The organism is Sorangium sp. So ce887 (assembly GCF_051521455.1).
Classification (GTDB): Bacteria; Myxococcota_A; Polyangia; order Polyangiales; family Polyangiaceae; genus Sorangium.
Map to the genome: position 1 here is coordinate 3803700 of NZ_CP150354.1, position 461373 is coordinate 4265072.

At 72.1% G+C, this 461373-nt stretch carries 331 protein-coding genes, 2 tRNA genes and 2 pseudogenes (2 of these 335 running past the window's edge); 175 read left to right on the forward strand and 160 right to left on the reverse strand.

Annotation, left to right across the window (positions count from 1 at the left end; translation table 11 throughout):
- On the forward strand, positions 1–1585 hold the 3' portion of the coding sequence (locus WMF36_RS14165; RefSeq protein WP_437580122.1) for an ATP-binding cassette domain-containing protein. Its footprint begins 545 nt before the window's first position; the window shows 1585 of its 2130 coding nt (coding positions 546–2130); its start codon lies beyond the left edge, outside the window; it ends in the stop codon at positions 1583–1585.
- 193 nt (positions 1586–1778) lie between these two features.
- On the opposite strand, the gene WMF36_RS14170 is transcribed toward WMF36_RS14165, so the two are convergent.
- On the reverse strand, positions 1779–1937 hold the full coding sequence (locus tag WMF36_RS14170; protein ID WP_437580123.1) for a hypothetical protein: 159 nt from the start codon (positions 1935–1937) through the stop codon (positions 1779–1781).
- Positions 1938–2229: 292 nt separating this feature from the next.
- Here WMF36_RS14170 and WMF36_RS14175 point away from each other — a divergent pair, with 292 nt between their 5' ends.
- The 3 genes from WMF36_RS14175 to WMF36_RS14185 are packed head-to-tail and all read left to right on the forward strand — an operon-like array spanning position 2230 to position 4573.
- A complete protein-coding gene (locus WMF36_RS14175; protein WP_437580124.1) occupies positions 2230–2886 on the forward strand; it encodes a hypothetical protein in 657 nt (218 codons plus the stop codon).
- A complete protein-coding gene (locus WMF36_RS14180; protein WP_437580125.1) occupies positions 2883–3896 on the forward strand; it encodes a hypothetical protein in 1014 nt (337 codons plus the stop codon). Before WMF36_RS14175 ends, WMF36_RS14180 begins: the two co-directional genes overlap by 4 nt.
- An 11-nt stretch (positions 3897–3907) precedes the next feature.
- Entirely contained in the window at positions 3908–4573 is a 666-nt protein-coding gene (locus WMF36_RS14185; RefSeq protein WP_437580126.1) for a glycine-rich domain-containing protein, read from the forward strand.
- Between the two features lie 116 nt (positions 4574–4689).
- Here WMF36_RS14185 and WMF36_RS14190 read toward each other — a convergent pair whose 3' ends face one another.
- The 7 genes from WMF36_RS14190 to WMF36_RS14220 form a co-directional block, all read right to left on the reverse strand.
- Positions 4690–5376 (reverse strand): hypothetical protein, encoded by a 687-nt coding sequence (locus tag WMF36_RS14190; protein WP_437580127.1) that lies wholly within the window; start codon positions 5374–5376, stop codon positions 4690–4692.
- A gap of 299 nt (positions 5377–5675) precedes the next feature.
- Complete coding sequence (locus tag WMF36_RS14195; protein WP_437574015.1) at positions 5676–6260, reverse strand: transposase; 585 nt, start codon at positions 6258–6260, stop codon at positions 5676–5678.
- Positions 6261–6292: 32 nt separating this feature from the next.
- Entirely contained in the window at positions 6293–6736 is a 444-nt protein-coding gene (locus WMF36_RS14200; RefSeq protein WP_437574014.1) for a helix-turn-helix domain-containing protein, read from the reverse strand.
- A 197-nt stretch (positions 6737–6933) separates the two neighbouring features.
- On the reverse strand, positions 6934–7743 hold the full coding sequence (locus tag WMF36_RS14205; protein WP_437580128.1) for a class I SAM-dependent methyltransferase: 810 nt from the start codon (positions 7741–7743) through the stop codon (positions 6934–6936).
- Positions 7744–7922: 179 nt separating this feature from the next.
- Entirely contained in the window at positions 7923–8255 is a 333-nt protein-coding gene (locus tag WMF36_RS14210; RefSeq protein ID WP_437580129.1) for a hypothetical protein, read from the reverse strand.
- 358 nt (positions 8256–8613) lie between these two features.
- Positions 8614–9309 carry a uracil-DNA glycosylase family protein gene (locus tag WMF36_RS14215; protein WP_437580130.1) on the reverse strand — a complete coding sequence of 232 codons (696 nt, stop codon included), beginning with the start codon at positions 9307–9309 and terminating at the stop codon, positions 8614–8616.
- The gene (locus WMF36_RS14220; protein WP_437580131.1) at positions 9306–9938 is read right to left on the reverse strand and encodes a rhomboid family intramembrane serine protease; all 633 of its coding nucleotides are present in this window, start codon (positions 9936–9938) and stop codon (positions 9306–9308) included. Before WMF36_RS14220 ends, WMF36_RS14215 begins: the two co-directional genes overlap by 4 nt.
- Before the next feature lie 146 nt (positions 9939–10084).
- Between WMF36_RS14220 and WMF36_RS14225 the strand changes: the two genes are divergently transcribed.
- The 11 genes and pseudogenes from WMF36_RS14225 (at position 10085) to WMF36_RS14275 (ending at position 25766) form a co-directional block, all read left to right on the forward strand.
- The gene (locus tag WMF36_RS14225) at positions 10085–11584 is read left to right on the forward strand and encodes a M14 family metallopeptidase (protein ID WP_437580132.1); all 1500 of its coding nucleotides are present in this window, start codon (positions 10085–10087) and stop codon (positions 11582–11584) included.
- 121 nt (positions 11585–11705) lie between these two features.
- The gene (locus WMF36_RS14230) at positions 11706–12158 is read left to right on the forward strand and encodes a VOC family protein (protein ID WP_437580133.1); all 453 of its coding nucleotides are present in this window, start codon (positions 11706–11708) and stop codon (positions 12156–12158) included.
- Positions 12151–14799: a methylmalonyl-CoA mutase gene (scpA, locus tag WMF36_RS14235; RefSeq protein ID WP_437580134.1), complete on the forward strand. Its 2649-nt coding sequence runs from the start codon at positions 12151–12153 to the stop codon at positions 14797–14799. The genes WMF36_RS14230 and scpA overlap by 8 nt, the downstream gene beginning before the upstream one ends.
- 1 nt (position 14800) lies before the next feature.
- A complete protein-coding gene (gene meaB, locus WMF36_RS14240; RefSeq protein WP_437580135.1) occupies positions 14801–15793 on the forward strand; it encodes a methylmalonyl Co-A mutase-associated GTPase MeaB in 993 nt (330 codons plus the stop codon).
- Positions 15794–15795: 2 nt separating this feature from the next.
- Positions 15796–16956 (forward strand): DTW domain-containing protein, encoded by a 1161-nt coding sequence (locus tag WMF36_RS14245; RefSeq protein ID WP_437580136.1) that lies wholly within the window; start codon positions 15796–15798, stop codon positions 16954–16956.
- 278 nt (positions 16957–17234) lie between these two features.
- A complete protein-coding gene (locus tag WMF36_RS14250) occupies positions 17235–18197 on the forward strand; it encodes a macrolide 2'-phosphotransferase (RefSeq protein ID WP_437580137.1) in 963 nt (320 codons plus the stop codon).
- Between the two features lie 107 nt (positions 18198–18304).
- On the forward strand, positions 18305–18577 hold the full coding sequence (locus tag WMF36_RS14255; protein ID WP_437580138.1) for a hypothetical protein: 273 nt from the start codon (positions 18305–18307) through the stop codon (positions 18575–18577).
- The gene (locus tag WMF36_RS14260; protein ID WP_437580139.1) at positions 18574–21621 is read left to right on the forward strand and encodes an ATP-binding protein; all 3048 of its coding nucleotides are present in this window, start codon (positions 18574–18576) and stop codon (positions 21619–21621) included. Before WMF36_RS14255 ends, WMF36_RS14260 begins: the two co-directional genes overlap by 4 nt.
- 373 nt (positions 21622–21994) lie before the next feature.
- Complete coding sequence (locus tag WMF36_RS14265) at positions 21995–23380, forward strand: MFS transporter (RefSeq protein ID WP_437580141.1); 1386 nt, start codon at positions 21995–21997, stop codon at positions 23378–23380.
- Positions 23381–24035: 655 nt separating this feature from the next.
- Positions 24036–24254: pseudogene (locus tag WMF36_RS14270) on the forward strand (cellulose binding domain-containing protein); the annotation flags it as partial.
- Positions 24255–24302: 48 nt separating this feature from the next.
- Complete coding sequence (locus WMF36_RS14275; protein ID WP_437581914.1) at positions 24303–25766, forward strand: dockerin; 1464 nt, start codon at positions 24303–24305, stop codon at positions 25764–25766.
- A 169-nt stretch (positions 25767–25935) separates the two neighbouring features.
- Here the strand turns inward: WMF36_RS14275 and WMF36_RS14280 are convergent, their stop codons facing one another.
- The 5 genes from WMF36_RS14280 to WMF36_RS14300 all read right to left on the reverse strand — a co-directional run bounded on the left by WMF36_RS14280 (position 25936) and on the right by WMF36_RS14300 (position 33406).
- Positions 25936–26934, reverse strand: a complete 999-nt coding sequence (locus WMF36_RS14280; RefSeq protein ID WP_437580142.1) for a HupE/UreJ family protein — start codon at positions 26932–26934, stop codon at positions 25936–25938.
- Positions 26931–27758, reverse strand: coding sequence for a hypothetical protein (locus WMF36_RS14285; RefSeq protein ID WP_437580143.1), 828 nt, complete (start codon positions 27756–27758; stop codon positions 26931–26933). Before WMF36_RS14285 ends, WMF36_RS14280 begins: the two co-directional genes overlap by 4 nt.
- A gap of 182 nt (positions 27759–27940) precedes the next feature.
- Positions 27941–29152, reverse strand: a complete 1212-nt coding sequence (locus WMF36_RS14290) for a polysaccharide deacetylase family protein (RefSeq protein ID WP_437580144.1) — start codon at positions 29150–29152, stop codon at positions 27941–27943.
- A gap of 187 nt (positions 29153–29339) precedes the next feature.
- On the reverse strand, positions 29340–31907 hold the full coding sequence (locus tag WMF36_RS14295) for a polynucleotide kinase-phosphatase (protein WP_437580145.1): 2568 nt from the start codon (positions 31905–31907) through the stop codon (positions 29340–29342).
- Complete coding sequence (locus WMF36_RS14300) at positions 31904–33406, reverse strand: 3' terminal RNA ribose 2'-O-methyltransferase Hen1 (protein ID WP_437580146.1); 1503 nt, start codon at positions 33404–33406, stop codon at positions 31904–31906. Before WMF36_RS14300 ends, WMF36_RS14295 begins: the two co-directional genes overlap by 4 nt.
- A gap of 387 nt (positions 33407–33793) precedes the next feature.
- Here WMF36_RS14300 and WMF36_RS14305 point away from each other — a divergent pair, with 387 nt between their 5' ends.
- A complete protein-coding gene (locus WMF36_RS14305; RefSeq protein ID WP_437580147.1) occupies positions 33794–35092 on the forward strand; it encodes an expansin EXLX1 family cellulose-binding protein in 1299 nt (432 codons plus the stop codon).
- Between the two features lie 215 nt (positions 35093–35307).
- Positions 35308–36435, forward strand: a complete 1128-nt coding sequence (locus WMF36_RS14310; RefSeq protein ID WP_437580148.1) for an STAS domain-containing protein — start codon at positions 35308–35310, stop codon at positions 36433–36435.
- 115 nt (positions 36436–36550) lie between these two features.
- Here WMF36_RS14310 and WMF36_RS14315 read toward each other — a convergent pair whose 3' ends face one another.
- The gene (locus WMF36_RS14315) at positions 36551–37594 is read right to left on the reverse strand and encodes a transposase (RefSeq protein WP_437581915.1); all 1044 of its coding nucleotides are present in this window, start codon (positions 37592–37594) and stop codon (positions 36551–36553) included.
- Positions 37595–37871: 277 nt separating this feature from the next.
- On the opposite strand from WMF36_RS14315, the gene WMF36_RS14320 reads away from it, so the two are divergent.
- Positions 37872–38054: a hypothetical protein gene (locus WMF36_RS14320; protein WP_437580149.1), complete on the forward strand. Its 183-nt coding sequence runs from the start codon at positions 37872–37874 to the stop codon at positions 38052–38054.
- Here the strand turns inward: WMF36_RS14320 and WMF36_RS14325 are convergent.
- Positions 38051–38278 carry a hypothetical protein gene (locus WMF36_RS14325; RefSeq protein ID WP_437580150.1) on the reverse strand — a complete coding sequence of 76 codons (228 nt, stop codon included), beginning with the start codon at positions 38276–38278 and terminating at the stop codon, positions 38051–38053. The genes WMF36_RS14320 and WMF36_RS14325 overlap by 4 nt on opposite strands.
- 272 nt (positions 38279–38550) lie before the next feature.
- The gene (locus WMF36_RS14330; RefSeq protein WP_437580151.1) at positions 38551–39093 is read right to left on the reverse strand and encodes a hypothetical protein; all 543 of its coding nucleotides are present in this window, start codon (positions 39091–39093) and stop codon (positions 38551–38553) included.
- 81 nt (positions 39094–39174) lie between these two features.
- On the opposite strand from WMF36_RS14330, the pseudogene WMF36_RS14335 reads away from it, so the two are divergent.
- Positions 39175–39330, forward strand: a pseudogene (locus WMF36_RS14335) (IS1 family transposase); the annotation flags it as partial.
- A gap of 10 nt (positions 39331–39340) precedes the next feature.
- Here the strand turns inward: WMF36_RS14335 and WMF36_RS14340 are convergent.
- The 11 genes from WMF36_RS14340 to WMF36_RS14390 all read right to left on the reverse strand — a co-directional run bounded on the left by WMF36_RS14340 (position 39341) and on the right by WMF36_RS14390 (position 48103).
- Positions 39341–40141 carry an HNH endonuclease gene (locus WMF36_RS14340; protein ID WP_437580153.1) on the reverse strand — a complete coding sequence of 267 codons (801 nt, stop codon included), beginning with the start codon at positions 40139–40141 and terminating at the stop codon, positions 39341–39343.
- Positions 40134–40643 carry a hypothetical protein gene (locus WMF36_RS14345; RefSeq protein ID WP_437580154.1) on the reverse strand — a complete coding sequence of 170 codons (510 nt, stop codon included), beginning with the start codon at positions 40641–40643 and terminating at the stop codon, positions 40134–40136. The genes WMF36_RS14340 and WMF36_RS14345 overlap by 8 nt, the downstream gene beginning before the upstream one ends.
- Positions 40630–41370, reverse strand: a complete 741-nt coding sequence (locus tag WMF36_RS14350; RefSeq protein WP_437580155.1) for a hypothetical protein — start codon at positions 41368–41370, stop codon at positions 40630–40632. The genes WMF36_RS14345 and WMF36_RS14350 overlap by 14 nt, the downstream gene beginning before the upstream one ends.
- Before the next feature lie 127 nt (positions 41371–41497).
- Positions 41498–41746 (reverse strand): hypothetical protein, encoded by a 249-nt coding sequence (locus WMF36_RS14355; protein WP_437580156.1) that lies wholly within the window; start codon positions 41744–41746, stop codon positions 41498–41500.
- Positions 41743–42309 (reverse strand): RNA polymerase sigma factor, encoded by a 567-nt coding sequence (locus WMF36_RS14360; protein WP_437580157.1) that lies wholly within the window; start codon positions 42307–42309, stop codon positions 41743–41745. The genes WMF36_RS14355 and WMF36_RS14360 overlap by 4 nt, the downstream gene beginning before the upstream one ends.
- A complete protein-coding gene (locus tag WMF36_RS14365; protein ID WP_437580158.1) occupies positions 42306–42482 on the reverse strand; it encodes a hypothetical protein in 177 nt (58 codons plus the stop codon). Before WMF36_RS14365 ends, WMF36_RS14360 begins: the two co-directional genes overlap by 4 nt.
- 549 nt (positions 42483–43031) lie before the next feature.
- Positions 43032–44432, reverse strand: a complete 1401-nt coding sequence (locus WMF36_RS14370; protein ID WP_437580160.1) for a hypothetical protein — start codon at positions 44430–44432, stop codon at positions 43032–43034.
- A 148-nt stretch (positions 44433–44580) separates the two neighbouring features.
- Complete coding sequence (locus WMF36_RS14375; RefSeq protein ID WP_437580161.1) at positions 44581–45714, reverse strand: hypothetical protein; 1134 nt, start codon at positions 45712–45714, stop codon at positions 44581–44583.
- A 43-nt stretch (positions 45715–45757) separates the two neighbouring features.
- Positions 45758–47134, reverse strand: coding sequence for a FecR domain-containing protein (locus WMF36_RS14380; RefSeq protein ID WP_437580162.1), 1377 nt, complete (start codon positions 47132–47134; stop codon positions 45758–45760).
- Positions 47127–47768 carry an RNA polymerase sigma factor gene (locus WMF36_RS14385; protein ID WP_437580164.1) on the reverse strand — a complete coding sequence of 214 codons (642 nt, stop codon included), beginning with the start codon at positions 47766–47768 and terminating at the stop codon, positions 47127–47129. Before WMF36_RS14385 ends, WMF36_RS14380 begins: the two co-directional genes overlap by 8 nt.
- A gap of 200 nt (positions 47769–47968) precedes the next feature.
- The gene (locus WMF36_RS14390) at positions 47969–48103 is read right to left on the reverse strand and encodes a hypothetical protein (protein ID WP_437580165.1); all 135 of its coding nucleotides are present in this window, start codon (positions 48101–48103) and stop codon (positions 47969–47971) included.
- A gap of 63 nt (positions 48104–48166) precedes the next feature.
- On the opposite strand from WMF36_RS14390, the gene WMF36_RS14395 reads away from it, so the two are divergent.
- Positions 48167–53308, forward strand: a complete 5142-nt coding sequence (locus tag WMF36_RS14395; protein WP_437580167.1) for an AAA family ATPase — start codon at positions 48167–48169, stop codon at positions 53306–53308.
- A gap of 77 nt (positions 53309–53385) precedes the next feature.
- Here the strand turns inward: WMF36_RS14395 and WMF36_RS14400 are convergent, their stop codons facing one another.
- Positions 53386–53748: a hypothetical protein gene (locus WMF36_RS14400; RefSeq protein ID WP_437580168.1), complete on the reverse strand. Its 363-nt coding sequence runs from the start codon at positions 53746–53748 to the stop codon at positions 53386–53388.
- Positions 53749–54008: 260 nt separating this feature from the next.
- Between WMF36_RS14400 and WMF36_RS14405 the strand changes: the two genes are divergently transcribed.
- The 3 genes from WMF36_RS14405 (at position 54009) to WMF36_RS14415 (ending at position 59261) form a co-directional block, all read left to right on the forward strand.
- Positions 54009–56264, forward strand: coding sequence for a PilZ domain-containing protein (locus tag WMF36_RS14405; RefSeq protein ID WP_437580169.1), 2256 nt, complete (start codon positions 54009–54011; stop codon positions 56262–56264).
- A 619-nt stretch (positions 56265–56883) separates the two neighbouring features.
- On the forward strand, positions 56884–57900 hold the full coding sequence (locus tag WMF36_RS14410; RefSeq protein WP_437580170.1) for a hypothetical protein: 1017 nt from the start codon (positions 56884–56886) through the stop codon (positions 57898–57900).
- Between the two features lie 2 nt (positions 57901–57902).
- On the forward strand, positions 57903–59261 hold the full coding sequence (locus WMF36_RS14415; protein WP_437580171.1) for a hypothetical protein: 1359 nt from the start codon (positions 57903–57905) through the stop codon (positions 59259–59261).
- A 75-nt stretch (positions 59262–59336) separates the two neighbouring features.
- On the opposite strand, the gene WMF36_RS14420 is transcribed toward WMF36_RS14415, so the two are convergent.
- From WMF36_RS14420 to WMF36_RS14445, 6 genes are all read right to left on the reverse strand, one after another.
- The gene (locus WMF36_RS14420; protein ID WP_437580172.1) at positions 59337–60725 is read right to left on the reverse strand and encodes a PAS domain S-box protein; all 1389 of its coding nucleotides are present in this window, start codon (positions 60723–60725) and stop codon (positions 59337–59339) included.
- Positions 60726–60942: 217 nt separating this feature from the next.
- On the reverse strand, positions 60943–62163 hold the full coding sequence (locus tag WMF36_RS14425; RefSeq protein ID WP_437580173.1) for a hypothetical protein: 1221 nt from the start codon (positions 62161–62163) through the stop codon (positions 60943–60945).
- Positions 62160–63749, reverse strand: a complete 1590-nt coding sequence (locus tag WMF36_RS14430) for a tryptophan halogenase family protein (RefSeq protein ID WP_437580175.1) — start codon at positions 63747–63749, stop codon at positions 62160–62162. Before WMF36_RS14430 ends, WMF36_RS14425 begins: the two co-directional genes overlap by 4 nt.
- On the reverse strand, positions 63742–65484 hold the full coding sequence (kynU, locus tag WMF36_RS14435; protein WP_437580176.1) for a kynureninase: 1743 nt from the start codon (positions 65482–65484) through the stop codon (positions 63742–63744). Before kynU ends, WMF36_RS14430 begins: the two co-directional genes overlap by 8 nt.
- Before the next feature lie 566 nt (positions 65485–66050).
- Entirely contained in the window at positions 66051–67334 is a 1284-nt protein-coding gene (locus WMF36_RS14440; protein WP_437580177.1) for a patatin-like phospholipase family protein, read from the reverse strand.
- Complete coding sequence (locus WMF36_RS14445) at positions 67331–71812, reverse strand: serine/threonine-protein kinase (RefSeq protein ID WP_437580178.1); 4482 nt, start codon at positions 71810–71812, stop codon at positions 67331–67333. The genes WMF36_RS14440 and WMF36_RS14445 overlap by 4 nt, the downstream gene beginning before the upstream one ends.
- 472 nt (positions 71813–72284) lie before the next feature.
- On the opposite strand from WMF36_RS14445, the gene WMF36_RS14450 reads away from it, so the two are divergent.
- From WMF36_RS14450 to WMF36_RS14500, 11 genes are all read left to right on the forward strand, one after another.
- Positions 72285–74018 (forward strand): fumarate reductase/succinate dehydrogenase flavoprotein subunit, encoded by a 1734-nt coding sequence (locus WMF36_RS14450; protein ID WP_437580179.1) that lies wholly within the window; start codon positions 72285–72287, stop codon positions 74016–74018.
- 20 nt (positions 74019–74038) lie between these two features.
- Positions 74039–74323, forward strand: coding sequence for a 4Fe-4S dicluster domain-containing protein (locus WMF36_RS14455; RefSeq protein WP_437580180.1), 285 nt, complete (start codon positions 74039–74041; stop codon positions 74321–74323).
- Between the two features lie 23 nt (positions 74324–74346).
- On the forward strand, positions 74347–75321 hold the full coding sequence (locus WMF36_RS14460; RefSeq protein WP_437580181.1) for a HEAT repeat domain-containing protein: 975 nt from the start codon (positions 74347–74349) through the stop codon (positions 75319–75321).
- Between the two features lie 4 nt (positions 75322–75325).
- The gene (locus WMF36_RS14465) at positions 75326–76756 is read left to right on the forward strand and encodes an ABC transporter substrate-binding protein (protein ID WP_437580182.1); all 1431 of its coding nucleotides are present in this window, start codon (positions 75326–75328) and stop codon (positions 76754–76756) included.
- Complete coding sequence (locus tag WMF36_RS14470) at positions 76753–77679, forward strand: ABC transporter permease (RefSeq protein ID WP_437580183.1); 927 nt, start codon at positions 76753–76755, stop codon at positions 77677–77679. Before WMF36_RS14465 ends, WMF36_RS14470 begins: the two co-directional genes overlap by 4 nt.
- Positions 77676–78521, forward strand: a complete 846-nt coding sequence (locus tag WMF36_RS14475; protein ID WP_437580185.1) for an ABC transporter ATP-binding protein — start codon at positions 77676–77678, stop codon at positions 78519–78521. The genes WMF36_RS14470 and WMF36_RS14475 overlap by 4 nt, the downstream gene beginning before the upstream one ends.
- 147 nt (positions 78522–78668) lie before the next feature.
- On the forward strand, positions 78669–79094 hold the full coding sequence (locus WMF36_RS14480; protein WP_437580186.1) for a DoxX family protein: 426 nt from the start codon (positions 78669–78671) through the stop codon (positions 79092–79094).
- Positions 79095–79324: 230 nt separating this feature from the next.
- Entirely contained in the window at positions 79325–82240 is a 2916-nt protein-coding gene (locus WMF36_RS14485) for a PAS domain S-box protein (protein WP_437580187.1), read from the forward strand.
- 354 nt (positions 82241–82594) lie between these two features.
- Positions 82595–84322, forward strand: coding sequence for an ATP-dependent zinc metalloprotease FtsH (ftsH, locus tag WMF36_RS14490; RefSeq protein ID WP_437580188.1), 1728 nt, complete (start codon positions 82595–82597; stop codon positions 84320–84322).
- A gap of 533 nt (positions 84323–84855) precedes the next feature.
- Complete coding sequence (locus WMF36_RS14495) at positions 84856–85992, forward strand: D-alanine--D-alanine ligase family protein (RefSeq protein WP_437580189.1); 1137 nt, start codon at positions 84856–84858, stop codon at positions 85990–85992.
- On the forward strand, positions 85989–87509 hold the full coding sequence (locus WMF36_RS14500; protein WP_437580191.1) for a GNAT family N-acetyltransferase: 1521 nt from the start codon (positions 85989–85991) through the stop codon (positions 87507–87509). Before WMF36_RS14495 ends, WMF36_RS14500 begins: the two co-directional genes overlap by 4 nt.
- Positions 87510–87579: 70 nt before the next feature.
- Here WMF36_RS14500 and WMF36_RS14505 read toward each other — a convergent pair whose 3' ends face one another.
- Positions 87580–88623 carry a serine/threonine protein kinase gene (locus tag WMF36_RS14505; protein WP_437580192.1) on the reverse strand — a complete coding sequence of 348 codons (1044 nt, stop codon included), beginning with the start codon at positions 88621–88623 and terminating at the stop codon, positions 87580–87582.
- A gap of 316 nt (positions 88624–88939) precedes the next feature.
- On the opposite strand from WMF36_RS14505, the gene WMF36_RS14510 reads away from it, so the two are divergent.
- The 3 genes from WMF36_RS14510 to WMF36_RS14520 all read left to right on the forward strand — a co-directional run bounded on the left by WMF36_RS14510 (position 88940) and on the right by WMF36_RS14520 (position 91036).
- Positions 88940–89362, forward strand: a complete 423-nt coding sequence (locus WMF36_RS14510; RefSeq protein WP_437580193.1) for a TerB family tellurite resistance protein — start codon at positions 88940–88942, stop codon at positions 89360–89362.
- Positions 89363–89388: 26 nt separating this feature from the next.
- On the forward strand, positions 89389–89604 hold the full coding sequence (locus WMF36_RS14515; protein WP_437580194.1) for a diacylglycerol kinase family protein: 216 nt from the start codon (positions 89389–89391) through the stop codon (positions 89602–89604).
- A 397-nt stretch (positions 89605–90001) separates the two neighbouring features.
- On the forward strand, positions 90002–91036 hold the full coding sequence (locus tag WMF36_RS14520; protein WP_437580195.1) for a serine/threonine-protein kinase: 1035 nt from the start codon (positions 90002–90004) through the stop codon (positions 91034–91036).
- A gap of 76 nt (positions 91037–91112) precedes the next feature.
- Here the strand turns inward: WMF36_RS14520 and WMF36_RS14525 are convergent, their stop codons facing one another.
- Positions 91113–92225 carry a hypothetical protein gene (locus WMF36_RS14525; protein WP_437580197.1) on the reverse strand — a complete coding sequence of 371 codons (1113 nt, stop codon included), beginning with the start codon at positions 92223–92225 and terminating at the stop codon, positions 91113–91115.
- Between the two features lie 482 nt (positions 92226–92707).
- On the opposite strand from WMF36_RS14525, the gene WMF36_RS14530 reads away from it, so the two are divergent.
- The 3 genes from WMF36_RS14530 (at position 92708) to WMF36_RS14540 (ending at position 96762) form a co-directional block, all read left to right on the forward strand.
- Positions 92708–93820 carry an S-(hydroxymethyl)glutathione dehydrogenase/class III alcohol dehydrogenase gene (locus WMF36_RS14530; RefSeq protein WP_437580198.1) on the forward strand — a complete coding sequence of 371 codons (1113 nt, stop codon included), beginning with the start codon at positions 92708–92710 and terminating at the stop codon, positions 93818–93820.
- 305 nt (positions 93821–94125) lie between these two features.
- A complete protein-coding gene (locus tag WMF36_RS14535; RefSeq protein ID WP_437580200.1) occupies positions 94126–95667 on the forward strand; it encodes an aminopeptidase in 1542 nt (513 codons plus the stop codon).
- 492 nt (positions 95668–96159) lie between these two features.
- Entirely contained in the window at positions 96160–96762 is a 603-nt protein-coding gene (locus tag WMF36_RS14540; protein WP_437580201.1) for a type II toxin-antitoxin system RatA family toxin, read from the forward strand.
- 87 nt (positions 96763–96849) lie between these two features.
- Here WMF36_RS14540 and WMF36_RS14545 read toward each other — a convergent pair whose 3' ends face one another.
- The 4 genes from WMF36_RS14545 to WMF36_RS14560 all read right to left on the reverse strand — a co-directional run bounded on the left by WMF36_RS14545 (position 96850) and on the right by WMF36_RS14560 (position 105379).
- Positions 96850–98541: a right-handed parallel beta-helix repeat-containing protein gene (locus WMF36_RS14545; protein WP_437580202.1), complete on the reverse strand. Its 1692-nt coding sequence runs from the start codon at positions 98539–98541 to the stop codon at positions 96850–96852.
- A 53-nt stretch (positions 98542–98594) separates the two neighbouring features.
- The gene (locus WMF36_RS14550) at positions 98595–99488 is read right to left on the reverse strand and encodes a LysR family transcriptional regulator (RefSeq protein ID WP_437580204.1); all 894 of its coding nucleotides are present in this window, start codon (positions 99486–99488) and stop codon (positions 98595–98597) included.
- Positions 99489–99594: 106 nt separating this feature from the next.
- The gene (locus tag WMF36_RS14555; RefSeq protein ID WP_437580205.1) at positions 99595–100827 is read right to left on the reverse strand and encodes a hypothetical protein; all 1233 of its coding nucleotides are present in this window, start codon (positions 100825–100827) and stop codon (positions 99595–99597) included.
- A 79-nt stretch (positions 100828–100906) separates the two neighbouring features.
- On the reverse strand, positions 100907–105379 hold the full coding sequence (locus WMF36_RS14560) for a DUF2339 domain-containing protein (protein ID WP_437580206.1): 4473 nt from the start codon (positions 105377–105379) through the stop codon (positions 100907–100909).
- A gap of 292 nt (positions 105380–105671) precedes the next feature.
- Here WMF36_RS14560 and WMF36_RS14565 point away from each other — a divergent pair, with 292 nt between their 5' ends.
- Complete coding sequence (locus WMF36_RS14565; RefSeq protein WP_437580207.1) at positions 105672–105938, forward strand: hypothetical protein; 267 nt, start codon at positions 105672–105674, stop codon at positions 105936–105938.
- Between the two features lie 27 nt (positions 105939–105965).
- On the opposite strand, the gene WMF36_RS14570 is transcribed toward WMF36_RS14565, so the two are convergent.
- From WMF36_RS14570 to WMF36_RS14585, 4 genes are all read right to left on the reverse strand, one after another.
- Positions 105966–106850, reverse strand: a complete 885-nt coding sequence (locus WMF36_RS14570; RefSeq protein WP_437580208.1) for a DNA adenine methylase — start codon at positions 106848–106850, stop codon at positions 105966–105968.
- A 652-nt stretch (positions 106851–107502) separates the two neighbouring features.
- Positions 107503–108117 carry a hypothetical protein gene (locus tag WMF36_RS14575; protein ID WP_437580209.1) on the reverse strand — a complete coding sequence of 205 codons (615 nt, stop codon included), beginning with the start codon at positions 108115–108117 and terminating at the stop codon, positions 107503–107505.
- Positions 108118–108408: 291 nt separating this feature from the next.
- A tRNA-Glu gene (locus WMF36_RS14580) sits at positions 108409–108480 on the reverse strand.
- A gap of 39 nt (positions 108481–108519) precedes the next feature.
- Positions 108520–108593 (reverse strand) — tRNA-Gln (locus tag WMF36_RS14585).
- A 606-nt stretch (positions 108594–109199) separates the two neighbouring features.
- Here WMF36_RS14585 and groES point away from each other — a divergent pair.
- The 4 genes from groES to WMF36_RS14605 all read left to right on the forward strand — a co-directional run bounded on the left by groES (position 109200) and on the right by WMF36_RS14605 (position 112917).
- The gene (gene groES / locus WMF36_RS14590) at positions 109200–109505 is read left to right on the forward strand and encodes a co-chaperone GroES (protein ID WP_437490737.1); all 306 of its coding nucleotides are present in this window, start codon (positions 109200–109202) and stop codon (positions 109503–109505) included.
- Between the two features lie 98 nt (positions 109506–109603).
- Complete coding sequence (gene groL, locus WMF36_RS14595) at positions 109604–111295, forward strand: chaperonin GroEL (protein ID WP_437580210.1); 1692 nt, start codon at positions 109604–109606, stop codon at positions 111293–111295.
- A 193-nt stretch (positions 111296–111488) separates the two neighbouring features.
- Positions 111489–112145 (forward strand): Crp/Fnr family transcriptional regulator, encoded by a 657-nt coding sequence (locus WMF36_RS14600; protein WP_437580211.1) that lies wholly within the window; start codon positions 111489–111491, stop codon positions 112143–112145.
- A gap of 4 nt (positions 112146–112149) precedes the next feature.
- Complete coding sequence (locus tag WMF36_RS14605) at positions 112150–112917, forward strand: MBL fold metallo-hydrolase (protein ID WP_437580212.1); 768 nt, start codon at positions 112150–112152, stop codon at positions 112915–112917.
- Positions 112918–113072: 155 nt separating this feature from the next.
- Here WMF36_RS14605 and WMF36_RS14610 read toward each other — a convergent pair whose 3' ends face one another.
- The 3 genes from WMF36_RS14610 to WMF36_RS14620 form a co-directional block, all read right to left on the reverse strand.
- Positions 113073–113891: a PP2C family protein-serine/threonine phosphatase gene (locus WMF36_RS14610; RefSeq protein ID WP_437490747.1), complete on the reverse strand. Its 819-nt coding sequence runs from the start codon at positions 113889–113891 to the stop codon at positions 113073–113075.
- 250 nt (positions 113892–114141) lie between these two features.
- Complete coding sequence (locus tag WMF36_RS14615) at positions 114142–115782, reverse strand: FAD-dependent oxidoreductase (RefSeq protein WP_437580213.1); 1641 nt, start codon at positions 115780–115782, stop codon at positions 114142–114144.
- Positions 115783–115786: 4 nt separating this feature from the next.
- The gene (locus WMF36_RS14620; RefSeq protein ID WP_437580214.1) at positions 115787–117391 is read right to left on the reverse strand and encodes a polyamine aminopropyltransferase; all 1605 of its coding nucleotides are present in this window, start codon (positions 117389–117391) and stop codon (positions 115787–115789) included.
- 207 nt (positions 117392–117598) lie between these two features.
- Here WMF36_RS14620 and WMF36_RS14625 point away from each other — a divergent pair, with 207 nt between their 5' ends.
- The 6 genes from WMF36_RS14625 to WMF36_RS14650 all read left to right on the forward strand — a co-directional run bounded on the left by WMF36_RS14625 (position 117599) and on the right by WMF36_RS14650 (position 127193).
- On the forward strand, positions 117599–119077 hold the full coding sequence (locus WMF36_RS14625; RefSeq protein WP_437580215.1) for a DUF4178 domain-containing protein: 1479 nt from the start codon (positions 117599–117601) through the stop codon (positions 119075–119077).
- Positions 119078–119390: 313 nt separating this feature from the next.
- Positions 119391–119699: a hypothetical protein gene (locus tag WMF36_RS14630; protein WP_437580216.1), complete on the forward strand. Its 309-nt coding sequence runs from the start codon at positions 119391–119393 to the stop codon at positions 119697–119699.
- Between the two features lie 189 nt (positions 119700–119888).
- On the forward strand, positions 119889–121001 hold the full coding sequence (locus WMF36_RS14635) for a hypothetical protein (protein WP_437580217.1): 1113 nt from the start codon (positions 119889–119891) through the stop codon (positions 120999–121001).
- Positions 120998–123097: a S8/S53 family peptidase gene (locus WMF36_RS14640; RefSeq protein WP_437580218.1), complete on the forward strand. Its 2100-nt coding sequence runs from the start codon at positions 120998–121000 to the stop codon at positions 123095–123097. Before WMF36_RS14635 ends, WMF36_RS14640 begins: the two co-directional genes overlap by 4 nt.
- Positions 123098–123396: 299 nt before the next feature.
- Positions 123397–125649: an ATP-binding protein gene (locus WMF36_RS14645; RefSeq protein WP_437580219.1), complete on the forward strand. Its 2253-nt coding sequence runs from the start codon at positions 123397–123399 to the stop codon at positions 125647–125649.
- The gene (locus tag WMF36_RS14650) at positions 125646–127193 is read left to right on the forward strand and encodes a sigma-54-dependent transcriptional regulator (protein WP_437580220.1); all 1548 of its coding nucleotides are present in this window, start codon (positions 125646–125648) and stop codon (positions 127191–127193) included. The genes WMF36_RS14645 and WMF36_RS14650 overlap by 4 nt, the downstream gene beginning before the upstream one ends.
- Positions 127194–127327: 134 nt before the next feature.
- Here WMF36_RS14650 and WMF36_RS14655 read toward each other — a convergent pair whose 3' ends face one another.
- From WMF36_RS14655 to WMF36_RS14665, 3 genes are all read right to left on the reverse strand, one after another.
- Positions 127328–128629 (reverse strand): UDP-glucose dehydrogenase family protein, encoded by a 1302-nt coding sequence (locus WMF36_RS14655; protein WP_437580221.1) that lies wholly within the window; start codon positions 128627–128629, stop codon positions 127328–127330.
- Between the two features lie 163 nt (positions 128630–128792).
- Positions 128793–130490 (reverse strand): L,D-transpeptidase, encoded by a 1698-nt coding sequence (locus tag WMF36_RS14660; RefSeq protein WP_437580222.1) that lies wholly within the window; start codon positions 130488–130490, stop codon positions 128793–128795.
- A 231-nt stretch (positions 130491–130721) separates the two neighbouring features.
- A complete protein-coding gene (locus tag WMF36_RS14665) occupies positions 130722–131612 on the reverse strand; it encodes a LysR family transcriptional regulator (RefSeq protein ID WP_437580223.1) in 891 nt (296 codons plus the stop codon).
- Between the two features lie 110 nt (positions 131613–131722).
- Here WMF36_RS14665 and WMF36_RS14670 point away from each other — a divergent pair, with 110 nt between their 5' ends.
- Together WMF36_RS14670 and WMF36_RS14675 are read left to right on the forward strand one after the other, a co-directional pair.
- The gene (locus WMF36_RS14670) at positions 131723–132454 is read left to right on the forward strand and encodes an SDR family NAD(P)-dependent oxidoreductase (protein WP_437580224.1); all 732 of its coding nucleotides are present in this window, start codon (positions 131723–131725) and stop codon (positions 132452–132454) included.
- On the forward strand, positions 132444–132677 hold the full coding sequence (locus tag WMF36_RS14675; RefSeq protein ID WP_437580225.1) for a DUF1330 domain-containing protein: 234 nt from the start codon (positions 132444–132446) through the stop codon (positions 132675–132677). The genes WMF36_RS14670 and WMF36_RS14675 overlap by 11 nt, the downstream gene beginning before the upstream one ends.
- Before the next feature lie 194 nt (positions 132678–132871).
- On the opposite strand, the gene WMF36_RS14680 is transcribed toward WMF36_RS14675, so the two are convergent.
- The 5 genes from WMF36_RS14680 to WMF36_RS14700 all read right to left on the reverse strand — a co-directional run bounded on the left by WMF36_RS14680 (position 132872) and on the right by WMF36_RS14700 (position 138233).
- Positions 132872–134020, reverse strand: coding sequence for a hypothetical protein (locus tag WMF36_RS14680; RefSeq protein WP_437580226.1), 1149 nt, complete (start codon positions 134018–134020; stop codon positions 132872–132874).
- A 182-nt stretch (positions 134021–134202) separates the two neighbouring features.
- Entirely contained in the window at positions 134203–135441 is a 1239-nt protein-coding gene (locus tag WMF36_RS14685) for a FecR domain-containing protein (RefSeq protein ID WP_437580227.1), read from the reverse strand.
- Positions 135438–136061: an RNA polymerase sigma factor gene (locus tag WMF36_RS14690; RefSeq protein ID WP_437580228.1), complete on the reverse strand. Its 624-nt coding sequence runs from the start codon at positions 136059–136061 to the stop codon at positions 135438–135440. Before WMF36_RS14690 ends, WMF36_RS14685 begins: the two co-directional genes overlap by 4 nt.
- A 172-nt stretch (positions 136062–136233) precedes the next feature.
- Positions 136234–137151 (reverse strand): hypothetical protein, encoded by a 918-nt coding sequence (locus WMF36_RS14695; RefSeq protein WP_437580229.1) that lies wholly within the window; start codon positions 137149–137151, stop codon positions 136234–136236.
- Between the two features lie 323 nt (positions 137152–137474).
- On the reverse strand, positions 137475–138233 hold the full coding sequence (locus tag WMF36_RS14700) for a CDP-alcohol phosphatidyltransferase family protein (protein WP_437580230.1): 759 nt from the start codon (positions 138231–138233) through the stop codon (positions 137475–137477).
- A 316-nt stretch (positions 138234–138549) separates the two neighbouring features.
- On the opposite strand from WMF36_RS14700, the gene WMF36_RS14705 reads away from it, so the two are divergent.
- Positions 138550–142446 carry a M36 family metallopeptidase gene (locus tag WMF36_RS14705; protein ID WP_437580231.1) on the forward strand — a complete coding sequence of 1299 codons (3897 nt, stop codon included), beginning with the start codon at positions 138550–138552 and terminating at the stop codon, positions 142444–142446.
- 88 nt (positions 142447–142534) lie between these two features.
- Here WMF36_RS14705 and WMF36_RS14710 read toward each other — a convergent pair whose 3' ends face one another.
- Positions 142535–143731, reverse strand: coding sequence for a serine/threonine-protein kinase (locus WMF36_RS14710; protein ID WP_437580232.1), 1197 nt, complete (start codon positions 143729–143731; stop codon positions 142535–142537).
- Positions 143732–143811: 80 nt separating this feature from the next.
- Here WMF36_RS14710 and WMF36_RS14715 point away from each other — a divergent pair, with 80 nt between their 5' ends.
- Together WMF36_RS14715 and WMF36_RS14720 are read left to right on the forward strand one after the other, a co-directional pair.
- Positions 143812–144552, forward strand: a complete 741-nt coding sequence (locus WMF36_RS14715) for a 2TM domain-containing protein (protein WP_437580233.1) — start codon at positions 143812–143814, stop codon at positions 144550–144552.
- 46 nt (positions 144553–144598) lie between these two features.
- Positions 144599–145237 (forward strand): glutathione S-transferase, encoded by a 639-nt coding sequence (locus WMF36_RS14720; RefSeq protein WP_437580234.1) that lies wholly within the window; start codon positions 144599–144601, stop codon positions 145235–145237.
- A gap of 16 nt (positions 145238–145253) precedes the next feature.
- Here WMF36_RS14720 and WMF36_RS14725 read toward each other — a convergent pair whose 3' ends face one another.
- Complete coding sequence (locus WMF36_RS14725) at positions 145254–145907, reverse strand: Uma2 family endonuclease (RefSeq protein WP_437580235.1); 654 nt, start codon at positions 145905–145907, stop codon at positions 145254–145256.
- Positions 145908–146067: 160 nt separating this feature from the next.
- On the opposite strand from WMF36_RS14725, the gene WMF36_RS14730 reads away from it, so the two are divergent.
- The 4 genes from WMF36_RS14730 to WMF36_RS14745 all read left to right on the forward strand — a co-directional run bounded on the left by WMF36_RS14730 (position 146068) and on the right by WMF36_RS14745 (position 156994).
- Positions 146068–150552, forward strand: coding sequence for a DEAD/DEAH box helicase (locus WMF36_RS14730; protein ID WP_437580236.1), 4485 nt, complete (start codon positions 146068–146070; stop codon positions 150550–150552).
- A 98-nt stretch (positions 150553–150650) separates the two neighbouring features.
- Positions 150651–152213, forward strand: coding sequence for a hypothetical protein (locus tag WMF36_RS14735; RefSeq protein ID WP_437580237.1), 1563 nt, complete (start codon positions 150651–150653; stop codon positions 152211–152213).
- 259 nt (positions 152214–152472) lie between these two features.
- Positions 152473–153678, forward strand: coding sequence for an efflux RND transporter periplasmic adaptor subunit (locus WMF36_RS14740; protein WP_437580238.1), 1206 nt, complete (start codon positions 152473–152475; stop codon positions 153676–153678).
- A gap of 1 nt (position 153679) precedes the next feature.
- Complete coding sequence (locus tag WMF36_RS14745; protein ID WP_437580239.1) at positions 153680–156994, forward strand: efflux RND transporter permease subunit; 3315 nt, start codon at positions 153680–153682, stop codon at positions 156992–156994.
- A gap of 23 nt (positions 156995–157017) precedes the next feature.
- Here WMF36_RS14745 and WMF36_RS14750 read toward each other — a convergent pair whose 3' ends face one another.
- From WMF36_RS14750 to epmA, 3 genes are all read right to left on the reverse strand, one after another.
- Positions 157018–157410: a DUF423 domain-containing protein gene (locus WMF36_RS14750; RefSeq protein WP_437580240.1), complete on the reverse strand. Its 393-nt coding sequence runs from the start codon at positions 157408–157410 to the stop codon at positions 157018–157020.
- 140 nt (positions 157411–157550) lie between these two features.
- On the reverse strand, positions 157551–158102 hold the full coding sequence (locus WMF36_RS14755; protein ID WP_437580241.1) for a hypothetical protein: 552 nt from the start codon (positions 158100–158102) through the stop codon (positions 157551–157553).
- Positions 158099–159385, reverse strand: a complete 1287-nt coding sequence (gene epmA / locus WMF36_RS14760) for an EF-P lysine aminoacylase EpmA (protein ID WP_437580242.1) — start codon at positions 159383–159385, stop codon at positions 158099–158101. Before epmA ends, WMF36_RS14755 begins: the two co-directional genes overlap by 4 nt.
- 223 nt (positions 159386–159608) lie before the next feature.
- Between epmA and WMF36_RS14765 the strand changes: the two genes are divergently transcribed.
- Both WMF36_RS14765 and WMF36_RS14770 read left to right on the forward strand, forming a co-directional pair.
- On the forward strand, positions 159609–161867 hold the full coding sequence (locus WMF36_RS14765; protein WP_437580243.1) for a hypothetical protein: 2259 nt from the start codon (positions 159609–159611) through the stop codon (positions 161865–161867).
- 127 nt (positions 161868–161994) lie between these two features.
- Positions 161995–162945, forward strand: a complete 951-nt coding sequence (locus WMF36_RS14770) for an alpha/beta hydrolase (protein WP_437580244.1) — start codon at positions 161995–161997, stop codon at positions 162943–162945.
- A 141-nt stretch (positions 162946–163086) separates the two neighbouring features.
- Here the strand turns inward: WMF36_RS14770 and WMF36_RS14775 are convergent, their stop codons facing one another.
- From WMF36_RS14775 to WMF36_RS14800, 6 genes are all read right to left on the reverse strand, one after another.
- Positions 163087–163572, reverse strand: coding sequence for a hypothetical protein (locus WMF36_RS14775; protein WP_437580245.1), 486 nt, complete (start codon positions 163570–163572; stop codon positions 163087–163089).
- A gap of 44 nt (positions 163573–163616) precedes the next feature.
- On the reverse strand, positions 163617–164273 hold the full coding sequence (gene pgsA / locus WMF36_RS14780) for a CDP-diacylglycerol--glycerol-3-phosphate 3-phosphatidyltransferase (RefSeq protein WP_437490842.1): 657 nt from the start codon (positions 164271–164273) through the stop codon (positions 163617–163619).
- The gene (locus WMF36_RS14785; protein WP_437580246.1) at positions 164263–165978 is read right to left on the reverse strand and encodes a tetratricopeptide repeat protein; all 1716 of its coding nucleotides are present in this window, start codon (positions 165976–165978) and stop codon (positions 164263–164265) included. Before WMF36_RS14785 ends, pgsA begins: the two co-directional genes overlap by 11 nt.
- A gap of 37 nt (positions 165979–166015) precedes the next feature.
- Positions 166016–166741 carry a 1-(5-phosphoribosyl)-5-[(5-phosphoribosylamino)methylideneamino]imidazole-4-carboxamide isomerase gene (gene hisA / locus WMF36_RS14790; protein WP_437580247.1) on the reverse strand — a complete coding sequence of 242 codons (726 nt, stop codon included), beginning with the start codon at positions 166739–166741 and terminating at the stop codon, positions 166016–166018.
- A gap of 66 nt (positions 166742–166807) precedes the next feature.
- Complete coding sequence (locus tag WMF36_RS14795; RefSeq protein ID WP_437580248.1) at positions 166808–167800, reverse strand: hypothetical protein; 993 nt, start codon at positions 167798–167800, stop codon at positions 166808–166810.
- A 76-nt stretch (positions 167801–167876) separates the two neighbouring features.
- A complete protein-coding gene (locus WMF36_RS14800; RefSeq protein WP_437580249.1) occupies positions 167877–169478 on the reverse strand; it encodes a protein kinase domain-containing protein in 1602 nt (533 codons plus the stop codon).
- Positions 169479–169702: 224 nt separating this feature from the next.
- Here WMF36_RS14800 and WMF36_RS14805 point away from each other — a divergent pair, with 224 nt between their 5' ends.
- The 7 genes from WMF36_RS14805 to WMF36_RS14835 all read left to right on the forward strand — a co-directional run bounded on the left by WMF36_RS14805 (position 169703) and on the right by WMF36_RS14835 (position 178731).
- On the forward strand, positions 169703–170545 hold the full coding sequence (locus WMF36_RS14805; protein ID WP_437580250.1) for an SIR2 family NAD-dependent protein deacylase: 843 nt from the start codon (positions 169703–169705) through the stop codon (positions 170543–170545).
- A gap of 12 nt (positions 170546–170557) precedes the next feature.
- The gene (locus WMF36_RS14810; RefSeq protein WP_437580251.1) at positions 170558–171100 is read left to right on the forward strand and encodes a non-canonical purine NTP pyrophosphatase; all 543 of its coding nucleotides are present in this window, start codon (positions 170558–170560) and stop codon (positions 171098–171100) included.
- Positions 171101–171292: 192 nt separating this feature from the next.
- Entirely contained in the window at positions 171293–172330 is a 1038-nt protein-coding gene (locus WMF36_RS14815) for an aldo/keto reductase (protein WP_437580252.1), read from the forward strand.
- A 47-nt stretch (positions 172331–172377) separates the two neighbouring features.
- On the forward strand, positions 172378–173073 hold the full coding sequence (locus tag WMF36_RS14820; RefSeq protein ID WP_437580253.1) for an HAD-IB family phosphatase: 696 nt from the start codon (positions 172378–172380) through the stop codon (positions 173071–173073).
- 801 nt (positions 173074–173874) lie between these two features.
- The gene (locus WMF36_RS14825) at positions 173875–176403 is read left to right on the forward strand and encodes a penicillin acylase family protein (protein ID WP_437580254.1); all 2529 of its coding nucleotides are present in this window, start codon (positions 173875–173877) and stop codon (positions 176401–176403) included.
- Between the two features lie 490 nt (positions 176404–176893).
- Positions 176894–177778: a PP2C family protein-serine/threonine phosphatase gene (locus tag WMF36_RS14830; protein WP_437580255.1), complete on the forward strand. Its 885-nt coding sequence runs from the start codon at positions 176894–176896 to the stop codon at positions 177776–177778.
- 137 nt (positions 177779–177915) lie between these two features.
- Positions 177916–178731, forward strand: coding sequence for a Cof-type HAD-IIB family hydrolase (locus tag WMF36_RS14835; RefSeq protein ID WP_437580256.1), 816 nt, complete (start codon positions 177916–177918; stop codon positions 178729–178731).
- A gap of 48 nt (positions 178732–178779) precedes the next feature.
- On the opposite strand, the gene WMF36_RS14840 is transcribed toward WMF36_RS14835, so the two are convergent.
- Entirely contained in the window at positions 178780–179256 is a 477-nt protein-coding gene (locus tag WMF36_RS14840; protein WP_437580257.1) for a pyridoxamine 5'-phosphate oxidase family protein, read from the reverse strand.
- Positions 179257–179623: 367 nt separating this feature from the next.
- Here WMF36_RS14840 and WMF36_RS14845 point away from each other — a divergent pair, with 367 nt between their 5' ends.
- Entirely contained in the window at positions 179624–180517 is an 894-nt protein-coding gene (locus tag WMF36_RS14845; protein ID WP_437580258.1) for a sensor histidine kinase, read from the forward strand.
- Positions 180518–180538: 21 nt separating this feature from the next.
- On the opposite strand, the gene hisH is transcribed toward WMF36_RS14845, so the two are convergent.
- Together hisH and hisB are read right to left on the reverse strand one after the other, a co-directional pair.
- On the reverse strand, positions 180539–181216 hold the full coding sequence (hisH, locus tag WMF36_RS14850) for an imidazole glycerol phosphate synthase subunit HisH (protein ID WP_437580259.1): 678 nt from the start codon (positions 181214–181216) through the stop codon (positions 180539–180541).
- A 3-nt stretch (positions 181217–181219) separates the two neighbouring features.
- On the reverse strand, positions 181220–181807 hold the full coding sequence (gene hisB / locus WMF36_RS14855; protein ID WP_437490882.1) for an imidazoleglycerol-phosphate dehydratase HisB: 588 nt from the start codon (positions 181805–181807) through the stop codon (positions 181220–181222).
- A 266-nt stretch (positions 181808–182073) separates the two neighbouring features.
- Between hisB and WMF36_RS14860 the strand changes: the two genes are divergently transcribed.
- From WMF36_RS14860 to WMF36_RS14870, 3 genes are read left to right on the forward strand one after another with little or no spacing between them, the layout of a single operon-like run.
- Entirely contained in the window at positions 182074–183687 is a 1614-nt protein-coding gene (locus tag WMF36_RS14860; protein ID WP_437580260.1) for a serine/threonine-protein kinase, read from the forward strand.
- Positions 183684–184784 carry a PEGA domain-containing protein gene (locus WMF36_RS14865; RefSeq protein WP_437580261.1) on the forward strand — a complete coding sequence of 367 codons (1101 nt, stop codon included), beginning with the start codon at positions 183684–183686 and terminating at the stop codon, positions 184782–184784. The genes WMF36_RS14860 and WMF36_RS14865 overlap by 4 nt, the downstream gene beginning before the upstream one ends.
- Positions 184781–185683 carry a hypothetical protein gene (locus tag WMF36_RS14870; RefSeq protein WP_437580262.1) on the forward strand — a complete coding sequence of 301 codons (903 nt, stop codon included), beginning with the start codon at positions 184781–184783 and terminating at the stop codon, positions 185681–185683. Before WMF36_RS14865 ends, WMF36_RS14870 begins: the two co-directional genes overlap by 4 nt.
- Positions 185684–185840: 157 nt before the next feature.
- On the opposite strand, the gene WMF36_RS14875 is transcribed toward WMF36_RS14870, so the two are convergent.
- On the reverse strand, positions 185841–187823 hold the full coding sequence (locus WMF36_RS14875) for a thrombospondin type 3 repeat-containing protein (protein WP_437580263.1): 1983 nt from the start codon (positions 187821–187823) through the stop codon (positions 185841–185843).
- A gap of 41 nt (positions 187824–187864) precedes the next feature.
- Complete coding sequence (locus tag WMF36_RS14880) at positions 187865–189607, reverse strand: OmpA family protein (protein ID WP_437580264.1); 1743 nt, start codon at positions 189605–189607, stop codon at positions 187865–187867.
- Positions 189608–189759: 152 nt separating this feature from the next.
- Between WMF36_RS14880 and WMF36_RS14885 the strand changes: the two genes are divergently transcribed.
- From WMF36_RS14885 to WMF36_RS14900, 4 genes are all read left to right on the forward strand, one after another.
- Positions 189760–190749 carry a PEGA domain-containing protein gene (locus WMF36_RS14885; RefSeq protein WP_437580265.1) on the forward strand — a complete coding sequence of 330 codons (990 nt, stop codon included), beginning with the start codon at positions 189760–189762 and terminating at the stop codon, positions 190747–190749.
- Positions 190749–192731, forward strand: a complete 1983-nt coding sequence (locus WMF36_RS14890; RefSeq protein ID WP_437580266.1) for a hypothetical protein — start codon at positions 190749–190751, stop codon at positions 192729–192731. Before WMF36_RS14885 ends, WMF36_RS14890 begins: the two co-directional genes overlap by 1 nt.
- A gap of 109 nt (positions 192732–192840) precedes the next feature.
- Positions 192841–193686: a hypothetical protein gene (locus WMF36_RS14895; protein WP_437580267.1), complete on the forward strand. Its 846-nt coding sequence runs from the start codon at positions 192841–192843 to the stop codon at positions 193684–193686.
- A gap of 52 nt (positions 193687–193738) precedes the next feature.
- Positions 193739–195679 (forward strand): S16 family serine protease, encoded by a 1941-nt coding sequence (locus WMF36_RS14900; protein ID WP_437580268.1) that lies wholly within the window; start codon positions 193739–193741, stop codon positions 195677–195679.
- Positions 195680–195752: 73 nt separating this feature from the next.
- Here WMF36_RS14900 and WMF36_RS14905 read toward each other — a convergent pair whose 3' ends face one another.
- The 4 genes from WMF36_RS14905 to WMF36_RS14920 form a co-directional block, all read right to left on the reverse strand.
- A complete protein-coding gene (locus WMF36_RS14905) occupies positions 195753–199706 on the reverse strand; it encodes a UvrD-helicase domain-containing protein (RefSeq protein ID WP_437580269.1) in 3954 nt (1317 codons plus the stop codon).
- Positions 199703–202843, reverse strand: coding sequence for a PD-(D/E)XK nuclease family protein (locus tag WMF36_RS14910; RefSeq protein ID WP_437580270.1), 3141 nt, complete (start codon positions 202841–202843; stop codon positions 199703–199705). The genes WMF36_RS14905 and WMF36_RS14910 overlap by 4 nt, the downstream gene beginning before the upstream one ends.
- A gap of 476 nt (positions 202844–203319) precedes the next feature.
- Positions 203320–204153, reverse strand: coding sequence for a type II toxin-antitoxin system RatA family toxin (locus WMF36_RS14915; RefSeq protein WP_437580271.1), 834 nt, complete (start codon positions 204151–204153; stop codon positions 203320–203322).
- Between the two features lie 170 nt (positions 204154–204323).
- Positions 204324–204893, reverse strand: a complete 570-nt coding sequence (locus WMF36_RS14920; RefSeq protein WP_437580272.1) for a bactofilin family protein — start codon at positions 204891–204893, stop codon at positions 204324–204326.
- 576 nt (positions 204894–205469) lie between these two features.
- Here WMF36_RS14920 and WMF36_RS14925 point away from each other — a divergent pair.
- Positions 205470–206609: a hypothetical protein gene (locus WMF36_RS14925; RefSeq protein ID WP_437580273.1), complete on the forward strand. Its 1140-nt coding sequence runs from the start codon at positions 205470–205472 to the stop codon at positions 206607–206609.
- A 7-nt stretch (positions 206610–206616) separates the two neighbouring features.
- On the opposite strand, the gene WMF36_RS14930 is transcribed toward WMF36_RS14925, so the two are convergent.
- Positions 206617–207192, reverse strand: a complete 576-nt coding sequence (locus WMF36_RS14930) for a DUF99 family protein (protein ID WP_437580274.1) — start codon at positions 207190–207192, stop codon at positions 206617–206619.
- 60 nt (positions 207193–207252) lie between these two features.
- On the opposite strand from WMF36_RS14930, the gene WMF36_RS14935 reads away from it, so the two are divergent.
- A complete protein-coding gene (locus WMF36_RS14935) occupies positions 207253–207918 on the forward strand; it encodes an AMIN domain-containing protein (protein WP_437580275.1) in 666 nt (221 codons plus the stop codon).
- A gap of 13 nt (positions 207919–207931) precedes the next feature.
- Here the strand turns inward: WMF36_RS14935 and WMF36_RS14940 are convergent, their stop codons facing one another.
- Complete coding sequence (locus WMF36_RS14940; protein ID WP_437580276.1) at positions 207932–208906, reverse strand: COX15/CtaA family protein; 975 nt, start codon at positions 208904–208906, stop codon at positions 207932–207934.
- Positions 208907–209099: 193 nt separating this feature from the next.
- Here WMF36_RS14940 and WMF36_RS14945 point away from each other — a divergent pair, with 193 nt between their 5' ends.
- The 7 genes from WMF36_RS14945 to WMF36_RS14975 all read left to right on the forward strand — a co-directional run bounded on the left by WMF36_RS14945 (position 209100) and on the right by WMF36_RS14975 (position 215810).
- A complete protein-coding gene (locus WMF36_RS14945) occupies positions 209100–210248 on the forward strand; it encodes a diguanylate cyclase (protein ID WP_437580277.1) in 1149 nt (382 codons plus the stop codon).
- A gap of 22 nt (positions 210249–210270) precedes the next feature.
- Positions 210271–211758 (forward strand): sigma-54-dependent transcriptional regulator, encoded by a 1488-nt coding sequence (locus tag WMF36_RS14950; RefSeq protein WP_437580278.1) that lies wholly within the window; start codon positions 210271–210273, stop codon positions 211756–211758.
- A gap of 184 nt (positions 211759–211942) precedes the next feature.
- Positions 211943–213214: a TolC family protein gene (locus tag WMF36_RS14955; RefSeq protein ID WP_437580280.1), complete on the forward strand. Its 1272-nt coding sequence runs from the start codon at positions 211943–211945 to the stop codon at positions 213212–213214.
- Between the two features lie 168 nt (positions 213215–213382).
- The gene (locus tag WMF36_RS14960; protein WP_437580282.1) at positions 213383–214168 is read left to right on the forward strand and encodes a cytochrome c biogenesis protein; all 786 of its coding nucleotides are present in this window, start codon (positions 213383–213385) and stop codon (positions 214166–214168) included.
- A gap of 4 nt (positions 214169–214172) precedes the next feature.
- The gene (locus tag WMF36_RS14965; RefSeq protein WP_437580284.1) at positions 214173–214451 is read left to right on the forward strand and encodes a CcmD family protein; all 279 of its coding nucleotides are present in this window, start codon (positions 214173–214175) and stop codon (positions 214449–214451) included.
- Positions 214451–214594 (forward strand): hypothetical protein, encoded by a 144-nt coding sequence (locus WMF36_RS14970; protein ID WP_165373172.1) that lies wholly within the window; start codon positions 214451–214453, stop codon positions 214592–214594. Before WMF36_RS14965 ends, WMF36_RS14970 begins: the two co-directional genes overlap by 1 nt.
- Positions 214595–214670: 76 nt before the next feature.
- Positions 214671–215810 (forward strand): acyl-CoA dehydrogenase family protein, encoded by a 1140-nt coding sequence (locus tag WMF36_RS14975; RefSeq protein ID WP_437580285.1) that lies wholly within the window; start codon positions 214671–214673, stop codon positions 215808–215810.
- A gap of 84 nt (positions 215811–215894) precedes the next feature.
- On the opposite strand, the gene WMF36_RS14980 is transcribed toward WMF36_RS14975, so the two are convergent.
- The gene (locus WMF36_RS14980) at positions 215895–216857 is read right to left on the reverse strand and encodes an FHA domain-containing protein (protein ID WP_437580286.1); all 963 of its coding nucleotides are present in this window, start codon (positions 216855–216857) and stop codon (positions 215895–215897) included.
- Positions 216858–217118: 261 nt separating this feature from the next.
- Positions 217119–217268, reverse strand: a complete 150-nt coding sequence (locus tag WMF36_RS14985; RefSeq protein ID WP_020735437.1) for a hypothetical protein — start codon at positions 217266–217268, stop codon at positions 217119–217121.
- A 243-nt stretch (positions 217269–217511) separates the two neighbouring features.
- Between WMF36_RS14985 and WMF36_RS14990 the strand changes: the two genes are divergently transcribed.
- Both WMF36_RS14990 and WMF36_RS14995 read left to right on the forward strand, forming a co-directional pair.
- Positions 217512–218720, forward strand: a complete 1209-nt coding sequence (locus WMF36_RS14990) for a protein phosphatase 2C domain-containing protein (protein ID WP_437580287.1) — start codon at positions 217512–217514, stop codon at positions 218718–218720.
- Between the two features lie 14 nt (positions 218721–218734).
- Complete coding sequence (locus WMF36_RS14995) at positions 218735–219409, forward strand: pseudouridine synthase (protein WP_437580288.1); 675 nt, start codon at positions 218735–218737, stop codon at positions 219407–219409.
- A gap of 58 nt (positions 219410–219467) precedes the next feature.
- On the opposite strand, the gene WMF36_RS15000 is transcribed toward WMF36_RS14995, so the two are convergent.
- From WMF36_RS15000 to argJ, 6 genes are all read right to left on the reverse strand, one after another.
- Positions 219468–220568: a dipeptide epimerase gene (locus tag WMF36_RS15000; RefSeq protein ID WP_437580289.1), complete on the reverse strand. Its 1101-nt coding sequence runs from the start codon at positions 220566–220568 to the stop codon at positions 219468–219470.
- Positions 220569–220596: 28 nt separating this feature from the next.
- Positions 220597–221271, reverse strand: coding sequence for a TlpA family protein disulfide reductase (locus WMF36_RS15005; protein ID WP_437580290.1), 675 nt, complete (start codon positions 221269–221271; stop codon positions 220597–220599).
- 20 nt (positions 221272–221291) lie between these two features.
- Positions 221292–221759: a 3-hydroxyacyl-ACP dehydratase FabZ gene (fabZ, locus tag WMF36_RS15010; protein ID WP_437490959.1), complete on the reverse strand. Its 468-nt coding sequence runs from the start codon at positions 221757–221759 to the stop codon at positions 221292–221294.
- A 41-nt stretch (positions 221760–221800) separates the two neighbouring features.
- Positions 221801–222397: an OmpH family outer membrane protein gene (locus WMF36_RS15015; protein ID WP_437580291.1), complete on the reverse strand. Its 597-nt coding sequence runs from the start codon at positions 222395–222397 to the stop codon at positions 221801–221803.
- A 139-nt stretch (positions 222398–222536) separates the two neighbouring features.
- Positions 222537–223394 (reverse strand): hypothetical protein, encoded by an 858-nt coding sequence (locus WMF36_RS15020; protein ID WP_437580292.1) that lies wholly within the window; start codon positions 223392–223394, stop codon positions 222537–222539.
- 349 nt (positions 223395–223743) lie between these two features.
- A complete protein-coding gene (argJ, locus tag WMF36_RS15025; RefSeq protein ID WP_437580293.1) occupies positions 223744–224919 on the reverse strand; it encodes a bifunctional glutamate N-acetyltransferase/amino-acid acetyltransferase ArgJ in 1176 nt (391 codons plus the stop codon).
- A 277-nt stretch (positions 224920–225196) separates the two neighbouring features.
- Between argJ and WMF36_RS15030 the strand changes: the two genes are divergently transcribed.
- From WMF36_RS15030 to WMF36_RS15045, 4 genes are all read left to right on the forward strand, one after another.
- Positions 225197–226813 (forward strand): hypothetical protein, encoded by a 1617-nt coding sequence (locus WMF36_RS15030; RefSeq protein WP_437580294.1) that lies wholly within the window; start codon positions 225197–225199, stop codon positions 226811–226813.
- Between the two features lie 9 nt (positions 226814–226822).
- Positions 226823–227683: a hypothetical protein gene (locus tag WMF36_RS15035; RefSeq protein WP_437580295.1), complete on the forward strand. Its 861-nt coding sequence runs from the start codon at positions 226823–226825 to the stop codon at positions 227681–227683.
- 132 nt (positions 227684–227815) lie between these two features.
- Positions 227816–229978, forward strand: a complete 2163-nt coding sequence (locus WMF36_RS15040) for a DUF2169 family type VI secretion system accessory protein (protein WP_437580296.1) — start codon at positions 227816–227818, stop codon at positions 229976–229978.
- Between the two features lie 151 nt (positions 229979–230129).
- Positions 230130–231590, forward strand: coding sequence for a serine/threonine-protein kinase (locus tag WMF36_RS15045; RefSeq protein ID WP_437580297.1), 1461 nt, complete (start codon positions 230130–230132; stop codon positions 231588–231590).
- A 615-nt stretch (positions 231591–232205) separates the two neighbouring features.
- Here the strand turns inward: WMF36_RS15045 and WMF36_RS15050 are convergent.
- Positions 232206–233015, reverse strand: coding sequence for a fumarylacetoacetate hydrolase family protein (locus WMF36_RS15050; protein ID WP_437580298.1), 810 nt, complete (start codon positions 233013–233015; stop codon positions 232206–232208).
- Positions 233016–233132: 117 nt separating this feature from the next.
- Positions 233133–233717 (reverse strand): class I SAM-dependent methyltransferase, encoded by a 585-nt coding sequence (locus WMF36_RS15055; protein WP_437580299.1) that lies wholly within the window; start codon positions 233715–233717, stop codon positions 233133–233135.
- 156 nt (positions 233718–233873) lie between these two features.
- On the opposite strand from WMF36_RS15055, the gene WMF36_RS15060 reads away from it, so the two are divergent.
- Entirely contained in the window at positions 233874–234566 is a 693-nt protein-coding gene (locus WMF36_RS15060) for a DUF2293 domain-containing protein (protein ID WP_437580300.1), read from the forward strand.
- Here WMF36_RS15060 and WMF36_RS15065 read toward each other — a convergent pair.
- Complete coding sequence (locus WMF36_RS15065; RefSeq protein WP_437580301.1) at positions 234563–235159, reverse strand: HAD-IA family hydrolase; 597 nt, start codon at positions 235157–235159, stop codon at positions 234563–234565. The two genes, WMF36_RS15060 and WMF36_RS15065, sit on opposite strands and share 4 nt — an antisense overlap.
- Before the next feature lie 316 nt (positions 235160–235475).
- Here WMF36_RS15065 and WMF36_RS15070 point away from each other — a divergent pair, with 316 nt between their 5' ends.
- Entirely contained in the window at positions 235476–236693 is a 1218-nt protein-coding gene (locus WMF36_RS15070) for a vWA domain-containing protein (protein WP_437580302.1), read from the forward strand.
- A 108-nt stretch (positions 236694–236801) separates the two neighbouring features.
- Here WMF36_RS15070 and WMF36_RS15075 read toward each other — a convergent pair whose 3' ends face one another.
- The 7 genes from WMF36_RS15075 to WMF36_RS15105 form a co-directional block, all read right to left on the reverse strand.
- Positions 236802–237857, reverse strand: coding sequence for an LNS2 domain-containing protein (locus tag WMF36_RS15075; RefSeq protein WP_437580303.1), 1056 nt, complete (start codon positions 237855–237857; stop codon positions 236802–236804).
- Positions 237858–237942: 85 nt separating this feature from the next.
- Positions 237943–239130, reverse strand: a complete 1188-nt coding sequence (locus WMF36_RS15080; RefSeq protein ID WP_437580304.1) for an acyl-CoA dehydrogenase family protein — start codon at positions 239128–239130, stop codon at positions 237943–237945.
- Between the two features lie 223 nt (positions 239131–239353).
- Positions 239354–240859 carry a serpin family protein gene (locus WMF36_RS15085; protein WP_437580305.1) on the reverse strand — a complete coding sequence of 502 codons (1506 nt, stop codon included), beginning with the start codon at positions 240857–240859 and terminating at the stop codon, positions 239354–239356.
- Positions 240860–240960: 101 nt separating this feature from the next.
- Entirely contained in the window at positions 240961–241857 is an 897-nt protein-coding gene (locus tag WMF36_RS15090) for a hypothetical protein (protein WP_437580306.1), read from the reverse strand.
- Positions 241858–242150: 293 nt separating this feature from the next.
- A complete protein-coding gene (locus tag WMF36_RS15095) occupies positions 242151–242858 on the reverse strand; it encodes a hypothetical protein (RefSeq protein ID WP_437580307.1) in 708 nt (235 codons plus the stop codon).
- Between the two features lie 58 nt (positions 242859–242916).
- On the reverse strand, positions 242917–243651 hold the full coding sequence (locus tag WMF36_RS15100) for a glutathione S-transferase (protein ID WP_437580308.1): 735 nt from the start codon (positions 243649–243651) through the stop codon (positions 242917–242919).
- 90 nt (positions 243652–243741) lie between these two features.
- Entirely contained in the window at positions 243742–245400 is a 1659-nt protein-coding gene (locus WMF36_RS15105) for an aminotransferase class I/II-fold pyridoxal phosphate-dependent enzyme (RefSeq protein ID WP_437580309.1), read from the reverse strand.
- Between the two features lie 378 nt (positions 245401–245778).
- On the opposite strand from WMF36_RS15105, the gene WMF36_RS15110 reads away from it, so the two are divergent.
- From WMF36_RS15110 to WMF36_RS15125, 4 genes are all read left to right on the forward strand, one after another.
- Positions 245779–247140, forward strand: a complete 1362-nt coding sequence (locus WMF36_RS15110; protein ID WP_437580310.1) for a sigma-54-dependent transcriptional regulator — start codon at positions 245779–245781, stop codon at positions 247138–247140.
- Positions 247141–247338: 198 nt separating this feature from the next.
- The gene (locus tag WMF36_RS15115; protein ID WP_437491012.1) at positions 247339–248658 is read left to right on the forward strand and encodes a PhoH family protein; all 1320 of its coding nucleotides are present in this window, start codon (positions 247339–247341) and stop codon (positions 248656–248658) included.
- Between the two features lie 120 nt (positions 248659–248778).
- Positions 248779–249879 carry a tyrosine/phenylalanine carboxypeptidase domain-containing protein gene (locus WMF36_RS15120; RefSeq protein WP_437580311.1) on the forward strand — a complete coding sequence of 367 codons (1101 nt, stop codon included), beginning with the start codon at positions 248779–248781 and terminating at the stop codon, positions 249877–249879.
- Between the two features lie 376 nt (positions 249880–250255).
- Positions 250256–250468 (forward strand): hypothetical protein, encoded by a 213-nt coding sequence (locus WMF36_RS15125; protein WP_437580312.1) that lies wholly within the window; start codon positions 250256–250258, stop codon positions 250466–250468.
- A 136-nt stretch (positions 250469–250604) separates the two neighbouring features.
- On the opposite strand, the gene WMF36_RS15130 is transcribed toward WMF36_RS15125, so the two are convergent.
- The 4 genes from WMF36_RS15130 to WMF36_RS15145 form a co-directional block, all read right to left on the reverse strand.
- Positions 250605–252767: a RecQ family ATP-dependent DNA helicase gene (locus WMF36_RS15130; RefSeq protein ID WP_437580313.1), complete on the reverse strand. Its 2163-nt coding sequence runs from the start codon at positions 252765–252767 to the stop codon at positions 250605–250607.
- A 118-nt stretch (positions 252768–252885) separates the two neighbouring features.
- Positions 252886–253578: an oxidoreductase gene (locus WMF36_RS15135; protein WP_437580314.1), complete on the reverse strand. Its 693-nt coding sequence runs from the start codon at positions 253576–253578 to the stop codon at positions 252886–252888.
- Positions 253579–253918: 340 nt separating this feature from the next.
- Complete coding sequence (locus WMF36_RS15140) at positions 253919–254437, reverse strand: NUDIX hydrolase (protein WP_437580315.1); 519 nt, start codon at positions 254435–254437, stop codon at positions 253919–253921.
- Positions 254438–254929: 492 nt separating this feature from the next.
- Positions 254930–255526 carry an FxsA family protein gene (locus WMF36_RS15145; RefSeq protein WP_437580316.1) on the reverse strand — a complete coding sequence of 199 codons (597 nt, stop codon included), beginning with the start codon at positions 255524–255526 and terminating at the stop codon, positions 254930–254932.
- Positions 255527–255721: 195 nt separating this feature from the next.
- Between WMF36_RS15145 and WMF36_RS15150 the strand changes: the two genes are divergently transcribed.
- A complete protein-coding gene (locus WMF36_RS15150) occupies positions 255722–257266 on the forward strand; it encodes a lysine 5,6-aminomutase subunit alpha (RefSeq protein ID WP_437580317.1) in 1545 nt (514 codons plus the stop codon).
- A 359-nt stretch (positions 257267–257625) separates the two neighbouring features.
- Positions 257626–258360, forward strand: a complete 735-nt coding sequence (locus tag WMF36_RS15155; RefSeq protein WP_437580318.1) for an OAM dimerization domain-containing protein — start codon at positions 257626–257628, stop codon at positions 258358–258360.
- 3 nt (positions 258361–258363) lie between these two features.
- Here the strand turns inward: WMF36_RS15155 and WMF36_RS15160 are convergent, their stop codons facing one another.
- Positions 258364–259155: a J domain-containing protein gene (locus WMF36_RS15160; protein ID WP_437580319.1), complete on the reverse strand. Its 792-nt coding sequence runs from the start codon at positions 259153–259155 to the stop codon at positions 258364–258366.
- 246 nt (positions 259156–259401) lie between these two features.
- Here WMF36_RS15160 and WMF36_RS15165 point away from each other — a divergent pair, with 246 nt between their 5' ends.
- The 7 genes from WMF36_RS15165 to WMF36_RS15195 all read left to right on the forward strand — a co-directional run bounded on the left by WMF36_RS15165 (position 259402) and on the right by WMF36_RS15195 (position 267392).
- Positions 259402–260247: an SDR family NAD(P)-dependent oxidoreductase gene (locus tag WMF36_RS15165; RefSeq protein WP_437580320.1), complete on the forward strand. Its 846-nt coding sequence runs from the start codon at positions 259402–259404 to the stop codon at positions 260245–260247.
- 357 nt (positions 260248–260604) lie between these two features.
- Complete coding sequence (locus tag WMF36_RS15170; protein WP_437580321.1) at positions 260605–262350, forward strand: hypothetical protein; 1746 nt, start codon at positions 260605–260607, stop codon at positions 262348–262350.
- Positions 262351–262394: 44 nt separating this feature from the next.
- Positions 262395–262898: a T3SS (YopN, CesT) and YbjN peptide-binding chaperone 1 gene (locus WMF36_RS15175; protein ID WP_437580322.1), complete on the forward strand. Its 504-nt coding sequence runs from the start codon at positions 262395–262397 to the stop codon at positions 262896–262898.
- 19 nt (positions 262899–262917) lie between these two features.
- Entirely contained in the window at positions 262918–264180 is a 1263-nt protein-coding gene (locus WMF36_RS15180) for a hypothetical protein (RefSeq protein WP_437580323.1), read from the forward strand.
- A gap of 162 nt (positions 264181–264342) precedes the next feature.
- On the forward strand, positions 264343–265233 hold the full coding sequence (locus tag WMF36_RS15185; RefSeq protein WP_437580324.1) for a carboxypeptidase regulatory-like domain-containing protein: 891 nt from the start codon (positions 264343–264345) through the stop codon (positions 265231–265233).
- 385 nt (positions 265234–265618) lie between these two features.
- Positions 265619–266614 (forward strand): heme o synthase, encoded by a 996-nt coding sequence (cyoE, locus tag WMF36_RS15190; RefSeq protein ID WP_437580325.1) that lies wholly within the window; start codon positions 265619–265621, stop codon positions 266612–266614.
- 61 nt (positions 266615–266675) lie between these two features.
- Positions 266676–267392: an SCO family protein gene (locus WMF36_RS15195; RefSeq protein ID WP_437580326.1), complete on the forward strand. Its 717-nt coding sequence runs from the start codon at positions 266676–266678 to the stop codon at positions 267390–267392.
- A gap of 16 nt (positions 267393–267408) precedes the next feature.
- Here the strand turns inward: WMF36_RS15195 and WMF36_RS15200 are convergent, their stop codons facing one another.
- Positions 267409–271848, reverse strand: a complete 4440-nt coding sequence (locus WMF36_RS15200; RefSeq protein WP_437580327.1) for a sigma 54-interacting transcriptional regulator — start codon at positions 271846–271848, stop codon at positions 267409–267411.
- A gap of 41 nt (positions 271849–271889) precedes the next feature.
- Positions 271890–272651 (reverse strand): DUF3105 domain-containing protein, encoded by a 762-nt coding sequence (locus tag WMF36_RS15205; RefSeq protein ID WP_437580328.1) that lies wholly within the window; start codon positions 272649–272651, stop codon positions 271890–271892.
- Between the two features lie 77 nt (positions 272652–272728).
- On the opposite strand from WMF36_RS15205, the gene WMF36_RS15210 reads away from it, so the two are divergent.
- Positions 272729–273625, forward strand: a complete 897-nt coding sequence (locus WMF36_RS15210; protein ID WP_437580329.1) for a diguanylate cyclase — start codon at positions 272729–272731, stop codon at positions 273623–273625.
- A gap of 10 nt (positions 273626–273635) precedes the next feature.
- Here the strand turns inward: WMF36_RS15210 and WMF36_RS15215 are convergent, their stop codons facing one another.
- The 9 genes from WMF36_RS15215 to WMF36_RS15255 all read right to left on the reverse strand — a co-directional run bounded on the left by WMF36_RS15215 (position 273636) and on the right by WMF36_RS15255 (position 285149).
- Positions 273636–274838 (reverse strand): Ig-like domain-containing protein, encoded by a 1203-nt coding sequence (locus tag WMF36_RS15215; protein ID WP_437580330.1) that lies wholly within the window; start codon positions 274836–274838, stop codon positions 273636–273638.
- Between the two features lie 50 nt (positions 274839–274888).
- Entirely contained in the window at positions 274889–275143 is a 255-nt protein-coding gene (locus WMF36_RS15220; protein ID WP_437491070.1) for a hypothetical protein, read from the reverse strand.
- A 108-nt stretch (positions 275144–275251) separates the two neighbouring features.
- The gene (locus tag WMF36_RS15225; RefSeq protein ID WP_437580331.1) at positions 275252–276709 is read right to left on the reverse strand and encodes a cytochrome c3 family protein; all 1458 of its coding nucleotides are present in this window, start codon (positions 276707–276709) and stop codon (positions 275252–275254) included.
- 11 nt (positions 276710–276720) lie between these two features.
- Positions 276721–278391 carry a hypothetical protein gene (locus WMF36_RS15230; protein ID WP_437580332.1) on the reverse strand — a complete coding sequence of 557 codons (1671 nt, stop codon included), beginning with the start codon at positions 278389–278391 and terminating at the stop codon, positions 276721–276723.
- Positions 278392–278625: 234 nt separating this feature from the next.
- The gene (locus tag WMF36_RS15235; RefSeq protein WP_437580333.1) at positions 278626–279390 is read right to left on the reverse strand and encodes a HEAT repeat domain-containing protein; all 765 of its coding nucleotides are present in this window, start codon (positions 279388–279390) and stop codon (positions 278626–278628) included.
- 162 nt (positions 279391–279552) lie between these two features.
- A complete protein-coding gene (locus tag WMF36_RS15240; protein WP_437580334.1) occupies positions 279553–280248 on the reverse strand; it encodes a hypothetical protein in 696 nt (231 codons plus the stop codon).
- Between the two features lie 244 nt (positions 280249–280492).
- Positions 280493–281188 (reverse strand): outer membrane beta-barrel domain-containing protein, encoded by a 696-nt coding sequence (locus WMF36_RS15245; RefSeq protein ID WP_437580335.1) that lies wholly within the window; start codon positions 281186–281188, stop codon positions 280493–280495.
- Between the two features lie 698 nt (positions 281189–281886).
- Positions 281887–283230 (reverse strand): signal recognition particle-docking protein FtsY, encoded by a 1344-nt coding sequence (gene ftsY / locus WMF36_RS15250; RefSeq protein WP_437580336.1) that lies wholly within the window; start codon positions 283228–283230, stop codon positions 281887–281889.
- A 143-nt stretch (positions 283231–283373) separates the two neighbouring features.
- Positions 283374–285149 carry a carboxypeptidase-like regulatory domain-containing protein gene (locus tag WMF36_RS15255; RefSeq protein WP_437580337.1) on the reverse strand — a complete coding sequence of 592 codons (1776 nt, stop codon included), beginning with the start codon at positions 285147–285149 and terminating at the stop codon, positions 283374–283376.
- Between the two features lie 511 nt (positions 285150–285660).
- Between WMF36_RS15255 and WMF36_RS15260 the strand changes: the two genes are divergently transcribed.
- The gene (locus WMF36_RS15260) at positions 285661–286425 is read left to right on the forward strand and encodes a HEAT repeat domain-containing protein (RefSeq protein ID WP_437580338.1); all 765 of its coding nucleotides are present in this window, start codon (positions 285661–285663) and stop codon (positions 286423–286425) included.
- Positions 286426–286501: 76 nt separating this feature from the next.
- A complete protein-coding gene (locus WMF36_RS15265; protein ID WP_437580339.1) occupies positions 286502–287371 on the forward strand; it encodes a HAMP domain-containing protein in 870 nt (289 codons plus the stop codon).
- 162 nt (positions 287372–287533) lie between these two features.
- Here WMF36_RS15265 and WMF36_RS15270 read toward each other — a convergent pair whose 3' ends face one another.
- The 3 genes from WMF36_RS15270 to WMF36_RS15280 all read right to left on the reverse strand — a co-directional run bounded on the left by WMF36_RS15270 (position 287534) and on the right by WMF36_RS15280 (position 289315).
- A complete protein-coding gene (locus tag WMF36_RS15270) occupies positions 287534–287899 on the reverse strand; it encodes a YraN family protein (RefSeq protein ID WP_437580340.1) in 366 nt (121 codons plus the stop codon).
- Between the two features lie 286 nt (positions 287900–288185).
- On the reverse strand, positions 288186–289022 hold the full coding sequence (locus tag WMF36_RS15275; protein ID WP_437580341.1) for a hypothetical protein: 837 nt from the start codon (positions 289020–289022) through the stop codon (positions 288186–288188).
- Positions 289023–289138: 116 nt separating this feature from the next.
- Positions 289139–289315, reverse strand: coding sequence for a hypothetical protein (locus tag WMF36_RS15280; protein ID WP_437580342.1), 177 nt, complete (start codon positions 289313–289315; stop codon positions 289139–289141).
- Between the two features lie 375 nt (positions 289316–289690).
- On the opposite strand from WMF36_RS15280, the gene WMF36_RS15285 reads away from it, so the two are divergent.
- The 8 genes from WMF36_RS15285 (at position 289691) to WMF36_RS15320 (ending at position 314336) form a co-directional block, all read left to right on the forward strand.
- Positions 289691–291337 carry a tetratricopeptide repeat protein gene (locus tag WMF36_RS15285; protein WP_437580343.1) on the forward strand — a complete coding sequence of 549 codons (1647 nt, stop codon included), beginning with the start codon at positions 289691–289693 and terminating at the stop codon, positions 291335–291337.
- A gap of 91 nt (positions 291338–291428) precedes the next feature.
- Positions 291429–295265, forward strand: coding sequence for a hypothetical protein (locus WMF36_RS15290; RefSeq protein ID WP_437580344.1), 3837 nt, complete (start codon positions 291429–291431; stop codon positions 295263–295265).
- An 11-nt stretch (positions 295266–295276) separates the two neighbouring features.
- Positions 295277–296746, forward strand: a complete 1470-nt coding sequence (locus WMF36_RS15295) for a tetratricopeptide repeat protein (RefSeq protein WP_437580345.1) — start codon at positions 295277–295279, stop codon at positions 296744–296746.
- A gap of 399 nt (positions 296747–297145) precedes the next feature.
- Complete coding sequence (locus WMF36_RS15300; RefSeq protein ID WP_437491112.1) at positions 297146–297388, forward strand: hypothetical protein; 243 nt, start codon at positions 297146–297148, stop codon at positions 297386–297388.
- A gap of 89 nt (positions 297389–297477) precedes the next feature.
- A complete protein-coding gene (locus WMF36_RS15305; protein WP_437580346.1) occupies positions 297478–299517 on the forward strand; it encodes an AgmX/PglI C-terminal domain-containing protein in 2040 nt (679 codons plus the stop codon).
- A 514-nt stretch (positions 299518–300031) separates the two neighbouring features.
- Complete coding sequence (locus tag WMF36_RS15310; RefSeq protein ID WP_437580347.1) at positions 300032–300940, forward strand: tetratricopeptide repeat protein; 909 nt, start codon at positions 300032–300034, stop codon at positions 300938–300940.
- A gap of 77 nt (positions 300941–301017) precedes the next feature.
- Entirely contained in the window at positions 301018–312528 is an 11511-nt protein-coding gene (locus WMF36_RS15315) for a tetratricopeptide repeat protein (RefSeq protein ID WP_437580348.1), read from the forward strand.
- 179 nt (positions 312529–312707) lie between these two features.
- Positions 312708–314336 carry a serine/threonine protein kinase gene (locus WMF36_RS15320; RefSeq protein WP_437580349.1) on the forward strand — a complete coding sequence of 543 codons (1629 nt, stop codon included), beginning with the start codon at positions 312708–312710 and terminating at the stop codon, positions 314334–314336.
- 137 nt (positions 314337–314473) lie between these two features.
- On the opposite strand, the gene WMF36_RS15325 is transcribed toward WMF36_RS15320, so the two are convergent.
- Positions 314474–318364 (reverse strand): serine/threonine-protein kinase, encoded by a 3891-nt coding sequence (locus WMF36_RS15325; protein WP_437580350.1) that lies wholly within the window; start codon positions 318362–318364, stop codon positions 314474–314476.
- A gap of 335 nt (positions 318365–318699) precedes the next feature.
- Between WMF36_RS15325 and WMF36_RS15330 the strand changes: the two genes are divergently transcribed.
- The 3 genes from WMF36_RS15330 to WMF36_RS15340 all read left to right on the forward strand — a co-directional run bounded on the left by WMF36_RS15330 (position 318700) and on the right by WMF36_RS15340 (position 323179).
- The gene (locus tag WMF36_RS15330; protein ID WP_437580351.1) at positions 318700–320238 is read left to right on the forward strand and encodes a hypothetical protein; all 1539 of its coding nucleotides are present in this window, start codon (positions 318700–318702) and stop codon (positions 320236–320238) included.
- Positions 320235–321143 (forward strand): hypothetical protein, encoded by a 909-nt coding sequence (locus tag WMF36_RS15335; RefSeq protein ID WP_437580352.1) that lies wholly within the window; start codon positions 320235–320237, stop codon positions 321141–321143. The genes WMF36_RS15330 and WMF36_RS15335 overlap by 4 nt, the downstream gene beginning before the upstream one ends.
- Positions 321144–321748: 605 nt before the next feature.
- A complete protein-coding gene (locus WMF36_RS15340; RefSeq protein WP_437580353.1) occupies positions 321749–323179 on the forward strand; it encodes a hypothetical protein in 1431 nt (476 codons plus the stop codon).
- Between the two features lie 89 nt (positions 323180–323268).
- Here the strand turns inward: WMF36_RS15340 and WMF36_RS15345 are convergent, their stop codons facing one another.
- From WMF36_RS15345 to WMF36_RS15355, 3 genes are all read right to left on the reverse strand, one after another.
- Positions 323269–325716, reverse strand: a complete 2448-nt coding sequence (locus WMF36_RS15345; RefSeq protein WP_437580354.1) for a hypothetical protein — start codon at positions 325714–325716, stop codon at positions 323269–323271.
- Positions 325717–325823: 107 nt separating this feature from the next.
- The gene (locus WMF36_RS15350) at positions 325824–326450 is read right to left on the reverse strand and encodes a hypothetical protein (RefSeq protein ID WP_437580355.1); all 627 of its coding nucleotides are present in this window, start codon (positions 326448–326450) and stop codon (positions 325824–325826) included.
- Between the two features lie 14 nt (positions 326451–326464).
- A complete protein-coding gene (locus tag WMF36_RS15355) occupies positions 326465–327877 on the reverse strand; it encodes a hypothetical protein (protein WP_437580356.1) in 1413 nt (470 codons plus the stop codon).
- Positions 327878–328222: 345 nt separating this feature from the next.
- Here WMF36_RS15355 and WMF36_RS15360 point away from each other — a divergent pair, with 345 nt between their 5' ends.
- From WMF36_RS15360 to WMF36_RS15370, 3 genes are read left to right on the forward strand one after another with little or no spacing between them, the layout of a single operon-like run.
- Positions 328223–329857, forward strand: coding sequence for a DUF1592 domain-containing protein (locus tag WMF36_RS15360; protein ID WP_437580357.1), 1635 nt, complete (start codon positions 328223–328225; stop codon positions 329855–329857).
- Positions 329854–331218: a DUF1552 domain-containing protein gene (locus WMF36_RS15365; RefSeq protein ID WP_437580358.1), complete on the forward strand. Its 1365-nt coding sequence runs from the start codon at positions 329854–329856 to the stop codon at positions 331216–331218. Before WMF36_RS15360 ends, WMF36_RS15365 begins: the two co-directional genes overlap by 4 nt.
- 58 nt (positions 331219–331276) lie before the next feature.
- Positions 331277–333214 (forward strand): L,D-transpeptidase, encoded by a 1938-nt coding sequence (locus WMF36_RS15370; RefSeq protein ID WP_437580359.1) that lies wholly within the window; start codon positions 331277–331279, stop codon positions 333212–333214.
- Positions 333215–333257: 43 nt separating this feature from the next.
- Here the strand turns inward: WMF36_RS15370 and WMF36_RS15375 are convergent, their stop codons facing one another.
- A complete protein-coding gene (locus WMF36_RS15375) occupies positions 333258–333977 on the reverse strand; it encodes a hypothetical protein (protein ID WP_437580360.1) in 720 nt (239 codons plus the stop codon).
- Between WMF36_RS15375 and WMF36_RS15380 the strand changes: the two genes are divergently transcribed.
- Positions 333960–334820: a hypothetical protein gene (locus tag WMF36_RS15380; RefSeq protein ID WP_437580361.1), complete on the forward strand. Its 861-nt coding sequence runs from the start codon at positions 333960–333962 to the stop codon at positions 334818–334820. The two genes, WMF36_RS15375 and WMF36_RS15380, sit on opposite strands and share 18 nt — an antisense overlap.
- Before the next feature lie 260 nt (positions 334821–335080).
- A complete protein-coding gene (locus tag WMF36_RS15385; RefSeq protein WP_437580362.1) occupies positions 335081–338680 on the forward strand; it encodes a protein kinase domain-containing protein in 3600 nt (1199 codons plus the stop codon).
- 39 nt (positions 338681–338719) lie between these two features.
- Here the strand turns inward: WMF36_RS15385 and WMF36_RS15390 are convergent, their stop codons facing one another.
- Positions 338720–340723 (reverse strand): PAS domain S-box protein, encoded by a 2004-nt coding sequence (locus tag WMF36_RS15390; RefSeq protein WP_437580363.1) that lies wholly within the window; start codon positions 340721–340723, stop codon positions 338720–338722.
- Positions 340724–341197: 474 nt separating this feature from the next.
- Between WMF36_RS15390 and WMF36_RS15395 the strand changes: the two genes are divergently transcribed.
- Positions 341198–341890 carry a hypothetical protein gene (locus WMF36_RS15395; RefSeq protein ID WP_437580364.1) on the forward strand — a complete coding sequence of 231 codons (693 nt, stop codon included), beginning with the start codon at positions 341198–341200 and terminating at the stop codon, positions 341888–341890.
- 61 nt (positions 341891–341951) lie between these two features.
- Here WMF36_RS15395 and WMF36_RS15400 read toward each other — a convergent pair whose 3' ends face one another.
- Positions 341952–345497, reverse strand: a complete 3546-nt coding sequence (locus WMF36_RS15400; RefSeq protein ID WP_437580365.1) for a protein kinase domain-containing protein — start codon at positions 345495–345497, stop codon at positions 341952–341954.
- A 127-nt stretch (positions 345498–345624) separates the two neighbouring features.
- On the opposite strand from WMF36_RS15400, the gene WMF36_RS15405 reads away from it, so the two are divergent.
- The 4 genes from WMF36_RS15405 (at position 345625) to WMF36_RS15420 (ending at position 348098) form a co-directional block, all read left to right on the forward strand.
- Positions 345625–345876: a MoaD/ThiS family protein gene (locus WMF36_RS15405; RefSeq protein ID WP_437580366.1), complete on the forward strand. Its 252-nt coding sequence runs from the start codon at positions 345625–345627 to the stop codon at positions 345874–345876.
- A 21-nt stretch (positions 345877–345897) separates the two neighbouring features.
- Positions 345898–347016: a GTP 3',8-cyclase MoaA gene (gene moaA / locus WMF36_RS15410; protein ID WP_437580367.1), complete on the forward strand. Its 1119-nt coding sequence runs from the start codon at positions 345898–345900 to the stop codon at positions 347014–347016.
- Positions 347017–347082: 66 nt separating this feature from the next.
- Complete coding sequence (moaC, locus tag WMF36_RS15415; RefSeq protein ID WP_437580368.1) at positions 347083–347598, forward strand: cyclic pyranopterin monophosphate synthase MoaC; 516 nt, start codon at positions 347083–347085, stop codon at positions 347596–347598.
- On the forward strand, positions 347595–348098 hold the full coding sequence (locus WMF36_RS15420) for a molybdenum cofactor biosynthesis protein MoaE (protein ID WP_437580369.1): 504 nt from the start codon (positions 347595–347597) through the stop codon (positions 348096–348098). The genes moaC and WMF36_RS15420 overlap by 4 nt, the downstream gene beginning before the upstream one ends.
- Positions 348099–348156: 58 nt before the next feature.
- Here the strand turns inward: WMF36_RS15420 and phoU are convergent, their stop codons facing one another.
- From phoU to WMF36_RS15455, 7 genes are all read right to left on the reverse strand, one after another.
- Positions 348157–348885 (reverse strand): phosphate signaling complex protein PhoU, encoded by a 729-nt coding sequence (phoU, locus tag WMF36_RS15425; RefSeq protein ID WP_437580370.1) that lies wholly within the window; start codon positions 348883–348885, stop codon positions 348157–348159.
- A 17-nt stretch (positions 348886–348902) separates the two neighbouring features.
- Complete coding sequence (gene pstB, locus WMF36_RS15430; protein WP_437580371.1) at positions 348903–349763, reverse strand: phosphate ABC transporter ATP-binding protein PstB; 861 nt, start codon at positions 349761–349763, stop codon at positions 348903–348905.
- A 9-nt stretch (positions 349764–349772) separates the two neighbouring features.
- Positions 349773–350684, reverse strand: coding sequence for a phosphate ABC transporter permease PstA (pstA, locus tag WMF36_RS15435; protein ID WP_437580372.1), 912 nt, complete (start codon positions 350682–350684; stop codon positions 349773–349775).
- A complete protein-coding gene (gene pstC / locus WMF36_RS15440; protein ID WP_437580373.1) occupies positions 350681–351664 on the reverse strand; it encodes a phosphate ABC transporter permease subunit PstC in 984 nt (327 codons plus the stop codon). The genes pstA and pstC overlap by 4 nt, the downstream gene beginning before the upstream one ends.
- A 68-nt stretch (positions 351665–351732) precedes the next feature.
- Positions 351733–352848: a phosphate ABC transporter substrate-binding protein PstS gene (gene pstS, locus WMF36_RS15445; protein ID WP_437580374.1), complete on the reverse strand. Its 1116-nt coding sequence runs from the start codon at positions 352846–352848 to the stop codon at positions 351733–351735.
- 86 nt (positions 352849–352934) lie between these two features.
- Entirely contained in the window at positions 352935–354428 is a 1494-nt protein-coding gene (locus WMF36_RS15450) for an ATP-binding protein (protein WP_437580375.1), read from the reverse strand.
- A gap of 7 nt (positions 354429–354435) precedes the next feature.
- Positions 354436–355131 carry a response regulator gene (locus WMF36_RS15455; protein WP_437580376.1) on the reverse strand — a complete coding sequence of 232 codons (696 nt, stop codon included), beginning with the start codon at positions 355129–355131 and terminating at the stop codon, positions 354436–354438.
- A 363-nt stretch (positions 355132–355494) separates the two neighbouring features.
- On the opposite strand from WMF36_RS15455, the gene ndk reads away from it, so the two are divergent.
- The 4 genes from ndk to dapE are packed head-to-tail and all read left to right on the forward strand — an operon-like array spanning position 355495 to position 358825.
- On the forward strand, positions 355495–355929 hold the full coding sequence (gene ndk / locus WMF36_RS15460) for a nucleoside-diphosphate kinase (RefSeq protein ID WP_437580377.1): 435 nt from the start codon (positions 355495–355497) through the stop codon (positions 355927–355929).
- The gene (locus WMF36_RS15465; protein ID WP_437580378.1) at positions 355929–356807 is read left to right on the forward strand and encodes a hypothetical protein; all 879 of its coding nucleotides are present in this window, start codon (positions 355929–355931) and stop codon (positions 356805–356807) included. Before ndk ends, WMF36_RS15465 begins: the two co-directional genes overlap by 1 nt.
- A 42-nt stretch (positions 356808–356849) precedes the next feature.
- Positions 356850–357725, forward strand: a complete 876-nt coding sequence (locus WMF36_RS15470) for a 2,3,4,5-tetrahydropyridine-2,6-dicarboxylate N-succinyltransferase (protein ID WP_437580379.1) — start codon at positions 356850–356852, stop codon at positions 357723–357725.
- Complete coding sequence (dapE, locus tag WMF36_RS15475; protein WP_437580381.1) at positions 357722–358825, forward strand: succinyl-diaminopimelate desuccinylase; 1104 nt, start codon at positions 357722–357724, stop codon at positions 358823–358825. The genes WMF36_RS15470 and dapE overlap by 4 nt, the downstream gene beginning before the upstream one ends.
- An 81-nt stretch (positions 358826–358906) precedes the next feature.
- Here the strand turns inward: dapE and WMF36_RS15480 are convergent, their stop codons facing one another.
- The 3 genes from WMF36_RS15480 to WMF36_RS15490 form a co-directional block, all read right to left on the reverse strand.
- Complete coding sequence (locus WMF36_RS15480; protein WP_437580382.1) at positions 358907–359596, reverse strand: sensor histidine kinase; 690 nt, start codon at positions 359594–359596, stop codon at positions 358907–358909.
- A 519-nt stretch (positions 359597–360115) separates the two neighbouring features.
- On the reverse strand, positions 360116–360559 hold the full coding sequence (locus tag WMF36_RS15485; protein WP_437491218.1) for a response regulator: 444 nt from the start codon (positions 360557–360559) through the stop codon (positions 360116–360118).
- A gap of 220 nt (positions 360560–360779) precedes the next feature.
- Positions 360780–361244, reverse strand: a complete 465-nt coding sequence (locus tag WMF36_RS15490; RefSeq protein ID WP_437580383.1) for a response regulator — start codon at positions 361242–361244, stop codon at positions 360780–360782.
- 111 nt (positions 361245–361355) lie between these two features.
- Between WMF36_RS15490 and WMF36_RS15495 the strand changes: the two genes are divergently transcribed.
- Positions 361356–362330, forward strand: a complete 975-nt coding sequence (locus WMF36_RS15495) for a sensor histidine kinase (RefSeq protein ID WP_437581916.1) — start codon at positions 361356–361358, stop codon at positions 362328–362330.
- A 176-nt stretch (positions 362331–362506) separates the two neighbouring features.
- Positions 362507–366625, forward strand: coding sequence for a HEAT repeat domain-containing protein (locus WMF36_RS15500; RefSeq protein WP_437580384.1), 4119 nt, complete (start codon positions 362507–362509; stop codon positions 366623–366625).
- A gap of 241 nt (positions 366626–366866) precedes the next feature.
- Here WMF36_RS15500 and WMF36_RS15505 read toward each other — a convergent pair whose 3' ends face one another.
- Positions 366867–368912 carry a DsbA family protein gene (locus WMF36_RS15505; protein WP_437580385.1) on the reverse strand — a complete coding sequence of 682 codons (2046 nt, stop codon included), beginning with the start codon at positions 368910–368912 and terminating at the stop codon, positions 366867–366869.
- A gap of 414 nt (positions 368913–369326) precedes the next feature.
- Entirely contained in the window at positions 369327–369794 is a 468-nt protein-coding gene (locus tag WMF36_RS15510; RefSeq protein ID WP_437580386.1) for a hypothetical protein, read from the reverse strand.
- Positions 369795–370109: 315 nt separating this feature from the next.
- Between WMF36_RS15510 and WMF36_RS15515 the strand changes: the two genes are divergently transcribed.
- Both WMF36_RS15515 and WMF36_RS15520 read left to right on the forward strand, forming a co-directional pair.
- Positions 370110–372905 (forward strand): serine/threonine-protein kinase, encoded by a 2796-nt coding sequence (locus tag WMF36_RS15515; protein WP_437580387.1) that lies wholly within the window; start codon positions 370110–370112, stop codon positions 372903–372905.
- 66 nt (positions 372906–372971) lie between these two features.
- Positions 372972–374486: an MATE family efflux transporter gene (locus WMF36_RS15520; protein ID WP_437580388.1), complete on the forward strand. Its 1515-nt coding sequence runs from the start codon at positions 372972–372974 to the stop codon at positions 374484–374486.
- Positions 374487–374493: 7 nt separating this feature from the next.
- Here WMF36_RS15520 and WMF36_RS15525 read toward each other — a convergent pair whose 3' ends face one another.
- The 5 genes from WMF36_RS15525 to WMF36_RS15545 form a co-directional block, all read right to left on the reverse strand.
- A complete protein-coding gene (locus tag WMF36_RS15525) occupies positions 374494–376566 on the reverse strand; it encodes a bifunctional aldolase/short-chain dehydrogenase (protein WP_437580389.1) in 2073 nt (690 codons plus the stop codon).
- 46 nt (positions 376567–376612) lie between these two features.
- Positions 376613–377929, reverse strand: coding sequence for an adenosylhomocysteinase (gene ahcY, locus WMF36_RS15530; protein ID WP_437580390.1), 1317 nt, complete (start codon positions 377927–377929; stop codon positions 376613–376615).
- Positions 377926–379032 carry an ArsR/SmtB family transcription factor gene (locus tag WMF36_RS15535; protein WP_437581917.1) on the reverse strand — a complete coding sequence of 369 codons (1107 nt, stop codon included), beginning with the start codon at positions 379030–379032 and terminating at the stop codon, positions 377926–377928. Before WMF36_RS15535 ends, ahcY begins: the two co-directional genes overlap by 4 nt.
- Before the next feature lie 150 nt (positions 379033–379182).
- Positions 379183–380478 carry a M16 family metallopeptidase gene (locus tag WMF36_RS15540; protein ID WP_437580391.1) on the reverse strand — a complete coding sequence of 432 codons (1296 nt, stop codon included), beginning with the start codon at positions 380476–380478 and terminating at the stop codon, positions 379183–379185.
- Entirely contained in the window at positions 380475–382271 is a 1797-nt protein-coding gene (locus WMF36_RS15545; RefSeq protein ID WP_437580392.1) for a peptidylprolyl isomerase, read from the reverse strand. The genes WMF36_RS15540 and WMF36_RS15545 overlap by 4 nt, the downstream gene beginning before the upstream one ends.
- 129 nt (positions 382272–382400) lie before the next feature.
- On the opposite strand from WMF36_RS15545, the gene WMF36_RS15550 reads away from it, so the two are divergent.
- The 4 genes from WMF36_RS15550 to WMF36_RS15565 all read left to right on the forward strand — a co-directional run bounded on the left by WMF36_RS15550 (position 382401) and on the right by WMF36_RS15565 (position 386036).
- Positions 382401–382910, forward strand: coding sequence for a hypothetical protein (locus WMF36_RS15550; protein ID WP_437491251.1), 510 nt, complete (start codon positions 382401–382403; stop codon positions 382908–382910).
- Between the two features lie 87 nt (positions 382911–382997).
- On the forward strand, positions 382998–383372 hold the full coding sequence (locus tag WMF36_RS15555) for a PilZ domain-containing protein (protein WP_437491254.1): 375 nt from the start codon (positions 382998–383000) through the stop codon (positions 383370–383372).
- A gap of 128 nt (positions 383373–383500) precedes the next feature.
- Complete coding sequence (locus tag WMF36_RS15560; protein WP_437580393.1) at positions 383501–383926, forward strand: hypothetical protein; 426 nt, start codon at positions 383501–383503, stop codon at positions 383924–383926.
- A gap of 10 nt (positions 383927–383936) precedes the next feature.
- Positions 383937–386036 carry an ATP-dependent DNA helicase gene (locus tag WMF36_RS15565; RefSeq protein WP_437580394.1) on the forward strand — a complete coding sequence of 700 codons (2100 nt, stop codon included), beginning with the start codon at positions 383937–383939 and terminating at the stop codon, positions 386034–386036.
- 69 nt (positions 386037–386105) lie between these two features.
- Here WMF36_RS15565 and WMF36_RS15570 read toward each other — a convergent pair whose 3' ends face one another.
- Positions 386106–387740, reverse strand: coding sequence for a hypothetical protein (locus WMF36_RS15570; protein ID WP_437580395.1), 1635 nt, complete (start codon positions 387738–387740; stop codon positions 386106–386108).
- A 176-nt stretch (positions 387741–387916) separates the two neighbouring features.
- Between WMF36_RS15570 and WMF36_RS15575 the strand changes: the two genes are divergently transcribed.
- From WMF36_RS15575 to WMF36_RS15595, 5 genes are all read left to right on the forward strand, one after another.
- The gene (locus tag WMF36_RS15575) at positions 387917–388504 is read left to right on the forward strand and encodes a gluconate 2-dehydrogenase subunit 3 family protein (RefSeq protein WP_437580396.1); all 588 of its coding nucleotides are present in this window, start codon (positions 387917–387919) and stop codon (positions 388502–388504) included.
- A complete protein-coding gene (locus WMF36_RS15580) occupies positions 388501–390147 on the forward strand; it encodes a GMC family oxidoreductase (RefSeq protein ID WP_437580397.1) in 1647 nt (548 codons plus the stop codon). Before WMF36_RS15575 ends, WMF36_RS15580 begins: the two co-directional genes overlap by 4 nt.
- A gap of 299 nt (positions 390148–390446) precedes the next feature.
- Positions 390447–392186 (forward strand): sigma 54-interacting transcriptional regulator, encoded by a 1740-nt coding sequence (locus WMF36_RS15585; RefSeq protein WP_437580398.1) that lies wholly within the window; start codon positions 390447–390449, stop codon positions 392184–392186.
- A 358-nt stretch (positions 392187–392544) separates the two neighbouring features.
- Positions 392545–393864, forward strand: a complete 1320-nt coding sequence (locus WMF36_RS15590) for a zinc-ribbon domain-containing protein (RefSeq protein WP_437580399.1) — start codon at positions 392545–392547, stop codon at positions 393862–393864.
- Between the two features lie 222 nt (positions 393865–394086).
- The gene (locus WMF36_RS15595) at positions 394087–397182 is read left to right on the forward strand and encodes a hypothetical protein (RefSeq protein WP_437580400.1); all 3096 of its coding nucleotides are present in this window, start codon (positions 394087–394089) and stop codon (positions 397180–397182) included.
- A 3-nt stretch (positions 397183–397185) separates the two neighbouring features.
- Here WMF36_RS15595 and WMF36_RS15600 read toward each other — a convergent pair whose 3' ends face one another.
- Complete coding sequence (locus WMF36_RS15600) at positions 397186–398760, reverse strand: hypothetical protein (protein ID WP_437580401.1); 1575 nt, start codon at positions 398758–398760, stop codon at positions 397186–397188.
- Positions 398761–398996: 236 nt separating this feature from the next.
- Positions 398997–399668, reverse strand: a complete 672-nt coding sequence (locus WMF36_RS15605) for a hypothetical protein (protein ID WP_437580402.1) — start codon at positions 399666–399668, stop codon at positions 398997–398999.
- A gap of 691 nt (positions 399669–400359) precedes the next feature.
- Between WMF36_RS15605 and grxD the strand changes: the two genes are divergently transcribed.
- Positions 400360–400674 carry a Grx4 family monothiol glutaredoxin gene (gene grxD / locus WMF36_RS15610; RefSeq protein ID WP_437491280.1) on the forward strand — a complete coding sequence of 105 codons (315 nt, stop codon included), beginning with the start codon at positions 400360–400362 and terminating at the stop codon, positions 400672–400674.
- Here grxD and WMF36_RS15615 read toward each other — a convergent pair.
- Both WMF36_RS15615 and WMF36_RS15620 read right to left on the reverse strand, forming a co-directional pair.
- The gene (locus tag WMF36_RS15615; RefSeq protein ID WP_437580403.1) at positions 400671–401447 is read right to left on the reverse strand and encodes a uracil-DNA glycosylase; all 777 of its coding nucleotides are present in this window, start codon (positions 401445–401447) and stop codon (positions 400671–400673) included. The genes grxD and WMF36_RS15615 overlap by 4 nt on opposite strands.
- Positions 401444–402658 (reverse strand): esterase/lipase family protein, encoded by a 1215-nt coding sequence (locus WMF36_RS15620; protein WP_437580404.1) that lies wholly within the window; start codon positions 402656–402658, stop codon positions 401444–401446. The genes WMF36_RS15615 and WMF36_RS15620 overlap by 4 nt, the downstream gene beginning before the upstream one ends.
- Before the next feature lie 174 nt (positions 402659–402832).
- Between WMF36_RS15620 and WMF36_RS15625 the strand changes: the two genes are divergently transcribed.
- The gene (locus tag WMF36_RS15625; protein ID WP_437580405.1) at positions 402833–404047 is read left to right on the forward strand and encodes a hypothetical protein; all 1215 of its coding nucleotides are present in this window, start codon (positions 402833–402835) and stop codon (positions 404045–404047) included.
- A gap of 4 nt (positions 404048–404051) precedes the next feature.
- Here WMF36_RS15625 and WMF36_RS15630 read toward each other — a convergent pair whose 3' ends face one another.
- From WMF36_RS15630 to WMF36_RS15650, 5 genes are all read right to left on the reverse strand, one after another.
- Positions 404052–404654: an adenine phosphoribosyltransferase gene (locus WMF36_RS15630; RefSeq protein WP_437491292.1), complete on the reverse strand. Its 603-nt coding sequence runs from the start codon at positions 404652–404654 to the stop codon at positions 404052–404054.
- Positions 404655–404692: 38 nt separating this feature from the next.
- Entirely contained in the window at positions 404693–405469 is a 777-nt protein-coding gene (gene surE / locus WMF36_RS15635; protein WP_437491294.1) for a 5'/3'-nucleotidase SurE, read from the reverse strand.
- Positions 405470–405493: 24 nt separating this feature from the next.
- A complete protein-coding gene (locus WMF36_RS15640) occupies positions 405494–407110 on the reverse strand; it encodes an aldehyde dehydrogenase family protein (protein WP_437580406.1) in 1617 nt (538 codons plus the stop codon).
- 102 nt (positions 407111–407212) lie between these two features.
- Positions 407213–409426 (reverse strand): hypothetical protein, encoded by a 2214-nt coding sequence (locus WMF36_RS15645; RefSeq protein WP_437580407.1) that lies wholly within the window; start codon positions 409424–409426, stop codon positions 407213–407215.
- A gap of 110 nt (positions 409427–409536) precedes the next feature.
- Entirely contained in the window at positions 409537–411351 is a 1815-nt protein-coding gene (locus WMF36_RS15650; RefSeq protein WP_437580408.1) for a cytochrome-c peroxidase, read from the reverse strand.
- A 440-nt stretch (positions 411352–411791) separates the two neighbouring features.
- On the opposite strand from WMF36_RS15650, the gene WMF36_RS15655 reads away from it, so the two are divergent.
- The 3 genes from WMF36_RS15655 (at position 411792) to WMF36_RS15665 (ending at position 419132) form a co-directional block, all read left to right on the forward strand.
- Positions 411792–413327: a TolC family protein gene (locus WMF36_RS15655; RefSeq protein WP_437580409.1), complete on the forward strand. Its 1536-nt coding sequence runs from the start codon at positions 411792–411794 to the stop codon at positions 413325–413327.
- 164 nt (positions 413328–413491) lie between these two features.
- Positions 413492–415708 (forward strand): sodium-translocating pyrophosphatase, encoded by a 2217-nt coding sequence (locus tag WMF36_RS15660; protein WP_437580410.1) that lies wholly within the window; start codon positions 413492–413494, stop codon positions 415706–415708.
- A gap of 94 nt (positions 415709–415802) precedes the next feature.
- A complete protein-coding gene (locus WMF36_RS15665; protein ID WP_437580411.1) occupies positions 415803–419132 on the forward strand; it encodes an SNF2-related protein in 3330 nt (1109 codons plus the stop codon).
- Positions 419133–419219: 87 nt separating this feature from the next.
- Here WMF36_RS15665 and WMF36_RS15670 read toward each other — a convergent pair whose 3' ends face one another.
- Genes WMF36_RS15670 through WMF36_RS15680 form a run of 3 tightly spaced genes read right to left on the reverse strand, consistent with a single transcriptional unit; the run spans position 419220 to position 421069 of the window.
- The gene (locus WMF36_RS15670) at positions 419220–419828 is read right to left on the reverse strand and encodes an ExbD/TolR family protein (RefSeq protein ID WP_437491313.1); all 609 of its coding nucleotides are present in this window, start codon (positions 419826–419828) and stop codon (positions 419220–419222) included.
- Positions 419825–420388, reverse strand: coding sequence for an ExbD/TolR family protein (locus tag WMF36_RS15675; RefSeq protein WP_437491315.1), 564 nt, complete (start codon positions 420386–420388; stop codon positions 419825–419827). Before WMF36_RS15675 ends, WMF36_RS15670 begins: the two co-directional genes overlap by 4 nt.
- Positions 420389–420391: 3 nt before the next feature.
- A complete protein-coding gene (locus tag WMF36_RS15680; protein ID WP_061605615.1) occupies positions 420392–421069 on the reverse strand; it encodes a MotA/TolQ/ExbB proton channel family protein in 678 nt (225 codons plus the stop codon).
- Between the two features lie 901 nt (positions 421070–421970).
- Here WMF36_RS15680 and WMF36_RS15685 point away from each other — a divergent pair.
- The 4 genes from WMF36_RS15685 (at position 421971) to WMF36_RS15700 (ending at position 425266) form a co-directional block, all read left to right on the forward strand.
- Positions 421971–422684, forward strand: a complete 714-nt coding sequence (locus WMF36_RS15685) for a MotA/TolQ/ExbB proton channel family protein (protein WP_437580412.1) — start codon at positions 421971–421973, stop codon at positions 422682–422684.
- Between the two features lie 220 nt (positions 422685–422904).
- Entirely contained in the window at positions 422905–423474 is a 570-nt protein-coding gene (locus WMF36_RS15690) for an ExbD/TolR family protein (RefSeq protein WP_437491318.1), read from the forward strand.
- A 15-nt stretch (positions 423475–423489) separates the two neighbouring features.
- Complete coding sequence (locus WMF36_RS15695) at positions 423490–424071, forward strand: ExbD/TolR family protein (RefSeq protein WP_061605612.1); 582 nt, start codon at positions 423490–423492, stop codon at positions 424069–424071.
- A gap of 190 nt (positions 424072–424261) precedes the next feature.
- The gene (locus tag WMF36_RS15700; protein ID WP_437580413.1) at positions 424262–425266 is read left to right on the forward strand and encodes a hypothetical protein; all 1005 of its coding nucleotides are present in this window, start codon (positions 424262–424264) and stop codon (positions 425264–425266) included.
- A 60-nt stretch (positions 425267–425326) separates the two neighbouring features.
- On the opposite strand, the gene WMF36_RS15705 is transcribed toward WMF36_RS15700, so the two are convergent.
- From WMF36_RS15705 to WMF36_RS15715, 3 genes are read right to left on the reverse strand one after another with little or no spacing between them, the layout of a single operon-like run.
- The gene (locus WMF36_RS15705; protein WP_437580414.1) at positions 425327–426628 is read right to left on the reverse strand and encodes a DUF4147 domain-containing protein; all 1302 of its coding nucleotides are present in this window, start codon (positions 426626–426628) and stop codon (positions 425327–425329) included.
- Positions 426625–427353, reverse strand: coding sequence for a hypothetical protein (locus WMF36_RS15710; protein ID WP_437580415.1), 729 nt, complete (start codon positions 427351–427353; stop codon positions 426625–426627). The genes WMF36_RS15705 and WMF36_RS15710 overlap by 4 nt, the downstream gene beginning before the upstream one ends.
- Positions 427353–428684 (reverse strand): HD domain-containing protein, encoded by a 1332-nt coding sequence (locus WMF36_RS15715; RefSeq protein WP_437580416.1) that lies wholly within the window; start codon positions 428682–428684, stop codon positions 427353–427355. Before WMF36_RS15715 ends, WMF36_RS15710 begins: the two co-directional genes overlap by 1 nt.
- A gap of 390 nt (positions 428685–429074) precedes the next feature.
- Between WMF36_RS15715 and WMF36_RS15720 the strand changes: the two genes are divergently transcribed.
- From WMF36_RS15720 to WMF36_RS15730, 3 genes are all read left to right on the forward strand, one after another.
- The gene (locus WMF36_RS15720; protein ID WP_437580417.1) at positions 429075–429284 is read left to right on the forward strand and encodes a hypothetical protein; all 210 of its coding nucleotides are present in this window, start codon (positions 429075–429077) and stop codon (positions 429282–429284) included.
- 219 nt (positions 429285–429503) lie between these two features.
- Positions 429504–431621: a hypothetical protein gene (locus WMF36_RS15725; protein WP_437580418.1), complete on the forward strand. Its 2118-nt coding sequence runs from the start codon at positions 429504–429506 to the stop codon at positions 431619–431621.
- Between the two features lie 256 nt (positions 431622–431877).
- Positions 431878–433602, forward strand: coding sequence for a protein kinase domain-containing protein (locus tag WMF36_RS15730; RefSeq protein WP_437580419.1), 1725 nt, complete (start codon positions 431878–431880; stop codon positions 433600–433602).
- 18 nt (positions 433603–433620) lie between these two features.
- On the opposite strand, the gene mutH is transcribed toward WMF36_RS15730, so the two are convergent.
- Both mutH and WMF36_RS15740 read right to left on the reverse strand, forming a co-directional pair.
- Positions 433621–434304, reverse strand: a complete 684-nt coding sequence (gene mutH, locus WMF36_RS15735; RefSeq protein ID WP_437580420.1) for a DNA mismatch repair endonuclease MutH — start codon at positions 434302–434304, stop codon at positions 433621–433623.
- Between the two features lie 219 nt (positions 434305–434523).
- Positions 434524–438144, reverse strand: a complete 3621-nt coding sequence (locus WMF36_RS15740) for a protein kinase domain-containing protein (RefSeq protein ID WP_437580421.1) — start codon at positions 438142–438144, stop codon at positions 434524–434526.
- Positions 438145–438548: 404 nt separating this feature from the next.
- On the opposite strand from WMF36_RS15740, the gene WMF36_RS15745 reads away from it, so the two are divergent.
- Positions 438549–439748, forward strand: coding sequence for an aminotransferase class V-fold PLP-dependent enzyme (locus WMF36_RS15745; protein WP_437580422.1), 1200 nt, complete (start codon positions 438549–438551; stop codon positions 439746–439748).
- A 111-nt stretch (positions 439749–439859) separates the two neighbouring features.
- On the opposite strand, the gene WMF36_RS15750 is transcribed toward WMF36_RS15745, so the two are convergent.
- Positions 439860–440804: a metallophosphoesterase gene (locus tag WMF36_RS15750; protein ID WP_437581918.1), complete on the reverse strand. Its 945-nt coding sequence runs from the start codon at positions 440802–440804 to the stop codon at positions 439860–439862.
- Positions 440805–440896: 92 nt separating this feature from the next.
- Between WMF36_RS15750 and WMF36_RS15755 the strand changes: the two genes are divergently transcribed.
- From WMF36_RS15755 to WMF36_RS15795, 9 genes are all read left to right on the forward strand, one after another.
- Complete coding sequence (locus tag WMF36_RS15755; RefSeq protein WP_437580423.1) at positions 440897–442645, forward strand: phosphoenolpyruvate carboxykinase (GTP); 1749 nt, start codon at positions 440897–440899, stop codon at positions 442643–442645.
- Positions 442646–442978: 333 nt separating this feature from the next.
- Entirely contained in the window at positions 442979–443536 is a 558-nt protein-coding gene (locus tag WMF36_RS15760) for a GbsR/MarR family transcriptional regulator (RefSeq protein ID WP_437580424.1), read from the forward strand.
- Positions 443537–443624: 88 nt separating this feature from the next.
- The gene (locus WMF36_RS15765) at positions 443625–444701 is read left to right on the forward strand and encodes a polyprenyl synthetase family protein (protein ID WP_437580425.1); all 1077 of its coding nucleotides are present in this window, start codon (positions 443625–443627) and stop codon (positions 444699–444701) included.
- 80 nt (positions 444702–444781) lie between these two features.
- Positions 444782–446056 (forward strand): hydroxymethylglutaryl-CoA reductase, degradative, encoded by a 1275-nt coding sequence (locus WMF36_RS15770; RefSeq protein ID WP_437580426.1) that lies wholly within the window; start codon positions 444782–444784, stop codon positions 446054–446056.
- A complete protein-coding gene (gene ubiE, locus WMF36_RS15775; RefSeq protein WP_437580427.1) occupies positions 446053–446784 on the forward strand; it encodes a bifunctional demethylmenaquinone methyltransferase/2-methoxy-6-polyprenyl-1,4-benzoquinol methylase UbiE in 732 nt (243 codons plus the stop codon). Before WMF36_RS15770 ends, ubiE begins: the two co-directional genes overlap by 4 nt.
- Before the next feature lie 33 nt (positions 446785–446817).
- Positions 446818–448662 carry a 2-succinyl-5-enolpyruvyl-6-hydroxy-3-cyclohexene-1-carboxylic-acid synthase gene (gene menD / locus WMF36_RS15780; RefSeq protein ID WP_437580428.1) on the forward strand — a complete coding sequence of 615 codons (1845 nt, stop codon included), beginning with the start codon at positions 446818–446820 and terminating at the stop codon, positions 448660–448662.
- A 186-nt stretch (positions 448663–448848) separates the two neighbouring features.
- On the forward strand, positions 448849–449784 hold the full coding sequence (locus WMF36_RS15785; RefSeq protein ID WP_437580429.1) for a 1,4-dihydroxy-2-naphthoate polyprenyltransferase: 936 nt from the start codon (positions 448849–448851) through the stop codon (positions 449782–449784).
- A 5-nt stretch (positions 449785–449789) separates the two neighbouring features.
- Positions 449790–450857 carry a mandelate racemase/muconate lactonizing enzyme family protein gene (locus tag WMF36_RS15790; RefSeq protein ID WP_437580430.1) on the forward strand — a complete coding sequence of 356 codons (1068 nt, stop codon included), beginning with the start codon at positions 449790–449792 and terminating at the stop codon, positions 450855–450857.
- Complete coding sequence (locus WMF36_RS15795) at positions 450845–452404, forward strand: AMP-binding protein (protein WP_437580431.1); 1560 nt, start codon at positions 450845–450847, stop codon at positions 452402–452404. The genes WMF36_RS15790 and WMF36_RS15795 overlap by 13 nt, the downstream gene beginning before the upstream one ends.
- Before the next feature lie 37 nt (positions 452405–452441).
- Here the strand turns inward: WMF36_RS15795 and WMF36_RS15800 are convergent, their stop codons facing one another.
- Positions 452442–452879 (reverse strand): acyl-CoA thioesterase, encoded by a 438-nt coding sequence (locus WMF36_RS15800; RefSeq protein ID WP_437580432.1) that lies wholly within the window; start codon positions 452877–452879, stop codon positions 452442–452444.
- A 194-nt stretch (positions 452880–453073) separates the two neighbouring features.
- Between WMF36_RS15800 and WMF36_RS15805 the strand changes: the two genes are divergently transcribed.
- Positions 453074–454135 carry a hypothetical protein gene (locus WMF36_RS15805; RefSeq protein WP_437580433.1) on the forward strand — a complete coding sequence of 354 codons (1062 nt, stop codon included), beginning with the start codon at positions 453074–453076 and terminating at the stop codon, positions 454133–454135.
- A gap of 163 nt (positions 454136–454298) precedes the next feature.
- Entirely contained in the window at positions 454299–455117 is an 819-nt protein-coding gene (locus WMF36_RS15810; RefSeq protein WP_437580434.1) for a lysophospholipid acyltransferase family protein, read from the forward strand.
- A gap of 18 nt (positions 455118–455135) precedes the next feature.
- On the opposite strand, the gene WMF36_RS15815 is transcribed toward WMF36_RS15810, so the two are convergent.
- Positions 455136–456317 carry a lipin/Ned1/Smp2 family protein gene (locus WMF36_RS15815; RefSeq protein ID WP_437580435.1) on the reverse strand — a complete coding sequence of 394 codons (1182 nt, stop codon included), beginning with the start codon at positions 456315–456317 and terminating at the stop codon, positions 455136–455138.
- Positions 456318–456479: 162 nt separating this feature from the next.
- On the opposite strand from WMF36_RS15815, the gene WMF36_RS15820 reads away from it, so the two are divergent.
- The 3 genes from WMF36_RS15820 to WMF36_RS15830 all read left to right on the forward strand — a co-directional run bounded on the left by WMF36_RS15820 (position 456480) and on the right by WMF36_RS15830 (position 461023).
- The gene (locus WMF36_RS15820) at positions 456480–457136 is read left to right on the forward strand and encodes a hypothetical protein (protein WP_437580436.1); all 657 of its coding nucleotides are present in this window, start codon (positions 456480–456482) and stop codon (positions 457134–457136) included.
- 44 nt (positions 457137–457180) lie between these two features.
- Positions 457181–459355 carry a protein kinase domain-containing protein gene (locus WMF36_RS15825; RefSeq protein ID WP_437580437.1) on the forward strand — a complete coding sequence of 725 codons (2175 nt, stop codon included), beginning with the start codon at positions 457181–457183 and terminating at the stop codon, positions 459353–459355.
- 171 nt (positions 459356–459526) lie between these two features.
- Positions 459527–461023: a tetratricopeptide repeat protein gene (locus tag WMF36_RS15830; protein WP_437580438.1), complete on the forward strand. Its 1497-nt coding sequence runs from the start codon at positions 459527–459529 to the stop codon at positions 461021–461023.
- 49 nt (positions 461024–461072) lie between these two features.
- On the opposite strand, the gene WMF36_RS15835 is transcribed toward WMF36_RS15830, so the two are convergent.
- Positions 461073–461373 carry the 3' end of a hypothetical protein gene (locus WMF36_RS15835; protein WP_437580439.1) on the reverse strand. 428 nt of this gene lie beyond the right edge of the window, so the window shows 301 of its 729 coding nt (coding positions 429–729); its start codon lies off the right edge, out of view; its stop codon occupies positions 461073–461075.

A 461373-nucleotide genomic window follows, 5' to 3' on the forward strand; every position in this document is an offset into this window, starting at 1 on the left:
CGATCCCGGGTCGAGCTTCCGGCGCCTCCTCTCGATGCGCGGCGTGCTCCGCCGGGGCGCGATCTTCCTCGCCGCGGCCACCGCGCAGATCGCCCTCGGGGTGCTCGCCTGGTGGCTCATCGGCGCGGGCGCGCTCGACGGCGCCGTGCAGCCGGGGTGGCTGTTCGCGTGGGTGCTCCTGTCGCTCTCGGCCATCCTCGTGCAGCTGTTCGCCTCCTGGACGGGGGGGCGGCTCACGATCGACGTCGCCGCGCTCCTCAAGCAGCGCCTGCTCTGCGGCGCGCTCCGCCTCGATCCCGCCGCCATCCGGACGCGCGGCTCGGGCGAGCTCCTCGCCATGGTGTCCGAGTCCGAGGCCGTCGAGACGGCGGGGCTCGGCGGCGCCCTCGGGGCGGTCGTCGCGCTGGTGCAGCTCGCGAGCGCCGCGGTGGTCCTCTCCGCCGGGGCCGGCGGCGGCCTCCATGTCGCGCTGCTCGTCGGGTGGACGATCGCCGTGGCGCTGCTCGCCCGCCGGTTCGCCCGAAAGCGGGCGGCGTGGACGGGCGAGCGGTTCGCGATCACGACCGCCTTCGTCGAGAACGTCGTCGGGCACCGGACGCGCGTCGCCCAGCAGGCCCCGCACCTCCATCACGTGGAGGAGGACGCGGTGCTCGAGCGCTACCACGACGCCTCGCGCGCGATGGACAGCGTGGGCGATCTCCTTGCGTCGCTCCCGGCGCGCGGGTGGCTCGCGCTCGGGCTGCTCGGCCTCTTCCCAGCGGTCCTCGGCGGGGTGAGCGTCGGACCGCTCGTCGTCGCGACGGGCGGCATCCTGCAGGCGCAGGCGGCGTTCGCGACGCTGGCGACGAGCCTCGGCGCGCTCCTCTCCGCCGCTGTCTCGTGGCGCTCGATCGCCCGGCTCTTCACGGCGGCCGAGGGCCGCGAGCCGCCCGGGATCCCGCAGGCCGTGCTGGGGCGCCCCGCGACCTCGGACGTCGTCCTCGAGGCGCGGGGCGTCTCGTTCCGCTATGGCGGGGAGCGCGGCGAGCCCGTCCTGCGCGACTGCGGCCTGGTCCTCTCGAAGGGCGATCGGCTGCTGCTCGAGGGGCGCTCCGGCGGCGGCAAGTCGACGCTCGCGGCCGTGCTCAGCGGCCTTCACGCGCCGGCGTCGGGGCTCGTGCTCCTTCGCGGCCTCGATCGGCGGACGCTGGGCGGCGCCGCGTGGCGCAGCCGCGTCGCGAGCGCGCCGCAGTTCCACGACAACCACGTGCTCTCCGGGACGCTCGCGTTCAACCTGCTGATGGGCCGCGCGTGGCCCGCCGCGCCCGAGGACCGGCGGGAGGCGGAGCTCGTGTGCCGCAAGCTCGGCCTGGGCCCGCTGCTCGATCGCATGCCGTCGGGGCTCGATCAGGTCGTGGGCGAGACGGGGTGGCAGCTCTCGCACGGCGAGCGGAGCCGTTTGTTCCTGGCGCGCGCGCTGCTCCAGCGCTCGGACGTGGTCATCCTCGACGAGAGCTTCGGCGCGCTGGATCCGCTCACCGTCCGCGACTGCGTGGGCGCCGTGCTCGAGCGGGCCCCGGCGCTGATCGTCATCGCGCACCCCTGAGCCGCCCCGGCCGGCGCCCGCGCGAAGGCCGCTTGATCGGCCTGCGCGGACGGCCGGCTCCGCCGGCGTTTCATGCGGTCCAGACGCGAAAGGCCCGACGCTGCTCATCGCGGCGCGGGCCTCTCGCGGTCGTGTTGTCAGGGTCGAGAGGCCGGTCGCCGCGGGTCGCGGTCCCCGGCCTCTCGCGGGCGTGTCAGCAGCAGCAGCCGGGCGGACAGGTGCAGACGGGGCCGACGGGCGCGGCACCGGCCTGGAGCTCCGTGGGGACCTCCACCGTCAGGCGCGCAGGGCGCTCCTTGCTGATCTCCTGCTTCGTCTCGACCTCGACCTCGACCTTGATTTGCTCGTTCATGGTGATTGCTCCGTGGGTGCGTTGGTTATTTCCAGTTGCGGACTCGACGTCCCGCGAGGAGGGCTATTGCAGTCGCCGTGCCACCGCGGTTTCTGCGGGCCGCGACCTCTGTTTCTGCGTGACCGCGACCTCTGTTTTTGCGTGGCCGCGACCTCTGTTGAGCAACTCCTTTCCCAGTTGGGGAAGCCCCTCTGGAATCGACCTTCCCTTCCAACGAGCTCCGGTACACGCGATGGGGTCCCCGAAGCGGGTGAGCGCCACTCGGCACGAAGCTCGCAATGAGCCACGGGCGATGGACACGTCAATCATCCCCGAGCTGCTCTCTTTCCGTGCGCCGTGGCTCGAAGAGAAGCTGGTCAAGGACCGGATGGCCTCTTCTCGCGAGGAGGCGGCGCGGCTCTTCGACGAGGTGAAGAAATACATCTTCATCTGCCGGGCGGACCGGACCCGGCAAATCCCCATGTTCTCCCGGAGGATCGACGAGGTCTGGCACCAGCTCGTCCTCTTCACCGAGGAGTACGCGGCGTTCGGCCATCGCTTCTTCGGCGAGTTCGTTCACCACACCGCCAACACCGCCCCTCGCGGCGAGCTCGGCGCGCGCCCCGCGATGACCTTCGACCAGTACCGCGCCGAGGTCGAGGCGCTCTTCGGGCCCATCTCCGGCGCGTGGCGGGACGAGCTCGCCGTGACGCCGGACACGCGCCTCATCCGCGTCAAGTTCGGCCGGCCCATCTTCGTGCGGGTCGAGCAAGGGAAGGCGGATCTCGTGTGGTCGCTGGAGCCGCCGCGCGTCCTCGTGCGCATCGACGCCTGGGCGAAGGACGCGCTGCAGTTCATCGTCGACTGCGATCACTTCTATGTCCGCGAGCTCCCCGGCCTCGACGACCCGAATCGCGTGGCGCTCTGCCGTCCGCTCGTGAAGAGCGACGTGCTCCGGATCGCGCCATGAGGCTCGCCGACCTCACCGCCCTCCTCGGGCAGCTCGATTTCCCGCGTCCCGAGGGCCGCGTCCGGCCGCCGCGCGATCATGTGCGCACGGTCGAGGCCGCGATCCGGGTCGGGCTCTCGGACGACGAGCTCCCGCTGGAGCTCCTCGCGCTCGAGATCGAGCGGCGGGACGGCGCGCCGGGCCTCGCGCCGTTCCACGTGGTCTCCGAGCTCGGCGTCCGCATCGCGTTCGCGTACTGGCGGCCCGGGCGCGCGGCCGGCGCGCACGAGCACTCGGACTGGACGGTCACGGCGGTGTTCCACAACACGCTCGACGTCGCGACCTTCGACTGGGACGCGACGGTCCGCGCGCGGCGGCTCGTGCCGAAGCGCCTGTTCTCCGCCGAGGCGGGCCGGGTCGGCCACATCTACGGGCCCTGCATCCACGATCCGCGGAACCCGACCGGGAGCTGGTCGATCTCGCTGCACCTGTTCGGCCCTCACGACGGTCCGGTGCTCGAGGAGCAGGTGGGCCCCATCGACGGGCTGACCCCCGCGGCGCCGCGGGCCGCCGCGGGAGATGCGCTCTCGGCGGCGCTCCTCGCGCATGAGCGCGAGTGCGTGCGGCGGGCGCAGATCGACGCCCTCGCGCAGCGGGGCCCGCGGGCCGCCGCGCTCCTCGCGCGCCTCCATGCCCGCGGCGACGCCGGCACCCGAAAGCGCGCCGCCCGCGCGCTCGGCCGGCCCGAGGATCTCGACCCGCGCACGGTCCTCGTGCGCCGCTGGCCGGGCGTGGATCTCGACGTGACCCGGAGCGCGGGTCGCGCCGAGCTCCGCGCGCGCTGCGGCGAGCGAGCGCAGCTCCTCTTGCGCATCGAGGCGTGGGCCGAGCCCGCGCTCCGCGCGCTCGCTGCGGCGCGCGAGATGAGGCCCCGCGACATCCCCGGTCTCGCGGAGGCGGAGCAGCTCGCGCTGGCCCGCGCGCTCGTCGACTGGGGGACCTTTCAGCCCTTCGCAGCCCAGGAGAACTGACCATGCAACCCATGCAACCCATGCAAACGGATCTGGTGACCGCGAGCGCGCGCAGGCGGCCTGATCTCTTCGCCTACCGGGCGCCCTTCGTGATCGACAAGCTGCTCATGAACAAGACCGTGGCCACCGAGCGCGAGGCGGAGGCGCTGTTCCGGGAGCTCGCGCGCTATCTCTGGCTCGTCGAGTCCGACCGTACCCGCGCATACCCGATGTTCTCGCTGCGCGTCGACGAGGCCTGGCACCAGTTCGTCCTCTTCACGATCGAGTACGCCGATTTCTGCGAGCGCTTCTTCGGGCGCTTCCTGCACCACGCGCCGGCCAACGCGCCCGTCACGCACACGGCCCCCGAGGCGACGTGGGACGAGTTCGCGGCCGCGTACAGCGCTCTTCACGGTGAGCCGCCGCCCGAGGTGTGGAACGACGCGGCGTCCGTCTGCGGCCCGCGGCGCGTGATCCGCGATCGCGACGTGTCGGTCCGGCTGAACGACGGCAAGGCGGAGCTCGTCGACGGCGAGGCGGTGCTCGTCCGCGTCGATGCCTGGGGCGAGCCTGCGCTGCGCTTCATCGCCCGGCACGGCATCTTCTACGTGCGCGAGCTCCCCGGGCTCGACCTGGACGACCGGATCGCCCTCTGCCGGGCGCTCGTGGCGTCGCGGACCCTCCGCGTCGCTCCGTAGTCCGCGCCGTCGCGCCGCGAGGAGCGCTCGGATCCGGAGCCGGCCCAGGAAGAAGGCGGTTCGCGCGAGGAACCTTCCACCTCCTTGCCCCGAGCATTCCGCCCTCGAGGGCTCGATCACCAGCAGCTATAGTCGTACACCGAACGTAGCTTTTCCCCGACGCGCTCGACCAGCAGATCGCCGTCGAAGACGTAGGTGAAGGCCGGCAGGGATGGGCTCGGGGTGCCGTCGAGCGGGCTCACCCCCTGCTCCCGACGGAGGAGCCGACAACCATCATAGACGAACGCTGTCGTTATGGTCGGGAGCTCATCCGTGAAGTGGTCGAACGTCGCTCGCGCGGGGCGCCCTTGGCCGTCATAATCGTATCTGATGAAGTAGTCGTCGTTGCCAATGGTGATCGCCGGCGCGTCGTCGTCGTAGGCGACGCTGAGAACACGGGTGTCGGCCGGGCCGCTCCGGATCATGCGGACCATACGCCCGCCTTCGTACTCGAAGCTGTGCGTGTGGGTGTCGCTGCCTTGCGTCTCGACCGCTCCGACGACACGCTCGCCATCGTACTCGTAGACGAACGACGTCTCCGCTCCCGTGTCGCTCGACGTCTCCGTCTGGGCGCACGGTCCGGGGAGCGACCCATACATCCATGGCCCGAGCTCCGGCACGGGACCGCGGCCAGCGAACGCGGGACAGCCCGTCACGTCGCCGCCGCCCGCGCCGCCCGCACCTCCCTCATCTGACGCGCCCGCGCCGCCCGAGCCTGTCGAGGTCGCCGAGCCTCCAGAGCCCGCATCCCCACTTCCGGACATCGACGGTCTCTCAACGGACTCGCCGCCACCGCAAGCCACGAGCGAAAGCAGCCACCCCACGGCCAGGCATTCGCATGTTCTGAAGGCAACCCGATGCATCCCTCACCTCACTCGCTTCGCGGACGCATCTCGCGTCGAACCCGATCGAGCCCACCACGCCCTCATCGCGCGATCAAGCAACGCCACGCATTCTAGACCCTGCGGCCCCGTCCCAGAAAGAAATAGCGCTCCCGCCCACTCCGGAAGTCCGCCATCACGCTCCACGCGTGCTGGTTTTCAAATCAGCGGTGAAGACCCACTTAGAGCGGTTTTCGTTCGAGTGCGGTACACCCAGCATTCGGCGGGGCACGGGCTCGACCAACGCGCGCAGGAGCCTGCGACCGGACTGGGCGCCGCCGAGTAGGACGACGAGGTCGTCGGACGTAGCCTTTCAGCGCGAACCAGCCCTGCGCGTCCTGTCGGAAGACCTTGTCGACCCCACGGACCATCGCGTCGTAAACCGCCGGCACGGTGCGCGGAGCGGCGGCGCGAAGTGCCTCCTTGACCTTGGAGCCGCAGTTCTCCACCGGCGACAAGTCCGGCGAGTAGGCGGGCAGAATCCAGTAGCGGACGCCTCGGGCACGAAGCGCCTGGCGCACGCCACGTAGGCGATGCGCGCCAAGGCCGTCGACAATGACCACGTCTCCGCGCTTCAGCTCGGGCATGAGCACCTGGCGCACGTAAACCTCGAAGTGCTCACCGTTCATCGCCCCCTTGAAGGCCCACGGTGCAACGACACCTCGCAAGCCAAGCCCCATCACCAGCGTGATGTTCGGGTCCGGATTGGCGGGGACTTTGCCGTACGCACGCCTCCCGCGAGGCGCACGCCCATAACGGCGCGCCATGCCCAGGTTAGCGCCGAATTCGTCAACGAAGATCAGCCGACGCGCACCCGCCGCCCGCGCTCGGCGGCGGAACCTCCGACGCGCGACTTGGACATCGGGCCTGTCCTGTTCGCTTGCACATAGCGTCTTTTTTTTCGTGTCAAACCGAGCCGCATCAGCGCGCGGCACATCGTCGGGCGGCTCACGCGCGCACCCGTGCGGTGCTCCAGCAGCTCGATGAGCTCATCCAGGGTTCGGTCGTTTTTGTCGTCGACGAGCGCTCGTAGCTGCTGCGCTCCGGCCTCGTCGATCTTCGAGGCCCTTCCGCCACCGTGCGGCCGAGGCGCTACGCTCCCAGTCGACCGCTCGATACTGAGATACTCCTGCACAGTGCTGAGAACGACGGCGAAACGCGCGGCGATTTCTCGCATGCTTCCCTCGCCGTTGCGGTAGGCATCAACGATCCGCTGTCGCAGGTCGACACTGTACGGTCCCATGCGCGTAGCCCACGCAGCCTGCGTGCCATCACCCTACCGGACGTGCTCTGCTTGCACCGAACCCGAACGAAAACCGCTCTAGAACCTACCAGTCCTCAGCTCGCGCGTGTGGATGGTGCTCTGGATTGGCTTTGTGCGGGAGAGGGTAGCGCTAAAGCCCTTGACGCGCGGGCTGCCTCATCGCTGGCGACGCGGTGCTAGCGCGTGCCGACGCCCAGGTTGGCGACCATGGCGAGGCGCTGAGGACCCTCGCCGAACCGCGCGTGCAGCCGGGTGAGGATTGCCTTGCCGAGCTCGTCCCAGCGCTCCGCGCCGAGCTTGTCCCGCAGGAGCACGAGCGGCGCGTTGCTCCGGCGCATCGAGCGCCAGAGCTCCTCGGTCGAGGTCGCTTCCAGCGCGTGCTCGACCTCGCGCACCGAGACGTCGCGAAACCCCGCGGCCTCCATCTCGGCGCGGAACTCGCCCGGGTCTCCGAGCGGCGCCTTGCCGTCGCCGAAGGGCAGCCCGGGCAGCTCGGCGCGGAGCGCCGAGAAGAGCTCGTCCAGGATCGGCGTCCTGTCCATCGGCGCCCAGCTCCCGACGACGGCCCGGCCGCCGGGGCCGAGCACCCGGAAGAGCTCGCGCAAGCCGCGATCGCGATCGGGGAAGAACATCAGCCCGAACATCGAGAAGGCGGCGTCGAAGGAGCCATCCTCGAACGGCAGCGCCATGCCGTCGCCGACGCGGGCGTCCACCGCGAGCCCCGCGCGCGCGGCGCGCTCGCGCAGCCGCTCGACCATCGCCGGGGCGAAGTCGATGGCGGTCACGCGCGCCTCCCCGGCGGCGAGGAGGGACAGGGTGCCTGGCCCGGCCGCCACGTCGAGCACGCGGGCGCCCGGCCCGATGCCGGCCAAACGGAGGGCGTCGGCGGCGTACTTCTCGAAGTGAGGGACGATATCGACCGCGTAATCGTCTGCGACCATGTCCCAGGCGACGGGGGTGGCGAGGGGGCTCGGGGGCTGGCTCATGGGCCAAGGTGCTACCACGTGCGCGCCGAGCAGATCCAGCCGGCACCGCCCGGCGGCAGTCGCAGGATATCGAGAAGAAGAGGAGAAGAGGAGAAGAGACCTACAGCAAAGATGCTGTATGGAACCGGGCGCTCACCGACATCGTGACGCTCCCTGGAGCGGCCGCGCCCGCGCGGTGGTCACTGTGCGACCGCGCTTTCGCGGCGTTTCGCCACACGCGCCTGCGCCAGCGCCCTTGCCCCACCTCTCGCGCCGGTGTTCCCCACCGCCGCCTCCGGCGAGCTCGGATCAGCATCCGAGTCGGCGTCCTGCTCCTCATCCGTCTTGTCCTCCGCCTTGTCGGCGCCGGTCTCGGTCGCGTCGTGAGGCGGCAGCACGGCCTTCGCGGTCGACACGAGCAGCACGCTGGTCAGCGCGACGACGCTCGCCGACCCGGCGACGAACACCGCGATATGCATCATGGTGCGCTGGAGGAGGCTGCCTTCATTCAACTTCCGGAGGATCTTCAACATCGTGCTACCTGCCTCTTTCGCGAGCGCCCGCTCGCCGCCAGCGTCTCTGCGACATCTCCTGTGAATGCGAGCGTCGTGCCATCAACCACCCGCTGGAAGTACCGCATGGATCGCAAGGCCTCTGGTGCCGCTCTGCCAAAGTGGACACGTCGGCGACCTGTACAATGGCGCATCCTGCCAAAATGACAATCCGTTCTTCGGGAGCGCCGCCATCGCGGCGTGTCCGGCGATCGTGGCGCACGGAACACGGTGTACGCCCGACGGAGCTGCCAGGCCTTCCGTGCTCTCGGCGCGCCTCCCGTCCTGTCGACCTGACCCTCATCGACGAGGCGTCCGCCGCTTCGTCGGGAGATGCCTCTCAGCGCGGATTCGGGGGCGCGTCAGGCGCCGCGGGAGCGGCGGGTAAGGCGCCGGCGAACGCGCGCACGGCCTCCGGGTGCTCCGCGATGAGGCGGAGCGCGCGGCCGAGGAGCGAGATCCCCGGCTCGGTCTTGTGCCAGGTCGACGCGCCGCTCGGGTGCGGCAGGCAGATGACGTCGGCCTCGACGCCGTGAAAGCGCGCCCGGCGCGCCTCACCGATCACGCCCGCGAGCGGCCCTCGGTGGCCGAGCACCTGCTCAACCGCCAGGCCGCCCACGGGCAGGATCAGCCTCGGCTCCAGGATCCCGACCTCCCGCTCGATGTGCGTCCGGCAGCGCAGGATCTCCTCGGGATCGGGCTTCCGGTCGCCGCCGCCCTTCGCCTTGCCGGGGAAGCAGCGAGCGACGGCCGAGATGTAGACGCGCCGCCGGAGCTCCTCCTCGGGGACGCCGAGCGCCGCCTCGAACCAGCGGAACAGCGTGCGGCCCGCGGTCCACGCGAACGGGCGGCCGAAGCTGCCCTCGCGCGGGCCGGGCGCCTGGCCGATGAGCAGGATCCGGCTCGGGACGGCCGGACCATGGACGACCGGGCCGACCATCTTCGGGCAGGCACGGCACGCCTCGAGCTCGCGGTGCAGCGCGGCGAGCCTCTCCTCCGAGCTCAGGACGGGAAGACGGATCGCGGGGCCCCTCATCGCGTCGACATCGAGCGCCCTCCGGCGCCCGGGGCCTGCGCGGCCTGCGCGCGCAGGCGCCCCCCGAGGAGGCGCGCCGCGAGCACACCGCCGAGGAAGCCGAAGAGATGGCCCTCCCAGGAGATGCCCACCTGCGTCGGAAGCACGCCCCAGAGCATCCCGCCGTAGACGAACCCGACGACCAGCGAAAGCGCGATCGAGAGGACGCTCCGCTCGAACCAGCCGCGGAGGAGCAGGAAGCCGAAAAAGCCGAAGATGACGCCGCTCGCGCCGATATGCACCGAGCTGCTCGACCCGATGAGCCAGACGCCCAGGCCGCCCACGAGCGCCGAGAGGAGCGTCACGAGGACGAGGTCGCTCGTCCTGCGGAGCAGGATGAGCCAGCCGAGCGCGACGAACGGGACCGTGTTCGCCATGAGGTGGGCGAAGCCGCCGTGCAGCCATGGCGCGAGCGCGATCCCGAGGAGGCCCGGGATCGTGCGAGGGCGGATGCCCAGGGCATCGAGCGATCCGCGGAACATCAGAAAGTCGAGGATCTCGATGGCCCAGAGGAGCGCGACGAGGCCTCCGAGCAGCGCCGCATGCAGCTTGAGCTCACGGGTGATCGTCCTGGTTTCGCTGGTGCTCATGCTTGTCCTCGCCGGGCCGCAGGAGAGGGGCCCACGCCTCGAGCGTAGCTCCTGAAACAGCGACGCGCGCGTGCTCTTCCTGCGAGGCGCGCCCTCGGCGCCGATAGCTGCCCCGTCCGGCGAACGGCGGGGTAGAGATCGGGCTCATGCTGCTCACCCGCGCCGAAGCCACCGGATTCCGCGAGACCTCCCTGCACGCCGACGTGATGCAGTTCGTCCGCTCGCTGGAAGCCCGCAACGATCCGCGCCTCTCCGTGACGACCTTCGGGACGAGCCCGGGCGGACGGGAGCTGCCGCTGCTCTTGCTGTCGAAGGACGGCGTGCGTTCCCCGGCCGAGGCCCGCCGCACCGGACGCCCCGTGGTGCTGATGCTCGACGGGATCCATCCCGGCGAGGTGGAGGGCAAGGAGGCCAGCCTCGCGCTCGTCCGCGACCTGCTCGACGGCCGGCACCCCGACTGGCTCGACACGCTCGTGCTCCTCGTCGCGCCGCTGTTCAACCCGGACGGCAACGACGCGCTCGACCCGCGGAACCGCCGCCTCGACCTGAAGAAGCTCGCCGGCCAGCCGGGCCCGGTCGTGGGCACCCGCACGCAGAGCCAGGGCATCAACCTGAACCGCGACTACCTCCGCCAGGCCGCGCCCGAGATGCGCCTGCTCCAGGAGCGCGTGTGCATCCCGTGGGCGCCCGATCTCACGATCGACAACCACGCGACCAACGGCTCGGTGCACCGGTTCCACATGACGGTCGACGTGCCCCACACCCTCGAGTCCGGCCGCGCCGAGCCGATCGCGATGATGCGCGATCGCCTGGTCCCCGACGTGATGGCGGCGGTCCGGAAGCGCGGCTTCGAGAGCGGCTGGTACGGCAACTTCGTCGAGGACGAGCGCGTGATCGACGCGGGCGGCGACGTCGATCCGACGGCGCCCGTCGGCCTCGGCTGGATGACGTACCCGCACCATCCGCGGTTCGGCTCCAACTACCGCGGGCTCACGGGCCGGCTCGACCTGCTGCTCGAGTGTTACAGCTATCTCCCGTTCGAGGAGCGCGTCCAGACCGCCTCGGCGTGGCAGATCGAGGCCCTCTCCTGGGCCGCCGCGCACGACGGCGCCATCCGCGAGGTCGTGGCCGCGAGCGCGCGGCCGCCGGAGCGCGTCGCGGTCCGGTACCGCCTCGAGCCGACCGGGACCCCGATCGACATCCTCACGCGCAGCCCGCGGGCGTTCGACGGCGAGCCCGTCACCGTGCGGATCCCGCACCACGCGCGCTTCGTCGGGACCACCGTGGTGGACCGGCCACGGGCCTACCTCGTGCCGCCGGCGCTCGCCGAGGCCCTGCGCCGGCACGGGCTCCGCGTCGAGCCGGCCGAGGGCGTCCACGACGTCGAGGTCGCGCGGGTGGCGTCGCTCGGCGCCGAGGGCGGCCGCGCGATCCTGGAGGCGGCCCGGGTCGGCGAGGTGGCCGTGCAGTGGCGCGAGGAGGCCCGGCGGGCCCCCGAGGGCTGGTCCCGGGTCGACACCGAGCAGCCGCTCGGCGCGATCGCCGTGTACCTGTGCGAGCCCGAGAGCGACGACGGGGCGGTCGAGAACGGCCTCGTCGAGGCGCCCGCCGTCGGGGACGAGCACCCGGCCTGGCGGGTCCGATGAGCCCGGAGGCTTGGCATTTCTCCGGCGTTCTGCTTTTTCACGAGGTGGCGATCCGCTCGACGCCTCGCTGCTCGATGCGGCTCGCTGACCCGAACCTGACCTGAACCTGAAAAGGAGAGCGATGAAGGACCAGATTCCCGGCTTTCTGTTCATCGACCACATCGCCATGGCGGTGCCCGCCGGGCAGCTCGACGCGCAGGTGAAGGCCTACGAGCTGCTCGGCTTTCGCGAGGTGCACCGGGAGGAGGTCCGGGGCACGGATCAGGTCCGCGAGGTGATGCTGCGTGTCGGCGACAGCGACAACCACATCCAGCTCCTCGAGCCCCTCTCTCCTGAGTCTCCCGTCCAGAAGCTCATCGACAAGAACGGCGGACGCGGGGGCTTCGCCCACGTCGCCTACCGGGTCGGCGACGTTCAGGCCGCCTTCGACGAGCTCAAGGCGAGGGGCTTCCGCCTCGTCGACGCGGCGCCCCGGCCCGGCTCCCGGGGCACCACGATCTTCTTCATGCACCCGAAGTCGCGTGAAGACGCGCCGTTCGGTCACCTCATCGAGGTCGTGCAGGCCCATGGATGACAGGCTCTTCGCCGAGTTCGCGCCGGTCGCGCTGGAGACCTGGAAGCAGGCGCTCCAGCGGGATCTCAAGGGCAAGACCGCGGACGATCTCTCCTGGGCGAGCGCCGAGGGTCTCCTCGTGCCGCCGATCTTCGCGCCGGACAGCCCTCCGCTCCCCGCGGCCGAGGGCGGGCCGCTCGTGGCGTCGCTCGTCGCCGAGCTCCGGAGCGGCGCTCCGGAGCTGCGCTTCACGCTCGGCTGCAGCTACTTCTTCGAGATCGCCCGCCTCCGCGCCGCGCGCCTCCTCGCCGCGCGCCTGCGGCCGGGCGCCACCCTCACCGCCGTCATCCCGTCGGCCGCCGTGCCCGGCGACGAGCAGCACAAGAACCTCCTCCGCGGCATCGTGGCGATGATGGCGGCCGTCGCCGGCGGCGCGGACGACGTCGTGATCACCCCGCCCGAGCGCCTGCTCGGCAACGCCCGGGTCATCCTCCGCGAGGAGGCCCGCTTCGAGGCCGAGGGCAGCCCCGCCGCGGGCTGCTGGTACATCGAGCAGCTCTCGCAGAGCCTCGCCCGGGCGGCGATGCGGCAGCTCGATGACACCGTGGATCTCCCCGCGCCGCCCGCGGCCCCGCAGGACACCGCGCCTCCCGAGCACCTCGGCTTCTCCTCCGGCATTTCGCCGTTCCTGCGCGGGCCGTATACCAGCATGTACGTGGTCCGCCCGTGGACCCTCCGCCAGTACGCCGGGTACTCCACGGCCGAGGAGTCGAACGCGTTCTACCGGCGCAACCTGGCCGCCGGGCAGACCGGGCTCTCGGTCGCCTTCGACCTCGCGACCCACCGCGGCTACGACTCGGACCACCCGCGCGTGGTCGGCGACGTGGGGAAGGCCGGCGTGGCCATCGACACCGTGGAGGACATGAAGATCCTCTTCGACCAGATACCGCTCGACAGGATGAGCGTGTCGATGACCATGAACGGCGCCGTGCTCCCCGTCATGGCGTTCTACATCGTCGCCGCCGAGGAGCAGGGCGCGCGGCCCGAGCTCCTCTCCGGAACCATCCAGAACGACATCCTCAAGGAGTTCATGGTCCGGAACACGTATATCTACCCGCCGGCGCCGTCGATGCGGATCGTCGCCGACATCTTCCGCTATACGGCCGAGAAGACACCCAGGTTCAACTCGATCAGCATCAGCGGCTATCACATGCAGGAGGCGGGCGCGACCGCCGAGCTGGAGCTCGCCTACACGCTCGCCGACGGCCTCGAGTACCTGCGCACCGGCATCGCGTCGGGCATGGATATCGATGATTTTGCCGGTCGATTCTCGTTCTTCTTCGGGATCGGCATGGACCATTTCACCGAGATCGCCAAGCTGCGGGCGGCGCGGCTCCTGTGGGCGAAGATCGTGAAGGGGTTCCACCCGAAGAACCCCAAATCGATGGCGCTGCGGACTCACTGCCAGACGTCGGGGTGGAGCCTCACCGAGCAGGACCCGTTCAACAACATCACCCGCACGGCCATCGAGGCGCTCGCGGCCGTGCTCGGCGGCACCCAGTCGCTCCACACGAACGCCCTGGACGAGGCGCTGGCGCTCCCCTCGGACTTCTCGGCCAAGGTCGCGCGCGACACGCAGCTTTTCTTGCAGAAGGAGACCGATGTCTGCCGCGTCATCGACCCGTGGGGCGGCTCCCACCTCGTCGAGCGCCTCACGGAGCGGCTTTCGCGGAGCGCGTGGCGGTTCATCCAGGAGGTGGAATCGCTGGGCGGCATGGTCAAGGCCATCGAGAACGGCCTGCCCAAGCTGCGCATCGAGGAGGCGGCGGCCCGCAAGCAGGCCCGCATCGACGCGGGCCGCGACATCATCGTCGGCGTCAACGCGTACAGGCTGGAGAGGGAGGCGCCGATCGAGCTCCGCGAGGTGGACAACACCGCGGTGCGCGAGACGCAGGTCGCGCGCCTGGGCGCGGTGAAGGCCGCCCGCGCGGAGGCCGCGGTGGGCGAGTCGCTCGCCGCGCTCACCCGCTGCGCCGCGACGGGCGAGGGGAACCTGCTCGCGCTCGCCGTCGACGCCGCGCGACGCCGCGCGACGCTCGGCGAGATCTCCGACGCGCTGGAGCGCGTCTTCGGCCGCTACGAGGCGCCGGTGCGCACCGTCAGCGGCGTTTACGGCGCGGAGATCCGCGAGGCGGGCGCTGGTCGCGAGGTGGAGGCGCTCGTCCGCGAGTTCGCCGCCCTCGAGGGCCGCCGCCCGCGCATCCTCGTCGCCAAGATGGGTCAGGACGGGCACGACCGGGGCATGAAGGTGATCGCCACCGCCTTCGCGGATCTCGGGTTCGACGTCGATATCGGCCCCCTCTTCCAGACGCCGGAGGAGGTGGCCCGGCACGCCGTCGAGAACGACGTCCACGTGGTCGGCATCTCCTCCCTCGCGGGCGGCCACAAGACCCTGGTGCCCCAGCTGATCGACGCGCTCGGGGCGGCCGGCCGCGGGGACATCCTTGTCGTGGCGGGCGGGGTGATCCCGCCGCAGGATTATCGTTATCTCGAGGAGCGCGGCGTCGCGGGCGTCTTCGGGCCCGGGACGGTCATCCCAGACGCCGCGGCGCGGATCGTCCGTACGCTCATCGGGCGCCTCTCCGCGCAGGAGGCTCGCTAGGTTGAAGCCGAGCCCGAGGCAGCTCGTCGACGGTCTCCTCGCGGGCGACCGCGCGGCGCTCGCGCGCGCCATCACGCTGGCTGAGAGCTCGCTCCCCCGCCACCAGGAGCTCGCCGAGGAGGTCCTGGAGCTCTGCTTGCCTCACGGCGGCGGCGCCACGCGACTCGGCATCACCGGTGTGCCTGGGGTCGGCAAGAGCACGTTCGTCGACGCGCTCGGCGTCCACCTCGTGCGTGAGCGGGAGGAGACCGTCGCCGTGCTCGCGGTCGACCCGAGCAGCCCTGTTCACGGCGGGAGCATCCTTGGTGACAAGACCCGGATGCCGCGGCTCGCCAGCGACCCGCGGGCCTTCATTCGCCCCTCGCCGTCGGGCGGCTCGCTCGGCGGCGTGGCGCGGGCCACGCGCCAGGCCATCGTTCTCTGCGAGGCGGCCGGCTACCGCAACATCCTGGTCGAGACGGTCGGTGTCGGGCAATCCGAGGTCGCCGTCGCCAACATGACGGATTGCTTCCTGCTCCTCATGCTGCCCGGGGCCGGCGACGAGCTGCAAGGCGTGAAGCGGGGCATCATGGAGCTCGTCGATCTCGTGATCATCAACAAGGCCGACGGCGGGAGCGAAGGCCGGGCCGCGCGATCGCGCCGCGATTATGAGAGCGCCTTGCACCTGTTCCCGCCGGCGCCTCACGGCTGGACGCCCGTGGTCTCCGTCTGCTCGGCCCAGGAGAACCGCGGCGTCCGCGAGGCGTGGGAGCTCGTGCTGCGCCACCGCGCGCACATGCAGTCGAGCGGCTGGCTTCTGCGCCGCCGGGCCGCGCAGGCGCGCCGCTGGCTCGTCGAGCTCATCGAGGGGCACCTGCGCGAAACGTTCCTGCGCAGCGCGGCCGTGCGCGAGCGGATGCCCGGGCTGGAGGGCCTCGTCGAGGCCGGCGCGCTCAGCCCGCTCCGCGCGGCGCGGCAGCTGCTGGCGGCCTGGGATCCGGCCGGAAAGGACTGACGATGCGCGACGTCTGCTGGCGCTGCCGGCGCCCCCGTTCAGTCTGCTACTGCGCGCTCCTGCCCTCCTTGTCGACGAGGACGCGGGTCGTGCTCCTCCAGCACCCGCGCGAGCGGCGGGTGGGCATCGGCACGGCGCTCATGACGCACCTGTCGCTGCCCAACTCCGAGCTGCACGAAGGGGTGGTCTTCGAGGAAGACCCCCGGATCGCCGCCCTCGCCGCCGATCCGACGACGGCCGTGCTCTATCCCGGGGGCGACGCGCATCCGGCGGACGGGGCGCCGGTGCGTTCGCTCATCGTGGTCGACGGCACGTGGTGGCAGGCGAAGAAGATGCTCGCGCTGAACCCCCGTCTGGCCGCGGTGCGCCGCATCGGCGTGACGCCCCGGGCCCCGGGCAACTACCGCATCCGAAAGGAGCCGCGGCCCGAGTGCCTCGCCACGGTCGAGGCGGTGGCCAGCGCGCTCGGCGCGCTCGAGGGCGAGCCCGCGCGCTTCGACGCGATGCTGCGGGCCTTCGAGTTCATGGTCGACCGGCAGATCGAGCACCAGGCGACGAGCGACGCCCCGCGGCGGCGGCGCGCGCAGGCCGCCCCGCCGCTCTCGCCGCTGCGCCCCTACCTCGCCGATCCGGCGAAGGTCGTGCTCGTCGACGGCGGCGCCAACGCCGGGTGGCCGGCAGCCGCCGGCGCGGCCGAGCCCAGGACCGAGCTCGTGCACCTCGTGGCCTGCCGCGCCTCGGGCGAGCGTTTCGAGGCGTTCCTCCGCCCGCGTCGCCCGCTGGGCGAGAGCGTCGCGCACCAGCTCGAGGTGCCCGAGGCCCGCCTGCGCGACGGCGAGGACGCGGGCGCGGCCGTGGCGCGGCTCCGCGCCTTCGTCGGCCACGGCGGCGTGCTGGCCACCTGGGGCGCCTTCACGGTGGACCTGCTCGCGCAGGAGGGCCTCGGGCGCGCGCCCTTCCTCGACCTGCGCGACCTCTGCGCGCGGCACCTGCGACGGCGGCCCGGCGGCATCGCCAACGGGGCGCGGGCGCTCCAGGCCGGGGAGCCGGTCCCGCGGGGCAGCGGGCGGTGCGGGCGCACGGTGGGGTGGCTCGAGGTCGTCCTCGCGCGGCTCCTCGAGCTCGCGGGGGACGAGGGCGTTGCGGCGCCGGGCGCTGCATGAGATGCTCCGGCCGTGGCATTCTCCCGGCTGCGCTGAGCTCGGCATCCTCGTCCTCCCTCTAGCCCCGGCGCGGCCGGGGCGACGTGGCGAGCGCGCGGGTGCCTGTCCGTGCCCTGTCTTCCCCTGCAACGTGGAAGACCGGGGCGCGGAGCCTCACGCCCGGCAGCCTGGAAGGAACACGCCACGCACGCCTGGTCGGTCGTGAGCTCGCGCCGCGAGTCTTCCCCATGCACGCGCGCCGCCGCCTGGCTCGACGGCGCGCGAAGAGGCTCGCGATCATGACCGAACGTACAAGCACCCCGTCTCCGGCTTCTTCCTCCTTCGCGCCGATCGACTCCGTCGGCGCGCTCCTCGATGCGGCGCGCCGCGAGGGGCTCCGGCTCGTCACGTCGCACCCCGACCTCGACCAGACCGGGCTCGACTTCCTCGTCGTGCACGCCCACGACGAGGAGGGCGTGCCGTGGGTCGTGCGCACGCCGCGCCGGCTCGCGGTCGTCGAGTCGGCCCGCGTCGAAGCGCGCGTGCTGGCCCTGGTGCGCGAGCACCTGCCGGTGGCCGTGCCCGACTGGCGCGTGCACACCGACCAGGTGATCGCCTATCCACGGCTCGGCGACGTCCCTGCGGTCTCCGTGGATCCCGAGGCGGGCGTGCGCTGGAACCGCGTCGATCCGGCGGCGCCCTCGGCGGCGTTCATCGCGTCGATGGCAGAGGCCCTGGCGGCGCTGCAGCGCGTGAACGCCGCGGCGATCGAGGCGGCGGGCGTCCCCATGAAGTCCATCGATGACGTGCGCCAGCTCCACGCCCGGGCCATGGACGAGACGCGCGCCGCGCTGGCGCCGCCGGACGTCCTGTGGGCGCGGTGGCAGCGCTGGCTCGCGAACGACGCGGTGTGGCCGCGCCACCTCGCCCTCGTGCACGGCGACCTCCACCCCGGGCACATGCTCCTCGACGAGGGCGGCCGGCTCACCGGGATCCTCGACTGGACCGAGGCCCACCTCGGCGATCCCGCGGTCGACTTCGCGCTCTTCGCCGGCGCCTTCAGCAAGGCCGCGCTGGACGCGTGCATCGCGCGCTTCGAGGAGGCCGGCGGCACGACATGGCCCGGCTTCGCGGCCCACGCCGCCGAGCGCTGGGCGGCGTGGCCCGCGCTCGCGGCGAAATGGGGGGTCGAGTCGGGCAACGAGGGCGTGATCGCGTACGCGCGCTCGATGCTCGACCAGCTCGCGTCCGAGAGCGGGTGAGCGGCTCATGTGAGCTGTAACCAACGATAATCATTCAAATTTTCCTCCTATCTCCCCACCTCCAAGTTCGCATGACAGCGCGACCCGGCCCTGGGTAGCCTCTTCCCATGCGCGGAGGACACGACGCGGAGGCCAGTGCGGCGGATCGGGCGCTCGTGCTCGTGCTACTGGGCGCGGTCCTCCTCGTGTCGCCGGCGCGCCTGCTCTGGGCGCGCGGCCCGCTCGCGGTGGCGGCCGTCTTCGCGGTGTGGGTCGCGCTGATCGCGCTCGCCTGGCTCGCGACGCGCGCCGGCCGCGGCGACGCCGGCCGCGGCGACGCCGACCGCGGCGACGCCGGCCGCGGCGACGCCGGCCGCGGCGAGCGGGAGCCGCCGCCGTGATCGACGTCGGCGTCCTCCTGTTCGCCACGGTGGCCTGGCTGGCCGTGCTCGCCGCCATCGCGCTCGCCGCGCAGCGCGAGCGCATCCCCCGCGCGCTCGCGCGGCACCCGCTCGTCCTCGCCCTCTCGCTCGGCGTCTACGCCTCGTCGTGGACCTACTACGGCGGCGTCGGCTTCGCGCAGCGCCACGGGCTCGTCTTCCTCGCCGTCTACCTGGGCCCGACGCTCGCGTGCGTGGCCACGCCGCTCCTCTGGTCGCGCGTCCTGCACATCACGCGCGAGCAGCGCCTCTCCTCGCTCGCCGACCTGCTCGCGTTCCGCTTCCAGAGCCCCGCCGCCGGGGCGCTCGTCGCCGCGTTCTCCCTCGTCGCCAGCCTCCCCTACGTCGCGCAGCAGTTCCGCGCGACCGAGCAGTCGGTCCGCGTGCTGTCCGGGCCGGGGCACGAGGAGGCCGTGGGCGCCGTCTTCTGCGTGCTGCTCGCCCTCTTCACGGCGTTCTTCGGCGCCCGCCCGTCCGCCGAGCAGGGGCGCGAGGACGGCCTCGCGGCGGCGGTCGCCTTCGAGTCGGCGGCGAAGCTCGCCGTGCTCGCGGCCGTGGGCCTCATCGCCGTGCTCGGGGCGTTCGGCGGGCTGGGCGGCCTCGCGGACTGGCTCGGCGATCACGCCGCCGAGGTCGAGGCGCTCGGCCGCCCCGTGCGCGAGGACAGCGGCTGGACCTCGATGCTCGTCATCAGCTTCGCCGCGGCCTTCCTCCTGCCGCGGCAATGGCACCTGGCCTTCGCCAGCGTCGCCGGGGGCCGGGCGCTCGCGAAGGCGGCCTGGGCCTTCCCGCTGTTCCTGCTCGCGCTCAACCTGCCCGTGCTGCCCATCCTCTGGGCGGGGACCCGCATCGCCCCGACCGGGCCCGCCGACAGCTACGTGCTGCTCGTGCCCCAGCTGCTCGACCTGCCCTGGCTCGCGCTCGCCGCCTTCATCGGCGGCATCTCCGCGGCGAGCGCCATGGTCATGGTCACCGCCGTCGCCCTCGCGAACGACAGCGCGACGCACCTGCTCCTGCCGCTCGCCCGCAGGACGCTGCGCCGCAACGTCTACGCGCGCGTCCTGTGGATGCGGCGCGGGCTCCTGACCGCCATCCTCGTCGGCGGGTGGCTCTTTCACCGCGCGCAGCCGAACCGCGGGCTGCTCGTCGAGAGCGGCATCGTGTCGTTCATCGCCTTCGCGCAGCTCCTGCCAGGGCTCTTCGCCGTGCTCTTCTGGGAGCGCGCGACGCGCGCGGGGTTCATCGCCGGGCTCCTCGCCGGCATCGGCATCTGGACGGCCATGTGCCTCGCGCCGCTCCTGCCCGGCATGCCCGGGCTCGATCCGGCGTGGCTCGACCTCCTGCGCGAGGGCGCGGACCACGGAGGCCGCGCCGCGCGCGCGGCGCACGCGACCTCCCCGGACACCTGGTCGCTGCCGACGTTCGTGTCGCTCGCCGTCAACGGCGCCACGCTCGGGCTCGTCTCGCTCCTGCGCCCGCCGGCCAAGGCGGAGCGCGAGGCGGCGCGCCTGTGCAGGCGGCGCGAGATCGGCCCGTCGGTGGAGCGCGCGACCGTGGCCACGAGCGTCGGCGCGCTGGAGGAGCGGCTCGCCCGGCTGCTCGGCCGCGAGGCGGCGGGCATCGAGGTCACGCGCGCCCGGATCGAGCTCGACATCCCGCGCGACGAGACGCGCCCCACCGAGCTCCACGCGCTGCAGGAGCGCCTGCACCGCAACCTGTCGCCGCTGGTCGGCCCGGTGCTCGCGAGGACGGCCGCGGAGGCGGAGGAGGCGCACGCCCCCGCGGCGGCGCCGCGTGGAACCGTGAGCGGCGCGCTCACCGAGGAGCTCCGGTGGCTCGAGCGCCGGCTCGCGCGCGGGGAGACGCGGCTCGTCGGCGCGGCGCGGGAGCTCGACCTCTTGCGGCGGTGGCTCCGCTCGGTCCTCGCGCAGCTGCCGCTCGGGGTCTGCGCCGTGGGCTCCGACGGCGCGATCAGCCTCGTCAACCGGCGCCTCGAGGCGCTCGTCGGCGTCGAGGAGCGCGACCTCGTCGGGGCGCCGCTCGACCGGCTGCCGGCCCCGTTCGCGGAGCTGTTCGCCCGCGCCGCGCGCGCGGCGTCCGCCGGCGAATCCGGCACGGGCGCCGAGGAGATCGAGGCGCACGTGGCCGGGCGCGCGCGCTCGCTGCGCGTGCACCGCGCCGCGCTCGACCCGCTCGACGCGCGCGCCGCCTCGGGGGGCGTGGTCTTCCTCGTCGAAGATCGCACCGAGCAGCGCGCGCTCGAGGCGCAGCTCGCCCACCGAGATCGCCTCGCCCAGATCGGCCGCCTCGCCGCGGGCGTGGCCCACGAGGTCGGCAACCCGCTCACGGGCATCGCCTGCCTCGCGCAGAACCTCCGGGCCGAGGCCGACAGCGACGAGATCCGCGCGCGGGCGGGCCTCATCCTCGGCGAGACGGCGCGCATCGAGGCCATCCTGCGATCGCTGCTCGAGCACAGCCGCACCGGCGCCGTGCCGTCGCCCGGCGAGAGCCCGCGCGCGCGGGTCGGGCGCGTGCCGCTCGCCCAGGTGGTCGCCGAGGCCGAGCGGCTGCTCCGGCTCGACCGCGCGGCGCCGCACGTCCTCGTGGAGCAGGCCTGCCCGGAGTCGCTCGTCGTCATCGGGGATCGGCGCGAGCTCGTGCAGGTCTTCGTCAACCTGCTCGCGAACGCCCGCGACGCCTCCGGGGCCGGCGCGACCATCGCCGTCCGGGGGCGGCTCGAGGCCGGCGAGATCGTCGTCGAGGTCGAGGACCACGGCAGCGGCATCCCCGAGGAGCTCCTTGCCGCGGTGCTCGAGCCGTTCGTGACGACGAAGCGCGATCCGAGCGGCACGGGCCTCGGCCTGCCGCTCTCGCGCTCGATCGTCCAGGATCACGGCGGCACCCTCACGCTGCGGAGCGCGGTGGGGCAGGGGACGACGGTCGTCGTGCGGCTCCCGCTCGCGGGCGCGACCGGGGCGCGGCGCGGGCCCGAGGCGGCGCCATGAGCCCGAGCCTGCGCGTCGAGGACGAGATGGTCATCTGGAGCGCTGCTGGGTGTTACCGATCGTAACGGAGCGTCACCGGACGAGCCGGCCTACGTGATCGGCCGGTGACGGAACGGGTATTCTCTCGACTCTTTGCGTGATATTCGGATCCTGGAGATCAGGAGACGGAAAGTAGGGTGACATGGCATCGAACCACGCGTTGCCGTGCGCTGCCCGGCCTCTCGTCCCCCGCGCGCGACGGTTACGCCGTCGGGCGCGAGGGACGAGAGGCCATGAACGACACAGTGGCTCCCTCTCCACGGCTCGACGCCGGCTCTAGGCCCGACTTCAGCCCTCCCGACAAGCGCTGGAACTCCTTCGAGGAACCGCTCCCATGGCACAGACGTCTCCCGCAACCGTCGCCGTGACCCCCACGAGCAGCGCCAGCAAGGGCGCGCATGAGGTCGTCGACAGCCGCACGCTCTGGAAGGTCATCTTCGCGTCCGCCGGCGGCACAATGATCGAGTGGTACGACTTCTACATCTTCGGGAGCCTCGCCGCGATCATCTCCACGCACTTTTTCCCGAAGGACAACCCGACAGCGGGCTTCCTGCTGACGCTGGGCACGTTCGCCACCGGCTTCGTGGTCCGCCCCTTCGGCGCGCTCGTGTTCGGGCGCATCGGCGATATCGTCGGCCGGAAGTATGCGTTCCTCGTGACCTTGCTGCTGATGGGCGGCGCGACGTCGCTCATCGGCTTCTTGCCGACGTACGACAGCATCGGGATGCTCGCTCCGATCGCGCTCGTCCTGATCCGGCTCGTGCAGGGCCTCGCGCTCGGCGGCGAGTACGGCGGCGCGGCGGTGTACGTCGCCGAGCACGCGCCCGACGCGAAGCGCGGCTTCTACACCTCGTTCATCCAGATCACGGCGACCCTCGGCCTGTTCGTCTCGCTGGCGGTGATCCTCGGGACCCGCCTCCTCCTCGGCGAGGAGGACTTCAAGGAATGGGGCTGGCGCGTCCCGTTCCTCCTGTCGGTCCTCCTCGTCGGCGTGTCCTTCTACGTGCGTGTCCGTCTCAAGGAGTCGCCGATCTTCGCCAAGCTCAAGGCGGAGGGGAAGACGTCGTCCGCTCCCATCAAGGACAGCCTCGGCAACAAGCGCAACTGGAAGGTCATCCTGATTGCCCTCTTCGGCGCCACGGCCGGCCAGGGCGTGGTCTGGTACACGGGGCAGTTCTACGCGCTCTACTTCCTGCAGAACACGCTGAAGGTCCCGTTCATCACGGCCACGGTCGTGATCGCCGCCGCGCTCGCCCTCGGCATGCCGTTCTTCGTGTTCTTCGGCGCGCTCTCGGACCGCATCGGCCGGAAGAAGATCATGCTCGCGGGCAACCTGTGCGGCGCGATCGGGTTCTTCCCGGTGTTCTGGTTGATGAAGCAGAACGCCGACAGCCCGGTCATCCTCACCGCGCTCGTGTTCGTGCTCGTGATCTTCGTCACGATGGTCTACGGCCCGATCGCGGCCTACCTCGTCGAGGCCTTCCCCGCGAAGGTGCGCTACACGTCGCTCTCGATCCCGTACCACATCGGCAACGGCGTGTTCGGCGGGATGCTGCCGCTCATCGCCTCCTCGGTGACGGTCGCGACCGGCAACATCTACGCGGGCCTCCTCTACCCGATCACGGTGGCGCTCATCACGGTGGTCGTCGGTGGGATCTACCTGAAGGAGCGGAGCGACGTCCGCATCTGGGACGAGCTCGATAACGCGCGCGAGTCCTGACGCCAGGACGCGACGCCTCGCCGGACGGCGCGCCGCCGCGCGCCGTCGCCCCCGCCTAGCCCCGAGATGACCGAAGCGGACCGCCGCCCCCGCGGGACCGCAATGCTCCTGCCGAGATCGGCGGCATCGCGTCGCAGCGCGCCCGATGCCCATCCGCGCGCCTCGCGCGCTCGCGAATCCGCGTGTCGAGGACCTGGGTTTCTCGAACCCGCAGGGCGCCCGTCTCGGACGCGCTCCACGACTCCCCTCCGTCGCACATCACCCGTTACGCGTCGCTCCAGGCCGAGGGCTTCCCGATGACGTTCCACGTCAACCGCGGGAGGAGCAACCTGGCATGGTAGGTGAAGCGTCGTCAGGGTGAGAGATCAACCATGCTGGATTCAGCATGTGTCGTGATCGTAGAGCCGTTGACCGGGAATACAGATTGAACGCGCCGTGTCATGCGCTTCGCGCGCAGCACACTGGCGTGAGCATCTTGCTGACTTGACTTGCGGCCTTCTCGGCCGCCTCTAGGAGAAAATTCATGCGCTCTACTAGCTTACTGAGCCGCTGCTCGGTCGCGCTCGCTTGTTGCCTTGTCGCCTGCGGCGGCATGTCTTCCGACGACGAAGAGATTGTCTCCCTGGAGAACGAGCTGCTCAGCCCGGACTCGACGATGTCGGCGGAGCTCAAGTTCCAGTCGCAGTGGCAGACGGGGTACTGCGCGGACGTGACCGTGAAGAACGTGGGTGGTCGCGCGATCACCGGCTGGGGCGTGGTGGTCGCGCTCAACGGCTCCACGGTGACCAACAGCTGGAACGCGACCGGCACGCCGTCGGGCGGGCAGCTGAGTGTCACCAACGCGTCGCACAACGGCTCGCTGGCAGCGCAAGGGTCGACGACCTGGGGGTTCTGCGCGAACGGCACCGGAAGGGCCTCGCTCATCTCGGTCAGCGGCAACGGGACCGGAGGCTCGACTTCGGCGAGCTCCAGCAGCAGCGCTTCGAGCAGCTCCAGCAGCAGCGCTTCGAGCAGCTCCAGCAGCAGCGCTTCGAGCAGCTCCAGCAGCAGCGCTTCGGCAAGCTCTGGTGCCGGCGGCGCGGGAGGCGCCGGGGGCTCCGGCGGTGCCGGAGGCGCGGGAGGCGGAGGCGGCTCTGGCGGGGGAGGCCCCGTGGGCCCTGGCTGGGACTGGGCCGGGATCATCGGCACGGGTCAGAGCCTGTCGGTCGGAGCGCAGGGGCCGGCCAGGGCGACCACCCAGCGCCACCACAACCTCAAGCTCTCGCTGGGCAGCGCGTCCGTACCTCCGTTCAATCCGAGCAGCAGCGCGCTCTCGATGGTGCCGCTCGTCGAGCCCATTCGCCCGCTCGCCACGGGCTACCCGAGCGCGTATCCGCGCAACATCTACGGCGAGACGCCGCACACGGCCATGGGCGACCAGATCTCGTCGCTGGTAAAGTCGGCGACGGGCGGCGATCACGTCAGCGTGCACACGGTCGTCGGCGAGAGCGGACAGGCCATGTCGGTCATCAGGAAGGGCGCCAGCGACACCGGCTCCACGGGTCGGGCGTACGCGGCGTCGCTGTTCGAGGCCGCCGCGATCGCCCGCCTCGCCGGCGCGTCGGGCAAGACGTACGGCATCGGCGCGATCGTGATCACCCACGGCGAGTCCGACGCCGGCAGCTCGAGCTACAGGAACGACCTCATCAAGCTCTGGTCGGACTACAACGCCGATCTCCGGCCGCTGACCGGGCAGACCCGGTCGATTCCGATGTTCGTGTCGCAGCAGCACGCCTATCCGACCGGCGCGAACCAGCGGTCGGCCGCCACGCTCGCGCAGTGGCAGGCCGGGCTCGACCGTCCGGGCGACATCCTCTGCTCCGGGCCGAAGTATCAGTATCCGTACGCGAGCGACAACATCCACATGACGGCGGTCGGCTACGAGCGGCTCGGCGAGAAGCTCGGGCAAATCTACCATGAGAAGGTCGTGCTGGGCGAGGACTGGCAGCCTCTGCAGCCGACCCGGGTCGAGCGCAGCGGTCGCGTGATCACGGTGCACTTCCACGTGCCGGTGCCGCCGCTCGCCTGGGACAGCTCGCTCCCTTCGCCGCACCAGAGCTCGCTCACCGAGTGGGCGCAGGGGCGCGGCTTCGAGGTCCGCACGGCGGGCACCCGGATCCCGATCAGCTCCGTCGCGATCTCGGGCGACACGGTGCGCATCACCGTCGGCAGCGATCTCCCCTCGACGGGCCTCTGGGTCGGCTACGCCATGACCAGCGACGGCTCGGCGTTCTCGGGCCGGACGTGGCGCTCGGGCCAGCTGCGCGACTCCGATCCCTTCGTCGGCTCGATGACGGGAACCGCGCAGCCGAACTACGCGGTGGCGTTCGAGATGTCGGTGCCCTGAGGCGCGCCGGCAGGGCGTATCCATCCAGATCTTCGCTGCCGAGCGCGGGCAGTCAGACGTCTGACCCAGGACGGCCAGACGTCTGACCCTCGCGGGCCCGTCGAGGCGCGCGATCGGCTGAACCAGCTCCGGCTGACCGCGCCCCGGACTCCGCAGCCTGCGGGATTCGCTACAAGCTCGCGCCCGTCAGGGTCGCTACGATGCGCTCGATCGACCAGTAGCCTGCCATTCCGCCCATCGCGTACACCAAGCCACGCTGCACCGTCGCTGGTTGCAGGGGAATCCGCGCGGCAAAGAGGCCCAGCGCAACCACCAGCGCAATCACGCCGAGCTGACCGATTTCCACGCCCACGTTGAAGAACAAGAGCGCAGTCGGCACATGCTTTTCCGGCAGTCCGATGTCGAGCAGCGACGACGCGAATCCGAGCCCATGAAGCAGCCCGAAGGCGAACGTGACGGCCCATGGGGCCCGGCGGGCAAGCGAGTCGGCCGGCCGCAGGCACTCGCCGCAGACCAGTACGATCGAGAGCGCGATGGTCGCTTCGACCGGCGGGGACGGCAGCGTCAACCAGCCGAACACGGCACAGGCCAGAGTCAGGCTGTGCGCGACCGTGAAGGCCGTGACGGCGCCGACCAGCTTCCGACCGCCGCGCACGAGGAGCGTGAGCGCAACGACGAAGAGAAGATGATCGAACCCGGTCAGGATGTGCTCGATGCCGAGCCGCGTGTAATCGACCACGATCGGCCTCAGCGCGCGAAGCCCGGCGGAGGCGGGAATACCGTACACCACCAAGCTCGGGTCGCTGCCGGTCAACACCCGAAGAGATCGGCTTCCGCTCCGCCACTCGATCGCCACCATCACGTTGGTCTCGGTCCCCTCGAGCCAGGGGAGCTCGATGGTGCCGACCAAGCCGGTGGGACCGCAGTCGAGAAATGCTCCGTCGAGCTTGCAGGGCGGGGGGAACACGGCGGGCGTCGCGAGCTCGGACTCGAGCGTGGACGAGCTCGCCTCCCAGCGCACGAGGAACCGCCCCTCGTGCCCCTCCACCTCCGTCAGCGAAAGAGACGCTGAACTGAGCTCGTGGCTATCTGCGGGGGCAGACGCCAGAAGCACGGCCAGCAAGAACGGCAGGGCCCGAGCCAGCCGGAGCAGACTCAAGCGATTCAAGGCTTCTCCTCGAACCTGTACCGCGCGAGGACGCTCTCGACGAAGTCGTCGGTGGCTTGCTTCTTCCTCGCGGCGGCCCAGTCAGCGGTGAGGGCCGGGCGTAATTCCTCGCGACCGGGCAGCCCTCCATCTATCCGGTTGACCCGCACGAGCAGCAGGCTGTCCTCGGTTTCCTGGGCCTGCCACGCTGCGAACGGCAAGTTGCAAATGCTTTCGGCGAGCGCAGGTCCAAACTTGGCTGCGAGGTTATCGCGGGTGAGGTTGCCACCCACGATCGGACGACCGAGCGTCCTTGGGTCTGCACCGTCGGCCAGCGCAAGTCGATACGTCGACCGCTGCGTCTCTGCAGCCGCGTCGCTCTTGGGAAAAGCCACGATTTCGAAAGTGTACCGCAGCGGCGTCTCGTATCGGCTCCGGTGAGAAGCCAACCACGCGTCCAGCTCTGCATCCGTCGGCTCCCGCGCCGGCATCTGCTGAACCGCCCGTGCCCGCAGCTTGTCCGCCAGCACGGTCCGCACCGTCGCATCCTGCCGATCGAGCTCCTCCCGCAGCGCCTCACGGTAGAGCGCCTCGTCCCGCTTCCACCCGTCGAGCGCCGCCGTCAGCTCCGCCTCCGTCGGCGCCCGCCCCGTCTCATCGCGGAATCGCCGTTCCACGTCCGCCTTCAGCCCCGCGCTGACGACGACCACCCTCGGGTCGCCAACGATGAGCCGGTGGGCGAGAAACAACAGCGCGCCGATGAAGAGGAAATGAATGACCGGTTCGCGGAGCAACCGGAGCAACCGAGCGAAGCTCCGCGTGGTGCTCCCGCTGGTGTCAGGCATGGGATGCGCTCTGGTTGAGGGAGAAGTAAATCACAGCCTGCGGGGGCCGCGCTCCACGCCATCGGCGCGGTCGCCGCTTGCTGGTCGCGGCTGCGCGGGGCCGCCATCCTGGCATGGACGGGTGGGGGTCGGCTAGGCCCGAAGCCGCGCCGGTGACGGCGCGGGGCTTCGGGCGGCTCGCGTCACGGCGACAGCGTGACGGACTCCGGGTCGAGCGCCATCTCGTAGTAGCCGTGCGGATTCCAGGCGAGCGGAACGCCGCCCTGCTTGAGCGTGCCGCCGGTGACCGTCACGCGCACGTACTTGCCCGGCGGGAAGTTCTCGGGGAGCTGCCACGTGTAGGTCGTGTCGCTTCCGGACTGCGTGTTTGTGCCTCCGGTGACCGCCTTCTGGCCGCGCCAGTAGGAGCCGATGGCGACCATGCTGTCGATCCACACGTCGCCGAAATCCTTGACGTGCTTGACGTGCTCGAGGAAGGCATTGAGCGGTATGGGCTGATAGGCGCCGTCGCTGCCGCCGGTGAAGCCGTGGATACAGAAGGTGCGCCACTTCTTGCCCGTCCGCGCGCTCGTGACCTCCGCGTCCATCGCGGCCGTGGAGGCGTTGGTCGGGGGAATGTAGGTGGGCAGCTTGAACGGATTGCTCGAGTCGTTCGGGCTGATCAGGGCGTTGGACACGCCGCGATTGATGAGGAAGCGCGACTGGGAGATGCTTGTATACGCATCCGAGCCGTTCGGAGCCGCCATCGTATACGGCGTGATACCGAACGTGTCCTTGATGAATTTCGTCGCGGCGTCCGTATCGGAGCCGTTGTCGTTGCTGTCGTGGCGACTCGTGTGGTTGCCGAGCTCGTGCCCGTCCATCAGGGCCTTTTTCCACACCGGATTGTTCGCTTCAGCCTTGTTGGTCCAGACGTAGAAGGTGAACGGCACGCCGAGCGCGTTCAGCGCATCGTAGTTCTGGATCTGGGTCTGGTTCACGTCGTCGAAGGTGTACGTCACGGCGCCCGCGAAGCCGGCCCAGTCGATGACCTTGAACCCGCCGGCCGCGCCGGACGGCTTCGCCACGTTGTCGGCGCCGGGGGGCGTCGGGAGGCCGGAATCGACCGGCGTCCCTCCGCCGCCCGATCCTCCTCCACCCGTTGCGTCGTCGCCGCCGGTACCGGTGCTGGTGCTGGTGCTGGTGCCGGTATCGGTGCCGGTGCTCGTGCTCGCGCCGCCGGTGCCTCCGGTCGACGCCGAGGTCGTGCCGCCGGGATCGCCGGTTGTGACGCTTCCCGTCGTGCCGCTGCCGCTCGTCGCCGGCTGGCCGCCGCTGCCGCCGGCGCCTCCGTCACCCCCACCCCCCCCGTCATCGCCGCAGCCGGTGCAGTGCAGCGCGCCTAACAGCAGCATCGCACCGAGCACTGGTGACGATGATGCAGTAAAATTTCTGAGGTGGCGGAATCGCGATAGGTTCAACATAGTTCGATCGCAAAGATTCCCGCAAGACGCTCGGATGATCAAGGTGCACGCGAATTGACGCGGTGCATTGTCGTGGCGAGGTCGATTGAGCACCGCTCGATCGACCTCTCGCCCTCGATCACAGCCGAGGATCGATGGGCTCGCTCTCCAGCGCGAGCACGCCGAACACGCACTCGTGCACGCGATAGAGCGGCTCGCCCTCCACGAAGCGGTGGAGCGCCTCCAGGCCGAGCGCGTACTCCCGGAGCGCGAGCGCGCGCTTGCCGGCGACGCTCCGGCTCCGCAGCCGCGCGAGGTGCGGCGGCATCAGGTACTCCGGGCCGTAGATGATGCGCAGGTACTCCGGCCCACGGCACTTGATCGCCGGCTGGACGAGCCCGCGCGGGCCGCGGACCACCCACTCCCACGACTTGACCACCATCCCCTCGCCGCCGCGCTCGACCCTCTCGGTCCAGAAGGCCACCCCCTGCGCCTCGCTCTCCGGGTCCGAGAGGTCGACAACGCGGTGCGGGGTCGGCACGAAGAACCCCGGATCGACCTCGCAGAGCCGCCCGAGCTGCCGCAGGTGGAAGCCGTGATCCCGCGAGGCGTGCACCGCGCCCTCGCTCGCGAGCAGGTGAAACGGGGCGAGCCGGAGATCGGCGAGCGACCGCACCGGCCAGCAGTAGCGCCGGTAGGCCGCCACGTACCCGTCCATCGCCGCTTCCCGGGCCGCGTGGCGCTCGAGCAAGGGCCGCGCGCTCTCGTCGCGCGCGGCCGCCATCGAGAGCGCCCGGACCGCGGCGCCGAGCGACGCGCGGCCCGACGCGCCCACGGCGGCGTACTGCCCGCGCAAGAGGTCCTGCGCCTTCGCGGACCAGGGAAGGAGCTCCGCGTCGAGGCAGACCCAGTCGGTGCGGAGCTCGGTCCAGAGATCCGCGCGGTCCATCGCCGCGCGCACCCGGTCGATGAGCTCCCGGCTCCGCGCCTCGTCCGGGAAGAACGGCCTGCCCGTGCGCGTGACGCACACGCCGAGCGGCCCGTCGTCGACGCGGAACCGCCGCTGCCGCGCGGCCTCGTCGCGGCACACGACGAGCACCGCGCGCGACCCCATGTGCTTCTCCTCGCAGACGACGCGGCCCACGCCGTTCTGCCGGAAGTACGCGAACGCCTCGCGCGGGTGCTCGAGCAGGTCCCCGTCCTTCGCGGTCTCGCTCGGCGACATGGTCGGCGGCAGGTAGATGAGCCACCGCGGATCCACGGCGAAGCGGCTCATCGCCTCGAGCGCCGCCGCGGCGTTCTCCTCGCGGATCGTCACCATGCCGTGCACCCGCGTCCGGATCGCGCGCCGGCCCCTCACGTCGTCGATGTCGAGCACATCGCCGGCCTGCCCGCGCGATCCGGCCCTCGGGTCGCCCCCGCGCGGCGCGAGCGGCTTCTGCGGCTCGTAGTACACGCGGCGCGCCTTGACCTCGACGAGCTCGCGCTCCGGGTAGCGGAGCGCCGTGAGCGCGCCGCCGAACACGCACCCCGTGTCGATGCAGATGGTGCGGTTCTCCCACTCGGCCACGGTCGTCGGCGTGTGGCCATAAACCACCATCGCCTTGCCGCGGTACTCCGAGGCCCAGTTGTACCGCACCGGGAGGCCGTACTCGTCGGTCTCGCCCGTGGTCTCGCCGTACAGGCAGAACTCGCGCACCGCCCCCGAGCCGCGGCCCTGGAACGCCTCCTTGACCCCCGCGTGCGCGACCGCGAGGTTGCCGTCGTCGAGCACGTAGTGGCTGACGAGCCCGTCGATGAAGTCCGCCGCCTTCGCCTTGAACTCGTCCGTCTCCACCTCGAGCTGCGCGAGCGTCAGCTCGAGGCCGTGGGTCGCCCGCACGTCGCGGCCCCGCAGCTTCTTCAGCAGCTTCACGTCGTGGTTGCCGGGCACGCAGATCGCCGCGCCCGCCTCGACCATCCCCATCGCGAGGCGCAGCACGTCGGGCGAGCGCGGCCCGCGGTCCACGAGGTCGCCGAGGAAGAGCGCGCGCCGGCCCTCGGGGTGCGACGCGCGCGGCGCGTCCGGCAGCCCCTCCAGGCGGTAGCCGAGCGCCTCGAGCAGCTCGACGAGCTCGTCGAAGCAGCCGTGGACGTCGCCGATGATGTCGAACGGCCCGTGATCGTCGCGGCGATCGGTCCACAGGCGCTGCCGCTCGATCGTGGCCGCCTCGACCTCCTCGGGCGAGGAGAGCACGTGCACGTAGCGGAAGCCCTCGCGCCGGAGATCCCGGAGCGAGCGGCGGAGCTCGCGGCTCTGGCCCCGCACCACGTGCGGGCCGAACTGCCGGTCCGGGCGGCCGGCGTTGCGCGCGCGGCAGAGCTTCTCGGGCAGGTCGAGCACGATGGCGACCGGCAGCACGTGATGCTCGCGCGCGAGCGCCACGAGCGGCCTGCGCGCGTCGGGCTGCACGTTGGTCGCGTCGACGACGGCGAGCCGCCCGGCCGCGAGCCGCTTGCCCGCGATGAAGCGCAGGACCTCGAACGCGTCCGCGCTGGCGGCCTGGTCGTTCTCGTCGTCGGACACGACGCCGCGGTAGTGGTCGGACGAGAGGATCTCGGTCGGCTTGAAGTGCGCCCTCGCGAACGTGCTCTTGCCGGAGCCGGACGCGCCGACGAGCACGACCAGCGAGAGCGAGGGGACGACGAGGGGCTTCGGCTCGCTCACGACGCCACCTCCGCCGCCGGCGCCGCGGCGCCGGCGGCGCCCTGGCCGTCCGCGCCGCCGGCGTCGCCCTCGCCGTTCGCGTCGCCCTCGCCGCCCTCGCCGGCCGCGCGCGTGAAGATCGCCATCTGCGTCGGCGCGCCGAGCGACGGGTCCATCGGGCCGATGGGCAGGTGCTCGACGGCGTAGCCGTGCGCCGCCGTGACCTCCGCGCAGAAGGCGTGGAACTCGGCGCGCGTCCACTCGAAGCGGTGGTCGCCGTGGCGGAGCGCGCCGGGCGGCAGCCCCTCGAACCGCACGTTGTACTCGGCGTTCGGCGTGGTCACGATGACGACGCGCGGCCGCGCGTGCTCGAAGACGGCGCGGGTGAGCGCGCCGAGGCGCGAGAGGTCCACGTGCTCGATGACCTCGACGAGGGTCACGGCGTCGTGGCCCGAGAAGCGCGCGTCGCGGTACGTGATCGACGCCTGGAAGAGCTGGATCCGCCGCTTCTGCTTGTCGGGGAGGTCGTCGAGGCGGAGCCGGTTTCTGGCGATCTCGAGGCTGCGCATCGAGACGTCGGCGCCGGCGACGCGCTCGAAGACGCGCTCGTCGACGAGGCGCTTCAGCAGCTTGCCTTCGCCGCAGCCGAGGTCGAGCACGCTCCTCGCCTCGGCCCGGCGGAGCGCCGCGACGACGGCCGCGCGCCGCTCCTCGTCGAGGCTCATCCGCGCCTCGGCCCTGTCCTCGGGCGCGGCCTTCTCGTCCTCGGCCTCCTCGGGGCTCGCCGCCTCGTCGGCCACGAGCCGGGCGAGCGCCGCGCGGAAGAGCGGCCGGCTGTGCTTGAGGTAGCGGAGCGCGATCGCCTCGCGCTCGGGGTGCTCCGCGAGCCAGCCCTCGCCCTTGGCGAGGAGGTTGTCGACCTCGGCGTCGCCCACGTAGTAGTGCTTCTTGTCGTCGAGCACGGGCACGAGCACGTAGAGGTGCGCGAGCAGCTCCTGGAGCCGGCACGTCCTCGCGAGCGAGACGCGCAGGTAGGCGCTCTGGCCCCACTCCGGGAACGTCTCGTCGAGCGGCAGGCGCTCGGCCGCGACCTCGTAGCCGAGCGGCTCGAAGAGCCGCCGGAGCAGCGCCTCGCCGCCGCGGCACGGCAGCGCCGAGAGGGTGGCGGAGAGGGGGAGCGGCACGTCGGCGAGCTCCGGGCGGTCGCGGCACTTGCCGCCGAGCGCCGAGCCGAAGACCTGCGCTATCGCCACCGAGAGGAACGACGAGGCGACATAGGGCCGGTCGTTGACGTACTGCGCGAGCGTGCCCGGCTCGCCCGCGCCGCGCCCGCGCACGAGGTCCACGGGGTCGACGTCGAGCAGGAGCGCCGCGGTGCACCGGTCCTCGGTCGCCTCCGGATAGAACACGTGCGCCTTGCCGAACGAGAGCGCGAACGACTGCGTGTGCGCCGGGTTCTTGACGAGCAGGTAGCCGAGATCGGTCGCCGGCCGGTGCGTGGTGGTGAGCGTGAGGAGCATCGGGGGCCGCAGTCTACGTGCGCGGGGCAACTCGCGACAATCGTGGTCGCGCGGCGCTCGCCGCGCAGCGCGCGCCGCTCCCGGCGCGGCAGACAGAGGATCTCTCCAGCTGGGTTGGCTGAAGTCGAATGCTCGAGGGGGAGACGGTGGTGATGTGGGCGCTCGTGAGCGCGATGTGGGGAATCGGCGCCTGTGCAGGTGCTTTTGCCAGAGGTGAAATGTTCGATGAAGCAGCCGTTTTCTCCGGTCTGAAGAGATCATTCCAGAGTGCTTGTCTGTCAAAATGACTTTTCTGTGTGTCCGAGCGATGGCGAGCTCATGAGTTTGCATTCATGAAGACGCTGCCGGTCGCGCTCTCTCGGTGCGCCCATGACGTGGAGATTCAGGATGCGATTTTTGGCTTATCGATCTGCTGTCGCGCTATCTTTCTTTGGCCTCTTCGCCGCCGCGTGCACCGCCGAGGTGCCGGGCGAGGAGGAGGTCGCGGGGGACCTCACCAGCGCCGTGGTGACGACCGACGGGCTCGGGGTCGCGGCGCTGACGAGGTCGTCCGACTGGGGCAGCGGCTACTGCGTGAACGTGAACGTCGTGAACGAGGGGATCACGCCGGTGACGTCGTGGACCGTGGTGATCGATCTCAAGCAGTCCGCCGTGTCCAGCCTGTGGGGGGCTCAGTCCAGCCGGAGCGGCTCGATCCTGACGGTGACCCCGCCTTCCGGTAACGCGCCGATCCCGGTGGGGGGCTTGACCAGCTTCGGGTTCTGCGCGAACGCGACCGGGGGCGACTATCGACCGGTGATGGTGTCCATGACCCAGACCGGCGCGACCGGCTCGGGTCAGACGACGGGCTCGGGTCAGACGACGGGCTCGGGGGCCACGACCGGCGCCGGCGGCTCGGGCGCGGGCGGGGCAGGGGGGAGCGGTGGGGGCGCGACGAGCGGCGCCGGCGGCTCGGCCGGCGGCAGCTCCGACGGCGGCGGGACCTGCTCGATCCCGCTCCCGAGCTACGAGGACGGCGACGGATCGGCGACGTGGTACACGCTCAGCCAGGGCTCGGGCGCGGTGAACTGCAGCTTCCCGGTCCTCGGGCGCAGCCCGGACAGGATTGCGCACGTGGCGACCGGCGGAGGCCGGTATTTCGCGGCCATGAACACGGCCGACTACGACACCGCGGCCGCGTGCGGAGCGTGCGTGGAGGTGAGCCGCGACGACGGGCGGAAGGTCGTGGCGACGGTCGTCGATCAGTGTCCCATCGGCAGCAACCCGAAGTGCACGGCCGGGCACATCGATCTGAGCAAGGAGGCCTTTCAGCAGATCGGGTCGACCGAGGAGGGCTATCTCGGGACCGGCAACGGCGGGGCGAGGGGCAAGATCTCCTGGAAGTACGTCGCGTGCCCGGTCGAGGGGAACCTCTCCATCTCGCTCAAGGAGCAGAACAGCTGGTGGAACGAGTTCCGCGTGCAGGGCCATCGCAACCCGATCGAGCGGGTCGAGGTCCAGCTCGGCGGGACGTGGAGGGAGGCCACGCGGCAGTCCTACAACTACTGGCGCGTCGGCAACGGCAACATGACGCCGGGGCCGTGGCGCGTGCGTGTGACCGACGTCTTCGGCGAGATGATCGAGACCACGGTCCAGGTCAGCACGGCCGAGCAGACCGCGTCCTCCCAGTTCTCGACGTGCGAGTGAGCCGGCCGCTCTCCGGTCCGCTCTAGCCCTCGCCACCGCTGCTTCGGCCTCATCCCCGAGGGGCTGTCACGGACGTGCGCGCCTGCGCGAATCCCCGATTGCCGTCTTGGCCGGATCGGTGCCAGTCGCGGCGCGCCCGTCGGGGGCGACGCGTGGCGGGCTGAGCCGGTACACTGCGGCAGGCGGGCACGCGAGCTCGTGGACTCGGAGGATTTATGAGCACAAGCTCTCAGCTTTCGGGCGAGAAGATCCGCGTCGACGTTGGGGGGATGCCGATCGAATGGGATGTCGACAACGGCCAGTGCACCTGGGCCGGCGTCCCGTCGGTGTCCATGTTTGTGCCGAGCAGCGTGCTCGGGCTGATGTCCGGCTTCCAGCGGATGGCGGGGACCGAGCGCTTCAACCTCGCCGTGGAGAGCGGGGGGCGGCTCAGCATCGAGGACGACTGGACGTTCCTCTCCGGCTACCCGACGTTCGAGGAGGGCTTCAGGGCGCTCGGGATCGGTGCGGCCACCGCGGGCTGGGGCCGGTGGCAGGCGGTCTCGGTGGACCGGGAGCGGAAGGAGGCGCGCTTTCGCGTGGTGAACGGGTGGGAGGCGCTCTACCAGAAGGAGCTGGATGTCTGCTGGGGGAGCAGCATGATGGCGGGCAAGCTCGCTGGATACTGCACAAGGCTGTTCGGGCAGGAGTGCGAGGTCGAGCAAACGTCGTTCGCCGCGCGGGGCGATCTCCACGACGAGTTCACGGTGCGCTGCGCGACGATCACCCTGGAGGAGCGGCTGCAGCGCCTGTTCGACGAGGAGCTGGCGACGAAGGCGGACCTGGCCATCGCGCTGCACAAGCTGAAACGCGAGGTCGAGGAGCGGGTCCGCATCGCCGAGGAGCTCCAGAAGACCGAGCAGGAGCTCCGCGAGAAGCTGTCGTTGATCGAGCGGCAGCAGCACGAGCTGCGCGCGCTCGCCACCCCGATCATCCAGGTGTGGGACGGCGTGCTGACGCTCCCCTTGATCGGCACGCTCGACGGCGTGAGGGCCGGGGTGATCACGGAGGAGCTGCTCGACGCGATCGTCCGGACCGGCGCCCGCTATGCGATCCTCGACATGACCGGCGTCGACGGCATCGATGAGGCGACCGCCGACCATGTGATCCGGATCGTGCGCGCGGTCGGGCTGCTCGGCGCCAAGGGGGTCATCACCGGCGTGCGCCCCGCGGTGGCGGTGCTGATGACGTCGCTCGGCCTCGACATGTCCGCCGTCGCCACGCAGCGGAACCTCCGCGAGGGGCTGCGGATGTGCATCCGGTTGCTGGGCGGCGCGAGGGCCGGGGGTGGCGGCGGCAGGTAAGCCAGGGGCGGCCGAACCGCCCCGCGAGCACCGAGAACAGGTGGTGCTGCACTTTGCCCCGAAGTGCAGCACTCGCGCTCAAAGTGCAGCACCCTGCGGAAGCAAAGTGCAGCACTCACGACCCCTCCGGGGGGTCGAACAGAGACAGCTGGATCGGGCCATCCGGCGCGGGCGGCGGAGCAGCGTGGACCGGCGGTGCCGGTGCGGGCGGAGGTTCGCTCCGGCGGCGCTGCTTCAGCGCGGGCGTCGGCTCGGTCACGAGCCTCAGGAAGCCCCGGTTGTTCGGGAGCGCCCTCGCTGGCGTGGGAGGCTCGCGATGAGTGAGCGGCTTCGCCTCGGGGGCGGCTGCCTCCTCCTCGGTCATGAGCGTCTCCAGGAGCTCGTCCAGCGTCCACACGTGGTCGGTGATGCCGGCCTGCATCGCGGGCGTGACACGCAGCGTGCGCACGACGCGGGTCAGGTTGTACGCCACGTAGTTCAACGCCACGGCGGCGGCGTGGTGCCCGCCCTTCTTCGAGAAGGCGTAGCAGAGCCGGCGCATGCGGCCGTTGCTGTGGCGCGTGGAGCCGTTCAGGCGCTCGACGTAGGACGTGGACGCCTTGGCCGGGTCGGGAGCGCCGTAGACCACGGACTTCGTGATGAACGGGTCGCGCGGCGGCTCGTACCGGTGGTCATCGCGCCGGCCACGGCTGCCAGAGCGGTAGTTCTTGACAGTCTGCATGTAGTCAATCGACTTACCGAACGACTCGCCGACGGCGTGGACGTACGGGGCGAAGCCGTCGCTGGTCAGCTGCGGCATGACCAGCATGCGGGCGCGCAGGTCGGCGATGAAGGCGTCTGTGGTGGTCTGGTCGCGCTTGCCGACACGCCAGGAGATGACCATGCGGCTGGTGGCGTCAATGGCAACGAAGGTGTACGCCTCGCCCACGTCGGGCGGGTCGGCCTCGGTCACGCGCGACTGCTTCTTCTGGACGAAGGACCAGATCTCGTCCACCTGGACCAGGCTGCACTGCACGTCTCGCACGAGCCGGTCATGCAGGCGCGCCGCGCCGGCACCAAGCGCCAGCAGGAGGCGCGTGATGGTGCGGTGGTTGACCTCGGTCATGCGCTCGGCTGCCCGGATGCTGTTGCCATCCAGCAGGGCAGCCAGGACACGCATGCGCTTCTCCGCCGGGAGCACGTTCGCCACGGGACCCTTGCCTTTCTCCAGCGGAGGGCCCACGATCCGGTCTGCCAGGACGTCGGACGGGTCGCACCGCTCGGCTTCTGCCGCCTCGCTTCCGGGTACCATCCGGAGGCGGGGCGTTTTCGTCTAAGGTCCTCTGATTATACGGATTTTCAGCGGGGAAACCGCTCGAAACGGCTCGAAAGAGGGGGCGCTAGGACAGATGGCGTCATAGCGGCGAACCGACCACCTTGCGGTGGAGGAGATCGCTATGGATAGCAACGACGATGGAATCCGTTCAGAGAACAAGGAGCCGACCGATGTTGAGCGCGTGTCGCGCATCAGGTCCATGTTCCTCGAAGTGGCGGAGATGTTCTTGCAGCAGGCTCGCGATAGTAGCGATGGCAAATCGCTCGACTGTGCAATCCGCGCGTGGGAAGCGGCTAGCGACTAGCGCTTGCGCTGTCGTCCGTATACGGCCTGATAGTCATCATCGCCTAGCATGTTCGTGTTATCGATGATGAGTTTCAGGCCATCTGTTGCAGCAGCGACCAGTTTGGCCGCAGACTCCACGTACTCGGGCGACACCTTGGGGGTGTTGAAAATTGAGTCGGCGTAATCGCAAGCCGTTTTGACGGTGTCTATGTACTTACGCACCGCGTGTTTTTCTTCGGACATGTCATCTCCCGTCAGCAAAGGACATCGTGGATGTGAGCACGCGCTCGTACGACGGCGCTACTCGCCGTCCGTTCAGCGGCAGACGTTCAGTGATACGGTGGGCGCATAATGGCGCGGCGTCGGCTGCCGAACGGGCGCGGTTGGCTGGAACTGATTGTTGGCGGGCGCAGGGGGGGGGCGTGTGTGGACGCGTCAAATTGGGAATTGATTGAACTTCGCGACGGGAACGGCGACGTTATCGGTCGCGTGCGCAGGCGTCGGCTCGACCGAGGTCAGCCAAACCCACGCGGTTTGCCGAACCGGTAATGTTCGTCGTCGCCAGCGCTCTCGTCATCGCTGGAACTAGCGGCAAATTGCGCCTGCTGAGCCTCGTCACTCTGGTGTATCAGCCCCCTCTTTATGGGTTGCTCAATGTGGTCTTTGAGCCTTTGGAATACGCTTTCATGAAACGCCTCGTGCGCACTGCTGTCGTCGAGGTCGACCAATGACGTTGCATCGAAGCAAGACACATCGTATTTGCCGCCCGCATAGCGGACTCTCGCAGCCAACTCGAACATGTGGTTGGACAGGACAATCTTTATGCGCCCAACTGCCCGTCCTTTCTTGTCTCGAATCGCATGCGGTGATATTAGCACCTCGCCAGCTGCCTTGTTGGCTTCCGCGCGCAAGATTGCCCATTGTGCGGATGGGCATTCAAGGTACTTGACAAGTCCATTCATGAGCTCATGGAGCAGCTTCTGCTCGTTTTTCTCTATGACGCCCATCGTCTCATGGACGTTTACCGACAGTCGTTCCAACTCGTCGTACTTAGACACCTCGGCCTCCTGGTGTTGCACCAGGAATACACGGACCGTTGATCGCGCGTAACTACGCACATGTTCAGATGTGCGCATGCCGCCAGGGCCCTGCCAAACGGGCGCGGATTCCTCCGGCTGGTCGGCAGCGCGCCGGCTGCGCCTGTGGCGCCTACGCCGCCCGTGGCGGGCAGGCCGGAGCCTCCGCCAGCGCCGAAGCCGAGGCGCATGTTGCAACTGAGCTTGTTTGGCGATTGAGTAGGTTGATTTATCGGCGCTGCCGACGTCGGCTTTTCTTGGCTGACTGGCCCAGTTGTTTTGCAGCGGGCGGCGCATCCGCCGTCCATGTCTCTGGCTTATAGGCTTTCATCTCAATCTTTAGAAAACGACGCCGCTCGGCGCTAGCAGTTCTTCGCTCATCCTCGTCGCGATCTATGAGAGGCGACCTATTCCAGTCGGCGACAACAAACGTTGCCTTAGTAAACTGACTAAGTTCCTCGGCCCTGTCGCCAAGTTCGCGCCTGACGCGTTCAAAGTACGCACGCGCCTGCTTTCGCACACGTTCGATCTGGTATCCCTTCAGGGCGCGAAGGCCGATTAGGATCTGATTTTCTGCATCATAAAGCTCAGCGCGAGCTCGGCGTAGCCGGAACAGTCGATCGCTGTTTAGGTACAGCGCAGCCTCTGTCAACTTGCCAATTGGGGTGAGTGGTCTGACGCGAAATGTCTCCTCCAGCTCCAAATGCTGCGTCGGGTCATCTTCGTCAACCTTCAAGAATCTGAATCCACGCTCGTAATCTTCGTCTGGCGGAAGATCCCCCTTCAGCCCATTACATATATCGCAAGACCAGAACAGGTTCGAGTAATCGTCACGCAGCGCGCCAAATCTCGCCTGTGGTCGATAGTGGTCTACCTCGAACGCAATTCCTCGCGCTTCTATCTCGGATACACTACAGTATGCACATGAAAACCAGAAATCTTCCCGTAGTTGATCGCGGTATTCCAGATAGTTCGATACAGGGCGCACACCGGATCGTGCAACTAGACATGCCGACGACGGCTCAGCCACGCGATTTGCTCCTGCCTTTGCCCTTGCCGCTGACAGGACCAAGCTGTGACACCAGCGCATTTATGTCATGAGCCAGTGTCTGATGCACTCTAGCGATTTCCTCAAGACGATCGATGTCCTGTCCGTGCCTTGCGTCCTCGACTCGATCTATCTGCCATCTGACGAGGCGCAACTGTCTAGACTCGGACGTAGAAATATTTCCTAACACCTCCTTCATCGCGAGCCTCTGGTGCTCCGACATTAATTCAGCGTATCTCTCTTTGGGTATTTTTCTGGCGACCGCTCTTCCGGCGAGTCTTGCGCTTACTTCGTACTGCATTGAGACTGGATGACTTTCTCCGGTGTGCGGCATGCTGGACCCTATTGAGTATAGATGTCCAGTGCTGGCACCGGACAAGGCCGTGGCGGCTTCTGCCTTTGTGCCTGAGGCACGCAGCATCTCCGCTGCATCGATGCTCGAATCGTGGACAATGCGTTCTGCGGTTGCGTCAGCCTTGGACATAGCTGAGATCTCCAGCGCCAAATAGGTCGAAATATTTCAGTGCGGCGTCCGACCACTCCGTGAACTGCGTGGCAATCGTGCTAGCATTGATGGGTACTTCGCTTGCGAAGACACGCTGCCAATCCAACTTCAATTCCATACGACCAGGGCGATCTGCACGATTAAAGTCGATCGTGTGATGACACCGATCTGTCCATCTGTCGTTTTTGTGGACGTCCACGAGAATCGTGCCCACGATTGCCGTGGCTTCGCAGGACCATGGGCTGGCGATGTGACGGAGAAGCGTCTCAACCCCAGGAGGCAATTGGTCCATCGACAGAGTAGCGGCCGTCATGATGCCAATCCTCTTGAGTTTTCTGCTATGATGCCTATTTAACACCGTGGCCAGTCCGACGAACTCTTCTATGCAATTTTGGAGCAGCGACGAATACACCGTCAGCGCTTCTGCCGCGGAGCGCTCTGGTGAAGAGCGGGCTTTTTCGACGACAGGTGTCCCGTACAGGAACTGCGCGCTGATGCTCTCGTGAGAGATGGTGTACTGGTAGCTCCCTACCGAGATGGCTAGCTGGTAGAGTTGCTTCGCGTCCACGCCAACGGCACCGTTCTTCGCGATCCATTTCTCTAGCAGCGGACGAAGGGCGGCAGCATGCTCATGCGACGTGAGCAAAACCGGATCCAGGAGAAAGCCCACGGTAGGCACGGCCAAGACTTGATCCAGCCAGTTCATCTAGTAGCTTATATCTGGCTCGGCCTCCCGAGCAAACCTGCTCAAATGCCGCCGGTTCCTTTGTCCACTGTGCGACGATGTGCGTGGTGCGCGGCGGAGAGATTGCTAGGCTGTCGGTCGGGGGGATCTACTCGCGCCGCACGAAGTGCCGCTCTACGGCGTCGAGGATCTGCAAGGCGCCGCGTGCTTCTGCGACAGCCTCGCGTTCGGCGCGGGTCCTCGCCTCCATCTGAGCGGCGAGTACGTCGGCCCAGAGGCGCTCGCGGTCCCATGGGTAGACAGCGTAGGCATCGAGGGCGCGCACCCGCTCGGCAAGGTAGAGGAGGTCCTCCGGGGTCAGCACGCGGCGCTTCTCGCGCTCGGCTCGGGCGCTCATCGGCGCCACCTCCGGATCTTGAGCGCCAGCGCTTCGCGGGCGATGCGCAAGCGGCTTGCCGCCGTGCCGGGGCTCATGCCGCGCCGCTTGGCGTACGCGACGAGCGACTCCGGGTCGTCCACGGCGAGGAGCGCCTCGGCTTGCCAGGGCGGCAGGCTCGCCAGCGCTTCCAGTACTTCGCGGGCCTGGAGCTGCGCTTCAAGGCTCGGACCGGCGGGCTCGTGCAGCCTGCCGAGAGGCTGCGCATGAAGCACCGCGCGCCGCACCCACGCGCTGTTCATGTAGTGGCCGGCCTTGCGCCAGCTGATGCCGTACAGCCACTTCCGGAGCGCCCTGCGGGCGTCCTCTGTGGGGTCCGGCCGGTACATGCCACGGCGCACGGAGCGCCACGCGCCCATGAGCACCTGCTGCTCCACGTCGGCACGGTCGCGCGACGGGACGCCGCTCGCGATGAGCACGGCGACGATGACCGAGCGCTCGGCGAGGATCGCCTGCATCGTCGGTCGCTGGCTTCGATGTCGCGCGGCAGGCGGGCTCTGCGCCCCCTTCCGCGGGCGCTTCACCCGCTCCTCCCGCAGTGGGCGCAACGGTCAGCGGCGACGAGCCCACCGAGGAGCTGCTCGACGGTGACGCCGGCCGCCTTGGCGGCGCGCATGGCCATCGCGAGCGAGCCGCCGTCGTGGCCCTTCACGATGTTGCGGAGGGTGCTCCGCGAGACGCCCATGACGTCGGCCAAGCAGTCCCATGTTCCGTACGCGGCGCGCAGGTTCCGCAGGGTCGCCCGGAGACGCTTGCTCTGTGTGGGTGTAAGTGTGAGACGCTGGCGACGCGCGGGCGCACGTCCGCCTTGCCCACCGTCGGGTGGGATCAGGTATAGCTGCACTGTCGGACCTCGTTGCTGCGGGGTTCGGCCACGCTGCCCGGGGTGGTTGCACACCCGCGGGCAGCACTTGCTTACGGCCGAACTTAGCCCGTCACGCGAGGGCCGGAGTCAAAGTGCAGCACTCAAATCCAAAGTGCAGCACTACCCGAGAACACCCTGGGGAGGGCGGTGGAACCGCTCCGCGAGCACCGAGAACACCCTGGGGAGGGCGGTGGAACCGCTCCGCGAGCACCGAGAACACCCTGGGGAGGGCGGTGGAACCGCCCCGCGAGCACCGAGAACACCCTGGGGAGGACGGTGGAACCGCCCCAGGAGCACCGAGAACACCCTGGGGAGGGCGGTGGAACCGCTCCGCGAGCACCGGATCCGTGATGGGGAGGCGGTCTGATGGAGAGCTACCGGTCAGCCGGCGCCGCCCGCCCCGCCCGCACCAGCGGCACCGCCCGCGCCGCCCGCACCAGCGGCACCGCCGGCACCGCCCGCACCACCGGCGCCGCCCGCACCACCGGCACCACCGGCTCCAGCGGCACCGCCGGCACCGCCGGCACCGCCGGCACCGCCGGCACCGCCGGCACCGCCCGCGCCGCCCACACCGCCGGCACCGCCCGTACCCCCGGCACCGCCCGTACCGCCCGTACCGCCCGTACCACCCGCGCCGCCCGCGCCGCCCGCGCCGCCAGCGCCGCTCGCACCACCTTCACCGCCCGCGCCGCCCGTGCCTGAATTGCTCAGCGGGTATCTTTCGTCGAGGCACAGCCGGCCTTGAGGCGTCACCGTGCAGACCTCGCCTTCTTCCGTGCATTGCCTCTGGCCCCGCGGGCAAGCCGTCGGTCCGAAGAGGCAAAAGCCGTTGCCGTCCAGCCCCACGAACGCGCACGAGGCGTGCGGCATCAGGCAATCGCCGTGGCTCGTGCACGCCTTGGCGCAGACACCGATATCGCCGATGCCGGGATCCTCCGTCAGCGCGTAGGTGCACAGACCGCTCTCCAGCCCTCCGCAGTCCTCGTTCGCGATGTCCCCGCCGAGCGCGCACAGCCCCGCGCAAACGGAGAGCGCCGGGCTGAAGCCGATGCACCACCCCGCGCAGGGATCCGTGCCCTCGTCCCCGATCTCGCACGCTGAGCCCGCAGGGAGCCCGGCCGTCGGCTCGTCGACGCAAAGGCTCATCCGGGGGTCGCACACGCGGCCGGCGCACTGGCTGTCCGAGCCGCAGCCCGGCATGCACACGGTCACATCACCGATGCTGTCACAGCGAAGGTCCTCGCGGCCGTGGCACTTCGCCGGATCGAGCTCGTCGTCGAGGCTGACGAGCGGAGGTTCTCCCTGGGGGCATCCCAGAAGGCAGATGCCTTCAAGGCACGCGCTGCCCTCGCCCTCACAATCGCCGTCTGCACCGCACGACGTCGTGCAGTACCCGCCCGCCGGGCCTCCGCCGAAGAACTCGTTGCCCGATTCGGAGAGGCAAAGGCCGCTCGGGCCGCAGTCGGCGTCCACCTCGCACCGAGCGCCGAGCCCCCCATTGCCGCCGCCGTCGCCGCCACCGCCGTCGCCGCCGCTGCCGCCGTCGCCGCCGCCGTCACCGCTGCCGCCGTCACCGCCGCCGTCGTCGCCGCCGCCGTCGCCGCCGTCACCGTTGCCGCTGCCGCCGTCGCCGCCCACGCCCGAGCTGGCGCTCCCGGAAACGGAGCTCGTGCTCGGCGAGCTCCCTCCCGTGCCGTCGTCCGGGTCGTCAGAGCAACCGAGGAACCCTGTCGAGAAGGCGAGCGTGGTGAGCAAAACGGTCGAAATTGTTCGCGTTTTCATCGATGTCTCCCGCGCCAGGAGGCCCTGCCCACAGCGGGCGCGCCCTCGACTGATCTCGAGACAGTAACGGAATCGGTGCTGCTCCAACATTGGCAAACGGCCTCGCGCCGTCTTCCGATGTCGCCGCCGGCGGCGACCCGATCTCGCCTCAGAGCCGCACGAGCAGCCCCAGATACCCCGCGAACGTCGGCCTTCCCGCCGTGCCGAGCCGCTCGCCGCCCAGCGTCACGACGGCGCGGGGCTCGGCGAAGATCGCGTGCGCGTCCAGCAGGAGCGCCGCGCGCTCGGTGAGGCGCAGCCCGGCGCCCCCGCCAAAGGTCGCGGCGATCGACCAGACCTCGCCCGTGGCGCTCCGGAGCGGGGGCAGAGGGTCGCCGCTGATGAACAGGTGGAATCCGCCCACGCCGGCCGAGAGCACCGGCGAGACCGCGGTGCCCGTCTCCAGCGCCCACACCGCCTCCAGCAGCGCCATCTCCTGCCGGACCGACACCGTGCCGAGCGCGCCCTCCAGCGCCGGCCCCAGCGCCGGCCCCGCGAACGTCAGCCGCGCCGCGAGCCCCGCGGGCAGCGCGCCCCCGGCGCCGCCCGCGTCGGCCCCGTACGACAGCCGCAGCGCCGGCCCCAGCGCCGGCCCGATGCCGCCCGCGCTCAGGAGCGCCACGAGCCCGGCCTCCACGCCGACGCCCGCGAGCATCCCGGCCCGCGCCGCCGCCGGATCCGCGCCGGCCTGCCGCCGCACGGGCGCCATCCACCGCCGCACGTCGTCAGGGACGGCGACGCGCTCGCCGCCCGCCGCACCCTCGGGCGGCGCGCGCGTCGAGAGCAGGTTGGCCTCCAGGAGGCTCGCCTGCAGGAGCTCGACGGCGCGCACGGCCATCACCGAGGGGGCCGCCGCGCCGGACACCTCCACCGTGCGCACGACGGTCTTCTGCGTCACCCGGTCGACGATCCAGAGGTCCGCCGTGGCGCCCGCGCGGGAGCGGAAGATCGCCGCGGCCGCGAACGCACCCTCGTCCTGCGCAGCGCGCTCCAGCGCGTCGCGCGCGTCGTGCGCGTCTCCCTGGCGCGCCCGCGGGACGCGCACCACCTCGAACCCCGCCGCGCCGAGCTCGGCCCGGAGCCGCGTGGCCGCCTCGCGGACCAGCGGGTCGTCCGCGTCGGCCTCGACGATCACGACCCGCGAGGCGGCCGCCGCGGCCTCCGGCGGGGGCGCGGCCTCGGCCCGCAGGGGGGCGAGCGCCGGGGCGAGCAAGAGCCAGGTCAGAAGGGGAAAGGAGCGCACTCGGCCAGGGCTTTATCAGATCGCAGGCGGGGGCGGAGACGCGTCACGGCTTCACGAGATCGCGCGCCACGGGCGCGTGCGCGCCGCGCGGGTGGCGCTTCAGGTAGAGCTCCGCCACCGGGCGCGCCGCCGACCGGCCGCCCGTGCGCTCGACAGCGACCATCTTGCGGCCGAGCGCCTCGGCCGCGAACGGGCCGCCCGGCGACTCGGCGAGGTACGCGTCGTACCAGGCCACCGCCGCCCCCGGTGAGCCGCCGTCGTCGACCATGCGCCCGAGCAGGAAGGCCGCCGCCTTCCCGTGGCTCGTCCCGGGGAACCGCTTACGCGTCGCGGTGAGCGCGCGCTGCGCGACGTCGCCCCGCCGCGCATACCGCGCCGCGTCCGCCAGCGCGACAAGGTCGTCGAGGGGGCCGTGATCGAGCACGCCGCCCAGGCCGCGCTGCTCCGCCTCGGCCAGGACCGACCGGAAATCCCCCTCCGCCACGCGCTTCGCCCAGCTCGGCGCCGCCGCCGCGCCGTCCGGCTCCGCCGCCGAACCGTCCGGCGGAAGGCCCGCGGGCGCCCCTTCAGCCCGCGAGCCCTCCGGCCGTGCGGCCCCGGCGTCGCCTTCGTCGCCAGGTCCGGTGTTCCTCTCTCCGCCGGGCAGCGCCGCCCCCGCGGACGACGGCCCCTGCTGCGCCGGCCCCGCCGCGCTGCCCACCGTGCTGGCCGCGTCGCCGCTCGAGATCTGCACGTCGCCCTCGCGCATCCGCGCCACGAGCCGCTGTCCGGCGCGGAGCGGCAGCCCGTCGGGCGCGAGCGGCCCGCGCACGGTCACGCTCCCCTCGTGCAGATCGACGCGCAGGGTGCCGTCGCCGCGCGTCCACGACACGTCGAACGCCGTGCCGGTGACCAGCACCGCGAACGGCCCCGCCTCGACCGACCAGCGCGCCTTCGGCCGCGGCGTCACGCGCAGCGACGCCCGGCCGTCCTCGAGCAGCATGCGCGCCCCGACCGCGTCGACCTCCGCCACGCGCAGCGCGCTGCCCGGCGAGAGCGCGACCGTGGTGCCGTCCGTGAAGCGCAGCCGCGCCTCCTCGCCCGCCGCGGCGATGTAGCCGCCCGCGGCGCCGGGCGCGCCCTCGACGGCGTAGTCGAGCCGCCGCGACGGCCAGAGCGCGACGAGCGCGAGCGCGAGCGCCGCCGCGCCGGCGAGCGCGAAGCCCCACCGCGCCCGCCCCGCGTATAGAGGCCAGAGCCCGAGGGAGCGCAGCCACGACGCGACGCGGGCCAGGTCGCCCTCGCGGCGGCGGGCGGCCCCGCGGTTCACCGCCTCCACGAAGCGGGCGCGCTCGGCGGCGTCGTGCGCCGCGTCGACGTCGGCGGGGATGCCCTCCCGCGCGAGATCGGCGAGCCGGCTCAACTTCTCCGCTTCATTCATCGTGCTCTCCTCCGCAGGCAAGGAGGCTCCCGGGCTGATCGAGCGCTTGCGGGGCCTTCGTGAGGTAGGCCGAGAGCGCGGGATCGCGCTGCGCGGCCGTGAGGATCCGGTGAGTGGCGCGCGCGAGGTGGCGCTTCGTCGTGGCCAGGGAGCACCCGAGCGCGTCGGCGATCTCGGTGAGCTCGAGCCCTTCGATGAACCGCAGGACGAAGAGCGTCCGCGACCGGTCGTCCACCTGGTCGAGGATGCCGTAGAGCCGCGTGAGCGCCGCGCGCCCCTGCGGATCCTGCTGCGCGCCGCCGACGTCCGGGAGCTCGCCCGAGGGCGACAGCTGGAGCCAGCGGCGCAGGCGCCGGCGCCGCAGCTCGGCGCGCGCGACGCGCACCGCGATGCCGATGATGAAGCTCGAGAGCAGCGACGGATCCCGCAGGTCCTTCGCCACGCGGAAGAAGCGCAGGAACGTGTCCTGCACGTGATCGTCGACCTCGTCGCCCGGCCCGAGGGTGCGCGTCAGGATCCGGCGCACGAGGGGCGCGAACCGCTGCCACACGACCGGCGCGGCGCCCGGGTGTCCCTGCGCCGCGGCGCGCGCCAGCGCCACGTCGTCGGTCGCGGACAGCGGTAGCGCCTGCACGCTCCCCCTTTGCGTGGAGGGCGCGACCGCTGTCAAGGGCGGGACGGTCGAGCGGCGCGTTCGGATCACGCCCAGCAGTGCTCCCCGGGGGGGCTCCGCGGCTCAAGATTCAACACGTGGACGGAGCGGCTCGGCCGCGACCTCCGGAGCCGCTCCGGCGGCGTCGCGCGACACTCCGGCGGCCCGGCGTCGCGCGGGGCTCAGTTGGCGAGCTTGTTCTCCTCGCGCGGGCCGAAGATCGCCTCCCAGTTGGAGCGGTAGGCGTCGGTCGCGACCTGGGCGGGGCCGGACCGGGGCGCGTCGGCCCCGTGGGGCGCCGGGAGCAGCACCTCCACGTCGAAGAGCCGCGACGTCGAACGCCGTCACGGAAGGTGTCGTATCGGTTGTAACCTGAAAGCATGACGAAGCTCGGCGCGGTTCATGCTACCGGATCAGCGAGCCCGCTGCAGGGCTACGCCGCGGACGCCATCCTCCACGAGGGGCCGATGAGCACCGTGCGCCGCGCGCGCCGCGCGTCGGACGGGCAGCCCGTCGTGCTGAAGGGACCGAGCGCCGGGCGGGCGTCGCCGCGCGCGATCGCGAGGCTCCGCCACGAGCAGGTGATCACGCGCGAGATCGCGCACCCGGGCGTCCTCCGCATCCTCGACGTCGAGGAGAGCGACGGGGGGCCCGTGCTCGTCCTGGAGGACTTCGGCGGCGCGTCGCTCGACATCGTCCTGCGGAGCAACAGGCTCGGTCTGGCCACGATCCTGCGGATCGGCATCCACGTTGCGGACGCCCTCGCGTCGCTGCACCACGCGGGCGTCATTCACAAGGACGTCAAGCCGCACAACATCCTCGTCCGCCTCGATCCGCTGGTGGTCAAGCTCTCCGACTTCGGGATCGCAACGCGCCTGTCGCAGGAGGCGCCGCGGGCCGAGAGCCCGGACGCCGCGGAGGGGACCCTGGCGTACATTTCACCCGAGCAGACGGGCTGGATGAACCGCAGCCTCGACTGCCGGACGGACCTCTACTCCCTGGGCGTCACCCTCTACGAGATGCTCACGGGCGCTCCCCCGTTCACAGCGCCGAGCGCCATGGAGCTCGTCCACTGTCACCTGGCCAGGACGCCGGCGCCGCCGCACGCCGCGTCGGCCGAGATCCCGCGCGTCGTCTCCGATCTCGTCATGAAGCTCCTCTCCAAGGCCGCCGAGGATCGGTATCCGTGCGCCGAGGCGCTGCGCGCCGATCTCGAGGAGTGCCTCCGGAGGTACGAGGCCGACGGCCGCGTCGATCCTTTCCCGCTCGGCGAGCGCGACGCGGGCGGCCGGCTCTGGCTGCCGGAGAAGCTCTACGGGCGCGAGGCCGAGACGCAGGCGGTCGTGGCCGCGTGCGAGCGCGTGGCGGCCGGCGCCGTCGAGCTGTTCCTCATCTCCGGCCACGCCGGCGTCGGCAAGTCCGCCCTCGTCCGCGAGGTCTACAAGGTGCTCGCGCGGCGGCCCGGATACTTCGTCTCGGGGAAGTTCGGCCAGCTCAAGCAGCGTACCCCCTACGCGGCCATCGCGCAGGCGTTCGGCGAGCTGTGCGAGCGCATGCTGTCGGAGGGCGAGGCGTCCGTGGCGCGCTGGAAGGCCCGGCTGAGCGCCGCGCTCGGCTCGATCGGGCAGGTCGTCGTCGACGTCATCCCCGAGCTCGCGCGCATCATCGGCCCCCAGCCCCCCGCGCAGCCGCTCGGGCCGAACGAGTCGAAGAACCGCTTCAGCCTGGCGTTCCAGACCTTCGTCCGCGCCGTGACGGAGGAGCACCTCCTCGTGCTCTTCATCGACGACCTCCAGTGGGCCGACCCGGCCTCGCTGAAGCTCCTCGAGCTCCTGATGACCGATCCGGACGGCCGCGGGATGCTCGTGATCGGCGCCTACCGCGACCAGGAGATCGACGACGCCCACCCGCTGGCGAGGCTCGTCCGCGACCTGCGGGCGGCGAACGCGCCCGTCTCCGATGTGTGGCTCAGGCCGCTCGAGCTCGAGGACATCCGCCGGCTCCTCGCCGACGCCCTGCGCTGCCGCCTCGAGGACACGGACGCCTTCGCGGCGCTGATCCTGGAGAGGACCGCGGGCAACCCGTTCTTCATCCACCAGCTCCTGCACGCCCTCGCCGGCGAGGGGATCGTGCGCTTCGATCCGGCCGCGGGGGCGTGGGCGTGGAGCCTCGACCGCGCCCGGAGCGCGGAGGGCGCGGAGGGCGTCGTCGAGCTGATGGCCGCGAAGATCCGGCGGCTCGCGCCCGGCGCGCAGCGCGCCCTCCGGCTCGCCGCCTGCGTTGGCCACCGCTTCGACCTCAGGACGCTCGCGCTCGTCGCCGAGCAGCCCCCGGGCGAGGTGGCCGCGGCCCTCTGGGAGGCCCTGCGGGAGGGCCTCGTCGTACCCCTCGATCCCGAGTACCGCTTCGTCCACGCCGGCGACGCGGCGGTCGCGGGCAGGCTGCTCGAGGACCCCTCGTTCCGCGTCTCGTACCGGTTCCTGCACGATCGCGTCCAGCAGGCGGCGTACGCGCTCATCGACGAGCCGGAGCGGAAGCGGCTGCACCACCGCATCGGCCGGCTGCTCGCGGCGAGCCTCGGCGAGGACCCGAGCGACGAGGAGCTGTTCGTCGTCGTCGGCCACCTGAACGTCGCCGCGGCCCTGATCGAGGATCCGGCGGAGCGCGGCGAGTTCGTGCGGCTCAACCTGGCCGCGGGGCGGCGCGCGCAGGCGGCGACCGCGTACGACGCCGCGTTCGGCTACCTGAGCGCCGCGGCGTCCGCGCTCGGCCCGGATCCATGGGCCGGCGAGCCTGGCCTCGCCTTCGACGTCTTCGACATCCATGCCGCAAAGGCCGAGTGCGCGCACCTGAGCGGCCGCTGCGACGAGGCGGAGGCGCTCTTCGACACCCTCCTCGAGCGCGCCGCCTCGGACGTGGAGCGCGCGCGCGTTTACTGCATGCGGATGGTCCTCTACAACGCGCAGCACCGCTGGGCGGACACGCTCGCGGTGGCGCTCCAGGGCCTGCGCCGCTTCGGCATGGAGGTGCCCACCGAGGGCGAGGCGCTCGCCGCCGCGCTCCGCGCGGAGCTCGCCGAGGCCGAGCGCGGCTTCGCCGCCCGGCGGGGCGAGGACGTCGGCGCGGAACCGGAGCTCGCCGATCCGCGCGTCAGGGTCGTGGTGGAGATGCTCGGCCACGGCTCGCCATCGGCGTATTTCCTCAACCCGCCGCTGGCCCAGCTCCTCGCCGTCAGGATGACGAACCTGTCGCTCCGGCACGGGAGCTCGCCGATGGCCAGCGTGGCGTACGTGTACCACGGCTTCTACCTGGCCGCGTTCAGGGGCCAGCCGCACGAGGGCTACAGGATCGCGCGGATGGGCGTCGCCCTGAACGACAGGTACCAGGTCGATGCCCTCAGGGCGAAGCTCGACTTCAACTACGGGGTCGTCATGAACCTCTCGAGGCCGCAGCGCGAGCCGCTCGAGGTCCTCCAGCGGGCGCGGATCGCCGGGATGGAGACCGGCGACTTCATGTTCGCGTCGGCGTCCTCCAACATCCTTGCCCAGATGAAGCTCAGCCTGGAAGGCGAGCTCCGGCGCGTGCGCGAGGACGTCGGCGGGTTCCTGCGCTTCACCTCCCGCACGAAGGACGCGCTGTCGACGGCGGTCCAGACCGTCGCGCGGCAGGTGATCCAGAACCTCGAGGGGCGCACGCTGAACCGCGGCACGCTGAGCGACGCCGGCTTCGACGAGGACGCCCTCGTGCCGAAGCTCGAGGCGGTGGGCTTCGCGATCGTCGCCGGCTTCTACTACACGAACAAGCTCGCGCTCGCGTACCTCTACGGCGATCACGAGGGCGCGCTCCGGATGGCGTGCCGCGCGCACGAGCGGGCCCGCGCCCTGACGGGCCAGTACATCGGCATCGTCGATCTGCCGCTCTACACCTGCCTCACCATCCTGGCGCTCGGCCCTCGGGCGAGCGGGGAGGAGGGCGGCGCGCTGGCCGAGATGCTCGCGTCGAGCCACGACAAGGTCGCCGTCCTCGCGCGGGACTGCCCGGAGCTCCGGCACCTGGAGCTGCTCGTCCGGGCGGAGCGCGCGCGCGTCGCCGGGGAGGCGCTGGAGCCGATCCTCGAGCTCTACCAGCAGGCGAGCGACGCGGCGGAGCAGGCGGGGTACGTGCGCTACCGCGCGCTCGTCAGCGAGCTCTGCGGCAGGTTCCTTGCCTCGAGGCGCATGCCGTGGCTCGCGCGGTCGTGCCTCGTCGAGGCCTACCAGGCCTACGCGCGCTGGGGCGCCACGGCCAAGCTGCGGCAGATGGAGGAGGCCTACGTCGAGCTGCTCCCCCGCGCGGCGGCGGGCCAGCCCGCGTCCGCGGACCTCCTGTCGAACCTGACCTCGGTCGCCTCGTCGACGACCGAGATGGTCGCGCGGCGCGTGGCGCTGCTCGACGCGGCGGCGCTCATCCGCGCCGCGCAGGCCGTGGCGCGCGAGATCGACCTCGGCCGCGTCATGACGCGGCTGCTCCGGCTCGCCATCGAGAGCGTCGGCGCCCAGCGGGGCGCGCTGATCCTGGACCACGAGGGCGGGCCGCGCGTGGAGGCCGTCGTCGAGGACGAGGGCGAGGTGCGCGTCGGCCCGTCGACGCCCGTGCGCGAGAGCGGCGCCGCGGCCGCGCGGGTGATCGAGCTCGTGATGAGCAGCGGGGGCGCCGTCGTCGTGGCGGACGCCGCGCAGGACGCGCGCTTCGACGGCGATCCCTACGTCGCGGCGCGCAAGCCGCGATCCGTGCTCGCGCTGCCCATGGTGAGCCAGGGGGACGTCTCGGGCATCCTCTATCTGGAGAACAACGCCGCGCCCGACGTGTTCTCGCGCGCCCGCCTCGACGTGCTCGAGCTCGTCGCCGCGCAGGCCGCCATCGCCGTGAAGAACGCGCTGCTCTACGCGCGCGTCCAGGCGGCGAGCGACGAGCTCCGCCGCGCCAACGGCGCGCTCGAGGCGGCTGTCGCCGCCCGCACAGCGGAGCTCTCCTCGGCGAAGGCGCAGCTCGAGGAGGAGCTCGCCGAGCGGTCGCGCGCCGAGCAGGAGCGCGCCGGCCTGCAGGAGGACCTCATCCGCATGCAGCGCGAGCGGCTCGCGGAGCTGTCGACGCCGCTCATCCCGATCACCGACAGGATCATGGTCATGCCGCTCATCGGGACCGTCGACGCGCAGCGCGCGGACGAGGCGCTCGCCGCGGCGCTCCGCGGCGTGTCGGAGACGGGGGCCCAGGTCGTCATCCTGGACATCACGGGCGTGCGGGGCGTGGACAGCGGCGTCGCGGCGACGCTCCTGCGCACCGCGACAGCGCTGCGCCTGCTCGGCGCCGAGGCGGTGATCACAGGGATCGCCCCCCGCGTCTCGCAGACGCTCGTCGGCCTCGGCATCGATCTCGGCGAGACCGTCGTCCAGGGGACGCTCCAGCGCGGGATCGCCTACGCGATCCGGAGGACCGGCGAGGCGCCGCGGCTCGCCAGCGTGGCGTCCGGCGGCCGTGGCTGAGGGCGGCCCGGCTGGCGAGCCTGCGCGACGCGCCGCGGCTCGCCAGCGCGGCGTCCGGCGCCGTCGCCGAGGGCGCCTCAGTTGGCGAGCTTGTTCTCCTCGCGCGGGCCGAAGATCGCCTCCCAGTTGGAGCGGTAGGCGTCGGTCGCGACCTGGGCGGGGCCGGACCGGGGCGCGTCGGCCCCGTGGGGCGCCGGGAGCAGCACCTCCACGTCGAAGAGCCGGGTATGCTCGGACCGCTGCGTCAGCTTCACGAGCTCTCCGGCCAGCGGGCGCCCGTGCTCGGTGGGCCGCAGCTCGCCGATCTCGAGCCGGTCCTCCCGGCTCCGGATGACCCGGAAGCCCTCACCCTGCTCGACGGGGCTGTGGATGAAGACGACGTCCTGGTTCGCGGGCGGCGCGGGCTTGTCCCGGTTCTGCGGCGGCTCGTCCTTGCCCATCACCGAAAGCTTCCCACGTTTGCCCCCCGGGGCGCCAGGCGAAGCGAGCGGCCGATCTCCATGCCGCGCCTGCGTCTCGCCGCCTCGCGCGGCCTCCAAAATTTGGCCAGCGCCGGGCTTAGGCCGTACTGCCGGCCAGAGGGCCCTCTGCACCGCGGAGGTCCCGCGATCGCGGACGCGGCTTCGCGGCGAAGCGGAGGAGTGGGCGTATGAACGTTCGAGGCGCAGAGGGAGATGGCGTTCGCAAGGCGCCGGAATCCTTGGAGAGAGATCGCGAGAGCGGCGGCGGCGAGCGGCGCGCCGGCGCCGGGCAGCGGGTCCGCATCGAGGCGCTCGTCGCGATCGGCGAGACGTCGGGCGGCGGCTTCGAGGCCGAATCGATCGACATGTCCCCGGAGGGGATGCGCCTGCGCACGGCGTACCTGCCGCGGGTCGGCGACGCGCTGATCTGCCGCTTCGACGGGCTCGGCAAGGAGCTCGTCGTCGAGGGCGAGGTGTGCTGGCGCGCCGAGGAGGCGCGCGGCGGCGAGTTCGGCCTGCGCTTCACCGGCCTCGACGCCGAGGCGGAGGAGGCGGTGCGCTCGATGTGCTCGTCGATGGATGCCGGCGCCGCCGGCGCCGCGCCGGCGCTCGCGGTCCCCTCCGGCGCGGCGCAGCGGGGCGCGCGCGTGCGGCTCCACATCGACGGGCTGGGCTCGCCCATGAAGGCGCGCGTGCGCGCGGGGGGGCTCGACGATCTCGAGGTCGGCTCCAACCTGGAGTTCCTCAAGGTGGGCCGCTCCCTCGAGCTGGAGGAGGTCGAGCAGGGCACGCGCCGCGAGGCGTACATCGACCACGTAAAGGTCGAGGTCGACCCGGCGACGAGCGTGCCGCAGCTCGTGGTCACGCTGCGCTACGAGGCGCCCCGCGCGGCCAGGGCGTCGCGCCCGCGCGCGGCGTCGTCCGAGTCCCTGCCCCCGGCGAGGCCCGCGGCGGCGCTCGACGCGGGAGCGCCCGCGCGGGCGCCGTCGGTCCCGCCGCCGGGCGAGAGCCCGCGGGCGTCGTCGGCGCCGCAGGGCGAGCGCGCGCCGGGGCGAGCGTCGTCGGCGCCGCCGGGCGATCCGGGCGAGCGCGCGCCGGGGCGGACGTCGTCGGCGCCGCCGCCGCGCGATCCGGGCGAGCGCGCGCCGGCGCGGCCGTCCGCGGCGCCTGCGCGCGATCCGCAGGGCGAGCGCGCCTCGGCTGGCGCGGGCGGCGCGAGCGCCGCGCGCGGCGGTGCGGCGGTCGAGGGGGACGACGATCACGACGGCGACCTGTCGCCGGCGCCCTCGGCGGGGGAGGCGCGCGCGGCGGACGCGGCGCCTGTCTCGGCGCAGGACGCGGCGCCCCCCTCCGCGCGGGAAGGGTCGGAGGACGCGGGCGCAGCGCCGGCGGCCGACGCGCAGCCGAGCCGGCTGCGCGACGTCGGCGAGAAGGCCGCGATGGCCGGCAAGGCCGTGGCGGGCAAGATCGCCCCGGCGCTCGCCGGCGCCGGGACGCGCGCGGTCACCGCGATGGCCGGCATGGTGGCGCGGATCAAGGAGCGGCGCGCCGCGCGCGCGGCAGGCGAGGGGGACGGGTCCAAGGAGGGCGGCCATCGCCGCACGACGGCGCTGCCGCCGGCCGGCGCGCTGAAGTCCGGCGGCCGGCGGCTGGTGCGCGAGGAGGCCGAGGAGACGGCGGGCGAGGGGACCGAGCCGCCGCGCTTCAACAGGAAGGCGGCCGTGGCCGGGAGCTTCCTTGGGCTGGCGGCGGTGCTCCTTGTCTTCGGGGCCGCGCGCCTCCTCGGCCTGCAGGGCGGCGACGCGCCCTCGGCCGGGAGCGCGGAGACCGCTGCGGGCGCTCCGGCGCTGCCGTCGCCCGGCGCGCCTGCGCTGCCGGCGGCCGCGGCCGCGGGGGCGGCGGCTGCGCCGGGCGGCGTGCTGACGGCGAACGTCCCCCTGTTCGGCGCGACGCCGCTGTCGACGACGGAGCCTGTGCCGCCGACGCCGCCGGCCGACCCGGGCGCCCTGGCCGACGACCCGCTCGCGCGGGCGGCCGCGGTCCCGGGCGGCCCCGGCGAGGACGACGAGGCGGAGGCGGACGACGACGCGCAGGAGGGCCCGAAGGAGTGGGGTCAAGGGACCGTGAGGAGCCCCGTCGTGCTGAAGCTGAAGATGGACGGCCCCATCGAGGAGCTGAACGGCGCTGCCGGCGCGATGGGCTTCACGGTGTCGCTGCCCGACCGTCGCGCGCTGTCCTCCGGCAGCGGCCTCGCCCGGAAGGACAAGCGCCTCGCGTCGGTGCGCGTGGTCAACACGCCGCACGGCGCGGAGATCACCCTGCAGTTCAAGGACGGCGTGCCCGCCTACAAGGCCAAGGCGCGCGGCGATCGCCTGGAGATCGCGCTCGGCCGCGACGAGCCGAAGAAGGTGGCGTCGAAGTCCAAGAAGAAGGACGACGACAAGAAGAAGAAGAAGGGCGAGAAGGGGAGCGACAAGAAAGACAAGGAGCGCTGACGCGCTCGCGCGCCCCCGGCGGGTCGAGGCGCTGAGCGGACCCTCGGCGCCTCCCTGCCCGGGCGGCCCCGCTCCACGAACAGGAAGGCGAAGGCGAGAAGAACAGACACATGTTCTTCTCGCCTTCTCGCTTTCGCCTTCTCGCCTTCACGCCTTCTCGATGAATCCGACCATCACCTGCAGTTGACCAGGGAGGCGGACACGGAGGCATGGCCCCGTCGACTCCCCCGGTTGCCCAGCTTCCCCGCGAGCTTTGCCTGACAGGGCCTGGACTCCGCCGCTGCGATGCTCAGCCGAGCCACGCTGTCGTCGAGTTCAGCAGGTTGTGATGTCCGGTGACGAGACGTGAGCGTCTCCGGAGGCTCTGTCATGGAGTAAAGACCATTTCATTTGGTCTTTGAATTACGTCTGTCTCGGATATATACATGGGTTCGAGGGGTGCCTCTGCGCCGTGGGGGCGAGAGGCGCTGGTCCTCGCAGGCTGTGCATCGGTCGCGCGGCGGCTGACGGCTCGGCTACGGCCGGTGAAGCCGCTGCCTCGCCTCGGTCCCACTTTGCCCTTCGCGCGCGGAGCGAGCGCCTACCCCCGCGGGCGCCCCTCTGCGGACAGGAGCATTCGATGTCCAAACCACGTCATCTGAGACCGCGTCACGTCGGGTTCGTGCTTGTGCTCGGCGCCGGCGTGCTGACGGCCGGCTCGTCCGGCGTCGCCGGCTCCCCTGTGCAGGCGCAGTCGGGAGGCGATCATCGTGAAGGCTTCATGAAGGTCCCCCTCTACCGCGGCGCCGGCGTCCCGCCGGAGGCCACGGTCATCGCGCTGCCACACAACTGCGAGCGCGAGATGCAGGCCACCCTGCGATGGAGCGAAGAGGACAACTCGGTCCGGATCAAGGTCACCGGCAAAGGGGTGCTCGTGCCCTACCCGAGCGTCGATCGCACCCCGGGGGTGAACTTCTTTCCAAACCCCTTCTGGCCCGAGATCGAGGATATCGTGAACGGGCGATACCAGTTCTGGATCATCAGCCAGGCAGGGCTCCTCAAGTTCTACTACGACGCGACCACGCGGGATCTGCTCGGCAGCGAGCTCGATTTCGCGTCGCCTCCGCCCGGCTCGATCGCCATCGAGCTGCCGACGGTGAGGGCCGTCGGCTCGCCGCTCTTCCAGCCCGACGAGGACGGCGACGTCGATCTGGAGTTCACCCTCGCGTACGACAAAACGGTGCGCGCGGACCTGCCCGAGTACGCTCAGGTCGTCGAGGGGTTCCCGCCGCCGAACCTGTGCCTGTCGGACCCGAACCGGATCGATCTGTCGACGATCCGGGGCTACGCCAAGACGCTCCCCGCCTCGGAGGCGGTCAGCTTCGCGGACTACCTCCGGAGCGGCTTCTTCCTGAGCATCACCATCGAGCCACCGGAGTACTACACGTTCCCGCCGCTCGATCACCTGTTCTCCACCTACAGCAATGGCACCCAGTTCGGCGGCGTCATCCCGCGGGGGTATGCCTGGGATATCGACGCGACCTTCGGCAACGTGGCGCCGCCGATCCGGCCGTTCGCAGGCGCCGGGACGTGCGAGGACTTCTTCACCGGGGTGCACACCAAGGGCCTGAACTTCTGCAGCCCGGAGGGGAGCTAGCCATGACGACGAGACCTTCGCGACTGCTCTTCGCCGCCGGCCTCACGGCGTCCCTCTCGGCGTGCACCGGAGCACGCGACGACCTGGAGCTGCTCGGCGCGGCAGGGTCCGAGATCAAGGTCACGAACAGCGGCACCCACAACCTGCACCTGGAGGAGTCCCTGCGGTTCAATCCGACCCAGCCGGGGGCGGATCCGGTGCGGGGCCGCGCCCTCTTCGGCCTGGCCCCGGACAGCGACGCGGAGGACAAGAGCCAGGCGATCTTCGAGGGGCCGTCGGTGGCCTTCGGGGGCACGGTCGTGAGCAACCAGCGCACGTGCTTCACGTGCCATCGCGGGCTCGAGGTGGAGCTCGGGCTCCCGCCCCCCCCGCTGTCCGCGTCGGTGTCTCTCGACGACGCGCTGTTCACGGGCCTCCACGGCGACGCGCAGGGCGACCCGGACGGCATGCGCAACCTCGACGAGCTGGCCCTCATCAAGTATCGCCCGAACCGCTTCAACCTCCAGCGCGCCGAGGACGACCCGTTCCGGAAGGTGTTCTTCTGGCGCAAGTCGATCCGGCTGGTCAACCTGGCCTTCTCGAACGGGTTCCTCCATGACGCGCGCGCGCGCACCATGTTCGAGACCGACCGGGGCGCCGTCTTCAGCCACACGCAGGAGTCGGACAGGCGCTTCGAGGACCTCTTCACGGTCCAGGACGGCAACGACCTCGAGGCGTTCCAGTTCTCGCAGCTCTCGGATCCGCGCCTCGCCGCGCTCCGCGACCCGTCGCACCCGATGTTCCGCGTGCTGGCGCGCGATCCCTTCCACACGGTCCGGATCCGGACGCGGGCGGAGGAGCGCGGGAAGAAGGTGTTCCAGCGCTCGTGCATGACGTGCCACAACGTGCCCAACGTGTTCAACAACCTCTCGAACGTCGAGGCGCTCGGCAACGGCGAGACGGACGTCAAGAACCCGGTCTTCGGGCCGAGCGTGACACGGACGTTCAACGTGGGCGTGTCCGAGCGGAACAGGCACGGTCTCAGGTTCTCTCACCACGCCGGAGGGGGCGTCTTCGAGCCCATCGTTCTCCCGCTCGTCCGCGAGGACGGCGTCATCGTCCCCTTCAAGGTCACGAAGGATATCGGGCTGGCGGCCACGACCGGGCGGCTCGAGGACGTCGGCCGCTTCAAGGTCCCGCAGCTCCGGCGCCTCGCGCGGAACGCCCCGTACTTCCACGACAATTCGGCGATGTCGCTCGAGGAGGTCGTCGACTACTTCAACGGCGATTTCTACAACAAATCGAAGGACGGCAGGCGGTTCCCGATCCGCCTCTCGCGCGCTCAGCGCTCGGATCTGATCGCGTTCCTGAAGGTCCTCTGACGCCGCGCCCGGACGGCGGCCACGCGCCGTCGTCCGGGCAGCCCGCGCCGACGGACCCCCTCGGTGGCGCGGGGGTTACCGCCGGACTTGGGGGCCTGCGGGTCGCGCCGCTGCCGCGCTCGGCCCCGGCGAGCGGGGTGCGGTCGCGGCGCGCGTGGTCGAGGCGACCGCGTGGCGGAGCGCGTCCTTCAGGGTGCCGAAGGTGACGAGCCCCTGCGTCTCGGCGCCGAGCTCCGTCATGGTGGCCGCGATCTGCGGCGAGATCCCCGACACCACCCCGCGCGTCCCGAGCAGCTGGACGGCTCGCATCATGTCCAGGAGGTGCTTGGTGGTCGCGATATCGACGCTCTCGATGCCGGTCAGATCCATGATCGCGACCCTGGCCTGCGTGCGCACGACCTCGTTGAGGAGCGTCTCCGTGATGCGCGACGCGCGGACATCGTCGATCGCGCCGATCAGCGGGAGGGCCAGGACGTGCTCCCAGACCTGGACCACGGGGGCCGACATGAGCCGGATGGCCTCGTTCTGGGTGCGCAGGCTGTCCTCGCTGCGCATGCGCTCGAGGATCTCGTTCTCGAGGAGCCGATTCTGCTGCTCGACCTCCTCGGCGGCTGCCTTGATCTGGATCATCGACTCCTGCACCTGCGCCTCGAGCCGTCGCTGCTCGGTCACGTCCGAGACCGCGCCGACGACCTTGACCAGCTTGCCCTCCGCGTCACGGAGGATCACGCCGCGGTCGATGAGCACGGCGTACTCGCCGGTCGCCCGGCGCAGGCGGTACTCTGCGCTCCAGGTGCTGGCGCCGGAGCCCATCGCCGACCCGAGCGCGTCGGTGACGTTGTTCACGTCGTCAGGGTGGATGTGCTCGCGCCACCACCCTGCATCCGCATAGAGCTCCTTGGGCGCGCCCGAGACCTTCTCGAAGGTATCGCTGCGCCAGACCGCGCCGGTCGCGACGTTGAAATCGTAGATCGCATCCTGGATGGCGAGGACGACCATGCGGAAGCGCTCCTCGCTCTCGCGGAGCGCGTCGTTCGCACGCATCCTCTCGGCGGAGCATTCCGGCGCGTGCTTCTCGCGGGCCTCCCTGACGACCGCCATGAGCCCGGCGGCCGCGCCGGACGCGTCGCGCTCCACCACCACCGGCGTGATCTCCAGATCGATGCGGGCGCCGTCCTTGCGGAGACCTTGCGCCGCGAGCGGGGCCTCCTCGTCGCCCGGGCGCTCCCACCACGCGTCGACATCGCCATGGCGCAGGCAGGGCAGCTCGCGGCCGAGCACCTCCGCTTCAGTCCACCCGAACAGCCGCGACGCCTGCCGGTTCCAGAAGCGCACGACGCGCTCACGGTCACACACGATCATCGCAACCGGCGCCACCTCGGCCATGACCGCCAGCTTCGCGTCGTTCCAGCGAGATCGGTCCGAGGGCTTGACAGAGGGATCGATCACCTGTTCCGTTGTCATATCCGCTTCTTTCGAAGGTGGAGCTGCCCGCTCCTCGGAGGACGGCGCGCGTTCGGCGGTCGCCTGAGGCCCAGGACATCGCATCTTGCCAGTGCGCGTCACGAAAAGGCAAGGGGTTAGTAAGGACTTTTGCCTGCGCCCGGCCGGCACGCGCCCAGCAGGCGACGAGGGGCGCCCGGAAGCTGTCGGTTCACACACGTCACACACGTCACACACGTCACGCACGCGCCGTCCGCGACGTGTCTGCACCGACGGCACGTCGGCGCGTGGCGTCGCACATCTCGTTCAAGAATTCCACGAGGCTGCTGCCGCCCGTGCCCTGAGCCTGCTTCTCGTCCGATTCCCGGAGGATATAGCGGACCGTGATCTCGGCGTGCACCTCCCGGACGCGGACGAGCGCGTTCACGCACGCGTCGTGCGCGTCGCACAGCGCGGGGTGGCTCGACGCGTGCTGGCGAACGAAACCCCGGAGCGAGGGGCCGCGCTCGACGACCTCGAGAAAGCGGCGGTGGCCCGGTAACATCGAGGCGCGCATCTTGAGGAGGAACGAGCGCACCCCGTCGGAGGGCGAGACCCCGAGGATCGCGTCAAAGAGCTGTAGCAGGGGGCTCTGGGCGCCGCTCGATCCGCCGAAGCGCCGTGGCGAGTCGTCGACCCCCGCGTAGATGACCCCCGGCTCGGGCCAGCCGCTCAGGAAGCGACGGAGCCGCCGGTAAAAGATGTAAGGATCACACTGCTCCGGCATGCGGGCGAGGAGCTCGCGGATATCGTTCAGGGCCGCTGTCATGACGTCGAGGGCGCGCGCCACCCCCTCCACGCGCCCGTTCGCGCAGCCGCACAGGGCTTGCACGATCGCCTGGATCGCGGGCGCGCACGCGGCGTCCATGGCCACAGCGATCCGGAAAAACCAGTGCTCGTCCATGCCCCCGTGGAACAGCTGCAGGATGGCGAGGTTCGACAGCGTGATGCCCGCGTCGTCCTCGAGGCGCCGGAAGTTCCAGAGCGTCATCGTGGCGTGGACCAGGGTCGGCGGCAGACCCTGGCGCTCCGAGAGCTCCCACAGCGGCACGGCGACGCTGCGCGGCAGGACAGTGGCTGGCTCTCTCCCACCCCAGACGTGCGCCGACGCCAGCATCGAGACGAGCAAGAGGCCGCGCCGGACCTGGCCGACGTCCTCGAGCCGGTCGAGCGGCAAGAGGGGCATTCGCTCCAGCGCCTTTCCGAGCTTCTCCGCCGAGAGGAGCGCGGGGAGGCTCGCGGCGATGCGCTCCCACGCATCGTATGCAGGCGGAAGCCGGACGACCGGATCCGTGGCAGGGAGATAGCCCCGCGCCGCATCCATGTCGAACGACGCGAGGTCGTCGAGCGCGCCCTCGTCGAACGGCGCCGCCGAGGGGGCCCCCTCCGCGGCGCTGGCCGGGTCCGTCGCGCCCCTCATTGGCCGTGTATCTGCCGGAGGAGCTGGTAGTTCGAGGGCAGCGTGGAGAGGAGGTGTCGCTGCTTCTGCGCCACCCTGGCGAAGACCGCCTCGGCCTCCGCGATCGACGCTGTCTTGTAGGTCAACGCCGGCATCGGGCGCTCCGGGAGGAAGCCCAGCCCGCCGAAGATGGCGTAGTAATTGCCGTTGGTCCAGAAGCTCCGGAACTCGGCCTCGAAGTTCCCATAATAGGTCGTCTCGTCCGTCACCGGCGCGTTCACCGGCATGCCCGCCCGGTAAAGCGCGATCTTCTCCTTGATGCCGTCTGTCAGGGCCAGCGACTTGTTGGCCCTCCAGAACGGCGTATCCGCGCGGGGAGAGAGGTAGAAGTGGGCCTGGATGAAATCCCGGGTGTCGTCGAACATCGTCTCGATCTCGCGATTGAAGCGATCGATGAGCACGGGATCGAAGTGCCTGTCGGGGAAGTGCTTTGCGAGCTGATAGATGGCGGCGTAGATGAAATAGATGCCGGTCGACTCCAGCGGCTCGAGGAAGCAGGAGGCGAGGCCGATGCTGACGCAGTTCTTCACCCACGCCCGCCGGTTCCTGCCGACGCGGAAGCGGATCCTGTTCAGCGGGGTCCGCTCGGGATCGAGGCCCCACAGCCTGCAGAGATCGAGCGCTGCCTCGTCCTCCCGGGAGAACTTGCTCGAGTAGACGTAGCCGGTGCCGAAGCGGGTCAGCATCGGGATCTTCCAGGTCCAGCCGGCGTTCATGGCGATGGCCGAGGTGTACGGCTCGATGCCGTGCCGCTCGTCGTCGTGCGGCACGGCGGTGGCCACGGCGCTGTCGCAGAGCAGGTGATCGTTCATGTCGATGAACGGCTCGCCCATGACCTTGTTGATCAAGGCACCCCTGAAGCCCGAGCAGTCGATGAACAGATCGCCCTCGAGGACCCTCCCGCCCTGGGTCACGAGGCTCGCGATGGCGCCGCCCGGGCCGAGGTTCACGCCCTCGAGCTCGTCCTCCACGAGCTCCACGCCCTGCCGCGTCGTGGCGAAGCGCCGGAGGAAGTCCGCGATCCGGTGCGCGTCGAAATGCCAGGCATATCGGGTCGCCCGCTGGCCGTCGAGCCAGCGCGGGGCGAGCTTCGCGTCCATGATCGGCGGCTCGGAGAAGCAGGCATAGTCGTACGGCTGGACCGGTTGTCCTCGTGACAGCTTATGGTACCAGTAATGCGACAAGGGGATGTGATCGTGCTCGGGCAGCAAGCCGAACTGGTGATAGAAGTGGTCCGACCTGCCGTCGAGGGGCCTGGACGTCGCGGCGCCTTCGCCGGGGGTGCGCCAGTTGATGAACTTGACCGCCATCTTGAAGGCGGCATTGCATTCGCGCATCCACTCGTCCTCGGCGAGGCCGAGATAGTCGAAGAAGGTCTTTTGCAGGTTGGGGATGGTGGCCTCGCCGACGCCGATCCTGGGGATGGACGGGGCCGTCAACACGGTGATCCGCACGCTGCCCTGGAGGGCTTTGCCGAGGTATGCGGCCGCCATCCATCCGGCGGTCCCTCCACCGAGGATGACGACGTCTTTGATGCGATTATCCATGGTCAAGAACCATCCCCTTCTCCAGCGCGTGCCCCAGCCGGCAGACGTCCTCGAAGCTGCTATACAGCGGCGCGACAGCGATCCGCACCACGTCCGGCGCCCGTGTGCCCACGAGGACCCCGTGGCTCCACAGTCCCCGCGAGATCTCGGCGGGGCTCTTCCCGCGCACGCGCAGCGAGATCTGCCCGCCTCGAGCTTCCCGCGGCGTGATCACCTCCACCCGCTCCCGCGGCAGCCCGTCCACGTGGGCGAGGAGCTCCGCGACCAGCGCTTCGCGCTTCTCGACCAGCCGCTCCATCCCGGCCTCCTCGAACGGCTGCAGCGCCCCTGCCAGCGTGGCGATGCTGGCGATCGGCGGCCCGCTCTGCCGGAAGCCCCACGCGCCGACCTCGGGCTCGAAGGGGTCCGGCATGGCCAGGCGCGCCTCCCTCCGCTGCCCCCACCAGCCCGAGAGACGCGGCAGCCGCGTGTCCCGCCCGTGACGCTCATGCACGAAGAGGCCGGCGACGCCGCCGGGATCGGCGTTCAGGTACTTGTAATGGCACCACACGGCGAAATCGACGTCCGAGTCGTGCAATCTCAGCGCCACGTTGCCGATCGCGTGCGCCAGATCCGCCCCGACGAGGCAACCGGCTGCGTGGGCGGCTCGCGTGATCGGCTCGAGATCATAGGCCTGTCCGCTGAAGTGATTCACGCCGCCCAGCAGGACGAGCGCGATCTCGTGGCCGTGCGCCGCGATGTGCGCGACGACGTCCTCGGTGGTCGCGTACGATTGCCCTGCTGGCACGGGGATCTCGCGCACGCTCGCCGCCGGATCGACGCCAGCGAGCCTCGCGTGCGAGGCGACGACGTAGCGGTCGGACGGGAATGCATCGGGCTCGAGCAGGATGGCGTGACGTCCGGGCGTCGGACGGTAGAAGCTGCGCATCAGGAGGTGCAGGTTCGCGGTGACGCTGCCCATCACGGCCACCTCCTCGGGCGCGGCGCCCACGATGGGCGCGAGCCTGCGGGCGAGCAGCTCGTCCGCGTCCAGCCACCTCGGCGTCGCGTCGAAATACGCTCGGAAGCCGAGGTCGCGCCACTGGTCGAGCGCCCCCGCGAGCGCCGACTCCGCGTCCCTGGAGAGCAGCCCCAGCCCATTGCCGCAGAAATAAGCCGCCCCCACGCCGTCCGGCCCCGGCGGCCGATGAAAGCGCCCCCGCAGCGCGGCGAGCGGATCCTCCGCGTCGCGACGGCGCGCGGCTTCGAGGCGCTCGCGCCACGCGGGGCTCGCCAGCGCCTCACGCGCGAGCGAATGCGCGGGCTCCGCGCTCGCCGGCCCCGGGGAGCTCGTCGTGAAGACGGCTGGGCCCTCCACGAGCCGCTTCAGCAGGGCGAGCTCCTCCTCCATCTCGCGCTTCATCGCCGCGAAGCGCTCGTCCGAGATCCCCGGCCTCTGGAAGAAGGTGTAAAGAAAGACGGCCCCGCCCTCCGCCGGCATCACCCGCGTCGGCGAATAGCGCCACGCGCCGTCGGCTCCAAGGTGGCCGAAATCCACGACGCCCAGGGCGCGGTCGGCGCGCATGGCGAAGCGCACCTCGCCGCGCGGGGTCGCGGCCCAGAGGGCGGCCCCGTCGGCGCGCACGCTCGAGCAGAAATGGACCCCCCAGCGGGGGATCTGCGCCGGGTCGGAGACCACCCCGAAGACACGCTCCGCCGAAGCTGCGATGAAGACCGAATGTGTGCTGCTGTGCATGGGGAAGATTCACTCTTGGAGTGACAACAAGCCCACTGGCCGCAGTGATCGATACGCCCAGAGCATATCATACGTGCTCGAGCGCCTCGGTAAATAAAATGTATTTCCTTTCCATGAGGCGAGCTTCGCCAGGCGCGCGGCGATGTGCTTCGCGTCTCTGCATCTCCGCGTCTCTGCGTCTCTGCGTCAGTTACGAGAGCCCGACGGGCTGCGGTCAACTCGTCCTTGATGGCCTGTTCACGCACACCACCGGCGAGGTGTGGAGTGGGTCGACGAACACCCGCGCTGGGCGCCGCGCTTCTCCCCGGTCACGCGTCTTGCGACGAGGATAGTCCCTCGGAGACCGTGTTCGTGGCGCGGCGCGGGGCGCGGCCTCCCGCGCAGCCGGGGACGCGCCTGGCTAGAGCGACAAACGGGTTGAAATCCCGAAAAAAAGCAGGAATTTCACAGGGAGGCGAGGAGGCGGGGAGCGAGAGACGGCGAGAGGGAGAGATTCTTTTTTTCTTCCTCCTCCCCGCCTCCTCGCCTCCCTGTGAAAATTCTCCGGGTTTCACATGATTGGTGTTCTAGGCTCCGCCCGGCCCCACCGGCGGCGGAATCGACCACTCCGCGCTGTCCGAGAGCCTCGGCTCCGCCTCCTCCGCCGCGCTCCCGAAGAAATCCGCCACGTCGTGCCGCCTCGCCTCCGCGTCCGCCCGCCCGAGCTCGATCAGCTTCCGCGTGAACGACCCGTCGAACAGGAGATAGCTCGCGAGATCCGCGTCGTTCGCGGCCCCCACGTCCACCAGCGAGAGCAGCCGCCGCATCATCGCCGGCCCGCCCTGCACCTTGCCCGCCCTCACGTGCTCCGCCGCGAGCCGGCCGAGATCCACGCTCGGCCGCACGACAAGGGTCTCCACCCGCCGGTACGGCAGCGCCCCGCGCTGCGCCGCCGCCGCGTTGATCGAGTGCAGGAAATCCGGGCCGAACGCCTGCTCGCCGTCCTCGATCATGTGGTTCACCCGCGTCATCACCTCGAAATCGGTCTGGATGTGGTCGAGCAGGAACGCGTTCAGCACCTTGCCGAGCACCAGCGCCATCCCCGGCGGCTTGCCGCTGTCCCCCGCGTCGATGCTCCGCACCTCCCGCGACAGGCCGATCGCCAGCACGTGCGTCGCCCCCAGCCGGAGCGCCGGCGCGATCGGCGTGTTCTGCCGCACGCCCCCGTCCATGTAGAGATCCCGGCCGATGCGCACCGGCGGGAACAGGATCGGGATCGCCGCCGACGCGAGCGCGTGCGGCGGGCCGATCAGCGCGCCGCGGATGATCGTCCGCGGGGGCGCCGTCGTCGGCAGCGCGCCGTCCGGGCCGGTCTGCATGAAGATGACCGTGCGGCCCGTCCCGATCTCGGTCGCCGACACGCTGACCGCCGAGAGGTGGCCGTGGCGCAGCGTGCGCGCGATCGCGCGCCACGGGATCTCGCGCTCGACGAGCCTCTGCATCGGCGAGACGTCGAACAGGCCCACGCCCTCCGAGCCGCCGCCGAACATGAGCTTCGGCAGGGAGATCGCCTGCCGGACCCCGAAGCCGAGCACCGTCTCGAGCTTCAGCTGCGTCCACAGGTTGACGAGCCGCCGCACGCCCAGCGTCGGATCGTCGAGGTGCGCCGCGAGGTAGCACGCGTTCACCGCCCCGACCGACGTCCCGCACAGGATGTCGATGCGCGGCGGCGCCCCGCGGAGCCGGGCGAACGCGTCGAGCACGTACGACATCACCCCGACCTCGTACGCGCCCCGGGCGCCGCCGCCCGAGAGGATCACCGCGACCTTGCGCCGCGGCTTCGTCCCTGTCCTTCCGCCGGTGCCGCTCATGCCATCTCCCCGCGGCGGAGCGGGTCCAGCCCCGCCGCCGGACCCTCAGCCTCCGCGGCGAGGATGCGCCGCACCACCGTGCGCTCCAGGAACAGCGCCCGGAGCCGCGCGTCGCGGATGTAGCTCGCCACCTTCCGCACGTGCATCCCGGCGCGGTGGTACGCGTCCCCGGCGCTCGCCGGCGCGCCCTTCTGCAGCGCCTCGCAGCAGAGGTCGCGCACCTCGATGCCGTACTCCGAGCTGCCCGCCTCGACCGCGCCGAGCGCCGTCCGGGCGAGCAGCACCCCCGAGTGCACCTCGCCCGCGTCCACCCGCGCCCCCGCCTCGATGGCCGTCGCGTACGCGTGGTAGCTCATCAGCCCCTGCGACTCGGCGAGCTGCCGCGCCTCCGAGGCGTTCGCGATCGCGCCCTGGACGTCGCCCTGCACCTTCGCGAGGAGGCCGCGCACGTTGCGCTCGTGGATCATGTCGTAGACGCTGCCGGTCACCGCGATGAGCGCGCCCGCATCGGCGCAGAGGGTGTGCGCGGCGTCGAGGTCGCCCGCTTCGAGGAGGATCCCCGCCGAGCAGAGGAGCGTGTCGGCCCGCGCGTCCTGATCGTCATAGCGCTCGTGCGCCTCCCGCGCCCGCTTCATGTAAGCGAGGCTGCGCAAGATGTCCCCCAGCTTGGCGTACGCGTGGCCGATGTTGCTCAGCGTCTTCGCGATCTGGAACCGACCCCCGATCGCGAGATCGATGGAGATCGACGAGAGCCCGACCGCGATCGCGTCCTCGAAGCGCTCGAGCACGAACATCGCCACCGCGAGCGAGTTCTTCGCGCGGGCCTCGCTGCGGCGCGCCCCCACGGCGCGGAACACCGCGATCGCCTCGGCGTAGGCCTCGACCGCCTCCTGTACGCGGCCGACCCGGCGCAGCAGCACCCCCTTCGTGCGCAGCACCTCCGCGCGCGCCCGCGGCGTCAGCCCGCCCATCTGCGTCACCCGGAGGGCCCGGTCGGCCGCGCTGATCGCGCCCTGGACGTCGCCGAGCTCGCGCAGCACCTCCGACAGGATCGTGAGCGCCTCGACCTCGAGCGCGGGGCGGCGCGCGATGCGCGCGATCTCGGCGGCCCGCTGCGCCACCGGCAGGCCGCGGGCGAGGTGGCCGTCGTCGAGGTCGAGCCGCGCGGTGCGCACGAGCGCGAGCGCCGCCCAGCGCGCCTGGCCGCTCTCCTTCGCGAGCTGGCGCAGCGCCGCGAGGTGCTTCCTCCGCTCGCGGCGGCGGCCGAGGTGGCGGAAGATCGCCTCCAGCGCCTCGTGCGCGATCATCACGCGGGTGTCGCCGGTCGGCAGGAGCGCCAGCGCGCGCTCGTAGTACCGGCGCGACAGCTGCGCCTGGTGTCCGGCGCGCGCGGCCCGCGCCGCGTCGAGGTAGAGCTCGGCCGCCGGCCCGGGCGCCTCGCCGCGCGCGAGGTGCTGCGCCACGATCGCGGCCGAGAGCCCCTGCGCGAGCGGCGTCGTCGAGAGGTGCTCGCCGAGCCGCCGGTGCATGCGCACGCGGCTCGGGCCGTCGAGCGCGAGGTAGGCGACGTCGCGCGCGAGCGGGTGCCGGAAGTCCACCGCCCCGGCGCGGCGATCGCACAGGCCGCGGGCGCAGAGGCGCGTCACGGCCTCGTCGTCGGCGAGCCGCGTCAGGTTCATGATGTCGTCCTTGAGCAGCGGGCCCCCCGCGACCGCCAGCCAGTTCACGACGTCGTGCTCCGCGGGCGGCAGCTCGCGCAGGCGATCGCCGATGAGCTGCTCCAGCGTCGAGGGGAGCGGCTCGCCGCGGTCCCCGGTCCGGTCGTGGCGGACGAGCTCGTGCCGCCCGTCCGGGTGCTCGACGATCTCGAGCGTGCCCCGCTCGAGGAGCGCGTCGACCATCTCGAGCAGGAAGAACGGGTTGCCGGCGACGCGCGGCACGAGCTCGCCGCAGACGGTCGCCACGCCCTCGCGCACGCCGAGCCGCGCCTCCACGAGGCGCATCTGCTCCTCGGCGCTGAGGCCGCGGAGCTCGATCCGCACGAGCCCCTCGATGAACGGGGTCACGCGCTCCTCGGGGCGGGTGAGGAGCAGCACGAGGATCGGGAGCCGCTCCGAGCGCTGCTTCAGGAGCTCCGAGATGAGCTCCAGGCTCGGGCGATCGGCCCACTGGAGGCCGTCGATGACGACGACGAGCGGCTGGTGGCGCGCCAGCGAGCCGAGCAGGTACTTCACGCCGCGCACCACCACGTCGCGGCCGTAGGCCGTGGCGTCCTCCTCGGGGTGGTCGAGCTGCTTGCCCGTGACGAGCTCGGCGAGGCGCGTGACGATGCGCGCCCCGAGCGGCGAGCGGGCGATGGGCCCGAGCAGCGCGCGGATCACGTGGGCGGCGTCGTCGATCGAGTGGTCGAGCCCCATCCCGGTGACGTCGCGGAGCACGTCGCAGACCGTGGCGAGCGGCAGCTCGCTCTTCACCGGCGAGCACTCGACGTGGAGCACGCGCGCCTCGCCGGGGAGCTCCGAGAGGAACGTCGAGATGAGCGCGCTCTTGCCGATGCCCATCTCGCCGACGAGGACGCGCGCCACCGACTGGCCCCGGAGCGCGCCGCCCAGCGGGCTCGGCGGCTTGCTCTGCCTGCTCGGCGGCGGCGGCTTGCTCTGCCTGCTCGGCGGCGGCGGCGGCTCGCTCTCGCCGTAGCGCGGCGACGGCGGCTCGGCGAGCCCCTTCACGGGCGGCGAGACCGCGCGGTGGTAGGCGGCGTGCAGGTCGGCCCGCTCCGCGTCGCGCCCCACGAGGTCGTTCGGCGAGAGCGCGATCTCGGCCATCCGCTCCTCGCGGGTGAGCGGGCGCTGCAGCGCGTAGAGCCGCATCTGGTGCGGGACCTGGTAGCCGCCGGCGTCGTTGAGATCGAGCGACGGCGCGTCGCCCCAGCGGAAGTCGCGCCGGACGAGGCGGTAGACGCCGCCCGCGACCCAGGTCTTGCCGAACGGGGTGCGGCCGCCGAGGCGCTCGGCGAGGAAGTTCGCGGGCTCCTTGAGCGCGTGGTTGATGAGGTGCCCCTGCTCGTCGCGCTCGCCGTACGCGATGCCGCGGACGATGCCGATGGCGGCGCGGAGCTCGACGGGCAGGTCCTCCGACGCGCCCGCGAGCGCCTCGTGCACGTCGACCGCCAGCGAGGCGGAGTCGGCGGCGGCGCGCGAGGGGTTCGCGAGCAGCCCCACGACCGCGCGCGCGCTCGCGTGCGACTCCCAGGACCAGATCGCCCCGTGCTTGAAGGCGATCGCGTCGAGGGTGGTGCGGATCGAGCGCCCGCTGCGCCGGCCGGCGAGCCGCCCCTGCGCCCCGAGCAGCTCGTCCACGCCCTCGATGCGCATCGTCACCACGGCCACGTGGCGCACCTCGCGCACGACGCGCGGCGCGCCGGTGTTCTCGTGCTCGCCGCCCGTGCGCGCGGCCGGCACCGCCGCGAGCGTCTGCGGCTGCGCCACGGAGCCGTCGCCCTCGGCCGGCCCCTCCGCGCCGCCGGCGGCGTTCTCGCGCGCCTCCTGCTCGCGGTCGCGGCCGAGCAGGTGGGCCACGGTCTGCTCGACCGACGCGTTGTCGACGAGCTCCTGCTTCGCGAGCAGGACGCGCGCGATCGCCCCGGCCAGGTCGCGCGCGGTCTGGAAGCGGTCCTCGGGCGCCTGCGCCATGGCGCGCATCACGATCGCCTCGAGCTCCGCCGGGATGTCGCGCGCGTGCGTCGACGGGGGCTCGAAGAGGCCCTCCTTGACGGCCTGGAGCAGCGCCTCGTCATCGAGCTTGCCGTAGGGCGAGCGCATGGCGAGCAGCTCGTAGAGCACGACGCCGAGGGCGTAGATGTCGCTCCGCCGGTCGACGCGCTCGCCGCGCGCCTGCTCGGGCGACATGTACCCGAACTTGCCCTTCAGCACGCCGGGCTCCTCGCGGAAGAGGTTGGCGCTGGCGATGCCGAAGTCGGCGATCTTCACGACGCCCTCGAACGACAGCAGGATGTTCTGCGGCGAGACGTCGCGGTGGACGATGGCGAGCGGCATGCCGCCCTCGTCCCTGCGCTCGTGGGCGTAGTGCAGCCCCTTGGCCGCCTCGGAGACGACGAACGCCGACACGAGCGGCGGGATCCGCGACTCCTTCTGCTGGGCGGCGCGCATCAGCTTGCCGAGGTCGTAGCCCTCGACATATTCCATCGAGAGGAGCAGCCCGTCCTCGCCGTGGTCGGAGAACTCGTAGACCTGGACGATGTTCGGGTGGTTCAGGCGCGTCGCGAGGTGCGCCTCCTCGACGAACATCGCGCGGAAGCGCCGCGAGGCCCCGTGCGCGGGGAGGATCCGCTTGACGACGAGGAGCTTGTACGTCCCCTCGGCGCCGCGCTTCTTGGCGAGGAAGACCTCCGCCATGCCGCCAGCGCCCAGGCGGCGCTGGATCTCTAGGTCGGCGAGCTGGGACGGGTGCTTGGCCATGCAGCGAAGCGGCGCGCGGGCGCCGTGGCTGGAGGCGCCGGGCGCGGTGGATCGGGGGGGACCGATGAGAAGAAGGACCGCGCGCGGTTCCCCCGATCCATGGGAGGACTACGGGTTGACCCGCATGGTAGCGTCCCGCCCGCGTCTTCGGGGAGACAACCATGGTGGAAAGGCGAATCTTTCTGGGCGGGTCGGAGATCCGCAGGGGCGGTGAGCCCGCCTGCGCGCAGCGGCTCCTCGGCCGCGGCGCCGTCCACGATCGACCCTGAGTTTTCGCTTGCAAGGCGCCCTCACGCGGGCCCCCGGGCTGCTGCGGTCGGGCGAGGGCCACAAAGCGATTGCCCAGGGAGGCGTCGTCTGTTAAAACGGATGCTGCGTCCGTGATGGAAGACGCAGCGCGTCCGACCCCTGGCTGCCGGGCTGATCGGCGGCGGGGTCGTCGTGTGCGCGCTTGAAACCTCGAGGATTCGCAATGGACATTCGCGTGACAGAGGCGGACGTCGTCGTCGTGGGCGGCGGCAGCGCAGGCTCCACTGCAGCGGTGGAGGCGCAGCAGCGGTTGCCGCGGGGGAGGGTGGTGCTCCTCGAGAAGGCGCATATCAAGCGGAGCGGCGCGATCGCGATCGGCATGGACGGGCTGAACAACGCGATCATCCCCGGACATGCGACGCCCGAGCAGTACGTGAAGGAGATCACGGTGGCCAACGATGGCATCGTGAACCAGCGCGCCATCTATGAATATGCTCGGAACAGCTTCGCGATGATCCAGGAGCTCGACTCGTGGGGGGTCAAGTTCCAGAAGACGCGCTCTGGCGATTTCGACGTCAAGAAGGTCCACCACAACGGGAGCTACGTCCTCCCGATGCCCGAGGGCTACGATCTCAAGAAGATCCTTACGCGCATGGTGAAGCGCGCCGGGGTGCGGGTCATCAACCGCGTCATGGCCACACGGATCCTCGTGGCCGACGGGCAGGTCGCCGGCGTGATGGGCTTTGACACCCGCGAGGGCCACATCGAGGTCATCAAGGCCAGGGCGGTCATCCTCTGCTGCGGCGCCTCCGGGCGGCTCGGGCTGCCGTCGTCCGGCTATCTCCACGGGACCTACGAGAACCCCTCGAACGCCGGAGACGGCTACTCGATGGCCTACCACGCGGGCGCCGAGCTCTCGGGCATCGAGTGCTTCCAGATCAACCCGCTCATCAAGGACTACAACGGTCCGGCGTGCGCCTACGTGACCGGTCCCCTCGGCGGACACACGGTGAACGCGCGGGGGCACCGCTTCATCGAGAGCGATTACTGGAGCGGGCAGATGATGCTCGAGTTCTACCGGGAGCTCCACTCCGCGAACGGCCCTGTGTACCTCAAGCTGACCCACCTCGCCCCGGAGACGATCACCGAGGTCGAGCGGGTGCTCCACCAGACGGAGCGGCCGAGCCGCGGTCGCTTCCACGAGGGGAGGGGGCACAGCTACGGGAGCGATCTCGTCGAGATGCACATCTCCGAGATCGGCCTGTGCAGCGGCCACAGCGCGTCGGGGGTCTGGGTGAACGAGAAGGGCGAGACCACCGTGCCCGGGCTCTACGCCGCCGGCGACATGGCGTGCGTGCCGCACAACTACCTCCTCGGCGCGCTCACCTACGGGAAGATCTGCGCCCAGAGCGCCCTCGACTACCTCGATCGCGCGCCCGCGGTCGAGCCGCTCCCCGCCGCGGTCGACGCCGAGCGCGAGCGCATCCTCGCCCCGCTCTCGCGCAGGAGCGGGGTGGCGCCCCACCAGTACGAATACAAGGTGCGGCGCCTCGTGAACGACTACCTGCAGCCGCCCAAGACGGGGAACCGGATGGCGCTCGGGCTCGAGTACTTCCTGCGGGCGAAGGACGAGCTCGAGGAGGTCACGGCGACGAGCCCCCACGAGCTCATGCGGGTGATGGAGTGCCACTTCATCCGCGACTGCGCGGAGATGGCCGCGCGCGCCTCGCTGTACCGGACCGAGAGCCGCTGGGGCCTCTACCATTACCGGCTCGATTTCCCCGAGATGGACGACCGCAGCTGGTTCGTCCACGTCAACCTGAAGAAGGGCGATGACGGCGAGATGGTCGCCTTCAAGAGGCCCGTCGATCCCTATCTCTTCCCGATCGACGACGGCGAGCTCAAGACTTACCGCCAGATGCGCATTCCGGCCGAAGAGCAGCGCGCGCCGCTCTGACGAGCAACGAGGTTCAATCGATGGCTCACCTTCTCAACCGCGAATCCGTCAAGGCGCAGCGCGCCAGGACCGTGGGGCACGCCGAGGCCGCCGTCCGGCTCGATCTGCCGGTCGTGATCGACGAGGCGTCCTGCATCAAGGGCTGCCGCATCTGCATCGAATCGTGTCCGGTCGACTGCCTCGCCATCGATCCAGAGACGAAGAAGGCGCGCATGGCCTACGACGAGTGCTGGTATTGCCTCGCGTGCGAGATCGATTGCCCCAAAGAGGCCATCACCGTGAAGATCCCCTTTCTCATCCGGTAGCGTCCTGGAGGCGGAGAGACGATATGACACAGCCTTCGCTCGCACAGGAGCTCGTGAGCGTCCTCAGGGATCCAGACCCTGGCGCGCGCCAGCTCGCGCTGACGCAGATCGAGGACCTCTCGGATCCGGAGATCCTCCACCCGCTCATCGAGGCCGTCCGCGACGGGGACCCGACGGTGCGGGCGCTCGCGCTGGGGCACCTCGAGGACCTCGGCGACCCCCGCGCGGTGCCCGCCATCCTCCAGGCGCTCGACGACGAGGAGACCCACGTGCGCGAGGCGGCCGCCACGGCGCTCCGCGAGCTCCGCGCGACGGACGCCGCCATGGACCTGATTGATGCGATGCGTCATGATGACCCGTTCGTGCGGATGTCGGTGATCGTGGCGCTCCGCGAGCTCCGCGATCCGCGGGCGCTGGAGCACCTCGAGGGTGCGCTGCTCGATCCTGCGCCCGAGGTGCGGCGCGAGGCGGTCGTCGCCCTGGCCTACCTGCGGCGGCCCGAGACGGCGGCTGCCCTCCGCGGCAGCCTGCGCGACCCCGACGCGCGGGTGCGGCAGGTCGCGATCGGCGCGCTCGAGTCGCTCGGCGCGGCGGCGCAGGTCCAGGACTTCGTCGGGCTGCTCTCCGACCCCGACTGGCGGGTCCGCGTCGAGGCCGCCATCGTGCTCGGCCGCTCGGCGCACGGCCTCGCCGCGCCGCACCTCCGGAGCGCGCTCGAGGACGGCGCCTGGCAGGTCCGGAAGGAGGCGGCGCTCGCGCTCGGGCGGCTCCGGGCCGCCTCGGCCACGCCGGATCTCGTCGCGCTGCTCGGGAGCGACCTCCCGGATCTGCGCAAGGCCGCCGCGCAGGCGCTCGGCGAGCTCGCGGCGGCGGCCGCCGAGGCGCCGCTCCAGCGGCTGCTGGGCGACACCGACGCCGAGGTGCGGAAGGCGACGGCCCGCGCCCTCGAGGCGATCCGGGCCGGGGCCGGACGACATGGAACCTTCGCGAGGGATTGAGTCGATGATCCAGGCAGCGCGCGTGCTCTTGCTCCTCGCGGCGATCCTCGTCGGCCTGTCGTGCACCCCGGACGCGAAGCGGACGATCCGCATCGCGATCGGGACGCAGGACACGACCATCAACTGCGCCACCGGCGGGCTCCTGATCCGGGAGCTCAAGCTGCTCGAGAAGCACCTGCCGAAGGACGGCAAGTACAGGGACGTCTCCTACGAGATCGAGTGGAAGGACTTCACCTCGGGGCCGCCGCTCACGACCGAGATGGTGGCCGGGAAGCTCGACATCGGCGGGATGGCCGACTTCCCCGGCGTGCTGAACGGCGTCGCCCATCAGAAGCAGGGGAGCCGCAGCCTCTACATCGCCACGCTCTCCGGCAGCGCGCTGGGGAGCGGCAACGGCATCGTCGTGCCGAGCGACGCCCCGGCCCAGGGCCTGAAGGACCTCAAGGGGAAGCAGATCTCCGTCCCGTTCGGCTCGTCCGCCCACGGCATGCTGCTCCGGGCGATCCGCGATCTCGGCTGGGATCCGGAGAAGGACGTGACGCTCGTGTCGCAGTCCCCGGAGGTCGGCGGCTCCTCGCTGAAGGCGAAGAAGATCGACGCGCACGCCGATTTCGTCCCGTTCGCGGAGCTGTTCCCCTTCCGCGGCTTCGCCCGGAAGATCTACGACGGCTCCAGCGTCAAGGTGCCGACGGCGCACGGCGTCCTGGTGCGCGCGGCGTACGCGGAGGAGCACCCGGAGATCGTCGTGGCCTTCCTCAAGGCGGCGCTCGAGGCGGACCGCCTGTTCGCGGAGGAGCCCGAGAAATACAGCGAGCTCATCGAGAAGGTGACCGGCGTGGACGCCGAGGTCGCCTACATGTTTCACGGGCCGCTCGGCATCCAGACGCGGGACTTCACGATCAAGCCCGAGGTCCGCCGCGCGCTCCAGGTGGCCGTGGACACGCTCACGCTGCTCAAGCGCACGGACACGACCCTCGACGTGGGCGCGTTCGTGGACGACCGGTACATCCGGCGCGCGGCCCAGGAGCTCGGGCTCGACTACGAGGCGCGGCTCGCGAGCCACGCGAAGCTCCCGCTGTCCGGGAGCGACGCCCTGTCCGGCGGGCCGATCGTCGAGCCGGCGCTGGCCGCGCAGATCTGGGTCGGGGGCGAGCCGAAGGTGCGCGCGTACGGGAGCCCGGGCTCCGCGCTCGCCGCGCTGAAGCAGCTCACGGCCGAGGGCAAGGAGATCCGCGTCGTCTTCGTGCACGATCGCCTCAGCGGGGTGAAGCTCCTGGCCGATCGCGCGTGGTACGCGAGGGATCCCGGCGGGGGCCTCTCGGCGTTCCTGGCGAAGGAGGACGCCGAGCGATGGGCCGCGGAGAACGCCGCGGCGGTCGTCGACTTCGCGACCCTGCGGGGCGACGTCACGAAGCTCACGGCGGCGGCGCCATGACGATGCTCTCCGAGCGCAGCGCGCCGGCCGGGCCGGAGCTCGCCGGCCGCGCCGCCTTCGCGCCCGCGCCCGCGCTGGAGAGCGCGGCCCTGCGGCGCGCGTCCCCGGCGCCGGGCGGCGCGCTCCGCGAGCGGCGCCCGCGGCGCGACCTCGGCCGCGCCTGTCTGCGCGCCCTGTCCGTGGCCGCGTGCATCGGCCTCTGGCAGTGGGCGTCGACGTCGCGCGTGGACCTCGGCCTCGTCACGTTCGTCAACGTGCCCGCGCCGACGGAGGTCCTCGTCGCGGCCCGGGAGCTCTTCGGCTCGCCGAAGCTCTGGCGGCACCTCTGGAGCAGCGTGCTCCGCGTCCTCGCGGGCTTCGCCGTCGCGGGCGTCACGGGCGTCGCGCTCGGGCTCCTCATCGGCAGGTCGCGGCTCGCCGAGGACACGCTCCTCCCGCCGCTCGAGGTCCTGCGCCCCATCCCCGGCGTCGCCTGGCTCCCGCTCGCGATCCTGATGTTCCCGTCGGCCGAGCTGAGCATGATCTTCATCACGACCCTGGGGGCGCTGTTCCCGATCCTGCTCGCGACCATCCACGGCGTGGGGGCCCTCGATCCGCGGCTCATCGCGAGCTCCCGCAGCCTCGGCGCGCGCCCCTTCCGCCTCTTCCTCGAGGTGATCTTGCCGGGCGCGCTGCCCAGCATCCTCACGGGGATGAGCATCGGCATGGGCACGTCCTGGTTCTGCCTCGTGACCGCCGAGATGATCGGGGGCCAGTACGGCATCGGCTACTTCACCTGGGAGTCGTACAACTTGCAGCGCTACCCGGACATCGTCCTCGGCATGCTGCTCATCGGCCTGATGGGCATGCTCAGCAGCGCGCTCGTCCAGCGGATCGGCGCGTGGCTCACCCCCTGGCACCGGCCGGAGGAGAAGGGCCGATGACGTCCGCCGCGCGCGCGCCGCGCCGGGAGAGCCCGGGGGGTGCCGTCGAGATCCGCGGCCTGTCCGTGGCGCTGGGGACGGGCTCCCGCCGCGTCGAGGCGGTGCGGGATCTCGATCTGACCGTCGAGCGTGGCGAGCTCGTGAGCCTGCTCGGCCCCTCCGGATGCGGCAAGTCGACGATCCTGAACGCCGTCGCCGGGTACGTGGCGCCGGAGCGCGGCAGCATCGCGGTCGGCGGCGAGCGGGTCGAGGCGCCCGGGCCGGAGCGCGGCATGGTCTTTCAGCAGTGCTCGCTGCTCCCCTGGAAGACGGTGCTGAACAACGTCGGCTTCGGCCTCAAGATGCGCGGCGTCCCGGAGCGCGAGCGCCGGGAGGCGTCCCGGCGGCTGCTCGAGCTCGTCGGGCTGTCGGGGTTCGAGGACGCCTATCCGGCGCAGCTCTCCGGCGGCATGCAGCAGCGGGTCGAGATCGCGCGCGTCCTGATCGCGGAGCCGCGCGTCGTGCTGATGGACGAGCCGTTCAGCGCGCTCGACGCCCAGACCCGGCTCTCGATGCAGGCGCTGCTCCTCGACGTCATCCGTCACGTGCGCACGACGGTGCTGTTCGTCACGCACGACATCGACGAGGCGATCTTCCTGTCCGACCGCATCGCCCTCATGACCCGCCGGCCGTGCCGCGTCGGCGCGCAGATCGCGGTGCCGTTCGAGCGGCCGAGGAGCGCCGCGATCGTGGGATCGAGCGAGTTCGCCGCGATCAAGCGGCGGTGCCTCGACGCCCTCGGCGACGGGCGAGCGAGCGCCGCGGCCCCCGCGCGCGGGCGCGAACAGCACACCGGCGCTTGAAGCGCGGACCGGGCGCGCCGGCTCGCCCGGCCCGGCCAGCGGGGATCCGGGCGCGACGCCCCGGATCGCGGCGCGTCGAGTTCCGGTGAGCGCGCTTGATGTTCCCTGCGTTTTTCCTTACTAACGAGCCGAGAGGAGTGTTCCCCGATGCTCAAGAGATTCCTGCGGGTGACCGACGTGCCGTTCTCGGCCTCGGCCGCGCTGCTCGTGCTTCGCGTCGTCACCGGCATCGCGTTCATCTTTCACGGCTGGGGGAAGATCCAGGCCCCTTTCAGCTGGATGGGGCCCACCGCGCCCGTTCCGGGATTCCTGCAGGCGCTGGCCGCGATCGCCGAGGTCGGCGGAGGCCTCGCCTGGATCCTCGGCCTCCTGACGCCGCTCGCGTCGCTGGGCATCGCCGCCACGATGGCGGTCGCGGTCGCGACGCACGTGATGCGCGGTGATCCGTTCTTCGCGATGGGCGGCTCCTCCTACGAGGTGGCGGCGGTCTACCTCTCCATCTCCCTCGTGCTCCTCCTCGTCGGGCCGGGGAGGCTCTCCGCCGACGCCGCGATCTTCGGGACGAAGCGCTGAGCTCCTCCGCGCGCCCTCGCTCGATCGACCGCGCGAGGGCGTCGCCGACCGAGCTCGGGCGGCAGATCTGAGCCTCGCCGCCTGCTCCGTCCGGCCCGGCGCAGGAGGCCGACATACCCTGGAGCGCGCGGTTCCATCCAGAGCGGACAGTGAGCGCCCGGCCTATTTTGCGCCTGGGGAACCGCGCCGCGCCGATGCCCTCGGTACTATGGTGTGGCCGGGAGGGCACCATGAGAGACGGCGGGGCGACGGCGCCTTTGAAGGGCGCGCCGCGCGGTGTTGCCATCGCGGCAGCCTGCTCGTTCGCCCTTGGGGGCTCGGCCCTGCTCGGCTGGTGGATCCAGGCGACCCCCCTTATTTCCATCGTGGAAGGCCTGCCGAGCTTGGTGCCCAACACCGCGATCGCCCTCGTCCTCGCGGGGGTGTCGCTCTGGGCGCTGGGCGCGCGGGAGCGTCCGGCGCCGCTCCGCCGGCTCGGACAGGTGTGCGCCGCTTTCGTCATCGCGTACGGCGTCGTGGTCGTCGCGCAGTACGTCTTCGGGTGGGATCTCGGCCTCGACCGCCTGCTGTTCCCGGCGCGCGTGGAGTCCTCGATCAAGTTCCCCGGCAGGCCCCCGCCGAACACCGCGCTCTGCTGTGTCCTGATCGGCTCGGCGCTCCTCTCGCTGCCCGTGAAGACGCGGCGGGCCTGCTGGCTCTCGGACGGCGGCGCGCTCTCGGCCGCGGCGCTCGCGCTGACCGCGTTGACCGGTTACGTGTTCGGCGTCGGCTACGCTTACGGGCTGCCGCCGCTGTTCCCGTTCACGGGCATGGCGCTCCACGCCGCGATCGCCTTCCTCGCGCTCTGCGCCGGGCTCTTCATGGCGCGGCCGGATTGCGGGGCGTTCGCCGCGCTGACGGCCAGCGGGCCCGGAGGCGTCCTGTTGCGGCGCTTCCTGCCCTTCGTCGTCCTGGCACCGCTCGTGATCGGCCGTCTCTTCCTGATCGGCGCCGATCTCGGGGCCTACCCCCTCGCGGCGTCGTTCTCGCTCTCCTCGGCCATCACGACGCTCCTGCTCGGGGCCCTGCTCTGGGTCAGCGCGGCGCGCCTGGACCTGCTCGACGAGGCGCGGCGCCGGGCCGAGGAGGCGCGCGCCTTCCTCGCGACCCTCACGCACTCCTCGGACGACGCCGTGATCGGCTCCGACCTCGACGGGACCATCCAGAGCTGGAACCCGGCCGCGGAGCGCCTGTACGGCTACAGCGCCGGGGAGGCGATCGGGCGCGCGGTGCTCGCCCTGTACCCGCCCGAGCGCGTCGAGGAAGCCAAGGAGAACCTGGCGCGCCTGCGCCTCGGCGAGCACCTCGATCACTTCGAGACCGCAGGCCTGACCAAGGACGGGAGGATCCTCGACATCGAGATCACGGTGTCGCCGATCGCGGGCGACGCGGGGCGTATCACCGGCTTCTCCGCGATCTGCCGCGACATCGCGCGCCGCAAGGCGATGGAGGCCGAGGTCGCGAGCGCCCACGAGACGGAGCGGCGCATCCGCTCGCAGATCGAGGCCGTCGGCGCCGCGAGCGCGGAGGTCTCGGAGGCGCTGGCGAGGCTGCCGCGCTCCGAGTCGGGGGTGCGCTCCGTGCTGGAGGTCATCACGCGGCACGCGAAGGAGATCTCGGGCGCCGACTACGCGGCGCTCGGCATCGGAGAGGACTGCGGGCGGCCGTTCGATGCCTGGGTCCCGAGCGGCGTCACCGCGGAGCAGATCGCGCGGATCGGCGCCCTCCCGCGCCCCATCGGCGTCCTCGGCGCGGTGGCCCGCGGCGGTCGGTCGATCCGGCTCGACGATGTCCGCGCGCACCCCGAGTTCACCGGGCTACCGCCGCACCACCACCCGATCGAGGCGTTTCTCGGCGTGCCGCTCCGCTTTCACGGCCGGAGCGTGGGCAATCTTTATCTGGGCAAGCGCCCCGGCCGTCCGCCGTTCACCGAGGACGACGAGCGCGTCGCGGAGCTGCTCGCCGACCGGACCTGCGGCGCGATCGAGACCGCGCGCCTCTACCGGGTCGAGGCAAACGAGCGAAAGCGGCTCCACGCGGTCGTCGACCAGATGCCCGAGGCGGCGATCCTTGTCGACGCCGAGGGGCGGCTCATCACGTGCAACAGGCTCGCGCTCGAGTACGCGGCCTGTCGCGAGGGCGAGGTGGATTCCTGGGGCAATGCGGTGAGCTTCGAACTCCGGTACCCCTCGGGGGAGCCCATGGACTGGCCCGAGCGCCCGCTGATCCGGGCCCTCAGGCGCGGGGAGGTCGTGACGAGCGCCGAGGCGCAGATGCGCCGCGCCGCCGACGGCGCCGTCGTCCCGGTGCTGGTCAACGCCGCGCCGGTGCGCTCGGACGACGGCGAGCTCCAGGGCGCCGTCGCCGTCTTTCAGGACATCTCGGCGCTCAAGGAGATGGAACGGCAGCGCCAGGAGTGGGTAGGCGTCATCGCTCACGACCTCCGCCAGCCCATCCAGGTCATCGCGACCGCGAGCCAGCTCTTGCGCGTCCGGTCCGGCGAGCCGCTCGTCGCGGACGGCCAGAAGCAGCTCGGGAGGATCGCCTCGTCCGTCGAGCGGCTGCGCCGCATGATCGACGACCTCCTCGACGCCTCGCGCATCGAGGCGCGGCAGCTCGATCTGGAGCGTGTTCCGGTCGATCTCCGCGCGCAGCTCCAGGAGATCATCGACAGGTCGACCGCGGCGACCGCGGGCCACGCCGTGCGTCTGGAGCTGCAGGGCGACGTGCCCGCCGTCCTGGCGGACCCCGGGCGGCTCGAGCAGATCGTCACCAACCTGCTCTCCAACGCGGCCAAGTACGGCCAGCCGGAGCGCGACATCGTGGTCTCTGTCAGCGTCCACCAGGCCAGCGCGCAGGTCTGCGTGACCAACTGGGGCCGCGGCATCGCGGAAGCGTCTCTACCGCACCTGTTCAAGCGCTTCTGGCGGGCGGCCGAGGGCGATCCGCGCTGCGTCCGCGGCGTCGGTCTCGGCCTCTACATCACGAAGGGCCTCGTGGAGGCCCACGGCGGCAGCATCTCCGTCGAGAGCAGCCCCGGGGGGGCCACGACGACATTCCGCTTCTCGCTGCCGTTCGCGGGTGTCGTGCGCGCCGCCGGCGCGTAGCGCGTCCCCTGCCGGCTCCCCCTCGTCCCGGAGAGAGCGCCCGCGGCGAGCTCGTCAATTCGGGGTCAGCGAGCTCGGCAATTGCCCCTCAGGGGTGTGAAGGGAGTTTCGTTACCTCGATGTCCCTTCTCCACATTCCGTTTTTCGGCACCACCATCCTTTCGCAGTATTCTGCGCTCAGGCCGCTCAGAATGATCGCAGAAGGAACTTCCTGAGGTTCCTATCCTTGCTACACCTTAGATCCGCTCCGGCCCAATGCTGGGGTAGTGAGGTGGCGCAGCAGTGAATTCCTGGTTCTTGCACGTGGGTAGGCGGCTGGGGCCCGCGGGTCGCCGGCTTTGGGTACTCGGGATCATGGGGGTGGTGCTTGCGGTGACTCTCGCGCTCGCGCTCCGCGCGGCGCCGACGGAGCGCACGGCGACGTACACCGAGCTGCTCCAGATCGCGCAGGCGGGGCAGGCGACCGCGGTCGAGGTGAGCGGCGATCGCTTCTTCGTGCGCCAGGCGGGCGGCGTGATGGTGACCGCCGTCGTCGACGAGCCGACGCTCCGGCAGGAGCTCGTCTCGCGGTTCGTGGGCGCCGGCGCCTCGGTCGATTTCGTCTCCCGGGAGGAGCCGTCGCGCGCCGCGTCCGCCGTGCTGCCGGTGGTCGTCCTCGCCGCGGTCGGGTTCGCGCTCTTCACGGTGAGCCGGCGCCGCAGCCCGAAGGTTTTCTCCGACGCGAAGGCCGGGGTCGCGCGGTCGCCCGTGCGGTTCGCCGACGTCGCCGGGATGCACGAGGTCAAGCAGGAGCTCGCCGAGACGGTCGAGTTCCTGAAGTTCCCCGAGCGCTTCGCGCGCCTCGGCGGCCGGCCGCCGCGCGGCGTGCTGCTCACGGGCGAGCCGGGGACCGGCAAGACGCTGCTGGCGCGCGCCGTCGCGTGCGAGGCGGACGTGCGGTTCCTCTCGGCGTCCGGCTCGAGCTTCCAGGAGATGTTCGTCGGCGTCGGCGCCTCCCGCGTCCGCGCGCTCTTCGCCGAGGCGCGCAAGGCCGCCCCGTGCATCGTCTTCATCGACGAGATCGACGCCGTGGGGCGGGCGCGCGCCAAGGGGCACGGCGACTCCGCCTCCGCGGAGCACGACCAGACGCTGAACCAGCTGCTCGTCGAGATGGACGGGTTCGACCACGCGACCGGCATCGTGGTGATCGCGTCGACCAACCGCGCCGACATGCTCGATCCCGCGCTGCTCCGGCCGGGGCGCTTCGATCGCAAGGTCACCGTGCCGCTGCCCGACGTGCGCGGCCGCGAGGAGATCCTCAACGTCCACGCCGGTCCGATCCCGCTCGAGGGGGAGGTCGATCTCGGCACCATCGCCCGCAGCACGCCGGGCTTCTCGGGCGCCGACCTGGCCAACCTCCTGAACGAGGCGGCCATCCTCGCGGCCCGCGAGGGCGCCGACGCGGTGGACCCGACGCACATCGACCGCGCGCGCGACCGCGTGCTCATGGGGCTCGAGCGCAAGGGGGTGCTGGTCGACGAGGACGAGCGCTACGCGACCGCCGTGCACGAGGCCGGGCACGTCGCGGTCGGGCTGCTCGCGCCGAGCTGCGATCCGGTGCACAAGGTGTCGATCCTGCCGCGGGGCCGCGCGCTCGGCGTGACCCAGGCGCTGCCCGAGAAGGATCGGCTGATGTACCGGAGAGAGTACCTCGAGGATCAGATCTGCATGCTGATGGGCGGCCGCGCCGCCGAGATGGTCATCCTCGGGACGATGACGGCCGGCGCCTCGGACGACATCCAGCGCGCCGCGACGATCGCCTGGAAGATGGTCGCGGAGCTCGGCATGAGCCACCTCGGCCCCATCTGTGTCGGTGACGGGCACCCCGCGCGGAGCCCGGCCCTGCTCGACCGCGTCGACGAGACGGCGCGTGCGCTCACGGACGCCCAGCTCGCGCGCGCCGTCGAGATCGTGAAGTCCCGGCAGGGCGAGATCGACACGCTCGTCAAGGCGCTCCTCGAGAAGGAGACGCTCGGGATGGACGAGATCCAGGCCTGTTTCCCGGCCGATCGACGGCCGCGCGCTGCCCACCAGACCGCCTGAGGCCGCGCAGGCTCGAGGGCGCCGGGAAGGGAAGCCCCTTTCTGGCGTCCCCGGCGGCTCCAGCGATTCACCTCCGCACGGTCCGCTCATCCGCGCTCTGCCGGGCTCCCCTCTCCCCTCCACTCCAGCCCTCTCCCCCGTCACCGGTGCTCCTGGATCCGCCACGGAGGCTCCTGGATTGGCGGCGGGCTCACCAGACGCCCGCTGTCTCAGGCCTTCCGCGCGCAGAAGAGCTCGCCAGGGGGCCTATCGCGCCGGATTGAATGCGTCGCGGCGCTTCTGAACCATGGCGCGCTGCATCGTTCATTCCGTCCAGAGAGCGCAAATCTCCCCTTGCGATTGCCGGGCAAGCTGGTGAAGTGGCGCCACTTGCATGCACGGATTCCGTCGCGTTCGTATGTCCTCCGACGGGGCGCTCTCTCCACATTCCGGCTCGGACAGCCCTGCCGCGGGTCGCTCCTCGTGCTCGGCGCCGCCGTCGCGCGCTCTTCCGCCCCGCGCGGGCGTGCGGCGCTGTGGCGCGGAGGCGCGCAGTGCCTGAGCCCCGGATACTGCTCCTGTCCAACAGAGACCCGGAGGAAGCCGTCGACGAGCCGCCACTCGCGCAGCGGGTGGGGAGCGGCCGGCTCCGGCTCGGCCGGGTGGACGGCAGCGCGGCCGTCGCCGAGAGCGTCCTCGCGGCCCTCGCCGCGGCCCCCGGCGTGCGCGTGGCGCACCGGCCGGTGCTCCGGCCGAGCGAGGTGCTCGCGGCCATCGGCGATCATCGCCCCGACGTGATCTTCAACCTGTGCGAGGCGCTCGACGGCGACAGCCGCCGCGAGGTCATGTGCGCGTGGCTGCTCGCGGGGCTCGACATCCGCTTCACGGGCAGCGACCACGTCGCGCTCCGGAGCTGCCTTCACAAGGCCGAGGCGAACTGGATCCTCGCGCGCGCCGGCGTGCGCGTGCCCGAGACGGTGCGGGTCGACGGCCCGGATCGCATCCCGGACGTCGCGTTTCCGGTCATCGTCAAGCCGGAGCGCGAGGACGGCTCGACCGGGATCGATCGGGGCTCGGTCGTCCACGATCGCGCCGCGCTCCGCGACCAGGTCGCCGCGGTCGTCGCGCAGTGCCGCCAGCCGGTCGTGGTGCAGCGCTACGTGCACGGGCGGGAGCTCTCGGTCTCGCTGCTCGGATGGCCGGCGCCGCGCGTGCTGCCGCCCGGCGAGATCCTCTTTCAGGGGCTGCCCGAGGGGCACCCGCATGTCGTCACGTACGAGTCGAAGTGGCGCCCGGAGACGGCCGCGTCGCTCGGCACACCCTCCATGGCGGCGGTGCTGCGGCCGCTCGACCTGCGCCGGGTGGTCGCCATCGGCCGCCGCGCGTTCGAGGTGCTCGGGCTGCGCGACTACGGCCGCGTCGACGTGCGGCTCGACGAGCGCGGCACGCCGTACGTCATCGACGTCAACCCGAACTGCGACCTCTCGCCGGACGCCGGCTTCGCGCGGGCGGCGGCGCGCGCCGGGCTCTCGTACGCCGACGTCGTCTGGGAGATCCTCCGCGCCGCGCTCGCCCGCGGCGCGCGCCAGGGCGATCTGTTGCGTGCGCGGGGCCGCCCTCCGGCGCGCGGCCGCGCCGCCGTGCGCCCCGCTGCCCGCGGCGCCATCGCCGCCGCGCCCGAGGCGCCGTGAGCACGCAGCGCGGGCTCTGCCCCGAAGACCGGCCGCTCATCGCGGAGCTGCTCGAGTCGCTCCCGGCGTTCACCGACGACGAGCGCGCGGTGGCGCTGGAGCTCGTCGACGTGGCGCTGGCCCAGCCCTCGTCGGACGGTTACCGGTTCGTGCTGAGCTTCCACGGCGCGCCGCGCGACGGCGGGGCGCCGCGGCTGGCGGGGTATCTCTGCTATGGCCGCACGCCGATGACGCAGTCCACGTATGACCTGTACTGGATCGCGACCTCGCCGGATTTCGCGCGGTCGGGCGTGGCGCGCGGGCTCGTCTCGACCATGGAGAGCGAGATCGCGCGCGAGGGCGGCGGCCTCGTGCGCGTCGAGACGGGCAGCCGGGAGGGGCACGGCGCCGCGGTGCGCTTCTACGACGCGGTGCAGTTCACGCGGGCGGCGGTCATCGCCGACTTCTACGCGCCGGGCGACGATCTCATGATCTACACGAAGCGGGTCGCCCCGGTGCGCGCCTCGGCTGCGCCCCCGGCCGTCGAGGGGGCGCGCGCCGCCTGGCCGGGCGCGCGCGGCGAGGCGCCCGCACGCGGCGAGGCGCCCGCACGCGGCGAGGCGCCCGCGCGCGGCGAGGCGCCCGCGCGCGGCGAGGCGCCCGCACGCGGCGAGGCGCCCGCGCGCGGCGAGGCGCCCACACGCGGCGAGGCGCCAGCGCGCGGCGAGGCGCCCGCGCCGGGCGAGGCGCCCGCGCCGGGCGAGCCTGCGCTCTACGATGCGGCCTTCAGCTACCGCGACTACGCTGCGGAGCGCGACTTCCTGCTCGCGTGCGCGCGCCGCTTCGGTGCCCGCCCGGTGCAGCGCGTGCTCTCGTGGGCCTGCGGGCCTGCGCGGCACCTGGAGGCGTTCGCGGAGCTCGGCGTCGGCTGCGCCGGCGCGGACGGCTCCGCGGCGATGATCGCCTATGCCGAGCGCGCCGCGTGCGCCCGCGGCGCCGGGGCGGGCATCCGCTTCTGCCGTGCGGAGCTCGACGAGCGCCCCGACGTCGCGCCGGTCGATCTCTCGTTCGTGCCGCTGTCGGCGATCCACCAGCTGGCCACGCCGGCGGCGCTAGAGCGCCACCTCCGCCTCGCGGCCTCGCTCCTCTTGCCGGGTGGCGTCCACGTCATCGAAGCGACCCACCCGGTCGATCTCACGCCGTCCGGCGTGAACCGGACCGAGTGGACCGAGCTGCGCGGCGAACAGTCGATCGACGCGCGGTTTCGCATCCACATCGAGAAGGCGACGCCCGATCGCGTGGTGCCCGTGAGCCTCGAGGTCGTGTGCTCGGCCCGGCGCAACGGCGGTGCGCCGCGGGAGCTCTCGTCGTTCCGGCAGGTGGCGACCTGGCACATCCCGGACCTCGCCGGCTGGCGGCGCGTCGCGGAGCGGGTGCCGGAGCTCTCCCTGGTCGCGACGCTCGGCGACTTCAACGTCGACGTGCCGTTCGAGCGCGCCGCGGCGTGGCGGCTGATCCTGGTGCTGCAGCGCCTCTGAGCGCGCGGGCGCTCGGAGGCGCGCCGATCAGCGCCGCGCGGCGTCCGGTCAGCGCCGCGCGGCGCGCCGGTCAGTTCAGGTCCCAGAAGTACTTGCCCCCGCTCGGCGGCGGCTCGTCTGCGCCTCCGTCGGGGCCTCCGCCGTCTTCGGAACGGGTCAACTTGAGCACTTCTTCGAGCGAGTTCGCCTCGTCGCGCCAGTACGCCTCCGTGCCGAAGTGCGGGAAAGTCCTCGGGAAAATGGGGTCGTGCCACCGCCGCGCGATCCAGGCGGCGTAGTGGATCATGCGGAGGCCTCGGAGCGGCTCGATCAGCCCGAGGGTCGAGCGGTCGAAGCGGCGGAGCTCCTCGTAGCCCTCGATGAAGAGCTCGCGCTGCTGGCGAGCGGTCGCGTCGCGGCCGGGGAGGACGAGCCAGAGGTCCTGCACGGCGGGGCCGACGACCATGTCGTCGAAGTCGAGCACGCGGAGCGCGCCGTCGCGGAGGAGCAGGTTGCCCGGGTGCAGATCGCCGTGGATGCGGTGCACGTCGACGCCGCGCAGGCGCTCCTCGGCCGCGTCGGCGACGGCGCGCGCGGCCGCGAGGTACCGCGGCGCGACGGCGGCGGGGAGGACCTTGCGCTCGGCGAGCCATCCGAGGTCCTCGCGCGCGTACGTGTCGGCGGAGAGCCGGACGCGGTGCTCGGCGGTCCTCTGCGCGCCCACGTTGTGGATGCGGGCGGCGAGCCTGCCGAGGCGCACGAACAGCTCGTCTCCGAGCTCGTCGGGGGCGCGGCCGCCCATGCGCTCGAAGAGGCAGTACTCGATGTGGTCGATCTGGTGGAGCGTCTCGCCGTCGGGGAAGAGGCGCGTCGGGCACACGGGGATCTCGGCGTCCGCGAGCTCCGCGAGGAACCGGTGCTCTTCCAGGATCTGCTCGCGCGTCCAGCGCCCTGGTCGGTAGAACTTCGCGATGATGCGGGTGCGGTCCTCGAGCTCGACCTCGTAGACGCGGTTCTCGAACGAGTTCAGCGGATAGCAGACGCGGTTGCAGAGGACGCCTGCGGCCTCCACGGCCTCGATCACCTTGTGCGGGGTCAGCGAGAGGAAGAGGTCGGTCGGGGTGGTGGAGCTCATGGTCGGGGAGTTGAGGTGGGGGAAGGACCGAGGTTGGGGGGGAAGACCGAGGTTGGGGGGGAAGACCGAGGCCGGGGCGGAAGGACCGAGGTGGAGGGGCTGATCTGGAGGAGGAGTTGAGCACCAACCGGCGGTGGTGGTGGCCGGATTTGAACATGAAGGCGGGAAGGCGGGAAGAAAAGATCAATGATATTCCAGCCTTCCCGCCTTCATGGGATTCACTCCGGGGCAAATCCGAGCGCCCCGGTGGCGTCGAGCGAGCGGGCGCGCGGGCGCCGTGTCCGGCGGGGTCGTGATACGCTAGCCTGAGGACCTTATGATGGAAGAAACGCAGCTTTCCTTTCCTCACCTCGAGATCAGCAAGCTCGAGGCGATGGTCGAGATCATGTTGCTCGCCGCGTACGCTGACGGATCCATCAACGAGGCTGAGCGCGCCGAGCTCACGGCGCACGCGGCGGCGATGAGCGCGGGCCGCATCGGGGCGGATGTCGTCGAGTCGCTCATCGCCATCATCGAGCGGTCGGTGCGCGAGGAGGGCAGGCACGGTCGCTTCTCGGCCCTCCGCGCGCGCCTGCCCGACGTGCGGATGCGCGAGGCCGCGATCGAGCTGGCGGTCCGGCTGATCGCCGCCGACGGCGTGATCCACGAGAGCGAGCACGTGCTGCTCGTCGAAGCAGCCAGGGCGCTCGAGGTGCCGATCGCGTTCAAGGGGCGCGTCGTGTCAGGCGCGCCCCGCTGAGCCGCACGAGGCGCGCGGGAGGCGCGATGGGCGGCGATGGGCGCGAGGATCGCGCGCAGCTCGGCCTCGTGCCGCTCGGGACAGGCAACGACCTGGCCCGCACGTTCGCGATCCCGTTGAGGGGCACGGGGCTGACGCCCGACGCCGATGTGCTCGCCGCCCCCAGGCACCGTGCGCAGGGAATGCGTTGCGCTACAACCGTTGCGCCGGCGGATCGGTCGCGCGCTGTCCCGGGCCGCTGAAGCCGGTGCCGCGCCGCTGGTCTGAGGCGAACTGACGGCGAAGGGCGCTGGATGTGAGGCCTCGGCCCCGCACCGCGGCGCCGAGCGGGCGCGAACGAGGCGCAGTTGCGGCGTTTTCTGTCGGCCTGTTCCTTGCAGTACCCGTGGGCAAGGCAAGGTCATGGACACCCGACGAACTGACAGCTCCACGACGCCACATGGCGCATCGATGGAACCCGCGTCGAATCGATCCCGTCCCCCGAGCGGGGGCAGAGCTTCTTCTCCGCGCGCGTACCGCTCGCCGCGATCTTCGCGCTGGCCTTCGGCGCACCGCCCTCCGTTCGAGCCTGTCGACATCTGGACGCCGGGCAGGCTGTCGCGGCCGTCCGGCTCGGCATGGCGCCCTGGTGGGGAGGTCGTGCCGCTGGACCCGGCGAGCGACGCCCCGGCCGCCCCGGCGAGCGTGTCGCCCGTCACGCTGCGGGCCGGGCTTGCCGGCATGTCGCCCGCTGCCGCCCTGTCGGTTCCGGCGACCGATGCGCCGGCCGTCGCGCTGCGGCGCTACGCCCCAGGCGACGTCCTGGCGGGGCGCTATCGCCTCACGGAGATGCTCGGGGAGGGCAGCATGGGCGCCGTGTGGAAGGCTCGGAATCTCGCCCTGAACCTCGATGTCGCGCTGAAGCTCATCCGTCGTGACTGCGCGGTGCCGGAGGCTGCCTCGCGGCTGCTCAAGGAGGCCCAGGCGACGGCGCGGGTGTCCCACCGCGCCGCGGTGCGGGTGTTCGATCTCAGCTTCACGGCGGAGGGGGAGCCGTTCGTGGTGATGGAGCTCCTCCAGGGCCGGTCGCTGGCCCAGGTGCTGGCCGAGTCGGGCGCGATGTCGCCCATCTCCGGGGTCCAGCTGCTCCTCCCGGTGATCGGGGCGCTCAACGCCGCGCACGCCGCCGGGGTCGTGCACCGGGACGTGAAGCCGGCGAACATCGTGCTCGTGCGCGACGGCCGCCGGATCGTCCCCAAGCTGATCGACTTCGGCATCGCCTTCACGGCGACCCGCGCGCTCGACGACGGGCCGAGGGAGGAACTGGTCGGGAGCCCTGCCTACATGGCGCCCGAGCAGGTTCGCGGCGGGCGGGAGTCGGACGCGCGCTCTGACGTGTGGAGCGTGTGCGTGGTGCTCTACGAGCTCGTGAGCGGCCGGCGCCCGTTCGGCGGGCCGGCGAGCATCTCCATCGTGCACGACGTGCTGCGCGTCGATCCGCAGCGCCCGGAGGTGCTCGAGCCGCACCCGCGGCTCTGGGAGATCATCGAGCGGGGGCTGGCCAAGGCGCCCGAGGGGCGCTTTCCCACGATGGCGGCGCTGGGGCGCGCGCTGGCCCAGTGGGCGATCGCGAGCGGGGTCGCCCACGATGTGACGGGGGCGTCGCTCGTCGACTACTGGCTGCCTTCCTCGTAGTCCAGCGCTGCGGCGCCGACGGTGTTCCAAGGCGCCGAGGAGAAGAGCTCCTCGGTGCCTCGTTTTTTTACCCGGCTCAGTACTGCACGTCGCAGCCCTTCGAATCGGCGAAGGCCTTCATCGTCTCGAGCTCGGTCGTGGTCGCGTCGCCGTAGGCCCAGCCGATCGCGCCGGCGTATCCCTGGCTGTACCAGCTCTCGAGGAGTACTGACAAGGTGGCGGTGGCCAGGCCGGCGATGGGGAAATCGGCCATGACAACCGGCTTGTCGGTGATGCCGTAATCCGCGGGTGACTGGTTGTAAGGCCAGTAGCGGTTGACCCGGTCGTTCATGTGAAATGTGTAGAAATCGAGGTCGGTGGTCGTCCAGGCGCGCGCCCACTTCATCGAGGCCGAGCCGATCGTGATGAGCGCTTTGCTCTCCGCGCGCAGTACGCCGATCGTGTCGCGGAGGAAGGTCTCCATCTGCTCGTGCGCGATCGGCTCCACCTGGGGGTCCGGGTCGTAGTCGGGGTCGCCGTACGGGCTCGATCCGGTCATGGCCAGCTCGGGCTCGTTGATCACGTCCCAGGCGACCATCCGGTGGCGGTAAGGGCTCTGCTCGACCGCCTGAGCGAGCGGCTTGACGACGTTCTCCAGGAGCGCCGCGCGCCTCTCGGCGTCCGTCACGAGGGGGGCCAGGCCGACGGTCTTCACGTCGGCGTCGACCCGGGTCGCGTGGAAGTTGTCGAAGGAGAAGAGACAGAACATGAGGTGGACGTCCGCCTGCTCGGCGAGCTCGAGCGCCTTCTCGACGTCGCTCCGCGTCGTCCCGCCGAGGCCGATGGGGTTGTCGTCCGCGTCGAACACGACGCTCTCGCCCCGGAGCTCCGGCAGCATCCACCACCGCACGACGCTGGCCCCGTGAGCGCGGATGCCAGCGAGGTTCTTCGCATGCGTCTCCGCCTCGGCCGCGACGCCGCGCTTGTCCCACGCGGCGATGCCGCCGAAGTCGCCGGCGAAGTTGTGCCACGCATAGTTCATTCCGAACATGAAGCGGGTCTCGCAGCCGATCTTGATTCCACCCTTCTCCGCAGGGCACTCGTCGACACACTCCATGACGCCGCCCTGGCCGCCCTGCCCGCCACCCTGTCCTTCATGGCCGCCCTCGGCGGAGACGCTCCCCCCGCCGCCGTCCTTGCCCGCCGCCACGCCGTCAGGCGATTGGGCACCAGAGCAGGCGGCGAGGACCAGCCCGGCTGCTGTGATGAGAGCGCGGTGACCGAGTGGACAAGGGGGGGTGCGCATAAGGATAACGGAGCGATGGTACGCGCGCCGGTCCACGAGCGCCATCCGATTCACTGCCAAGCTGGCCGAGAGCCACCTTTCGTGACGCCGCCTGAACGGCGGGCAATGCCCCCGCGCAACAGAGGTTGTCTGCCCCACGCGCGGCGCGCGTCGCCTGTGGGGTGGAGTGGGAGCATGCCTCGCCGGGCGCGCGGGCGGGGCCCTCGTCGCGGAGGGGGGCGAGCGGGCCGCGTCGGCGGGCGCCGCGATGCGAGCAAGCCGGGCGGCGGCGCGGCGCGGCGCCGGCCGGGTCCCCCTTGAAACCTGCTTCCCCGGCCGGCTATTGGAGGGGCTCGGGCGCCGCTCAGGCCCCGAACGCCCCGCTTGCGGGAGGAGAACCACCGATCATGAAAGCGCGCGCAGCCGTCGCCCACAAGGCCGGCGAGAAGCTCACGGTCGAGGACGTCCAGGTGGAGGGCCCTCGCGAAGGCGAGGTGCTCATCGAGATCAAGGCCACCGGCATCTGTCACACCGACGCTTACACCCTCTCGGGCAAGGATCCGGAAGGCCTCTTCCCCGCGATCCTCGGCCACGAGGGCGCCGGCGTCGTCGTCGACGTCGGCCCGTCCGTGAAGAGCCTCAAGAAAGGCGATCACGTGATCCCCCTCTACACGCCCGAGTGCCGCCAGTGCTCTTATTGCACCAGCGGAAAAACCAACCTCTGCCAGGCCATCCGCGCGACCCAGGGCCGAGGGCTCATGCCGGACGGAACGAGCCGCTTCTCGATCGGCAACGAGCGGATTCACCATTACATGGGCACGTCGACCTTCTCGAGCCTCACCGTCCTGCCCGAGATCGCCGTCGCCAAGATCCGCGAGGACGCGCCGTTCGACAAGGTCTGTTACATCGGCTGCGGCGTGACGACGGGCATCGGCGCCGTCATCAACACCGCGCGGGTGCGGCCCGGCGACAACGTGGTGGTCTTCGGCCTCGGCGGCATCGGGCTGAACGTGATCCAGGGCGCCCGGATGGCCGGCGCCGACCTCATCGTCGGCGTCGACATCAACCCGAAGCGCCGCGAGCTGGCCGAGAAGTACGGCATGACCCACTTCGTCAACCCGAACGAGGTGGCGGGGGACCTCGTGCCTTACCTCGTCGACCTGACCCGGGGCGGCGCCGATTTCAGCTTCGAGTGCATCGGCAGCGTCAAGGTGATGCGCCAGGCGCTCGAGTGCTGCCACAAGGGCTGGGGAACGAGCATCATCATCGGCGTCGCCGGGGCCGGCGAGGAGATCTCCACGCGCCCCTTCCAGCTCGTCACCGGGCGCGTCTGGAAGGGCACCGCGTTCGGCGGCGCCAGGGGGCGCACCGACGTTCCGCGGATCGTCGACTGGTACATGGAGGGCAAGATCAAGATCGACGAGCTCATCACCCACACGATGCCGCTCGACGACATCAATCGCTCCTTCGACCTCATGCACTCAGGCGAGTCGATCCGCAGCGTCGTGCTCTTCTCCTGAAGCGCGCCTCTCCGTCTCTCATCTCCCTTCCGCTCTCCTTGCTTCCATCGCGAGCGCTCTCCCGTCCCGCGCGAGGCGGGAGGGCGGTCCGTCGACGTGGCGCGCGGCGCTCGGCGCCGCCGGCTGCGCGCGTGACGGCCGGGGCGGACGCGCGCGAGCGATCGCGCCCTGCGGGTCAGGGTCGCGGCGCGGGCGCGCGGCGGCCGGCCCCGTCCGCCAAGCTGCCTTGAGGGGACGATGTCGGTTCTCTGCCGGCGGCGACTGGTGCTGCAAAAATGCTGACCCCTGTGACATCATCCGCCGCCATGGTCCATGTCACTTCCCTGGCGGGGCTGCCCGCCAACGCCCTCGTCGAGTCGACCGCGGCGACCGCGGGCTGCGATGCTGTCGTCCTCGTCGCGCCGTCGCCGATCGCGAAGCACGCGGGGGGGCTCGGGCCCGCCCTCGGCGCAGTGGTCGAGGCGGCCGCGCGCGTCGACGGCGCGCTGGAGGGCAAGTGTGCGCCGATCGTCCTGCCGGCGCCCGGGGTGCCCGGCGGGCGCCTGGTGCTCGCGCCGACAGGGGCGCTCTCGGAAGACGTCGACGACGTCCGCTCCGTCGCCGAGGCGGCGGCGGCCGGCTTCGCGCGGGCGGTGGACGCGGGGGCGAGCCGGCCGCTGCTCGTCGTGCGCGCGCCGGCCGCGCCGCGGTTCGCGCGGGCGGTCGAGGTGGCCGCCCTCGCCGCGCTCGGGAGCCAGTGGACCCCGCTGGAGGCGCGGGAGGCGGAGATGGCCCCGCGCTCGGCCGAGTCGCTCGCGGTGCTCGGGCTGCCCGAGGCGCGCGCCCGCGAGATCGCGGCCATCGAGGTCGGCCGCGCGCTCTGCCGCGACATCACCGGCACCGAGCCGGAGCGGATGGCGCCCCGCCGCGTCGCCGAGCTGTGCGAGGCGGCGTTCGCCAGGACGGGCGTGCTCGTCAAGATCGAGCGCAACGTCGACGACTACCCGCTCATCAGCGCGGTCTCGCGGGCGTCGCGGGTCGTCGAGCGGCACCGGCCGTGCGTCGTGCGGCTCGACTACCGGCCTCGCGGGGAGATCCGGCGCACCGTGCTGCTCGCGGGCAAGGGCGTCACCTACGACACCGGCGGCGTCGACCTGAAGACCGACGGGCACATGGCCGGGATGTCCCGCGACAAGGGCGGCGCCGGCGCGGTCGCCGGGCTCGTGCGCGCGGCCGCGGCGCTCGGCCTGGAGGGCGTGCGCATCGTCGGGCTGCTCGGGCTCGTGCGCAACAGCATCGGCGAGGAGTCCTACGTCAGCGACGAGATCATCCGCAGCCGCGCCGGCGTGCGCGTGCGGATCGGCAACACCGACGCCGAGGGGCGCCTCATCCAGGCCGACCTCCTCGCGCTCGCGCGGGAGCTCGCCATGAGCGGCGCCCCCGACCCGATCTTGTTCTCGGTCGCGACGCTGACGGGGCACGTCTACCGCGCCCACGGGCCCTACACCGGCGCGATCTGCAACTCCTCGGCGCGGCCCGAGCTCGACCGGCTCGACGTCCTCGCGGAGCGCTGGGGCGAGCCGATGGAGCGTGTGCGGCCGCGGCGCGAGGACTACGCGTTCGTCGCGCCCCGGTCGAGCGCCGAGGACGTTGTCTCGTCGAACCGCCTCCCCTCGGTGAACACGCCGCGCGGGCATCAGTTCCCCTTCGCGTTCCTCGACATCGCCTCGGGGCTCAAGGGGGGGACGCTCCCGTTCATCCACCTCGACATCGGCGGCGTCGGGGTCGAGTCCGCCGACTGGCAGTTCGGCCGCCCCACCGGCACCCCGATCCCCACCCTAATCTCCTACCTCTCGGGTGAATCTTAGGGGCTCACCCGCTTCGGATACGGGCCCATCTCGACGTTTTCGGTGCTCGGCGTACGGGAGTACGCCTCCGCGCCGAAAACGCCGATCTGGGCCCGTCTCCTGTGCGGGTGAGCCCCGGCAACGGTTGGGGGGGATGGATTGAGAGGGGGGTGGGAAGAGGGGGCGGAGGGATGGGGAGGGGGACTTCGGGATTGTTGGGGGGCGGCGGGGGGGAGGGGGCGCTGATTTCGGTGCGCGGTCGGCGCTCGATGGGGGGGAGGGGGATCCGTTCGGGGTGGCGGGGGGGGCGGGGCCTGAGCGTGGATGTGCGGAGCGGTATCAGCGTCGGGGGGGGCGGCGGCGGGCACGTCGCTGGCAAGCTCGGCGGGCATGGGGAGAATTCGCTCGACAAAGGCCGTCCAGCGCGCCCTGAGACGGACCGCGCTCGCCGGAGGACTCGCTCTCGCGACGGCGGCGTGCGGGGCCGGTGAACGGGGGAGCAACCTGGATTCAGTGCGCCTGCCGCTGGCGCAGCGCGATAGCGGCGATGTGCTCCTGGCCGCCGCGGGGGACGATGGGAGGAGCGAGCGCGCGCAGCCGGCGCCCGACACGGCAGGGATCGCGAGCGTGGCGGTCCCGATCGGCAGCACCGGGTTCTCGCGCGGTCGAGCGACGGCGGTCGTCAAGGCGCCGGTGGAGCGCGTGCGCGCGACGGTGCTCTCGTTCGAGCGCTATCCGGAGTTCATGCCGCACTACAAGAAGTGCCGCTTGCTCGGGCGCACGCCCGCGGGCGGATGGGATATCTACATGGAAGTCTCGGCGCTGCAGGGCGCCATCACGATGTGGGCGCGCATCGAGATCCAGAAGCCGGTCCTCGCGGACGGGGTCGAGACCTACTCGTCCCGCTTCGTCTCCGGCAACGTGAAAGATTTGCAGGCCACCTGGCGGCTGGAGAAGATCGACGCCCGGACGACACGCCTGTCCCTCGACGTCTTTCTCCGGCCGAAGCTGCCGCTGCCGAAGAGCCTCCTCAACGCGGAGAACCTGGACGGATCGGCGCGCGCCGTCGCGGCCATCCGGGCGCGCGTCGAGCAAGCACCGGACGGGGACCGCTGACGCGCGCCGGAGCGAGGCAGAGAGCCCGGCGGCGCGCGCTCGGGGGCCTCCGGGCGAGCGCTGCTCCGGGCGGCGTACGCGCTCTCCTCAGGGTAGCCGGATGCTGAGGTTATCCATCTGCCCCGAAGGGCCGTCGGGGGGAGGGGAGCCGAGCGTCCATCGGCGGACCGGCGTCCCGGGGGGAAGACCGACGTAGTTGTGGCGATGGCGGGACCCGTTCAGGTGCGCCCGGTTGCCCGTGAAGGCGCTCAGCCCGGCGGGGTCCTCGTTCTGGATGCCGTAGAGCGTGTTCCTCGACAGCGTGTTTCCCTCGACCAGCGCGCGCGCGCAGGCCCGCAACCAGATCCCTTTGCCATCGTTGTTCGCGGACTGGCACCCGACGATCCGCGCGTCCTTCTGGCGATCGAGCAGGAACCCCGCCCCCTTCTGCGGGTCGCCGCGCGACGGACCGGCGTCGACCGGCGGGGCCGGCGGCTGCACGAACAGGGGGGTGCGGTGGACCGTGTTGCCGTCGGCGATGCAGTCGATGAACGCGTTGTCCTCGCCTCCCACGAGGCCGCCCTCGGGGGCCGCGAGCGGCGCCGACGCGATGAACCCGGCCGCGAGCCCGTCATTCTCGGCGGCTCCGCTCGCGTTTCTGTTGCCCACAGCCACGCAGCGCCGGAGCACCACCTGGCGGGTCGAGTGGAGCGCGAAGCCGGCGGCGGGCGCGTTCGCGCCCACGCTGTGGTTGCCCATCGCGCGGCAGTTATCGAGCAGCCCGCGGTACACCGCCCGGCCGATGCGGAAGCCGAGCGCGGAGAAATCGCGGACGACATCGGTGGACGCGACCGGGTTCGCGTTGTAGTTCCCGTCCGCCCCGCAGTCGACCATCTCCAGGTTGCTCGTGGTCGAGATGTTGAATCCGCACGCCCGGTTGCCGGTGAGCGTGAAGTTCCGGTTCGCCCGGCAGCGCAGGAATTTGTAGTTCTCTCCCCACGCGAAGAAGCCGGCCGGCTCTCCGCCGGACGTGTTGTCGTGCGCCTCGCAGTCCTCCACGAGCACGTTCCGGCAGATGACGAAGTCGGCGCCGACGACGTTGAACTGCACGCCGCTCGGCCGAGCGCTGGTGTTCGCCGTGTGGTTGAACACGCACCGCTTGACCTCCACGTTGTCGCAGAACAGGACGAGCGCGCCGAGCGTCACGACGAAGTCGAGCCGGCTCGCGTTCTCCGAGCACACGCAGTCGAGCATCCGGATGTCGGACGCAAAGGCGATGTTGCTGTCCGCGTCCTGGGCGCCCATCACGAAGATCCCGCCGTTCCGGCGCAGGAAGCTCGTGTCGAACACCCCGTCGCCGCCGCACCGCCTGACCGACAGAGCGAGCAGATCCACCTGGCTGCACGCCTTGACGGCGATCCCCACCCCCTGGATCCCGAGCACGCTGCCGTTCTTGATGACGAGCCGCCGCCGCCCCTCGGCGTAGACGCCCACGTTCCCGGAGACGACCTCGCCCCGGCACGGCCTCGCGCTCGGGCCCTGGGCGAGGACGGGCGCCGGAGGGTCGAGCTGCCGCAGCGTCCTCCCGCACAGGTCCAGCGTGACATCGTCGCTCGCGATCGTGATCGCCCGCGCGTCCTCGCCCGACGCCACCCAGTCGACGTCCTCCGCCAGCGCGTACTGGCCGGGCGCCGTGATGACGAAGGGGACACGGTGGCTCGGGTCCGGTCCGCCGTTGATGTCCTGCGCCGTGATCGGCGTCTTGCGGCAGCACGCGTCGCCGTGGGGGAGCTCGCTCATGGTCCTTCGCCGCGAGTCTACCCGAGGCCGCGCCGCGCCGCGCCCGGAGCGCCTCACTGGATCGGCGCCGCGCGCAGCGACTCGGCGAGCTTCGCGTAGAGCGAGCTCCGCGGGTCGTCGCGCCGGTAGACGAGCCGGAAGTGATCGCGCGCGAGCGCCGCCGACGGGAGGAGCCGCTTCAGCTTGCCGCCGCGGAGCTCGGCGGCGACCATGTGGAGCGGCAGCACGGCCACGCCCTCGCCGGCGAGCACAAGCGCCTTCATGGCGGCGCCGAGCCCCACCCAGCGATGGCGCGCGAACGCGAAGCGGCCCACGCCGCCCATCTGGTCCGCGAGGTACCGGAACAGCGGCATCGTCGCGTCGATGTCGAGCAGGCAGTGCCGCGACGCGTGCTCCGGGCGGGAGAACGCCTCGCGCCGCAGCAGCCTGGGCGCGGCCACGAACGCGTAGCGCTCCTCGTGCAGCGTCTCCGCCGCGAGGCTCGCCGCGCTCCAGCGGGCGCTCGTGACCACGCAATCGACGCTGCGGTCGTGCAGGCGCCTCAGCAGATCCTCGGAGGCGCCGAAGTAGAGGTGGAGTATCACCTCCGGGCGCCGCCGCGTCAGCGGGCCGAGCTGGGGGACGAGCCACGACATCCCGAGCTCGAAGCGCGTGCCGAGCGTCAGCTCGACCGGGGCGGGCGCGGGGCTCATCACGCTGCGGAGGCAGTCCTCGGCGAGCGCCAGGCACTGGCGGGCGCGCGGCAGCAAGGCGAGCCCGACCGGCGTCAGGTGCACCCGGCGGGTGGTCCGCTCGAACAGCGGCGCGCCCACCTGCTCCTCGATCTGCCGGATGCGCTGCCCGAACGCCGCGGGGCTGAGCGCGACGGCGCGCGCCGCGGTCCGGAAGTTCAGCGTCCTCGCTGCAGCCTCGAAGCAGGCGAGGTTCTCCAACGACGGGAGCAGCATGGCCGCAGTGTATCGTCCACCGCAACAATCCCGTCCGTGAAAACTCCGTTTGCGCTACGCGGGGGCACTGCAGGCCGTGCGTGCGCGCGGGAGAGGGCCCGCGGCGCTACTGGGGATCCTCGACCGGCGTGGTCCCGACCGCGACCGTGCCGCCGTTCGCGACCCACTTGAAACCGTCGACGAGCGCGGTCGAGTCGCGCGCGTCGTCGCCGGTGTCGAAGATCATGAACCGCAGCTTGAGCTGTTCGCCGCCGGTGACCGGGGCCTGCGTGCGCAGCCAGCGGGTCGCGCCGGCGTCGTCCCATAGCCCGAAGCCGGTGCCCTCGAGCTCGTCCGGCCCGAGCTCGCACCCCTCGCAGACATCGAAGAAGCCGATGTTGACGCTGACGGGTTTGCCCAGGCTATCGAACGAGAGATTGCCGTTGAGCGACCCGGGCGGGGCCGGCGTCGCCAGCGCGAGGAACTGGTCGTTGAAGTGGTTACAGATGAACTCCGGGTATTCGAAGGTGTAGAACTTGAACGCGAACTCGTAGCCGGTCGCGTTCGTCGGCGTGCGGATGATGAGCTCGAGGCCGATGTCGTCGTTGATGGTCGACGAAGGAGGGCAATCCGGGTTGTCCTGCGGGAAGCCGGGCGGCGCCTCTCCCGGCCCATAGCTCGTGCAGTTCGACGTGTTGCACGCGCCTGGCCAGTGGGCGATCCGGGCGCGACCCGTGGACAGGACAAGCATGCGGGTCCCGCCCTGCGCGTGCACGTTGGGGCCGAAGGAATCGAGCACGCCCACAGCGGGCGTGGGCTCCGCGGGCGAGCCGTCGCCGCGCACGTACTCCGCGCTCAGCACGCCCCACTTCCTGTCGCCGGGCGACGCCTTGGCGCAGAGGTCGACGGCGTGGGCCCCGTGAATGGCGTCGAAGTCGGCGGGAGCGATGTTCCTGTCGCACGTCGGCAGCACGTTATCGATCTCGCCGTCGCAGTCTTCGTCGGCCGGCTCGGGCACGAGACCGGTGTCGTCTGGCTCCGTGATCGCGACCTCGAGGGCGCCCGGATTGACGTTCGTGTCGTCGTCGTTGCAGTCGCCCTCCGCCACGGTGAAGCCGTCACCATCCTTGTCGACCTCGTCGACCGGCGCGCCGCCCTTGCCGAAATCGTCCCCCGAGCTCGTCGATGCGGGGCTCCCGCCGGCGCCGGTCTCCGCCGTCGTGGCGCTTGTCGCGCCCCCACCGCCGTCGGCGCCGGGCGGCTGCGGGCTGGGCGATACAGCGAAGCACCCGCCCGAAATCCAGAGCGCCGCCCCGACGCCCGCACAGAGACCCAAGTAGATAGAGCGCCGGCCTCTCATGGTGCATCGACCTCGACAATGGCTCGCGACCGCCGGCGAGCCCTCTTGTCCCCGGCGGCCAATCGCACATGCAATCACATCATGGCCGGGGCTCATTGTCTGCTGTTCCCTGCTGCGGTGGCACAGGCTCGTTGTCGGGCGGTCGCGCCCCCTGTCGCAGGAGCCGCGCGGCCCACGCCGAGAGCGCCAGCAGCCCGAGGGCCAGCGCGGCCCCGATCGGCGCGCGGTGTCGCTCGGTGAACGGGAGATCGCGCGCGAGCCGGGCGGCGCCGAAGCTCGGGTTGGCCTGCGCGGCGCCGAGCCGCGCCGCGGCGGGCGGATGCTCGCGCTCGACGCTGTCGAGCACGTCGGCCAGGTCGTAGCTGGGGCGCTGGCCGAGGGGGTGGCCGAGGTAGAGCCAGTGCGGACCCGGCTGGCCGGCGCGGAACACGATCTCGCGCGCCCGCACCTCGCCCTGCGCGCCCGAGAGGGAGAGCGGCGCCGAGTCGCCATCGTGGATCGTGAGGCGGAGAAAGCGCTTCCGGGTGGGGCTCAACGGGACCCGCGTCGACGCGAGCGCCGGCCCGGATTCGCCGAGCGGACGGACTCGATGGATCCGGCCGCTTCCCACGGAGGGCCAGACCGCGCGGTAGGTGGTTGAGGCCACGTCGACCCGGCGGCTGAACTCGGGTGTGGCGATGTCGAGGAGGACAGCCTGCAGCGGCGCGCCGTCGGCGCCGGCGTCGAGCGTGACAAGGGTCACCTGCGCGTCGCTGTCCCGCTGCGTCTCGATGATCGCGAGCGGCAGCAGCGCGGCCTTCTGGGCGGCGGCCGGCGGCTCGCACGCGACGGTGCCGCCCGTGATCCGGACGTCCGCGGCCGCGCCGCGCGCCGGGGCGCCGTCGGGGACGAGGCGGATCCGCACGAGGGCGGCGCGCGAGAGGGGATAGGCGACCGAGAGGTGCTCGACGGCCTCCGAGCCCTGGGGGATCCGGTACACGTGGGCGCCGCGCGCCACCTCGCTGAGCGACCGCGGGTCTGCGCCGGTGTCGACGCGCGCCTCGCGGAGGAAGCTGCCGCCGAGGACGCTCAGCTCGATCCGGCAGTGGCGCGTGCCGGGCGCGTCGAGGGCCCAGGTCGCGTGCGCCACGCCGGCGGCGTCGACCCCCGGATCGAGCATCGTGGCGGCGATCCGCCCGGAGGAGGGCGCGGCGCCTGCCTCGCGCAGCACGTACGGCACCTCGGCGCCGTCGGGGCCGGCGATGCGGACGTCGGCGAGCAGCTCCTCGGCGCGGCTCTCGCGGTAGAGGTCGGGATCGACGTCGATGCGGTGGTCGCCGGCCGCGTCCACGCCGTCGATGGGCCGGACGAGCGCGTGCTTCTCGGTCGGCAGCGCCGCGCCGGTCTGCGCCTCGGAGGGCCGCGCGAGGCCGGTCGCCGTGAGCAGCGCGAGCAGCCCGACCGCGCCGCTCGGCCCGGCGCGCAGGAGCGTCACGAGGCGCCGGCCGAACCGCGCGTACAGGAAGCCGCCGCCGACGAGCAGCGCGCCGACGCCTGTGAAGAGCGCGATCTGGTAGATGCGCTCGACGTGCCAGACGTCCCAGGCCACGAGCTTCGCGATCGTGACGGCGAACAGCGAGAGCCCGGCGTAGCGATGGAAGGCGTCGCGCGCCGCGAACCCCGCCGTGAGCAGCGCGATGGCGGCGAGCGCGAGCACGAGCGTGGTCGCCATCGCGAGGCTCCCCTGCTGGTCCTCGAGGGCGGCGCGGTGCTGCACGGCGAGCTCGGTGAACTCGGCCGCGTCGAGCGGGGCAGGGGGCGCGGGGGGCAGCGAGGTGACCGCGCTCCGCACCTCGATGACCACGGTCGCGAGGAGCAGGGCATACCCTGCGCCGACCGCCGCGAGCCCTGAGGCGCGCAGCTCGGCGCTCACGGGGCCGACGGCGCTCGCGGGGCGCGCGGCCCCGGCGCGCGACAGCAGCCGGCCCGCGGCGAGCAGGGCCGCGCTCACGCCCACGAACGCGTAGGCCCTCGCGTTGAGCAGGACGGGGACGGCCATCGCCCCGTCGCGGCCGCGCGTCTCGAACCAGGTCGTCACGAGCGCCTCGGCCTCGAGGGAATCGACGCCGAGCGCCCGCGCGAGGGCGGCGAGGAAGAGCAGCAGGGTGACGGCGAGCCAGGCGCGCTCGCCGGTGCGCGCCGCGATCGCGGCCGCCACCGCCGCGAGGATGCCCCAGACCACGGTGACCGTCGCCCCGCCGAGCCCGAACGCGACGGCCGCGGCGAAGAGGGCGAGCGCCTGCCCGAGGAGCAGGGCGATGCGATCGGCGGCCGGGGGCGCGGCGGGGGCGCGGGCCGCGCCGGCGCGCAGGAGCGCCGCGCCGAGCGCGAGATCCAGGGCGCCGGCGGCAGCGGTGAGCAGCGCGCGGAGCGTCGGTGTCTCCTCGGACGTCGCGCCCAGCGCCGCCGCGACGAACCCGAGCGTCGCCACGCTCGCGGCGAGCGCGCCGTACCAGGGGAGCGCCGGCGCGCCGGGCGCGCGCGGGCGCCACGCGGAGGCGCCCACGGCGCCGAGGAACACGAGCATGACGAGCGACGATGCGCCGAGGAAGCCCGCGTCGACGGCCGCCGCGGCCGCGCCGTCCGGCGCGAGCGCGCCTGGAGCCGCCGCCGCGATCGCGCCCGCCGAGCCGGCCGCCGCGACGAGGAGCAGCGCAGGGAGCTCGGCCCGCGCGGCCATCCACGCCGTGACGGCGGCGGCGCCCGCGATCGCGAGCGCGAAGAGCGTCGCCTCGGTCTCGAGCAGCAGCATGCCCGCGGTACAGGCGAACAGCGCCGCGCCGGCGGAGCACGCGACGGCGATCCTCCGCTCGAGGCGGCCCGCGAGCCCGGCGCCGCGGAGCCAGCCCGCGAGGTAGACGACGGTCGAGACCGCGACCAGCGCGGCGAGCGTCGTCCGGTGCGGCGCCGGCGCGTCGGCGAACGTCCCGGCGAAGGCGAGGAAGGCGGAGCCCATCGGCGCCAGCAGCCAGCCGCGCTCGCCGAGCGCGCGCAGCGCGACGGTCGCCGCGATCGCGAGCGCGACGGCGGCGGCGGCGAGCGCGCGCGGGGCGTCGAAGAGCAGCGCGCCCGCGCCTGCGTGGGCGAGCACGAGCGCGGCGACCGCGAACGCGGTGGCGTCCGCGGACGCCGCTCCGGGGAGGCGGCCGGCCGGCGCGGGGCCTCTCGGGGCCGCGCCGGCGCTCGGGGCGGGCGCGGCGCCGGCGGCGGCGGCGGCGCTCTGCGCGAGCGCGCGGCGCACCCACAGCGCGCGCAGGATGCCCTGCAGCGCCGCGAGCGCGACGAACGCGAGCGGCACGGCGCGGGCGGCGAGCGGGAGGTAGGGCCCCGCGAGCGCCTCGGCCGGCTGGTCGAGCCAGGGCGCCGCGATCGGGTCTCCCCCGTCCCGGGGGGCGCTCGCGTCGAAGTGCCGATTGTACCAGCCCCAGAACAGCGCCGTGTGGCCAGCGAGCGCGAGCCAGGGGGCGACGCGGAAGCCGAGCTTCGCTGCCACCGCGTGGACGACGCTCGTCACGAGCAGGAGGTAGCCGAACAGGGCGAGCGGTCGGTCCTGCCCGGTCGACAGCACGACGGGGTTGAGGAAGCCGGCGACGAGGGAGAGGATCAGGATCGCCTCGCCGCGGTGGCGGAGCGCGAGCGCGGCGCCGAGCAGGAGGAGCACCGTGTCCGCCGCGAAGGCGGCGGGGATCGGGATGAGCTCGTACAGCACCGCGCTCGCCCACACCGACGCGATCAGGACCGCGAGCCCGAGGCCGATGAGCGCGTGGACGAAGCGGCGCTGCGCTCGCCCGCGGAGCACCTCGGCCGCCGCGAGGAGCGCAGCGCCGGTCGCGGCGCCGATCGCGACGCGCCCGAGGGGCCCGATCCAGGCGTTGTCCGAGGCGTACTTGAAGAAGAAGAGCGCGCCGAGCAGGAAGGTCGCCGCGCCTGCGCGGGTGAGCCAGGTGAGGCCGAGCCGCTCCTCGATGGTGGGCGGTGTCTCCTGGGCTCCGTGGCGCGCGGCTGAGCCGGTGCCAGCGGCGCTCTCGCCGAGCGTCGCGGCGGGGCGAGGCTCCCGGGGGGCGGCGGTATCCGGGAATGCGACCGCAGGCAGAGCGCCGGCCTCGCCGGGGGCGAGCGCGGGGGGCGCGGCCGTCGACAGCGCAACGGCGGCGTCCGGGAACGCGATCGCGGGCTGCGCCCCGGCGGCCCCCTCGTCGACCGCGGGCGGCGCGCCCGCGGCCCCGGCGGCGGACGCGGATGGCGCGACCGCCGGGGTCGTGAGGGCGTCCTGGGCAGTCTGCTCCGGCTCCAGCGGTTGCGCGCTGCGCGGGCGCTGCGCCGCTCGGGTCAGCTCGGCGCGGCCGCGCTGCCCGGAGAGCTCGGCCAGCCGGTGCTCGAGCGCGTGGATCCGCAGCAGCAAGTCCTCGTTGCGCCGGTTGGCCCGGACGGCGAACACGAAGGCCACCAGCGGGGCAACCAGGAGATAGCCGGCGAGCGCGAGCCCGAAAAAGACGACGATTCCTGCCCCCATCCAGGCTTCGTAGCATGGGGCGCGTGTCGCAGGCGCCGCCCGTCCGTGCGATCACGCCTGCGCTGTTCATGCGGTTCCTACCGACAGCCCATCGCGCCTGCGAGGAGCTTTCGGCTCGCGCTGGGACTGGAGTAAGGTGCACCCCCATGAGGAACACACGCCTGCCTGATCGCCCGGCGCCAGGCGCCTGCTATCTTCCCTGTGTTCCCGGACGGCGGCGTTGCTCGGGGGGGGAGCGCGGCCATTCGGGAACAGTTCTTTTGTCCTCTCGACCTGCTCAGGAGATCTCGCGATGCTGAAGCACCCGACCGTCTCCGCATGGCAGCGAGATCACGAGGACGGTGGGTATACGGCCGAGATGAACGGCTGGACCTTGCGGGTCCGCTGGATACCCGAGCGTCCGGGCGACCTCCGCGGCTTCGTGTGGGAGGCCGTCGATCCTTCGGGAAACAAGGTCACATCGAGCGAGATCCACGAGGAGATCGAGGTGGCCATGGCGTACGCCGAGGAGCTCGCGGCCCCCGATCCGAAGAAGCACGGGTCGAAGACCGTCGACTGAGGCGCGCGCCCCGCGGCGGCGCCGGGTTCAGCCCGCCTTGTCCGCCGCCGCCTTGCGGCTCCGCCGGGTCGCGTAATTCCGGATCACGATCTCTCCCACGCGGCCCCTGGCGTCGCTCTTCGCGTTGATGCTCCGGAGCGCCGCGACGCGGTCGATCTTGAACCTCTTGTAGAGCGGCGGGATCTCGGGAACATCGGAGTTCGAGAGCATCACCTGGACGCCGCGCTCGTCGAGCGCCGCGAACAGGGCCGCGAGGCGCTCCTGGTCGCGGAAGCTGAAGCCGCCCGCGCTGTACGAGGTGAAGTTCGCGGTCGACGAGACCGGCGAGTACGGCGGGTCCAGGTAGACGAAGTCGCCTTCGGTCGCGTGGTCGAGCACGCGCTCGAAGTCGCGGACCTCGAGCTCGACGTGCTGCAGCGCCGCCGAGCAGGCCCGCAGCTGGGGTGGGTTGCAGATCGCCGGCTTGACGTAGCGGCCGAAAGGCACGTTGAAGCGGCCGGAGCTGTTGACCCGGTAGAGCCCGTTGAACCCCGTCTTGTTCAGGAAGATGGTCCTCGCGGCGCGCTCGGGCAGCGTGAGCGAGGCGGGGTCGAGATCGCGAACCCTGTAATAATGCGCCTCCTCGTAGGCGTGGCTGCCCAGCTCGGCGATGACCTCCTCGACCCGGTCGCGCACCGCCCGGTAGCAGTCGACGAGCTCGGCGTTGACGTCCGTCAGCGCCGCGCGTTTCGGCTGCAGGCAGAAGAAGAGCGCGGCTCCTCCCACGAACGGCTCGAAGTAGCGCCCGTACGACGTCGGCAGGAGCGGCTGGAACTGTCGGAGCAGCTGGCCCTTGCCGCCCGCCCATTTGAGGAACGGACGTGGTGGTAGGGGCGCGGCGCTGTCGGGTTGGGTGACAAGGGCGGTGCTCATCGCGCAATACTGGACGGCAACCTACCAGGGCGCGCGATCGTCCTCAACCGCCGAGGTCATCGCCGGCGATCTCCCGGGCCCAGGGCGCCTCGCCGGTCCGCCCCCGGCGCGCGCCTCCCCCCCCCGGCGTTACGGGCCGCGCCACGCATCGCTCCAGGCTAGGTCGTTCTATGTCCACACCTCGGCGCCGTCGGACGGCGAGATGCCTTGTGGACAAAGCCGGTTATTGGTAGCTTTTATTAATGATTACAAATATTTATAAGTGAGCGTGAGCGTGCGCGCCCCGGCTGGAACGCTGCCCGGATCATGGCATGTCGCGCCTTGCGCGATCGCCGAGCGAGGATAAGTTGAAGTCTCGACACGCGGGCTGAACCAGCCGCCGGTTGAGCGGGGTTCTCCCGAATTCACGCACCGCCGCTTCAGGCCATCTCGCCGGTGGACCTCGGCGGCGCGGCAGGGGCTCGTCCGGGCGCAGGGCGCGGGCCGCTCCGGCCGGCTTTCGGCTCTCGTGGGAGCCTCCGTTCCCTCTCGACAGGAGGAATGCCGCCATGATGCTTGCCTTCGACCTCGATCGCGACGACGCCCCGCAGCAGCGCGGCCCCGCTCCGGCGGACGGACCGGGCTGCTGCGGCGAGGCAGCGGATTACCGTGCTCAGCGGATCCTGTACGCCGCGCGCGGCTGGATCGCGGAGCAGGACGGCATCACCACGGACGGGCGCTCGCTCATCCTGCTGCACGCCCAGAGGACGCCGCCGGAGCGGCGCGAGGCGCTCGTGCGCTGCTTCGAGCGCGTGCTCCTGCACGCCCCCCGACCGGAGCTCCCTGCGCTCGCCGCGTCGCTGCGCCAGGCGGGCCTCGCGGTGGACGAGGGGCTCTCGGTGATGGGCGCCCCGGCCGGCGAGGTGCGCGCCGCCGTGCAGGGGCTCGACCGGTTTCGCTCCTTTCCCGCGGGCCTCCGCGTGTCCCGGGTGTCGCCGGACGACGATGACGTCACGATCCGGTCGATCCAGGAGCTCCAGGCCGAGAGCGGCCACGCGCCGCTCCCGGGCTGGACCCTGCGCGGCGGCGAGGGGCGTTCCTTGACCCTCGCGCTGCGCGACGGCAGGGGCGCGCTGATCGGCTGCACCACCCTGTGCGTCCTGACGCGGCCAGACGCCGCCGAGGACGGCGGGCATCGAGCGCTCTCCCAGTTCGGGCAGCTCGGGCTGATGGGCGCCCCGCCGCTCTGGATCTCCGATGTGGGCGAGGCGCCCTCGTGGACGGGCATGCCGATCTGCACCTGCCTGCGCGAGGAGTACCGCGGTCGCGGGCTCGGGGCCCCGCTCCAGGCCTTGGCGCTCCAGCAGGGGCACGATCGCTTCGGGATCCGGTGGTTCTACGCGCTCGTCCGGGCCGGCGACGAGATCGCGAAGCGCATGAACGCGCGCTGCGGCCTCACCCCGCACCGGGCCGAAGGGTTCCTCGTCGCGTCAGCGGGCCCCTCCGAGAAGGGCCGGCGGCCCGCGGCGGCTCAGGCTGCCCAGCGAGAGGCTGGCAAGAAAAAACGACGAGAAAGTAGCGATCCCAGCGGGAATCGAACCCGCGTTACCGGCGTGAGAGGCCGATGTCCTAACCGCTAGACGATGGGACCTTGTTCTGTCGAGAAGGTCGACAGCAGAGCTGATCGACCTGGCTGGGGGACAAGGATTCGAACCTTGATAGCAAGAGCCAGAATCTTGCGTCCTGCCGTTAGACGATCCCCCAAGGGGTCAGCGCCGTGTTCATCAGCGCCACGGGCCGCGGAATCTACTCGGGCTGTCTGGTATGTCAAGCGATCAAAACCGGGCCCGCCCCAGAAAAAGTCCCCGGGCCGAAAATCCCCGGTGTTTCGCGCTGTTTGCCCCGCCCCTGCCGCCCCCGTCTCCATCGCGCCGCCCTCTGTCGGCTCGTCGCGCTCATCGCGCGCATCGCGCGCATCGTAACCGGCGGCCAAGCTGCCAACAAATTCCGCTTACACCACCCTCTTGCCATTGACCTGGCTCGCCTCCCGCTGCATGGCTCCACGGTGGCGGGTGGCGGACGGTGCCCGCGAGATCGCGCGGGTCCGGTCGCCCACTCCAGGGTCTCCAGCTTTACGGCGTGTGGGCGCCGGCCGCGGAAAAGTCGCGACTGTCTGCTACGCGCCCTTGACGCGCCGGGCGACTGATTTACCTTCGGCCGCGGTTTAGCCACCGGCCTAGGAGAGTGCCAAGCGACTGTGATCCTGGGCACTTAGCTCTCGTCGTGTGGGCGGAAGGCCCCTGCGGGGGGGCGATCGGGACCTCCGGCGAGCCGATGGTCAGTCAACCAGCCGAGGACGAGGGAGCCACCATGAAAATCAGGCCGCTGCAGGATCGGATTGTCGTCAAGCGTGTCGAGAGCGAGACGAAGACCAAGGGGGGCATCATCATCCCCGATGCCGCGAAGGAGAAGCCGATCGAGGGGCGCGTCGTTGCCGTGGGCAACGGCAAGGTCCTGAAGGACGGAAAGGTTCGGCCGCTCGAGGTGAAGGTCGGCGACAAGGTGCTGTTCGGCAAGTACAGCGGCACCGAGGTGAAGCTCGACGGCGAGGAGCACGTGCTCCTCCGCGAGGACGACGTGCTCGCCGTGACCGAGGCCGCTTCCGCCGCGAAGTGATCCGGATCCAGGGCAACCGAACGCAAGCGTTGCAGATGCGGCCGTGCGCGGCCGAGCGTTGCAGATGCGGCCGTACGCGGCCGCGAGGGGATTGAGAGATGGCTGCGAAGCAGATTGTGTATAGCCGCGGCGCCCGCGCCGCGATCCTGAAGGGCGTGAACACGCTCGCCGATGCGGTCAAGGTGACCCTCGGGCCCAAGGGCCGGAACGTCGTCATCGAGAAGAGCTGGGGCTCGCCGGTCGTCACGAAGGACGGCGTCACGGTCGCGAAGGAGATCGAGCTCGCCGGGAAGCTCGAGAACATGGGCGCCCAGATGGTGCGCGAGGTCGCCTCGAAGACCAGCGACAAGGCGGGCGACGGCACGACGACGGCGACGGTGCTGGCCCAGGCGATCTACGGCGAGGGCCTCAAGCTCGTCGAGGCCGGGCACAACCCGATGGACCTGAAGCGCGGCATCGACGCGGCCGTCGCGAAGGTCATCGAGGCCGTGCAGCAGGTCGCCAAGCCGACCAAGGACAAGGACCAGATCGCCCAGGTCGCCACCGTCAGCGCGAACGGCGACACGGAGATCGGCCAGATCCTCGCCGACGCCATGGAGAAGGTCGGCAAGGAGGGCGTGATCACGGTCGAGGAGAACAAGCGCATGACGACGGAGCTCGAGACCGTCGACGGCATGCAGTTCGACCGCGGCTACCTCTCGCCCTACTTCGTGACCGATCCCGAGAAGATGACGGCGATCCTCACGAACCCGCTCATCCTCGTCCACGAGAAGAAGATCTCGTCCATGGCCGACCTCCTGCCGCTCCTCGAGCAGGTGGTGAAGCAGGGGCGCGAGCTGCTCATCCTCTCCGAGGACGTCGAGGGCGAGGCGCTCGCCACGCTCGTCGTGAACAAGCTGCGCGGCACGATCAAGGTCGCCGCCGTGAAGGCGCCCGGCTTCGGCGATCGCCGCAAGGAGATGCTGAAGGACATCGCGATCCTCACGGGCGCGACCGCGTTCATGGAGGACCTCGGCCAGAAGCTCGAGAGCGCCACCGTGCGCGACCTCGGGACGGCCAAGCGGGTCGAGATCGACAAGGACAACACGGTCATCGTCGACGGCCAGGGCGAGAAGACCGCGATCAAGGGCCGCATCGAGGCGATCCGCAAGCAGATCGCGGACACGTCGAGCGACTACGATCGCGAGAAGCTCCAGGAGCGGCTCGCGAAGCTCGCCGGCGGCGTCGCGGTGGTGAAGGTCGGCGCGGCGACCGAGACGGAGATGAAGGAGAAGAAGGCGCGCGTCGAGGACGCGCTGCACGCGACCCGCGCGGCCGTCGAGGAGGGCATCGTGGTCGGCGGCGGCGTGGCCCTGCTCCGGGCGGCCTCTGCCCTGGAGGCGCTCAAGTTCAACGACGAGCGCGACGTCGGCGTGCGGCTCGTGCGCCGCGCCCTCGAGGCGCCGCTCCGCCAGATCGCCCAGAACGCTGGCGTCGACGGGTCGGTGGTCGCGGAGAAGGTCCGGTCGGGCGCGCCCACGTTCGGCTACAACGCCGCGACCGACAAGTACGAGGACCTGCTCGCCGGCGGCGTCATCGACCCGGCGAAGGTCGTGCGGCACGCGCTCTCCAACGCGGCCAGCGTCGCGGGGCTGATGCTCACGACCGAGGCCCTCGTCGCCGACAAGCCCAAGAAGGAGAAGGCCGCGGCCGGCGGGGCCCCCGGCGGCGGCATGGGCGGCATGGGCGGCATGGGCGGCATGGGCGGCATGGGCGGCATGGGCGGCATGGGCGACTTCGACATGGGTTGATCGCCTGTCCGGCCGCGCTCGGGCTGTCGCCGCTCTCCGGCGGCGTCGGCCCCGGGCGCGCCGCTCCCGACGAAGCGGGCCGAGGGGTCCTCCAAAGCATGCTGGCTTGGAGGGCCCCTCGCGCTTTGTGAGGGCGAGAGCTTTTGCCTGGGTTTTTGACCGGCGGTCACGCTGGGCGCTAGACTCTCGGGCAATGTCGGAGTCGTCGTTTGCCCGCTATGGCCGCGCGTACGCGCCGGGCGACGTGCTCTTCCGCGAGGGCGACCCCGGCGATGTCATGTTCGTCCTCCAGACCGGCGCTGTGCGGATCACCAAATCGGTCGAGGGCGAGGACAAGGTGCTCGCCGTGCTCGGGCCCGGCGAGTTCGTCGGCGAGATGGCGATCCTGAACGGCAAGCCGCGGATCGCGACGGCCACCGTCAGCGAGCCGTCCCGCTGCCTCGTGGTCGAGGCGCGCAAGCTAGAGGTCATGCTGCAGCGGGACGCCGAGATCGCGTTCCGGCTGATCAAGAAGCTCGCGAAGCGGCTCGACGCGGCGGACGCGCTCGTGGAGATCCTCATGCACCGGGACCCGAAGGCGCGGGTGATGCTCGCGCTCGCGCGCCACGCCGAGGCGTTCGGGGAGGAGACGCCGGAAGGGATACGCCTCCGCGCCACCCCCGCGGACATCGCGCGCGAGGTCGACGTCGAGCAAGGAATGGTGGACGAGGTCATGGCGCGGCTCCGCCGGCTGAAGCTCCTCTCGGACGGGCCGCCTGCGCACGCGGCGATCATGGTGACCGACATGCGGCGATTCCGGGATTTTATAGAATTCCTGGAGACGCCACAGAAGTTCGGCGGAGAGAGCTGAGCCAGTGGAGCTGCGCGTCATCGGCTGCCACGGCGGAGAGACTCCCAGGCATCGCACGTGCGCGTTCGTCGTGGACGACGTCCTCGCGATCGACGCGGGCTCGCTGACGAGCGGGCTCGAGGTGAAGGAGCAGGCGCGGATCGAGGCGTGCCTCGTGAGCCATGCGCACCTCGATCACATCCGCGATCTGGCCACGATCGCGGACAACCGTTGCCAGCTCGGGTGCCCGCCGCTCGTGATCGCGGGCACGCGCGAGACGCTGCGCACGCTCAAGAAGCACTTCTTCAACAACGTGCTGTGGCCCGATTTCGCGGTGATCCCGACGCCCGCGCAGCCGACCATCCAGTACCTCGAGCTCAAGCCGGAGCGCCCCACGATGGTCGCCGGGCGGCTCGTGCGCGCGGTCCAGGTGACGCACACGATCGACGCGTCGGCGTTCGTGATCGAGGGGAGCGGCGGCGCGATCGCGTACAGCGGCGACACCGGGCCGACCGAGCGGCTCTGGGAGGTGTTGAACCAGCAGCAGAACCTCCGCGCGCTGCTCATGGAGGTCAGCTTCCCCGACCGGGAGCAGCGGCTCGCGACCGTGAGCGGCCACCACACGCCGCAGACGCTCGCCGTCGAGCTCCAGAAATTCCACGCGCCGAAGGATCTGCCGACGATGCTCTACCACATCAAGCCGGTCTTCCAGGCCGAGGTGGAGCGGGAGTGCGCCGCGCTGAAGGGGCTGAACCTCGAGGTCCTTCAGCTCATGGATCACTTCGTCCTGTAACCGGCGCGTCGGTGAGAGGCCGTGCCGAGCTGCCCGGCCCGAGGAGCCCCTCGGTCGTCGCGCAGCGCGGGAACCCCGCCGGGCTCGCCTGAGCAGGCATCGACCCCTCCACGGGGCAACCAGCGCTGCCGCGTGACCGGGGACGAGCCGCGGGGCTAGCGGCTCTCCTGGGTGGGCTCGTCGGTGAAGGCGCGCTTGCCGTCGGGGACCTCTTCGACGCGGGCGAGGACGACCGTGATGTTGTCGGTGCCGCCGAAGTAGTTCGCCCGATCGATGAGCGCCTTGCACGCCGCGTCCAGCGAGCCGCTCGACATCACGAGCTCGAGGATCTGATCGTCGCTCACCATCCCGGACAGGCCGTCCGAGCAGAGGAGGTACACGTCACCGTGGCGCGTCTCGTCCGTCACGAGATCGACGAGGACGTCCTCGCGGATGCCGAGCGCGCGCGTGATGACGTTCGCGGGCAGCTGCCGGACCTCCTCCTCGGTCATCCACGGCGCCATGTGCGCCGCGTCGCTGACGAGCGAGTGATCGCGGGTGAGCTGCGTGATCTGGCTGTCGCGCAGGCGATAGCAGCGGCTGTCGCCCACGTGGCCCACCGTCACGTGCTCGGCGTCCTTGGAGAACATCGCCGCCACGATCGTCGTGCCCATGCCGAAGTCGGCGAGCGTCTTCAGCGAGCGATCGAAGATTCGCCGGTTCGCCAGCCTGAGGCCGGTGACGACGTAGTTCTCCTCCTCGGTGAGGTTCGGATCGGCAGGGAACGGCCAGGTGGCGTCCCTCCCGACCGTCACGGACAGGAAGTCCGAGAGGGTGCTCACGGCAAGCTGGCTCGCGACGTCGCCCGAGCGGTGTCCGCCCATGCCATCCGCCACGGCCACGACACGGTACTCCTCGCTGACGAGGAGGTTGTCCTCATTGTGGTCCCGGAGGAGCCCGGTATCCGTCATCCCGGCAAACCGGGTCCGCAACATGGGCAGAGAGTAGACGCGGAGCAGGGGGGCAGCGCAAGTTCAAGGCGAGGGCAAAGCTGAAATCCTGGGCCGGATCTCCCAGAGCAGCCGGTTCACGCCGGCAAGAAGCGGCCGGCGAGGGGGCGGCGGCCCCGCCCGGAGGCGTCCGCTCGCCGGACGCACTTTGCTCTTGAAAGATGAAAGGGGACGTGGGGTTCCCCGCCGCGTGGCGCCTACCGGAGCGGCGGGCGCGAGCGACGGGCGCGCGCGCTCAGAGCCAGCTCTCGCCGATCGCGAGCCCGATCGAAGCCGCGATCGTCTCGGCGGCGCGCACGCCGCACGCCTGCGCCTCCTCGAAGAGCGCCATCCCGGGCTGGTCGACGTGCGCCCAGGCGACGCGCTCGGAGAGCGCGCAGACCGGCTCGAACGGCCGCGGGCCGAGGAAGCCGGGGCGAGGGCGCGGCATCGCGTGACCCCAGATCATGACGTCCATCCGCTCGACGTCGTCGCGCAGGTGCGGGTGCGCCGGCGCGAGATCGCGCAGCACGCCCTCGGCGAGCGACTCCCACGGCGCGCCGAGCAGCGCCGCGCGCGCGCCGGCCACGTCGGGCCCGCCGTACGCGCGGTAGTAGGTGAGCACGGTGCGCTGCATCGGCGCCGCGAGCCGCGAGCGCTGCGTCGTCCCCGCGGCGAGATCGGTGAGCTGGTGGCGCGCGTCGACATAGCCGAGCCCCTCGGCGCCGTAGAGGACGGAATCCCACGCGTGGTTGGGATCGATGCGCCGCTCGACGTGCAGGTTCGCCACGAGCCACGCCGACGCGACGCGCGCCGGCAGCTCGCCCGCCGCGCTCCCCTCGAAGATGCGGCGCACGACGAACGCCGGCGCCGCGAGGATCGCGGCGCGCGCCTCGACGCGGCGCGCCTCGCCGCGCTGCACGTCGACGTAGCTGACCTCCACGCGGCCGCCCGGCTGCGGGCGCACCGACGTGACCAGCGCGCCCAGCGACACGCGCGGCGCCGCGCGCTCGAGCAGCGCCTTCACGAGCCGGCCGTTGCCCTCGGGCCAGATCAGGTAGTGGCTGCCCGCGAGCTCCGGGGTGCGCGCCTTCCGCCCCGCGAAGTAGTGCAGCCCCGCCCAGGCCGAGATCTCCTCGGGCGTGCCGCCGAAGTCGTCGAGCATCGCGTAGCGCACGTACCAGCGCAGGAACGGCGTGCGGTACCCCTCGCGATCGAGCCACGCCGCCATGCTCATCCGGTCGAGCTCGAGGAGCTCCGGGTCGCGCGACGAGCGCTCGAGCGGGATCTGGAACGCCGCGCGCCCGTCGCGGCCGGTGAGCTCCGTGAGCTCCTCCTCGAGCGCGTGGAACCGCTCGAGCTCCTCGATCGCGTCGTCCGGGAGCGCGTCGGCCGGCGCGAGGCCGGTGTGCCACGCGCCCTCGTAGAACAGCCGCTCGCCCGGCGCGTGGCAGAGCCGCCGCGGATCGAACGTGGGGCGCCCGGCCGCGTCCCAGCCGGTGACGACGCCCATCTGATCGAGCAGCCGCAGCGTCGCGCGCGCCTCGACGTTCGGCGCGGCCAGGTAGTGCGCGCCCCACGGGTAGGGCACGACGCCGTCCTCGCCCCACGCGCTCGTGCCGCCGGGCCGCGGCTCGAGCTCGAGGACCCGCAGGTCGAGCCCGGCGCCGGCGAGCCGCCACGCGGCCGACAGCCCGCTCACCCCGCCGCCGACGATCACGACGTCCGCGCGCTCCGCGGGGCCGAACGTCGAGGCGCGCGGCGCGCCGCCGCGGAGCAGGTGCCCCGCGCCGTGGGCCGCGCCCACGATCTCGCCGGCGAGCGGCGCCCGCCCCGGGGAGGCCGTGTGCACGAGCCAGCCCGCGCCCACGGAGCTCAGGAAGGCGCGGCGGTTCACGGGCTCACCGCGACCACTCCGCCCACTCGCGCGTGTACACGGAGACGAGCTTCTGGTCGTTCAGCCGGTTGATCGGCGCCTCGACGCGGCCGAGATCGCGCGGGAACCGGAAGAGCTCCGGCAGGCCGCTCGAGTCGAGGTAGCGGAGCCTCGACGCGTCGATCCGCAGGGCGCCGGGCGCGGTGAGCCCCTCGCCGCCCGCCAGGATGAAGCCCCACTCGCCGAAGCTCGGCACGTACACGTGCAGCGGCGCGGTCGTGAAGCCGGCCGCCTCGAGCGTCGTCACGACGCACCAGTACGACTCGCGCGCGTAGTGCGGCGACGTCGCCTGGATCACGGCGAGCCCGCGCACGGAGACCCGCTGCCGGAGCAGGTGGTAGAAGGCGTCCGTGTACAGCTTGCCGACGGCGTAGTTGCCCGGATCGGGGAAGTCGACGACCGCGAGATCGAACGACTCGGTCGACTCCTCGAGGTACTTGAACGCGTCCTCGTTGCGGATGGCGACGCGCGGATCGTGGAGCGCGCCCCCGTTCAGGTCCGCGGCGAGCGGCAGGTCGCGGAAGGCGCCGGTGACGGCGCCGTCGAGGTCGACGAGGAGGATCTGCTCGATCGACGGGTAGCGGAGCAGCTCGCGCGCGGCGAGCCCGTCGCCGCCGCCGAGGATCAGCGCGCGCCGCGGATCGCGGCCCAGCGCGGCGACGGCCGGGTGCACGAGCACCTCGTGGTACCGGTGCTCGTCGTCCGACGAGAACTGGAGGTTGCCGTTCAGGAAGAGGCGCGTCGTGCGCGGGCTCCTCGTGATGACGAGGCGCTGGTACGGCGACTGCGCCGCGTAGACGATGGGCGCCCCGAAGTAGAGCGCCTCCGAGCGCTCGACGAACCGCGAGACGAGCGCGAGGGCGACCACGAGCCCCGCGATCACGACCACGCACAGCGCCCGCAGCCGGATGACGACGGCGCGCTCGAGCGGGAAGAGGAACGTGCTCGCGAGCGCGACCGCCGCGTTGAGAAGGCCGAAGAACAGGCTCGTCTGGTGGATCCCGAGGCGCGGCAGGAGGAGCGACGGGAAGAGCAGGCTCGCGGCGAGGGCGCCGATGTAGTCGAGCGTGAGCACGCGCGCGACGAGCCGCTTGAGATCCAGGGAGAAGTTGAGCAGCCGGATGAGCAGCGGGATCTCGAGCCCGACGAGCATGCCGATGAGCAGCACGAGCGAGTAGAGCAGCGCGCGGAACGCCCCGAGCGAGGTGTAGACGCGGAAGAGCATCGGCGCGGAGAGCCCGCCGACGAGCGCGAGGCCGAGCTCGATCTCGACGAAGCGCTCGAGGAGGCGGGTCTCGATGTACTGGGACAGGTACGAGCCGATCCCCATCGCGAACAGGTAGAGGCCGATGACGAAGCTGAACTGCGTCACCGAGTCGCCGAGGACGTAGCTCGCGAGCGTGCCGGTGATGAGCTCGTAGATGAGCCCCGACGTGGCGATGACGAACACGCTCGCGAGGAGCGCCGGATGCACGAGCCGGGGCAGCGCCTGCGCCGCAGGGAAGGGCGCCGCTGCGTCCCCGCGCGGGGCGCCCGCAGCTCCCGTCGAGCTCTCCTCGGTGGCCGGCATCGGCGCGGTCCTAGCACCGCTCGCGCTGGACCACAGCCCGTTCGGGCGAGCTCCCGCGCGGCCATCGCGCTGGCGCCGGCATCGCGACAGCCATCGCGACCGCCATCGCGACCGCCATCGCGACAGCCATCGCGCCGCCCCGCCACGCCGGAGCGACGCTTGAAACGCTTCCTCTTCCCTGACCGGGGCCTCTAGTATGGTGCTCGCGTGAGCACGCCCTTCGACCGAGCCGCCGCGTGCCCCTCGTGCGGCGCGCCGATCACGTTTCGCTTCGCGGGCGCGATGGCCCAGGTGTGCAAGCACTGCAAGTTCGTGGTCGCACGCACCGACCGCGACCTCCGCGCCGTCGGGCGCGTCGCCGATCTTGTCGATATCCCGACGCCGCTCCAGCTCGGGGCCACGGGGCGCTGGGGCAACGAGCCCTTCGTCGTCGACGGCCGCATCCAGCTCGATCGCGCCAGCGCGCCGGGCGCGCCGTGGCAGGAGATCTTCATCGCGTTCCCGGCCAGCGGTCGCTGGACATGGGTCGCCTTCGCCCAGGGGCGCTGGTACGCGACCACCGAGGCGCCGCTCCCGCTGAACGGCCTGCCCCCGTGGACCTCCCTCCAGCCCGGCGGCCGCGTCCACCTCGAGGGGCACGGCATGTTCACCGTCGTCGAGGTCGGCCGCCGGCGCGTGATCTCGGCCGAGGGGGAGATGCCCTACGTCGCCGCGCCGGGCGTTGTGACGGGCTTCGTCGACATCGCGGGGCCGCGGGGCGAGTTCGGCACGCTCGACTACGGCGACGGGCGGATCATCCCGCCGAAGCTCTATCTGGGCCGGCAGATCGATCCGGCCGTGATGCAGCTCGACTCCGGCGCGCCCGTGGAGAAGCCCGCGGCGCAGGTGGCGGCCGTCGCGTGCCCGAGCTGCGGCGGCAACCTGCCGCTCGCCGCCCCCGGCACCGCGGAGCGCATCGTCTGCCGGTACTGCGGCACGGCGAGCGACCTCACGAACGGCGCGCTCGTCGCGCTCGGCCAGGTGCCCCCGCCGCCCATGGAGCCGTACGTCCCGCTCGGCGCCGAGGGCCAGCTCCGCGGCATGCGCGTGCTCTGCATCGGCTTCGTCATCCGCGGCTGCACGGTGGAAGGCGAGCGCTACCGCTGGCGGGAATACCTGCTCTACGGCGGGCCGAGCGTCGGCTACCTGTGGCTCATGGAAGAGGACGGCGCGTGGCAGCTCGTGACCCCGCTCTCGCCCGGCGAGGTCCAGCCGATGGGGGCGAGCGCGAGCTACCAGGGGAGAACGTACGCGCTCAAGCAGAGCGTCCACGCCGAGGTGGAGTACGTCATCGGCGAGTTCTACTGGAAGGTCGAGATCGGCGAGGGGGTGCAAGCCACCGAGTACCAGGGCGCCGACGGCAAGGTCAGCATCGAGCAGGCCCCGACCGAGGTCAGCGTGTCGTTCTGCTCACCCTTGCCGGGCAAGGAGCTCGCCGCCGCCTTCCACCTGCCGCCTCCGCCGAGGCCCGGGGTCGGCGGGGGAACGAGCCTGCGCGGCGGCACGGTGATCGTGCTCATCGTCGTCCTGATCATCGCCCTCCTTATCCTCACCTCGCTCAGCGACTGTGGTGGAGGCGGTGGCCCCGGCGGCATCCTCTTCGTTCCGACCGGCGGGAGCAGCCCGAGCTTCGGGGGCGGGAAGTGATCCAGCTTCACCACCCGATTCGGTTGAACTTGAATTGAACGGCATCACGGGGGCGCGACTGGCGTGATCCCGGGTGGTGTCGAGTCGGACGCGTGCGGGGCAGTGGACATATCTATGTCCACTGCTCCAGCGAGAGCGACCTCACCTCGAATGGAACGGTCGAATCCGGGCAGGTGATGGTCAGTTTCGGGTATCGGTCGCCGCCGGCTGCTCCCGGCGGTCGAGTGATTTCAACGGCTTACATGCTGGCCTGCGGCGGCCCGTGACGTGCAATGTGCCGTCCGAAGCCGGCGCGAGCCGGCGACGGAGGCCCATGCAAACCGTGAATACGGTCGACCCGCACGCGCAGCTGCGTGCGCTCTACATCTCGCTGCTCCGGAACCAGGAGCACTTCGACGAGTTCAAGCAGCTGCTCTCCCTCTACATCGTCTCGGCCGAGGCCGACGAGGAGCCGGTGGATGCGGCCGCGGTCCGCGCGCTGCTCAACAGCCGCATCCGCTCCTGGATCGGCGGCTTCTTCGACGGGCTGAGCGCCTCCCAGGTGCTCCAGTGGCGCGCGATCGTGGTCGAGGAGCGCATCAACGTGTGCCTGTCGCCCTGGAAGGAGTCGAACATTTATTGATGCTGCGGCGCAGGCGACAGGCGGGGTTGCACCGCCATCGGCGTACGTCCCACCGGCGCGGCTCTGCCCCGGTGCCATCTACCGGCGCCCGGCGCTCGCGGCGCCGGCGCGGCGCGGCGGCGCGCCCGGCGAGCGCCGCGCTGCGCCCGGCGAGCGCCGCGCCGCGCCCGGCCACGGAGGTGCCCGCCCATGGATGACGCGCTCTGGGTGGACGAGCTCTACAAGGCGTTCTGGCGGACCCTCCCCGGGATGCTCCACACCGAGGCGCAGGGCCTGGCCTACACGCTCGGCCTGGCGCCGTCGCGCGACGTGCCCTGGAGCGCCGTGTTCAGCAACGAGATCACCCTGGCCGCGCCCGCGCTGCTCGCCGAGGCCATGCCGGGGATCCGCGGGGCCACCGTGCAGGACGCCCTCCTCGCGCACCTCCTGGCCGTCATCGAGGCGTTCGGCACCGATCGCATCCAGGACGCGCAGGTCCGCCCGACCTGGCAGCTCGAGGCCGTCCTGGCCCACGCGCGCCGGGCGCGCGACGAGGCGCTGCGCCGCGTGGCGCCCGGCGTCGACGATCCGGCCATCGACTTCGCCCGCGCCGACGAGGCCACGCTGCTCGCCATCGAGGCCGAGCGCAGCCTCCTCGCGAGCGGCGAGCCCGCCGGCTTCAGCCGCTACTACGCGCTCTCCCTCGGCAAGCAGAGCGTCGGCTTCCCGGCGTCGATCGCCCTCGCGCACGCCGCGGGCTGGACGGCCGAGCAGCGCGAGGTGCTCGCGCGGCTGCTCTCGTCGGTGTGGCTCGGGCTGCAGCTCCACGACGACGTCATGGACTGGCAGGACGACTACCAGCGGGGCGGCGCCTGGGCCGTCGTCCTCGCCTCCGAGCTCCGATCGCGGGCGCAGGGGGAGCCCGACGTCACGTCCACGGGCGCGCGCGATCAGGACCGCGCCGCCGTGTCGCACCACCGCGGCGCGGTCGCGTACGGGCCGCTCGGCACGCCGCCCTGGGGCATCGCCGCGACCCCGAGGGAGAAGAGCGAGCCGCCGGCCTCCGCCGCGATCTCGTCGCTCCTCCCCGTGCGCCGCATGGTCCTCGACTCGGGCGTCCTCGCGGCGATGCTCGACGGCGAGCGCCGGTGCTTCCGCGCCGCGCGCCGGCGCGCCGCGGCGCTCGGCGCCCGCCGCATCGCCGCCTGGGCGGCGTCGAGGGAGGCGCAGGCGCAGGAGCTCGCGCAGTGCGAGGCCGAGAGCCCCGGCTTCGCGAACCGCGCCCACGCGCTCAACGCCTGGGCCAAGGCCGTCCTGGCATGAGCCAGGGCCGCGACGCGGCCTCGGGGGGGGGAGCGGGCGCTCCGGAGGAGGGGCCCGCGCGCGGCCGCCCGAGCGCGCCGCCCCCCGCGTCGACCGCCTCACCCAGGGCGCGCCCCCCGCGCCCGCCGTGGGACTTCGGCTATGCCCCGGTGCCCACCGCCGCGGGCGACGACGACGGAGGTCCCCTCGACCTCGTCGTGGCCTTGCGCTGCGCCGTGACCCCCGGCGACCTGGCCGGCGCGCTCTCGGCGCGCTGGTCCGCGGTCGAGGTCGAGCGGGTCATCGAGCGGCCGCCCATCTTCTGGCTCCGCGTCCGGTCTCCCGACCGCGGGCGGCGCGCCGAGGTCGCCGCGGCGCTCTCGGCCGCGGCGCTCCCGGTGCGCTACGTCGCGTCGGCCCGGCGCCCGAGCGCCGCCGTCGCCCCGCGCTTCGACGCGGCCACTGGCGCCGCGGCGCGCCCCGACGGGTGGACCATCCGCAGCGCGTCGTCCGAGGACGATCCCGTCACGCCCGGCCGCTGGTTCCTGCGCGACGAGGAGGGCGGGATCGGCGTCGACCGCCGCCGCTGCGGGGGCGGCGCCGGCATGCGCCTCGGGGTCATCGACGACGACGCCTGGGCGGCCGACGAGCTCGGCCTCGACCGCGAGGTGCTCGTCATGATCGAGCACCCCCCGCGCAGCCAGCCGCACGGCTCGTTCATGGTCGCGTGGGCGGTCGGGAGCCGTCGCCCCGGCGGCTTCCGCGGCGTCGCGCCGGACGCGTCGCCGCGGCTCTACCTGATCCCGAAGCCGGGCTCGTGCGTCCTCGCCCTCCCGGTCGCGATCGTCCAGGCCGTCAGCGACGGCGCCGACGTCGTTGTTTGCGCCGCATACGTCGAGGGCTCGACGACGCCCATGCTGGACGACGCGCTCGAGTTCGCCGCCCGCCTCGGGCGCCGCGGGCGAGGCTGCTCTGTCGTGTTCCCCACCGGCCGCGAGGCCTCGAGCCCGCCGGAGTCGCTGCACGCGAGCTTCTCGCTCGGGTTCGGCGAGCCTGCGAGCGACCCGCGGGTGTTCTGCGTCGGTCCGGGCGCCCGCGGCGACGGGTGGTTCCTCTGGCGGGATCGACGGGGGCGCAGCCGCCCCTTCGCCAACCGCGGCCCGGCGGTGCGGTGGCTAGCGCCCGGCGACGATATCACCTGCCCGCTTCCGCCCGCATCCAGCGCGCCGCCCGCGTCCAGCGTGTTGCCCGCATCCAGCGCGCCGCCCGCGTCCAGCGTGTTGCCCGCGTCCAGCGCGCCGCCCGCGTCCAGCGTGTTGCCCGCGTCCGGCGCTGCGCCCGCATCCAGCGCTGCGCCCGAATCCGGCGCGGCTCCGGTGTCCGAGCGGCTCTGCCACGCCGAGTCGAGCGGGGCTTCGGCCCTCGCCGCGGGCGTCCTGCTCCTCGTCCTGTCGCGCAACCCCGCGCTCCGCCTGCCCGAGCTCGACGCCCTCGTCCGGCGCACGCTCGCGCCGGTGCCCCCCGCGGCCCCCGCGTCGGCCGAGCCGATCGCCGATCCGTGGGACCTCCTCCCCGACGGGCGCGATCGCGACGGCCACAGCGCCAAGCACGGCTACGGCCGTGTCGATGCGGGCCGAGCCTGCCTCGCCGCCGGCGACCCCCTCGCGCTCGCGCTGCTGCTGATCGGCGAGGACGACGCCGCGCGCGCCTGGCACGACGCCCGCGCCGCGGATCCGCTCGCCCGCGGCCTCTACTCGCGCCGCCTCGCGCGCTGGGCCGTCCGGGTGCTGCTCGCCGACCCGAGCCTCTGCCACGGCGTCTGCGCGCTCGCGCGCCACGCCCGCCTCACCGCCGGCGACGCCGTACGCCGGCGCGCCCACGGCGCGGGCGTCATCCTGCGGCAGCTCTCGGTCCTCGTCCGCGGCCTCGCCGCGAGCCGCCAGGCGCCGGCGCCGGCGCCGCGCGTGCGCGACGAAGTCGCCGCCCTGCTCGACCGCCTCGAGCGTTCGGCGACCGACGCCGCCGCCGTGCAGGCCGTCGAGTCACGCTTCGGCGAGCTGGCCGACGCCGTGTTCGCGGACGCCGCGGAGCGCGGCGCGCGGCAGGGCGCCGCCTGAGCGCGCTCCCTCACCCGTTTCACGGCGTGATCCCCCTCTCATCTCCGCGTGAAAACGTAATGAACATCGCGTAACGGCGCCGCCGCGGTCGCCGTTACGCGGGCCATCGCGGCGGCGCGTGCCGCCCAGCGCGTGAGCCCCGTTGGTTCACCCAGGGTTCCAGCGTATCGTGGGTGGCTCGTGGCGCAATTTACGCGCCGTCGAGTCTCCCGATGCCAGCTATCGAGAATCGGCGTTGGCTCCTTGCAGCGGTCGTCATCGCGGCGCTCGTTCTGGGCGGCTCCGGGATCAGCAGCGCCTTGAGCTGGTACGAACGCCCGTTTCCTGGCGTCCTCGTCGACCCGGATGGCGTGATCTCGAGCCTGGGCCTGCCTTCCTGGGAGGGCTTCCAGAAGGGCCTCCGGTTCCCCGATCGCGTCGTCGAGGTCAACGGCTGGCCCCTCGAGAGCACGGCGGGGCGCTACCGCGCCAGCACCTGGGACGCCGCCATCGAGCAGGCGGCGCGCGCGGGGGAGCGCTCGGTGCGCATCCGCGTCGAGACGGGCGCGGGGGTGCGCGACGTCGAGCTCTCCCTCGTCCCCTTCGATCCGCTCGCGTGGTGGTTCTACGCCGGCGGGCTGATGGTCGTCGCCTCGCTCTACGTGGGCGCCGCGCTCATCGCCCTCAGCGCGAGCCCGCGCGGCAAGCTCGCGCGCGCGTTCGCGACCGCCGCGCTGTTCACCGCGCTCTTCCAGCTCGCGCTGTTCGACTACCACAGCTCGCGCGATCTCGTCCCGTTCTTCCACGTCGCCTACGCGCTCGTCCCGATGAGCCTGTTCACCCTGGCGCTGCGGCTGCCGGACGACGTCGCGCTCATCGCGCGCTACCCCGTCTTCGCCCGGATCGCGCATGGGATCGGCGGCCTGCTCGCCGCCGCCCTGCTCGCCTCGCACGCCATGGGCTGGACCACCGTCGGGATCCGGAGCATCTGCGCGACCCTGGTCGTCGCCTCGTTCCTCTTCTTCGCGATCACCCTGATCCTCCGCTTCGCCGCGGCGAAGGGGGATCGCCGCCGCACGCTGCGCGCGCTGCTCCTCGCCATGGCGCCGCCGCACGTCGTGATCGCGATCGGGTTCATCCTGGCCATGCTCGGCGTCCCGGCGTCGGCGCTCGCGTGGTTCGCGGTACCGGCGCTCGCCCTCACGCCCGTCTCGAGCGTCGTCGCGTTCATCCGCTACGACCTCTGGGGGAGCCGCGCGCTCCTGTCGCGCCCGCTCACGCGGATCATCATCGCCGCCATGATGGTCGCGCTCACGGTGATCCTCTGCTCCGCCTGCGCGGGGTACGCCGGCCTGCCGCTGCTCGGCGCGATCAAGGTCGCCGTGCCGGCCGCGATCGTCAGCGCCGCGCTCGTCGTGTTCGCGCTCGGCGCCGGCGACCGGACGCTCTTCCCGGCGCGCGCCGAGTACAAACCCACCGTCGAGCAGCTCAGCGAGGAGCTGACGCTCGTCGCCGATCCCGACGAGGTCTCGGACGCGGTCGAGCGCACGGTGGCGCGCTGGCTGTCCTGCGAGCGGGTCACCTTCCGCCGCATCGCGGTCGAGGTCGTCGACGCGGCCGGCGCGCCCGGCGAGCAGGACTCGAGGGCCGCCGAGCCGAGCGGCGAGCGGCTCATCGGGATCGATCCGCCCGAGGAGAGCGCGAGCGAGCTCTCGCTCACGGTCATGTTCCGCGGCCGGCTGCTCGGCGTCCTCGAGGTGGGCAAGAAGCGCGGCGGCGCCCTGTTCACGAGCGAGGACCTCGACCTGCTCCGCACCATCGGCAACCAGGCCGCCCTCGCCCTCGCGCACGCCCACAGCTACGCCGAGCTGGAGCGGCGGCGGCGCGAGCAGGCCGCCGCCTGGCGCGACGAGCGCGCGGCGCTCATCGAGACGCTCGCGGCCGAGATCACCCACGAGGTGCGCTACCCGATCAACTTCTTCCGCTCGGTGTTCAAGCGCGGCTCGAGCAACCAGAGCCTGGACGCCGAGGAGGTCGAGATCGGCTGCGAGGAGGTCGAGCGCCTGGAGCGGCTCGTGATGGGCCTGCGCCGCGTGACGCACAGGAAGCTCGAGCGCCGGCGCCTCGCGGTCGGGGAGCTCGTGAGCCGGGCGGAGATGCTCCTGCGCGATCAGCTCGGCAAGCGGCGGATCGATGCGCGGGTGAGCGCAATGCCGAGGCTCCACTGCGACCCCGATCAGGCCACGCAGGTGCTCGTCAACCTCCTCTCGAACGGCCTCGACGCGGCCGGGGACAAGGGGACTGTCGGGGTCATCTGGGAGCCCTCGGAGAACGGCGCCGAGCTCGTGGTGTGGGACACGGGGCCGGGCATCGCGGGGGACGCTTCGCGGATCTTCGCGCCCTGGTACACGACGAAGCCGGGCGGGACCGGGCTCGGGCTCGCCATCACGCACCGGATCGTCCGGGCCCACGGGTGGTCCATCGACCCGGAGCGGCGCGACGGCAGGACGCGGTTCGCGATCTCGATCCCGGCCACCGATGTCACCATGACCGCAGAGGACGAGGTCGCGTGAAGATCCTGATCGTCGATGATCAGCGGAGCGGACGCCGCACGCTGCGGCAGATCCTGAGCGCCCTCGACGAGGTCGAGGTGCTGGAGGCGGTCGGCCTCGACGACGCCATGGCCGCCGTGGAGCGGAGCGCGCCCGACCTCCTGCTCCTCGACGTGCGCCTCTCGGACGATCCGCGCGACCGCGGCGGCCTGGAGATCCTGCGGCGGGTGCGGGCCTCGGGGCGGAGCACGCCGGCGTTGATGGTCACCTCGGTCAGCGAGCTCTCCGAGATCCGGGAGGCCATGCGGCTCGGCGCGCAGGACTACGTGCTGAAGGACGAGCTCTGCCCCGAGATGCTCCTGCCGATCATCGAGGGGCAGCGCGAGCGGCTGCTCCTCAAGGGCGAGGTGGTGCGGCTGCGCGAGCGGGTCGACCGCACGTTCGGCACGAAGGCGCTCCTCGGCTCGTCCGCGGCGATGGATCGCGTGCGCCGGATCGTCGAGCGGGTCGCCGAGTCGAGCAGGACCGTGCTCATCCGCGGCGAGACCGGCTGCGGCAAGGAGATGGTCGCCCGCGCGCTGCACGAGATGAGCTCGCGCCGCGGCGAGCCGTTCGTGGCCGTCAACTGCTCGGCGCTGCCGGGGACGCTCATCGAGTCGCTCATCTTCGGGCACGAGCGCGGCGCCTTCACGGGCGCCGAGAAGCGCATGCGCGGCCAGCTCGAGCTCGCGGGCGCGGGCACCATCCTGCTCGACGAGATCGCCGAGATGCCCGGCGAGCTCCAGGCGAAGCTCCTCCGCGTGCTCGAGGATCGCCGCTTCCGCCCGCTCGGCGCCGAGGCGGAGATCCCGCTGCGCGCCCGCGTCCTCGCCGCGACCCACGTCGACCTGGAGAAGCGCATCAGCGAGGGGCGCTTCCGGGAGGACCTCTTCTACCGGCTCAACGTCGTCACGGTGCACGTCCCGTCGCTCGCCGAGCGCGACGCCGATCTCATCGAGCTCCTGCTCGCCTTCAGCGCGGAGGTCCCGCGCAGGCTCCGCTACACGGACGACGCGATCGCGTGGCTGGTCCGGCGGCCCTGGCCCGGCAACGTGCGCGAGCTCCGGAACGTCGTCGAGCGGCTGGGGCTGCTCGCCGACGACGATCTCATCGACGTCCCGACGCTCGAGGAGCTCGCGCGCGAGCGGCCGATCGTGGACGCCACCGCGGAGATCGACCGGCTGGCCCGCGCGCTGCTCGCGCTGCCCGAGCGGCTCGGCTCGAAGCTCCGCGTGATCGAGCGCGCGGTGCTGCACCACGCGATCGAGAGCTGCGGCGGCAACAAGGCGGCCGCGGCGCGGCTCATCGGCGTCGACCGGAAGATGCTCGAGCGGCGCTGGGATCGGCACACCGGCGAGGAGCCGCCGAGCAGCCGGCGGATGTCGCTGCCGACCGCGGCGCGCCACCTCTCCGAGGAGCCGCCGAGCAGCCGGCGGCTCACGCCCGCGAACGCGCAGCGGTACTTCGGCGAGGAGCCGCCGAGCAGCCGGCGGATCTCGCTGTCGCCGGACGCGGACGACAGCTGAGCCGCGTCCGGCGCTGACGGCGCGGCGCGCTGAGCCGCGGCCGGCGCTGACGGCGCGACAGCTGAGCCGCGGCCGGCGCTGACGGCGCGACAGCTGAGCCGCGCCCTGCTCGACGCCACGCGGCGCGCGGCGCGCTACTTCCTGCCGATGCCCGTGTAGACGAAGCCCATCCCGCGGAGCTCGTCGGGCTCCCAGACGTTGCGCCCGTCGAAGAGCGCCGGGGAGCTCAGGATGCGCTTCAGCCGGTGGAAGTCGGGGCGCCGGTACTCGTGCCACTCGGTGACGACGACCAGCGCGTCCGCGCCCTCGGCCGCGCCGTACATGTTGTCGCTCAGGAGGATGCGGTTCCCGTAGATGGCGCGCACGTTCGGCATCGCCTGCGGGTCGTGCGCCTGGACGGTCGCGCCCGCCTCGAGCAGCGCGTCGATCAGGGTGAGCGCGGGCGCCTCGCGGATGTCGTCGGTCTGCGGCTTGAACGCGAGCCCCCAGACCGCGATCGTCTTGCCCTTCAGCGCCCCGTCGAAGTGGGCGCTCACCTTGCTCGCGAGGAGCCGCTTCTGCCGGGCGTTGACCCGCTCGGTCGCCCGGACGATCTCCAGGTCGTGCCCCACCGAGCTCGCGGTGAAGAGGATGGCCGAGAGGTCCTTCGGGAAGCACGACCCGCCGAACCCCGGGCCGGCGAAGAGGAACTTCGTGCCGATGCGCGGGTCGGCCCCGACGCCCTTGCGCACGAGCTCGATGTCCGCGCCGACCTTCTCGGCGAGCACGGCCAGGTCGTTCATGAACGAGATGCGCGACGCCAGCAGGGCGTTGGCCGCGTACTTGGTGAGCTCGGCCGAGCGGGCGTCCATGAGCTGGATGCGATCGCTCGCCCGGACGAACGGATTGTAGAGGTGGCGCAGGATCTCGCGCGCCTTCGGGTCGTCCGACCCGATGATCACGCGGTCGGGCTTCATGAAGTCGTTCACCGCGTCGCCCTCCTTCAGGAACTCCGGGTTCGACGCGACGGCGAACGGCTGGGCGGTGTGCGCGCCGATGATCTGCCGGAGCCGGTCCGCCGTCCCGACAGGGACCGTGCTCTTCGTGGCGATCACCTTGAAATTGTTCATGTTTTTGCCGATCGTCTCGCCGACGGCATCGACGGCGGACAGGTCGGCGGAGCCGTCGTCGGCCTGCGGCGTCCCGACGGCGATGAAGACGATCTCCGCGTCGCGGATGGCGCTGGCGACGTCGGTGGAGAACCTCAGCCTGCCATCGCGCGCGTTCTTCGCGATGAGCACGTCGAGGCCGGGCTCGTAGATCGGCACCTCTCCGCGCTTCAGCATCTCGATCTTTGCAGCGGACACGTCGACGCACGCCACGTCGTTCCCGAAATCCGCGAACCCCGCGCCGGCCACGAGGCCGACATACCCTGTTCCCACGACGGCAAGCTGCATGGGCCGGACGCTACCACGACTCTGCTGCTGTTCGAGCCGGCAGTCGCGCGAAGTGTGATCCGCGATCGATCTGTCCTGCTCCTCAAGCGTGCGCGCTCGCGCGGGGCGGGGGGCTGCCAGCGAGCGCGGCCGCCGGGCGCGCGGTCCCCGGGCGCACCGTGGCTCAGGGGTGCACGAACACCACCGTTCCGGTCAGCGAGCGCGCCGCGCCGTGCCATCCCGGCGGGACGGCCGGCTCGGTCCAGAAGAAGAGGCGGCGGGCGTCCTCCGGAGAGAGGTTGATGCAACCGTGGCTCTTGGGGCGGCCGAACTTGTCATGCCAGTAGGCGCCGTGGAGCGCATACCCCTCCTCGAAGTACTGCACGTAGGGGACGTCGCGCAGCTCGAACTCCTCGCCGACGGCGTCCGAGTCCATGGTGATGGAGATGTACTTCGTGTGGATACGGAAGATACCGCGCTTGGTCGCGGTGCTGGACTCGTGGTCCTCGAGCCCTGCCTCGCCGCTCGAGATCAGGGTGGCGTAGACGGGCTTCGTGCCCTCGTAGGCGACGAGCACCTGCTTCGTGAGGCTGACGTCGAGCCACTTCTCGCCGTTCTTGCCCCAGGCCGGCATCTTCTTGGCGGGGTCGATGCGGCCGGCGTGGCGATCGTCGACCCAGTCGCCGTCCTTGGTCTCGTAGTGCAGCTTGCCGCCGAAGAACTGCTGCTTGCCGGTGAGGGGCACGGCGGAGCGCCACTCGAGCTCTCCGCCGTCGACGAGCTTCTTGCCCTCCACGCGCCACCGCTTGCCGCCCTGGCGGCGCACGAGCGCGAACGGGAAGTCGATGTCCTTGCCGATCTCGACGCCGTGGAAGTCGGACCCGCGGATGGGGCGGAACCTGTCGGCGGGGACGACGCGGAGATCGGTGGTGACGTTGTAGCGCCGGCCCTCGTGGAGGAACGACTCGATGAAGGCCATGCCGTTGCGCCGCGAGACCTCGTCGATCTTCACGGCGTCGTCGGACTTGATGAGGCCGGAGAGGTTGGGGGCGCGGCGGCCGTCGCGCAGGAACCAGGGGATCTCGCGATCGGTGATGCGCTGCGCGAGCGCGTCGAGCGCGGGCGGGGCGGGCTCGGCGCTCCATTTGAGCCACACGTCGAGGCCGTAGGTGGCGCCGCTCTCCTCGTCCTTGGCCCAGCGGTCGAGGTGCTTCTTGAGGCTCGGCTCGAAGCGCGCGACGTCGTCCTGGGAGGGGATGCGCGCGTACGCGGGTCCGCCGCGCGTGACGGTGCCGTACATGTACGGGAGCTTGTGGGTGACGTCGGGGCGGCGCGCCGCGGCGCGGACGATCTCGTGATCGAGGTCGAGCGTCGCGTCGGGGCCGAGGCACACGTAGCCGAACGGCTTGATCTTGCGGAAGCCGCCGGGGCAGCCGGCGGTGCCGGCGGGCTCGGGATCCATCTCCACGATCGTGCCGGCGCGCAGGAAGCCGACGCGCTTGGCGTCGGTGCTGGGCCGGGCGTAGACGCGGGTGAGCATCGCGATGCTGGCGAGCCGCGGGCTGCCCTCGCGGGCCGGCTGGGGCGGGGTGGAGACGCCGCTCAGCGAGACGATGGGCGGGGCTGCGGGCTGGCCGGGCGGCGGCTCGTCCTCGGCCGGCTCGGGGGAGCCCGGGGGGGAGGGAGACGCGGTGGCGGCGGGGCCCTGCGCGGCGGCCTCCTTGCCACCGGCGCCGCCGTGGGCCTCGACCGGGGAGTCGGGGGTGCTCCCGGACTGGGACTGGCCGCAGCCCGAGAGGAGCGCGGCGAGGGCGAGGAACGCGAACGCAGGGCGGCGCGCCGCGGGTGAAGCTGCGGCGCGCGGTCGGGGCGGCGTGTCCATGGCGGGCAGACCGTAATGCACAGGAGGGGGAGGGGGGCCAGTTTTCGGCGGGGCGTGCGCCGGGGGCGGTCCGCTCCCGCACATCGCCCGGTCCTCGTGGGATGGTGGCGCTCACCACGGACTGCCGCGAGAGCTCTTGCAGAGACATCCAATCTTCGATCAGGAGATCTGGAGCACCGTGAAGGCACCCTATCGGCGGCCGCCTTTGACCGCGATCGCCGCACAACGACGCTAGGCTCCTCGCCGCCGCAGCGCTTCCCAGAGCGCCTGCGCGACCACGCCGTGCGGGCGGTCACGGCGACGCATCACGAACAGCTCCATGAGGTCGACCTCGAACTCGGGCACCTGCAACGTCACCAGCTCGCCCGTCGCGAGCGCGTCGGCGGCCATGTGCTCGGGCAGCCCGCCCCAGCCCATGCCCGCGAGGATGACCTCCTTCTTCGCCGCAACGTCGGTGACGGTCCAGCGCAGGCCGCCCTGCAGCACGTTCAGGGACGGCGAGGCGCTCCCTCCCGCGCTGTCGCGCAGGACGATCTGCGCGTGCGCCCGCAGCAGCGCCGGCGGGATCGGCGTGCCGCAGGTGGCCACCGGGTGATCGAAGCGCGCCACGGGGAACACCCGCACGTCGCAGAAGCGCGCGAGCTCCACCTCGGAGACCTCGGAGGCGTCGATCCCGAGCCTCGTGGCGACGGCGAGATCGGCGCGGCGCTCGCGCAGCGCGTCGGCGGCGCCCGCCAGCCGCTCGGTGCCGAGCTCGATGCGCACCAGCGGATAACGCGCCTGCACCCCGCGGAAGATGTCCATGATCGGCCCGAGCGGCGTCACCGCGTCGACGGCGAGCCGCACGATCGGCTCCACCTTGCCCGAGAGGAACATCCCGAAGCTCCGCAGCGCCTCGGTGCTCTCGATGACCGCCGCTGCACGCTCGTGGAACAGGCGGCCGTTATCGGTGAGCGTGGCGCGGTACTCCCGGCGATCGAACAGCTCGACCCCCAGCTCGCTTTCCAGGTTGCGCACCAGCTTGCTCACCGCCGGCTGGGACTTGTGCAGCCGCGTGGAGGCGGCGCTGAACGAGCCCTCGCCCGCGACGGCGAGGAAGGCGACGAGCTGGTCGTAGGTCATGGCGGCGCGCGCGGAGTCCAGAACCTGGGGTTATGGAGTCCATAGAAACATACCATTTTCCTGGTCCGAGGAGCGGTCCTAGGTTGTCGACCAGAAAGGAACGACACTCCATGTCCAACCGAATCGATCGCGTCATCATCACCGGCGCCAGCAGCGGTATCGGCCTCGATCTCGCGAGGCGCTTTCTGGCCGAGGGCTCGAGCCTCGTCGTGAACGGGCGTGACCCAGAGAAGCTCGACCGGGCGCGGCGGAGCCTCGACGGCGGCGCGCGCGTCGTCGCCGTGCCGGGCCACGTGGGCGAGCGGGCCACGGCGCGGGCGGTCGTCGCCGCCGCGCGGGAGCACTTCGGCGGCGTCGATGTGCTGATCAACAACGCCGGGATCTTCGGCGTGAAGCCGTTCCTCGAGAGCACGGAGGAGGACCTGGACCGGTTCTTCGCCACCAACCTGAAAGGGACGTTCCTGATGACGCAGGCCGCGGTGCCGCTGATGATCGAAGGCGGCGGAGGCTCGATCATCAATGTCGGCACGGTGCTCGTCCAGCAGGCCATGATGGGGATGCCCGTCTCGGCCGCCATGGCCAGCAAGGGCGGCGTCCACGCGCTCACCGTCTCGCTCGCGGCCGAGCTCGCCCGCCACGACATCCGCGTGAACACGCTGGCACCCGGCATCATTCGTACGCCGCTCATCGGCGAAAACGCGGATTCGATGGCCTCGATCCACCCGCTGCGGCGGATCGGCGAGGTGAGGGACACGACGGACGCAGCGCTGTTCCTGGCCAGAGCCGGCTTCGTGACCGGCACGACGCTCGACGTGGATGGAGGCTACTCCCATGGGCGCTGAGGGCCGGAAGCACGTGCTCCTGATGGGGCTCCAGGTGACGGACGAGGCGACCTACGCCAGCTACCGCGCCCGCGTGACGCCGATCCTCTCGTCCTACGGCGGCGCCTTCGGCCACGATTTCATCGTGGCGCGCGTGCTGAAGGGGGACGCGCGCATCAACCGCGTCTTCACGCTCCTGTTCCCCGACCGCGCGACGCGGGAGCGGTTCTTCGCCGATGCGTAGTACCGCGCAGCGCGCGCCGAGCTCTTCGAGCCAGCGGTCGCGACGGCTCTCGTCCTCGGCGAGCTCGAAGCCGCGGAGGCGTGAGCCGTCTTGTTCCTCATGCTCGGTTTTGGATCAGCCAGACCCCCTCGCGAGGGGGCGGGGGCAGGTCGCGACGTGCCGGAGCGGGCTCCGGAGGGCCTCCGAAGCCGGCCTCACTGGGGGATTTCGAACGACTGGCACACGCCGCTCAAGCACCCGTCGCTGTCCGAGCAGCAGTCCGCGTTCTCCGTGCACTCTCCACCTGACTCCTTGCAGGCCTCGCCCCCGCCCGCATCCTCCCCTGGATCTCCGCCCCCGTCGCCGGCCGGCGGGTCCTCGTCCTCGCACGTCGTGGGAAGGCACGGCCCCGGCGTCACGGTGATCGTGTCCGACGGGTACTTGCTCGGAGACGCGTGCACGTAGCTGATGGTCGCGTCGCCAAAGCCCGCTGCGCCGAACGCGGAGGCGCTCACCCACACGTCATAGACGACGCGGTAATCCCAGCCCGGTGTCTCCGGGTTGGGGGTGTACTCCTCGTCCGTCTCCGGGGAGTCGACGACGTACGCGCCGTACCCGCACGCGTTGAGATCGCGGTCGAGCGAGGTGGTCGCCGCGACGATGGCGCCCGGGTCTCCTAGGAGCATCTTGCCCTCTCCACCGAGCACGCCGAGCGACCCGTAGCCCGAGGGCATGGCCTCGGCGGCCGAGAGGTAGTCGACGAAGAAGTCGAGCACGAGCTCTCCCCTCCCGTCCGTCATCTGGAACTGGGCCTTGTCGCTGCCCACGAGATCCTTGAACGTGTGCCCCCCATGGCCTTTCGGCTTCGGCCCGTCGCCGGGCTTCGGGCCGCCGGGCTGCGGGCCGCCGGGCTGCGCGTCGCCGCCCCAGCCGACGGCCGTCGCGCCGTACGTGTTGTCGACGAACGCGGGGTTGAGCGTCAGCCGCACGTGAACGAGCTCGACGCTCTCGGCGATCTCGACGACCCGCTCGACAAAGGCCATCGGGGTCGTCTGGTCGCTGTTCGTATAATAGCAGTCGACCTGGGCGGTCCCGTCCACCGGGATGCCCCGGCGGCTCGCCCCGCACGACATCGGATCGAGGTCCGCCGTGATGGGATCGCCGGCGCCCCACGTGCCAGACCCCGGGAAGCTCGGCGCGGGCGCGCTCCCCCCCTCGTCCGACGGGACACAGTCTTCCCCGTCTTCCCCGGAGACCACGCTGCCGCCGGCAAGCCCCGTGGTCAGCCCGGTGCAGGCCGAGCCGACGACCGCGAGAGACAACAGCCCACCACAGAACCACCCCGTCAACACGAAAGAACGCATCGGCATCCTCCTGCTCGAAAGCAAGCACGACCTGGAGCGCGGCCGGCGAACCCGATCGCCGGCGCGATGATCTCCTCGATGAAGTGGAAGTCGCCGGAGGCGCCGAGAGCAGGCAGGGTTCGTCAGAAATCGAAGAGCGGCTGTCGCGAGACATCGAAGAGGCGGCTGTCACGCGCGGGCGCTCACGGGCGAGCGCCGCCGGCGCGGGAGGCGGACGTGGCTTCCTCGCGCCCGAAGCCCTGCGGGTAGTCCCTGAGGTACCGGCGCGCCTCCGCGGCGGTCCGGTCCTTGTCGCCGAGCATCTCGATCGCGCGCAGGCGCTCCACGCGGGCGATCTCGGCGAGCGGCGAGTCCGGGTAGCGGCCGAGGAGGATGTCGAGCCGCTCGAGCGCCCGCCTCGGCTGCCCCCGCCGCCGCGCCGCCATCGCGCTCTGGAGCAGCTCGTTCTCGGCCGTGAGCGAGGTGCGCGCCGGGGCCTCGCGCGGGTCGCGCGGCGCGCGCGGCTCCCCCTCGACGCCGCCGCCCTCGCCGCCTCGGCTGCCCCCGCCGCCCTCGCGGGCGGCGCTGTCCTGCTCGGCCTCGCGCGGCGGCGCCTGCGCGTCGCCCGGCCGCCCCCCGGCGGGCCGATCCGGCCGGCGCTCCTCGTCGCGGGACGACCACGTCTCGCCCGGGCTCAAGAAACGCTCGACCACGCCGCGATGCACGGCGACCCGCCCTTCCTCGACCGACACGCGCGTCTCGGCGGGCTCTCCCGCCGCGCCGGGCCGCCGCTCGACGGAGAAGCGCGTCCCGTGGACCGTGACCACGGCGTCCAGGGTCCGCACCGACAGGCTCACGCCCGCCGGCAGCGGCGGCACCTCGACGGCGATCCGGCCCTGATCGAGGGTGACGATGTCGCCGAATCGGGCGCGCCCGTCCCCGGCCGGCGCGAACCTCACGCGGGTCGAGGGCCCGACCTCGACGGTCGTGCCCGTCGCGAGCGACGCCTTCGCCCGCGCGCCCTCGCCGGTCCGCAGCTCCTCGTCGCTCGCGAGCGGCACGAGGGCGAGCGACGGCGGCGAGCGCGTCGCGCCGCCGGCCGCGATCTCGACCGAGCCCTCGAGCGCCGTCACCTGCGCCGCGGCGGGCGAGGCGTCGCGCCCCCGGACCCCGATCAAGACGCCGGCGACCGCCGCGGCGAGGGCGGCCGCCAGCGCGGTCGCGGCGAGGACCGAGCGCCTCCGCCGGGCGACGCGGGCGCGCCGCTCCGCCGCCTCGGCTGCGAGCTGATCGATACGGCCGGCGATCCGCTGCTGGAGGTACCTCGCCTGGGCCCTGGGCAGCGGGGGCACCGGCTGCTCGACCAGCGCCCGCAGCGAGGCCTCCACGGCGGGCTCCGCGGCGCGATCCTCCGGGGTGGCGTCAACGTCGTCCTGCTTCATCGTGGCTCCTCGGATCGGGCGGGGTCGCGTTGCGCCGCCGCGTCGGGTTCACAGCGCGCCTGGAGCTCCCGCCGCCCGCGCGACAGCCGCGACTGGGCTGCGGCCACGGAGACGCCGGTCAAGTCCGCGATTTCATTGAGTGAATAGCCCATGGCGTGGAGCAGCAGCGCGGTCGCGCGGTCGCCGTCCATCGCCGCGAGGTGCCGGCGCAGGGCCTCGAGATCGCGCTGCGCGCTCACCTCCCGCTCGGGGTCGGCGCTGCGCGCGGGCGGCTCGGCCCGGGCGTCGATCTCCGGCGGCCCCGGCGTGCGATCGATGACCTTGCGCTCGCGCCGGCGGGCGCGCAGCGCGCTCAGCCCGACATGGCAGGCGATGACGGACGCCCAGCCCGCCAGGCTGCACTCCCCCGCAAACCGGCGTTTCGTGAGCGTGCTCACGATCTGCTCGAACGCGCCCTGCACGAGGTCGACGTGGTCCTGCTCGCGGCAACCCAGGATCCGGTACAGGGTCCGGTCGACGACCGGGAGCAGGTGCTCATAGAGGCGCAGCCCGATCCCTCGCTCGCCTCGCTGGAAGGCGAGCAGGATTTCCTCGTCGCTGGCGGGCGCGGGCGCGGGCACGGGGGGCTCGGCTTCCCCGGTGGAGACCAGCCTGAGCCGGCGGCTTGCGGGTCGTGGCTCGACGGTTCCCATTCTCGTGCAGTAGCCGGTCCGTCCGAAAGCAGGCTGAGCCGCGGATCTTCCTCGATGTCGCCGCGCCGCCGCCCTGCTGGATGTCCGCCGCGCCGCCGGCCTACCGGAGGCGTAGCTGCACCCCCAGCATCCCCGTGAAGCCGCCCTTCGGCAGCGTCGCTTTGGGCTTCGGGTGTACGTGGAGGTCGGTCTGATGGATCCGCACGAACGCCTCGGCGCTGCCGAGGAGAGCGACGCTGCCCTCGGCGGGCCACACGAGATCGATCGCCGTGCGGGTCCCGAAGGCCCACCCGTGCCCGGTCTCCTCCGGCTTCTTCGGGTCGCGGGGGGAGGCCATCACCCAGTCGACGGTGCCCTCGATCCGCGCCCGCGCGAGCGCGTCGAGCGGCGCGATCGGCGCGGCGATGCCGCCGCCGCCTCCGAGCGCGAGCCACTGGACGGACACCCCCGGCGCCGGCTCGCCCAGGGCCGTGGCGTAGGACGCCGACAGCACCCCGAAGAACCCCGAGCGCCGGTCGAGCGCCGTGGCCATGACCCAGGCGCCGGCGCGGGCGGGGCCGCCGTCGAGCCCGCTGCCGGCGAGCCCACCGGCGCCGACGAACCAGCCCAGCGGGCGCGGCGGCGGCGCGCCCGCGGCCGGCTCGGCGTCCTCCGGCGCGGGAGGTGGGTCGGGCGGCGTCGGGGCGGCGGCGCGCTCCGCCGCCAGGGCCGCGACGAGGAGCCCCGCGGTGCGGTAGCGGTCGGGCAGGGGATCCTCCTCGCGGAACTCGATCTCGCGCGACGACAGCGTGCCTCCGGGGGCGCCGAGCGAGGCGACGTCGACCCGCAAGCGGCGATGGTCCGGCCCGTCCAGCCAGACCACGGCGAGCGCCCGGATCGGGGTCCCGGTGCGCTTCGGGTCGCCGAGCGCGCACCCGCCGCCCCCGGCGGCGCCGGAGCACGCCTCGATGAGGAGCGCCGGGAGTTCGCCGTGCACGGCAGGGCCCGACGCGATGTCGACGACGATCGGGGCCGCCACGAGAATTTTACCCGCGGCCGAAGCTACCGAGGGCGAGGGGCGAAGGCAAGCCGGAGCCGGGACCTCTCGTCGGGCGACGCGGTACTGGAGCAGGGAGCAGGTCAGAGGGGTACGACGGAAGACGCGACCTAGCCAAAATCAAGGCGTTCTGCGCCCACCGCGTTCACCTTGAACCCGCACCCCGCTACAGAGCGACAAACGGGTTGAAACCGCCAGACAGAGAGCAGCATTTCGAACCGCCAAGGCGCCAAGGACGCCAAGAAAAGAACATGACCTTGGCGCCTTGGCGGTTCATCTCTCGCTCGATCAACGTGATCGGTGTTCTACGACCGCCCGAACCTGAGCAGCAGCCCGAGCCAGCCCCGCGCCAGGTAGAGGCCGTTGATCAGCACATAGATCCAGAAGAACACGTCGAGCCGGTCCGCGAGCGCGAACGCCCAGATGTGGCTCGGGTAGTGGTTCAAGAAGCGCAGGAACGTCGTCACGAGCGCCGCCGCCCGGGCGGCGGGCGACCGGGGGCGCGCTTCGGAGGCGGTCTCGTAGTACGCCGAGACCGACGTCTCCTTGCCGCTGATCTCCGGGCGGCGGACGAAGTTCGTCAGCGAGATCGCCGAGGCGATCACCGCGACCCCGACGACCCCGGCGAGCAGGAAGCGCGGGTCGCCCGCGGGCCAGAGGACACCGTCGAGGCCGAGGCCGCCGCCGCGGAAGAAGCGCACCGAGAGGGCGCCCGAGAGGAGCACCGCCTTGAGCTCGTCCGTGAAGAAGTCGAAGAGGTGACCCTCCTTCGACGCGATCTTCTTGTGGCGCGCGAGCATCCCGTCGACGCAGTCGAGGAGGTAGCTGAGCTCGAGCACGCCGATGGCGATGAGGCCCCCCGCCGCCGTGGGCAGCGCGACGAGCAACGCCGCCGCGACAACGAACACGGCGAGGTTGAGCAGCGTGACCTGGTTCGGCGTGATCGAGGTCGGCGCGAGCAGCGCGACGACGCCGCCGGCGAGCGGGCGCATGACGTAGGTGTTGAAGAGCTGATCGTGCTTCTTCCGCGTGGCCAGGTAGATCCGCTTCGCTTCGCCGAGCATGTCGGGCGCATCCTAGAGCGGGCGGTCCGGCGAGAAGGAGACAAACCGCCGGGGCCCCAAGGAAGCCGCTCCGCGCGCGGCACAGGCCTCGTTTCGCCCGGGCTACGTCCCGGTAGCGCAGAGCCCGCTTGCCGCTGCCGCCTCGCTCCGTCGTGGCCTCTGGAGCCGGGGTAAGACCCGTCCGGAGCCGCAGAGCGGCTTCCCTCGTGCGGCGGGAACGTTTATCAAGGGATCTTCATTCATTGGGCCGGTTCCCCCGGGGAACGACGCGATCCGGCGGCAAGACCGCTATCCAGTCACGCACGGAGAAGATCGGATGAAGCGTTCCATTCGCTGTCTCACGCTCTCGCTCGCCCTCTTCGCCGGCTCGCTCGCGCACGCGCACCCCGGCAAGCGGCCCGACCTCAACGCCTACCTGCGCGCGCCGAAGGCGGCGAGCGCCCCGGCCGACGCGCGCGCCTCGGCCGGCGCTCGCGCCGCGCGCGCGGGCGGGATCGTCACGTCCATCGACGAGCAGCGCGGCGCCCCGACCTTCCTGTGGGCCGCGAACGGGGCCGCGCTGGCCGGGGCCGCGCCGGCCGGGGCCGCGGCGGCCGTCGTCGCAGGCGCCACCCCGGAGGCGGCCGCCCGGCTCCACCTCGGCCGCTTCGCCGCGGCCTACGGCCTCACCCGGGCCGCGCTGGGGACGGCGCAGGGGGTCCACGTCCACGACCAGGGCCAGGGGCCCGTCATCGTTGTCCTGCGGCAGCGCGTCGACGGCGTCGACCTCTTCCAGACCGAGGTGAAGGTGCTCATGCGGCAGAACCTCGAGCTCGTCGCCATCTCGGGCAACCTGCACCCGGCCGCCGTGGCCGCGAAGGCGAGCTCGGGCCGCCGCGCGTTCCATCTCTCGCCGGGGCAGGCGCTCGCGCGGGCGCTCGAGGACCTCTACGGGATCCACCCGGGGCCGGGCGGCGTCGTCGAGTTCGTCGACGTTCAGCGCCCCGCAGGCGACTACCAGACCTTCGACCTCGCGCCGGGCAGCGCGCTCCGGGCCGCGAGCCTCCACCTGGTCGAGCCGGCCCGCGTGAAGAAGGTCTATTTCCCGATGCCGGAGACGCTGGTCCCGGCGTACTTCGTCGAGTTCATCTCGGGAGAGGTGAAGTCCGTTTCCTCGGACGCCTACGACTACGTGATCGCGGCCGACGACGGGCGCATCCTCTACCGCCGCAACCTGGTCGAGAGCGACGCGTTCACCTACCGCGTCTGGGCCGAGACCACGGGCGACAGGCGGCCCCTCGACGGGCCCCAGGCCGACTTCCTGCCGCACCCGAGCGGCACGCCGGACGGGTCCCAGCCGGCGTTCATCCCGGCGCCGCTCGTCTCGATGGAGGGGTTCAACAAGGGCCCAGGCGGCGCCGTCGACCCCTGGCTGCCGCCGGGTGCCGTCGAGAGCCTCGGCAACAACGTGGACGCCTACGCGGACCACAAGGACCCCGACGGCTACTCGAACGGCGACCTCCGGGCGACCCTCACCGCAGCGAAGACGTTCGACCACGTCTACGACCCCCTGCTCGATCCGGTGTCGAGCGAGACGCAGATCATGGCCGCCGTGACCCAGCTGTTCTACGTGAACAACTGGCTGCACGACTGGTACTACGACTCGGGCTTCGACGAGGCCGCCGGCAACGCCCAGCAGGACAACATGGGCCGCGGCGGCCTCGGCGGCGATCCGATGCACGCCGAGGCGCAGGACGGCGCCGGCATGCCGGGCGCCGAGCGCAACAACGCGAACATGACCGCGATGTCCGACGGCGCCTCGCCGCGGATGCAGATGTACCTGTGGAATAGCCAGGACCTCCGGCGCACGCTGACGCTCGATCCGGGCGGCGCCAGCCTGAGCACCAACACGGCCGAGTTCGGAGCCGCGAGCTTCAACGTCACCGCCGAGATCGTCCTTGTCGACGACGGCGTCGACGACACCCCCGACGACACGGTGGATGGAACCCGGGACGGGTGCGAGGCGCCGCTCTCCAACGTCGCGGGCAAGATCCTGCTCGTTGATCGGGGCGTCTGCACCTTCAAGCAGAAGGCCGTGAACGCCGAGGCCGCCGGCGCGGTCGCGCTCGTCCTCGCCAACAACGCGCCCGGCGACCCCGCGCCGGGCATGTCCAACGGCGCGCCCGACGTCGAGGTGACCCTCCCGGTGCTCTCCACCTCCTTCGAGGAGGGGACAAGCCTCAAGGCCGCGCTCCTGGAAGGGCCGGTCACGGCCGCGATGGAGCGCGTGCTCGGGCTCGTGCGCGACGGCACGATCGACAACACCGTCACCGCCCACGAGTGGGGGCACTTCATCCACCGGCGCCTGACCCGGTGCGGCTCCGCGCAGTGCGACGCGCAGAGCGAGGGCTGGGGCGACTTCATCGCGCTGCACATGGCGCTCCGCGAGGGCGACGACCTCGGCGGGACCTTCGCGACCGCGATCTACGCGGCGGAGGAGAGCGGCGACAGCGCCTACTACGGCGGCCGCCGGGCGCCCTACACGGTCGACTTCGCGAAGAACGGGCTCACGTTCAGGCACATCTCCGATGGCGTCGAGCTCCCGGCGCACCCGATGTACGAGGGCCTCGGGCTGCCGAACTCCGAGGCCCACAACGCCGGCGAGGTCTGGGCGCTCATGCTGTTCGAGGCCTACGTGGGGCTGCTCACGCGGGAGGAGGACGGGAGCCGCGTCTACATGTACGAGGAGGCGCGGCGGCTCATGTCGGACATCGTTGTGGCGGGGATGAAGCTCGCGCCGGCCGACGCGACCTACACCGAGCAGCGGGACGCGCTGCTCGCGGCCGCGTACGCGCGGAGCGAGGCCGACATGCTCGCGCTCGCCGCCGGCTTCGCGCGGCGCGGGGCGGGGACGTGCGCGGTGTCCGCGCCGCGTGACTCGAACGATTTCGCCGGCGTCGTCGAGGGGTTCGAGCTGAAGCCGTCGAGCGCGGTGTCGGTGGGGCAGCCGGACGACGGCGTGGAGGCGTGCGACGAGGACGGCTTCCTCGACGCGGGCGAGCGCGGCCGGGTGGCCCTCGAGGTGCGGAACGCGGGCCCCGTGCCACTCGTCGGGGCCGAGGCGACCGTCTCCTCGACGAACGGCCACGTGTCTTTCCCGGGTGGGACCACGTTCGCGGTGCCGGAGGTGCCGCCGTTCGGGGCCAGGACCGTCGAGGTCGAGCTGAGCGTGGACGAGGCCGCCGAGGGGATCGAGACGCTGGAGCTCCACGTGGAGGTCGCGGCCGACGGGGCGTGCGAGGCGACGGTCCTCGGCGTGGCCGGGGCGCGCCTCAACGTCGACGACGTGCCGGGCGCGTCGACCGTCGATTCGGTCGAGAGCGAGGCGCCCGTCTGGGCGAAGGAGGGCGAGGAGGCGGACGCCATCTGGTCGCGCGAGAAGACGGACCTGACGAACCACGCGTGGCGCGGCGTCGACAGCTCGAGCCTGTCCGACACGCAGCTCGTCTCACCGCCGCTCTCGGTCGGCGAGGGCGAGCCGCTCGTGATCGCGTTCAACCACCGGTACTCGTTCGAGATTTCGCCGGAGACGGAGGCCGAGGCGGCGGTCTACTGGGACGGCGGGCTCATCGAGATCAGCGATGACGACGGCGCGACGTGGGAGGACGTCGCGGCCTATGCGGCCCCGGGGTACCGCGGCGCGATCGGCAACACGGTCGACGAGCCGTCCGTGAACCCGCTCGCCGGCCGCCAGGGCTTCGTCGGCGAGAACGAGGCCTGGCCGGATCCGGAGCCGGTCACGCTGGATCTCGGCGCCGCGTTCGCGGGGAAGACGGTGAAGGTCCGCTTCCGCATCGGCACCGACGCCTATTCGGGCGATTTCGGCTGGGAGATCGACGACATCGAGGTCCGCGGCATCGAGAACAAGCCGTTCGGCGCGCTCGTGCCCGACGCGCCCGGGTGCGGCGAGCCGCCGGTCGGCCAGGGCGGCGCCGGCGGCGAGGGCGGCGGTGAGAGCGCCGCCGGCGGTGCGGGAGGGGCCCCGAGCGGCGAGGGCGGAGCAGGCGGCAGCGGCGGGGCCGACGCGCCGACCGACAGCCCCAGGGTGGTCGCCGAGGGCGACGGCTGCGGCTGCGATGTCGCGGGCGGCGGCGCGACCACGACCGCGGGATCGCTGGGCACGCTCCTGGCGATGGCGATGCTCGGGCTGCGGCGGCGCCGGAGGGCGGCCTGAGGGGCAGGATCGGTTGAGGCCGCGGCCTGAGGGGGCCGCGGCTGACGGGCGCGTCTGGCGGGGCCGCGGTCCGAGGGGCCCCGGGCCGTCAGCGCCGGGCGCGGTGCGACGCGGGCGCGCCCGCGTCCTGCGGCTCGTCGCTCCAGTCGACCGCGATCGAGTCCTCCCTCGCGCTCGCGGGGCCATCCCACTCGACGGTGACCGAGCTGCCGCTCATGGACGGATCCTCGCTCCAGTCGACGGCGATGGCGTCGGCGACGGTCGGGCGGCTCGCGGGGCTCGTCGGGATCGTGATGGGCCCGTTGTCCTCGTCCGAGGCGGCCGGTGATCGCTGTCCGTGCAGCGTGATCGCGTCGGGATCGAGCGCGTGCGCGAACCGCGACGCGTACGGGGGCGGCTCGCCGCGCAGGAGGGCGAGCACGTCCTCGAGCATGCGGCGCGCGTCGGGGTAGCGCTGGTCGCGGTCGAAGGCGAGCGCGCGGTCGACGACGAGGCACACGTCGCGCGGCGCGTGCGGCGCGCGCTGCGCGAGCGGCGGCGCCGGCTCCCTTCCCATCTTCAGCAGGAGGTCGAAGTCGGTGCTCGCCTCGTGCACGTAGCGGCCGGCGATCAGGCGGAACATGGTGGCGCCGACCGCGAACAGGTCGGCGCGGGTGTCGATGTCGCGGCCCTTGGCCTGCTCCGGCGGCATGTACGGCGTCGTGCCGAGCACGAGGCCCATCCGCGTGAGCTCCCCCTGGAGGCTGGAGTCCTGCCGGATGCGCGCGAGCCCGAAATCGAGGACCTTGATGCGCACGCCGGCGCCGGGCAGGGGCGTGGCCGCGGCGTCGTCGCGGACGACGTACAGGTTGGGCGGCTTGATGTCGCGGTGGATGATCCCCTGCGCGTGCGCCGCGCCGAGCGTGTCGAGCACCTGCGCGGTGAAGCGGAGCACCTCGGCCAGCGGGATGCCGCCGAGGCGGCGCTCGCGCTCGGCGAGCGACTCGCCCTCGAGCAGCTCCATCACCAGGAACGGCGCGCCGTCCTCGGCGACGTCGATGTCGCGGATCTCGACGGCGCCCGGGTGATGGAAGCGGTTCGCGGCGTGCGCCTCGCGCTCGAACCGGTCGCAGATCTCCTTCGACTTCGCGGCCTGGGGGTGCAGGATCTTGAGCGCGTCGCGGCGCCCGATGCGGTGGACGCCGACGTAGACCGCGGCCATGCCGCCGGCGCCGAGCAGCCGCTCCAGCGTCCACTTGTTGCGGATGGTGATCCCCACGCGTCGTAGGGCCGTGTCGCTGCTCATGAGGTCCTTGCGCCCATGGAAGCGGCGCGGCCGCACGCGGTCAAGGATATGCTCCGCGCGCGCGGGAAGGTCATAGAGCGATGGCGAAACCGGACAGGCAGAGCGGGCGGCGGTACACCGAGGCCGAGGTGCGGGCCATCCTGGGGCGCGCGCTGCGGGACGCGCAGGCGCGTGACGTCAGCCATGACGAGCTGGTCGCGGCGGCCGAGGAGATCGGCATCTCGCGGGACGCGATCGAGGTCGCGTCGCGCGACGTCGAGCATGTCCGGGGGGAGGAGGAGGCGCGCGCGGAGATCGTCGCGCGCCGGCGCAGGGGCTTCCGCTCGCACCTGTTCTCGTTCGTCGCCGTGAACGCGTTCCTCTTCGCGGTCAACGCGCTCACGCCCGGGCCGTGGTGGTTCTTCTGGCCGCTGCTCGCATGGGGCCTGGGGCTCGCCTTCCATGCGCGCGCCGCGCTCTCCAGCGACGTGTCCCCGCGGCGGCTCCGGCGGGAGCTCGAGCGCAGCGCCGCGCGGGCGCGGCGGGAGCAGGAGCGGCGGCTGAAGGAGCAGCGCAGGGTCGAGCGCCTCGAGCGCAAGCAGCGCCTCGAGCGGAGCGCGGAGGAGCTCGGGCACGCCGTCGAGGAGGGCGTCGCGACGGTGCTCTCGCGGATCGCGCAGGAGATCCGCGGCAGCGCTCCGCCGCCGCCGCCGGCGGAAGACGCGGCGCGCCGGCAGCGGATCGCGCCGCTCGACGAGGACGGCGCCGAGTCCGAGGCGCGCGGCGAGGAAGAGGAAGACGAGGCGGATCGCGCGGCGCGGCAGGGTCGCGGCCGGCGCTGACAGCGCGGCGCGGCCGGCCGGCCGTTAGCCGCCGAAGGAGAGACTCATGCGACTGATAGGAATGCTCGATTCGCCGTATGTCAGAAGGGTTGCCGTGTCTCTGGAATGTCTCCGCGTCCCGTTCGAGCACGAGGCGGTCTCGGTGCTCGCTACGTTCGAGAAGTTCCAGAGCATCAACCCGGTTGTGAAGGCGCCGACGCTCGTCTGCGACGATGGCGAGATCCTGATGGACTCGTCCTTGATTCTTCAGTTCATCGAGGCCTCGGCGGCCCAAGGAAGGTCCTTGTGGTCCGCAGATCCCATGGTAAGGCAGCATGAGTTCCGGGCTGTAGGTCTGGCGCTGGCGGCCTGTGAGAAGAGCGTGCAGCTGATCTATGAGCGGAATCTCCGTCCCAGGGAGGCGCAGTACGAGCCGTGGTTGGAGCGTGTGACGGGCCAGCTGCTGGCGGCGTATTCAGGGTTAGAGGGCGAGGTCCAGCGCAGGTCAGAGGTGTTTTCGGCTTTGCGCTGCCAGGCATCCATCTCGGCCGCCGTGGCATGGCAGTTCACGCAGTCCATGCTGGCGTCGATCGTTCCGGCTTCGCATCACCCTGGCCTGGTCGGCTTGTCGACGCGGCTTGAACGCACTCCCGAGCTCCAGAAGTATCCACCCGTCGGTCCCGGCGTGTCGGCGGCCAGCAAGTGACCGCGCGGTGATGCCGCTACTCGGTCTCTTGCCCGCCGAGCGGCGCCTCGCCGGATTCAGGGTCGAGCCGCTCGACCTCGCTCCAGAGGGAGTCGAGGTCGAGCGTGAGCCCCTCGAGCCCCGGCACGCCGGAGACCACGCCGTCCGCCGCGGCGAGCGCGTGCACGTAGCGGCCGTCCGGGCCGAGCTCGAGGAGCGCGAGCGTCGCTGCCTGCGGGTCGATGAGCCAGTACCAGCGCACCCCGAAGAGCGCGTATTCGTGCAGCTTCTCCACGCGGTCCCGGCGCGCGTCGCGCGGCGAGGGAGAGAGCACCTCGACCATGATGTCGGGCGGGACGTGGATCACGCCGCGGCGCGGCGGCTTGCGGCTCCCAGGCAGGTACGCGGAGGCGTCGGGCTTCCGGCCGGAGGAGGAGGTCACGGCGAACTTCGCCTCGGAGCCCAGCACAAGCCCGCCCCGCGAGATAAGCCAGCTCCGGAGCACCCCGATGACCCAGGTCACGATGACCTCGTGAACCGCGTCCGGCACCTCTTCCTCCGCAAGCACGCCATCCACGAGCTCGCCCGGCTCGTCTTCCGGCAAACAGGTCCAGCCGGCGAGGGTCAGCCTTGGCCTGGCCGGCGCCTCGCTGTCCGCGCTCTGCCTGATCACGACTGCGCGCTGCACCATCACGACGGTGTCCAGCGTAGCACGCCGTCGTCGGCCTCCGGGAGCACCTCGTCCCGGCCCAGCGGCCGCCCGGCGCTCTCTTCTCCTCCCACCCTTCCTGCCGCCCTTCCTCCCGCCCTCCCGCTTCCGCCCCACGGCCGCCCCGGCTACCCTCGGCGGGATGTTTCACCCCGTCGTGGACCGGTGGTTCCGCGGTCGCTTCGGCGCCCCCGCCCCCGCGCAGGAGCGCGCCTGGCCGGTCATCGCGGCCGGACACGACACGCTGATCAGCGCGCCGACGGGCGCCGGCAAGACGCTCGCGGCCTTCCTCTTCTGCCTCGACCGGCTCGTCCGTGACGCGACGCGAGGCGCCCTCGAGGACCGCACCGACGTCCTCTATATCTCGCCGCTGAAGGCGCTCTCCCACGACGTCCACCGCAACCTCGAGCAGCCGATCGCCGAGATCTCGGCGGCCATGCGGGAAGCGGGCCTGCCCGCGCCGGGCATCCGGGCCGTCGTGCGGACCGGCGACAGCCCCGCGCAGGAGCGGCGCGCCATGGCCGCCCGGCCGCCGCACGTGCTCGTCACCACGCCGGAGTCGGCGTTCATCCTGCTGACGAGCGAGTCGGGGCGGCGCGCGCTCTCCGGGGTGCGCACCGTGATCCTCGACGAGGTCCACGCGATCGCCGGGGACAAGCGCGGCGCCCACCTCGCGCTCACGCTCGAGCGGCTCGAGGACCTCGTGGTCAGCCGCGGCGGCGCCCGGCCGCAGCGCGTCGGCCTCAGCGCCACGGTGCGCCCGATCGAGGTCGCCGCCCGGCTCGTCGCCGGCGCGCGCGAGCTGCCCCGGATCGTCGACGTCGGGCAGCGGCGAGACCTCGACCTCGCCGTCGAGGTGCCCCGCGACGAGCTCGGCGCGGTCTGCACGAACGAGCAGTGGACCGAGATCTACGACCGCATCGCGGCGCTCGCGGCGGGAGCGCGGTCGACCCTGGTCTTCGTCAACACGCGCCGCCTCGTCGAGCGGGTCGCGCACGCGCTCGCCGAGCGGATCGGCGAGGACGTCGTGGCGGCCCACCACGGCAGCCTCTCGCGGGCCCGGCGGCTCGCGGCGGAGCGGCGGCTCAAGGCGGGGGAGCTCCGCGTCGTGGTCGCGACCGCGTCGCTCGAGCTCGGCATCGATGTGGGCGCGGTCGACCTCGCCTGCCTCGTGGGCTCGCCGCGGTCGATCAACGTCGCCCTCCAGCGCATCGGCCGCTCGGGCCACGCGCTCGCGGCGACGCCGCGCGGGCGGCTCTTCCCGCTGACGCGCGACCAGCTCGTCGAGTGCGCGGCGATCGTGCGCGCGGCGCGGCGCGGCGAGCTCGACCGGATGGCGTCGCGCGAGGGGCCGCTCGACGTGCTGGCGCAGCAGATCATCGCCGCGTGCGCGTGCGAGGAGCGGGACGAGGAGGGGCTCTACGCGCTCGTCCGCCGGGCCGCGCCGTACGAAGGCCTGTCGCGACGCGACTTCGACGCGGTCGTGGCCATGGTGTCGGGCGGCGCCGCGGGCTCGGGCGACGAGGGCGCCTCCGCCGCCCGGGGCGCGCGGCAGCGGGCCGGGGCGCTCGTCTACCGCGACGCCATCGGGGGGCGGCTGCGCGGGCGGCGCGGCGCGCGGCTCGCGGCGCTCACGTCGGGCGGGGCGATCCCGGACATCGCGGCCGTGGACGTGGTGCTCCAGCCCGACGGCACGAAGGTCGGCACGCTCGACGAGGACTTCGCGATCGAGTCGTCCGGCGGCGACGTGTTCCTGCTGGGCAACACGTCGTGGCGCGTGCTCCGGCTGGAGGGCGGGCAGATGTGGGTCGAGGACGCCCACGGCGCCGCGCCGACGGTGCCGTTCTGGCTCGGGGAGGCGCCCGCGCGCACGCCCGAGCTCTCGGCCGAGGTCGCGGCGCTCCGCGCCGAGATCGCCGCGCGCCTCGACGAGGAGCGGGCCGAGGGCGCGCGGCCCGGGGCTCCGCGCGGCGAGGGCGGCGGCGAGGACGCGCGCGCGGCGCGATCGCGGGCGGCGCGCTGGCTCATGCAGGAGTGCGCGCTCGACGCGCGCGGGGCGCTGCTCGTGCGCGACTACATCGAGGCGGGGCGCGCGGCGCTCGGCGCGGTCCCGGGCGGCGCGACCGTCGTGGTCGAGCGCTTCTTCGACGAGGCCGGGGGGCAGCAGATCGTCGTGCACTCGCCGCTCGGCGGCCGCGTGAACCGCGCGCTCGGGCTCGCGCTCCGCAAGCGCTTCTGCCGCTCGTTCGACTTCGAGCTCCAGGCGGCGGCGACCGACGACGGCGTGCTGCTCTCGCTGTCGGCGGAGCACGGGATCCCGATCGAGGAGGTGCTGGATCTCGTCCGCCCCGAGGGCCTCGAGGAGGTGCTCGTCCAGGCGGCGCTCCAGGGCCCGATGTTCCGCACGCGCTTCCGCTGGGCCGCGTCCCGCGCGCTGGCGCTGCTCCGCTTCCGGGGGGGCCGGCGGGTGCCGCCGGCGCTCCAGCGCATGCGCGCCGACGACCTGCTGCTCTCGATCTTCCCCGAGCAGCAGGGGTGCCAGGACAACCACGGGCTCTTCGCGCACGTCGAGCCGCCGGACCACCCGCTCGTGCGCGAGGCGCTGCGCGACTGCCTGACCGAGCTGATGGATGTCGAGGGGCTGCGCGGGCTGCTCGTCGGCCTGCGCAGCGGGGCGATCCGGGTCGTGGCGCTCGACACGCCGGAGCCGAGCGTCTTCTCGCACGAGATCCTGAACGCGAACCCCTACGCGTTCCTCGACGACGCCCCGCTGGAGGAGCGGCGCGCCCGCGCGGTCCGGGTGCGGCGCGGGCTCCCGGCGGAGGTCGCCGAGCGGCTGGGCGGGCTCGATCCGGAGGTCATCGCCGAGGTGATCGCCGAGGCGCGGCCGGACGCGCGCGACGCGGACGAGCTGCACGAGCTCCTGCTCGACCGGGTCGCGCTCCCCGCCGAGGAAGGGGGCCGGAGCGGCTTCGCGCGGCTCTTCGAGGCGCTCTGCGCCGCGGGGCGGGCGGCGGAGGTGCGCGCTTCTGCCGGCGCGGGTTCGGGCTCGCCGTGCGAGCCGCGCTGGGTCGCGACCGAGCGGCGGCCGCTGGTCGAGGCGATCTGGCCGGAGGCCGTGTTCGCGCCCGACGTCGCCGTGCCGCCCGCGTTGCGGCCGGCCGCGGGGGCGGAAGACCGCGGCGCCGCGATCACGGCCCTCGTGCGCGGCTTCCTGAGCGCCGCGGGGCCGGTCTCGACCGAGGAGCTCGTCCGGCGGCTCGACGTGCCCGCGGACGAGGCGCTGTCCGCGCTCGCGCGGATCGAGCTCGCGGGCGGCGCGCTGCGCGGGCGCTTCCGGCCGAGCGCGCCGGTGCGGGCGCCGCAGGCCGGCGCGGGCTCGCCGGGCGCGCCAGGCTCGCCGGGCGCGCCGGGCGATCGGCGCGATCTGTGCGATCTGTCGATCGAATGGTGCGACCGCCGCCTCCTCGCCCGCATCCACCGCCGCACCGTCACGGGCCTGCGCAAGGCGATCGAGCCGGCGACCGCGGCGGAGCTCCTCCGGTTCCTCCTTGCGTGGCAGGGCGTGGCGCCGGGCACCCAGGCGCGCGGGCCGGGGGGCCTCGGGCGGGTGATCGAGCAGCTGCAGGGCTTCGAGCTCGCCGCCGGGGCGTGGGAGCGGGAGGTGCTGCCCGCGCGCGTGGCCGGTTACGACGCGGGGCTGCTCGACGCGCTCTGCCTGTCCGGCGAGGTGGCCTGGGGCCGCGTGGTCCCGCGCGACGCGGCGGCGCCCACGCGCGCGGCGCCGATCACGCTGGCGCTGCGCCGCGATCTCCCGTGGCTCCTCGCGCCGCGGGAGGCCGACGGCGAGCCGCCGCCGGCGTCGCTCTCGGAGGCGGCGCAGGGCGTGCTGTCGTTCCTGTCGCGCGCGGGCGCGTCGTTCTTCGAGGACATCGTCGCGGGCGCGGGCCGGTCCCGGTCCGAGGTGGAGGAGGTGCTCTGGGAGCTCGTCGCCGCCGGGCTCGTGACCGGCGACGGCTTCGCGGCGCTGCGCTCGCTGCTCGGCGGCGGCGCCGCGTCCGTCGCGCTGGGCGCCGGGCGGCTGCGGGGCGGGGCGCGCCGGGCGGGCCCTGTCGCGTCGGGCAGGTGGTCGCTCCTGCGGGCGCGCCCGGAGGCGTCCGCGCCCGCCACCGGCGCCGCCGGGGACGGGACCGACGGCCCCGACGTGGTGGAGGCGCTCGCGCACCAGTACCTCCGCCGCTACGGCGTGGTCTGCCGCGAGCTGCTCGCGCGCGAGCCGCGGCCGCCCGCGTGGCGCGATCTGCTCCGGGTCTACCGGCGGCTCGAGATGGCGGGGGAGCTCCGCGGCGGCCACCTCATCGCCGGCTTCGTGGGCGAGCACTTCGCGCTGCCCGAGGCGCTCGACGCGCTCCGCGCCGTCCGGCGAGCGCCCCCGTCCGGCGAGATCGTCCAGCTGAGCGCGTGCGATCCGCTGAACCTCGTGGGCATCGTCACGCCGGGGCCGCGCATCCCGGCCGCGCTCGGTCATGGGGTGATCTACCGGGATGGAGTCCCGCTCGCGCCCATCGCCCCCGCGACCGACGAGCGGCCCCGGGCGCTGGCGGCGTTCTCGCGAGCCGCGGTGTGAGCTGCGCGCCGCGCGCATCGCCTCCTCCGCGACAGCATCGAGCGGCAGCGCGCGGTTTCAAGGAAACCCCGCGCCTGCACCCTTTATATACTCCAGGGATGCGTTCACTCGACAACGGCACTCATGTTCGCGCCCTCGTGTTGCTCTCGATCGCCGCCCTCGGCGCCGTGGCGTGCTCGCCCAAGGTGAGAAATTACGGCGATGGAAGCGGTGGCCTCGGTGAGGGTGGGGAGGGCGGCGGCGCTGGTGAGGGCGGAGGCGGCGGCGGAGACGGCGGCGGTGGCGCGGGCGACGGAGATGGCGGCAGCGGCGGCGAGGGCGGCGCCGCGGTGGAGCCGGGGCGGTTTCAATGGGCGCTCCAGATCGGCGAGAACGGCTTCGACTCGGCCTCGAGCGTCGCCGTCGACTCCGACGGGAACCCGATCGTCATCGGGCGGTTCTCCGGCGCGATCGATCTCGGCGGCGGCCCCATCGTCGCGCAGGACGGCTCCGGCTCGTTTCTCGCGAAGTTCGATCGCGACGGCAAGCACGTCTGGAGCAAGTCGTTCGGCCTGAGCCTCGCCGGCGGCCAGCATGTCGCCCACGGCATCGGCGACGGGCTCTTCGTGGGAGGAAGCTATTTCCGGAACCTCGATCTCGGCGGCGGGCCGCTGCCCGAGAGCAGCGGCGGGCTCGGGCTCGCGAAGTTCGAGAGCGGCACCGGCAACCACGTCTGGAGCAAGGGGTTCGGCGATCAGTACGTGAAGGAGCTCAAGTACGTCGCCTTCGGCGGTATGGGGTCCGTCATCATCTCCGGATCCATCGGCGGCACGGCCGATTTCGGCGGCGGGCCGATCGGCGACGAGATCAATGGCAATGCGGTGTATGTCGCCAAGCTGGACGCGGCGGGCAATCACGTCTTCACGATATACATCGATGACGCGAGGGCGTCGCTCGGGGCCGGCGGGCTGGCCGCAGACGCGGCGGGCCATGTCGCGATCGCGGGCACGTTCGATCAGAACTTCAACCTCGATCCGAACGCGATGCCCTTCGTCTCCAAGGGAGGGCGCGATATCTTCTTTGCCAAGGTCGATCCGATGGGCGCGCTGCTCTGGCAGAAGGCGTTCGGTAACAGCCTTTACGATGCGGCCTCTCAGGTGGCCTTCGACGCCGCAGGGAACGTGTTCCTGGCCGGGATGTTCCAGGGGAGCGTCGATTTCGGCGGCGGGCCGCTCGTCGCGCTCGGCACGAAGCCGAACTTCTTCGTCGCCAAGTTCGATCCGGCGGGGAACCACCTTTACAGCCGGGGCTTCGGCGACTCCGAGCTGCAGGACGTCGCGTCGATCGCGGTGGATCCGGCGGGCAACGCGGTCATCACGGGGACCTTCCTCGGGAGCATCGATTTCGACGGCACCGTCCTCGAGAGCCAGGGCACGGTCGAGGATCCGAACGGATCCCGCAGCGGAGGCGATATCTACATCGCGAAGCTCGGGCTGGACGGCAAGCACCTCTGGAGCCGCCAGATCGGCGATCCCGTGGAGCAGGCGGCGGGGGGCGTGGCCCTCGGCCCCAAAGGCGAGGTGTTCGCCGTCGGCTCGTTCCGCGGCACCGTGGATTTCGGCGGCGGCCCCGTGACCACGCGCGGCGAGTCCGATGGCTACCTGGTGAAGCTTGGCCCCTGAGCGCCGCCCGCCGCCGGAGCTGCCTCTCCGCCGCCCGACCGGAGCTCGCGAGCGCGGCCAGCGCGTTGCGCGCGCTGGCGACCGCCGCCTCGGCGTGCCTGCGCGTACGTTGCGCCCCAACGCTGATGCGTCAATATCCTGTCGCAACACACGCTCGGGGGGGCGTTCTTGGTGATTCGAGGCCACCGACATGTGGATTGCCCGCCCCGCGCTCCGCCGTTCCTTCACCTCCGTCCGCCGCTGCCCCAGTCAGCTCAGGGTGTTCTGGACATCCTGGGCCGCGCTCCTGGCTGTGCTTCTGCAGTGCGCTGCGTGCGACAAGGAGGCAGCGCCTCGGCCTGACGGCGCCAAGGCGGAGAAGCCTGGGGCCGGCGCCAAGGAGGTGACGCTCGCGCCGGTGACGGAGCTCGTCATTGAACAGACCATCGACATCTCGGGGACCCTGGACGCCGATGAGCAGGTGACGCTCGGGGCCAAGGTGCCGGGCCGCCTCGCCTCGATCTCGGTCGACCTGGCGAGCCCGGTCAAGCGAGATCAGGTCGTCGCTCAGCTGGAGGCGAGGGATTACGAGCTGCGCATCGAGCAGGCCGGGGCCGCGCTGGCGCAGAGCCGCGCGCAGCTCGGCTTGCCGCAGGACGGTCCCGATGAAGAGCTCGATGTCGAGGGCACGGCGATCGTGAGGGAGGCGCTCGCGACGTTGAAGGAGGCGCAGGCCAACCAGGTGCGCGCGCGGAGCCTCGCCAAGGAAGGGCTGATGTCGGGCATGGACCTCGACGCGGCCGTGGCGGCGGCGGTCCGCGCGGAGGCGGCCGTGCAGTCGGCGCGGGAGGAGGTGCGGATCCGCCAGGCGGCGGTGCGCCAGCGGCGCTCGGAGCTGCGCATGGCGCGGCAGCAGCTCGCCGACGCCATGGTGCGGTCGCCGCTCGACGGCGTCGTCCAGGTGCGGAGGGCGAGCGTCGGCCAGTACCTCGCCGCGGGGGCGCCGATCGTGGAGGTCGTCCGGATCGACCCCCTGCGGCTGCGCGTGGCGATCCCGGAGCTCGAGGCGGCCGCCGTGCGCGCGGGGCAGGTGGTTCGCGTGAAGATCCCGGGAGACGACGTGAGCTACGAGGGGACGGTCGCGCGCCTCGCGCCCGCGCTCGACCCGCAGAGCCGGACCTTGCTCGTGGAGAGCGACATCAAGAACCCCGGCCACCTGCGGCCTGGCAGCCTCGTCAGCGCGCAGATCGCCGTGACCGCGAGGCCGGTGCCGACCGTGCCGGCGACCGCCATCGTCCGGTTCGCCGGCCTCGCGAAGGTGATCACGGTCGAGGACGGCAAGGCGAAGGAGAAGCAGGTCACCACCGGAAAGACGGCGGGTGATCGGGTCGAGATCGTGTCCGGTCTCGCGGTGGGAGAGTCGGTCGTCGCCCGGCCCGGGTCGCTCCAGCAGGGGCAGCCGGTGCGCGTGGTGGAGGGCGGCTAGGATGCAGACGCTCGCCAGGATCTGCATCCAGCGGCCCGTGTTCGCCGCCATGCTGGCGCTCGCCCTCGTGGTCGTCGGCGCGGTGGCCTATTTCAAGCTGGGCGTGGACCGCTTCCCCGCCGTGGATCTGCCGACGGTCTCGGTCCGCACGACGCTCCCCGGCGGCGCGCCCGAGGACGTCGAGGCGGAGATCTCGGAGGAGATCGAGGCGGCGGTCAACACCGTCGAGGGGATCACCGAGCTCCGCTCGATCTCGTCGAGCGGCACCTCGGTCGTCATCGCCACCTTCAACCTCGATCGCGACGTCGACTCGGCGGCGCAGGACGTGCGAGATCGCGTGCAGGCTGCGCTGCGCCGCCTGCCGGTGGGCACCGATCCGCCCATCATCGCGAAGCAGGACAACGACTCGACCCCGGTGATGTCGATCGCGCTCTCCGCCGATCGATCGATCCGGGAGCTCACCGAGGTGGCCGATAAGCTCGTGCGGGTGCAGCTCGAGCGCTCGTCGGGCGTCGGCGAGGTGCGCGTCGTGGGCGGGCAGGAGCGCGCGATCAAGATCTGGCTGAACGCTGACCGGCTCGCCGCGTACGGCCTCCCGGTCACGGCCGTCCGCGACGCCATCGTCCAGCAGAACGCGAACATCCCTGCGGGCAACGTCACGGGGAAGGAGGAAGAGCGGACGCTGCGCACCATGGGCCGCCTCGAGAGCGCGGGGGCCTTCAACGACATGGTCGTCGCCAGCGTCGACGGGCGGCCCGTCCGGGTGCGCGACGTCGGCCGCGCCGAGGACGGCACCTACGAGCAGCGCTCGCTGGCCCGCCTCGACGGCAAGCCCACCGTCGTCCTCCACGTCGTGCGGCAGTCGGGCGCGAACACCGTCGCGGTGATCGAGGCCGTGAAGGCCAACCTGGCGGCGCTCTCCGAGCAGCTGCCCGAGGACGTGCGGCTCGAGGTGATCCGCGATCAGTCGGGCTACATCTACACCGCGCTGCACGAGATCAACGTGCACCTCGTGCTCGGCAGCATCCTGGCGTGCGCGGTCGTCCTCTTGTTCATGCGGTCGTGGCGGTCGACGATCATCGCGGGGATCGCCATCCCGACGTCGGTCGTCGCGACGTTCGGCATGATGTGGGCGCTCGACTTCACCCTGAACAGCGTGACGATGCTGGCGCTCGTGCTGATGGTGGGCATCGTCATCGACGACGCCATCGTCGTCCTCGAGAACATCTTCCGGTTCGTCGAGGAGAAGAAGATGGACTCCTTCGAGGCGGCGCGGGCCGCCACGCAGGAGATCGGGCTCGCCGTGCTCGCGACGACGCTGTCGCTCGTCGTCATCTTCGTCCCCGTGTCGTTCATGTCGTCGATTTCGGGGCGGTTCCTGTTCCAGTTCGGGATCACGGCCACGGTGGCGATCCTCGTGAGCCTCCTCGTCAGCTTCTCGCTGACCCCGATGATGAGCGCGCGCCTGCTCCGCAAGGAGGGGACCCACGCCCACGGCGCGGGCGAGGCGGGGGGCGGGGGCGAGGCGGCGGCGCGCCCGGGCTTCTACGGGCGGCTCGAGGCCAGGTACCTGCGCGCCCTCGCGTTCGCGATGCGGCACCGCGTGCTCGTCTCGGCCGGCGCCGTCCTGGTGATGGCCTCGGCGGTGCCGCTCTACGGGCTCGTGAAGCAGGAGTACATCCCCTCCGGCGCGGACGACGCGGAGTTCGAGATCCGCGTCACGGCCCCGCTCAGCGCGAGCATCGACGCGATGGACGACGTGATGCGGCGCATCGGCGACGATGTCCGTGGGGTGCGCGGGGTGCGGAGCGTGCTCGCCACGGCGGGCGGCGGCTTCATCGGCGGGGTCAGCTCGGGCGAGGCCTTCGTCCGCATCGCCCCGCACGACGAGCGCACATTCTCCCTGACGCGGCTGTTCCGGGAGACGTTCTCCGGCAACCCCCTCCGCGCGTTCAGGGACAACTACTCGCAGAACGAGGTGATGCAGGAGGTGCGGCGCAAGCTGCGCAAGTACTCCGATCTCCGCATCTCGGTCCGCAACGTGCCGTCGTTCAACATCGGCGGCGGGAATTTCGAGATCGATTTCGCGATCCAGGGGCCCGACATCGAGGCGCTCGAGCGCTACGCGAACGAGCTCCGGGAGCGCTCAGCGCAGCTCGGCGGCATCGTCGACGCGGACGTGACGCTGAAGATCGACCGGCCCGAGCTGCGGGTGCTCATCGAGCGCGAGCGCGCCGCGGAGCTCGGGGTGCGGACGCAGGACATCGCGACCGCGCTGCGCCTGATGGTGGGGGGAGACGACGCGGTCTCGCGCTTCCGGGACGAGGCCGCCAACGAGAACTACGACGTGCAGCTGCGGCTCGTCGAGGAGGACCGCGATCGGCTGTCGGCCGTCCGCCGCCTGTACGTGCCCCGGTCGGTGCGCGCGCCGGCGGCGCCGCAGGCGGGCGGCTCCGGCGACGCGACCGCGTCGGCTGGATCGCCGCTGCTCCGGGGCGATCTGGTGCGCCTCGACAACCTGGTGCGCATCGAGGAGGCGAGGAGCCCGTCGCGCATCGACCGGCTCGACCGCCAGCGGGTCTCGAGCCTGCGGGCCGGCGTGGCGCCCGGCTACGCGCTGGCCGACCGGCTGGAGGCGCTGCGCGGGGCGGCGCGGGAGATGGACATGCCCGCGGCGTACACGACCAGCGTGCGCGGCCGCGGCGCGGAGCTCGAGCGCACGTTCGGGGAGTTCATCTGGGCGTTCCTCCTGTCGATCGTGCTCATGTACATGATCCTGGCGTCGCAGTTCGAGAGCCTCGTCCACCCGGTCACGATCCTGCTCTCGCTGCCGCTGGCGGTGCCGTTCGCGCTGCTCAGCCTGTGGGCGACCGGGAACACCCTCAACCTGTACTCGGCGCTCGGCTTCCTCGTGCTGTTCGGCGTGGTGAAGAAGAACTCGATCCTCCAGGTCGACCACATGAACAAGCTCCGCGCCGAGGGCATGCCGCGCGCGGAGGCGATCCTCCAGGCGAACCGCGATCGGCTGCGGCCGATCCTGATGACCACGCTGGCCCTGGTCGCGGGCATGCTCCCGCTCTGGCTGGGCACGGGGCCTGGGGCCGAGGAGCGCCACGCGATCGCCGTGGTGGTCATCGGCGGCCAGTCCCTGAGCCTGCTGCTCACCCTGATCGTCACGCCGGTCTCGTACTCGCTGCTCGACGATCTCGCGCACAGCGAGCGCTGGGGGCGCGCCCGGGCCCGCATGGCCTCCTTCCGCGAGCGGGCGTCCGCGCGGCTCGGCCGGCTGGTCGCGCGCGCGCGCAGGACGACGTAGGCGGGGCGCTGGGCGGGGGCGCCTCAGCCCTTCGCGAGCCCGAGCGCGGCCACCGCCACCGCGCCCCAGCCGGCGAGGAGGAACAGCCCGCCGATCGGCGTGACCACGCCGAGTACGCGGACGCCGGTCAAGGTCATCACGTAGAGGCTGCCGGAGAAGAGCAGCACGCCGGCCGCGAAGCAGAAGCCGGCGGTGGTGGCCGCCGACCCGCCGGTGCGCGCGGCGAGGTGGGCGGCGAGCGCCAGCGCGAGCGCGTGGATGAGGTGGTACAGGGAACCCGTCTGCCACCAGGAAGCGCGCAGCGCGCCGTCCGGGAGCGCGTCCAGCTTCGCCTTGAGGCCGTGAGCGCCGAAGGCGCCGAGCGCCACCCCGAGGAACCCGTAGACGCCCGAGAGCAGGAAGAAGAGCCGTTCCATATCGGGCGCGGAGCTTAGTCCATGACCGGAGCGCGTCACGAGGCGCGCTCGACCTCCACGCGACCGGGACGGGCTCGCGTCGACCTTCGAGGCGCAGGAGGACGGCTCGTCGACATGGACAAGCGGGAGCGCGAGGCGCGTCAGCCGCCCTGCGCCGGCCGCCGCGGGAAGATCGTCTCCCGGATCTCGGCGGTCGACGCGCCGGACTGCGCCGCGAGGCGGCCGAGGACGAGGCGGTTCAGCCGGCCGTCCGGCGGCGTCTTGACCGCGATCACGAAGGCGGCGTCGACCGCCACGCCGGCGTGCCTCGCCGCCCGCTCCGCGAGCGCCGCCGCCTCGCTCTCGGAGAGCTCCTGCCGCCGCGTGACGCGGATCTTCACGTAGAGCGCCGCCCGCATCAGCGTGTGATAGCCGTGTATCCACGCCATCCAGCGCTCCTCCGCGCCCCCGGCGAGGGCCCGCGCCAGCGCGTCGTGGCGCCGCTCGATCTCGTCGAACGGCAGGTTGTCGAGCTCGTTCAGCGCGCCGGGGAACTCCCCCGCGAGCGCGCGGAACACCTCCTTGGCCGGGATCGCCTCGCCGGCCGCCCGCGCGCGCCGGAGCTCCGCGAGCGTGCGGTACTTGCGGGCGAGCTGCGACAGGACCTCCGGCGAGAGGCGCTCGCCGCCGTCGGGGGGCGTCGCGGCGCTCACAGCCAGCCGTGGGGGAACGCGAGGACGTCGCCGATCGACGCGGCGCCGAGGCACAGCGCGACGAGGCGATCGACCCCGAGCGCGTTGCCCGCCGCCGGCGGCATCCCCTCCTCGAGCGCGTCGAGGAAGCGCTCGTCGATCGGGTAGACCGGCTTGCCCTGGGCCGCCCGCGCCGCCTGATCGGCGAGGAGCCGCGCGCGCTGCTCGACCGGGCAGGTCAGCTCGCCGAAGCCGTTGCAGAGCTCGACGCCCGCGACGTAGAGCTCGAACCGCTCGCACACCCGGGGATCGCCCGGCTTGAGCCGCGCGAGCGACGCGAGCGGCGCGGGGAAATCGACCAGGAACACCGGGTGGGGCAGCGCCGCGATCGCCGGCTCCACCTGGTCCACGAGCAGGCGGAAGAACCGCTCCTCGTCGCGCGACGCGAGCGCGATCGCGTCGTCCGCGGGCACGCCCGCCCACCGCGCGAACGCGTCGCCGACCGAGATGCGCGGGAACGGCGGCGTGAGGCGCACCTGCCTGCCGGCCGCCGAGAGCGTCCCGTCCGCGTCGAGCGCGGCCGCGACGCGCTGCACGATCGCCTCCGTGTCGGCCATCACGTCGTCCACCCCGGCGAAAGCGCGGTACCATTCGAGCATCGTGAACTCCGGGTTGTGCCTGTCCCCGAGCTCCCCGCGCCGGAAGCAGCGCGCGAGCTGGAAGCAGCGCGGGACGCCGCCCGAGAGCAGCCGCTTCATCTGGTACTCCGGGCTCGTGATCAGGAACGTCGGGCGCGCCGCCTCGACCGCGAACGCGTCGAGGTGCAGGTCGAGCCCGGGGGAGGGGACCATGCTCGGCGTCTCCACCTCGAGGAACCCGCGCTCGGCGAACAGCGCCCGCACCGCCGCGAGCGCCGCCGCGCGCCGCGCGAGCGCCGCGCCGCGACCGCGGTGGATCGCCCGCTCGGTCTCGCTCGACGGCGGCGCCGCGGCCCCCGCGCGCCCCCGCGGCGGCCTCCGCGGCGCGATCCGCTCGACGAGCCGCGCCGCGGCGAGCGCGCCGCCGGCCGGCGCCCCCTCGACGACCGCGAGGTCGCCGGCCTCGAGCGGCGGCGCGGGCGCGCCCTCCAGCGCGACACGCACCGCGCCGAAGGCGTCCCCGAGCACGACGGCGCCCTCCGCGACCTCGAGCACGCGGCCGCCGACGCGCACCCTGCCGGGCAACGTCGCACCGGCGGAGGCGATGTCGCTCGGAGCGAACGTCGACGGGAACCCAGTCAAGAAGTTTGTTTCGGGGAGAGCCACGGGATCCTGCGCCGGGTGTGCCGGAGACATAACACGCATGTTGGCCAAAGACGTCAGGCAAGGAGCCAACCGCCACTACAACTTGTTATTTTTCCGGGAGAACGCCGCGTGGCGCCTCCTTGATGACCCAACGTAACTCGATACGTTGGTCGCGCTCGTCGGTCCGGCCCCGCCGCGCCTCACGCGAGCGCCGCAAGCAGAAATCCAGCCGGAGAGAAGAACCATGAGACGACAGCCGATCTTGCTTCCGTTGACCGCGCTCGCAACTCTGGCCGCTGCGGGGTCGGCTGCCGCGTCCGACTGGCACACCGTAGCACCGGGCTCGCCCGCGGCGGACCTGTCCTTCCGCCGCACCACCAGCGGCGCGCGCGGCGCGGCGGAGACGTATCTGAAGCAAGCGGCTTCCGAGCTCCGGATCGAGGGCGTCTCGCTGGGTTACGAGAGCGAGCTCCAGGACGGCGATCACCGCACCGTCCGGTTCGCGCAGTTCCACGCCGGACACCCCGTGCTCGGCGGCGCCGCGGCGGTCCAGGTCGCCCCGGAGGGCCGCGTGGAGGTCGTGGTGCTCGACGTGGCGCGCGGCCTGTCGGTCCCGACGGCGCCGAAATACAGGGAGGAGTCGGCGCGGAGCGCGGTCGAGGCGACCTACGGGATGACGCTGGCGGAGCGGCCGAGCGCGGCGCTCGCGGTGTTCCCCGAGGCGGAGACGGGCGGCAAGCTCGTCTGGGTCGTCGATGTCCGGTCGGAGCTCGGCGGCGAGCGCTTCCTCGTGGACGCGCACGCCGGCAAGATCGTCCACCGGCGGTCGCTCGCCGTCCACGCGCGGGGGCGCGTCTACCCGATCAGCTCCGCGGTCACGCCGCAGCTCGAGGATCGCGAGCTCGTCGGCCTCGACGCGGCGGACCCTCAGACCTTGAGCGGCTGGAACGGCAACTTCAAGGTGGCGAACTACGTGGCTGGCGACCTCGTGGGTGGCGTCTCGCTCACCCTGGAGCAGAGCGTCGGGCCGAACGCGGGGGAGGACTTCCTCTACGATCCGCCGACGAGCGCGGACGACGTGAAGGACCAGTTCGCGCAGGTCGGCGTCTATTACCACCTCACCCGGATGCGCGATTACTTCACGAAGGCCCACCAGCTCGACATGGGGACGCCGGGCTGGAAGCTCGTCGCGGTCGCCAACATGCTGGAGTCGGGCCGGCCGATGGACAACGCGTTCTTCTCGCCGCAGGGCACGGAGGCGCCCTTCCGCGCGCCGAACCTCATCGCCATCGGCCAGGGCTCGTCCTTCGACTTCTCGGACGACTCCGACGTGTTCCTCCACGAGTTCACCCATTACGTCACTGCCAACGCGATCGGCTACAACGATGGCCAGTTCGCCGTCAACGAGTACGGGCTCTCTCCCTGGGCCGGCAGCATCGATGAGGGCATCGCGGACTACTTCGCCTGCACCGTGAACGGCGACCCCACGCTCGGTGAGGCGTCGCTCGTGCCCTTCGGCGCGGAGCGCGATCTCTCGGACAACATCAAGACATGCCCCGACGATCTGGTCGGCGAGGTGCACGAGGACGGCGAGCTCATCGGCAGCCTCGCGTGGTCGTTGCACGACAAATTCGGGGCCGAGCTGGGCGACAGGCTCGTGTGGAGCGCGCTGACGCTGCTGACCCGCAACGCCTCGCTCGGCGACTTCGCCAAGGGGCTGAAGAGGGCGGCCGACAAGCTGGTGAGCACCGGCGAGCTCACGGCGGCGGACGCCAGCGCCGTCGAGGCGCTGATCGAGAGCCGGGGCCTGGACGACTGCGAGGAGGTGCTCGACCTGAGCGGGGGCAAGTTGCGCAGGACGCAGATGTTCGGCATCGATTCGCTGGTCTACGGGACCGGGGCGTCGTGCACGGAGTGGCGCCGGCAGCTCAGCCTCCAGAGCCTCTTCCACTTCAAGAGCACGCCGGATCGGACCGCGAAGGGCATCCGCTTCACCGTGCAGCTCCAGCCCCATGGCGGCGATGACCTCGAGTGGAGCATCTACGTGAGGACCGCCCGGCACGTCGGCTTCACGATGGGCGACATGCTGCCGGAGGCCACGAGCTACGATTACAGCGTCGAGGCGATCACGGACACGTACGGTGAGATCGTCATCGACGAGAAGTCCGATCCGCCGTTCGATCCCACGCAGACGTACTACATGGTGATCGGTCACGGGAACTGCCCGGCCACCGCCGTCACGGTGGAGAGCGCCGATCTCGGGGTCGAGCCGCCGCCGGTCGACCCGGCGGACCCGGTCGAGCCGGAGCCGGAGCCCGGCGCGACGGGCGGCGCGACGCCGGACCCGACCGACCCGGCCAAGGAGCCGCCTGCAGCGGGGTGCGCGTGCCGCGCCGCCGAGCCGAGCGCGCCCCTCGCCCCGTGGACGGCGCTCTCCGGGGTCGCGCTGGCCGGAGCGGCTGTGCTCAGGCGCCGCGTGCGCGCGCGACGGACGCGGGGCTGAGGCGGCCGCGCGGCGTGCGAGGTGCGACGCGCCGGCGCGCCGCCCCTCGCGGCGCCTGCCCCCTACCGCGAGGGGCGCGCGCTCGGATAGAGTGCGGCCTCCCCCTCGTCTCGACACGGGAGCGCCCATGCCTCTTGATCCCAAGTCCCAGGTGCTGCTGGACATGCTCTCGGGACCGCCCATCTTCTCGGTGCCGGTCCGCGAGGCGCGCGCCGCCGCGAGCCAGCTTGCCGCCGCGATGCCGGCCAGCGAGGCGGTGGGACGCGTCGAGGAGCGCGCGATCCCGGGCCCGCTCGGTGACATCGCGGCGCGGATCTACTGGCCCGCGGGCGCGACCGCGGGCGCCCTGCCGATCGTCGTTTACTTTCACGGCGGCGGCTGGGTGCTCTGCAACCTCGACACGCACGACGGCGTCTGCCGCTCGCTGACGAACCTCGCCGGCTGCATCACGGTGTCCGTCGACTATCGCCTCGCCCCCGAGCACAGGTTCCCGGAGCCGCTCGGGGACTGCCTCGCGGCGGTGCGATGGGTGGCCGACAACGCCGAGCGCCTCGGGGGCGATCCGGCGCGCGTCGCGGTGGCCGGCGACAGCGCGGGGGGCAACCTCGCCGCCGCCGTCGCGGTCGCGTCGCGCCAGCGCGGCGGTCCGGCGCTCGTCCACCAGGTGCTGTTCTACCCGGCGCTCGACGCGCGCTGCGACATGCCGTCGTGCCGGTCGCTGAGCGAAGGCTACATGCTCACGGCCGCCGAGATGCGCTGGTACTGGGACAGCTACCTCACGAGCGACGCCGACCGGGAGAACCCGCTCGCGTGCCCGCTGCGTGCGCGCGACCTCGGGGGGTTGCCCGGGGCGACCGTGATCACCGCGGAGTACGATCCGCTGCGGGACGACGGCGAGACGTACGCCGCCCGCCTGAAGGAAGCGGGCGTCCCCGTGGAGCTCAAGCGGTTTGACGGCGTGCTCCACGGCTTCGTCCTGGTGGCCCCCCTCGTCGATCTCGCGCAGGGCAAGGAGGCGCTCGCCTTCGCGGGCGCGTCGCTGCGGCAGGCCTTCGCGCAGCCGGCGTCTCGGGCCTGAGGCGGCCGCGCCGCGCGCCGGGAGCGGCCTGCCGGCGGAGCGAGACGCCCTGACGAGGCGGGCCAGGACGGCCGGCGCATGGCACGGAGCGCTCGTGCGCCTTGCTTCCGTGGCCGTGCCGCGACGTCTGCGTCCGCTGCGCTAGCGTCCGCCGTTGCCGCCGCTGCCGCCGGAGCCGCCGCCCTCGCCAGCACCGCCGTCTCCGCCGGTGCCCGCCCCGCCGCCGCCGCCGGTGCCCGCCCCGCCGCCGCCGCCGGTGCCCGCCCCGCCGCCGCCGCCGGTGCCCGCCCCGCCGCCGCCGCCGGTGCCCGCGCCGCCGCCGGCGGTGCCTGCACCACCCCCCGTGCCGCTCGCGCTGGTCGTCGTGGTGCTCGTCGTCGGATCCTGGCTGGGATCGCAGACCTGCGTTATCACGCCGGGCCTGCAGCAACGGTGTTGTTGCTGCTGCTGGCCGATACCCCTGCACTCGAGGCCATTCGCGCAGTCCTCGTTGCCGTTCGCAATTTCGCAGGGCTCGCCCTCTTGCTGCTCGCTGCAGCTCGCGGCGGAGGCGACGAGCGCCGCGGCGAGCGCGGCCAGGAGGAGCGCGGGGCGCAAGGCGTTGCGCGATGTCTTCAGGGCTTTCACGCGCGCTGGTCTAGCAGAACCAGGCGGGCTTGCCTATTGCCCATCTACGGCGGAGGAGCCGCCCGGTTCTTCGCGTCGATGGCGTCGATGAACAGGCCCATGTACTGCGCGGCGCTCGTGATCGAGAAGACGAGCGATAGATAGATGAGCAGCCGGCCGACGTGCACCACGTCGACCTCCCCGAAGTCGACGCCGAGGTGGATGTGGTACGGGTAGCCGAGGATCAGGCAGACGATGCCGATCATCTGCAGCGCTGTCTTGATCTTCCCGCCGTCGCCCGCCGCGATGACGAGCCCCTCCGTCGACGCGATCGAGCGGAGCGCCGTGATCGTGATCTCGCGCGAGATGAGCAGCACCACCGCCCACGCCGGGATCCGGCCCATCGGGACGAGCCACACCAGCGTGGCGGCGACGATGAGCTTGTCGGCGAGCGGATCGAGGAACTTGCCGAGCACGCTCACGAGGCCCTGCCGCCGCGCCAGGTAGCCGTCGAGCATGTCCGTGATCGCCGCGAGCGAGTAGACGCACGCGGCCCAGAAGCAGTCCCGCGGCGCGCCCCTCGAGAGGAGCAGGAGGACGGCGGGGATCATGAGGACCCGCGCGAACGTGAGCAGGTTCGGGACGTTCTTCGCGTCCTCCCAGAGCGTCCTCCGCCGCTGCGCCTTGATGCCCCGCAGGGACGTGCCCGCGCTAGCGACCATCGACGAGAACCATCCCCTCTCCACCGAACGTCACGAAGCCCTGCAGCCCGCCGGGCGCCTCGGCCGCGGGCAGCGTGCGCGGCAGGAGCCGGCCCATCCACCCGAGCACCGCGGTCGCGCGCGTCGACGTCGGCCGCGACGGGGTGATCTCCAGCGCCGCGGCGCGCTCGGGCACCGAGATCACCATGTGGCCGCGGCCGCGCAGCTGCACCATCGCGACCGCCTCGCCGTCGCCGGCCGGCAGGCGGCCGTTCTCGTAGCCGATCGGCAGCTCGAAGCCGACGAGGACGTCCTCGCGCAGGTAGATCGGCTCCTCCCCGAGCGTCACGGCGTGGAGCCGCCGCCCCTCCGGCGCGCCGAGCACGAGCTCGCAGCGCGCGGCGATCTCGACGAAGGGCGTGCTCGGTCCGCCGAGCGGCTCGTCGAAGATGCGGCCGCGCGCCTGCCGCTTCAGCACGTGCGTGGCGGTCCCGGGGTGCATGCTCATCGTGCGCAGCGCGTCGAGCCGGACCACGAAGCCCTTCGTGGCCTGCACGAGGACGACGCCGCTCGCGTGCCGCGCGACCGCGACGTCGCGCGGGAAGATGAGCTGCCGCTCGCGCGCGACCGCCAGCAGCGTCTCCGGCGGCTGCACCTCGAGCGGCGTCGTGGACGGCGGCGGCGTGCCAGGCGCCACCGTGGGGGGCGGCAGCGACGACGAGCGCGCGGCGGCCTTCCTGCTCGCCAGCGCCGCGTCCCCGGTCGCGGGGACGGCGACCGCGAAGCGGCCCGTGATCGAGTGCTCCTCCGGGGCCATCGAGCCGCGGCGCACGCCAGGCGCAGCGCCCCCTGCGGGCGGCGCCTGGACCGCCGGCATGGACGGGACCGTCGGGGCCGCGCCGCCCCGCGGGCCAGGCGATCGGGACGCGCCGGCCGCGCTCGCCGCGCCGGCCGCGCGGCCGTCCGCCCCGAGGCTCCGGAGCGACGGCGGCGCCGGGATGGTCGGCATCGTCTCGCGGCCCGGCTCGATCGCCGACCAGGTCCCGGACGGGATGCGCGGCAGATCCGAGTCGTGCCGGAAGCCCGCGCTCGCGCGATCCAGCGCCTGCACCGCCTCGCCCGCGGCGCGCTGCACCTCGGCCCTCGCCTCCGCCCTCGCTTCGGCCCTCGCCTCGGCCTTGGCCTCGACCGGCGGCTGGTCCTCGGTGTCGGGCGGCTCGACCGGGTACCGTCCCGTGGCGCCGCTCGTCATGTCGAGCAGGCGGCGCGCCATCGCGTCATGGCCGCCCGCCGCGAACGCGTGGCTCGCGCGCTCGTAGTCGCCCATGCGCTGGAACGCGAGCCCGAGATAGCCCCAGGCGCGCTGGTGCTTCGGGTTCTGCTCGAGCGCCCTCTCGAGCTCGGAGCGCGCCTGCGCGGGCTGTCCGGTCTTGAGGTACGAGAGCGCGAGGTTGATGCGCGGCTCGACCGCGTCCGGGTGGGCCTGGATCAGCCGCTCATAGATCGCGATCGCCCGCGGATAGAGCCCCAGCCGGAAGTAGACGATCCCGAGGAGGTCCTGCCCCTTGGGATCGCTCGGCTGGAGCGAGAGGGCGCGCTCGAGCTCCGCCTTCGCGGCGTGGACCCGGTTGTCCTGCAGGAGCTCGCTGCCCCGGTGCAGGTGGAACAGGAACTCTTCCGCTGCGACTTCGCGGGTGGAAGGCCGGGGGTCGTCGCGCTCGGGCATCGTCGGGTGGAGCGTACACGAAAACGCACACGCGCCGTCAGGCGCTCGCCGCCTCGATCGCCTCGGCGAGCGTGAAGGCCCCCTCGTAGAGTGCGCGGCCCACGATGACGCCGCTCACGCCCGGGATCTGCGCGAGCGCGCGCAGATGAGCCAGCGAGCCGACTCCGCCGGAGGCCAGCACGGGGAAGCCGCACGAGCCGGCGAGCTCACGGGTGGCCTCCAGGTTGGGGCCGACCTGCGTCCCGTCGCGGGAGACGTCGGTGTAGAGGAGCGCGGCGATGGGGGAGCCGGCGAGCGCGTGGGCGACGTCGAGGGCCGTGACGGAGGAGACCTGCTCCCAGCCCTGCACGGCCACGCGCCCGTCCTTGGCGTCGACCGCGACCACGACGCGCCCCGGGAAGCGGCCGGCGAGGTCGCGCACGAGCGCGGGATCGTTCACCGCGGCGGTCCCGAGCACGATGCGATCGGCGCCGAGCTCGAGGTAGCTCTCGGCCGCGGCGGCGGAGCGGATGCCGCCGCCCACCTGCACGCTGCCCCCGTCCACGCCGAACGCGGCGACGACGGCGCGGACCGCGTCGGCCTGCACGGGACGGCCGGCCCGGGCCCCTTCCAGGTCGACCACGTGCAGCCGATCGCAGGCGCGTCGGAGGCGGGCGGCGAGCGCGGCCGGGTCCTGGTCGTAGACGGTGACCTGATCGTAGCGTCCTTGATGGAGGCGCACGGCCTGGCCTCCGAGAAGATCGATGGCGGGGATGAGCTGCACGCGGCGGGTCTAGCGCGCCTCCGCGCCGGCGGGTAGAGGCGGCGAAGGCGCGCTAGACCCGCCGCGTCACCATGCCCCGCTCGCCCCGAGCACCACGCCCTGCGGCCCGGCCGCGAGCACCCCTGCGCGGATCCGCCTTGACGTCGCGCCGACGGTCGGCTCGCGCTGCGCCGGCTCGGTCAGGTAGAGCACCGCGGCCGCCCCGAGCCCGGCCAGCCCCACGCCGAAGCCGATCGTGCTCACGAGCCCCGTGGTGCTCGCGCTGTCGGCGGCGTCCATCCCGGCCTGATCGCAGGCCGTCTCGTCGCTCACGCCGATCCCGCTGCCGCAGTGCTCCTCGACGACGCTCTTCTTGCCCAGCGTGAGCGCGCCCGTGATCCCGCCGATCACGAGCCCCGCCACGCCGACGCCGCCGGCCACGACCATGGCCGCTCGCCGGCCCGAAAGGCCGCCGGCGGGGGGCGCCGAGGCGTCCTTCACCTGCAGCTCGACCCGCTTCTTCTCGCCCTGGGCGAGCTGGATCCGCGTCTCCCAGACGGGCCCTCCCGGCGCCTGGGTCGACACGACGTGCTCTCCCGGCTCCGCCGGCGCGCCCGCGCCGAGCGCGGCGCTGTCCACCACGCGGCCGTCGCGCTTCACCACCGTCCCTGCGGGGGCGCCCGGCGGGAGGGCGAGCGAGAGCTCCGGCACGAGCGGGGCCAGCTTGTCGTGCTCCTGCCTGGCCACCTTCGGTCGCTCCCCTTGCCGGCTCTTCTGCTCCGGCGTCAGCTGATCGACCTGCGCGAGGTACTCGCCGAAGTGCGTGAACGCGGCGGCGATGCGGCCCGAGCGCGACTCGCAGATCGCCAGCGTGAAGAGCGCCCCCAGCTTGGGCTCGATCCGATGGCTCTCGGCGATCGCCTTGCAGCCCGTCTCGTACCGGCCTGCCTCCATGTCGGCGAGGCCTCGGTTGAAGAGGGCCTCCGCCGCCGCGCCGTCCTGCGCCGCGGCGGGGGCCGCGGCGGCGAGCGGGCAGAGGACGAGGGCGAGAGGGGCAATCCGGCGCAGGCATCGTGTCATGTTCTGGCGCATCCACAGGGCGAGAGGTCGGCCGGCGTGGGCGAGGAGGGGTCCGGCATCGCGGCGGACATGGATCTCAATCCCGTCCGAGCAAGGGGACCTTGGGGCGCGTCGAGGAGCCCCGTCGCTCGCTCGGGGCTGGCTTCGGCGCGGCCTTCGGTGGAGCGCTCGCCGGCCGGCGCGGGGCTGGGCCCGCGACGGCGCTCGCGCTGGCGCTGGGGGTGGGCGCCGCCGCCGAGGGCTCTGCCGCCGCCGAGGGCTCTGCCGCCGCCGAGGGCGCTGCCGTAGCCGAGGGCTCTGCCATCACCGGCGGCGTCGCGCTCGGCGCAGGGGTGACGACGGCGCCCGCCGTGGCGGCGTCCTGCGCAGCGGTCTCCGGCGACGCGGCCACCGCCGGCTCGGCCCCGGCGCGGATCAGGAGCCAGCTCCCCGCGCCCAGCGCCCCGAGCCCGACGACGACCGCCGCGGCGACGAGCGGCGTCCGGCTCGGCCTCGCAGGGACGAGCGCCCCTGCGGGGATGGAGGTCATCGACGTCTCCGTCATGGTCGCCGCGAGCGGCACGCCCGGCGAGCGGGCCGGGTGATCCGGACCGAGCGGGGCGACGCTCGTCATCGCGGGCGTCATCAGCACGGGCGCCGTCATGCCGGGCGCCGGCATCCCGTGCGCTGTGCCGGGCGCCGTCGAGGTGGGCGTCATCGTCCCGGGCGTCGGCGTGGCGAGCGCCCCCATGCCGGCGCTCGCCAGGGACCAGGGCGGAGCGCTCGGGTGGGGCACAGGTCCGCTGCTGGCCGTGGCGAAGCCGAGCACCTCGGAGAGCGCCTGCGCCGCCTCGCTCGCGGTGCGGAACCGCGCCGCCGGGTCGACGGCCGCGACCCGGGCGAACCACGCATCGAAGCTCTGCGGCAGCAGCACCCGGTGCCCCCTCGCCCGCTGCACCGGCGGCTCCTGCGGCCCGTGGACGACCACCAGCGCGAACGCGATCACGTCGCCGGCGCTGAGCGCCTCCGGGCTCCAGTACGGCGTTCCCACGAGCAGCGTGTACGCGATCATCCCGAGCGCGTAGATGTCGACGGCGCTGGTGAGCTTCGTGTCGACGCGGAACTGCTCGGGCGCCATGTAGAGCGGCGTCCCGAGGCTCCGCGTGACGCCGGCCGCGTTCCCCCCCTCGGCGAGCAGCTTCGCCACGCCGAAATCGAGGATCTTCATGCGGGGCGTCCCGTCGTCCCGCTGGGTCACGAACAGGTTCTCGGGCTTCAGATCCCGGTGGATGATGGATGCGGCGTGGGTCCGGTCGAGGGCCGACCCGGTCTGCTGGAGGTACGTCGAGACCTCGCCGGGCGGCAGCCTGCCGATGCGCTTGAGGCGCTGGCCGAGCTCCTCGCCGCGGAGCAGCTCCATCACCAGGAACGGCATCCCGGTCGCCTCGTCGATGCCCGCGTCGAAGACGTCGACGATGTACTCGCTCTCGATGTCCGCCGTGATCTGCGCCTCGCGCTTGAAGCGGCCGCGCATCTCCTCGCTCTGGAAGAGGTACGCGTGCATCACCTTCAGCGCCCGGCGGCGGTTGGTCTCGATGTGCACCGCCTCGTAGACGGATCCCATCGCGCCGACGGCGAGGAGGCGCACCACGCGATAGCGGTTCGCAAAGACCGTTCCGTCCGCGAGCGTGGCCGACACGGCGGGAGGGTCGCGCGCGGCGGCGGTCGCGTCAAGGATTCAGGGACCAGCGATGGGCACCTCGGGCGAGCGCCTCGCCCGACCCGCCGGGCGCTGTCGCTCCCGTCCCGAGCATCGTGGCCGAGCGCTGCCATGGGCGAGCGGTCCGGCGGCGCGGCGAAGCGCCCTGGCCGAGCGGGCGCCGGTTGCGTGAGGTCGACGAGCGGATACCATCGCTCGCGACGATGGCTGTGCTGACGCTCGAGCAAGCGGCGGTCCCGCTTCGGCAGGCGTACCGGGAAGGACGCCTCATTCCTTTTCTGGGCGCAGGCTTTTCCGCCCCGCTCCAGCTGCCCATGTGGAAGGAGCTGGTGGGGTGGATGGGCGAGGCGCTCGGCTTCGAGCCTGCGCTCTTCGAGCTGCACGGCCTGCCCCCGCAGCTCGCCGGCTTCTTCGCCCGGGAGCGCGCGGGCGGCCTCGACAGCTTCATCGCCGAGATGCGCGCGCGCTTCCACGCGCGTGAGGTCGACGAGCGCCGCAAGGGCTCGTGCCAGCACAAGGCGCTGGCGCGCCGCCACTTTCCGACCATCTACACGACCAACTTCGAGCACCATATCGAGGAGGCGCTCCGGGACGCGGGCAAGCAGGCCGTGGCGCTCTCCACGTTCGACGACTTCGCGCGGTGCCCGGCCCAGGGGGCATGCCATGTCATCAAGTTCCATGGCGACCTCAACCGGCCCGAGACCGTGGTGCTGACCGAAGCCCAGTATTTCAGCCGCCTGAGGCTCGAAGCCGCGCCCGATCAGCGCCTCCGGGCCGATCTGCTCAGCAACAGCTTTCTCTTCCTCGGCTACAGCTTCGGCGACGTCGACATCCGCTACATCTGGTATCGCATGGAGCAGATGCGCATCGAGGGCAGCTCGCCCGGCGCGCAGCGAGCGCCGAACCGCCGCGGCTACTGGGCGACGTTCGGCGCCGGGCTCGTCCAGCCGGCGCTGCTCGAGGCCTGGCACGTCGACGTCATCGAGCTCGACCCCAACGACAAGACGCAGAGCGTGGTGGCTCTGCTCGATGCGCTGGACGGGTGAGGGGCGCGGGTCATGGTCTATTTCGTCTCCTCGAACGAGCACAAGCTCGAGGACATGGCCCATGGTTGGAAGGACGGGCCGACGCTGCTTCGGGTCCTGCGGCTCGAGGTGCCCGAGGTCCTCTCCTCGGATCTCGACGTCGTCGTGCGGGAGAAGGCCCTCGCCGCCTACCGGCTGGCGCTCGTGCCGCTCTTCGTGGAGCACGGCGGGCTGTTCATCGAGCATCTGAACGGCTTCCCGGGCCCGCTCGTGAGGCCGTTCTGGGAGCGGCTGCAGGACCGGATCTGCGGCCTCATTCCCCCGGGGGTGTCTCGCGCCGCGTGGGTCGTCCAGAAGGTCTGTTACTGCGACGGCCGGACGCTCCGCGTCTACACGGGCAGCGTCCTCGGGGAGATCGCCTGCGAGCGGCGGGGCGAAGAGGGCACCCACTGGGAGCCGATGTTCATCCCGGCCGGGCAGACGCGGACGCTCGGGCAAATGCCCCGCGATGAGCGGCTCCGCTGCTCCGCGAGCGCGGAGGCCCTGCATGCGTTCCGGAGCGACATCGGGCTGTGAGCGGCTCCGGCGCGCGCCCCGCCTCGCGACCGCGGCCGCGCCGTCCGCGCGTCGCGATGGCGCTTGACTTCCGGATCGCCCTGGAGTTCCTAACCGTGCACGACCGCGGCCAAGGGGCAAGAGCCTGGTGTCCGGCATCCCTCTCCCCTGCGTCGAAGGTTATCCCCATTGGGCACAGCGCGGAGGAGATACATGGAGTTCAGGCTGCTTGGCGGGTCAGGGTTCAAGGTGCCGGTGCTGAGTCTCGGGACGGGGACGTTCGGCGGAGGCAACGAGTTCTTCCAGGGCTGGGGCTCGAGCGGCGTGGCGGAGGCGACCCGGCTTGTCGACGTCTCGCTCGAGGCCGGGATGAACATGTTCGATACGGCCGATGTCTACTCCGACGGGCTGGCGGAGGAGATCCTCGGCCAGGCGATCAAGGGCCGGCGCGACCGGGTCATCGTCTCCACGAAGGCGACCTTCCGCCTGGGCTCGGGTCCGAACGACGTCGGCTCCTCGCGGCACCACCTGATCCGATCGGTCGAGGGGAGCCTGCGCCGGATGCAGACGGACTATATCGACCTCTTTCAGCTTCACGGCTTCGACGCGCTCACGCCGATCGAGGAGACCCTTGGCGCGCTCGACGACCTCGTGCGGGCGGGGAAGATTCGCTATCTCGGCTGCTCGAACTTCTCCGGCTGGCACCTGATGAAGTCGCTCGCCGTCTCGGAGAAGTACGGTCTTTCCCGGTACGTGGCGCACCAGGCGTACTATTCGCTCATCGGGCGCGATTACGAGTGGGAGCTGATGCCGCTCGCGCTCGATCAGAAGGTCGGCGCCGTGGTCTGGAGCCCGCTGGGCTGGGGGCGCCTCACCGGCAAGGTCCGGCGCGGACAGTCGTTGCCGGAGGTCAGCCGCCTCCGGAACAAGCTGTCTGTCGAGGGCGGGCCGCAGGTGGACGACGAGTATCTCTATCGCGTGGTGGACGCGCTCGATGCGGTGGCGAAGGAGACGGGCAAGACCGTCCCGCAGATCGCGATCAACTGGCTGCTGCAGCGACCGAGCGTCGCGAACGTGATCATCGGCGCCCGGAACGAGGAGCAGCTTCGACAGAACCTCGGGTCCGTTGGGTGGACCCTGGCGCCGGAGCAGATCGCGAAGCTCGACGCAGCGAGCAAGACCAGGCTGGCGTATCCCTACTTTCACCAGACCGGGTTCGCCGAGCGGAACCCGTTCCCCGTCGCGATCTGACCGTCGGTGCTGGCGGGACGGCGTGAAGAGGTGCACAATCGTCGGTCGTGCTCATCCTCAGCGACTTCGACGGAACCATCACCTGCGCCGACCTGACGAACCAGATCTGGGACGCCCACCTCCGCTATGACTGGCGGCAGGCGCTGCTCACGCCTTCTGCCAGCGGCGAGATCACGCCGTTCGAGCTCCTCCGGCGCGGCTATGCCGATGTGGATCGCTCGGAGGACGAGCTCCTGGCCGAGCTCCGTCCCCACGCCGGGCTGCGCCCGGGCTTCGAGGAGCTGCTTTCGCTGTGTGCCCGCCGGGGGTGGGTGTTTCACGTGGTCAGCCACGGGCTCCCGTTCTACATCCGCGAGTTCCTGCCCCCGGGCACGGCGTTTTCTTGCTTCGATGCCGTCTTCGACGGGCGCTGGCGCGTGACCGTGCCGGAGGCGGTGTCGCTCGGTCCGGGGGACGACTTCAAGATCCGCGTCCTCGACCAGCTGAAGGCGGCGACCGGCGAGACCGTCGCGGTCTACATCGGTGACGGTCGGCTGGACTACCCCGCGGCGCGGTGCTGCGACCGCGTGTTCGCGGTGCGGGGCAGCGCCCTCGACGCGCTCTGCGCGCGCGACGGGATCCCGTGCACGCCGTTCGACAGCTTCACCGAGATCTGCGCGGCGCTCGACGGTGGCGGCGCCCGCGGCGGCGAGCGCCCCCCGGGCGCGGCCGATGCCGGAGAGCGATCTCCCGGACGCGGGTGACGCGAGCTCGCCCGGGCTCTCTCACGATGTCCTCGCCGTGGCTCGAAGGGTCCTGACGTCCTGACGGGCGAGATCAGCTCTCTTCGGGCGTCGCGACGCCGGGCCGGTCAGCCGTCCCAGAACGCGTTGCGGGTAAAGGGTTCTCCCGGGGCGACCTCCCGCCCCGACGACGGATTCCTGCGTCGAGCGGCGCCGCGGACGATCTGTCGGCGGCGGCAACTTGCACCACGCGCCACGAGACAAGCGCCGGACTGCCATGTGCGAGGGCCGGGCGCGGAATGCGGAACGATGAGCGTCTGACCGGACGCCTGTCCGCCCGGCCATCCGACCATCCGACCATCCCACCGTCCGAATCCAGCGCAGGCCCCGCGCCGCGTGGCGCGCATGTCAGCTGAGTGCTAGGTTGCTGATTTTACGGGCAGTCCGTGCGCAACCAGGCAAACCAGATCGCTTGCCAGATCGCTTGCCAGATCGCTTGAGAAGGTGTCTGTGAGCGCCGGTGTACAGCATGGCTGTACAAGAGATGTGGATAATGAATAGCTTGACTTTCGAGCTGCATTAGTTAATTCTTATCCGCTTATCTCGTGCATGTGAAAGCAACGTAGGAGGCGCGCCCGTTCGTCTTGTCCGCTGCTTGTCAGCGATCACTCTGCAATTCGCCTGATTTGTTTCGGGCGGCATTTTGTACTGACAGTCGCTCGCCGCGCACTCTCATGGGAGGCGGCCGCGACTCAGGGTGAGCGTGGCGCACGTGACCTGCAAACTGCGGCCCTGCGAGAGGGCCAGCAGAAGGAGATCGGCATGATCAGGCGAATGACCGGCGTGGCATTCCTGCTGTCTGCTGCCGCGTGCAGCGTGGCCCAGGATGAACAGGTGTTGACAGAGCAAACCGCGGCGAAGGAAACCGCGGTTCAGATCAGTGGGCTCGACGCGGCGTACATCCGCGTGGACGATCGGGGGATGTCGCACGTCACCGCGTGGGACGAGAAGGCAGGCTATGCCGGCCTTTGCTATGCGATGGCGCGCGACCGGCTCTTCCAGATGGACGTGCTGCGCCGGAGCGCTCAGGGGCGCCTCGCGGAGATCTACGGGCCCGGGGACGACGACAGCATTCTCGGCCAGGATCTCCTCGTCCGCGCGCAGAACCTGCCCGCGTTCGCGGCGGCGCGCTATGCAGCGGCGGCCTCGCGGACGAAGCGCGTGCTGCAGGGGTGCGCCGAGGGCGTGAACAAGTACATCTCCGTGGCCAAGACATCGAGCGACGGCCTGCCGATCGAGTTCCAGACCCTCGGTTATGAGCCGGCTCCTTGGACGCCCCAGGACAGCGTCCTGGCCTACATTTATGTGGGCGTCACGTTCGACACCCTGACGTGGTTCACCAAGCTGGAGCGCGCGACGGTGGCAACCATCGCGGGCACGGAGGTCGCGACGACCCTGATCAAGGAGGCTGCGGACGGGGTGTCGATGTTCGACGCGCAGGGCAACCTGAATCCGGTCTCGCAGTTCCTCGTGCCGCCCGGCCCGACCGCGCCGTCCGCGACCGTCGTCAACCCGCCGCCGCCGTCTTGCCTGGAGGGGTCGCGTCAGCTCTCGCAGCAGCTCCTGCGAATGACGCCTGCGAGCGGACGCGCGAGCAATGCGTGGGCGGTCGACGGGCACCTCACCTCGACCGGAAAGCCCCTCCTCGCGACCGATCCGCACTTCCCCCACGCGACCCCGTCCGCCGTCTACATGGCCCAGCTCAAGGTGAACGGTCAGTACAACGTGGCGGGCTGGATGATGCCTGGGTTCCCCGGGTTCATCAGCGGCCACACCGACCACATCGCCTGGGTGCCGACGTATTCGCTCTTCGACAGCGTCGATCTGTACGTGGAGACGCTCCGCGAGGCGAGCGGAGGAGGCGAGGAGGTGCTCATCAACGGCCAGTGGAGGCCGGTCACCAAGCGCGTCGAGACCATCCGCGTGAAGGGGCAGCCGAATGTGCAGCGGACGTTCCGCTCGACGCCCCACGGGCCCATCCTCAACGACGGCCTGGATGGGCTGGAGGCGTTTGGCACCCTCGCGCTCAAGTCGACCGCGGCTCAACCCGAGTGGAAGGTCGACGGCTACTTCGAGATGCCGGCGGCGCAGAGCTGGCCGCAGTTCAAATCGGCGGCGCTGAAGCAGAGCATCGGCTGGAACTTCATCTTCGCGGACTACACGGGCGCCCACGGCCACATCGGCTACCAGAACTCGGGTCTCGCGCCGCAACGTGAGAGCCCGCTGAACGCGCTCTATCCGGTGCCGGGGACGGGAGGACACGAGTGGACCGGGTACGCCACGAACGCCGAGCTGCCCTCGGTCTACGATCCGCCGTCGCATATCCTGGTGACGGCGAACAACCGGATGGTCCCGCGCAGCTACGCGCCGCAGGGGCGGACGGTGCACCTCGCCAACTACTGGGACATGCCTTGGCGCGCTCAGCGGATCATGACCCGGTTGACCACGGCGACGCAGCCGCTCACACCGCAGGACATGGCGTCGATCCAGCTCGACACGCAGACCACGATCGGGCTGCCGCTGCGCGACAGCTACCTGGCCGCGCTCGGGCGCGTCGGGCTGCCTGGGGACGATCCGAGCGCCCTCGCGGCGGCGGAGGCCCTGCAACAGTGGGATGGCAATGCGGCGGCGAGCAGCCGCGGCGCGGCCGTCTACGAGATGCTCACCTTGATCCTGTTGCGCAACACGGTGAGGGGCGTGATCGGTCCCGATGAGTACGCGTACTTCGCGTCCAACGTGTTCCTCACGAATCAGCTGAACGGATTGATGGACGTGCTCGAGAACCCGCGCGCGCCCTATTTCGGCATCAGCGAGGGCGTGGATCCGGGGGTCGCCCGGGATGAGGCCGTGCGCACGGCGCTCGGCGAGGCGGACGCGATGCTCCGCGGGGCCCTGGGGTCGGACGTGAGCGCGTGGACCTGGGGCGGGATCCACGAGCTGACCTACAACCACCCGCTCGCGAGCGAGGACCCGCGCTTCGACATCGGCACCTTCCCGGCGACCGGCGACGTGGAGACGGTGAACATCGGCGGGTGGTTCGCGAAGGTCGGGATCCTGGCGCTCCCGCCCGGCGAGTTCGAGGACGCAGGCGGGGTGCGAGCCGCGCTCGATCAGGACTCGCTCAGCGCGACGCGGCTGATCTGGAACCTCGCGCCGCTCGACGGCTCGCTCGGGGTGATGAGCACGGGCATCAGCGGGGATCCGCGGACGTGCCATTACGCGGATCATGCCGAGGCGTGGAGGGCGGGGCAGATCTTCCCGATACCGTTCACGTCCGCAGCGATCCCCTGAGTCGACCGCCGCTGACGGCCGACCTGACTGCGATTCACCGACCCTGACTGCGACTCGCCGTCCGCCATCCGCTGCCGCCCGCCACCCGCCGCGGGGACCTCAACCTGAGTCGGGGACCTCAACCTGAGTCGGGGACCTCAACCTGAGTCGGGGACCCGTCCGGGGGCGGACGGCCGGCAGCCGTCAGGTCAACCCGGGGCACACCGCCGGCCGACGTACCTCGATCCCACCGCCGCCCACCGAACCCGGGTCAGCCCCCAGGGTCAGCCCCCACCGAACCCGGGTCAGCCCCCGCCGATCAGGCCGCCAGGCCCTGCTTGACGTGGCCCACCGCCGCACCAGACGAGTAGCGATGGCGGCGATCCGCGACGCGCCCACGGCATACGGGAACTCCAAGCGATATGAGATGTGTTCGATGTTACATTTTGTGCGTTCCCGCCCCATCTAGAGGTCGGTTTGTGGGTGGAAGCAAGGAAACAGGAGACATCACATGACAGCAACGACACTGGGAGCCGGGGACAGCACGGTGCGAGCCTGCGGGATCACCGACCTGGGGCGGGTTCGCAAGAACAACGAGGACACGCTCCTCATCGCGCACCTCACATCGGTCGCCAAGACCGCGCCGCCTGCTCATGCGGTTACCTTCGAAGCCTCCTATCCCGTCCTGCTCGCCGTCTCCGACGGCATGGGCGGCGCGGCGGCCGGCGAGGTCGCGAGCGCCCTGGTCGTGGAGGCGCTTCGACGGGCGATGGCCACGGCGCGCGGCAACTGGGACGACGCGACCCTCCTGGCTGTTCAGCGAGCCAACCGCGAGGTGTGGCAAGCCTCGCAGCAGCCGGGCCGCCAGGGCATGGGAGCGACGCTCACCGCGATATGCGTGCACGGGACCGAGGCGCACGTCGCCGAGGTGGGCGACTCGCGCGCCTACCTGATTCGCAACGGGCAGATCCTCCAGATCACGCACGATCAGAGCTTCGTGCAGGCGCTCATCGACGCAGGGATGATTCAACCCGAGGAGGCCGAGCAGCACCCGATGAGGAGCATGTTGCTCCAGGCGATGGGCCTCGATCCGGACGTCAAGGCCAGCGTCGCCCGGCTCGAGCTGCGGCGCGACGATCGCCTCCTGCTCTGCTCGGACGGACTCTCGAACAAGCTCTCGGCCGGCGACATGCTCGCCGTGATCGAGAGGGGCCCGTCGATCGAGGCCTCATGCCAGAGGCTCGTCGCGCTGGCGAGCGAGCGCGGCGGGGAGGACAACATCACCGCCATCGTCGCCGAGCTGGATGGAGAAGGGCTCACGCCGCCGAGGAGAGGCGAGAAGGTGGCCCAGACGCTTCACACGGTCACCGAGTTCAATCCGCGAAAGAAGGCCTGACGTCGAGCCACGCCGGCTCCGCCGAGCTCCCAGCTCAGCGCCCCGGCCCACCGGCGCGCGCGGCGAACGACCTCCGGAGAGCTCGGGCGCGTGCGCTCGGCTGTGGTACGGGCGAGGGGCACGACAGGAGAGCGCGCATGGTGCCAGGAAGCTTTCGCGGCGTTGCCTTCGATCTGGACGGGACCCTGCTGCGGTCCGACCATTCGGTCTCACCCGAGATGCGATCGCTGTGCTCGGCGTTGACCGGGCGGGGGCTCCTGCTCACGCTGATCAGCTCGCGGCCCCCTCGCTCCGTCGAGCAGATCGCCGACAGCCTGGAGCTGCAAGGCCCGTGGGCGGCGCTGAACGGCGCCGTCGTCTTCAGCTCCGGCAGGCGGATACTCGACCGCTCGCCCCTGCCGGAGGCCACCGTCGAGCAGATCCTGGCGCGCTATGGACGCGACGAGCGGGTCAGCCTGAACCTCTACGCCGGCTTCGACTGGATCGTTCAGGCGGCGGACCGGCGCGTCAGGGCCGAGGCCGACATCGTCGGCTTCGCGCCCACGGTCGATGCCGGCTTCGCGAGCCGCCCCGTGACCGAGAAGCTCCTGATGATCACCGACGAAGGGCACTGCGATAACGCTCGGCTCGCGAAGGAGCTCGCGGCGCTCGACGACGGCATTGCGGTAGCGCGTTCGAAGGACAACTACATCGAGATGACGCGCAGCCGGATCGACAAGGGGCGCGCGCTCGCGTTCATCGCCGAGAGGCGAGGGCTGTCCGCGCGGGAGATGGTCGCTGTCGGCGACGGCGAGAACGACATTCCCATGCTGAAGGCCTGCGGTCTTCCGATCGCGATGGGTCACAGCCCGCAGGCGCTCAAGCAGGTGGCCGAGCTGGTCGTCGGCAGCAACGACGACAGCTCCCTCACCGACGCGCTCAGCCGCATCTTCGGGGCGGCAGCGGCGCGCTAGATCGGGCGGCCGCGCGGGAGAGCCGGGCCGCCGCGGCGGGCGCGGCGCTCAGATGTGCTTCGGCGGATTCAGCTTGTCGTTCGCCGGCTTTCTCTGAACGAGCGCCTTGGCCTTCTCGTACAGGATCCGGAGCCGCCCGCCCTCGGGCTCCCAGTACTCGGCGCGTTCCACGTTCAGCCTCAGGATCGCGGCGTGAGGGTGAGCGGGGCCGTCCGGCAGCCACGCCTTCCACGAGGGCTTCCAGAGGCTCCGGATCTTCTCCTCGTTCCTGTCGATCGTCGCGCGCGCCGAGATCGAGATGTACGCCCGATCCCGCGGCCGGTAGCAGCAGACCGCCACCTGCTGCTCCCGGGTGATCTCGCCGGTCTTCGCCGTCTCCTCCTGCGTCACGAACCAGAGATCGCAGTCCATCAGCTCGGCCGGCTCCTGGATCTCCATCGGCCGACCCCGCATCAGCCCCTCCGGGGTCATGGTGACGAGCATGGCCGTGTCGAACTCCCTGAGCAGCGCGTGCAGCTCACCCATGGATCCGCGGTCCTGAGCCCTGGCTCCTGGCTCTCCACTCTGGTGTTGCTCTCCGCTCTGGTGTTGCATGCGGACAAAGCTGCTCCGCGGGCCCTGGCCCGCAAGCAAGGGGGCGCCCGGACCCGCCTGCGCCACGGCCCGGCAGCGCTCCGGAGCCGCCTGATGCGCCGCGCTCGGCCCTGCCCGTCCAGGCGGCTCACGCCGCGAGGTTTTGCGCAGTCGGCAGCGCGGTGCGACGCCTCGACGCGCGTCCGCCCGGCAGAAGTGGCCCTGTTCTGCCGCCGGGAGTGCCGAACTGCGAACCGCCATGAACGGCACGAGCCATGCTTTGCGTGATCATGACCGAACTCTGCCAGCAGGCTCTGCCATGACCGCGCTTTGCGACGACCTCGACGACCGCGTCCCCGCCGTTCCGATCCGGGAAGACACCGCCCGGCTCCGGGAGGACTTCCTCGTGCTCGCCGCGCACGAGATCAGGACGCCTGTCACCTCGCTCCTCCTGCAGCTCCAGCTGACGAAGCGGATGAGCGAACGGGAGCCGGAGAACACCCCGGCGTGGGCGGCGGCGATGCTGGCCGTCTTCGACCGTCAGCTCGGCCGGCTCGCCAGGCTGTGCGACGACATGCTCCAGGTCCGGCGCGCCGATCCGGCCCGGCGCGCGCCGGCCCGCGAGCTTGTCGATCTCGTCGTGCTCGTCCGCGATGTGGTGGCGGCGGCGGTCGCGCATCGGCCGGCCGCGCGCGGCGCCATCGCGGTCGCGGCCGAGGGCGCGGTGATCGGCCGCTGGGACCGGCCCCAGATCGAGCGCATGGCGTTCCACCTGATCAAGAACGCGATCACCTTCGGTGAGGGCAAGCCGATCTCGATCGAGGTGCGCGCGACGCGCGCGCGGGCGCGGCTCATCGTGCGCGATCACGGCATGGGGATCGCGAGGGAGGACCAGGAGCGGATCTTCGCGCGATTCGAGCGGGCGGTCCCGGATCGCTTCGGCGGCCTGGGGCTCGGCCTCTACATCGCGCACGCCGCGGCGCGCGCGCATGGCGGGGCGATCCGCGTGGAGAGCGAGCTCGGCCGGGGCGCGGTGTTCGTCGTCGATCTCCCCCTCGCGCCGCGGTTGCCGGAGCGCGAGGGGCGCGCGGGCCGAGCGCGCCCCTCGCGGCGCGGCCTCGCCCGGCGGCCGTCCGAGCTGCCCCTGAGCGCGCACCTCAAGCTCGCGCACGTGAAGCACCTGTACCACCGGGCGCAGCGCCCGCACCCGTGACAGGCCAGCGCCGCGGTCGGCTCACCCGTTCAGGAAGCGGACGAGCAGGCGCAGGCCCGTCTCCTGGCTCTTCTCGGGGTGGAACTGCGTCGCGGTCACGTTGTCCCGCTCGATCGCCGCGGTGATCCGGTGCGGGCCGTGCTCCGTCGTCGCCGCCACGAGCGCCGGGTCGAGCGGGACGGCGTGGTAGCTGTGGACGAAGTAGACGAACGGGCGCTCGCCAGCGAACACGCCGAGCGGGCCCTCCACGTCGCGCGTGATCGCGATGCGGTTCCACCCCATGTGGGGGATCTTGATCCCGGCCCAGGGCTCGCCGGCCACCGCCGTCGCCTCGGCCGCGCTCGGCTCCGGCGTGAGACGCTTGACGATGCCGGGGAACACGCCGAGCCCCCGCGCGCCGGCCGCCTCCTCGCTCGAGTCGAAGAGGGCCTGCATGCCGAGGCAGATGCCGAGGTACGGCGCCCCCTTCCGGATCTGCTCGCGCAGCGCCTCGCCGATGCCGCTCTGCAGCGCGGCCGCGCAGTCGCGGAAGGCGCCCTGGCCTGGCACCACCACCTTGTCGGCCCGCGCGATGACCTCCGGATCGCCCGTGCGCGTGACCGCGCACGGCTCGCCGGCGTCCCCGGCGGCCTGGAGGAGCGCCCGCTCCACGGAGCGCAGGTTGCCCATCCCGAAGTCGACGAGCGCGATCGATTGCATGGCTCAGAGGCTCCCCTTGGTGGACGGAATGCCGGCGACGCGGGGCTCGATGCGGGTCGCCTTCATCAGCGCCTTGGCGAACGATTTGAAGCAGATCTCGACGATGTGGTGCAGGTTGTCCCCCTCGATGAGGCGGACGTGGAGGTTCGCGCCGACGCCGCGCGCGAAGCCCTCGAAGAACACGGGGGCGAGCTCGACGTCCCACGTGCCGAGCTTCGCCTTGGGCAGCGGCACGCGCCAGACAAAGTACGGCCTGCCGGAGAGGTCCAGCGCGCACTGCGCGAGCGCCTCGTCCATGGGGAGCGTCGCCTCGCCGTAGCGCGCGATGCCCGCCTTGTCGCCGAGCGCCTGCTGCACGGCCGCGCCCAGGGTGATGCCGCAGTCCTCGGTGGTGTGGTGGCCGTCGATCTCGATGTCGCCCTCGGCGTGGATGGTGAGGTCAAACAGGCCGTGGCGGGCGATCTGATCGAGCATGTGCGTGAGGAAGGGGAGCGGCGTCCTGATCGACGAGCGGCCCTGGCCGTCGAGATCGATCTCGATGCGGATGTCCGTCTCGCGCGTCTTGCGCTCGACTTTGGCGATGCGGGGCATGGCGCGTAGGGTAGTCGCCCCGGGCGACGATGGGGAGCACCACGGATGAGCCGGCCGCCCGGCTTGCCCGCCCCGCGTCGGTCCAGCGCACGGCCGGCAGCACGGCGAGCACGGCGACCGACCGTGGCGGCCCCTGACGTGGCCTGACGTGGCCTGAGCGGCCGAGGCGAGGCCTTGGACGAAAGCGGCGGATGGAATAAGGTGGCCCCCTGGATAACGTGGCGGTGGTGGCGCGCCCTGACGGCCGCCCCAGCGCAGGAGTGTCCGTGAGCGCACCGGTTGCCGAAGGTCAAGTTCTGTCGGGGAAATACCGGGTCGAGCGCATCCTCGGGCAAGGGGGCATGGGCGTCGTCGTCGCCGCCCTGCACGAGCAGCTCCACCAGCGGGTCGCCATCAAGATGCTCCACCCCGGCGCCAACGCCGAGATGGTGGAGCGCTTCGTGCGCGAGGCGCGCGCGGCGGTGCGCCTGAAGAGCGAGCACGTCGCGCGCGTGCTCGACGTCGGGACGCTCGAGACCGGCGCGCCGTTCATGGTGATGGAGTACCTGGAGGGGAGCGACCTGCAGGAGACGCTGCGGCAGCGCGGCCCGCTCGAGCTGGAGGAGGCCGTGGGCTACGTGCTCGAGGCCTGCGAGGCCATCGCCGAGGCGCACGCGGCCGGCATCATCCACCGCGATCTCAAGCCGGCGAACCTCTTCCTCACGCGCGGAGCGGACGGCAGCGGCATGGTGAAGGTGCTCGATTTCGGCATCTCCAAGGCGCTCGCCGAGTCGGCCGGGGCCGAGCCCGAGCTCGGGCTGACGAAGACGGCGATGGTGCTGGGCTCGCCGCTCTACATGGCGCCGGAGCAGATGCGCTCGGCGCGCTCGGTGGACGCGCGCGCGGACATCTGGTCGCTCGGCGCCATCCTCTATCAGCTGCTCACGGCGCGGGTGCCCTTCGACGCGACCTCGCTGTCCGAGCTCATCCTGATGATCAACACCGAGGCGCCGCCGTCCCCGAGCACCTTCCGGCGCGACCTGCCGCCGGGCCTGGAGGCGGCGATCCTGCACTGCCTCGAGAGGGACGTCGCGAAGCGCTTCAGGTCCGTCGCCGAGCTCGCGGGCGCCATCGTCGATTTCGGCCCTCCGCTCGCGCTGGCGTCGCTGGAGCGGATCGAGCGGACGCTGGGGCTCGTGCCCGCGGTCAGCTGGCGCGACCGGGCGAGCTCGGCGCGCGATCGGATGAGCGTTCCCCCCGGGCCGACGACGCAGGAGCGCGTGAGCGGCGTGCCCGCGGCGACCGCGCAGGGGCGGTCCAGCGCGCCGCCCGCCGGCGTGACGTCAGGCGCCGCGGTCGGCCACACGGCCGGCCCGGTGGGCTCGGCTCCCGGCTGGACGGCCGCGAGCCCCGTGTCGGCCGGCCGCAGGCGGAGCGGCGTGGCGCTCGCGATCGCCGGGGTGGGCCTCGCGGCGGTGATCGGCGGGGTCCTGCGCTTCGTCACGTTCCGCGGCGACGCGGGGAATCCTGCGGTCGATCCGCTGGCCGCGACCACCTCCGCCGAGCCCCCGCCGCCCGCGACGACGTCCGTGCCGCCCCCGCCGGTCCCTCCTCCGGACGTCTCCGCCGTGGCCACGGTCGCCACCCCGGCGCCGACGACGACCGCGGTGGCCACAACGGCCCCGGCGCCGTCGGCGAGCGCCCGAACATCGACGACGGCGACCGCGAAGGCGCCCACGACGTCCACCCCCACGGCGCCTCGGCCGAGGGCCTCCGCGGTGCCTTCGGCCCCACCGGCGTCGACAGCGGCGCCCTCGGCCGCGTCGACCACGACCGCGTCACAGGGGAACGACAGCCCCAGCATCTTCGATGTGCTGAACGACAAAGGTAAGCCCAGATGAATTGGCCTGGAAGCGAACGACTCCCGCTGCGGAGCCGCAAGAGCGCGCGCGTCTGTGCCGCGCTCGCGCTCGGCGGCGCCGCGCTGGCGGGGCTCGCGCCCGCCGCGGCCCAGCCTGCGCCGGCCGCCGGCGCGCCCGTCGTGGCCCAGCCTGCGCCGGCCGCCGCGCCCGCCGCGAGCGCTCCTGCGGCCCAGGGGCCGCTGTCCGAGACCCTCACGGGGGAGGCCAAGGCCGAGTATGAGGCCGCGCGGATCCTCTTCAACGACGGCGACTACCGCAACGCCATCATCAAGTTCGAGCGCGCCCACGAGCTCTCCCGCGACCCGCGGCTGCTCTGGAACATCGCCCTCTGCCAGAAGAACCTCAAGCGCTACGCGCGCCTGCTCGGAACGGTCGAGAAGCTCCTCCAGGAGGCCGGCCCGCAGCTCACGGAGCAGGATCGCAAGGACGCCGCGGCGCTCGTCGAGGCGACGAAGGCCTACGTGAGCCGCCTCGACCTCCAGGCCAGCGAGGCGGGCGCCGCCGTCTTCGTCGACGGCGAGGAGGTCGGCCGGACCCCGCTGCGCGAGCCCGTGCTGCTCGACGTCGGCACCCGGAAGATCCGGGTGACCAAGAAGGGCTTCAAGGACGTCGAGGTCTCCCAGCCGGTGGCGGGCGGCGACATGGTCACGGTGAAGGCCACGCTCGAGCGCGAGGTCCACCAGGGGCGGCTCATCGTCGCGGCGCCGTCGAACGCCGTCATCTCCATCGACGGCCGCGTGGTCGGTCGCGGCACCTATGACGGGCCGGTGCCAAGCGGCGGCCACGCGCTCCGCGTCACGGCGTCCGACATGGTGTCGCACCAGTCCGAGGTCATGATCCACGATAACCAGACACGCCGCGTGCAGGTCTCGCTGGTGCCGAAGCCCAAGGAAAGCAACATCGCGAGCTGGATCTGGATCGGCGGCGGCGTGGCCGTGCTCACGGGCGCGCTCCTGGTCGGCCTGGGCGTCTTCGCAGCGGAGCCGCCGGTCGACGGCAACCTGTCGCCCGGCTCGGTCGCCCTGTCCGCGCGGGGCGGCGCCTCGTTCGCGATCCCCTTCGGAGGAGGCCGATGATCCGCGGCCGCCGGTTCGTCCTCGCCGCGCTCCTCGCGCTCGCGTGCGGAGGGTGTTCTTCGCCGGACGAGATCGTCGTCGCCATCTCGACGGATCTCGCCCTTCCCAAGGACTTCGATGTCCTCCAGGTCCAGGTGTTCAAGAGCGGCGGAGGCGGGTTCAATCAAGCCTACCTGCGGCTTGGCGAGTCCGATGCCGACGCGCAGCTCCCGGCGACAATCGGGTTCTACTCCTCGAACAGCGGGGGTGAATCCATCCGGATCAGGGTCAGCGCGCGCGTCGATGACGCGCTTGGCGCGGTGCGCATCGTGCGTGAGGCGGTCACGACGATCCCGGAGAATCGCGTCGCGTTGCTCACCCTACCGCTCGACTTTCTCTGCGACGGCTCAGGGAAGAGCGCGGGGAACGACGTCGAGAACACGCTCTGCGGCGACGAGCAGACCTGCGTCGCGGGGGCATGCGTGTCGAACAAGATCGATTCGAGCACGCTCCCTGACTATTCGTCCGGCGACGTCTACGGCGGTGGGGACGGGGACTGCTTCGACGTGACGACCTGCTTCGAGGAGGCGACGGCGGCGGAGGTCGACGCGGCGGCTTGCACGATCGCGGGCGACGGCGGGGCTCCACGGAACGTGGCGCTGGAGACCGTCGCTGGCGACGGCATATGCGACGGCGATGGCGACGAGCGCCGTTGCCTTGTGGCGCTCGACGCCGCCAGCGATGACGGCTTCCGGGTGGAGGAAGACGGGCAGATCCAGCTGCCACCGGAGGTGTGCAAGCAGATGGCGAACGGCAAGATCGCGGCCGTGTTGACGGCGCCGGCGACGGACTGCGCCCAGAAGACCACGGGGCTGCCGACGTGCGGGCCGTGGCTCGCGTCGGGGTCGCAGGAGCCCTGACGAAGGGCACATCGCTGCCGGGATCGCGCCCGGCAGCGTCAGCATCGAGGGGGAACGCTCGTCTTCGCGCTCCCGCCCCGCCAGCGATCACCGCGGCTAGGTGAGCGAGCCGCGCGACGGCGGCGGTGGGCGAGCCGCGCGACGGCGGCGCGGTGGGTCACCCCCGCCGTCGCCGCCACCCGGCGAGGAGCGCCGCAGCGGCGAGCCACACCGCAGCCGAGATCGCCGACGCGTCGGCGCGCACCGCGAGGCCGCAGCCGTTGCCGTGCGCCTGCGGCTCGCCGCCTCCGGGCCGGGAAGTCGCGCCGTCGCCGTCGCCGCCAGCGCCGCCGCCGTTGTCACCGCCGCCCCCGCCAGCGCCGCCGGCACCCGCATCGCCGCCGGCGCCGCCGCCTCCGCCAGCGCCGCCGGCACCCGCATCGCCGCCAGCGCCGCCGCCCCCGCTTCCGGCATCGTCGGGCACGCAGCCGCCGGCCACGCAGGTGCCGCCGGGGCAGCGGGCGCCCTCGTTCGGGAACAGCGCGCACTCGCCGTACCTTGGATGGCACTGCGCGGAGGTGCAGGCGTTCCCGGAGGGCGCGCACGCGACCGGCTCGTTGCCCCTGCAGACGCCGTCGTCGCAGGCGTCGGCCAGGGTGCAGGGGTCGCGGTCGTCGCAGGGCGTGCCGTCGGGCTTCGGCGGCGCGTCGCAGTCGCAGGCGTCGCCCACGCCGTCGCTGTTCGCGTCCTCCTGCCCGCGGTTCGCCAGGATCGGGCAGTTGTCGGCGCCGTCGAGCGCGCCGTCGTTGTCGTCGTCGTCATCGCACCGGTCGCCCTGGCCGTCGCCGTCGGTGTCGCTCTGGCTCGGGTTCGCCGAGAGTGGGCAGTTGTCCGAGCCGTCCGGGGCCCCGTCGTCGTCGTCGTCGCCGTCGCACGCATCCCCATCGCCGTCGCCGTCGATGTCGGCCTGATCGGGGTTGGGGGTCGAGGGGCAATTGTCTGCGCCGTCCTCCACACCGTCGTCATCCCTGTCGAGCGCGCTCGCGTCGCAGGCGTCGCCTGCGCCGTCGCCGTCGATGTCGGCCTGATCGGGGTTGGGGACGACAGGGCAGTTGTCGGCCTCGTCGCTCAAGGCGTCGTTGTCGTCGTCGCCGTCGCACGCGTCGCCCAGTCCGTCATTGTCCGTGTCGGTCTGGTCGGAGTTCGGCACCGACGGGCAGTTGTCGGCCTTGTCGTCCAAGGCGTCGTTGTCGTCGTCGTCGTCGCACGCGTCGCCCGGTCCGTCATCGTCCGTGTCGGTCTGGTCGGAGTTCGGCACCGACGGGCAGTTGTCGCCGTCGTCGTTCGCGCCGTCGCCGTCAGCGTCGTCGTTGAGGTCCCAGTTGACCACGCCGGCCTGTTCGGTCGCCGTCATCCCGAGCAGCGCCCCCGCCGGGAGGGCATCGAGGCGGATCGCGCTCGCGTGCGCGTCGGCCTGGCTCGCGTGCTGCCCGCCGAAGTGCATGAGGATCCGCGTCCCCCTGGGTGGCACCGTGAGGGCGAACTCGACCGTGGGCCCCTGTGTCGCCGCGCAGTTGTCGGTGGTCATCCCGACGCTCCCCGGCGCGATCGCCGCCGAAGGCCCGTAGAAATTGAAATGGAGGCTCGGGTCCGCGCCCGCGTCGACGTCGTCCGTGGCGAGCCACCGGTCCACCGGCGTGAACTCCAGATCTCCGCTGTGCGACTGCGTGATCGTTGTGTCGTTGTCGGAGCCGACGTTCGTCTCGATCCGCACGACCGCCGGCAGCTCGGAGGCGGTGGGGTTGTGGAGGATCTCCAGGAACCGCGCCCACCCTTCGTCGGTGGGCACGTACACCTTCCTGGTGACCTCGAGGCTGCCGAGGAGCGCCGGCCCGTGGGCGAGCTGTCTCCCGTCCATCTCCGCCACCCGGGTCGAGGGAGGGAACCTCGCCCCGTCCACCCGCAGCACCATGCCGGTGTCGAAGGCGTCAATGGTCCCGTTGTTGACCACCCCGTCCGTCCCGACGTCCCACACGAAGGTGAGGCCATCCACGAGCTCCTGAAGGGGGCCCGAGGCACCACACTGCGCCGCCGCGCTCCGCGGGGCAGCCACGAGCGCCAGCGTGACGCCGAGCCCTGTGGCCATGACGATTCGCTTCATTCTCTCTCTCTATCTGGGTGGTGGCCTCACCCGCCCGCGGGTCACTTCGTCTCCAGGACCAGGAGCTCGATCCGCCGGTTTTTCTCCCGCCCGGCCGCGCTCTTGTTGTCCGCGATCGGCTGGCTCGCCCCGTATCCCTTCGCGACCAGCCGCTCGGCCGCGATCCCCTTCTCGACGAGCCTCCTGCGCACCGCTTCCGCGCGCGCCGTCGAGAGCGTCTCGTTGAACCGGGCGTTGCCGGCGCCGTCCGTGTGCGCGCAGACCTCGATCTTCACCCACTCCGGGTGCTGCGCGATCACGTCGTGCACCTCGGCGAGCACCGCCTCGCTCTTCGGATCGATCGGCGCCGGATCGTTCTTCAGCACGCGGAACACGACGGGCTCCAGCAGCACGACCCGCTCCCCCTGCACCCGCACCCGCGTCGGGCAGCCGCGCGCGGCCGCGTCCTCGCTCGCCGGGCCCTTCTCGCGCGGGCACGCATCGGCGTCGTCGAGCAGGCCGTCGCCGTCCTGATCCGCGGGCTTGCTCGGCGCCGCAGGGGGGCAGCCCGGCCGCGTCGCGCCGCCCGCCGCGTCGCCCTTCTCCGCCGGGCACGCGTCGAGCGCGTCGGGCAGGCCGTCGCCGTCCTGGTCCGCGGGACAGCCGCGCCGCGCCGGATCGCCGCCCCCGCCGCCTGCGGCCGTGTCGGGGCACACGTCGTCCGGATCGGCGACGCCGTCCTCGTCCCGGTCCTCCACGGGGCAGCCGTTTCGCCGCGCGTCGGCGCTGGCCAGCCCGTGCGTGTACGGGCACGCGTCCTGGGCGCCGGAGATGCCGTCCGCGTCCGGATCCGGGTCCGCCGCGCGCACGGGAGGGAGCGCAGGCGGAGCCCACGCCACGGTCCCGATCGCGCGGAACGACGGCGCGCCGATCGCCTCCCCGAGGCCCGGACCGGCGGCCGCCCCGACGACGAGGCCCGCGAGCGGGCGGAGCCGGGCGCCAAGCAGGAGCTCGGCGCTCGTGGTCCTCTCCACCGCGACCCGCTCGCGCGCGGTGAGCGACAGCGAGCCGCCCTGCAGCATCGTCTCGGCGTACACCTCCGGGCCGATCTGCAGCCGCTCGTCCCAGAGGAGCACGGCCGCGCCGCCGCCGTACGCGAGCGTCGACGGGTTCTCGGAGCTCCGCATCACCGCGCCGCCCGCGACGCTCCACACCACCCGCGCGACCCGCCCGCCGAGCAGGAGCTGCGGCGTCACGCGCACCGCGCCCTCGCCGACGTACGCGTCCGAGCTGCCCGTGGGCAGGTGCAGGGCCGCGCTCGTGCCGATCTGGAGCGCGTCGCGCTCGTCGCCGAGCAGCCGGACGCGCACGCCGAGGCGCAGGTCGCCGAGCGCGGGGGACGACGGCGCCTCGGGCGCGCCCGCGCCGGCGGCGGACGCGGGGCCGTCGCCGCTCTGGGCCAGCGCGAGCGGGAGAGAGGCCGAGACGAGCAGCCGATCCCAGAGCGAGAGCGAGCCGCCGACGTGGAGGTGCGACTGGCTGCCGACGATCACCCGCTCGGGCGAGGCGCCGTCCGAGAGGGTGAGCGGGTCCTCCGCGTGATCGAACAGGACGAGCCCGCGCGGAACCAGGTGTCCGCCGATGAACGGCGACGGCACGCCGAAGAGCGGGTCGCCCGCGGGGGTCGGCTCGAACCGGCTCAGCGCGACGGCGCCGGGCCCCTCCGCGCGGGCGGACGATGCGCCCAGGGCGATGCCGAGGAGCGCGCTCGCGAGCGCCGCGCCCACCGTGATGAGGCCTCTCATGGGCGCCGGATGGTATCCTCGCGAGCGCAAGCGGAGCAAAGGCGATTTGTCCGCGACGTTTCCATGTTGCTCGCCCGGCGCGCGCATCGGTTAGCATCGCGCTGACCGGAGCGCGGCCCTGCGAGGCCTGCCTCCGCCAGCAAGGAGCATCGATGCGAGGGAAGCCTCTGGGCCAGTGGGGGTGCGCCATCGTGGCCGCGCTCAGCGTGGCGCTCGCGGCGGGCGACGCGGCGGCCCAGCCCGCGCCCGCCGCGCCCGCCGCGCCCGCAGACAAGCCGCTCGCGGCGTCGCTGACCGGGATGGCCAGGGCCGAGCACGGGGCGGGCGCCGCGCTGTTCGACGACGGCGACTACGCGGGCGCGCTCGCGCGGTTCGAGCGCGCCTACGAGCTGTCGCGCGATCACCGCCTGCTCTGGAAGATCGCGCTCTGCCAGAAGAACCTGCGGCGCTACGCGAAGATGCTCGCGACGCTGCGCCGGATGGAGGCGGAGGCGGGCGCCGCGCTGTCGGCCCGCGACAAGAAGGACATCGCCGACCTGATCCAGGCCGCCGGGGCGTTCGTGTCGCGCCTCGAGATCACGGCCAGCGAGCCGGGGGCCACGGTGTTCGTGGACGACGAGCCGGTCGGGACGACGCCGCTCGCGGCGCCGGTGCCGATCGACATCGGCGAGCGCCGCATCCGCGTGTCGAAGCCCGGCTTCGTCGATTTCGTTCGCCGGGAGAAGGTGGTCGGCGGCGGCAGCATCGCCCTCGTGGCGCGGCTCGACCGGGCGGTGCACCGGGGTCGGCTCGTGGTCGCCGCGGGGCGGGACGACCTCATCGCGATCGACGGCAAGGTGGCGGGCAAGGGCCGCTGGGAGGGCCCGGTGGCGAGCGGGACCCACGCGCTGCGCGTGACGGCGCCCGGGATGACGCCGCACGAGGTGCAGGTCCTGGTCCGCGACGAGGAGCTCCGCCGCATCGACGTCTCCCTGGAGCGCGCTCCGGGGCCGGGCGGCGCGAGCAAGTGGCTCTGGATCGGCGGCGGCGCGGCGATCTTCGCCGGCGCGCTCGTCGCGGGCGCGCTGCTCTTCGAGCCGGGGACGCCGGCGGAGCAGGGCAGCCTCGGCACGGTCCCGCTCGGATTTGGAGGGAGACGTTGATGCGCACGAAGCGGACGAGCTCGGTGTCGATGGCGGCGGCGTTCCTCGCGCTCGCGGGGGCGGCGGCGGTCGCGTCCTGCGGCGGGGAGAAGGGGCAGCTCATGGTCGTCTTCCAGACGGACATGTCGCTGCCGAAGGACATCGACACGATCCGGGTCGAGGCGACGCTCGACGGGTCCATCGTCTACGACGAGACCTTCGAGCGACTCGGGGGCGAGGGCTCGATCCGCCTGCCGGCCACGCTCGGCTTCCTTGCCTCCGACGATCCTGCGCAGGCGCTCCGGGTGCGCGTCATCGCGAGCCGCGGCGGCAAGGACGGGGTGCGCCTGCTCCGCGAGGTGCTCACGACGGTGCCCGAGGGTCGCACCGCGACCCTCCACATGCCCATCCAGTTCCTGTGCGACGGCTCGGCCGAGGTCGAGCGCGACGACCAGGGCAACGCGCTGCGCGACGCGCAGGGCAACGTGCTCGTCAAGAACAGCTGTCCCGAGGGCCAGAGCTGCGTCGCCGGCTCGTGCGTGCCGCGCGAGATCGACTCGCGCGCCCTGCCCGAGTTCGAGGCGAAGGCCGTGTTCGGCGGCGGCGACGGCGACAGCGACGGGCTCTGCTTCGACACCGTCCGGTGCTTCGCCGCCGCCGTGTCCGCGCCGGTCGATCTGGAGAGGTTCGCCGCGAACCCCAGCGACTGCGTGGCGAACGCGCCGGGCGGCGAGGTGAACGTCGCGCTCCTCACGCAGGGCGGCGGCATCTGCGGCGAGAGCGCGTGCTACGTCCCGCTCGACGCCGAGAGCGACGCGGGCTTCCGGGTCGAGGAGGGCAACGTCCTCCGGCTGCCCCCCGAGGTGTGCAAGCGAGCGCAACAGGGCAAGCTCGCGGGGATCGCGATCGCGATCGCGGAGGGCGAGGGCGAGGGCGAGGGCGAGGGGACGTGCCGCAAGAAGGGCACGGACCTGCCGACGTGCGGCCCGTGGTCGGCGTCGGGTGGAGGCCAGTACACGGAGCCTGACGCATCGGCGCCGATCCCGGTCGCGGTCGCGCAGGTCCACCCGGTGTCGCTGCGGGTGACCGCGGGCGGCGTGGCCTGGATCTCCGGCACCACCTTCGACGAGGCCGGCATGGCTCGGGCGGACGGGGAGCTGAAGACCGCGCCGCCGGGCGGCGGCGAGCCGCTGTCCCTCGGCGCGGCGCAGGCCTCGCCGAGGGACCTCGCGATCGACGAGGTGCGGCAGCTCGCCTTCTGGACGAACGCGGGGGACGGCACCCTGATGGCGGCCCCGCTCGCGGGCGGCGAGCCGCGCGTGCTGCTCGCGGATCTGAAGCAGCCCGAGGGGCTCTCGCTCTCCGGCGACGCGCTCACCTGGACCGAGCTCTGGGGAGGCGGCGTCTTCAGGGCGCTGCTGAGCGGCAGCGACGCCGAGGTCGCGCTCGGCACACCGGAGGACCTCATGCCGCCCGGCTCGGAGTTCGCGTCCCCGTACCGCGTGGCCAGCGCGGCGGACGCCGTGTGCTGGACCTACCAGGGCACGCTGGGCCAGGAAGACGGCGCGGTGGCGTGCCGCGTGCGAGGCGAGACGCATACGGTCGCCGCCGAGCAGCTCACCCCGCGGGAGATCGCGCTCGACGTGGACGCTCAAGGGAACACGGTGGCGGTCTACTGGGCGAGCTTCGAGGGCGGCAGCGTCTTCCGGGTCGACCTGAGCGGAGAGGCGGTCGGCGAGCCCGAGGAGGTCGTGTCGGATCAGGGCCAGCTGAACGGCGTCGCGGTCGACGCGGAGCACGTCTACTGGACGCGCCGCGACGAGGGGACGGTCGTGCGCATGCCGAAGGGCGGCGGGGACGAGGAGGTGCTCGCCTCGCAGCAGACGCGCCCCGGCGACATCGCGCTGGACGAGACGACGGTCTACTGGATCAACGAGGGATCGCCGGATCAGGAGGACGGCACCCCGGTGAAGGACGGGGCCATCCTGAAGCGCGCGAAGTGATGGCGACCGCGGCCCGCGGGGGCGCGTGCTCGCGCAGCGCGGGGCTCGCGGCGGGCTCGCGCCGCTCGGCGCCTGCGCGCTCGGCGCCGCGTGTGCTATGGCCCGACCCGTGAAGCGCACGGCCCTTCTCCTGTTCACCCTCGCGCTCCCCGCGTGCGGATCGAGCTACGCCCAGCAGGGCCCGAGCGACACGCTCCGGGCGTACGCGCAGGCGCTCCAGGAGGGGCGCGTCGACGCGGCCTACCGGCTGCTCTCGGACGAGGCCAAGCGGTCGATGTCGCTCGAGGCCTTCCGGCGCGCGGTCCGGGACAACCCGGACGACGCGCTCGAGATCGCCCGCGCCATCGCGCGGCCCGCGGCCGATCCGGTGGTGACGGCGACGGTCACCATGCCGAACGGCGAGGAGCTCCTGCTCGTCTTCGAGGGGGGCCGCTGGCGGCTCGACGCGGCGGCGGTCGATCTCTACGGCCAGGCGACGCCCCGGCAGGCGCTGGTGGGGTTCCTGCGGGCGTTCGAGCGAAGGCGCTACGACATCATCATGCGCTACGTTCCCGACGCCGAGAAGGAAGGCCTCGTGGAGCCGGCGGGCGGCGCGCCCGGCGAGGCGGGCGATCTCGGCGAGGCGGGCGCGCTGCGCGGGGAGGGCACGGCGCAGCCCGCAGCCCCCGGAGGCGCGGCGGGGAGCGCGGGCGCTGACGCAGCGCAGAAGCCGGGCGGTCGGCCCGGGACGGTCAGGGGCGCGGTGGGCGCGGCGCAGCTCACCCCCGAGAAGCTGAAGGCCGCCTGGGAGGGGCCGCAGAAGGAGCAGATCAACCGGGTCGTCCAGGCGATCAAGGCGGCGCTGCCGAGCGCGACCATCGAGGAGACGGGGGACAGCGCCTCGATGGCGTACGGCGCCGGTGGCACGGTCGCCTTCACGCGCGAGCACGGGGTCTGGAAGATCAAGGACTTCTAGCGGCTCGCCCGCGTCATGGCTTCGAGAAGAGCGCTGTACTAGGGTTGTCTGCATGCCGACCGGCGATCCTCCTTCGCGAACGCCCCCCTCGCCCGACGCGGACAGCGTCCCGATCCTCCCGCTCCGCAACTCGGTGTTGTTCCCCATGTCGGTCGTGCCGATCAACGTCGGCCGGCCGCGGAGCGTGCGCCTCGTCGAGGATCTCCTCGGCCGCGAGCGCGCGCTGGTCGGCGTGATCAGCCAGCGGTCGCCGGACGTGGACGAGCCGACGTTCAAGGAGCTTTATTCCGTCGGGACCATCGCCCGCGTCGTGAAGGTCATCCGGCTCGGCCCGAACAACTACTCGGTCGTGCTGAACGGGCTCGGCCGCTTCCGCATGAAGGCGGCGTTCTCGCTGGAGCCGTACATGCGCGCGCGGATCGAGCGCATCCCGGAGTCGCTCGTGCGCGACGTGGAGCTCGAGGCGCTCGGCGCGGGCCTGCGCGAGGCGACGCGCGAGGTGCTCGGCCTCATGCCGAACCTGCCGCGCGACACCGCGGGCATCCTCGACAACGTGCGCGAGCCCGGCGCGCTCGCGGATCTCATCGCCTCGAACTTCCCGCAGGCGCAGGCCTCGGTCGGCGACAAGCAGGAGATCCTCGAGGCGTTCGACGTGAAGGCGCGCGTCCGCCTCGTGCTCGCGATGGTCGGCCGGCAGCTCGAGGTGCTGCGGGTGAAGAAGGAGATCTCCTCCATGGTGCAGGAGGAGATGGGCAAATCGCAGCGCGAGTACATCCTCCGGCAGCAGATGAAGTCGATCAAGGAGGAGCTCGGCGAGGGCGGCGACGACGACGAGATCGAGGGCGCGCTGCCCGGGCGCATCCTGCAGGCGCTCAAGAAGGCGGGGACCAAGAACCCGGTGCTCGTGCTCGACGAGGTCGACAAGATGGGCGTCGATCTGCGCGGCGATCCGGCGGCGGCGCTCCTCGAGGTGCTCGATCCCGAGCAGAACTCGACCTTCCAGGATCACTACCTCGACCTGCCGTTCGATCTGTCGCAGGTGATGTTCCTCGCGACGGCGAACAACTGGGACGGCATCCCGGGGCCGCTCGTCGACCGCATGGAGGTCATCGAGGTGCCCGGCTACACGCGGACCGACAAGCTCGGGATCGCGCGGGAGTTCCTTGTGCCGAAGCAGCTGTCGGCGCACGGGCTCACGGACGAGCGGCTGGAGTTCACGGAGCCGGGCATCGCGGCGATCATCGATCACTACACGCGCGAGGCGGGGGTGCGCGGCCTGGAGCGGCAGATCGCGGCGGTGTGCCGCTCGACGGCGGTGAAGGTCGCCGAGGGCCACGACGTGCGCGAGGTGGCGGCGCCCGAGCACGTGGAGCAGGTGCTCGGTCCGCACAAGCACCGCCCCGAGCTCGCCGAGCGGTCGCTCCAGCCCGGGGTCGCGACCGGCCTCGCGTGGACGCCGGCGGGCGGCGAGATCCTCTTCATCGAGGCGACGAAGATGCCGGGCAAGGGCAACGTGGTGCTCACCGGCAACATGCGGAACGTGATGCAGGAGTCGGCGAGCACGGCGGTGAGCTTCGTGCGCAGCAAGGCCGAACGGCTGCACCTCGATCCGGAGTGGCTCAAGGAGATCGATCTGCACGTGCACATCCCGCAGCACGGCACGCCGAAGGACGGGCCGAGCGCGGGGGTGACGATGTTCTCCGCGGTGGCGTCCCTGCTGCTCGGCGTGTCGGTGCGCAGCGACATCGCGATGACGGGGGAGATCTCGCTGCGCGGGCGGGTGATGCCGGTCGGCGGCATCAAGGAGAAGCTGCTCGCGGCGCACCGGGCCGGCATCCGGCACGAGGATGTGCCGCAGGACGTCAAGGACCAGGTCAAGATCACGATGGTGTCCTCGATGGAAGAGATCCTGCCGATCGTCCTGGAGCCGCCGCGGCGCGCGCCGGCGCAGAGCGCGTCGGCGGACGAGGTCGAGGAGCAGGCCGGGGCGTAAGCCGGGGGGCTTCCGAGCGGGGCAGCCCAGGAGCGCGGCGTCGCGCGCGCCACGGCCCGCGCCCGCGAGGCGGCTAACCGTGGCACGCGCGCACGAACCCGCAGCGCAGCCTGCGGCACGCTTCGACCGGGATCCCGTCGAAGCGACCCTCGGCCCTCGCCTCGGAGAAGCGCTCGGCGAGCCGGGCGAGCTCGCGCTCGAACCGCGCATGCTCCTCGTCGGCGATCGAGCCCACGGGGCCCGAGGCCTTGAGCCACACGGGCTCCACCTCGGCGCCGACGAACAGCACACCCGCGCGGATCGGGCGGTCCGGATGGCGCCTCCGCAACGCGAGCGCGTACGCCCGCAGGCGGAGCTCGTAGGGCGCGAGATCCGCCCGAGGTCGCGCGCGCTTGTACTCGATGACATCGACGAGCCCGCTCGGATGCAGCACCACCAGATCGAGCGCGAGCGCCAGCGCGAGCCTCGCCCCGCGCCGCTCTCCGGCGCTCTGGGGGTCGATGTCGAGCACGAGCGCCTCCTCCCGGAGGAGCGCCGCCTCCTCGCCGCGCACCTCCCGCGCATAGGGCCCCCCGAGGAAGCGGGCGATGCCCTCGGCGACGCGCGGCGTGTCCGGGCCATGAGGCGCGAGCCCCTCGAAGGCGAGCCGCGCGACGACGTCCGCAGCCTCGGTCGGTTCACCCCAGCGCGCGCGCGGCCAGCGCTGGAGCACGCGGTGCGCGGCGCGGCCAGGAGGGCGAGGGTCGGCGCCGTCGTCGAGCTCGACACGCTCCTCGCCCGGCAGCTCAGGCGGGCCCTCGACGTCGAACAGGCCGAGCTGGCCCTCGCCCGGGGGCTCGCTGATCCCGAGGAGGTGCCTCAGTCGGAAGCGGCGCGAGCACGCCTGGAACGTCGCGAGCGACGCGGTCGCGATCCGCACGGTCTGCGCGCGCGCAGGCTCCGTCGCCGGCGCCGTCCGGGGGGGCGGCGCGGCGCGCGCGTAAGCGTCGGTGCCAGGGGCCGGCGGCCTGGCCTCCGCGAGCAACGCGCGGGCCTCGAGCGTTGCGCCGATCGTGCCGGCGAGCGGCGCGGGATCCTCGGCGTTCGCCGTCCCCTTCAGCGTGAGCCACGCCGAGCCGCTGCGCGGCTTGACCGCGGCGCCGACGAGCACGAGCTCGCGGCGGGCGCGGGTGATCGCGACGTACGTGAGCCGCTGCCGCTCGGCCCGCTCCCGCGCCCGCACCTCGGCGCGCGCCGCCTGGAGCGCGGGCGTGCTGAGGGGCAACGACGGCCCGTGCGCCGACCCCTCGACGTCGTGGAGCGAGCCGAGCCGCGACGGCCGGTCGACGCGCCGCGCGTGGTGGCGCACGAGCAGGGCGGCAGGGCGGTCCACCGCGGCGGGGATGTAGCTCAGGCCGGGCTGATCCGCGCGGGGCTCCGCGTTGAGATCCAGGAGCACCACGGCCGGGAAATCGAGCCCCTTGCTGGCGTGGATCGTCGTGAGCCGCACGGCGTCGTCCTCGGGTGAGAAGACGGCGGCCTCCGGCTCGTCCGCCTCGTCGCGGATCCGGCGCTCTAGCCAGCGGGCGAAGCTCGCGAGCGAGCCCCCTCGCCGGCGGGCGATGGAGATCAGCCGATCGACGTTGCCGAGCCGGGCCTGGGCGCGGGGGAGCGCGGCGAGGACGCGGTCGAGATCGAACGCGGAGACCGCGGCGCGGATCGCCTCGCCAGGCGTCGAGCGGAGCGCCGCGCGGCGCAGCCCGGCGAAGCGGGCGCGGAACGCCTCGAGGCGCTCGCGATCCGCCGCGGACAGCCGCGCGAGCGCGGGGAGGGGGCGCGCGCCGCCGGGCCCATCGTCCTCCGGCCAGGGCGCCCGGCCCCCCTGCGCCCCGGCGCTGCTCGGCCAGCGGCCGAGCAGCGGGACCGTGAGGCCGCGGCCAGGAGGCGCGAGGACCGCGAGCGCCGTGTCGGAGAGCGCCACCATCGGGCCGCGGAGGACCGTCGCGAGCGCCAGTCGATCGCGCGGATCGAGCAGCAGGCGGAGGATCGCGGCCACGTCGCGCACCTCGGCCGCATCGAAGAGCGCGCGACCCGCCACCACGTACGGGATCTCGAGGCGCGCGAGGGCGAGCTCGACGAGCGGGATCGTGCTCCGGCGCCGGGCGAGCACGGCGACGTCGCGGAACCGCAGATCGCCGCCCGCTGGCTCGGCCGCGCCCGCGCCGCGGACGCGCCGCGCGATGTACGCGGCCGCGATCAGCGCCTCGCGCAGCTGCCCCCGCGCGTCGCGGACGAGCGCGTCGACCCCGTCCGCGGCGCTGCCGTCGTCGTCGATGAGCGCGACCTCCGTCGGGCCCTGCGCGGCCCCGCCCGGCGCCGCGACGAGGTGCTCCGCCGCGCTGTAGGCGATCTCGAACTCGCGCGGCGCGCCCGGGCTGCCGCCGCGCGCCTCGGGGGCGCGATCCTGGGCGAAATCGCGCGCCGAGAACGCGTTGATGAACGCGAGCAGCTCGGGCGTCGACCGGCGGCTCTCGCGGAGCGCGACGAAGTCGGCGCTCGGCTCGGGCGACCACAGGGAAGGCGAGAGCTCGAGCGCGCGGCCCGCGGCGGCGCCCGCGAGCTCCGCGCAGACGCGGCAGAAGATCGACACGTCGGCCCCGCGGAACCCGTAGATGGATTGCTTGCGATCGCCGACCAGAAACAGCCCATGGCCCCACAGGCCGGCCGCCGTCGGGGCGACGCCGGCCGGGCGCGCCCGGGCAGCGTCGTCCTGCTCGCGCAGGAGGTACACGAGATCGCGCTGCACAGCGCTCGTGTCCTGGAACTCGTCGACGAGCAGCACGTCGACCGACCCGCGGACCGCATCGGCGATCGCCGGATCGTCGCGCAGGCCGTCGCGGGCGGCGCGCAGGAGGTCCCCGAACCCGAGGCCGCCCTCGGTGCGGCGGATGGCCGAGAGCCGCTCGCGGATCTCCTCCAGCAGATCGACGATCCGCGCCTCGCGGCGCGACAGCGCCGGCGCCTCGCGGAGGAAGCCGAGCAGCTGCTGCGCCTTGTCGCGGTGGGTCTCGCCAGCCAGCGCCTCCCGGAAGGCGAGGAGCGCCTCGTCGGCCGGCGTGCACTTGCTCTTGTGCGGCTTGCGCTGCGTGAGCAGCTCGACCAGCGGGGCGCTCGCCGCGCTCGCGGGGAAGGGCGCGCCGCCGCCGTCGCGGCCGAGCGCCGCCACGAGCGCGGCCGCCGGCTCGCGGAACGCCGCGCTGCCGAGCGCCGCGCTCTCGGCCGCGAGGCGGTGGAGCTCCAGCGCGAGCGCGCGGGCCTCGGCGGCGTGGTCGGACAGCGAGAGCCGGCGCGGCGTGAGGCCGTCCTCGTCGAGCCGGTCGAGCAGCCGCGTGACCTCGCTCCGCGCGGATTCCACGCTGCCCGTCGCGGCGACGAGCGCGCGCGCGGCATCGGCGCGCTCGCCCCCCTCGGCGAACGCGCGGCTCAGCGCCTCGTCGACCGCGAGATCGCTGAGCGCCTGCGCCTCCTCCTCGTCGAGGATCCGGGCGGAGGGCGAGAGCCCCATCGCGATCGCGTGCCGGTCCACGATCTGCTTGGCGACGCCGTGGAGCGTGTCGATGCGCCCCGCCGGGAGGCGGGCGAGCGCCTCCTCCGCGCGCTTGCGCAGCTCGGCCACGGGCAGCGCCGCGCCGCGCGGGGCGGCGACCGCCGCCTGCCGCGCGCGGAGGATGTCGGCGAAGGGGATGTCCGCCTCGCCGTCCCAGCGGGCGATCTCCCGGAGCGACCGCTCGATGCGGTGGGCGATCTCGCGCGCCGCCGCGCGCGAGAACGTCGTCGCGACGATGCGGTCCGGCGGCACCGGCGGCGCGGCGGACGCGGCGTCGGGCTGGCCGAGGGAGGTGAGGCCCAGCGTGAGCAGCACGTAGAGCGCCGTGAGGCGGTGGGTCTTGCCGGTGCCGGCGCTCGCGGCGACCACGACGTTGCGGCGGAAGGCGTAGATGAGCGCGTCGCCCTCGGCGAGCTCCGCCCCGTGCGGCGCGGGGCTCACGCGACCTCCTCCGCCGCCTCGTCCATCGGCACGACCGCGGGGCGCCGGCACACATCGCGCGCGTCGCAGCGCGCGCACATCGTCGCCAGCGCCGGCCGCGGCGCGGCCTTGCCCTCCCAGAGCGCGACGACCGCCGCCCGCGCCGTGCGCGCGGCCTCCGCCCAGCCCTCGGCGAGCGCGCGCTGCTCCTCGGCCGTGCGCGGCCACAGCTCGATGAGCCCGCGCTGGCGCACGCCGATGTAGACGGCGCGCACCTCCTCGGCGCCCAGCGCGCGCGCTGCGATGGCGCTGTACAGCGGCAGCTGGAGCGCCCGCCGCCGCTCCTTGGCCTCGGGGAGCTTGCCGGTCTTGTAGTCGACGACCCGCACGACGCGCTGGTCGGTCGACCGATCGATCCGGTCGATCTGGCCGTCGACCCACACGCTCGACGCGCCCGCCGTGCCCTCGCCCTCGTCGTCCGACCGGGGGAGCTCGAGCGGCTGCCAGGGGGCCGGCTCACCCGCGCCGAAGCGCCGCTCGGCCAGGAAGAAGCGGAGCTCCGGCGACGACTCCTCCCCGTCGACAGCGCGGACCACGACCTCCAGCACGTCGGCGATGGCCTTCTCGACCGCCTCGCGGCGGAGCGGGGCCATGGGTGCCGAGACGCCGAGCGCCGCCTCGGCCGCCGCGCGCGCGGCCGCGAGCTGCTCGGCCGGATCGCGGTCCGGGCCGAGCTCGCGCAGCGCCTCGAACGACGCCTGCAGGGCGCGGTGGATCAGCGTGCCGCGCTCCCGCGCGTCGGCCGACTCGGCGAGGTCCTCTGCGCGGCGCACGTGCAGCACGCGGCGGGCGAACCCCGCGAACGCGCAGCCCACCGCGCGCTCGATGTGGGTGACCGCGATCGGCCTGTCGGGGTGCGCCCCGCCGATCGCGGCCCGGAGCTGCGCGCCGAGCGCGGGATCCTCGTCGAGCAAGACCCGCCCCGTGTGGAGGTCGATCGGCGCCCGCGGATCCAGGAAGAAGTCCGCGCGGGCGCGCTCGATCCGGATCCGCTCCGCGATGTCCGCCGCCGGCCGCCCGCCGCCCGCGAGGGCGATGAGCTCCGCGTCGCGCGGCCCGAGCGTCGCCGCGTCCGGGGCGACGCGCGAGGCCGGCTCCGTCCGCTGGGGGGCGCCGGCCGCGACGGCCGCCGCGAAGAGCGGGTGCGGCTCGTTCGGCTCGCTGTCGTCCCCCCGCGTGAAGCAGAGGGCGACGCTCCTCGCGCCGGCGAGCGCCCAGCCGAGCTCCGCGCCCTGGGCCGCCTGGCGCTCGCGCCCCGACGCGGGGCGGCACGGCGCCGGCAGCCTCGCGCGGAGCGCCTCGCCGAGCAGCGTCTCGTCGGCGCCCGGGCTGCCGCCGTAGGCGCGCGCCTCGAGCCCGGTCACCACCACCACGTCGTGCTCGAGCGCCGTGACCCCGGCGGCGACGTCGACGCGCACGGCGCCGGCGCGGCCCGCGTCGCCGCGCGGCCCCGCGCCCTGCTCGCCGGCGGCCCGATCGAGCTCCGCGTAGACCTCCGCCGCGGACGCGGGGCGGTCCTCGCAGCCGAGCTCGCGCGCCGCCCGCGCGAGCGCCTCGGCCTGCTCGCGGATCGCGCGCGCGGCCCGCGCGCCCTGGCCCATCGCGTCCATCGCCTCGAGCGCGATCGCGCCGCCGCTCCGCCGCTCGCCGCGCAGCGCCGCGCGGAGCTCCTCGACGCCGGGCTCCCCGAAGCTCAGCTTGTCGAGGAGCGACAGGAAGCGCCGCACGATCTCGGGCCGCGTCGTCGCCTCGCCGATCCAGCGGGCGCTGGCGAGCAGCCGCTCGAGCGCGTGCGGCATCCACGCTTCATCGTCGTCGCCGTGCGCGTCGCCCACGCCGTGCAGCGCCGCCAGGCCGAGATCGAGCTCCGCCTCCTCGATCAGCGCGTCCCGTCCGGCGGTCCGCGGCGGCCCCGCGCGGCGATCGGCGCGGCGGGCTGCCACGACCGAGATGAGGCTCTCGATGAGCAGCCGGCCCGTGCGATCCACCTCGACCGGCACGTCGCGCAGCCGGTGGGCGAGGTCGGCCGAGCGCTTCTCCGCCTCGGCGACGGAGGTGCGGTCCATCCAGGCGCCGGCGTGGACCCCGGGCGCGCGGAGGATCTCGATCGCCTGCTCGCGGCGCACCGGGCCCACGGCGAGGCGGAGGATCGCGAGCGCGACGCGCCCGTCGGGGCAGCTCGCGGCGGCGCGGCCGCGCGGCTCCGAGAAGCGGACGCCCGCGTCGGCCAGCGCGGCGCGGAGCGGCTCGAGCGCGGCGTCGTCGAGCGCGGGCACGACGACGGCGATCCGCTCGGGCGGCACCCCGCGGCCGAGCGCCGCGGCCACCTCGGCGGCGGCGGCGCGCGCCTCGCCCTCCGCGGTCCTCGCGCTGATCGCGGCGAGCGGCTCCGCCTCTCGGTCGGGCACCCACGCGATCTCCGGCGCATCGTCGAGCGAGGCCCAGCGTCGTTCCAGCGCGTCGGCCACGGGCGCCGCGCCGTCGCCCTGGAGCGCGGGCAGCTCGACGGTCACGCCCGCGCCGTCCCGCGCGCGGACGGCGGCGTGGAGCGCCTCGATCCAGGCGAGATCGTCGGGCTCCCAGGCGACGGCGCCGCGGATCGTGACCTTGCGCGGGAGCGGCAGCGCGCTGGCCGCGCCGGCCGCTCGGAGCGCCCGCGCGAGCAGGAACCCTGCGCTGCGCGGGTCCACGAGGTGCGCCACCTGCAGGGCAGCGTCCGCCCGCTCGAGGACCTCGGCGACGGCGAGCGCATAGGCGGTGCCGAGCGCCCGCAGATCCGCCGGGGAGGTCCCGGCGCGCCGGAAGCTCCCGAGGGCGCGGTCCAGGGCGTGCGCGAGCGCGACGCGAGCGGCGGGCTCGGCCGGCTGCCGGAGCCGATCCGGCGGCAGCGCATCGAGGGCGAGCCGCGTGGCGAGGCGGGTCGCCTGCGGGCTCGCCATGGCGACGTCCGGTGCGAGCAGGGCGAGCGCCTCGGAGACGAAGCTCCACCGTGAACGGACTTCCTGAGCCGCGGCGCGCGGGTCGCGCAGGTCGAGCGCGGCGAGCTCGCGCTCGACGTGTCGCTCGGTCGGGACGATGAGGAGGGATGTCCTGATCACCACCACGAGACGGCCAGCTGCCGCTCCTGGGAAGCGCAGGCGCCCCACGCGGCAGGACGCTGGGCGGGCGCCGGCGCGCCTGGATGCTCGTCCGGCAAGGGATACCTCACCGCACAGGCTTTACTTCATGCATCCGTCCCCTCGCAACCTCTGCCGGGCGCATGGCTTGTTGAAAAACTCCCGCAGAATGTGGGAATTCTTGTGGGAAGATCGGAAAGCGTGTTGAAAAGCCTGTTGAGAACCACGGACGGTCCGGGCAGCGATCCTCTGTAGGCCTGCGGAATTGCAAGCAACCGGGCGCATCGGGGCACGCCCGGGGCGCTCCTCGGTTATCAACAGGCTCGGCGGTGCGCGGCGGCGTATCGGCGGCGGCGGGGCTTCACGACGGGAGTCATGAGCAGCCTCGATGGCGGCAGGGGGGGAAGGCGGGTGGCCTGGGCGCTCTGTCGGGAGATGCCCAGTCGGCGGAAGGGGAGCTACCGGCGCGCCATGTCCTTCTGGCGGCGCACGCTGTCGCCATCGGCCGGCGGCCGGTCGGACACGGACTCTGGCGGCGGGGCGGGAGCCGCCGGCGTGAGGTTCTGTTCGCCGGCTTGCGCGACCGGGGCGGAGCCGCTCGGGGCGGTCGCGGGCGCGCTCGCGGCGGCGCCGGGCGATGCGCCGGGGGCGGCGGCCGTGGTGCTCGCCTGCGCGCTGGCGGGCGCCGCGGCCTGTGCGCGAGTCCGCACCGCGGTCACCGCCTTGTCGGCCGCCCTGGCGAGCTGCGTGGTGACGACCGAGGCCGGGAAGGGGAGCTTCGGGTCGACGAAGAGCTCGAGCTTCACGATGGTGTGGTGCTCATCGACGGCGCGGAGCCGCCACCGGGCGCGGAAATCGGAGACGTTGCCGCGCTTGTAACGCCCGGAGATCACCTCGTCGGCGCCGTCCTTCGTGGGCGGCGACATGTCGGCGACGGTCCAGATGTGCGCGGCGCCGTTCAGGATTGGCACCTGGAGATAGACCTCGCTCGTGCCTTTGCGCTTCGCGAGCACGCGGCTCTGGTCAAAGGAGCTGATGAAGGTCTTGTAGCTGCCGTAGGAGGTGACGAGCTTCCGGACGGCCGGCAGGGGCGCTTTGACGAGGATCGCTGCGCCCCCTGTGTCGATCGCGGAGGCCGGCCCGGTGGTCTTCAGGGTGTACCGGAGCGCCTTGCCGAGCGACGCGAGCTTCTCCGACTCGGCGTCGGCGGCGCGGGCCATGCGTGGCGAGAGCGAGAGGGCGAGGACGGCGAGCGAGAAGGCGATCAGGGACAGGGACCACAACTTCTTCATGGACTCTCCTGTGCGAGCAGCGTCCGTCGGTGTGTGGGCTGCCGGCCACGTCGTGGGCGTGCGCCTCGGGCGGGCGAGAGCGCAGCCACTCACTACATGTACCTCGCTGAGCGGGCAGCCGCACCCCTGCACGTTACAGAAATTGTGCGATCTTCGACGGAGGTCGGAATTCAGCGGTCGGCGTCGGAGCGCTTCGCGGCGGCGCCGCGCTGCGCGGCGCTGCCGCTGTCCTCGGCGGCCCTCGCAGCTTGTCCGATGGCGTCGGCGTCGGGCTCGGAGGACGCCGCGGGCGGCCGCAGAGGCCGCTCGCCCGGCTCTTCCTCGAGAGGCGCCATCTTGCAGGAGCCGTCGAACTGCACGCCGCGATCGATGAAGATGGCGGGCGCGTGCAGCGCGCCGGTCACCTTGGAGGGCGCGTAGAGCTCGATGGCGTCGCGGGCGCGGATGCTCGCCTGGACCTCGCCGCCCGTGACGATGCACGTGACCACGTGGATCTCCCCGATCACGAGCGCGCCGTCGCCGATCACGAGCACGTCTTCGCCGCGGATCTCCCCGCGGAAGCTGCCGTCGATGCGCACCCGGCCCTCGAAGAAGAGCTTGCCTTCGAAGTGCGTGCCGCGGCCCAGGAGGGCGTTGATCTCGGTGGGTCGGAGGCCCCCTGCGTCGTCGCCGCGGCGGCCTCCGGGGGATGGCGACGAGAGGGGCGAGTCCCTGTCGCCCGGGAAGGACATCGGCTCCATGGCCCGTTGGCTTACTTCAGGCATCGTCACATTCGCAACGGGGGCGCGCGTCAGCGGGGTAACGCGCCCTCGGCTGTAGCCAAAAATGCTCAATTGTTTCGAGTATTTGACGTCCGATTGAGGCAGGGTACGTTTTCTGCAGAGGGGGCCGACCGAGCAGGGTTCCCGGCGGGCTGAACGCCGGGGGCTGTGCGGACCGCGGGCGGACGTCTGGCCGGGCGCGCGGTGGAGCGTGAGGGTCCGAAGCGACCAGGAGAGGGAGTGGAGATGACGTTCCGATCGTTGCTTGTGGCTGCCGGTATCCTGGGCAGCATCTCGGTGGCGTCCGCGCAGACGCCGCCCGAGCCGCCGAAAGCTCCGCCGGCCGATCCGGCTCCGCCCGCCGAGCAAGCTCAGCCGACCGCTCCGGCGCCTGCTGCCCCGGAAGCCTCCCCGCCTGCTCCCGGTGCCCCAGCCGCTCCCGGTGCCCCAGCCGCTCCCGGTGCCCCTACCGCTCCCGGTGCCCCTGGCGTTGCTGCCGGGCCCGTTGCTGCTCCGCCCGCCGAGCCGGCGCCCCCCGCGGAGCCGGCGCCTCCGGTGGAGCCGCCGTCCCCCAGGACGACGCTGGTACCCGACGCAGGGCCGGTCCCTTCGCCCGCGGTGCAGTGGAGCCAGGGCACCGCGGCCGACGCCGTGCTGGAGGAGGAAGAGGAGACGACCCTGCGCTGGCGCGCGTCGACGTTCACCTGGAACCAGGGCGGCAGCACGACCCTCTTCGGCGTTGGCGGGGAGTACATCCCTGCCGACCAGGTCTACGGCTGGGACTTCACTTTCCGGCCGAACTTCTATGTGCTCGATCGGCCGAAGGACAAGGTGTCGGTGTCCGCCGAGATCGGCTGGGTCACCGAGCTCACGAACAGCGACATCACGACGTATTACCGAGAGCCGCAGTTCAAGGACGTCGCGCTCAACGGCCGGTACAGCCGCGAACTCTGGGAGAGCGGCGGCGCGAACCGAGGCGAGTACAAGACCGACGCCGCCATGCGGCTGCGGTTGATCCTGCCGACCTCCCCGGCGAGCTGGAACGCTGGCAAGTACTTCACGGTGTCGGTCGGCCCGCAGATCATCCAGAAGATCAAGCTCCTCGGCTCGAAGGCGGACGGGCTCAACAACGTGACGGCGACGTTCGGCGTGAGCTACGCCCACCTGTTTTCGGAGTCGTACACGGCGGTCAACGGGGAACCCGTGCGAGAGCGGATGACCCCGAGCGGTGAGGTGGCGCCCGATGACCAGCTGACCGGGGCTTCCTTGGCGCTCGATCGCCTGTCCACGAGCCTCCAGGTCGACCTGCCGCTCTACAAGGACCTCTCCCTGGGGACGAGCTTCGCGCTGCTCAGCGACTTCAAGCACGAGTTGAAGGGGGGATGTGTCACGACGGCGACCGGCTGCGCCCCGTTCGACAGCTCCCAAGGGCCCACCTACGCTCCCCAGACGGCCTTCGACGTCAGCTTGAATTACCCGATCTTCGAGGTTGTCGACCTCACACTCGGGTACAACAACACCAACCTGCAGCTCGGCTATGACGGCCAGCGGCGGAACTTCTTCTACAGCCCCGAAGCTCAGTTCTATCTCGACATCACCGCCAACCTCGACGTCATCTACTCGAAGGTGACCGGGCGCGGTAAGAAGGTCGAGAAGCCGGGCACCGCCAGCGCCCCCAGCCGGCGGCAGCTCTAGCGCCCCGTCACGCGCGCCCGCGGCTCTCGCCGGTGGTCAGCCCGCCGGCGATGAGGTGCGCGGCGCGCAGGGGCTCGGGGAGATGGCCGTGCACGGAGAGCCGCGAGATCAGCGCGCTCGTGTCCTCCAGCGAGATCCCGGCGCGCTGCACGTACACGCCCGAGACGGGCTCCATCGGGCCGGCGCGCTCGATGAGCGCCCACTTGCGGCGCCCTCCCCGGACGCGCGTCAGGAGCGCGTCGCGGATCGCGTCGAGGTTCGGGAGGCGCCGCGCCACCACCACGATCGGGAGGGCGAGGGCGTCGCGCAGCGCCGCGATGTCGACCACGTTGAACCCCGCCACCGCGATGCCCTGGAGCATGACCACCTGCGCCTGAGCGTAGAAGCGGGAGCCGCGGATCATCGCGGCAATCGCCGGCGTGGCGTTCCGTCCGTCACGGCGGACGCGGGTCGAGAGCACCCCCTCGAGGCGCAGCCCCGCGAAGACGGTCCCGACGATCGGCACGTCGCCGCGGTGGTCGCGGGCGAACGGCGCGTCGTCGACGCCGATGACGTGCGAGAGGCGGGCGACGCGAGGCGGCACGTGTCGAGCTTAACGTGCTGCCGTCTTCTCCGGGCCAGGCGGTCGTGCTGTACTGGTTCGGTGCGACCTCCCCGGCATCTCTCGCTGAGCTTCTCGCTGGCCCTCGGTCTCGCCTCGCCGCTGGCCCTCGCGCAGGGCGCTCCGGCCGCCACGCAGGCCGCCGCCCCGGCGCCGGCGAAGCCCGCCGCCCCGCAGAAGACGGCGGCCGGCGCCGCGCAGGCCACCCGGAAGCGCGCCCCCCGCGCGCGCAAGCCGAAGCCGAAGGAGGCGCCGCTGGAGTTCACCGGGCGGCCGGTCGCCACCTTCCCCGGCTTCCGCATGCTCCCGACCGGGGGCTCGCGCGTCTTCGTGCAGATCCAGGGCGGCAAGGTCGACGTCGCCGAGTCGAAGGCCGCGGGACGCCTCGTCTACCGGATGAAGGGGGCGGGGGCGATCCAGACGAACCGCTTCCCTCTCGTCACCTCGTTCTTCGCGACCCCGGTGGCCCAGGTGCAGCTCGTCGACCAGGGCAACGACCTCGACATGGTGATCGACCTGCGCGCGCAGACCGACGCGACCTACCGCGTGGTCGAGACCGATCAGGGGATCGTGCTCCAGGTCGACTTCCCCCCGTCCATCCCCGAGCAGCGCGCCCCGGCGCAGGCCGAAGAAAAGCAAAAGCGCGCCGTCCGCCGCACGATCTCGCAGGAGCCCGCGGGCAGCGACGAGAGCTCGACCGAGTTCTAGCGCGCGCGTCGGGCTACCCCAGGGTGGCGACCGCCTCCGGCTGCGCCTTCTCCCCGCGCGGGCCCGCGTCCGCCGCCGCGGCCGGCTCGCTCAGCGCGGCGGCCGCGAGCGTGACGAGGACCATCCACAGCGCATCGGCGAGCAGGAGGTGGACGAGCTGCATCCACACCGGCGCGAGCAGCAGGAGGTTGAGGACCCCCGCGCCGATCTGCAGCAGAACGAGCCCTCCGGTCGCCGCCCCGAGCCGCTCGACAAGCGGCGAGGGGCGCCGGGCCGCGACCGCGCCGCGGGCGTAGAGCAGGTAAACGCTCACCACCGCCGCCACGACCGGGTGCAGCACGCGCAGCGACTCAAGGAAGTGCGCCGTGGGCGAGAAATCCTGCGCGAGCCCCTCGCGGAGCGAGCCCGCCGCGAAGAGCGTGTCGCCGAGCGCCGCGATGGCCCCCGTCACCCCCACCGCGAGGACGCCCAGGAGCGCTGCGGCGAGCAGCGCGCCCGTCGCGCCCTGGCCGCGCAGGCGCACGCGCCGGCCCCCGCGCGCCCAGTAGAGCGTGCACGTCATGGCGCCCACCAGCAGGAACGTGTTGATGAGGTGCACGGCCATCCAGAGCGCGCGGGCCGCCGACGCGTCGTTGGCGACGTACTCGAGCAGGACGATGCCGGCGCCGACCGCCGCCTCGGTGACCATGAGCAGCATCGATGCGGCCGCGCCGCCGCGCACCGGGTGGCCCGCCGGGTAGGCGACCAGGGCCCAGACGAGCTGCAGCGCGACGAGCAGGAAGGCGACGCCCGAGGTGGCGCGGTGCGTGAACTCGATGAAGGTCGCCGCGCTCGGAGAACGTGGGATGACGTCGCCGTTGCACGTCGGCCAGTGGCTGCCGCAGCCCGCCCCCGAGCCTGTCGCGCGCACGAACGCGCCCCACACGATCACGCCGAGCGTGAAGGCCAGCGCGACCGCCGCGAGCTTCCAGAACCGCGCCTGATTCATGCGGGGGTCCTTACCGCGAAACCAGGGCGATGACAGCCCGCGCGCGACAGGCAACGCGCGCGCAATCCATGCGAGGGCCGGCGCGGCGCGCCGGCGCGGCGCCGGCCAGCGGACCGCGTGACCGGCGACGAGGCGGCTTCCGCCGTCGTGCGATCTCGTTGCGCCCGGCCCCGCCCGAAGGGAGGATGTGCCCGTGCCGAACAGCGAGGACATCCGTGGCGCTCCGCTCTCTGTGCCGGCCGAGCTCCTGAGCAGCCGACCGGCCAGGATCGTGGTCGCCGACGACGACCGCCTCGCGCGCCAGATGCTGGTGAGCATCCTCCAGAAGGCCGGCTTCCAGGTCGAGGCGGTCGACGACGGCCAGGAGGCGATCGAGCTCATCGGCCGGGGAGGGGTCGACCTCGCCCTCCTCGACATCGTGATGCCCCGGCTCACGGGCCTCGAGGCGTGCCGGCTGCTCAAGAGCATGACCGCAGAGACGTTCCTCCCCGTCGTGCTGGTCACCGTGAAGACCGACACCGCGAGCCGGGTCGAGGGGCTCAAGATCGGCGCCGACGATTACGTGTGCAAGCCGTTCGAGGAGGAGGAGCTGCTCGCGCGGGTCGGGGCGATGCTCCGGATCAAGCGGCTGCACGACCACGTCGCGGCGCAGCGCGCCTACCTGGAGCAGCTCTCCATCCACGACGAGATGACCGGGCTCTACAACTACCGCTACCTCTTCACGCGGCTCAACGAGGAGTTCAAGCGCGCGGAGCGCTACCACGAGCCGTTCGCCTGCGTGCTCGTCGACATCGACCGGCTGAAGGCGATGAACGAGATCGGGGGGCGCACGCTCGGCGACGCGGTGATCCGGCGCGTCGCCGACGGGATCCGCCGCTCGGTCCGGGAGGTCGACGTGATCGCGCGCTACGGCGGCGAGGAGTTCCTCATCGTCCTGCCGAGCACGCACTTCGCCGGGTCGCTGACCGTGGCCGAGCGGATCTGGCGCGAGGCCTCCGGCAACCCGGTCGAGTTCGGCGGCGCGTCGAGGCCGTGCAGCGTGTCGATCGGCGTCTCGCTCTACCCCTCGCGCGACGTCCGCTCCAAGGACGCGCTCATCCGCGCCGCGGAGAGCGCGCTCCACCAGGCGAAGCGCGAGGGCGGCAACCGGATCTGCGTCTTCCAGCAGCACGGCCAGATCTACACGCCGACCGGGAGCGCCGAGCCGCCGCCCCCGCCGCCCCCGGGCAAGCTCCGGCGGTCCAGCGATCCCGCCTTCGCCGCGGTCCAGGACGAGCCGAGGGAGCCGCAGACGCGCCGGGGCGCCGATCTCGCGCCGCTCACCTCACGCAAGCCCATCTGATCCTGCCCCGCCGCCCCGCCTCGTGAACGCCAGAGCTCGCGCCCGTATCCTCCTCGTCGACGACGAGCCGGCCCAGCGCCGCGGCCTCGCGCGCGCGCTCGTGCGCGACTTCGACGTCCTCACCGCGGAGGACGGCCCCGCGGCGCTCGGGCTGCTCGCGACCACCCGCGTCGAGGCGGTGCTGCTCGACCTCGCCATGCCGCGCATGAGCGGCGCCGAGGTGCTCGACCAGATCAAGGCGGCGTACCCCGACGTCGAGGTCGTGGTGATGGCCGGCCACGACGAGGTCGACGCCGCGGTCGCGGCCGTGCGCGCCGGCGCATACGCGTTCGTGATGAAGCCCGTCGAGCCGGAGGCGGCGCTCTCGATCGCGATCGAGCGCGCCATCGAGCGCCGGCGGCTCGCCGAGCGCGCGAGGGCCCTCGAGGAGCGCGTCGGCGAGCACGAGCAGCTCGGCGAGGTGATCGCGAGCTCCGCCGCGATGCAGGACGCAACCCGGCGAGCGCTCGGCGTGGCGTCCGTGGGCGCGCCCATCCTGCTGTCGGGCGAGCGCGGGACGGGCAAGGAGCTCGTCGCGCGCGCCGTCCACCGGCGCGGGCCGCGCGCCGGGCGGCGGTTCGTCGCGGTCGACTGCAGCGCGCTCCCGGCGCCGCGCGCCGAGGAGGAGCTCTTCGGCGGGGAGCGCGAGACCTCGCCAGACGGGCGCGCCGGCGGGGGCCTGATCGAGGCGGCGGACAGCGGCACGCTCTTCCTCGACGAGGTCTCGGCGCTGCCGCTCGCGGCGCAGGCCAGGCTGCTGCGGGTCCTCACGCGCGGCGAGGTCGCGGGGCCGGGGGGCGAGCCGCGCCGCGTCGACGTCCGTGTCATCGCGTCGACGTGCGCCGATCTGAGGGAGCGCGCCGCCGCCGGCCAGTTCCGGGAGGATCTCCTGTACCGCCTCGGCGTCATCGTCATCGAGCTGCCGCCGCTCCGGCGGCGCCGGGAGGACATCGCGCTGCTCGCGAGCCACTTCCTGCGCCGGTGCGCGCGCAGGCACGAGCGGGACGTCAAGCGGATCGGCCCCGAGGCGGCGCGCCTCCTGCGCGAGCACGCCTGGCCGGGCAACGTGGGCGAGCTCGAGAGCGCGATCGAGCACGCCGTGCTCTCCGCGCGCGGCGACGCGATCCTGCCCGCGGATCTGCCGCCCTCGGTGTCGGGGCGCGCGGGGCCGGATCGGCGCCCTCCGAGGGACGCGCTCGTCCTGCCCGCGCAGCTCTGCGAGCTCCCGTACGCGGAGGCCAAGGAGCGCGCCATCGACGCGTTCGATCAGATCTACATCGGGCGCCTGCTGCAGCGCACGGGCAACAACCTCAGCGAGGCGGCGCGCCAGGCGGGTATGGACCGCTCGAATTTCCGGAGGCTCAAGAAAAAGGTCGCGTCGAGGGGAGACGAGGCGGCCGAGGGGGACGGGGCGGGGGACGTGGAAGAGGCGGGGACAGCGGCGGCGCCGGACGGGGACGAGGCGGGCTGACGCGCGCGGCGGGCGCCGTGCGCCGCGCGAGCGCGTGGCCGGCTCGTGCTACGTTGCGCCGAAAATGGCCCGACGCGCTGCACGAGGTGCCCTTGCCGCCGCCGCCGTCTCCCTCGCGGTCCGGCTCGCCCCGCTCCCCGCTGCCGCCGCCGACACCGGCGGGGCTCCCCCGAGACAGGCGGCGATGATCCACGATCTCCCCCGCGTCCTCGCGCTCGCCGACCGCAATCACCCGCACGTCCTCGCCGCCCGCGCGAAGCTCAACCAGGTCCGCGCGCAGCTCGACGAGGCCCGCTACGCCCCGTTCTCGCAGTTCAAGCTGACCGGCGGCGTCGCGCTCGCGCCGACCGTCCGCGGCAACAACATCTTCAGCCCGAACACCGACGTCTCGCTCACCTCGAGCCTCGGGGTCGCCTGGCGCGCCAACATCGACGGCGTGGTGCCGCTCTGGACCTTCGGGAAGATCACGAGCCTCTGGGACGCCGCCGAGGCGAACGTCCGCGTGAACCAGGCGAACGTGGAGAAGGAGCGGGACGTGGTGCGGCTCGACGTCCGCAAGGCCTACTTCGGCCTCCAGCTCGCGCGCGACTCGCGGAGCCTGCTCACGGACGTGAGGACCGAGATGGACAAGGCGCTCCGCCGCCTGGAGGAGCAGGTCGAGAGCGACGAGGGCGATCCGATCGAGCTGCTCAAGCTCCAGACCTTCGGGGCCGAGCTCGAGGCGCGCGGGGCGGAGGTCGAAAAGTACGTCTCGGTCGCGCTGGCGGGGCTGCGCTTCTACACGGGCGTCGCGGACCTCGACATCCCCGACGTCCCGATCCGCCCGCCGAAGCACCGGCTCGGGCACGTCAGCCGATACCTGACCGCGGCGCGCCTGTACCGGCCGGAGCTCGCGCAGGCGCGCGCGGGCCTCGACGCGAGGTCCGCGCAGGTGCGGCTCGCGCGCGCGCAGCTGTTCCCCGACATCGGCATCGGCCTGCAGGCCGGGGTGAGCGCCGCGCCCGAGGTCGCGGATCAGCTGAACCCGTTCACGAGCGACCCCGGCAACTACTTCCACTACGGCGCCGCGCTCGTGCTGCAATGGAAGCTCGACCTGCTCCCGCAGTCGGCGCGCATCCGCTTCGCCGAGGCGCAGCTCGAGGAGATGGCCGCGACGCAGCGCTTCGCCATGGGCGGGGTCGCGACCGAGGTCGAGACCGCCTACGCCGAGGTCGTGGAGGCCCAGAAGCGTCTCGCGGCCTACACGAAGGCGGCCAGGTACGGGAAGCGCTGGCTCGTGATGGTGCAGACAGGAATCGACGTCGGGACGATGGCGGAGAAGGACTTGATTGATCCAGCCAAGGCGTACGCCACGAACCGCTTCAGCCAGCTGAACGCGACGATGGAGCTCGACATGGCGATGTCGCGCCTCGCGAAGGCGACCGGCTGGGACGCGATCGCTCCGGACGGTACTTGACCGAGGGGGCGGCCGCGCTGAGCGCGGGGATCGCCTCGCCTCGGCCTCCCGCCCCTCGCCGCCCCTCGCCGACCTTCGCCGCCGCCTCGCCGCCCTTCGCCCGCCCCGCGTCCGACCCCAACCGCGGCTTGAACGCGACCGTCCTTGGCACTACGGTGGCGCGCCAGCATGGGAGCCAACGACGAGCGGGTGCCGCGCAGGGTGGCTTTGGCAGCGAGCGGGGATGCGGCGGCGGGCGGCGTGCGCGGCGCGTCGGGAGGCTCCAGCATCGCCTTCTCGGTCCTGCTCGCCGCGTCGGCCCTCGCCATCATCGGCACCCTCCATTTCGTCGCCTACGTCGTGCCGACGGAGGCCTCGATGGGGATCGTGCAGAAGATCTTCTACTTCCACGCCCCGGCCGGGTACGCGATGTACCTCGGCGCGACCGCCTGCTTCATCGGCTCCGCCGGCTACCTCGCGCGCGGCACGCAGTGGTGGGACTCGCTGGCGAAATCCGGCGCGCAGGTCGCCGTGGCGATGGGCCTGATCGTCCTCATCACCGGCCCGCTCTGGGCCGCCAAGGCGTGGGGCGTGTACTGGACGTGGGACCCGCGCCTGACGACCTCGCTGCTCAGCGTCCTTATCTACATCGCCTATGTCGTGCTCCGCGCCTTCACGGGCGACAGCGATGCCGAGCGCAAGTTCGCCGCGGCCCTCGGCGTCCTCGGCGCGGCGAACCTGCCGATCATCCATTATTCGGTGAAGATGTGGGGCGGCAACCACCCCACGGTCATCACGGGCAAGGGCGGCGGCCTCGGGCACCCGGACATGAAGCTGGCGCTCGGCCTCGGCTTCCTCTCCTTCACCCTGCTCTCCCTCGCGCTCCTGTGGGCGCGCCTCCGCGTCGATCTCGCGTCGGCGCGGCTCGCGGAGCTCGAGCAAGAGGCCCTCGAAGTCGGCATCGGAGAGGACTGATAACGTGAAATCCCTTCATTCCTTGTTCTCCCACGCGGCCCTGCAGCAACCGACGGGCACGGCCTCGGACGATCGATCGCAGGCGTTCCGCCCCGTGGAGGGCGGCAACGAGATGCAGAGCGGAGAGAAGCTGCTCGTCGAGGCCTACGCCGCGATCTGGCTCATCATCTTCGCGATGGTCTTCCTCTCCTGGCGCCGGCAGAAGCAGATCGACCGGCGGATCGACGCGCTCGAGGCCGCCGTGCAGAAGGCGCGGGCCGGCGCGGGCCAGGGGACGAGCTGATGCCGAACCTCGGGGAGATGACCCCGCAGCACGCGCTCTACATCCCCGTGGTGCTGATGCTGGGGCTGATCGTCGGCTACATCCTGGGCAGCCGCGCCGTGCGCGCCGAGCTCGAGCGACGTAAGCGCAGAATGAAGGAGTGACGGGGGCGCGAGCCCTCGTCCCGCGTTGCCGGCGGGCTCGGTGAGCGCCGTCCCCGCCGCACTAGCCGGAGGTCACGTGGTCGATTTCTCTGTGAGCGAAGAGCACAAGGCTCTCATCGATACGGCGCGGCGCTTCACGAAGGAGCGCGTCACCCCGATCGCGGCCGAGTGCGATCAGAAGTCGTACTTCCCGATGGACGTCTTCGTGGAGGGCTGGAACCTCGGCCTCGTCAACCCGACCTGTCCGGCCGAGTACGGCGGCCCGGGGATGGGCGAGCTCGAGAACGCCCTCCTCGCCGAGGAGCTCTCGTACGGGTGCACCGGGATCCAGACGAGCTTCCTCGCGAACGGCCTCGCGCTCACGCCCATCAAGCTCGCGGGCAGCGAGGAGCAGAAGAAGAAGTACCTCGGCATGCTCACCGCCGAGCCGATCATGGCGAGCTACTGCACGAGCGAGCCGGACGCGGGCAGCGACGTCGCGGGGCTCAAGACCCGCTTCGTGAAGCACGGGGACGACTACGTGCTGAACGGGCAGAAGTGCTGGATCACGAACGCGAGCTACGCGCGCTACTACGTCATCTTCGCGACCTCGAACCCGGAGCTCCGGCACAAGGGGATCGCGGCGTTCATCGTCGATCGCGACTCGCCCGGCCTCCGCGTCGGCAAGAAGGAGGACAAGCTCGGCCAGCGGGCGAGCGACACCGCGCAGGTGTTCCTCGATGACGTGAAGGTGCCGAAGGAGAACCTCCTCGCGCCGGAGGGCCACGGCTTCAAGCTCGCGATGGAGACGTTCAACCAGACCCGCCCCGACATCGGCGCGGCCGCGACGGGCCTGATGCGGCGCTGCCTCGAGGAGTGCGTGGCCTACGCCAAGGAGCGCAAGACGTTCGGCCAGCCGATCGGCAACCACCAGCTCATCCAGTGGATGCTCGCGGAGATGGCGATCCGCGTCGAGGGGACGCGCCTGCTCTACCAGAAGGCCGCGTGGAACCTCGATCACGGGGTGCGCGACCCGATCGTCTCGAGCTTCGCGAAGGCCTACGGCGCCGACAGCGCCATGCAGACCGCCGTGGACGCCGTCCAGGTGTTCGGCGGCAACGGCTACGTGAAGGAGTACCCCGTCGAGAAGATGATGCGCGACGCGAAGGTCCTCCAGATCTACGAAGGCACGAGCCAGATCCAGCGCATCGTCATCGCGCGCCAGCTCCTGTCGTAGCGAACGCCGCGCGGCGGCGAGGGGCGAGCGTCGAGGCCGGAAGGACGCCGGCCTCGGCCCTCGTCGCCGCGAGGGCGACCGGCTTCACGTCTGCGGGTGCCAGATCAGCGTCAGCTCCGGGCCGAGGGTGAGGGCCAGACCCTCGGTGGGGATCATCACGCGGCGGACCTTCTGGCCCGCGTACCTCGTCCCGTTCGTCGAGCAGAGATCGAGGGCCATGACTTCGGTGCCGTCGCGCAGGAGCAGCAGGTGGGTCCGCGAGATGTGGGTGCTCAGGACGGCGCGCAGCCCGCGGTCCAGGCAGTTGTCGGCGCGCCCGAGCAGCACGCCGTCGTCGAGCGCCTGCTCGGGCAGCTCGACCGCGGCGCTGCGCTCGCTCGACTGCAGCGTGAGCCGCACGTACCCGGTCTTCGCGCGCGGCGCGACCATCTCCTCGATGTGCGAGACGGGTCGGACCGACGTGATGTGCGAGATTTCCCCGCGAGCGAACCGATGGCTCGTCGTGATGCCCTCGGTCGGCGCCTGGGGCGCGGCGCTGTCGGCGGGCTTCTCCGCGATGCTCTCGATCCCGCGCGGCGGCTCGCTCATCCCGCACGAGCTCACCTGCATCACGCGCGACGAGGCGCGCGGCCCGACCGGGAGCCCGCCGACCACATGCTTGCCGATGCGCACGAGCAGCGGGCCGCTGACGACGATCGACCGCCGCGGCACGTCGTCGTCGACGAAGAACGGGATCGAGGTCTGCAGATCCATGAGCCGCAGGCCGAAGGCGCCGTCGGGGAGGTTGCAGCAGGTGGCGACCAGGTGGCGCACGCACACGTCGTCGCCCGACGCGAATTTCACGTCACAGCGCGGGTGCGAGCCGAAGACGGCGTACGCCCCGGCGTTCGCGGGCATGTCCAGCCACGCGACGTCGCCGCCCGACACCCGGAACAGCCGGTACCCATCGATCATCGGCGATTCGGGCGGGTTCAGCGCCATCACCGCCTCGGCGGTGGACAGGGCGCGCCGCATGGCGGCGACGTCGATCCGCGGTTGCACGGTCATCGCGCGCTCCAGGTGATGCGCCAAGCCGCGCGCGCGATCGTTCGCCGCGCCGGCCCGCCGGGCTCGAGCGTGAACGGCGGAATCGCTGTGCGAGCCTGCGGCGGCGCCGCGGCAGGAGCGAGCGTGGTGGATGGCAGACAGCAGCAAGGCCTCATGCGGTCGAGCCGAATCCTACCGGAATTTTTCGTCTGGGGCTCTTTCGCTGCGCGCCCCGAATCTGCTCCGGCCGGTGGGCGCGGGCCGAGACGACGGCTGTCCGGCTCAGCTCACGCCGACGCTGACCTCCGCAACGAGCTCGCCACCCCAGCGCCAGAAGGCCACCGAGCGGCTGAACAGGAGGATGACCTCCAGCCCGAGCCCACCGCCGAATTCGAGCCGAAAGCGCCCGACGTCCACCTCGATGAGTTGCATGCCCCCGGGAGACGCGAGAGTCGGGCCAACCGTGGATCCGTGCGCGTTGCACGCTGGTGTGTCTGCCGGGGGCACGGCCTCGCCGCGGCCGGTGCGCACGGCGCGCCGGGCCGCCGGCGTGTCCCCGGCAACGATCGCGCGGCGCGGCGCAGGGACCGGGGGGCGAGCGCGGGCGAGCGGGCGCGCGGTCGTCAAGAGCCGCGCGATTTTGACGCCGCCCGCACGGTGTCTATCCTGGTCGCGGTGTCCCAGATCCTCCCGCGCTTCGACTATCGTATCGAGTTCGCCGCATCGACCGATGTCGGCCTCGTCCGCCCGAGCAACGAGGACCGGATCCTCTGTTGCCCCGAGCTCGCTCTCTTCGGCATCGCCGACGGGATGGGCGGCCACGCCGCCGGGGAGGTCGCCGCCCAGATCGCGATCGACACGTTGCGCGACGAGGTGCTCCGCCCGCCCGCGGCCGCCATCCTCGACGCGTACGTGGCCGACCCGAACATCGAGGCGCGCCGCGAGGTGTTCGCGCTGCTCCGCCGCGTGGGCGAGGCGGCGCACGCGGCCATCCTGGAGGCGCGCCGCACCGAGCCGAGCTACCAGGGGATGGGCACGACGCTCGACTTCGTGGTGCTCGCGCACAGCCGGGCCTTCTTCGCCCACGCGGGCGACAGCCGCGCGTACCTCGTTCGCCCGACCACCACCGTCCAGCTCACGCAGGACCACGCCCTCTACGACACGCTCCGCGCGGCCGGCAACCCGACGCCGGCCAGGAAGCCGCAGCGGAACCCGCTCGTGAACGCGATCGGGCTCGCGGGCACCGTCTCGGTCGACACCCTGTTCGTCGATCTCTCGCGCGGCGATCGCATCCTCCTCTGCACCGACGGGGTGCACAACGCGATCGAAAGCGAGGCGTCGCTCTCCCGCTTCTGCGCGAAGGGCGGCCCCGAGGACGTCGCCGCGGGCCTCCTCAAGCACGCGCGCGACCGGGGCGGGCTCGACAACGCGAGCGTGATCGTCATCGACATCAAGGAGCGCTTCGTGAAGCGCGCGGACGACGCCGGTCCGTCCTCGCGTGACCTCTCGGTGATCTCCGCCTGCCCGCTCCTCGCCGGCATGAGCCCGGCCGCCGTGCTCGGGGCGCTCGCGGCGGGCGTGGAGGTGGAGCTCGGCGCGGGCGATCGCATCCCGCGCGACGTCGCGAGCGATCTTGTCGCCTACCTGGTGCTCGACGGGGCCGTGGACCTGCCCGACGGGCGGCGGATCGTCTCCTCAGGCCTGCTCTTCCCCGAGTCGCTCGTGGGCGCGCGTCGCAAGGGCGATCTGCCCGTGGCCGCGGCGCGGACGCGGCTCATCCGGATCCGCAAGGACGACTTCGCCGAGGTGTGCGACCACGACGCCGAGCTCGCGGCCGCCCTGTACCAGCGGCTCGCGCGGTACCTCGCCCTGGGGACCGGCTGAGCGCCGCCTCCGCGATGCAGCTCTCCCTGCTCCACCTGGACGACCGCGTCGCCGCCTTCGCGAAGCCGTCCGGGCTGCTCGTGCACCGCGGCTGGGGCACCGCGCCGGTCGTGTTCGTCGATCTCGCCGAGCGGGCGCTGGGCCGGAAGGTCTTTCCGGTCCACCGCCTCGACCGCGCGACGAGCGGCGTGCTGCTCGTCGCGCTCGACGCGGCCGCGGCGGCGCTGCTCTGCGCGCAGTTCGAGCAGGGCCTCGTGCGGAAGCGGTACCTGGCGCTCGTCCGCGGCGTGCCCCCCGAGCGCGGGTGCATCGATCACCCGATCCCGCGGCGCGAGGGGGGCCCGCGCGTCCCGGCCGTCACCGACTTCGAGCGCCTCCACGCGCTCGAGCGCTACGCCGTGGTCGAGGCGCGCCCGCGCACGGGGCGCCTGCATCAGGTGCGGAGGCACCTCAAGCACATCAGCCACCCGATCATCGGCGACGTGAACTACGGCAAGGGCGAGCACAACCGCCTCTTCCGCGAGCGCTACGCGCTGCACCGCCTCGCGCTGCACGCGGCCGAGCTCGCCGTCGCCCACCCCGAGACGGGCGCCCCCCTGTGCCTCGCCGCGCCGCTGCCCGACGACCTTCGAGGGCCGTTCGACCAGCTGGGCGTGCCGGCGTCGATCGGCGCGGCGCCGGCGGCGTGAGCGCGCCGGCGCCTGCGTCTCTGCGCGCTAGCTCCGCCTGCCAAACTGAAGCACGGAGCTAGCCGGCTTCCGGATCGCGGTGCTTCGGGGTGACGCCGTGCCCGGCCCGGATCCCCTCGAGCGAGAGCGCCGGGCCTCGCTGGACGAAGCCGCCGTCGAAGGGGTTCTCGGCGAGGAACATCGGCGTGTCGAGATCGACGAACGAGAACCCGCCGAGGCCGGCGGCGAAGCAGGCCGACGCGGTCATCGCGAGCATCGACTCGACCATCCCGCCGATCATCAGCCCGAGCCCCGCCGCGCGGGCGACCGCCGCGATGTCGAGCGCCTCGGCGATGCCGCCCTTCATCAGCTTGATGTTGACCACGGTCGCCGCGCGCTCCGACGCGACGCGGAGGACGTCCGCCGCGCAGGCGACGCTCTCGTCGGCGGCCACGTCGACGCCGGCGCGGCGCGTGACCTCCTTCATGCCGTCCCAGTCGTCGCGCGGCACGGGCTGCTCCAGGAGCGCGACGCGCGCGCCGAGCCGGCGCGCGTGCGCGACGAGCGCGAGCGCCTCGCCCGCCGTGAGCCCGCCGTTGCCGTCGAGGATCAGCGACGCCTCCGGCGCCGCCGCGTAGATCGCCTCGATGCGCGCGGGGTCCGACGCGGCGAGGCGGCCGCCGACCTTCACCTTGAGCGCGCGGAAGCCCATGGCCGAGGCGCGCCGCGCGGCCTCCTCCGCGCGCTCCGGCGAGCCCGTGGTGATGGTGATGTCGGTCGTGAGCGCCGTCCCCGAGCCGCCGAAGAAGGCCCAGAGCGGCATGTCCGCGCGCCTCGCGAGCGCGTCGAGGATCGCCGTCTCGATCGCGCAGCGCGCCGCGCCGGCGCCGCCGCCCGCCGCGGCGCGGAGCGCGACAGCGATGGCGCGCCACGCGCGCGCGTCCGCGCCCACCACGGCCGCGCGCAGCGAGAGGGCGGCGGCGCGCGAGGCCTCCTGCGTCTCTCCGTTGAAGGCCGGCAGCGGCGCGGCCTCGCCGAAGCCGAGCGTCCCGTCGGCCAGCTCCACGGTGACGAGGAGGTTCGCCGCGCGCTCCTGCGCGCCGCCAGCGATGCCGAACGGCTCGTGCAGCGGGATGTCGAGCGTCTCGATCGAGACGCGCCGGATCAGGGTAGGGGACATGAGGGCAATCGCCGCCTTCGCACGAGGCTCACGGAGAGGAGCGGCCGCCGCCGCTCGGCGCGGGCGTCTCGGCCGGGGGAGGTGCCGCCGGCGGAGCAGCTGCGGGGGGAGGTGCCGCCGGCGGAGCGGCCGCTTCGCCGAGCAGCGCCTCGATCTCCCGGGAGATCTTCTCCTCTTCGCCGTCCTCGTAGCCCGCGTGGACGTGGCGCACGACGCCGCTCCGGTCGACGATGAAGGCGGTCGGCATTCTCCGTGGGTTGTAATTTTTTACCGCGCTCTGGTCCTTGTCCCAGAGGATCTTGAACTTGACGCCCGCCTCGTCCGCGAACTCCACGAGCTGCTCTTTCGAGACGTCCTCGGGGGCGTCGAGGGCGACGGCGAGCACCGCGAGATCGCCGCCGAAGCGATCGACGAGCTCCTGGTACTTGGGGAACGACTTCCTGCAGGGGTGGCAATACGTCGCCCAGAAATCGACGATCACCACCTTGCCGCTCGCGTCCTTCAGGGTGGACGGCCCTTCGCCGCTCACGACCTCGGCCGCGAGCTCGGGCGCCGCCGAGCCGATCAGGCCGCCGCCCGCCTGAGGCGCCGTTGGGGCGGCGGGCGCGGCGCCGCCGCAGCCGGCCGGGAGCGATAAGGCGATGGAGGCGCTGAGGACGACAGCGGCGATGCGGGCGAACGACGGCGACGGGCTCCGGCTCATGGTGAGATCTTCCTCTCGGATCAGGGCTCGCGATCGACGACGGAGGCGAGCATCTCCCCCTCGGCGCAGAGCGTGCCGTCGACGCTCGCCTCGCCGCGCAGCTTCCAGACGTTCGAGCGGTGGTGCAGCACCTCGACGTAGAGATCGAGCCGGTCGCCGGGCGTCACGGTGTGGCGGAACTTCGCCTTGTCGATGCCGAGGAAGAACATGAGGTTCGACGTCGCGTCGAACGGGTCCGATGCGTAGGCGAGGATGCCGCCGAGCTGCGTGAGCGACTCCAGGATCAGCACCCCGGGCATGATCGGCCGCTGGGGGAAGTGCCCCTGGAACCAGGGCTCGTTGTACGCGACGCACTTGTAGCCGCGGATGCTCTTGTTGGCGGTGACCTCCGTCACGCGGTCGACCATCACGAGCGGGTAGCGGTGCGGCAGGATCGACAGGATCTGATGGATCTCGAGCGTGACGGGCTCTTGGGTTCGTTCGGGCAAGTCCGGCTCCTTTCCGCGGCGTGGAGCGCGCGGACAGCGCGCTACTTGGCGGTGTCCTTCTTCTCCGCCGGGTCGCCGCCCGCGTCGTCCTCGCCGCCGCCGGTGTTGTAGAGCTGGATGATCTGCTCCGTCAGATCGAGGTCGGCGCGCACATAGGGGGCCGCCTGCTTGTCCAGGATGATCTCGTAACCCGACTTCTTCGCGATCCGGGCGACGATGATCATCATCTTCTTGACGATGGGCCCGGTCAGCTCTCCCTGCTTCTTCTGCAGCTCCTTGTTGTAGTCGACGAACACGGTCTGGAGCTCGACCATCTGGCGCTGCCAGTCCTCCATCCGCTTCTGCATCGACTCGCGCGAGAGCACGCGCGACTGCTTCTCGATGTCCTCGCGCGCCCGCTGGAGCTCGGTCTGCTTCGCGTCGAGCTCCTGCTGCCGCCGGTCGAAGAGCTTCTTCAGGGTGGCCTGCGCTCGGATGCCGTCCTCGGTCTGCATCACGGCGTGCTGCACGTCGACCACGGCGATCCGGGTCTCGGCGGCGGCGACGCTCGGCGCGGCGAGGGCGAGCGAGACGACGGCGGCGCGGGCGAGCCGGACGAGGAGCGGCGCGGGCCGATGCACGGGGGAGCGGGCGACCATCCGAGGCGATTACCCGCCGCATGACGGACGGTCAAGGTGTGCGGGGGCAGGACCGGGGAAGGTGAGGGGGCGTCGATGGAGGCCCTTCGTCCGCCGCGGCGGAACGGCGGCGCGAGGGGCCTCGGTCAGCGGCGGCGGATCAGAGGCACTCGCCGGAGATGCAGCTCTCGCCGTCAGGGCAGGGCTCGTCGAGCGTGCACTCGGGCGCGACCTCCTCCCGTGTCTTGCAGAAGCCGTCCGCGCAGCCGACGAAGCGGCTGTCGATGAGCCGGCAGGCTCGCTCGCTGTCGCACGGGTAGTGGCAGTAGCCGTCGTCCATGCACTCCTGGCCCTGGGCCGCGCAGGCCGTTGTGGCGCATCCGGGCTGCGGCGAAGGGTCGGCCATGCACGCGCCGGTCACCGCATTGCACACCTCGCCGGCGGCGCAGTCGTCGTGCGTCGTGCACCCGGCGGTGCAGGCGCCGTCGACGCAGAGCGCGCCGCCCTCGCACGGCGCCGCGTCGCTGCACTCGGGGTTCGCGGGGTCGGGGACGCAGACACCGCGGTCGCAGCGCGTGCCGGCCGCCGCGCAGGGGGCGCTGTCGGAGCAGCCGTCGGCGCACTCGCCGTTCACGCACACCCGGTCCGCGCCGCACTCGTAGCTGAACTCGCACGCCGCGATGCAGAGCCCTTCGACGCACCGCGTGCCGTCCTCGCACGCGTCGTCGCCGTCGCAGGGACACGTGGTGAGCTCCGCGTCACAGGCGACCTCCTCGCCGCCTGCGCCGCCCTGGCCGGCGCCGCCCTGGCCAGCGCCGCCCTGGCCGGCGCCGCCAGCGCCTACGTCGGACTCCGCCGGGCGACACCCGTAGCCGTCGCAGAGGAAACAGTTCTCGCCGTCGCGGTCGCACTGGAGCGTGGCGTCACCACAGCCGCCACAGCCCGCCGCGGTCGCGGCGATCATCAGGAACAGCGCGCCTTGACCCAGGATCTTCGCAAGGGGGGAATAAAGAAGCATCGAAGTCCTCCAGCGGCGGCCGGCACCGGCGCGGCCCTCCCGCACGACTACCATGCCGCGCGCTAACACGCAGCGTGCCAGGGGGCCGCGGGAGAGGATCGCGGGGAAGCCCGACCGGCTTCGCGCATTGTGAACCTGCGTTCACCAGCTCTCGTCGCGCGAGGTTCACTGGCCTCGCTCGCGTCTCGTCGCGCGACGTTCGCTGGACCGAGGGGCGCACAACGTGAGGCGGCGGGTGGTCGTCGCTCCGGGGCCGGCATGGATCCGCCGGACGCAGCAGGCGCTTCCGGTCAGGGCGAAGACGTGGGCACGCTCTCCGCGAGCCGCCCGGCCGGTCGCCCTGCGCGGCTCACGAGCGGTAGCCGGCGTTCACGTCGACGTAGCCGTGTCCGAGGTCGCTCGTCAGGTAGGAGAAGTCGCCGGGGCCGCTGCCGAGCACGAGCTCGATGACGTAGGTGTCGCGCGCGAGCACCTCGTTCGCCTTGAGCTCGGCTTCCGCCCCGACGGGCGCGCCGTTCTGCACGATCGGGATCCCGCCGACGAGGATCTGGACCTCGCGCGGATCGAACGGGACGCCGGCGCGCCCCGCGGCGGCGAGCAGCCGCCCCCAGTTCGCGTCCTTGCCGAACAGCGCGGTCTTCACGAGCATCGACGTGGCCACCGTGCGCGCCACGGTGCGCGCCCCGTCGCGCGTCGAGAGCCCGCGGACGCGGATCTCGGCGACGTGCGTGCTGCCCTCGCCGTCGGCCACCATCGAGCGCGCCAGCTCGCCGCAGACCTCGGTGAGGCCCGCCGTGAGCTCGTCGCGCGACGCGCGGCGCTGGGACGCGCCGGAGGACAGGAGGAGCACCGTGTCGTTGGTGCTGGTGTCCCCGTCGACGGTGCACGCGTTGAACGTCACGTCGCACGAGGCCGAAAGCGCCGCGTTCGCCTCGCCCGGGTCGAGCACGGCGTCGGTGAACAGGAAGACGAGCATCGTCGCGTGAGGCGGCCCGACGTCGGGGTGGATCATCCCGGCGCCCTTGCCGATGCCGAGCAGCGTGGCGCCCCCGCCCAGCTTGCGCTGAGACAGCTTCGGCCAGCGGTCGGTCGTGCAGATCGCCTGGGCGAAGTCGAGGTAGCCCCTCGGCGACAGGCGCGCCGACAGCTCGGGGACTCGCTCGACGATCCGGTGCGCCGGCAAGACGGCGCCGATGACGCCGGTCGAGGCGGGCAGGACCTCGTCCTCCTGGGCGCCGATGGCCTCGGCGACGGCGCGCGTCGTATCGAGAGCGGCCTTCCAGCCGGCCTCGCCCGTACAGGCGTTGGCACATCCGCTGTTGGCGACGACGGCGCGGGCGCGCCCCGACAGGACGCGCTGCATGGCGATGTCCACGGGCGCGGCGCGCACGAGATTCCGGGTGAACATGCCGGCGACCACCGCCGGCTGATCCGCCACCGCGAGCGCGACGTCGATACGCCCGTCTTTTCGGATCCCCGCGCTGATGGCGCCGAAGCGAAACCCTGCAACTGGCTCGAAGCTCATGAGGGCGCGGAGTCTACGCACGAACGCGCGCCGGGAGAAAGCGGCAATGGGGCCTCCAGGCCACGTTGAAGGCTGCCGGGTGGATCGCCGCGGAGCGCCGCGCTGTCCTCCGTTGTCGCCGCGGCGGCGCTCCTCCTCGGGCGGGGCTCGCCGCCGAGGGGCTCGACTTCGGCGCGCTTCCCAGGACCGCTCCGCTCTTCCACCCCGTTCGCGTTGCCGCGAATGAGACGTCCGGAGGCGGCCGGGCTGAGCGCGACATTTGCAATGCTTCATACCGATGGTCACCGTCCGGATCGTCGATATCAAAGGTCTCTATCTCCCGGGCTTTCCGGACAGCTCGGCGCCGCCGGGGACGACCCGAGCGGCTGGAGTCAGGCCCGGCTACACGAGCCTGGATAACCAGGGACGCGTCTACATCAATCGCGATCTCGACGGGCGCTGGGCAAGGAATACGCAGCTCATCGAGATCACCGCCGAGGTGACGAGCCCCGACGGCGAGCTCCCGGAAGGAGCGCGGATCCGCTGGAGCGCGCGCGATCCGGACGACCCGTCCAACGAGCGGCCGGAGGTGCACCCGGACTGGGGCCCCACCCTCGACGAGAACGATTACGACGCCGCGGGCGGGTACGCGGGGCCGGTCGAAGGGGACAACGAGGGGACGCCGGACAGGAGCGTGAGCTGGGAAGAGGTGGAGGGCTACCCGCTGTCCGACGCCGCGGAGACCAGCGCGAGCACGGCAATCGTGGGGGGGCGGAGCACGATCCGGCGGCACATGACCGATATCGCCGGAGACAACCTGATCGTCCGCGCCGAGATCGAGGCCGAGGGCCTCGCGGAAGCCGCCGCCGACGAGACCGGGATCATGACGCTCTGGCGCCGGATCGACGTCGAGTACATAAGGATGGAGAGCGCGCCTGCGCTGCCGCTTGCGCAGGTGCCGAAGCACTTCGAGCCGGTCTTCACCCAGCTCGACTTCTCCGAAGAGCGGGTGATCCAGGACCTGCAGCACCTCTCGCTCGACGCGAGCACGCTCGGCGAGCAGGCGTCCCGCTTCGTGAGCGAGATCTTCTCCCACGCCGGGGAGCCGGGCTGGTTCTGCCTGATCGCCGCGCTGGAGCCGCACCCTCTACCCGAGGTCCAGGGCGCGCTGCTGTTCACCGGGGCTGTGACGATCCTGGACGGCGGGCAGGGAGAGAGGCGCAGAGAGTACGTGGAGATCCCGGGCGACCACCCGGACGCGAGCCACGTCACGTTCCGCTGGAATGGCCAGCAGATCGGATTTTCGGTCGCGATCGCGTCCGTCCTGTCCGACCCGCCGCGAACCCAGCTCTGGCTCGATCCACACGACATCCAGGGCCGGTTCACCGCGGGCGACGGGTCCGTGGCGCATGCGTACAGGGACCGCCTCTTCTTCTTCCCTCGCGCCCGCCGCAGGGGCGCGGCGTGGGAGCCCCCGGGCTATGGCATCCCCGCGCGCGTCGAGGCCGTCGTGCGGGGGCCGGGCGCCGCCTACACCGCCGGCATGAGCCCCACGATCGACGTCGGTGTCGCGAGATACTTCGCCGGCAGGACGATCCTCTTCACCCATCACAGGGCGTGGTGGGACCCCGAGCGCGGGCAGCCCCGGCGCGGATACGCGCAAGGCACGCTCCACACCATCGTTCACGAGCTCACGCACGCGTTCGGGATGCCGCACAAGTGCGGCTACTTCGATTACCTGACGCCGCGGCGGACCACGTGCTGCATGAACTACCGCTCCCACTGGATGATCGACGCCGACCAGCAGCTCATCCCGGGGACCGCCGGGCTGGTCGGCGATGACCTGTGCGGGCGCCACGTGAAGGAGACCCGGCGCGTGCGCCTCGAGGAGAACAGAGGACTGCGATGGAGATGAGGAGCCGTCATGTCGGATAATCCTGCGCGCAACGAGGGAGAGCCCGCCGGCCCGCCCGGTCTGGCGCTGCGCTCGATCGATCACGACCGCCGCTATGTGCTCGGCTTTCCCCTGCACGTGGCCATCACGGTGTGCGCCGATCGCCCCGGCACCTGCATCAGGCGGCTGCCGCGCGCGAGCTGGGCAGGCAACGCCGGGGCGATCGGCGTTCGCCTCACGAGGGCGGGCTCGGGCGAGGAGGTCGTGAGGACCGAGCCCTCGCCGGTCGTGATCCGCGAGCTCGGCACGCCGGTGTTCCTGCTCTCGCCGGGGGTGTGCCGGCGCATGCTCATCGACGTCTCCTCGCATCTGCCCTCGGGTCTCGAGCCAGGACATCACACGCTCGCGATCGTCTACGAGGGGCCGCCCGACCGCGTGGAGAGCCCGCCGGTGTCGATCGAGCTCGCGGCGCCGGATCTCGAGGAGCAGCGCGAGCTGCAGCGCCTCGCGCCCGAGCTCGCCCGCACAGGCTCCTGGGGCCGCTGGACGAGCCTGCCCCCGGACGGCGGCGCGCCGGTCGAGGCCCGCGTGGATCCGGGCGATCCGATCCGCTTCAACCGCGTCCTGCGCTACCTGATGTACGGGCCGGAGTCGCTCTGCGACGTGGACCCGGCCGTGCTCGACGTGCTCGACGGCGTCTACGCGCCGGAGGCCCACGCGCTCCGCGCCGAGCTCCACACCGCGCGGGGAGACGCGGCGCGCTTGGCGGAGCAGGCGGAGCTCATCCGGAGCACCTACCCGGGGCTCGCCTGGTGGATCGAGCGGATCGAGGCGGGGCAGAGCGAGATCGGCTTCGTCCGGGAATGTCGGGCGAGGACGCGCGGCGGGTGAGCGGCGGCGCGGCGCGCGCCGTCATCGCCGTGCTCCGCGCCGGGCGGGCCGCGAGGGCGCTGGCTCCACGAGCGGATCACGGGATTGCAACACGTCCGTCACCACCCGCGAGGTACTCCTTGTCGCGAAGCAATGCGTGACGACGAGGCGAGCCAAGGCCGGCAGCAGCTGCCGGAGCGCGCGAGCGTGAGCGCGCTCCCCCCCGACATCGTGACGGCGCTCCCCGGCGCCGAGGCCGCCGCCATCTCCTGGCGCACGCAGGGCCGGCGGTACATCACGATCCTCGTCAAGGCGAGCTTCGCGTTCACGCCCGGCGCGGCCATGTGGCGGACGGAGCCGCAGGAGATCCTCCGCGCCGAGGTCCATCACGGCAAGAACCCCGCGCGGAGCGTGCGGTTCACCGGCGACCTCGCGCCCTACCTGGGCCGCACCGACGTCCTCTTCACGGGCGACGCGCATGCTCCTGACGGCGCGCAGGTCCAGTCCTTGCCGGTGCGGGTCGCGGTCTTCGGCGCGAGCGGCTGCGCGCTCGACAAACGCCTCCTGGTCCGCGACGGTAAGCCGTTCCAGCGGATGCCGCTCGTCTACGAGAAGGCGGTCCGCGGCGCGAACGGGTGCGAGAACCCGTTCGGCATCGACCCGAACGGCGGCGAGGCCATCCTCGTCGATCCAGAGGACCCAGCGCGGCCCGCGGGGTTCGGCCCGATCGCGCGCGCCTGGCCCGCGCGCAAGCGGCTGCTCGGCAAGACCCGGCGCGAGACGCTCGAGGGCCCGAACGCGGAGATCCCCGCAGGCTTCGACTGGTCGTATTTCCAGGCGGCGCCCCCGGACCAGCGGATCGATTTCCTGCGCGGCGACGAGTGGATCGTGCTCGAGAACCTGCACCCGGCCGCTCCGCGGCTGGAGATGCGCCTGCCGAGGGCGCGCGGGGTCGCGCGGATCGAAGGGCTCGCCGCGTCCGCTGCGACAGGGGGCGAGACCCTCGCGCTGAGCGCCGACACGCTCCGCATCGACGGAGCCGAGCAGCGCTGCACGGTCGTTTGGCGTCAGATCATCCCCGTCCCCGGCGAGGGCGCCCTCGCGGCCGTGCGGATCGCCGCCGGCGTCGCGATCGACGGCGAGGAGGTCGCGTGGCCCGAGCTGCGCCTCGGGCGAGCCCGGCGCGTCGAGGCAGCGCAGCCGCCCGCTCCCCGGAACGGTCCGGAAGGGACCGTGCTGATGGAGGACGCGCCCGATGCCTGCGGCCCGGCGGGCCAGCGGGCGGGGGATCCGGGACGCACGATCCACCTCTCGGACGAGGACATCGAGCTCATCGACCTGCTGCAGGGCCCGTCGCCCCTGGAGACGCTCGCGCTCTCCGAGGAGCAGGGCGAGGCGGCGGTGCGCGCGCCGGCGCTGCCGTTCGCGTCCGCGCCGGGAGCGGCGCGGCAGAGCCGGCCGGGGCTCACGCCACAGCAGGGCGACGTCGCCGCCGCCGCGAGCCTGACGCTCGCCCTGTCGGACGCGGACGAGGCGCGCGCCGGCGAGCGGCCCGCGATCCCGTTCTTCATCCGCCCGATGCCGGCGCCCCGCCTCGCGCCCGAGGCGCCGATCCTCGGCGCCCCGTGGTCCGGCGAGCGCGCCTCGCCGGCGCCCGACCTGTCCGCGGGGCTCGCGACCCTCGCGCTGGACGAGGCCTCGCCTCCGCTCGTCGAGGTCGCTCTCCACGCCGCCTCGGCCCCGGGCGCCCTCTCGCGCGAACCCGAACCGCCGGCCGCCTCCCGCTTCTTTCATGTCCTCCGGGGCGACGGCGAGCCGCCCGCCGAGGGGATCGTGCCGCTCGGCGATGGCGACGAGGTGAGCCTCGAGCGGTGCGCTGCCGTCGCGGCGGAGCTCGAGGAGAGGCCGATCCCCCGCGCCGAGGTGCTCAGGGCGCACGGCCTCTCCGTGGCGCGCTGGGACGAGGCCGAGCGGCGATGGCGCGAGTCGATGGCGGAGGAGGCCAGGCGCCGCGAGCGAGCGCTCCGCGACCGGTTCGACAAGGCCTATGTTGCCGCGTGGGAGGCCGTCCGCGGCGCCCTGAGCGCGGCCGACTACGCCCGACTGCTCGTCGCGACCGAGCGCAACGGGGCCGCCGCCGCGCTCGATGAGCGCGCGATCCGGCGCACCGTGTGGGCGCGCATGAGGCGGCTCTGGGCCAGGCGGCTCGCCGACGATCCGCGCCTCCGATCCCGCGTCGAGGCCGAGCTCGCGAGGCTGCGCGAGGCGCCGCGGCAGCGCGCGCAGGGCGGCGCCCCGTCGGCCCACGCCGTCTGACGCACGCCGTCTTCACCACATCGTCCCGGCCCGACGGCGATCTCTTGCCGGACCGTCACGCCGCGCTCGGGAAATGCGCGTCGCGCCGTGCCCCTTGACCGCGGCGCGCGGGGTTCCGAACATCCTCGGTGGTGCAAGCGATGGTTCGGCCATGATCGACGCGTTGACGCTGGGTAAGGAGCTCGCGGGCCGGTACAGCGTGGAGGGGCTGCTCGGCGTGGGCTCGATGGGCGCCGTGTTCTGCGCGCGCCACCTCGCGCTCGCGCGGGTCGTGGCGATCAAGGTGCTCACGGGGCACGCGGACCCGAACGCAGGGGAGCGGATGCTGCGCGAGGCGCGCATCTCGGCGCTCATCAAGTCGCCGCACGTGGTGAGCTGTCACGACTTCGGCTTCCTCTCGAACCGCTCGCCGTTCATGGTGATGGAGTACGTGGGCGGCCCATCGCTGGCCGCGCGGCTCCAGAGCGGGCCGCTGCCGCTCGACGATCTGCGGCGCTACATGCTCCACGCGGCGCGGGGGATGGCCGCCGCGACGGAGCTCGGGGTGATGCACCGCGACCTGAAGCCGTCGAACATGCTGATCGCGCCGTCCGGAGAGCTGAAGGTCGCCGACTTCGGCCTCGCGCGCCTGACCGCCACGACGGGGCCCACGGCCCTGCGCGAGCAGCCCCTCACGGCGATGGGCACCGTGCTCGGGACGCCGTTCTACATGGCGCCCGAGCAGGCGTGGAGCCCGCAGGAGAGCGACACGCGGGCGGATATCTACAGCTACGGGGCGTCATTTTACCACGCGGCCACAGGGCAGCGGCCGTTCGAGGAGCAGGAGCTCTTGCCGCTGCTGCTCGCGCACCGGCAGGACATCCCGACCCGGCCGCGGGCGCTCCGGCCCGAGCTCGACGAGGACGTGCAGGCCGTCCTGGAGCGCTGCCTGGCCAAGGACCCGAAGGACCGCTTCCAGTCCTTCGAGGAGATCGAGGCGGCGCTCGTGGGCGCGCAGAGCACGCGCTGGGGCGACCCGCACGATCTGACGCTCCGCATGTACCTGGAGCAGTACCAGCGCGTCCGCTCCGTGCTTCTGGCGGGCGGCCCGGTCGGGCCGGTCACCGCGTTCCAGTTCCACGGGGACAGGACGCTGGCGATCGTGCGCGCGAACATCGCGGGCGTGTCGGCCGACGCGCTCGTGAGCGCGGACGACGGGCAGCTCACGATGTCCGCCGGCGTGGCGATGGCGCTGAACCACGCGAGCGGCGGCGTGTGCCACCTGGAGACGCGCAAGTATGTGCCCGTGCGTCACGGCGGGGTGGTCGTCAGCTCCGCCGGCAGGCTCAGCGCGCGGTTCGTCTTCCACGCGATCACGCTCGACTGGGATCACGTGGCGACCTACCGGCCGACCCGCGATCTCATCGTGCGGCTCCTCGAAGGGTGCTTCTACCACGCCAACACGATGAAGCTCCGGAGCATGGCGCTGCCCCTGCTCGGGGCCGGGCGGGCGGGCTTCTCACCCGCCGAGTGCCTGGACACGATGGTCGAGTTCCTCGTGAAGGCGATGCTCCTCGGCGGCACCGGGCTCTCGCACGTGACCATCGTGCTCCGGGACGGGCAACCGTTCTGAGGCCTCTTTCGGCGGGGCGGGGCCTCGGGCGGCCGCGCCCGGGGCCGCGCCGACGCCGAAGGCCAGGAGCGCGATGGGGTGCCATGGCCAGGAGTTCGCAGTCGCAGGGGATGTCATCGGTGACCTCGGAGATCTGCTGCGGCGCGCGCGGCCCCCTGGCAGGGGGGCGCTCCGGCGACCGCAACGACGGTGGGGAGGATGCGTTCGCCTGCGGGTCAGTGCACAGAGCCTGCCACGCCGGGCAGCGCGAGCGCTGGCCGGTCTGGCCGCCGATCACCGCCGTGAATGCGAGAAAGCGGGCGCTCGCTCGATGGCGGAACGCCGCAGGGTCGACGGGCGGCTGAGTCGATCAGGCATCACGCACCGTCACCGAGCTCCGGGCAGCGGACGGCCGGGCCTAGAGCACCAATCATGTTGAAACCGGGAGAAATTTCACAGGGAGGCGGGGAGGCGGGGAGGAAGAAAAAAAAGAATCTCTCCCTCGCCGTCTCTCCCTCCCCGCCTTCCCGCCTCCCTGTGAAATTTCTGCTTTTCCCGGGATTTCAACCCGTTTGTCGCTCTAGCTAGTAGGGCCTCGCGGGCTCGGAGAGCGATGCCGAGGGGCCGCTCGGTCCCTCAGCGGTCGCCGGCGCCGTTGCCCTGCGCCGCCACGGACACACGCAGCGCCCCGAGCCCGCGCGCCCCGGCCGTGGCGCCGACGATGTCGATGACGAGCTCGTCGCCGGACACGATCGGCCCCACGCCCTGGGGCGTCCCGGTCGCGATGACGTCGCCGGGCTCCAGCGTCATCACCTGGCTGATGTACGCGACCAGCGCGGGCACGCTCCAGAGCATCTGCGCCGTCATCCCGTCCTGCCGCACCTGGGTGTTCACGACGGCCCGCACGCGGAGCGCCGCCGGGTCGAGCTCTGTCTCGATCCACGGCCCGACCGGGCAGAACGTGTCGAACCCCTTGCCCCGCGTGAACTGCACGTCCTTCCTCTGCAGATCCCTCGCGGTGATGTCGCCCACGCAGGTGTAACCGAACACGTGATCCCCCGCCTGCTCCGGCCGCACCGCCTTGCAGCGGCGGCCGATGATCACGCCGAGCTCGGCCTCGTGCTCGACCCGCTGGCTCTCCGGCGGGAGCACGATGGACTGGCCCGGACCGATGAGCGCCGAGGGCGGCTTGAGGAAGAGGAGCGGCTCGACCGGGACGTCGTTGCCGAGCTCCTGCGCGTGCGCGGCGTAATTGCGCCCCACACCCACGATCTTCGTGGGGGCCACGGGGCAGACGAGGTCCACCTCGGTCCACGCCACGGCCTCGCCGGTGGCCTTGCCGCCGAGCCAGGGAGGTGCGTCGAGGACGAGCGCGGCTGCGCCCTCGAGGCGGGCGAAGAAGGCCGGGCGATCCTGATCCGGAGGCGCGAGTCGGGCGAAGCGCATGGCGAGAGCAAAGCGCGTTCATCGCGTCGCAGCAAGCCCGCGCGCCACGCCATCGCGCCCGCGCGCCGCGCCGTCACGGACAGGCGCCGCGCCATCGCGCGCGCGCGCGCCATGCCGTCACGGATGAGGCGCCGCGGCGCCCCGCCGCCGTGCGACGAGGCGGGCCTCGTGACGCCCTTCCTCCAGCCACCCTTCGTCGTAACGGACCACCTCGAGCGCCTCGCCGAGGAGCCCGGGGAGCTCGCCGTCCTCGAGCAGCCAGCGCGCGCTCGGGCGCGCGTGCCGCAGCAGGTTCGACCGCGTCGGATGCACCACGACGAGGTGGCCGCCCGGGGCGAGCTCCGCCGCGCAGGCCGCGAGCCTGCGCTCGAGGAAATAGAAGATCAGGATCAGGTCCCACGGACCGCCGGGGAGCGGATCGCGCTCCACGTCGAGCGCGACCGTGCGCAGCGCGAGCCCCTCCCTCGCCGCGGCGCCTCGCGCGACGCCGAGACCGACCTCGGCGATGTCGGCCAGGGTCACGTCGAGCCCGCGCCGCGCGAGCCACAGGGCGTGCCGCCCGGCGCCGCCCGCCAGATCGAGCGCGCGCCCGCGCCGGGGCAGCAGCGGCTCGAGCGCCGTGAGCACCGCCGAGGGCTCGCCTGGATCGTCGCCGCCCTCGCGGTAGCGGGCGTCCCACCTGGTGCGATCGTCGTCCGACACGCTGGCCTCCTGTCCCGTTGACCGCGCCGGGGCGGAAGGGCGGGCCCCTCGCAGGCGCAGAGCGTACCATCGCCCTGTTCGGCGGTTCCAGCGCGGCGCGGGCGACGGCGGCTGGACACGCGGGATGACCTGGCCTACCACGCCGGCCGCGCCGCCATGCCCGAGTGCCTGACCCTGGCCCCGACCGAGGATCCCCGCCGCTTCCGCGCGCCCGACGGCGCGCTGCTCTCGCCCCCCGAGGGGTGGGCGTGCCTGCCCCCGGGCGACGCCGGGCTCACCCGCCGGGTGAAGCTCGCGGGCCCGTCCTGGATGGTGGTCGAGAAGCGCGGGCGAAAGACGTTCTCCCGGGGCCTCTGGGCGCCGGCCGCCGCCATCGAGGCCGCCCGCGCCGCGCTCGAGGCGGAGCGCAGCACGCCCGCCTACGCGAAGAAGCGGGAGGCGGACGCCCGGCGACGGGAGCGCGACCAGGAAGAGTACGTGCGCGAGTTCGAGGCCGAGGTCGCGGCGTTCCTCCGGTTCTCGCCGCGCTACGCGGCGCTCGCGCGGACGCTCGCGACCCGCGTGACGGCGCACGCGACCCCCGTGGGCAGCGGCACCGTCGCGCGCACGGAGCGGATCCCGGTCGCGCGGCGCGCCGAGTCGGCGGTGATCGCCTGGATGCGGCACCAGACCACGGCCTACGACTCGATGTCCATCGCGCGCGTGAAGGGGATGCGCCGCGAGGTGCGGCGCGACCTCGCGCAGATCTCGCGCGCGATCCTCGACCTGCATCGCGGCGACGCGCCGCACGTCGGCGCGTCGTGCCCGCTCTGTGGCGCCCTGGCCGGCGCGGCGGAAGAGCGGGCCTAGCGCCCTCCATCGTCGAGCAAGCCCTCGCCGACGAGCCGGGCGCGCAGCCCCGCGGCCCCGTCGAAGAGGTGCGCGCGCATCCCGACCGCGGCCGCCGCGTCGCAGTTCTCCGCGCGATCGTCGACGAACAGGCACTCGCCCGCGTCGACCCCGATGCGGCTTACCAGGCGATCGAAGAACTCGCGCGCCGGCTTGCGCACGCGCAGGTGATGGCTCGAATAGACACCCTCGAACAGGGCATCGAGCGCGAACGTCTCGCGCAGCTCTTCCACCCACACGGGGTAGTTGCTCGCCACGAACCGGAGCGCGCGGCCCCGGAGCGCCTCGACGACCTCCCGGACGCCGGGCAAGAAGCGATATCCCGCGCGGCGCACGCGGTTGAACGCGTCGATATCGAACGAGACGCCCTCGGCGCCCTCGCGGAAGAACCGGCGGGCGAACTCGGCCTCATCGATCTCGCCGGTCTCGAACGCGGGCCAGCAGGTGCGGTCGCGGTGCCTGGCGACCTCGGCCGGCGCGGCGGCCCGGATCGCCGCGGCGAGCGCCTCGCGGTACGGGTCGTAGAGGACGGTATCCATCAGATCGAAACACACCGCGCGGACCATACGGTGTGGAGCGTAGCACCGGCGAGCGCTCGTGTGAGCACGCAGGATACACCGGCGCACAGGCTTTGCGGTCACACGGGTGAGTTGCGCTCTCAGCGCGTTGAAAGCGACGCGAGCGACGCGACTGACACGGTATTTGAAAAACCATGTCTCGCAATGAGCATATTTCTGGCTTATAGTATTCATGGGTGGCGAGGTCTCTGGAGCGCGGCTCGGCGGTGCGTCGGCTCCTGAAACCTCAGTTGCTAGTTTGCTTCTCTCTACCGGCGCACGGCGCCGGCACTTGCTTATAAGGAGTCAGGCCATGAGATTGCCTGCGATAGCCATTGCCTTGTCCATGGTGACTGCGTTCGGTGCGGCGTGCGGCGGCGGATCGAGCGCTGACGGCGAGGGCACCTCCCAGAGCGGCTCGGGGGCCGCGAACAGCTCGGGGGATGGGAGCGGAGGCGCCGGCAACGGATTCGGCGTGGGGAGCGGTCTGAACGTGGGCGGCAGCATCGACCCGGGCGGCCCGAGCGGCCCCAGCGGTGTCGGCGGCTCGACCGGCGCCGGCGACGCCTGCGCCACGCACACGGCCAAGGCCGAGCTCCAGCCCGTGTACCTGGCGGTCGCGTTCGATGTGTCGGGCAGCATGGGCGCGAACGATCGGCCCTCGCACAGCAAGGAGCTCAAGTGGGATCCCGTCGTCAGCGCGACAAAGCAGTTCTTCGCGGATCCCGCGTCGGCAGGGCTCACCGCCTCGCTCACGTTCTTCCCCGGCGGCGAGCGGCGGCGCATGTGCTCGGCCCGCACCTATCAGGCGCCGGATGTCGAGATGACGCCGCTGCCCTCCGAGGCGTTCGCCGAAGCGATCGACGAGGTCACACCGGCGACCGACGACGACTGGCGCATGGGCACGCCGACGGCGTTCGTGGTCGAAGGGACGATCTCATTCATCCAGGCGCAGCGCCAGGAGGACCCCGGGAAGTACGCGCTCGTGCTCGTGACCGACGGTTACCCGCAGCTGTGCGAAGGGTCCGACTCGATCGAGGCCGTCGTCGAGCACGTCGACGAGGCGCTCGCCGACAACATCCCGACCTACGTGATCGGGGTGGCGAACCCGCCGGACGACGGGCCGGGGAACGTCGACAACCTGCGCGAGATCGCCGTGGCCGGTGGCACGGGGGAGGCCTTCATCATCGAGACAGGCAACCCCGACGCGACGGCGACCACGTTCAGGGCGGCCATCGACGAGATCCGCGGCGCCTCGGTGTCGTGCACGGTCGCGATCCCGCCGGCCCCCGATGGAAGGACGTTCGACAAGCAGCGGGTGCGCGTGACGTACACGAGCGGAGCGGACGAGCCGAAGGCCCTCGCGTATGATCAGGAGTGCGCGAGCGATGATGCCTGGCGCTACGACGACCCCGCGAACCCGACGCAGATCGAGCTCTGCGAGAGCGCGTGCAACGCGGTGAAGTCCGATCCCCAGGCGGCCCTGGCGGTCGACTTCACCTGCGATGACGTGATCGATGTCCCGCAGTGATCGGCGGCGGGGGCGCCCCTGCGCAGGGCGCGCCCCCGGGCGGGGCGCCGCCTGAAAAGGGCGCGCCCCGCGGCCCGAGCGCGCAGGCTCGCAGCGCGAGCGCCTCCCTCAGGGCGCGCAGGCGGCAGGTGGGCTGAAGAGCGCCGGGACGAGAGCCCGGTAGTCTTCGTGGGGCACGCCGCCGCGGAGGTCGCCGCCGAGCTTGTGATAATAGCTTCGTGAAGGGGCGATCCCCGCGGCCGTGTACGTCGTGACGTCGCTCGGCATGTTGCCGAAGCCGAAGGACGGCACGATGCCCGTCCGCGCCTTGAGCCATCCGAGCTCGATTGTCTTGTAATCGGCCGCGGCCCGGCCCATGGCGCCGGTGACGCCGAGGGTGGTGTGGAGGATGCCCGGCGGGAAGCCCTGCTGTCTCAGCCACGCTCGCGTGCTGCCCACGAGCCACTCGGGGCGCGCGGTCACGTAGAAGAGGTAAATCCCGCTGTCGGCGAGGGCGCGCATCGCCTCGGCCGCGCCGGGGTGGGCGGCCGGCGGGGCGCCGCCGAAGAGCTCGCCGACCACCGCCACCTCGCTCGAGGTGAGCGTCCCGTCGACGTCGGTGACGGCCACCCGCGCGCCGGGCGGGAGGACCTCGATGAACAGATCCGCGCTCGTGCCGTCGCCGACCACGGCGAGGTGGACACGGTGCCGGCCGACCTCGAGGCGCCGCCCCGCGGTGAGATCGAGATAGACGCGCCCGCCGGTGTCCGGGATGCCCTCGGCGGTCGGGTGCAGGTGGTCATCGTCGCTCGTCCGGAAGGTGCCGAGCCTCTCCCATGGGCCGCTGCAGCCGCGGAGGAGATGGGCCTCGACGTCCTCGTCCTCGAGATCGTCGTCCTGCGGCCCGTAAGCGAGCTTCGCGATGGCCCACTGGGGCCCTTCGGGGCGCGCGAAGAGGTCGCGCCCGCGGTGGCGCGGCCACCCGCTCGCGACGAGGCGCGAGCGCGTGTGCCTGAACCCGCGCGGGAGGACGACCGGCGGCGGCGCGTCGCAGGCCGGGCGAGGCGGGCAGGCGCCCTCCCTGAGCTGCGGCGGCGCGGGCGCCGCGGCCGGCCGCGGGGCGCCGGCGCAGGCGAGGAACGACAGGGCGGCGAGGACCAGCGGGGCGAGCGGAGCGGAGCGCAAGGCGCGACCACCTATACCGCGGTGGCGGCGCGGCGTGACCTGGTCGCGACGCGGCGGCGGGCGCGGCGTTCCGGGTCGCGGCGTCTCAGGTCCAGAAGCCGGTCGGCTGGCCGAGGAGCGCGGCGCCGGCCTGGCCGAGCCACCCCTCCGCGGCGGCGGCGTGCTGAGAGAGGGTATGGATGTCCCGGAACCGCCGTTGCACGGACGAGGCGTTCCGGGCGACGCCGCCCCCGCCGGCTTGATAGCAGGCGTCCACCGCCCGGGCCGCCACCTCCGTCACCCAGGCCAGGGTGCCCGAGATCCGCGGCGTCATCGCCAGGGCGGCGCCGGGGTTGTTCACGCACGCGGCCCAGAGCTCGTCCCCCGTGTCGCGCAGCAGGGCGCGGGCGGCGCGCACGCTCGTCTCGGCGCGGCCGAGGTGGACCTGGAACACCGGGGAGTCCGCGAGCTGGGCGCGCGCGTACAGCCGCTTCTTGCCGGAGCTCGCGAGCGTCACGACATCGTCGAGCGCCCCCTGGGCGATGCCCACCGCCACGGCCCCCATGTGGAGCACGAAGTGCAGGACCGGCGCGACGAACCCAGGGGCGGCCACCGACGACTGGCCCTGGAAGATATCGAAGCTGTGCGCCGCGGGACAGAACGCCCCTTCCGTCATGATGTCGTGGCTGCCCGTGCCGCGCAGGCCGAGCACGGACCAGGTGTCGAGGATGCGCACCTCGCTCGCGGGGAACAGCATTCCACGCATCTCTGGCACCTCGCGCACTTCGCGCACTTCGCTCGCCGGGCCCATCCGCGGGCGGCCGCCGTCCAGGATCACGCAGTTCCCGAACAGCCAGCTGGCGTGCTCGCAGCCGCTCGCGAAGCTCCAGCGCCCGGTGACGCGGTAGCCGCCCTCGGTCGCGTGGGCCTCGCCCTGCGCGTTGAAGCCGCCGCCGATGATCACGTCCGGCCCGGCGGAGTAGACCGCGTCGAAGCGCTCGCGCGGCAGGAGCGCGAAGAGGTGCGGGCTCTCCGAGCCGATCATCACCGTCCAGCCGGTGGCCCCGTCCGCCCGGGCGAGCGTCTCCAGGACGTCCATCCCCGTGCGCAGATCGACCTCGTGGCCGCCGTGGCTCCTCGGCAGGAACATCCGGAAGCATCCCGCCGCCTTGAGCTGTCCGAGCAGGTCCGCCGGGAGGCGCCGCGCCTCCTCGATCTCCGCGCTCCGCGCGGCGATCGCGGGGGCCAGGTCACGGACGGCATGCAGCACCTTCGCCGCGTCTTCGTTCTTCATCGCTCGCTCCTTGACATCGAGGGTTGGCGGAGCCGGTGAAGGCCCCGGCAAAACGGCTCATCGTACCGCGGTTCTCCAGCGCAGCGCGGACATTCGGCTCCGTCCGCAGGCCTGCGCGCGAGCTTGAATCGCGCGGTGGATCGAGGGGATCGAGGGGATGGATGCCCACATCGATGCCTGTGGAATCGAGCTCACCCCCCGGCGCTCGGGGAGGACGGCCGGGTCATCGCGGATCGGTCACGCGGCCCATGAACAGCACCGCGCCTGTCGCCACGTCGCGGATCAGGAACGCGAACGGGTGATCCGCGCGGAACACCGGAGACGGCGCCGGGGCCGACCGCGTGGCCATGGCGACGCCTGTCGCCGCGGCGGCCTCGGTCCCTTCCTCGTTGACCTCCACGAACGCCTTGTGGCGGACCTGGGAGATGAAGAGCGGCTCCGCCCTCGTGATCCCCGAGAAATCGGCCTTCGCGTCGTCGAACGCGAGCGGCATTCCCAGCGCCGCCAGGGTCTTCGAGAGCTCGAACTCCGCGGTTATCTTGAAGCGCGGGAGCGCCACGTCGACCCGCGTCGGCCGGAGCGCCTCCACGTACCCCTTGAGCTGCCCGGCCGACAGGCGCTGCTCCACCTTGGGCAGCCCGTCTACCTGCGCGGGCAGGATGACGACCATGGCCAGCGGTCGGTCGGGGTTCTGCGCCTCGTAGGCGAGCTCCAGCACCGACGCATCGGCGGCCTGCCCGAAGCGCGCCTGGAGGGTCTTGCGCATCATCGGCACCGCCGGCGCGGTGCCGGGCTTCACCGTGAACGGCTCGTTCTTTGTCGCCTGCTTGTCGAAGGGCGTCGCCCATCTCCCCTTGAAGTAGATGGCGTTCGTGAGGACGAGACGCGTGAGAGGCGTGATGCTGCCCGCCGGCATCAGGTCTTTGATCTTCGCGTTCGTCTGCTGCTCGACCCATCGATTGATGCGCTCGCGCGCCGGCTCGCTCCCGCCCTTGAAGTCGACGAGCTCGATCCCCGCGCCGTAGTGCTGCTGGGTGGTGCTCTGGAACGCCGGATCGAGCGGCAGCCCGGCCTGGCCCCACAGCCGGTTGGCGATCCGGAGCTCGGGCGCCTTGGGGCCGCCCGCCTGCGTGAGCTCCTTGACGAGCCCGCCGAACGCGGGGTGCAGCGCCTCGGGCGGGAGGGTGAACTCGAGCGCCTTCGCCATCTGGGCCGCCGTCTCGCCCCGGGCGCCGGCGTAGGTCATGGCCAGCGCGGTCGAGACGCTCGCCGGCGAGAAGAAGAGCTTGCCTGTCGTGGCGGCGAGCTTGCCGTAGAGCCGCTGCGCGAACGCGGCGTTGGCGTCGGCGAAGCCCGCGCCCGGCGGCTGCGCGGCCGGCTGGTGCGCGGCCGGCTGGTTCGGGCGCGGCGGCTCCGCGGGCGACTCTTGCCCGGGCGGCTGGGTCGGCTGGGGGATAGGCCGGGTCGGCGCCGGGCCGGCGGGCGACTTCTCGCCGGGACAGACGTGCTCCCAGCGGCACGCTCCGCCCTCGGTGCGCATGCACTGCGATGCGCCCGTGGAGCCGTCGTCGCAGATGCGGGCGATCATTGCGAGCGGGCCGCAGTCGGCGGGCTGGCATGCCGAGGCGCCCGGGTCTGGCGAGGCCGGCGGGACGCGGTCCTGGGCCTGGCACCCGAGTCCGAGCAGCGTGCACAGCGCGGTCGTGATGAACGAGATCCGTTGGGCCATGGCGCTCCGGTACCAGCGCGCCAGGCCGATGGGAAGCCCGACCCAGAGGCGACAGGACGTGTGCGCCCATCGCTCCGGCCGGTGGCTCGGCGCGGCGCGCCTCAGAAGTTGTGGATGAACGTGAACCGGCCAGCGATCTTGTCGCCGAGCTGGCTCTCCTTCTGCGTCTCGTAGCCGAGGTAGAGGAGCAGCTTGTTCCCCGTGCCGTAGTTCAGCCCGATCACACCGCCGAGCTGCAGGCTGGCGAGACCGGTGTTGTCGACGTCCCCCTCGTCCACACCGACCGTGGTCGGGTCATCCACGGCGCGCACGACCTCGTTGAGGTCGATCGAGAGCTCGAGGTGCGGGCCGATGCCGAAGTCGTCGGTCGGATAGAAGAGGAGGAAGTCCCGCGAGTAGAGGTAGTTCTGGACGGTCTCGTCGAACATGCTGGAGAACGACCCCAGGATCCACGACTCGAAGTAAACGGGCTTCGCGTCGATGTAGGTAAACAGCTGCGGAGCGACCAGCGCCGCCGGCTGTTGCGTCACGAAGTTGAACGCGAAGCCCACCATCGGGTTGATGGTGACCGGACCCATCGTGAAGGCGGGGCCGATGTCGAACTCCGCGGTTCCCAGCGTGGTGACATAGATGTCGCTCGAGAGGCTGATGGGGCCGAGCTGGTGCGAGGCGCCGGCCCAGACCTGGAGACCGACGTTGTCCGCATCGAACCGGAACCAGCTCGGGATCTGGCTCGGCTCCGCCGCCGGCTCTCCGACCGGCTCGGTGGTGCCCGGCGCCGGCGTGACGGGCGCCGGCGTGACGGGCGCCGCTTGGCCTGCTGTCGCCGCGTCGCCCGCCGTCGCAGTCGGCTCTACCGGGGGCGCCGGCGCGGTGGTCTCCGGCGGGGCCGCCGCTGCGCCCGGATCAGCCGGGGGGGGCGCGGGATCCTGAGCCCAGGCGGCCGGCGACGCGAGCAACCCCACGACGCAAGCGAGCGCCGAGCAACATTTTCCCATACCGTTCTCCATCATCGAACTGCCTCCTCTGCGCAACATGACCTCTGCGCAACATGACGTGAAAGCCACATGAAACGTGAGAGCAACACGGAAAGTAACGGCAGCGGGATGACAGTAACGTAGTAGTGAGCAATTAGGCAAAGCCGATGTGCATGGCCGTGAGAGATCGACGCCGCGCCTGCGATCGGGGCGGCGCGCTCGCCGCGACCCGCGGCCGAGGCAGTGCGCTTGCCGGCAACACCGCAGCGCCGGCGGCGCTGTGCGCTCGCCCCCCGGAGGGGGGATGTCCCGGCTCAGAGGGGAATGTACTGGATGCCAGCGGCCGCCCCGAGCGACGCCATCGCGGCGGCGCCGACGAGGAGCAGCGTCGTGAAGAGCAGCGTCCCTTCGATCTCGTCCGTGACGAGGTCGTCCACGCCCTGAGCGAGCTCGTCGCGCGCCTTGAGCAGGTCGATACCCCCCTTCTGGTTGGCCTCGTTCCGGAAGCGCGCCAGCGTCAGCGTCTCGATGGTTTTGAGCAGCCGCGCCTCGATCTGGCGCCGCAGGAACCCCCGCACGCCGCCCCCTTGCGGCGCGGCCTGCACCCGATGGATCACCGCGAGCCGCAGCCGCTTCGCCGCCTCGTTGATCGGCACGCCCTCCACCGCCTGCGCCATGCGCCCGCCGCGCGCGCCCGCCTCGGCCTGCTCGGAGAGGCCGAGCAGCCGGTCGAACACCGCGGTCACGAGCATCCCTCCGAGCCGCTTCGACCGCACGACCTGCAGGATGCCGGCGCCGAGCGCCCGCTTCCACGACAGCGTGAAGCCGAGCACGGCGCACAGCGCGAGCGCCGCGACGGCCGCGAGCGCCCCGCGCAGCGCCGAGCCGTCGGCCGCGATGGCGTACGAGGACGCGGCGAGGACGACGGCCAGGAGCGACATCGCCGCCGCGGTCAGGAAGAAAGAGCGGATCGCAGGCCCCAGCGCCGCCGCGACCCCTTGCATGAACGGTCGAAGATCCATGATCGCTCACCTCATCACGGCGGTGGTCCGGCGAAAATGCCGAAGCGGGCGGCGCCGCTCACCGGAGGTGGTCGCGGTAGAACCGGTCCCGGAAGTCGAAGAAGCGGGCGAGGGCGGGATCCTCGGCGATGCTGCGCACGGACGCGCCCTCGACCTCCGGCTTGAAGAGGTGCTTCGACGGTGGGAACTTGAACGGGTAAACGAGGCTCACGGCGGCGATGTCGGCGAGCGACGGCTCGTCGCCGACGAGGTACGGTGAGGTCTCGAGGCGAGCGCAGAGGTCGGTCAGAGCGCCACGCACGGCGCGCTCCGCCTCGTCGAGCCGCCGCTGGACGGCGCCCACCCGCGCCTCGGCCAGGGGGACCACGGCGGCCAGGGCGCCGAGCCCGGCGTGCCCGAACGACCCCAGCGCGCGGCCCAGCGCGTCCAGGTACTGATCCTCGCGGAGGGCGTGGCGCAGCCAGACGCGCGGCGCGTACTTTCCGAGCGTGTCGTCGAGGTGCGCCTCGAGCGCGAGGACCTCGCGCCGCTCCTCGGGATCCTCGGGGAGCAGGCGCCGCCGGTCGGGGAAGGTGCGCTCCAGGTAGAGCGCGATCTCGGTGGAGTCCGCGACGACCGCGCCGTCGTGCTCGATCACGGGGAGCTTGCGCTGGCCCGACAGGCGGTAGATGGCGATCTGACCCGGGCCGGGCAGGTGCTCCTCGATCCGGTACTCGAGCCCCTTGAAGTCGAGCGCGGCGCGGGCCTTCTCGGCGTAGTGACTGAGCGGGAAGCGATGGAGGACGATCGTCATCGCCCGTCGATACCACGGGCGGGCGCTGGCGGAGGCGCCCCTCGGGCCCGCCCGGCCGGCGGCCGGCGAGCCCGACGGCGCGGCTCCGGCTCAGATCACGCCGAACTTCTTCCCGACCTTCTCGAACGCCTCGAGCGCGCGATCGAGGTGCTTGCGCTCGTGGGTCGCCATGTAGCTCGTGCGGAGGACCTGCTGCTTGGGCGGGACGCCCGGCGTGATGAACGGGTTCACGTAGAGCGCGTAGTCGTCGAGGAGCGACTTCCACATCATGACGGTCTTGAGGTCGTCGCGGATGTAGATGGGGATCACGGCCGTCTCGGTCTTGCCGAGCTCGAAGCCGAGCTTCTGGAGCTCCGTGCGCATGTAGGTGAAGTTCTCGCGGAGCTTCTCCTGGCGCCACGGCTCCTCCTGCATGACGTCGAGCGCGGCCATGGCGGCGGCGACGCAGGGCGGCGCCGCGCTCGCCGCGAAGAGGAAGCTGTAGGCGAAATGTTGAATATAATCGAGTACTTTGCGCTCGCCGACGAGCCAGCCGCCGATCGAGGCGAGCGACTTCGAGAAGGTGCCGCCGATGAGGTCGACCTCCTTGTCGAGGCCGAAGTGCGCGGCGGTGCCGCGGCCGCCCGGGCCGATGACGCCGAGGGCGTGCGCGTCGTCGACGAGGAGCCGCGCCTTGTGCTTCTTCACCACCTCGACGATCCCGGGCAGGCTCGCGATCTCGCCCTGCGCGCTGAAGACGCCGTCGGTGATCACGAGCGCGCCCTCGGTGTCGGCGATCTCGGAGAGCGCGCTGTCGAGCGACGCGGGGTCGCTGTGCTTGTAGCGCACCATCCGGGCGCCGGACGCCTGCGCGAGCCGCACGCCGTCGTAGATCGACGCGTGATCGTCCTTGTCGATCATCGCGACGCTCCGTTTGTTGCTGAGGAGCGCCGAGATCGTCGCGATGTTCACCTGATAGCCCGTCGTGAACACGAGTCCGGCCTCCTTGCCGTGGTAGGCGGCGAGCTTCTCCTCGAGCTCGTTGTGGAGGCGCATCGACCCGTTCACGAGCCGCGAGCCGGTCATGCTCGTGCCGTACTTGTCGATGGCGTTCCGCGCGGCCTCTCGCACCTTCGGGTGGGTCGTCAGCCCGAGGTAGTTGTTCGAGCCGAGCATCGTCACGGTCCGTCCCTCGAGCTGCGCCTCGGGGCCGTTGTTGAAGTCGAGCGGGCGGAAGAAGGGGTAGACGCCCATGGCGCGGGCGTTGTCCGCGGTCATGAACTTGTACGCCTTCTCGAACACGTCGCGCCCGCCGATCCGCGACAGCGACGTTCGCGCCGCCATCTGGGTCGCGAGCTGCTGCTCGGCCGCCGCCGCCACGTAGGTGCCCGCGCCGTTCGCGCCGACGCCGTTCACGTGCGGGCGGGCGGCGGCCCGCTCGGGCGCGGCGCTCGCCGTCGTCTCCACGGCCGACAGCCCCGCGCCGCCCGAGGCGGGCGCGGCGGGCCGCGGCGACGCCGCGCGGGCCGGCGTCGCCACGTGGACGCCGGCCTCGTCGTCGAGCGCCGGATCGAGGTTCGGGAGCGCGTGTCCGTTCAGCAGGATGTCCCACGCCTCCGCGGCCAGCTCCCGGGCGGCGCGCAGGCGGTTCTTCGCATCCATGACCCCCGTGGCGAGCCGCATCACGCGATCGTTGCTGACGACACGGACGACCCTGCCCGACGAGGCGAGCTTCTTTGCTTGGTCGACCAGACGATCCTTCATGCTCATGCCCTGGCTCCTCACGCGATCGTATTAAGGGACGCGGTCCTGCCCGCGAAGGCCGCTCCGGCGTGTCGTGTCGGGCCGCGCGCGGCCCAGCTCGCTCCCGGTGCGCGTCGCGCCGCTAAAGCAGCCTGCGCGACCTGCGTCAACGGATACCACCGCGGGCGCGCGCCGCGCAGCACGGCCGCCGCGCAGGCGCGATCCGCGTCGCGCAGCGGCCTTCGCGCGGTGCGCGGCATCCTTCGCAGAGCCCGCCCGCCGCGCGGCGCGACGCGCCCTGCAACCGAGGCCGTCTTCCCGGCGGATGGCCGCACCGCGGCATGCGGCGAGATGCAACTCGTTGCGGAGTGGTGCGCGCCGGTGTAGGAAAAGTTTTCAGGGTCTATGCGCCGTGTCCTAGTCGTCGACGACGAAGAAAACCTGCGACTCGTGGTGCGCACGTTCCTCAAGCGGGACGGGTATGAGGTCGAGGCGGTCTCGAGCGGCGAGGAAGCGCTCGCGATGGTCGAGACGTTCGGGCCTGACGTGATCCTCACCGACGTCCGGATGCCCAGGATGGGCGGCCTCGATCTCCTGGCGACGCTCAAGGCGAAGGGGAACGATGCCACGGTCATCGTGATGAGCGCCTACGGCAACATCGACATGGCCATCGAGGCGATGAAGGCGGGCGCCTACGATTACATCCAGAAGCCGTTCAAGGCGGAGGAGATGCTGCTCACGCTCCGCAAGGCCGAGGAGCGGGAGTCGCTCCGCCGCGAGAACCGCGCCCTGCGCCAGGAGATCCGGCGGGAGAACCTCTTCGAGGAGATCCTCGCGAAGAGCCCGCCGATGCAGGTGATCTTCAAGACGATCGCGAAGGTCGCCGACTACAAGACCACGGCGCTCATCACGGGCGAGAGCGGCGTCGGCAAGGAGCTCGTGGCCCGGGCGATCCACAGGAGGTCCGGCCGCCGGGGCGGGCCGTTCGTCGCGGTCAACTGCGGCGCCATCCCGGAGAACCTCCTGGAGAGCGAGCTCTTCGGGTACAAGCGGGGCGCGTTCACCGACGCGGTGAACGACAGGGCGGGGCTGTTCGAGCAGGCGAACCACGGCACGCTGCTGCTCGACGAGATCGGCGAGCTGCCGCTGCCGCTGCAGGTGAAGCTGCTCCGGGTGCTCCAGGAGGAGACGATCCGCCGCCTGGGCGACAACAAGGACCTCAAGGTCGACGTCCGCATCCTCGCCGCGACGCACCGCGATCTGCTGGCCGAGACGCAGGCCGGCCGGTTCCGCGAGGACCTCTTCTACCGGATCAACGTGCTCCCGATCGCGATCCCGCCGCTCCGGGAGCGGCGGGAGGACATCCCGATCCTCATGGATCACTTCCTCGCGAGGAACAACGCGCGGTTCGGGATCAACATCCGCGGCTTCGAGCCCGAGGCGCGCCGGCTGCTCCTGGAGTACCGGTGGCCGGGCAACGTCCGGGAGCTGGAGAACACCGTCGAGCGCGCCATGGTGCTCTGCGAGGGCGAGCGCATCGGCGAGGCCGACCTGCCCGAGCGGATCCGCGAGGCGCGCGACCCGATCCAGATGCAGCTGACGAGCGGCGAGCTGTCGATCAAGAAGACGTCGCGCGTCATCGAGGAGATCCTCATCCGGCGCGCGCTCCAGAAGACGAAGGGCAACCGGACCAAGGCGGCCGAGGTGCTGGAGATCAGCCACCGGGCGCTGCTCTACAAGATCAAGGACTACCGGATCGATCTGTGATCGCGGCGGGCCGCCTGGAACAAGGCGTGGACGGCGCGGACGGCGTGGGCGATGTTCCAGATCCGGCCGAGTCGAAGCTCGGTATCTCTCCCGATGTCCGGGCTCCTGCCGATCACCGGGTGACGGCATCCTCGGGCGGGCGACTCAACACTCCCTTGCGCCCGTCGCCGCAGGCGGCTACGCCGTCGCGCTCCCCCCATGAAGAAGAACTACGTTCTCGACGCGAACATCGTGCTCCACGATCCCCACGCGATCTTCAAGTTCGAAGACAACGACGTCATCATCCCGATCTACGCGATCGAGGAGATCGACCAGTTCAAGCGGGAGGGCTCGGAGCGCGGGCGCAACGCGAGGACCATCGCCCGGCTGCTCGACGAGGTCCGCGGCGCCGGCACGCTCGCGACCGGCGTGCTCCTGGAGAACGGCGGCACGCTGCGCATCGCGATCCCGGAGCGGCGGCCGGAGCTGCTCGTGGGGCTGGAGTCGGGCTCGCAGGACAGCGCCATCCTGCAGACGGCGATCGACATCCGCGACCGGCACAAGGATCGGCCGACCATCTTCGTGACCATGGACACGAACCTCCGGATCCGCGCCGACGCGCTCGGGATCCCGGCGGAGACGTACGAGAACGAGCGGGTGCACGACCCGGCCGTCGGGCAGGCGGTCGTCGAGCTCGAGGTGCCCGGCGCCGAGGTCGACGCCTTCTTCCAGAGCGGCGTCCTCACCGGTGCCAACCTGGCGGATCTATTGCCAAATTCAGCGGTGCTCCTCCGCGACGCCGGCGCGCCGAGCCACACGGCGCTCGGCCGCTTCGACGCGGCGCGCGGGCAGATCGTCGCGCTCCGCGTCGGGCGGGAGGGGGTGATGGGGGTCCGGCCGCGCAACAAGGAGCAGGCCTTCGCGCTCGACCTCCTGCTCGACGATTCGGTGCGGCTGATCACGCTCATCGGCAAGGCGGGGACGGGCAAGACGCTCCTGGCGCTCGCGGCGGCGCTCAAGCGGACGACGGAGGACAACGCCTACACCCGGCTGCTCGTGAGCCGGCCGATCATGCCGCTCGGGCGCGATCTGGGCTTCCTTCCGGGCGACGTGGACGAGAAGCTGAACCCGTGGATGCAGCCGATCTTCGACAACCTCGAGTTCCTGTTCTCGAACGGCGGCGCGAAGCCTGGGCGCGACGCGCGCGGCTTCGTGGAGCTCCTGGAGAGCGGGCGGATCCAGGTCGAGCCGCTGACCTACATCCGCGGGCGCAGCCTGCCGCACCAGTACCTCATCGTGGACGAGGCCCAGAACCTCACCCCGCACGAGGTGAAGACGATCATCACGCGGTGCGGCGAGGGGACCAAGATCGTGCTGACGGGCGATCCACAGCAGATCGACAACCCCTACGTGGACCACGCGTCGAACGGCCTCCTCGTGGTGGCGGAGCGGTTCCGGCGCGAGCGCATCGCGGGGCACGTGGTGCTCGCGAAGGGCGAGCGCAGCGAGCTCGCGGAGCTCGCGGCGAACCTGCTCTGAGGCGCGCGGCACGGGGCGCGCGGCGCGTTCGCGAGGCGAGCGGGACGGGGGCGAGCGGGGCGGGGGTGAGCCGGGTGGGGGCGAGCGGGACGAGGGCGAGCGCGAGAGGAGCGGAGGGTCGTGGCGCGGCGTCCTCGGGCTAGCTCGGCGGGGCCGCCGGCCTGGGTGCCGGACGCGGATCGGCTCCTCGGCGCCGCGGCGCGGCGGATCCGCGTGGTCGGATCGAGCACGCCGGTGAACCTCGTCGAGGAGCTCGCGCGGCTCGCCGTCGCGTGGGGGAGGGGCGGCGGGGAGCTCCCGCGGTTCACCTACGCGCCCGCGCAGGACCACAGCGATCTCCGGAAGGCGATGGACACGGCGGCCGAGCGGCTCGCGGGGCAGGGGGAGCTCGGCGTGGTCTACGCTGGCCGCGCCGTCGAGCTCGCCGCCGAGGCCGCGATCTGCGAGGCCGCGGGCGGGGCGGGGTGCTGGGCCGCCGCGCGCCGCCGTTACGTGGCGCGCGACGCGTTCGACGAGCAGGCGGACGCGCTCGCCGCGACCTGGGTCGAGCGGGAGGCGGGCGCGGCGGTGGGCGACGAGGATCGGGTGCGGAGCGACGATGTGCGCTCGCCCCGGTCGCTCGTGTCGCGGATGCGGCGCGAGATCGGGGAGCGGCGCCTGCCTCTCCGGGTCGTGATCGTCGACATCGCGCCGCTCGCCGCGACGGGCGACGGGGTGATCCAGATCGCGCGGGGGCGCATGCTCACGCGCGACGACGTGGAGCGCACCGTGCTCCACGAGATCGAGGGGCACGCGGCGCCCAGCGTGCGCGCCGCGGCGCTCCCGCTCGGGATCTTCGCGATCGGGACGGCGAACGGCGGCGACGATCAGGAGGGCTGGGCGCTCGCGCGCGAGCGCGCCGAGGGATACCTGGTCGGCGCCCGCCGGATCGAGCTCGGGCTGCGCCACCTCGCCGCCCGGAGCGTCGAGCGCGGCGCCGGCTTCGTCGAGACTGCGCGGCTGATCGAGGCGCGCGGCGCGTGCTCCACCGCCGACGCCCTGCGCATCGCGGCGCGCGTCCACCGGGGGGGCGGCCTGGCGCGGGAGGTCGTCTACCTGCCGGCGCTGCTGCGGGTCGAGGCGATGCTCCTGGAGCAGCCGGCGCTCGGCCCGGTGCTCGCCTCGGGCAGGGTCTCCGTGGGGGCCGCGGCGTCGCTTGCGTCCTGGGCGCGGGTGAGCTGATCCACCGTGGTTGCCCGGTCCGACCGTGGTTGCCCGGTCCGACCGTGGTTGCCCGGTCCGACCGTGGTTGCCCGGTCCGAGCGCGAGGACGGGAAGCCGGGAAAAAAAGTCGGATTGTCCCCTGAACTTCTTCCCTTCCCGCCAGACCGATCCGATGAAATGGAGGCACCGCCGGTCGGGCGAGGAGCGGAGAGAAAGGGGGCTGCGTGAAGGGAAGGATCACTTCGGCCGTGCGAGCACGGCATGGAACGCGCTTGTCGTGTCCGCCGGCGAGCACGGCGTCTCGCGCGCCGGGTCGCGCCCGGGTCGGCGGCGCGGCGCGCCGAGGCGGCTCCGGGGGCGCGCGGCGAGGACGGGCGGGCGGGCGGAGGGGGGCATGAACTCGAAGAAGGCCATGGAGAGGGATTCCAGGCGCCCGCCGAGGGGAGGCGAGGCCCCGGTGGTGGTCCTCAAGGACGACCTCCACGTCGTGGATCTCGGCGCCGGTGTGATGCTCGACGTGTTCATCAACGTCGAGGGCCGGCTCACGACCTTCGTCAGCCTGGATGGCCAGCTCATCGCGGAGCTCCGCGTCGCGGGTCACGCGTGAAGAGCGCGCACGATCGCGCCGGGAGGCGTGGAGACGGGGTGAGTCGACTCGAGCGCTCTCCCCGCCTCCACGTCTCCCGGGCGCCCGCCTGCCGGCCGCTCCAGCGACCTGCCGTGCCCGGGCTCGCCTCGGGCGATCAGGGGCCCGCGAACTCCCGCACCACGCGGAGGATGCCCTCTCCGTAGCTCGAGATCTTCGCCTGCCCCATGCCGCGCGCGAGCGCGAGGTCGTCGAGCGACGCGGGCCGGATCCGGGCGATCTCGCGGAGCGTCCGGTCGTGCGCGATGATGTAGGCGGGCAGCGACTTCTCCTTGGCGAGCGTGGCCCGGTGGGCGCGGAGCGCCTCGAACAGCGGGACATCCCGCTCCTCCAGATCGGCCCCGGGCGCCTCCTGCGCGGGCGAGGAGGCTCCGGGAGCGGTCGGCTCGAGGGGCGCCGCATCGCCGTGGGCTGCCGCCGAGCGGAACGCCTGCGCGGCAGGCGGCGTGCGCGCCGGCGCGGAGAGCGCGGCCGTCGCGCGGCGCGCGGCGGGCGAGGGGACCGGCGCCGCGCGGCGCAGCGGCCTGCGGCGCGCGGCGGGGGGCGGGAGCCGCACCCGGGTGGGCACCTCCCCGCGCATCACGCGCCAGCCGGCCGACGTGATCAGGGGGACGGGGAACTCGCCGGTCGTGAGGTCGATCCAGGCGTTGGCGAGCAGCACGCGCAGGATCGACATGGCCTCGTCGAGGCTCTTCCCCTCGAGGACACCGAAGGTGGAGAGCCGATCGAGCCCCATGCGGCGGACGCGCTCGTTCGACTCGCCGATGAGCATCGACGCGATCGCCTGCATCCCGGCGCCGCCCTTCACCCGCGCGACGCCGGCGAGCGCGCGGCGCACGAGATCGTTGTCGCGGGCGAGCGCCGCCGGGTCGCTCGCCTCGAGGGCGTCGACCTCGAGGCAGACGTCGCAGTGGCCGCAGCCGCCGAGCGACTCGGCCTCGTCGCCGAAGTAGCGGAGGATGAAGTCGTGCCGGCACGTCGCGGCGTCGACGTAGCGGAGCAGCTCGCGGAAGAGCCCCCACGCGCGCGCGGCGTCGTCGGCGTTCGCCTCGGCGCCGCCGTCGCCGAGCTGGCAGAGCCGGCGGCGCAGCGCGATGTCCGCGGGCGCAAACAGGAGGAGGCCGCGGGCCGGGTCGCCGTCGCGGCCGGCGCGGCCGACCTCCTGGTAATAGGCCTCGATCGACGACGGCGGCTGGGCGTGCACGACGAGGCGCACGTCGGGGCGGTCGATGCCCATGCCGAAGGCGTTCGTGGCCACGACCACGGAGAGGCTGCGATCGGCGAACCCGGCCGAGAGGCGCGCGCGCGACTCGGGGGCGAGGCCGGCGTGGTAGGCCTCGGCGTTCCAGCCGGCGTCGCGGAGCGTCTCGGCGAGGCGCTCCGCCCCCTTGCGGGTGGCGGCGTAGACGATGCCCGCGCCGCGGGGCCGCCCGGGGTCGCCGAGGGCGTCCAGGAGCGCGCGCGCCGTGCGGCGACCGGCCTCGCGCGGGCCGTCCACCGCGGAGACCTGCAGGTGGAGGTTGGGCCGGGCGAAGCCGCGCAGGATGACCGTGGGCGGCGGCCCTTCGGGCCCGTGCCCGCCCGCGGCGCCGCCGTCGGACGGGCGCAGCGGCCAGCCGAGCCGCCGGATGATCTCGTCGCGCGCGTCGGGGGTCGCGGTCGCGGTGCAGGCGAGGACCCGGGGCGGGCGGAGCCGCGCGATCGCGGCGCCGATGCGCAGGTAGTCGGGCCGGAAGTCGTGCCCCCACTGGACGATGCAGTGCGCCTCGTCGACGGCGACGAGCGAGAGCCGGCTCGCGGCGAGCGCATCGAGGAAGCTGTCGAGGGCGAGGCGCTCGGGCGCGGCGTAGACGAGCTTGTACTCGCCGCGGCGGAGGGCGCCGAGGCGCCGGCCGCTCTCCTCGCGCGAGAGGCTGGAGGCGATGAACGTCGCGGGGATGCCCCGTGCATCGAGCGCGCGCACCTGATCTTCCATCAGGGAGATGAGCGGGCTCAGGACGAGCGTCGTGCCGGGCAGGGCGACGGCTGGGAGCTGGTAGCAGAGCGATTTGCCGCCGCCGGTCGGCGCGACAACGAGGACGCGGCCCGCGCCCCCGAGCAGGGCGTCGATCGCCTCGCGCTGCCACGGCCGGAACGCCGCGATGCCGAACCGATCCGCGAGCACGGCGTCGATCGACGGGGGCGGGTTTTCCGGGGGGCGCAGCAGGGAGGAGGCGAGGCGCTCGGTCACGATCGGCAAAGGGGGCTCGGCGAAGACCATGGCGGCAGCGTCGAGCGAGCGCCGTGCCCGCCGCGAGCCCTAGCACTTCCGCGCGCTTGCGTCGCGCCGGCGGTGGCGGCGCCATGGCGGCGCGGGGGCCGCCCTGCGGGCCGGTCGATCAGGCCTGGACGACGCCGATGCCCTTGGCGAGCGTTTCCATGTCGTCGAAGTGATAGACGTGGCGGCCGGGGTTCCCCTGGAGCGCGGCCGCGACCATCGCGCCGGCGACGGTCCTCGCGTCGATCGGGCGGTACCTGCGGAGGCCGCCCTTCATCGTGAACCGGAGCGTCTGCGCCGCCGCGACGCCGATGGCCTCGCCCCTCCTGACCTCGCCCCGCTCTCCGAGGAGCAGGCTCGGGCGCAGGACGTGGACCGACGCGAAGCTCGCGGCCGAGAGCTCCTGCTCGAGCTCGCCCTTCACGCGCAGGTAGAAGCTTGTCGAGCGCGGATCGGCGCCCACGGAGGAGACCAGGATGAGCTGCTTCACCCCCGCCTTCTCGGCGAGCCTGGCGACGGTGATCGGGTAACGATAGTCGATCTGGTAGAAGGCCTCTTCGGAGCCGGCCTTGGCGATGGTCGTCCCGAGCGCACAGAACACGTCGGTCACGCCGGCGAAGTCCGCGCCGTCCAGCTGCTCGAAGTCGACGATGCGCTGGGAGAGCCGCGGATCCTCGATCGGGGCCGGGCGGCGTAGCAGGGCGACGACCCGCGCGTACGCGGGCTGCTGCACGAGGAGGCGCAGGCAGTGGCCGCCGACCAGGCCCGTTCCTCCCACGATGAGAGCTGTCTTGTCGACCGTCATGGATTCCATGTTCCTGCGGAATCACCCGCGGAGAGCGCCGCCGCCGGGATCCGCAGCCGTACCCCGCAGAATAGCCCAAGCGGCGCGCGAACCCTAGTGGCCGGCTGCGCGCGCCCAGAGCGGACGGTCGGCGCGGACCCCCCACGGTTCCTTCACCGGTGTGTGCGGGCTCTACATCGCCGTGGCCGGTCGCCATCTGCTGGGGTGGACTGCTCACCAGGACGGAATACGCCGAGGAGATGCGCTTGGCGTACGCTGGGTGGCGTCAGCGCGGCGTCGCGTAAAGGGCCCGCGGGGCGCGGGGCCCGATCGCGCGGCCGGCGCCGGCGAGCGCCCCGCGGCGCGCGGCTCACGTGAGCGGCGCGGGGGCGACCTTCTGCGCGAGCTTCGCGCGCTGGGCGTGGAAGGCCTTGATCGCCATCGGGATGACCTGCTCCCGATGCTTGGGCACCATGTTGTTCGGCAGCTGCTCGACGGGCCACCAGGCGCCGGTGGCCGGGACCTCGGCGAGCTTCGCCTGGTGGACCCGGGAGAGCATCCAGCCGCGCGCGGCGGCCGAGAAGTAGTCGCCGACGAACGTGAAATCGGAGATCGTCATCCCGACCCGGTGGAGGACCTGCTCGGGCTGCTCGCCCGGCGACAGGACGCTCCCGGGGCAGCACCACTGTCCTGGGCCCGACTCCGACGCTCCTCGCCGGGTCAAGAGCACCTCGAGCGCGCCAGAGTCCGCGTTCCTTCGGAGGCACACGGCGTCCGCGGCGAGGTGGATGGGGAGCCGGGAGATCGCGTTGATGAGCGAGCTGCCGAGCGGCTCCCTTGGATCGATGTGCCCGAGCAGCCAGCCGGCCATGGTTCGGATGAGCCTCATCGCTGCACCCTCCGCGAGGGCGCGCCGTGCGACCGCTGGCTCATCGCCGCGCGAGGCGCGCCCAGGCGAGCGCGGCGCTGCTGTTCAGGGCTGGACGTCGTACCAGAGCCGTTCTTCGTGCCGCTATCCGAGCGGCGCGGTTCGTTCGATGGGATCGCGTGTCGAGTTGGATCTAGCATAGGGGGTTGCTGCGTTGGTTACTTGTGCGTTGTCGCGTCACGTTGTGCGGGTTCAGATCTTCATCTCGCCTCTCCTGAGATGTCGGACCACGCCGACGACGTTCAGGAGCCTACAATATCCTGTGTTTCTTTATCGTTTCATTCATGCAGCCCGCGCGTGAATCATCATCTTGCGTTGTTGCTCGCGTTGTTGCTCGCGTGTTTCGCCGGCCCCTCACGCGGGTGTTCAGGCGTCGAGCGCGAGAGTCGTTGGTGCCCGGGGGGCGCGGGCGAGCGCGCATGGGCTCGCCGAAACACAGATGTCACCGGGATGTCAGCGGGGCAGTCGTCGCGTCTGCTGCGCCGGCCCGCCGCGCTCGTCGTCCTCGGTCACCTCCGCCTCGACGTCGATGACCGGGCCTGACGCCGGCCACGCCGGTCGCTCGCGGGACGCGCCGGGGCGCTGCGCGGTGCGCCCGCCGAACGGCCCGCCGCCGAAGTCGATGACCCTCATGGTGAAGAACGCCCCGTTGCCCGGGCCGTCCCCGCCGAGGCCGGCGGCGCTCGCCGCGGCCACCCGCCGCTCGAACCGCTCGCGCACGGCCGCGGCGAGCCGTCGGCGCACGGGCGGGACCAGGAGCAGGAGCCCGGCCACATCGGTCAGCACCCCCGGCGTGACGAGCAGCGCCGCGCCGAGGAGCACGAGCAGCCCTCCGGTGAGCCCCTCGTCCGGGACGCGGCCCTCGGCCATCGCGCCCCGCCAGGAGGCGAGCACCTTGAGCCCCTCGCGCTTCGCGAGCGCTGCCCCGAGGACGGCCGTTCCGAGCGCGATCGCCACCGTTGGCCAGAAGCCGATGACATCGCCGATCGACAGGAGCAGCCAGAGCTCCAGGATCGGGACCGCCGTGAAGAGCAGGATGAGCTTGCCCATGACCCCCCGTCTAGCGCCGCCCGTCGCGCCGCGCACGTGCGGGACCGCGCGCCGCGCGCTGCCGTGCGCCGCCGCCAGCGCCGTGGTCGCGCGCCGCCGCCGCGCCGCCCGCGGTCGGCTGCTCCGCTGCGGATCCCGCGCCGGAGTACCGGTCGCGGTGAGAGTGCGCTAAGACCGCCTGCCCCGGAGAAATCCATGACGACTGTCCCCGTGGAGCAGGAAAAGGTGGAGGCGTGCCGCGCGTTTGCCGCCGACATCGCCGACGACGTGCAGCGCTTCATCGACCGCCACACCACGGTCGGCGTCGAGCGCACCGTGGCCCGCGCCTACGGCGTGGTCGGCGCCGACGCGGAGGGGACGCCGCTCGCCAACGCGCTCGTCGACCGCATCCACAAGGTGGGGCAGGTCGGCCGCGGGGTCGCGTACCACCTCGGCCGGGCGCTTTGCGAGGGCGCCGCCTCGGTGCAGGAGGCCGCCGAGATGCTGGCGTTCAGCGAGGCGGCCGACTTCGGCCCGGGTCCGTCCGCGGCCGAGGCGCGCGGCGCGATCGAGGCGGCGACGCGGGAGGCGATCGCCCGGATCGACAGCGCCCGCGACGAGCGCGAGGCCAACAAGGCGGCGCACCGGGTCGGCACAGCGCCGCTCAAGTACGTCATCGTCGCGACCGGCAACATCTACGACGACGCCGTCCAGGCCAAGGCCGCCGGCTTCGCCGGCGCCGACATCGTCGCCGTGATCCGCGCGACCGCCCAGTCGCTCCTCGACTACGTCCCGGAGGGGCCGACCACCGAGGGGTACGGCGGCACGTACGCGACCCAGGAGAACTTCAGGATCATCCGCCGCGCCGCCGACGAGGCGACCCGCGACACAGGCACCTACCTCGCGCAGACGAACTACTCGTCCGGCCTGTGCATGAGCGAGATCGCCTGGATGGCGGCGGTCGAGCGGCTCGACATGCTGCTCAACGACGCGATGTACGGGATCCTGTTCCGCGACATCAACATGCAGCGGACGTTCATCGATCAGTACTTCTCCCGCAGGATCATCGCGCGGAGCGGCATCGTCATCAACACGGGAGAGGACAACTACCTCACGACCGCCGACGCCGTCGAGAAGGCCCATACGGTGCTCGCGTCGCAGTTCATCAACGAGGCGTTCGCCCGGCGCGCGGGCCTCCGTGAGGAGCTGATGGGCCTCGGCCACGCCTTCGAGATCAACCCCTGGCTCGAGGACAGCCTCCTCTTCGAGCTCGCCCAGGCCCAGCTCGTCCGGCAGATCTTCGATCGGCACCCGATCAAGTGGATGCCGCCCACGAAGTTCAAGACAGGCGACATCTTCCACAGCCACGTCCACGACGCGATGTTCAACCTGGTCGGGATCACGACGGGCCAGTCGATCGCGCTGCTCGGGATGTTCAGCGAGGCCGTTCACACGCCGCTGCTCATGGACCGGTACCTCTCGCTGAAGAGCGCCCGTTACATCTTCACGGCGGCGCGGCACCTCGGCGATGAGATCCAGTGGAAGCCGGGCGGCATCGTCGAGTCGCGCGCCCGCGAGGTCCTCGACAAGGCGCACGCGCTCCTGCGCGAGGTCGAGCGGGAGACCCTCTGGGACGCGATCGGGCGCGGCGCGTTCGGCGACGTCAAGCGCGCGCGCACGGGAGGGAAGGGGTACTCGGGGGTGGTGGCCCGCCACCCGGACTACCTGAATCCGATCCTCGAGGTGCTGGAGCGGTCGTAGGCCGCCCGGCCCTCCAGCGCTGACGCGCCGGAACGACGGGAACGGAAGGAAAGCTGGCAAGACGCCAGCGTGCCAAGAAGCGCCAGGAAAAGAGATCTCCGGTTCTCCTGGCATCCCTGGCGTCTTGGCGGTTCATCTCCCTCTCTTCCGAGCGCCGCGCTGGACCGGCGCCTGTCCCGGAGTCGGACGGGAATCCCTTCCGAAAGCGAGCTCACTGACGTCTTCAAAAGGCATTCTTCCTGGCCTCGCGTGCCTCTGTGATCGCTCTCCGTCGCGCGATGGCTCTAGCCACGAGAGGCCGCCCGGCGCTACTGTCGATGGGGGATCGGCTCCTTCCGCCCCTTCAGACCGAGGTGAGCATGACACAGCGAAACATCCTGCGTGCGTATGGAGATCGCGAGGGCGACGGGATGGTCCAGATGTCGTTCACCCTCCGCATCCTGCCGGGCGACCGGGCGCGCGAGGTGGCGAAGCGCTTCGCCGAGGCGCACGGCCTGCGCGAGCCGCTGGTCACGGCCATGGAGCAGGCCAGCCGGGAGCACACCTATTTCGTCGTCTACGGCCACTCCCAGCACGGGGTCGACACCTCGGACATCGAGGTGGAGGAGCTCGCGGCCCAGCCGCTCACGCGCGACCAGATCGAGGAACAGGCGAAGAAGCTCGGTCGCAAGATCGTCGTCGTGGGCGCCTGCACCGGCAGCGACGCGCACACCGTGGGTATCGACGCGATCCTGAACTACAAGGGCTTTGCCGGAGAGAAGGGCCTCGAGAGCTTCAAGTGCATCGACGCCCACAACCTCGGCGCGCAGGTCGAGAACGCCGAGCTCTGCGAGAAGGCCAAGGCGCTCGGCGCCGACGCCATCCTTGTGTCGCAGGTGATCACGCAGCGGAACTGCCACAAGGAGAACGCGGCGGCCCTCGTCGAACTGGCGACGCGCCAGGGCTTCCGGGACAAGGTGATCCTGCTCCTCGGCGGCCCGCGCATCGACCACAACCTCGCCGTCGAGCTCGGCTTCGACGCCGGCTTCGGCCCCGGCACGAAGCCGATCACCGTGGCGTCGTTCCTTGTCGAGCGCCTGGTGGGCAGGGTCTAGCGATCAGGCGACGAGCAGGTGGTAGGCGGCCGAGAGCTCGGCGAACTGCGCGGTGCGCTGGGCGCGCTCGCCGGGCTGCGCGGCGCCGCGGTCGGGGTGCAGCACCGCGGCCATGCGGCGGAAGGTGCGGCGGATCTCGGCCTCGGTCGCGCCCTCGCGCAGACCGAGCACCTCGAGCGCCCGGCGGCGCGGCTCGTCCAGCCGGACGGCGCGCGGGGGCGCGCTCGACGGTGCGCCGCGCGGGGGCGCGCTCGACGGTGCGCCGCGCGCGGCGCCCGCGACGCGCCGGTGACGGTCCCGCGCGCGCGGGCGGCCGTGGAGGAAATCGCTCGGCGCGAGCGGGCCGGTCTGCCGGAGCGACCCGGCGAGCGGCCTCGCCGTGTGGAAGCAGATGGTCGCCTCCTCGATGGCGAAGAGCGCCTCGAGGCGGGCGCGGAGCTGGATCTGGAGCGCGCGCTCGACCGCGCTCTCCGGGATGAGCCCCGCGGCCACGAGCACCTCGCCGGTCCGGCGCCCCCGGTGCGCGGCGACGAGCGCGGCGAGCCGCTGGATCGACGGCTCCGGCGCCGAGCCCTCCCGCGCGAGGATCTCGCCGAGGCGGGGCACCCGGAGCGGCGTCTCGACGGCCGTCACCAGGCCGGAGAAGAGCTGGATCCGGTGCTGGCGACCGGGCACCGTGGAGCCGCTCGGCGTCCTGAGCTCGCAGAGCTCCAGGAGCCCGGTGGTCCTCTCGCGGTGCAGCGCGCCGAGCAGGTCTCCCAGGGTCGACGTGGAAAGGCGGCTGGGCAGTTGCATCGAACGCGGCGTTATCATCGCCGCGCGCGATCGGGCAAAGAAGCCGCGTTCGCGCGGGCGGCGAGCGCGCGCGGACGCGGCCGGGAGGGTCTGCCTGCCCGCGCGGGCAGCGCGCGCGGGCAGGCAGACGAGCGTGCGCCCGCTGGCACGCACGAATCTGCGCCCGGATCGCGGCCCGCTGTGCGAAGCTCCGCCCGAAAACGGCCCGGCGCGGCGCGCCGGCGCGCGGATCAGGAGGAATCTGCGATGGGCTTGCTCGACGGAAAGGTCGCGATCATCACGGGAGCCGGCGGCGGGATCGGCCGCGAGGAAGCGCTGCTCTTCGCCCGGGAGGGCGCGAAGGTCGTCGTCAACGACCTCGGCGGCGCGCGCGACGGATCGGGATCGAGCGACGCATTGGCGGCGCAGGTCACCGAGGAGATCCGGGCCGCGGGCGGGCAGGCCGCGCCGAGCTTCGACAACGTGGCGACCCCCGAGGGCGCGGCGAGGATCGTGAAGACCGCCGTCGACGCGTTCGGCAGGGTCGACATCCTTGTGAACAACGCGGGAATCCTCCGCGACAAGACGCTCCTCAAGATGGATGAGGGGATGTGGGACGCCGTCATCACCGTTCACCTGAAGGGGACGTTCCTGTGCACGCAGGCCGCCGCGAAGCAGATGGTCGCGCAGGGCGATGGAGGGCGGATCGTCAACACCACGAGCGTCTCGGGGATGCTCGGCAACTTCGGACAGGCCAACTACGCGGCGGCCAAGGCCGGCATCTACGGGCTCACCCGCACCGCCGCGATCGAGCTGCAGAAGCAACGGATCACCGTCAATGCGGTCGCGCCCATCGCCAAGACCCGCATGACCGAGGATCTGCCCATGTTCCAGTCGGCCGGCGACACCCTCACGCCGGCGCACGTCGCGCCCGCGGCGCTGTTCCTCGCGTCCAACCTGTGCGCCGACCGGACGGGCAATGTCCTCGCCGTCGCCGGTGCGCAGATGTACATTTACAAGGTCGTTCAGAGCCCCGGAAAGTTCAAGGACGAGGGCGCTGTCTGGACCGCGCAGGAGATCGCCGATCACTGGGACGCGATCAACAAGCTCTGATCGCAGCGCCGGCGAGGGCGCCGCGTCGACGGCCGGCGGCGGCTCGAACGCGCCGCCTCGATCCCGCGGCCCAGGGCTCCTCCCAGCGGGCCGCGCGCTTCACGTGGCGCGCGGCGGACGCGGCGGACGCGGCGGTCGCGGCGGAAGCGAGGGCTCGGCGCGCGGCGACCGTTGCTGTGCTGATCCCCGGATGCTAGGTTCGAGGCGCTTCCGGGGTGCGATTGGCGCATCGACGTACTGTTCGAGCAGGTCGTTCTCGCGGAGTCTGGAGGTGCCACCGGTGACCGTCGTTCGCTGCTGTTCCGGCTGCGCCTCCTCGCGCGGTGCGGCCTCTGCAGCGCGGAGGCGCTGAGCACCATGTCGCGCGACGTCCACATCCCGCTCGCCCTGTGGATCTGCGCGGCGATCGTGGCGCACATGGCGGGCGGCGGGGGCGCGGTCGAGGTGGCGCAGGTCATCGAGGATCGGGCGCAGCTCCGCCGGATGGTCCACGCGGTGCGGGAGGGCCTCCGTCCGGGCGATACGACGTTCGAGGTGCTGACCGACGGCATGGCGACGACGCCGCCTCCCGCCCCGCTCGCGCCGCCGGAGCGATCGCCGGAAGGCGATCCGGACAAGGACGCGCCGACCGATCCGCAGCAGGAGCCCGAGCCGGCCAAGGCGGAGAAGAAGAAGCCGCCCAAGCCGGAGCCGCCGCGCCAGGCGAAGGCGCCTCCGCCCGCGCCGCCGAAGCCGCCCAAGGAAGAGGTGGCTAAGGTCGTGCCGGTCCAGCCGGTGCCGCCGCCGCCGCTGCCGCCGGCGGATCGGCGGATCGCCGTCCGCCAGCACGTCGAGAAGGACCAGGAGGACAACCCCGAGGCGAACCGGATCGCGGACGACGCCAACAAGGTCGCCGAGGAGACCATGGCGCAGATCCGCTCGAAGGATCAGGACGATCCCACGCCGACGCCCGGGAGCCCGACCGGCCCGAGGGGGCCGAAGGACATGGTCGGCGACAGCGACCACGATCACAGCGGCCACAGCGAGGAGCGCGCCGGCAACGAGAAGAACGCGCCCGGCGAGAGGAGCTCCGACAGCGAGAGCGCGGAGCACCACAGCCCGGCGTCCCCGGCGCAGGCAGCGCAGGCCTCTCGGGCGGCGCCGCCCGCGAGCGTTCCGGGCGCGAGCGGCGGCGGCCGCGTGGCGCAGGCGCCCCCCGGCATGCTGGCGCCGGAGAGGGGCGCTGCGGGCGGCTCCGGGCCGGCGTCGCCCGAGGTCGTCGACAACCCGAGCGCGGGCTACACCCTCAACCCGGCGAACCCGGGCGGCGACGGCAAGAGCCGCGTCGCCGGAAAGAAGGCGACGCCGCAGCCCTACCAGAGCCCGGTCCGCGTCGGCTCGATCGGCCTCGGCGCTCCAGGGCTCCCCGGCGGGCCCAACCTCAACCTGAACATGGCCGGTGTGCAGGCGGCCGTGGGCAACGAGAAGCTCAGGGCGGAACGGGCTTCGGACGGCGCGTCCCGCAAGAGCGCGCACCGGGGCTCGTGGGAGACGACGGACAAGTGGAAGAAGTGGCGCGCCGCGATCGAGAACTACGACCCCTCGGTCAAGCCTGGCAACCAGACGTCCCTCAACGCCGCGCGGGTGCCGTTCGCGACGTACATCAACATGATCCACAACCGGCTCCACCCGATCTTCGCCGAGGAGTTCCTGGCGTCGCTCGAGAGCCTGCACTCGGGGCACGCGTTCAACCAGAACCGGGTGACGCACCTGGAGATCGTGCTGAACAAGGACAGCGGCAGCATCGTGCGCCTCGGGGTCACGAGGCCGAGCGGGATGACGGCGTTCGACATGGTCGCGCTCAACTCGGTGCACCGCGCGTCACCGTTCGGAAAGGCGCCGGACGCGATCGTCTCACCCGACGGCAACGTGTACCTGCACTGGGAGTTCCACCGGGATCCGTACGACGCGTGCTCCACCCGCAACGCGCGGCCCTTCCTGCTGAAGGCGCCGTCCGGTGCCGCCCCGGTCGAGCCGGCGCCGGTGCGCAGGGCGCCGCGGCCCGTCCCGGGCGACGAGCAGATGCGAGCGCCGCCTGGACCGCTGCTCCCGCTCCGGCGTTAGGTCCCGGCTCTGCACAGGGACCGCGGCGATGTATTCTCGGCGGCATGTCGAAGGATTCCGACGCGGCCGTTCAAGTGACCATCGCGCGCATCGAGGCGGCGCTCGCGGATTCCCCGGCGTTCACCCGGATCGAGCCGCAGTTCTACGTCGTCCGCCAGGGGACCGCGTACGTGTACCTTCATGTCCTGCCCTGGGCGCCGGATCGCGCGCTCGTGCGCCTCGTCGCGCAGCTCGCCCGCGGCGTCGAGATGACGCCGGATCTCGCGATGAAGCTGCTCCGCCTGAACGCGCGCATCCGCTTCGGCGCCTTCGGCTACGTCGCGCAGGGCTCGTGTGTGGTCATCGTTCACACGCTCCTCGGCGGCGAGACGCTCGACGCCGACGAGATCCTGGTCGCCCTCCGGGATCTGTCGGTGCTCGCCGATGAGTACGACGACCGCATCGTCGAGGAGGCCGGCGGTCAGCGGATGCAGGACCTGATCGACGCCTCGGCGACCGCCGCGGTCTTCACCGATCTCGACGCCCCCCGCCCCTGGGACAAGGGCTGAGCGACGGGCGCTCTTCTTCATGCTCCTCAACATCGATCTTCCCCCCGAAGCCCCTCCTCCCTCCGCCGCACCGGACGCCGCCGCCTCGCCCCGTCGCGAGGACGGCGGCGACGCGCCGCCCGCCGAACGCCGGTCGTCCGCCGCCGAGCGCCCGCCGCTCGCCGGCCTGCCCGTGCTCCGGCTGATCCGGCCGCTCGCCGTGCTCGCCCTGCTCGCGATGATCCTCGGCCGCATGCTCGCGCCCGCGATGGTCGGCCTGGCGGTGGGCATCGAGCGCGCCGCGCACGCGGTCGAGCTCGCCGGCGCCGGCGCATCGCAGCTCTTCGCGATCGGCGCGATCGTGATCGCGATGGCGCTGATCGGCGCGCTCGTGCGGAGCCGCGTCCCGTACGCGCTGCGGATCGCCGCGATCGTCGCGGGCAGCTTCGTCATCCTCGTCGTCCTGCACGCCACCGCGCAGCGCGTGCCCGATCTCTCCGCCGCGCTGATCGGCGTGAGCGCGGCGATCCTCGCGCTCGGCAGCGCCTGGGAGGCGCTCCGCGTCCCGTTCATGCGGCCGGTCGCGGCCGCGCTCGGGCTCGTCGGCGCCTCCGCGCTCGTGCGGCTCACCGGCGTCCTCCTCGCCGTCTGGGCGAACGACCGCGGTTCGAAGGCGCTCGCCGGCGCGACGAGCTCCGTGGCGACGGCCGCGTTCGCGCTCGACGCGCTGGCCGTCCTCGTGGCGACGGTCGCGCTCGGCGCGCGCCGCGAGGCGCGGCCGCGCGACGCCGAGCCGCCGCGGCCGCGCGACGCCGAGGAGCCGCGGCCGCGCCTCGTCAGCCCGCTCTCGCTCGCGGCGCTCGCCTTGTCGCTGCTCGTCACCCGCGCGGCGCTCGCGGGCGCCGCCGACGATGCGTCGATGCTCGAGGTGCTCCTCCGCCGCGCGCTCGATCGGCTGCTCACGCGCCCCGCTCCGGTCGTGCCGCTCTCGATGCAGCTGTTCGTCGGCGCGCTCTCGGTGGTGGTCGTCGCGCTCGCGCTCATCGCGCCGCCGCGGCTGCCGGTCCTGGGCGGCGCGCTCGCGCTGCTGCTCGTCGCGCGCAGCGCCCCCGAGGTGCCGCTCAACGCGCTGTCGCTGCTGATCGCCGCCCTCTGCGTCGCGCTCGCCGCGCGCGACGAGCGCGGCTTCTGGGCGGCCGTGCTCGCGACCGAGCGCGAGGGCACCTCGAGCGCCTCCCGGGCGCCGGAAAACCGGACATCACCGGGGACGCGTCAGGTTGACGCGAGCGACGACACTCGTTAAGCACGCCCTCGCCGCGCGGGCGATCCGCGCGCAGCGTTCCACCTGCTGCTCGCCGCCGGGACGGTGCGGGAGCCATCCGGTCCCGCCGGTCTCTCCTTCACCGGGCCCCGCGGGGCGCGACCCAGGCTCGCGAGGCGCGCCGTGGGGCACGGGAGAGTCCTCATGCATCGTCGCGATCTCGTCTCGCTGTCCGCTCTCGCGCTCGTCGCGCTGACGCTCGGCGCCGGGTGCCCCGAGGAGCCCGCGAGGCCCGCCGGCGGCACGGCGGCGACGTCCACGGCCGTCGCGCCGGCGGCCTCGGCCGAGGAGCCCAGCGCGGCGCCGCAGGCGGCTGAAGCGCCGAAGGCGACGGGACAGGCGGCCGCGCCGGCCGCGCCCGAGGGCAAGGGGACGATCCAGGGGGTCGTCAAGCTCACCGGCAAGCCGGTCGAGATGAAGGTCCCGGCCGCGCGCAAGGACGCCCCGATCTGCCAGGACAAGGACGTCGTGTACAACGCCGTCGTCGTCAACGACGGCAAGCTCAAGGACACCTTCGTCCGCATCGCAGTCGGGGGCGTGCAGGGCAGCTGGAAGGCGCCCGACACCCACGCCGTGGTCGACCAGAAGGACTGCATGTATGAGCCGCGCATCCTGGGCGTGGTCTCCGGGCAGCAGGTCGACATCAAGAACAGCGACCGGACGCTGCACAACGTGCACTCCTACAAGGGCTCTGAGACGCTGTTCAACCAGGCGCAGCCGAGGGGCGCCGATCCGCTCACGAAGACGTGGAACGACGGCATCATCAAGCTCACCTGCGACATTCACCCGTGGATGCGCGGCTTTGTCGTGGTGACGGAACACCCGTTCTTTGCCGTGAGCGGTGATGACGGCTCCTTCACGATCGAGAAGGTCCCGGCCGGCAAGTACAAGCTCGAGGCGTGGCACTCCCGCTATGGGCTGAAGACGGCCGACGTCACGGTCGCGGACGACAAGCCCGCCCAGGTCACGTTCACGTACGCCGGCACCGAGCCTGAGCCGGCGGAAAACAAGGACGAGCTCAAGGGCCTTTGGTGAGGTCCCTGGCGGCGCCTGCCGCAGGCGGCGGCGCGCCCGGGGTCGCCCGGCCGGCGGCGAGCCGCGCGGAGAAACGACCCTCCCTGCCGCGCTCGACGCGAAGAAGCTCGCTCGACGCGAAGAAGTAGGCGGACGGGCGCGCCGTGACGGTTGCCGCACGGCGACTCGTGCCCTAAAGGGAAGCGGCGACAACGGACGAACTCGACTCCCCGAGCCGCGTTGCGCGCGCTAGTGTCCCGGCCCAGATGCTGTTCTCCCCCGCCACCCGCGCTCAGGCGATGACGTCGTTTTCCGGCCTGGCTATCCCGCCTACAAGGGTCTCTGGAGATGTCGCGCGGGCACGCGGCGCGAGCGCCGGTCACGGCGGCGAGGTGCGCGCGTGACCATGAGCGTCGAGCCGGCCGCGGAGCGGGCCCCGGTCCCTTACATCCGCCAGGCCGAGCCTTCTGAAGGCGACGACTGCGCGCTTCCCACGAGCGCGCGCCCGCTGCTCAAGGTAGCGGCCGATCTCGTGAGCCTCACCAAGCCGCGCATCACGAGGATGGTGGCCGCCACGATGCTCGGCGGCATGTGGGTGGCGAGCCGCTACCTCCGCGCCGGGCTGGGCGGACAGGCGATCGACCGCGCGGCCGTGCCTGCGACCCAGCTCGCGCTGGCGCTGCTCGGGACGGTCCTCGTCGTGTCGGGCGCCAATGTGCTCAACATGTACATCGAGCGCGACACCGATCGGCTGATGGAGCGGACGCGGAGCCGCCCCTTGCCGGCGCGGCGGCTCGCGCCGGAGGTGGCGCTCTGGTTCGGGATCGCGCTCTCGGCCACGTCGCTTCTGCTGCTGTTCGTCGGGGTGAACGCCGTCACGGGCGCGCTCGCCGCGCTGGCGCTGCTCAGCTACGTGCTCGTCTACACCCCGCTCAAGCGCAGGACGACGCTCTCGCTGCCGATCGGGGCGATCCCCGGCGCCATCCCGCCGCTGCTCGGGTGGACGAGCGTCACCGGGCAGATCGATGCGCCCGGCTTCATGCTCTTCGCGGTCATGTTTCTCTGGCAGATCCCGCATTTCCTGGCGATTGCGCTCTTCCGTCAGGACGAGTACCGGCGCGCGGGGCTCAAGGTGCTGCCCCTGGAGAAGGGAGATCGCACAACGCGGCTCCACATCGTCGGCTATCTCGCGCTGCTCGTGCTGGCCTCGGTGCTCCTCTTCCCGCTCGGCGCGGCGGGCCCCGTTTACCTCGGCGCCGCGGTCCTGCTCGGCGCTGCCTTCTTCGGGCTCGGCGTCAGCGGTCTCCGGCCGGGCACCGGCGCCCCCTGGGCACGACGGGTCTTCTTCGCCTCGATGGTGTATCTGGTGCTCCTCTTCGCCGCGCTGATGATCGGCGCCTGAGCGGCGCCTCGCCGCCTTGACGCGCCAGGGACCGGCCCTTAAGCGTCCTCGGATGGTTTCAATGGAGCCGACGCGCCCGGCGAACGGCGCTCCTCCGACCGCGGAACCGACCGACGAGCTGCTTCCGGAAGGCCGCGGCCCCGCGCCGGCACCTCGGCGCGGGGCGCTCACCGGCAGGCCGCTCTTCTGGATCGCGCTCGTCGCGCTGGTCGGGCTCGTCGTGCCCTTCCTCGTCGGCCGCGCGATCCGTGGCCACGCCGCGGAGCCGCCCGCGATCCGCATCCCCCTGCCGGCCTTCGAGCTGACGGATCAGCGGGGCCAGCGGTTCGGCCTGGAGCAGCTCCGGGGCCGGGTGTGGATCGCCGACTTCATCTTCACGACCTGCCCGACGGTCTGTCCCAAGCTCACGCAGCGCATGAAGGAGATCGACCAGCGAGGGCGCGATCTCGGTGACGCGCTGCACCTCGTGACGTTCACCGTCGACCCGGAGAACGACACGCCGGAGGTGCTCGCGGCCTACGCGGCGTCGCAGAAGCTCCCGCTCGATCGCTGGACGTTCCTGACAGGCCCTCTCGATCAGATAGAGTCGACGATCATCAAGGGCTTCAAGATCGCGATGGGAAAGACGGAGTCGAGCCCTGGCCTCTTCAGCATCTTCCATGGCGAGCGCCTGGTGCTCGTCGACCAGGAAGGCGTGATCCGTGGCTACTACGAGGCGAACAACGAGGGGATCCCCGCGATCCTGCGCGACGCCGGCGCCCTCGTGAAGCAGCGGTGACGCGCTCGGGCTCGCCTCACGCCTCGATCGCGAGCCGCTTGATCATCTTCTGCAGGCCGAACCTCGACAGCCCGAGCAGCTTGGCCGCCTGCGTCTGGTTCCCGCGCGTGCGCTCCAGCGCGTCGCGCACGAGCTCCGTCTCCAGCGCGTCGATCCTCCCGCGGACGTTGAGGCCGAGCTCGCGCGGCGCCGCGCCGCCGCCCTGCGCGATCTCGGGCGACAGGTGCTCCCGATCGATGGTTCCATCGCAGAGCACGATCGCCCGCCGGATCTCGTTCTCCAGCTGGCGCACGTTGCCGGGCCACCCGTAGGCCGAGAGCCGCTCCATCGCTCCGCGCGTGACCCGGACCGGTCCGCGGCCGTGCTTGGAGACGAGGTGCTGGACGATGAGCGGCACGTCGGTGGCGCGCTCGCGCAGCGGCGGCACCCGGATCGTGATGATGTTCAGCCGGTAGAAGAGATCCTCGCGGAAGGCGCGGGCGCGGACCAGCGCCTCCAGATCGCGGTGGGTCGCGGCGATGACGCGCACGTCGACCTTGCGCGTCCGCTCCGAGCCGAGCGGCCGCACGAGGCCGTCCTCGAGGACGCGCAGCAGCTTCGTCTGCATGGCGAGGCTCATCTCGCCGATCTCGTCGAGGAACAGCGTCCCCCGGTCCGCCACCTCGAAGAGCCCGGCGCGCGGCCGATCCGCGCCCGTGAACGCGCCGCGCACGTGCCCGAAGAGCGCCGACTCGAGCAGCCCCTCGGGGATCGCGCCGCAGTTCTCGCCCACGAACGGGTGCGCCGCGCGCGGGCCGTTGTGGTGGATGGCCCGCGCCACGAGCTCCTTGCCGCTGCCGGACTCGCCGCAGACGAGCACCGGCACCTCGGACGCGGTCACGCGGTCGACGAGGCGCAGCATCGCGTGCACGGGCTCGCTCTCGCCGATGATGGCGTCGTACCGGTAGCGCGTGTCCCGGCCCCCACGCGCCCTGGCGAGCTCGATCGCCGCCGCGTCGAGCTCCGCCTCGCGGCGCGCGAGCTCCTCGGCGAGCCGCGACGACGCGCGCTCCGCGCGGCGAACGGCGCGGCGCAGCTGCACCTGGGTGCGCGCGTCGGCGATCGCCAGCGCCGCGACCGACGCGATGGTGCGCGCCCACCGGAGCTCCTGCGCCCCGAACGCGCCGCGGCGAACGCGATCGTCGAGGTAGACGACGCCGAGCGCCTCGCCGCGCGCGATGAGCGGCACGGCCAGCACGCTCCGGAGCTTCAGCGCGTGCACGCTGCGGTGCACGCTCGGCAGCTCCCCAGCGGCGTCGACGGCGACCACCGGCTCGCGCGCCTCCAGCGCGCGGCGCGCGAGCGTCTGCGACAGCGCGAGCTGCTCCGCGCCGAGGCGGGAGCGCGCCAGGTTGCGCGCGGCCCGCGGGACGAGGCGCCCGTTCGGGGCGCGCATGAGCAGGAGCCCCCGCTCGACCCCCGTCCACAGCACGAGCGCGTCGACGACCCGATCGAGCAGCGGCGTGAGCCGCTCGCGTTCGCCGAGCGCGCCGACGAGCGCCTCCAGATCGCGCGCCTGCTCGGGGCCGAGGCCGCTCTCCGGCAGCGCCCGCGCGCGGGCGACCCACGGCAGCGACCGGACCGCGCCGGAGAGCCCCGGCGAGGCGGAGGAGGCCCCTTCCGAGCCCGCGTCCGCGTTGCGCCTGCAGAGCTCGCGCGCGGCCTCGGTGAGCGCTGCGAGCACCCGGTGCGCGACGTCCGTCTGCCCGGTCTGGACCGCGAGCGCGTGCGCCGCGGCGAGCGCCGGGCCGCGCGACGCGATCGGCGCGCGGGCGCCCGCGAGCGAGGCGAGCGCGGCGAGGACGCGATCGCTGCGGCCGCCGTGGGTCGCCGAGCGCGCCGCGCCGCCCTGTCCGTTGTCCTCGGGGGGCGGGTCGCCGACGTCGTCCGCGGCGCGCGCCGCGCGCGCCCCCCACCAGTCGAGCCGCGAAGCCGCGGCGAGGTCCGGGCCGCTCGCGAGCTCGTCGAGCTCCTCGACGCGGGCGCCATCGAGCTCGCCCGCGCCGTGGCGCAGGCGCCGCGCGGCCGCCCGGAGCGCGTCGTCCGCCGAGCCACCGGCGAGGAGCGCCGCGGCGCGCTCCGCCGCCGCGCGCGCGTCGAGCCGCGAGCCGACCTCCGCGCTCGCAACGCCGCCCCCGCGCGTGGCGGCCACGTCCGCGATCGCCCAGAGCGCGTAGGCCTCCGCCTTCGTGTCGCCCGCGTCGCGCGCCCGGGCGATGGCGTCTTCGGCCATCTGGCGGGTCTCGTGCGCGAGGCCCGCGGTGGCGTAGGCGGCCGCGCACGCGAGCAGCGCGCGCGCCCCCTGGGCTGGCCGGCCGAGGTGCTCCCAGAGCAGCGCCGCGCGGGTCGATGTCGCGATCGCGCCGTCGAGATCGCCGAGATCCACCGCCGCCGCCGCCTCGCCGGTCCGGTAGGTCGCCTCCTCGACCACGGCCCCGGCGCGGACGGCGTAGTCGACCGCGGCGCTGAACGACGCGTGCGCGCGCTCCGGATCGCTCGCGTGCCACGCATAGCCGCGCACCGCGGCCATCCGCGCGAGCTCCTCGACGGAGCCCGCGAGCGCCTCGCCGCGCGCCACCTCGGACAGCGCCCGCGCGGCGTCGCCGCGCAGCACCGCGATCAGCGCGCGCACCTCGCAGAGGGGCGCGGTGACCGCCTCCCCGGCGAGCGCCTCGGCCGCGTCCAGCGTCCCCGCGTCGATCGCGATGCGCGCGAGCACCGCGGCCGCGCGCCCCTCCGGGTCTGCGCCGGCGTCGATGGCGGCGCGGGCGCGCTCCTCGGCGAGGGCGCGATCCCCGGCGCGCCGCAGGATCTCCGCGGCGAGCGCCGCGGCCTCCGTCGCGTCCCGCACGGACGCGCGCAGCATCAGGCTCCGCGCGCGACCGAGATCGCCGTGCAGCCGGAGCGCGTTCGCCGCGGCGACGACCAGGCTGGCGGGCGCGTCGTCGCGCTGCTCGATCGCCTCGATCGCGAGCGGATCCGGCGGCACCCGCGCGATCGCGAGCGCCAGCTCCGCCGCCTCCGCCGCGCCCATGGCCTGCGCCGCGGCGGCGCCGCGGTCGCGCGTCGCCGCGGTCGCCCGCCGTCGCGCGCCGTCCCCCAGCGCGGCCGCCTCGACGTCCGCGAACGTCCAGGCCCGCGGCGGGATCTGCCGCGCCAGGGCGACGAGCGCGTCCGCCAGCGCGCGCTCCGGCGCCGCCGCGAGGGTCCTCATCGGCCACGCCGCGGCGCTCGTCCCCACGAGCGCGGTGAGCCACCGCGCGACGCGGTCCGGGCCGAGCCGCCCCAGCCACGCTGCCTCGCCCTGCGGCGAGCCCGCGCGCGCCGTGCCGTCGCCCGCGCTGGAGAGCGCGCGCGCCCGCTGGACCACCGCGAACGCGTCCGCGAGCCAGGAGGCCACGTCGTCGCGCACCCCGGGCGCCGTCTCGAGCTCGTGTCGCCGCAGGCGCAGGTAGGCGGCGCGCACGCGGCGCGCGTCGCGGTCCTGCCGATCGCGCTCCGCGCCCGGCGTCCCGGGATCGTCGCCCGCGCGCCGCGCCGATCTCCCGGCGAGCGGATCGCGCGCCGGCTGCGCGCCGGCGAGCGCGGCGCGGGCCGACTCGGTGACCCACGCCGAGGACGGCCGCGCCGTGGGGCAGGGCGACAGGAGGGCCCTGCAGATCGCGTCGAGCGTGGGCCCGGCGGCGCTCTCCGCGGCCACCGCGGCGCGCGCCGCCCCGATGGGATCGTCCGCGGCCTCCACGCTGGGGAGCGCGATCTCGGCGAGCAGCGTCCCCAGCGCGAGCAGGTCCCTCGCCCGCGCGTCCCCGAGCTCCGCGTCGCGGCGCGCGAGGTACCTGAGCGTCGCCCCTTCCACGGCGGTCTCGTGGATCGAGCAGGCGAGCCCCAGGTCGATCATCCCGATCCGCCCCTCCGGCGTCAGGATCAGGTTCTCCGGCTTGAGATCCCCGTGGGCCAGGCCGATGCCGTGCAGGTCGCCGAGCGCCTCGCCCGCGTCGCGCGCGACGGCGAGCGCCAGCGCCGCGCGCTCGCCCGGAGGCAGCTCGCGTACGGCCTCGGCGACGGCGCGCCCCTCGATCCAGCGCATCGCCACGAACGCGCGCCGCTCCTCGCCGGGGGCGCCCTCGACGCGCGCGACGCCGGCGCGCGCCGACAGCCACCCGACATCGACGAGCTCCGGCAACCGCGGCGAGAGCGCGAGCGCCGCGTGCAACGCCTCGCGGGCGAGCGCCCGCAGCGCGGCCGCGCGCTCCTCCCCGGGCGCGCCGCGGTCGCGTCGCTCGATCTTGAGCGCCACCACGCCGCCGCGCTCCTGATCGACCGCCCTCCAGACCTCGGCCGACCCGCCCGACCCCGCGACATCCAGCAGCCGGAAGCGCTCTGCCAACCGAGGTGTCACGGTCGACGGCTCGCTCATTCCAGGAATGCTCCCGGGCTGCGAGCCACCTGTCAACCGGGTTACGGTCCCGGCGGACCGCCGCCGGCTGCGTCGGGCGTGTCGCCCGCGCCCTCCCCGGGCGACACGTCACCGCAGCTCGGCGCGCCGCCGTCCGGCAGATCGACGTCGACGGCCGACGCGTCGCTGCACGTGTCTTCCGGGCCCTTGCCGTAGTGGTCTGCCACGAAGCGCGCGAGCGACGGCTTGTCGAGGCACGTCGCGGTGTACGTGGCGCCCCAGGCCGCGGCGGCGATGGGGGTGTCCAGCGCGCTATCGGGCGTCATCACGAGGCGCGCCTCGGGCCCTCCGGGCAGCGTGAGGCATCTCGGATCCGAGGCGGCCTCGGTCCGCACCTCGTCGAGCATCGCCTCCACCTCCGCGCAGCCCGACGGCGGGCACCGGTAGGCGAGGACGATCGCGCCGTGCTCGAGGTTGTGCACGTAGAGCTCCCGCGGGACCTCGGCCTCGTAGCGCTTGTACTTGGCCCAGAGGCCCCAGTGATCTCCGCCGCTCGGCGGGTTGGTCTCGTACTGGACGGGCGTGCACGCGGGCATGTGCTGCGCGGAGGTCACGCGGATCCCCGTCTGGACGACGACCTTGCACTCGGCCTCGCCCGGGAGGGGCGGGGCGTCCGGGAAGCGCGAGACGATCTCGGGCTGCGGCGGCGAGGCGTCGCTCTCGTCGATCGGGGGCGCGCTCTGACCACACCCGCTCAAGGGAGCGGAGAGCGCGGCGGCCGCCGTGGCGGCCACACACATCTGCGCGAAACCGCAGCGTTTCATGGTCGAAGCCTACCATGTCCGACGCGCGACGTGCGTTGCCCCGGAACGCCGGCTCTGGTGTACTTGGGTCCTCCCGCGTGGCGAAGCAAGAGAACGATCACCGGCAGACGCTCGTCACCTGCACGTCCATCGCCCCGCCGGCGCTTCCGGTGGAGCCTGGCACCGCGTGCCTGGTCGTGATCTACGGCACGGAGCTCGGGCGCCGCATCGCGCTCGGCACCGGGGCGATCGAGTGCGGGCGCGCCATACAGACCGATATCCCGCTCGACGACGAGGCGGTCAGCCGCCGCCACGCGCGCGTCTCCTGGAACGGGATGGGCTACGTCGTCCGCGATCTCGGCTCGACCAACGGCACCTACGTGAATGACGTCTCGGTCGACGAGCGCGTCCTCAAGGACGGCGATCAGGTCAAGATCGGCCGGACGATCTTCAAGTTCATCCAGGGGGGGAACGTCGAGCTCTCGTACCACGAAGAGATCTACCGCCTGATGACCTTCGACGGGCTGACGCAGGTCCACAACAAGCGCTCCTTCGAGGTCGCGCTCGAGCGGGAGGTGTCGCGCGCGTGCCGTTACCATCGCCACCTCGCGCTCATCATGTTCGACATCGATCACTTCAAGAACATCAACGACACCCGGGGGCACCTCACGGGCGACGCCGTGCTCCGCCAGATGGCCGCGCTCGCCGCCGCGAACGTCCGCCGCGACGACGTCCTCGCGCGCGTCGGCGGTGAGGAGTTCGCGCTGCTCGTCCCGGAGCTCGCCGTCGACGGCGCGCGCGTCGTCGCCGAGAAGCTGCGCGCGCTCGTGGAGCGCACGCCGTTCCGCTTCGAGGACGGCGAGATCGCCGTCACCGCGAGCTTCGGGGTCGCCGGCATCACGCCGGACGCGCCCGTCTCGCCCATGGAGCTCTACCGCCGCGCCGACGAGCGGCTCTACCATGCGAAGAAGGGCGGACGGAATCGGGTGATGTGACGGGGCGCGGTCAGGGCGGGGGCGGGACGGAGCAATCGCGCGGCTCGGCGCCGTCGAGGATCCACGCGGACAGGATATCCATCCCGTCCACGTACACCGTGACGTTCGGGTCGTTCGCCGTCTGGGGGTGGAACCAGAACAAGGGGCCTGGCTTCGGGGGCGGCATGGGCATCCCCATCACGAACGCGGCGCGCAGCCGCTCCGTCTCCTCCCGGAGCTTCTCGGCCTGGTCGGCGGGCAAGGAGGGGTCGAGCGCGCTCTGCCCGACGATCATCTTGTAGAGGAGGTAGCTGTTCCCCGGGTTTCCCGGGTCGATGAGCGGCATGGCCCTGCCGAAGCGCTGCGGGGTCTCCTCCCCCACGTGCGCGCGCTCACCCATCTGGGTCTGGTGCGCGGCGTGCCCGATCGCGGTCTCGTAGAGCGGGTCGGACTTCGTGTACTTCACAATCGCCTTCCCCGGCATCAGTTCCACGTTCGCCACGTTCAGGTTCAGCCCAGCGGCGGCGGTGCCGTCGCTGTGGCATTGCACGCAGGAGTAGAGGAGGCTCGCTGCGCCCTTCACGCAGGTGTGGCACTCCGGATCAGCCGGGTCGTTCGCCGGCGTGTCCGGATTGTCCTGGCACTCTGGCGCCCTCCCGATGCACTCGAGGTCTCGCTGGCAGTAGAAGTCGCCGCTCGGCTGGCGCTCCGGCATCGCCTGGGGCGGGTTGGTCGCCGCGACGGTGAACTCGATGCGCGCGTTGGCGGCCAGGGGCGCGCCGTCGAACGCGCGGATGCCCGCCGCGGCCGCCTCGTCCACCGGCCCGAGGACCGTGAGCGCATACCGGGTCCCGGGGAGGAGGCCCGACATGCCTTCGACCTGACGGAAGATGACCTCGCGCTGGACCGGGTTGTACGTCGGCGCCAGCGCGATCGGGTTCACGCAGTCCGCGAACGTCCGGACCTGCGTGGCCAGATCGCCCGAGACGCACAGGGACCCAGGCCCCACTGCGCCGCTCACCGAGCCGGGCAGCAGGAAGCGATCGAACTTGAGCACGAAGCTCGCGGTCGACAGCACCTCGGTGGCGCCGCTCGGATCGAGTGGGGTGCGGACGGGCTGGTAGTTCTGGTCGAGGCCGGTTGTGGCCCGCGCCTCGATCAGGTGGACAGGGGGGGCGTCGATCGGCTGGTAGGAGGCTTCCCCCACGTCGCAGCCGGCCGTCGCGAGGGCCATGTGGAGGAAGAAGGGGAGGGAAGCGATGCGCGCCGCGCGGGCCGGCCTGCTCAGCTTTCGGCGTAGAGCGAGAGCTGCTCGCGGACGATCTTCTCGTTCACCCCGCTCTGAATGTGCTCCTTGAGACAGTCGGCCAGCGTGATCAGCATGTCGTCGACCCCTTTCTCCTCGATGAGCTTCGACAAAAGTTGGCGAGCCTCCCGTCCGTCGTCTTCGCGGAGGAAGCCCCGCACTGTCTCCAGCGTGATTTCCCCTTGGAAATCGAGATAGAGGTTGTCGATCAGGTACTTGATCAGCTCCTTCACGCCCGTTCTCCTTGGCGTTCGCGGCGATCGTTAGGGAAGCCGCGCGCACCTCGCTATACCCGTCGCCGGAAGGCCAGGGCAAGGAATATACTGACCGATTTTGACTTTTCATTGGCAACGCTGGAGGAAGCTGTCGCTCGACTGATGGCACACAAGGCACGGGCGCGGGTTCCGGGAGAACGCGGTCTTGCACTTGCTCTCGAACCCGAGCGGATGCGGGTTCAGCCCTTGCCCGCCCGAGACCCCGCGGGTCGCGTGGCAGGTCGCGCAGTCCCGCTCGGTGTGGCAGGAAACGCACGCATTCAGGTTTCGCTCTGCTTCCCACGCGTGGTGCTTCGCGCTGCGCGGCGCGGTTGTCCACTCCGCCGGCGGGGGATGGAAGCGGCGCCCTGAGGGCCGAGCGGCGCTCGGCGCGTCGCGCGCCACGCCCGTCCGGCGGTGGCAGTCTGCACAGAACGTCTGCTCCTGATGGCAGCTCACGCAGCGCGGATTGTCCTGCCGGGCCGCCTGCGCGTGCATCGAGAGGAAGTCGTTCGGGTGAACGTCGCGCGGACGGATCTTCCCGTCATGGCAGTCGGTGCAGTAGTTCGTGGTGTGGCATGTCCCGCAGAAGGCGCTGTCGTTCGCGGCGACCTGCTTGTGCCGCTCGAGCCAGTCGGGGGTGTGTCCCGCGTTGTGCAGCCACCGGGGCGGCAGCAGATCGCCCGTGGCGAACTCGGTCATGAGCCGCCCGTCGGGGCGCGTCAGGTGGCAGACGTCGCAGTCGCTCTTCGCGTCGCCCTGGGCTGCGCCGCTCATGTTGTGGCACGAGAAGCAGCCTGCCATGCGCGGCAGCTGCTCGCGGGTGGCGAGCTCGAGCCGGTCGACCCGGCCGTGGCACTGGCTGCACTTGATGTTCCGGCTCACGTGCTTCTGGTGCGGGAACCGGAGGTTCGCGTGCGGCAGCACGAGCGGCGCCACCTTTCCGCCGCTGCCCGCGTCGTCGCCGATGTGGCAGTAGACGCACTGTCCGTTCTCGTTCGTTCCCGCCTTCACCTGGGTGAGGTCGGAGTGATCGACGTCGTGGCAGTTGTCGCAGGTCTGCGCCGGACTCGGCAGCAGCCGGTCGGTCACTGCGCCGCTCGTGTAGGCCCCTGCGTGGCACGACTTGCACGTCTGCTTGAGCCCCTTGACGTGCTTCTTGTGGTTGAAGCGGATCGTCAGCGTCTGCGGGGGGTAGATCTCGTCGCTCGGGATCGGTGTCGCGCTCGTCCCGGGCGGCATCCAGGCCAGCGGCACCTCGGCGTCGTCGGGCATCGGGTGGAGGCCCGACCTGTACCCGCCCGGCGGCGGATGCGCGCCCTTCTCTCCCTCGGCGTCCTCCTCGGCGTCGCCCTCCTCGGCGTCCTCCGCCGCGTCCGCGCTGTCGTCGTTGGCCGTCGCCGGCGGCTTCGGCTGGGCGGCGGCCTCGGGACCCACGATCGCGAGCGCCAGCGCGCCCAGGCACGCGATGATGGCGACCCACCCCGGGACGAGCCTCGGGTCATCCCGCCGCGCGCCGCGCCGGCCGTCCTGTCTTGCGTCCATGCGATCCTCGCTCACGGCGCCACCCGCAGGTTCACGAGGCCGACGACGCGGAAGCGCTGGCCCACCAGCCGGTTCATGTCGTGCTCCCACTCGAGCTTGAAGTCTGCGAACTCACCCGGCCGGTACCCGGCCCCAAGGACGTACCCGAACGACGTCGCGTCCCGGTCCGGCCTGAGCGGATCCGCCCAGTTGTACAGCGACACCCGCGCTCCGAGCGCGTAGCGCTGCCCGCTCAGCCGCCTCTCCCCCGACAGATCGGCCCCTGTCCGGCGCCCGCGCTCCCCCGTCTGCAGCATCCCGCGGAGCTCGACCGACGTCGTGCGCGTGCGGTAGCGGCCCGCGAGGTTCGCGAGCACGTCGGTCGTGATCGTCGTGGCGCGGTTCTCCTCATCACGCGCGTAGTCCTCGAGGTCGCTGTCGCTCGACGGATCGAGCGTCGTCGTCCCGACGCAATCCGGCCCGAGCTGCGCTTCCCGGCACTGGCCGGCGCCGAACTCCTCCGGGTTCCCCTCGGCGATCCACATCCGCGTGCCGCCCGAGGCGGCGACATCGACCTCGCGGGTGATGTCGACCGCCGCCCGTCCGGTGATCGTGGTGATGGGATCGTGGGTGAACCAGTTCCAGATCGAGTCGGCGTCGAACGTGGGAACGAAGTAGTCGACGTCCGCGCCCAGCGTGACGCGGCTCCCCGCGTACACCTCCAGGCCGCCGAAGAACGAGCCGACGAGCTGATTGTAGAGGTCGTAGGTCACCCCGCCCTTGAGCCCGCCGATCGCCGGCACGTTGACGTCGGCCGCGTACCCGAGCCGGTCCTGCGAGATGCGCGACCCGTCGGTCGTCTGGACGTTCCCGTCGCGATCCGGGAACTGCTGGGTGATCGAGGGCCCCATGTTGTAGACGCGCCGGTAGGTCAGCCGGCCGTGGACGAAGCTCGGACCAGCGCTTTCCAGCGCGACGCCGAACGCCGGGGCGATCTGGGCCTCCTGGTAGGACGGGTAGTCGGCCGCGCTCCCGGGCAGCGTCCGGTCGTCGCCGAAGCCCCGATGGTTGCCGCGCCAGATCCCCTGCTGCTCGAAGCGCGATGTGGAGAGCGGCAGGCCGCCGCGCTGCTCGAGCCCGCCGTAGGCCTCGATCTGGACGTAGTAGGGCGTCGTCACGCGGAGGAGCGCGCCATCGAACGACCACCAACCGAGCACGTCGCTCACGTACTGGCGGCCGACGCGGAAGCCGAGCCACCCGCTGGCGACGTTCCGGCCTTCGACGTACGCGTACATCAGATCGAGCGGCGCCTCGCGCAGCCCCGGGATGTAGCGCGAGCCGCCGGCGACGCTGTAGTCGGTCTCGCCGCCCTGCTGCGCGCCTTCGAGGTGGCCGTTCACCCCGAAGTCCGCGTCCAGCCGGAGCCGCACGGTCGCCGAGTAGTCGGCCTCGCCTGGGAGAGAGTCGCCCTGGAGGTTGTAGACGGCGAGCCCCAGCGTCTGCAGGAGACGCCGTCGCTCGATGTTCGTCGCTCCCCAGGGGCTCGCGACCTCGTAGGCCTGAACGCCGGTGCTCGACTCGACCTCGAAGTCGGCTGCAGCTGCCCCGCGGGGGGCGAGCGCGAAGGGCAGCAGGCCGGCAGCGGCCAGCGCGCGCCACAGCGAGGTGCGCCGTGCTCTCCGTCTGCGCGCTCCACGACGCACCCCGGCGGAGCAGGGGCATGGCTCACGACGTCGTGACGGGAGCTCCGCCATCGACGAGCGGTGCTCAGTCACGAAATCTGCGCTCGCTTTCCGCTGGTGCGGGCCGGTCTACGCGGCCCGCGCTCTCAGCTGCCGCCGAGGGCTGAACAAGCATGGCGCGGAGTTTCGTCCACGCGCGGCAACGCTGTCAACCCGATCGCAGGACGAACAGCTTTGTCGCAAAAGCACGCCCGGTCAGCTGTATCCAGCGCCCTTCCGGAGCTTGCCGTCCGAGCCCACGCTGAAGCCGTTCGAGTCCTGGAGCGCCTGGTTCGCGCTGCTCCGCAGCTCTGCCGGCACTGTCCAGCCGTGGGTCAGCAGCCCCTCGGCCACCTTGTTCTTCACCCGGACCGACTCCTCGGCCGCGAGCATCTTCACCAGCGCAGGCACGCTCGCCTCGTCGCCCTGGGAAAAGATGGTCTGCACGGCGTGGAACCGGACCGTCTCGTTGACGTCGTCGAGGAACCGCTCCACCGCGACCCGCACGTTGTCGTCCTTGATCTCGCCCAGCGCGACGATGATCTGCTGCTTCGGCTCGACGTTGCGCGCATACTCCGTGTCGCATCGATCGAGCAGCCGGACGAGCTCGGTGCGGTAGTCTGCGTCATCGAGCAGCGCCCGTAGGATCTTGAGCGGCCAGGTGAGGGTCTCGGCCTTGAGGCAGAACTCGGCCACGGCCGGCACCGCGTCCTTGCCGGCGTCGACGATGCCCCGGAACGCCAGATCCTTCTCTTCCTGGTCCGTGATCGAGGGGTCGATCGAGAACGTGAAGCGCCTGAGGAGCGCCGCCGCTGCGTCGGCGCTCTTCATCGCGGCGAGCGTCTGGATGGCGTCGAGGCGGTCGTAGGCCTGAGCGCGCTTGTCCGCGACGACCTTGGCCGGACCGGCCACCTTCTTGTTGCCGGAGGGGGCGCCGCCGGCCGGCGGATTGCTTTTGCGGAGAAAATCGAAAATACCCAACGCTGACCTCTGGTGGCTGTCCCGCCGCCGCGGTCCGAGCTGCCCGGCGATCGCCGCCGGGCTCCACTGCCGAGGGCCGAGCCTGCTGCTCCCGGCACTGGAGGCTTCCCGTCCGAGCTGCCCCGGACGAGCCGGCTCGGTCACCCGAGCCGGCGAAGCCGTCTACTCCGTCGTCTTGATGGCGGTGGGGAATTGAACGCTCAGGCTCACGGTGACCATGCTGGTGAAGTGGAATTCGCGGTCCTTGTCGTCCACCTTGTTGTCCGGGAACGCCTCATCCGTGCCGGCCCCGTGGTTGTCGAAGCCCGAAGTATTCCACTCGAACGGCAGGGCGCGCCACTCCGCGCCGAAGCCGATGAAGTCCGACGGATAGAAGTTCAAGCCGAGGCCGAACGTCGGCGCGAAGGCCATGCGGCTCTCGAGCCCGAAGGTGTTCGCGCAGTTCGTTGTGCACTGCCTGCGCTCCTTCACCCCGATCGCCGCGACCCCGGCGAAGAAGTTCACGTCGGTATCCACGAAGAGCTCGGCGAACAGCGCCAGCTTGCCGCGGAAGGGTACGACCGTGACCTGCGGCGCCGCGACCCACTGGATCTGGGCCAGCTGGTCCTCCGTGAGCTGGCCTCGTGTCAGGTTGACCCTGGTCAGCTGGCACGCCTTCGTGAACGGCCGGTCGGCGCAGCCGCGGCTGTCGATCGCGACGCGCTGGAGCTCGTCCGTCAGCCCGGCGTTGTACTGGAACCCGTACCCGCCCCAGGCTCCAATGCCGATCCAGTCGGTGAGGTGGTAGGTGAGGCGCAGCCCCGGCATGATCGTTCGCCGGTACTCGTCCAGCAGCGTGAACGACGCGCCTGGAGCCACCTCAAACCGTCCCTCACGATGGAGCCGGAGCTTCCGCACGGCGGGTGCACCGGCCAGAGGGCCCGTCAGCTGAATCTCCTGCGCCTCCGCGGGCGCAGCCGTCATCAGAAGTGCACAGCCGGTAAGCCCTGCCACCACGGTGCAAAGGCTTTGGACGAATCGACGCATCATGCCTGTCCCCGTCTTTGGCTGAATCATCCCATGTCTCGCGCTCGGCGTCTGCGCGTCCCCACGTCCAAAGGCCTTACTTCGGCAGCCGGTATTCCCAGGAGAACGGCAGGAACACCGAGAACCCAACCTGGGCCTGCACGTTGTTGGTGAAGCTCTTCTCATCGGCCAGCCACGTGCTCTTGTCCTGGAGTCTGTCCCTATCGACGCTGGGGTTCTCGAGCTCGTCGAAGAAGATGTAGTCGCTGACCTCGGCCATGGCCGCGAACCAGCGGTTGAAGAAGATGCGGATGCCCCCGCCGACGTGGAAGGCGAGCTTCGGCTTCCAGTCGAAGGTGCGGTTGTCCGGATCGACGACGGCCATGGGCCGCGTCGAGATCGCGCCGACACCGCCCAGTACGAAGAAGTCGTAGTGGAAGATGAAGTCGCTGAACCCGGCGAACTTGCCGTACGCGGGGACGTACGTGAAGTTCGCGTTCGCGTTCCACTGGTACTCGGTGATCGGCTCACCGATGCGCGCCGCCCTGCTCGTCTGGAAGTTGAAGTCCGACGGCGTGTTGAGGCCGGCGTACCAGTTACCGTTGACCCCGATCGCGAGGACGTTGGTGAGGTACCAGTTGACCGCGAGCCCCGGACCGTTGTGACCGACGAACTGGTCGTTCATCGTCAGCCCGAAGTACGGGTTCACCTCGAAGCGGTGATAGCGCAGCGCATAAATCTGCTGCACTGCGTAGGTCTCTGGCCTGAGCTCCTTCGCCGCTTCCTTGTCCAAGTCGATCGTGGGACACGCGGTCGGATCGATCTTACAGATGTCCCCAAGCCCCGCCTCCTCATCGCCTTCGGCCGGGACCGCGGGCCCCTCCGCCGGCTCCGTGCCCTCGGCAGGAGTCTCTGGCTCGTCGAGGTTAATTTCCTTGGGTTGCTCATTTGGCTGAGCCGACGCCGTAAGCGGCACCGCGACCAACGCAGCCGCAACGAGAAGCCCCACGCGAGCCTGGTTCATCGCCATCCCTTCCGAAGTCCGTGCGATGTGAGCGATCGATCGCCCAGGTAGTACAGCTTCCTAACTACGCGAATTCATTAATTAATTCGGTCAACCGCCAAGCCCGACGGACTATATCACGGCGAAAATAAAAGGATCAACAACCAAATCCTTTTGCCTTGGCGACCGCCGAGCCCCCAGACGGCGCGCGCCCGGGTGGACTCGCGCCGATCCGCAAATTCGCCGCACAATCACCGCGTACCCGGATCTGCCGGTGTGCTTGCTCTGGGGGTTCACGGTGGCGGTTCCTGACGGCTCAACTTGTGCGGGCGAGGCGGCCCGAGAGATCGGACCATCGCCCATTTCTTTGACCGATGTCGAGGGGAGTGATTGGGAGGCGAGGTACAGATCGCTCGCCGTGGCGCCTGGTCTGGCCTGGTCTGGCCTGGCCGCGCGCGAGGCACAGCGCCTGAGAGGCGCCGCGCTCGTCAGGCGGCCGCGTCTTCGGCGCCGCTCGCGCGGCCGAGCATCGCCTCGACGAACTCGTCGGGCTCGAACTCGCGGAGGTCCTCCGCGCGCTCGCCGATGCCGACGTAGCGGACGGGCAGTCCGTGCTCGGCGCAGATGCCGAGGATGACGCCGCCCTTCGCGGTGCCGTCGAGCTTCGTCAGCACGATGCCGGTGATGGGCAGCGCCTCCTTGAAGAGCGCGGCCTGCTGCATGGCGTTCTGTCCGTTCGTGGCGTCGAGCACCAGCAGCGTCTCGTGAGGCGCCCCCTCGAGCGCCTTGTTCATCGTGCGCGCGACCCGGGCCAGCTCCTCCATGAGGTTCGTCTTCGTGTGCAGCCTGCCCGCGGTGTCGGCGAGCACCACGTCGGCGCCCGTGTCCTTCGCCTTCTGGATCGCGTCGAAGATCACCGCGCCCGGGTTCGCCCCGTCCTTGCCGCGCACGACCTCGCAGCCGACGCGCTTGCCCCAGACGTTGAGCTGCTGCACTGCCGCCGCGCGGAACGTGTCGCCCGCGGCGAGCACCACCGTCCGGCCCTCGGCCTTGAGCTGCGTCGCGAGCTTGCCGATCGTGGTCGTCTTGCCCACGCCGTTCACGCCGACCACCATCACCACGGTGGGCTGCGTCTTCAGCGAGAGCCCGCCGCCGGCGCCGACGCGCAGGATCCGCTTCGCGTGCTCGCGCAGCGCGTCCCAGACCTTGTCGGTATCGGCGAGCTCGTTCCGGCTGAGCGCCGAGCGGATCTCGTCGAGGAGGAGCTCTGACGTCTTCACGCCGACGTCCGAGGTGAGCAGCACCTCTTCGATCTGCTCGACGACGTTGGGATCGATCTCCTTCTTGCCGGCGAACAGCGCCTTGAGCCGGCCGAAGAACCCCTCGCTCTCCCGAACCTTCGTGAGGCCCTTGCGGAGCCCCTCGATGTCGCGCTTGCGCGCGCCCGGGGGCGTCGTCTCCCGTGCCGGCCTGGCGAGGGCCGGCTTGGCCGGCGCCTCGACAAGGGGCGCCTCCGCGACCGCGGACGCGGCCAGCGCGGCCTCGTCCGCGGGCGGCGGCACGGCGGGCACCTCGACAGGGAAGGGCGTCGCCGCGGGCGGCTCGTCCCGCGGCGCGGGCTCCTTCGCCTTCGCCGGGGGCTCTTCTTCCGCCGGAGGCTTCTTCTGGACACGCGGCTTGTCGGAGGGCTTGGCGGTGGGCTGCTTCGCCTTCTCCGGGAGCTTCTTCGGTTGGGGGGGCGCTTCGATCTCGGGCGGCGCCGCCTTCTTCGTGACGAAGTAGACGATCGCCGCCACCACGACGAGGCCGACGATAATTAGGGCGATTTCCACGTTGGCGTTCTCCGGCGAGGGAGCCGACTATATGGGACGTACCCCATACGTCAACGTGCGCTCGCGCGGTCGCCCGATCCGGCCAGCGAAACGGCAGGTCGGCGCGGCGGCAGGGTCGCCGCCGCGCGCCCCGAGCGCTCGGCTCACGGAGCGAGCTGCGAGATGCCGGGCTTCGGCTCCGACGCGCCGAGGTCCTGCTCGATCCGCTCGTCGACGGCATCGGGCCCGAAGGCGGCGTGCTCGATCCGGGTCGCCCACGCCTCGACCTCGTGCTGCTGGACCCTGCTCGCCACGCGGCGCACGTGCCCGGGCGTCGGCTCCGGCGGCCCCTCGAACGGCGCGCCCTGCCGCCGCGCCCAGCGGACGAGGCGATCGAGGACGGCGCGGCGACGCGTCACCAGCGCGATGCCCAGCTTGCTCGGCGGCGGGAGCGCCTGCTCGTAGCTGCTGTGCGTCGGCGCGCGCACCACGAGCTTCGCGTCGCTCCGGTACGGCGCCTCGATCGAGAACTCGCCGGCGTCGTCGGTCACGGCGCGCGCGACGACGCCGCTGTCGTCGAACGCGGGCACGACGATCGTGAGCTCGGCCTGCGCGATGGGCGTGCCGTCGTGCGCGTCGGCGACGGCGCCGCGCCAGCCGGTGGCGTCGTCGATCGGCCCCACGATCCGGACGCCCGCGCGGCCGGGCGGCGCGGCGGGCTTCTCGTCGCCCGCGCGCGCCTCCGCGCGCTTCGGAGCCCGCCGCCAGCCGCCGAGCACCCAGCCCGCGATCGCGAGGACGGCGGCGCCGAGCGCGAGCTGCCGCCACACCCCGGGGCCCGCGACGGGCACGTCGATCGCGAGCTCTGCGCCGGGGATCCACCACGGAGCGGCGGGCACGTAGCGGAGCGACAGCGGCACGGTCCCCTCGCGCTCGGCGGTGAACGCGGCGATCACCCGCGCCTCGCCGGAGATCACCGCCGCGGTGCCCACGGGCTCGCCCGCGCGCAGCGCCTCGACGACGCCGCCCTCGACCGGGCCGCCGGACGAGCGCACCTCGACGTCGATCGGCACGCCGTCCTCCGCGCGCGCCGGCTCGACCGGGTGGGAGAGCGCGAGCGTGACCTGAGCGTACCGGACGACGCCCTGGCCGACGCTCGCCCTCGCGAGCGCGGCGGTCCCGTCGAAGCGCGCGCGCAGCACGCCCTGCCCGGCGCCACCGAGGCCCTCGGTCGCGAGCTCGAAGCGCGCGCGCCCGTCGCCGCCGGTCGGCGCCTCCGCGAGCCTCGTGCCGCGCTCGTCCTCGAGCACGACGGGGAGCCGCTCGCGCTCGAACGTCGCGCCGCTCGCGGCGCCTCGCGCGCCGCTGCGATCGATCCGGAGCGCCACGGTGACGTTGACGGTCGGGCGATCCAGATCGATCGCGTCCACCGGCGGATCGAACCGGAGGATCACCGGCGCGAGCGGGGCCGCGTGCGTCTCGATCGGGATCTTCACCTCCGCCGGCTCGTAGAGCTTCCCTCCCGGGAAGCGGACGCGCAGCGTCGCGTTCGCGAGCGGCGCGCGCCCGCGGAGGCAGAACCCGCCTCGCTCGTCGGTCGAGATCGCGTACCCCCCGTGCGAGGCGCGGTGCTCGCGGCCGCGCGCCGCGCCGTCGGCCGCGCACCCCTCCGCCGTCGGCAGGTCCACGGGCGCTCCGCCGCCCGTGACGGCGTCGATGGCGAGCGGCGCCTCCGCGACCGGGCTCCGCGCGTCGTCGATGACGCTGCCGCGCACGACAAACCCGTCGGGCTCGGTCCACGCGACCGCGTCGATCTGCGCGCTCCCCCGGACATGGATGCGGAGCGGCGCACCTTGCGCCTGCGCGTGCGCCGGGAGCGCCGCGACGAGCGCGGTGGCCGCGAGGAGCGCCCCCTGCAGGCATCGTCTCAAGCCACGCATCTCCCGAACGCCTCCGGCGAGCTCCTCGTCATGGTCGCGCATTATTCGTCACGCGGGCAGCGCCCGCGCAAGGGGAAGCCGAGCCGCGGCAGCGCTGTGCTCGAGCCCGCCCGGGCGCGTGCGGGCGAGACGAGGTGGCGAGGGCGAGCGCGGACGTGAGCGGACGTGAGCGGACGTGCACGTGACACGTCGGCCGAGCGTCGGGGAAGCGTCGGGTAAGCGTCGCGTAGACGGGTAGATAAGTGGATGATGATGTCGTGTTCGCCCTGGAGCCCAACATGTTTCACGTCTTGAAGCCCCGCGAGCAGGCCGCGTCAAACCGTCCAGTCCGGTGGCAACGAGGAGCGAGCGAATGCAAGGCAAAAGTGCGAGCGTGTGCGCACCAAATTTCGAGTGCAGGCCCGCCGATCCGATCGCCACGGCCGCGATGCGCTCGTGTATCGTCGGACGTGGAATGCGTCGGCCCTTTCCTGCGCTCGTGTTGCTGGTTTTGACGCTTGTACTCTCGCTGATGCCCACGAGGAGCTACGCGGATCAGCGCACGAGCTACCTCGCCGAGCAGCTCAAGAGCAACGACGACTACCGTGTCCGGACGCAGGCGGCGCTCGCGCTCGGCGCGTCGGCGGACGACGCCGCCACGAAGCCGCTCTGCGACGCCCTCACGGACGCCAACACGTCCGTCAGGGTCGCGGCGGCCGCGGCGCTCGGCAGGCTCGGCAAGCCCGCGGGGCTCGCGTGCCTGCAGCGGGCCGAGGGCCGGGAGCAGAGCGCGGCCGTCAAGTCGCAGATGCAGAAGTCGATCGCGACGCTGTCCTCGGGCGGCGGGGGCGGTCCGGGGGCGCCGCCTCCGCCGGGCGCCGACACGAAGTACTACGTGGCCATCGAGATCACGAACAAGAGCGGCCGCCCCGAGTCCGAGATCGAGCCGCTCGTGCGCGCCGCGATTCAGTCGAAGATCCTCGGGAAGGCCGGCTACGCGGTCGCCCCCAAGGGCGAGACGCTCGCCCAGGGCAAGAAGATTCTGAACGGCAAGAAGATGAAGGGCTTCTACCTCCTCGCCACGGTCGAGCCCGCCATGTACCAGGGCGGCAACCTCACGCAGGTGGTCCGCGTCAGCATGTGGACCTATCCGTCCAAGGCGCTCCAGGGCGAGTTCGCGCCCAAGCTCACGCAGAGCGGCACCCCGAAGAAAGACGTCCAGAGCGAGGACATCCTGATGAAGATGTGCGTCGAGAACGCGGTCGAGACCTTCCACAAGATCGTCGCCTCGCTGTGACGCACCATCGCTGCTCGATATTGGCTTTCCCCGTGCCTCACGACCCTTGTCATCTCCAGCCAGCTTCGAGGATCCCATGAGCGACGCTTCCAGCACGGCCCCGCAGACCTCCGCGCCGGAGGTCAGAGCGCGCTACCAGCGGAGCGCGCGGAACTACCTGCTCGATCAGAAATTCCAGCTGAAATACACGGGGTTCCTCGTGGGGATCAGCCTCGCGCTCTCCGTGGCGCTCGGGATGCTCCTCTGGAACGCCAGCTCGAAGATCATCGAGCAGAGCCGCGGCGCCGTGCAGCAGGGACAGGAGACGGTCCGTCAGGGTCAGGAGACCGTCAAGCGCGGCCAGGAGGTGCTCGTCCAGAGCCGTCGCGTCAGCGAGGTCGTCGCGATGAACATCGCGAAGGAGTACAAGGACGACCCCGAGCTCGCGAAGACGTTCGGCGAGGCGGCGCAGCGCGACGAGATCAAGCTCAAGGACGAGCAGGCGCGGCTCGAGCGCGACGCGGCGACGCTGCAGCAGCACGCCGAGGCGCTCCAGCGGCAGGCCGCCGACGTCGCGGACAATCAGCAGATGCTGCTCCGCCTCATCGTCGCGCTGCTGTCGTTGCTCGTCCTCGGCGTCGGCGTCGCCGGCATCGTCTTCACGCACAAGATCGCCGGGCCGATCTTCAAGATGAAGCGGCTGCTCCGTCAGGTCGGCGAGGGCAAGCTCATCGTTCGCGAGCGGCTGCGGAAGGGCGACGAGCTCCAGCACTTCTTCGAGGCGTTCGAGAAGATGGTCGAGGATCTGCGGACACGTCAGCAGGCCAAGATCGAGAAGATGGACGCCATCCTCGCGAAGATCGAGGCCGACGCGCGCGCGCAGAAGGTCTCCACCGAGATCGACCCCGACGGCCTCGCGCAGCTGAAGCGCCTCCGCGCCGAGATGCAGGAGCAGATCGAGGCGTGACCGCGACCGCGCGCCGCTCCCGCGGCTGCGCACCCCCGCGAGCAGCCCCTGCAGCAGCTCGAAACCAACTCAGAATCAACCCGAATTTACGAACCTGAGCTGGCCAGGCGTTCGCGTGGCCGCGTCGTCCTCTCCCCGACCGCGGCGTCGCCGCGCTCGGCGCTAGAAGGCAGCTTTGATGTGCTCGATCGCTGCCTCTCCGTTCGGGAGGAACGTCACCGACGCGGCGTCGAAGCGCATCCGCTCCACGCCGCGCACGCGCGAGAAGCGGGCGCGCCAGAGCTGCTCTCCGGCGCGTCGCACGCGGGCGCGCTTGCCCGCGTCGATGCTGTCGAGGGCGCGAACGTACGAGCCGGCGCCGCGCGTCCGCACCTCGATGATCGCGATGACCGGGCCGTCCCGCGCGATCACGTCGATCTCCAGGCGGCCGACCCGCGCGTTGCGCGCGACGATCTCCATTCCCTGCGCCGCGAGGTAGGCGACCACGGCGTCTTCCGCGCGCACCCCGAGCGCTCTCCGCGCGTCCATCGGCGGAGCGGCAGCGGGCGTGAGCGCTGCGCGCCTCGGCGACGCCTCGCCACGGGCGCCGCGCCGCGCGGAGCCCCCGGTGCGCGCGTCTCCACCGCTGCCGGCATCGCCCGTCGCATGGGCCGTCGGCGCTCCGGCGTGCGCTGCGCGTTCCGGGCGCGTCGTGCGCCCGGGCCGCAGGCCGTCGTGTGAGCCTGAATCGTCGCTGGAGGGGAGGGAGCCGCCGGCCTGATCGACCGGCGCACGTCGAGGGCTGCGCGAGGCGCCGCGGCCCGTCACCCGATGCCTAGAAGCCTTCGCACTGGTCCGAGTTGACGCGACCGGGCACGTCGCCGCAGGCCTGCTCGCCCTCGAACTGCGAGCCCTGCTTGATGCAGTACTTGCCGGTGATGTTCGCGTCGCCGAGCCCGACGTTCGGGCGGATCTCGGAGCAGGTGAAGCCCTGCGGGCACTCGCAGAAGTTGAAGTTCGGGTCGTCCGGCTCTCCGTCGGCCACGCCGCACCGGCAGGAGCAGTACACCGCCTGCTCCGCGTTCCGTTGCGAGTTGCCGGCGCACTGGCCGCAGACGGGCGACGCGACGGGATCCTCGGTCCCCGGCACGCAGCAGGCCTTCCCCTGGTTCTCCGCCGCGGATTTGGTCGGGTCCTGGCACCCCTTGAAGCTGCCGTCGGCGTTCTGGGCGCGGCACACGTACGCTTTGCACATGCCGTCGGCCGTGTCGCAGCTCCAGCCCTCGCCGTAGCAGTCGTCGTTGCTCTGGCACCGGCAGTCTTGATTCCCAGCGCAGTTCGGCGGCTCGACCGCCCCGGACAGGGCGCACGCCTCGCGCTTCCCGCCGCAGGACGCCGCGTTGTTCGGATCGCAGGGCTCTGGCGCCTCCTGGCCGAGCGGGCAGCTCACGCGCCCCTGGAAGTGGTTCACCAGGCAGATCCGCGTCTGGCATTGGAAGGACCGCGATTCGATGTTCTCTTCCGTCACCTTGAAGCCCGCGAACTGCGGATCGTACTCGTCTTCGGGCAGGCACGGGTCGCCCACGCCGCCGCTTTCACACGCGGAGGGCAGGCTCGCCATAGCGACGACGCTGAGCAGGCCGAGCAGGCCGGACAGAATGGAACGGGTCATCAGAACGTGCTCCTTCGGCGGCGGTGCGCGCCATCGCCTCGGCTGAGGCGCGCGGACGGGAGGCAAGAAAACGCTCAAGTCGAGGTGCTCAAAGGCACAACGTCAGCGGTTGGACCCTAGACGAAGCGCGCCTTGAGCGTCAACAGCCGGATGGGGCGCGCCCCGACGAGGTCGGGGGCCGTGCCCGGCGCACAGCGTTCGACCCCGCGCCCGCCCGTCCCTTGGCAGCCGGCGGCCACGCCTTCGCCGCGCGGCGCCGCCGCGGCGCTCGGGTGAAGGGAGCGGCCGCGCATACTTAAGGAAGCGATCGCGCTTCCGTTCGAACATTCCACCCTCAACTCCTACGCAGTGCGCAACCCCAAGGTCGACGCGGCGCCCGGTGTCTGAGGCCGGGAATGTAGAGCAGGCCCACAGCCGGCATCGCTTGACAAGCCGCGTGCCGCAATCCTACCATCCCCCGCCACACGCAAGTATCCGTTGATTCTCATTGAACTTTTTGGTTCTCGACCGAGCTGCCTCGGGGGTCTACGGCGCGCGCTTCCGGTGTGTGGAGCCGCGAACGGGGCGAAGGGGCCACGATTTTACGTCGCCGAAAGCGAGGAACGACGATGCGGAACCGGGTGGCGAGTATCTGCCTTGTAGCTTCTGCCCTCTTGCTATCCCCCGCCGTGGGGCATGCGCAGGCCGGCAAGGGTAAGCCCGTCGCGGCTGAAAAGGCGGACGCCAAGGGCGGCACGAAGCCCAACAAAGAGATCAACCTCGACGACGATGCGGGCCCCGTGACCGCGGGCCAGATGACGGAGGAGGCGGCGCAGGCGAAGCGGCTGTTCGACGGCGAACGGTGGAGCGATGCCGCGCGGCAGCTGAAGCGCGTCGTCGACGGCGACACCGGCGACGACGCGGGCAACCGGCAGATCGCGCAGTACCACCTCGCGATCGCGCTGTACCGGCTGCAGTTCTACCAGGCGAGCTATGCGATCTTCTCGCAGGTCGCCGACAAGCCGAGCCACATCAAGTTCAACGAGACGCTGCTCTGGCTGTCCAAGCTCGCGACGCAGCTCCCCGAGCCGGCGGACATCATCGAGCGCGTCGGCAAGTACAAGACCGAGCAGATCGCGCGCTTCAACAACCCCCAGCAGCGCGACCTCTACTGGCAGCTCAACTACCTGCTCGGCCGCTACAAGTACCGGAACCGGAACTACGAGGAGGCCATCGCCCTCTTCGCCAAGGTCGACCCCAACAGCAAGTACTACGTCCAGGCCCAGTTCTTCAGCGGCATCTCGTACGTGCAGCTGCGCAAGTCGGTGCCGGCGGTCAAGTCGTTCCAGCGCATCGTCCAGGCGATCGACGAGGGCGTCGAGGGCCTCGAGGACGAGGCGCGCATGCGCGACCTCGCGTTCCTCTCGATGGCGCGGACCTACTACTCGGCCTCTGTCCGCCTGGACGACAACAACGTCCCGACGATCGACGCTGCGAAGCTCTCGGCCGCCGTCAAGTACTGGAACCGCGTCGACGTCGCGAGCGAGTACTGGCTGGACAGCCTCTTCGAGGGGTCCTGGGCGTACTTCATGGCCGGGCTGTACCCGCAGGCGCTCGGCAACATCCATACGATCGAGGCGCCCTACTTCCCAAACTCGTTCTATCCCGAGGCCGAGATCCTGAAGGCGGTCGTCTCGTTCACGATCTGCCAGTACGGCGACGCGATCACGATCGTCGCCAAGATGAAGAAGAAGTACGAGCCGATCAAGAAGGAGCTCGAGGCGATCCTGAACCGGTTCCAGGGGGAGGGGAACGAGGAGCGCTTCTTCCAGTTCCTGAAGGACGTGAGCGCCGGCAAGGCGAACCTGTCGCCGACGGTCCGTCCGATCGTCGAGAACGCGCTCTCGGACCGCCAGCTGCGCCGCAACATGGAGTACGTGCGCGTGCTCGACGAGGAGGCGGAGCGGTTCAAGAAGGCGCCCGCCAACTTCCGCACCTCTCCGGTGGGCAGCGAGGTGACCGACGCCCTCGACTTCGCGAGGAGCCTCGCGGTCCGGAACGCCGGCACGCTCGGCCGGGAGCGCTACCAGCGCAACCTCGACGAGCTCAACGAGCACCTCCGCGACTCGTCGAAGATCCTCATCGACATCACCGCGGCCGAGAGGAACAAGCTCGACCAGCAGGTCGTCAGCGGCCAGCTGTCGAAGGAGGACGCGCTCACGTACGGCGTCGTCAAGCCCGACGATGAGCACGTGCTGTGGCCGTTCGACGGCGAGTACTGGCGCGACGAGCTGGGCTTCTACCGGCAGGTCGTGACCTCGAAGTGCAGCAAGTGAGAGATTTCTTAAGGGTTCGCCTCGCGGCACGAGACCGCGGGGCAGACAGCGCTTCCTCACGGGGGTCCGTGGCGGAGGGACGGAGATGGAGATGAAGCAGTCGAAGTTCGATGTACTGCATGCGCTCCGCGCAGCGGCGGGCACGCTGGCCGTGGCGGCGTGCGCCGTCACGACGAGCCCCGCGTCGGCGGCCGACGCATGCATCACGCAGCCGGCGAAGGATGCGATCGCCGCCTGTCCGGGCGGCAAGCTCCAGGTGTCGGCGGGCAAGAAGCCGCAGGTCAGCTTCAAATCGGCCCCCACGGGCATTCAACTGAAGAAGCGCGACGACCTGACGAAGCCGGCCAACCCGACCTCTTCGCAGGCCTCGGCGCAGCGCGACGAGCGGCGGAATCGCCTCGCCCCCAAGGTGAGGAGCCTGCTGATCACCGAGATCCAGGGCCTCGAGGGCCTGTACCGCTCGACGCCGAAGAACGCGCCGGATCGACCGAAGCTGATGCGGCGGCTCGCCGAGGGCTACGTCGAGCTGGAGTCGGCGGCGTTCCGCGACAAGACCGAGGGACAGATCAAGGCGGACGAGGCCAAGCGGAAGAACCCGAAGGCGGTCGCCGCGATCCGGGCCGAGGTCAGCAAGGCCGACAAGATCCTCGCCGCCGCGCGGAAGAGCGCGATCAAGTACTACACGCAGCTCAAGACGCAGTACCCGAAGTACTGCCAGAGCACCAACGCGTCCGACCCCGCGAAGAGCACGGGCTGCACGGACGAGGTCCTCTACTACCTCGCCTACGAGTACGAGCAGGCGCAGCAGCTCGAGGACGCGCGCAAGGTCTACTTCGAGCTCATCAAGAACTGGCCCAACTCGAAGTACATCCCGAACGCGTACCTCGCGTTCGGCGAGCTCTTCTTCAACGAGGCACAGGGCGACCCGTCCAAGTGGGACCTGGCCGAGCAGTCGTACGTCAAGGTCACCCAGTACCCGGCGCCCGAGAACAAGGTCTGGGGCTACGCCCACTACAAGCTCGGGTACGTCTACTGGAACAAGGGCGACTTCGCCCGCGCCATCAGCGAGTTCAAGAAGACGATCGAGTACGGGCAGCAGTTCCAGCAGATGCCGAACGCGGCGCAGCTCGCGATCTCGGCCCGGCGCGACATCATCCCCGTCTACGCGCTGGCGGGCGACCCGCGGAAGTCCCATGACTTCCTCCGGCCGCTCAGCGGCGACTCGAGCGGCAGCTCCGAGAAGACGTTCAAGATGATGGACGACCTCGGGCAGAACTACCTCGACACCGGTCATTACAAGGAGGGCATCGAGCTCTACACCGACCTGATGACCCGCGATCGGGGCCCGAAGTACTGCGTCTACCAGGGGCACATCGCCGAGGCGACGCTCGCCATGAAGTCTGGCAACAAGGACCAGATCGTGGACGTGCTCGGGCGCCAGCTCGACGTTCACAACAAGTTCCAGGGCGACGGGCACCCTGCGGACGCCAAGCTGAAGTGCTCCAACATCACCGCCGGCCTGATGACCGAGACGGCGATGGCGTGGCACCTCGAGGCGGTTGGCTCGGGCGGCGTGCGCGGCACCAGCGACAAGAAGACGATGCAGCTGGCGGCGCAGCTCTACGACAAGGTCGTCAGCAACTTCAAGCAGGAGCAGTTCGCCAAGTTCGAGTTCCCCCGCATCCTGAAGGAGGACTGGCCGAACATCTTCAAGATCAAGTACGCGATGGCCGACCTTCTGTACTTCCAGAAGGATTGGGCCAAGTGCGGCCCCGCCTTCGACTCGGTCGTGGCGGAGGATCCGAACGGCCCGCAGGCACCGGAGGCCGCGTACGCCTCGGTGCTCTGTTACCAGAACATCTACACCGAGACCCACAAGGACGGCTCCCACTTGAAGGGGGCCGGCAACCTCCCCGATCCGAGCACGGGCAAGAAGGGCGAGAAGGACAAGAAGGCGGACAAGGCGAAGTTCCAGCCGAAGGACTTCACCGACAGCCAGAAGGGCATGATCACCGCCTTTAACCGCTACGTCTGCTACATCAAGCCCGCCGCGAACGACAAGGAGGCGCAGGAGCAGTACGTCGAGGTGAAGTACGCGCGCGGACGCACGTACTTCGAGGCGCAGCACTGGGAGGAGGCCGCGCTCGCGTTCCGCGACGTGGCGCTGAACCACGCCGACAAGGAAGTCGGCATCTACGCGTCCCAGCTCTACCTCGAGTCGCTCAACGTCCTCGGCGCGAACATGGACCCGCCGCGTCCGTCTTGTTACGACGACATGGCCGCGGACGTGCCCAAGTTCATCGACCTCTACTGCAAGGGCGGCAAAGAGAAGGAGAACGCCGAGCAGTGCGGCATCCTGATCCGCATCCAGCGCGACATCGAGCGCCTGCGTGCCCAGAAGCTCGTCGAGGCGGCGGACGCGGCCGGCGGCGTCGAGGCCCTCAAGAACTACGAGAAGGCCGCCGTCGCCTACATGGACATGTGGAAGAAGTACGGCGAGGCCGCGTGCGAGGCGAAGCAGCCTGCGTGCGACAAGAGCGAGGAGGTCCTCTACAACGCTGCGAAGGCGTTCCAGGCCGCTCGCCTCATCGCCAAGTCGATCTCGGCGCGCAAGATCCTGCTCGATCCGAGGTACAACCTCCACAACACCGAGCTGGCGAAGACGTCGATCTACGAGATCGGCGGCAACTACCAGGCGATCGCGGTCTATGACGAGGCGGCGAACTGGTACGAGCGCTACGCCCGCGAGAACCCGAAGGGGGAGAAGGCCGCGGAGGCGCTCCAGGACGCGGTCGTGTTGCGGCTCGGCCTCGGCCAGGAAGACCAGGCGATCAAGGACGCCGACCTCTTCAACAAGAACTACGGCAGAGCGAAGCCGGCGCAGACCGCGCAGATCGCGTTCGCGATCGGCGCGCACTACATCGACCGCGAGGACTGGGACCAGGCGCGCAGGCGGCTGTCGACGGCGATGCCGCAGATCGACCGCAACGCGACGTTCGACGTCCAGGTGCAGGCGCACGCGATGTACGCGCGCGTCCTGCTACAGACGAAGAGCGTGACCCCGGCGAACGGCGAGTACAACAAGGTCCGCGGCTACTGGAAGGACCCCGCGGCCGCGCTGAAGAAGCTCGACGCGATCGGCGGCGAGGAGCCGGAGCAGCTGCGCCGGCTCGGCAAGGTGCTGACCGCGGTGGGCGAGGCCTACTTCCACTTCGCGGAGCAGAAGCGGAAGGACGTCGATAAGATCAAGTTCCCCGAGTACAAGGGCGCCGGGAACCGCGAGGACGTCCTCAAGCACATCAACACCAAGGTCGCCGACTGGGTGAAGAAGAAGCGCCCGGCGATCGAGGCGGCCGACGCGGAGTACCAGAAGATCCTCAAGCTGGAGCCGACGCCCCCGCCGAGGTGGGTCATCGCCGCCGGTGCGCGCGTCGGTCAGATGTGGGGCAAGTTCGTCGCCGAGTTCCGGGCCGCTCCCATTCCGAAGGAGTGGAAGGGGCACGGCATAGTGCCGGGCACCGACGTCTCGTACGACGAGATCCGCGGCGAGTACTACTCGCGCCTGGACGAGGCGAGCGAGCCGCAGAAGCAGATGGCGAAGGGCGCGTTCAAGACCTGCCTCGACCTGTCGGTGAAGTACCAGTACTTCGACGATTACTCGCGCACCTGCGAGGTGTGGCTCTCGAAGAATTACGGCGCCGAGTACCACCTCATCGACGAATTCCGCGGCTCTCCGTCGCGGGTCAACTCCGGCTTGAGCGATCGTCCGGCGCCGCTGAACCTCGACGGGACCCCGTTCCGAGATGCGCTGACCGTCACCGACAAGCCGGCGGCGACCAAGGAAGAGGGTGAGGACAAGAAGGCAGCGCCCGGTGGCTCGAAGGAAGGCTCGGCGCTCGATCGGGCCACGACCCGACCCAGGAAGTGATGGAGCGAAATATGAGAAGCATCACCTCATTGGCAGCGGTTGCGGTGCTCCTGCTGGCCGCGACGGGTTGTGGCGGCGGGAGCGTCAGCGGTACGACTCGCGCGGCGAAGGATCCGACGACGGGCAAGGAGCTCACCGACAGCAAGGGCAACGCCGTGACGGTCGCGGCGGCCAACAAGTTCAAGAACGCCATGGACACCATGGTCCAGCACGACAAAGCTGGGGACTGGAGCGAGGCGACTTGCAGCTCGACGGCCCAGCTGTTCCTGGACGCGGCAGACGAGCAAGGGGACGCGACGTTCGCCGAGGCCATCTACAACGCGGGGCTCGCGTACCAGCGTTGCAAGAAGGACTCGGAGGCGAAGAAGTACTTCCAGCAGGCGCTCCAGAAGAACCCGAAGTTCCACCCGGCGCGGGTCCAGGTGGCGCTCTACAACCTGGCGGAGTCGGGCGAGAGGAACATCGACGCGGCGATCAGCGAGATGCGCCAGGCCGCCGTCGTCGATGCGCAGTACAAGAACGTCGAGGCGCTCGTGCACCTCGCGCTCCTGTACATGAAGCGTGGCAACCAGGTCGCCGACAGCGACGGCCCCAACGACTTCCAGCGCGCGAAGCGGTACATCCAGAGCGCGCTGGCCGTCGACGACGCCTTCATGCCCGCGTTCAACCAGCTCGCCATCTACTACCTGGAGACGGCGAAGCAGAAGGCGGGCCGGAGGTCGGGCAAGGGGGTCGCGACCAACGTCAGCAAGCAGAAGAAGGTCGACACGCAGGCGCTGGAGCTCGCCGCGCTGGTCTGCTCTCAGGCCATCCGCAAGAACCCGAACTACGCGCCGATCCACAACACCGCGGGCATGATCCAGGTCGAGCTCGCGAACCTGAACGGCGCCGTGCAGGAGTTCAACCTCGCGAGGAAGCTCGACCCGACCTTCTACGAAGCGCAGATGAACTACGCGGCGGTGAACCTCCAGTTCCGCGGGTTCCAGCAGGCAGAGGAGGCTTACCGTGCGGCCCTGAAGATGCGTCCGAACGACTTCGACGCACACCTGGGGCTCGCGCTCGCCCTGCGCGGTCAGATCGACGATTCGAACTTCGACAAGCTGGTGGCGGCCGCCAGCGCCGAGCTTGACTCCGCCAAGAAGCTCGCCCCCGAGCGCCCCGAGACCTACTATAACGAGGCGATCCTGACCCAGGAGTACAAGGCGAAATCGGGCGGCAAGTCCGCCGAGGGCGCCCTCCAGTCGGCGAAGGGGCTGTTCGGCCAGTTCATCCAGAAGGCGGGCTCCAATGCCGAGTTCGTCGATGCGGTGAAGCGCTCGAAGGAGCGCATGGAAGAGATCGACCAGATCATCGCCTTCAACAAGCAGACCGAGGCCGAGCGCAAGGCGGCCGAGGCTGACATGAAGACGAAGGAAGCCGAGCAGGAGGCCGCTGCCGGGAACGAGGGCGAAGGGGGAGAAGGGGCGACTCCGGCGCCCTAGGCCGAAGGATCCTTGTCCCAGGCACCGTCTGACGCACGTCGCGAGCGGCCCGAGGCCCAGGGAGAGCAAGCCAGGGATACTGCAGTATTCCGAGCGAGCTCAACCGACGTCCCGGGCCGTGTAGCGGTGCGTCAGACAGTGCTCCGAGCCCCCCTCTCTCGCTGCACGTAACACGTTGCACGTAAGGAGAGGGGGGTTCGTCGTTTCTTCGCGACGATCTGGGAACCTTGGGTTGATTCGGCTGTCGAGGCGAGTGTGGGTCATGCTCTCCGGCGCCTCGATGGCATGCGAAGCTGGTTGACCGGCCGCCGCGTCCGGCGGTACAATGGCACTGTAACCGCGTCGAAACATTGTGAGGAGGCTGGAATGAGAGGGTTGACCCGATTGGGTGCGGGAGTCGTGGCTGCCGTTCTTACGAGCGTGGTCGCCTCATCGGCGTTCGCGCAGGCTGCTCCGGGCGGCGCCGGCGGTGGGAAGGGTGAGGGCTACGGGTACGAGTTCTCCGACGATCCGCTGAACGCCGGTGGATTCGGCCCCAACGACGCCACCATCCGCGTGCGGCCCGGCCCCGTCCGGACGACGCTGATCCGGCCCCGCACCTCGTTCGTTCCGGAGATGCTCAAGTCGGTCGAGAACCTCTGATGTGCCGGGCAGGTTGACGCCTGCCCTATCGATTTATCCCCCGGTGCCGGGGGCGTGCGCCGCGGGGCGTATAGGGAAGGCTGGCGGAGATGGAAGGCAAGCAAAGGGTCGCTCTCACATTTGCGCTCTACCAAAACGAAGCGCTCGTCCGTCGAGAGACGATCACGCAGGACATCGTCAAGGTAGGCAAGGACGCGAAGAGCCATCTGCGTGTCGATGACGAGCTTGCCTCGCGCATGCACGCGGTCATCGAGGTCGCCTCCCCGCAGGACATCACGCTCATCGATCTCGGCAACGAGCCGGGGACGATGGTGAACGGGGCGCGCGTCAACAAGTGCAAGATCAGCCCAGGCGATCAGCTCCAGATCGGCGGGACGAAGATCATGCTGGAGCGCGCCGAGCCGGTGGCGGTGGCCGCGGCAGCGGGCCCTGCGAAGCCGGTCCCCGCGAACCCGTTCGCCGCCGCGCCACCGTCGAACCCGTTCGCGGCCGCGCCGTCGAACCCGTTCGCGGCCGCGCCGTCGAATCCGTTCGCCGCGACCGCTGCGAGCGGGGCAGACCCGTTTGCCTACAACAACCCGTTCGCGCAGTCGGCGGCCGCCGTCGACGAGGTGCCCCACGACGCGCCGGAAGGCTCGTACACGTACACGCTCGTGAAGAACGGGCCGGACGTGCCGAGCGAGGAAGTCGAGGTCCCGGCGGCCTCCGTCGAGATCATGATTCTGTGGGATGCCGCGGTGCTTCACGTCGCGCACCTCACGCCGCCGCGCTCCTTCTACGTGGGTGAGGAGGAGAGCAAGAACTTCAAGTGCGACTACTTCATCCCCTCGGAGAAGCTCGGCACCACGCGGGCGCCCATCGTCCTCGCCGACCGCACGGGCTCGGTCTCCGTGGTGCTCCTTCCCCGCGCCACCGGCACGATCGATGTCCCGGGGACGCCGAAGATGACGGTGCAGCAGGCGATCGACCAGGGCCGCGCGCAGCCTTGCTCCGAGCTGTCGGGCGCCTACCAGATGGCGCTTCCGACCGGCGCGAAGGCGAAGGTCGAGCTCGACGGCATCGTCTTCCAGGTGTCCGCCGTGAACGCGGGCAAGGTCGTGGCCGGCCATTTCCAGCTGGACACGCAGGGCCTGCTGTACACGGGCCTCTCCATGGCGGTGCACCTCGGGCTGCTCGCGGCGATGGCCTTCTTCATGCCGCCGCTGGGCGACACGGGGGAGGACGGGATCTCGGCGGACCAGCAGTTCCTTATCCAGCAGTACCTCGCGGCGGCCGCCGAGAAGGAGATGGAGGAGAAGGAGACCGAGCAGGTCGCCGAGAACGCGGCGGACAACAAGGAGGGCGGCACCGGTACGCGCGCCAAGGGTGAAGAGGGTTCGATGGGTAACCCGAACACCAAGGCCACCGGCAACCGCTACGGCGTCCAGGGCCCTGCGGACAACGCCGATCCGCACATCGCCCGCCAGGCCGCGCTGCGCGACGCCGCGGAGTTCGGCATGATCGGCCTGCTGAACGCCGGCGCCGGCGGCGACCCGAACGCCCCGACTGCGCCGTGGGGGCGCGACGATTCGCTCGGCAACGATGCGCTGAGCGCCCGCGGCAACATGTGGGGCGATCAGATCGGCGACTCGTTCGGCGCGGGCGGCCTCGGCCTCTCCGGCATCGGCGAGGGCGGCGGCGGGCGCGGCGAGGGTATCGGCCTCGGCTCGATCGGGACCATCGGTCACGGCGCCGGCACCGGCACGGGCCAGGGCTTCGGCTCCGGCCACGGCCGCCTCGGCGGGTCGCATCGCACCAAGCCACCGCAGGTGCGCATGGGTGCGACGAGCGTGAGCGGCCGTCTGCCGCCCGAGGTCATTCAGCGTATCGTTCGCCAGAACTTCGGCCGATTCCGGCTTTGCTACGAGAACGGCCTCAGGAACAACCCGAATCTGCAGGGCCGCGTTGCTGTGCGCTTCGTCATCGGGCGCGACGGCGCGGTCTCCAACGTCGGTAACGGCGGCTCGGATCTGCCGGACAACGGCGTGGTCTCCTGCGTGGTGCGGGCGTTCTACGGCCTGTCGTTCCCGCAGCCCGAGGGCGGTATCGTCACCGTCGTCTACCCGATCATGCTCAGCCCCGGCGGCTGAGCTCGTCTCGCCGGTCGGCTCTCGCGAGCGCCCCGCACGCACTGTGCGGGGCGTTTGCCATTTCGGGAGCCGGACGCGGCAGGAGCGGGGCGCCGCTCGGCGTCTCCGGCGGTCGCCGCGCCGTGGTCGTGGGGGGACCACCAGGTCGGCGTGCGCCGTCGCGGGGGAGGGGGCGGGGGCTCGCCGGAAGGCGCTGCCGGCCGGCGCATGAGCGGGGTCTGAAGCCCTGGACTTCCGCGGTAGCCTCCGCCTATTCTCGCGACGCCGCGCGAGGTTGAACGCGCGCCACCTCAGGACGCTTGTGACGGTGCCACACGGAGCGGCGCAGCCCGTCTCCGGATTGCTGACGGAGCGGCGCGGCCGGCTCCGCGAACTGTTGGAGGAGCGGCGCAGCCGGCTCCGGGAACTGTTGGAGGAGCGGCGCAGCCGACTCCGGGAATTGATGGAGAGGGGCGGCGTGACCCCGCGGACACTTGGACGCCGGCAGAGCCGATCCCATTCGAAAGGTGAGCAGATGAAGCTTGGGGCATTCTTGATGGTTGGGCTGGTCGCGGCGGGCGCGGCGGGGCTGGGCTGCTCCCGGAATCGGCAGGAGGCCGTCATCCTGGCGAATCACGCCGACAAGGAGGTCGCCGTGAACCCCGAGGGGGCGGCCAACAAGTACGAGCAAGCGACCAAGCTCGACCCCACGAACCACCGCATCTTCTTCAAGCTGGCGATGGCGCACAAGAAGAGAGAGGAGTGGGATAAGGTCGCTTCCACGCTGGCTCGCGCCACGCAGATCGCTCCGAAGTTCGCCAACTACTGGTTCGAGCGAGGCTGGGCGCTCGAGCAGCAGGCGAAGAAGAAGACGATCTCGTACGAAGAGGCCAAAGAGCCCTACCAGAAGTGCATCGAGAACGATCCCAACTTCGCGGACTGCTACTCGCAGCTCGGGAACGTTTACCTCTGGACGGACGACGAGCAGAAGGCGCTCGAGAACCTCACCAAGGCGATCGAGCACAACCCGAGCGAGATTCGCTACTACGCGGCGCTCGCCGACCTGTACACCCGTCTCGGTTACACGAAGGAGGCGGAGCAGGTGCTCAAGGAGGCGAAGTCGCTCGCGAAGCCGGGGGACAAGTACCTCTTCGGCGTCCACAGCCTGCTCGCGTCGGTCTACCAGGAGCGCGGGTCCACGGCGGAGATGGTGACCGAGCTCGAGGCCGCTCGGGCGGTTGCTCCGGCGGATGGTCCGGAGTCGGTACAGATCCTCTGGAGTCTCGGGAGCACGTACGCGACCCTGGAGCCGCCGCGCAAGCAGGAGGCGATCCAGATGCTCAAGGGGTTCACAGCGCGCGCCTGCAAGGGATCGAGGGCGGCGAGCTTCAAGACCGAGTGCGAGACGGCGAACACGCTCGTCGCGCGGCTCGGTGGCCAGTAGCCGTGATGCCGCGCGTGGCGCGGGACACGTAAGGCGTTTCAATCCGTTCGAAGGTCGGGGCCGAGGGTCGATAATCAATGGATCTTGCGCAGCGTCTCAATCATCTCGAGTCGGTTCATGACTGGCAAGGGCTCGTCGAGGAGCTCGAGAAGGGGATTGCGGCCGAAGGGGACGCGACCCGGAAGGCGGCATATCACCTGAAGCTCGGGCGGCTGCTCGAGGAGAAGTTCCTTCAGGCCGTCAAGGCGCTGAAGCACTTCCAGGACGCGTACAAGCTGAATCCAGCGCTGCTCGAGGCGCTGGAGTCGGCTCGTTCCATCTACTGGGACCTCGGCAAGACCAACATGGTCCTGAAGCTCCTGGAGCTCGAGCTGAGGAACGCCCCCGAAGGGACCTCGGCCGCCGAGCTCCTCGTCGAGCTCGGCGACGTGCTCTGCGACGCGGGCGACTTCGAGCGAGCGACGGCGACGTACGCGCGCGCGCTCGGCGCCTCGGGCGGGACGAGCGAGGAGGCGCGCGCATGCCTCGGCGACATGCAGGTCGATCAGTCGTCGTGGGCGGCGCACATGGCGGAGCTGGTCGACGCGGCCGACGCCGCCGCGACCACGAGCGAGCGCAAGCGGCTGCTGCTGCGCGCGGCGCGCCTCGCGAAGCGCTTCGATCGCGGCCAGCTCGAGGGCCTGCTCCGGAGGGCGTACGAGACGGCGCCTTCCGACAAGCAAGCCGCGGCGATGTTCGAGGGGCTGCTCGCCGAGGAGGAGCGGCCGCAGGCGATCGTCGAGACGCAGCGTGGCATCCTCGAGTCGCGCGCCGGCGTGGCGCGCGGCGAGGCGGCGTTCAAGTTCGGCGTCCGCTGGGCCACGCGGCACCAGAACGTCGAGATCGGCTCGAAGCTCCTGGAGGAATCGCTCCGGTACGACCCCTCGAACGAGGCGGCGTTCGCCTACCTGCGCGAGCTCTGGGGGACGAAGGAGGGCAACTGGGAGCGCGTCGCGGCGCTGGCGGAGAGCGCTGCGAACCAGAACGGCAACTCCCCGTTCATGATCGCCCAGGCGGGCGGCATCGCCTGGCGGCAGCTCGGCAACCTCATCCGGGCCAGGAGCTGGTTCGAGCGGCTCTCGGCGGTCGCGCCGACGCACCCGAGCGTCAGCGCGTTCGAGGCGCAGATCGGCGAGCGCCTCACGGCCGCCGCGCCTGCTGCGCCGGTTGCCGTCGCGCCGGTCGAGCGGGCGGCGGACGTCACGCCGCTCCCCGTGAGCACGCCGGCGCCCGTGAGCACGCCGGCGCCCGTGAGCGCGGCGGCGCCCGTGAGCGCAGCGGCGCCCGTGAGCGCAGCGGCGCCCGTGAGCGCACAGGCTCCGGTCAGCGCGCCTGCCCCCCTGAGCGGCAGGGCGAGCACGCCTGCGGACGTTCCGGTCGATGCCGCGTCGGACGACGACAGCAACGCGAGGTCCTCGGTTGTCGGCGCAGAGCCGGCGCCGCCGCCGCGCGCTCCCGCCGAGAGCAGGCCTGCCGATTCCGAGGTCGGCCGGCGGCCGACCGCGCCGCCGCCCCCGGCCGCCGAGGTCGCGGGCCGCGTCGAGGAGCTCAAGGCGAAGGCTCAGAAGCAGGAGCAGGCCAAGCGGTACAACGAGTACGTCAAGACGCTGATCGAGATCGCCGAGGCGGTCTCGGATCCCGCCGAGAAGATCGAGAACTACTCGAAGGCGGCGGAGCTCTACTCGGGCAAGTTCTCGAACGCGGCCGAGGCGGTGAAGAGCTACGAGGCGATCCTCGCGATCGACGGCGAGCACGCGCAGGCGATCGATTTCCTCCGCCAGAGCTACGAGAAGCGACGCGACTGGGAGAAGCTCATCGGGCTGCTCCGCCGCGAGGCCGCCGCGCTCCCGGAGGGCGGCGAGCGCGCCGCGAAGTACCTCGAGATCGCGAAGCTCGCGTCGGAGCGGGTGAAGAAGGTCGACTTCTGCATCGAGCTCTGGGACGAGGTCCTCGCGAACGATCCGGAGAACCCTGAGGCGCTGAACGCGCTGGCGGGGCTCTACGAGAAGAACAAGGACTACCAGGCGTTCGCGCGGGTGCTCCAGAAGCAGGTCGACACGACCTACGACAGCACCCAGAAGCTCGCGCTCCTCAGCAAGCTCGCGCAGCTCTACGGCGAGCGCCTCAAGGACGACGAGGCCGCGGTCAAGGCCTGGCAAGAGGTGATCGCGCTGAACCCCCAGGACCGCAAGGCGCAGGAGGCGCTCAAGAAGGCGTACCTCCAGCTCCAGCGCTGGGACGACCTCGAGGTGTTCTACGCCGAGAGCGGCAAGTGGGACGAGTTCATCCGCGTCCTCGAGTCGCAGGAGGCGAAGGAGACCGACGACGCGGCCAAGATCAGCCTGCTGCTCAAGATCGCCGAGCTCTGGATGGTCCAGAAGCAGAAGGCGGATCGCGCGGCGCGCGCCTACGAGAAGGTGCTCTCGATCGACGTCGCGCACCTCGCCGCGGCCGAGGCGCTGATCCCGCTCTACACGCAGGCGAACAACTCGAAGGGGCTCGCCGGCGCCATCGAGGTGAAGCTCTCGCACGACCAGGACGACGCCTCCCGGCTCGACCTCTACCGGCAGGTCGCGGCGCTCTACGAGACGCGGCTGAAGGAGCCGCAGAAGGCGTTCGAGCGCTATCTCTCGGCCTTCCAGATCGCGCCGCAGGACGAGCAGTGCATCGATGACGTCGAGCGGGCCGCGCGCTCCACCGAGGGGTGGGACGCCCTCATCGACGCCTACTCGACGGCGATCGCGCGCGGCGAGAGCGAGGGGGACATCGCGCTCGGGGTCGATCTCCGGCTCCGGCTCGGGCGCGTGCTGCTCGATGAGGTGAAGCGCATCGACGAGGCGCTCTCGCAGTTCCGCGCCGTGTACGAGGCGGACGGCGAGAATCAGGCCGCGATCAGCGCGCTGGAACGGCTGTACCGCGAGACGGGCCGCTTCGGCGAGCTGCTCGGTATCTACGAAAAGAAGCTCGGCATCGTCACCGAGCCCGAGGAGCGCAAGCAGATCCTCTACGCCATCGCCGAGCTCTACGAGGGCGAGCTGCGCGACGCGGTGCAGGCGATCGCGACGTACCGCCAGGTGCTCGACGACGAGCCGACGGACCCGCAGGCGCTCGCGGCGCTCGACAAGCTCTACCGCGAGCAGCAGAACTGGGAGTCCTACGTCGACGTGCTCCGCAAGCGGATCGACTCCCCGCTCGACGAGGAGGCGCTCATCGACCTCAAGTTCCGGCTCGGGAGCACCCTCGAGAAGCACCTGAACGATGCGGCTGGAGCGCTCGAGAACTACAAGGAAATCCTGATCCTCGATCCGGGCAACGACGCGGCGCGCCTCGCGCTGGAGGCGCTGCTCACGAACGAGTCGCTGCGGGCCGAGGCGGCGGCCATCCTGCAGGAGATCTACGAGGGGCGCGGCGACTGGGAGAAGCTGATCCAGGCGCTCGAGATCCTCGCCGCGGCCGAGGGCGACACGGCGACGCGCGTCTCGCTGCTCCGGAAGGTGGCGCGGACGGCCGCCGAGAGTCTGAGCGACCTGAACCGCGCGTTCGACGCGCAGTCGCGGGCGCTCAAGGACGACCCGTCGCACGCCGAGACGCGGGCGGAGCTCGAGTCGCTCGCCGCGCAGGCGGGCGCCTGGGATCGGCTCGACGTCATCTTCAGCGAGATCGCCGATTCGCTGAGCGACACCCGGCTGAGCCGCGAGTACTGGATGCGGCTCGCGAGCACCCACGAGCGGCTCGGCAAGGTCGAGGACGCGGCGAACGGCTACCTCCGCGTGCTCTCGATCGATCCCGCCGACTCGGAGTCGCTGGAGGCGATGGACGCGCTCTACCGGCGCACCGAGCGCTGGGGCGATCTCATCGGCGTCTACCGGCGCCGCATCGAGCTCGTGCACGAGCCCGCCGAGCGCGAGGGCCTCTACGCGCAGATGGCCGAGGTCTACGAGCAGCGCCTCGGGCAGCCGGAGGAGGCGATCGCCGCCTACCGCGAGGTCCTCTCCATCGACAACACGAGCCTGGTGGCGCTCTCGGCGCTCGACGGGCTCTTCAGCCGCCAGGGCATGTGGGAGGAGCTGGCGGACAACCTCGAGGCGCAGCTCAGCATCGCGGCCGAGGAGGAGGCGCAGATCCGGCTGATGCTCCGGCTCGCCGCGCTGCGGGAGTCGCGGATGCGGCTCGTCGATTCGGCGATCGACATCTACCGGCAGGTGCTCGAGCGCGAGCCGACGAACGTCGAGGCGCTCGCGGCCCTCGAGCGCCTCGGCAAGCTCCCCGAGCACGAGGTCGCGATCGCGGAGATCCTCGAGCCGCTGTACCGCCAGTCGGGCGACTACCAGAAGCTCATCGGCGTGCACGAGGTGCAGGTGCGCCGCAGCGACGACGTGACCCGTCGCGTCGAGCTGCTCCACCAGATCGCCGTGCTCTACGAGGACGCGGGCGCCGACCTCAACTCGGCCTTCGACACCTACGCGCGGGCGCTGAGCCAGGATCCGGCCTCGGAGTCGACGCAGGAGGGGCTCGATCGGCTCGCGCGCGCGACCGGTCGCTTCGCCGACCTGGCGCGCGTGTTCGAGACGCTGGCGGCGCAGCAGACCGACGCGGAGCTCGCGAGCACGCTCTACACGATGAGCGCGCGCATCTACGAGGGCGACCTCGGCGACATGGACAGCGCCGTCGGGCACTACCGGCGCGTGCTCGAGATCGATCTGCGCAACCTGCACGCGGCCGAGTCGCTCGAGCGGCTGTTCCGGACGTCGGAGCGGTACAACGAGCTGTCGCAGATCCTCCAGCAGAAGGCGGAGATCCTCGACGACCTGAGCGAGAAGAAGCTCGCCCTGTTCCAGGCCGCGAGCATCGAGGAGGAGGTGCTCGATCGGCACGACCAGGCGATCGCCGTCTACGGCAAGGTGCTCGAGCTCGACGCCGAGGATCTGCGGGCGATCGACGCGCTGACCAAGCTCTACCTCAGCCTCTCGCGCTGGCAGGAGCTGCTGTCGGTCTACGCGAAGAAGGCCGATCTCGTCCTCGACTCGAACGAGAAGAAGCGCATCTACTACCAGATCGGCGCGGTGTACGAGCGCGAGCTCGGCAACGTCGCGAGCGCGATCGACACGTACCAGCGGGTGCTCGAGATCGATCCGGACGACCTGCAGGCGCTCGGGCGGCTCGACGTCCTCTACCAGACCTCGCAGAACTGGCTCGAGCTGCTCAGCGTGCTCCAGCACGAGGCGGAGATCACCGCGGACCCGGCCGAGGGCATCAGCTACCAGTACCGGATCGCGGAGCTCTACGAGAAGCACCTCGACGACGTCTCGCGGGCGATCGAGCTCTACCGCGATCTCCTGCAGCAGATGCCCGACCACGAGCCGACGCTCCGCGCGCTCGAGCAGATCAAGGACGGCAGCCGCGATCCGCTCGGCGCCGCGCTGGTGCTCGAGCCGATCTACGACGCGTCCGGCGAGTGGCAGAAGCTGATCAGCGTGCTCGAGGTCCGGGTCAAGGTGGCCGAGGACCCGTACGAGAAGGTCGACCTGCTCCACCGCATCGCGCGCCTCTCGGAGGAGATGCTGAGCGACCACGCGACCGCCTTCGAGACGTACGCGCGGGCGGTGACGTTCGACATCGGCAACGAGGAGTCGCTCGCGAACCTCGAGCGGCTCGCGATGATGGTGAACCGCTGGCCGCAGGTCGCCGCGCTCTACGACACGGAGCTCGGCCGGCTCGAGGAGGAGCCGTCGCGCTTCGTCGAGCTCGGGCTCCGGCTCGCGCAGATCTTCGAGACGCAGCTCGACGACATCGACAGCGCCGTCGCGCGCTACCGGCGCGTGCTCGACGTCGAGCCGGAGAACCAGACCGCGATCGCGTCGCTCGACCGACTGTTCACGGCGACGGAGCGGTGGAGCGACCTCGTGACGATCCTCTCGCGCGAGTCGGAGGTCGCCCAGTCGCCCGACGAGATCCTCGAGTTCAAGTACCGGCTCGGCGTTGTGTACCAGACGCGGCTCAACGACCTGCCGGCGGCCATCGCGGCGTACCGCGAGGTGCTCACCGCAGCCCCCGAGCACTCGCCCACGCTCGAGGCCCTCGAGGGGCTCTTCGCGGCCGGGATCAAGCAGATCGAGATCGGCGCGATCCTGGAGCCGCTCTACCAGGCGGCGGCGGAGTGGGAGAAGCTCGGCGGGGTGCTCGAGGCGGAGCTCACCCACCTCACCCAGGAGCCGGATCGGCTGTCGATGTACTACCGGCTCGGCGAGCTCCAGGAGGAGCGCCTCATCTCGCCGGACGGGGCCCTCGCCGTCTTCATCCGGGCGCTGAAGGAGTACCCGGGCGACGAGAAGACGATCGAGGAGGTCGAGCGGCTCGCCGGCTCGGTCGACGGCGGCTGGGAGCTGCTCGCCAACGCGTACGCCGACGTGCTGGGCATCCACGCCGACAAGGACGTGCAGACCAGCATCGGCAAGCGGCTCGCGCGGGTCTTCGAGACCGACCTCAGCGACGTCGCCAAGGCCGAGGAGACGTACCGGTACGTGCTCGGCATCGAGCCGCTCGAGGCCGAGGCGCTCTCGAACCTCGACCGGATCTACACGCAGCTCGAGCAGTACCCGGAGCTCGCGAGCGTCCTCGAGCAGCGGGTGCGCGCGACCGAGGATCGCCCGGAGCTCGTCGACCTGTACCTCCGGCTCGGCCAGACGTATGAGGAGCGGCTCGGGCAGCTCGACGACGCCATCCGCGCCTTCCGGCGCATCTTCGACGAGCTCGAGACGACGAACGAGCAGGCGATCAGCGCCCTCGAGCGCATCTACACGACCAAGGGGGCCTGGACCCAGCTCAAGGTCGTGCTGGAGCGGGAGCTCGAGAACGCGATGGGCGACAGCCAGGAGGCCGACATCCGCGCCAAGATGGCGCACCTGCTCGCCGATCGGCTGAACGACGTCCAGGGCGCGGTCGAGACGTGGAAGCGCGTCCTCGACCTCCGCGGCGAGGATCCGGAGGCGCTCGGGGCGCTGTCCAACCTGTACGAGCGGGTCGGGCAGTGGGCCGAGCTCTGCGACGTCCTCGAGCGACACTACGACATCGCGCTCGACGACGAGTCGCGCGTCGCGGTGCTCCTCCGCCGCGCCAAGCTGTTCCACGAGCAGCTCGGCCGCGACGACTCCTCGCTCGACGACTACCAGCGCGTGCTCGACATCGACTACGCGAACCTCGAGGCGCTCTACGCCATCGCGGCGATCTGGCGGCTTCGCAACGAGCCCGAGCAGATCGTGACCTCGCTCCACCAGACGGTGGATCGGGCGCGGGACGTGCTGCCGGCCGAGAACGTGATCGCGCTCTACCGCGAGCTCGGGACGACCTACCAGCACGTCCTCGGGCAGTCGTACGACGCCATCGACGCCTGGAGGAAGCTGCTCGACGTCGACCCGAAGGACTTCGAGGCGATGGCCGCCCTGGAGAACCTGCTCCGGGCCGAGGGGCGCTGGGTCGAGGTCATCGACGTGAAGATGGGCCGGGCGGCGGCCTACGAGTCGCCGGCGGACAAGGTGCGCGAGTACCTCGAGGTGGCGCAGATCTGGGAGCACCAGGTCGAGGAGAAGGACCGGGGCACGCTCGCGTACGAGAAGGTCCTGGAGCTCGACCCGACGCACGATCAGGCCTTCGCGGCGCTCGAGGAGCTCCACGACGCGGCCCGGCGCAGCGAGCCGCTCATCGAGCTCTACCTCGCGCGGCTCGAGTCGCGCGAGGAGGTCCACGAGAAGACCGACATCCTCCGCAAGGTGGCCCGGGTCTTCGAGGAGCAGCTCGAGGACAGGCCCCAGGCCTTCGACGCGCTGCTCACCGCGTTCGAGATGGACTTCTCCGACATGGAGACGGTCCGGTACCTCGAGCGCATGGCGCAGGCGACGAACCGCTGGCCCGAGCTCGTGCAGACGGTGAACGGGTGGCTGCAGCAGCAGACGTCCCCGGTCCAGAAGATCACGCTCTGCCTGCGGCTCGCCAAGTGGTACTCGGAGGACCTCGGTCACCCCGAGTACGCCCAGCCGTACTACCAGCAGATCTACGCGTACGACCCGAACAACGTCGCGGTGCTGCGCCAGATGGCGAACTTCTTCAAGAAGACCGGCCAGTGGCAGCGGCAGGGCGAGATGCTGACGAACGCCCTCAACGTCGCGGTGATCGACGTCGACCGGAAGGAGATCCTGACCGAGCTCGGCGAGGTCCTCGAGAAGCACATGGGCGAGGTCGAGCAGGGGCTCAGCTTCTACAGGCGCGCCCTCGACGTCGATCCGCTGCACCTCGCGGCCCTCGAGGCGCTGGAGCGGATCTACACGGATCGCGATCAGTCGAACGACCTCGTCGACGTCCTGCTCCGCAAGGCGCGGGCCGTCAGCGAGCCCGACGTCGTCGCGTCCGTGAAGCTGCGCACCGCCGGCCTCTATGAGACCAAGCTCGGCCTGATCGACAAGGCCGGCGCGGTCTACCGCGAGGTGCTGGAGATCGACGCGTCGAACCTCCTCGCGATGCGGGGGCTCGAGCGCGTGTACACGACCACGCAGCAGTGGCCGGATCTCGTGCGCGTCCTCGAGATGCAGCTCGACGTGGTCACCACCGAGCGCGAGCGCATCGACGTGCTGATGAAGATCGCGACCCTCCAGGAGGAGCAGTTCCTGAAGCCCGATCTGTCGGCCGCGCGGCTCGAGCAGGTGGTCGAGATCGACCCGACGCACGAGCCCGCGCTCGAGGCCCTGGAGCGCTGCTATCGCCGGCTCCGGCAGTGGCACGACCTCATCAACACGTACGATCGGCACATCAACGCCGCGGAGGAGCGCCAGAAGAAGATCGAGCTCTGGTCCCACACGGCGAAGGTCTACGCGGAGGAGATCGAGGACCTCGACCGCGCGATCGACGCCTACCTGAACATCGTCGAGATCCAGGACACGCACATCCCGTCCCTGGAGGCGCTGGCGAAGCTCTACGAGAAGCAGGACAACTCGGCGAAGGCCATCGAGTACATGACGCGCGTCGCGGACCTGACCGCCGACGGCAAGCAGCGCGTCGAGATGTACTTCCGGATCGGCCGGCAACTCGACGAGAAGCTCGGCGAGCGGACGCTGGCGCAGGAGCGCTTCGAGATGGCGCTCGATCTCGACCCCGCCCACGTGCCGTCCTTGGCGGCGCTGCGGGTGATCGCGATCGACGCGGCCGACTGGGATCGCGCGGCGCGCTACCTCGAACAGGAGCAGATGAACACCGACGCGCCCCGCGCTAAGGCGCGGCTGCTCGTCGAGCTCGGCAAGCTCCGCGACGACATGCTCGGCGAGCACACGCTCGCGGTGCAGGCGTACGAGATGGCGCTCCAGAGCGACCCCGACAACGAGGACGCCGCGATGCCGCTCCTCAACGAGTACGTCTCGACGGAGCGGTGGGCCCAGGCCGAGCCGCTCGCGGAGATGCTCGTCAGGAAGAGCGGTAAGCGCGACCGGTCAGAGCAGCACCGGCTGCAGCGGACCTTCGGCAGGGTCCTCGATCGGCTCGGCAAGGACGAGGCGGCGCTCAAGGCGTACACGGCCGCGCACAACCTCGATCTGACCGACCAGGAGACGATCCGTGGCCTCGCGGACGTGAGCTTCAAGCTCGGCGACTGGGCGAGCGCGCTGACGAACTACCAGAAGGTGCTCACCAGCCTCGACGAGGCCGAGACCGAGGAGCGCGCCACCGTCTACTACAAGCTCGGCTGCATCAAGCAGGCGCAGGGGCAGTCGAAGCAGGCGGTCAACAACTTCGAGAAGGCGCTCGGGGCCGACCCCGCGCACCGGCCGACGCTCGAGGCGATGGTCTCCGTCTACGACGCGCTCAAGGACTACAAGCAGGTCTGCCACTACAAGCGGCTGATCCTCGACAACATCATGGACGGCCCCGAGCGGTTCAAGATGTTGAACGAGATCGGGGACATCTGGGTCGAGAAGGAGAACAACATCTCGAAGGGCGTGGAGGCCTTCGAGGAGGCGCTCGATCTCGAGCCGCAGAACCACGTCCTGCTCCACAAGCTGCTCCAGCTCTACCAGCGCACGGGGCAGTGGGAGCAGATGGTCGACTGCCTCCAGCGGATCGCGGAGCTCGAGACGCAGCCGGATCGCAAGAGCCGCTACCTCTACACGATGGCGCAGATCTACCGCGACAAGCTGGAGGACCCGGCGCGCGCGGTGGAGCTGTTCAACGACACGCTGGACCTGAACCCGCACTCCCTCGAGGCCTTCGAGCGCATCAACAAGATCCTCACGGCGCAGAAGGAGTGGAAGCAGCTCGAGCGGGCGTACCGCAAGATGCTGCACCGGGTCGCCGGCAAGGGGAACACGGACCTCGAGTACAGCCTCTGGCACGCGCTCGGGCTCATCTACCGCGACCGGCTCGGCGACCGGACGGCCGCGGTCGAGACGTTCCGCATGGCGTCGCGGCTCAAGCCCGAGGACGCGACCGAGCACCTGATCCTGGCGGAGCTCTACGAGCAGTCGGAGCAGTTCGATCTGGCGACCGGCGAGTTCCAGGCGATGGTCAAGATCGACCCGATGAAGATCGACCCGTACAAGCGGCTCTACCGCCTGTACGTGGACGGCAAGCGCTACGACCAGGCCTGGTGCGTCGCGGCGGCGCTCGCGTTCCTCCGCAAGGCCGATCCGGACGAGCAGCAGTACTTCGAGGATTACCGCCCGCAGGGGCTGATCCCGGCGAAGAGCCGGCTCGACAACGAGCAGTGGATCAGGAACCTGTTCCACGAGGAGGAGAACCTCTACGTCGGCAAGATCTTCGAGATGATCGCGGGGGCCGCGCTCAGGGCGAAGATCGAGACGCTGAAGCAGAGGAAGGAGCTGCCGGTCCTCGATCAGCGGTTCCTGCAGGATCCGGCGACCTCGACGGTGACGTTCGCCCGGACCTTCGGCTGGGCGGCCAACGTCCTCGGCCTCCCGGCGCCGCGGCTCTACGTGCGGAGCGACGTGCCCGGCGCGCTCGTCGCGGTGGCGAACGAGCAGCCGGCGTCCGTCGCGGGGCAGACCGTCCTGACAGGGTTCTCGCCGCAGGACCTCACGTTCATCGTCGGCAAGCACCTCGCGATGTACCGCGGCGAGCACTACATCAAGACGCTGTTCCCGACGGTCACCGAGCTGACGGTGCTCCTCTTCGCCGGGATCAAGCTCGTCGCGCCCGACACGTCGGTGCCGCAGGACATCGAGAAGCAGATCATGGCCACCGCGCAGACGCTCCGCGGTTTCATGCAGCCGATGCAGCTCGAGGGGCTCCGCATGGTGGTCAAGAAGTTCCTCGCGGAGGGCGCGAAGGCGAACATCAAGCGGTGGGTCCAGTGCGTCGACATCACCGCGGCGCGCACCGGCCTGCTCCTCTCGGGCGATCTCGAGATCGCGAAGAAGATCATCGCCGCCGAGCCGCAGCAGCCCGGGGATCTCCCGCCCCAGGACAAGCTCAAGGAGCTGATCATCTTCTCGACAAGCGATCAGTATTTCGCGCTGCGTCAGGCGCTCGGCATCGCCATCGGCGAGGGGTGAGCGCGCGCAACTGCGAGCCCTAAGTAGCTGAATTCACCTCAACATCGGAGATCTGGGGCCGGGAGCCATCCGCTTCCGGCCCCACATCTCTCCGGCGTCCTCGGGAGGCATATCTCCATGAGTCTGCTTGACGAGTCAGCAATCCTTACGAACGATCGGGTGCTGTGACCTCGTCATCGATGATCGTCCGGCTCCCCGTGCAGTCCGCGAGAGGCTTCGGGAGATACAGGCTGATCGCAAAGCTGGGGCAGGGAGGGATGGCCGAGGTCTTCCTCGCTGCGCATCGCGGCCCGCTCGGCTTCGAGAAGCTGGTCGTGATCAAGCGGCTCAGGCCGGGCATCGCGACCGAGCCCGAGGTCAACGCGATGTTCCTCGACGAGGCGAGGCTCGCGGCGCGGCTGAACCACCCGAACGTCGTGCAGACGTACGAGTGCGGTCAGATCGACGACCAGTACTACATCGTGATGGAGTACCTGGAGGGGCACTCGCTCGATCGGATCTGCAGGAAGATCGACCCCTCACGTCATCGCGCGGTCTACCTGGCGATCCTCTCGGACGCGCTCGCCGGGCTGCACTACGCGCACGACCTCATGGACTTCAACGGGCAGCCGCTCCATGTGGTCCACCGCGACATCAGCCCGCACAACATCTTCGTCACCTACGACGGGCAGGCGAAGGTCGTCGACTTCGGCATCGCCAAGTGGGCGACGCGCGACGCGGACACCAGCACCGGCGTCGTGAAGGGGAAGATCCGGTACATGGCGCCGGAGCAGGCCCTCGCGACGATGGTGGACCGCCGCGCCGACGTCTTCTCGATGGGCCTCATCTTCTGGGAGCTCGTCGTGGGCGAGCGCTTCTGGGGAGATCTCTCCGACGTGCAGATCCTCCAGCGGCTCACGTTCGGCGAGATCCCGCAGCTGCGCGAGCGGTGGCCCGCGGCACCCGAAGCGCTCGAGCGGATCTGCTCGCGCGCCCTCGCCATGGCGCCCGAGGACCGGTACGCGACGGCGGCCCTGATGCGCGAGGACGTCGAGGCCTACCTCGCGACGATGGGCCGGCGCCCGTCGTCGGCCGAGATCGGCCGCCTCATCGGCGAGACGTTCGCGAACCGCCGGGCCGAGGTGCGGGCCGCGATCAGCGACCAGCTCGGGCGGCTCCACTCGGTCGCGGGCGAGGGCGCGGAGGAGTTCGAGGTCCTGCCGGTGCTCGAGGAGCGCGCCGCGGTGCCGTGGTCCCAGCGCATGACGATGTCGCAGATGTCGCAGCAGTTCGCCGCGCCGGTGGCGGACCCGATGCTGGGCGACGACAGCTCGCGCGAGGACAGCATCTCGAACCGCCAGACGATCCCGACGATCATGGTCGCCAACGCCAAGTCGACCCGGCGCAAGGCGCTGTGGAGCGCGGGGATCGCCGTGCTCTCCGTGCTGCTGATCGGCGGCACGTGGGCGGTCATCTCGCTGTTTCCCTGGACGTCGCCGGAGCCGGATCCTGTTCCGGTCGACACGACCGGCCCCGGGCCGACGCCCACCTTCACTCCGCCCGTCGTCGCCAATCTCATCGAGCTCCGGATCATCGCCACGCCGCTGGACGCGAAGATCTACCTCGATGATGTCGAGCTCCCCAGCAACCCGTTCTTCGCGCGGTTCAGCCGGGATGGCACCGGACACCGCATCCGGGTCGCGGCCGACGGGTACACCCCGGAGGCGCGCTTCGTGGTGTTCACGCGCGACGAGGTGCTGACCATCAACCTCCGCCCGGTGCAGCCGACGTCCCCCAAGCAGGGCGGCGGCGCCGCGCCCCGGAAGTGACGGGCGGGGCCGCTGGCTCGCCGTAGCCGCCGGAGGGCGGCGCGGGCGCGCGTCGCCACGTTCAGCGCGGCGCGGGCGCGCGTCGCCACGTTCAGCGCGGCGCGGGCGCGCATCGCCACGTTCGGCGCGAGCGCGCCCTAGAGCTTGCCGCTCATCATCGCCTCGAGCGGCGGCGGTACGCAGCCGTAGGCCTCGGCGGCCGCGAGCAGCGCCGAGTTCTGCGGCAGGTTGAGCAGGAACGAGCTCGCGTAGGGCGTCCCCTCCAGCCCCTTCAGCCGGCGCAGGAGCGGCGGCATCGCGCGCTCCATCGCGTCCCGCGCGCCCTCCAGGTCGCCCATGTCCACGCAGGCGTCGTGGAGCGCGAGGTAGATGGGCGCCTCGTTGAGCAGGCTCGGCGCGCCCGCCTCGACGAGCGCCGCCGCCTCGCGCGCGATCTCGCGGGCCTGCTCGGCGTTGCCGAAGCGGCGCTCCGCCTCGGCGCAGAACCCGAGCGCCACGGGGAGGACGTCGCGGTTCTCCGTGACGCGGTAGGCCTCCGTCGCCTTCTTCAGCAACGAGCGCGCCCGCGCGAGGCCCGACGAATCGAAGCGCAGGAGCTCGCAGCCCCGGTAGAACAGGATGCCGAGCGTCACCCGGTCGCGCACGACCCACATGCTCCCCGCGGCCTCGTCCGCGCTCGCGCGCGGCTCCGCGAGCGCGGCGTCGAGCTGCGGCTCGGGGCCGAACGTCGCCGCCCAGCAGAGCAGGATCATCTGCCCGTGCCGCGCCGCCCCGGAGCTGCCGATCGCCTGCGCCCTCGCGATGCCCCCCTCGATCTCCTGGAGCGCCTCCGCCCGCGCGCCGATGGTCGTGAGCGCGAAGCCGACGTTCATCGTCAGCATCGCCTCGCGCTCCTGCAGCCCCGCGCGGCGCGCCGCCCGCGCCGCGTTCCGGCGCGCCTCAAGCGCCGCGGCGGGCTCGCCGCGCGTCTGGTGGGCGACCGCGCGCGTCTGCCAGGCGTCGACCGCCGCCCAGACGAGGCCCCGCCGCGCCGCGAGGTCGAGCAGGTGCGCGGCCTCCTGCTCCGCCATCGCGAGCTGCCCGGCGAACGCGTGGACCTGCGCCAGCGTGGCCGAGCACTGCGCCTCCTCCTCGACCCGATCGATCGATCGAGCGCGGTCGCGCAGCGCCGTCAGGCGCCCCTCCAGGTCCATCCCGGAGCCGCACGCGTGGTCGTAGCGGGCGCGCGCGGTGAGCGTGCGCAGCTCGCTCGCCTCGTCGTGGACGTTCTCCCACATCGCCCGGATCGCCGAGTCGCGATCGGGCGAGCGCGCGTCGAGCCGCGAGTACGCCTCCTCGAGCAGGACCGCGCGCGAGAACCCCGTCGGCTTGTCGGGGGAGAACACGAGCGCGCGATCGGCCATGGTGACCGCGTCCCGGAGCGAGTTCGTCGCCAGGGCGCGCCGCGCGGCGGCCTCCCAGCGGATCGCGGCCTCCTCGTGCTCGCCGCCGAGGTCGAAGTGCTGCGCCACCGTCGCGCTGTCCTCGCCGTGCCGGTCGAGCCAGCGCGCCGCGGCGGCGTGCAGCTTCTGGCGGAGCTCGTCGCCGACCGAGGCGTACGCGACGTCGCGGACGAGCGCGTGCTTGAACAGGAACTCGCGCGCGGCCGGGACGCGCGACGCGGGCTGCTCGACGAGGAGCTCCGCGGCGAGGAGCTTCTTCAGCGCGATCTCGGGCTCGACCACGCCGACCTCGGCGAGGCCCACGTCCCAGACGGACAGGCCGAAGACGCTCATGCGCACCACCGCCTCGCGCGTGGGCTCGTCGAGCGCGTCGAGGCTCACCTGGATGGCCGCCTCGATGGTCGGCGCCGTGGCCGCGTCCTTGCCGGAGGCGATGACCCGCGCGAGCTCCTCGGCGAAGAGCGGCGAGCCGGCCGCCTGCTGCGCGACCCGGTCGAGCGTCGCGTCGTCGACGGGCCGCGCGGCCGCGGCCGCGCTGAAGACGGCCCGCGCGATCTCGCGCGTGGCCCGGCGCGCGATGGGGCGCAGCTCCACGCGCACGTGGTCGCGGCCGGTGAAGCGCTGGCCCTGGTCGCGCCAGAACGCCGGGCGCACCATGAGCATGATGAAGAGCGCCCGGCCCGCCGCCCGCCCGAGGAGGTGATCGAGCCACGCGACGCTCTCCGGGTCGGCCCACTGCGCGTCCTCGACGAGCAGCGCGCACGGCTCGATCGAGGCCGCGCCGACGGCGATGTCGGTCATCGAGAGGTACAGCGCGTCGCGCGCGCCGCGCAGGTCGACCCCGTCGGGGAACGGCTGGTTCGCGAGGAGGCGCGCGAGGAGCCCGCCGTCGCCGTGGAGCATGCGCCGCGCGCGCACCGCGTCGTCGGCCTGCTCCAGCGACGCGCCCTTCGGCAGCCCCGTGAGGACGCGCAGCGCGTCGGTGGCCACGCCGAGCGCCTGCACCCGGCCGAACGACTCGCAGCGCAGCTGGACGCGCCGCGGCGGATCCGGCCGGTCCGCGATGCGCGCGACGAACTCGCGCGCGAGCCGGCTCTTGCCGATGCCCGGCGGTCCCGAGATGCTCACCACGACCGGCGTCCGCTCCTCCACGCAACGGTCGAACGCGGCGACGGTGGTGATGAGCTCGGCGTCCCGCCCCACGAAGGGCGTCTGCGCGTCGGGCCGCTTCGGCGCGCGCGAGAGCACCCGCACGGCGCCGCTGTCCTGGGTCTCGCCCAGGAAGCGCCCGCGGGACAGCTCCACCGTGGTCGCGTCCGCGAGGACCCGGCCGGGGCCCGCCTCGCGCGCGAGCGCGACCGCGCGGTCGACGACCTCGCCGGCCGATCGCGTCCGGTCGACGCGCATGCGGCCGGAGGCGACGCCGACGCGGCCGCCGCGATCGCCGAGCGCGAGACCGAGCTCCAGGGCCCGCGACGCCTCGTCGCCGTGGGCCTGCCGCACGCCGAGGTGGGCGGCGATCGAGTCGGCGCCGAGCGGCAGCGCGTCGGCCCCGCGGCGCCGCAGCGCCTCGAGCTCGCGCTGCCGCTCCTCGCCGGTGGCCACGTGCAGCGCCACGATGGTGGTCACGAGCCGCATGCCCATCACGCCCGGCGGGTTGTCGCTCACGCGCAGCGGGGAAGGGGTGGGCAGGTGCGGCTCGCTGACGAGCGCCGCGAGCTTCTCCGCCACCTCGCGCGCCGAGCCCGGCCGGAGCTCCCGGTCGGCGAGCAGCAGCGCGTGGATCAGCTCGTCGAGCGCCGGGACCACGTCGAGCAGGAACTCCGAGAGCCGCGGCGCGGGCGTGGTCGCCAGGCGCACGAGGGTCGCCATCGAGGTCGGCCCCATGTGCGGCGGCCGGCCGGCGACCAGCTCGAACAGCGTCGCGCCGAGCGAGTAGAGGTCGCTGCGCGCGTCCACCGTCGCGTCGCCCCGCGCCTGCTCCGGCGAGATGTAGGCCGGCGTGCCGACGAGGCCGCCCGCGTCGGTCGTGAGCACGAGCTCCTTCGACGCCGCCACCCCGAAGTCGACGAGCTTGACCCGGATCTCGGCGTCCGGCGGCCCGTGCAGGAGGAGGATGTTCGACGGCTTGATGTCGCGGTGGACGACGCCCGCGTCGTGCGCGGCCGCGAGCGCGCTCGCCACCTGGCGCCCGACCTCGAGCCCGTCGCGGAGCGAGAGCGGGGAGCGCCGCTGGCGCGACGCCAGGTCCTCCCCGTCGAGCCACTCCATCGCGATGAACGTCGCCCCCTCCTCGATCCGCCGCCCCTCCCCGTCCGTCGCGCTCGAGTCCAGCGTCCCGAACGCCACGACCCGCACGATCCCTGGATGATCGAGCTCCGAGAGGATCTGCCCCTCGCGGGAGAGCCGGGCCTGGCTCTCGGCGTCGACGCCGAGCGCGGTGATCAGCTTCAGCGCGACGCACCGCTCGGTCTGCACGTCGAACGCGCGGTGCACGGTGCCGATCCCGCCGCGGCCGACCTCGCGCTCGATGTGGAATCGGCCTGCGATGAGCGGCCTTGCGGGCTCGATGCGCGCGGTGTTCATGCGCTAGCCAACGTGATGCGTGGGATGGGCGCCGGGGGCGCCCGGCGCGGCGGGGAGGCGATCTCATGGCGCCGGGCCGGGTGGGCCTGCGGTGCTCCGACAGGGCGCATTGGCCAAGGAGACTACGCTGTCGTCCATGGTAGTTCCAGCGTCGCGGTCGCGCTGCGCGCGGTTCCGCGGCCGCTGTGCGCCGTACACGACGGAGCCGCGCGCGGCGTTCACCTCGCCGCGTCGCGCGCGCCGTTCACCTCGCCGCGTGGCGCCGGGCCTCGCTTGACGGATCCGAATGCGCTTCTTACGGTCTGCGGCTCTGCGCTAACGTCGGGAGCCATTCGATGCTCGATCGCGTCGCCGTTCACCAGACCCGGCTGCGCACGCCCGGCCTCGGGCTGGATGCCAAGGGCGTCGCGCTCGGGGCCAAGGGGCTCGTCCTCCTGCCGTCGGTCGATCGGCTCGTCGCCTTCCTGGCGCTCTACACGCGGCAGGGCTCGCTCGGCGACATCATCCGCTCGCTCGTCGTCGAGATCGTGCGATCGAAGCTGGGCGCCCGGGAGGTCACCCTCCTGTTCGCCGCGGAGAGCAGCGACCGGCTCGACCGCGTCGCCGAGATCGCGCGGCTCGCCGGCGGCTACTGCTTCACCGGGACGAGCCGGCACTTCGTCCAGTACCGCGACGCCGCCGCGCCGTTCGGGTACGACATCCCGCAGATCCTGCCCAGCGACGCGGCGCTCTCGCTCTACCACAACGCCTTTTCGCAGACGTACGAGGTCGAGCGGCGCCTCGACGTGCGCGGGCTGCTGCTCCGGCTCGAGCCGCACCTCGATCCGGCCGCCGGACGCGAGCCTGGGCCCCGCTGGCTCCTCGCGGAGTCGGGGCTCGGCCCTGCGCTGATCCGCTACCTGTCCCGGAGCAGCGTCGAGGCCGAGGTGGGCCTGTGCGAGTGGCCGCCGGAGTCGAGCTTCGACGACGCCCCGGTCCTCCGGTACCTCTTCCGCGTACCGGCCATCCCCGGCCGGATGGTCCCGCTGCTCACGAGCACGCCGGGCCTCGGGTACTTCGTCCCTGTCGCGCCGGGCGCCGCGGTGGAGGTCGGGTTCCGGCATCCGGTCAACCTCCGCGCCTGTCCGGTGTTCAGCGAGGCGGGCCTCGTGCTCTTCCGCGGCAAGGGCCGCGAGGCGCTGGAGATCGCGAAGCTGCCGGCGATGGGGGACGTCTCGGCGTTCGCCCGGGTCGAGCTCAGCCGCGAGCCCGCGGTGGCGCGGGCGACGCCGGAGGGCGACGCCCTGCGCCCGGCGTCGGTGGTGCTGTCGCTCCGCCTCGTCCCGAGCTCCGAGCCGTGGAGGACGGTCACCGCCTCGTGGATCCGGCCGGAGGAGATGCAGCTGCTGCGGCACGTCGCCTACGCGCTGGGCCCCGAGACCCTGCGCCGCGCCCGCATCGCGTTCACCGCCGCCGGCGCCTTTCTCCGCCACCCGACCGGCATCGAGGGGATCCCGGTCGGCGAGTTCTTCCGGGAGGTCCACCCGGGCCTCTACATCCCCGCCGGCTACGACGCGGTCCCCGCGGTCGCGCCCGGCGTGCTGTTCCGCGCGATGGGCGCCCCCGCCGGGCAGGCGCTGTTCATCGGGCGCGACGGCCGAGCGATCGGCGTGCCCGAGGAGGCGTTCGTCCCCCTGGAGACGGCGCTCCTCGAGGCGCAGCAGTGGTCGCCGGTGGCCGCGCGGTCCGCGGGCCTCACGGCCGCGCTGGCGACCGAGCTGCCCGAGGTCGTCCTCGGCGGCGTCGGCATCCGGCCCCTGCGCGACCTCGCCCCGCCCGACGGGAGCGCCGAGCCGAGGGCGCTCCCGCCGGGCACCGGTCGGACGCCCCAATGACCGAGCCCGAAGCGATCGCCGAGCGCCTCTCCGAGCTCCAGGCGAACGTGCTCGCCCCGCTCGTCCTCGGCGGCCCTCTCCACCCGGTGCGTCCCTTCGGCGTCCGGCTCGCGCTCCTCGTCGGCGACGGCGCGCCGGTGCTCGATCGCGACCTCGGCTCGCGCATCGATCTGGTACGCGTCCGCGTCGCCCGCCTCGTCGCCCCGGTCGACGCGCTCCCGGAGCTCACCTCCGCCGACTGGGCGCTCCTGGCCGCGCTGAACGATCTGCTCCAGCTCACGAACCACGAGCTCGCCGGCGTCCTGACGCGGAGCCGCTACCCCCGCCTGCTCGCGAGCGTGCGCGACCTCTGCGAGCTCGTGCCCGCGCCGGCGGACGTCGCGACAGCGCTCTCGCGGCACGCGACGTTCGCGCGCGTGCTCGACTGTTTTCGCACGGACGCGCTCGTCGCCTGGTGGACGGGCCGCGCGAGCTTTCGCGGCCAGCGCCCGCCCGCGCGGCTGCTCCGGTGGCGGCAGCTGCGCAACGTCGAGGTCGAGACCCGGCGCGTCGGCCTGGCCGACATGGGCCATGGCATCCCGGGGCTCGCCCCGCCGGACTTCACCGACGCGGTCGCCCTCTGGATGACGCGCACGCCGCTCACGGATCTCGCGACCGCCACCCGGAAGAGCCCGCCGTTCGCGTGGTCGTCCTCGACGCTCGCGGTCGTCGCGACCCCCCCTGGCCGGAGCCTCGCGTACCGCGTCCTCCTGCGCCAGCCCCACGACCTCGCCGTCGCGGCGCTCGCCCGCGCCGCCAGGGAGGTCCCGCCGCGGTTCGGTCAGGCCCTGGCGATCGCCGAGTCGTTCGCCAGCGAGGTCGCCGCCGGGATCAAGCTGCTCGACGAGCGCTCCGGGGCCGCGTGAGCCGTGCGCCTCCGTCCCCCGCCGCGCGCCGCGCGGTTTTGATCGGTTCAACCGGGGCGTGATACGCTCCGCCCCCTCTTCACGAGCCTCGCCTGGAGCGACGATCCGTTTGAACCGGCAAGACGCTGAGACCTCCGAGAACCTGCTTTCTTTTCCCTGGCGCTCCTTCCGCCGCGGCCTCTTCCGGGAGGCGGCCCGGCGCGCGCGGCGCCCGTGGGCGCGCATCGCCGGTGCGGCGCTGGCGCTGGCGCTGGCGGTGAGCCCGGACGTCGCGTTCGCCCAGGCGGCGGCGCTGCTCGACGAGGGCAAGGCGCTCATGAAGAAGGGCAAGCTCGCGGAGGCGTGCCCCAAGATCGAGGAGAGCTACCGGCTGAGCCCGCGCTCGGCCACGCTCCTCGCGCTCGCCACCTGCCACGAGAAGCAGGGCAAGCTCGCGACCGCCTGGTCCGAGTACATCGATCTCAGCGCCGCGGCCCGCAAGGAGGGCAACAAGCGCCTCGAGGCCGACGCCAAGGCGCGGGGAGCGAAGCTCGAGCTGCGGCTCCCGCGGCTCACGGTGAACGTGCCGCGGGCCGCCGCCGTCGAGGGGCTCGAGGTGACGCTCGATGGGGCGCCGCTCGACAGCTCGATCTGGGGCCAGGCCCGGCCGACCCAAGATCGAGGAGAGCTACCGGCTGAGCCCGCGCTCGGCCACGCTCCTCGCGCTCGCCACCTGCCACGAGAAGCAGGGCAAGCTCGCGACCGCCTGGTCCGAGTACATCGATCTCAGCGCCGCGGCCCGCAAGGAGGGCAACAAGCGCCTCGAGGCCGACGCCAAGGCGCGGGGAGCGAAGCTCGAGCTGCGGCTCCCGCGGCTCACGGTGAACGTGCCGCGGGCCGCCGCCGTCGAGGGGCTCGAGGTGACGCTCGATGGGGCGCCGCTCGACAGCTCGATCTGGGGCCAGGCCCGGCCGATCGACCCCGGTGCGCACAAGGTGAGCGCGAGCGCCCCCGGCAGAAAGACGTGGGAGGGCTCGGTCTCGATCAAGCGGGGCGAACGGAAGGCCGTGGCGGTTCCGGCCCTCGCCAAGGACGGCTCGGCGGCGCCCGTGCCCGCGCAGGCGGAGGAGGCGTCCGCGAAGGAGGCGGCAGCGCCGGCGGCCGCGGCGCCGGAGAAGGGCGCGGCCGGGCCAGGGAAGGGCGCGCCAGCGCCGGGGCCTGGAAAGGGCGCAGCGGGGACCGGGAAGGGTGCGGCTGCCGGACCAGGGAAGGGTGCGGCTGCCGGATCAGGGAAGGGCGCTGCGGCGCCGGAGCAGGCCGCTGCGGGCCCGGAGGAGTCCGCGCAGCCCGAGACGCCTCCCTCGGCCGAGGAGCCGGAGTCGACCCAGGGCGCCTCGCCGGGACATTCCGGCAGCTTCGTGCTCGAGGTCGGCGCAGCCGGCGGCCTGCTGGTCGGGCTGATGGACTCGGGCAGCTTCGGCGATCTGAGCGCCTATTCGTACAGCTACAACGTCCCGGAGGGCGAGCTCATCGCGCCCTGCAACGACGACGTCTGCCACGCCAGCTTCGACCCGGCGATCGGGCCGTTCGCCGGCGGCCAGGCCTTCGTCGGGGTCGCGCTCTCCGAGCAGCTGCACCTCGGCGCCCGGGCGCTCGGCGGCTACCGGTTCGGCGGCGGTTACCTGCTCGTCGGCGGCCCGTCCGCCTCGATGCGCTTCGGGCGTCTCTGGCTCGGCCTCACGGGGCTCGTCGGCGTGGTGGGGCAGCAAGCGAAGGTCACCGGCGTGAAGGGGGAGATCCCCTCCGAGCTGGCCGACCTCAACTACGGACGGAGCGAGGTCGACGTGACCGCGCGCGAGGGCAGCCTCCCCGAGACCGCGCTCGTCGAGACGCTCGCGTTCGGCGGCAGCGTCGAGGTGTCGCTCGTGCTCGCGGATCTGCCGAGCTCGAGCTGGACGTCGGGCGCGCTCCTGCTGAGCACCTGGCCGACGCTCATGAAGGGGCTCGACGGCCTCGTGATCGCCGCGCCGGTGGGCCTCGGCTACCGCTTCTATTGAGCGGCGCGGGGAGGCGCGCTGGCTCCCCACGCGGCGCTGCACGCCGGCGGGCGTCCCCCCACGCGGACCGCGCAGCACCGGCCGCCCGGCTACCCCGCCTTCTCCGCGCGCCGCCGCCGGGCGCGCCGCGGCTCGCTCCGGGCGCCGTCCCCCTGGGAGGACGGCTCGGGCTGCGGCGCGAACCCGATCGCCGCGAGCTCCTTCTCGCCGATCACGTCGCCCTTGGCCACGAGCGCCGCGCGGAGGAGGACCGCGCCCATCTCGGCGTCGTTGCCGGGCCACGGATGGTCGAGCACGGCCTGCAGCGCGCGCAGATCGAGGCCGAACGGCCGGCCCCGCAGCCGGACGCCGATGCGCGCGAGGTGGTCCAGCGAGAGCGCCCGGAGATCCTCGCCGCGCGACGACAGCGAGGGCAGCGCGACCGCCCGGTCGCCGAGCCGGTCGGCGAGCCGCTCGCTCATCTGACCGGTCGCCACAAGCGCGTCGACCGTCTGAGGCACCGCCACGACGAGCTTCACGTCGTCCGGCAGCGCCGCGCCGAGGTAGCTCTGCACCTCGGCCGGCAACGCCTGGGCGTCGAGGAGGAGCAGCGTCCCCCCCTTCGCCGCCTCGATCGGCGAGCTGTCCGGATCGCGCCACAGGGCGAGCGCGGGCGGCGTCTCCTCCGAGCCCGAGGACCCGGCGCCGCCGCCCGCGCGCTCCGAGGAGGTGCCCCGCGCCTGCGCGAACGCCTGCGCGAACCCCTCGGGGACAGGCGCCGCGCCGTCGACGATCGCCAGCGGGCCGCCCGCCCGCGCCGACGACAGGTGGACGACGGCGCCCCACGCCACCGCGTCGATCCCGGGCGCCGTCAGCAGCGTGACCGGGCCGCCCGTCGCGCCGAGCCGCTCCAGCTGCTCGATCGCCGCGCGCGCGGCGGGGCTGTAGGCCGCGGTCCGCGCCGGCCGCGCGAGCAGCGCCGCGATCGCGCGGAACCGCCCCGCGCTCTGCGTCACGGCGCGCGTGAGCCGCCTCACGTCGCCCGCGCGCTCCTCGGCCTCGCGGCGGGCGGCGACCTCACGGCCGCGTGACCCCGACAGCATCGCCGACACAGCGATCACCGCGCCGAGCCGGTCGGCGACCGCGCGCAGGCCGCTCACCTCCTCCAGCGTCATCGGCGACGCGCGCCGGCCCCGCGGGATCGCGAGCGCCCCGATCGGCCCCTCCGCGTCGTTCACCAGGGCGACCACGCCGATGTCGCGCTCGGCGAGCCAGGCGAGCAGCGGGCGCACCTCCGGACGCCGGACCTCGACCGCCTCGGCCGCCTCGACGCGCAGGACGCGCTCCGGCTCGATCTGAGCGAGCTCGATGAGGCGCGCCGGCACCTCCGCCGGCTCGGTGTGCGCGTAGCCCGCGCGATCGACGGTCACCCGCTCGGGCGGCGAGAGCAGGTACAGCGCCGGCGGTGCCTGCCCGGCGGTGCCCGCGTCGGACGCGTCGCGCAGGGCGGCGAGCGCCGTCTCCAGCGCCGCCTCCGGCTCCGGGTTCATGGCCGCGCGCGTCGCGGCGTCGAAGGCGCCGAGCCAGCGCGCCCCCTCCGGCGCGAACCGGCGCGCGAGGGCCGGCGCGGCGAGCCCCGCGAGGGCGCAGAGCGCGCACGCGCCGAACACGGCGACGCCGACGGACGACTGCGGCGCGCCGCGGAGCCCGAGATCGCCGCGCGGCGCCTCGTGCACCGCGTAGACCGCGAGGAGCGCCGGCGGGGTCGCGAGCGTCGCGATCGCGAGCGTGCGACGGAGCGCGCGCGAGACCTGCGCGGCGTCCGCGGCCACCGTGCAGGACGCGACGCAGACCGCCGCGACGGCGCTCGTGACGGGCAGGATCGACTCGGGCGGCGCGACGCCGACGAAGGCCGCCGCGAGGCCGACAGCGAGCGCGGTCGCCGAGAGCAGCAGCGCGGCCTCGACCCGGTCGGCGACGCCGAGCTCGATCCGCCGCGCGATGCGGACGCGCGCGATCGCCACGAGCATCACCGTGAGCGAGCCGAGCGACGCCGCGGAGGTCGCGTAGGGCACGAGCAGCGGATCGAGGTCCGCCGCGCGCTCGGGCGCCACCGCCGAGACGGCGGGCAGGGCGATCGCGACGGTCCAGAAGAGCGAGGCGAACGCCGCGGCATCGAGGCGCCGCGTGCTGGGCGGCGGCTCGAGCAGGCCACCGAGGCCCGCGATGCGCGCGAGCCCGACCAGGGCGGCCATCGCCGCGGCCGCGGCGCCGAGGTTGCCGAGCGCGATCAGCGCGAGCCCGGTGGGGCCGCTCCGCGCGGCGGCGAGCATCGCGGCGCCGGTGAGGCAGACGGCGGCGGCGCTGCGGGCGGCCGGCTCGATCCGGTCCTCGCCGCGCGGCGGCCGCTCGACCCACCGGAAGCCGAGCGCAAGCAGCGCCGGCAGCCCGAGCAGGGCAAGCCACGCGGGCCCGTGGCCGCCGGACGCCCGGAGCGCGGCGAAGGCCGTGTAGGCGACAGCGGCCGCGGCGATCCAGTACGAGCGCCGGCGCAGCATTGCGGCGAGCGTAGCGTCTGGCCGAGGGGGCGCCAACGAGGCGGGCTCGTCGATGGAACGATGCGCCGCCCGCGCCGCCGCCCGCGGCGTTCCGCTCCCTCAGCTCCTCACGGCGGGAGCGTCATGATCCAGTCGCGCACGCACGCGATCTGCTCGTCCATGAGCGCCGCTTGGCCCAACGGCATCCGGTTATCGCACTCATTGGTGGCCGTGATCTTCGTGTAGATCGAGCTCATGTCCGGCTGACCCGGCACGAGCACCGAGCCGCCGCACGACCCGGACGGCTGGTTCTTGATCATCGTCTCGAACCCCGCCGTCAGGACGAGGCCCGAGGCCCTCGTGGTCGCGTCGTGGCAGTTTGCGCCGCTGCACGTGCCGACGATCAGCGCCGGAACGTCGCCGCAATCCGGCCCGCCGCCGGTGGTCGCGGTGGTGGTCGCCGCCTCGCCGCCGGTGGTCGCGGTGGTGGTCGCCGCCTCGCCGCCGGTGGTCGCGGTGGTGGCCGCCGCCTCGCTGCCGGTGGTCGCGGTGGTGGCGCCGCCGCCGCCGCTCGTCGCCGTGGCCTGGCCGGTGCCTTGGCCATCGCCGGCGCCGGCCCCGTCGCCTCCGGCGGCGTACTCGTCCTTGAAGTCGTCGTCGAGGGTCCCCGCGCAGCTGGCGAGAAGCGCGGCGCCGCTCATCAGCGCGGAGACTGCGAGCGCGGTGCGCCCGTAAAGGGAAGCGATGAACGTCACGTGCTACCTCACTCTCAGTAGATGTAGGCCCCGGCGAGCCGAATTCCAAGGTACTGGTCGGTGGCCCCGCCCGCGGCGTAGGTGTCGGTGAGCTCGGGCTGGAACGACGAGAAGAACCGGGCGTATTCGAGGAGCAGCCGCGCCTCGATCCCGGTCGCGACGGGGATGAGGACCCCGGCCGTCGCGCCGATGCCCTGCACGCTTGCCCCGGTGAACCGGTCGTAGACCGGGCCGGACGAGAGCGGCATCAGGTAATCGGCGCCCAGGGCCAGCGCGACCGGGCCGACCGGCACGCGCGCGTCGAGGCCGGCCCGGAAGAGCGTGTAGGAGACGTTCGGCACCGTGTTGGCGAGAGCCCCCGGCGCGTCGATCTCGAAGGTCAGGAACCGGAGCCCGGCGGAGATCCCGAGCACCGACGACTCGCCGATCGACAGCCGCTGCCGCAGCCCGAGGTTGATGCGCTGGTAGGTCGTGCTGATCGGCTCGCCGTCGCCCACCGCCGAGTTGAGGCCGAGCGCCTGCGCGTACCCGGCGGTGATCCCGAGGCCCTTGAGCACCGCGATGCCCGTCCCCGCGAGCGGATACAGCTCTCCGGAGAGCGACAGCGCCGGCTGACCGAAGACGCTGTAGGGCCGGAGGTTCTGCGAGAGCGGATCGGAGTAGTCGAACCAGCGGCCGACGAACTCGAGGCCGAGCTCGACCGAGAAGAGCGCCGAGCGGACGTCGTTGCGCTTGCGCTTCGCGCCCCCGTCGTCCTTCTCGTCCTCGTCTGCCTTTTTCTCGCCGTCGCCGTCGCCGTCGCCGTCGCCGTCCTCGCCGCCGTCGCCGCCGTCGCCGCCGTCGCCCTCTTCGCCGTCCTTCTTCTCCTCATCGGCGGCGGGTGGCGGCGCGATCTGCGCCAGCATCGGGCCGAGCAGGTCTTCCAGCGCCTTCTTGCGGTCGTCCCTCGATCCGCCCAGCGGCACCGCGCTGTCCACCTCGAGGTCGCCGACGCTCTCGTCCACGTAAACGAGGTGGACCTCTTTCTTCTTCTTCTTGTTCGTCCGCGAGACGCCGTAGATCACCCCCTCCACCTTCGCGGCCTTGCCGGCCTTGCGAATGCGGTCGAGGGCCTTCTTCCGCTGGGCCTTGATCACCAGGGCGTCCCCGACGGGCTTGGTCTGGCCGGCGCCCTTCAGCGACTTCGAGAACGCGGCGGGCTCGACGACCTCCAGCGTCTCAGGAACGAAGGAGAGAATGTCCTCGCGGATGGCAGCCGCGTTGGGCCCCTCGATGTGAACCGCGATCGACTTCGACGCCTTGGGGGCGGCGAGCGCGACGGGCGAACCCGCGAACGTGGCTGCGGTCGCGGCGGAGAGCCCGAGGAGGATCCTCCCGCAGAGGCTCAGAGAGAGAGACAGCGTGGTGAACCTGGTGAGCTTGCGCACGGGCCTTTGGGGGGTGGCTGCGGCGTCAACGGGAGCTTGCACGCGCGCGAGCCTACAAGCGATGTCACAATAGAATCCAGCGTCTTTCGAGGGGTTGAGCATTCTTTCTAGCGACACGCAGTGTCGCTAGGAGACTCCGCTACAGCCGGATTCAGAAGGCTTGCCGCGTCGCGGCCCGCCTTTCGCGACTGGCTTCAATGGAGTAAGAAAAGTCGTCGCGCGATGCGCGGCGCCGCAACGCAACGCATCGCAAACCAGCGCGTCCCAGGCAGGGGGCAGATGGATCGGTCAAGAGGACGGCATCCCCGCGCGAAGCGCGGCCCCGGCGGCTGGCTGGGGCCCGCGATGATCGTCGTGACGGCGGCAGCCGCCTGCTCCGGCAGGCCCGGCGCCGGGACGGAGGGCGAGCCCCCGCGCTGCGCGGAGATCCGGCCGGGCGCCTCGCCGCTCCGTCGGATGACGCGCTTCGAGTACAATAACACGATCCGGGATCTCCTCGGCGATGACAGCGCGCCGGCGGACGCCTTCGTGATCGAGGAGGAGGCGCTCGGGTTCAACAACCAGGCCGCGGCGCTCGGCGTCACCTCGCTCCTCGCCGAGCAGCTCATGAAGGCCTCCGAGAAGATCGCGGAGCGCGCGGCGCGGGATCTCGAGAGGCTCCTCGAGGGGTGCGACCCGGCGGTGCAAGGGCCCGAGGTGTGCGCCGACGAGCTCATCACGCGCTTCGGCAAGCGCGCGTTCCGCCGGCCCCTCACGCCGCTGGAGAGCGAGCGGTTCGCGCGGCTCTTCGCCTGGGGGAACGACGAGCACGGCTTCTCGACCGGCGTCGAGCTCGTGCTCCAGGGGATGCTCCAGTCGCCGCACTTCCTCTACCGCGTCGAGCTCGGCATGCCGGACCCGGCCGGGGACGGCGTGGTGCCGCTCTCCGATCACGAGATCGCCTCGCGGCTCTCGTACCTGCTCTGGGGCTCGATGCCCGATGACGCGCTGTTCGTCGCGGCCGACGCGGGCGAGCTCCGCACCGCCGAGCAGATCGCCGCGCACGCCCGCCGCCTGCTCGAGGATCCGCGCGCCCGCGCCGCGGTCGCGAACTTCCATGCGCAATGGCTGCAGCTGTCGAACATCGACACGCTCACCAAGGCCACGGCGGTCTACCCGGGCTTCCACGCCGGGCTCCCGGCGCTCTTCCGGGCGGAGACCGAGGCGTTCCTCGAGCACGTCGTGTTCGAGGACGCGGCCGGCGACGTGGCGACCCTGCTGACGGCGCCCTACTCGCTGATGAACGCCGAGCTCCGCGCGTTCTACGGGCTCCCGGCCCCGGCGGGCGGCGCCGGGGCGCCGGGCGAGCTCGCGATCGTGCCGCTCGATCCGGCGCAGCGCGCCGGCTTCCTCACCCACGCGAGCCTGCTCTCGGTGCTCGCGAAGCCGAACCAGTCCTCGCCCGTTCACCGCGGCAAGTTCGTCCGCGAGCGGCTGCTCTGTCAGACCTTGCCGCCTCCGCCGCCCGACATCGACATCCAGCCACCCGAGGTGCGGGGCGGGATCCCGACCCGCAGGCGGTTCGAGCGCCACGCGGAGGACCCGAGCTGCTCCGGCTGCCACCGGCTCATGGATCCGATCGGCTTCGGGTTCGAGCGCTACGACGGGATCGGCCTCTACCGCGAGGTCGACGAGGGCGTCCTGGTCGACGCGAGCGGCGAGATCGCCGGGAGCCGCGGCACGGATGGACACTTCGACGGGGCGGTGGAGCTCGCGCACCGCCTCGCCGAGAGCGACGAGGTGCGCCAGTGCGTCGCGACGCAGTGGTTCCGCTTCGGCTATGGCCGCGCCGAGCAGGCGGAGGACGAGTGCAGCATGAGCCAGATCCAGGAGGCGTTCGCCGAGGGCGGGTACAGCATCAAGGCGCTGCTCGTGGCGCTGACCCAGACGGACGCGTTCCGCTACCGCCGCAGGGGCCCGGGCGCGTGGGGTGAGCCGTGAGCGGCGCCGCGCGGCATCGCGCGTCGAGGAGACGCCTCGACCGACGCACCTTCCTGCGCGGGGCCGGCGGGCTCGCCCTCGCGCTGCCCTTCCTCGACGCGATGGCCGGCTCGGCGAGCGCCGTCGATTTCCCGAAGCGGTTCGTCGTCTTCTTCACCGGCCTCGGCACGGTCAAGAACGCCTGGCAGCCGACCGGGACCGAGACGTCGTTCGAGCTCGGTGAGATCCTCGCCCCGCTCTCGCCCTACCGGGACAAGCTGCTCGTCCTCGAGGGCATCGACATGGAGTCCGCCCACCACGGGCCGGGCGATGCCCACCAGCAGGGCATCGGACAGGCCCTCACGGGCACGGAGCTCCAGAAGGGGACCCTCTTCCCGTACGCCTGCGACCCGGCCGCGCGCGTCGGCTGGGGCGGCGGCATCTCGGTCGACCAGTTCCTCGCCGCGAAGCTCGGGGAGCGCACGAAGCTCTCGTCGCTCGAGCTCGGCGTCCAGGTCCAGTACGCCAACGTCTCGTCGCGCGTCTCGTACCTCGGCCCGGGCCAGCCGGTCCCGCCCGAGGACGACCCGCGCGCGGCGTTCGACCGGCTCTTCCTGGATCTCAGCGCCGACCCGGCGGACCTCGAGCGGCGGCGCGCCCTGCGCCGCCGGGTGCTCGGCAGCGTCATGGAGGACTACGGCTCCCTCGCGAGGACGCTGGGCGGCGAGGACCGACAGAAGCTGGAGCAGCACCTCGACGCGGTGAGCGAGATCGAGAAGCGCCTCGACGCGCCGGGGCTCCTCGGCGGCACGTGCGCGCTGCCGGAGCTGGGCGATCCGCTCGACGTCTACGCGAACGACAACTTCCCGGCGATCGGGAGGCTGCAGACCGACCAGCTCGCGATGGCGCTCGCCTGCGATCTCACGCGGGTCGCGTCCATCCAGTGGAGCGCGACGCAGGCCGGGAAGGTGTTCACCTGGCTGGGCCAGTCGGACACGCACCACGCGCTCTCGCACTCGAGCCCGGGCTACGAGGACAAGCAGCGGCAGCTCATCGACATCGGGCGCTGGCAAGCGGAGCAGCTCGCGTACCTGCTCGGGAAGCTCGACGCCGTCCAGGAGGGCACGGGCACGCTCCTCGACAACACGCTCGTCCTCTGGTGCACCGACATCGCGCAGGGGCAGAGCCACGCGCGTCGCGACATGCCGTACGTGATCGCCGGCGGCGCCGGCGGAGCGCTCCGGACCGGGAGGTACCTGCGCTACGAAGGCGACCCCCACAACAACCTGCTCGTGACGCTGTGCAACGCGATGGGCGTGGACGTGTCGACGTTCGGCAACCCCGCGTACTGCACGGGTCCGCTGCCGGGCCTCCTGGCCTGAGCGCCGGGCGGGTGTTTTGGGCTTTTCGTCGCGCCCCGTTTTTGGCAAGTAGGCCCGCATGGGCGGCCTGCTGTCTTCCGGGAAGCCTCGCTGTGCGCCGCGCTCGATGCGCGCGGCGCGCCTCGTTCTTCGTTTCGCTCGCCTCGCTGGCCTCGCGCGCGTCGCGGCGCTCTCGGCGGCGGTGTGCGGGGCGGGCGCGTGCAAGAAGCCCGCGGACGCGGCGGCGGACGCCGTGGCCGACGACGCGGGCGCGGAGGCGGCCGCCGCGGCGCTCACGGCCGCCGCGGGGGAGCCGGCGCCCGCGGCGCCCACGGTGACGGCGTGGCCGCCGAGCGACAAGCCGCTGCTCGGGATCACCGGCTTCGTGGCGACCGTCTACAAGGAGCCACGCGACACGTCGAAGAAGCTCGGCTACCTGCGCGTCGGCTCCAGGGTGCCCCGCGCCGCCGAGCCCGCCGGCACCGCCGGCTGCCCGGGCGGCTGGTACGCGATCGAGCCCCGCGGCTTCCTCTGCGTCGGCGAGGACGCGACGCTCGATCTCGACGACCCCCTCCTCAAGGCCGCCGGCCCCGGGCCGAACCTGACGGCCGCGCTCCCGTACCGGTACGCCTTCGTCCGCGCCGTGCTGCCGCTCTACCTGCGCGTGCCCACCGCCGACGAGCAGCGCAAATCCGAGTTCAAGCTCGACGAGCACCTCTCGTGGTTCGAGGAGAACAAGGCGACCGTGCAGCGGGTCATCCTCGGCGCGAGCGACGTGGCGATCGACGCGCGCGGCGTGCCGCTGCCGGGCAAGCGGATCGGCGAGCTCGGCCTCGGGAAGAACTCGCTCGAGCTCGGCGAGGGCGCCCTGCTCGGCGCGGAAGGGGACAGCGATCCGATCCCGTTCTGGCTGGAGGGCGGCAAGCGCCTCATCCGCAACATCAGCGACTTCAAGGTGCCGGACTACGCGGTCTTCGCCGATCGCGCGCGGCGCTTCACCGGCCTGTCGCTGATCGGGTCGTTCCCGACCGGACCGGAGTCGCTGAACCGGCGGTTCGCGATCACGACCGATCTCCGGCTCGCGCCCGCCACGAAGATGAAGCCCGACACGGGCTCTCCCTGGCACGGCGTCGAGCTGAACGAGCAGCTCACGCTGCCGCTCGCGTTCGTCCGGGCGCGGGGCGCTCGCGACGTCCAGATCCCGGGGGACAAGGCCACGCCGGGCAAGGAGCTCCCGTTCCGCGACGTCGTCCCGCTGACCGGGCGGATGCGCCGGATCGAAGGGGTGAAGTACTACCGCACGAAGGATCAGCGGTACGTGAGCCAGCTGGACGTCGGGCTCGCGGTCGCCCCGTCCGTGTGGCCCGAGGTCGCCGAGAAGGGCGAGAAGTGGATCGAGGTCTCGATCACGCACCAGACGCTCGTGCTCTGGGAGGGCAAGCGCCCCATCTACGCCACGCTGGTCTCGACCGGTCAGGCGGGGGTGGCCGACCCCAAGACCACGACCGCCACGGTGCGCGGCATCTTCCGTATGCGCAACAAGCACATCACGGCGACGATGGACTCGAACGAGTCGTCGAGCGTCGGCGGCCGCGCGGACACGACCGCCGACGCGCCCTCCGCGTCGCGCGGCGCGAAGCCGGACAAGGGCGGCTCCTCGAAGGAGCGTTCGTCGAAGAAGCCGGGCGCGAGCGCGGCGGCGAAGCCCGAGGCGGACCAGAAGGCGGCCCCCCGCAAGGGCGACGGGGAGTACGGCGTCACGCGGCGCCGCGGCGAGGGGACCTACGCCCTCAAGGACGTGCCGTACATCCAGTACTTCGCGAGCGGCTACGCGCTCCACGCCGCGTACTGGCACGACGTCTTCGGCACGCCGCGCAGCCACGGCTGCATCAACCTGTCGCCCGTCGACGCCCACCGGGTGTTCCTGTGGACCGAGCCCCCGGTGCCGCCGGGGTGGCACGCCATCAATACGGGCGAAGAACTGGGCGAAGGCACGACGATCATCGTGCATGAGTGAGGCGGGGCGCCGTCTGGATTCAGAGGGAGGGAGGGGGGACGGCTTAGCCGCGGGGCGGGGCGGTGTGGAGGAGGTCGTCCAGGGCGTCGTCGGCGGGGGGGGTGAGGGTGTCGAGGAGCGCGGCGAGGTGGTCGTGCTGCTCGGGGGTGAAGGGGGCCATGCCGAAGCGGGCGCGCACGCCGGAGAGGCGTAAGGTGAGGCCGGCGCCGTGCTGGTAGCCGGCGATCCAGGGGCCACGGGCGAGCTCGTCGCAGATGTGACGGAGGCGCGCCTCGAAGGCGGGGCGATCGGTGAGAGCGGCGGTGGGGGAGGGGGCGCGCCGGTCGAAATGATGGATCGAGGCGGCGGCCTCGGTGGGCGCGCCGGCGATGGCCGTGAGGCCGGCGCGGAGGTCGTCGAGCAGGGGCGCGAGGCCGGTCCGGCGCACGAGCGCGCCGTCGAGACACATCTCCCAGAGCACGTGGGCGAACAGCGCTAGCCGCGGCGCGCCGAGCGCGGCGCCGCGCAGCGCCTCGGAGAGGCGACGCTCCCCCTCCACGAAGACGGGGGCGGCGTGGAACCAGCGGTCGAGGGCGACGTGGTGATCGATGCCGGCCAGCACCTCGGCGAGGCAGGTCGTCGGGGCGTCGGGGCGCTCGGGCGCGCGCGAGGGCTTCACACGCCGGTCCGCCATGCGCCAGAGGTCAGGGAGCATCGCGCCCGCGCCGGCGGCGACCGAGCCGAGGTCGCGCGCGGCGAGGTGCCGATGAAGCAGGAAGTTCATGCGTTCAGGATGGCGCCGCCGCCCGCGGCGGTCGACGGTGAACCGATGCAGCGCGGTCTCCCTCGCCTCTCGCTCTTCGAGTGGAACGATTCGCCGTGGTCTCCCGGTCCGCTGCGCGAGCTCATCATCGAGTCGCTGAGCCGGACGATCCGGTGGGGCGGCATGCTGCGCGGCCTGATCGCGCCGTTCCGGGGCTTCCTCGCCGCCTCGGGGGCGACAGAGGTCATCGAGCTCGGCGCAGGCGCGGCCGGGCCGTCGGAGGTGCTCATCGACGAGCTCGTCCGCGCGGGCGCGACGCCGCCGCGCTTCGTGCTCACCGATGTCCTGCCGCAGCCGGAAGCGTGGGCGGCAGCCGCCACGCGGCACCCGTCGCTCGTCGCCTTCGAGCCCTCGCCGGTGGACGCGACGCGCATCCCGCGGGCGCTCGCCGAGGGCCGCGCGCGGCTGATGATCAACGCCTTCCACCATTTCTCTCCCGAGCTCGCGCGGGCGATCCTGGCGGACGCGGTGCGCGGCTCGTCCGGCATCTTCCTGTCCGAGGGGTTCGAGCGGAACCCGCTGGGGTTCTTGCCCATGGTGCCGGTCGGCGTCGCCGCGCTCGCCGCGAACCCGCTGCTCACGCGCCGATCCCGGGCCGCAAAGGCGTGGCTCACGTGGGCGACGCCGATCGCCGCGGCGGCCAGCGTGTGGGACGGCGTGGTGAGCACGCTCCGCGTCTACACCGAGGCCGAGCTGCGGGAGATGGTCGCCCCGCTCGGCGGCTCCTTCCGGTGGGAGTACGGCACCTATGAATTCCCGCTCTGGGGCAAGGGCTATTACTTCTTCGGCGTCCCTGCGGCGTGAGCTGCGCGAGCCCTGGACCCGTGGTCAATCTCAATACGAGGGGGGTGAGGTGCTCACCTTCACGGGCGACCACGATCTCTTCACCTTCATCACCCGCTGATCTTCTCGGACGCCGTGCCGGCCACACCGCCGTCCATCTCCCCACCGGCGCTGCCCCCGCAGGGCCCCTCCTCGCCGGCCCCAGCGGTCCGGGCCCTCGACTTGCGCCGGCCGTTGCCTCTCTTGCTCGTGGTTCGTCGCAGCAGGTAGCCTAGGTAACGATGCAGGCCAGCGACCCGTTCGGCTGGGTGGGGTCGATCATCGACGGTCAGTTCGCTGTCGAGGCGCTGGCGGGCGAGGGCGCGTTCGGCGTCGTCTACCGGGCCCGGCATCTCGGCTTCGACGCGCCGGTCGCCGTCAAATGCCTCAAGATCCCGACGGGCCTGAGCCCTGAGCAGCAGGACGCCTTCCTCGCCAAGTTCCGCGAGGAGGCGCGCCTGCTCCACCAGCTCTCGCGCCGGACGATGGGCATCGTCCAGGCGCTCGACATCGGCGCCGCGGCCGCGCCGAAGGGGCCCTGGACGCCGTACATCGTCATGGAGTGGCTGGAGGGCGAGACGCTCGAGCAGGACCTCAGGCGCCGCCGCGCCGAGAACCTGCCGCCGAGGAGCCTCGCCGAGGCGATCAAGCTCCTCGCGCCGGTCGCCTCCGCGCTCGCCGTCGCCCACGACGAGAACGTGTCCCACCGGGACGTGAAGCCGGCCAACCTGTTCCTGCTCGGCGACCGCATGAAGGTGCTCGACTTCGGCCTCGCCAAGGTCTTCTCCGAGACGCCGACGTTCGCCGAGGCGCTCGTCCAGACGGGACGAACGTTCCGCGCCTTCACGCCGCAGTACGGCGCGCCGGAGCAGTTCAGCCCGCGGTTCGGCGCCACGGGGCCATGGACCGACGTCTATGCGATGGCCCTCATCCTCGTCGAGGTCGCCAGCGGTCAGCCCGCCCTCTCCGGCAGCGACGTGATCCAGCTCTTCGTCGCGTCGAGCGACGAGTCGATCCGGCCGAGCTTCCGCTCCCGCGGGGTGAACGCGAGCGCCGACGTCGATGCGGTCCTCGGCCGCGCGCTCGCGATCAACCCCGCGCAGCGGTTCCACAACCTCGGCGAGATGTGGTCCGCCCTGGAGACCGCCCAGCGCTCCAGCGTCGTCGTTGTGGCGCGCGACACCCTGCGCGCGCCCGCGTTCGGCCAGGATGCCGGCGGCCGCGACGACGACGACCCCGACGGGCTGCTCGACTTCGCCGCCATCCACCTGCCGCCGCTGCCTCCGCCGCCCGCGCTCTCGGTCCCGCCGGCGTCGCGGCCGCCGGCGTCGCGGCCGCAGCGGCGGCCGCCGGAGAGCAGCGGGGGCCGGGGGAGCGTCAGCCCCGATCGGAGCGCGCCGAGGGGCCGGGCCGGCGTCCCGTTCGATAGCGGAGAGCACCGGGTCTGCACCGTCCTGTTCGCCGATCTCTCCGAGGCGAACGCGCTCTCGTCGCGGCTCGATCCCGAGGACGTCAAGGACGTCGTCGATCGCTGCTACGAGGCGCTCGCGGAGCACGTCGAGCAGATGCACGGGATCGTCGAGCGGCCCATCGGCGGGCGCGTCATGGCCGTCTTCGGCGTCCCCCGCTCGACCGACTGCGACGCGGAGCGGGCGATCGTCGCGGCGCTCGGCGCGCAGGCCGCGATCCCGCGCCTCGCGCTGCCGCGCGCGGCGCGCTCGTTCCGCCTCTCGGTGCGGATCGGGATCTCGACGGGGCGGGTGTTCGTCGGCGCCGCGAGCTCGGCGCGCCAGGATCTCGCGGTCCTCGGCGACGCGGTGGACGTCGCCGCGCGCCTGCAACAGATCGCGCCGCGCGGCGCGATCGTGATCGGCCGCGACACCCACCGCCTCGTCCTCGGGCGCTTCCGGGTCGAGCCGATCGAGGCGAGCGCGGACTCCGGCGCGGTCCGGGCGGCGCCGGCGTCGCCGGAGCCCGCCGCTCGCGGCGCGGCGCTGCCGATCTACCGCGTGCTCGGCGAGGCCCCGCTCCACCGCGCGTTCGCGCCGACCGAGTTCCACGGGCTCGCGACGCGGCTCGTCGGGCGCGGCGCGGAGATGCAGCGCCTGCGCGATCTCGTCGAGACCGCCTTCCACGAGCGGCGGCCGCGCCTCGTCACGCTGGTCGGCGCGCCCGGCGTGGGCCGGACACGGATGCTCGCCGAGCTCATCGCGGGCCTCGGCGACGGGCCGGCGTTCGGCGCGCCCTCGTCCGAGCGCGGCGCCGCGTCCTCCCCGTCCGAGGGGCTGTTCGTCCTCTCGGCGCAGTGCTCGGCGCTCGCGCGGGAGACGAGCTACGGGCTGGCCGGCGCGCTGCTCCGCCGCTGGTTCGGGATCCACGAGGCCGACCCGGCCCAGGTCATCCTGCGCAAGCTGCGCCGGGGCCTGCGCTGGCTCCGCCTGCGCACCGCGCGCGCCCGCGCCCGCGCCGAGCGGGAGGCCGCCGGCGCGGGGACCCGCGCCGCGCTCGGGGGCGCGTCGCCCATCGTGACCCGCGCGTCGACCATCCCCCTGCGAGGGCCGGTCAGCTCGACCGTGAGCGGGCGCAGGGCAGCCGGCGCGGTGCGGTACGAGGACGACGACGAGCTCGACCCTTCCCCGTCGCTGGCGAGGTCGAGCGGATCGAGCGACCTCGAGGACATCCTCGCCCGGCTGGCGGCCATCCTGGGCGCGCGGCCTGCGCCTGCCGGGCTCCTCGAGGCCGCGGCGCGCGGCAGCGTGCTGGCGAAGCGCCGGATCGCCGCCGCGCTCGCGCAGCTCGTCACCTTCGCGCTCGAGCGGACGCCGATGGTGATCGTGTGCGACGACCTCCAGTGGGCCGACGACGCCACGCTCGACCTCATCGAGGAGCTCGTGGCGCACGCCGAGGGGCTGCCGCTCTGCGCGGTGTGCGCCGCGAGCCCCGAGCTCTACGAGCGCCGCCCGGACTGGGGCATCGCGAAGGAGGCCTACGTCCGCGTCGACGCGCTCCCGCTCGCGCGGCGGCACGCGGAGGAGATGATCCGGGATCGGCTCCGCGGCGTCTCCGAGCTCGACCCGGAGCTCGTGCGCGCGCTCGCCGAGCGCGCCGAGGGCAACCCGCGCACCGTCGAGGAGATGCTCCAGCTCCTCGTGGACGCCGGCGCGATCGAGGCGCAGGACGGCGCGTGGCGCGTGCGCGAGGACGCGATCGGCACGCTGAGCCTGCCGCCGTCGGTGCACGGCGTCGTCCAGGCGCGCCTCGATCGCCTCGACGCCGACGCGCGCGGGCTCCTCGCCCAGGCGGCCGTCGTCGGCAGGACCTTCTGGGAGGGCGCGGTGGAGCGCCTCCGGAACGACGCTCCGCAGGCGCGCTCGCCGATGTCGAGCGAGCGCATCCTCGCCGAGCTCCAGGATCTCGACCCGCCGTTCTCGGTGCGGCACGGCGCCGGCGCGTCCACCGCCGAGCTGCTCGCGCGCCTGTGCGATCGCCAGCTGATCCGGCTCCGCACCCCCGCGTCGTTCCCCGGCGAGCGCGAGTACGTGTTCGCGGAGCACGCCACGTGCGAGGTCGCCTACGAGATGCTGAGCCTCAAGATCCGGCGGCGGATCCACCTGCTCGTCGCGGACTGGCTCGAGCACCGCGCCCCGGACGCGGCGGCGCGCGACGATGGCGCGGCCCTCCTCGCGCACCACTACGATCGGGGCGGCGATCTGCGGGCAGCCGCGGCGGCGTACGACCGCGCCGTGGCGTACGCCGCGGCGATCGGCGAGGGCGCCGAGGCGGCGCGCCACGCGGCGCGGGCCCGTGAGCTTTACGACGAGCTCGCGGCCGACGAAGCGTAGACGCGCGCGGCGCGGGTTCGGGGCGGAGCCCCGAGGGAGCTACCGCGCCTTGCGCTGCACCTTCGGCAGGCGCGTGCCCGACACGCGCAGCGCGTGGCGCAGGGCGTCCTCCAGCTCGCCGAAGGTCTCGAAGGTCCGCGCGTCGCTGCCGAGCTCCACGATCGCCTGCGCGACCCTGGGGGAGATGCCCGAGATGAGGCAGCGGCTGCCGAGCAGGCTCGCGGCCCGGGCCACCTGGAACAGGTGGTCGACGGTCGGCGCGTCCACGTCCTCCACGCCGGTCAGGTCGAGCACGGCGAAGTGGGCCTGCGTGCGGACGACTTCCCCGAGCAGCTTCTCCATGATCTGCGTGGCCCGGCCGCTGTCGAGCGCGCCGATGATCGGCAGCACGAGGACGCCCTCCCACGCCTGGATGATGGGCGTCGACAGCGCGCGGATCGCCTCCTGCTGCTGGCGCAGGACGCTCGCGGTCCGCTCGCGTTCGGCGTTCTCCTCGGCGAGCATCCGGTTCTTGCCCTCCAGCTCCTCGGCGTACGCCTCGAGGCGCTCGATCGACTGGCGCAGCTGGTCTTCGAGCCGCTTGCGGTCGGTGGTGTCCCGCATCGTCACGGCCACGCCGTCCTGGATCGGCACGACCTGGTGGTGCACCCAGACGCCCGGGCGCGACGGCTCGGCGGGCGGCGCGGGCAGGAGGATCTCCTCCGCGAGCGGCGTTCCTTTCCGGATGACGCGAAGGCACTTCTCGAGCAGGACGCCGGCCTCGACCGAGTGCTCGAGCTGCGAGAGGCGCTGGCCGAGGAGCTGCTCGCGCTGCATCGACAGCATCGCCGCGGCGCGCGCGTTGAGGCCCGTGATCACGAAGTCGGCGATCTCCTCGCTCTCGTCGCGCCGGCACCTCATCGTGAGGAACGCGTCCATGCTGGCCTCGACGGCCGCGTGGAACCGCGCTTCGCTCTCCCGGCGCAGCTCCTCGGCGCGCCGGCGCTCGGTGATGTTCTCCGCCACGATGAGCACGTTCGTGACCTCGTCGGCGCCCCGGATCGGGCTGACGTGGTTCGCGTACCACGCTCGCCCGCCGTTCACCCCCACGCCGACCACCTCGTAGTGCGCCCGGTCGCCCGTCCGGAGCACGGTCTCCAGCGCCTCCTTCACGGTCCCGTGGTACTCCGGCGACGTGAAATCGTAGAGGCTCCGGCCGACGAGGCTCTCCTGATCTATCCCCGGAGCAGTCCGGTTCACGGAGACGATCCGCGCGTCCTTGTCGGCGACGGTCAGGAAGTGCGGGATGCCCTCGTAGAGCGCCCGCAGCTTCTCTTCGGACTCGCGGAGCGCGAGCTCGGCGCTCTTGCGCCGCGTCACGTCGCGGGCGACGAAGTAGACGAGCCCCTCGTCGAGCGCGAGCATCGCGTTCCACTCGAGCCACCGGTACGAGCCGTCCTTGCAGAGGAAGCGGTTCTCGTAGGTGAGCGTCTGCGCGCCGGTCGAGAACGTATCGGTCTCCGAGAGGGTGCGCGCCCTGTCTTCGGGGTGGATGAACTCGACGTACGGCCGGTCCATCAGCTCCTGGCGGCTGAACCCGAGCGTGCGTTCCCACGAGGGGCTGAGCTCCCTGAAGCGTCCGTCGAGCGTCGCGATGCCGAGCATATCGACGGCGAGCGCGTAGAGGCGCCGTTGCTCCTTGTCCTCCTCGCGCACCACCGCGCGCAGGATCGTCCCCGAGCCCTCGGTGAGGGCGAGCCGGGCGAGCTGCGTGTCGGCCTGGATGAACCCGCCGCCCGGCCGCCTGTAGAGCCATCGAAACCGCTGCGGCTCGCCGCGGCTCGCCGCGTCGATCCGCTGCTTCAGGCCTTCCGCCGAGGCGTGTCCATCGGGCTGCAGGAGCGGCGAGAGGCCCGTGAGCTCGCGCCCGAGCAGGCCCTCCGTGGACCCGGCGAGCAGCCGCACCGCGCTCGGGTTGGCGTCGATCACGCGGCCGTTCTCGAGGAGGAGGAGCGGGTCCTCGGCCGCCTCGAACGCGGCGCGGTAGAGATCACGGTGGCTCATCGCTGGCGCCGCCTGGCGCAGGGAGCGTCCTGCTGCCGCGTTGTCCTCTCGAGCTCGATCGCCAATCCGCACCTCGCGCGGCCGCCTGCATCCCCCTCTGTCGCTGCCGCCAACGGCTCATTGTGCAGGAAGCCTCGGTGGAGATCGAGAACCATGAGCCCGCTCTGTGCGTCGCCGTCGCCGTCGCGCGCGTCCTCGTGGCCGTTGCTGCCTCCGAGCGTCGCCCCGTTCATCCGTCGGCTCGGCACAGGCCGCCCGGCCGAGCGCGAGCCGTTCGGTTCGGTTCGGCGCGGGTCGTTCGTTTCGGCGCGGGCTGTCCGTGCCGCCGTTCATCGAGCTGTTGCCTGCCTGCCACTTGCCGGCGACGACCTCTCGCGTGTCTCTCGCGTCGTGGTAGCGTTGCGCTGTGTCGGGGAGGTTTCCTGCTGCACGACTTGCTGGCGGGCCGTGCTCGCGCGGCGCGAGGGGGGCGCGATGATCTCCGAGGCGTGCGGGCTCTGCGCCTGGCCGGCGAGCCTCGAGGTCGGGGACGTGCAACGGCACAAGAGCGCGCTCATGGATGTGGCGCTGCAGATGCGCGCCGAGGGCAAGGATCCGCTCGCGCGCGTTGCCTTCCGGGGTGCGCTTTACTGGCAGCGCTGGCTCTTGACGAAGGAGCCGGGGCTTCATGAGGAGGCCCGGGTCGTCTCCGGTCTCGAGTTCGCCCGCGAGGCTGGCGACTGGAAGGAGGCCGATATGCTCCTCGCTCATGCCGACAGGTCGAGCGCGCTCGCGGAGCTGCCGTTCGTCGATCACTGGAAGACGCTCGTCGCGGAGCACTTGCCGGAGCAGGTCAGCGACGAGCACGAGCTCGAGGCGGCGTTCCAGGAGTTCCGGCGGCATCCCAGCGAGGCGGCCGCGGAGAACGTGCGTCGCTGTGCGACGGCGATCGCGCCGCTCGGATCGCCGGTCGCGGTGCACAGCCTCCTTGCGCGGGTCGCGGTGGACCTCGGTCAGACCGAGGAAGCGGAGTTCCACCTCGCGGCGCTCGTCGTTTGCCGGCCGCTCTGGATCCCTTACGTCGTGCAGCTGGCCGAGCACCAGGCCAAGCTCGACCTCCCCCGCGCCCTTCGCACCATCGAGGCCGCGCGCCGTCTCTTCGGCCCCGACTTCTGGCTACCGCTTTAGAGCAGCGCGGCGGGCAGATCCCCCCCACGCCAGCCCTCGCGACTAGGCCCCACCGCCCGCCTCAGGCGAGCGCCAGCGTCCGCATCCACCCGCTGATCCGCGTCCCCGCCGGCTTGGGCCACCCCATCCGCGCGAACCGCTCCAGGAGCTGCGGCGTGTGGTCCCCGGTCCGGCTGTCCTTGAACGACGCTCGCGCCGCGTCGAGCTCCCGCGCCGCCTCGTGGAACCGCCCCTCGTGGTACGCGAGCCACGCGAGCGTCAGGTGCCGGTGCTGCCGCGGCTCCGCCTCCGCGAGCGCCACCGCCTCGCACGCGATGAGGTGCTCGCGCGCCTGCTCCGCGTCCCCGCGGTGGAGCGCGATCTGCGCGAAGAGCAGCCGCGCCTCGACGAGCCCCCACGGGTCCGCCAGCGTCTCGTAGATCCTGCCGGCCGAGAGCGCGTGCTCCTCGGCGAGCTCCGGCGCGCCCGCGTCGAGCGCGGCCATCGAGAGGAGCCGCTCGCACCCCGCCTCGCCGCGCGGGTTCGCGAGATCGCGGAAGCTCTGCCGCGCCGCGAGCGCGCCCGCGCGCGACGCCTCGAAGCGGCCGAGGCGGTGATCCACGTGCGAGAGCGTCAGGTCGCACTGCGCGAGCCCGAGCCGGTAGCCGATCGCGTCGAAGTTGGCGCGCGCCGTCGTGAGCAGCGATCGCGCCGCCTCCGAGAGCGCCCCGGCCTGCTCGACCATGCTCTGGAGCAGCAGGCACTGCGCCCGGCCGAGTCGATCGCCGACCTCCAGGAACCGCGCCTCCCCCGACGCGAGCACCGCCCGCGCCCGCGCGTGCTCGCCGAGCTGGTAGTCGATCTCCCCGAGCAGCACCTCGCACTGCGCCTGCCCGTGGCGGTGGCCGATCTCGTCGAAGATCGTGTGCGCGCGCGCCACGAGCCGCCGGCCCTGCGCCTCCGCGCCGACGTCCGACGCGATGTGCCCGAGCAGGCGCAGGCAGTGCGCCTGGTTCTCCCGATCGCCGGCGTGCTCGAAGATGCGCCGCGCGTCCTCCGCGTCGCGCCGCGCCTCGTCGAGCCGCCCCGCCAGCCGAAGCGCCTCGGCCCGGAAGCGCAGCTGCGTCCCGAGCCGCGTCCCCGTCAGCACGGGCCGCGTCTCCACGCCGCCCCGGAGGCCCGGGCGCGAGTCGCTGCCTCCGGGCAGCTTGCCGTCGAGCACGGCGAGATCGCGCAGCGTCGCGGCGATGTCGCGCGAGCTCTGCCAGTGCGCCGCCACGTGCGCGTGCATGAGCGCCGCCGCCTCGTCGGTGTCGCCGGCGCGCAGCAGGCTGACCACCCGGTGCCGGAGGATGCGGCGGCTCGACGCGGCCGGGTGCGCGCCGAGCGCGTCGGCGGCGGCGCGGAAGACGCGGGCCGCGTCCGGCTCGAGGAACAGCTGCGAGAGGAGGTGCTCCTGGAGCAGCGCGTGCGGCCAGCGGAGGCGATCGCCCACGGCGAGGAGGATCTGGGCGCGCTGCATGGCCGCGATCGCGCGGTCCGCGGGGATATCGAGCGGGGTGAGCAGCGCGCGCAGGATCTCGCGCCGGATGTCGCCGCCGAGCGCGGCGGCGGCGCGCGCGCCGGCCCGGAGCTCCTCGGGCAGGGCCGCGAGCCGCTCCTCCCAGAGGTCGGCGGTGGTCGCCGCCTGCACGGCCATCGACGCCTTCGGCACGAAGTACTTGCCCGCGCGGAGCTGCAGATGGCCGCCGCCCGCCCACGCGTGCAGGAGCTGCAGCGCGAAGAGCGGGTTCCCCTTGCAGCGGGCCGTCGCCGCCTCGGCCGCGGCGTCGTCGAGCGGCAGCGTCTCCCGGAGCAGCGCGTGCGTCTGCGTGGGGTTCAGCGGGGCGACGTCGAGCCGCTCCCCGCCGTAGGCCGCGAGCGCCCCCTCCACCCGCTTCGCCGCGACCGGATCGCTCTCGACCGCCTCGCTCCGGACGGTCGCGACGACCAGCAGGCCGAGGTTCGGCGCGTCGCGGTGGAGCGTGAGGAGCCCCTCGAACGTCGTCGAGGACGCGTAGTGCAGGTCGTCGAGCCAGAGGAGCACCGGCCGGTCGCGGCCGATCCGCTCCAGGGTCTTGCGGATGATCAGCCAGCGCAGCTCCGGCCGGTCCAGTCGGAAGCGCTTCCCCGTCGGACCGACCGCCTCGCTCCCCGGGGGCGACGGCTTGATCCACTCGGCGGTCGCCGCGACCCACGTCTTGCCGACCTCGTCCTCGGGCGGGACCTCCCAGAGGTTCATCAGCACCTTCTCGACGATCTCGCGCTCGGCCCGCTCCAGCCGGTAGTGCTGGGTCACCGCGCCGAGGACGCCGTCGAGCGGCGCCGCGATCCGCCGGTAGCGCGCGCGGAGCGGCACCATGAACGCCCGCTCGTGGACCTCCTCGCAGAGCCACTCGGCCAGCCGGCTCTTGCCGACGCCCGCCTCGCCCGCGAGCAGGACGAACCGGTGCATCGCCTTCGGCGCGTCGACCATCTCGGCCACGACCTCCATGAGGCGCGCCCGCTCGCCGGTCCGGGCCACGAACGGGCTCGGCCGGAGCGCGAGCAGGCCGGTGGTCGTCACGGACGGCGGCGGATCGTCGTCTGGAGGCTCGAGCAGCTCGGGGGTGAGCAGCTCCTTGCGGCTCGGGGGCAGCCGGCCGCTCGTCAGCAGGGCGAGCGGCAGCGGCGTGGCGGTCACGTTCACGTCGCTGCGCGGCTCGAACCGCTTCCAGACCCGCCGCGCGTCGCCCGCGAAGTCGAAGCGGTGCCAGGGCCGCTTCGCGAGCAGCCGCTTCACGAACTTCGCGACGTCGCCAGGCACCTCCGGGGGCAGCGGCAGGTCCGGGACCGGCGCGCTCCGGTGCTGCTGGAGGAGCTCGTCGTTCGTGCCGTCGTAGACCTCGCCGCCGGCGAGCAGGGCGTAGAGGATGCAGCCGAGCGCGTAGAGGTCCGTCGCGGACCCCACGTGCGGCGCCGCGAAGCGGATCTGCTCCGGCGCCATCCAGCCCGGGGTGCCCGCGCCCCAGCGCACGGTGGGCTCGCTCTCCCTGGAGCCGTCGAGCCGGTGATCGACCCGGTCCTGGATGAGCCACGCGAGCCCGAGGTCGAGCACGTGCACGAGCGGCGGCTCGCCGCCGTGCTGGAGGTCGACGAGGACGTTGGACGGCTTCAGGTCCCCGTGGATCACCCCGCGCGCGTGCGCGTGCGCGAGCGCGCCGAGGACCTGGTCGATGACGCTCCAGATGATCGGCCAGGGCAGCGGGTCCTCGAGCCGGGCGAGGTAGAGCCACTCGTGGAGCGACCTCCCCGGGACGGCGTCCATCACGAGGTACGGCGTCCCGTTGCTGAGCGCGCCGAAGTCGCGGGCCTTCACGAGCGCCGGGTGCGAGAGGCCGGCGAGCGCCCGGGCTTCCTCCTGGAACCACCAGGCGTCTTCGGGGCGCGCGGCCGCGCCTGGCCGGTCGAGCAGTTTCACGGCGACGCGCTCGTCGATCACGAGATCGCGGCAGAGATAGACGACCCCCATGCCGCCGCGCCCTAGCTCGCGGCGGACCTGGTAGCGACCGGCCAGGATCGTGCCCGGTAAAAAGCCTTCTTCGGACATGGCGGTGAGCGGTCCGATGATAGCCGTGCCGGCCGGGCCCGGTAGACTCGATCTCGCCCGGGCGCTCCCAGGTCGCTCGGCCCCAGTTCGTCGTGTCGCGGCAGCGGAGCGATGCTAGCTTGCGACCATGGATGCAGCGGTTCGCGTGCTCGCTTTCGCAGGCGCGAGGGACGTCCTCGGCGCCGGAGAAGTGGCGTTGCCGCTGCCTGGCCCCTGCACTGCGGCGGAGCTCCTGGATCACGTCTGCGCGCGCTATCCGGGGCTGACCCCCTACAAGGGCTCTATCCGGGTGGCGGTGAACGGCGTCTATGCGACGTCGAGCGATCCTGTAGGTTTCGGCGACGAGGTGGCGCTCATCCCACCTGTGGCAGGCGGCTAGGGGACCCGCTAGGGACACGTCATGCCTCCTTCTACCGGCCTCGATTCTGCGCGCACGGCGGCCGAAGCCTCCGCCCCGAAGCGGCGCTCGCTGCCGCTCGTCGGCGGCGGGGAGCCCGGCCGCCGCGCCGCCGTGATCCCGTACCGAGAGGGCGCCGGCGGGGCGCCCTCTGCGCATGCGGGGCCTGCGCCGCGGAGCGCGCGCATCTCGGTCACGGACCGGTGCGACTTCGCGTGTACCTACTGCCGCCCGTCGCGCCACGACGGCTACGCCGACGGCCGGCTGATGACGTCCGCCTGGCGCACCATGTTCGAGGCCCTGCGCGACGCCGGCATCCGGCGGGTCCGCCTGACCGGCGGCGAGCCGCTGCTCCACCCCGAGATCGTCTCGATCGTCGCGTGCCTCGCCTCGCTCGGCTTCGAGGATCTCGCGCTCACGACGAACGCCTCGCAGCTCTCGCGGCTCGCCTCGCCGCTGCGCGACGCCGGGCTGCATCGCCTGAACGTCTCGATCGACTCCCTCGATCCCCGGCGTTTCCGCGAGATGACCCGCGGCGGCGAGCTCTCCCGCGTGCTGGAGGGCATCGACGCCGCGATCGCGGCGGGCTTCTCGTCGATCAAGCTGAACACGGTGGTCCTCCGCGGCGTGAACGACGACGAGATCGAGCGGCTCGCGCTGTGGGCCTGGGAGCGGCGGATGGTCCCGCGCTTCCTCGAGGTGATGCCGATCGCCGAGGGCGCGAAGCTCGTCGGCGAGCACCTCGTCACCGCGCCCGAGATGAGGGCGCGCCTCGCCGAGCACCTCCTCCAGGAGGACGCGGTCACCGAGCCCGGGCTCGGGCCGGCGAGGTACGTCCGTGCGCGTCGCGACCCGTCGCTCCGCGTGGGGTTCATCACCGGCACGAGCGACACGTTCTGCGAGAGCTGCGATCGCCTGCGCGTCTCCTCGACGGGCGAGCTCCGGCCGTGCCTCGCCACGGACGACGGCGTCGACGCCTCGCGCGAGGCGATGGCCGGCGATCCGGCGGCGATCCGCCAGCGCCTGGACGAGGCGTGGCGCCTCAAGCCGGACGGCAAGATCTGGAAGGGCTGCACCGAAGAAACGGCCTCCGCTGTGTCGATCCGCGCGATCGGCGGCTGACCTGCGCGGCGCTGGATCACGGATCGGCTTTCGGTCCTGGCGGCTGCCGTGTCAGATTCCGGAGCGATGTCGCAGACCCCTGATCGACCCGGCGAGGGCGGAGCGCTCTCGACCCACCTGTCCCCGAGCGGCGAGGCCCGCATGGTGCCTGTCGAAGGCAAGCCCGTCACGCACCGCCGCGCGGTCGCGTCGGGCGCCGTCCTGATGCGCCCCGAGACGATCGCCCGTGTCGCGCGCGCCGACGCGCCGAAGGGCGACGTCCTGGCCGCGGCGCGGATCGCCGGGATCATGGCGGCGAAGCGCACGCCGGAGCTCATCCCGCTCTGTCACGGGATCGCGCTCACCCACGTCGCGGTCGAGCTCGACGTGGACGAGCCCTCCGCGGCGATCCGGGTGACCGCGGCCGCGGAGGCGATGGATCGCACCGGGGTCGAGATGGAGGCCATGGTCGCGGTGAGCGCCGCGTGCCTGACGATCTACGACATGCTCAAGGGGATCGACCGCGAGATGGTGATCTCGGAGATCAAGCTCCTCGAGAAGAGCGGGGGCCGTTCCGGTCATTTCCAGAGGAGCGCGCCGTGAGCCGGATCCGCACCGAGCCGCTGAGCCTCGACGAGCTCATCGCCGCCGTGTCCCATCCTGGCGCGGGCGGCATCGCCACGTTCCTCGGCGCGGTCCGGGACGTCAACGACGGCCGGTCGGTCACGCTGCTGGAGTACGAGGCCTACGGGACGATGGCCGAGGCCGAGCTCGAGCGGGTCCTGGCGGAGATCGCCGCGGAGATCCCCGGTGTGCGCGTCGCCGCGACGCACCGGGTGGGGGCGCTCCACATCGGCGACGTCGCCGTGGCCTGCGCCGCGAGCGCGCCGCATCGGGGCGAAGCGTTCCGGGCGTGCCGCCTGCTCATCGACCGCATCAAGGCGCGCCTGCCGATCTGGAAGCGCGAGCACGGCCCGGACGGCCCGTACTGGGTCGGCTGGGAGGACGCCCGCTGCGGCGGCGAGCACGGGCCCGAGGAGCACCACGGGCACGCGCACGGCCACGGCGGGGCGGCGCCTCCGGACGGCACTGGCGGCGTCTAGCGCAAGCCATGGGCCCCGGTCGGCGGCGCCTGGCGCAGGCGCCTCCAGGCGGCGGCGCCTAGCGCAGGCGCAGCCCGGGCGGCGGCGGCGGCGAGGTGAGCGGGTCGTTCTCTCTCAGGCGGTGGTTGTGCCGGATGTCCGTCCCCTTGACGAGGAAGACGACCGACTCGGCGATGTTCATGGCGTGATCGGCAATGCGCTCCAGGTACTTCGCGACCGACTGGATGCGCGTGGCCCTGAACACGGTGCTCGGGTCGCGGCTCATGATGAAGAGCACCTCCTGGAAGATGCGGGCGTAGTGCTCGTCGATCACGTCGTCGCGCGTGAGCAGCACTTGCGCACGCTCGCAGTCGCGGGCGACCAGCGCGTCGAGCGCCTCGTGCACCACCTCGATCGCCTCGTCCGAGAGGCCTTGCAGCTCCGCCGCCGGCGCGAGCGGCGGCTCCTCGTTGAGCTCCTGCACCCGCTCGCAGATGTTCACCACGAGGTCGCCGATCCGCTCCAGATCGGTGACGATCTTGAGCGCGGTCGTGACGAAGCGCAGGTCCGAAGCGACGGGCTGGCGCGTCGCGAGGATCCTCATGCAAAGCTCGTCGACCTCGCACTCCAGGCGGTTGATCCGGCGATCGAGCCGGATCGTCGCCTTGGCGAGGCCCGTGTCGCGCGTCGCGAGCGCGGTCGAGCCCTTCTGGATCATCTCCTCGACCAAACTGCCCATCAGCAGCAGCTTTTCGCGCAGTGTGCGCAGCTCGTGCTCGTAGACCTTGCTCGTGTGCGACGTCGGCATGAAATTCCCCACTCCCCTCAGCCGAACTTACCGGTGACGTAATCTTCCGTTTTGCTTTCCTTCGGGTTGGTGAAAATTGTCTGGGTTCTGTCGAACTCCACCAAATCCCCCATGTAGAAGAAAGCCGTGTAGTCAGAGCACCGCGCGGCCTGCTGCATGTTGTGCGTGACGAGCACGCAAGTATATCGCTGCTTCAGCTCATCGATGAGCTCCTCGACGCGCGCGGTCGCGATCGGATCGAGCGCAGAGCACGGCTCGTCGAGCAGGATCACCTGGGGCTCGACGGCGAGGACGCGGGCGATGCAGAGCCGCTGCTGCTGGCCGCCGGAGAGCGAGAGCCCGGACTGGTCGAGCTTGTCCTTCACCTCGTCCCAGAGCGCGACCTGGCGCAGGCACTTCTCGACGAGACCGGTGGGGTCCTTGACGGAGATGCCGTTCAGCTTGTGTCCGGCGAGGACGTTCTCGCGGATCGACATGGTGGGAAACGGGTTGGGCTTCTGGAATACCATGCCGACGCGGCGGCGCAGTCGCACCGGGTCGACTGCCTTATCATAGATGTTCACGCCGTCGATCATGACCGAGCCCTTCGCCGTGGCCCCGGGCACCTGCTCGTGCATCCGGTTGAGGCAGCGCAGGAACGTCGACTTGCCGCATCCGGACGGGCCGATGACCGCGGTGACATGGCCGTCCGGGATGTCCAACGTGATGTCGTGGATGGCGTGAAACTTGTGAAAATAAGCGTTCAGCCGGGTGACGCTGATCTTGGCCGCCGGCGTCTCGGATTCGGGCTCCACAGAGCGGTGGTCGACGACGTCTGCGTCGAGGCCTCCGCGGCGTTCCCCCGTTTGTCCTTTGTGCGGTGAGTCAAACGAGCTCATCGAGTGCCTTTAACGCGCCTTGACGCTCCGGGACGTGGCGACGCGGGCGAGCAAATTGAGGAAGAAGACGATGGCGATCAGCACGAGCGCGCCGGTCCATGCCTCCTGCTGCCATTTCGGGTAGGGCGAGGTCGCGTTCCTCCAGATCTGGACCGGCAGCGAGGCGATGGGGCGATCGATGGCGAAGCTCCAGTACTGGGAGCCGAGCGCGGTGAGGAGCACCGGCGCGGTCTCGCCGGCGATGCGGGCCACGGCGAGCATCACGCCGGTGCCGATGCCCGGAGAGGCCGTCCGGAGCACGACGAGGAGGCTCGTGCGCCACTCCGGGACGCCGAGGGCGAGCGACGCTTCGCGGAGGTGCGCGGGCACGAGCTTGAGCAGCTCCTCCGTCGTGCGGGTCACCGTCGGGAGCATCACGATCGCGAGCGCGATGCCGCCGGCGAGCGCCGAGAAGCGCTTCATCGTGACCACGACGAGGGCGTAGACGAACACGCCGATGGTGATCGAGGGCACGCCGCCGAGCACGTCGGCGATGAACCGGATGGCGCTCGCGAGCTTGCCCCGCCCGATCTCGGCGAGGTAGATGCCGGCGAGGATGCCTGTCGGCAGCCCGATGCTGCAGCCGATGGCGATCAGGATGAGCGTGCCGACGACGGCGTTGCCCATGCCGCTCCGCTCCTCGCCGACCGGCTTCGGGAGCTGGGTGAAGAAGTCGAGGGACAGCCCGCTCAGGCCCTTGCTGACGACATAGATGAAGATCAAGAACAGCGGGACCAGGACGACGACGGCGCTCGCGACGCAGAGCCCTTCGAAGAAGTAGCCGCGGGCGCGACGCAGGCTTTCGCCGGGCGCGGGCGCGAGCAGCGTGCGTCTGGGGGCGATGGACGGGCTCGTCACGGGGGCAGGGGTGTCGCTGCTCATGCGCGCCTCTCCAGCTTGCTCTTGGTCGAGCTCACGAGCCACCGGGCAAAGAGGTTGAGGACGAGGGCGACCCCGAAGAGGAGCAGCGCGATCTTGGAGAGCGCCGACACGTACATGTCGCTGGTCGCCTCGACGAACTCGTTGGCGATGACGCTCGCCATCGAGTACCCGGGGTGGAAGATCGAGGCGCTCACCTTCGGGACGTTGCCGATCATCATGGTGACCGCCATGGTCTCGCCGAGCGCCCGGTTCAGCCCGAGGATGATCGCGCCGATGATGCCCGAGCGCGCGGACGGCAGGACCGAGTAGCGGATGGTGTCCCACGCGGACGCGCCGAGGCCGATCGCCGCCTCGCGATGCAGCTGCGGGACCGCCTGCATCACCTCGCGCGACACCGAGGTGATCGTGGGGACGATCATGATCGCGAGGATGACGCCTGCGGCGAACATGCCGAAGCCGAGCGGCGGGCCCTCGAAGAGGGGCAGGTAGCCGAAGTACTTGATCATGAACGGCTCGACGGTGTCCCGGAGCCAGGGGCGGAGCACGGCGATGCCCCAGAACCCGTAGACGACGCTCGGAATCGCCGCGAGGAGCTCGACCATGAAGCCGAGCGGCTTGCGGATCCGGTGGGGAGCCAGGTCCGACAGGAAGATCGCGAGGCCCAGCGAGACGGGGACCGCGAGCGCGATGGCGATCAGCGAGGTGACGACCGTGCCGTAGACGAACGGCAGCGCGCCGAACTGCTCGCGCGCAGGGTCCCACACGGTGCCGGTGAGGAACCCCAGGCCGAACTTGTCGATGGCCAGCCGGGATGACCGGATGAGCTGCAGCACCATCAGCGTGGGCACCGCGAGCACCGTCAGGCCGAACGCCGTCAGGATGACGCGGAACGCTCGGTCTGCGCCGCGCGCGCCACGCGCCGCGTCGACCCACGGGGCGGACGAGGCAGTTTGTTGCATCGGGACTTCTACCGTGCTCATGGACCTATCCTGCGCGCGCGTCGGCGACGCGCGACGGAGCGCCGTATGCGCCGCTGACGCGCCTTCCTTCATGGTGATGGGGTGAGGAGGGGCTTGCCGTCAGGGCCCACCACCGCGGCGAGCTTCTTGTTGACCTTCTCCACCACGGCCGTCGGCAGCGGCGCATAGTGGAGATCGTTGGTGAACTTCTGGCCGTCTTGCAGCGCCCATTTCACGAAGCTGGCGAGCACCTTGCCCTTCGCGAGCTCCTTCTGCTCCTGGTACACGAGCAGGTAGGTGAAGCCGGCGATGGGGTACGCGTCCTCGCCCTCGGCGTCGACGAGCGAGACCCGGAGGTCGTCCGGCATCCGGGTGGCGACGCCGGCGCCCGCGGCGGTCGTGCTCTCGAGCGACGGGGCGATGAATTTCCCGCTCTTGTTCTTGAGCGAGGCGAAGGTGAGCTTGTTCTGCATCGCGTACGCGAGCTCGATGTAGCCGATCGAGGCGGGCGTGCTCGTGATGAGGGCGGAGACGCCGTCGTTGCCCTTGGCGCCGAGGCCGCCCGGCCAGTTGACGCTGGTCCCGGCCCCGGGGCCGCTCTTCCACTCCGGGCTCACCGCGGTCAGGTAGTCGACGAAGATCTTGGTCGTCCCGCTGCCGTCCGAGCGGTGAACCGTTGCGATCTCCTTGTCGGGGAGCTTCACGTCCGGGTTCTCCTTCTGGATGGCCGGGTCGTTCCACTTCTTGATCTTGCCCAGGAAGATGTGCGCGGCCGCCTCCGGCGTCAGCTTCAGGCCTGACGCAACACCCTCGAGGTTGTAGGTCAGCACGACCGCGCCCAGGCAGGTCGGCAGGTGCAGGATGCCGGCAGCCTTCGCGAGTTGCTCCTCGCTCATCGGCGCGTCGGTGGCGCCAAAGTCGACGGTCCGCTCGGTGATCTGCCGGATCCCGCCGCCGGAGCCGATGGACTGGTAGTTGATCTTGACCTTGGGGTTGGCTTTTTGGAACTCAGCGATCCACTTAGTATACAGCGGGTACGGGAACGTCGCGCCCGCGCCGGTCAGGGTGACCTCCCCGTCGGCGGTCGGCTGTGGCGCCGCGTTCGGTTTCGCGCCGGGGAGTGAGCCGGCCTCTTGAGGAGCGTCGGAGCGACCGCATGCGGTCGCCAGGAGGAACATCGCCAGGGTGAGCAGAATTCGAGCCATGCACCATCAGGCGTAATCGAGTTCTGTGACAGCTGTGTGACAGCAGGGTGGAACGGTGAGTACCGTGTTTCCCTGACTTTGCGGGCTCACACGGCGCGCGCGAGGCGGACGGTGAACTGAGTGCCGCGGCCGATGGCGCTCTCGACCTCGATCGATCCGTTCATGAGCTCGACCAGGTGCTTCACGATGGCGAGGCCGAGCCCCGTGCCGCCCAGATCGCGTGAGCGGCCGGCGTCCACGCGGTAGAACCGCTCGAAGATGCGGCCCAGGTGGTGGGGCGGGATGCCGGGCCCGTCGTCGGAGACGGCGATCGTCACCTGGTGATCGATCGAGCGCGCCTTCACCGTGACGTGAGCGCCCTCACCCGCGTACTTGATGGCGTTGTCGAGCAGGTTCATGAGCACCTGCTCCAGCGCGCGGCGGTCGCACCGCGCGGGCGGGAGCGCGGTGGCGTCGACGGTCACCGTGACCCTGCGCCGGCGCGCCGCCTCGGCGAGCAGGTGCGTGACGTGATCGATCGCGGGGGCGATGTCGAGCTCCGCCAGCGCGAGGGGGAAGCTCTTCGCCTCGATCTTCGAGAGGTCGAGCAGGTCGTCGACGAGGTGGCGGAGCCGCTTCGCGTGCCGATCGATCACGTCGACGAACTCGGCGGCATCGAGGGGGTCCTGCAGCGCGCCGAGCTGCAGCGTCTCGGCGGCGGTGCTGATCGCGGTGACCGGCGTCCTGAGCTCGTGGGACACGTTGGCGACGAAGTCGGTCCGGATCGTCTCCAGCCGGCGGAGATCGGTGACGTCGTGGAACACCGCGATGAGCCCCGGCTCCGCCGACGCGCCGCCGTGCTCCGCGCGCGCGTCGAGCGCGTCGAGCGCGTCACGTCCGGTGCGCGCCGGGCCCTTCCGGCGCGACACGCGCACGAGCAGCCGCCTCGGCAGCGCCCGCCCGAGCTCGACCTCGACGTCGACCGGCTCGTCCCGCTGGCCGGCGAGCTGGATCGCCTCGGTGAGCCGCGCGTTGCGGATCGACTCGATGACCGAGCGGCCGAGCGCGTCCTCTCCGAGGGAGGCCATCGCGCGCAGCGCCCGGTTGGCGAGGAGGATCCGCCCGTCGCGATCAAGCACGAGTACGCCCTCGCTCATGCCGTCGAGGATGCCCGCGAGCAGGTCGCGCTCGGTCCGGACCTCAGCGATGGAGCGGGAGAGCTCGCTCGTCAGGTGGTTCAGCGCGCGCGCGAGCTGGCGGAGCTCGCCCGAGCCGCGCAGGGGCGCGCGCGTCGACAGGTCGCCCTCGGACATCGCCAGCGCGAAGCGGGTCAGCCTCCGGATGGGGCGCGTGATGAAGAAGGTGGTGGCGGCGCCGACCGAAATGGCGACGACGATCACGGCGCCCATGCCGAACAGCAGGGTCCGCCGCGAGCGCGAGAGGGCCGCGTCGACGGCGGCGCGCGGGCTGTGCTCCGCGAGCAGCGCCGCTTCCAACTCGCGCGCGGCGAGGCGCTCGATCGGGACGCCCGCGAGGAGGAGGACGAGCACCGTCGCCGCCACGAGCTTCGCGCCGACGCCGAGCTGCCTCAGCACGAGCATGGGGCCTCTAGGCGACCTCGGGCTCGGCGCGGAACCGGTAGCCGACGCCGCGCACGGTCTCGACGTAGTCGCCGGCGGCCCCGAGCTTCTCGCGGACGCGCTTCACGTGCGTGTCGACGTTGCGCGCGGTGACGTCGACGTGCGAGCCCCACACCTCGTCGAGGAGCAGATCGCGCGAGAGCACGCGCCCGCGGCGATCGTAGAGCATCGTGAGCAGGCGGAACTCGAGCGCCGTCAGCGCGATCTCGTTCTCCTGCACCCACGCCCTGTGCGCGGCCCGGTCGACCCGCAGGATGCCGAAGTCGAACTTCTCCGGGGCCGACGTGGGGCTCTCGGAGCGCTTGAGGATCGCTCGGGCGCGCAGGATGAGCTCTCGCACGCTGAACGGCTTGACGACGTAGTCATCGGCCCCGAGCTCGAAGCCGACGATCCGGTCGATCTCTTCCCCCTTGGCGGTGACCATGATGACGGGGACCGCGGAGGTCTGCGGGTTCTGCTTGAGGCGACGGCAGATCTCGGTGCCCGACATGTCCGGGAGCATCAGGTCGAGCAGGACGAGATCGAACCGCTCCTCCTTGACCGCGCGAAGCGCGGTCTCTCCGCTCCCGGCGGAGACCACATCGAACCCAGCTTGACGGAAGTTGTATGTGAGGACGCGCTGCAGGTCGCGCTCGTCCTCGACGATGAGCACGTGGCTCGGCATGGCCGATGGGTGTAGCAGCGCATTGTGACAGCTTGATGGCGATCGCGCGTGCCGCGCGTCGACGTCGCGAGACGGAGCTCCCGCGAGCAGGCGGTGGAGCGCGAGGGCGAGGGGAGCGCTGCGAGGCGCGACGGACGGCGGAAGGGAAGCGCGCCGGAGGGCGGGCGGCCCGAACGGAGACAGCTCCGGGGGCAGCGCCGGGCGCAGCCGGGAGAGCCACCGCGAGCGGCGTGGCGGCAGGCGGGCGGAAACGACGGGAGCGCGGAAGCGCGCCGGGGGCGCGCAGCGGGACGGATTGCGGATCTTGCGGACAGAATGTGTGGCGCTTGCAATGCTGAGCGTTTTCGCCTAACTGGGCCGCCCATGGCCCTCGAGCGAACCCTCTCAATCATCAAGCCTGATGCGGTAGAAAAGAACACGGCCGGCGCGATCATCGCCCGCCTGGAGCAGGAGGGCTTCACGATCAAAGCGATGAAGCGCATCCACCTCACCCGCGCGGAGGCGGAAGGCTTCTACGCCGAGCACCGGGGACGCGGCTTCTTCGACGAGCTCGTGACGTTCATGTCGCGCAGCCCCATCCTGGTGATGGCGCTCGAGCGCGAGGACGCGGTCGCGAAGTACCGCGAGGTCATCGGCGCGACCGACCCGGCGAAGGCGGCGGAGGGGACGATCCGCAAGCTGTACGGGGCGAACGTGGGCGAGAACGCGGTCCACGGATCCGACAAGACGGCGACCGCCGCGCGCGAGATCGGCTACTTCTTCGCGGGCTACGAGGTCGCTCCGAGCGCGACGAACTGATGCTCGGCGAGCGGCTCGCCGCTGCGCTCGGCGCGGCGCGGGACGGCGCTGCAGGCATCGAGAGCTTCGCGCACCTGCTCGGCTCGCGCCGCGTCGGGCCGCGCGGGGTCGCCCTCGCGCTGCCGGAGGTGTGTGAGGGGTGCGCGGCGCTCGTCTCCGCCCTCGACAGCCTCTCCGCGGCGGTCCGCGACGGCTTCGTCGAGACCGACGACGCCGCGGCGGCCGACGCCGCGTGCGCGCTGCTCGAGCACGCGGGCGTCGAGGTCGCGCGCCTCACGGAAGAGCTGTCGCGCGCCGCGGCGAGCGCCCCGCCGGGGCGCGGCCCCGGGCGCGGCCGCGGGGAGCGCGCCGGCTCCGAGCGCGGCATCGACGCGCGGCAGCGCCTCGCGCTCGAGGCGTCGGTGCGCAGGACGGCCCGGGAGCTGAGCGGCGCGCTGCGCCTGTCCGAGCTCGTGATCGCGACCCTCGAGCTGCGCCCGACGCCGCTCGATCTCATCGACGTGCTCCGCAACTGGAGCGCCACCGCGGTCGAGGGGCGGCCGGTCGTCGGCATCTCGGTCGCCTCCGCGGACAGCCGCGCCAACGAGGTGGAGGGCGACGTGCGCGCCGTGAGCGGGCTCATGGAGCTCGCGGTCGGCATCGTCAGCGCCGCGGGCATCGCGAGCCCTCACCTCACCGTCTCCCGCCTGCCGGACGGGCGCTCGACCGTGCGCATCGCGGAGCGCGGCCCGCGCGAGGGGGCGCCGGTGGTCTCCCTCGACGTGGTGCTGCGCGACGGTGGCGAGCCGGCCGCCGCCGTCGCCCGCGTCGTCGCGCGCCGCGCGCGCATCGAGCTCGTCGAGGGGATCGGCGGCCGCGTCGTCACCGTGACGTTCTGACGTCGGTGCCGGTGCTAGCGCGGCCGTGCTAAAGGCGGCGCCATGGCCACCGAAGAATCCATGAAGTCCCTTGTCGAGGCGGCGTTCCGCGACCGCGAGCTCCTGCGCTCGCCCGCGCACGAGGCCGCGGTCCTCCGCACGATCGAGTGCCTCGATCAAGGCCTGCTCCGCGTCGCGGAGCCCGACAAGACCCCGCAGGCGGGCGGCGAGGCCGCGGCGCCAGGCGGCGAGGGCGCGGCGCACCGGTGGGTGACGCACGCGTGGATCAAGGAGGCGATCCTGCTCTACTTCGCGCTCCGCAGCATGACCGTGATGGAGGTCGGCCCCTTCGAGTTCCACGACAAGATCCCGCTCAAGCGAGGGCTCGACAAGGCGGGCGTCCGCGTCGTCCCGCCGGGGACGGTGCGCTACGGCGCGTTCCTCGAGCAGGGCGCGATCGTCATGCCCGGCTACGTGAACATCGGCGCGTGGGTCGGCTCGGGATCGATGGTCGACACGTGGGCGACGGTCGGGAGCTGCGCGCAGATCGGTCGGGGGGTGCACCTCGCCGGGGGCGTCGGCATCGGCGGGGTGCTCGAGCCGCCGGGGGCGCGGCCGGTGATCATCGAGGACGGCGTCTTCGTGGGCTCGCGCGTGATCGTGGTGGAGGGCGTCGTCGTCGAGGAGGAGGCGGTGCTCGGCGCTGGCGTGGTGCTCACCGCGTCGACGGCGATCCTCGACGTCACGGGGCCCGAGGTCGTCGAGCACCGCGGCCGGGTGCCGGCGCGCAGCGTGGTCATCCCGGGCACGCGGCCGAAGCGCTTCCCCGCGGGGGAGTTCGCGATCCCCTGCGCGCTCATCATCGGCAAGCGGAGCGAGGCGACCGACCGCAAGGTGTCGCTCAACGCGGCGCTGCGCGACTTCGCGGTGCCGGTGTGAGCGCGCGGCCCGACCAGGACGCGGCGGCCGGGGCCGCGCTCGCGGACACGCTGCTCTGGCTGTGCTCCGTCCCGTCGCCCACGGGGGAGGAGCAGGAGCTGTGCTGCGCGGTGGCGGAGCGGCTCGGGCGAGCGCAGCTCGCCGCGCCGGTGCGCCGTCACGGCGATTCGCTCGTCGTGCAGGTGACGCAGGGCACGGGCGGCCCGAAGATCGCGCTGGCCGGGCACCTCGACGTGGTGCGCACCTCGCACGACGGGCCGCCGCGGATCGAGGGGGATCGCCTCTACGGCCCCGGCGCGAGCGACATGAAGTCGGGCCTCGCGCTGATGCTCGATCTCGCCGAGGGCGAGCGGAGGGACGTCGCGGGGGTCGATCTGACGCTCGTGTTCTACGCCCGGGAGGAAGGCCCGTACCTCGAGAACGAGCTCGCGCTGGTCATCGAGCGCGAGCCGGGCCTCCGCGCGCTCGATCTCGCGGTGTGCCTCGAGCCGAGCGACAACAAGCTGAGCCTCGGCGCGAGCGGCTCGCTCCACGCGGGGCTGACGTTCCGCGGGCGGACGGCGCACAGCGCGCGACCGTGGCAGGGGGAGAACGCCATCTACAAGGCGGGCCCGCTCCTGGTCGAGCTCGCCGCCCTCGCGCCGCGCGAGGTCGAGATCGACGGGTTCGTCTACCGGGCCGTGACGACGGCGACGATGGCGCAGGGCGGGCGCGGGCGGAACGTCGTGCCCGACGAGTTCACGATCAACCTGAACCACCGCTTCCCGCCCGGGACCTCGATCCAGGAGGCGCAGCGGACCATCGAGGCGCTCGTGGGCGGCCGCGCCGAGATCGACTGGCGCGACCTCAGCCCCTCGGCGCCGCCGCACGCGTCGCACCCGCTCGTCGTGGCGCTGCGCGAGGCCGGCGTCGCCGCGGTCGAGCCGAAGCAGGCGTGGACCGACGTGGCCCGCTTCGCAGAGCTCGGCGTGCCCGCGGTGAACTTCGGTCCCGGCGAGAACGCCCAGGCGCACCAGCGCAACGAGTGGGCGTCGCTGCAAAAGCTGTCGGAAGGTCGCGCGATCCTCCGCCGCTGGCTCTCGGCGCTCGGACCGGCCTGACCGCACGCGCGCCCGCTGCGCGCGCCCCGCTCCAGCGGCGCGCGGCGGTGCGCACCCCTCCCGCGGCGCACGGGCTGTCCGTCAGGACGTTGCGCGCACCGAGAGCCCGACGGCGGGGATGGTGAAGAAGAACGTGCTGCCCTGGCCCGGCGAGCTCTCGACCCAGATCGTGCCGCCGTGGGCCTCCACGATGCCCTTGGTGACGAACGCCGCGAGCCCCATCCCCTGTCCCAGCGGCCGGCGAGGGGGCGCGTGGCGGGCGAACAGCAGCGGCTGCTGATCCGGCGAGATGCCGGGGCCGGTGTCGGAGATCGAGAATCGCGCGTCGGTGCCCGCGGGCTCCGCGCGCACGGTGATGCGTCCGCCCTTGGGTGTGAAGCGCATCGCGTTGCCGAGCAGGGTGGCGATGACCTGAACGATGCGCTCCCGGTCGCACGCGATGGGCGGCACGTCGTGCGGCAGCTCCTTCGCGATCTCGAGCGGCTTCAGCGCGACGGTCGGCGCGACGAGCTCGATCGCCCTGTCGAGGATCGGCTCGACCTCGTGCGCGCCCTTGCCGACCTTCAGCGAGCCGCTCTCGATGCTCATGGCGTCGATCAGGTCCTGCGCGAGCTGGTTGATCTCGTCCGTCGCGCGGGTGATCGCCTCGAGCTGCCTCCGGCCCGGGCCGTCCTGGGGGATCGAGCGCATCAGCATGCGGGCGCTGACCACGATCACGCTCAGCGAGTTCCTGAGGTCGTGGGAGATGGTGGACACGGTCTCGCGGAGCATGCGCTCGGCGGCCTCCGCGCGACCTTCCAGAAGCTGGCATTGCTCCTCGATCCGCTCGCGCTCAGCCGCATCGCCCCGTGGGGCATGCCGGTCCGCGTCCGCCTTCGATCGCCTGGGCACCCTGGCGCGCAGGGTAGCCGGTCCCGCGGAGCGGGGCCCGCTCGCCGCAGTGGACGTCGAGCCCCTCTTCGGCGAGCGCAGGGGCACCGTGCTGGCGCGCCCGCGGAGCGGGCGGCCGTGCGCTGAATCCGCGCTGTCCGTCGCGGCTTTACCGGCTTTTTTTCTCGTCACCCCCGCCATCCTCGTTCCCTCTTGTCTCTCAGGCGATCAGTTAGCCAGAAAGACTGTGCTGGGGATAGTCAGGTGGTGCCTCAGTCAAGTCCTGCCAACGCGGGAGCGCACGTGCGCTGTTTCTCTCGTTGGTGTCGCGTCTCGCGTCTCGCGCGTCTCGGCGATTTCGCGAGCTCGTGTGCGCCGGACAGGTTGCGCAGGCTGGCCGGGGAGGGGATTAGCGGCGCGTCAGGTCGTTCTTTCCGGCTGCGACGACGCGCCCCGCGCGTCGCCGTCGCCGCGCGACAGGAGGCGGCGAATCTCGAGCACGAGCGTGTCCGGCAGACACGGCTTCGTGAGGAAGGCGTCGCACCCCGCGTCCTTCGCCTCGCGCGAGTGCCCCGCGAGCGTGTGACCGGTGAGCGCGACGATGGGGATCCGCTTCGTGCGAGGGTCGCTCTTGAGGTGGCGCGTCGCCTCCCAGCCGTCGATCTCCGGGAGCGACAGATCCATCAGGATGAGGTCCGGGATCAGCTCGAAGGCGCGATCGAGCGCCTCCCGCCCCGTCGCGGCCTCGGCCACGCGGAACCCGGAGAAGGACAGGTATTCCGCGAACATCTCCCGGTTGTCCTGGAAGTCGTCCACGACCAGGACGAGCGGCGAGAACGCGTTGTCGTCACACTTCACTTCCATCCCAGTGAACCTTTCCATTCCTCGGCGCGCCGCCCGATCGGCGTGAACGACTCCGGCACCGTGCGGCCGGTCTGTCACGCAGGTCATGTAGGGGGCGATCCGCTCGGGTCACGCGATGTTTGTATACCTTATTGCCGGCCCGACGCCGGGCATTTCCCCTCCCGCGCAGGGGTCGCCCTGCACTTGCCCTGAAGGAGTCTAAGGTTGTTCCTTACGTACCCTAGGTAGGCCCGTAGTGCCGGCGGACGCCGACGATCTCGTGGAGCAGACGAGCGGCGCTGTCCCAGTCGACCGGCTTCACGAGCACGCCGTCGAAGGCCGAGGCGTTGAGGGCGGCGCGGGCCTCAAGATCGCGCCGGCCTGTGCACGCGAAGATGGCGACGTGCTGGGTCGCCGGGTCGGCGCGCAACGCCTCGGCGACGACGAAGCCGTCGATGCCGGGCATCCTCAGGTCGCACAAGATCACATCCGGCACGTCCTGCGTCGCGAGGAACACGCCGCGCAGCCCACCCGCCGCCCGCTCTACCAGGAAGCCGTGCGCGGCGAGCGCCGCCTCCGCCATGACGAGGAAATCGGGATCATCGTCCACGATGAGGACCCGGCGACGTCGTTCGACCACCAGGGTGTCCTCGTCGACCTCCTCGTCGTGCTGCTCGGCGAACTCTCTGCGCTCTGCCTCGGACATGCTCCCCCGCTCGCGGCTCGGCTGACAGCGCTCCCCAGGTGCTCGGCTTCGATGCGCGGCAGCAGGGCAACGACCCCCCGCCGGCGTTCCTGGAAAGGTCCCCCTGCGTTGGTGAAGGCGAAACCTGAACCCTGGCTACACCTTGTGCCCAGGTCGCTTATCCGCAACCATCAACTGTCCAGCGTAGATGAGGTCTCGGCGCGGTTCGACCTCAGCGTCTGGCGACGGCTGTTTCGGGGCGGTCCCGACGACAGTTGGCTTGCTCGTCTGATGCTCAAGGTCCGCGTTGCTGCATATTCGGAGCAGGCGTCTATGTGGATGGATGACGAGTTCTTCGCGCGGGTGGGCCACGATCTACGGGGCGAGCTGGCGACCATGCTGGCGGGGGTCCACTATCTTCTGCGTTACCAGAAGGACCTCGGGCCAGCGCCGCGCGACATGCTGGAGCGCGTGCGCGGCGCCGGCGAGCGGCTGAAGCGGCTGCTCGACGAGTTCGACAACTCCATCTGGCTCCGCGCGGACGCGAGCCGTCCGATGTCGATCGCCCGCTGCGATGCGGGCGAGCTCGTCCGTCGGGCGGCCGTGCAGCTCGAGGGGACGGCCGCTGCGCGCGGTGTGCAGATCTCCTTCGAGGCCGAGCCCGATGGGGTCCCCACCGTGGAGGGCGATCCGGAGCTCCTCCGGGTGGCGCTCGAGTACGTGCTCGGCTTCGCCATCCTGCGATCGCGCGATCGGCCGGTGCAGGTCCGCGTCTCGAGCGCCGATGGCATGCCGGTGGTGACCTTCATCGACGAGGCGGGACCTGTCCCGCCGGAGCCGCTCGCCCGGCTGCTCGAGCCGTTCGGCGAGCGGGCGGCGATCCCCGCCGACCCGGTCGCACCGCGACGTCGAGAGCGGCTCGGCCTCGGGCTCGCGATCGCGCGCGGCATCCTCGACGCGCATGGGGGCGGGCTGACCGTGGAGCCCTCGTCCGGGCGCACGGACGGCGGCGCGCCGGCGTCGGTCGCGGACCTCTCCGCGACCGGGTTGCGCTTCACATGCTTCCTCGGCGGCGTTGGGAGGGATTCTCCCACCCAGCTTGCCTGAGACGGAAGATCGCTGCTACGCGGCGAGCGGTGAGCGGTGAGCGGTGATGACCCATGAGGCCCCTCCGAGGCCCCCAACGCGCGGATCGTGTCCGATGAAGACTTCGTCTAGGATGGACCGGGCCGCACGTCGCGAGCGTGCTCCAACCTCCACCGCACACCGATGAATGCGCCTCGATGCCGACGCTGAGCTCTCTCCTCGTGCAGCATGGGGTCACCTCGATGCGGGTGGTCGAGGAGGCTATCGCCCGCCAAGTGCTCCATGGCGGTGACCTCGCCACGAACGTGCTGGAGCTGGGCGCGGTGCGCGAGCGCGAGCTCACGGCGTTGCTTGCGGAGAGCCTCGGGCTCCCGCCCGCCGTGGGCCGGCTGCGGCCTGCGTCGCCCGACGTGCTCCGGACCATCCCGGTCGATCTCGCGGTCCAGCACCGCGTGTTCCCGCTCGACGTGCGCACGGGCCTCGACAGCGCGGCGACGGGAGCCTCGCAGCCGGAGCCGACGCTGGTCATCGCCACGGCCGAGCCCCTCGCGCCGGCCGTGGCAGAGCAGCTGAGCTTCGCGCTGGGGGTCAGCCTGCGGCAGCTCGCTGCGCCGCTGGTGCGCATCCGCCAGGCATTCGCGGAGCACTACGGGATCGCCCTCGATCGGCGCCTGTCGCGGCTCGTGAAGCAGCTCGACGCGCGCGCCGAGCCGAGCCCGGCGGAGCCGGTCGAGCCCGCCCCGGTGGCCGCCGCCGCGCTCCCGCCGGAAGCGCCTCCGCCGACGGCCTCGCCCGCCGGTGCGGATGCGGCTCCGCCCGCACGAGTCGATGCGTCATCGTCCGCACAGGTCGACGCAGCTTCGCTCGCGGGAACAAGGGCGCCGTGGCCTGCAGGAGTCGACGCGACGTCGTCTGCGGACGTCGATGCGGCGTCCGCTGAGGACGCCGACGCGACGTTCCCCGACGGCGTCGGTGCTCGTGAGCAGGTGGCTGAAGCGGAGCAGCACAGGCGATCGAGCATCGACGATGCTCCGACGGTCGAGGCGCTGACCTCGATCCATGACGAGGAGACCGTCGTCGCGGAAGTCTCGCTCAACGAGGCCGTGCCCACGCCGAGGAAGCCGCCGCTCCACGAGCTGGATGACGAACCGACCGTCGTCGCTGAGTACCCGATCGATCTGCCGTCGTTCCGCTATCTCGAGGCGAACACGCCTGGGGCAGAGGCGCTCGCTTCACGCCTCGCCGAGCTCGCGTTGCGGCGCGGCCACGCGGCTGCGGCGCCGGCCACGCGCGATCTCGCCACGGCAGATCCGGGCGAGGAGAGCGCGCCACCGGGCCACCTGGCTGCGCCGCAGGAAGAGCGCGCGATCGAGCCGGCAGAGCCGACGCCGCGCCCCGAGGAGCTCGCGCCGCGCCTCTCGGCGTTCGCGGCAACGGGGGGCGTGCACGCGGCTGCTCCCGTGGAAGCGACGGCGCCACCGGTGAAAGCGCCAGCGCCGCCCGTGAAGGCAGCGGCGGCGCCGGTGCCGGCTCCGTCCGGCGCGCGTCCTCCAGCGCCGGGCACTCACCTGCTGACCGGCTGGTTGAAGCGGGCGTCGGACGCGCACCTCGCTCAGCAAGAACCGCCGCCGCAAGCCACCGCGTCGCACCAGCGCCGGCCCGGCGACTCAGCGCCTGCGGCGCAGGCGCCTGTGGCATCTGCGCCCGTGGCGCCCGCGCCTGCGGCGCCTGCTCCGGCGGCATCCGCGCCCGTGGTCCCCGCAGCAGCGGCGCTCGCACCTGCGGCATCCGCGCCCCTGGCGCCTGCGACGCCCGCGCCCGTGGCGCGCGCGGTCTCGGCGAGCGCGCCGCCGGCGCAGGGCTCGATGCGCGAAGCGGGCCGGTCTGCGCCGACTGCGCAGCGGCGCAAGGGCCCGTTCACGCTGGCCATGGCCGAGCAGGAGCTCGCCGCGGTCGACTCGAGCGAGGCGGTGCTCGCGGTCCTCTTCGACTTCGCGCAGCAGTACTTCGAATACACGGTCCTGTTCACCGTCCACGGCGAGCGCGCTGAAGGCCGCAACGCCGCAGGCCCCGGCGCCGAGCGCGAGCGCGTCACGAAGATCACCGTGCCGTTCGAGCGTCCGACCGCCCTCGCCAGGGCGCGCGCGCTCCGTGCGCCGCTCATCAGCGCCCTCGCTGACAGCGCCCCTGACGTGGAGCTCCAGCGCGAGCTCGGCAGGAAGGGTCACGCGGCCGCGGTGGCCGTCGTCCCGACCGTGGTGCGCGGCCGCGTCGTTGCCCTCGTCTACGGTGACGACGGCGCCGCGTCGGTCGAGCTCTCCAGCATCGGCGACCTCATCGCGCTCGCCGGGCTCGCAGCAGCGGTGCTGGAGCGGCTTATCCTGCGAAAGAAGCTGAACCGGAGCGGCGGATCCCAGGAGCCCGCCGCGCCGCAGAGGGCGTCCGCGCCGCCGGCCGAGGCCGCCGCGCCGCAGAGGGCGTCCGCGCCGCCGGCCGAGGCCGCCGCGCCGCAGAGGGCGTCCGCGCCGCCGGCCGAGGCCGCCGCTCCGCTGGACGAGCACGGCGACGAGCTCGCCAAGGATGGCCCGCTCTCCCTGCGCACCCGCGCCGCGCTGCTGGAGCTGAGCAGCATGGTCCGCGTGGCGTCGCAGGGGTCGTCCGCCACCGACGCTGGATCCCCGCCGCCCGCGGCGCATGCAGACCTCGGCGCGGGCGAGGCAGCGCATGCCGACCGCGAGGATGTCGAGCCGCAAGGCCCGCGGCATCAGAGCGGCTGGTCCACGGAGGACGGCGGATCCGGGATCGACGCCGTCGCGCGGGCGTTCGGTCTCCGCGGCACCGGCGTGGAGGCCGAGCCCGTGCGGCCGGACGAAGGCGTCGCGCACGCGATGGCGTTCAGATCGACCGTCCCGCCGGCCCCGATGCCGCACGCGCCGATCCCCGGCGCCGAGCCGCAGTTCAGGCGCGGCCGCGAGGCGGGCGTGGACGTCGTATCGGGCACGGCCGTCACGGCGCCGATGATGCCAGCGATCACCGAGCCGCTCCTGCAGGCGGTCAGGGCCCCGTCTTCGCCGGTCATCACGGCGTCGTCGGCGCCGCCCGCCCTCGACGAGATCCCCGACCTGGAGATCCCCGCGGCGCCGGCCCCCTCGCGGTCCGAGGACTTCGATCTCGGCGAGCCTGAGGAGGCGCGGACGAAGCGGTACTCACGTCCGCCGTGGATGCTCGATAGCTCGATCACGCCCGGCGCCGAAGAGCACCGGGACGCCGGGCCGGCGCCATCGTCGGAAGCCGCGCGCCCCCACTGGCGCCGCCGCACGCCCGTCGCCCTCGAGGCCGCCGCAGCGTATCCGAGGCCCCCGTCCGAGCGGCGCGCCGCGGTCTCGCCCTCTCCGGCCGGCGAGCTGCGCGCGGAGTACAGCTCGCTCGTGCAGCACGTCCTCGCGGGCGGCGAGGCGGGATCGAGGGCGTTTGCCGAGCTCGTGCGCAACGGCGAGACAGCGATCTCGATCGTCGCCGCGCGTTTTCCCGGTCCGCTCCGGGTCGATCGCCAGCGCTTCCGTGAGCAGATCGCCGGCCCGGATGGCGTCGCGAGCGTCGCCGCGGCGCCCCCCGCCTCCCAGTGCGGGACGCTGCTCGAGCTCATCGTCGCGATCCGGCGCCCGGCGCTTCCCTTCATGACCGTGCGGAGCTCCTCGCCCGACCCCGAGGTGCGCTTCTGGGCCACGCACGTGCTCGGCGAGCTGCCGTATCCGGAAGCTGCCAACGCGCTGCTCCCGCGGCTCTTCGACGACAGCATCGCCGTCCGGCGGATCGCCGTCCGTTCGGCCGCCTTGTTGATCGCGGCGCCGCCCGCAGGCGGCCCGATCCTGCAAGGGCTCGATCACATCGCGCGCGACCGCGAGGAGTCGCCGGTGCGGCGGCTGACCGCCATCGAGACCATGGGCGAGATCCGCTCCGGATCCAGCGTGCCGGCGCTCGTCAGCGCGCTCTCCGATCCGCACGAGGTGATCGTCGAGGCGTCGGCCCGGGCGCTGCTCGTCATCACGCGAGAAGATCACGGCCGCGACGCGCGCAAGTGGATGTCGTGGTGGTCGAGGAACGGCGAGCGCCATCGCATCGAGTGGATCATCGACGCGCTCACGCACGAGAAGCCCGCCCTCCGCCGCGCGGCCATCGACGAGCTGAAGGGCATCACCCGGGAGTACTTCGGCTACTACGAGGATCTGCCGCGACAGGAGCGGGAGGCCGCCCAGGAGCGCTACCGCGCGTGGTGGACCTCGGAGGGGCGCTCGCGGTTCCGCACCACGGGCTGACGTAGCCGCGCCGAGCGCGACCAGCTGCCCGTAGCGGCGCGCGACCAGCTGCCCGCAGCGGCGCGCGACGCTGTTGCGCGTGGGACGGGGGCGCGGGCCCGCCCTCACAGAGGGCGGGAGCGACGAGAATGCCCACCGAGCCCGCGCAGGGCAGGGGGTGGGCGGCTCATCCGGTCACCGGGAGCCGCCCTTCGGGTGGATTGGCTGTGGCAGAGGAGAGATCAGACCGCGCAGCGGCGGTTCACTTGGGGGCGGCGGGAGCGGCGGGAGCGGCGGCAGGCTGCGCGGCGGGCGCCGGCCTCCTGGGGGCGTCCACCCTCACGGCGGCAGGCACGGTCTCGCCGGCCTCCTTCATGGCCTTGTCGATGAGCTTCTTGAACTTCGAGAACGGCTGCGCGCCGCTGAGGAAGTAGCCGTTCACGACGAAGGCGGGCGTCCCGCTGATGCCCGACTTGTCCGCCACGGAGTTCTCGGCGTCCACGAACGCCTTGTGGGTGTTCGTGTCGAGCGCCTTCTTGAACTTCGTCATGTCGAGGCCCAGCTCCTCGGCGTACTTCTCGAGCGAGGCGCGCGAGAAGGCGTCCGGCTGCCCCTGGTTCTTGAAGAGCACCTCGTGGTACGCCCAGAACCCGGCGTTGCCCTTCTGCGCGTAGGCCTCCTGCGAGGCCTCGGACGCGAGCGGCGCGTTCTTGTGCATCGGCAGCGGCCGGTGGCGCCACACGATCTTCAGCTTGTCGCCGTAGGTCTTCGAGACCTGCGAGACCGTATCCTCGACGCGCTTGCAGAACGGGCACTCGAAGTCCGAGAAGACCTGCATGACGACCTTGGCCCGCTCGCCGCCCTTCCACGGGCTGTTCGGCGCCGGCGCGGCGACTTCCTTGCGCTCGGGCGGCGGCGGCTCCTTGCCGTCCTTGATGATCTCGGCGTAGAGGTCCTTGGCGGCGACGCCCTTGGCGAGCATCCCCTCGGCCTTCTTGATCTCCTCGTCGACGATCGTCTTGAACTTGTCGATCGGCTGCGCGCCGACGAGCCGGCGGCCGTTGATGAAGAAGTGCGGGGTCCCGGACGCCTGCAGGTCGTCCGCGAGCTCCTGATCGGCGGCGATCGACGCGCCGTGCTTCTTTGTGGCGATCGCGACCTTCACCTTCTCGGCGTCGAGCCCGAGCTCCTTGGCGTAGCCGAGCAGGTCGTCGTCGCTGAGCTTCTGCTGGTTCTTCCAGAGCAGGTCGTACGTGTCCCAGAAGCCCTTCTCGCCCTTCTGCGCGCGGGCCTCCATGGCGAGCTCGGCCGCGGGCTCGGCGCGCTGGTGGAACGGGAGCGGGTTGTTCTTCCAGACGAACCGGACCTTGTCCCCGTAGGTCTTGAGGAGCTCCTCCATGGTCGGGACGACCTTGGTGCAGAAGGGGCACTGGAAGTCGGACCACTCGACGATGGTGACCAGCGCGGTGGCCGGCCCCTTCGCGGGCGAGTCGCCGACGGGCACCTTCCAGACCGTCTTGTCGTCCTCCTGCGGGCGCTCGCGGTCCTTCTGGGGCGGCGCCTTCGCCTTGTTCTCCCCGGCGAGCTTGGCGTACACCTTGTCGGGCTTCGTCCCCGCGGCGACCGCCGCCTGCGCGGCCTTGAGCTGCTCCTCGATGACGGCGGTGAACTTGTCGATCGGCTGAGCGCCGCTCAGGAACACGCCGTTGATGATCGAGGCGGGCGTGCCGGTGACGCCGGAGGACTTGCCGACCGCCATGTCGGCGTCGATCTTGGCCATGTACTCCTGCCGATCGAACGCCGCCTTGAACTTCGCCTTGTCGACGCCGGACTCGACCGCCCACTTCTCGAAGTTGTCGGGCGTGAGGCTCTTCTGGTTCTGGAAGGCGAGCTCGTGGAACTTCCAGAAGGCCTTCGAGCCGCCGAGGCGGAACACGGTCTCGGCCGCGAGCGCCGCCGGGCGCGCGTTCTTGTGGAAGGGGAGCGGGTTGTTCTTCCAGATGACGCGCAGCTTCTCGGGACCGTACTTGTCCTTGAGCTGGTTGATCGTGGTCTCGACCCGGGTGCAGAACGGACACTCGAAGTCGCTGAAGACGACCATCGTCACCGGCGCCGTCCGCGCGCCCCACACCGGGTCCTTCGACGACACCGGCACCGCCGCGTCCTCGTCGGTCCACGGCTGACCGTCCTCGACGGCCGCCGAGATCTCATGCCCGCGCGAGCCGGCGCTTCGATCGATACTCCACATCAGCCCCATCCCTGCGATGAAGCAGAGAAGAAAGCCGACGATGGCTGTTCCCTTGTTCATGATATTTCCTCTCTCAACGGTGGTGGGGCTCCGCCAGGCGGGCCCCTCCTTCAACGCGGGCGCGACACCAGGTGGCGTGCCCGCGACAAGATCGCGAATCGTGCGCTCCCAGGGCGGCGAGCCACCCTGGGCCGAAGGAGCCGCCGCCGCGCGGTGCGGCCGCAGACCCCCGGCGGAGCGCCGGGACCGCTCTGGACCCGCCACGCCGGCGTCTGCGCCCGGCCTTCGTCGCGCGGGCGCGTCGCCCTGGAGAGGGCGAGCCTGCGCGACGTGGGGCCGGACGAGCCGCCTAGTGGGCTCGGGTCAGAACGGCGAACGCTCCGGATCTCGCGGCAGGGCCGGCCACGAACCGCCAGCAGCGGGCTCCGAGAGACCACGCGGCGCGATCGAGCACGGCCTGCCGGCGAGCTCGCCTCATCGAGGCGGGTGGTAGATGCCCTGTTCCACGCCGGAGCGCGGCCCCCCGGGGACCGCGAGGAACGAGAAGAGCGCCACGGGCGTGCCCGCGGCAGGGAGGACGAGCTCCGGAACGAGCAGCGCCTGATGCGGCGGGCTGGAGAGCTCGCTCACAGGGCCGGGATGGCGCGAGCTCGGTCCGACCCTCGGCCAGAGATCGCCCCCCTCGCATCCAGGGACCGCGTCGATCCGCGCATCGGTGATCGGGAGAGTGCGGGGCGGGGCGACCGACGAAGCGCCACGGGGATCGCAGATGGGCGCAGCCCTCGTCGCGCCCGTCGCGTCGTCGACGCTCGTCAGGACGGTGCACGATGGCTCGTCCGGCGGGGCGACGATCGTCATCCGGTCGTCCTCGCAGACCGGAACGATCGCAGCGCCCGCGCGCAGCGGGAGGACCAGCGCCAACGCGAACGTCAGCAAGGTCATCAGGCGCTGGACGGCGTGTCGTGACATCCCTGCCAAGGAGTAGCCGAGGCCAGCGAGGAGAGCAATGGCCGGGACCTCGGGTGATTGCAGCGTTTTCTGGACTCCCTGGACGGATTCCGGCGCCGCTCAGGGCGGCCGCCCGGAGCGAGCGACTTGTCGACAGGGTGCGGATAACCCTGTGGATAATCTGGAGAGCCCCTGTGTCGAAACGGCGCGGCACGGCGAGAGCACCGCGAAAACACGGCCCGTTTCGGCGCGGTAGAGCGAACCACCCGAAGTTGGCCCACCTTGTCCTACATCCGGTAGGTTCGGTTCATGGCGAACTCCTCCGCGACCGTGCCTCGCCCGGTTCTTCCGCCCTCGCATGAGCCCAACAAGAGCGGCTTCGCTGCGGACGATGTTCCCCGACCGCTCGGACGCTACGTGCTCCTGCGGCGCATCGCTCGGGGGGGCATGGGCGAAGTGTTCCTCGCCTCCACGACCGGCCTCGAGGGGGCCGAGCGCGCCGTCGTCGTGAAGATCATCCGCCGCGAGCACGCGTCCGACCCGAGCTACATCGCCCGCTTTCTGGATGAGGCGCGGGTGCAGGCGCAGCTCCAGCATTCCGGCGTCGCGCAGGTCATCGAGGCGGACGTCGACCCGGCGACGGGGGAGCCGTACGCGGTGGTCGAGCACGTCGAGGGCCGGAGCCTCGGCGAGGTCCGGGCGCGCGCGGTGCAGCTCGGGCACCGCTTCGACTGGGCGGAGGCGGTCGCGATCGCGACGATGATCGCCGAGGCGCTCGCCCACGTGCACGAGCGCAGGGACCCGTCGGGCGCCGCGCTCGGCATCGTGCACCGCGATCTGTCGCCCCAGAACGTGATGCTCGGCTTCTCCGGCGACGTGAAGATCATCGACTTCGGCACCGCGCGCGGGCAGAACCGGCGCTGCCACACGGTCGCGGGCGTCGTCTTCGCGAAGCCGGGCTACGTCGCGCCGGAGGTCGCCAACGGCGACCCGGGCGACGCGCGGGTCGACCTCTACGCGCTCGGGATCATGCTCTGGGAGCTGTGCGCGGGGCGCCGCTTCCTCCAGGGCGACGCGCAGACGCACATGGCCGCGGTCGCGCGCAACCAGAACGATCCGCCGCCGATCGCTCTCTCGCTCGGGGCGACGCCGGCGCTCGACGCCGCGATCGCGCGGCTCACGGCCTTCGACAGGGAGGCCCGGTACCCGTCGAGCCGCGCCGCCGCGCGCGACCTCGCCGCGCTCCTCGGCGCGGCGGTCGCGCTGCCGGGCGGCGAGCGCGGCGTGCGCGCGCGGGCCGCGCACCTGATGCAGCGGCTCTTTCCGGGCGAGCCGGGGCGCTCGCGCGGAGAGTTCGCGACCCTCGTCACCGCCGCCAAGGCGCACCGCGCCACGGCCGTGACGCCGGTGAGCCCTCGCGCCGAGGCGATGGCCTCGGCCGAGCGCGGCGACGAGGGCATGCTGCCGGGCACGCGCTACCGGCTGCTGCGCGAGATCGGCGCCGGCGCGAGCAGCACCGTCTACGAGGCGGAGCACGTCGACCTCGGGCGCCGCGTGGCGCTCAAGGTCGTCTCCGCCGAGCACTCCGCGACGGACGTGGTCGCGAACCGCTTCCGCCGCGAGGCGCGCGTCCTCTCGCGCCTGTCCCACGAGCACCTCGTGAAGGTGCACGACTTCGGCATGGCCGCGGATGGCCGCCTGTTCTGCGGCATGGACCTGCTCGAGGGCGCGACGCTCGACGCCGTGCTTGCCCGCGGGGCCGCGATCGACTGGAGGGACGCGTTCGCGATGGCGGTCAAGGTGCTGAGCGCGCTCGAGCTCACGCACGCCGAGGGCCTCGTGCACCGGGACATCAAGCCCGAGAACCTGTTCCTGACGCGTCCGAGCGGCGCCGAGGGGGCGCCCTCCATCGCGGAGGCCGGCCTGAAGCTGCTCGATTTCGGGCTCGCGAAGTGCCTCTCGGAGGACCGCGGCGAGGTCGACGGCGTCGCGGACGCGACGGGCGCGGGCGAGGGGCCGGCGCGGGCCGCGGTCGCGATCGTGGGGACGCCCGAGTACATGGCCCCCGAGCAGGCCGCGTCGGGGCGCATCGACGGGCGCGCGGATCTCTACGCGCTCGGGTGCGTCCTCTACGAGATGCTCACGGGGCGCCTGCCGTTCGTCGAGCCGAGCCTCGTCGCGCTGCTCGACGCGAAGGTCAAGGGCAGCCCCGAGCGCCTCCGCGAGCGCGCGCCGGCCCGGCAGATCCCGCCCTTCGTCGATGAGCTGGTGATGCGCGCGCTGGCGCGCCATCCGAGCGTCCGCTTCCAGAGCGCCACCGAGATGCGTCAGGCCATCCTGAGCGCGCTGGGCACGCCCGGGCGCGCGCGCACGCGCCGCCGGGCGCTCGGGTTCGCGGCGGTGGCCGCCGTGATGGCGCTCGCGGGCGTGGTCGTCGTGGGCAAGGGGCGCGAGATCGCGGCGCGCGTTCCAGCGGCCGCTGCGCTGCTCGGCGTCGCGGGCGAAGCGGCCCCTTCGTCGGGCGAGGCGGCTCAGCCCGATGCGCCCGTCGACGCGCCGACGGCCGTCTCGGAGGCGCCGGCGGCGGGCGCGGCGCCGCAGGCCCTCGCGGTCGCCGCAGCGGTGCAGGCAGCCGGAGCGCCGGCTGCCGCGGTCACCCCCGATGCGGCCGCGCCCGGCGCAGCCGGCGCGCTCGTGCCCAGCGAGGTGGGGCAGGGGACCGGCGTCCCTTCGGCCCTCGCGGCCTCGCCCGCCGCCGTCGCGCCGCCTGCGCAGCCCGCCGTCGCGAAGGCCGACGCGGCGAAGCCGCCCGCCAGGAACCAGACCGTCCCGCGCAGGCCGGCGGTGGCGACGCGCGGATCGGCGCCGAAGGCGGACAAGCCTGCGGCGCGCGGCGCGGCGGATCGCGCCTCTCGTGAGGTCGCGAAGCGCGACTCGAAAGCGCGCGAGCGATCGTCCTCGTCCTCAGCGCGCGAGCCGTCGACGCCGACGCCTGCCCGTGGCGACGCTGACACGGCGGAGAAAGACGGCAACGGGCACGAGGATCCCACCGAGGCGAAGCGGCGCCGTCACAAGCGGCGGTCCCGGGTCGCCAAGGCCGAGTAAGCTGCGCCCCACGCGGAGCATTTCTCTCGCGCGCACGCTGCGGCGTTGTATACCGCGCAGCCTGCGATGGCTCAGATAGCCCTGTCCGCCCCGGGATCGAACGCCGTTACCTCGGGCCCACCCCATCGCGCCATCCTGCGGCTCGCGCTGCCGACCGTGGCGGCGATGCTCACCCAGAGCATCGTCAACGAGATCGACATCGTCTTCTTCGCGCACCTGCCGTGCCCCGAGTCGTCGAACGCGCACGCGGCGCTCCTGCCGTCGCTGATCGTCCTCTGGCTGTTCGGCGGCTCGCTCAGCGCGGTCTCGGTCGGTACGCAAGCGTTCACCGCGCGACGATTTGCCGAGAAGCGGCCCGAGGACGCGGGTGCGGTCCTCGCGAACGCCCTGTTCTTCGCGATCGTCGCCGGCGTCGCGTTCTCCGTGATCGGGTACCTGACGATGCCGTACATCCTCTCGGTCATCATCAAGGTGCCCGACGCGCGGCAGGCGGCGCTCGACTACCTCGGCTGGCGCCTGCTCGGGGTGACGTCGATGGCGGCGACGTTCGCCCTGAAGGCGTTCTTCGACGGCATCGGCAAGACGCACATCCACCTCGTCTCGGCGCTCGCGATGAACGCGCTGAACATCGTGCTCTGCCTCGTGCTCATCTTCGGCAACGCCTCGCTCGGCATCCCGAAGTACGGCATCGCCGGGGCGGGCATCGCGGGCTTCATCTCGACCTACGTCGGCCTCGCGATCATGGTCGTGTACGCGCTCCTGCCGCAGTACCGGCGCCTCTACCGCCCGTTCGCAACGAGCAAGCTCTCGGCCCCGCTCACCTGGTCGATCCTCAAGCTGTCGATCCCGAGCGCCGTCGCCACCGTCGCCATCATGACGGGCTTCGCCCTGTTCTACGCGATCGCCAGCAAGCTCGACCAGGTCGCGCCGGCGGGCGTGATCTCGCCGCTCTGCCCGGGCGGCAGCGCCGAGCCGGTCTACGGCGCGGCGACCACGGTGATCGTCGGGATCTTGAAGCTCACGTTCACCGCCTGCCTGGCCTTCGGCACGTCGACCGCGACCCTTGTCGCGCAGTCGCTCGGCGAGAAGGACGGCGACAAGGCCGCGCGCTTCGGCTGGGTGAGCGTCCGGCTGGGGCTCGTGATCTTCGGGGTCGTCGGCCTGCTCGAGGCGATCTTCGCCCCGCAGATCCTCGCCTTCGCCAGCAGCAGCGAGCTCGTCCAGGCCGCGGCGCTCCGGCCGCTCCAGGTGATGGGCATCTGCACGCCGCTCGTCGCGGTCGGCATGATCCTGACGCAGGCGCTCTTCGGCGCGGGCAACACCGTGTTCGTGATGGTGGTGGAGCTCATCCTGCACTTCACCTGCCTCGTCCCGCTCGCGTGGCTGCTCGGCATCACGCTCGGCTTCGGCCTGATGGGCATCTGGGGGGCCGGCGTCATCTACGTGGTCCTCCTCGCGGCGACCATGGTGTGGAAGTTCCGCTCGGGGGACTGGAAGAAGATCCGGCTCGACGCCCAGCATCCGCCCGACAAGGCCGTGCTCGGCGCGGAGGGCGGCGGTCCGGGCGTGGAGGGGCTCTGACCCGCGCTCAGCGGGGGAACGCGGCGGCGTTCCCGCCGTCGACGGTCACGACGCAGCCCGTCGTGGCCTCGGCGGTCGCGAGATAAACGAAGGCCTGCGCCACGTCGGCCGCGGTGGTCTCGCGCCGGAGCAGGTTGTCGCGGAAGTAGTCGTCGACCGAGACGTTGCGGGCGCGGGCGCGGGCCTCCAGCAGGCCGGCGCCGAACAGCGCGGTCCGGATGCGGTCGGCGTTCACGGCGTTCGCCCGGATGCCCTGGGGGCCGAGGTCGACGGCGTACTGGCGCATCAGCGCGACGAGCGCCGCCTTGGCGACGGAGTACGGGCCGAAGTCGGGCCCCTGGTTGAACGCGCTCTTCGACGCGTTGAACAGGAGCGCGCCGCCCGAGTCCTGGGCGAGCAGCACCCGCGCCGCCGCGCGGGCGACGTTCTGGTGGCCGAGCAGGTTCAGCTCGAGCGAGGCGCACAGAGCCTCGTGTCCCTCCGACGTGTGGATGGGCCCCGAGAACGCGCGGCCGGCGTTCGACACGACGACGTCGACGCCGCCGAAGTGCGCCGCGGCCTGCGCGAACGCCCGGTTCACGCTCGCCTCGCTGCGCACGTCGCAGGCGATCTTCGTGCAGCGGCCGCGGTGGCGTCCCCCGAACTCGGCGGCGGCCTTCTCGAGGGGCTCCTCGTCGCGATCGGCCAGCACCACGTGCGCTCCCGCGGCGAGGAACGCCGCCGCGGTCGCGTGGCCGATCCCCGAGGCGGCGCCCGTCACCAGCGCGATGCGCCGATCGAGCGGGCCTCTCTGCCCCGCCCCGAGCTTCAGCTTCGCCTGCTCGAGGCTCCAGTACTCCATGTCGAAGAGGTCGAGCTCCGGGACCGGCTGGTACCCGCCGAGCGCCTCGGCGGCCTCGATCACCGAGACGGTGTGATCGTAGACGTCCGCGACGATCGCCGCCTCGGCGTGCGAGCCGCCGACGCACAGCGCGCCCACCCCGGGGAAGAGCAGCACCCGCGGGAACGGATCGAGCTCGTCGCGGGCGACGCCCCGCGCGGCGCAGGAGCGGCGGAAATACTCGTGGTACTCGGCCACGTACCTCGCGATGGCCTGCTCGACGGCCGCGCGGAAGCGCGCGGTGTCGGTGACGTCGCCGCCGTCGACGATGAGCGGCCGCGCCTTGGTGCGGATGACGTGATCCGGGGTCGCGCAGCCGATCTGCGAGGCCCGCGCGATGTCGTCGCGGTCGCAGAACGCGATCAGCTGCAGGCTGGTGCGGAGCGTGCAGACCCAGGGACGACCCGAGGCGCGGGCGAGCGCGCCCCGGACGACCGGCCCGATGGCGGCCCGGAACTCCGGATCGGGCGCCGCGACCGTCGGGTGCGGGACGATCGCGCTGCGCTGGGCGATGTAGCGCTCGGCGCGCGTCACGGCGTCGATCATGCGCGCATAGCTCTCCTCGGCGGTGTCGCCCCACGTGAAGACCCCGTGCTTGTCGAGGATCATCACCGACGGGAGCGCCCCTTGCGCGAGGCGCGCCCGGACGAGCTCGGCGACGCGACGGGCGAGCGCGAAGCCCGGCATGACATACGGCACGAAGAGCGCCTGGTCCCCGTAGATCTCCCGCACGATCTCGGCCGAGCCGGGCTGATCGATGACCGAGAGCACGGCGTCCGCGTGGGTGTGATCGACGAACTTCGCGGGGAGGATCGCGTGCAGCAGCGCCTCGACCGACGGCGTGGGGCTCGATGGATCCAGCATCTGGCCGCGCAGGAGCGCGACCATCTGCTCGTCGGTCATCGCCTCGAGCTCGCACGCGCGCTGGAGCGGCGCGAGGCGGCACGCGGGGAAGCCGCGCGGCTCGATGGTCGCGAGATCCCACCCGCTGCCCTTGATGAAGAGCACGTCGACGCGATCGCCGAGCAGGTCGACGGCCGTGCTCTTGACGCTCGTGTTCCCGCCGCCGTGGAGCACGAGCGACGGATCGGCGCCGAGCAGGCGCGAGGTGTAGACGCGGAGGGCGAGATCCTCGCCGCAGGTAGCGGCGTAGGTGTCGAGGTAGCGCTGGGCTTCGTCCCTGCTGTGGCGAGGATCCATCGTTCGGCCGCCTACCCCAGCGGCGGAGGCGCCGAAAGCCCGCCGCTCAGTACCGGTAGTTCTCGGCCTTGAACGGGCCCTCGGCGGGGATGCCCAGGTACTTCGCCTGGTCCTGCGTGAGCTGCGTCAGCTCGACCCCGAGCTTCGGCAGGTGCAGCGCGGCGACCTTCTCGTCGAGCTTCTTCGGCAGCAGGTGGACGCCGACCGTGTACTTCTCCGTCCACAGGGCGATCTGCGCGAGGACCTGGTTGGAGAACGAGGTCGACATCACGAACGACGGGTGGCCCGTGGCGCACCCGAGGTTCACGAGCCGGCCGCGCGCGAGGACGATGAGCCGCTTGCCGTCCGGGAAGATGAAGTGATCGACCTGCGGCTTGATGTTCTCCTCCTTGATCTCGGGGTTCTTCTCGAGCCACGAGATCTGGATCTCCGAGTCGAAGTGGCCGATGTTGCAGAGGATCGCCTCGTCCTTCATCGCGGTCATGTGCTCGGCGCGCACGACGTCGGCGCATCCGGTCGCCGTGACGAAGATGTCGGCGACCGGGGCGACGCTCTCGAGGCGCTTCACCTCGTAGCCCTCCATCGCCGCCTGCAGCGCGCAGATCGGGTCGATCTCGGTGATGATCACGCGCGCCCCGAGGCCGCGCAGCGACTGCGCGCACCCCTTGCCGACGTCGCCGTAGCCGCACACGACGGCGACCTTGCCGGCGAACATCACGTCGGTGGCCCGCTTGATCCCGTCGCCCAGCGACTCGCGGCAGCCGTAGAGGTTGTCGAACTTGCTCTTCGTCACCGAGTCGTTGACGTTGATCGCGGGCACCTTCAGCTTGCCGGCGCGGTGCATCTCGTAGAGCCGGTGCACGCCCGTCGTCGTCTCCTCCGAGAGCCCGCGGATCGGGTCGTTGCCGGCGAAGAGCTCCGGGTGCTTCTCGTGGGCGATGATCGTGAGATCGCCGCCGTCATCGAGGATCATGTTGGGCCCCTTGCCGCCCTTGAAGGCGTAGATCTGCTGCTCGATGCACCAGTCGTACTCCTCGAGGGTCTCGCCCTTCCAGGCGAAGACCGGGATGCCGGCCGCCGCGATCGCCGCAGCGGCGTGGTCCTGCGTCGAGTAGATGTTGCAGCTCGACCAGGTGACCTCGGCGCCGAGGGCGACCAGCGTCTCGATCAGCACCGCGGTCTGGATCGTCATGTGGAGGCAGCCGGCGACGCGCGCGCCCTTGAGCGGCTGCGACGGGCCGTACTCGGCCCGGAGCGTCATCAGGCCCGGCATCTCCTTCTCGGCGATGCGGATCTCCTTGCGACCCCAGTCAGCAAGCGTGATGTCGGCGACCTTGTAGGAGAGCTTTTTCTCAGCAGTCATGGTGTCCCTTTGCCTTTTCCGGTGAATGCGCTCGAGCGCGCGCCGCGCCAGCCGACGAGCAGCTGCCAAACGAGGTGTCGATCCGGACCTTCGCCCTGCCAGGCGGACGGCAGCCGCCGGATCTCGACGCCGGAGAGCCCTGCCTCCTCGGCGAGGCGCCGGAGGTCGTCCGGCGAGAAGCCGAGCCAGATGTCCGCCTCCTGCTCTCGCAGGGTCTGATCGTGGTGCGCCTCGTAATCGAGCACGCACACCGCGCCGCCGCGGGCGTGCGCGGCGTCCTCGCCGCGGCCGGGCGCGGCCGGCCGCGCGAGCTCGACGAGGGCGCGCATCGCCTTGGCCGGCTGCGGCGCGTGGTGCAGCACGCGGGCCGCGAGGACCACGTCCGCGCCGCCGGAGAGGGCCTCGCCGGCCTCCGGCGGACCGCCACCGAGCGCGCGGGCCACGGCCTGGATCACCTCGGGCCCGTCGATCTCGCCGCACACGAGCTCGACGTTCTCGAGGCTGCGCCGCCGCAGGCGCTCGCCCGCGAGCTGCAGCTGGGCGCTCGCGCGATCGAGCCCGACGACGCGGTCGAAGACGGGGGACAGCACCTCGAGCAGCGCCCCATCGCCGGTGCCCGCGTCGACCGCCAGCCGGCGGTGGGGCAGGAGCGGCGCGAGCGCGGCGAGGTAGGCGGCGAGCTCGGACGGCGGCCCCGGGCGCAACGGGCGCCCGCCGCGCGCGAAGAACTCGCGCGTCTCGGCGTCGCGCGCCGCGAGCACCTCCTCGATGCGCGCGAGCGTCCCGTCGGCCGCGCACGCGCGCTGCCCCGCGCGCACGGCGTCGTCGACCACGGGGTCGCTCGTGGCGCGCGGGTCGAGGCGGAGCAGCGTCCACGTGCCCTGGCGGCGTGCCAGCAGGATCCCCGCCTCGCGCAGCGCGGCCGCGTGCCGCGAGATTTTCGGCTGGCCCTCACGGAGCAGCTCGGCCAGCTCGCCGACCGCCAGCTCCTCCGCTGCGGCCAGGCCGAGGAGCCGCACCCGCACCGGATCCGAAAGGAGCCGGTACAGCTCGCACCGCGCGACCGCCCCCATCGGCTCGGCCGGGACCTCCGTGACCGTCATCACGGTTCATATATATGCATCGATGCGCATGAATGCAAATTGAAAGTTCACGCGCAGGAGCGCACCTGCGGTGACGCAGACGTCCGCCAGTCAGCCGCGGACGGGCTCAGCTGAACGAGCGGACGGGATCCGTTGAAGTTGCGGACGGGCTCAGCCGAACGAGCGGACGGCCTTGTCGAGCTTCGCCTCTTCCGAGGAGCGGAGCAGGCCCACGGCCACCACGGTGAGGCGCTCCGGCCGGAACAGCGCGCGCGCGGCGTTGCGCACGTCCTCGGCCGTGACGCGGGCGAGCTCCTCGTGCCGCGCCTCCGGGGTGCGGGTGATGTCGGCGAGGGCGGCGAGCCCGTGGAAGCCGGCGGTCGCCTCGGCGTCGTCGAGCATCGCTTCCACCGACCACAGGTGGCGGTCGCGCGCCTTGGCGAGCTCGTCCTCGCGCGGGCCGACCTCGGAGAGCTCGCGGAGCAGCGAGAAGATCTCCCGGACCACCACGGTCGCGCGGTCGTGCTGCACGCCCGCGGCGATGTCGACGACCCCGTCGTCCTCGTAGGCCTCGAACATCCCCGACACGTCGTAGCAGAGGCCCAGCCGGTCGCAGATCCGCTCGTACAGCCGCGTCGACATGCCGTCGTCGAGGACGCGGAGCAGCATCTCCACGGCGGGCTCGCGCGGATCGCGCTCGCTCACGCCACGGAACGCGACCCGCAGCTCGGTCTGGCTCGACTGGTTCTCGATGAAGCGGAACCTCGGCTTCTTCTGTCCGTTCGGCGGCGGCGCGGCGGGCACCTGCTCGCCGCGCGGCATGGCGCCAAAGTGCCGCTCGACGGCCCGCGCGCACGCGTCTGGATCGAGCCGCCCGGCGAGGCAGAGCACCGCGTTCGCCGTCGTGTAGTGCCGGGCGTGGTGGGCGCGCAGCATCGGCTCGTCGAAGCGATCGAGCGCGTCGATGCCGCCGGTGATGGTGAAGCCGAGCGGGTGCCGCTCGTACATGAGGGCGCGCGCGTTGTTGTCCGGGTCGATGTCGCGCCCCTCGTCGTCGAGGTCCTCGAGGATCTCCTCGCGCACGATGCCGCGCTCGACCTCGATCGCGGTGAAGCGGGGCGACGTGGCGACCTCGCCGAGCAGGGCGATCACCGGCTCCAGGTTCGTCGGCGGCACGGAGATGCTCATCACGCCGTGGTCGACGTGGGTCGCCGCGTAGAGCGTCCCGCCGAGCCGCTCGAACGCGAGCGCCTGCGCGTGCGCCGACGGCAGCGTCGGCGTCCCCCGGAACACCATGTGCTCCAGGAAATGGGAGATCCCGTTGTTCTGCGGGTTCTCGAACCGCGAGCCGACGCGCAGGTAGAGCGAAGCGACCGCCCGGTGAACGTGCGGCTGCGGGACGAGGACGACCTTGAGGCCGTTCGAGAGGAGGACGTCGCGAGCGTCACGCGGCGGGAGCGACGTCATTCCCCCTCGTCCCCGAGCGGGAGCTCCGGCTCGCCGGAGCCGTCCTCGGCCGGCCTGGACTCCTTGAGGAGGTTCTGGTCGTACTTCACCTCGCTGCCGATCGTCGACTTCAGCCGGCGCATGTACCCGATGAGCGCGTCGTTCTGCTTCGCGGCGCGCATCGCGGCGGTGTAGAACTCGCGGTCCTTGTCCCATTGCTCCTGGCTCGCGGACGTCTTCTCCTTGAGCTGGATCACGGCGTAACCGTTCTCCAGCGCCACGATGTCCTTGGGCAGATCGCCCGGCTTGTCGAGCTGGAAGGCGATGCGCGCGGCCTCGGTGCTGTCCCTCGCGTCCGTGATCGGGGAGCCCGACACGTTGAACGGCAGGCTCGCCTCGACGGTCGGCCGGTTCGGGTGGTTCGCCGTCGTGTAGGGCGGCCGCGCCGCGCCAGGCTCGGCCTGGCCGCTGTCCTTCGCCCCCTCGTCCTTGTTCCCGTCCTGCTTCGCGGCGGCGGGCTGCGCCCCCGCGGCGGCGCCGGCCTTGTCCTTCGCGGGCGCGAGGTGGGCCAGGTAAGCGGCGAGCGCGTCCTCCAGCGACTTGCCGCCCGCGGCGGCGGCGAGCACCTGCTTCGCGGCCTCGGCCGCGAGCCGCTCCGACTCGTGGGCGATGTACAGGTCGCGCGCCGTCTCCAGCCGGCCGATCCTCTCGGCGTCGGCGTCCTTCGCGATCTGCTCGAGCTTGATCACGTGGAAGCCGTCCTCGGTCTCGATGAGGTCCGACACCTCGCCCGCCTTCATCTCGAAGAGCTTGTCCTCGACAGGCTTGCTGAGCCGGCCCTTGGTCACGCAGCCGAGATCGCCGCCGCGCGCCGCGCTCGGATCGTCGCTCGCGCTGCGCGCCACGTCGGCGAAGCTCTCGCCCTTCTTGAGGCGCTGGACCGCCGCCTCGATCCGGGCCTTCGCGGCCGCCTTGCCCGCCTCCGGCCCCTGCTCGGCCTCCGCGGCCTGCACCTCGACCATGAGGTCTCGGGCGACCCGGCACTCGGGCAGATAGTGCGCCTTGCGCCCCTCCCAGGTCTTGTCGAGCTCTTCCTTGTTGGCCTCCGCCCAGGCCTGGATCGCCTTCTCCGAGGTGTCGACGATGAGGTCGCTGTAGAAGCGCCGATCGAAGCGCACGTAGCTGAGCGTCCGGGTCGATTTCTCGCGCGAGAACTGCTCGAACGCCTCGCTCTCACCGACCCGGACCCGCGCGCGGATGAGGTCGCGCATCCGCGCGGCGACGAGCTCCTTCCGCTGAGTTTCGCGGAAGTCCGTCGGGCTCATCTTCGTGATGTTCCGGATTTGCTTCTCGTACTGCTTGCTGTCGAACTTCTTGGTCTGGCGGTTGCGGACGTCCAGGTAGCGAATGAGGTCTTCCCGGAGGTTCAGGGCGTAACCGACCTGGCGGATCTTGTCCGCGGGCAGCGAGACACGCGCCCTGCCGGCCACGAGCTCGGCCGTGAGCTCGTCGTCCGAGACGCTGATCCCGAGGCGCTCCGCGTCCTCGTTGAGCAGCCACCGCTCGTAGAGCCCCTCCGCTGTGAGCCGCCGGTACCCCATCGCCCGGAGGCGGTTTTCGTCGACGGCGCGCATCGCGAGCAGGTTCCTCGAGGCGTTGAAGTCGACCGAGGAGATGCAGCTGCCTCGGACCTCGACGACGCAGCTGCTCGCGGTCGACTGCACGGGGCCCGTGCTCGGGCGGAACTGGACGATGAAGACGACGGCGATCGCGATGACGATGGCAGCGCCGAAGATTTGGCTCAATCTGTTCACGAAGGGCTTGCTCCCGGGGCGTGCGCCGCTCGCTCCTCGAGCGGCCTCCCGCCTTGGCCAGGCGCGGCATAGCACGGCGTCGACGGCGTGTCTTTACGGCGGTCGAGAGCGGGGCTAGGGGCACAGGCCATGGCAAGCTCGAAGTCACACCTCCCTGATTGCGGCCTCTACCTGACGACAAAGCCGCTCCCCGGAAACGAGGACAAGGTGCCTGCCGGCATCCTCGTCTCCTTCCACAACCACTCGGACAACGGTCTGCCGACGGTCACGACGCCTGATCACAACGTGCACAACCGCTGGCACTTCCACGGCCCCGCCGTCGCGTTCCGGGGAACGACGTGGGCGGACTCGCTGCAGCGTCTCCCTGCCGAGGGGTTCTACACGCTGCGCAAGGAGCTCTCGTTCGACGGCGGCAACTGGCCGAAGGGCACGCTGGTGCAGCTCGGTTACACGCAGGCGGGCATGCCTATCCTGTTCATCGGCCGCGTGCGATCGCGGCTCCAGGAGAACGACCTCTTCTTCTCCGACAAGGGCGTGGGCATCAAACGCGACCAGCTGTCCCTGCTCGAGCCCGTCTCCGTCTTCGAGGAGCCGAACGACGGCTCCGGCCACAAGCCCGACCATGCCGAAGCCCACTGAGCGGTCCCACGCTCCCGTCCCTGCTGGATATCAGCCGTAGCCAATATTTCTGTCCTCGGGCACGGTCTGTGCTTGTAATTTTCTTCTGTGATTCGACGCAGAACCCTCACTCCCCCGTCGCTCCAGATTCCCCCTGAGCTCCTGGCCAACCGTCGCAGGAGCCCGCGACGCGAGCTGAGCGAGCGGGTCCGCCTCGAGGCCGCCGACCGCGCCGTCTCCGGCTGGACGCTCAACATGAGCGTCGGCGGGCTCCGGGTGGTGATAGAAAATTCACTCGACCCCGGCACGGAGCTAACGGTCTGGCTCGACGGTAGATCCCCGCGCCCAGGTCGGATCATGTGGGTGCAGGACGAGCCGGACGGGTCGATCGTGGGGGTCTGCTTCCTGGATGCCCCCGAGGGGGCAGAGATCCCGGGTCGCCTGGACGACGGGGCGTCGAGGTCGTCACGGTCGAGCTCGTGAGCGGGTACAAACGCGCCGGCCCGCCAAAGCGCCACACCCCTGCCAGCGCTGTCCGCTTGACGAGGCACCCGTAATTTTGCGATGGATGGTCCTGCTCGCAGCTGGGGGTAGCCGGAAACCAGCGGAAGATGCCGACACCCGCGGAGATAAAGAAGGCCCTGCTCCAAGCCGGATTCGAGGTTTATCGCACCCGGGGCGACGCCGTTCAGGTCGCCGAGCGGGTGCGGGAGAACCTCCTCATGGACTCGGGCATCGTCGTGGGCGCCGAGCCGCTGCGGGTCGGGTTCGTCGTGCGCGCCCAGCGCAACGACTTCCCGGGCGCGACGGACGAGCAGCTCTTCGAGCGGGCGCGGCGGATGGCCGAGCCCGCCGTGGCGCGAGGCTACACCGAGGGCGAGGCCGCGCTCCGGCACGTCCGCGACCCCGGTGACGCCGAGCGGACGCTGGACACCTGGTGCGAGGTCCAGTTCGAGAAGCCGGTCGAGTCGCTCGAGCTCGCCCTCAGCGAGGTGGGGTTCGCCCTCTCGCTGGAGAAGACTGCCCTGCCGCGGTAAGCGGTCAACGATGCCCTTTGACCGAGCCGCGAGCCTGCTCGGGCCCTCCGGCCCGTTCGCGCGCGGGCTGCCGGGGTACGAGGACCGCGAGGGGCAGGTCGCGATGGCGAGCGCCGTGGAGCGGGCGATCGCCGAGGACCGCATCCTCCTCTGCGAGGCGGGCACCGGGACCGGCAAGACGCTCGCGTACCTCGTCCCCGCCATCCTGAGCGGCCGCAAGGTCGTCGTCTCGACCGCGACGAAGGCGCTCGAGGACCAGATCTACACGAAGGATCTGCCGCTCGTGACCGAGCACCTCCGGCTGGATCCGCGCGCGGCGCTGGTGAAGGGGCTCGGCAACTACCTCTGCCTGCGCCGCTTCAACGAGCTCCGCCAGAGCCCCGGCGCGGGCGCCGGGACCGCGGGGCGCTCGCTGCCGCTCATCGAGGCGTGGGCGCAGGAGACCGAGATGGGCGACGTGGCGGAGCTCGCCTACCTCGCCGAGGGGGATCCGGTCTGGCGGGAGGTGGCGTCGTCCAGCGAGACGCGGCTGGGCGCGTCGTGCGACTACTTCGACGAGTGCTTCGTCACGCGGATGAAGCGCGACAGCGAGGCGGCGCGCCTCCTCATCGTCAATCATCACCTGTTCTTCGCGGACCTGGCCCTGAAGATCGCCGGGGCGCGCCGCGGCTTCGCCGGCGCGGGCGCGCTCCCGCCGTACGATGCGGTCATCTTCGACGAGGCGCACCAGCTCGAGGACATCGCGACGAGCTTCTTCGGCGTCCGCGTCTCGCGCGCGCGGGTCGACTCGATGCTGCGCGACGCGGACCGCGCGTTCATCACGTCGGGCCTCGCCGACCGCATCCTCGGGCGGGGCGAGGGGACGGCGATCACGGCCATCGTGCGCGAGTCCGCGGACGCGCTCTTCGATCGGCTCGCCGCGCTCGGCGGCGCCGTGGGCAGCGGGGATCGCGGCGACTCCCGGGTCCCGCTCGCCAGGGACGCGTGGTCCGGCGAGCTGCTCGGGGCCTATCATCGGCTCGACAACCACCTCGAGGCGCTTGCGGGGTACGCGAGCGCGAACGCGAGCAGCGAGGCGGTGCAGCTCGTCGGCAACCGCGCCGCCCAGCTGCGGGACGACGCCGCGCGGATCGTCGACCCCGCGACGAACCAGGTCACGTGGGTCGAGGTGCGTGGCCGCGCCGTCTCGTTCGGCGCGTCGCCGGTCGATCTCGGGCACATGCTGCGCGAGCACGTCTTCGAGCGGATCGGCGCCGTGGTGCTGACGAGCGCCACGCTGACCACGGGCGGCTCCGCCGGGTCGGGGTTCCGCTTCCTCCGCTCGCGGATGGGGCTCGACGCGGACGTGCCGGTGCCGGTCGACGAGCTCACGGTTCCATCGCCCTTCGACTACCCGAACGCGGCGCTGCTCTACACGCCGCGCGACCTGCCCGAGGCGACCGACGCGGCGTTCGTCGAGCGCGGGGCCGATCGCATCGCCGAGCTCATCGGCATCACGGGCGGCGGCGCGTTCGTCCTCTGCACCTCGGTCCGCGCGATGAACGCGCTGGCCGCCGCCCTCCGCGTCCGGCTCGCGCGCGCCGCGGCCGAGGCCCGGGCGGGTGGGGGCGCTCCGCGGCAGCAGGCTCCGCTGCTCGTGCAGGGGGACGCGCCGAAGGGCGCGCTGCTCCGCCGCTTCCGCGCCGAGCGGCACGCCGTGCTGGTCGCGACGATGAGCTTCTGGGAGGGCGTGGACGTCCCCGGCGAAGCGCTGCGCCTCGTGATCATCGAGAAGCTCCCGTTCGCGGTGCCCACGGATCCTGTCGTCGCGGCCCGGTGCGCGGCGATCGAGCAGGGCGGCGGCAACCCGTTCATCGCCTACAGCGTCCCGCAGGCCGCGATCACCTTGAAGCAGGGCTTCGGCCGGCTGATCCGCGCGCGCACCGATCGGGGCATCGTCGCGATCCTGGACCGCAGGGTCCGCACGCGCGGCTACGGCCGCGTGCTGCTCGACAGCTTGCCCGACGCGCGCCGGACCGAGCGAATCGAGGACGTGCGCGCGTTCTGGGCCGCCGCAACGGCCGGCGCGGGAGCGGAAGGCGAGGAGCGCCGGCCGGGAGAGGCGCCCTGATGCGAGGCGCGAGGCGAGCGTTCCGGTGAGGCGGTCGCGGGGCGGGGCGCGCGACCGCTTCGTCGAGCGTCAGGGGTACGACGTCTTCCCGTAGATGCACCAGGCGCCGCCCTTCTTCAGGGCGATGGCCTGGCGGAGCTTGTAATCCTTCTTGAACCTGGGATCGCCGTACGAGGCGCGCGAGGAGGGCACCGTCGGGCTCTTGCAGTCGGCGCCGGAGGCGATGATCAGGAAGTAGCGCGGGTTCTTGGCGAAGAGCGCGTCGGTGTAGCCGGTCCCCACCTTGTGCGTGTACCCGCCCGGCAGGCGCGAGACCTCGGGGCTGAGCAGCCCGAGCATGTCGACGACCGGGAAGCCCGTGCGGTACCCGATGTAGCCGATGTCGGCGACCGCGATGGGGCCGGGCTCCCCCTTCTGGACGAGCCAGTCGGCCGTGCGCCCGGCCGCGTCGTCCCAGAAGCCCTTGTCGTTGACGAGGAGGTTCCGCTGGGCCCGCACCAGCTCTCCGGTGCGGGTCGCGAGCGTGATCGCGCCGAACGCGGCGATCGCGAGCGACGCTGCCCGCTCGCGGCGCGCGGCGATCGCGCGGATCGCGTCGTCGGCGAGCAGGAACGCGAACGGCTCCGCGGGGGCCAGGAACCGGAAGTACGGCATCCAGTCGCCGCCCACGAAGACGACGTACACGCCGAAGAGCAGCGCGATCGACGCGAGCGCGAGGCCGCTCCGGCGCCGGTGGACGATGGACGAGGCGACCGAGAGGAGCCCGAGCCAGAGGAAGGTGCCGGCGTGCTGCGCGTACTTGCGGACGTAGTCGCTGCCGCCCTGGATCTGCTGCGAGAAGTTGCCGGTCTTCGCGGCGAGCGTGTTCGGGAGCCACTCGCCGTAATAGCTGTGCCGCCAGAGCAGGTGCGCGGCGACCGGGAGCGCGAAGGTGAGCAGGCGGAGCACGCTCCGCCGCGAGAACGCCTGCTCCGCGTGCCAGATGACGAGCAACCCGAGGAACAGCGGCGCCTCCGGGCGGGTGAGCGCGGCGAGCGCGAACACCGCGCCGGACCAGGGGAAGGCGAGCGCGGGCCGAGGTGCGTCGCCGGAGGCGGCGGCGTCCTCTTCGCGGAAGAAGAGCTCGGTCCCGCCGAGCGTGAGCAGGAGGAAGAGCGGCGTCTCCAGCCCGAACACCGCGTAGCCGGAGAAGAGGATGCTCGTCGCGAGGAGCCACGTCGCGAGGCAGGGGACGTTCGAGAACGGGCGCAGCCGCTGCGAGAGGAGGTAGGTGGGGACGAGCGCGCCGCAGGCGCAGGCGGCGCCGAGCACCTTCGCGGCGGCCTCCGGCGTCGCGCCGACCTTCACCGCCGCGGCGAGGAGCACCGTCCAGAGGAAGTTCGTGTAGCCCTCGACGCGCTCGCCCACGTTGTAGACGAGCCCGTTGCCGTTCGCGAAGTTCTCCGCGTACCGGAAGGAGATGTACGCGTCGTCGATCGTGAAGCTCGCGACGCGCAGCGCCGCCACGAGCGTGATCAGCATCGGTACGGCCAGCCCGAGCGTGAGCTGCAGCCAGGCGGGGAGGGGAGCTCCGGCGAGCCACGTCCGCAGGTCGCGCGCCGGCGAGGTGTGGCGCTCCTCTTCCATCGGCTCCCCGTCTTCCGTCGACGCGTCGCCTCCTGCCTCTTTCCTCATGTCCACAGCGCTCTTCGGCTCGTCGCTCATCGGGCGCCGACCATACCGCGATTGTCACAGCCGCAACGTCGGGCTGCGTAAATCAGGACAGGATGGTGTGCGAACACCCCGACGCAGTGCGAACGAAATTGCGCACTCTGGGCGTCGGACTACGCTGTCGAGGCAGCCAGGCGATGGCTTCCCGCTGGGAAGGAAGGAGTCGAGTGATGAGCGAGCTCGTTGCGCATCTGCCCGTGATCTGTCTCGTCATTGCCCTCGCGGCGCTCGCCGCCGCCGCCGTGGGCCTCGCCCGCAGGGCGTCGGGCCCCGGGGCGCGCTCCCGCGCGCTCTCCGTGAGGGAGCGGGCCATCGTGGCTGCCTGCGCCGACGCGCTCTTTCCCGCCGGCGGCCCGATCCCGGTCTCCGGGACCGAGGCGGGGCTTGTCGAGTACATGGAGCACTACGTCGCCCGCACGCCGCGGCCTCTGCGGCCGTACATGCGGCTGCTCTTCCACTTCGTCGAGCTCTCGCCCTGGGTCTTCGGGCCCCGCCGCGCCCGCTTCACGCGCCTCCCGCAGGCCGATCGCATCGCGGTGCTCGCGTCGATGTCGCAGAGCTGCATCTACCTCCGGCGGGTCACGTTCCTCTCGCTCCGGACGATGCTCTCGATGGGCTACCTCGCGAACGAGAAGGTCGCCCGCGCGATCGGCGTCGCCTGCTGCGCCACGCCCTTCGAGCGCCGCGCCGCCACGCGCGCGTCGGGAGAGCCGGTCGCCGTGAAGCCCCCGTCGCTCGCGCCGGGGGTGACGGCATGAAGCTACCCGACCCTCAGGAGCCGCCGCGCTCCGCGCACCCCGATCGCGGCGACAAGCGCTTGCTCTCCGGGGCCACGCTCCGCTCGAGGGCCGAGGTGGAGCCGCTCCCGCCCGTAGAGCCGCGCTCCCAGGTGAAGGTGTTCGCCGACTACGACGGCGAGCTGCAGGCCTCGTGCGAGGTGCTCGTCGTCGGGTCGGGGCCGGGCGGGGCGGTCGTCGCCAAGGAGCTCGCCGAGGCGGGGCGCGACGTGATCCTCGTGGAGGAAGGCCCGCCGTTCGGGGTGGAGGATTTCCGGCAGGAGGCGGGCGAGTCGCTGGCGCGCACGCTGCGCGAGGGCGGGATGCGAGCCGCCCGGGGGCGCATGCTCATCCCGACCATGCAGGCGATCGCGCTCGGCGGCGGCTCGGTCGTCAACTCGGCGATCTGCGCGCGCTCGCCCGCCTGGGTGTTCGACAAGTGGGCGGAGCGAGCGGGGACGGGGGCGATCACGCTCGACGCGCTGCTGCCCCACTACCAGCGCGTCGAGCGCCTGCTCGGCGTCTCGCCCACGCCGGTGGAGGTGCAGGGCGAGCGCAACCTGCGCTTCAAGCGCGGCTGCGACGCGCTGGGGCTGTCGAGCGAGCCGACCCACCGCAACGTGCGCGGCTGCCGCGGCTCGGGCGAGTGCTTCACCGGGTGCCGCAACCGCGCGAAGATGTCGACCGATATCTCGTACGTCCCGGCCGCGATCCGGGCAGGCGCGCGCGTGTTCACCAGCGTCCGCGCCGAGCACCTGCTCGTCTCCGGCAGGCGGGCCGCCGGGATGCGCGGTCGCACCATCGAGCCCTTCACGTGGCGCGAGGGCGCGCCCGTCGAGATCCGGGCGAAGCTCGTCGTGCTCGCCGCGGGCTGCATGGCCACGCCGCTGATCCTGCTCCGCAGCGGCGCGGCCAACTCGAGCGGCCACGTGGGCAACGAGCTGCAGCTCCACCCGGGGCTCGCCATCATGGCGGTGTTCCCGGATCCCACCGATCCATGGGAGGGCGCGACCCAGGGCTATCATTCGCTCCACTTCCTCGAGCAGGGCATCAAGCTCGAGGTCCTCTGGTCGCCCCCCGCCGTGCTTGCCGCGCGGTTCCCCGGCTTCGGGCACGACTACCAGCGTCACCTCCGGACCTACAACCGGATGGCGCCGTTCGACGTGATCATCGCGGCCGAGCAGTCGCGCGGGACGGTCCGTCCGAAGCGCGGCAGCTGGGATCCCGATGTGCGGTTCGACTACGCACCGCGCGACGTCGAGAAGATCCAGCGCGGTCTGGGCATCCTGTCCGACATCTGCTGGGCGGCAGGGGCCGCGTCGATCCTGCCCGGGCTGCACGGCGTCCCCGACGAGCTGACGTCGCCGGAGGAAGCCGAGATCTTGAAGAGCAAGCGGCTCGACGGGCGCGACACGATCACCGCGGCGAACCACGCCTTCGGCACGGCGCGGATGTCGCGGCGGCCGCGGGACGGGGTCGTCGACGAGGAGGGGCGCTGCCACGATCTCGACAACGTTTACGTCGCCGACACGAGCATCTTTCCTGGAAGTCCTGCCGTGAACCCGATGCTTACGTGCATGGCGCTGGCCGATCGCATCGCATGCGGCATCATCGAGCGCTGGTGATGCGCGCGGCGGCGTGTCACCACAGGAGTCAGCGATCCGGGGGCGTCGCACGCGTTGCGCAGGAACGACATGTCACGGACGGCATGTGAGGGGGGCCTTGCACCCGAGAAGGAGGCAACTCCCGAGTTGATGAGAGGCCCGCGCGAGCTACAAGTTTAACGGCACGTTTCATAACGCACGGGGCCGAGCCGTCCGTCCGCCGAGCTGGGAGGGAAGCTTTGGGACCGAACGCAGTTTCAGCTGCAATTCCGCGCGGACAGGCGCGTTCGCCGCACCGGAGCCACAGCCACCACGGCCGGGTGCTCCTCGTCGAGGATGAGCCTGACCAGGCAGCCATCCTCGAGGCGGTGCTGCGCCACGAGGGGCTCGACGTGGTCGTCGCGTCGAGCGGCGAGCAGGCGCTCGAGATCCATCAGCGGACGCCGGCTGACGTGCTCGTCACGGATCTCAACCTGCCCGGGATGACGGGCGTCGATCTCATGCGCCGGCTCTCGCCGAGCGAGCTCGATGGCCCCGAGCCGAAGGCGCCGCCGCCCCACGTGGTCATGGTCACCGGCGCCGCGTCGATCACGAGCGCCGTCGACGCTCTCAAGCTGGGAGCGGCCGACTACCTCCAGAAGCCGCTCGATCCAGCGCGCCTCGTGCTGCTCGTGCGCGAGCTGCTCTCGTCGCCGCCGACCGAGTTCGACGACGACGATCCCCTCCACGGGCAGCTCGTGTTCGAGGGGATGATCGGCGGCTCGACGCGGATGCGGGAGGTCTTCACCCGCATCGATCGCGTCGCCGCGACGATGGCGCCCGTGCTGATCGTCGGCGAGAGCGGCACGGGCAAAGAGCTCGTCGCGCGCGCCATCCACAACCGGAGCCGCCGTCGCGCCGGCCCGTTCGTGCCGGTGCACACCGGGGCGATCCCGCGCGAGCTCATCGGCAGCGAGCTCTTCGGTCACGAGAAGGGGTCGTTTACCGGCGCGTTCGCGGCCGCGGAGGGCAAGTTCGAGGCGGCGGCCGGCGGCACCGTCTTCCTCGACGAGGTGGGCACGATGGACGCTGCCGTGCAGGTCAGCCTCCTCCGCGTGCTCGAGACGTACCGGTTCACCCGCGTCGGCGGCCGCAAGGAGATCGAGGCCGACGTGCGCGTCGTCGCCGCGACGAACAAGGATCTGCTCGACCTCGTCGACGACTGCGTCTTCCGCGAGGACCTCTACTACCGGCTCAACGTGTTCACGGTGACGCTGCCGCCGCTGCGCGAGCGCCGGGACGACATCCTGCCGATCGCCGAGCGCTTCCTGATCAAGTTCGCCAAGCGCTACGGCACCCCGGCCCGCCGCCTCTCGGACGCCGCCGTCGAGCGGCTGACGGAGCACGACTGGCCGGGCAACGTCCGCGAGCTGCGCAACGTCATCGAGCAGACCGCGCTCTTCGCCTCGACCGAGCTGGTCTCGGCGAACGACGTCCAGCTCGGCCAGGGCCGGATCGAGCGGCGTTCTGCCCGGCGTTCTTACGACAGCATCTCGACGGGGAGGGCTGCGGCGCCGGTCGTCCATCCCGAGCCGGCCGAGCCGCTGTCGGTGCCGATCGTCCACGTCTCCGACATGGCGATCCCCTCCGAGCCGGCGCCATCGCACGTCGTCTCCGCGCCGCCTGCGCCGCCCTCCACGGGCCCTGCTTCGCTCCCGCGGAGACCGCAGGGGGAGGCGGGCGTGCACGAGGCCGAGCCGCCGCGGGACGCCGGTGAGGCGGCGGAGCACCCGCTCGTGCTGCGCCTCCCGGTCGGCACGCGCCTGGCCGACGCGGAGCGCAAGCTCATCCTTCTGACCCTCGAGGCCGTGCGCGGCAACAAGCAGCGCGCGGCCCGCGTGCTCGGGATCAGCCGCCGCGGCCTGTACTCGAAGCTGCAGGCGTACGGCGAGCACGTGGGCAGCCACGAGGCTCCGGGGCCGATCGAGAGCGTCGAGCCGCAGGACCCAGTCGACGATGTGCCGGTCGTGGCCGACGAGCCCAGCCTCGAAGAGCTTGGCTCCGTGCGCGGCGACGCCTGAACGGGGATCTCTCGCCGCGCCGTCCTGCCGTACGGCAGCACTCCAGCCCCGTCGGACCCCGGCACCGCTGAGTGTGAGCCGCATCCCCATCGAGCATCGGCGTCTGAGGCGCTCCGCAAGGCGGCGGGTCCCACTCCAGGCGCCGGCCTGCGGGCTCCTACGATGCGTCCCGACAACGGTTACGTCGGCGGCCCGTCCCTTTGTGCTTTACGAAGGGACGACGACCTCGGCTATCGTAAAGCGGAGCTGCGAGATCAGACGCGCGACTGGCACGTCAGAGAGCGGGCCACCGGCGCGGCATCAAGGTAAACTCTACGCGACGCCTCGCCGGCACCACACCCCTGCGGGCCAGCCCCCAATGAAGATCACCTGCCAGTCCTGTCAGTCGAAATACACCGTCTCGGACGAGAAGGTCCAAGGCAGAACCGTCAAGATCAAGTGCCGCAAATGCGGCGCCACGATCCTCGTGAACAGCTCGGGCGTGACGACCAACGGCGGGGTCGCCGATCCGGTCTCCGGCACGAGCGTTCCGGCCGACGGGACCACGTACCTGGTCAACGTGGCGGATGGCGATCAACGCTCGATGACGGTGGCCGAGATCGTCGCCAGCTATCAGGCGGGGGCGATCAACGCCGAGACGTACATCTGGGCGGACGGGATGGCCGACTGGCAGCCGCTCGGCCAGGTCGACACGATCGTCGCGGCGCTGCACGCTGGCAGCGCCCCGGCCTCCGTGGCCGCGCAGGACTCGGCGCCCGTGCAGTCGCAGTCCGTGCCCAGCGCCGCCGCGCCGGTCGGTCCGACGTCTCCGGGGGTCGAGGCGGTCGCGGCGGCCGCTCCTCGCGCGGCGGCGGTGCGCCGCGATCCGGCGCGCCCGACGCAGGACCTCTTCGGCGCGAGCCCGGGGCCCGAGGCGCACCGGCCCAGCTCCGACGACGTGGCCACGAGCGCTCCGCTCTTCAAGAGCGGCGCTGCTCCTGGCCAGCGCGACGAGAACTCGATGCTGTTCTCGCTGAGCGCCCTCACGGCGAAGGCCGCCCCTGCTCCGGCACGGTCGGCCGTCAGCGCCTCGGAGGACTCCGGCCTCATCGACCTGAAGGCCCTCGCCTCGGGGGCCGGCGTCCGAGCGCCGTCGCCGGTCGCGAGCATCGTCGCCAGCGACGGCGGCCTGTTCCAGCTCAGCGCGCCCATCGTGACCACGGCGCGGGCGCCGTCCGTCGCGCCGCCGACCGTCGATGCCCCTGCCAAGAACCGGGCGCCGATCATCATCGGCGCCGGCATCGCGATCGCGGGCATCGCGATCGCAGGCGTCTTCCTCCTGATGAAGGGCGGCGGCGAAACGCCGGCGCCCACCGCTGCCGAGACCACGCCGCCCGTGGCGGCGGCCCCGGCGACGACGGCGCCCCCCGAGCCAGAGCCGCCGGCGCCGACCGCGACGGCGACCGCGAGCGCCACGGCGGAGCCGGTCGCGACCGCGGCGCCGACCGCCGCCCCGGCGGCAGCGGGCGCGCGCGCGGGAGCGAGGCCGCGTCCGGCCAGCGGCAGCGCCGGGGGCAAGGCGCAGCAGTCCGGCGCGGCCGCTCCCACGCCCGCCGCCCCGGCCCCGAAGCGCGGCGGCTGCGGGTGCGCGGTGGGCGATCTGATGTGCGCGATGCAGTGCTCCGCCAAGGGCAAGTGAACGCGCGGGGGCTGTCGTCAGGCCCCCCGCTGTGAACCGGAGCGTCTCGCCGGTTGAGCTGCGCTCCTGCGGCTGGCGACTCGCCAGCGCTGGCCGCGCGAGACGCGCTCGCCGCGAGCCGACGGACGAGACCACGCACGAGCTGAGCCGTGGCTGTCTCCGTCGAGCGGACGGCAGCAAGAACGGTGCGGCGCCCCGGGGGGCGCGCTAGCATCGTCCGTCATGACCGAGCCCGACGGGCGGCTGCACGCGCCGATTCCTCGGTGGACGCCCGGCGCTGCGCCGCTCGTCGCGATGACGCTGCTCCTCGGCGTGAGCGCTGCAGGGTGCGGCGGACGGGCGGCGGTCGCGTCGGCCGGAGGGCAGGCGTCGAGCGATCACGGCGGCGCTGCGCAGGCGTCGCTCTCGGCGCCGGGCGGCCGAGCCGCGCGGGGGGCGCTCGTGACGATGGTCACGCCGTCGCTGCTGCTCCCGGATCTCGTCGGAGAGCGCGGCGTGGTGGCCAGCGAGGCGGGGGCCAAGCGAGTGCTCATCGATCGCATGCGCGTCATCGCGCACGACGATGGTTCGATCGAGCGCGCCGCTGACCTGTTGCCGTCGGGTCAGGTCACCGCGCTCAAGCTCCCGACGCGGCTCGGCGGCGGTTACCTGTTCTACGCGTCGAACCGCGGGAGCGCGCAGCTCTGGCGAGCTCAGGCGTGGCTCGCCCCGCTCGAGCCGCTCGTCCAGCTGCCGTCGGAGGCGAACGAGATCATCGCGGGGTTCGATCGCCTCTATGCCCGGCTCTCGCACAGCCATCGGCTCTTCGCGATCGATGCGCAGACGGGCGCGGCGATGCCGCTCGGCCCGCTTCCACCGGCGAGCGCCTACGGCCAGCTCGCGTTCGCCGACGGCTGGCGCGCCGTGGTCGAGGCCGATCTGCGCGGCCTGCTCGTCACCTTCGACGCCGGGGCCACGTGGCGTGAGGTCGAGATCGACGCACGGCCGACCTCCGTGAGCATCATCGGCGGCGACCCGGCGGTGATGACGGCGAACGGGTTCTACTCGGTCGATGCCCGCGGCGGCGTGACGTACCGGACCCTCGATGCGTCGGACGATGTGCAGGAGCCCCCGGCGCGCGCCCAGGGGCCGTTCGGGCGGCGCGCGCTGCGCACCGCGGTCGAGGACGGGTGGCCCGACTCGAGCTCGACCGCGGTGGTGGCTCGCGGCGGCGCCCTCGCGCGCGTGTCGCTGCGCGACGGGTCGGTCGTGGACGTCGCGCCCGACGCCTACCCCGAGCGCGAGGCGACGTGCCATGCGCTCCGCACCGGCGCATCGTTCGGCTTCGTCTGCGGCGAGCGCGAGGGGCCGACGACGCTGTACGCCTTCCAGCCGCCGCTCGGCATGCGCCGGCTGATGCGCTTCGACAAGCCCCGCTTCGTCGCCTCGAGCGGCAACGGCGCGCTGGTGATCCGCGGCTCGTGCGGTGAGGACGGCGGTGCGCGGGACGGCCGCGCGTACTGCATCGTCGCCGCCGAGGGAGGCACCCGCGAGATCCACGTCCGCGCGCCCGCCCGAGACATCGGCATCGAGCGTGTCGTCGCGCTCGCGGACGGCCGCGTCGCCGTCCTCTCGCCGCCTCGTCCCGGCGCGTCGGGGCAGCTCACGCTGCTCAAGGGGAGCGACGTCACCGGCGTCCCCTTGATCCTTCCGACCAAGCCCCGCAGCACGGCCCGCGACCTGCAGCGCGGTATGTGGCTCGAGGGGTTCGAGGAGCGGGAGCCTGGCGTGCTCGGCGGCTGGGTGGAGGCGGGCGGTCCGATCGTGGGCGTCCGGATCGACGTGAAGAGCGGCAACGTGACCGCCGGCGCGCCGCGCCAGGACGGTACGGGCGCGCTCCTGTCAGGACGGTTCGCGCTCTCCCTGGGAGAGGGCGAGCTCGCCGCCGAGTCGACGGACGGCGGCATGACCTGGCGCTCGATCGAGGTGCCGGAGCGCGACGCCGACACGGCGGCGTCCCGGACGCGCGCGTGCGGCCCTGTCGGCTGCGTCTTCAAGGGCTGGATCCGGGTCGGCTGGGGGAAGACGGCGGTGCCGGACGATCTCGCCGAAGCGAAGCCGCCGCCGGTGCTTCAGACGCCGCTGCGCGCGGGGAGCCCGATCGGGATGCGCTGCGAGGCGCTCGGGTCCTCGACCCCGCCGCTGCCGGACAGGCCGTCGGCCGCGCGCGCCGCGCCCGCCGTGCGGCCAGCGCCGTCGGCCGTGCACTCGGCGACCAAGGCGGCGGCGGCTTCCGCGTGGGCTCCGTTCCGCAACACCCCGCCGCCCGCGCTCGGGGCGGATGAGATCGGCTTCGACAACGGAGCCCCGTACGACATCGTGACGATGCGCGCCTACGCGTGGGGCAAGCGGGGCGCTGACTGGGCGCGCGCTGGGCGATGGCTCATCCGCTTCGATGACCGCTTCGACCCGGAGGGCGGGGTGCGCTCCAGCGGCGTGAGCGCCTCACCCTGGTCGGATGAGGCGTCGGCCGCCGAGGCGCTCGGGGTGGCGAACTACGGGGCGGCCTCCTGGGGCGCGTACCTCGATCCCGGCGGACGGGCTGCGTTGACCCACGTGTGTCGGGGCGCTGGATGCAACCTGTTCGCCGTCTCCGAGGGGCTGCCGGTCCTTCCGCTTCGCGACAGCGCGGGCCGCGCCGGCAATTTCCTCCGGCCGTTCCCGAACGGCGCCGTCCGGCTCGGCGAGACCTGGTTCTTCGTGACGCCCGGCGGCTCGTACGAAGCCGTGGCGCTGTGGCGCGCCGATCTCGGGATCGCGCGGCAGCTGGCGACCTACCATCGCCCTGGGCGCACGAGCTACGGCGTCGATCCGCCGCGCCTCGTCCGGCGCGTGCTGGGCGGCGGCGTCGGCCTGCTCATCTCGACGGCCCCGGACCCTGGCGTGCGCGCCGGCTCCTGGCACGTGCTCCCGATCGATCGCGACACGGGCGCGCTCGGCGAGGCGGTGCCGCTCGGCCGCAAGGATCTCGTGGACACGCCGCTCGACCGCTGTCATCCGGGGCAGGACGGCTGGCTGCTCGATACCAGCCTGGAGGGCTCGCCGAGCTTCGATCTCGGCGGCAGCTATCCGTCCGTCGATGGCGCCGAGTTCCGGCTTCGCCTGGATCCCGGCAGCGCGTGCGTCGAGGCGATGTCGGTGAAGCTGCAGGGCACCTTCTCGAAGGCGCCCGAGAAGCAGCTCGATATCGCCGCCGGCGCGATCCCGCTCGCGGCGACCGAGCGGACGACGGGCCGGAGGTGGCGGTTGCGCTGCGAGCCGAAGGACGCTGCCAGGTGAGCGTTAGTCTGCGCTGACATCGGTGGACACCGCGTTCACCTGCCCCTCGACGCTCACCTCCTCGCCGTCTCCGTAGCGGATGGTTCCGAGCCAGTCTGCCGTCCAGGCGATCGGCGCCGCGGCGCTGTTGACCTGCGCCGGCCCCGAGGCGTTCACGACGATCTTGCCGATCAGCCCGGCGGTCTCCGAGGCGTCCATGCCCTCGCGCCAGAGGAGCTTGAGCCCGCCTGCGCAGAGCATCGCCATGCAGTCGCTGTTGCAGCCGGCGTAGCCGCCGAGCAGCTCGCCGAGCGCCGAGCATTCCGCTCCATCGGCGAGCGCCGCAGGGACGGACTCCGCCGTTGTCTCCACTGCAGCCCCGAGCCCGGCCGCGCCGCCGATGTAACGGCTCGGCACCCACGAGAGCGTCCCGGCGAGGCGGAGCACATCGCCGGGATCTGCTGTCCACGACATGAGCTGCTCCGGCGGTACGCCCGCGTTGTCGGCGGTCACGCTGCCGAGCCAGCTCGCCTCGAAGAGCGCGCTTCCCGGCATTTCTTCCAGCCCGCTCAGATGGCCGTCGATCGCGAGCGGCGTATCCGCGAGCCCGGCGCGGGCCCATCCACGACACCTGTTGCGCAGGGGGATCGGGAGCGCGGCGAGGTGCGCCTGCGCTGCCGCGTCCCAGCCGCGCTCGACCCGCTGCGCAGCGAACGCGCCTGCCTGCACCGCCGGCGCCGCGCGCTGCATGGCGTCGAGCAGGGACGCGGCTTCCGCGCCGGCGGGTAAAAAGGCGTCGACCAGCTGCTCGGTCGCCGCCTCGAGCAACGCGTTCAGCCCATCGTCTGTCACGAGCGTCAGCTTCGTGTTGAGGCGCGTCGCCGCCAGGTGGATGGGCAGGTCCTTGATCGGGACGTACACGTCGCGCGCGGATCCGGCTTGCAGCTCCCGCTCGCCCACGCAACCCCACATGATCCGACCGCTGTGGAGCGCGATGGTGAGGCTCGGCCCCACTGGAGCGCCCTCGACGACGAGTGGCTCGTCCGGACCGCCGTGCGCCACGAGCGCACCGTTGGGTGCCTGGGGCGCTGCCGTTGCGAGCTCCTCGCATGTGGACTCCGCGACAACGCTCGCGGTCCAGCTCTTCGCGACGCGCGTGCCCTGGTAAACCGGGATGACGCGCAGCGTGCCGAAGCCCTCCGCGCTCACCGACACGCCGAGCTCGGCGGCCGGGCCATCCTTCGTGGCGGCGCGCAATCGAAACGTGCTCCCCAGGTTCGAGGCGTGGAGCTGAACCGAGGCCCTGCCGTTGTCGTCCGCGATGGCCGTGGTGCGGTCGACCCATGCGCCCGCGGCCTCGCCGAGGAGGGTGAAGCTGATCTCGTAGGGCGCGGGCGGCTGGCCCGTGATCCAGAGCGTGCGCAGCTCCCCCGGCACGAGCTGAAGCGTCCCTTGCTGCTCGAACGCCAGCGTTCCCGGCCGAGGGACATCCGCGGGAACATCGGCGTCCTCTGCCGACCCGTCGGTCAGACGAAGCGAGCAGGACGCCAGTCCGACCATGACAAACCGGAGCGCCCAGTGCTTCGAAGGCAAGTTCACTCGTGAAGTGTACCTCGCACCTCCCCCGGCGAAAAGCCGAGGGCCGAGCGCAGGGGCGGCTCACCCGGCGAGGCGTGGCCAGTGACGCTGCCGATCGTCGGCGCGCGCGGTCAGCGGGCGCACACCGGACGAGCCCGCGAGCAACGCCGCGACGCCAGGGTCCCGCGAGGCGCGAACGGCGGCGCCGCGCGGGGCCGCGGGATGCGTGGCAGGCGGCGCCGAGCCGCGGAATGCGGCTACTTCACGTAGATCTGGGCGACGGCGAGGCCGGCGCCCCGTACGGTCATGACGGCCTTCGCAGGGCCGCCGACGGGGAGCGGGTTCTTGAAGCACTGCCCCTTGCCGCCGAGCGTGGCGTTCGGTCCGGTGGTGTTGTCCTGCGAGAGCACCACCGGCGGCAGCATCGGCGCGGGCTGCGCGACGATCTGCAGGTTGAGCTCCTGGACGCCGAGGCCCACGCCGATGACCGAGTAGCACTTGCCCGGCTGGATGTTGAACGGCTGCTCGAGCGTCTGGCCGTCCTGGAACTGCCCGGCAAAAGCGCCGCCTTCCGGTTGCATGCCCTGGACCTCGGAGGCCGCCATGGCCGTGAGCACCGGGGTCGCGGCGCTCACCGCCGCGGGCGCGATCGGGGTCGCCTGCCCGGTGCTCGTGCCCGTCTGCGTCGGGGCGGGGGTTGTCGTGGGGGTCGTGGGGGCAGGCTGCGTGTATCCCGGCTGGGTGGTCGGCTGACCGTACTGGCCCGGCTGCTGGGTGGTCGGACCGTACTGCCCGGGGGGGTACTGGCCGGGCGGGGCCCCGTACTGGTTCTGCATCTGCGACGGGTTGTTCGGCTCCGGGTCGCTGCCTCCGCAGGCGAGGGGCGCGAGGCCGAGCAGGGCCGCAGGGATGAGGACGTACAAGCGCATACGAGGCTCCTTCAGGTTTGTGCGGGGTGAGGCCACGACGTTGGGACGCTCGCGGCACCCGCGGCGGCTCACGGCCGCTGGTCACGGGCGGTAAGACGGCTGAGGTGGGGGCGTGTTCTACAACGACTTGGCGGCGCGAGGCCAGACGCTGAGGTGCGGGCAGGCTGAAGCGTGCAGAGCCAGCGGAAAGCGGAGGTCGCCGCGGCTGGGCCGCAGACCGAGGAGCACGTTGCCGACCGGCGAGCGATCTCCCGTGCCCACGGAGAGAGGAGGGCATCGCATCGCGTCGACGATGCCCCGACCTCCCAGGCTGCGGCCGTTCGACCCTCGGCGGATGCGCTGAGCCCGCCTGGCGTCCCAGCGCGCCCCATCGCCCCGCTGCGTTGAACGCAAGGAGGTCCCCTGCCGTCGCCGCATCTGCCCGCGGGGCGCGCACCGGCCCCCTACCTCCCCGCACTGGAATCCCTGCGGCGCTTTCGCACAGTTGACGCGGGCGAAAGGCGACACCAAAAACCCCGTCCACAACTGCGCGTCCGGGGCGCGGCGGTCACGTGGTCCGCCTGGCGATCCAAGGCCGATACCGTTGCGAGCCCCGCCGGCCGACCCATGCGCGGTCCGGCAGGCACGCGCCGCTTCCCTGTAGATTGAACAACGGGCGATCCCGCTTGCGGCGGGAGATCAGGAACGAGCCATGAGCGACATCCACCAGGCGATCAAGGATACCGTCGAGAGCAACCGCGTCGTCCTCTTCATGAAGGGCACCAAGACCTTCCCGCAATGCGGCTTCTCGGCCCGGGCCGTCGACATCCTGAAGAAGTGCGGCGTGGAGTTCAAAGACGTCAATGTTCTGAGCGACCCCTCGCTGCGCGAGGGAATCAAGGACTACTCGCAGTGGCCGACGATCCCGCAGGTCTACGTGGACGGGAAGTTCGTGGGCGGCTCCGACATCCTGATGGAGATGTTCCAGTCGGGCGATCTGCAGAAGATCCTGTCGAAGCAGGGCTAGCCTCCGGCTCGCTCCAGGGCACGCAGCCCCGCTGCCTCCCGGGCGCGGCGCAGGACCGCGTCGAACATGTCGCCCGTGAGCCGGCCGGTCTGGGTGTTCTGCTGGCTCACGTGGTAGCTGCCGAAGAGCCGCATCTCCCCGGCGCCGCCGCGCGGGTCCGGGAGGCGCGCCTCCACGCCGTGCGCGAACGGAGGGAGGTGCGGGTCAGCGTCGGCGCTGCGTTGCGCGCGCTCACCGGCGGCGGACGCGCCGCGCGAACGGGCGAGCGCACCGACGGCGTCGTAGCCGATCTTGCCGAGCGCGAGGTAGACGCGCGCGCGGTGCAGGGCCGCGAGCTCTCGCTCGATCCAGCCGCGGCACGCCGCGAGCTCGGCGGGCATCGGCTTGTTGTCCGGGGGAGCGCAGTGGCAGGGGGCGGTGATGAACACGCCCTCGAGCGAGAGCCCATCGTCGCGCGCGGTGCTCGTCGGCTGGGAGGCGAGCCCCGCTCGAAAGAGCGCCGCGTAGAGGAAGTCACCCGAGCGATCGCCCGTGAACATCCGGCCGGTGCGGTTCGCGCCGTGCGCCGCCGGAGCCAGCCCGACGATCACGAGCGGCGCGTCCGGATCGCCGAAGCCTGGCACGGGGCGACCCCAGTAGGTCTGGTCCCGGTAAGCGCGCCGCTTCTCCCGCGCGATGTCCTCGCGCCACGTCACGAGCCGCGGGCACCGACGGCACTCTACGAGCTCCGTCGCGATCTGCTGGAGCGCGCGCGCTGCGCCGCCATCGCTCATGCGGCGGGCTCTCCGCTCGGTCCCGTGGAGGCGTCGCCCTGCGCCATGTCCAGATCGCGCTCCACCACGCGCGTCTCCACGACCGGGCGCGGCGGCGCCGCCGCGCGCTCCGCGCTGCTCTGCTCGCCGGCCACCATCCCGGTCACGATCCGGTCGAGCACCGCGTCGAAGCGCAGGCGATTGAAGCGCGCGCCGCTCGCCAGCCAGTCGATGTGCCCGCCCTCGCCCGGAAAGTGGCCGACGATATCCAGGTGGTCGGCCTTGCCGGCCCAGATGAGGTCCCCCCAGACCTGCGAGGCGAGCGGGACCACGCCGTCGTTGGCGTCCGGCGGCGGCAGCTCGCCGAGGACGCGCGCGAGCTTCTGCTCGATCGAGCCGTCATGCGAGCGACACGGGTAGTGCTCGTTCAGTCGGGCCGTGATGTTCGAGAGCGCGGTGAAGAGGGCGGCCGACATCGCGCCCCACGGCGACCGGAGCGCCGACACCCAGTCGCGGACGGCGTTGCGCGGCGCGTACGTCGCGACGCTCTGGTAGCGCAGGCCCGCGCGATCCACCAGGCCGGCGTGGAGCAGGTCCATCGCCTCGGGCATGAGCTGGACGATGGCGCCCTGGTCGTCGCGCAGGAGCTTCAGCCAGGCGCGCAGCTCGCGGCTCGAGGCGTCGTCGAGCACGCGGATGAAGCTCTCGATCGCGCGATCGATGAGCTCGATCTCGAAGAAGCCGAGCTGCGCCCGGCCGAACGCGGCGACGAGCGCAGACGCGGCCGCGAGCGGCGGCGCGCCGAGCTTGAGGCCCGCCACCGTGAGCGCCGTGAAGGCGTAGAGGAGGCGCTGGCCGCTCACCGTGGCGAAGAACGCGGCGAGCGGCGTGCCGAAGTGAGGCGTGTTGATCGTGGTGACGGACCGCAGCCGGCTCGTCCAGCCGAGCCGGCGGTGCGCGTTCCCGGGCAGGCGCACCGTGGGTGAGGCCACGAGGCGGGCGTCGAGGCCTCCCGTCGAGTGGCCGACGATGTGGATCGGGCCACCGTCGTCCCCGGCGCTCTCGTCCACGAGGCGGGCGAGCTTCGCGGCACGGCGGAGGATGGAGGCCGTCGGATGCACCTCGCAGACGTGGATCTCGACGATGCGGTCGCGATCACGGAAGCGCTCCTCGAGCGCTCGGATGAAATGCTCGAAGTACTCGAGGGAGGCGAGGGTCGCGAAGCCGAACATGCCTGGCGATAGGTAGACGCGCGTCTTCTGCACGCGTGAGAATGTGCCATTTTCATCGCGCCTCCGCGGCATTTCCCGCGCTGCCCGGCCGCCGGCCGCGTCCGCGCCCGCAAGCCCGGGCGCCCCGCGAAGAAGCGGCGGCATGCTGGCCGCAAATCCGGGTAACCTGCGATCGTGGACGACTCCAGCGCGCGGGAAATCGAAGCGGCTGTCCAGGAGGCCTTGGGCCTGTTCGGGACCTCGGGCGCGGTGAGCGTCCAGGGAAGGCAGATCGCGCTGCATGGGCGCGGGGCGCCGGTGGCGATCGATCTGGAGCAGCTGGTCGAGCAGTGGCCGCTCCTGCCGCGGGACCTGCGCACGCGCAAGGCGTCCGACCTGGCGCGGCGGCTCGCGCAGGCGCACCGCGCGGTCAGCTCGCTGGCCCCGCCAGCGCCGACGGTGCCGATCCGGCCAGCGCGCCACGTCGTGATCCCGATCGGCGCGGTGGTGCTCGCGGTCGTCGGCGTGCTCATCGCGGTGCGCCTGCTTCGATCGCGGGAGACGCCGGCCGCGTTGCCGGTAGCGCCGGAGGCAGCCGTCGGCGAGGACGCGGCGCGGAACGCGCGCACCTGTGAGGCGGCGCGCAAGCGCATCTACTCGGGTGCGTCGATGGGACCGTTCGAGCTCGCTGGCTGGGTCGCCGAGCTCTGGCTGGCGACGCCCCGTGGCGGCGGCGCGGCGCAGGCCGCCGCCGGTGCCGCGGGGCAGGATGCCGTGTCCGCCGAGTCCGTGGGGCTGGGCGCGTTCATCTCCCAGGGGAAGCTGACGGCGGCCGCCGACGCCGAGCTCGCGGCGGTCACCGACGGGCTCGTCGAGATCGTCCCCGGGTTCGATGAGGAGGAGGCGGGGCGCTCGCCGTCGTGGCGCGCGATCACCGCGCGGTTCTCCAGCGGGTACGCGCGGGCCTACTTCGATCCCGCGCTCCGGGCGCGCTTCGTCGCGCTCGCCGACCGCATGGCCGATGGCGCGACCGCTGAGCTCGGCGCCCTGTACGCGCGCTGCGCGCACCTGCCTTATCACGACGCAGGCGCCTGGTTCCGCGGCCCGGATCCGGCCGCTGCGGCGACGGCGCTCGTCTATGCGTCCGGCGTCTTCGCCGAGATGCCGGCGGTCGATCGAGGGGCGCTGGCCGCGCTGCGAGGGGCGGGACCGGTCGACGCGCTGCGAGGCGCCGGCGCTTCGCTCGACGCGGCGAGCCTGGGCAAGCTCGTGGGGGCGCACGGCGGCGGCATCACGAAGGGCGGGGCGGGCGCCGTCGTGATCACGTTCCCGGTCGGCGGGCCGACCCGGGCGACCAGCGCGAGCCGCATGGTCGCGCGCAAGCTGCAGGTCGGCGTGGGGCAGGACTGAACGATCACTCGCCCGCGGCGAAGTGCACGATCGAGTAGACCCGGGCCGCGTCGCCAGCGCGCTGCGCGAGGAGCGCCCGGCCGCCGAGGAAGTCGAGCTCGACGACGAAGGCGAAGCCGGCGACCTCGCCGCCCTGCTTGCGCGCGAGCTCCGCGGCGGCCGAGGCCGTGCCGCCGGTCGCGAGCAGGTCGTCCACGACGAGGACCCTGGCCCCGGGCTTGATCGACCCCTTGTGCATCTCCAGCTCCGCCGTGCCGTACTCGAGCGCGTACGCCACCCGATCGGCCGCGGCCGGGAGCTTGCCGGGCTTGCGCACGGGCACGAAGCTCGCGTTGAGCCGGGCCGACAGCGCGCCGCCGAAGATGAAGCCCCGGGACTCGACGCCGACCACGACGTCGACGTGCTCCCCGATGTAACGCTGGGCCAGGAGATCCAGCGTGATGTGGAGCGCCCGCGGGTCGGCGAGGAGCGGCGTGATGTCCTTGAAGAGGATGCCCGGCTTCGGAAAATCCGGGACGTTGCGGAGGTGGGCCTTGAGGTAGCGGAGCGCGTGCTCGGAGGGCAGGGCGTCGTGGTTGAACATGGCGCCGAGCGTAGGCGAGCGCACCCGAGCCGGAAAGCGCTGCCAGGGCGACGCGCGCGCCGTCAGCCGGTGCGACCGTCGTTGAGCTCCGCGGCGAGCTGGCGCGCGACGCCCTCGTGCTGCGCCGCGAACAGGTCGAGCGTCAGCGGGGTGACGCTGACGGCGCCCTCGTCGTAGGCCTCGGTGTCCGAGCCGGGGACGAGGTCGTGGCGCACGCCTGCGCCGCCGATCCAGAGGTACTCGTGCCCGCGGGGATCCCGGCGAAAGATCACCTCTTCCGTGTAGAGGCGCGCGCCGATGCGCGTGGCGCGCACGGGCCAGCTGCTGCCCGCGGGGATGTTGACGTTGAGCAGCGGCGCCGGCCGGCGCCCCTCCGGCCCGGCGGCGCGGTGGAGGGCGAGGGCGAGCTTCACGCCGAGCGCCGCCGCGGCCGGGCGCGACGCGCCCGCGTCGGCGGAGAGCGCGATCGAGGGGATGCCGCGGAGCGCTCCTTCGCGCGCTGCGGCCACGGTGCCCGAGTAGAAGATGTCCGAGCCCAGGTTGAGCCCGTGGTTCATGCCCGACACGACCAGATCCGGGCGGCGCGGCAGCACGCGCGTGCCGGCGTGGAGGGCGACATAGATGCAGTCGGCGGGCGTCCCGTCGACCGCGAACACGCCGGGCGCGGCCTCCAGCAGCCGGAGGACGCGGTGCAGGCTCAGGGAGTGGCTCGTCGCGCTCTGGTTGACCGCGGGGGCGCACACCACCACGTCGGCGTGCAGGGCGAGCTCGTCGCGTACCGCGATCAGACCCGGGGCCGAGTAGCCGTCGTCGTTGGAGAGGAGGATCAGAGGGCGCATGCGTTTCGCTCGATGGCCTCCGCATCAGCGGCCGAGCAGGCGCCTCGCGAACGCGGCGACGAGCTCGACCAGGGCGCTGATGCGGCCGAAGAAACCGGCTCCACCTCGCGCCCGCGCCATCGCGAAGGCGACGGTCCGTAGCGCCGGAGTATAAGGATACCACCACAGCTCGCTCTTCGCTCTGCTGCGGTCCTCGAGGAAGAAGCGCGGCCGCGTCAGGCCCGAGAGCGCGTGCGGGCTGCTCGTGATACCGGAGCCGCTGTCGCCCGTCCCCGTCCACGGAGCGGCCGGGAGCGCGCCCGTGAAGCCGTGATTGTTGATCGTCACCACGCCCGAGCGCAGCCGCCGTGCGAGCGCATGGGCTCGCTCGTAGCCGCGGGTCCAGAGGCTCGTCGTGAGCGCGAAGCGGGACGCGTTGGTGCGGGCGATCGCCTCCTCGGCGTTCTTCACGACCATGACGGGGAGGATGGGGCCGAAGGTCTCGTCCTGGAGCAGCGGCGTGTCCTCGCGCTCGATCTTGACGACCGTCGGCGGGAAGGCGAGCGATCCAGCTTCCGGCGCGCCGCCGGCGAGGACTTCCGCCCCGCTCTCGACGGCCGCGTCGAGCTGATGCCGCACGATCTCGGCCTGCCGCGCGGTCGTCATCGCCCCGACGTCGACGCCGACCCGGAGCTCCCCGGTGAGCGCGACGACGCGTGCGATGAAGCGATCCGCGATCGCCTGCTCGACGTAGACGCGCTCGATGGAAGCGCAGTTCTGTCCGGCGTTCGTGAAGGCACCCCAGACGACGCCGCGCGCGGCGCGCTCCAGGTCGCAGTCGTCCAGCACGATGGCGCTGTCCTTGCCGCCGAGCTCCAGCGACGTCGGGACGAGGCGCTCGGCGCAGGCGACGGCGACTTTCTTGCCGGTGGCGACGCTGCCGGTGAAGACGACGAGATCGACGCCGGCCTCGATGAGCGCGGCGCCGACGTCGCTGCCGCCCTGCGCGAGGCCGAGGACACCCTCCGGGAGCAGCCCGTCGAACAGCGACGCCACGAGCGCGCCGGCGCGCGGCGTGACCTCGCTCGGCTTGAAGACCACGGCGTTGCCCGCGAGCAGCGCCGGCACGATCGTGCGCAGCGGGATCGCGACGGGGTAGTTCCAGGGCGTGATGAGCGCGACGACGCCGCGCGGATCCCTCCGGATGCGGCCGACTTTGCCGGGGTAGGCGAGCGCGTCGAGATCGACGGGGGACTCGTCGAGCAGCTCCTCGATGGACAGGGTCCAGTAGTCGACCAGATCGGCGTTCGGCAGCACCTCGGCCAGCGCAGCTTCCTCGATCGGCTTGCCGCACTCGCGATGCAGGAGCGCTGCGATCTCTTCGGCCCGCGCGAGCAGGCGCTTCTTGACCCTCGCGATGAGCTCCGCCCGCTCCCGGATCGGGATCTCGGCCCACGTGACCTGCGCCGCCCGCGCCCTCTCGACGATCATCGCGACGGCGCTGGGCTCTGTTCCCGCGACGTCGTCGAGGGGCTCTCCTTCTGCGGGGCTGCGCGTCGGGAAAGGTTCAGCGCTCGCCGTCCTGCCGGACGCCGGCGAGGCCGCCGCCTCGCTCGCCGCCGCACATGCCTCGTCGGGTAGGGCAGCTGTCTTGGATTCCATGGGGCGCCGAGCCTAGCACCGCGCTTCTGCCCCCCTGCGGGGCGTGCGGCCGCCCTCGAGGGGGCAGGGGTTCTTGAGCGGACCAGCGCGGGGGGAGGGCTGCTACGGAGCGGGGTCGGCCGTCGAGGCAGGAGGCGTGGTCTCTTCGGCGGGGGCCGGCGCCGAGCCCTCGTCGTCGGGGGCGGCGGTGCCAGCGGGGTTGGCTTTCCGCTTGGCCGGCCGGTCCGACGACGGGGTTGCCACGTTGGCCGTGATCGACAGGACCGTCTTCTTGCGGCAGCCGACGATGACCGCCTGACCCGAGGAGAGCCACGCAGGGCTCGACACCCGCTCCGTCGTCAGTTTGCCGAGCCGCACGTAACGCGTCCCGCAGGGCACGTCGAGCGTCTCTCCCGTATTTCCGGCGAGCGAGCCGTTCACGTACACGGATGCCTGCTGGGGCGAGTTGACCAAGAGATGGCCACGGTTCGGCGGCAGATTGTCGGCGCTACCCGCAGCAGGCGCCGAGGTCTCGGCCGGCGCCGCGGTCTCGGCCGGTGCCGCGGTCTCGGCCGGCGCCGGTGCGGCCGCGGTCTCGGCCGGCGCCGGTGCGGCCGCGGTCTCGGCCGGCGCGGCGGTCGGCGTCTGAGCCGTCGTCGGAGGCTGCTCCGTCACGTCCTGCGTTGCGCCCGGGGTGGTGTCGGGGACGACGTTCGGGAGGGGCGCGGGCTCGGAGCCGAACAACCCGAGGCGATGCGCAACCGCTGCGCCGCCCACGAGGAGCGCCACGGCCGCGATGAGGATGCCCACGCGGGAACGCGGGCGCGGAGACGGGCGATCGGTGACGCTGACGTCGGCGGGCGGACGCGCGGTGACGCGCTCGGACGGCTTCAGCCCCTTCTCCGTGGTGATGGGCGGGTCCTTGGTGATGACCTTCGGGAGGAGATCGCGATCGACCGGCTTCGACCTGGCCTTGCGATCCGCTTCCTCGCTCGCGTCCTTGGGCAGCACCCCCGGCGGCGCCTCGACGGTCTCTTGATCCTGGACCGAGCGCGCGATCGCCTGGGCCTCGGACCGCGCGGATCGCACGGCCGTCTCCTCGTCTTCAAGGCCTTCGGGGCGAGAGCGAATGACGGTGGCCTCGTCCTCGAGCATGCCGCGGATCACGGTCGGCTCGTCGTCGACCATGTCGCGGTTGAACTCGCGCTCGGTGGCAGGCTCTCCGAACGCGCGCCGTGTGGTCGCGGTGACCGGCTCCGCCTTGGGGGTGACCGGTTCAGCGGTGGACGCCACGCGGGCCGTGGCCGCGTCCAGCGCGAAGGCGCCTCCCTTCCCGACCGGCGTGGTCGTGGCGGGCGCCTCGACGCGGTCGGGCAACGACCTGCGCTCGGCGGGGATCTTCAGCGCTGCAGCTGACCTCTGCGCGGGCTCCGGCTCATCGGGGAGGAGCCCCGCGAACGAGAGCTCGCTGTCGCTCTCCACCACCTTCGTCCTTCCCGCGGTGTCCTCGTGCGGGAAGAACGGCTTCGTTTCTGCGCGCGGGCTGGAACCGCGGGCGGGGGGCACTGCCGGACCGGCAGAGAGCGCGTCCCTGCCCTGGCCTGATCTGGCGGCCGGCGCCGTGACCTTGGCCGCGGGTCGGGTCGCCTCTCTCGGCTTGGGCTCGGCGGGCTCCGCGGGCGGGCGGAAGGTCTCCTGGGGGCCAGCGTCACGGGCTTCGGCCCGCGGGAGATCGAGCGAGGCTCCGGGCCTGGCGGCCGGCCTCCCGGGGGAGCTGGGAGGCGGCGCCGGAATCCGCGCCGGGGTCGTGGCCGCCGGCTTGCCGGCCGGCGCCTTGGCTGCGCTCGCAGCGGGCGTGGCCGCTGCGGCCGCCTTCACCGCAGGCTGTGGCGGCGTCTTCGCGGCAGGCTGCTGCGGCGCCTTGGCGGCCGCGGACGGCTGTCTCGCGATGCCGGCGGCCGCGGTCTGCGGCGCCTGAGCGGCGGGCGGCGCGGCAACCTGGCGTGCATCGCCGGGCAGGCCCGAACCGTCGATGCTGCCGACGTCGTCCAGGAACGGCTCGGGGGCGCGCGGCGCGGACGGCCCGCCCAGGGCGACCGCGCTGGCCGCCCCTGCCGCCCGTGCTTCGTTCGCCGGCGACGTATCTGCCGCGATCAACCTGGCGTCGGGCAAGGCCGCGCCCGCCGTGTCGTTGGCGATGGCGCCGGGCGCCTCGCCGCGGTGCGGGACGAGCTCCGCGGAGACCGCGAGCTGCGACCGGGTTCGAGGCGCAGCGGTGTTCCGCTGCACCCGCTGGAGGAGCGCTTCGAGGGTGGCGACTTTTTCTGCGACGTTCACGCCGCGTCAGCATATCGCGGCTCGGCGCTCGTTACATCATTCGCGGTGAGGGGGGCGCGATCGGGCAGGTTCCCCGGCGGAAATCCAGCCGGGGGCCGGTGGGGCGGGGGTCAGAGGGTCTCGAGGTAGGCGACCAGATCGTCGATCTGGTCCTCGGCGAGGTGGGACGTCTTGCCGTGCAGGTCGCCGCCGCCGCAGGCGGGGTTGGTGAACCGGTCCCTCAGCGACGTGGCGCATCCGTCGTGCATGAACGGCGCGCGCGTGCCGATGCGGACCAGCGACGGCACCTGGAAGGCCTTGCCCGTGCCGACGTCGAACGACTCGTTGCTCGTGAGCTGAGCGCCCGCGTGGCACCGCGCGCAATCCACGGTCTTGTCGTGGAAGATGGCTTCCCCTCGCGCCACGGCGCCCTGATCGGGCGCCAGCGACACCGGCGGAGCGGGGAGGCTGTCGATCCACCGGGCGAAGAGGTTCACCCGGCGCGGTCCCTGGTGCACGCCGCCCATGCGGCGCTCGAAGACCTCGTCCATGATGGCTTCGATGCCCGACATGTCGCCGTCCCAGTGGAACGGCGCGGTGTTGAGGATCCCGCCGCTCACGAACTGGGTGCGCCGGGGCCCGATGGGGTTGAAGACCCAGGTATGGCCGTCCTCGCCGCCTTCCGGATGGCACGACGCGCAGGCCATCGGACCGGCCGCGTTCCGGTGGAACATCTCGTGGCCGGTGTCTTTCCGGCTCTCCCCGGGGAGCGTGATGACGCGGTTGCTGGAGATGCCGGGGATCCCGAGCACGTGGATGCCCGCCGGCTCGCGCGTCTGCACGATCACGGCGTCGCCGGCGAACGCGACGGCGGTGGGCTCGCCGTCCACCGCCGTCCGCTGCTGCGCATCGACGCAGGTCCCCTCGCCCTCGAAGCCCATGTTCGCGTTCAAGGTCGTCGGGGTGGTGATGAGGATCTCGTTCGTGCCGGCCGCGACGACGGCGTACGATGCGCCGTCGGCCGACACCGCGAGATCGACCGGGAGGGTCGCGGACGGGAGGGCAGGGGACGCCCTCGGCCCGTCTCCGGAATCGGGGGTCCCGACCTCCGACACCGTGCCGTGCACGATGCTCCCGTCGCATCCGCCGGAGCTGTAGCCCCCCTCGACGATCTCGACGGGCGCGATGAGGGCGCGCTGATGCACCATCGCGACGCCGCCGGACGGCAGGCCGACCGTTCGCCAGGCGACGGTCGGAACGAACTCCTGTCCGAACAGGTTGAACTGCGGGATCTTCTGCCGCTCCGCGACGCTGCCGTCCGCGTCGACGGTGAGCAGCTCAGCCGCACGGAACTTGCTGACCACGAGCCGCTCTCCATCCACGACGACATCGCGCAGGTCGCGATCGAGCTGCAGGCGGCGCGTCGCGTCTCCGGGGCCGGCCGGGAGCGTCACGAGCTCGCCGCCGAGGCAGGCGACGTGGAGCTCGTCGGTCCTCGCGTCGTAAGCGATCCCCCTCGGGGCCGGGCATGCCGCGCGCCGCTCGACGATCTTCCCGCTGTCCGCGTCGACCGTGACGATCGCGCCGCCGCGGCGGAGCGCGACGTGGAACCGCCCCGCGTCGTCCTCGACGACCCGGCCCGGCTCATCCCCCATCTCCAGGACGATCTCCGCGGTCAGCTTCTGCGCCTGCAGATCGACGATCCACACCCGGTCGCGATCCGGATCCGAGGCCACGGCCCTGACAGCGCTCCTGCTCACGGCGAGCGTCCCGCCGCTGATGGCGGGCGGCGGCTCCGCCGCGATCGCGACGCTCCCGGGATCATCGACCTGGGGGGGCTCGTTCTCACCGAGATCCCAGGGAGCGCAGGCGGCTAACGATGATGCGCTCGCGAGGATGGCGAGCATCGGGGAGAAGCTGCAGCGCGATGCAAGCAGTCTATGCATTGAGGCCTCCGGTCAGCCGCCAAGCAAGATGGCGGCCACTTGATGAGATGTTCTTCCATTCGATCGAGCGCCGCAATAAGCGTTGCCTCCGAGTGAGCGACGGATTTTTGCCGTCCACGACGCGCGTGAACGGGTACGAACGCTGCGTTGGACGAGGGGCCCCCTCCCGGGAGCCGGTCGTCATGTCCCCGCTGTCCTGGCCCATTGCGGCACGGCATGACGATCACGTCAGACCACGGTGCCAGCGCGGTCTTGGACAGTGCGGGGCGCCATCACGGGTTCATGTGCGCCTGCGCCGCCACGGACGTCGTGGGACGAGAGCGCAGGCTGCGCGGTCACGTTCGTGGGACGGTGGAACGAGCGATCGCCGAGGCGCGATAGCGCGGGATCGCCTGCGATCTTGACGGGTGCTTTCACCGCCCATAAGTGACCGACCGGTCATGAAAAGCACCGCATCCTCGTCTCGACGCAGCCTCTCGCTCGCTTCGACGCTCGCCGGGCTGCTCGCCCTCGGGCTCATCGCACCGCCGGTCGCGGCGCAGCCGGCCGCCCCGCAGCCCGCGCCGGCGCCTCCCGCCCCGGGGAAGCCGCAGCCCCTGCAGGCTCCCGTCGCTGCGGCCCAGCCGGCGGCGCCGAAGGCCGATCCGCTCGCCACCGCGCTCGCGCCCCAGCCAGGAGGGCTGACGCCGGACGACGTCGCGAAGGCCGCGCTGCGGACGCGCGCGTCGCTCCGCGCCAAGCAGGCCGACCTCCGCGCGGCATCGGCCAAGGTTGACCAGGCGATGGTCAATTTCTTTCCGCGGGTCACGGTAACGGCGACGTACACCCGGCTGTCCGAGGTCGAGAACCCGCTCGCCGACCTGTTCGCGAGCATTCCGGGGCCGGGCGGACAGCCTGCTATCGAACCCTACAACGCGGTGAACACGTACGCGCTCACGGCCAACCTCGCCGTGCCCATCTCGGATTACGTGCTCCGCCTCTCGCAGGGGTATGCATCGGCTTCGCACGCGGAGAGCGCGAAGAAGCTCGAGCTGCAGGCGGAGACGCTGCAGGCCGCGGCCGACGCGAAGCTCGCGTTCTTCAACTGGGTCCGCGTGAAGGGCCAGGTCGTCGTCGCAGGCGAGGCGGTGGCTCAGGCCAGAGCCCACGTCGATGACGCGCGCCGCACCTTCGAGGTGGGGCTGCTCTCGCGCGCCGACGTGCTCCGGCTCGAAGCCCAGGTGGCCGGCGCGGAGCAGGTGCTCATCGAGGCCGAGGCCGCGCTCCTGGTCGCGGACGACCAGATCCGGATCGCGCTCGGGGCGGCGCAGGACAGGCCGCTCGCCCTGGGGATCGACGTGATGGGCAGCGCGCCCGCGAAGCCGCCCCCCGAGGCGCTCCCGGCGCTGTTCCAGGAGGCGCTCCAGAAGCGCCTCGAGATCCGCGCCCTCGACGAGACGCAGTACTCGCTCGAGAAGGCCGAGGCGGTCACGCGGGCCGGCTATTTCCCGCGCGTGGACGCGTTCGCCGACCTCACCTACGCGAACCCCAACCAGCGCGTCTTTCCGTCGCAGAACCAGTTCGACATGACGTGGGCCGCCGGCGTCCGCGCCACCTGGGTGCTCAACGACGTCTTCACCACCGCGGCCGCCTCCGCCGAGGCGAACGCCCGCACCACGCAGGTCGCCGAGCAGAAGGCCGTGCTGCGCGACGCCCTCCGGACCGAGGTGGTGTCGGCGTACGCCGATCTGAGCAAGGCCGCGAGCAGCATCGAGTCCGCCGAGCGCCAGCTCGCGGCGGCCACGGAGTCGATGCGCGTCAGGTCCGAGCTGTTCCGGGCGGGGCGGGCCACGAGCGTCGACGTGGTCGACGCGGAGACCGAGGTCACGCGCGCGCGGCTGCAGCAGCTCAACGCGCGCGTCGGCGCGCTCGCCGCGAAGACCCGCCTGGACCACGTGGTCGGACGCGACGCGAATGACGCGAATGACGTGAAATGACCGAGCTGCGCGCGTCGTCTTCGCTTGCACGGCCCACCTGGCCGGAGTAGGGAAGGCGTGCGCCGCTGCAGCGTGGGTTCCTGCGGCGCTTCCGCGGGCACCGCCCGCACTATCCCTCACCGGCCGAGGTAGCGCGTCCACGGTGCGCGCCCGGTCCGCCCGTCATGACGGAGCTTGCGCTCATCCTCAGCGGCGGCCTGATCGGGCTCGCCTTTGCGGTCTACCTCGCTCGCTGGGTCGTCGCGCGCCCCGCGGTCGAGCCCGAGATGCAGCGGGTGGCCGCGATCATCCAGGGGGTCGCCGAGGCGTACTTTCGCCGTCAGAGCAGCGTGATCGGCGCGGTCTCCGCGATGCTCGGCGGCGCCATTTTCCTCGCGTACGGCCTCCTCCGGCGCGCCGGGGAGAATAACCCGGTCCCGGCGCTGGAGCTCGGCGTCTGGCTGACGCTCTCCTTCGCGGTCGGCGCGGCCAGCGCGGTCGCTGCGGGCCGCGTCGCCACCTGGATCGCGCCCCGCACCAGCGTGCGCGCGGCGAGCGGCGCCCGCCGCTCGCTCGACCTCGCCCTGCAGATCGCCCTCCGCGGGGGGGCCGTGTCGGGGCTCTTCGTCGTCAGCATGAGCCTGCTCGGCCTCGGCGGCCTGTTCGCCGCGGTCCTCGCGTTCCGCGGCGGCTTCGGGTCCGAGCCGGCCGAGGCGCTCGCGCTCGCGCCGACCATCCCCTGGGTCATCGCCGGCTACCCCCTCGGCGCCTCCTTCGCCGCCCTGATGGCGCAGCTCGGCGGCGGCACCTTCGCCAAGGCGGCCGACCTCGGCGCCGATCTCGCGGGCGCGGAGGTCGGCCTCGACGAGGACGACCTGCAGAACCCGGCCACGATCGTCGACCTGGCCGGCGACACCGTCGGAGACTGCGCCGGGCGCGCGGCGGGCGTCTTTGCCTCGACGGTCGCCGAGAACGCGGGCGCCATGGTGGTCGGAGCCATGCTCTTCCGCAGCAACGCCGGGCTCCCGAGCGCCCTCGCCGTCGTGCTCTTCCCGCTGGTCAGCCGCGCGTTCGGCCTCATCGCGACGCTCTTCGGCGTGATGGTCGTCAAGACCGACGACCGCGAGGATGCCTTCAACGCCCTCCTGCGGGGGCTCTACGTCACGGCCATCCTGCACGCCGTCGGCATCGCCGGGGCCGCCAAGTGGCTGCTCGGCGCCCACTGGGTGGTCTTCTTCGCGTGCGGCGTCATCGGCATCGTCACGGGCATCGGCGTGCTGCACGTGACGCAGTACTACACCGAGCAGCGGCACCGCCCGGTGCGCGAGCTCGCCGAGGCGGCCCGCAGCGGCTCCGCGATGGCGGTGCTGCGCGGGCTCGCCATCGGCCTCGAGAGCTCGGTGCTCCCGCTCCTCGTCGTCGTCGGCGCGACCTTCGGCTCCTACCTGCTCGGCGCCCGCTCCGGGCTCGCCTGGGGCGGCCTGTTCGGGACCGCGGTCGCCACGATGGGGATGCTGGGCACGGCGGGCTACGTCCTCGCCATGGATGCGTTCGGCCCCATCGTGGACAACGCGGGCGGCATCGTCGCCCTGACGGTCGCCCGCGAGCGGCCGGACGTGCGCGGACGCACCCTCGTCCTGGACGCGGTCGGCAACACGACCAAGGCGCTCACGAAGGCGTACACGGCCGGGGTGGCCGCGCTCGCCTCGCTGCTGCTCGTCGCTGGCTACCTCGACGAGTCCCGGCGGCGTGCGCTGACGTTGAGCGCGTCGAGCAGCGGCGAGACGACCGCGATGGTCGTGCGCCTCGACCGGCCCGAGGTCTACCTCGGCGCGCTGGTCGGGATCCTCCTGGTCTTCTGGCTGGCCGGCCGCTGCATCCGCAATGTGCTCCAGGCCGGCCGCCGCGTCCTTGACGAGGTGAGGCGTCAGACCCGGGCCCGGCCGCCGAGCTTCGTCGGCGATCACGAGCCCTGCGTCGAGATGGTCTCTCGGGCGGCGCTGCGCCATATGATCGCGCCGGCCCTCGTCTCGGTGGCGGTCCCCGTCGTCGTGGGACTTGCCTTGCGCTTTGCAAGGACGGAGGATAATCCTCTGGTCGCGGCGGATTCAGTCGCGGCCTTGCTCATGGCCGCGACGGTCGCAGGCGTCCTCGGGTCGCTCTTCTTGGGGAATACCGGGGCGATCTGGGACAATGCGAGGCAGTACATCGCTACCGGCGCACACGGGGGGCGCTACCTCGTCGACGAGACGGGGGCGCGGGCGGACAACCCCACCTACGGCGCCGCTGTCGTGGGCGACACGATCGGCGATCCTCTCAAGGATGCGGCCGGCCCTGCGATCCACGTGCTCATCAAGATGCTCCCCGCCGTGACCCTCGTGTTCTTGCCGTTCTTCATCTGATGACGGTTCTTCCTCCAGCGGGATCCGCCACGGCTCCCGTCCACCCGATCCATCCCGGCGAATTGCCGCCGCACCCGTATCCCGAGCCCACGACGTGCCGCCTCCGATCTCCGACGCACTCTCCACCCTCAGCGATCGTGGCCTGCGAAGGCTCCTTGGCGCCCGCACTTTTCTCCGCGGGCTGGAGTACTTCCGCCGCCGCGTCGTCGATGACATCTCCATCAACGAGACGATGGCGAGCGGCACCGTCCGCGCCGCCGACTCCGAGCCGTATCCGGTCAAGGTCGAGCTTTCGCCCGATGGAATCCAGTCGCAGTGCTCCTGTCCGGCCTTCCAGAAGGCTGGACAGCATTGCAAGCATGTCGCGGCGCTGCTCATCAGCATCCGCGACCAGGCTCGAGGCGCGCAGCCCCGGCGCGAGCCGCCGAGCCCGGCGCTCGTCCCGCAGACCGCCCACGCCGGCGGTGACGCCCTGAAGCGCGTGCGCCGGCGTGACCGCCGCGGGCGGCTGGCGATCACGCCGTCGGTGCCGGTCCCGACCGTCGTCGGCACCCACGGGCCGCCGGGCTCCGGCGTCGCCTTCACGGCGCCGATCCTGGACGCCACGGCCAAGCAGACCGGGATCGGCGCCTGGCTCCCGCCCGAAGGGGTCAGCGGAGCCCGGCGCGTGGAGTTCCGCCTCCACGTCCGGCAGGGGGCGCTGACCGTCACCGTCCTCGACGCCGAGGCGCGCGTCCCGGTGCTCCCCTCCGCGGCGCTCGCCTGGCAGGCGCTCTATCCGACGCCCGACCGGGACGCGCTCCGGCTGCTTGCCCGGTTCGAGAGCGGCAACCCGCGCCACCCGGCCGTCGATATTCGCGGCGAGGATGTGGCCGAGCTGCTCCCGCTGCTGGAAGGCCAGCGCGTGCTCCTCGAGCCGGCGCTGATGCAGCTCCGCTTCGGCGAGGACAGCCTGCGGCCGCGCTTCGACCTCGAGACCGTCGGCGGCGACACCATCATCGTCAAGGCGAGCTTCGAGCGGGGGAACGACAAGCGCCGCTTCTCGCTCTTGCAAGGCGGGTGGTTCGAGGGCTGGCCGGGCTGGCACATCGACACGCAGGAGGGGCTCGCGCGCCGCGTCGACAAGCGCGTCTCCCCGGCGGCGATGCGCCGCCTGCTCCGCTCGCCCACCATTGGCGAGCCGATGAGCGAGCTGCCCCGCATCATCATGCAGGGGCTGCCCAAGATCGCGCTCGAGGTCGGCGCCGAGCTGCCCGACCTGAACCAGATCGCCGAGGTCGTCGACCTCCTTCCCACGTTCCGCATGCGCGCGGGCGGCTCGCTCATCGAGGCCCGCGTCACGCTGTTCGCCGCGTACGGCGACGCGGAGGTCGCCGTGCGCGCCGACGGCATGTCGCCTCCGATCCTCGTGCAGCCGCCCGAGGAGGGGATGAAGCGCGCCCGCTGCATCCGCGTCGACATCGCCGCGCAGCAGGACGCGGCGAGCAAGCTGCTCGCCCTCGGGCTCAAGCCGGACGAGACCGGCCAGGGCTTCATCGCGAACGGCGATCAGGCGCTCACGTTCTGGACCGAGGGGCTCGCCGAGCTCCCCGACGACTGGGACCTCTTCGTCCCGGAGGATCTCGTCGACACCCAGGTGCGCGGCAGGCCGATCGGCGTGTTCGCCAAGGTTACCTCGGGGATGGACTGGCTGAACGTCAAGCTCAGCTTCGAGAGCGAGGGCGTGGGCGTCGATCGCGACGAGCTGCGCCGCTGTCTCGCCGAGGGCAAGCGTTACGTCCGCCTCGAGGACGGTTCGTTCGCCGCGTTCGACCCTGACGCCGTGCGCGCGATGCTCGATCGCGAGGTCGAGCTGATGATGGCGGCCGGCAAGAACGGCCGGCTGCCGCTCGCGCAGGCCGGGCGAGTGCACGAGCTGATCCAGCACGCGAGCGGCTCGAACGTGACCGCCTCCGCGCGCGAGCTCTTCCACAAGCTCAGCAACATCGACGAGATCGGCAGCACCAAGCGGCCCCGGAACCTGAAGGCGACGCTCCGTCCCTATCAGGAGGCCGGCCTGTCATGGCTCAAGTTCATCCATGACATCGGCTCGGGCGGCGTGCTCGCCGACGACATGGGTCTCGGCAAGACGGTCCAGACGATCGCCCTCCTCCTCGCCGTCAAGCAGGAGGAGAAGCACATGCGCGCGCTGATCGTCGCCCCGACGAGCGTCGTCACGAACTGGGAGCGCGAGCTCGCCCGGTTCTCGCCCTCGCTCTCGGTGGCCCTCTGGCACGGCGCGGATCGCAAGGACCAGATCGACGAGGTGAAGGCCGCCGAGGTCGTGATCACGAGCTATGCGCTCCTCCGCCGCGACGAGGACTTCCTCGCGCAGCTCGATCTGACCTACGCCATCCTCGACGAGGCGCAGCACATCAAGAACCCGATGAGCGCCACCGCCGCCGCGGCCAAGCGGCTCCGCGCGAAGCGCCGGCTCGCTCTTACGGGCACGCCCATCGAGAACCGGCTGTCGGAGATCTGGTCGATCTTCGACTTCGTCTCGCCGGGCCTGCTCGGCTCGCTCGACAAGTTCGAGGCGCGCTTCTCGCGGCCGATCGAGGCGGGCGACTACAAGACCGCGCAGCGGCTCCGCGCCGCGATCCACCCGTTCATCCTGCGCCGCACGAAGCAGGAGGTCGCCAAGGACCTGCCGGAGAAGATCGAGATGGACCAGATCTGCGATCTCACCGGCGAGCAGCGGGCGCTCTACATGCAGGTCGCGCGCGAGGTCCGGGCGCAGGTCCTCGGCGAGGTGGAGCGCGTCGGTCTCGCGAAGAGCCAGCTGCAGATCCTCGCGGGCCTCACCCGCCTGCGGCAGGCGGCCTGCGACCCGCGCCTGCTCGGCTTGCCGCGCGAGTTCGGCGACGACGACTCGGGCAAGCTCATCGCGGTCCGCGAGCTCATCGCGAACGCCGTCGAGGGCGGGCACAAGGTGCTCGTCTTCAGCCAGTTCGTGATGATGCTGAAGCTCATCGAGAAGGCGATGAAGGAGGATGGCGTCGCGTACGAGTACCTCGACGGCTCCACGAAGGACCGGCCGCAGCGCGTCGATCGCTTCCAGGGCGATCCGAGCGTTCCGGTCTTCCTCATCAGCCTCAAGGCAGGCGGCACCGGCCTGAACCTCACCGCGGCCGACACGGTGATCCACTTCGATCCGTGGTGGAACCCGGCCGTCGAGCAGCAGGCCACCGACCGTGCCCACCGCATCGGACAGACGAAGGTGGTCACCGCTTACCGGCTCATCGCCGCGGGCACGATCGAGGAGAAGATCCTGCTGCTCAAGGACAAGAAGCGCCAGCTCGTCTCCTCCGTCCTCAGCGAGGACGCAGGCGGCGCCAAGAAGCTCACCAAGGCCGATCTGGAAGAGCTGTTCGCGGTGGACTGAGCGGACGACGGCGCGCGCCGGGGGGAGCGCGCCGCTCGCGGTTGCGGGGAGGTCGGCTGCGGGGGCGGCCGGCAGGGCCGGAGGCGGTTACTGCTTGCTACCGCCGCTCAGAACCATCAGGTGGTACTTGCCGAATTCGCTCTGCCCGAGGGTGAACAGGACCTCGATCAGCAGGCGGTACGGCGTGGTCGCGTCAGCCACGATGACCGCCTCGGACGACGACGGGTCGAGCCCCTTCGCGGCGCGGATGGCCTTGTCCGTCTCGCGCGCATGGGAGAGGGCGTTCGCGAGCGGCACGACGTAGAGATCGTTCGGCCCGCTGCGCTTGTACTTCGCGTCGACGCCGGACTGGGCGAGCTGCTCGCGGTTGGGCAGCACGACGATCGGGGTCGGATCCTCGCCGACCAGGATCTGCGACTTCGAGACGATGACGACCACGCCCTCCTGCGAGGGCTCGGACTGCATCACCGACTTCGGCAGGGTGAGATCCTTCGACTGCGGGATGGATGCCGCCGACGATCCCACGCTCTTCAGCAAGAAGACGAGGATGATCGTCATCAGATCGAGCATCGCCGTGATGTTCAGGAAGTCGATCTCCGGCTCCCGCCGGTTCCTGCGGATCGCCTTCCGGAGGGCCGCTTTGTAGCGGACGACGCTCGCCTTCGGCCGCGGCGGAGGGGGCAGCTCGGCGCTCATCGGGCGACTCCGAAGTGGACCTCCGGGAACAGCACCTCCCCGTCGTCGCTTCGCAGCGCGTCCATCACGTCGATGATCGTCTTGTAGTCGATGCCCGGGTTCGCCGTGATCGTCACCTGCGTCTCCTCTTTGAACTCGGGGCGGGCGTTCTTGAGGCGCTTCGCGCACGCCATGAGGGCGGTATAGTCGTAGCTGTCGTTCGTCTTCGGCACCGTGACCCCGCTGCCGACGTCCTGGCAGCCGGTCGCGATGTTGCCGCTCGACGTCTTCAGCGAGATCCCCTGGCTTGTGATGAACGCGGACAGGTTCAACGCCTTGCTGGAGAGCTCGCTGCGCACCTTGCCCCCGCCGATGGATGGCGGCGTCGTGTCGATCGACGACACGAATGTCACCGAGACGCTGGCGAGCACGAAGATGAGGATGTTCATGATGATGTCGAGGTACGGAACGACGTTGAGCTCGCCGGCCTCCTCCCCGGCGTCGGGCTCCTTGGGCTGCGATAGGCGCCGGATCTTCGATCGCTGCGCCGAGCTGAGCGGGACGTCTTGCGGGTCCGCCATGGGCTAGTAGCCAGGCTTGCTGCTGATCGTGAGCAGGTTGAAGACGCGCTCCGTCGTCGCCTCCAGATCGTGCTGGATGTTCTTGGAGCGGGTGTGGAGGAGGACGTGCGCGATCATGCACACGACGGCGATGGCGAGGCCGAACGCCGTGTTGTACATGGCCTCCGCGATGCCGTTCGAGAGCATCCGCTGCTTGTCGGCCTGCGAGAGGCCCTGGGCGGCGATGGAGGCGAACGTGTTGATCAGGCCAGAGACCGTCCCGATGAGGCCGATCAGCGTCGCGATGTTCGCGAGCGACCAGAGGGCGCCGACCCGCTTCTCCACGGCGGGCTTGAGCTCGGACAGCTTCTCGCTGAGGGCGGCGTCGATCTCGTCCGCGCCCTTGTTCGCGTGGGTCAGGCCGGCCTTCACGAGCTGCAGGATCGGGTAATCGCTCGCGTCGCACAGCTTGATGGCGCGGTCGATGTTGCCGGCCGCCACCAGCTTCTTGACCTGCGCAAAGAACTCCTTGGAGTTCACGCGGTAGCGTCCCAGCTGGAACGCGGTCCGCTCGATGATGATCGTCACCACGACCGCCGAGACGACCAGGTTCGCGATCAGGAAGGTCGGATTGTGCTTGATGGCCTCCCACATCCCACCTTCGCCACCACCCTCGGCCGCCAACATCAGCAGATGACGCATCCTCGAAGTCCCTTTCTCAGCGTCGTCAGAAGCCCGACAATCTCTAGGCGCGGCGACTATAACTGCCGCCCGATCCCGTGCGCAAGCTCGGCGATGCGGCCACGCCGCGCGGCGAGAGGCCTGGATCGGCGAAAATCCCCGCAGAATCAGCGTGCCTCTCGCGGTGAGCGCCCACGGGGCACGGAGAGGCAGCGCCGGAGGGGCCGACGCCGGAGGGGTACGGAGCCCCCTGAATCGCTCCGGTCGACGGCGCCCGACCAGGCCGCCGTGCTCCGCCGTTCCCGCGTCCGCTTGCCTGCTGAATCACTGCGCTCCCTCCGGCGTAATGTCGCTCGCACTGCCGCGGTGCGCTGTCGCGCCGGCGGACGTCGCGCCGGCGCCGCGTCTCCCGAGGTTTCGCGGGATGGGCTGCCGGCCTGCGCGCGGTGCGCCCGGCGGAACGTTACATAACCCTGCGATTGTTGTAAAGTTTTGCCCGTATCAGAGCGCTCACGTGTGGCCAAATCTCTCTTGACGGCGCCGGGTCTCAATCGCGAAGATGCGCGAGTCCCCCGAGCGCATCGGCGTAGCTCGGCCAGAAGGCGGCACGCTCTGCGGTGACGGGGAGCCGCGCCCAGAGCCATCACGGGCCCCGGGGGTGACGACGCGAAGTCAGTCTTGGACGACAGGTGAGAGAGCTGGGACGGCGCCGGGCGCCGGGGCCAGGTAGAGACGATCAGGACTCTTGCAGAGGTCAGCGCCGCTCGGCTAGCGTCCCGTGGGCATCTCGCCAGAGAGCGACAGGAGCACGCCGTCCACGGCCAGCGCCGCCGAGCGAAATAGGCCTCTCATCCGTTCTTACGTGTGAGTGAAAGACTGCCGCCCCTCGGCAACACGAGTCTGACAAAGGGAACCGATCGAGTTGCGCGAAACCTCATCCCGGGGACGCGAGGCGAACTGGAGGACAGAAGCAATGCACGGAGCGTATGAAGCTTTCAAAGAGGGTGGATGGGGTATGTGGCCCATCCTTTTCTGGTCGATCCTCACGATCGGCATCATTGTTGAGCGCGCCCTCTACCTGTTCGGCTCGTCCATCAACAAGGATGTCTTCCTCGCCACCATGCAGAAATGCATCCTGGCGGGTGATGTCGCCAAGGCTGTGAAAATGTGTTCCGCGGCGAACGCCCCGCTCGCCCGGATCGTCCAGGCCGGCCTTGTCAAGGTGAACCGCCCTGATGAGGAGGTCCAGGCGGCGATGGACGAGGCGGCTCTCCGTGAGCTGCCGAAGATCTCGGCGCGCACCTCGTACCTCGCGCTGCTCGCGAACCTCGCGATGCTCTCCGGTCTGCTCGGGACCGTGACGGGTCTCATCAAGTCCTTCGGCTCCGTCGGCGGCGAGTCGGTCGATCCGAGCCAGAAGGCTCGCGTGCTCGCCCTCGGGATCTCCGAGGCCATGAACTGCACCGCCTTCGGCCTCGGCGTGGCGATCATCGGCCTTATCGGCTTCGCCGTGCTGAACGGCAAGACGCAGCACATCGAGGACGACATCAACGAGGCATCGGTGCAGATCCTCAACCTCGTCGTCTCGAACCGTCAGAAGGTGAATGTCGCTGCAGTCGGTCAGGCGGCTGCCTGATGGTCCTCGGCGGGCCCGGGTCGTCGAGCGCCTCCCGCGCGCTTCCACCTGGGCCCGCTCCCGTGCCTCGAAGCCCCGGACGGCTTGCGCCGCCGGGGCCCCGGGAACTTCAGCAGCGCGACGAAGTCAGACCCAGCATGGTGGCCCTCCGCGAGCTGCGGGCAGGGCGTTCCCGCAACAACTTGGATAGGTGAGCCCAGGCTCACGTTGGGAAGGCAATATGGGCGGCGTAGACGTCGGCGACGGCGGCGGCAAAAAGCGGGCGACGAACTCGGATATCAACATGATCCCGTTCATCGATCTGCTGATGGTCACGATTGCATTCCTGTTGATCACGGCGGTCTGGGTCACCAACTCGCGCATGAACGCGGACGCCCAGGTCCCCGGTCCGCCGGACCCCAACAAGGAGCTCACCCCGCAGACGCCGGAGAAGGTGCTGAACCTGCACATCGGCGAGAGCGAGTTCGGGCTCGTGTGGAAGCAGGGCGCGACGGTGGTCAACGAGGTCAAGGTCAACAAGTCGCCCGTCGAGCTCGGCGACGCGTCCTCGAAGATCATCCGCTACCCGGAGCTGGCGAAGCGGATCGAGGAGGAGTGGAAGACGCACGGCGGCCACCGGGATCCGAGCGACAAGAAGGTCGACCAGGCCATCCTCCATACCGACAACCGCACGCCCTTCAAGGAGATCGTCGCGGTGCTCGACGCGCTCTACTCGCCGAAGCGCGAGATGAGGCTGCCGGACGGGAACAAGCAGGTCCCCGTGTTCAACATGACGTTCTCGGTCCGCTGAGGCAGGAGCGCGCACATGGATAGGTTCAATCCGAAGCACCACAAGAACCCCCACGCCCACGTGATCCATCAGCCGGGCCGCCGGCTGATGAAGGGGGTGCCGCTCCGGTTCGTGTGGAACAAGGTGTCCGGGCACGGCGCACGCAGCCCGAACGCGGGGCTCAATCTCGTGAGCTTCATCGACTTCCTCATCGTGACCGTGATCTTCCTCCTGATGTCCTTCTCGGCGTCAGGTGAGATCGCCGTCGACAAGAACGTCAAGCTCCCGAAGGCGGAGAACGTCGATGACATCATCGACGCGCCGATGGTCGCGGTGAACGGCAACCAGATCCTCGTCGACGGCGCCCTGGCCGGGTCGACCCGCGCGATCGAGGAGCTCGGGCGTCTCCAGAAGATCGACGAGCTCTTCAACCTGCTCAAGAACAAGCGCGAGCTGTGGAAGCAGGTGCAGCCGAACAAGCCGTTCCCGGGCGTGTGCATCCTCCAGGTCGATCAGAACGTGCCCGCGCTGGTCGTGAAGAGCGTGTTCCAGACCGCGGCGTTCGCCGGTTACCCGAACGTCAGCTTCATGGTCGGCAAGCTCCCGAAGTCGCAGTGATCCTCGCTTCTTGACCTATCAAGCAGAGAAGAAAGGGGCGCGCTGGGCGATGCCCGGCGGCCCCGGTCACCCTCGGACGTGGTGGCACCAGCGGCGCGATCGGCGCAGCCTTCCCCTCCGCGCAGCTCGTGTGGAGGAGGTCGTTCTGCGCGCGTGATCGGGTCGGTGCCTCCTGCGTGGAGCCTCTCCTATGTCCTCTGAACAGCCGCCCCGCGAACGCGGCTTGCCTTCGGTCTACAAGGCGCGGGAAGCGCGCTCGAAGATGCGCTGGCCCCCGGCGAAGTTCTGGGGTTACACGGCTCTCGTCCTCGCGGTCTCGGCGATCCTCCACTGGAAATGGTCCCAGGGGCAGATCGAGAGCGCGCGCCAGAAGCTGATGGCGAACCAGCGCGCCGTCGCCGTCGAGCTCGGCCCGCGCTGGTTCCCGATGCGCGAGCGCGTGGAGGGCTGGACCCTCGATCTGTCGCGGAGCGCGGGGGCCGAGGTCGTGGACCGGGAGGCGCTCAAGGCGTGGAATTTCCGTGAGCTTGCGGGCATTTACCTGCGCCTTCGGGTGGACGAGGCGACGAGCGTCGACGCCATCCGCAAGAACGCGCAGCAGTCGCTCCGCGACGCGTTCACCGCGTGCCTCCTGCGGGTCCCGAACCCGAACCCGCTGGCGGGCGCGGAGTGCAAGCGCACGCGGGATTGCCCTGCGGGCGAGTACTGCAACGAGGCCGAGCGCTGCTCGCGTCCCGCGCAGCCGTTCAACCTGCGCGTCGCCTACCGGACGATGCATGTCCTCTCCGACGAGTGGGTGCGCGACGCGCAGGACGCCTCGAACGAGCTGCGGCTGCGGCTCCTGGAGTCGAGCTTCGAGGACACGATGCGCGACGACGTGCCGCTCGCGGCGGAGCTCCTGACACGGGCGCAGTACTACCTCCTCGTCCTCGACGAGCCGGCCGAGGGCGCGACGAGCACCGAGGCGTTGCTCGGGGTGCCGCACATGGCGCGGGTCGGGGTGTGGCGGCTGTCGGACGGCAAGCCCATCCTGCGGGTGCGCCGCGAGGCGAGCGGCCATCTCATCGGCGGAACGCCGTCCGTCGAGGGGAGCGCGCTCGAGGCGCGACAGCGGCAGGCGAACAGCTGCGCGCTGGCCCTCGCCGTGCGCGAGGCGATGGGCGACACGACCGGGGCCGTCGCCGAGCCGCAGTGAGGCCGCGCCGGGAAGCGCGGTGAGCGGCGCGCGCGCCGCGGGGCAGCGCGCGCTGCAAGATCAGCGCGCGCGCGCGCGGAGCGTGACGTCCCGCGCGACGATGTGCAGGTCCGTGAGGTTGTGGCCTGTCGGCCCGGTCTCGACGCGCGTGCCGAGGGCGCGGTGCGCGGCGGCGTCGTCGAAGCCCGCGAGCGCGGCATCGATCCCCAGGTCGTCCATCGCGGCGGCCGCCGCGCGGGCGACCACCGCGCCCGCCGCACCGGAGCTGCCGTCGACACCGTCGGAGGCCGCGCAGAGGAGCGCGACGTCCGGCGGCAAGCCGCGCATGGCGGCGAGCGCGATCCACCCCGCGCGGCCGCCGGCGCCGCGCTGGGCGGGCAGCGCCAGCGTCGGTTCGCACGGGATCACGACCGCGTCACCCGGGGCGAGGGTGCGGGCGAGCGCGAGGCGACGCTCCACGATCGCGCGCGCGTCGCCCTCCTCGGCGGGGGCGGCGACCGCGCGCAGCCCTGTCCTCTCGGCGAGGGCGGCCGCCACGCGCTCGGCGAGCTTGTCCGGATCGGCGAGCAGGCGCGCCTCCAGGCGACGCGCGTCCGCTGGCTTCAGCGACTCGCTCAACGCGGGCGCGAGCCGCGCGAGCTGAGGGGCCCGGCGATGGAGCGCGGCTCGCGCCTCCTCGACGTGTGTCGGGTCCGGGACGGTGGGGCCCGAGCTGATGTCGTGCGGGAGCCCGCCCACGACGTCGCTCATGATCAGCGTCAGGACGCGCGCCGGAGCCGCCGCCGCCGCGAGCCGCCCGCCCTTGATCCGCGAGAGATGGCGGCGAACGAGGTTGACCTCCTGGATCGGGGCGCCTCCTTCCAGGAGCGCCGCCACGAGGGCTTGCTTGTCCGCGAGGGACACGCCCGCAGGCGGCGCCGCGAGGAGCGCCGAGGCGCCGCCGGAGATGAGGGCGAGCAGGAGATCGTCGGGTCCGAGCGCGGTCACCGCGGCGAGCGCTGCCTCGGCCGCCTCCACGCTGCGCGCGTCGGGGATCGGGTGCGCCGCGCGCATCACGCGGAGCGGGCGCAGCGCGGCATCCTCGGGATCGGCCGGCGTGTTCTGCCGATCGCGCGCGGAGGTCGCGGCGTCCGCGACGGCGACGGCGAGCCCGCCGGTGATCCGGTCGCCCCAGCTGCGGAGCGCGCCCCGGGTCATCCCGAGCGCCGCCTTGCCCGCCGCGATCGCGAGCACGCGGCCGCGGCGCGCTCCTGCCTCGGCGTCGAGCGCGCGCTCGACGAGCCCCGCAGGATCGAGCTCCACGAGCCCGGCGCGGAACGCGGACACCAGCGCCGCGCGCAGCCCGTCGAGCGCGCCGCTCAACGGCTCCTCGCGCCGGCCTCGCTGCGCCGCGCCGCCACCTGGGCGGGGGCGCGGTCGCCAGCGTCGACGATGTGCGCCCAGACGACGTGGTGCCAGCTCAGCGTGACCGACACGAGCGCCCGCTGCTCGTCGCGCGGGCTCACGTCCCCTGCGAGCTCCGAGCCGCGCCAGCGAAGCGCGCCCCGCACGCCGAGGAACGGGCCCGTGGCGTGGCCCAGGAGCGGCACGTCGAGCGACAGCGAGAGCTCGACCCCGGGCTCCGGCGCGAGCCCGGCTCCCGGCGAAGCCTCCCAGAACGAGCCCACGCCGAGCGCGACGGAATCGATGAACAGGTCGAGCCACGGCGTGCCGAGCTCGAGGTTGCTCGCGTACCGGCCGAGGAAGAGCGGCTGGATGAAGACGCCGCCCGCGATCGAGCGCGCGACGGTCGCTCCCTGCGTGCCGATCGCGTCGGTGTAGTGCGCATACAGCCCGGCGGTCGAGAGGTAGGCCGCGGCGCCATGCGCGCAGAGCGCCGGACCCCCGTTCGCGAGCGAGGCGCCCGCGCCCGCGCGCAGAGCGAGATCTCCGTCCAGGCGGCCGTACGCGCCGTCGCCGTCCGCGCGCGCCGTGGACGCCACCGCGACCGCCGCGAGCGCCGCGGCGCCGGCGAGCGCCCTGGCGGCGGCGCGACGCCCGCGCGCGGGCCCGAACGATCCCCGTGCTGGCTTGTTCGTGGTGATCATCAGCGTATCAGCGCCTCCCGCACCGCGTCCCGCAGCTCGGGCGCGAAGAGGATCCGGGTGCGCGTCATGGTCTCGTTGCGCAGCCGATCCAGCAAGAAGGACACCTCGGCGGGGCGTCGCGGGCGTCCTCTGGGGTAAACGACCAGGAGCGACTCGTCCTCGGCGTAGGGCGTGTCCTCGGCGATGTCGACGCCGACGTACACCTCCGGGTCGAGCCCGGCGCCCTGCGCGATCTCGCGCACGGTCTCCAGCGCCGCCGTGCGCCGCGCATCGCATCCGGCCGGCGTCTCGCCGGGCTCGGGGAACAGCTCGATCGACTTGAAGAGCGAACGCACGCGCAGGCGGCGGGCGAGATCGGACAGCACGGGATCGGACGCCGCCTCCCAGGCGTGGATGGCCCCGAGCAGGACCTGATCGTCGAGCTCCAGGTACTGCTCCAGGGTGGGCATCTCGCCGACGGCCATCGCCTCGACGGCGGCGGGGACCTCGGGGATCCGATCGCCGGCGGCGAGGCGGGCGACGGCGCGCCGGAGGATGGCGCCGATCATCCACTCTGCGCTCCGCGTGGTCTTGTGGAAATAGACCTGCTGGAACATGAAGAAGCGGGCGAGCAGGAACGACTCGATCGCGCTCATCCCCTTCGTTCCGTCGATGGCGAGCGCGGGAGCGGGAGGGGCAGACGCGGCGCCGCCGCCGGGCATCTCCACCTGGACGTCGCTGAACCTGAGGCTGCGCAGCAGCCACGGCAGGTCGTACTCGCCGTACCTGACGCCTGTCGCGTGTGCGTCGCGCAGCAGGTAGTCGCAGCGATCGACGTCGAAGGTCCCGCTCACCGCTTTGGCGAGATACGGCAGCTCGTGTCGTCCGCCGATGAGGTCGGCGACCCGCTGCGGCAGGTAGGGATCCTGGCGCACGAGCACCTGGTGCACGTCCGAGGCCGGGTCGAGCAGGATGCGCTCGGTCCAGCGCTCATGGTGGAGCGCGCCCGGCATGGCTTCCTCGAAGAGGTGGGACAGTGGGCCATGGCCGAGATCGTGCAGGAACGCTGCGGCGATCGCGTCGCGCGCGCGGTCGCTGGTCACTCTCTGCCAGAATGGAAGGTCGCGGTCGATCTGGCGCAGCCTCGCAATGAGGAGGCGCATCACGTGGGCGGCCCCGAGCGCGTGCGCGAAGCGGGTGTGCTCGGCGCCCGGGAACGCCAGTGACGTCAACCCGAGCTGACGGATGCGCCGCAGCCGCTGCACCTCGCGGGTGCCGAGCAGGCGCGGAACGATGGCCGCCTCGCCGCTCTCGAACTCGATCAGGCCGTGGACCGGGTCGCGCAGGATCAAGATGGATCTCCGCGTGACCCCATGGGCGCAAAAGGAGTCGGGTCACTCAGGAGTTGCCTGATGGCGTCCAGCTGCGGGCGTGTGCGCGAGGAGGACGCGTCGCTCCGGGCGTGCGGAGTGGAGCACAGCAGGATGCACGTCGGACAGGGGCGGGAAATCAAGGAGGTGCGCGACGTTCCCACGCGAGCCTACGGGAAGGCAAGCGCGGCTCGTCGCGGAGCGTTCCTCGTGAGCGATCCAGCGAGCCCCTCGGCTTCCCCGGCGACGAGGACGTGCGCGCGACATCGCGGCGTCGGGAGCGCGCGGCGCGCGACGGAAGCCCCGCGGTGGGGGCCAGGCGCGCCGACACGGAATGATGCGGGGACTTTGAGCGTAACGTAAAAACGCGTCATGGCGCGCGTCGCGCAGCGCGGCACCGCGAACGCGCCGACGCATGCGCGCGCGTACGAGGGCGTGCGATTGCGGCTGCGCCGTACGACACGACGCGAGGCCGACGAGATCTCGAGACGCATCAGGACGCATCAGGTGGAGAGCGACGCGGCGAGCGGGATCGGGAATCACGAGACCGGCGATGCGCGCTGCCTGCGACCGAAATTGTGAACGGAGAAAATTGTGAACGGAGTAGGAAAGTGCTCGATTTCTTGAAGCTGGACGAGCATCCTGGTGTACGTTAGGAGGCTGGCTATTCCGCTGGTTAATGTGGGTCATCGGATATCCGGGAGATAGGTCGAGCACATGACCACGACCAACGGACGACAGTCGGGGCGGGGGCATCCTGCAGATGAGGAGCTAGGTCGGGTGACACGCGAAGCGGGAGGCATGGCGAGCAGTGGCGATGCTGAGCTCGACGAGTCGCCGAAGCGGCTCGACGCGATCCTCCGCGCCCTCCCGGAGTCGGAGCTCAAGGGCCTCATCACCCGCATGGGGATCCGCATCGACGCCGCGAAGCGCATCGACGCACCTTCTCAGGCGGCGCGGGCTCTGGTCGGCCTCCCCGACGTGCGCGATCCGTCGCGGCTCCCGACCGCCAGCCGCGAGCTGCTCCACCGTATCGCGGAGGCGGGCGGCGTGCTCGTCGTCCCCTCGCTCCCGGCCGGGCTCGAGCCGCTCATCGCGCGCGGCGTCGTCTACGCGCGCAAGACCGACGAGGGCATCGAGCTCGTGCTTCCGGCTGCGTTCCTCGTCCAGCTGAAGAGCTGGGAGAGCGAGGACCCCCGGGCGATCCGGGCGCTGCTCGCGCAGGCACCGTTCGAGACGATGAGCGCGATCGCGACGCACTATCTCGGCCGCCCTGCCACGCCGCCCATCGCGCTGTCGCTCGAGAACGCGTGGGAGACGCTGAGCGATCCGGACCGGCTCCGCGAGGAGATCGATCGCCTCGCGCCGGTCGAGCGCCGTCTGCTCGAGGCCATCGAGTCGGTCGGCGGCGAGGTCGACACGCAGGAGCTGCTCGATCTGGAGCGGGAGCCGATGCGCCTTCGCAGCGCGAGCGGCGTGACCGCGAGCCGCCGTGGCGCGGGATTCGCGCTCGAGCGCCGCGCCTTCCTCATCCCGATCCACCCGAACCGCCACGTCGTGCCGACCGAGGTGGCCGCCATCGTGGGCGCGGATCGCCGCCGGATGCGCGAGAAGCGGCGGGAGCAGATCCGGTCGTTCGTCCTCGAGGAGGACCACGCCCCGCGGCGCGCCCGCTTCGCCTCGGATCCGGGGATGCTCGCGCTGGCGCTCGCGTACTGCGTGCGCGAGCCGGGGAGCGACGTGCGCCCCGGCGTCGGGACGCCGCGGTCGCTGCTCGTCCGGCTGGCGCAGCGCTTCGGGCGTGACGTCGAGGGCGTCGCGCTCGTCGCCGCGCTGTCGCGCGCGGTCGGGCTCTGGGACGCTTCGGCCGCGTCGCCAGCCACGCCCCCCGGCTCGCTCCAGGTGCAGGAGCTGACGCCGCTCCTGTTCACGACGTGGCGCCGCGGCGGCGCGTGGGATGAAGCGCGAGCCGAGCGGGAGGTGCTCCGGGTCGCGTCCGACAACCGCGACGCGAGCCCGATCGGCGCGCTCCGCGAGATGGTGCTCGACGCGCTGCACGACCTCGGCGAGGGCCGCTGGGTGCCGTGGCAGTCGTTGCAGGGCTACCTGGCGGCCGACGAGCGGATCGCCGGGGTCGAGCGGCTGGTCCGTCGCTGGGCCGAGCGCGCCTCGGTCGAGGCGCCGGAGGTCCCCGACATCACGCGGCGGATCGCGCTGGAGTCGCTGCCGGCGCTCGGGATCATCGATCTCGGCGGGGCCGAGGACGTGGCCAGCGCGGATCTGGCGCTCCGGCTGACGCCGCGCGGTCGGGCGCTGCTCGCGGGCTCCGCGCCGAGCTCGGACAACGGCAAGAGCAAGTTCGTGGAGGCGCATGCGCTGCGCGTCGGCGCCAGCGCCAAGGTCTCGGCCGTGCTCGGGCTCTCGGCGTTCGCCGAGATCGGCCGCGTCGGCGATCAGGTCGATCTCCTGCTGACTCCGCCCTCGATCGCGCGCGCGCTGTCGGTGGGGCTCGACAGCGACGCCTTGCGCGCGCGCATCGAGGCGGTCGCGCCGCTGCCGGACACCATCTCGCGCATGCTCATCCAGGCGAGCGTCGTCATCGGCAAGGCGAGCTTCGTTGGCGCCTCCGGCTTCCTCTGGATCGAGGATCCAGAGATCCGCGAGCTGCTCCGTACGCGGAGGCCGGCGGCCGAGATGTTCGTCGATCCGTCGCCCCCCTCGGGCTTGCTGATCGAGGCGGGGGTCGATCTGGAGCGGCTCATCCGGCGCTGCCGCGCGCTCGGCATCGAGATCGAGGCCGATCTCGGCAACCTCAAGGCGACGCGGCAGACTCCGGCGCACGGCACCGAGGGGCCGCACCGGACCTCCTCGACGGCCAACATGCGCCGCTCCCGGACCCCGCCGGCGCGCACCCGCTGAGCTCGCTGTCAACCGGCATCGCGCGAGCGCGGGCCGATGTCGAGCCGGACGGGCGGCAGGGGACGTCCGCGCCTGCGGGCCGCGCGGGGCGCTGCGCCCGCGGTGCGTCACGAGCGCAGGCAGGCCCTGAGCCGCGCTCGCTTCCACCTCCTCCGCACGCTCATCCCACCTTGGAGGCATTTTTTCGCAACACTTTGCATTCCTGCGGCGTGAGGGGAATCGCTTCGGAGAAGCGCGACGTGTATACCTTAGCTCGATGGCGCGCTCCTCTGGTGAGCCGGACTCGACCGAAGGAGTGGACTCCGTCGGCCCGGAGACGGCTGCGTTTCCGCTCGGCGCGGGGGAACCCAAGGCTGACAACGTCTACACGATCGCGCCCGGCACCGTCATTGCGCGCAAATACCGCGTAGAGCGCACGATCGGCCGCGGGGGCATGGGCCTCGTGGTCGAGGCGCTGCACCTCGACCTCGATACGCGCGTCGCCATCAAGTTCCTGCTCCCGGAGTTCATGTCGTACACCGAGGCGGCGGAGCGGTTCATGCGCGAGGCGCGCACCGTCGCCAAGCTGCAGACGCCCCACGTCGTGCGCGTGCTCGACGTCGCCGCGCTCGACAGCGGCGAGCCGTACATGGTGATGGAGCTCCTCGACGGCGAGGATCTCGCGTGCCACGCGGCCGAGACGGGCACGCTCGCGATCGGCGAGTGCATCGATCACATCGCCCAGGCGTGCGAGGCGCTCGCGGAGGCGCACGCGCTCGGCATCGTCCACCGCGATCTGAAGCCGGCGAACCTGTTCCTGACGAAGCGCCCCGACGGCGCGCCGCTCATCAAGGTGCTCGACTTCGGCGTCTCGAAGATCCTCACCGGCGACACGGGCAACGTCTCCCTCACGCAGACGACCACGATCCTCGGATCGGCGCTGTACATGTCGCCCGAGCAGATGCGCTCGTCGAAGAGCGTTGATCCCCGCACCGACATCTATGCGCTCGGCGTGTGCCTCTTCGAGATCATCGGCGGCAGGCCGCCGTACGTGGCCGACAGCTTCCCGGAGCTGTGCGCGAAGATCTACACGTCGCCGCCCGAGTCGCTCGAGGATCTCCGCCCCGAGGTGCCGGAGGGCCTCGTCGAGGTGATCGAGAAGGCGATCGCGCGCGAGCCGGAAGATCGCTTCCAGTCGATCTCGGAGTTCGTGCAGGCGCTCGCGCCGTTCGCCGCGCCGGGCACGCGCACGACCATCGCGGGGATCCTCCGCCTTCACGCCGCCGAGCTCGACCTGCCGCCGCCGGCCTCGCGCGCGGCCATGTCGCGGACCACGTCGCGCGCGTCGCGCGCGAGCAGCGGCGGCCCGTCGGTGAGCGACAAGGGGGCGCGCACCGCCGGCGATGCGCCGCCGGCGGAGGACGAGGCCCCGCGCCGCGGGCGCACGCTGCTCTATGTGGCGGTTGGGGCCGTCGCCGTCGCCGTGGGCGCGTGGGGGGCGCTCCAGTTCCAGAGCCGGTTCGCCATGGGAACGGGCGACGCGGGCTCGCCGGCGGGCGCGTCTCCGCCGGGCGACACTGCGGCTCCCGTCGATCTGGCGCCGCCGCCGCAGCAGCAGGCGCCGGATACAGCCATCACCCTCCCGCAGGTCGTCCCCGCGGGCGACCCGGGGGCCGCCGATGCGGGCGCGGGCGCGAGCGATGCGGGGGTAGCGGACGCGGGCGCAGCGGACGCGGCCGTCAGCGCGACCGGGCCGGCGGCGGATGGCGGGGCCGAGCCGTCCGCAGCAGGCACAGCGGCGCCGAGCGCTGGACCGGGCAAGCCGCAGCGCGGGAGCACGGGCGGCCGGGGGCGCCCGCGCACGACGGGGGCGACAGGCCCGTCGCCCGCCAGCGATCCGGAGCCGGCGCGCCCCGTCTCGACCGTGAACAGCGATCTCTCGATGGAGACGTGCACCGCGACGATGCCGGACGGCACCAAGAAGGTCGTCCCCTGCAAGTGACGCGCGTCCGCGCCCCGATCACGCCGGCATCGCAGCCGGATCGCTCAGGATGGCGCCGGTGAAGCCGGGGCGCAGGTAGAAGCCGCGCGGCAGCGCCGCGATCATCTCGCCGTCGCGCCCGAACGCGAGTGTCCGCGAGCGTCCGCTCGCGGCCTTCGGTCGCACCTGGAGCCAGCGGCCCGCGTGCGCGGTGAGCGCCTCGATGGCGCCGATGCCGATGAGCCCCATGAGATCCTCGAAATCGGCGCGCAGGACGCGCTCCTGCGCCTCGGTCGGGAGCCAGAGCCGCGGAGCGCCCAGGCGCCGCTCCTCGCTCGGCCGGCCGGGAGCGGCGACGATCGGGACCCAGAGCACGTGGGCGAGCTTCGCGCGAGCGCGCGATGTCTCCCACTCCGCACGATCCGCGTCCGAGAGCGAGATCGAACAGACGAACGTCGACTCCTGCGGCGCCCCGGCCCCGTCGATGGGGATCGTCTTGAGCTCGATGCCGAGGTGCGGAAAATCGGGCCTCGACGTCGATCCGGCCGTCGCGCCGAGCGCGCGTTCGACGAGCGCGCCGGCGGCGCCCTTCGTGCGCACGCCGCCTCGGGGCACCGCGCGTCCGAGCGCCCGCGCGAGCTCGGCGAGCGTCAGGCCGGCGAGCGCGGACGCCCGGCATCGGAGCTCGGCTTCATCGCGAGGCGGTTCCAGCGCGGGGATCAACGACGCCGCCTTAGAGCATTGCGCGGCCCGACTCCAGCGTTCGGCCGCGATCGAGATAGGTTGGCCGCCGGGATGCGCCGGAACGTCGATGGGAATCGAGCAGCGCTGACCCGGGGGCCATGGCGGCCTGATACACGCGGCCCCCCCGAACGCGCCGCCAAGAGAGAGCCTACTGCCTAAGTCCCTCCTTGCGCCCACAGGATTGAAAGGAAAAAAGCATCAGGAATTTCCTGTATAACTTTTCCGGGGTCCACCGGCGCCGTGCCTTGAGGCCCGCCCGTCGTCGAGCGGCCACCTCAGATCGGCGAGCTGACCGGTAATACGGAGCAGCATCTCGCGCAGGGAGGACGTCGTCGCGCGGTCCTGCGGGTTGTGTCGTAGACATGCGTACATGAACGCCGCGATGTCGGCCGTCCTCGGATCGTCGGCGAGGCGCTTGACCGGCGTGGGGAGCCCGTCGTGCGTGATGTGCGCCGTGATGAGCGCGACCTCGGTGGGCGCGTCGAACAGCGTCCTGCCGGTGAGGATCTCGTAGGCGAGGCAGCCGAAGCTGTAGATGTCGGCCGTGAGCGGGGTCGCGGTGACGCCGGGCGGAACGACGCCCCAGATCTCCGGGGCGCCGTAGCAGCCGGTGGCGCAGCCGGGTCGGATGTGGCGACCGGCCAGGCCGAAGTCGACGAGCACGGGCTCCCGCCCCCCCCGTAGGATCACGTTGGTCGGCTTGATGTCGAGGTGTCCGACGCCGACCGCGTGCATGGCCTCCAGCCCGGCGAGGATGCCGTCGAGCAGCGCCACCGCGCTGCGCGAGGTGAGGCCTCGAGCGTCGAGCAGCTTGTCGCAGCGGATGCCCTCGATGAGCTCCATCACGAGGATCGGCTTGGGGCGCGCGCCGGCGTCGAACGTGACGAAGCGGGCAATGTTCGGGTGATCGGGCAACGAGAGGAGCGCGCCCGCCTCCTCCCGGAACAGGCGGAGGAAGTCGGCCTCCGAGACGCTCCGGGCCGCCGTGTGATCGTACTCCGGCACCTTGAGCGCGAAGCGCTCGGCCGACGGATCGTGCCGCTCCTCGGTGCGGGTGACGACGAACACCGTGCCCAGCGAGCCGCCGCCGAGCTGGCGGTGCACGTAGAAGCCGCCGAGCGTGCGGCGGCTCGGCAGCCACGCGGGCAGCGGCTGCTCGGGCAGGGCGACTCCGCCCGGCGCGCTCGGCCGCCGGACCGGGAGCAGCATGACGCGCGGCACGACGAGGGCGACCACGTCGGCAAGCGCGCCCGGGATGCTCGCGCGCGCGGCCGAGACGAGCGCCTCGACGGGCGCGGCGACGCTCGGCTCCACGTCCTCTTCTTCCTCCTGCAGCGCGACCTCGATGGCGAGGCGCAGCGGCTCCGTCGCGCCAGAGGGCGCGGAGGGCGGGTGATCCCCGCAGCGCCGGCGGGCGCCGGCGGTCAGCTGCGCGAGCCGCGTCAGGGCGTCCTCCAGGGCGCTCAGCGGCGAGGCGTCCGCGTCGCCGTCGCCCGCGGCGGTGAGCGCGCTGAGCGCGCGAGCCGTGTTCACCACGCCGAGCGCGCGCGCGAGGCGGGCGAGCGCGCCGCGCACGATCTCCGTGCGCTGCGACGCGCCCGCCGGCAGCGCCGTGACGAGCGCGTCGAGGGCGGCGATGCGCTCGAGCGCCGCGCGCGCGCGCTCGGCCTCGGCGAGCTCCGCGTCCAGCGCCCCCTTCCGCGTCGACCGGAGCGACACCGCCGCGTCGTCGTCCCGCGCGCGCGCGCCGCCCTCGCGCCCGCCGCGCGCGAACCGCGCGTACGCGCGCAGCAGCTGGGCGACGTCCGGGTGCATGCTCGCCTGGCCGAGCACGTCGAGGTCGTCGGCGTCGCCGCCGCGCATCGCGGCGTGCAGGAAGATGTCGGCCGCGTCGGCCGCCCCCTCCCGCACGAGCGCGTCGAGGCCGCGGGCGACGGACGCGGCGATGGCGCGGCGGAGCGAGGAGCCGCGGTCGGCGCGCAGCCGGTCGAGCAGCACGCCGATGGCGCCCGTCCAGCGGGCGAGCACGCGCGCCTTGAGCTCCGGCTCGCCGCCGAAGTCGGTGTTCTCGCCGTCGATCAGGTGGATGAGCGCGCGGAGGTTGCGCTGGTGCACGGTCACGTGCAGCGGCGGCGCGGCGCTCGTCCGCGCGGCGGATCCCTCGGCGCGGAGCAGCCACCGCGCGAGCCGCTCATCGAGGTCGTCCAGGGAGGCGACGCCGGTCGAGTCCTCGCTCGGCCGGCGGTTCAGCAGCAAGAGGCCCTTCAGCAGACCGGAGCCGAGCAGCTCGGCGTCGAGCTCGCGCACGAGCCCCACCGCCGCCCTGCGCGCTGCGGTGCTCTGCGCATCGTCGAGATCGCAGAGCTCGATCTCCTCGAGCGCGCCCACGACCTCGGCCGCCAGGGCGTACGCCTCGAGCGCGCGGCCGTGCGCCTCGCGCGGCCCCGTCTCGACGAACGCCGCGACGGCGCCGTCGAGCGCGCCGCGCAGCAGCGCGACCCCGGCGCCGTCCATCGAGAGGTCGCGGTGGACGACGCGCGCGAGCGCCGCGAGGCCGTCGTCGCGGACATGCGCGCTGGGCGGCGCCTCGATCGCGTCCTCCAGCGCGCGGGCGCACCGCGCCGCCGCGCGGGCGCCGAACGGCTCGCCGCGGCTCATCACGCCGCGCAGGTCGCGCCGGAGCTCGACGATCGCCTCGGCCGTCGCCATCGGGGCCGCGCGCGCGATCTCGTCGAGCAGCGCGTCGGCCGCCTCGGGCTCCGCGTCGGCCGCGACGGGGAGCCCCCACACCATCGCCGTGGCGATGCCCGGGTCGTGCGCGAGCAGCGGCCCCCGGAGGAGCTCGACGGCGCGGCCGAGCGCGCCGTCCGGATCGACGGCGAGGCTCGCGGCGAGCGACGCGGCGCCGCGCCGCCACTCGGTGGGGGAGAGATCCTGGACGAGCAGGGCGCGCACCTCCTCGGCGAAGTCGGGCAGCACCCCCGCGAGGAGGCCTCGCGCCGCGGCGATGTGGCGCCACACGAGCGGCTCGCGATCGGCGAGGAGCGTCTGCCAGGCGAGCGCGATCCCGTCGGCGCTGCGGTCGAGATCGCGCCGGCGCCCGTCGCTCACGTTGCGGAACAGCCGGAGCGGGAGGTCGTCGCCCTGCATGGCCCGGCGGGTCGCGTCGCGGGCGGCGCGCTCGAGGAGGCGCGCGGCGAGGCGCCGCTCCGGGAGAGAGCCGGTCGAGGGCGCCGCGATCCAGTCGCGCGACAGCTCGCGCCGCGAGGCGAGCAGGAGCGCGAGCGGATCGACCGGGATGTCGGTGCCCGCGGGGAGCCAGAGCGAGAGCATCACGCGCGCGCGGATGCCCGCCCCGGAGAGGCCCCGGGCCGAGCCGGCGGCCATGCGCGTGGCGAGGGCGACGAACGTCGCCGCGTTGCCGGCATAGAGCTGGTTGAGCACGCGCCGGCCGAGCTCGCGCCGCTCGGGCCCGAGCGGGAGCGCTCCGGCGATCTCGTAGAGCGCCACGCTCGCCGCGGCCGGCGCGAGCCAGCTCAGATCGTCGAGCAGGCCGTCGGCCATGGCGGTCTGGACGCTCCGGAGCAGGCCATCCGGGCTGAGGGCGTCGAGCGGGGTCGAGCCATCGAGCGCGTCGACGAGGGCGAGCGAGGCGATCGACTGACGGAAGAGCCCGCGCCGGACGTTCGGGTCGTCGTGGGACGTGAGATCGACGAGCCCTTCGAGGTATTCCGCGCGCGGTCGCATCGACAGATGGCGCAGTCTAGCGCGACGGCGCGCCGGCCCCCCTCCCACGCCGCCGCAAACATCGCGCGTCATGGAACCTCCCACCTCGATCCGGAGCGCGTGCCGCTCCACCCGGCTCCGACAGAGCCACTTCCCCCTACGATGATCGGACCTGCCGGGGGCGCGCCCTCGCCGCGCTTTCCGTTGCCTCGCCCGGGTGACCACGTTGTGGACAAGGCCAACGTGCCGGCGCGGTCGTCGCTCGATGCGCGGGCAGGCTCGGATCCCCTCGCGTCCGGCCGCCTGGGCCGTCGGCGGACGCGACAGCGCGCTCCGGTCGCGCCGCGCGCGCCGAGGACGCAATCCGCGCCACCTGCGCGCGGGATGACACGGATCGAGCGGGTGGAAGTGAACGCCGAAGTGGGTTAAGCGGGAGCGCGCGCGGCGCCCTGCCGCCCTGCGCGTCCGTCGCGCGGATACCGCACCAAAGAGCTGGAATGCAAGGAGACGTGGAACCGGGCTTCTCGTTCGACCTCGACGCGTTCCGTGCCGCATACTCGCGCTTCCTCGCGCCCGCCGAGGACGCGGCGCCGCGCATCCTGCTCACGGGGCACTCCCATCAGGCCTGGCCTGACGTGGCGCGCGACGCGCTCGCCGCGTGCTTCGACGACGCCGCGCGGCTCGTCGACGGCAAGTGGGACGATGCGGTGTTCCCGATGCGCTCGGCGGTCGGCGAGGCGATCCTGGAGCGGATGGGCTTCGCGCGCGGCGACGACATCGCCTTCGGCCAGAACACGCACGAGCTCGTCTACCGGCTGATCACCTCGCTCCCCCGGCGCGGTCGGCAGCGGATCGTCACCACCGAGGGCGAGTTCCACTCGCTCAGGCGACAGCTCGCGCGTCTCGGCGAGGACGGCGTCGAGGTCGCGTGGGTGAGCGTCGAGCCGCGCGGCTCGCTCCCCGAGCGGCTGCTCGCCGCGCTCCAGCCGGGCACCTCGATGCTCGCGATCTCGGCCGTGCTCTTCGAGAGCGCCACGGTAATGCCGCGGCTCGACGAGATCGTCGCGCGCGCGGCCGAGATCGGCGCCGTCCCGCTCGTGGACGCCTACCACGCCTTCAACGTCGTCCCGATCGCGTGGGGCAGCGCGGCGCCTCACGTCTTCGCCGTCGCGGGCGGCTACAAGTACGCGGCGATGGGCGAGGGGATCTGCTGGATGCGTGTCCCGCGCGGCTGCGCGCTGCGCCCGGTCTTCACCGGCTGGTTCGCCGACTTCGACTCGCTCGCGGGAAGCGGCGGCGGCGTCGCGTACGCGCCGGGGGGCGCGCGCTTCGCGGGCTCCACGTTCGACCCGTCCGCGCTCTACCGCGCTGCCGCCGTGCTCGAGCACTGGGATCGCTTCGGCCTCACCGTCCCGCGGCTGCGCGCGATCTCGCTCCGGCAGACCGGGCGCATCCTCGGCCACCTCGACGCTGCGGGCCGCGGCGATGACGTCGTCTCGCCGCTCGAGCCCGAGCGCCGCGGCGGCTTCGTCGCCGTGCGCGCGGCGCAGGCGGGCGACGTCGTGCGGCGCCTCCGCGCCCGGCGCGTCCTCGTCGACGCGCGCCGCGATGTGCTCCGCGTCGGCCCTGCGCCGTACCTCACCGACGCCGAGATCGACGCGGGCGTGGCCGCCCTCCTCGAGGAGCTCGGCCGCTAGCGCCGTCCCCGACGACGGCTCATGGTCGCGTTCTCCTTCCTCTCCGACGCCGACCGCTGGGATCTCGCCTTCTTCGTCGCGGCGTCTGCGGCGACGTCCTCGCCGGGGCGCTCAGGGGTCGCTGTGGACGCGCGGCGCTTCGGGGTACAGCGACCGGAGCCCGCGCCACGCGACGTCGGTCGCGCTCTCCGCGGGCTCGGCGAGATCCCACTCCAGGTAGAGCTTGTCGCCGTCGTAGCAGCCGAAGCTCGTCGAGAGGCAGAGCATCGGCTCGCGCTCGATGGCGTACCCCGTGCGCGCGACATCGTGCCCGTAGACCGCCACGCGAGCGTCCCGGTCGAGCGCGCGCAGAAAGGCATAGGCGCGCTCGCTCGAGGTGCTCCGCGCCCAGAGCAGCGCGCCGAGCGTTCCCTGCAGGCTCATCTCCGAGAGCGGTATGTCGAGGAACCCGTCGAGCGGGAGCCGCTCCAGGTCCTCCCGGCTCTGGATGCGCGCGTGCGGCGCGGCGTGGAGCATGACCAGCCGGGCAGCGCCTGCGACCGCGACGAACGGCCACCCGCGGAACCAGCTCCGCATCGCCAGCGTGTCCTCCGGACCGAGCAGCTCCTCGAGCCGCTGCGCCTCGTCCGGAAAGAACTTCGCCACCACCGGACCCCCCACGTGCGCGTGCTCGTGGTTGCCAAGCAGGTAATGAACCCTGCCGGGGTGCCGTTCCGCGAGGCTCCTCGCCTTTTTCAACAAGGTCACGGAGTCGCCCCGGTAGAATGAGCCCAGGTAGTCGGGCCATTCACCCTCGTCGAGCTCGGGCCCGTGGACCAGGTCGCCCGTAATGACGAGCACCGCGCCGTCAGGGCCGGCCGCCGCCTGGTCGAAGATCTCGGCGATTCGCTCGAAGTCCGCGACATTGCCCTGAAAGTCGGTGGCGACGATCAGTCTGCCCCGATCAGGTAGATCGACGACACGCTGCACGTCTCCAGCATAGCCGAACGTCCCTGCGTTCGCCTCGCGCGAACTGAGCCCGAGCGGAGGCGCCACGCCGGCCGGCGGCCGATTCACTTGCAATCTGCCAGATCGTCCATATTTGCTGCAATACTACAGCGGCACTGTCCCTTGGCGGGGCTTCTCGCCCGGGCTAGGCTCCCAGCTGTATGCAAAACCGGAATCTTTCAGCGTGGGTAGACGAGGTCGCGCGCCAGACGCGGCCCGATCGGGTCGTCTTCTGCGACGGCTCGGAGGCGGAGAACCGGACGCTGATCCAGGGGATGCTGAGCGACGGCACGGTCATCGCGCTCAACGAGGAGAAGTACCCCAACTGCTATCTTCACCGGAGCGACCCGACCGACGTCGCCCGGACTGAGCACCTCACGTTCATCTGCACTCGCGATAAAGAGGATACGGGCCCGACGAACAACTGGATGTCGCCGGAGGAGGCCTCGCGGCGGGTCGAGCGGCTGTTCGACGGGGCGATGAAGGGGCGGACGATGTTCGTTGTTCCGTACCTGATGGGCCCCGTCGGGTCGCCCTCGGCGAAGGTTGGAGTCGAGATCACCGATAGTCCTTACGTCGTCGCGAGCATGAGGATCATGACCCGTATGGGCCGGGTCGCGCTCGAGGCGCTGGGCAGCTCCGAGGATTACTGCCGGGGGCTGCACTCGCTCGGAGACCTGAGCCCGGAGCGCCGCTTCGTGTGCCATTTCCCTGCGGAGCGGCTCATCTGGAGCATCGGCTCCGGGTACGGGGGCAACGCGCTGCTCGGGAAGAAGTGCTTCGCGCTGCGCATCGCGAGCACGATGGCGCGCGACGAGGGCTGGCTCGCGGAGCACATGCTCATCCTCGGTTTGGAGGACCCGGAGGGCCGGGTGACGTACGTCTGCGCGGCGTTCCCGAGCGCCTGCGGGAAGACGAACCTCGCCATGCTCGTGCCGCCGGCGTCGCAGAAGGGCTGGAAGGTATGGACGGTCGGCGACGACATCGCCTGGCTGCGGATCGGCCCGGACGGCCGGCTCTGGGCGATCAACCCCGAGGCGGGCTTCTTCGGCGTGGCGCCGGGAACGAGCTCCAGGACGAACCCGAACGCCCTGGCGACGCTGGCCAGGAACTCGATCTTCACGAACGTGGCGCTCACGCCGGAGCGGACGCCGTGGTGGGAGGGCTTCGACGGTCCTGCGCCGCCGGTCCTCACCGACTGGAGGGGCCGCCGGTGGACGCCGGACACCAAGGAGCCGGCGGCGCACCCGAACAGCCGTTTCACGTCGCCGGCCCGCCAGTGCCCGTCCATCTCGCCGGCGTTCGAGGCCGCGGCGGGCGTGCCGATCTCGGCCATCGTCTTCGGCGGCCGGCGCGCGCGGCTCGCGCCGCTCGTCTGCGAGGCGCGCGACTGGGCCCACGGGGTCTACCTGGGCGCGACGATGGCCTCCGAGACGACCGCCGCGGCCACGGGCCAGGTCGGGGTCGTCCGCCGCGACCCGATGGCGATGCGCCCCTTCTGTGGGTACAACATGGGCGATTACTTCCGGCACTGGATCGAGCTCGGTCAGGGCCGCGCGGCGTTCCCGAAGATCTTCCACGTGAACTGGTTCCGGCAGGGCGAGTCGGGCAAGTTCCTCTGGCCCGGCTTCGGCGAGAATCTCCGCGTCCTCCGCTGGATCCACGCGCGCGTGAACGGGAAGGCGCAGGGACGCGAGACGCCGGTCGGGATCATGCCGACGGACGGCGAGCTCGATACGAGCGGCCTCGACCTGAACGACGAGGCGATGCGCGAGCTCTTCGCCATCGACCGCGACGCGTGGCTGGAGGAAGCGCGCGATCGCGAGGCGTTCCTGGAGTCGTTCGGCGCGCGCATTCCCGAGGCGCTGCTCCGGGAGAACCGGGATCTCGTGGCCCGGATGCAGGCGTGAGCTAGCGCCGTCCTCCCGAGCGATTCATCCGACCCACGCCACCCGCGAGGCCTGGAGCGGCATCGCGCCTGAGGCGGCCGCCCCCGACCGGAGCGGCCGCCGCCGAGGCGAGCGCGCTCTGTCCGAGGCGAGCGCGCTCTGTCCGAGGCGAGCGCGCTTCGTTCGACGCGAGCGCGCCGCGCCGGGAGCCCAGAGAAAGCGGCCTCACGGTCAGAAGCCCACGGAAAGCCGTCGCGGCCGCGCCCGTCCGTTCTCTGATGAGGACGGTCGGGAATGTCTTGACGCCGGTACAGGTCGGCCCACACAGTTCTTTCAAAGAATTTTGAAACTTTAATGAGCCCTCCCAACGACATCCAGCGCCAGGCGGAGCTGCTCGCCGCGGACGCCATCGGCGACGTCATCGAGCACTGGGGCTTCCGCCGCGTGCTCGGGCGGATCTGGACCGTCCTGTTCATCGCCGGCGGCGCCCTGTCCGCCGCGGAAATCGGTGAACGGCTGCAGGTTTCGTCCGGCGCCATGAGTATGTCGCTGACAGAACTTCAAAGGTGGGGTGTAGTACGAAGAGTATGGAAACCGGGAGAGCGGAAGGAGTTCTTCGAGGCCGAGACGGACTTCTGGAAGATGATTTCCAAAGTGTTCGCCGAGCGCGAGCGGCTCATCGCCGACTCCGTGAGGGAACGCCTCGAGCGGGCCTCCGCGCTGCTCGAGAGCCTGCCTCCCACCGACGCCACCCGGTTCAGCCTCGATCGGGTGGAGCGGCTCCTCTCGTTCGTGATCGTCGCGCAGACGGCGCTCGACGGGTTCATCAAGAGCAGGACCGTGGATTTCTCGCGGTTCGGGGACCTGGTCCGGTTCCCGATCCGGGCCGTTCGGTCCCGGCGAGGCGCCTAGCGGGCTCGTGATTTCGGAGAGCTCGGCCGCTCGTGGGCCCCGCGCGGTGCGGGGAGCGCGTGCGCTCGTGCTTCCAGGTGGAGATGGGATGACTGCGACAACTACGTTTACTGGGACGGTCCAGCGGAGCGATGTCGTCTCGAGCCTCGGAGGCATGTGCGCTGGGCGAGGGCTCGAACCGCTCGCCGCGCGCCTCGCGGAGCTCAGGCGCCTGCTCGACGGGGACCTCGACGACGTCGAGCGCGAGATCGCGAAGGTCGGGCTGGACGGCGAGACGCCGGCGCACCGGAGCGCGCGGCACCTGCTCGGGCTGAACGGCAAGCGGCTGCGGCCGATCTGTGTCGCGCTGGCCTCCCACATCGGGGGCGGCTTCAACGAGGCCGCGCGGACCTTCGCCGTGACGGTCGAGCTCGTCCACAACGCGACGCTGCTCCACGACGACGTCGTCGACCTCGGCGACCGCCGGCGCGGCGCGGACGCGGCGCGCGTCATCTACGGCAACGCCGCGTCGATCTTCGGCGGCGACTACCTCCTGGTCGAGGCGCTCAGCAAGATCCAGGCGGTGGGCATGCCCGACGTGCTCGAGCGGGTGCTCCAGGTGATCAAGGAGATGGTCGTCGCCGAGGCGCTCCAGCTCGCGTCGCGGGGCCGCGTGCGCACGAGCACGAGCGAGTACTTCCAGATCGTCGACGGCAAGACGGCCTCGCTGTTCCGCTGGGCGATGTTCGCCGGCGCGCGGGCGGGCGGGGTCAGCGAGCCGCTCTGCAAGGCGCTCGAGAGCTTCGGCACGAGCCTCGGCGTCGCGTTCCAGCTCGTCGACGACGTGCTCGACTTCGCGGGCGATCCGGACGCGACCGGCAAGGCGCTGCTCACGGACCTGCGCGAAGGCAAGATGACGTACCCGCTGCTCCTCGCGATGGAGCGCGACCGCGACCTGACGCCCGCCCTCGAGGCGCACTGCGCGTCGGAGGAGACGGCGGCCCCGCCGGAGCTCGGCCGGCGCATCGCGAAGGTCATGGTCGAGCAGCGCGTCGTGGACGACTGTCTGGAGCTCGCGTCGCGGCTCTGCGGGGACGCGGTGCGGAGCATCGAGCCGCTCCCGGAGAGCCCGGCGAAGGCGGCGCTGGAGGGGGTCGCGATGTCGACGCCCCGGCGGAGGCGGTGAGCGGCGATGACGGATTTCCCGGTGCAAGGCGGAGGGCGCGCGCCGCTCTCGCGAGCGCGCGCGGCGCGCGGAGGTGGCCCATGAGCCAGAACGTGTCCAGCCGGATCAGCGGCTTCTACAAGCGGTGCGTCGAGGAGCGGCTCCGCGCGATCCAGGCGCTCGGGCTGCTCGACGAGGACGCGCTCGCGCACCTCGCGAGCGGGGGCGGGCTGCCGACGGCGGTGGCCGACCGCATGTGCGAGAACGTCATCGCGACGCACGCGCTCCCGCTCGGTCTGGCGCTGAACTTCCGCGTGAACCAGCGCGACGTGCTGGTGCCGATGGCGGTGGAGGAGCCGAGCGTCATCGCCGCGGCGTCGAACGCGGCGCGCATGGTCCGCCTGTCGGGCGGCTTCTCCGGCGAGGCGGACCCGCCGATCATGACCGCCCAGGTCCAGCTCGACGACGTGCCCGACACGGAGGCCGCCGCGGGCCGGCTGGAGGCCGCGCGCGCGAGCCTGCTCGCGGCCGGCGACGCGGCGATCCCGAGGATGGTGGCGCGCGGCGGCGGCTGCCGCGATCTCGAGGTGCGCGTCCTGTCGGCGGAGCTCGGCGTGCTCGTGGTGCACCTCTACGTCGAGGTCGGCGACGCGATGGGCGCCAACCTGGTCGACACCGTGGCCGAGGCGGTGGCGCCGCTCGTGCAGCGCATCGCCGGCGGGACGATCGGCCTCCGGATCCTCTCGAACCTGAGCGTCCGCCGCCTCGTGCGCGTGACGGCCACCGTGGGCGACGACGCGCTCGGCGGCGCGGACGTGGCGAGCGGCATCGCGCGGGCGAGCCGCTTCGCGGAGCTCGATCCGTACCGCGCGACGACCCACAACAAGGGCTTCATGAACGGGCTCGACGCGGCCGCGGTCGCGCTCGGCCAGGACTTCCGAGCGATCGAGGCGGGCGCGCACGCGTACGCATCCATGAGCGGCCGGTACCGGCCGCTCAGCACGTGGGAGCGCGTCCCCGGCGGGCTCGTGGGCCGCGCGGAGCTGCCGCTCGCCGTCGGGACGGTGGGCGGCTCGACCGAGGTGCACGCCGGCGTGCGCGCCGCGCTGCAGCTCGTGGACGCGAAGAGCGCGCGCGAGCTCGCGGTGGTGCTGGCCTCCGTCGGGCTCGCCTCGAACCTGGCGGCCCTGCGCGCGCTCGCGAGCGAGGGCATCCAGCGGGGCCACATGCGGCTCCACGAGCGGAAGCGCGCGCTCGCCGTCACGGGGACGGGGAGCGACGAGGACACCGCGCCGCCGTCCGGCGAGGGCAAGCGGTTCGCGCCCGAGCGGGCCGAGGCGCCGCGCGCGGTGCAGCAGGCGGAGGGCGGGACATGAGCCAGATGGATCACGGCGAGGCGCCGCGCGGCGGGCGCCGGTTCGGCACCGGGGAGATGTTCGACGGCATCGCCGAGCGGTACGACCTCTTGAACCGGGTCATCTCGCTGGGGCTCGATCAGGGCTGGCGGCGGCGCGCGGTGCGCTCGCTCGAGCTCGCGCCTGGCGCCACGGTGCTCGACCTGGCGACCGGCACCGCCGACCTCGCCATCGCGATCGCCCGGACGCACGACGTGAAGGTCGTCGGGGTCGACCCGTCGCAGGGGATGCTCGGCGTCGGCCGCCGGAAGGTGGAGGCCGCGGGGCTCGCCGGGCGGATCGAGCTCGAGGTCGGCGACGCGGAGCAGCTGCGGTTCGGCGACGCGAGCCTCGACGGCATCTCGATGGCGTTCGGGATCCGCAACGTCCCCGACCGGGCGCGGGCGCTCCGCGAGATGGCGCGCGTCACGCGGCCCGGCGGGCGCATCGCGATCCTGGAGCTCAGCGAGCCGCGCGGGGGGATCATGGGCAAGCTCGCGCGCTTTCATATTCACACGGTCGTCCCGTACGTCGGCGGCGCGATCTCCGGGCGGGACGAGTACCGGTACCTGCAGGACTCGATCGCGAGGTTCCCCCCTCCGGACGAGTTCGCGGAGCTGATGCGGGGCGCGGGGCTGCGCGTGCTGCGCGTGGAGCCGCTGACGATGGGCGTCGTGTGCCTCTTCGTCGCGACGCCCGAGGGGGCCTGAGGTGCGCGCGGCCGAGGGCAGCCGAGGACGGTGATGAGCGGCTCGAACCTCCACTCGGCCTGGGCGCAGCTGTTCGTCCGCGCGCTGGCGCAGGCCGGGGTGCGCGACGTGGTCCTCTGCCCGGGGTCGCGCTCCACGCCGCTCGCGATCGCGGCGGTGGAGAGCGAGGAGGTGCGCTGCCACAGCGTCGTCGACGAGCGCGCCGCGGCCTTCTTCGCGCTCGGGCAGGCGCGCGTCACCGGCCGGCCCAGCGTGTTCGTCTGCACCTCGGGCACCGCCGGCGCCCACGCGCTGCCGGCGATCATCGAGGCGCACCACAGCTTCACCCCGCTCGTCGCGATCACGGCTGACCGCCCGTGGGAGCTCGCCGACGCCGCGGCCTCGCAGACCATCGATCAGACGAAGCTCTTCGGGGACCATGTGCGTCACTTCGCCGAGCTCGGGCTGCCGGATCCGTCGCCCCTCGCGATGCGCGCCGTGGCGCGCATCGCGGCGCAGGCGGTCTCGCGCGCGCTCGCCCCGACACCTGGCCCGGTCCACATCAACGCGCGCTTCCGCAAGCCGCTCGAGCCGGTCGACGCGGCGGGACCCGAGGCCTGGCAGGCCGAGTGGGAGGCGCAGATGCGCCGCGCCGGGCCGCGGGTCGTGGCGGCGCGCGCCGGGGTCGACGCGCGCGCGATCGAGGAGATCGCGGCGCGGTGCGCGCGCGCCGAGCGGGGGCTCATCGTCTGCGGCCCCGCCCCGAGCCGCGAGGACGACGCGCGCGCGCGCCGCGCGGTGCTCGCGCTGTCGCGGGCGACCGGCTTCCCGGTGCTCGCCGAGGGCACGAGCCAGATCTACTTCGGCGGCCTGGCCGAGGGCGTCGTGATGCCCGCCTCGTTCGATTCGTTCCTCCGCGCGCCCGAGTTCCGCGCGGCGAACGCGCCCGATCTCATCCTCGAATTCGGCGCCCCGCCGACGTCGGCCGGGTACGCGACCTACATCGCCGAGCACGCGGGCTGCCGCCGGTTCGTCGTGGCCGCGCACGGCTGGAACGATCCGACGAGCGCCGCGGCCGCCCTCATCATGGCCGAGCCTGCCGAGCTGTGCGAGGCGCTCGCGGCGCGCTTCGCCGGGGCGGCGCTGGACCTCGGGCGTGGGCGGCGGGACTGGGCTGCGACGTTCGCGCACGCCGGCGACGTCGCGGCGGCGCAGTCGGCGCGCGCGTGCGCCGGGGACGAGCTCACCGAGGGCGCGGTCGCCCGGGCGGTGGCGAGCGCGTGCCCGGAGGGCTCGCTGCTCGCGATCGGCAACAGCATGCCGGTGCGCGATCTCGACACGTACTGCCCGCCGTCGGCGCGCGCGCTGCGCGTCCTGCACCAGCGCGGCGCGAGCGGGATTGACGGCCTCGTCTCGGGGGCGGCCGGCGCCCGCGCGGTCGCGGCCGCGCCGCTCACGCTGCTGCTCGGCGATCTCAGCCTGCTGCACGACCTGACCGGGCTGCTCCTCGCCGCGAGGGCAGCGGGAGACGGCGGTGCGCCGCTCGTCATCGTGGTGGTCCAGAACGACGGTGGCCGCATCTTCGAGCACCTCCCCGTCGCCAGGCGCGGCGCCGATCTGCTCGAGCGGTGCTTCACCATGCCGCAGCACCTCGACTTCGCGCCCGCGGCGGCGATGTTCGGGCTCGCCTACGAGCGCGCCGGCACCGCCAGCGGGCTCGCCGGCGCCATCGCCGCCGCGTACCAGCGGCCCGGCGCGACGCTGATCGAGGCGGTGGTGCCGCCCCATGACGGCGCCGCCCGCGTCGCGCGGCTCTGGTCCGACGTCCGCCGCGAGGTCGCCGCCCTGAGCAGCGCGCCGGCGGCGGAAGGGGCGGCGGCCGATCTCGAGCCTTCATGAGCGGCGCGCGCGCCGAGAACCCCGAGCTTGCCGAGAGGGATCCACGGTCATGAGCCAGGTCAACGCGAACAGAAGCCCCGGACCCGAGTCCCCGACACCGGCGGCGTCAGGCGAGGACGTCGCGCGGCGCTCGCGCGGTCGCGTCGCCGCGCGCGGGCGCGGCGTCCGCAAGCAGGGGAGGCGATCGTGAGCGCCGCGGCGGCCTCGCAGGCGGCCGGAGCAGCGGCAGCGAGCGGCGTGCGCCCCGGCTCGTTCCGAGCGTGGCTCCTCGCGTGCCGGCCGGCGACGCTCACGGCCGCGCTCGCGCCGGTGATGGTCGGGACGGCGGTCGCCTACGCGCTCGGCGGCATGCGGCTCGGCCCGGCGCTCTCGGCGCTGGCGGGCGCGATGCTCATCCAGATCGCCACGAACTTCGCGAACGACGTCTTCGATCACGAGAAGGGCGCCGACACGCACGAGCGGCTCGGTCCCACGCGCGCCGTGCAGGCGGGGCTGCTCACGCCGCGTCAGGTGCGCGTCGGGCTCCTCGTCACGATCGCCCTCGCGGCGCCGTTCGGGGTGCACCTTGCGCTCGTGGGCGGGTGGCCCATCGTCGTGATCGGCGTCGTCTCGATCCTCTCCGGCGTCGCGTACACCGGCGGCCCGTACCCGCTTGGCTACCACGGCCTCGGCGATGTGTTCGTGTTCGCGTTCTTCGGCCTCGTCGCCGTCTGCGGGACGGCGTTCGTCCAGCTCGGCTCGGTGCCGCCGCTCGCCTGGGCGGCGGCCGTGCCGGTCGGCGCCCTCGCCACCGCCGTGCTCGTCGTCAACAACGTCCGCGATCGCGACACGGACGTCGTCGCCGGCAAGCGCACGCTCGCCGTTCGCTTTGGCCGCAGGGCGGGCGTCCTCGAATACGCGATGCTCCTCGCGGTCGCCTACGCGGTGCCGGTCGCCCTCGCCGTCGGCGAGGGCCGGCGGTGGACGCTCCTCGTCCTCGCGACGTTCCCGCGCGCGGTGCGCCTGCTCCGGGTGCTGGCGACCACCGACGGCCGGCCGCTCAACGACTGCCTCGCCGGGACGGCGAAGCTGCTGCTCGCCTACGCGCTGATCTTTTCGCTGGGTCTCGCGGCCCGGCTGTAGGAACGATGCGCGTCGTCGCCGCCAGCCTTGCGCAACGGGACATCGAGGGCGCGCGCCGGGGCCTCGTGCTGTCGCTCACCGACGACGAGGGGCGCGTCGGCCTGGGCGAGGCCACACCGCTCCCCGGTTTTTCACCCGATACGGCCGATGAAGACGAGCGCGCGCTCGCCGAGCTGCCCGGGGCGCTCGGCGCGATCGACCTGCCGCTCGAGGACGTGACGGCGACGGCGTCCGCGATCCAGCGCGCGATCGCTCCGCTGTCGCCGCAGCTGCGCTGTCTGCCGGCGGCGCGCTTCGCCCTGGAGACGGCGCTGCTCGATCTGCTCGGCCAGCGCCTCGGCCTCCCGGTGTCGGCGTGCCTCGGCGGACACCGGCGCCATGCCGAGGTCCGGGTCAACGGGCTGCTCACGACCTCGGTCGCCCTGCCGGAGATGCTCTCGCGCGCTCGCGCGCTCGTCGCGCGAGGCGTCCGGGCGATCAAGGTGAAGCTCCGCTCGCGCGGAGAGGAGGGGTTCGCGCGCGACCTCGAGGCGCTGCGCGCGCTGCGGCGGGAGCACCCGGCCATCGAGCTCCGGCTCGACGCGAACGCGGCGTGGTCGCTGGAGGACGCGCCCCGCCGGCTCGCCCTGCTCGCGCCGCTCGGTCCCCGCTTCGTCGAGCAGCCGGTCCCGCCGGAGCTCCTCCACCTCCTCGGCGCGCGCGATGTGCCGTGGGCGGCCGACGAGTCGCTCGCCGTCGAGGGCATGCCGGAGCGCCTGCTCGAGGCGGAAGGCTGCGCCGCGTTCATCCTGAAGCCGGCGATGCTCGGCCTCCTGCGCGCGCACGAGCTCGGCCAGAGGGCGCAGGAGCGCGGCCTCGGCGCCGTGGTGACGCACCTCTTCGACGGCCCCGTCGCGCTCGCCGCCTCGTGCGAGCTCGCGCTCGCGCTGCCGCGCCCGCCGCTCGCGTGCGGCCTCGACGCGCACGCCGGCCTGGAGGCGTGGCCCGAGATCCCGATCCCGCAGCTCCGCGCGGGCGGCCTGGTCGTCGCCAGCGAGCAGCCCGGCCTCGGCATCCGGCCATGGACGGCCTGAGCCTCCTCGAGGCCGTGCGCGATCCCACGGTCGCCGCGCGGACGGCGCTCGTCCACGGCGGCGTCGAGGCGGACGCCCCGCGCGAGGTCGACGTCCCCGGCCTCGGCGTCGGCCCCGGCGGCGCCCTCCGCTTCGGCGACCTTGCGCCCGCGGTCGCGGCCGTGTGCACCCGGCTCGCCCGCGCGGGGGTAGGGCAGGGGGCTCGCGTGGCGCTCGTCGCGCCGAACGCGCTCGGGACCGTCGTCGTCCTCCACGCGCTGCTCGCGCTCGGCGCCATCCTCGTCCCGATTCACCCGCGGCTCACCGCCGGCGAGGCAGGCGTTCTGATCGACGACGCGCGGCCCGACCTCGTGCTGCGCGAGCCCGCGCTCGCTGCCCTGCTCCAGGAGGCCGGACCGGAGATCGCCGCGCTCCGCGATCGCGGGCCGCGCGCCGTCGAGGCGGCCGGCATCCGGGCGCCGGACCCTTCCGGCGATCTCGCGATCGTCTACACCTCGGGCACCACCGGGCGCCCCAAGGGCGCGGTGCTGCCGCGCCGCGCGTTCCTCGCCGCCGCCGCGGGGAGCGCGGCCAACCTCGGCATGCGCGACGACGATCGCTGGCTGCTCTGCTTGCCGCTCTGCCACGTCGGGGGCCTCTCGATCGTGACGCGCTGCCTGCTCGCGCGGCGTGCCGTCATCCTCGCGCCTCGCTTCGATCCCGCGTCGGTGCTCGCCTCGATCGTCCGCGACCGCGCGACGCTGCTCTCCGTCGTGCCGACCATGCTGCTCGCGCTGCTGGAGGCCGATCGCGACAACGTCCTCGCCCGGCTCCGCGCGGTGCTCGTCGGCGGCGCGGGCGCTCCGGAGCGGGCGCTCGGCGAGTGCGCGCGCCGCGGGGTCCCCGCGCTCACCACCTACGGCCTCACCGAGGCGTGCTCGCAGGTCACGGTGCAGCGCCCGCGCGATCCGCGCGCCCGCGAGCCGGGCTCCGGCGCGCCGATCGCCGGCATCGATCTTCGCATCGAGGGCGCCGGCGGCGACGGTGTGGGCCGCATCGAGATCCGCGGCCCGGTGCTGTTCCGCGGCTACTACCGCGGCCCCGAGCGCGCGCCGGAGCTCCTGATCGACGGCGCCGGATGGTTCAGCACCGGCGATCTCGGCGCGCTCGACGCCGCCGGGCGGCTCCACGTCGCGGCGCGCCGGAGCGACCTCATCGTGACCGGCGGCGAGAACGTCTATCCCGCCGAGGTGGAGCAGGTCCTCGCGTCTTGCGTGGGCGTCGCCGGCGCCGTGGTGTTCGGCGTGCCGGACGAGCGGTGGGGCCACGTCGTCGCGGCGGCGATCGTCCCCGACCAGGCCGCGCCCGGCGCGCCGGTCGGCGCCGCGCTCTCGCCCGCGCTGCTCGACGACCTCGCGGCCGTCGTCGCGGCGCGGCTCGCCCCGCACAAGCGCCCGCGACGCCTCTGCGCCGTCGCGGCGCTCCCGCTGACCTCAGCGGGCAAGCTCGATCGCGCCGGCGCGGCGGCGCAGCTCGCGGCCGCGCTCGCGCCGTTCCCGGCGCGCTAGCGCGCGGCACGGCGCCGGCGGCCGGCGCTCGCCGCGGTCACCCGAGCGCGGTGCGCAGCCCGTCCGGGAGCGGACACGGGATGAAGCGCGCGCCGTCGATGCACACGTGCACCGTCTGCCCGATCGCGGCGATCCCGCCCGCGGTCGTCACGCGGTAGCCCACCGTGAACGAGGTGTCGCCGAGCTTCGGCGCGAGCACCTCGACCTCGATCGCGTCGCCGAACCGGAGCGGCAGCAGGTAATCGGCCTCGGCGTGGACGAGCGGCAGCTTGATCGCGCCGCCCGCGATGAGGGCGGGCAGGTCGATGCCCCGCTCCTTCAGCGCGATCATGTACGCGTCGCTGAAGTACTCGAGGACGCGCGGGTAGAAGACGATCCCGGCCGCGTCGACGTCCTGGAAGCGCACGGCGCGGCGCTCCACGGCGAGGCGGGGCGCGGTCTGCTTGAGCTCATCGATGCTGAAGGCGCGCTTCATCGCGCTGCAAGCTAGCGCAGGCGGCGCCGCGCGCGTCACGAGGAGAGCGGCGCGCCGCCGGGAGCGAGCCCCGCGCTGCCGCATCTCCACACGCCGGCGCGGCCGGTCCCGGCCGGCAGCCGGCCCGGTGTCACGTGGCCGTTCCGTCCCTTTCTGCTCGCCGCCGTCGCTTTCGCGGTCCATGCTCGCCCCCGATGGCTGACCGATCTCCCGGCGGCCTCGGGCCCGGGTCCCGCAGGCTGGGCCGCGCCACCGGGGAGGACCGCGACAGGTGCGCGACGCGACACCTCGGGACCGGGGCGCCGCGCTCCCGCGGCGCGGCCTGCGCGCTCGCTTGCCTCCTGGCAGCTGGCCTCGCGGCGGCATGCGAGCCTGCGTCGACGTCGCCCCCGACGCCCACGCCCTCCCAGAGCCCGCCCATCGCGCCGCTCGCGGCGCTGCCGCGTCCCGCGGTCGCGGAGACCCGGGCGCCGACGGGCGCGGCGCAGGCGTCGAACCCGCTCGGCCTCCCCGCGCACCCGGTCAAGCTCGATCTAGGCCGCCGCGTGTTCACCTTCTCGGACCGGATGCTCGCCGGGGCCAAGCTCGGATCGACGCTCGTGCTCTACGCGGCGACCGTGGTCGGCTTCGACGGCGACGACCTCATCATCGAGGGGAGGGGCGGACCGTCGTACAAGGTCCACCCGGGCTACGTCGTCCCCGTGCCTGACGCGCCGCGCCTCCGGCCGCACGAGCCGGTGCTCACGGAGTGGAACGGCGTGATGAAGCACGCCGTCATCACCCGCTTCGTGAAGGACAAGATGGAGGTCCGCTACACCGACATGGACCCGCGGACCCCGCTCGCGCAGCTCAAGGGTGTCCGCTTCGTCGTGCAGACCGAGGGGCTCGCCCCCGGCAACTTCGCCGCGTGGAAGGACGGCGAGACATGGCGCCACGTGCTCCTCGTGTCGCGGCTCGGCAGCTCCCCGGCGGAGCCGGGCGCAGTCCTGACATCGCTGCCGAGCAGCTCGGCGCGGTGGTTCGCCCTCGGTTACGGCGGCGCCGCCCTGCTCGCCGACGAATCGGCGCTGCGCCCGCTCCCGGTCAAGCCGCGGCTCAAGGTCGGGGCGAGCGTCTGGGCCGAGTGGGTCGGCGCGCTGCGCCCCGCGGTCGTGCAGAGCGCCGAGGAGACGGGTCTGTACACCGTCAAGTTCGAGCGCGCCGGGCGGCCGGTCACGGTCGGCTGGGGACTGCTCACGCCGCCGCTCAATCCATAGCCGCGCGCGCGGCGGCGGATCGAGGGGCCACGCCGGTCGCGGCGTCGACCCGAGCCAGGGAGAAGCCCAACCGCGAAACTAGCTAGAGCACGCCGGCGCGCGACGCAGGTGCGCAAGGCGCTACGCGTTTTCGCCCGACATAGAGAGTGGTAAGCGCTGTAGTATGGATCTCAAGAGCGCCTGGCTGATAACGCGCCAGTGGGTTCCTTTCACCCTGAGGACCATGTTCTATGGCACCGTATCGCTGACGCTGGGGCCTCTCACACCGCAGCGCTCTGCGAGCCTCTGGGCGATGCGGCGCTGGTGCCAGGCGAGCGCACGCGGGCTCGATATCGATATCCAGGTGAGCGGCCTCGAGAACGTTCCTCCCGGGGTCTTTATCTACTGCTCCAATCACCAGAGCGTGCTCGACATCCTGGTGCTCGGCGCGGTGCTGCCGGGCGACTTCAAGTGGGCAGCGAAGCGCTCTCTCCTGAAGATCCCGTTCCTTGGCTGGCACCTCCAGCTCGCGGGCCATGTGCCGGTGGATCGCACGGTCGGCTCCCGCGCCGCGGTCGAGGCGATCTCGCGGTTCGAGCAGGTGCTCCGGAGAGGCGCGCCGCTGCTCGTGTTCCCGGAGGGGACGCGGAGCGAGGACGGCGTGCTCCGGCAGTTCAAGAACGGCGGCTTCTATGCCGCCGTCCGCGCCGGCGTGCCCGTGGTGCCGGTCGCCATCGAGGGCACGCACCTGCTCATGAAGAAGGGGGCGATCGACTCGGGCGACGGCACCCAGCGGCTCGTTCAGGTGCGGGTCGGCGCGCCGATCTCCGTGTGCCCGGACGGCCGCGAGGCGGCGCGGGTGAGCGATCTCCGCGAGCGCGCCCAGGCCGCCGTGAGCGAGCTCCTCCGGTCGATCGGCGGTCGCGTCGAGGCGTCGACCGGCGCCGGGGCCGCCTCGGAGCCGCCGGCGAGCGGCGCCCGGACCGAGCAGGCGCCCGGCTGACGCGCCGGCGCGCCCGGATCAATCGCAGAAGCTGGGGAGCTCGTCGATCTCCGCGAGCAGCTCGGCGTAGTCCTCGATGCGTCGGCCCCCGCGGGCGTCGTCGTCGAACTTGTAGAGCACGCGCCGCGTGAGGGGCACGCCGGCGTTTTCGTAAGCCTCCGCGTCGGTCGCCGTGTTGCCGAAGGCCCACGCGGGCAGCATCTCCCTCCTGTCGAAGAGCTGCTGCAGCTCCGCTGTCTTGTACTCCGCAGCGTCCTCACCCGTCGCGCCGGTCAGGCCGAGCGTTGTGTGCACGATGCCGGACGGGAAGCCGTAAGCATCGAGGAAATCGCGCGTGCGCTGGACGAGCCACTCCGGCCGCGCGGTCAGGTACATCGGGCGGTAGCCCTTGGCGACGAGCCGGTGGAACGCCGCCGCGGCGTGCGGCTGAACGCCGGGCAGCTCGCCGACGAGAAGGGAGGTGAACTCCTCCGTCTCCGTGCCGGTCAGCGTCCCATCGACGTCGCTCACGAACATCGGGGCGCCCCGGGGGACGACCTCGAGGAAGAGGTCGGCGCTCGACAGGTCGCCGCGGACGACCATGTGGACCCGGTGCCTGCCCACACCGAGCCGCTGCGCCGCAGGGATCTCGAAGTAGACGCGGCCGCCGTCGTCGCTCACGCCCTCGACCTCGGCGTGCGTCGAGTCCGCTTCCGTCGTGGTCGTCGAGCCGAGGCGCTCCCACACGCCACCGCAGCCGCGGAGCACATAGATGTCGACCCGCTCACCCTTCAGATCCTTGTCGGTGAGCCCGTAGGCGAACTTACCGATGATCCACTGCGGCTCATCCGGGGTCAGGTAGAGATCGCGCCCGCGGTGGTTGGGGAACCCAGCCGCGGTGATGATGTACGAAGACGTGTGATGCCATGAGAGCTCCTCGCCCGGATCCGGCGGCGCGGAATCGCACCCGCGAACCAGGTCGCACAGGGGGCTCGGCGGCCCGCCGCCGGTCGAGAGGTCGCCGCCCTCACCGCTCGATGGGTCGCCGCCGCTGCCGCCCTGGCCATCGCCGCTGCCGCCCTGGCCATCGCCGCTGCCGCCCTGGCCATCGCCGCTGCCGCCCTGGCTCGATGAGCCGCCGCCCGGCGGCTCATCGACCGGCGCCCACCCGAGCGTCGCGTCGGCCGATCCGCAGCCGATCGTGAGCATTGTTGTCGCCATGACAAGAAGGATCCTGGTCTGCATCGCGCCCGAGTGTGACCGAGTCACCCCCGTCCGAACAACGGCCTTTCCGAGGATCGACGACCTCGCACGACCTCGCGGCGGATCGCGCTCGCCCCTTGCGCGCGGAGCTGACTCCGGGCAATCGTAGCTGCCCCAACGATGCCCAAGCCCAACCCGATGGTGCTGCTCCGCCAGGCCGGTGACTACCTCAAGGCTCACCCGGAGGAGATCGTGAGGGCGCTGCGCGGCGCGCTCGGCCTGCGCTTCGGCGTCCCGATCGATGCGCTGCGCTACTTGGCGCGAGAGCTCAGCGGCGGCAAGCGCGCGCCCAAGGACATCGTGATCGAGGCCGCGCCCCCCGGCCTGCGCCTCGCGCTCACGGTGAAGGTGATGGGCGCCCCGATCCGGGCCTCGTTCGCCGTCTACGCCGAAGAGCTCGACGTGCGCGCGGACGCCATCCAGGTCGGCCTGCGGATCGCCGACCTCAAGCTCCACGTGATGGGCGACGAGAGCTCGCCGATCGCCGGGCTCATTAACTCGGGGACGATCGATCTCGACAAGCCGGGCAACCTCGTTTCCTTCATGCCGAAGCGGCCCGCCGCGCTGATCGACGCGAAAGATGACAGGATCACCCTGGATCTGCTCAAAATTCCCGCTGTCGGCGGGAATCCGGCGGTCGCGCGGGCGCTGCGCATCTGCGCGCCGGTGCTCGGTGTTCGTGCGCTGAAGACCAAGGATGACCACCTGGACGTGCACCTCAAGGCCACCCCCTCCGGAGTCGCCGCCGCGATCGCCGCGGCGCGCGCGGGCGTCTGAGGGTCTTTCCGGTAGGGGTTGTCGCCCGCTAGACTTCATCGCGCATGTCTCGGCTCCCCGAGCCCTCACCGGCTGCGCTCTCGCTCCAGTTCCTTGCCGAGATCGCGTCCGGAGCGACCACCCGCGTTGATCTCTGCAGGTCGGTAGGTCCGCACCGGCCCGGGGAGCTGCTCGCCGTCAAGCGGCTGCACCCGCACTTCGCCGAGGACCGGACGGTGTCCACCCGGTTCTTCGACGAGGTGCGCACGACCGCGGCGCTCAAGCACCCGAACGTCGTCGAGGTCGCCGGCTGGGGGACGGACGACCAGGGCTCGTACTTCGCCGTCGAGCTCGTGCAGGGCGTGAGCCTCGCGCGGCTCATGAAGACCGTCTTCGACACGGGCGAGGTCTTCTCCGAGCGGCTCGTCGTCCACATCGGCGCGACGCTCTGCCGCGGGCTCGGCGCGGCGCACGAGCTCCGCTCGCCGAGCGGCGAGCTGCTCAACCTGGTGCACCGCGATCTCACGCCGGGCAACGTGCTCGTCGGGTTCCAGGGCGAGGTGAAGGTCGCCGATTTCGGGCTCGCCAAATCGTCGCTCCGCGTGATGACCACGGCCGTCGGGGCGCGCCGGCGCGTGACGACCTACATGGCGCCGGAGCAGGCCCGTGGGGGCCCCGCCGACAGGCGCTCCGACCTGTTCTCGCTCGGCGTCGTGCTGTTCGAGCTCTTCTCGGGCAAGCACCCGTGGCCGTCGTCGAGCGACTACGAGCTCCTGCGGAACATGACGACGCAGCCCGCGGCCGACCTGCGGGAGCTCCGGCCGAAGATCGACAAGGAGCTCGTCGCGATCGTGATGCGCTGCCTCGAGCGGGACGCGCCCTCGCGCTTCCAGAGCGCGGACGAGATCCTCGCGCGGCTCGAGGGCTGGCTGCGCAGCCACGGGTACCTCGAGGGGAACGAGGAGGCGCTCGGCCGGTTCGTGCGGCGCAACGCGATGAGGCAGATGCGCTGGTTCGAGCGCGCCGTCTCCGGCGGCTTCGCCGGGGTCGCCAAGGCGCCGCGCCCCTCGCTCTCGGCCACGACGACGACGCACCCGCGCCGGCCCTCCGCCGACGCCGCGCGAGACAGGGGAGCGAACGCCGCCGACCGGCTTCGCCGGAACGGCGCGGCGCGCGGCCCCGACGACGATGCGACCGACTTCGAGACGCGCGGCGGCGGCACGTCATCGCCGCTGCCGTCGGGCCCCGGCTCGCGCGGAACGGACACGGTGGACGGCAGCTCGCGCCGGCGCGGGACGCTGCCCTCCGAGACGGCCGACGAGAAGACCGTCGTCGTCGGGAGCAGCGGCCGCGGGCGCGGCGACCCCGCGTCCGACAGCTCGGGCAGCGGGCGGCAGCGCGGCAGCCTGCCTTCGTACGGCTCCATCACCGCGCAGGACGCCGAGCCGCGCTCGACGTCCGCGACGACGCCGACGTACGCCGAGCCGCCGCCCTCGATCACCGCGGCGGCCGCGTTCTCGCTGGAGCACGACGCCGGGGCTGCTCCCCTGACGCAGGGCGCGCCGGAGAGCGCGCACCAGCTCCACGCGGAGGTCGACCGGCTCACGACCGAGGCGATCCGGAGCCGCGAGGAGGCGCGCTTCGCGGTCGCGCACGCCGAGCGCAAGCTGGCGCTGGCCAAGGTGGCGGCGCACATCTCCGAGATGGCCGCCGAGGTGCTGCGCCTCTCCGCGAGCGCCGGCGCAGAGAGCGCGCAGCGCCGCCTCGACGAGGCGCTCGCGCTCGAGCGGGCGATGCACAAGGTCATGTCGGCGCCGCTCACGCTCGCGCCCGAGGCGACCGCGCTGCCTGTCGCGTGGGGCAACGAGCGGCAAGTCATCCTCGCCCAGCTCGGCCTCGAGCACCTGGCGTCCCCCGCGGCGCCGTCGCCCCCGGCCCTCGGCGCATCCGCATCCTCGCCTGGGCTCCCTCTGGGGCGCCGGGACGCCGGCGCGGCCCCGCAGATCGCGACAGCGGCCGGCGCGAACGGGGGCGCTGCGGGCACACCGACCGCCGCGTTCGCCGTCCAGGGCGACGCGTCCGGCCCCGACACGCGGGCCAACCCGCCGAGCTCCACGGAGGCGGTCGCGTTCCAGGCCAGCCTCCGGCCGATGCTCCTCGGGGTACCGCGCGCGCTCGCCCTCGCGGTCGCGGCGGCGGCCTTCATGGCCTTCGTCCTGCTGGCCTGGCTCTATTCCTGACGCGCAGGCGCGACGCGCGCCCTCGGAGCTCCGCTGTCGCGCGCCGGCGCGCCGCGCCGAGGAGCCCGCCTCGCGCGGGCGTGCACGTCGAGGAGCCCGATCTTGCGCGGGCGCGCAGCGCCGAGACGTCGCTTGATCCTGGCGGGGCACGGCGGTTACCGTCCTAGGATCATGAGCGAGCAAGGCGACTGGGTGCTGATCGGCCTGGACGAGAACATGGCGCGCCGGCAGGGGATCCCCGCGCGCATGCCGGTACCTCGGGGCGAGTTCGAGGGGTTGGCCGACAAAGGGCTCAGCATCGACGCCGCCCGCAAGTGGATCAAGGACTTCCTCACGAACTCCGAGCCCGGCAAGAGCGGCGTCTGGCGCAAGCAGAACAGCACGCTCGTCTCGCAGTTCGAGGCCTTCCTCGACAAGACGCCGGTCTGGGAGCGCGCGCAGAAGGCCTTCGGCGAGCGCGACTACGAGAAGGCGATCTCGGCGCTCAAGCGCATCGTCACCATGGACCCCGACGACCACGCCGCGCGGCTGAACCTCGCCTCGGCGCAGGCCAACATGGGCGACCACCCCGCGGCGCTGAAGAGCTTCCAGGCGATCCGGAAGACGTTCCAGGGCGACGCCGACTACCACGTGGCGGTCGGGCAGGTGCACCTGGCGATGCAGAAGAAGGACGCCGCCCTCGACGAGATGGTGCTCGCGCTCGAGGCGAAGCCCGACTGCCAGCCGGCGCTCGACGCGATGGTGCAGCTCGGGGTCCTCGTGCCGATCTACGAGAACCCGCGCGACGCGGCCTCGCTCGTCTACGTGCGCTCCGACGCGGTGCTCGACTACCTCACGGGCCAGTGGGACGCAGCGCCGCGCGACAGCGCCTTCTATCTCGAGCAGCTCGCCTACCACGAGCGCGAGCTCCGCCACGACGTCGCGCTGGCCGCCGCCGACCGCGCCGTCGCGGGCGCGGGCGAGGGGGAGGGGGAGCGCGTCGAGCGAGCGCACCTCGCGCGGATCGCCGCCCTCCGATCGCTCGGGCGCATCGACGAGGCGCTCGCCGCGGCCGAGGCGCTCGTGAAGACGGCGCCGTCCTCGTCCGGCGCGTGGGTCGAGCTCGCGAAGTGCCTCTCCCAGTCCGGCCGCGGCGAGGAGGTGCCCGCCGCGATCGAGCGCGCGCTCGAGAGCGACCCCGGCGATCTCGCCGCGCTCTCGCTCCGGTTCTGGCCGAGCGACGCCGCGGACATCCAGAAGGTCAACGCGGCGATCCCCGCGCTCGCCACCTTCGTCGCCGCGCACCCCGACAGCGCCGGCGCGCGCCGCTCGCTCGCCCGCGCCGAGCTTGTCGCGGGCCGGATCGACGACGCGCTCGCCGGCTTCGCCGCGGCCGTCGCGCTCGCGCCCGGGGACGACGACCTCAGGGCCGAGTACTGGAGCGAGCTCGGAAAGCAGCAGCGGTACCAGGAGATCATCGCCGACGCCGGGAAGCTCTCGGATCTCTCGAAGCGCGACTGGAAGCTGCGCTGGAACGAGGCCGAGGCCTACGCCGCTCTCGGCAAGAACATCGAGGCGCGGGCGGCGTTCTCGGCCATCAACTTCGACGAGTCGCTGCACGTCGACGTGCGCCGCAGGGCCAAGCGCGCCGTCAAGACGATGGACGAGACGCCGCCGGTCGTGACGTGACGCGAGGGCCCCGGTCGTGACGTGACGCCGGGGCGCCGGCGGCGCGCGCTCAGAGCGAGCCGGAGACGCCGAGGCCGAGGGTGTCGCCGGTGACGATCGGCTTCACGGAGAGGGCGACGTCGTTGCGGACGAGCTTCTTCTGCGGCGCGGCGAGGCCGCCGATGAACATGGCAGCGCCGGCGACCTGAGCCAGCCCGTCGACCATGAGGACGAAGACGCCGCCGCCCTTCGCGTCGGACGTGCCGATCGTGATGAAGGGGCCGGCGAGGGGGATGTAGAGCGGGATGTAGCTCTGTCCGGTGCCGCCGCTCGCGCGATCCGCGCTCTCCGCGACGAGCCCGACCATCGCC

Bases quoted from the DNA above. Each gene is read 5' to 3' on its own strand.
- WMF36_RS15515 (WP_437580387.1), top strand. From the start codon at position 370,110: ATGGCGAACTCCTCCGCGACCGTGCCTCGCCCGGTTCTTCCGCCCTCG.
- pstA (WP_437580372.1), bottom strand. From the start codon at position 350,684: ATGAGCAGCGACACCCCTGCCCCCGTGACGAGCCCGTCCATCGCCCCC.
- pstS (WP_437580374.1), bottom strand. From the start codon at position 352,848: ATGGCTCGAATTCTGCTCACCCTGGCGATGTTCCTCCTGGCGACCGCA.
- WMF36_RS15675 (WP_437491315.1), bottom strand. From the start codon at position 420,388: ATGGCGGACCCGCAAGACGTCCCGCTCAGCTCGGCGCAGCGATCGAAG.
- WMF36_RS14725 (WP_437580235.1), bottom strand. From the start codon at position 145,907: ATGGTGCAGCGCGCAGTCGTGATCAGGCAGAGCGCGGACAGCGAGGCG.
- WMF36_RS15135 (WP_437580314.1), bottom strand. From the start codon at position 253,578: ATGGAATCCATGACGGTCGACAAGACAGCTCTCATCGTGGGAGGAACG.
- groL (WP_437580210.1), top strand. From the start codon at position 109,604: ATGGCTGCGAAGCAGATTGTGTATAGCCGCGGCGCCCGCGCCGCGATC.
- WMF36_RS14770 (WP_437580244.1), top strand. From the start codon at position 161,995: ATGCCTCTTGATCCCAAGTCCCAGGTGCTGCTGGACATGCTCTCGGGA.
- WMF36_RS14705 (WP_437580231.1), top strand. From the start codon at position 138,550: ATGAAGCGTTCCATTCGCTGTCTCACGCTCTCGCTCGCCCTCTTCGCC.
- WMF36_RS14550 (WP_437580204.1), bottom strand. From the start codon at position 99,488: ATGCTGCTCCCGTCGTTGGAGAACCTCGCCTGCTTCGAGGCTGCAGCG.
- WMF36_RS15590 (WP_437580399.1), top strand. From the start codon at position 392,545: ATGAAGATCACCTGCCAGTCCTGTCAGTCGAAATACACCGTCTCGGAC.
- WMF36_RS15375 (WP_437580360.1), bottom strand. From the start codon at position 333,977: ATGAACTTCCTGCTTCATCGGCACCTCGCCGCGCGCGACCTCGGCTCG.
- WMF36_RS15385 (WP_437580362.1), top strand. From the start codon at position 335,081: ATGCAGGCCAGCGACCCGTTCGGCTGGGTGGGGTCGATCATCGACGGT.
- WMF36_RS14475 (WP_437580185.1), top strand. From the start codon at position 77,676: ATGACGTCCGCCGCGCGCGCGCCGCGCCGGGAGAGCCCGGGGGGTGCC.
- WMF36_RS15560 (WP_437580393.1), top strand. From the start codon at position 383,501: ATGCCGACACCCGCGGAGATAAAGAAGGCCCTGCTCCAAGCCGGATTC.
- WMF36_RS14575 (WP_437580209.1), bottom strand. From the start codon at position 108,117: ATGCCCGTCCACGAGGGCGCCTCGCCCACATCGGAGATCCAGAGCGGC.
- WMF36_RS14425 (WP_437580173.1), bottom strand. From the start codon at position 62,163: ATGAGGGGCGCGACGGACCCGGCCAGCGCCGCGGAGGGGGCCCCCTCG.
- WMF36_RS14675 (WP_437580225.1), top strand. From the start codon at position 132,444: ATGGGCGCTGAGGGCCGGAAGCACGTGCTCCTGATGGGGCTCCAGGTG.
- WMF36_RS14480 (WP_437580186.1), top strand. From the start codon at position 78,669: ATGCTCAAGAGATTCCTGCGGGTGACCGACGTGCCGTTCTCGGCCTCG.
- WMF36_RS15105 (WP_437580309.1), bottom strand. From the start codon at position 245,400: ATGAGCATGAAGGATCGTCTGGTCGACCAAGCAAAGAAGCTCGCCTCG.
- WMF36_RS14400 (WP_437580168.1), bottom strand. From the start codon at position 53,748: ATGGGCAAGGACGAGCCGCCGCAGAACCGGGACAAGCCCGCGCCGCCC.
- WMF36_RS15695 (WP_061605612.1), top strand. From the start codon at position 423,490: ATGGATAGGTTCAATCCGAAGCACCACAAGAACCCCCACGCCCACGTG.
- WMF36_RS14640 (WP_437580218.1), top strand. From the start codon at position 120,998: ATGAGCCAGGGCCGCGACGCGGCCTCGGGGGGGGGAGCGGGCGCTCCG.
- WMF36_RS14515 (WP_437580194.1), top strand. From the start codon at position 89,389: ATGGGCGGCGATGGGCGCGAGGATCGCGCGCAGCTCGGCCTCGTGCCG.
- argJ (WP_437580293.1), bottom strand. From the start codon at position 224,919: ATGAGCTTCGAGCCAGTTGCAGGGTTTCGCTTCGGCGCCATCAGCGCG.
- WMF36_RS14700 (WP_437580230.1), bottom strand. From the start codon at position 138,233: ATGCTCGGCGAAGCGAAGCGGATCTACCTGGCCACGCGGAAGAAGCAC.
- WMF36_RS14795 (WP_437580248.1), bottom strand. From the start codon at position 167,800: ATGACACGATGCCTGCGCCGGATTGCCCCTCTCGCCCTCGTCCTCTGC.
- WMF36_RS14610 (WP_437490747.1), bottom strand. From the start codon at position 113,891: ATGTTGCGGACCCGGTTTGCCGGGATGACGGATACCGGGCTCCTCCGG.
- WMF36_RS15110 (WP_437580310.1), top strand. From the start codon at position 245,779: ATGCGCCGTGTCCTAGTCGTCGACGACGAAGAAAACCTGCGACTCGTG.
- WMF36_RS14555 (WP_437580205.1), bottom strand. From the start codon at position 100,827: ATGAGAGGCCGGCGCTCTATCTACTTGGGTCTCTGTGCGGGCGTCGGG.
- WMF36_RS15165 (WP_437580320.1), top strand. From the start codon at position 259,402: ATGGGCTTGCTCGACGGAAAGGTCGCGATCATCACGGGAGCCGGCGGC.
- WMF36_RS14805 (WP_437580250.1), top strand. From the start codon at position 169,703: ATGGCTGTGCTGACGCTCGAGCAAGCGGCGGTCCCGCTTCGGCAGGCG.
- WMF36_RS15520 (WP_437580388.1), top strand. From the start codon at position 372,972: ATGGCTCAGATAGCCCTGTCCGCCCCGGGATCGAACGCCGTTACCTCG.
- WMF36_RS15535 (WP_437581917.1), bottom strand. From the start codon at position 379,032: ATGACGGTCACGGAGGTCCCGGCCGAGCCGATGGGGGCGGTCGCGCGG.
- WMF36_RS14635 (WP_437580217.1), top strand. From the start codon at position 119,889: ATGGATGACGCGCTCTGGGTGGACGAGCTCTACAAGGCGTTCTGGCGG.
- WMF36_RS15450 (WP_437580375.1), bottom strand. From the start codon at position 354,428: ATGCTCGTGCTGAGGCAGCTCGGCGTCGGCGCGAAGCTCGTGGCGGCG.
- WMF36_RS15155 (WP_437580318.1), top strand. From the start codon at position 257,626: ATGACACAGCGAAACATCCTGCGTGCGTATGGAGATCGCGAGGGCGAC.
- WMF36_RS15505 (WP_437580385.1), bottom strand. From the start codon at position 368,912: ATGAACAAGGGAACAGCCATCGTCGGCTTTCTTCTCTGCTTCATCGCA.
- pstB (WP_437580371.1), bottom strand. From the start codon at position 349,763: ATGAGCTCGTTTGACTCACCGCACAAAGGACAAACGGGGGAACGCCGC.
- WMF36_RS14900 (WP_437580268.1), top strand. From the start codon at position 193,739: ATGCCGACCGGCGATCCTCCTTCGCGAACGCCCCCCTCGCCCGACGCG.
- WMF36_RS15045 (WP_437580297.1), top strand. From the start codon at position 230,130: ATGATCGACGCGTTGACGCTGGGTAAGGAGCTCGCGGGCCGGTACAGC.
- pstC (WP_437580373.1), bottom strand. From the start codon at position 351,664: ATGAGCACGGTAGAAGTCCCGATGCAACAAACTGCCTCGTCCGCCCCG.
- WMF36_RS15080 (WP_437580304.1), bottom strand. From the start codon at position 239,130: ATGAAGAACGAAGACGCGGCGAAGGTGCTGCATGCCGTCCGTGACCTG.
- WMF36_RS15720 (WP_437580417.1), top strand. From the start codon at position 429,075: ATGGCGCGCGTCGCGCAGCGCGGCACCGCGAACGCGCCGACGCATGCG.
- WMF36_RS15360 (WP_437580357.1), top strand. From the start codon at position 328,223: ATGATCGTCGTGACGGCGGCAGCCGCCTGCTCCGGCAGGCCCGGCGCC.
- WMF36_RS15265 (WP_437580339.1), top strand. From the start codon at position 286,502: ATGAGCGACGCTTCCAGCACGGCCCCGCAGACCTCCGCGCCGGAGGTC.
- WMF36_RS15525 (WP_437580389.1), bottom strand. From the start codon at position 376,566: ATGGATCCTCGCCACAGCAGGGACGAAGCCCAGCGCTACCTCGACACC.
- WMF36_RS15015 (WP_437580291.1), bottom strand. From the start codon at position 222,397: ATGGTCGCCCGCTCCCCCGTGCATCGGCCCGCGCCGCTCCTCGTCCGG.
- WMF36_RS14315 (WP_437581915.1), bottom strand. From the start codon at position 37,594: ATGCGTGTCCTGGCTGCCCTGCTGGATGGCAACAGCATCCGGGCAGCC.
- WMF36_RS14265 (WP_437580141.1), top strand. From the start codon at position 21,995: ATGGCACAGACGTCTCCCGCAACCGTCGCCGTGACCCCCACGAGCAGC.
- WMF36_RS15400 (WP_437580365.1), bottom strand. From the start codon at position 345,497: ATGTCCGAAGAAGGCTTTTTACCGGGCACGATCCTGGCCGGTCGCTAC.
- WMF36_RS15500 (WP_437580384.1), top strand. From the start codon at position 362,507: ATGCCGACGCTGAGCTCTCTCCTCGTGCAGCATGGGGTCACCTCGATG.
- WMF36_RS14170 (WP_437580123.1), bottom strand. From the start codon at position 1,937: ATGAACGAGCAAATCAAGGTCGAGGTCGAGGTCGAGACGAAGCAGGAG.
- WMF36_RS15670 (WP_437491313.1), bottom strand. From the start codon at position 419,828: ATGAGCGCCGAGCTGCCCCCTCCGCCGCGGCCGAAGGCGAGCGTCGTC.
- WMF36_RS15760 (WP_437580424.1), top strand. From the start codon at position 442,979: ATGAGCCCTCCCAACGACATCCAGCGCCAGGCGGAGCTGCTCGCCGCG.
- WMF36_RS14485 (WP_437580187.1), top strand. From the start codon at position 79,325: ATGAGAGACGGCGGGGCGACGGCGCCTTTGAAGGGCGCGCCGCGCGGT.
- WMF36_RS14920 (WP_437580272.1), bottom strand. From the start codon at position 204,893: ATGGAGCCGATGTCCTTCCCGGGCGACAGGGACTCGCCCCTCTCGTCG.
- WMF36_RS15160 (WP_437580319.1), bottom strand. From the start codon at position 259,155: ATGCAACTGCCCAGCCGCCTTTCCACGTCGACCCTGGGAGACCTGCTC.
- WMF36_RS15390 (WP_437580363.1), bottom strand. From the start codon at position 340,723: ATGAGCCACCGTGATCTCTACCGCGCCGCGTTCGAGGCGGCCGAGGAC.
- WMF36_RS14310 (WP_437580148.1), top strand. From the start codon at position 35,308: ATGAGCACAAGCTCTCAGCTTTCGGGCGAGAAGATCCGCGTCGACGTT.
- WMF36_RS14600 (WP_437580211.1), top strand. From the start codon at position 111,489: ATGTCGGAGTCGTCGTTTGCCCGCTATGGCCGCGCGTACGCGCCGGGC.
- WMF36_RS14815 (WP_437580252.1), top strand. From the start codon at position 171,293: ATGGAGTTCAGGCTGCTTGGCGGGTCAGGGTTCAAGGTGCCGGTGCTG.
- WMF36_RS15085 (WP_437580305.1), bottom strand. From the start codon at position 240,859: ATGGCCCAACGGATCTCGTTCATCACGACCGCGCTGTGCACGCTGCTC.
- WMF36_RS15745 (WP_437580422.1), top strand. From the start codon at position 438,549: ATGCAAGGAGACGTGGAACCGGGCTTCTCGTTCGACCTCGACGCGTTC.
- WMF36_RS15655 (WP_437580409.1), top strand. From the start codon at position 411,792: ATGAAAAGCACCGCATCCTCGTCTCGACGCAGCCTCTCGCTCGCTTCG.
- hisH (WP_437580259.1), bottom strand. From the start codon at position 181,216: ATGCAATCGATCGCGCTCGTCGACTTCGGGATGGGCAACCTGCGCTCC.
- WMF36_RS14195 (WP_437574015.1), bottom strand. From the start codon at position 6,260: ATGGCGCGCCGTTATGGGCGTGCGCCTCGCGGGAGGCGTGCGTACGGC.
- WMF36_RS14255 (WP_437580138.1), top strand. From the start codon at position 18,305: ATGCGCGGAGGACACGACGCGGAGGCCAGTGCGGCGGATCGGGCGCTC.
- ndk (WP_437580377.1), top strand. From the start codon at position 355,495: ATGGCCCTCGAGCGAACCCTCTCAATCATCAAGCCTGATGCGGTAGAA.
- WMF36_RS14430 (WP_437580175.1), bottom strand. From the start codon at position 63,749: ATGGATAATCGCATCAAAGACGTCGTCATCCTCGGTGGAGGGACCGCC.
- WMF36_RS15575 (WP_437580396.1), top strand. From the start codon at position 387,917: ATGAGCGAGCTCGTTGCGCATCTGCCCGTGATCTGTCTCGTCATTGCC.
- WMF36_RS14530 (WP_437580198.1), top strand. From the start codon at position 92,708: ATGAAAGCGCGCGCAGCCGTCGCCCACAAGGCCGGCGAGAAGCTCACG.
- WMF36_RS14200 (WP_437574014.1), bottom strand. From the start codon at position 6,736: ATGGGACCGTACAGTGTCGACCTGCGACAGCGGATCGTTGATGCCTAC.
- hisB (WP_437490882.1), bottom strand. From the start codon at position 181,807: ATGCCCCGCATCGCCAAAGTCGAGCGCAAGACGCGCGAGACGGACATC.
- WMF36_RS14915 (WP_437580271.1), bottom strand. From the start codon at position 204,153: ATGAAGAAGTTGTGGTCCCTGTCCCTGATCGCCTTCTCGCTCGCCGTC.
- WMF36_RS14250 (WP_437580137.1), top strand. From the start codon at position 17,235: ATGACCGAACGTACAAGCACCCCGTCTCCGGCTTCTTCCTCCTTCGCG.
- WMF36_RS14880 (WP_437580264.1), bottom strand. From the start codon at position 189,607: ATGAGAGGCCTCATCACGGTGGGCGCGGCGCTCGCGAGCGCGCTCCTC.
- WMF36_RS15725 (WP_437580418.1), top strand. From the start codon at position 429,504: ATGGCGAGCAGTGGCGATGCTGAGCTCGACGAGTCGCCGAAGCGGCTC.
- WMF36_RS15005 (WP_437580290.1), bottom strand. From the start codon at position 221,271: ATGAGCCGGAGCCCGTCGCCGTCGTTCGCCCGCATCGCCGCTGTCGTC.
- WMF36_RS15020 (WP_437580292.1), bottom strand. From the start codon at position 223,394: ATGCTTCTTTATTCCCCCCTTGCGAAGATCCTGGGTCAAGGCGCGCTG.
- WMF36_RS15650 (WP_437580408.1), bottom strand. From the start codon at position 411,351: ATGCATAGACTGCTTGCATCGCGCTGCAGCTTCTCCCCGATGCTCGCC.
- scpA (WP_437580134.1), top strand. From the start codon at position 12,151: ATGGATGACAGGCTCTTCGCCGAGTTCGCGCCGGTCGCGCTGGAGACC.
- WMF36_RS14970 (WP_165373172.1), top strand. From the start codon at position 214,451: ATGCCGAACCTCGGGGAGATGACCCCGCAGCACGCGCTCTACATCCCC.
- WMF36_RS15490 (WP_437580383.1), bottom strand. From the start codon at position 361,244: ATGTCCGAGGCAGAGCGCAGAGAGTTCGCCGAGCAGCACGACGAGGAG.
- WMF36_RS15320 (WP_437580349.1), top strand. From the start codon at position 312,708: ATGATCGTCCGGCTCCCCGTGCAGTCCGCGAGAGGCTTCGGGAGATAC.
- WMF36_RS15225 (WP_437580331.1), bottom strand. From the start codon at position 276,709: ATGGACGCAAGACAGGACGGCCGGCGCGGCGCGCGGCGGGATGACCCG.
- WMF36_RS15395 (WP_437580364.1), top strand. From the start codon at position 341,198: ATGATCTCCGAGGCGTGCGGGCTCTGCGCCTGGCCGGCGAGCCTCGAG.
- moaC (WP_437580368.1), top strand. From the start codon at position 347,083: ATGTCGCAGACCCCTGATCGACCCGGCGAGGGCGGAGCGCTCTCGACC.
- groES (WP_437490737.1), top strand. From the start codon at position 109,200: ATGAAAATCAGGCCGCTGCAGGATCGGATTGTCGTCAAGCGTGTCGAG.
- WMF36_RS15830 (WP_437580438.1), top strand. From the start codon at position 459,527: ATGAGCGAGCAAGGCGACTGGGTGCTGATCGGCCTGGACGAGAACATG.
- WMF36_RS15730 (WP_437580419.1), top strand. From the start codon at position 431,878: ATGGCGCGCTCCTCTGGTGAGCCGGACTCGACCGAAGGAGTGGACTCC.
- WMF36_RS14175 (WP_437580124.1), top strand. From the start codon at position 2,230: ATGGACACGTCAATCATCCCCGAGCTGCTCTCTTTCCGTGCGCCGTGG.
- WMF36_RS14680 (WP_437580226.1), bottom strand. From the start codon at position 134,020: ATGCGTTCTTTCGTGTTGACGGGGTGGTTCTGTGGTGGGCTGTTGTCT.
- WMF36_RS15800 (WP_437580432.1), bottom strand. From the start codon at position 452,879: ATGAAGCGCGCCTTCAGCATCGATGAGCTCAAGCAGACCGCGCCCCGC.
- WMF36_RS15755 (WP_437580423.1), top strand. From the start codon at position 440,897: ATGCAAAACCGGAATCTTTCAGCGTGGGTAGACGAGGTCGCGCGCCAG.
- WMF36_RS14955 (WP_437580280.1), top strand. From the start codon at position 211,943: ATGATCCACGATCTCCCCCGCGTCCTCGCGCTCGCCGACCGCAATCAC.
- WMF36_RS15405 (WP_437580366.1), top strand. From the start codon at position 345,625: ATGGATGCAGCGGTTCGCGTGCTCGCTTTCGCAGGCGCGAGGGACGTC.
- WMF36_RS14325 (WP_437580150.1), bottom strand. From the start codon at position 38,278: ATGTCCGAAGAAAAACACGCGGTGCGTAAGTACATAGACACCGTCAAA.
- WMF36_RS15140 (WP_437580315.1), bottom strand. From the start codon at position 254,437: ATGAGGCTCATCCGAACCATGGCCGGCTGGCTGCTCGGGCACATCGAT.
- menD (WP_437580428.1), top strand. From the start codon at position 446,818: ATGAGCGGCTCGAACCTCCACTCGGCCTGGGCGCAGCTGTTCGTCCGC.
- WMF36_RS14735 (WP_437580237.1), top strand. From the start codon at position 150,651: ATGCGTTCACTCGACAACGGCACTCATGTTCGCGCCCTCGTGTTGCTC.
- WMF36_RS15290 (WP_437580344.1), top strand. From the start codon at position 291,429: ATGAAGCAGTCGAAGTTCGATGTACTGCATGCGCTCCGCGCAGCGGCG.
- WMF36_RS14215 (WP_437580130.1), bottom strand. From the start codon at position 9,309: ATGAGGGGCCCCGCGATCCGTCTTCCCGTCCTGAGCTCGGAGGAGAGG.
- WMF36_RS14745 (WP_437580239.1), top strand. From the start codon at position 153,680: ATGCAGACGCTCGCCAGGATCTGCATCCAGCGGCCCGTGTTCGCCGCC.
- WMF36_RS14885 (WP_437580265.1), top strand. From the start codon at position 189,760: ATGCGAGGGAAGCCTCTGGGCCAGTGGGGGTGCGCCATCGTGGCCGCG.
- WMF36_RS14415 (WP_437580171.1), top strand. From the start codon at position 57,903: ATGACGACGAGACCTTCGCGACTGCTCTTCGCCGCCGGCCTCACGGCG.
- WMF36_RS15030 (WP_437580294.1), top strand. From the start codon at position 225,197: ATGGTCACCGTCCGGATCGTCGATATCAAAGGTCTCTATCTCCCGGGC.
- WMF36_RS14320 (WP_437580149.1), top strand. From the start codon at position 37,872: ATGGATAGCAACGACGATGGAATCCGTTCAGAGAACAAGGAGCCGACC.
- WMF36_RS14665 (WP_437580223.1), bottom strand. From the start codon at position 131,612: ATGACCTACGACCAGCTCGTCGCCTTCCTCGCCGTCGCGGGCGAGGGC.
- kynU (WP_437580176.1), bottom strand. From the start codon at position 65,484: ATGCACAGCAGCACACATTCGGTCTTCATCGCAGCTTCGGCGGAGCGT.
- WMF36_RS15380 (WP_437580361.1), top strand. From the start codon at position 333,960: ATGAAGCAGGAAGTTCATGCGTTCAGGATGGCGCCGCCGCCCGCGGCG.
- WMF36_RS15335 (WP_437580352.1), top strand. From the start codon at position 320,235: ATGACCGAGCCCGAAGCGATCGCCGAGCGCCTCTCCGAGCTCCAGGCG.
- WMF36_RS14765 (WP_437580243.1), top strand. From the start codon at position 159,609: ATGAGACGACAGCCGATCTTGCTTCCGTTGACCGCGCTCGCAACTCTG.
- WMF36_RS14465 (WP_437580182.1), top strand. From the start codon at position 75,326: ATGATCCAGGCAGCGCGCGTGCTCTTGCTCCTCGCGGCGATCCTCGTC.
- WMF36_RS14460 (WP_437580181.1), top strand. From the start codon at position 74,347: ATGACACAGCCTTCGCTCGCACAGGAGCTCGTGAGCGTCCTCAGGGAT.
- WMF36_RS14380 (WP_437580162.1), bottom strand. From the start codon at position 47,134: ATGAATGAAGCGGAGAAGTTGAGCCGGCTCGCCGATCTCGCGCGGGAG.
- WMF36_RS15040 (WP_437580296.1), top strand. From the start codon at position 227,816: ATGCGTGACGACGAGGCGAGCCAAGGCCGGCAGCAGCTGCCGGAGCGC.
- WMF36_RS14230 (WP_437580133.1), top strand. From the start codon at position 11,706: ATGAAGGACCAGATTCCCGGCTTTCTGTTCATCGACCACATCGCCATG.
- WMF36_RS14565 (WP_437580207.1), top strand. From the start codon at position 105,672: ATGCTGAAGCACCCGACCGTCTCCGCATGGCAGCGAGATCACGAGGAC.
- WMF36_RS15455 (WP_437580376.1), bottom strand. From the start codon at position 355,131: ATGCCGAGCCACGTGCTCATCGTCGAGGACGAGCGCGACCTGCAGCGC.
- WMF36_RS15275 (WP_437580341.1), bottom strand. From the start codon at position 289,022: ATGACCCGTTCCATTCTGTCCGGCCTGCTCGGCCTGCTCAGCGTCGTC.
- WMF36_RS15480 (WP_437580382.1), bottom strand. From the start codon at position 359,596: ATGCTCCGCGAGACCGTGTCCACCATCTCCCACGACCTCAGGAACTCG.
- WMF36_RS15580 (WP_437580397.1), top strand. From the start codon at position 388,501: ATGAAGCTACCCGACCCTCAGGAGCCGCCGCGCTCCGCGCACCCCGAT.
- WMF36_RS15810 (WP_437580434.1), top strand. From the start codon at position 454,299: ATGGATCTCAAGAGCGCCTGGCTGATAACGCGCCAGTGGGTTCCTTTC.
- WMF36_RS14445 (WP_437580178.1), bottom strand. From the start codon at position 71,812: ATGGCCAAGCACCCGTCCCAGCTCGCCGACCTAGAGATCCAGCGCCGC.
- WMF36_RS15195 (WP_437580326.1), top strand. From the start codon at position 266,676: ATGGAGCCGACGCGCCCGGCGAACGGCGCTCCTCCGACCGCGGAACCG.
- WMF36_RS14220 (WP_437580131.1), bottom strand. From the start codon at position 9,938: ATGAGCACCAGCGAAACCAGGACGATCACCCGTGAGCTCAAGCTGCAT.
- WMF36_RS15130 (WP_437580313.1), bottom strand. From the start codon at position 252,767: ATGGTCTTCGCCGAGCCCCCTTTGCCGATCGTGACCGAGCGCCTCGCC.
- WMF36_RS14840 (WP_437580257.1), bottom strand. From the start codon at position 179,256: ATGGGTGAGCTGCACGCGCTGCTCAGGGAGTTCGACACGGCCATGCTC.
- WMF36_RS15790 (WP_437580430.1), top strand. From the start codon at position 449,790: ATGCGCGTCGTCGCCGCCAGCCTTGCGCAACGGGACATCGAGGGCGCG.
- WMF36_RS15145 (WP_437580316.1), bottom strand. From the start codon at position 255,526: ATGGGCAAGCTCATCCTGCTCTTCACGGCGGTCCCGATCCTGGAGCTC.
- WMF36_RS14305 (WP_437580147.1), top strand. From the start codon at position 33,794: ATGCGATTTTTGGCTTATCGATCTGCTGTCGCGCTATCTTTCTTTGGC.
- WMF36_RS15115 (WP_437491012.1), top strand. From the start codon at position 247,339: ATGAAGAAGAACTACGTTCTCGACGCGAACATCGTGCTCCACGATCCC.
- WMF36_RS15060 (WP_437580300.1), top strand. From the start codon at position 233,874: ATGCCCGAGTGCCTGACCCTGGCCCCGACCGAGGATCCCCGCCGCTTC.
- WMF36_RS14835 (WP_437580256.1), top strand. From the start codon at position 177,916: ATGGTGCCAGGAAGCTTTCGCGGCGTTGCCTTCGATCTGGACGGGACC.
- WMF36_RS14845 (WP_437580258.1), top strand. From the start codon at position 179,624: ATGACCGCGCTTTGCGACGACCTCGACGACCGCGTCCCCGCCGTTCCG.
- WMF36_RS15565 (WP_437580394.1), top strand. From the start codon at position 383,937: ATGCCCTTTGACCGAGCCGCGAGCCTGCTCGGGCCCTCCGGCCCGTTC.
- WMF36_RS14350 (WP_437580155.1), bottom strand. From the start codon at position 41,370: ATGAACTGGCTGGATCAAGTCTTGGCCGTGCCTACCGTGGGCTTTCTC.
- WMF36_RS14685 (WP_437580227.1), bottom strand. From the start codon at position 135,441: ATGAAGCAGGACGACGTTGACGCCACCCCGGAGGATCGCGCCGCGGAG.
- WMF36_RS14730 (WP_437580236.1), top strand. From the start codon at position 146,068: ATGTTTCACCCCGTCGTGGACCGGTGGTTCCGCGGTCGCTTCGGCGCC.
- WMF36_RS15090 (WP_437580306.1), bottom strand. From the start codon at position 241,857: ATGGGAAAATGTTGCTCGGCGCTCGCTTGCGTCGTGGGGTTGCTCGCG.
- WMF36_RS14715 (WP_437580233.1), top strand. From the start codon at position 143,812: ATGGCGAAACCGGACAGGCAGAGCGGGCGGCGGTACACCGAGGCCGAG.
- WMF36_RS14750 (WP_437580240.1), bottom strand. From the start codon at position 157,410: ATGGAACGGCTCTTCTTCCTGCTCTCGGGCGTCTACGGGTTCCTCGGG.
- WMF36_RS15740 (WP_437580421.1), bottom strand. From the start codon at position 438,144: ATGACGCGCGATGTTTGCGGCGGCGTGGGAGGGGGGCCGGCGCGCCGT.
- WMF36_RS15815 (WP_437580435.1), bottom strand. From the start codon at position 456,317: ATGGCGACAACAATGCTCACGATCGGCTGCGGATCGGCCGACGCGACG.
- WMF36_RS14285 (WP_437580143.1), bottom strand. From the start codon at position 27,758: ATGCCTGACACCAGCGGGAGCACCACGCGGAGCTTCGCTCGGTTGCTC.
- WMF36_RS14505 (WP_437580192.1), bottom strand. From the start codon at position 88,623: ATGAGCTCCACCACCCCGACCGACCTCTTCCTCTCGCTGACCCCGCAC.
- WMF36_RS15180 (WP_437580323.1), top strand. From the start codon at position 262,918: ATGCTCCTCAACATCGATCTTCCCCCCGAAGCCCCTCCTCCCTCCGCC.
- surE (WP_437491294.1), bottom strand. From the start codon at position 405,469: ATGCGCCCTCTGATCCTCCTCTCCAACGACGACGGCTACTCGGCCCCG.
- WMF36_RS14875 (WP_437580263.1), bottom strand. From the start codon at position 187,823: ATGAAGCGAATCGTCATGGCCACAGGGCTCGGCGTCACGCTGGCGCTC.
- WMF36_RS15325 (WP_437580350.1), bottom strand. From the start codon at position 318,364: ATGAACACCGCGCGCATCGAGCCCGCAAGGCCGCTCATCGCAGGCCGA.
- WMF36_RS14470 (WP_437580183.1), top strand. From the start codon at position 76,753: ATGACGATGCTCTCCGAGCGCAGCGCGCCGGCCGGGCCGGAGCTCGCC.
- WMF36_RS15690 (WP_437491318.1), top strand. From the start codon at position 422,905: ATGGGCGGCGTAGACGTCGGCGACGGCGGCGGCAAAAAGCGGGCGACG.
- WMF36_RS15660 (WP_437580410.1), top strand. From the start codon at position 413,492: ATGACGGAGCTTGCGCTCATCCTCAGCGGCGGCCTGATCGGGCTCGCC.
- WMF36_RS15070 (WP_437580302.1), top strand. From the start codon at position 235,476: ATGAGATTGCCTGCGATAGCCATTGCCTTGTCCATGGTGACTGCGTTC.
- WMF36_RS14510 (WP_437580193.1), top strand. From the start codon at position 88,940: ATGATGGAAGAAACGCAGCTTTCCTTTCCTCACCTCGAGATCAGCAAG.
- ahcY (WP_437580390.1), bottom strand. From the start codon at position 377,929: ATGACTGCTGAGAAAAAGCTCTCCTACAAGGTCGCCGACATCACGCTT.
- WMF36_RS14980 (WP_437580286.1), bottom strand. From the start codon at position 216,857: ATGACCGTGCAACCGCGGATCGACGTCGCCGCCATGCGGCGCGCCCTG.
- WMF36_RS15640 (WP_437580406.1), bottom strand. From the start codon at position 407,110: ATGGAATCCAAGACAGCTGCCCTACCCGACGAGGCATGTGCGGCGGCG.
- WMF36_RS15175 (WP_437580322.1), top strand. From the start codon at position 262,395: ATGTCGAAGGATTCCGACGCGGCCGTTCAAGTGACCATCGCGCGCATC.
- WMF36_RS14890 (WP_437580266.1), top strand. From the start codon at position 190,749: ATGCGCACGAAGCGGACGAGCTCGGTGTCGATGGCGGCGGCGTTCCTC.
- WMF36_RS14420 (WP_437580172.1), bottom strand. From the start codon at position 60,725: ATGACAACGGAACAGGTGATCGATCCCTCTGTCAAGCCCTCGGACCGA.
- WMF36_RS14440 (WP_437580177.1), bottom strand. From the start codon at position 67,334: ATGAGCGGCACCGGCGGAAGGACAGGGACGAAGCCGCGGCGCAAGGTC.
- WMF36_RS14190 (WP_437580127.1), bottom strand. From the start codon at position 5,376: ATGTCCGGAAGTGGGGATGCGGGCTCTGGAGGCTCGGCGACCTCGACA.
- WMF36_RS15100 (WP_437580308.1), bottom strand. From the start codon at position 243,651: ATGACGATCGTCCTCCATCGCTTCCCGCTCAGTCACTACGCCGAGAAG.
- WMF36_RS14660 (WP_437580222.1), bottom strand. From the start codon at position 130,490: ATGGACACGCCGCCCCGACCGCGCGCCGCAGCTTCACCCGCGGCGCGC.
- WMF36_RS14180 (WP_437580125.1), top strand. From the start codon at position 2,883: ATGAGGCTCGCCGACCTCACCGCCCTCCTCGGGCAGCTCGATTTCCCG.
- WMF36_RS14710 (WP_437580232.1), bottom strand. From the start codon at position 143,731: ATGAGCAGCGACACGGCCCTACGACGCGTGGGGATCACCATCCGCAAC.
- WMF36_RS14785 (WP_437580246.1), bottom strand. From the start codon at position 165,978: ATGCCCGAGCGCGACGACCCCCGGCCTTCCACCCGCGAAGTCGCAGCG.
- WMF36_RS14655 (WP_437580221.1), bottom strand. From the start codon at position 128,629: ATGCAGCTTGCCGTCGTGGGAACAGGGTATGTCGGCCTCGTGGCCGGC.
- WMF36_RS15305 (WP_437580346.1), top strand. From the start codon at position 297,478: ATGGAAGGCAAGCAAAGGGTCGCTCTCACATTTGCGCTCTACCAAAAC.
- phoU (WP_437580370.1), bottom strand. From the start codon at position 348,885: ATGCCGACGTCGCACACGAGCAAGGTCTACGAGCACGAGCTGCGCACA.
- WMF36_RS15510 (WP_437580386.1), bottom strand. From the start codon at position 369,794: ATGACCTTGCTGACGTTCGCGTTGGCGCTGGTCCTCCCGCTGCGCGCG.
- WMF36_RS14570 (WP_437580208.1), bottom strand. From the start codon at position 106,850: ATGAGCACCGCCCTTGTCACCCAACCCGACAGCGCCGCGCCCCTACCA.
- WMF36_RS14225 (WP_437580132.1), top strand. From the start codon at position 10,085: ATGCTGCTCACCCGCGCCGAAGCCACCGGATTCCGCGAGACCTCCCTG.
- WMF36_RS14205 (WP_437580128.1), bottom strand. From the start codon at position 7,743: ATGAGCCAGCCCCCGAGCCCCCTCGCCACCCCCGTCGCCTGGGACATG.
- WMF36_RS15820 (WP_437580436.1), top strand. From the start codon at position 456,480: ATGCCCAAGCCCAACCCGATGGTGCTGCTCCGCCAGGCCGGTGACTAC.
- pgsA (WP_437490842.1), bottom strand. From the start codon at position 164,273: ATGGTCGCTAGCGCGGGCACGTCCCTGCGGGGCATCAAGGCGCAGCGG.
- WMF36_RS15540 (WP_437580391.1), bottom strand. From the start codon at position 380,478: ATGACGTCGCTCCCGCCGCGTGACGCTCGCGACGTCCTCCTCTCGAAC.
- WMF36_RS14620 (WP_437580214.1), bottom strand. From the start codon at position 117,391: ATGCCGGCCACCGAGGAGAGCTCGACGGGAGCTGCGGGCGCCCCGCGC.
- ftsH (WP_437580188.1), top strand. From the start codon at position 82,595: ATGGGGGTGGTGCTTGCGGTGACTCTCGCGCTCGCGCTCCGCGCGGCG.
- WMF36_RS15550 (WP_437491251.1), top strand. From the start codon at position 382,401: ATGGCAAGCTCGAAGTCACACCTCCCTGATTGCGGCCTCTACCTGACG.
- WMF36_RS15200 (WP_437580327.1), bottom strand. From the start codon at position 271,848: ATGAGCGAGCCGTCGACCGTGACACCTCGGTTGGCAGAGCGCTTCCGG.
- WMF36_RS15260 (WP_437580338.1), top strand. From the start codon at position 285,661: ATGCCCACGAGGAGCTACGCGGATCAGCGCACGAGCTACCTCGCCGAG.
- WMF36_RS15270 (WP_437580340.1), bottom strand. From the start codon at position 287,899: ATGGACGCGCGGAGAGCGCTCGGGGTGCGCGCGGAAGACGCCGTGGTC.
- ubiE (WP_437580427.1), top strand. From the start codon at position 446,053: ATGAGCCAGATGGATCACGGCGAGGCGCCGCGCGGCGGGCGCCGGTTC.
- WMF36_RS14995 (WP_437580288.1), top strand. From the start codon at position 218,735: ATGCAGCTCTCCCTGCTCCACCTGGACGACCGCGTCGCCGCCTTCGCG.
- WMF36_RS15470 (WP_437580379.1), top strand. From the start codon at position 356,850: ATGGCCACCGAAGAATCCATGAAGTCCCTTGTCGAGGCGGCGTTCCGC.
- WMF36_RS14865 (WP_437580261.1), top strand. From the start codon at position 183,684: ATGAATTGGCCTGGAAGCGAACGACTCCCGCTGCGGAGCCGCAAGAGC.
- WMF36_RS15345 (WP_437580354.1), bottom strand. From the start codon at position 325,716: ATGCTGCGCCGGCGCTCGTACTGGATCGCCGCGGCCGCTGTCGCCTAC.
- WMF36_RS14245 (WP_437580136.1), top strand. From the start codon at position 15,796: ATGCGCGACGTCTGCTGGCGCTGCCGGCGCCCCCGTTCAGTCTGCTAC.
- WMF36_RS14560 (WP_437580206.1), bottom strand. From the start codon at position 105,379: ATGGGGGCAGGAATCGTCGTCTTTTTCGGGCTCGCGCTCGCCGGCTAT.
- WMF36_RS14290 (WP_437580144.1), bottom strand. From the start codon at position 29,152: ATGCTGCTGTTAGGCGCGCTGCACTGCACCGGCTGCGGCGATGACGGG.
- WMF36_RS15095 (WP_437580307.1), bottom strand. From the start codon at position 242,858: ATGGATCTTCGACCGTTCATGCAAGGGGTCGCGGCGGCGCTGGGGCCT.
- WMF36_RS14185 (WP_437580126.1), top strand. From the start codon at position 3,908: ATGCAACCCATGCAAACGGATCTGGTGACCGCGAGCGCGCGCAGGCGG.
- WMF36_RS14545 (WP_437580202.1), bottom strand. From the start codon at position 98,541: ATGAGCGAGCTCCCCCACGGCGACGCGTGCTGCCGCAAGACGCCGATC.
- WMF36_RS14300 (WP_437580146.1), bottom strand. From the start codon at position 33,406: ATGCTCCTCACGCTCACCACCACGCACCGGCCGGCGACCGATCTCGGC.
- WMF36_RS14940 (WP_437580276.1), bottom strand. From the start codon at position 208,906: ATGAATCAGGCGCGGTTCTGGAAGCTCGCGGCGGTCGCGCTGGCCTTC.
- WMF36_RS14810 (WP_437580251.1), top strand. From the start codon at position 170,558: ATGGTCTATTTCGTCTCCTCGAACGAGCACAAGCTCGAGGACATGGCC.
- WMF36_RS15330 (WP_437580351.1), top strand. From the start codon at position 318,700: ATGCTCGATCGCGTCGCCGTTCACCAGACCCGGCTGCGCACGCCCGGC.
- WMF36_RS15255 (WP_437580337.1), bottom strand. From the start codon at position 285,149: ATGCGTGGCTTGAGACGATGCCTGCAGGGGGCGCTCCTCGCGGCCACC.
- WMF36_RS15315 (WP_437580348.1), top strand. From the start codon at position 301,018: ATGGATCTTGCGCAGCGTCTCAATCATCTCGAGTCGGTTCATGACTGG.
- WMF36_RS14395 (WP_437580167.1), top strand. From the start codon at position 48,167: ATGACGAAGCTCGGCGCGGTTCATGCTACCGGATCAGCGAGCCCGCTG.
- WMF36_RS15295 (WP_437580345.1), top strand. From the start codon at position 295,277: ATGAGAAGCATCACCTCATTGGCAGCGGTTGCGGTGCTCCTGCTGGCC.
- WMF36_RS14455 (WP_437580180.1), top strand. From the start codon at position 74,039: ATGGCTCACCTTCTCAACCGCGAATCCGTCAAGGCGCAGCGCGCCAGG.
- WMF36_RS15125 (WP_437580312.1), top strand. From the start codon at position 250,256: ATGAACTCGAAGAAGGCCATGGAGAGGGATTCCAGGCGCCCGCCGAGG.
- WMF36_RS14825 (WP_437580254.1), top strand. From the start codon at position 173,875: ATGATCAGGCGAATGACCGGCGTGGCATTCCTGCTGTCTGCTGCCGCG.
- WMF36_RS14870 (WP_437580262.1), top strand. From the start codon at position 184,781: ATGATCCGCGGCCGCCGGTTCGTCCTCGCCGCGCTCCTCGCGCTCGCG.
- WMF36_RS15370 (WP_437580359.1), top strand. From the start codon at position 331,277: ATGGGCGGCCTGCTGTCTTCCGGGAAGCCTCGCTGTGCGCCGCGCTCG.
- WMF36_RS15615 (WP_437580403.1), bottom strand. From the start codon at position 401,447: ATGAGCGATGGCGGCGCAGCGCGCGCGCTCCAGCAGATCGCGACGGAG.
- WMF36_RS14450 (WP_437580179.1), top strand. From the start codon at position 72,285: ATGGACATTCGCGTGACAGAGGCGGACGTCGTCGTCGTGGGCGGCGGC.
- WMF36_RS15605 (WP_437580402.1), bottom strand. From the start codon at position 399,668: ATGCGCTTGTACGTCCTCATCCCTGCGGCCCTGCTCGGCCTCGCGCCC.
- WMF36_RS15150 (WP_437580317.1), top strand. From the start codon at position 255,722: ATGACGACTGTCCCCGTGGAGCAGGAAAAGGTGGAGGCGTGCCGCGCG.
- WMF36_RS15485 (WP_437491218.1), bottom strand. From the start codon at position 360,559: ATGGAAGTGAAGTGTGACGACAACGCGTTCTCGCCGCTCGTCCTGGTC.
- WMF36_RS15050 (WP_437580298.1), bottom strand. From the start codon at position 233,015: ATGCGCTTCGCCCGACTCGCGCCTCCGGATCAGGATCGCCCGGCCTTC.
- WMF36_RS14670 (WP_437580224.1), top strand. From the start codon at position 131,723: ATGTCCAACCGAATCGATCGCGTCATCATCACCGGCGCCAGCAGCGGT.
- WMF36_RS14345 (WP_437580154.1), bottom strand. From the start codon at position 40,643: ATGTCCAAGGCTGACGCAACCGCAGAACGCATTGTCCACGATTCGAGC.
- WMF36_RS15795 (WP_437580431.1), top strand. From the start codon at position 450,845: ATGGACGGCCTGAGCCTCCTCGAGGCCGTGCGCGATCCCACGGTCGCC.
- WMF36_RS14370 (WP_437580160.1), bottom strand. From the start codon at position 44,432: ATGAAAACGCGAACAATTTCGACCGTTTTGCTCACCACGCTCGCCTTC.
- WMF36_RS14960 (WP_437580282.1), top strand. From the start codon at position 213,383: ATGGGAGCCAACGACGAGCGGGTGCCGCGCAGGGTGGCTTTGGCAGCG.
- WMF36_RS14210 (WP_437580129.1), bottom strand. From the start codon at position 8,255: ATGTTGAAGATCCTCCGGAAGTTGAATGAAGGCAGCCTCCTCCAGCGC.
- WMF36_RS15340 (WP_437580353.1), top strand. From the start codon at position 321,749: ATGGGGCGCCGCTCGACAGCTCGATCTGGGGCCAGGCCCGGCCGACCC.
- WMF36_RS15620 (WP_437580404.1), bottom strand. From the start codon at position 402,658: ATGTTCGGCTTCGCGACCCTCGCCTCCCTCGAGTACTTCGAGCATTTC.
- WMF36_RS15215 (WP_437580330.1), bottom strand. From the start codon at position 274,838: ATGGCCCTCGCGACGGCCGGCTGCGACGTGGGGGAAGCCTCCTACCAG.
- WMF36_RS15000 (WP_437580289.1), bottom strand. From the start codon at position 220,568: ATGTCCCCTACCCTGATCCGGCGCGTCTCGATCGAGACGCTCGACATC.
- WMF36_RS15805 (WP_437580433.1), top strand. From the start codon at position 453,074: ATGGCTGACCGATCTCCCGGCGGCCTCGGGCCCGGGTCCCGCAGGCTG.
- WMF36_RS14535 (WP_437580200.1), top strand. From the start codon at position 94,126: ATGGTCCATGTCACTTCCCTGGCGGGGCTGCCCGCCAACGCCCTCGTC.
- WMF36_RS15825 (WP_437580437.1), top strand. From the start codon at position 457,181: ATGTCTCGGCTCCCCGAGCCCTCACCGGCTGCGCTCTCGCTCCAGTTC.
- WMF36_RS15280 (WP_437580342.1), bottom strand. From the start codon at position 289,315: ATGCGCGGCCGCTCCCTTCACCCGAGCGCCGCGGCGGCGCCGCGCGGC.
- moaA (WP_437580367.1), top strand. From the start codon at position 345,898: ATGCCTCCTTCTACCGGCCTCGATTCTGCGCGCACGGCGGCCGAAGCC.
- WMF36_RS15465 (WP_437580378.1), top strand. From the start codon at position 355,929: ATGCTCGGCGAGCGGCTCGCCGCTGCGCTCGGCGCGGCGCGGGACGGC.
- WMF36_RS14830 (WP_437580255.1), top strand. From the start codon at position 176,894: ATGACAGCAACGACACTGGGAGCCGGGGACAGCACGGTGCGAGCCTGC.
- WMF36_RS15765 (WP_437580425.1), top strand. From the start codon at position 443,625: ATGACTGCGACAACTACGTTTACTGGGACGGTCCAGCGGAGCGATGTC.
- WMF36_RS15680 (WP_061605615.1), bottom strand. From the start codon at position 421,069: ATGCGTCATCTGCTGATGTTGGCGGCCGAGGGTGGTGGCGAAGGTGGG.
- WMF36_RS15205 (WP_437580328.1), bottom strand. From the start codon at position 272,651: ATGAAACGCTGCGGTTTCGCGCAGATGTGTGTGGCCGCCACGGCGGCC.
- WMF36_RS15770 (WP_437580426.1), top strand. From the start codon at position 444,782: ATGAGCCAGAACGTGTCCAGCCGGATCAGCGGCTTCTACAAGCGGTGC.
- WMF36_RS14985 (WP_020735437.1), bottom strand. From the start codon at position 217,268: ATGCAACTCATCGAGGTGGACGTCGGGCGCTTTCGGCTCGAATTCGGC.
- WMF36_RS15185 (WP_437580324.1), top strand. From the start codon at position 264,343: ATGCATCGTCGCGATCTCGTCTCGCTGTCCGCTCTCGCGCTCGTCGCG.
- WMF36_RS15170 (WP_437580321.1), top strand. From the start codon at position 260,605: ATGTCGCGCGACGTCCACATCCCGCTCGCCCTGTGGATCTGCGCGGCG.
- WMF36_RS14720 (WP_437580234.1), top strand. From the start codon at position 144,599: ATGCGACTGATAGGAATGCTCGATTCGCCGTATGTCAGAAGGGTTGCC.
- WMF36_RS15700 (WP_437580413.1), top strand. From the start codon at position 424,262: ATGTCCTCTGAACAGCCGCCCCGCGAACGCGGCTTGCCTTCGGTCTAC.
- WMF36_RS15035 (WP_437580295.1), top strand. From the start codon at position 226,823: ATGTCGGATAATCCTGCGCGCAACGAGGGAGAGCCCGCCGGCCCGCCC.
- WMF36_RS14410 (WP_437580170.1), top strand. From the start codon at position 56,884: ATGTCCAAACCACGTCATCTGAGACCGCGTCACGTCGGGTTCGTGCTT.
- cyoE (WP_437580325.1), top strand. From the start codon at position 265,619: ATGAGCGTCGAGCCGGCCGCGGAGCGGGCCCCGGTCCCTTACATCCGC.
- WMF36_RS14355 (WP_437580156.1), bottom strand. From the start codon at position 41,746: ATGAGCGCCCGAGCCGAGCGCGAGAAGCGCCGCGTGCTGACCCCGGAG.
- WMF36_RS15595 (WP_437580400.1), top strand. From the start codon at position 394,087: ATGACCGAGCCCGACGGGCGGCTGCACGCGCCGATTCCTCGGTGGACG.
- WMF36_RS15710 (WP_437580415.1), bottom strand. From the start codon at position 427,353: ATGATCACCACGAACAAGCCAGCACGGGGATCGTTCGGGCCCGCGCGC.
- WMF36_RS15570 (WP_437580395.1), bottom strand. From the start codon at position 387,740: ATGAGCGACGAGCCGAAGAGCGCTGTGGACATGAGGAAAGAGGCAGGA.
- grxD (WP_437491280.1), top strand. From the start codon at position 400,360: ATGAGCGACATCCACCAGGCGATCAAGGATACCGTCGAGAGCAACCGC.
- WMF36_RS14630 (WP_437580216.1), top strand. From the start codon at position 119,391: ATGCAAACCGTGAATACGGTCGACCCGCACGCGCAGCTGCGTGCGCTC.
- WMF36_RS15310 (WP_437580347.1), top strand. From the start codon at position 300,032: ATGAAGCTTGGGGCATTCTTGATGGTTGGGCTGGTCGCGGCGGGCGCG.